This window comes from Lysinibacillus sphaericus (assembly GCF_005217585.1).
GTDB lineage: Bacteria > Bacillota > Bacilli > Bacillales_A > Planococcaceae > Lysinibacillus > Lysinibacillus sphaericus.
Genome location: NZ_SZPT01000001.1, coordinates 749,729 through 1,101,236, shown reverse-complemented (window position 1 = coordinate 1,101,236; position 351,508 = coordinate 749,729). Strand labels below are relative to the sequence as shown.

Here is a 351,508-nt window from a genome sequence, read left to right as displayed (position 1 = left end):
CGTATGTGACGATATATTAAAAGAGATTTCTATTAAAGAAATGAAATTTTTAATACTTGCAATTGTTCACTTATTTTGCACAGGATTAGAATTTAACACAACCCTTTCCTCTCCCATTAAATCATTGTCTTTTTCTGTTTACTACTGATCTTTTCATTACTGCGCTGACAATACGAACCCTCGCCATATTCGTGTTTGGATGGACTGTTTTTAATCTGCATCAAACTTATATTATGGTATACACTCTTGCATTTGCTACCATCCTACTACTGAATTTCGCTATTAATTTCAAATCAACATCTATTTTTGCTAACTTTTTGCTACTTACATTCGGAGGACCTTGTAAGCAGGGGTTATGTGCAGTATTATTACACTACTAATCTTGAAGAGAATAAGAAACTGAGGGTTACAATTGCTATATTTGATTTATTTTATTGTTGGTGGAACTATTATGGTTTTAGCCTTACTTTTAAGCCAATCTAAGTATTTATTTTTATCGGGCATTATTACGGCGTTGCCAATTCTCACGCTTATTAACATGGGTATGCAAATGAAGCATATGAAAGCTGACACCTTTCACAATGTTTTACAAAATACGGTCTTTGGTGCAGTAGGCATGTTACTTTTCACTGTGCTCGCTTTGCTATTAACAAACTGGTATAAGCCTAGCATTGCCGTACTAAGCGCTTTACTTGTCTATGCAATATTTATGCTATGTGGAAAATTTATTATGTCAATGCTGACATAAGTTGGGCTACCTAAATGTAGCTCTTTTTATATGAGCCAATTTTTTTGCCTTCTTGTTATAAAAACTTGAATGCACAAGTTTATCTCCCCTTACATAGCATGTTATTTCTTCCCCCACCGCTCTTTCTTTATTTCGTTCTCTTTTAATGTTAAAATATTTATAGTTTGCTTTACAAGGAGGAATCGAAATGGTCGCATTCTTTTGTAATGCCTGCTCTAGACCCATTAATTATCAGGTCGAAGAGGTCTAGGTAAACTCCACAAATGGATGATCTCTTTAGGCCTAAAATAAAAAAAGCCTAATTTACAGGAGTGAATTCACATGGAAGAACAAGCAATTCAGCCGTTTTTAACGGTGGCTAACTATCATTTACTTGAGCAACAAATGAATAAAATTTTACAAACACTTGCTACTACACAAGATAAAAACGTCATTCTGACTGTGCGTGGTCTTGTACAAACAGAAATTACTGAAAAAGTTGTCATGACGCCTGCGCAAGCGCAACTCATTGAGCCTATTTTATCTGTAACAGAACGTGGAACAGGTGAAGCCTATTTAAATGATTTAAAATCGTATGTTATCCCATTTAAACCAATTACGGCAAGCACAATTAAAAGCCTGTTTAAAAAAGAAAAGAAGCTAAAATTGCCGAATCTTGAACAAATGGATTTTCAACAAATTTGCTATTTCGCTTGGGATGATTATGGTACCAATCGAAAATATGTCATTATAGAGCAAGACGATAAATTAAAGGCAATCAAAGGCACTTTCGCCCATCATACAATTCGTGGTATATGCGCAATCTGTAATCGTCACGCTGAAATTGGACTATTTACTACATCCATTAAAGGAAATATCGTCGGCACTTATACAAATCACAGCAATTACATTTGTGCAGACAGCGATTCGTGTAATCAACATGTGACAGATATGGATAAGACCATTACATTTTTTGAGCGCATTACTTGATTATTAATAAGCCTTCTCCGCTTTGGAGAAGGCCATTTTTGTATTAAGCGAACTACGCACAAAAAAACTATCCTAAAAAAGTTATTACCATTAACTTTAGCGGATAGTTTTATTTATTTAATTATTCAGCTTTTGCCTATAAGATGGCAAAATAGATGATGCAATAATAACGAACCCAAGCATCAGAACAAAGATTAAATCCAGTAAACCGGTGTGCATGGATACTGTAAACACAGTAATTGTGAATGCGTAAGCGACAGTATGGAAACTACGTATGCCATTTTGTTTTACTTTATTATAAATTAGAGAAATTAATACGCCATACAATAGGAAGCCAATTGCTACTAATAAATAACCTCCGTCTAAAAACAATTGACCAATAAAAGTTGGCGTTGTTGTTCGCTGTTCACGTGTGACCAATATACCTCTTTCGACCGTAATTGAATTAACGACCTCGGTAACTTTCATACGTGGTGAGATTTGCTCGCCAGGTAAAATTGTACTAAAAATGCCTTTATGGATTTGACCTTTTAAGTAATCTTCTTCTTTTGTGTATTCGATAATAGTACTTAACACGATATGACTTGTGACAGCTTCAGCATTTAATGCACGCACCCATTTCGGTGTTAAGTTTACTTTTTGTTCAGCCGTTAATAGGTTTTTTTCTTCCTCCGCAGTTAATTCTACATCGGGTTGCGTACGATCATTGAATGCCTTTGTCGTATCCTCTGTCATCACACGTATAAAGCCAAACAACGAAAATCCGATACCAATTACGAATAATGCTGTTAAAAACCATGTTAGCTTCACTCTTTTCACAACATAATGGAAAATAATGATGCCTGTAAATAACATAATAATAAGCGGCGTACGATAGGCCATTAATAAAAATAGAAACATTACAACAGCAAAAATCAGACCGTATACTATTGCTTTCTTCCATGTCATCGTTTTTTCCATTATCATTTTATAAGATAACAGCAATAAAACCCCAAACCATAATAATTGGCTAAAGAAGTTTAACTTTGGATCTAAATTTCGGCGATTGGCTTCGTCCGTTATCCCTAGACTCCCACTAAAAATCATCATTAAATAGGAACCTAATCCAAGCAACGTTAAAACAACTATAAAATGAATGATATATTTCCCTAAGAATGACAGTCCGAATGTGGGAATTGTCCATTGCAGTTTATCGATTAAAAATACACCTATGTAATAACAAATAACGGCTAAAATTACAGCCGGCCAAATAGATACATGAATACCGAATTGTTCAAATTTATGCCAATCAAATAAGCTAATAAAAAAATATAGCAGTAAAATAAATGGCAAAAAGAAATACGGTGAAAACATATCGATTTTATTTAATTTCCCAAAAACCTTTTTCAATTCGCTCATACATATCACACCAAATAGATGTTATTTCCCCCTTTTTCTTTTTTTGTAAAACAAAATAAGTATAACACATTTATTGTAAATTATATATATAGCTTCCATTTTATATTTAAACTCTAACCTATTATTACAAGTAAAGCGAAAACTCGTATTTTGATAAAACTTTAATCAAAATACGAGTTTCATTTATTTCATTAGTCTATGAGTTTAATAGATTCTAACGAAGATTCAATGCTCTGTATAGAATGGCTACAAACTGTGCTCGCGTAACGGGTTCATCTGGCTTAAATTTACCGTTATCGCCAATTACAATTTCAAGTTCTGCTAATGCAGCGATATACCCATAGCTCCAATGCGTTGGAGGAACATCTTGGAATGTGCTAGAGCCTCCTAATTCTATCTTTAGCGCAAGCGTCACGACTTTTGCCAACTGTGCACGCGTCATTAAAGCATTAGGATTAAATTTCCCCTGTGAACCATCGACTATTCCTGCTTGTTGTAATGTCGTAATGGCTTCATAGTATGGATGGTTTGCAGTTACATCCGAAAATGTAAGCGCATTGCGTGTCGGCTCGAACTCAAAAGCACGGTAAAATAACAATGCTACATGCTGTCGTTGAATAAATTCGTTCGGACGAAACGAACCGTCTGAATACCCTGTGATAATCCCTTGACTAGCTATTTCTTCTATCATTTCTTTTGCCCAATGGCCCGCAATATCATGAAAGGACACTTTTGGTAAGTCAGGTTCAGGTGTTGTTTGTTCCGGACTTGGTTCTGGGGTAGGCTTTGGCGCTATGTTTGCAATCCATTTCGCATACAACTTGGTCTCTTGCGTCACACGGTCTTTTGTCAAATCCCACTCATTGATTAAAGCAGCTTCTTTATACCAGCCGCCAAACGTATAACCTTCCTTTTTAGGAATCGGTAACGTTGCTATCTTTGTGTCATACGCTACAGACAAGTGACCTAATACGCTCCCGCCATTTGTTTCAAAATATACTGTAACATTTTGCGGTGATGAATCACTACTATTATTACTACTATCTGGAGAACTATTTACAAACCACTTTGCAAAAAGCGTTGTCTTACCTGTTATCGTATCTTTCTTAAAATCCCACCCATTTGTCAATGTTGCTTCTTTATACCATCCACCGAATGTATAACCTTGTTTTATTGGGATAGTGGGTTCATTTATCTTCATGTTAATATCGACCATCTGTGAGGGGATTCCACTGCCCCCATTCGTATTAAACGTCACTTCATATTGTACGACTTTCCATTTGGCAAATAATGTTGTTGCACTCGTTACTACATCATTTGTCAAATCCCATTGGTTGATAAGCGCTGCCTCTTTATACCAACCAGCAAATATATAACCTTGTTTCATTGGAACAGATGGCCCTATCAGTACTGTGTTGTCATCAACTAGTTGTGATGGCATTGCACTTCCTCCACCTGTATTAAACGTCACTTCATGTTGAACGACTTTCCACTTCGCATACAAAGTAATTGGACTGCTTACTACATCATTCATAAAATCCCACTTGTTTGTTAGTGCTGCCTCTTTATACCAACCCTCAAATGTATGCCCTTGTTTTGTTGGAGCAGGTGGTTCCACCACTAATGTTTGATCGTTCACGAATTGAGGTGGAATTATACTCCCTCCATCCGTGTTAAACGTTACATGTTGCTGTGGCAACCACATAGCATAAAGTGTTAAATCTCCTGTCATTGTTTTTACTTCATCTACATGATAATCAGTGCCGCTACCATCCCGCTCTGTATTCCATCCCGTAAAAACGTAACCATCTTTCTTTAATGATTCCTGTTTTTTCACAGTAAATGATTGTGTTGTCTTATCTATATAATCTGCTGCAACACTGCCACTTGTATGGCCATTTCCATCGTAGGTAATTGTAAATCCTAAATACTCAAATGGATTTCCATTTTGATCAGCATACTCCTTTGCCTTTGATGGAATTGTTCCCAAAATCTTCGTTTGTTTAGGTATAGCATTTGGTAATACAATTGTATTCCGACTTAAAATCGTTATTGTCTGTAAATCATTATTAACAAATGCACCCTGGCCGATTCTTTTTACAGTATCAGGTATTGTTATACTGGATAGCTTATTATTCGCAAAAGCAAAATCTCCAATCCATTCAAGCTGATTGGGGAGTACTACTGAAGTTAGTAAATTATTATCAAATGCATTGTAACCTATTAACTTTACATTATTTGACATAATCAAGGAGGTCAGTTGTTTATTATTAAATGATTCATACCATATATTTGTGACAGGCTTACCACCAAGCGTATCTGGAATGACCAAATCTTTTCGACTGGGATTATTATCTCCGTAAATTGTTACCCCACCTGGATAATACATTTCTGGTACTATACCCGTTATATTATCATTATAAATAAAACCATCTTCTGTAAAATTATTTGCTAAAACTTTATTCTCATTGAAAAGTAATACAAATAAAAATAACGTGACAGGTACCACGAATAAAAACTTCTTACGCATCTTTCTTTAATTCTCCTTTACATCGTTCAGTAAATAGCCTATATAACGCTTTCATAAATTTTTTATATAAAATACCCCCCTTTATTTTCAATAATAGAGTTTTAGATTACAGTTGCACATTGAGGAATGTTAATAGTTCAACCATTAACATTAAAAATTTATTCAGATGCAAAATGATGCAGGAATTAAAACAAAAAAATAACACTCGTATGGTAAACGAGTGTTGATTTATTAAGAGGAGAACAATTTGAGGTGGCTTTACCTTTCAATATTAATCATTAAACACTTCAAGCATTTAAGTCCGTTATGGAAGGGATGTTTATTTCCTTTACACAAAATACGGGTGATAAATTAATCACACATTGGACTATTGATACAATATCTTGTAAAAACGATACGCCCTCGGCTTCCGCATCCAATGCTAATTGTTTGTGCAATGATTTAGGAACACGCACATTGAACTTTCCGCTGTAATCTTGGTCAACTGGCTCAGGTATCGGATCGCCGAATTCTAGTTTGGTTTCAATAGTCATTTGTAAAACTTTCTCTAAATCTCGATAGGCTTCTTCGATACTGTCCGCTGGCGTGTGACATCCATCTATTTCTTTGATGTTAGCCCAATAACCTGACGCTGTTTTACGCACTTGAAATGTATACGGCATCGACAAATAATAATCTAAGTCTTTTTGATTTTTCATGTGATATGGCATAAGATAGAAAGGAAAAACAGAAGAGGAATTTACTCCCCTATTCTGTTGAGTGCATCCTTCACAGCTTGAATGTCTACTGGATTTTCACGCTTGATGGTTGTTAGAAGTCCTTGTCCATTTCGGAACTGGTGATGTGAGCCCGCAACTCTTACTACCTTGTATCCGTTATGTTCTAGGACTTTTTTTATTTCTGCGAAGGTTATGCCCAGGTTGGACTTTCATCTTATCGATGATTTTCTCTATCTTTGCCATGTTTCACCTCCCACTATTATAGTACCGTTTTACAAGTGTTTAGTGGAAATATTTATAATAAAAAAGAGCCTATTTAGGCATGACCTTCATTTCTCTTAATGAACTGTTTAGTTTTCCAATGTACTACAAAACTTATAATTGATACTACAATAGCTACTGCATATAATGTTGTTGTTAAAAACCCAACTTGTTCAAACCCATCTCTTAGAACAGCCTTTATATAAAAGAATGTTGATAATAACATACCAATTACTGTAACTATATTAAGATATTTTACTTTGTTTTTTACACTCATATATTTCACCGCCTTTTACACTAATCATAAACTGGAAAGGATTAACTGTGTGATAGAATTTTGATGCATAATAAAAAGCCGCGACTCGTAGTTAGTGCGACTTTATGTATTCTTTATTTTAGTAAAAATCTTTTAATATCTTCTTTATCTGTTTCGTCCAAGGCAAGCTGTTCAACCTGTGCCTCAGCTCTCTGTTTAAGTTCATCACGCGTTGTTAACCCTTTAGCTACTAGAACTTCTTCCATAGCGATAATTCGAGCACCCAAAGCAAGTCGCATTGCACTATCCATTGTGATTGTCATACAATTACCTCCTTTCATATTAATCATAATACAAATGTAAATGATTGTAATCATTATATTTCGATATAACAAAAAGCCACACCTTGTTAAATGTGACTTTGACTTCTTTTGATTATTTGGTTAGTTCTCCATTGATAGAACCAGCTAAAGATTGTAATACCAACAGATAACACATACATAGCTGTATATAAGAAACCAACTTGAGTTATTCCATCTCTTAAAACAAGTCTTATATAGGAAAAAGTCATAAATACAATTAATGCTACACTAATAATATTGCGTATTTTCAATTTCTTTTCTATATCCATTATAGACACCTCCATCTACCTATATCATAGGATAAATGGAACGTATTGTCATTATAAGAAATTTGATTCATAATTAAAAATTATAAGTAATAGGAATGGTATCATGCAATTTATTCGAACCAAAATTATTGTCCCAATCATTGTAATCATTTTAGGATTTGCATTTTTATATGCTGTTGCATACATAGGAGATACATTATTCTCATAAAAAAGAGACTACCAAATTAGTAGCCTCTCCGTAGTGTTGACGACTCCGCAATCGTCTTATTAAGTCGAATGCTAGTTTTCACCATCTCGTACCAGCGAACGTACTCCGGAAGTAAGTGTTTCTCTATAGAGCAAAATGTACAGACCACCCATCGCGGAGTGATCTTTTTCATTTCATTAAAATTTAAAGGCCTAAATTTTCAATAATTCTATCTAATACCCTTGTATTGTTATTAATCTCATTAAGTACTACGCTTTTAAAATCCCTAATCTCTTGAATAACATCATCGATATTTGCTTCAATACTTTCTTCTGAAGCATCACCAACATTCCCATCATCGTTAAATTCTACGTGACCATAGTATAAATTTATTTCTCCAGAAAGTATCTTATTATTATCTAGATAAACTTTTATATCTAAAATATTTTCTCCACCATCGTAAGGATTAACTTCTCCTTCGGTTTCAATTTTATAATAAGCCCCTTTAAAATCATACATTTCACATAAGACTTCATTAACCTCGAAATGATCTTTATACCTTAACATATCATCTATATCAATATCTTCAATATTAAAACAGAATTGAAGTATATATGAATATATTTTATCTATAACTTCTTCTGACGCGAAAAAAAGCAATTATTAGGAATATAGGTGATGAAATGGCTAAAAAGCAAGAAATATTGAATACAACTGCTGACATTACAAAAGATATATTAATCCCTATCATATTAGGAGGACCAACTCCGTTAAAATCCAAAAATATAGATGATTGCCTTCTAATACTTCAAGATAAAATGAAAAAACTCTATTTTGGATGGACAACTCCCTGATTTAGAACCTGGAGACAATAATTTGATACTTTCTATATTTGAGGAAATGCAAGATACTTATACAGAAGTTAAACGAGATTGTATAACAACTTTTGTTACAAATATGCTTTATGAAAAAAGAACGGGACCTTTCAACTTTATACTTATTAAGTGATTTTTGACCAATTAAAACAAATGTATGACCCCTAAATATTGCTATTCAAAGAGATTTATGCGAATAACGAGAAATTAACATGCTATAAAAGTAACGATGCACAACATCTACTACAGAATTACTTAAATTAAATGAATATAGCAGCTATAGATTAAAAAAATTAGAAAACTTAGCATTTCTGGAGAATATCACAGGTTTTATTGCCGTTGACACTAATGGCGAATTTAATTATAACAAAACTTATTTTAATACTTTTTACAATAAAGTTTGCTCGTTACTGTATGAAACACAAAAAGCCCAGGCTCAAAATTAATTGAGTACCTGGGCTTCGTCATTGGTATCTGCAACTGAGATTACTATTACAATCACGTTATATTTTTTTACATTCAACTAACGAAAATATGTATTTTTTAAACACAATTAACATTTATATGGTAAAATACAATTAGTTTCAAAATAAAGTAAATTACTAGGAGGTTTTAAAATGTCAACAACAACAAATACGTTAATTGCAAGTGTTACATCTGAGCAGAATCCTCAAAGTGGACAAAAGCATCGTTCAAGTGGCAACTTCAGTACAGAAGGCCTTCCAGAAGGAACAACAACATTACTTTGGAAGGTTGAAGGTGGAGGAGATTCAAATGCAATCAAATTTAATGTAATGCAAGATAAATCTGCTGCGACAGATCCTGTTATCTTTAAAGGAATATTAAGTGGTAATCGAACAGATGCAAAATCGATTCGCTCTCTGTATATTGCCGATCCAAGTGGAGCAACCTCTTCATTTGTAGTGCATGTGTATGCGGTTAATTAATTTTTAACTCGGAATTATCAAAGACCAGCTCGGCTAAAAATAGCTTTGCTGGTCTTTGATAATTATTTGATTAATTTCAACAGGTACCGTACTTATTTCAGTTACTTTTTATCATTTCTACGTTGCTGGATTGTATTGTATAAACCAATCAAGCGATCCGTTGTCATTGCACCACTTTGTAAATCTTTTAAATGTGAAGCATTAATAATACCATCCTTCACTGCCTGTGTAATAAAGTTTTCTGTTTCAGTTTTCATAGCTGGTGAACCTGGATTCCATGTTGTATTTGCCACTGTAATTTCCTCCTTCTTGTCTTCCACAATTAATTGGACTTTCAATTTGCTGTTACTTGGTACGATTACTTGTCCTTCTAACTTGTAACCTTTAGGCATCTTCCAATTGTTTCGACTGGTGGGATAGGTTCGGGCTCTGGTTCAAGCTCCGGTTCTTCAGACGTCACAAGTTCCCAATAGAACTCCTCTGTAACAGGATTACGACTTAATACATAGCCATTACCGTCTTGTGGATACTCAGGAATATTTGTCGTGATAATTTTGTTTTTAAAAGTTTCTGGAATATACGTACTATCATAAAAAATAGTCCAGCTACCGTCCTCTTGTTGATACAAATACACTAATGTCATATTTAAACCTCCCTAATGCCTTCAATTAATTTAAGTGGTGATAATAAAGCGCCTTCAGATATTCCATATTTCATTATTAATAATGAATGCAGATTGTCGACAAAAGGCATCAAGAAGTTTTAACCTTGATGCCTTTTGTCATTTTTTATAGTAAGTAATTAGATTTCACTGCCGAGTTGACCATACTCTTTGAGCATATCTATTCTCCTTAAGCAGCTTGCCATGTCCAAGTAGCAAGCTTTTTTCAAGTTCATGGCAACAAAAGTAAGCATCGCCTGCATGGACAATTTTTTTAGACCCCTTAAGGTTGTCCATCGCATACCATGCTTTTCTTTTGCATCTGCAAAGACGCGTTCAATCGTTTCTTTACGCTTTGCATAAATTTGTTTAATAGCATATGAATGGCGCAAATGTTCAGCTTCTTCCATATATGACGTTGAATAAGTTTTTGATGATTCTTGCTTTCTGTACATTGTAATAGCCAGGGGCAATTAGCACAAATCGATGGATTCGATTTATACTGGCGATACCCTTCCTTCGTAGTTGTCGTATATTTCAATACCTGCCCTTGTGGGCAAAGATAACAATTATAGTACTCATCGTACACATATTCATGCTTTCGAAAGAAACCATCCTTTGTTTTAGGACGTGTATAAGGGAGAACAGGTAACATTTGATTCTCTAATAAAAAGTTAGTAATGGCAGGTGTTTTATAAGCAGCATCCGCAGCAATCGCTAATGGCTTTTTCACTTTTTTAATGATTTTTTCAACAAGTGGCTGCAATACATAGCTATCGTGCACATTTCCTGGAGTCACAATCGTCCCTAATACAAAACCTTTTTCATCTGTCGCTGCGTGAAATGAATACGCAAACTGCTTTGTCCGTTCATCCTTAACATAATAACCACTCTCAGGGTCTGTCTTACTCTCCTTGATTTCTTTCCATTCGTCTTTTTCAAATTTCTCTGGAGGGAAGGGCTTTTTTCCGTGTTCCTCACGATCAATATTTAATTCCAGTTGAAGTTTCTCTTCATAAGCACGTGTTTCTTTTCGAACGACTTTTTTATCGTACTTTCGCTTATTAGCGCTTGCCTTTACATGTGTGGAATCAATAAATACATGGTCTGCATGCAGGAGACCCTTCTTCATAATTTCTTTTAGAATACGATAGAAAATTTGTTCAAACACATCTGTGTCTTGAAACCGTCGCGCATAATTTTTACCGAAGGTAGACAAGTGTGGAACTTCTGTATGGAAGCCAAATCCTAAAAACCAACGATAGGCCATGTTCGTTTCAATTTCTTTAATAGTTTGACGCATTGAGCGAATACCGAAAACATATTGAATAAAGGTCATTTTAAAGAGAACAACAGGGTCAATACTTGGACGCCCTAAAGATGAATAGAGGTTTTCCACTAATGGATAGATAAACGAAAAATCAATCGCTGCCTCTAGTTTTCGAACTAAATGGTCTTGAGGCACCAATTAGTCAATTGTCAGTATTTCTAATTGTTCACGTTCATTGATTTGATTCTTCGACATCATTTTCCATCACCTCAAATAGATTATTTTATTTATAGTTGATTGATAGCAATTCATATCAAGTTAATTGGAGCGAAGGGCGGGCGACTCCTGCGGGAACGCACAGTACGTAAGACGCAACAGACCGCGCGTTAGCGAGGGTTGTGGCTTACGATGTGCCCGCGGAAAGCGCCCGAACGTAGCGGAAATCAACGGGAGTAGACATCTATTTTTATTTTAAAATGAAAAAAGACTGTAGGCAAACTCGAAATTTTTCGAGTTTGTCTACAGTCTGAAAGCCTTAGATTATAAGGCTTTTCACACTATTTGAAAGCAATTAAAATTATCAAGACAACCACTTAGGTGGTGTGTTTTTTTCCCAGTAAATATCACCGAGATTGTTGTGAGCCATAAAATCATCCTCGGCACTGTGATAGTGGAAGTTGTAGTAGTAGCCTTCTTGTGGGCGCTTTTCTGTACGCACATGGAAGCGAATTAAATCATTGCCTGTTTCGTTATTAACAATATTGAAAATTTTTTCACCATAGTTGCCACTTGGTTTTTCAGTAATTGTGAGATTTGCCATTGATCCCTCTTCAACGTTAGCCACTGTCATCGCTATTGCCTCTTCTATTTTAGGGAAGATAATAGAATCAAATTCATTGCTAATTTTAGGGCCGATTTTTGTTCCAAACTTCATATACGATTGCTCTTTTGCTGCGTCAACTAGAAGTGCTTCGTAGTCAATCGCATTTTGCTGTATTTCAGTTGCTTCATCCGCTTTTGCTTCGAGTTCAGCGGCTAGCGCAGTGCTTGTCCCAGGAGAAGGACCGATAGAGGCGCGATTCGAAGGGTTTTGATCGAATGCATCCCAAATTTCATGTGTTGGCGTAATTAATCCAAATGTTAAAAACGCAACCATAATTACGATACTTTTTTGAACCCACTTTTTCATTAATTAACACCTTCTCTTTTATGTACAAATTGGTAATTCTACTTATAATATAATACGTTCCAACCAATAAAAGGTTTCATATTTCTACATTTCATTGTACAATAATTTATGTATAAATGTGTCGTTTTTTAAAAGGAGGTACAAAGTATGTCAATCGCAATGGGTATTGGTCTTTTATTAATGTTAGGTTACTTAACTTCTTTATGCTTCACTGACTAATTTAGTTACTATGCATACCGAACACAGTTTGTATGTATAATGCCGTATTACTTAGGTTTTTGCTATTATTTTCAAATTTTTTATTGCAACATGATGTAAATTAAGCTTCTATTAGGTGCTGTTAAGGGCTAGGTAGGGCTAATCAAATACGGCAAACGCATATACAGAAATGTATGAATAAGAAAGATTGAAGCTCTTTGGCTTCAATCTTTTTTGTTATTCCCTTAACATGTAAAGCTCCTATTGAGTGCACGATTGCTATAAGCAAATAATTTTGAATGGACTTATGAAATCCATAATACAAAAACAATCGATTATTAAATACAACCAGGTACTTATTTGGATTGTGTATGATTAAGGACTTTTACAATTGTAAATTCATACTTACGGTTCTGTAACTAAACCCCATTTTTTCATATAGTTTTATCGCATGGTTCCCTACGTAAGCGCTAAGTCTGACTTCTGAATATCCTTCCTGTCTCAATTGCTCAATAGCAACATTCATTAATACTTTCGAAATACCCTTGCCTCTATAGGCCTCTTTTACATATAGCTCATAAATAAAGCCATTTAATTGTTCCGTAAATTGGTCTTTATTTTCACCAATTAGAATCCATCCCATTAAGTTATGATTCTCTGTTGCGATTAAATAATAGCATCCTTTATTTAGAAGTGGTTCAATAAGGTTCATTACTTTTTCATTGGTTGCCCTTACTCCGCCCAATGTACCATCAAATAAAGCTTGTGGCGAAAGCGCAATGATTTCATCTAGTTCAAAGTTGTTCGGCTTTCTAACTTCCATTCACACTACCTCCCTTCTTATTTTTTATATCCGATTTACCAATCTATTCCTATCATACCATCATTTAACCTGCTATTATCTAAACAAGCCTTTGCAAAACGGTTGTTAGTAGAGCTATAGTGCTTCCAACAGTTTATAATAAAAAAACACCTACCGAAGTAAGTGTCAATATTTTATTTAATTGTTTTAGCTATTCGTTAGTGATTATCTTTTCAGACACTCATTAAGGTTTTATTTCGTAGCTACCGCGTTTAATAATAATTGTTTGTTATGATCGGACATTACACGCCATTCTTTAACCTTCACTTTCATCGTGTCTTCACATCCTTTCAATGATTGCTTTCACCCCACTGTATGCAAATGAATGGCGCATTAAAACCATTTCTAGATTGGTCTAACATTTATATTTTACATCTCTCACACCTTACCTCGTTGTTTCTGTTTAGCGATTTTACTCAATAAAATAGACCACCCTTCGTAGAGTGGCCTTCTTCAACTTACATCTATATGCACAGTAAATTTGTTTTAAAAATTATTTTTGTAGGACAGGAACCCAAAGCTCATTACTAGGAATGCGATCAGGTGCTAAATAATTTTCAATGCAAGGCAGGTCTGCTAATTCGTATCCGGACGATGGCAGCCATTCAGTATATAAACGGTTCCAGGCATCCGTGATATTTGGGAAAACAGCCCATGTTGTATTTTTAGGGATGACGATTTTCTCCATATCATTGGGGAATTTTTGCGAATAGCGGCATCCCATAAAATAATCAAATTCTTCATCTGTAATTGCCGCTTGTTTGCCGCAAACACCTAAAATCCCTTCCATTTTGCATTGTGGGCTTTCCCATGACATATTTATTAATCTTTGTAACAATCCATTTTTATTCGCAGCTTCCCACAATTTAGGAATATCAATAAAAGCATCAGCTGTCCTAACTTCTTGTTTCACACCTACAATTTCAACTTCAACTTCTAATACTTCGATTCGATAATCCATCTCTACATCTCCTTTGATTGAAATATGAAAGGAGAGTCTTGGGATGGCTTTTAATTCAATCCCTTTCTTGCGAGCTAATGTTGGAGTAACCCCATGGAGGTTCTTAAAAGCACGGCTGAAGGCATCAGGTGAATCATATCCATACTTAATCGAAAGGTCAATAATTCGAATAGAGCTGTTGTTTTGAAGTTCAAATGCAGCTTGCGATAAACGCCTTCGCCTAATATACTCCGCCAATGTAAATCCTGTTATAGCTGAAAACATTCTAGGAAAATGGTACTCAGAACAACATGCCAGTCTTGCTACTTCTTTAGGGATTATGTTACTCGATAGATTTTGTTCAATGTAATCCATTACCCTATTTATTCTTACAATCCAATCCATTGTTTTCACTCCTTTCGCTTTCTATCGTAAATAAAAACAACCTACTATATCCGATATTTTAAGTCCAGAAAATGTCGGATAAATTAAAGATATAGATAAAAAATCCGCGAACGCTATTTGAGCTCGCGGATTTTTCGATGTTTTATCGCCAATCACCACATGTATAATCCCAATTTTCAAAGAATTCATTTTCTACTTCAATTTGATTATAAATGGGCCATAAAAATTGGTGAACAATTTTTTGAACTTTAGCAAAGGATACTTGTTGGGTTAATAATTGTTGCCATGCTTTGTTCTTGCTTTCATCCAAATCAAAACGTTTTGAGAACACAGGCGGATTTTTTTCAATTGTCGTTTTATGTCGGTCGAATGTATCGAGTATAGCCTCTTGTAATACACGACCTTCAAAATTTTGTGTACTTGCTAGTAAATAAATTGCATAATAATCTTTCAGCGTTTCTGCTAATGTTGGATATTGATATATGGTATTAAATTTATGTGCAATGATGAGCTCTGTCGGATACGCTAATAGCTCAGTTGACGAACTATTTAACAATGATGCAGTTGCAATCTTTCGAGGAGCCATGGAAGCACTATTAAATAAAGTTATTATTATTTCTATGTATGTTGTTATGTGCCCTATTTGCGCAGGAATCCTAATTTGAACTTCTTCTTCACCGCTAGAGGATACTTCTATTTCATCGCTGACAAACGCAACCCCATCTTCGGCTACTTTCACTAAAGAAATTTCTTTGAAAGCATGTTTGATGATACTTTCTTTATTGACCATTTTTTTGGCGCATAATGTAATTCCAGAAGAAGACTTTATATCATTGGTCAATGTCCCTAATAAAAATTCGCCATATAGCCAATATTGATCTTCATAGGAAGAAGCTGCCAGTCGAACTAACAACCTTTCTTGGGAATAGAATGCTACAAGTGCCTCCAAACTTTCTTGTTGTTGCTGAGCTACTTCTGCTAGTTGGTTCAATACACTTTTTGGTACTTCGTTTACTTGTTTCATATGCCACACCCTCGTTTCAATCTTTTTTCAGAATTTTTCAGTCAAATAGTATATATTTGATTTTTTAAAAAACTCCGCACTTTATTATTACTTATTTTCCCACAATAGTAAACGGTAATATAACCCATGATAATTTGTCGATATATGTCGTAATTTAGGAGAAAAAACTAAAAAAACACCTAACTTTTTATAAAAAAGCAGGTGCTAAATCACATATACTTATTATTTTTATTCCTATCCGAAATTGGACAAGGGGTAGCCTCGCCTTAGCGAAACTACCCCTTTAGTATTTAATAGGTAACATTTCTGTAAATTGTAAAGTCTCAACCCAATCATCTGGGGAATATTATTTCGAAACGTTTCGTTTCTTCACCGCGGTAAAATTCCACTGTGTGCTCTCTAACTTAAGCAACGCAAACCCAACCTTCTTTTGCGTCCTTGCAGCCCCAAAGCATGCGCCAGTGTGAATAAGTATCCTAAAAAACAAAAAGCAGAAAGCAGAATGCCAGATTACTGAAAGATGCTACCTAAAATAGCACGTTTTTAATTATAGCACAAAAAATTTATAAAGTAAAATCACATTTTTCACTATAAACTATGGCTTGGTAAAATAAATAGGATAATGAGCTGCACACCTTTCATTAAAAACGCAGGACGTTGACTCCATATAGGTTTGAATCGTCAATTCTTAGCATATTGTGCGTGCGCTTCATGGCATTTATAACAAGGATAATAACGCTCACAACAGGTAAATTTAAGTGCGATAATATCGGTAATGTACCTTGTTTCATAATCAATGACGACTCCAAAATAACCATCTAAACACCACCCCATTTAATAGTAATATAAACTAGTACAATCAAATCTTCTTTCCCATAGCGTAGTTCAATATAGCTTGTACGCTCTTAGCCATCACTATAGCTTCTTGCATCGATGGAATCGCGAAGGCGATCTGCCCTTTGAACAGTTGTAAACAATAATGGGAATAAAGAAAAAAACACGCTTTATAAAAGCCATTAATTGAATGGCAAGCCTATAGATGTTTGAGCTAGGACAATCCGTTGTAACTCAATATATTTGTTTAAAACAAATGGCAATAACAATCATTAAATAAAATTGTTCAATTGGTACACATAACTTCGTAATAGTTTTAATAATTTTTTAAGCCCTTTTGCTAAAGCAAGTGGTTTTGTAGTTAGCGTTAAGAGTGAAGCTACACCATTAATAAATAGAATACTTCCAGACAAATCATATGCCTGCCGTAATGCCTTCAATGGATATTGACATAATGCCAAATGACCAGATCACATGCCCTTTCGTAAAGAACAGATGACAAACGTAAATGTTAGGATGAAGAGTAAAGGCTTTACATCTTTAGTATGACTACAAGCGGAACTTGAGAAACACGGGTGGCAACGAAAAAAGTAAGACAATATAGATAATTGAATAAAAGTTAACACAATTACAGGAAAAATTTTGCTAAGCCCTTTTTTGTAGAAACCTCTTTTATAACGTTCATTTACGCTAAAATTTTTTTCACAAGAAAAAAAGAACAGACATGATATGATGTCTGTTCCCGTCGTCTATTGTCTCTCAATAACGCCATAATGAAATTTTGAAGTCAAACGCGTTAATCTGGAGAAATGATGTTTTTCAAACCAATCTGATTTATAATGAGCTTTTAAAACAACACGCTTTTTAGCCACTCGTTTCGCTTCTTCGACCCATGCATCAGTTAAAGTTACATGTGCTCCCGCTGCCCTAAGTGCCTGAAAATTATTCGATTCCTCAATAATTTCTTCAAACATTGGGTCCATATAGACAACATCAAATGCACTGTCTGGCTGTGATTTTAAATAAGCAACTGCTTCTGCTTGTACCACTTCTATGTGCCGCATACAGGCCGTTAACGGAAGCTCCGAGGTATCATATGTATTCATACCATGCGCTACAATAAACGCCACATTTGGATTCGCTTCCAGTCCCACCACTCTTCCATATTGACCAACAGTAAATGCGGCTAACATCGCATCAGCACCTAAACCGAGCGTACAATCTAAGACCGAATCGCCCTTTTCGAGCTGTGCCGCCTCTAAAAACGGCTCCATTTCTCCCCTCGCTACTCGCTTTAAGCGAAATGCTGCGGAATTCGGATGAAAGAAAAAGGGCTCTTCTGCGCCAAATGCATAATATTCATAGCGATTTTTCCCTGCTACAATGATATTCGCCTGAAAGTCCTCTGCAAGTTTACGGATTGAGCGTTTATGACGAGGGATAAAGGGAACATCTAACTTGCTACACACAAAATCAGCGAGCACCATCGACAAGTCGTCTGGTCTGCCCGCTGTAGTGACAATTGTTTTTACTTCTCGCATGTCTGCTCTAAAACGCCTGTTAAATGTGCAGTAATTTGCTCCACTGGGAAGCCTTCAATTTGTTCACGCGGAATAAAGTAAGCCAATTCCCCATCTTTTAAAATGGCCATTGATGGTGAACTTGGTGGTACATCCTCAAAAAAACCACGCATTGCAGCAGTTGCTTCTGGATCTTGCCCTGCAAATACAGTTACAAGATTATCCGGTTTAACCGCAGCTACCGCTTCCCGAGCCGCTGGACGAGCCAACCCTGCCGCACATCCACATACCGAATTGATAACAACCAAAGAAGTCCCCTTTGCCTCCGCCATAAATTCATTAACAGCATCCGCCGTTGTCAGCTCCCTAAAACCAGCCTCCACCAACTCTTCACGCATCGGCTTCACTACCTGTTTCATATATTCGTCGTAAGCATTCATGCTTTTACCCTCTTTCATATGTAATCACAAAGCCCATTATAGCAAGGTTTTTCACGAATGTACAAAAACTTGTTTTCGCCGGAAATCACATGTTTTCGGGAGAAATGTGACTTTTTCGTGACTTTCGTGACTTTTTTTGTGTAACGAAGTGGCATTAGTTGTGGGTTGTTACACACCTAAAATTATATTAAATTCTATATACAATAAGCGATTGATTACCTAAAATGGTAAATAGTTGTTTCTGAAAAAGGAGGTAAAATATTGTTTAATTGTACTAACTGCTTGGCAAAAAATTCTTTTAAGAAGAGTGTAAAAGATGGTTTAACAATATATATATGTGAATATTGCAATATTGTTAAAGAGGACTTTAAAGAGGATACTGATACTATAGCTCTTGCTTCAGCTAAAGATTTAGTAGCTCAAGTAGAAGAAGCTCCAGAATATAATAAAAAAAATGTTACTACATTTAATGTATTAATAGTGATTTCAATTATTATTAGTTTATTAATATTTATAGTAGTAGCTACAGACACAAGTCTTATTATGGAAGACATACTTGAAATTTTCGGACTTAATAGCAGTGAGTAAAACTGAATGAATTACAAAAAAATAATAAATTACATTTTCTATACAATAAGACCAAGACTGCATTTTATGCTATCTTGGTCTTCATAGTAATTTTAGAATTAAATTGCACTATACAACTATTTATTATTTCTACGTTGTTGAATCGTAATATACAGTCCAATCAAACATCCATCGTCATGACTGGACTGGTACCCATAGAGGCAATCCGTATTAAAAAGGAGTAAATTACATGACAGAAAAAGAGTACTTAGAGTTTAAAAGCCTTCTCGAAATGAATGATGAACTGAATTTTTATTATAAAGATGAGGAATATTGGATAAGTCATAGTCGTGGTAAATCTTATCTATCAAGAGTTAAAGATCACTATTCTCAAGAATTTAATGGTTATAAAGAACTACTTAAAAAAGGAACAATTGAAGGTATGAAAATCTCAGAAATATATCCAGAAATAAAATGGTAAAATAGGTTTTTTGAATACTCAAAACAGCAAGGCTACCAAATGAATTTCATTTGGTAGCCTTTTACATTGAGGCTTTGCTATTTCTATGATTAAAGTCAAAAAGACAAGTACTTTTACTGTGTCTAACTATTATTTATTATTTCTGCGTTGCTCGATTGTGATATATAATCCAATCAAGCGATCCGTTGTCATCACACCACTTTGTAAGTCTTTCAAATGTGAAGCTTGAACAATACCATCCTTCACTGCCTGTGCAATAAAGTTCTCTGTCTCTGTTCTTATAGCTGGTGAACCTGGATTCCATGTTGTATTTGCCACGCTGATTCCCTCCTTCTTGTCTTTCACAATTAATTGAACTTTCAATTTGCTATTGCTCGGTACGATTACTTGTCCATCTAATTTGTACCCTCTAGGCATCTTCCAATTCGGCTTCACTTCAAAATGTGGTCTGTCAATTCTGCGAGCCCAATCACCACCCCACGTAATACCTAACTTACGAGCGATTGCCCCGACTTTTGTTAATGTATCTACGTCATATAAGGGTTTCGGGGGAGCCACGGCAATGTCCCATGCTAAACGTGAAGTATGATTACTCTTCAGCGTCCACGTTACAATTTTCCCTGGTCTTGTTCTACCTTGTGCATATAGATAATTTTGCCTTGCCTGCGAACGGTAGGTTTCTGTAACGAAAATATTTTGAATACCTGCTTTGTAGCACTGTTGAAAGAGCAATCTGCAAGCCGTTTGAGCCACTGGTAGTAATTCGCTTAAATCTCGGCATGTAGTTGTAACACTCACTGTTTATCATCCTTTTTATCATCATTGTCGATTTGTAGCTGTTTAAAAGCGTTCGTTAAAAACTTCGGGACTTTCAAACCTAACTTGCCAAGATTTTCAATCATACTGATTCCTTCCATACCAATTAGAAAAAGAATCATGGCATTGCGCATAAAGTTTCCACTCTCTGTTGCTAAGTCCAGTTGTACCGCAGCAATCACCATCAAAATCATAGCTAGTTTTTTAAATAACCCTATTAAGGCTTTTCTGCTATCAACGTTTTTCACAACAAACGCAACCATAACGCCTAAAATATAATCAATCGCCATAAAAATAACGAAGGCTTTGATTAAATGGTCAATGCCACCAACAAAATAAGCGACTCCTGCCATGGAGCCGCCTACAAGTGATGTATATAATGTGTCTGTTTTCATTGGATACCTTCCTTATGCATAAAATAGCCCTCCACTAATGTTTGTGGAAGGCAGTAAAATTATTTTTAGTTAAAATTTATTTAGACAGAGCATGGAATTGTTCTTTCGCGAAAATCCCTTCTTCAATGGACATTTTCAACAATTCAAACAAACTTTCTTTTTCTAAATCTAATGCACTCTTAATAAATCTCAATACACCATTCTCATTTATTTTATACCAGGCGAAACGAACTTCAATTCTTTTAAGGGCTTTTACATAAATTTCTTCAATTGCATATACATTTTCTCCATCCTGAATTTTAACTTGTTTCAAGATATCGCAATACTCAGTTGATTTAACGATATTTACCACAAACTTCACTCCTTTCATTTTCAATGTAATCACAAAGTAGTAAAGTTTGCTCTAATAATTTTTTGACAATAAAAATAACGCTAAGCATCTGCTTGCGTTTGTTGTGCATCCATTATAGTTAATAACTCTGTGTATTCTTGATCTTCCAATTGATTATTAGCATAAAAGACATTGACTTTATTCAACATAGTCGTTTGCTCATATCGTTTACGATCAATTAAAAACTTACATAATTCAAATACCTTCATCTTATTTTCCTCCTAATCCTAATTCAGATCTTGATACTAGGTACTTAACATTTAAAAGTATTTGTGCTTGCATTTCTTCTAATGTTGGTTGTGATTTCATTGGTATTGGATTGGGTATAACTGGGGCTGTAAATTCGCCTGTTTGTCTATTATAAGTACTTCCCATTACAACTTTTAAATCATTAATTAATATCATGTTGTCATTATCTACTTCTCCACTCAATTGACTAATACCAATCACGACACTATTTTCATCTAATTGTATATAGTTAAACATTTTTTCACTTCCTCTATCAATAGAATTCTATTACTTGCCATGCACAATCTATAAAAATAGATCTGATACTAGTAGAATTAAGTGATTGGAAGCTAATAGTACTAGAATTGAGATATGCATCATTTTCCAAATGAATAATACGAATATCAGCACCATGCGTTTCTATTCTAGCTGTACCATTAATTATTAATAATGATTTTGAAGTGTCCACACGTGATATCGGTATTGTGTAGCCACTATTACCATAAGCAGCAGTCTTTCCTCTTTGGACAGACTTTACGACACGACTACTTCTTAATGTGGTTACAACTGTTGCTACATTATTATTTACTGTACTTAGATGATTTTGAACACTTGTTACATTTCTATTTATATTATCTACACTTGTTTTAGTGGAATCACCAACCGCCTTAATACTATCTAAAGTTTCTTTCGTTGAATCTGTAACGGTTTTTATGTTATCTACAGTTGTTTTTGTTGAGGATACATTTGTATTAATTGTATTTACGTTACTGTTAATTCTATCAACACTTGTATTTATCGTATTGACATTCGAATTCACTCTATTTACATTTGTACTTACTGTGTTTGTATTCGTGTTTATGGTGTTTACACCATTCAATAGCTGTTGCTGTTTTGTTGAGGTATCAGCGACATTTAAAGTCAACCAATTCAATTTCGCATGGACATTTGCGTTCGTAGCGCTATTGGCTGCTGTTGTCGGTGATCCTACATTGGTACTTATCGTATTGACGTTCGTATTTATTGTATTTGCTCGCGTATCAATCGTATCAGTTTTTGTCTTTATCGCATCCGTTGTTGTTTTAATAGCATTGACAACCGTACGAATGTTATCTACAACAGCCTTTATAGTCGTTTGCACTGTTTTCGTTGCTAAGTCAATGATTTTCAAGTTGTCATCTCCTCATAAATGATTTGTGGTTCACCATTTACTGTACGAAAACCCCACCGATATTTCACACCGTTGTCCGTAAACACATGTGGCATACTTTCATCCAAATGTGCAGTAATATTGCTACTAACTTTATTGACTAGCTCTACAATATTCTTCGTATTCTTCCCTTCATTTTTGTTAAATTCGTCTATTTTGTCGAGAATTTGCGTAGTGTTTTGTGTTATAGAGGATACTTTTTCATCCACATATTTTTTACTTGCGAATATTATGGCAGGATCAACTTTTAAAGTTACTGCACTTGCGTTAGACACTTCTAAAATCATCCGTAAATATAAATCTTTTAAACTTCCTTGTTCCGCTGCGGGCTTATACGTTTCTGGCACCTTTCCGATAGCTAAAAGAACGCCCGCTGGATTGAAAACACCGATTTCCCTTATACTAAATCCTCCTGCTGTTGCAGGAATCACAGCCTCTATAACTAACCAGTTTGGATTCTTTTCATCAATTGAAATCGAATTAATAGGTCCTCTCCAAACTTCATTAGCAAGCTTTGTAGCAGCAGCTACAGGATTATAATAAGCGCCATTACTATCACCTACAGCTATAGTAGAAAAATCTACTTTACTTTGAGAAACCTGTGCATTTGCAAATGTTGCTATACCAGCGTTCGTTAAAACTGTATAAAAATTTTCAGCCACTTAAATACCCCCTTTTGGGAAAATCGTTGTTGTATCAAAGAACTGCTGCCCTAATCCAAAACGATAAATACCTTTTGTATCAATGTTTGTGATTTGCCATGGAAACACCGATATATCTTCACCAAAAATTGAACAAGCTCCTACTTGCGTTTTACCATTTGTAGTAAAGAAAACTTCTATTTTTTCTAAATGTGAACGGATATTTTTATATTCATTAATCATCATAATTAGTGAATTAAGCGTTTTCTGACTAACACTTTTATCCTTGATGTTAACTTCAATCTTAAAGTAATAAGGTTCTCCTCCGTACTGGAACCATTCTTTTAATTTACTATCAAGAGCAAGCTTATTAAACACTTGTTGAATAGCTGCAGGGGTACCCTTTTTACGATGCAAGCTAATTGAAGATTTCACTAGATTTCTCTTCTGGTCAATCGGCAAATTAGCCTGATAGAAATCAACATGCTTTTCAAATGCTAATAAATCAAGTAACTCACCAGGCATTTCATCGATGTTGACTAAATTGCTGACAACTTCTGCTTCCTGATAAGTTTGTTTTAATTGTATTTCTGCAGCTTCTGCAATGGCTTCAAGCACAGGGTCTTGTCGTAAACTATAGGGCAATAATTTCAAGATGTCACTAGTCATTCGTTAGCCCTTTAAACGTTATTTCTGTTGATAATTCATTTGCAATCTGAGTATCTGCAATTTCAATAAACATAGGTGAACTTACCGATACACGCGCTGCCCCTGCTTGTTTTAGACGTGCTATAAGCTCAGAAATATCAACGTCTCGACCCATTTTTGAACGTTGCCATTTAAGATAACTCTCAAAAGCTTGATTTACTTGCTTTTCGATGATTGGAGAAACTATACTGTTTTGATTTGCAATCCAATACTCTACTGATACTGTGTAATTAACAATCGATGGTGCTTTTACTAATACCTTGTCAGTTAATGGTCGAATTTGGTTATCTCTCATTTTCGTTTCAACTAAAGTCAACTCTTCTTCTGCCGGAAGCTTTCCGTTTGCCATAAGAATATAGACATGCACTTCTCCGCTTATCGGTGATTCTACTTTTACATCACTTATATTTTGATTAACAGCCTTAGCCCAATAAATATAAGCACCTTTGGGACCAGCTACGGAGAAACTTTCAGGTGCTAATCGAATTCGTTCTGCATACGCATCATCACTTTCCTCATCTGCACCGCCACTAGTAACGGTCGTGTTTTGGACGGATTTCACATAAGGTAAAGGATCTACTAACGTGGCGATTTCACCAACTAAAAAGCCATTGCCGATTTCACCTGGCTCAGTACAAGTGGCTTCAACTGTATATAGGTGGGTACCTGGCGCAATGATATGTGACTTATTTGTCTCAAAATAAACATGGCCAACCTGATACCTTGTTCCCGCAGGAATCGTCAGAGCATCCACACGATCTTCTTCTAAACTAAAAGCCATTGTTGTCCGTGCATATTTCGCTGGTAGACGCTCCGTAGACATTTCTGCCCCCATATGATCCAGCATGTCATCCTCGGCATATGACAAGCGATTCTGGCGCAAACCGTGTTCTACTTTGTTGCGCTCTATAGAAACAAATGCAGCCAATGCCTGAATAAATTTCAACCTTGGATCTGCCCGCTGCAGAGTTAGCCCTGTTTTTTCTCTAACATGCAACAACATTTCACTTTCAATTTGCTCGGGTGCTTTTTCTAAAAAATATAAATCAGGTAAATTAAAACGACTCACGAATGCTCACCTGCACTTTTGGCGTTAACCGTCCTTGAAGACCATCTCCTAGTACATCTACAGCTACAACGATTGCTCGTGGTTCAAATTTGTGAATCGCTTCGGTTAAATTGGCGACTATTCTTGCTTTTGCAAGCGGAATAGGCGTATCGATTACCGTCTTATCCCACCCAAACTCACGGTCCAGTGGGCAACTCATACTAGCTGTGGCCATAATAAAAGCGACATTCTGTAGAATCTCCTCTACACCTGTCGCTCCAAAATTGATTGTTTTCATTGGTTCTGTCGGCTCAACTTCGTACATCTCATCACCCTTTCTTAAACGTTGAGTAAGCGTTATTCGCTGTAATATATTTGCCCCCACCAAGGCTATACCAACCATTATTCACACCGTAAACAGTCAATTGCTGATTTTTAATGGCATACCCTAGCACCTTATGCTGGATACCTGGGCCACTTCGTATATGGACTGATTTCACCGTAATCGTCATCGTTCCGAGTGCTTTTTTATTTCTGGTAACTGCTTTTTGTTGCGTGTTTGCTGTTGTTTTTTTAACAACCGTTTTGCTTTGCACATACTCTTTTAAAGAAACCATTACTTCTGCAGATAAGACATTTCCTGTTGGATCTATATTTCGTAAGCCTGTCGATAACTCCGATATTACAAATTTATTTGGTGCGATTGGTTTTTGTCCTAAGATAAAGTGATGTGCTTCACCTTTATGTTGCATGTTCTCTAACTTCGCTAGTTCTTTCACAGGGTTAATGCCTGGGTCAGCACGCAATAAAAGGTTGTACGTAATATCCGTTAGCCCCGGTCCATTAAACTCTAATTTCGTCTTGTTGCCTTGAATATCGTGCTCTTCCCACTTGGCACTGCTTTTTTTCTCTAGATCGTAAAATGTCAGGGTTTTATCCGTGGATACTTCAAAGAGTACATCGCCAAAGCTACCGATTGTCGCAATTTCGAATCCCTTCCTTTATGAAGTACTACCAAATGGTGAAAGTAATTGGCCATTTACTGTAACAGACCCTTTTGTTTGGATATTGATTTCACCAACTATATTGACATGTAATGTATGTGTCTTAGCGTCATAATCAATCAAACTACCATCTTCGAACTCGATGCATCGTTTCTCTGGTTCGCTACAGGGTGGCTGTGTGCCTCCTGAATAAAAAGCCCCTATAATAAAGCCTTCACTTTGTTTTGTAAACAAACAAAGTACATGTTCACCAATCTTCGGCATCCAGAAATCCTTATTTTTTAATGTCCCGCGATATAACACACGCAAAGGAGCTGATATTTTGTTGTCTTGCTCTTCAATTTTGACCCGTGCTGTTCCCTTTGTTGGATCAATGGTTGTGACTTCGCCAACTTGCGCCCGCATCAATATCCCTCCAAACATTTACGCAAATCGAGTGTTATTTTGCTTTTGTGATGTTGTACCCTCGTTACGATATATTTGCCGTTCAAACGGCCAAAACCAATTACATCAAACGTCATGCCCGCATCGATATGCATTTCACTGATAACTACTAATTGAATCGTTGTAGCATCTTTATTCGCTTCTCTCAATCGTTTTTTCGCCAGTTTGTGAGCTTCTGCCACCGATTTAACCTCTTCCTTCACAACTAATGTACGGCCAACTTTTGGCGCCTTTGGAGGTGTGAATGTTGCCTTTATCGTCTTCTTTTTTCCAGCATCATGTGACTGTACTCGGCAAGCCTTATATGTCCCCGTAAGTGTTGTATTGAATCGCCAATGAAGTACTTGAATGTTAGACGTTTCTTTACTCACACGCAGTATTGTATCGACTACAGGTTTTGCCTCATAATCCGCCTCATCTAAAACGACAATGGCGCTATTGGATAATTTAAGACATAACCCTTCTTCTTTACATAATCGATGCAAAAAAGCTAAATCTGTTTCAGATTCTTGCTCATAGCGATCTTTTTTAGGATTTTCGGTTGTTTCCCAAAAAAGCTTTAAACGATTGGCTTTCACAATATCTTGTACTACTTGTTTTAATGTCGCATTTTCCCATGCTTTCGATTTGTATTCACCTCGGATGGAATTGGATCCGGGAACAGCTAACGCCTTAATCGTCATGTTTGTTGGTGGTCCATCACCAATTAATTCATCTACCTCAAACTTTCCTAGCTTCGTTTTTACAACGCGATCTGACCAATGAGTTTTTGCAATTTCAGCTTCTATCAGGGAACCTTTCGATGGGAACCAGTCATTTAACCAATGCACATCTGCATCCTGTAAAACAAGCTGTAAATCATCGATCTCTCCACTTAAATTGTCGGTATACGTCCAATCTAATAAATCGTCTCCCAGTTCATCGGTCAAACGCGTATTATTGTAGGTTACATTTAACTCTGTTCGTCTTGCCATCGTCATACATCATCGTGCTCCCCAAGCCATGCAGGGCGTTGTGAATAAATCGCTGTATCGATGATTGGAACGTTTAAAACAACATCACCCGTAAAAATAATTGTGTCACGATGCTTTGGATTTGCTTCAAGTAAAAGAGGGAGCAAATACTCGCTCCCCCATAACCGATAGGCAATTAAATCCCACGTATCTCCCTGAATCGTTGTATAGCTATTCATATTGCGTCCTCCTTGATGTAACGCCGCCAGCACCTTGAATCTGCATGTTGTCAATACGTGTGCGAAGTCGATTTAATGCAACAATCACATGGTGAACAGCAGGTTGAATGCCTTGGATGGATGAAACCCACCCCGTTGCTTGTCCGATGGTTGATGCTAACGTTGACATATTTGTATTGGATAAATCGGTTGTTGCTTTTAATGAAGCAAAGGACATAACAAAATCCGTACTGACTTGTCCTGTATACTTCGTTAAATTGTCCATATTAGTAGCAGTCGTATTAATACTTGTTTCTAGTTTTGTGAATGCTGTATTCGTCGTCTCAAACGTAGTCGCAAGTTGTGTCGCAGCTGCATTTAATTTTGTAGTATCCACGGATTTGGTTGCCTCAGTACGTCCTTTATCAGATGGTGCTTGACTTGCAGCTCGTTGTCCTCCACGTGCTGTATCTACCGCTTTACCACCTGCCCATTTCCCACCAATATAGCCAGCGGCTCCACCTAACAGAAGGCCAAGGGTTGTACCGATTCCCGGTGCAATAGCTGTTCCGATAGCAGCTCCTAGTTTTGCACCACCAAGGCCACCTGCAAATCCACCGGTTGTTTGTGCCGTCGCTTTGACTTTATCTTTTGATTTAAAAATGTCATGAACACCCATTGCTAAACCGATTGGTGCAAAGCCTTTACCAATCCCTTTCGCAACAGTCGTTATCCCCTTGCCTCCACCTTTCACGACATGTTTCCCTGTGTTAAAAATTTGAGATAAAGCAGACGCTTGACTAGCATTAGGTGCTACTTTCGCTGCACCTTTGTTTGTTCCTTTAGTTTTCGATTTCTTTTCTTTTGAGCTCGTTGGCGCTGTTGTGACTTCACATAAAGCTGCAGTGGCTGCTTGCGTTGCTCCCTTGGTTCTTTTTGACTTTGATTTTTTTCCTTTTGCTTTTGTGGATGCAGTTTCAACACTTGTATTATCTTGAGAAGATGCGGAATCTTTCCTTGCTCCTTTCCCGCCTCGTTTCTCCATTGCCCATCGACCTGCACCGATAGCCCCTTTCACAAGTGTGCCGCCACCAAGCATCCAAGCTGCAGCACCCATGCCAAGTGCGCCTGCGAAATTGCCATTTAATGCATTACTACCGGCTGCTTTTAAAGAACCTGTAAATGCTCCGAAAAATGCTTTAACTGCTATTTCTCCAAGTTTAGAGAAGATTTTTTCCATTGCTTGTCCACCGCTACCACCTAGCCACTCCTCCGCTTTAGCAGTAGCCGTATCTAACATATAAATGACTTTATCGCCAAAATCCATGTTACTAAACAATTCATATTTCTCTAATTCTCGATTGTATTGATTTATCATCTTTTGGGCATCAGCTGGAGTCATGTGCGGTTCGATTTTTGGTTTGATAGGTTTTGTTGTGCTAAATGGGGCAATAATGTCTTCAAGGATTTTTGCAGTCACTTCCCCGGCTTTTTCAATTTTGCTCATGTTATTATCTATATTTCCTGCTATCCCACCAAAAAACTTTTGGAAAACTGGTAAAACGGGCTCCATAAACTTGATCTGGGCAGCCTCGATATTACTTTGCAAAAGCTTAAGAGACCCTGCATAATTATCGACCATTGTTGCAGACATTTTTGCAGCGGTTCCCTCTGACTTCTCTAAGGCAGCCGTCATTCGCTCAAGTTCATCCGAACCAGTCGAAAGTAGAATAGACCAATGCTTAACAGCTTCTGTTCCGAACAGCGTAGTGAGCGTGGCTGATTTTTGTTTGTCCGTCATGCCAGCCGTACCCTTTTCAATTTCCTTAATTAGTTTCGGGAGTGGTTTAAGGGTTCCCTGCGCGTCAAAGAATGCTATATTAGTTTTCTTCATAACTTTTTGCACACTTGCATTATCCTTTGATAATCTACTTAAAGATGAAGCAAATGCTTGACCAGCAATGGAACCTTTCAGGCCTTGGTTAGCAAGTGCCATCATCCCAGCCGTAGTACCTTCTAACGACCATTTAAAAGTATTGGCTACTGGTGCGAGATATTTCATCCCTTCACCGAGCATCTCTACATTTGTGTTAGCATTCGCTTGGGCGTAAGCAAAGACGTCCGCAGCATGTCCTGCTTTATCCGCGCTTAGTCCAAATGCTTGCATTGTATCCAGTTTGTTATCGTAAGGCTCTTTATCCTTACTTCCGGGGCTTTCGCCACATAATAGGATGTCATTTCATCCTCGGCTCAGACTATATCTTCACCTACAACTTTACTTGTTTAGGTGGTGGGCGCTCTTGGGCGTTTCACCATACCAAAAGGGTTAGGTTACTTCACCTAGTCGTTGCACCTTCCGTTTGTTTCCAAACGACTTGGCTCAGGGTTGCCATATCATAATAAAAAGACAAGGCTACAACTCCTTGTCTAATATTTTTTCGATATTTTCAAATTCCCAATACGGAATTCTTAATAACATTATTTTATTTTCAATACAAAAGTCATTTTTTATTTTATCTCTCTTCTTTTGGAGTTTAAACTGTTGGTCTGTTCGGAATTTTTTATAAAAGTGAAATTCCCCATCATATTCTATCAACAACTTTAATTTATTATTTTCAAAAATAGCAAAATCAAAGGGAAGTGGAAACTCATTCTTGCATTTTTCTATTCTATATTGAGCCTCGTATTGTAATCCTTTACTAATTAAATAGGTCTCTATCCGTTCTTCACCTCGGCTAAACTTGCATTTAGGACACCTTTTACCCTGATGTATGAAGTTTCCTGGAGTAGTTTTATATATATGATTACACACATTGTGTCTAATTTTAATAGACGTTGCTGTATTAACATATTCCTCTAAAAAAGTATATTCATCTCCTACTATTTCATAAACTAAATTTTCAAATTCGTCGTTAGACCATCTTAATTTTAATAGTTTTCCTTTGTGTGAGCATTTGGGACATTTCCTTCCTCTCAACAAATTTGAAGGAGATACCAAGTATATATTTCCACATACTTTATGCTTTACTTCAATTTTAATTTTATTATTCTTATAATCACCTAGAACCTAATATTCATTTCCGAATTTCTCTCTAACTTCCTCAATGAATTGTTCTTTATTTTTCCTTCTTGGTGCTCCCATCAAGTATCGTGCGCAAACAGGACATCTTTTTCCTTGTTGGAAGTCATTAGGTCTAACTTCATATTCAGTACTGCATAAATTGTGTCTTAGCTTAACCTTTACTCCCGACCTTACATATGGGCTCAATAAGGTGTATTCGTCACCAACAGCTTCTTCCATAAGTTTAATAAATTTCTTTTCATTTGCTTTCCTATGCTTCTCATTTGTTTCTACACTCCATTTTCTAGCAGGCATTTGTCTCACCTCAAAACAATTATAAAAGCAAATGCTAGCATTGCGTCAATAATATTATGACTTAGGTTTCCCCTGAATTCACCCACTGTTTTATGTTGCGGATTTCTCCGCAACCGAGCAATTTTTTCACTCGTAATATCTGCAGCTCTCCCTAAATCAAGGGCTCCAGCTGCAGCAAGATTTAGCATACCGAGCATCGCTGATATAATTTCATCTGTTTTCCAACCCGCCAGTGCAAGGTATTCCATTCCTTTCGCCGCTTCCGTAGGAGAAAACACCGTTGACTTCCCAAGCTTTTGTGCTTCTTCATTCAGTCTTGCAAAATCCGTTGCGGTTGCACTAGACACTGCAGATACTTTGGCCATCTGCGCTTCAAAATCCGCTGCTTTATTTAATGACGAGACAGCCACAGCCGTTGCAGCGGTGACTGAGCCAACTGCTGCCACACCTGCAGCACGTTTCGCTTTATTCATGCCACTATCAAAGGTAGCTTTCAACGCATTAAGACGGCGTTGGCTGCCTTCTAGCTGTTTTAATTCACGTGCTAATTTTGCGGTACCTTCTGCATATTGTGATTGATGAATCTTGCCATTACGGAACTCACGACCGAGGCGAGCCATCTCACGCTGTGCTTCACGTGAGCGTTTTTTTAAATCATTCAGGTTTGTTGTGGCTTTGCTAAAAACATTGTTGAAGGAGCTAGCGACTTTCCCGTTAATCTCAAAAGTCATATCATATGATCTTGATCTAGCCATCCTTTTTCGCTCCTTCCTCTAGTACTTCTTCCAGTACCTCTTTCCACTCTTTCAGTGACAGAAAGGATTGTTGTGCCCAATAGTCAATGGAGGTAAAGGAATTAGAGGCCATGACTAGTAGTAGTTTTCTTATATCTCTTGCGCCTCCCTGAGGACCTACAATCCTAACAAAAAATTACGAGCCGTAAAGGTCACTTCGATAAAGTCTGCGATCGATAATTTCATTAAATCGTCCGGTAAAATACCAGAAGCTTTGGACGCTAATTTTAATAAAACGTGTTGATTGTAAACGGAATTGAAACCTTCTGGGTGATCTTCTGTTTTTAATTCCGTATCAATTTGCAACACATCAGCGCCCGTCATGTTTCCAAAATCCATTTTAATTTCATTAAAAAGAGCCCCATCGATTTCGATAGGACTTTGTAATGTAATAACTTTTAAATTTGGATTTTCTACAACTACTTCTTGTTTTATTTCATTATCTTTCATTTATCGTCTGCTCCTTTTACATTAAAGTCCTAATGCTTCTCGAATTTTTGCGCTGTAATCAATGCCGTCCACTTTGTAGATATAGTTATGACGATCATATTCAAACATCATTTTGCCATTGTACTCAAGCTTTATATAGTAAACTTCAATCTCAGTGGAAGCTTCATACGGTGAGCCTTTTGCCACTTTTCCTAATGGATTTCCTAGTACAGATCCATGCACAAGTACTCTAGAAGGTACATTGAAGCGTGAACGTTTTTTTATATCATAGATTTGATTGGACATCCGTAAGTCTATTTTTAAGCTTTCTGGTTTATAAAAATCGATTAGCTCCCCTGTAATAACACGCCAATTAAGTTTAAGCTTCATCGACTCTAAATGACCGTAGTTTGGCGCCTCATATTCTCCTAAAATGCCAGCACCGTTCACAGTCTCTGCCATGAATTTTAACTCGGGTAATTCTGCATCCGTAATACCTAATAAATCAGGTTTATCATTTACAAAAACCCTAAAATCATTTATTTTTTCCGGAAACATGCTTGTCCCCCCTAATCAGTAATAAACAACGAATTATAATAATTCACATCAAACTCTAAAATATTATCAATATCTTGCGCTGGTGTCGGTTCAGCCACTAAATACCGGAAACGAATTTTTCCACTATTTAAATCCGTTAAAGGGTTATCTTCTTTTCTAAATTCAACGCGTCCGCCAATTAAAACCCCTTGACCTTGTAAACCGTTCAACCACATCCCCATCGTATCTAACACTCTATTAATTAGACGCGGTCCAATCGGCCCATCTACCATACTCCAAGTTGTTAAAATAATGGTGTTTCCTAACCAATTGTGCGTAATCCGAACAGGCGTAAAAATATCTTTGACATCCGTATTACCAGGGTATGCTCCCGTATAGTTCCCCCAAGCACGCCATCCACCAATAAAATTGATAGCCGTTGTAATACCTTGGTTGTTTAATAACTCCGCTTGATCCGGTGATAAATCGATTTCTTCATAACCACTGTCTTTCTCTACTAATAATTTGGTCATTGGTAATGATTTATTCGATGGCGATTCGTGTGGAAAATCCCCATTGTCATACGCCGTTTTCATAATACGGCAAGCAATGTGAGACGAAAGGTGATACACTTTATCGCCCATGCCAACAAGTGGCCAACAAACGACTTCATTATGGCCCGTATAATTGTTGGTGTTTTTCCATTCATTCACTTTTGTATACGTATTTGCAACACGAGTATTCACATCATCTAACACCTGTGCTTTGAAGTAGGAATTGATGGATGAAGACTTTGCTTTCATCACCGCTGCTACCGTTGGATCTTTTGAAAACTTAGGTGCAAGAACAAGACCTGGCACCATCCCTAGTTTAGGAAATACATTGTTCAGCAACTCTAAACCTGTACTTTTTCCAGATGCAATATCATAACCACCGATAATATGATTGTTGGTAATGACATTCGGCGTTACATAATCATAAGTGACATTGACCGTTGTTACATTGCCCTTTACTATTGCCAGTACAACTTGGCCATCTTCATTGAAAGACGCCATATAGTCTTCATCATGCTTCAATTTCGTTTCATTATTTTGAACAACTAGCGATTTTAATAAAATGCCCGTTGTTTCGATGACCACTTTTTTATTATGAATCGTTATGGATTCTGTTTTGCTTGCTTTATGTTTCGTAGGATCTAAAACATTTACAAACACAACTGGTGCTACTTTAAATTGTCTAAATGCTAAATCCGCCATTTCGCAAAGAGTGTAATTTGCCCAATCATCGGAGTACCCGAATGCTTTCACAAATTCCGCAAATGAATAGGCTAAAACAGGCTGATTCACGTTTTCTTGGGTTTCAGCCAAATGAATAGGGGCTGTACCAAAAACAACAGGAAGCGTCGCTGTGGCTACCACTGGTGCAGAAATAGAAGTAGGAACTTCTCGTACTCTTGAACCATGTCGTATCATCACTGTTTCACCTCACTAAAATAAGCTGCTGTTTTTGTAAACCACATCGATTCTACTGAATGCGCATCTAGTAAACGCTGTTGAACCTCCACGAGCTTTTCGGGGGCAATAAACATGTTTCGAAATGCCGGTGATTTTTCAAGGTGATCTTTAAAATGCTCCGGGTAACCCCCAACAAAAGAACTGAATCGTTGTAAACCGATTACGGGTGGCCCTACATAGATAAGAATCTCCTGCGGTACACTCTCTGTAATAACTTGACCTACTTGTTGTGGTGATGCTTGTTGGTTTTTAATCATTGAAGGCATCTCCAAACTCACTCCTATCTAATTGAACTACTGGTGTTGCAAATTCGACTTCCATGACGCCACGCCACAGCGGTTTCATTTGCTCTTCAAAAAGCGCCATTTCGATATCACCTGATAAGGAACCAGGGCCTACAAATCCGACTTCTTTTAACGCAAATTTCATTCGGTTCATGACATGCAGCGTATCTCGCCACCCTTGGCGTTCATCCTTGCTATACGTACCAATTAAAAATCTAAATTGCATCGTATTACTATCTTTTAAATTATCTTTTTCATACAAAAAACGAACAATGACGAATGGGTAGTCGTCCTGTTCGTTATCGTCATCACCACGTCGTGCATTCTTCTTCGGTGGCAAATAGCCATCATATACTGTTGGTGGTTTCCATATATCTTCATCTTTCGTTTGTAAGCGCATATCTGCCAAAGCATCTGTAAAAAAGGCAACTAATTCATCGGTCATATTTAAAGCATCCATCTTATCAGCCTCCGTATAATAGTCGATTCATTTCATGGTCAAGCCGTTTATCCAATGTTTTTTGAGCATGGGTCGTAATATTTGAAAACACTTTCGGTTCTCTCGTCATTTGTGCTATTGAAGGTCCGTATCGTCCCTTAATCGGCAACCGACTTTTCCCAACACGTGTAAAGGCGTTCATATGCGCATTCTCCATTTTTGCAACAAAGGCATGTGGAATGAGTTTTCTACTACTACCTTTTTTCACACGAGCGCGCACTGGCATAACATCGGGCATTGTAGGTGTGATATCAAACTTCATTAAAGGCGTTACGCCCCCACTTATATGAACATGCGCTGATAGCTGGCTAGCGGTCGCTTTCTTGACCTTCATCGGCTTTTTGACATCTAGAGATCGTATCACATACTTAGCTCGAACTTCCTGACTCGCCTTTGTTCTTGAAGACTCTGCAGATCGATTAATTGCACGAGCAAATAAAATCCGTGCTTCTTTTGGTGTTGTAGCAAACAGTGCTTCTAATACTTCCACTTGATGCATTTTTAGTTCAATCATATTCACACCTAACTTTCATTTGCGCTGACGACAATGCGGATAATCCCCATGTCCTCGCTCGCTTCTTCAACATAATATTCTTCGCCATCCAACATCAAACTGTTGCCTACTTTCGGAACATAGAAATCGCAACTTTTCACAAAGATTGTTTTAAGATGGACAAACACTTCTTGAGACGCACTTAACTGATCACGGCTATAGTCTTTCACATTTTCCACATTACTTTCTACAACTAAATCAAGGAATTCTCCATCTAATTCATGCACATCCGCCAATTCCAGACAATTAAAAAAGACATCTAAATCCTCGGCTACAAGGTCTTTAAATGTCCTATTCATCAGCGTCATCTTCTAGCAACGCATGCGCTTTTCCTTGCTGGATAATGGCTTGTATCACATCGTCTTTTTTCGAAATACCTGTTAAATCGACTCCAACTTCTTTTGCCGTACGTTTTAGATCTTCGGCATTGTATTCAGTGTCGAGCGCCATGCGAAGCTCTTCCATTTCTTCTGCAGGTATCGCTACCTTTCGATTTTCAACGCGTTGCTTTTGAAGCTCCTCTTCTGGCGAAAGTACATATTCTGCTGCCTTTAAGTGAACTAATCGTGATTCTTCTGCTTCTGTTAACCCATCGATAATCGCTCCTTTTCCATAAAACACATTATCGTGACAAATCGTATGTTTTGCTCGAATCATATGCGTACCCCCTTATAGCACTTTCGCTACAAACCAGCTATTTACTTCTTTTGGTATCGGCAACGGTTTGGCACTTAATTGCAAAATTTTTCGAGGAGGGCGTTTTTCCGTCCAAGAATCAGGGACACGATCTGCTTCGTAAGTGACCAAGTCATCACCTTTCGCAATGGTGATGGCTGCATAGGCCATTGAAAAATCTGCTTCCGTCGCTAGCAAGGCAATGGTTCCAGGAGGGACAATTGGCTTTACCTTATTATCGACATCATCATAATAACTGCTTGCATATTCATAAATCCGACCTACCCCTGCAATTGTACCGATATACGTTGCACCATTTGGTAATGTTTCAGGCCTTAGTTCACCGATATTTACATTACGAATATCTAATAGTTTTAATAAGTCATTATCCCTCAGTAGTACATCCGTTACATCTGGTGATATGACTACATTATCAACGTTAACAAAGCCTGTTTCTTGGACAGTTCGTACCCAACGTTTCAAATCAGCATATTTTTTTGATGTAAAAGCACTCCATAAATTCGACCCTGAAAGCGTCTCTCGATTCGTATGATTAAACGAAATCACATAATCGACACCTTCGCCTTTCACATTAATTTCACCATCAAAAATCGCCTGTGCACACATCACTTCTTCTCGACGTGTAATCATGGTATCGAGCTCTTTTAAATCTTTCACTAGCTTTGCTGCAGCTCGCTCATCTGGCGTACGAGAAGAATATAAATTTTCGCCCATTGAACGATTTTGTAAATCCGCAGCTGTTGTAATCGTCGTAGGTGCAACTAATGGTGGTGCAAATGTTTCTGTACGATAACCGCTATTTTCTACAACTTTACCACCGATTTTTTCACTTACATACGGCGCAATTTTGGCACGTCCTTTTTTAATATCTACATCGACTATATTTGTCGGCGATAGTTCTGTATCAGTAAATAACATATCTCGTAAAAATGTCGTGACACGAGGCATGCGTTCGGAAAACTTTAGCATCGTACGTGTTTCAAATAAATTGATAGCCATTGATTTATTCCTCCTTTTGCGGATCTGCTGGCACAGTATTTCTTAGTGTGATTCCGATATTGCTTAGAGCGATGTGATAGGGTACAACATCTGCATCCGCAGGTAAAATAATTTTACGAACATTAAATTCTCCCCGCTTGTAACAAACAGCAGGTTTCGTTTCATCAGTCGATGTTGCAATGGCATCCGCCATAATACCGTAAACATCTTTTGCAGAACTCGTTTTCGTCATGGCAACCGCTTGACCTTCTTCATTCAGAGCAAATACTTGTCCTACTGATAATTCTTGGTTTGCTGCCACTATGATAGGCTCTGATACGCCATCTGTTTGAAAGCCGCCTAGTAAATTATCAAACTCTAAAATCGGCATGTTATTTCACTCCATTCCCTAACACTTTATTAACAAGTGCATCAATTTCGTTGTCATCGTTATTCGTTGGTGCTTCCTGCCCTTCAATACCATTAAGTAGCAAAGCATCTTGTTGGATATTCACTAGCTTCGTTGTACGTTGTTGCGTCTGCGCGTTTAACAGTTGTAACGCTGTTTCAGCAGCCGTCATGCCTGTTTCAAACTTTGCTTTATTCAAGATTTCTTCAAAGCCTGGTAGTGCAATATTTTCGATTTCCTGAATACGTTGACGTTCAGCTGCAATTGCATCTTCTTTGGCATTATTTCGAATTTGCTCGACTAAGTCAGGGTGTTTACTTTCTAATTCCTTCACATCCATTTGTTGTTCCTCTCCTTCCATTGCTACTTGCTCACTCATTAGTGAAACATTGTTGTTGACGACTAAATTTGGCTCTCTTGCTAACAATTTGCGCATTTTGTCGATTACTGCTTTAGGTAATAAAGCATTGGAGCCAAAGTCTTGTGCTATTTGTGTTGAAGCAACGACTTCTACATCCTCTGTAAACATAATGTCATCGACAAAGCCATGCTCTACCGCTTGCTGTGCATTCATCCACGTCTCTGCGTCCATCATCTGCTTTAACTCGTCGTCTGACTTTTTTGTTTTCACTTTATAGGTTTGCATTATTGCTTCATTTGTTTTAATTAATAATTGCTTCATCGCTTCCATTTCACGATAATCACCTTGTGCAATAGTCGAGGCATTATGAATCATTAATGCGCCAACAGGAGCAATAACCGTCCGTTTTGTAGCCATTGCAATAATGGATGCTGCACTTGCACAAACACCAGTAATTTCGGCTACAGAATCACCAGGAAACTTTTTAATATGTGACCATATTTCAGACGCTGCATAAACAGATCCACCGGGACTATTAATATTAACGATTAGCTCTTTTTCGTTACTTGAGATTGCTTTATCGATTTGTTGCATAATGCGTTTAGGGCTAACAGCAGGAATACCATACCAGTCATAAATCCATTGTTCTCCGTCTGGTACAATCGCGCCACGAAGGTCAATCCTCATCGTCTATTCTCACCCCCTTCTCCTGTACAACATTTTTCATAATTTCTAAATAACTCATATCGAGCCCCGCCTCGCGACGTGCTTGTTCTTCACGCTCGCGCTGTGCGTGATTAAGCCAGTAGTTACCACCTGTTAGTTCTACCGTTTCACGTGCTCTTGTACTAAAGCCATTTTCCACACGTAACATCGCAGCCTGTACTTCTTTTAATGGGTCGAGTTGTCCTTGTGTCGGCCCGTTCCATTCAGCACCACAATAAGCTTTCCGCACCAATGGATTATCCAAAAAACCAGGTGCTTGAATTCTGCCAAGAAGGATCGCTTCTGTTAACCATTCCTCGTAAATTGGCTGGCAAAAACCATTTGCTAAAAACGTGCGCCGCATCTTAAACATCTTCCATGCTTCTAAAAGTGCAGCTCGTGAGGCTGAATAACTGGATGTAAAATGTTTTAATAAAATTTCATAAGGGAGCTCTAACGCTGTTCCAATTTGACGGCAAACCGCTACAACAAAAGGATCAAATGATGCATTATTGCGTGCTGGATTGGAGGTATTTGCTTTCTCCCCTTCTGCAAGCGCAACAATCGCACCTGCACCAAGTTCATAGCTTAATTCATCCTCTTTATCCACTTGTTCTTGTTCATTAATGGCTGACCCTAAAGGAGGCGCATCATACTCATCCTTCGTTTCAATGAAAACTGTAAACAGGGAAGACACAAGGGCAGCGGTTAACTCAGCGTCTGTATATCTTCCAAGCTGTTTTAAGCTCTCAATTACCGGCGCAAGGATTGGCACACCTCGTCGTTGCTCTGGCCGTTCAGACTCCATCAAATGCAATATATTTTGACGTCCGCTCTTCTGACCAAACTTGTCGATACGTACCCATTTTTTCTGACCGGTACTCTCCGCTAAAGGATGTGTATCACAAATATGGTAAGCAACAACTTCCCCATACCGACCAAGCTCCACGCCATTGATAATGTTTTTGCTTGCTCCATTTGGACTACAAATTCGATCACTTTCAAGCAACTGCACACGCAATCCATACCAATGTTGCTGATGGTTTCGATAAGGTAACGTTGCAAACACCTCTCCACTCATCAAACACGATATAAATGCTAGTTGTTGCAATTCATAAAAATTATTCATTTGCAACGCATCACACATAATCGAATCCGCCCACAAAGCAAATTCGCGCTCAACCGTCGTTTCCCAGGCATCCGCTTCCTCAATAGACAAACCTAAAAACTCATGGTCAATTTGGCTGTTTAAAATCAAACCGTAGCCTACCACATTCGTTCGTATCGTTTTAATTGAGCCAGTAGCAAGTGGGGTGTTCATATACAGGTCACGGGATCGTTGACGCAATGTATCTTGATTGTCGTCGATATCTTCTTTTGTGGAACCACCTTTAAAAATCCAACCAATCATCGATTTTTTACGCTTATTCGCGCCACTATTGGCGTAACCTGAATTGATAATTTGTAGTCGCTTGCGAGCACCTGCACGCTTCAATGCTCTTTCAGGCGAAACAACCTCGATCGCTTTATCCAATAAGTTCACTTGTTACACCCCCTACAAATCACGTGGCACAACTCGTATCACTCGTCTACGACTTCGACCATACTCTCGCATTTCAGCTAAAGCTAATTCGCTTCTCCAAAACTTTATTTGGTCCCTGACTTGCGCCAAATTTGCACGGTCAAAACGTCTATTTTCTAACGAATAACTCTGATTAATGGCGATTTTCGCCTCTGCCTCCAACCAAATAGCTAACCTTTCTCTACATTCATCAACTGTAAAAGCCATCTTCTACACTCCTTTAGAAATCACTCTCCGCTTACGTTTTTTCCGCCTCGTTGTTTGCGTATAAATGTTGCTCGTTAAATTATGTTCAGCAAGATAGTTCAAATCCGGATTTAAAATACGTAAAGCAGCTGTTGCATAGTTTCGTATATCAAGCGGTTCATTACGTATATTGGAAGAACGTTTCACCCATTCAATACGCGGCACACCTTTGAAAAAGCGTGTCACTTTTCTTTCTGCTGTTAAGCCAATAAAAAAAGCCTCGTCATACCCTTTATCCGCTTCTAACGGAAAATGGCAATAACCAGGCTTATCTTCGTATTTATTTTTCAATCGGGAATAAATTAAATCCTTCCCTTCATTGACGCCAAGCGTAAACAAATGCACTTGTTGTCTCCCTACTTTTGACGGTTTATTAATATAAGGGACGCCATTACCGCCCTTCCCTTTAATCGCAAATACTCGGCGATGCTCCCTGTCTTTACAAAAATCATAGACCTCACTTGTATAATGCCCACCTGAATCCACACAAGTGGCAGCAACACAAAGCTTTACACCGTCGTTCCGTATATAATCTTTCAATAAAAACGCATCAACTTGATTCCATACAGCTTGCTGAGCGGGATCTCCGTAAAATATTTTATAAGCGATTCCCCAGGAAATTTCATCCACTCCCCAGCCTACTATCTCCACTTCTAGACGGTCATCTTGCACATCGACACCTGCTGTCAGCACTAATACATCCTTAGGCACTTCACAATCATAACGAACACGTCTGGAAACAAGCTTTGTATGGTCTTGGTCATTGGTCTTTTCTTCCCAAGATTCCCCGAGCGTTGTATTGACCCACGTTTTAAATGTTTCTAGCCCTTTACGTTTCGCTTCTTTAAATTCCGCAATAATCTTTGCCCATTTCTCCCAAGGTGATGCTAGTGCATTCAGATGAAAACCTCGCTTCGACGCTTCAGGATTTCGCGCAATCCATTTTCCAGGACGTGACTTCCACTCCACTTCGTTATGTTGTGCCTTACAATGCACACATTCCATCGTCACTGTCTGAAAACGAATTTGTGGCCAACTATACGGTTGAAATAACCCACAGCTCGGACAAGATACACACCATTGTTCCATTGTACTTTCTTCATATTCCGCTTCAATTCTCGATGCACCTTTAATAGTAGGTGTCGATACAGATACCCATTTACTATTCCAAAAAGTCTTTGTTCGCTTCTGCGCAAGTGCTAATGGATCTCCTTCAGCACCTGCAGATGCTGGGAACCGGTCTACCTCATCAGCAAGGATTAAACGAACAGGTCGAGAAGATAGACTTGCAGGTGAATTGGCTCCAACAAGCGTTAAATGGCCACCAGGAAACTTCTTTTGTAGCAACGTATTATTTCCGTCCTTCGCCTTTGGACTATTAATTTTCTTCGTTAATGTTGGTGTATCCCGTATCATAGCGGCTATCCGGTCTTTTGAATAGGCCTCTGCCATTTCAAGCGTTGGCTGCATTAAAAGCATTGGTGACGGATCATAATCGATATAGTAACCGATAATATTGTTTAATATTTCGGATTTCCCAACTTGCGCAGAAGACATTACGACAATTTGATCAACTCCTGGATCATTGACTGCATCCATGATTTCTCTTTGATATGGTGCACGCTCCGTATTCCATCGCCCATGCTCAGCTGACGATTCCTTGGATAGCACACGATGCTTATCTGCCCACTGCGATACCGTAAGCTTTGGAGGAGGCGCTACTAAGTTAGCAATTTCTTTAAACAGGCTCATTGTCTGTTTTTGGACCATCTTCATCACCTTCCAATTCCAATTCAACATCATCTTGTGTGAAATACTGTGCTGCATCATACTCAGCAAGCTCTGCTAATGCCTCATGAATATCTCTTTCTAGTAATGCCTCTATCATCTTCGGATCATCCTTACTTGCTAACAGTAACGCAGACTTCGAGGGGAGCGACAACATCTTTGAACGAAATGCCATCACCATATGATTTTGAATTTTCTCCACCTCATCAGCCTTATGCATTTCTCGTTTTAGATGTGCCAACTCAATTTCAGCCTTCTCCCGCTTCGCCTTCTCATGCAGCCATTTCTCATAATCTAATGACTCCATCACCTTGTTCTCATCAATGCCATCAAAGGACATTTTCAAAAAAGTAATATAGCGACTGACGGTATCGATCAGATCATAACGGCCATGAGCAACACGCGCAATCACACCTTCTTCGACTAAATAACGAACATTCCTTTCCGTCATATTAAACATTTTGGCAATCGTTTTCGTATTGACAATCGTTCGATCATTCAATTTCGTTTTCGCTGTCACTCATACACTCACCTCACTTAATTTACAGGATGGAAGGAACACCTTTTTCAACATTAAATCTAGCGCTTTTTCGGGCCTCGGAGACCCGCAGGCTGGCGTTCTTGGGTAGAAGAACCTAACAGTTTTTGGAATGATTTTGCATTTCAATGTCCAAATAAAAAACGACACCTCGACATCGCATCGAAGTATCGTTCACTCATTCCATTAACTTACATTTATCACACACTAATATAATATCACATTCAAAAACAAAATCTCTGCCACTATTCTGCCAACATTATGCCATGGAATTTTAAATATCTTTAAATAAAGATAGAAAATATTTTGCCTTTGCTCTTCTGCCTTTTTCAGTTCCCAAATTTTTTGCAAATATCCAAATACACATGACATAAATGATTACCATTGTAAATAAGTAAAATCCTGTAGGCATTATTTCATCAAGGAATACTTTGTAAATACCTAAAAAGCTCAATATTAAAGCAATTATCCCTGTAAAAACAGTAGTAAGGTCATGACGTTCTTCCATAAGAACTAATCTTGATACTAGAATTCTTTTCCTATGGGCACTAATACTTTTATATGTATTCATATTTTCAAAAAACCTAGTCTCTGAAGCATATTTAACACTATAATTTCGTTCTAAGAAATCTAAAAGAATCTTATCATCTTTCTCAAAAATATGTGCTTCTAAATCTTTTTTAACCCCTTGTTCATTGTTTACCTCCTAATATCCACACCCTTATTTTACCACATTCACTTTCTCTTTCACCTTAACATATCTAACATTCTGTTAATGTGCAGAAAGTGTGAAATAACTAGATTTCTCAACACTTTACACCCTGTTCAAATCATGAGCTTTACAAGTCTTTATTTTGTAAATGTCTTTAGTGTGTGAAAGTGTTAAATATTTTTAGAACTTTCACCCTTTCCTAAAATAAGCAAAATAAAAATAGCACCAACTTATCAGTGCTATTTTAAAATTTCAAACGCTTATTTAATTTTTGATACGCTTGATCGATGGCATCTTGATTTACCCCAATATATTTCAATGTAATATAAGGAGCTGAATGATTAAAAATATCCTGCAGCAAGGCGACATCTTTCTCTTCTTGATACACATGATAGCCAAAGGTCTTGCGTAAAGTATGTGTCCCTATTTCGTCCAAGCCATTAGCCAATGCAGCAGCACGCAAAATCGAATATGCCCTTACTCTTGTAATTGGTTTATTTTTACCTTGTCGTGATTTGAATAAATACTCCTGGTCTTCCTTATCTTCAATGTACGGAATGAGCACTTTTTGCAGTTCTTTTAATATCGGAATGCGCTTCGTCTTATTCTGCTTCTTTTTCTGTACCTTTGACTCTTTTATAAACAACACATGCTTATGCCGAACATCTCCTACCTTTAAACGCAATATATCGCTTATTCTAAGCCCAGTATAAATACCAAAACAGAAAAGCAATTCATCACGTGGATTATCCCGCAACGTTTTACGAACTTCACGAATCTTGTCTATATCACGTATTGGCTGGACAAAATTCATTGGCTCTTCACCTCATCCCCCTCATATACCTCCACGCGCAACGCTAAAGCCAATTTATACAATGCTTGTGCCTTAATACGATAAAACGTTCGCTCACTAATATGGAGCTTTTTTGAAATCTGATAATTAAACAAAGGTGTTTCCTCTAAACAAGCCATGACAATAATCTGTCGCTCTTTTTGAGTCAATTTGTAAAAAGCACGATTAAATCTTTCAAAAAAGGCTTTCGCTTGTTTATAATGCTCTACATTTCGGATCGCTGCATTTTCAACTTTTGAATGAAATCCTCCACTATATGATGGCATGTTTAAGTTATAATTCGCAGTAATCGTAGGCAATAAATCTTCAGGTGTCGTTAGTTGATACGTTCGATATTGTCGTAAGACCTTTTCTATGGCTTTTTGTGTTGCCTTGCCATCAATATTTTTTAGAATATCCACTAATCATCTCTCCTTTGGTTAAAATAAAAAGAGGACAACAAAAGACGGCAGCTTGTTTGCTGCTATCCAATGTTGTCCTCCAAGCGGGCTGGTAGAACTAATTTTTTCTTTATAACATTTTAGAATTAATAATTCCATTTAAAAAATAGATTTTAATAATTTTTAGTATTTGTAGTATTATCAAATTAATAATTTTAAAGTTGTTAATAAATCCATACCTTTATCTGTAATTATTATGCCGTCTTTAATTGGTTTTATAACATCGTTATAAATCAACTCATTTATTAAATTATTTCCGTCATAAAGAAAATCTGCTTCCCTTAAAAATAATTCTTTAATTTCTAAGCTTGACATCTTTTTCAAATCTGAAATATTATGTCGACGCAGTATATCTATCAAAAAGTAATTTAAATCACTATTTTTCATTATATATTTATTATTATCTAAGCGTACTTTTAATTCTTTATTTTCTTTTTGAATTTGAGAAAGGCGCTCCTCATATTTTATTATATCCTCTGGTGAAATGTTTCCCTGCACAATAACTTTTTTCATCTCTTCCATCATTGTTTCCATTTCTTTAAGAACATTATTCTGTAAGTTTGAATTAATACCAGGTAAATTATCAAACCTTTCATTAAGTCTATTACTATAACCTTCAATATTTCTCAAAGCCTCGCTAAAGCTTCCATCCATTTTAGATAACGTTTTTGCTATATCACGTGTATGGGTATAAGATCTATCATAAAAATCATTACTTTGCTCAGTAGCTTTAAAATAAAAAATCGAAGATAAAAATATAGAGAAAAATGCCAATAACGTTGAAAGTACTGTAGCAACATCAATTCCAAAATTTTCACCAATAATAACATTATATATTGTAATAAAGACACCTGTAATTACTACTATAATTACGGAAACTACAATTAACCAACTATATCTATTTTTTATTTTTTCATCTAAAGTATAATTTTTATTGTTAATTACACTTTTTTCTACGGATTCGTTACTTTTTGCATCACTACTTTCTTTCGATTCATAATAACGTTGTATAGTTCCCATTTACTACTCCTCATTCCATATTGCTCATTTCTCCCTCTTTGTATAAAAAGTACATAATTTCGGCGCATACATAGGAAACATTTTTACACCTAAAGAAAGAACTATAATACAAGTTTAGGATATACCTATTATATCAATCTAAAAAATACCATCAACACCAATATTTTTCTTATTAATCTCTTATTATAAAAATCACCTATAATAATGAATTTTTATTACTATTATTTAGTCAATTATTTGAGTATCTATTATTCTCCTCATAAGAATCAGAGAGAATTTAATTCCATCTTTTTCAGGCAAAATATTTCTAAGATATATTTTAGAGTCTTCATTATATTCATTAGGAAAAGTGATATTAACATACGTCATTTCTTTTTTATTTTCCTCCCAAAATCGATATTTTATCTCGCCTCTTCCAGTATATTTTTGCATAAACTTATCAATCATTTGTCCACTTTTATACCAATTAACAATAGTCTTACTAATCCAAACTTCATTCCAAGTATCATAAAATGGAAAATGGGCAATTATATTTCTAATACATTTAAATAATTCACTTGCTATTTCTCCTTCCATTGAAGGACGTTTATCTTTGACAGATTCTATAACGAATTTTATAGGCTCGTAATTCAATATTTCTGCATAGATTTCAAAAGCAATTTTTATTCTAAAAAAACGGTAATAATTATCCTTTTCCCAAAACTCCTCTTCAAACATTTCCTCATAAATATCATAAAATTTATTATAGGCAAGATTTAAAAACTCAATTTCAGCTGGAGAGGGTCTAAAATTATTCACTTCCTTGATTACCTACCTTTCGATACAACAATCCCTTTTAATTAATTGTATCATTGTAACCCAAGATCACTAGTATTCTATCTCTGATATGATAATTCTTTATCAAAACTCCTCCCCCTCATCAAACTCAACACGTCTCACCTTGCCTTGGTAAGTAACGATCTTTGTCTTAGCGTGTGCAGGGAGCTCGGTGAATTTTGCGATGCCGTCAGAGAGGACGATGACGCAGTTTTCGGGGAGTTCCATGATGTCGATTTGTAGGATGCCGTCGTTCGAAATGACTAGTGGTTTTAATCGCATAAATGCTTCCCCCTTATGCTATAATGATATTACTGGTAGCAAGGGAGAAGCCTTTGTTATGACGAAGCTATGGTTACCGCCATAGCTTTTTTTAATTGGTCATGACTAAATTGCTTAACACTTGATAGCAACGTTCTTTTTCTTTAAAACATTCATGTATACGATCATTTTCAATCTCATAAAATTTAGCCGATTTACGAATGGTATGTTTGCCGATAAAGATTTCTTCTTCATCATTAAGCTGATTCAGCGCCTGATAAATAGGGTCCATCGAAACGCCAATGATTTCATAAATATTCACATTATCCATTTTCATCCCTCTCATTTCTTCAAGCTAAAATCACTTTTATAATTCATCCAACATCTTCACTAGCTCTTCATCTGACATATTACGTAGCATTTCCTCTGCGTAGTTTTTGCGTAGCATGATAATCGCAATGACCTCTTCACGTTCTTGCTTAGACAATCCTTCTCCCTCCTTTACGCAAATCTAGGCGATACAAGTTATATTGTCCTGCAGCTGCATGACCAAGGTAGGCTGGAAATTGCACGATCGTTTTTCGGTATTCTAGCAGTGAGGTTTGTATGTCGAAATCGGCAAAATACATCACCTTTGTTAATAATCGATGGGCTTCCGTAATGGCTCCTGCCACTTCACCAAATAACGCTTGATGCAGCATGTTGACTTCCAGTGGATCACTAGCAAAGTAAAAGGCATATTGCGCGAAGCTTTTGACGACGTATAGCTTAATGCGGCCAATGCCGAGGACATTTCGATTTGTCATTTCACGTACAGCAGCGTCATCATATACCACCTCTAGCAATTTATTTGAATCATCCTCCAACTGAATTTGTTTTGTTGACACAGCCCAATAGACTTGATGAGCAAACCAACTCAATTCAAACTCTGTTGCATATTCCAAAATCTCCTTCACTGTGATAAGGTCGCTCATCTGGCAACACTCCAGGCTATGTTCGACAGTCGACCTGTGTCTTTTACATAGCTAGCGAATACCGTTCCAGTCGGTCCATTACGGTGCTTAGCAATAATAAATTCCAACATATTTTGGCGTTCGGATTCTTTGGCGTAGTAATCATCGCGATATAAAAATGCGATAACATCAGCGTCTTGTTCAATATTGCCTGAATCTCGTAAATCACTCATTACAGGGCGTTTGTCCTGACGTTGTTCGACACTGCGATTGAGTTGAGCTAGGCAAATAACAGGGCAATTAAACTCTTTTGCCATTTGCTTTAAATCCCATGAGATTTGGCCAATTGCTTGTGTTTGATTATCGCGCGGGTTGCTCACTCGAATGATTTGTAAGTAATCGATTAAGATGACGGGCTTTTTATCAGGGTTGGCCTTAATAATTTTTCTAGCAGTAGCTCGTATTTGTGGGACAGTCATCCCGGCTCGATCATCAATTTCGATATTGGCATTATCAAGCATGCCGAGCGTTGTCATCCACTTTTCTTTTTGGCCGTCTGTAAAATACTCATAGGGATTGCGCATCTTTAAGCGATTAAAATTGCCTGTTGCTGCAATGAGCCGATCAATAAGCGTAGTGCGACTCATTTCCAGTGAGAAGATGATTGGTAAATAGCCATCCCATCCCGCTTTTAGTGCGATATGGTTCATCGTGTCCGTTTTCCCCATCGAGGGTCTAGCTGCAATTATTGTGAGCTCAGCATCTTGAAAACCGTTTAGCAGCTTATCCAAATCAAGTAGCCCTGTAAGCACCCCTGTTTTACTGTTTTCTTGCTCAAATGGTCGCTTCGCCATTTGCATTAAGTCGGCTTTAATGCTCGTATTGGTAGTCGTATATTGCGTCATGAGCTTGTCCAGTGCCTGTTGAATTTCTGCTATGCCGCAATCTTCTTGCTGCGCTTGCTCCATCATTTGACGCTTGGATCGCTCTCGCCAATTCTCAAGTACAATGGTTTCGTATTCCTCAAATTTCGTTGCACTCGCAAAGCTGCCAATCTCCGCTAAATAATTTGCCCCACCAAGTTCAATCGGCTCTCTTGTTGTCAGCAATGTGATATAGTCAACGGCTTTACGTTCACTGACAAGCTGTAACATGCTCGTAAAAATATTTTGATGCACTTGCGAAATAAAATGGGCTGCCTCTAAGTTGCTATCTGCAATCAAATAATTTTCATGGAGCATCGTTCCCAGTAAACTTTTTTCTGCTAACTCGATGCTAATGTTTTGGTATATCATTACAGATCTTCCCCCTTGCTAAAATCTAAATCGAGTGATTCAGGCAAATGAGTTTGGTTTGTTGGTACGCTCTGTTTTTCGTTCAAGTAGCTTTCGAATTTCGTAGCGTTGAACAACGTATCAGGACGCAAGTATTTATTCATATCCGGATTGTGCAGCCACTGTTTAGCCTTCGTGTCAATCACGCATTTGAAGTGCTCCAATGTATAGCCATCCTTCAGTCGGGCATGTATGAGTCGCTTGGTAGCAGCTGTTGTGGCTTTAAAGTTTTTCTGAGATGTTTTGTTTAAGTGAGCAATAATTTCATGCACAATGTCGAGTTGCTCGACATTATATTTATTTATTTTATTATTTAGTAATTTATTATTTAGTAGTGTCGGGTTTTCCGTATTCGAATTATCCGGTAACGACTTTTCAGTAAACGGTAATGTATCAGGCGTTTCAAAAACTAGTAACTCTGTTTTACCAAATTTACCGTCTTCACTTCTTTTTTGTTCCCTTTGGATGTACCCAGCAGCAGTCAACTCTTTGACAATGTTGTTAGTAGCATCACGCCCATTTTTACTGCATTTTGTTAAGTCTTGAATAGTAAAACGCCAATCATTAGGCAACGACAGCATGTAAGCAAGCATTCCTTTCGCCTGCCAACTTAAATTCTCATCATTCAAAAATCCCTTGTCTAAAACAACATAGTTCTCCTTTTTTTGAACACGAAATATTGTCATGATTTTCTACCTCGCCTATTTGGTTGAATTAGCAATATGAGTTTGAAATAAATCGTACGCTCCGACTTTTAGTGTTTCATGTGTCTGCCCCTCCTCTCCATGTGGAAATAAAGTGCAAAGCATCTTGTAGCTTGCACTGTGGAACATCTCGATACGACGCCACTTGATAACGGCGTTTGATTTCACGATAAAGGGACGCGAAAAAGGCTGGACGGCGCGCTTGTACCATGCATAATTGATTAACACGTTCAGTCACCGCTTGTCGTAAACGCTTTTGCTCGCCTGTATGTAGTGTGATTCCATGTAGCTGTTGTTCAATTTCCTGTACACGTTGCTCCAAGGCTAATAAGCGTTTCTCGTCATACGGCAATGCAACGGGCTGTACTTGCTGCAATTCGGTTGTCAGTTTGTAATACTGCGCAACAAGCAGATGGTATGCCTCCCACGCCTTGTCGCTACTGAGTGACTTCGCTAATAAAAACGCCCCTTCTTCGGTCCACAGGTATAGCAATGATACAAATTTGAGGGTGGCGTCATTTTGTCGCCCACCTTTAAATTGTTTCAGTGCTTCCCCTGTAAGCGCAAAGTAATGCGTACCTTCTTGATAATGCTCCTTGTTTCGTTGGAAATTACGGATTAATGACTTACTGTCCACTTCGTACGCCTCAGCAATTTGAGCCGTTGTTAACACCTTTTTATCTGCATGTTGAATCTCTGTTAAATCCATGCCACTTCTCCTTTCATAAGGGTGGCGACAAATTGTCGCCACCCTATGAATGCAAGGTTGCAACATCAAATTCACTAGACAATTGATGAACCCTAAAATAAATCACACCATTTGTAATTGATTCTCTAAATCTTCCACTAATTCAATAGCATCTCTTATAGCAGTAACTCGACCCTTTTGTGCGAAGTAATCCTTTTGATTGCTTACATACAAACAACTATCGAAAGCTTCCGCTACATCGACCGCATAATCCCGTAACAACTCTTCTTCCTGCTCTAGAAATGTACTTAGTTTCTCTAAAACTTCTTTCATATCCGTTCCTCCTTTATTGACTTCTATCCAGTTCTTGTCCATAATAAAAGGACAAGATTTTTAGTAATTTTTTGAACTGAGACCGACCAAAGCTACAGTTCAACCTTTATGCAGGTGCTATTGCGCTTGCATTTTTTCTTTTTCAATCGAACGAACAGCTACTAAATGAATGCCCTCTACTTCAGCATTTAAATACTCAAAATAAGACTCAGAACACAGAGACGGCTCAATACGAATGTCCTTTACACCTTCCGTTAAACGTTGAAAATCGTCATACGACACTTGCACATTACAGATCCCATCATAAAAATCTATCCCTAAAACACCTGCATTCTGTGCCATTTCATGCTTTTCCTTTAACATGGATAACAATTCCATCATTTTAAAATTTGAATAACAAATATCTAAATTGGCATTCGCCACCCTATGCAATGTGAATTTAGTTGCCTCTTGATAAGCTAAAAACGCTTTGATTTTTTCCATTCAATCGTCACCTCATTCATAACAATGATTTATCTTTATCTAATGAAGATTTTGTATAATCCACTTGATTTCCATCACGGAATCCCCTTTGATATACTTCTATTTCTTCCACAGGAGGAATTTTATAAGTTAGACCTTTTCTGCTACCAAATCTTTTATCATACTCTTGTTTCACTTCTGTTGGGAGTAGTACCATTAGTCCGTATTCTTGCTCCATGGCTTTTACTTGTTCGTCAAATTTCTCTTCCATCCCCCTCAAAAAACCTCTTGTGTACGAGTTTTTTAATTCAGTAGTCATCCTTTTTGTTCTGTGTAATTGCGCACCATCATAGTAGTCGTAAACGAATTTCTGAACGTAAAAACTTAAAACATCGTAAGCTAGTACATACATTTCTTTAGCTAGAGCAACATCACTTTCAAATCCCATAAACACAATTGCTCTTTTCTTCTTACTTGCACCTTTAATAATTTTACTGTTGTAATACCAAGTAACTCTAAAATTACGTGTAATAATATTCGCTAATTGCCGTTCCCACCAATAAAGGGTTTTATAAGCAGTAGCCTGATTTTCTGAGATAGCTCTATTGTTGTAGTTTTCTACTAATTCCGACGAAGAAATATCATATTTAATCATTAACTTTTGAGCCATCATAAAGGCAGTCTGGCATTCTTCATCATTTTGATTGTCATTTGCAAGTGCCAACAACCCTTTGATTTTTTCAATAATTGATTCATTTCGATTCGTCATTTTTTCACTTCCTCTTGCAAAGTTAATCAAATAATCCAACATACAAACCCACCAACCATCGGTAGCAATGTTTGTAAAATCGTTAGCCCGTCCATCCCCATTAAAAACGCGACAGCGACCTCTTGCGTATTTGTTTGCTTAAACCATTCCATAAAGGTGATGGCATCTGGAATCTTTACGCTATTTTCGAATTTTGATATACAGGACTGCGATCGATTCATGCGAAATGCCAGTTCTTCTTGTGACAACCCTGCTCGTTCACGACAGGCTTGCAAAATGGCGCCAATTTTCATCGTCTCACCACCTTTCACATTCCAAACCGGAATACAATATTACGTTGTTGTGTTTTAAAATTTTCATATGAAACATTAACCAACGGATTGAAAATACTTGGTATGTGTTTGAACCCATTCGGTATGCTCATCAATCCATTGCAACAATGCTTTTGATGGAATTAAGACTCGACCAGCTTCATAAAACTTCGGGAAATCTTCGCGCCTCAATAACGCGGATGCTTTCGTACTTTTAATATTGAATAACTCCATCAACTGATTACGAGTCAATAAAATCGGTAACTCACAAATTAATGGCTTTCGTGTAAATGTCTTTTCCAGCTCCTCTCGAAGCAACTTGCGAAACTCCTCTTTTATCTCCGCTTTAAACTCCTCGCTATACATCCCCTCACCTCCTCTCAGTTTTATAGGTCAGGAAACAATTCAAAAAGTGATGTCTCAAGAACAACTTCCAACTGCAATGAAACCTCTAATCCTGGTTTAACTCGACCACTCTCAATAGCGCTTATCATTGCAGTTGAACAGCCAACTAATTCTCCTAACTGGGCTTGCGTGAGTAGTCTCGCTTTCCTTTCAGCAATCATTCGCTCACGCTTAACTCCTTTTACATTTCGAAATTCATCCGAAGGTAAAGGCTTTTTGCGCTTCTTCTTACGCTTCGGTTTTGTCATGCTCCATCCCAAACTTCTCACCTCCCCTTAAATCATCCAAACTCACTTCTAATGCATCTGCTAGTTTGCACATTATTTTGAATGTAGGATTTGGATTCTCGCTATTTTCAATCATTTGGATAGTAGAATCTTTCACACCTGATAGTTTCGCTAACTGATAACGGGATATTCCTTTTGTTTTTCTGATAGCTTTCAAATAAAACACAATATATACACTCCTATTAATTTGATTAGCACAATATGTTGTGTTATCTTATAGGTAATATTAAGGAAAGAGGTGAAATATATGGCTAAATACAAAACCAAAGGCTTTGATAAACTTCAAAAAGAATTAAAAGCTATGGAAAGAAAAGCTAAAGAACTTGAGAGAGGTGTCACAGTTTCTTTTGATGAACTTTTCAATCCTTTGTTCATGCAAGCACATACTATTTTTCATTCCTTCGATGAATTTTTATCAGATGGAAATTTCTTAGTGGAAACACAAGAAGACCTCAAAGCCATTTCAGAACATGCGTTAGATTCTCATGTAGCCACTAAGACTAAATTTAATAATTGGAATGAGATGTCCCAACAAGCAGCGAACGAATTTGCTAAGAAACAACTAGGTTTTTAAACTATTTATAGTCTCACAATTTTACTTCCAAAAGTTCATTTGCTCGTTGGGAGGTTTAAATAAAAATCTGTAACTCTTCCTATTGAAGAATAAAAATAACAACAAAAGGAGATGTAAACATGTATACAATTCAACAACTACAAGCAGCTGATTTTATTTTGAAAAAAACTTTAAATAACAATTATCTTCCATCAAATGATAGTGAGTTAAAAATCGTTATTGAGCTCGAAGGTTCTTACTGGTATGGTGACTTTGTAAAAATCAAAGATGGAGTTGTAGTACATAACTTCATTGATGATGACGGTGATGTTGATTACACTCGTCTAGACGCTGAGGGTAATAACGCTACCGCGATTTTCAAGAAAATTCAAGATACTTATTTCAAAGAAGCCTCCCAATATAAAAACGATCCATTTAGTAAAATCACAACGCTTGATTTGCTGTTCAATACCATATTTAAATTGATACAGCTTACTGACATCCAACCAGATGACTCTCCAATCTACCCGTATCTATTAAATGCCAAGTCACTAGATGGTAGATTGGAGCTGCCATTCATCAACATAGATAGTGAAAAAGTTAAAGTCATTTCATTAATTGAAGTACCTAATCAAAACTAGATACTAAAACTTCACCCGCTCCGAACGATAGTCTAAATCCATACGAATGAACCCAAGCATGGCGTATGCATCTGTGTACGTCATGTTTACTCCTTTAAAAAGCTCAATCACTTTATCAGACATATCTATCGCCTCTTCTAAAGTACAATCGTTCCAAACGTTACAAGAATATGCCTCTTCCAAACTCCTTACATTTGGTGGGTACTTTCGTAACAAGTACTCTTTGAAAGTTTGTTTACGCATCTCTCTCACCTCCTTTCAAATAAGTAGTTAATCCGACCATATGTCTGCATATACAACGAGAAAAGAATCAATACTACTTTTAGGAAGTTCATTTAAACAATAGACATATGAGTATCATTGTTTGAATTGCTATGAGAATTCGAAGGTACTTGTCTCTAAGTAATAAAGACTGCATACCTTGTTCAATTACATGAAACAATAATGTTGCTTCAGACTTTGTTCCAGTAGAAGTTACATTTTCAGATGATTCATTTTCCTTGGTTTTATCATGAACTAGCACAAATTTTTCACCTCTTTCTATTAATTTAACTATTAGTTAAATTAATATCTAAAAAAATATAGTCTGGGGTTGTATCTAAAATCTCTGCTATTTTGACTGCCATTTCATATGAAAGTCCACGTTTTCCATTTTCAATCATCCAATAATACTGAAATGAAACATCCAACTTACTCGCCATTGACCGGTATGAGATATTCTTATTTTCACGTAATACTTTTAACTTAGTTAAGTTCACTCCATCACCTCATTTAACATGGTGTTAAATATATAATAATTTAACCAAGAGTTAAAATCAATTCATTTTTTATCTTTTAGTTAAATTCTATTTTCTTTATTCAAATCTATTCCGTTTAACGATTAGTTAAACTATAATGTTATCAAGGAGTGAGCGCATGTTAAGTACTCGTTTAAAAGCTTTACGCATTGAAAAAAAATTAACTCAAAAACAATTAGCTGAAAAAATAAATGTTACTCACGTTTCAATATCAGGTTACGAAAGTGGAAACCGTTCTCCTGATACTGATACTTTACAAAGACTTGCCGATTATTTTGAAGTCAGCACTGATTACCTACTAGGTCGTACAAACATTCCTGCCCTCACACCACAAGAAAAAGATGAAGCTGCTTTTCAAGCTTTTGCAAACGATCCAGAGTTGAATGTGTTCTATAAAGAGCTTCCCGAATCAGATGAAGAAGCTGTGCGTAAACTTCGTAATATTTGGGAAATAATAAAAAACGAAAAAAAATAAGCTATACATCAATTATGAGGTATAGCTTATTTTAAATTTTTATTTATTATATTCCATATCGATTTGGATACCTAAAAGCTTACTTTCAGCCGAATCATCTGTTAAAGTTAAAATAATGTTATCTTCAATTATTGAATTATATTCCCCTTCTAACATAAGATCTTTAAACGAATCGATTGTATCTTCATTAATACTAGCTATATATTGTAAATCCCTTTGATTTACAATGGAATATACTAGTTTAAATAATGTATATCTTTGTCTCGGATCCATATTACTAAATAGCCTACTGTCATGAAATAAAAATTTCATATTATGATTTAGTTGTAACATTAACATTGTCATATCGTAACAAAAAATTTTCACTTCATTTACACCATCTGAAGAGTCATCTTGTATTTTTGCACTAATTTTATATCTTAATAAATTTTCTCCTTCATTATTCTCAATTTTTATTCCTCCAGGTTTATCGTAAAACTCTTTAGATAAATCTCTAAAAGTTGTAATAATTTTCTCCTGTAAGTCAGCAATTCCATTTAAATATTCATTTGTTAAAATATTTTGTTCAGACAACGAACCTTTTATGTCAGTTGTTTTTTTCTTATATTGCTTCATTAACCCTTGATATTCTTCTAACTTTTGTAAGGATCTTGATAATTCATTTATTTTTTTACTAAGAGCATCATATTCATTTAAAGCTCCATGAGATTTTAAGTACCTTAGATTTGTATCCAAATGCTTGCCTACATTACCAATTTCATTTTCTATCTCCATTAGCTCTTTCCTATATTTTTGCAAATCCTTGAATAAGCGATTTTTTCTGTTCACTAATAGACTTTCATGAAATGATACAGCTTCTTCTATTTGCTTTACTAAAATATTTGGAATTTCTATTTTGGCCTTCTCATAAAAGTCTAAGACTTTATCTATCGACTCATCTACAGGCATAGCAATAGATTTTTCTATATTTTTCATTTTATTATTTAGAAGTGTTCTTTTATTTTCTAATTCTTTTTTTAAAAATCTCAATTCTGAAACTTCTACTTCAATTTCATGGAAATCTTCAGCCACCTCAAAGGAGTCAATTTTTTTCGTTAGTTTTTCAATTTCCTCCTTTAAATCTAAAATTTCTATATCAGCATCATTAACATTTGATTGGAAATATTCTTTTAAAATATCATCATTCATTATATTTTTAGATAGTTTCTCTATATTATTTTGTTCTTTTCTAGTAGTTGCTTTATTTATTATTAAAGAAGTATCAAGCCCTAATAAATAAGAATTGTTCAATAATTTAGAATATTCTTGTTCTTTATTAACAAAATTATCGTATTGAGTATAACATTCTCTGTCCCTTCTAATAAATCTTGGGAAGAGACTATTAAAACCTAAAAATTGTATTGAGTCGTCGTCTAGATAGAAAACTTTCGAAAGCATTTCTTCTCTAAATTTTGTTATTGTCTTTTTTACACCATTTAAAAAAAATTCACTTTGCTTTGATGTATTCCTAGATGTTACATAAATTTCATTTTCAATTTCAAAAGTTAATTCAAATGTCCAATTGGGTAATGATTTCTCAAAAGCATCTATTTTATTTGACCCTAAACAAAAATGAATTAGATAAATAATTAAAGATTTTCCTACTCCGTTATAGGTTTTTCTATTATCTTTTTCTGAGGGGTTAGCCTGACTACCAACTATTAAATTGAGACCTTCTTTGAATTCTATTGTATGGAAGCTTTTCATATTTGAAGATAATTTGACTAATCGCATTTTTTCAATTTACCCTCCTGACTTATATTAATTGCACCGATAATAAATAAAAAATCTAGTGATAATATAAAATTATCAAAAGTGTGCAATTTTTTAAAACTTCCTCTTTTTACACCATTTTCATATTCCGCCCATAATTTATCAATATCCTTTGGGCTATTAAGTAAATTTAGTAAAAAACCCCCTAAACCAAAAATGGATTCTGAGAGTTTAATATGTTTTTGTGGCAATATCAATTATTTTCCCTTCTTTCACAGGTTCTTCAAAAATATCACATGTCTCAAAATAATGGGACATTAAAACTAAAGTAGAATCTCTAACTGCCTTTTCATTTCTCGGACACGCCTTTTCGAATATATACATAAATCTTTTATCAGCGTAGTCTTCCTCTTGATCAGAAATTATTGTCTTTGATTCTAGATAGAACTCATTAAACCTCAATTTCAATTCATTCCTTGTAAAGTCGCTATTATTATTAAAGTACTCGTCTAATGCACCTTCACTATAACTACCAGTATGTAAGTAATGTTCAATACTCTTACTTAAATTATTGAATATAATTTTCTCTTCAAAATCAGGAACTTTAAATTGGGTGTCTAAATTAAATTCAGCAGGATGTTTCATAATAAACTGTATTACCTCATTTAATATGTCATAATCTAACAAATCAATTTCAGTTGAGGGAATATATCCTACTATGTCAGTCATTTCAAATTCAGAGAGTTTCCAAAAATAATCCTCTAATTTTTTCGCAGGGAATAATTTGCATAAAATACCTTTGTTTTCATTTTCTAATTTTATTAATTCCTGAGTTATTAACGGATTTGCACCTTTATATTTATCATTAAATACATAATTAAATATTTTTAGTGAGCAAATATGGTTCCAATTCTTAACCAAACCTTCGAAATCTTTTCTTACTTTTTGTACTGCGTCATAAATTGTCTTGTTTTTTTCTGAATCTTCAGGACCAAAGACTTGATAGTATTCCCCAGTAGTTCTATTAAAACCATCATTTTTCATATCGCCAATTCTTCCATATGGTTTAATCGCTTCAAACTCAGAATCTACTTTCCTCATTATAGAAGTGAATAAATCTTCAAATGCTTGACCATCAGACTTATAAATTAATAGTTGAAACATAATTCTAACCATATGTCTTTCATCTCTATTCATTAAATACCTCCTAAAAATTAATCCATTACCAAAAATGGAATAATTATCATTAAAGATATTTTATATTAATAAAGAGAATTAATACATTACTTTTTGAATTGATTTATTCATTATTTTAATCCTAATATTCTATATTTCTTATTGCTAATATATAATAGGAACATACATTCTTATTATAGAGGTGATAGAATGCAATATGCAACATATACTGAAGATTTTATAAAGAAACTTTACTTCCGTATTGGTATTTTTGAACCCCAGCAACTGAAATTTCAAACGATTGCTATTCATCTTGGAATTAAAGTGTATTACTGGCCAGATAATAGTCAAGCCCTCTTTTTAGGAAATCAAGCATACATCTTTATCAACGAAAATCTGACCAATCAGCAACGTTGGCAAGATTTTTGCCATGAATTAGCACATGTACTTTTACACAGTGGGCACCAAGAACATATGTCTGCTCAATTTCGTGAGTACCAAGAGAATAAAGCAAATAATTTTATGTTTCATGCTTGTATTCCCACTTTCATGTTGGATGAACTAAAGCAAAATGAAGCGAATGCACTTAATGTCCACCATTTACAAGAGCTTTTTAATGTAGAATATCATTTTGCTTTAAAACGCTTGGAACAATACATAACAAAAACGCAAATATTCTGAATTGGAATAGCCTATGGGATAAAGCTTTATTATATTCATAAAAAGATAGATCCCCACACAATTAGGCATTCAAAATTAAGGAAGGTGAACGATTTTGAGTTTAGGTGAGTTATTAAAGGAACTACGTGGTGATGAATCTTTACGTGATGCAGCAAAACGTATGGATATTACGTTTTCTTACTTGGCTATGCTTGAAAGAGGAACGGATCGTCGTACTGGCAATGCGATCAAACCAACACCTGAAACATTACAACGCATTGCCACAGCCTATCAATATGATTACATAAACCTAATTGAGGTTGCAGGTTTGTCCGATGACCCTACTTATAATCCAGCATTAAAAGAACCGTTTCCCCACAATCCCTCATTACAGCAATGGTACAAGTCTCTTCCCCACTGTAATGAGAAAGATGTCGAGAAACTAAAAGTAATTTGGGAAGTAATTTCATAAAGGTGGTGACAGCGAATGCATTTCGTTCAAATTAATAAGACAACTTGGCGATGCACTGGTGAAGGTCCACGTAATCCTGCCACTGGCAAACGCCGTCAAATTACACGTCGTGGTAAAAGTAAGACTGAAGCACGTGAAAGAGTTGAAAAAGTTATAGCCGAATTAAACAAAGCATATTACTTTGATGCGAAGATAACGTTTGAAGAATTTAGCCAAGATTGGTTAAAGCTCTACCGTATGAAGGGCAACAAGGAAACGACAAATGAGCATCGTGCCTACTGTATCTCCCTACTCAATCGATACATGGCGAAAAGGAAAATAACCACAATCACATCTATCGAATTACAAGGTTTGCTCAATCATTTATTTGCTAATGGAACAGCCTATAATACGCTGCGTGGCACTCATAATACAGCCAAAATGTTATTTGCCTATGCTAAGGAATCTGGTTTGATTGAGATGAACCCTGTTGAGGCTACTTTTGTGCCGAAGAAGAAAATGACGTTAGAGGAAGCAAGCAGTGAGGATACAGCGAAGCTTTATTTAGAAACAGATGAACTAAAGGAATTTTTAAGCTACGTGGACAAACACCGTAATATCATATATCGCACACTGATCTACGCAATCGCTTTTACAGGTATGCGACCAGGCGAAGCCGTTGCGTTAAAGTATGAGGATGTCGATTTGGAGAAGAAGGTCATACACATTAATAAAACGGTGTATGCGAAGAAAAGTATAAGGGGTGACTTCGAGCTCACTCCCCCAAAAACAGCAGGCAGCGTCCGCTCCGTCGATATTGATGATATTGTAGTGGAGAAATTAAAGCAGCTTTACCTATGGCGCGAGTATCGCGAGTGGACTAAGTCCGACTTTGTATTCGGTGACAAGGAGGGCATCCCCCCTACCGTCAAAATGCTCAACCAATCCGTCCGACGCATCGGCGCCCTCACAGACATCAACAAACAATTCCGCACCTACATCCTCCGCCATACACATATTAGTCTACTGGCAGAGGCTGGTGTGGACTTAAACTTTATTATGAATCGTGTTGGGCATAAGAATTCTGATACTACTACTAAGATTTATTTGCATGTTACTTCAGGGATGCGTGTGGCTGCTACTGAGAAGATGCATGATAAGTTTACGGAGTTGTTAGGTGAAATTATCTAATGAAAAGGGGATTCTATATTAGAATAAAGCTTCTCCTTTTCTCTTAATTAATAATTTCTAAATTTTTAAATTCAAATTCGTTTAACTCTATGTTTATACCTAAATTAATATTGTATTTTTTTTTGTTAATTCTAGTATCTTGTAACTTGACGAATGGTTTATCTTCTAAAAATTTAATAAATTGATCAGAGTTAATAGGGCCACTATAATATTCTCGAATAAGTGGTTTTAATGTAACTAAACCCCTATTTAAATTAACTTCATTTGGTGGTCTCCTTTTAAAATAACCAATAAATTCAATGTCATCTGTTACTATCGTATCTTTAAAATTACATGCACCTCCATTAGGTACATTTGTTAAAATAATTCTCTTTACTGTAAGTGGTTCAGTTACTTCAAATTTATTCATAATTTCTTTTAAATTGGGTTCAGAAGTAAAATAATTAGAAATTCTTATTAGTTGAGAGTGAGTTTTATTGATTTCGTCAATATACAAAGCATATTCTCTATAAGTTGTAGGGATTGGCCAATTTTTAATTTCAACAAAAAATAAAGTTTTATCTAGAATGAATACAGCATCACATTCGTATATTTCATTCTCTTTCTCCATCTTTTCTATTTTTTTAATATTTTCACATTTTAGACCGACATCTTTTAAAGTGGATAATATTTTCTGCTCAAATCTTTCTCCTTTAAAAGATATATTAAACTCTCTTGTAGCAGCATTTAAAAGCGTAGATCTTGCACTATCTATACCAACACCAATTGATGGAATAACCAGAAGTTTATCTTCTATTTCAATAAAAGGAGTATCAAACAAATCACTTGATTTATTATTAAAAGTTAAAAAGTTTATCAATTTGTTCAAATATTTAATTGGTATTCCCCCATTTTGAAACTTCTTTTTCCATTTAGACTTACTTAATACTAAACAAAAAGAATTTAAATTTATTTCAAATAAATTGCGCTTTTTATTCAAAAATTCTATACATGCACTTTCGATTACAGCATATGCTCTCAAGTATATTTTTAACGGAATTTCATTGATTTTATAGTTTAAATTCTTAGTACTAAAGTAGTCATATAAAAATTCTGTAGCTATTAGTTCATTAAAAGAAAAGAAGTTATCAGGAGCTAGAACAGCATTTTCGTTAAACTTAGTTTTATTGTAAATACTGTGAAGCATTTTCGATTGCATTTTTGACATCCTCTTATCTAAAAATGTCAAGTGAGTAATATTTTTTGCTCTGCAATAATCATCAATAATATTTAATGAAAAATTCATACTAGAATTTGAGGATATTTCAACATCAAAATAAGTCCAAGACTCTAAAATTTTAGTAAGAACTAGATGATTTGCCGCAGACTCAAAATGTTTAAATGCTTCATCCATATATTCTTTTTTTACTCTTTCCGAATAATTTATAGGTAATTTTTTATAATAAATTAAATATTTTAAAATATCACCGGTAGATTGTATTGTATTTTCAAATATATTTACAGTATCTTCACTTCTTAAATTATTCGATAAGTATCTTAAATAATTTTCTAAAGCTATTAAATAAGCAGAGACATGATATACATCAGGTATTCTTTCTTCAATAGGTAGCATTGATTCTTTATTAAACTGTTTATATAGATAATTGATTTCTTCTACTTCCTGATTAAATTTGTTTATTAACTTTTCATCAACTCTATTTTTTTTAAGCAATTCTAATAATTTTTCATAGAGTTTTTTATTTTTAGGTTTCCCCGTCCCAAAAGTAGAAATACAAATTCCCGATTTTTTAATTTCATTTAAAGCAAGTTCATAATTATTTCTTAATAATAATTTTTCTATATTTTCTATTAATTTACCTGGTTCTTTATCTGCATACTTTTCCAAGTCTCTAATTTTCATGACTCACCTCACCATATATATTCTAGTTTCAATATTGTATACTAAAAATAATTAAGAAGAATAACACTATGTTATATTCTACCAAAAATATAATGATTAAAAGCAATTTTCTAAAATAAAGAATAAATGTTTATTTCTCGTGACTTTTTCCAAAAAAACAACCTCAAAAAACCCCTACAAACGTTGATATATCAAGACATAGTAAAAGCATGAACGCATACATTCGTCGTAAGCATTCATGCTTTTACCCTCTTTCATATGTAATCACAAAGCCCATTATAGCAAGGTTTTTCACACTTGTATAATGTTTCGATTTCACCGATATTCACCTGCATTCAGATTTTTGGTTGCTTTTTTGTTGCTTTGGTTGCTTTTTTTAGGTGTAAAAAAATGACACACCCTAGTAATATACATACTTCAAAATTTATATTTATTCAAATTAGAACATATTAGAAGTGTAGACGTTTATTTTTAATATTTGATTTAGTAAAAAATAGTGATATCTGTTTCACCCTATACCTCCACTTTTCAGGTACACTGGGGTACAAAAAAATATAAAATTATATAATACTGAGCAGCTGCGAAATATAAAAATCATTCATGATTTTTGGAATGAGTGATTTTTTAATCGCCCTAAGCAATTCCTCTGTTTGTGATTTCAATGGTATGAGTACTTAAAATTATTCTGCGATTTACAATAGACGTCCCAGGAGGAAATTAATTTATGCTTTGAAACCTTGTATTATTAAGGTTTCTCTTATATCTTGTGTAATATTTGTGAACTTCATTAAAAAGTGTAATTGTCTTTATTAACTTATCTATTAGAACTTATTTGATAAAGACAGCCTATATTGAAGTGGTCGTATTTGTTTAATACTTGCTGTCACTTAACTTTCTTCATTCAAACAAACTTCTATAAATTCATATAATTTTTTTGCTTCAATTAAACGATTGCCATAATCATGGTAAAAATATAGCACTTGTCCAAATATTCCAGCCTCAGTTGGATCGGTGTCAAGACAAAGATAATCTCCTCCTCCATTTTCAGCAATTGGAATCCACTTTTTATTCCAGAGAAATGGTTTAACCTCAGCACCATAATTAATATCTGGCATTATGTCATCAGGATCAAATTCTTCCTGTAGAAACTCCCAGTTTTTAATAATTTCCGAAATTGGAGAGAGTGTTAAATTTCTAACAAAAGGCTCTACTCCTAAATCCCAAACTTGTCCATTATAAACACTATAAAAACTTTTCATTTCTTCTGGGAGATGCACGCCTATAGTGCTTTCAATTAGTTGGAACTCTTCAACTGTTGCACTTGGTTGAAGATTTAGTGCTTCTTTAAAATTAATAACTTGATTTGAGCCTCTTTCAATTATACGCTCCCATAGTAATTCAGCTTGTTTTATCATGCTCAAACTCCTTCTGTTAATCGATTTAAATATCCATTTATCTCTCTACTTTAATAATACCTTATCCCAACTCCAGTTGGTTAAAAATTTCCATTTATTATTCCAACCAATTATTTAACGCTGGTTCACCTTGCACCATTTATTGTGGAGCTATTACGTTCGTTCAACCAAAATAAGATATCAAAAAACCCCACTCATTTTTGAGCAGGGCTTAAATTTATTACTTTCTGTTACGTCTCTGCTGAATAGTAATATACAACCCAACTAAACGATCAGTTGTCATTAAGCCACTTTGTAAATCTTTCAAGTGTGAAGCATTAATAATCCCCTCCTTCACCGCCTGTGCAATAAAGTTTTCCGTTTCAGTTCTCATTGCTGGTGAACCAGGATTCCAAATTGTATTAGCCACCGTAATCTCCTCCTTCTTATCTTGCACAATTAATTGGACTTTCATTTTACTGTTACTTGGTACGATTACTTGTCCTTCTAACTTGTAGCCTTTAGGCATCTTCCAATTTCGTTTCACTTCAAAATGTGGACGGTCAATTCTGCGTGCCCAATCACCGCCCCACGTAATACCTAACTTACGAGCTATTGCTCCAACTTTTGTTAATGTATCTACATCATATAAGGGTTTCGGGGGAGCCACGGCAATGTCCCATGCTAAACGTGAAGTGTGATTACTCTTCAGTGTCCAAGTTACAATTTTCCCTGGTCTTGTTCGACCTTGTGCATATAGATAATTTTGCCTTGCCTGCGAACGGTAGGTTTCTGTAACGAAGATATTTTGAATACCTGCTTTGTAGCACTGTTGAAAGAGCAATCTGCAAGCCGTTTGCGCTACTGGTAGTAATTCACCTAAATCTCGACATGTTGTTGTGACACTAGTCATACTATCCACCAACCTTTTTGGATGCTTTTAACAAATCAAATGTTCCAGAGGCTGTTAATCCTGCAACAAAACCAGCAATTATCATGACGTACACTGGATACTCTGATAACGGCCAACAAACTAGACCAACAAAAATACCAATCACAACAGAAGTGATTGGCATGTATTGTGTATTTATTTTGAATGTCTTTTTTAGTACCTCTGAAACGGCTAAAACGAAAGCAACCATTATCGCTGCAAGTGTAAAAATGTTCGTTAGATCCATTATTCATCTTCCCTTTCTGCGTTTTTATTTTTGAGTGTGTGTTTTTCGATACGATCGACACGACCTTCCAAAACATTCAACGACCGATTTATTCCTTCAAGTGCAATTGCGGTTCTTTCTTGCGATTCATTAGACCGTTCTAAGTGATCCATTAATTTGTTTTCACGTTCTTCAGCTCTGTTCATCAACTTATCGTTTTTACTAATTAAATACCGAAATGCCCCATATGCAATAATTAAACATGCTATTGCCCAAACTGCTTGGCTTGTAGCAATTTCATTTACTGCAACTACATCCATACCAATACCACCACCCTTATTTATTAACATAAAAGCGCTGAAAAACTTTGAGATACATAACAGTAACTTGATACTGTTGCATAACTCGATTGTTTTTCAGCGCATTATATAAGAATAAATCAATCTAAAAAATTATTTAAGATACGGCTTTGATCTTCATCAAGATTCAAATACTTTCCAAACCATATCATCTTCCTCAACAGATCCATACGATAAAAGTTCTACTATTCTACCACCTGGATAACCTTTATAAAATGATAAAAAATTAGTAACTTCATCAGCAATAAAATATTTTTCCCTAATAAACGCTAGAAAGAACTTCGTTGCCTCTGATTTAAACTGATTAGTGAATACTAATACTTTTTCAACATCATTGATAAAATGTTTTTCTGAAACATTCCGTCCTTTATACTTCATTTCTACAATTGCTATTATTTCCTCTATACAATCACCTAAATAATCATTTTTTGCTTTATCTACATCTATTTTCACTACTACTAAATCGATTTTTTGATTCGTATCGATATAATATTCAGTAAAAATTGCTAAGTTGTTGTCTTTTATGAATGTATCACCTAGTCGATTTCGAATATGATAATACATTGCATTTTTTAGTGTATCTTCTTTAAGTAAAAAATGATGATTATAATCACTTTTAATATCATAACGCCAAACATCCATAATTGTTTGATGTACTTTTGTATTTATAGACTTCACTAACTAATCCTCCTAATAACATATATAGATATTATTTAATAATTAGTCAGGTTAGTCAGTAATACTTTTTGATTATTTATTCTGCCTCAGCAACCTGAAAAGCATGCTTAAAAATCAACATTGCGTCATTTATCAAGACATACTCCATTTTATTAATATCAGATTCTAGTGCATCTAATACCTTTTCTAAATCACCCGCATTCGTACGAAGCTTACTTTGTCCGACTGTGATATCTAAATTATAATTCTCCATGTCGGAACATTCATTTTTTGCCACAGCATGAATCATAAACTTATTGACCACTTTACGTCCTAATCGTACAGCAACATTTTGTGGTGTATTTAAAATCTTTTGAATCTGTCCTAAGTCTATTTTCCCCTCTAATGCGAACGCTGTTCCTTCATTTGAAATTAGAAAATAATTCTGTTCCATAGCTAATATTTCTCCTTATCTTAATGTAATCGTACCTAAATCCCGACCATATCGTTTAAAAACAATTGTTCTTGCATTATTTGTACTTTGTGTAATTTCTAGACCAAGCGTGTTAGTACTTACATAATTTCCTCCACCGCCAAGGCCTACTACTCTTGCTCCACTAAAATCAACCGTTCCATTAAAAGAGTGACGTGATCCGCTATATATAATGTCATTCCAAGCACTTAATTGAATCGTCCCATTTGCGCCTCCTACAGATGTCATATCACTAAAGTAGAGTCTGCGTCCCATGTGAATATCTTCTTTAATATGAATGTTACCCGAAGTAATCGAACCTAAATTCCCACTAATGTCTGAAAGAACCCTAACTGCGCCTACAAGATTAATTTTTGATGCTTGAATACTAATTGTGGTGGATGTTTGATTAATTAAAGATGCAATGGTATTGCCATTGTAATCCGTTGTACTTACCTTTTGACTGATTTGCCAAGATTGCTGTGTAATACTACTTTCAGCGCTACCTATACGGTTATTTAAGTTGCCAATTGAAACGCTTTGAGCACTTACCGTTGACTGTATTTGATTAGCACGAACATTAATAGCAGCCACTTCATTTGCAATTCGATTACTCACTGATAGACTAATCTGGTCGGCTTTCAAATCAATAGTAGCAATTGATTTATTTAACTTTTCTACCTCAAGGGTAATACGGCTATCAGTTTGTGTGATGGCAGACTTATATTCCTTTTTATTTTCCTCGATAACTTCACTTAGTTCTTCTTTTGTATCTTCGATAAGCTCTTCCGTATCAACCTCATTATCTGACATTGTGCGAGGTAAGGAGTTGCCTAGTGTGACAGCCATAGTCTTTAACTCGTCTATAACCTCATCTACAATACAAAAACGTTTAAGTATTCGAGTCTGTAGCTTCAGGCCCTCAATCGGCTCGTAAATCAGCCATACCTTTTCACCTAACTGTTTATCTAATAATTCGATTGTATCCAGCTCAAACGATACTTCTGGATAGTCAATAAGTGCATCCTTAGCCTTTTTCAATAGGTTATCTGCATTTGTAAATCGCTCGTCACTAATTGGATTAGCAATACGAATACCCCATATTGTGTGATTTGGTGAGGTGTAGGTTACAGTCAAACCATTTTTACCTGTTGCTGTAATTTTTGTTCGTAGATGGGTTGTATCAATCTTTCGGCTAAGTGCTTTAATGTTATGACCATAGCGATACTGTGCTCCATTATCCGGACCAAGTGATTTACTAAAGTGAACTCGGTTATTTGGTAATATCTCAAATTCACAATTGAAGGCATCACAGATTTGATTAACACACTGGATGATGTTTTTTGAACCAAATTTATAAATTGTAGCAGTTTCCGTGAAATCAATAGTTGCGCTCCAACCTGTACCAGAAAGCAAGTAGGTTATAAACTCTTGACTGCTATGAGTGCCACCAAAAGTTTTATCTTTAAATTGATACGCTAAGTCAAAGAATGTCGAGATGGCAAGGATGGTTTTGCGTTCTGGCTTATTATCAATTAATTGTTTTACTCGAAAATCATAATTAGCTGCTGTGACAATTGACTCTTCTTGAAGAAGGTTAAATCCATCTTCGTTATTTGATTTATTGATTGTGAATTCAAGCGTTAAATTGCCTAGAGTATCTTGTTCGAATACTGGTGCAGATGTTGTGAAAAAAGGCTCTGTCTGATTTCCAGCAAAGTTTTTAACGACTAGCATTCTTTATCACCAACTGAAAATGTATTTCATATGCTTACTTTCAAGCAAAAGAAAAAGCACCCTCAAAAGAGGATACTTTTATAAACAACATTATGAAACGATTATTGTAGCTTTCACATTCGAAATGACGTCTATTTTCAATTCAACTTTTAAATACGATAGTAGCTCTATTACGTAGAGCAAGAATTTAACACTTCACATCTTTTTATAAAGTAATGGTAAGCTTATTAAGAGCATAACAATCCCTAGTGCTAAAAAATATAGGGGCATTGCAAGGACTGTTCCATTATGGAAAATGCTCATACCATAGATTGTAGCGCTAACGAGTAAATAATACCCTAAGCTAAATATCGCACTGGCAGAACCAATGACGTCTTGAAAGTCAATGAGCGCTATGCTTAAACAGATTGGTAAAGCGGTACCTGTACCAAATAAAATAATGAACACACTAACAATCATGGTTGGCATTTGTAATGCATTTGGTAAAAATTGCACCGATGTAGCGAGCAATGTACCGATGAGCATAATGACTAACCCTTGTACGATAATCTTCTCAGGTTTTGTATGGCTAACAAGTCGTTTAGATAGCATCGCACCCGCAATAGAAGCGAGAGCAACGATAATACCTAAAAAACCATACACAGCACTTGTTAGTTTAAAGTATTGCGTAAAAATAAATGGTGCTTCGGTATAATAGCTAAATAATACACCGTTAATACCGCCAATTAATACGCCGTAGCGCCATAGACGCGCATTTGTAAACATGCGCTTTACTATTGGTAGTATAGGCTTCATTTGGATTGTTGTTAGCACTGTTTCAGGTAAGCGTATATACGCGTAGCAAAATACAATAATACTCATAGCAACTAACACAAAAAATACGACCTTAAAGCCAAAATAATAATCAGTAAAACCACCGATTAATGGACCAAGGGCAGGTGTGAAGGCAAGGGCAGCTGTAATTTGAGCAAACAATTTATGACGCTCAACACCAGAAAAACTTTCTCGTAAAATCGTTTGTGTCACGACAGAGCCAACACTTGCACCAAAAGCTTGAATAAACCGTGCGACTAATAAAACCGCCATTTCATTTGCTACTAAACAAAGTACGTTACCAAAAAAATATAAGAATAGCCCATATAGCATTGCCTTGCGACGACCGATTTTATCGGATAAACGCCCAAAGAAAAATACTCCGAAGGCAAAAGCGATAAAATACACACTCATCGTAAGCTGTGCATCACTCATAGAAGTTTCAAATACTGCTGCGATAGATGGTAATGATGGGCTAAAAATAGTTTCACTAATCTGTGGGAAGCCTACTAGTACAATCAGTAATAATAAGCTAGGTGTTTTGTTTCCGATGTTTTTCTTCAAAATAGTACACTCCTAGATAATTATAGGTTCGAAAGAAAAACATCGTAGCTTGGGAAATGGTGGCTTCACAAGTTTGATTTTTTCTAAATCACTCATGAATTCACTTCCTTCTAAAATAAATATACGTAAAATTATACCATCCAAAGGCATAAACGATGCAACTTTTTTAAACTACTAATCTTTTTTTATTAACTATCGATCTTTATTACAAACCAACAATTATTTAGCAAGATGAGCAATTTCCCGTTCCGCAATTTCTAACTCTACGTATCTCCGCAACTCTTCTGGTTTCACATCTTTAACCGTACGAACCTCTCCCATAATGCTTGTAGCATAAGCTTTCACCAATCGTTTTTGCACCAGAGTTAATCCTTCTAAATGTTTCTCCATTACTCGATTACCTCCATTTCTAATAACATGGTAAGAATCTTTACTTCTAAATCAGCATCCATTATTTCTTCCACTGACGGCTTTAAATTCTTCAGTAACTGTTGTTCTTTATGCTTAGCCAGCTCTTCTTCCGTTCCACCTTCAACCCATTGAACCCCATTCCATTTTGGTCGATAGAACGGTAAAGGTTGTGGTAAATTTGTTGTGACGTAATCACCAACTGGATCAATCAGATTACCTTCCTCGTCCAATTCGCCTAAAAATACTTCCTCAATAAACCCGTCGCTATCCACTTGATAAACTTGCTTACGCACAAGGAATTCCTCCCTAATCTGTCCTAAATGAAAATGCCATTGCGATCTTGTCAAATTGGGTATCACAATGGATAAAACCGGAGCGTTCTATGCTAATTGTCGTTACTATTGGTGGAACATTCACCGCTCTATGATTAAACTTGTACCCTATGGCAACTACTTCCTGCCGTCTATCCACATCACTACGTGGTCTAAATCCAACTGGCAATACTGTACATACATTATGAGATTGGCTTCCGGAATTAATGATTTCCCCTTGTACATGCACGATGCCAAAATCGTCTTTGTAATAGATTAAAGGGGCCTTTCGTTGATGACTCCATCCAGCCTGAAGTGTACATTGGATGCTGTCTGATAGCTTTTTGTTTGCCTTTTTTTCATTCAACTGATTTACTGTTGTCTGCAATGTCTGAATCTCTTGATTGAAATTTACTGCATGCTGTGTTTCTCCTTGTGGACCTTGTGGACCCTTTGGACCTCGGAGACCTTTTAAAGATTCAATCCATTCTTTCATCGTTCCCTTAAATCCATTTTCAACAGCTAGTTCGTATGCTGATTTCCCTGCAGGTCCTTGTTTAGCAAGCATTGACCAATACACATTCGATTGAATATCACTCGGAGGCGTCTTTCCTAAGTTATCCTGTAAGGCGATAAAGGATGAACCATTAAAGAGAACCAAATTATTTTTATAATATTGCGTCGTATTATTCCAATTGCCCCTAGAACCCATATTCTTAACCATTAATTCCAATGAAGCGAGGGCTGTTTGAACTTGCTCTGATGCCGCTAAAGCACCTTGTTTAGCAGTATTGACTTCAGGGCGAGCAGAATTGGCTTCTGTAATTGCCTTATTAACCTGTACTAATTTTTGCGAGATAGTACTAAGTGCTTCTTGCAATGTTGTGTTATTCGTCTCTATAGATTGTTGCACTGTAGTATTCGCATTATCTACAGCTTGATTTAATCGCTGTAACAATTCATCAACTTCTGTACTGCCAGACAACATTTTGATTTGTTGTTGCAAATAACTATACCCCGATATAATTCGTTGCCAGTTCTCATTGAGCTTCATTCGTTCTGCATTACTAATGGGATTTTCTGTGTTATGCAATTCTAAAGTCAATTAAAGCACATCCCTTCTATTTGTATAAGAATCTAAAATCAAATTCGATTGATTGCACAGTTCCACCGGACACTGAAAAAACATTGTTTCCCGGCACAAGCGTTAATGGCTTTTTATTTGTATTCAAAATGGCATTCGCACCGTTTTTATAAGTGTGAATGCCATTCAAAACTAATGTATCTGTACCTGTTAAAGCGCCATTAAACCTAAACACTTCGCTAGTGGTATTATTCTTAAATTCTAAATAGCTCGATGCTGTTGCCTTAATCGTTATTTTCAATTCACTTTCACGCGGATCAATTTTGACATTGCCTAAGTTTTTCACTGTGAAATTATTGGCCGTAAACTTGTACTGTAAATCCTCGTCCCACGTCAACCCTTGATTCCATTCCCACTTATTAGCGTCCCACAGCTTTAAATCTTTTAATGTTGCAGCACTTTCTGCGTAAGGAAGTTGATAAGTTTCTAATTCAACCGTGAATCGACCTGTGAGCCCATCTTGTGCAACCTCAGACATATTGCTATTGATAACGAAGTATCGTTTCCCATATAAAAAAGCAACCTCACTAGGAATAAAATCGAGCTCTCTACCCCATTGCTTACCTGGTAGCTCGAATTCGTACATAGTGGATTGCTTTGTTGGTATAGCTTTATATAAATAATACGGCTCTAAATCTGTGAACAGATCAAACGCTCTATTTTCAAGTGTTTCAAAGTCTGAATGGTCTTTTGCGATAAACATCAGTTGAAGTTGTATTGTACGAGTGCCATATTTAACTAATTCGTTGATTGCTCCTGCTCGTCTTTCGACATCCGCTATATCACGCTTAATCTCGATAGGAGAAACGATTATGTCTTGTGTCACAAAACGCTCATGAGACAAAACAATTTCTTCTCCATTCACTTTTACTAACTTCGCATCCATCCTTTACACTCCTCTCATAGAACGTTTTAGGTCGACTTTTCTTGCCGTTCACTCATCAACATAATTCGTTAAAACATGACCATCAAGTTCAAGTGACAGGTCTTTATCAGCGATAACTCGAAGGAGCTGAATAACTTTTTCTAACACCGATAAATCAAGTACAGATTCGCTTGTAATACTTGTTTTTTGAGCACTGCTGATGGCACTTTTCATCGATAGCCCATCCGTTAAGATACGCAAATCTGCTCTAGCAGCTTCGGCTAATTGTGACGCTGCAAGCTTCATTTCCGCTTTGGTAGTTGATAGACTTGAACTAATATCGGGAACTGCATTTGCAGCCAAAACTGCTGCAGCTTTCGTTACAACTTTCGTATTGCCACTAATCCCTTTGGCAAGCCCGGATGGAATCCATTTACCGACTGACATCATGACACGGGATGGGGAGTGAATACCTAATTTATTTCGTAACCAAGTTGGTAACAGTTGGGCAAGTTCCATAACTTTGGCTTTTACTTTACCAAACCAATTACTAATCCCTTTCACCAAACCAGCTACGATAAATTCACCAATTTTCACTAGACTAATATTTTGTAAGAAAGACTTTGCCGCATTCCATCCATTCACAACAGCCGATTTAACGTTTTTCATCGCCGTTGATACGGTTGTTTTAAACCCATTCCAAATGGTTTCAATAGTCCTTTTTATACCATTTAGAATTGTATTAATGGTTGTTTTAATACCGTTCCAAATACTTTTAATAATGTTTGCAATAGCTTTTAAGACACTTGAGATGAAGCTCTTAATACCATTCCAAACAGATTGAATTGTGCCGATTAGACTTGTGAAAAAATTATCTAGGAATGAAGCGATACTTCGCCAAACACTCGTAAAAATAGATTTAATGCCATTGAGAACAGTATTGAAAAACGATTTAATACCATTCCAAATCGTTTTAATTGTATTTTTCAGTCCGTTAAAGATGGTTGAAACCGTACTTTTTATCGCATTTAAAGTATTGGTGAAAATACCTTTAATTGTTGTCCAAACGCCCTGTAAAAGCGTTTTTGCTGTTGAGCCAAATGCTTTTAACGGTCCAAGTAATTTCCCTACAAAGTAAAGATTAATTGCACCCCAGACTGCTTGTAACGCACCGCTAAGGATTTGTTTTATTCCATCCCAGACACCTTGCCAGTCACCTCTAAATAGTGCGCTGAATGTTTTGACGATACCCAAAATAACCTTAATGGCACCTTGGATCACATTTTTAATCGCTTCCCATGTAGAGACAATGAGCGCTTTTACGACTGGCCATATCTTTTGCATGATTGTCCCTATGACTGACATCACAGACGTCACAACATTTTCGATTACATTCCATACAACCAAAGCAGTCGCCTTAATACTTGCTTGGTTTTCCGTCCAGAATGCTGTAATCTGTGACCAGACGGACATCACCAAATCTTTAACAGCAGTTACTGCTACGGAAATTCCGGTTTTAATTGCTTCCCAAACAGTTTGAACCTGAGTTCGGAACTTTTCGTTCGTTTGATATAGACGTACTAAGATGGCGATGAAACCGACGATTGCTATGACAACTAAACCTACTGGATTCGTAATTAGTCCAAATGCTTTCCCAAAGTTTGTAGCGAAAGTCATCACTTTAGCACCCAATGATGCCATTGTTCCACTAAAGTTTGTAAATAACCCGGTTACGGATTTCAGCGCTTTCCCAATACCACCAAACATGGAAGAGCCGAACCCTGCGAATAACTCTTTGAATGCAATTATATTTGGTACGATGGCAAGCAAAACACCACCAAACGAAATAAGTCCCGCAATGATAACACCTATGGATCGATTGTTTTCCATCAAGCTATTAGCAAAAGTTAAAAACTTATTGGCTAGCTCGATAATAGTTGCACCAAGAGGCGCCATGCCAATACCTAAGTTCACTAGGAAAGTCGTTAAGTTCCCAATTAGGTTCATAACACTAGGCGCTGATTGATGGACATAATCAATAAATTGTTGGAAACCTTGATTTTGACTAAGTGTGGCTGACCACTCTTTAAATCGAGCCATCATCGATACAAGCCCGTCCATCATACTAGATGAAGAGCCTGCAAATGCACTAAAGAAATACACAACGCCTGCTATTGCATCACGGAAGATAGCGCGAATCTTAGGCATATTAGTATTTACGTAGTCCATAAATGCTTGGAATTTTGCACTACCACTTAATCCATTTGCCCACTCTGCAAAACGTGCTGTCATTGCTTCGAAGCCTTTTGCTGTACTGAAACTTAATGGTGCAAAAGCCGTCAGCATCGATAGCAACCCTTTAAATACATTTCCAAATGAGCGACCAAACGTCTCCAACAGTGAGGCACCACTAGTATTTAGATACGTTAAAAACTTTTGTATAGGTGGCGTATCGATAGCCGTATTGAGTTGAGCCATTAAATTTGCCACCGCTTGAGCACTTGAGATAAATAGGGGCCGTAACTTATTCAGTATGGAATCTGTTGCTTGCATGGCGCTTGTAAAAGCTTGCAGGACTGGCGTTTCTGTCTCTTTTACGAGTGACCGATATGTTTTCTTTACACTTTCAAATGCATTCCACGCTTTCTTTTGTAATGCAGTGAATGGTGGACCGGTTTCATCAAATAACGTTTTGATTGTCGGGATTGCTACTGCGCCAAATCCTACCGCTGCGGTACCAGCTGCTGCAAAGGCACCGGCTAATGCAAATGTAGATCCAGCGACAGTACCAATCATCGGACCTAAGTTCGCAATAGCACCCGAGATATTCCCTAATATAGGGGATATCGCAGGAAAGACGGCCATCAGTGAGCCCTTTAACGTATGTTGTATTAACTCACCAAAGGCTCGAATATTTGTTGCAATTCGATTGATCTTATTTTGAAATGCTTCTATCCGAGCTTCAATTTTAATAACGACTCGTTCACGAATTAAAGCTGCAATGCGCGCTCGAATTTCAGCCATGCGACGACGGAACTGACTAATATCCGCTCCAATGTCTACATGCACATCATTTGCCGTCGTGCGTATTGTGTTTTGGACTTGGCGCATCTGTGCCATAAACTGCGTAATACGCGCACCAATTCGTGCAGTAAAATTCTCGTTCATCTGCTTTACCCTTTCGTGTTTAATTTATCAGCCCATGCCTTCATATCAGCCTGTGCTTTCTTGTAAAGTGACGTGTCTATTTTCTTAGTTTGCTTCCAGTCTTTATCACCTGCTAGGATTCTTTTTCTAGCTTTTTCAGCATCAAATAAGTCCGTTAACCTTAAACGTTTCTCATTTTCAGCCTTGCGAATATACATGGCTTGAATCGCTAAATTTTCATAATCACTCACCATTTTCATTTGTGCGCCAATTAGAAGCGCTTTGTACTCGTTTGGTGTCCATGACATTATTAAATCGACATCATGGACACCTAAGTATTCTGCAGCGTTTGATAGGACTTCGAGCCATTCTAGTTCGTCAACTCTGTTTCCTCTTCCAATAGCTCCGCTTTCGCGTCTAGCATGATCTGAACGCCCTTGGCATTCTCCGCTTGCTCTTCCTCGTTTTTGCCCATCGTTTTGAATAGCTCTAAGTTCTTCCAAAACGTCTTCGCATCTTTTTTGAAAAAACCCGAGTCATTAATCTCACGAAATGCTTCTTTAAATAGCATGGTTGTGTCTCCATCTTCTTCAATTCTTGCTTCTAACGCCGCCTCTATTTGAGCCATTGATGGTCGGTTCTTTAAATGCGCTAATCCACAATCCCAAAACGCTTTTAAGGCATCTAAATCAAATTGCAATAGCCCTGTATAGATAGCACTAAACCCGCCTACCTCATTGCCTTCCTTATCCTTTTGATTGTAGTTTTTATCTGCTAAGTTTTTAAAAGCGAATCCGAATTTTGCTTCATATTGATTCTTGCCAATTGTTAATGTTGCCATATGATTTAACCCTCCTATTAAAACGAGTCAAAAAGTAAAGAGCGCACATTGCTCCCTATTCCTTAAGCTGTAACCGTTATTGCTGCGGTAGCTGTTTTACCTCCACTTACCGTAGTGACTGTGATGGTAGATGTTCCTGCTGAAAGTCCCGTTACAAGACCTGTAGGCGATACTTTCGCAACCGTAGTATCACTCGATTCAAATGTTACATGTTGGTTTGATGCATCCTCAGGAGTTACAACAACGCTTAATTGTTTGGTAGCATTCACAGCGATGGATGCTGTTGTAGGTGTCACTGTCACACTCGTTACAGGTACTGCTTTTTCTTTCGCTTTACCGAACTCACCTGTTTTCTCTCCCGGCTTTTCAAATGCACTCCTTGCAAATGCTATAACGGAATCAGGTAGCTTCGGCAATTGTCCTGGTTTGGATTCTCCGATGACCTGTAACGTGCAGGAGATTTCTTGGAAGTTGTCACCTGGATTCGATATCTCTACTGATTCAACTAATGTGTAAGCAAAAATGGCATCATGTACATCTTCATTACTATCATTTTTGACTGTATTTAAATCAACTTGCCAAACTTTTAGCTGCACCTTATTGCGAATGGCATCTAAAATTGCCTTTTGTCCTGGATCTGTTTTGTCACCAAACATCGTAACTTCAAAGGATTCACTCGATTGGCCGTATGCTAGAATCCGTCCAAATTTCGTCTGTTCATCAACTAGTTCATTTTCGATAGAGTGGCTATTTTCAGTTAGATGCCCGATGAGGTAACCATCCTCACCTAATGCATTTGTAGCAAGCTGGACAATTAAAACTGTATCCTTACCGTTTTGCATGTATTTCCCCTCCTAAACGAAAAACAGCCCCATAAAGGACTGTTAAATATTCTGCACTTTATATTGCACGACTAAGACGCCATGCTTTACTCCAGGGCTATTGTCATCAAAAACACGTGAGTCACGCCTTTTAACACTTAGCACTTTAGCTTTTGGAAGTTTGTAATTTTGAGCCATCAGCGCTTGTTGAGAAGCTGATAGCATCTCATACACTTTCCGTTTACCGCTGTACTCATCGTTATCCATCCACCAAGCATGAATCGTAAAAGAAATCGTTTCAATATTGCTCGTTTTCGTGTCAAATGGTGATGAATAAGGCTCTGCAATCGTTACGTATGGATAAGGTGTATTTTCATCGACAGTATCGTACGCACCTAAATCCTCTTCACTTTTTCGAGTAATATTTGTCAGCGCTTCACAAGCAATCAACTTTTGATAGATAGCTTGTTGCAACTCAAAATAAGGTAGCGCATAATAATTGGTCATAAGCCTAAACGCCTCATTTCTGTTTTAAAATACGCTTGTCCAGCATCAACTGCAGGGCCCCAGAATGGTTGAGCTTTATTACCGCTACTAGTTACCCAGTGTCCTAACTTTTCACTGTAATAAGTCCAAGGAATCTTTTTGGCTCTACTTCCTCCTGGCCCCTCTGCATGTACGCCAGTACCAAATTCCACCCAAATAGCGTAATGGCTCCCTACAGTGACAACAGCGTTATACTTCCCTAGCATCTTCATTTCGATAGAGTCACGCAAGCTGCCATCATCAACTGGCGCGAGTGCTTTAGCCTCAGTTTGTATAAGCCTTGCAGTCTCGTACACAATGTCGGATACTTTATCTAAAATCCCTTCTTCAAAACGTTGCGCGGCTCTTAACAATTTCCATCCACTGAAAGTAATTCGAGCCATTATGACATCACCAGCTTTAAAGCCACACGCATCATTTCATGTTGGCCACCTTGATCTTCAGGACGTCCTGCAAACTCGTATATCTCCCCTTCAAAGCGTAATCGCATACTAGACGTTAAATCAGTTCTGTAGGGGTAATACATGTAACATTGCAATGGATTACCTAGCTGTTGAGCATAATAATGCTCTTTGCTTGTTGGTGTATCAACAAACGCTTCGATTGTATCCACTGGCATCCACTTCGTTTTATATCCCCCTGCACCATCAGAAATACGTTGCTTCTCAACGACTTCGACTGTATGAGGAAATTCATCGTAATGCATGAAACTTCACCTTCTTATATGGCCGTAAATAGGTCCAAATGGCTTTTGGAAACTCTGTGTCATAAGAATAGGAGACTGTCCCCATAACACGTCCTTTTAACCCTGTTGTTTGCATATTGAATTGTATAGCCTTAGCGATAAATAGTTGCACACCTTGAGGCATCGTTTCAGGACACCACGCACCGTTACAATGGTCAATTGCTACTTCAAATAAAATAGGAGCCATTGCACAATAAAACGCATCATGCTTAGCTCCTGTATCACCATTTAACTGTTTTAGCTGTTCGATTTCTTCTTGAGTTGGTTGCCACATATTGACCACCTACTTTTCAGTTTCTGCTTCTGGTTTTTTAGAAATGGTACGTTTAGGCTTCTCTAATTGTACTTCCTCAAATTCCTCTGTACGCAAAAGGCGAGCACCGTGTTCTTCAGTGACCGCCCATGTGATACCCGTATTTAAGTTTTTTACGAACATTTTTAACCCCCTCCTTACGCTGGTCGTCTAGCTGAAAGTACTGCTAAAGCTTCTGGGCGCACCACTTTACAACCGTATAGATGAAGTCCTTTTACAGCATCTGCAAAACGTTTCTCCATTCGATAGCCCTCTACTTTTGCAGCTTGTTCAGCATACGTCCAGGCCATATTATGTCCGGCGATAATTTTTGAGTTTGCGACGACGCCTTCAAAACCTGTATCAACAAATGGTGCATTATTAGATTTCATAAGTAAGAAACCTGCAGCTCGACCTACAACACCATTAACCAAACGTTCGTCTGCTGGCAAAGCACCAGAACCAACAAAGCGATCATCTTTTAATAATAGCCCTTCATACCAAGGTGGCAAAACAGCAAAACGACCTTGTGTCGGAATATTGGCTTCATCCAATTTCGTTGAAAGGTCCACAAGGTACTCATAGGCATTGGCTTTCGTTACCTGAATCGGATCCTTGTCCGTACCAATAGTGTTAGCAGCATGTACATAATGAGAGGCAATAAATTGATCCGCGACATTCGATAAGGCATAAGCCGCTTCACGCATTGCATGATCCATTAATTTAGGATTTTGTTGAATTTTATCTAAATCATCAATTTGGAAGTTGAAAAACTTCGATTGGTCAATCACTAAATTACGTGTGTGATCTGTCAGTTCCTCTGGATCCTTCATATCTTTGTTTCGCGTATAATCACCTACGGATACCGCACCAATACCATTGATTTTTACTGTGTCACCGTAAGCCTTGATTTCACCTTCATAATCACGGTTGATGACACTAGCTTGTCCGAATACTAATGATTTTTGTAAATTGTGCAAAAGTCGAGCTGACCAAATTGTTGGAATAAAGTTTTTAATCGTCATAACGATATTTCCTCCTTACTGCTAATCGATTATAGTAAATTGTTTTTCACGATTTCATCCCAATTCGCATTGATTTCATCCGTTGTCATTTTCAGTACAGCTTCTTTCGTCAATGTTGTTGAGCCCCCTCCTTTTTGTGGTGGTGGCGTTCCACCATCTTTAAAGCGTTTATCCACTTCTGCCTGAACAGCTGCGTTAAATTCCGCTTCAAGTACACCTAAATTAGCTGTTGTCTTTTCAGCATCTTCACCGACAAAGAACGCTACTAACTTACTTGGTAAACGCTTTTCAGTTGCAATAGATAACGCCTGATTAATTAACTTTTCACGTGCAGCTTCTTTTTGCGATTGCTCAAATTGTGCCTTTAACTCACGTAACTGTTTCGCTTCCTCCGTTTCCGGTGGGTAACGCTTTGTAATTTCCTCTTCTAGTTTCTTTGGGAGAGTTTTCGTTTCATACGTTTTAATCGCTTCCGTTACACGTGTATCAGCAAATGACTGCAACCATTTCTTACCCTCATCATTGTCGTTTAAAAATGATTGAACCGATTCAAGTGTCAATGTAGCCCCTTGTCCGTTTCCGCCATCTCCTTGTGGTGGATGATCCCCTGAAGGATTTCCTTCCCCACCATCAGAAAACATTTGAATAGCTAAAGGTAAAAAGGTTTTTAAATAAAATGGATTGTTCTTCATCATGTCCTCCTTGCCCAATTTAGTTATCCGATGGAATCCCTAAACTGTTCGATAATATTTTTTCCCGTTCTTTATAGCGTCTGCGAGAGGAAAGACAAAATAAAAAGCCACTCTAAAAGAATGGCTTTTTAACTTTATGAAAGTTTTTTAAAATTAGATGAACTTTATTGAACTGAAGTCCCCGTTAGCTTTAGAAGAACAGTGATGCTTATTCAATAATCGCATCCGAACATTGAATAAAAAATAATAACATTTATTTACAAAAAGAAAATAAATATTGATATATTCTATCACAACTATGGATATTTAATTTCTAAATCACACCCACAGTTACATTTATTTATTGTATTATTAACCCCAATTGCACGGTGACCATCCGGTGTATGTAGTTCCAAAGATTTTACCCACTTATATTTAATATAATCACCAGTATAAGAAGGGTGACTATGGGAATTAAATTTCGGGGTGAACTTTGCATGTTTTCCGTAACTGTACACAATTTTACCTTCTTTAACATTCAGCGGAATCTTATTTTTACCACAATTATTCTTGAAGTAATTTCCTCCATGGTGTGAAGCCACGAGTCCATTTAAATTAGATAAGAATTGATCAGGTATGAATTGATATCTATTATCCCCTGGCAAAAGAAATCTCTCATTACTTTTATTTTCAACTAACAAACCTATCCCGTTATTATGGTAGTGTCTATTATCCCCATTACAAATAAATAAGCTACCAAAAGGCGTTTTGAAAGTTCCTGAGCTTAACTCGGTCAACTTACCGTATTTTGATATATCCGCACATAGTTTAGTAACTTGAGGTCCCTTTTTCTGATTTGGAACTATCCACTCTGTTTTTAAAGCATCCTTACAGTAATGGACGCCAATCCAATGATCTCTGTGCCAATGTGATAATATTATTTTAGGTTTAAGACTAAAGCAATATTCTATTCCATTTGGCGGATAGGTTACTGCATCTCTTCGCTCTCCACCACCAAAATCAAAGTATACAATTGGTTGTGAATTATAATTACAGATTGCTGAACATAATCCTTGCCCAACATTGTAAACCGCAATAAAGAAATCATCATAGTTTTCTTTAAAATCTGTTTTTTCTTCGTGTTGTATACCTTCTAAGCTATAAAATCTTTCTAATTGAGCTGTTTCTACTAAGTCTTCTATTGAAGATAGCATAAAGTTTGATACAATTTCTTGACTACCAGTATAATCTAGAAAAATTAAAGAGTTCCCACTTTTAACATGCTTACCATTTAGTAAATACCATCTATTTGAAGCTTCTTCATTAATAATATTTAAAATTCTTTTTAATTTATTCCCCATCAAGTCCAGCTCTTTTATTTCCACAATCATGCTAAATGTATTTAGTGTTCCTAACAAATCTCCTTTCGTAGTTTGGTTCTCCTCAAATTCATTTTGGATTCTGTCACTATCTTCTTGGTCTACCAAATCAAATTTTAAATAATATATTTGATCCTCATATTCTATATCCTCTAAAAATGCATAATATGAACTTCTTTTTCTTCTAAATAACTGTGAATTCTTTTTATAAACCTTCTTATAGCTACTTAACTCCGCATCAGAATTGACTATGTTTTTACCTAATTTTTGTAATTCGAGGTTAGTTGCTATACTGTGTCGCAATCTAAACTCAAAGTAATCAGAATAAACCTTAAAAGAATATACATTATTACCAAATGTTTGATTTATTGCATTAACTATGTTTTCTTCGTGCAGCTTTAAATTTATTTTTTGTCTAAAATTTTTATTTTTCAATTCATATCGATATATAAATGCCATTAATAAAATCACTCATCCCAAAATTTTTATATGATTTATTTCATTCCATCTAACTAATATTGAAACCTTAAAGTACCTCCTTCCCTAACAAAGAGATGGACTCTTTTACCCATTTTATCTTCCCTTTTAAATTCCTACTAATAAATTATACCAATTGTTCCATAAAATCTATAATCCTGTGAAAGAAATGTAAAAATGAAGATATTATCTCCTAAGGCATGATTATTGAACAAGAAATAAAAAGGTGTTAAATATCACCCTTTTATTTTATGACTTTTACAATTTAGGTCTTGATTTGTGATAATGCGTTTGCATAAGTCACGTAAAACTCTATTTCCGATTTACGTCTTTGGAGTTCGTGAAACATTATATTCATTAACTTTTGACAACCAAGTCCTTTATTTAATGCAGCATTCACCGCTAAATAAAGTAGATGTATTTCTCTGTCACCCATTTCATTCACCACACTCTTGCACCAATCGCCAAAATCATTCGATAGTGGTGGTGAAAGATTATAAAACTCTGAATAATGGATCATGGCTTGTAAACAACTTTCACTTGGTATTTGCACAGTTCTCCCTCCTGGGAGTAACATCCACTTCTAAATATAACGATATTCGGTTATAATAGATTTATGATATGGGTGGATGTCACTCAGATTTATGTCATGTTTTAAGTTGCCGCTTAAAGCATGGCTTTTCTTTTTTTGTACCCCATTTAGTTAACCAACTTCCCCTGGACAATTTCATGTATCTTCTGACGACCTTTTTCGTAATAACGGAAAGACTCTACTTGTTTATTACTATATGGTGACTTGTCCAAAGCAAAATAACCGTATTCATCGGTTTTAAGGTTATGTTTATTTGCAATACTACCAACCTTTTGCGGTGAAATTCCTAATTCTGAACCAATATCACTAGCCGTATATGTCTTTTTTACTTCTGGACGGTAATCAATTGTTTGGTCACTTAAAACCTCTAAAGCATTTACTTGTAACAACTCAACAGCTACGGGAGATAAGATTTTATTTTTCTGCATGTCCAGAATTAATTTAGCTTGGCGTGTACGGCTGTTATTCAACATTGCCTCAGCTCGCATACGTTGTACCTCAAGTTTAGTATCTACCTTTTGGGGTTGAACTAAAATCATTTCACCTTTACGTAAAGATTTAAGTGTCTTTCGAACAAAAGCTCTAAATACTTTTGCTTTAGGTTGTTTAGATAACATTGTTACTTCATATATACCATCCTCAGTAAAAATACGGGTTTCTTGGGTACCCCCTTTTCCGTGGGTACCTGTAGATACCTTTGCAATAGTCGAGAATTCTTCATCTCTAAGGTACTCATTGTTAGCTACTAAATTTTCAACGCCCTTTTTACTTGCATATTCAAGCGCCTGAGCTATCTGGTTAATTGTCATAAATACTTCATTGTTTTCATTTTGGTAAAAATCACAAATAACTGAATTAAATTGATTTTGTGTTGCTAAAGTAAGATTCATAGATTTACTTCCTCCTTTTCTTGTACAAAGAATTTTGTCCAATCAAATTTTAGATAAGCTGCTATTTTTCTCGCCACTTTTACTGATGGTGTTTTTTCACCCCGTTCAATGTTTGCATAATACCCACGTGAAATGTCCACAGAATCAGCTATTTCCTCCTGTTTTATTCCTTGAGCTATTCGGATCTGTTTCAGCCATCTTCTCATAACCTCTCCCCTTTCAAAAGTTCCTTTTAGGAACATTAATTAATTTAATTATAAGTTCCTATAAGGAACATTTCAATACTTTTTGAATATTAAAGTTTCTTTAAGGAACAATAAATAATTAAATATAGAAGTTCCTTTAGGTAACATATACAATCATAAGTAGCCAAATAATATTTAAGGATGTGCGTATAAATGGATATTCTTGCACAACGTTTAAAAAAGGTTCGTGAAAATATAAAGAAATCAAAGCCTGAATATACCCAATCATTTGTTGCTAAAGAAATAGGTGTTGCAAGAACTACTTATACAGCTTATGAAAATGGCACAAAAATGCCTCCTATTGACACTTTAAGTAATATCGCTAAGCTTTTTGATGTTTCAATAGATTACCTTCTTGGTCGTACAGAAAAACAAAAGCTTGCTCCTCAAGAAGAAGATGCAGACTTTCAAGCCTTTGCTTACAATCCAGAACTACAGAAGTTTTACAAAGAACTTCCTTATTCGAAAGAAGAGGCAGTTCAGAGATTACGTGATATTTGGGAAATTTTAAAACATGAAACGTAATAATAATACTTAACCAGTCAAACTGCACTTTGCATAAAAAGCTTAATAAATAATGCGCATAAGAAAAGTCACAAACGTTGATTTAACAACATTTGTGACTTTTTGGTGTACGTCTAAGCTTTCCTTTGGGAACGTTATTTTGAATAAAATTGAATAATTTATTACCTTTAAAACCTAATTGTTTTTTTAGGTGGTGTCTTTGGAACTTCTATTAATCTCGCGACATTCTTGCCTTTATTAAATTTCACCTTGTTCAACCAATATACAAAAGCATCTGTACGGTAACTCACTCCATAAACAGGATTTCCTTCTTCATCTTGATAATGTATTTCCCAATAAGGATGTTGGTTCTTTCTATCAAATAGCCAATCCCAAAATTCCTCTTGTAATCGGTTAATATTTCTCCCTACTTTTGCAAGACAAATCATGTACTCTATGTCATCTTCATATTCAAATCCGACTTTAACAATCATAATACATCTTCCCTTTCTATTTAGTAAATTTTTCAAGACGTAGACTATTATTATTTTTTGACACACCTATTAAAACATTCGTAACTTTTTGGTGTAAGTTCAAACTTTAATTTGGGAACGTTATTAGGTTTAGTTATGAATACTTTATAAATCCTTGTTGCACTAAAGCGCATGTTTGATCAATAAGGAATGCCGTTCGTTTAAAAATTATGTTTAATCTACAAAATATGGAGTAATTCCTACTTCTCTTAATATGTTATTTAAATTGTTGGGTAATATGTTAGCATCAATACCCGATTTAATTAACACTTGTCTAAGTTCAATGAATAGTTTCTTATCAACGGATCTAAATATATACTCAAAATGTTTTTGATTATCTAACCTAAGTAAATACCAAACCAAATTATCATATAAATATGGGAACTCTTGTTTAATGTTTTCTCTATTGTCGAGAAATGATCGAACATAATCCTCAAAACGATACACTTTATTTCCATCGAAATCTTCGTCTTTTTTAAGTTCTTTGATTGGTCTAAAGATAAAAGCTGACCCCAATTGCCAATTACTAAGACCCACAAAAAAAACAAGTAACGAATATTTTCGTATTTCAGGATCTGGATTTGAAAAGTAAAGATAATAATTGTCATAATTATCTTTACTCCAATCTTTAGCTAATCCTGGATAAACTTCGATTCCTGCTACAATCCTCTTAGCTTTATCAAGTACCGTTTTTGACATCGGTTATTCCTCATTTCCTGGCATCATTATTTGAACAATGCTATATAATTACTACTCCAACAACTAGCAGCTATATTTGCTAACTCAACTATCCTGTGCCGTTAGTTGAAGTATAACCTTTCCAAAGCGTCGTTTGGGGATATTTCTTTGTTTACCGTTGTGAATTCGTATAAATCTGGTTATATCCCTTATTTCGCACTCTGGCTCTTTAATGAAACCGTGCGCTGATCCTTATTACACAATCGCGCCCTTTTGTTGAAGATCGTTATTGAACTAAAGCACCCTCAGTTCAATAAGAAAAAAAGAGCTGCATACGCAACTCAATGATTTATAACTAATCATTAACATATATTTACCCCTAGTATATATGTCTATAAGTTCATAGATTTGTTATTTATAGTTTTCAAGATAATTTCCTTTTTCAAAAATTTCTTTTGCACTTAGGGCAGTCCATTCCTCTGGGGTTACGTTTGGGTGCAAATCAAGATAGGATTTTACCATTTTATAGCCTTCACTGTAACCATAACGATTAGGAAGGCCATTACCTCCCAGAATAATTTCGTAAGCCCGATTAAAGTCATACTTTTCAAGATCTAATACAATTTTTGACCAATAATAATTGTTGAATGTTGAATAAATTGGAGCAAAATCAATATCAATATCAGGATAAACTAACTTTTCAAACATAAATGCCTTTCCTTCAAATATTAGATGATCCAAAACAGTAAAAGGTGGAGCATTACGTAAGTACTTCTCTGTCCAAACACTATGATGATATTCGTGAGCCATGCTAGACCTTAAAACATCTTCGTTATAATATTTGTTGTAAAGTACTATTATTTTTCCTGCCCCCACTGTAGTCATTAGTATATTTGTATTTGTGGCAGGAAAAACACATGCAGTTGTTTCTTTTCCAGATGGAAGAAGGTCAGAAGATTTTAAAAGAGCTTCTTTAATAATATTTTCAGTTTCTTCCCTATCAATTTTTTCACTTAATATTTGATTTTCTGTTAAAAGGTCAGGAGCTACATTTAGAACTTCATCTGCCATATTAGGATATTCACCATTCTCAAAACAAACACTATATATTGGTTTAATTACCTCTTCATTATAAATTTCCAATTGTGATTGTTCTGGATTAATTTCAACTTTATCTGCATAGTTTTGATAAAGTTTATAGGCATTGACTATTTTAAATTTTTGACCTGTTTGTGGGTGTTCGAATGATAAAACGATACTTTCAATATCTTGCTTTGCTTTCGATTCTTCAGCTTGTGTACAGGAAGTAAGTGTTAGCAACGTAATTATTAGAAGAAATACGATAACCGTTTTTTTATAATTTTTCAAATAAAATCCCCCTATGTAAAAAACAGACTATTCATCTAATTATTTTACCGTATTTTAGTATTAATTCATCTATTTCTTTGAAATTTCTTATTGAACTAACCTGCCTCGTTAACTTATGTACACTATTTCACAAATTCACATCAAGATTAACATAAAACCCTATTTTTAATTTAAAAGCGTTATTCAATTAAATGGCCCGATTGTTGAATAACCTTTAAACAAAACGATTTAACTAACCTGCGCCACTAGTTTAAGTAAATTTCCGCGATTACTTCTTCACAGACTCCGCTTCTTTCTCCAACTCAATATCCAAACTAGCAATAATAAATGCGCGTTCCTTGTGATATCTAATCCTACTTTTTTAGGTAAATTAAAAAGTAACTCAATATGAAGGGCTTTATATTAAATAACATTTATTGAATTAAAACTCCTGCTAGCGCCGATACTTATTACAGAATCGCGCCAGATTACTAAATGACGAATATAAAACCTTATTACCACATTGCCTTGATATTTAACTTTGATACGGTTCGCCGTGCTGATTGCAATTTGCGACCCTTTTTATATGTAAATCTCCTTATCAGATGTGCTGATAATATCCCTATTCCAACGATAGACTTATCCTATTACTCTTTTTATTTCTGTATTAATGTAAATTTATAAGATGAGTCAAAACATTTACATATAGTTTTTATGATAAGCTGGTAATTATAAACTTCGTATTATGCTCATAATCACCAAATTAAATTGTAATATTTTCATCTGTCACATAAATCACTTTTTCATTCGCTAAAGCAACACTTAAGATGTGATAATCATCATTTACCCATTTTGCTTCAAACAATAGCACTACGTATCTTTCTTCTTCCGTGCCATTTAGTTCTTCTTTCATTACTTTATGATAGAGGTTTGAATCCGTAACTACTCCATGAAGTACGGTTTGAAGAACAATTTCAAAAAGCTCGGTACCTAAGACATCATTGGTATTTTCAAAATATTTGAAACTCGCTGTATAGTCAGTGTAATCATGACATTCATTCTGATATTCAATCATAGACTGTATTATTTCCGGAGTTATTCTATCTAAATTTTCTATAAAATATTGATATGCTTGACAATGTTTCTCGTTGATTTCATCGTCAAAAGTTATTTTCACTTCTTTTTCTAATCCTGAAAACTTTATAAGTCTAATTGCTTCGTATTCTTCAAATTCATTTAACTCTAACTCTCCGAATATAGGGTGCAATAAATCCATAATTAAATTTCCTCCTTATTATAAAAAATAATCTTATCTATTTCCCTATAAACATGCTATATTTCGATGTGTGGTAAGGTCTATGGTTCTTTAATACAACCTTTTATCCGCCCCATCACTACTAACCACTATTATAAGGACTAATCACCTTTATTCAGCAATATTGCCCGATTATGGAACAAAAGATAAATAACATTGAAAATCAATTCAATATTAACATAAATACCCAAAAACAAAATCACCTCTAAGAAAAAACAACGAGGTGATTTTTATCAAGCTTTATTTAGAAAATATATTTAGCTTCACTCACCCTTCACCACTAAACTGCTTTCTCCAATCCTCAAAGCTCATGAATGGTACTGTTACACTTGGTGGATTTACTTCTTTATAAGCTTTGTTAAACGCCTGTCTATATGTTAGCCCTAAATCCTCCATGTAAGCATCTATACGAGCTGCTAATTTCTTTTGGTACGTATCATCCATGTAGTCTTTGCCTCGTCTATATTCGGGTAGTTTTCCATTCACCAAGTAAATCGAATGACACCGACACTGTATATCCATGGATGCAATGCCCCATAACCTTGGCGCTTTTGACTTCCACTTACCATAGTGGTAATAGCCTTCTTTATCAGCCTTTTGCCCGTCTAACTTGCGATGAGACTTACGAACCCTGGTATCAAGTGACGACATCCACACCTTTGTTAGCCGAACGGTTTTACTAGCCTGCTCTTCTACAGCTAAATCGGCTTGTGACCGTACTCTACCACCTTCAGTTCGAGCCACAAGGATGGCTTTCTTCTTGGTCCAGCCCATTGCTTGTTCTATACGATAAGCCATTTCCGTGTAGCTTTCGCCAGCTTGTAGGCTTTGCGCTATCTCGATGTTTAACCGTCTGATTATGTCGTTCCTGTGGGCTTCAAATACCTTCGGAAGTGTTAAAAACTCAACTGGATTAGTTAGAGCTGTTTCAACTGAAGGCAGTACAAAGCCCATTTCTTCGCCTGTAGCTTGTTCTAACAGGTAAGCCATCATTAAAGTATCTCTCAATGTATAGTCGTTCCTCTGACGCTCTTATTAGCTTAATAATTGCTTTATAATCCGCATTGAGCTCTTGAGCTATTAGCTTCATTTCTTGATTGAAGCGATTGTATTTATTGACGTCAGTCCAAGTGGCTTCACCGTTCTTACCAAACTTACGATGCATCTGCAGCATTTGGTCGAGGATGGATTTTAAACGCTTATTAAAGACCACTTTAATGTCTTTTTCAGCCTTCTTCTCCAGTTCATCTAGGATTTTATTAATCTCTTGCTGATTCATAGTTTATCCACTTCTTCAGGATCGTCATCCAAGTCCTCTAAGTCCTCTAAGTCTTTGCCATACACCTTAGTGTCCTTCTCTATCTCTTTTAGCTCATAGTCCACATCATCCACAATCGACATCTTAGAAAGTCGTGTTCGCTCTGACACTAGCCCTTTTAATGCTTGTGATGCTTGTGCCTCAGATAATAAATCCATAGGAACGTTTCGTTTGTACTCGAACCAAAGTTTCAAGTAATCATCTTTCGCGCAGATCCCCTTCTTTGCCCATGCGCTGCACAACACTTTGAATTGATAGCGTAGAGCAGTAGTAAACTTACGCTCCATTGTTTTGCATTTGTTCTCAAGTGCCATCAGTTTAAACTTCATAGCCACGCCACTTGTATTACCGGCAAACGCTTCATCGCTGAAGTTCACACTTTTAGCTAATCGCATGATATTTTCCTCTAAACGATTTAGATGATTCTCAATCATTTGGTCATTGACTTCTTTGGTTAAATATTTAATGTCGTCATCTTCACCCATCAACTCAAAAATACCAGTGCGTGCAACCTTCTGTGCATCTTCCTCATCCATTCCCATGCCTTTAAGTACTAAATACGCTAAACGCCACTGTTCGATTTCGTTAGAAGCATCTGATAAAGTGCGATCGTATGCATCAATCAAGTTATACACTTTATCCGCATCGCCCTGCAGTTCCTCATTATTTGAAATCCCAAATAAAGGACAGTAGTCGAATAAATGTTTGCGCTCATCTTTCAGTACAAAAGATGAATCTTTATCTGCACGAGTGTAGAGTTTTTCAGTTGTAGCATCGTAAAATACCAGCTGCTCAATTTCTACTTTTTCCCCTTCAGCATTCAGTTCTGCGCTTTTAAAATAGCGAAATCCATATTTAGGTTCACTTACTTCTCCAGTTTCTGAAAGGATGATTGTCTCCCATGGATCAATAACCATCGCACGTTCATTTCCTTCAGTGTCAATGTAAAGTAACCTAGCAGAATAGCCACAAATAGCCGTTTTCTTCCCAGATTCACTATCCAAGTCATCAATCGAATTTCGCAAATTAAAAAGCTCAATGGCCTCTGTTAATGATTTAAGGCTTTGAGCTTGTTTATCTACCACATATGAAATTGGATTACCGAACATATAGCCTACTTTCGTGTCTACAATTTCAGCATCAAGTGGATTATTTAGCGTGTTGTTCACTTTATCATCCACTCGTTGTACATGTGCATTGCCTAGGGCGTAGTCTGCAGGTTTACGTGTTAAAATGGGCACTGCTTCAGCTTTATAGCGGTTGTAGTTGAGTAATCGTTTATTTCGTTCTGCTTGTGTTTCTTTTATTAACTTATCAAGTAACAAAGGCGAAATACCATTCCCATCGATGTATTGGATATATTCATTCATGCTGACACCTCCTTATCGGTTTTTCCCTTTGAGAATTGCTTTTTGATAATGTGTGTAGATACCATAACGAATCATGTCTAGTACGTCATTCCATAATCTAATTGGTTCACCAGTTGTGCCATTCCATACATATTGATATATTTCATCTTTGAACCTTTTTACTTTATCTTCAACAATAAAAAGCCGCCCTATTTTAAACATTTTGGCGACTTCTTCAATCCCAGATATTACATTCTTTTTCGCATTGAATGCTCTTAAGCCTTCACGTCTAAAACGTTTTACATGCTCAGGTCGAGCCGAATCACAATAAAAATTAATATTACCATAGCGTTTGCTAATATCCTTCGCAACTGCCACCCAGTAGTCAATTTCTTCATATTGTTTAGCATGTTCTTCACAAAAATAAACGTTCCTTTTTTCATCTTCTGCAAATACACCCATCGCCCCAAAGTGATTGTATCCCCAGTCTACAGCAGCAAAGTATTTAACGATGTTGAGTTTATTAAACTGTTCACTGGAAATATAATGACGATCTTCATTAAAGTCTTTGTATACAATCCCTTCGGCTGCTACCCATAAACCATAAATGTCGCGATCGGTAAACATGCCTGAAGGTGTAGAAGCAATAATGGACTCAACGTATTCAGGATCAAGAAAGATATTGTCAAACAAAGTAAAATGAAAAACTCTGATGTTTAACCTTCCGCTATCCAGTAATTGACCATCATTGTCTATAATGTCTGTCTTAACCGGGTGTGCAGGATTTTCTGGGTTTGTATCATTTGAGCTCCAGGATACGAGCATCGTGAAATGACCTCTTTGACAAACATGTCATGCAATGCCGTACCTTCATTCAAAAATGCTCCAGCTGCAGTAAAACCACGAGCCTTTTTCCAAGCATCTGCATTTGTACCATCGAAGCAGTACACTTTATTACCAAAAACCCGGACGGCATTTGTTTTATCTAACTTTAATTCTTTGCCTAAAATAGCCTCCATATCATCAAGAACATTCCTTCGAATACTTGCTTGTGTGGATCCACCAATAATAAAAGAGAGCCCTTTGTTTTCAAACTTTGCAATGTGCATTAAAAAAAGCAGTATAAGAATAAAAGTCTTACCCGCCCTCTTTGCGCCACTAGCAGCCAATATTTTCGGTTTCTCATGAATAAAACAGTCCATAACCTCTTTTTGTTTGGGTGTGAGCTCTACCATTATTCATCACCTGCTATCTTACGCAACATCTTAGCAATTTCACTTTCCTGTGTTGTTGTATCTCCAGACTGGATTTTGTCGATCTCCAGTTTCGTCTTTTCAATATTCAACTTCATCTGTTCTAGCTTCAATTTGCGTTCATCATCCTGATCCGCCATCTCCACGAACTAACGAATCGAAGAACGCAACTCCCCGATTGCTCTCGATTGAGCAGTGAGTAGTTGCGCCTGTCGTTCCCATGCAAATTGGAAGTTGTATTCAGTTTCGTGAGCAGTATTTTTACCACCTTGCACCTTCTCTCGCTTGAGCTCTTTTATGATTTCGTCTTTTGATTCGACATGCATAATACGTTGAGCTCTAATAATAGCAGCATACTGGATTTGTATTTGATCCCATATTAAATCGGCTGGAGAACGTTCATTCATTGCTTTCATAATTTCTAGAGTTTCTTCTGGTAGGAACTTTTGAAAGAAGCCATGCTTTAGTGCATTTGTGTTTCGTTTCGGAGGCGAAGCGTTTGCATTGCCTTTATTCCCTTTTGCATTGTTGTTTCCTATTGGCGCACCGCGGTTTCTACTTTCAGTCTCTATCTCGTTGTCGGTTGCATCCTCACTAGAAATAGTTGCAACCTTAGCTGTTTTGGTTGCATCCTTTTCAGTTGCATCCCTCGACCATTTCTCACGACTCTTACGGCTCTTTAATGTACCAAGCTTTATCCCATGCTTTTCAGCTAGATCAGCAAGCGTAATCTTCGCGGTTTCCCACTCTTGTTTAATTTCATCCCAATTAGCCATATCTCATACACCACCACCTCCGTCATTTGTTTAGTTACTATATAATTGGTATTAATAGCTTTGAAAATAAAAAAGTGTTGTTTTATTAATCTGCAATTTTGTATTTATTTATAGAATTATATTTTAGTGTTTTGAAACCTTCACTTACTTTGGTAATTTGGTCAATTATTTCATCTAATTTCATATCATTTTCTTCTATTATCAATTTTTCTTCTTCTAAGAAACATAATACTTTTTTCTTCTTTGCTTGAAAACTTTCATTACTATTTAATATCTGGTTTTTGAAATCTACTTTCTCGCGTATTTTATTGTAAACTGATTCAGAATTTTTTTGTAAAATCTTTTTCAATTCATTAATATCATTTTGTTCGAAGTTATAAAAAACAGAAAATTTATTTAGTATATTATTAATACCCATTATTATTTCACTATTTCTTGTTAATGCATTATTCAATAAATCTGCCAATTCGCTATAAGAATTCAATAAAACTGTCGTTTTTTTATTATCTTTGTTTTCTTTATCTTCTAAAAAAACATAATAAGCTTTTGTTGATTTGAATAAGAAATCAATAACTTTAAATGCATTTAATTTGTATTTTAGAAAATAATCATATAACTCAGCTAATAATAATGAAAATTCCTCAATTTGTTTTATTTCAACCTGTAAAATGAACCTTTCTCTCTCTTTTTTGTCCTGTAATTCAGCTGAATTTATAATTGCTTTTCTTTGTTCCTCTAATTGCTCTTTATGATGCGCATTTTGGCTTTCCAGAAGCTCTAAGTGCTGTTTTCTCTGCTCCTCCATTTGCTCCTTTTGTTGTTTATTCTGATTACTTACAATGTATTGAGTTGTTGCAACTACAGCAATCATCCCAATAATACCACCTAAATATGCTCCCCAATAACTTAGCCAACCATCTGTACCTCCTGGTGCAAAACTAAAAAAATCACTTGACATTAGTCCAGCAAACGCCGATGGGACAACAAATAAAATTGCAATTCCTGCAAGTATGAAGACCCATATAGGAATACTCTTTTCTTTTTCATCTTGAACTGGGTTATTTTCAATTGTCATTCTATCTCCTCCTACCTAAAGCATAAGACAAAAGACTATAAATTGGAACAATTTTCTACAAATTCCACTCTCAAAAGTAAGTACTGTTGCCCTAGCAGTAAAGGGGGAAATTTCTCGATACTCACTTTTCAGGGCAAAATAAAAAGCCACAACTCAAAACGAGTGCGACTTATAGAGATTCATCATTTGTAGATTATCATTGCAGAATAAATTAGAGGCAAACCCAGACTATTCACAACACTAGCGGAATACTTAATATCAATAATTTCATGATTTTGAAGTTCTTTTAAATATTCGTTAACTTTGTTTTCGAAATCATCTTTTTTTCGACTATCAATAACTTTAATTTTAGTCATCCATCTCACTTCCCTTCACTCTAATACTAATAAAAATGGTAGTGAATGTCATCATGGCATGACATAATAAAAACCCCTCGAATCCGCTCAAGGGGTCTTGCATTCGTCTATTATTCTATTGTCGTAAAAATGTCGAGTTAGCTCACTTCTAGCAACCGTGGTAGTGCTACTCCACGTTATTATTGCAATCGAATTGATTTAGTACATTTCCGTGCACGTTTAGTAAGTTTGACTGAATTATGGAAAGTGGACGAAGTTAACATAAAAACCACTCCTTTTCCGATTTTTAGCCTTTTATATTCATTAAGATACCTAATCTCTTAAAAAATATGGGCCAGCCACGTATGTCTTGCCCCGAACAAGTTTATGAGGCGCGGGTCGGTTGTCGGTCTGTCTCTCCCTAATATTTATGATTATATAAATACCAAGGGATAAAATATTCCTGTCTGACCTTCCCTTTAGTATACAAAATAAATTTTTAAATACCTAATGTGTAACATATGTAACGTTTATCACATTTGTAACATGTAGTTTTGTATTATTCATTATGCTCTTAATAGAAAATCATTATATTTAGTTTGTAAAGGGCGTTTATGTGAATCATATAAAAATAGACAAAAATAGTCTTTTTTTCGTATTAATAATTCATAAAATAACCATATAGTCCTTATAATTACTCGTTTTATATATACTTGACAAACGAATTAATATAGAATATTTAATAGATTTCATTATTTAGGAGGCTCAAAATGAACAAGGGAAGATTAATAATTACTGTAATATCTATAGTGTTCATAGCATTATTCGTAATAATTGAACCAGTTAAAGCTGTGTATAACTATACTTTCACTGTAACGCCAAAAGTATCTTCTACTACTCAAGTAGATGCGTCATTCTCAGATGTTTATTCAAAAAATACACACTCAACAGCCATCTTAACATTGGCATCACAAGGTGTTATAGAATTAACGGATGGGACATTTAAACCAACCCAAGCAATTACTCGTGAACAAGCGGTTGCATGGTTAAATCGAACATTTAAATTAGAAAAAATACGCTCTTACAGTGGCTTTAAGGATGTAGACAAGTCTAATAAGTATTATGAGGATATTGTATCAGCCTATGAAGCAGGAGTAATTGATGGTTCACAAGGAAATTTCTCGGGCGGAAATAGTATTTCTCGTGGACAAATGGCAAAAATCTTAATTGAAGCATTAGGGCTAGATGTAACTAAGGTAGGAAAAAGTCCTTTCCGTGATACTACAGATCAATGGTTCGAGAATTATGCAACAGTATTATATGAATTGGAAATTACGACAGGGACGACACCTACTACTTTCTCTCCATATGATAATGTAACACGTCAACAATTCGCATCGTTCCTTTATCGTGCTTTACAGAAATTTGAAATGCAACAAGAACAGGAAACTCCGGAGAATGAGTTTTACACAGATGAGGCTCCGACGGTTGTTATGACAGGTGTTGAGGCTATTAATGTCATAAAAAATAAGGAGTATATGAAATGGTTAGATTCATCAGCTGATAAAGTTTCTTTAAGTAGAGACGAATATAGAAAAAACTTTTCTAAACAATTTACTGAGTATTGGGATAGATCACAACTATTTAGAGATTTTTATGCTAATGACATTCTGACTTCCTTGTTAAAAAGGGGTTACGGACCTAATTATAATCCCGTATTTAGTACATTGTATTCGTCTAGTGTAATGTTATCAGACGATACAACCTCTTCTACTATAATTGGAGATTTTTTAGGGTATAGTATGAAAATTTCTTTAAGTTCTTTCCCTAAAAATAGTTATGATAGTTTTGAAATTAGCTTCGATTATCTTAATGATAAATCACTAGAAGATGCTTTAGATGTTATACATACAATGTTCCCGCATTTAGAGATAGATAATGTACTAAAAGACCAGGTTAATATTATAAGATCTAATTCAGATGAAATATTACCTATAATCCAAGATTGGATTGATACTGGTAGTAAAGGTGACTTATACCTTTGGAAATCTGATCTAGCCAATTCTGTAACTTTCCTTGAAGACTCTAGGGATAAAGAAATCGGGATAAAACCAATATCTATATATGATAAATACGGAATAGATCCATTACCAGAAGGTTGGTTCATTCGATTAGGAGTTCGAACTACTGCGTTTGGTATTCCTTTAGGAAGAATCGAAATGGAGATACCGAAATAAAAAGAGGGAAGGTACATTCTGATAACTAGAATGTACCCTTTTCTTTCGCTAACTATTTTTATTTTCACCTGAGCTAAGGACCTAACATCATTCCATCATCTGATTTACTATATTTTCCTTAATGCGTCCAATACTCGTAGCCGATAATCCCATATGTTGACCTATCCAGCGCATTGAACTGCCTTCTAGTAACCAAAACAGCACTTCAATTTCACGAGGTGTATGCACCTTGTCTATACGTTCTTGCACTGCCGTAATCTTATGCTCGTACTCTTTGATGCGCTTAATATGTTTCAAATGTCTAACAACCTCCGAAATTATTGGATCACTTACGCCTCCAGCTGCCTTTGGTAAAGTTGCTTCAATTCCATACTGTGCTGTCTTTGCCCCGACAGTCATACCGTTCCGAAGTTCTTTTACCGTATTCACCATCCAATGATAATTCTTAATCCACTGCAGTAAATCCTCTTTCGTTACTTTAATTTGCCCTTGTTTGCCCATCAGGTTAGCCCCCCTTAAGCTGTGGTATAATGCTTACGAGAAGGCTTAACTAGCAATCCAATTCGAGCTGTAGCGTCTGCAAACGCTGCGGCTTTTTTATTTACTATTATGGTATAATAATCCTAAAAGGAGGGTTATACCTTAATGAATGATTCGATGATGACTATAAAAGACAAAGGCTTCGTTATAATAGATTGGATACCACTACTAATTACACTAGTTCCTTTATTATTAGTAATTTGGTTTGTGATTAAATTCTTAAGCATACATAAGGAACGCAATAAGATTTTGAAGGAAATTTCTAACAAGTTAGATAAGTGACGTAATTAGATGGGAACTCCCATCTTTTTTTAATAAATAATTTCCTCAAAATGTTCAGTAATTCATATTAACAATGTAATTTGTTACATTGAGCAACCTATTGTATAATTTAATTAACAAATATTAGGGGGTTGCGGAATGAGTTTATTCGTTGCTTCTACCTTTGCAATGATCGCTTTAATCTTTGGTTTACTTAATGACATGAAAATCAAAAAATTAGAAAAACGAATCAAAGAACTTGAAAGAAATAAGTGATTATACTACATAACTGGATTCTAAAGCGATTATATAATCGCTCTATTTTCGTTTATTCCTCATATTGTGCAGTGAAAATTAATTTGATATTTGTTCAAATTCATATACATAAAATTTCTTATATCTGCAAATAACAAGAATAATTGCAGAAAGGATTTAAGTTTATGAAAAAAATAATAATCGTTTCGTTGCTTTTAATGAGTCTTCTGCTCATAAATTCTGCTTTTGCTAAATCAGATATAGAATATTTCCCTCAAGATCAACCCCCTAGCGTGATAGAGTTAGCCTTTTTACGCGAATTAGGTATACCAATTCTTGAAACAATGTCCTCATACGGTGATAATCAATTATTCGAATTTGAAAGGATTGAAAAGATTGAAAGAAATAGACAATATGACTATTATGATGTTAGTTTAAGGGTGATTTCGTTTGAAGGTGCACACAATCCACCATATAAACTAATTAACATCACTTTTCGTATACCACCTGGATTACCTTCAGAAAAGTATAAAGTGATTTCAAATAAGGCTGTCATTTCATATAAGGCTAAACACATTACTCCTGAAGAAGTTGAAAAGTTATCTAAATTTACTAATTAACTCAAAATTTTCACTGAACATTTTCATAATGTGCTGCACAGATTTAAGTTGTATATTTACCCTTAATCTACACAAATTATTGTGAAGTGTATCGCACGCACTTATTTGGTTGTGGTGCTAGTTGACAGTCACTACCTCTCTCATTTTTAGGGTCACAGCTCAGTGACCCTTTTTTAATTTCTTTCCTCAAAATGTTCAGTAAATTATTTTTCTTCTTTATAAGACTCCAAAAGTTCAATTAATGCTGGAACGGCTTCTTCATTCAAAGAATACCTCTCATTCATATAAAAGCTTCCTGTATTTGCACTCGCGTAATACCATAAATCAATGATTTCTTTCGAGTTATCATCGTATATCACTTCAAGCTTATATAAAGGACCTTCATCTGTATGAGGTTGTGATAATATAGTGGCATCTTGCATTGCATCTTCAAAAAGTTTTATTTCAGCAGCATTTTCAACTTCTTGTTTATCTAACTTAGCATTTGTACCTTGTCCAATCACAATTATTTTTTGAATTTCACCTGCAAACTCAAAAGTTTTCTTCTCTTCATTATTACAACCGACAAGAAACAACAAAACGAATATTATAAACATTTTTTTCATTAGATCCCAGACCTCTCACTATTTGTTTAATAGATTAGACTTAAAATCTATTAAACAGTTACAAAATGCCGAAATTTTCATTTACTGTACATTTTCTATCAAATACGATGGCACTCCCCGCAGTTTCTCATATGATATCCTTCAAATTATTCAGGTCTGTTAATAAAACAACTTAAATCAGTTCTTCTCTAACTGCCTTACTTGCTTATAAGTTCTATGAATGTCATTTTGAATACCATTAACCAGTCTCATGAAGCCTTCACTCCCTCAGTAGATGCAATAGCATAATCCAAAGCTTCGTCCTGTGTGCTCAACCCTTTCAGTAACCGTAAAGCTTCAAGGTTCTGATAAAACCCTATCTCGTTTTCTTTGTACTGATATTTTTTGTAGAGGCCTATGTGTAACACCAACTGATTGATTAAGTATTGTTCACCCATTCCTCGTCCCTCGCTTTAATTTGATTCTCGCTATATGTCAAAATACGTTTAGGCTTCCCGTACTTTTTACCAACCTCTTCTCTCGTCATACCATGCTCTAGCCAACAATGCTTTTTCGTAATGATGGTCCCAATGTGATGACAGCCAGGCACAGGGCATTTCAGCAGTTCTGCATTTGGTGCGTACCATGTGAAATTTTTAGTCATCTGTATCACACACCACCAATTTATTAAAAGCCTTGCGATCACCTGTTTCTAGAGCGATATCGATAGCAGCCGCTTTGTAATTTTGTTTGTTGAATTCCTCTAGATCATTCACGAGGTTTTTTAGTTCCCACTCACATCTCGCCTCACGAACCTTGGCTAAAATCTGTTTTAAATCATGATTCATACCGTCAACCTCCAATCAAGGGGCTATGCGCCCCCTTTATTTCAATCGCCAGTCAGTGCCTTCCGTCTCTAATACGTCACCATTTTTATCTAGTAATCTACTAGCACTTGCATACCCAATACGCTCCGCAATAGTTGCTCTATCCTCATTGCTATTAAAAATGATTGGTAATTTCCGTTTGTAACGCTCGTCGATAATGTAGTAATACAAACCTTCGCGAGCTTCTGTCCACTTTGCTTTTCCTACATCATCCCAAACGAGTACATCTGCTGATAACACGTTGTTTAATAGCGCGTAATACGTTTCACTATTATCATTCATCCGCTTCGCTGCCATCATTTCATCCATAAAGGCAACATCGGATACAACGAGCACATTAAAGCCTTTTTTGATTAGCTGTTTAGATAATGCGATTTGCAAGTGTGTCTTTCCAATACCAAAGTTATTATGTCTATTTTTCAGCTCTAAACGCTCGTTAGGTGGTAATGCACGAATCCGTTGCTCTCCGATAGTCGCAATAAAGCCAATGTTTTGAGCTCCTTGCGTTTTCAGTTCATCACGAGTAACAGGAAAAGCGTCTAAGTAGGCTTTAACCATCGAAAACATGCGCTGTTGCATATCGGTATCACAAACATAGTTTTCAAAATTTGCATGTACAAATTCTTCTGGAATCAACGCGTTCTTAAATCTTCGTTTCCACCTGTTCACCTCTCGACAATCACAAGGTTTATGAATCTCGTATTTTTGACTGCCCATGGTCTCGTAATGGGAGAAAACGAATTCTGTTCCTTTACACTTTGGACACTTATCCTCCCCATGCTCGTTTGTCTCGTTCGAGCTGCTCATAGAAGGCTTCGATGCCTGTTCTTGCATGAATTGTAGAATTTCTTGGAATCTGTTTGATTTTATTGTGTCTTTTATCCATTCCATTTACTTTAGCCTCCTTCGATACCCAGTCGGCATAAGAATGAATCCCTTTTTCAATGGCCCAGTTTCGTAATATTCCCTCCACATACTCAATACTTAGCTTGCCAAGGTCTGCCGTTAATTTCATTGCTTCGATAATGAGTAAGTGATCTGGATACAGCTCAAGCAATCTGTCCATTTTTCTATGATCCGTAAAGTTGCTGATTCTGATTTTTGAATCAAAGCAATTTTTAATTTCTAAGAAAGGATTGACCGACCGATTTTCTTTTTTCTCTTCTCTCTCTTTTCTTTCTTTCAGTACTTGGTTAATATCAGTATTTAGTTTATTCAATACTTGGTTATTATCAATACTTAGTAGGGGCGGATTTTCCACTAGTGGTTTTTCCACTTGTGGGTTTTCCTCTAATGGCTTTTCCACTGGTGGGATTTCTACTGATGGTTTCTCCTCTTGTTGGATAGGCGCTTCATGGACAATCGTCTCCCAAGCAACGATCCTTTTCGTTTTTTCATCTCTAACTGGTTTACGCTCTACATAGCCGTTATCTTTAAGCTCTTTTAGTCCACTTTTGAACGAATCTTTGCCATCTGTAGCATGCGTAATTAATTCGTCCATATAAAACACCCAATCATCTGGCATTGAAAGCATATAAGCCATAATGCCTTTAGCTTTCCAAGATAGACGGTTGTCATTTAATGCTGTACGATTCATCACTACATAGTTGTTGTTTTTAGCTACTCGGATAATCCCCATTTGCCCTCGCCTCTCCTTAACTCGACCTTTTTTAAAGGTTTTTATTTATTCCTTAAACCAAATTGATATAATATTGTAATGAACTATTTATTTGAACATCATTTATCCACTGAAAAGAGGTAATTTATGAATAAAAGTTTCGTGCATCATTTATGCATCCAAACCAATACATACACCGAATCGTTAAAATTCTATACAGACATACTGGGTTTTAAAGTAGTACAAGAATCACCTGATTTTCACGGACGCAATTTTAATACATGGATTCAATTGGGCGATTTTTATATTGAACTGCAAACTGGAAAACAAAATGAAATACTATGTGACGTAAACACAAATTCCCTGGGTCTAGTTCACTTTTGTTTATGGGTAGAAGATTTAAAATCAGAAGTATCTCGCCTTCATGAATTAGACACTGAATTCTTAATGAAGAATAATGAAATAATTTACCATGTTGAGAATGGTAGCTTATGCAAAATAAAAGCACCTGAAGGAACAATAGTAGAACTTCGTAACAACAAAGGAATTTAATACTTTAATTCCTAACTCTAAATGTCACCTTTACATATCGTTTTTATAAGAACCCCTCTAATCTTTCACACACCGCAAAACTACCCTTGATTTTGATAATTCGATAGTTTGGATATCTAATCATGTATTGCAACACCAAACGTTTGATTTGATCGTTATCCTTTGCCTGTTGAAAGATCCAAGCAGGCAGAAGGACTTTGTGTGGTACGTCACTGTTCAATTATCTTTTCCTCTTGAACTGGTTCTGCTTCAATGATTGAATAATCTGTGACATCAATAACATCACTCATATCCTCCGATACCTCGTTCTTAATCGTTTCATCAGCCTCTACTACCTTCTGCAACTCGATTGATTTAGGAGAATATTTTAATACTTCTTTTAGTACAGTTTTTTTAGCCATTGCGTCATAGTTAGTTTTCCAAGGGCTTGTCGAACCTTTTTGAACGGCTTGCGAAAACTGTTGAGCATGTTTATCAATACGTTCTCTTGTCCAGTAAACAAAGTCGTATCCACCATTTTTTAAATGGTACACAGCGTAGTAACCGATTGGTTCGCCTTCTGGATTTGTCGAAGGTACATGTACAAGATCTTTGTGTAATCCGTATGCAAACGAAAATTCATCTTCCTTATACACTTCATGCGCATAAATGGCTTTATATTGACCACTACGAACAGCTAAATCAATTAAACCTTTATAACCTAACTGGAACTGTACTTGTTTGCCATATGGGATTAAATAAGCTTGTCCTAGCCCTGTATTTAGCTCCACTCCTAGTTGAGCAGATTGCATAAGTGCTGCTAGAAAACTCATTTGGTCACATTCTAATAGTTTTGGTGTAGCACGAACTGCTGTTAAGGCAATTCGTGCAATACGATCAGCATCCATGTGTTTAGGTAATGCTCGTTGAATTTGAGGACCCATACGCTTTAACAATTTGTTTAATGATTGTTCTGGTGTAAGACCTTGTTGTACTTGACCTTGTATTTGCGCTTTTAAGTCATTTGTAGTTGCCATGTTTAATTCGCCTCCTTAATCGACAAACGGCGAAATAATGATTCATTGCAATATTTCTTATATAGCTCCGGTTGTTCTTCCTTTAATCGCTTGCTATCAATTCGATTAGTTGTAATTGTTTTATAAGTCACTTTAAATCGATTCGAATATCCTTCCACGGCCTCACCAAGCTTTATTTTTAGTTGATTTTCATATTCTTTACGTTGGTTTTCAAGTTGTTTTTCTTCACTTTTTAATGATTCAATCGCCTCAATTAATGTGTTCATCTGCTCGTCCAACATAATGGCTGAACCATCATCCTGAGGGAACATTTTGGCTAAAAACTCACTAGCAGATGAACTACCATCAATCGCCGGAGGTACGTTAGCAAGGACATGGTTATGCCAAAAGTCTTTTTCTCGCTCGATCATTAACTCAATAAATTCATCATCACGGGCAACTTCTTTCCACACAAAATTGTTCCCACCAATCAAAACCGCAATATATGCCTTTTCAAATCCAGTGACCGCTAGATAATGTTGCAACTGACAAATATATGCTGCTGGTACTTCGTCACCTTCCCAGGCATCTTTGTTGTACGTAGATGTTGTTTTACATTCAAGGATTGCTCTCTCTCCAACGATTCGGCGATCTAAGTTAGCTATCATAAATTGATAATCAGGATGTCGTAGCATACGATTCACACGCTGTACTTTTTTACGTGTTCGTCTTGCAAATTCTTGTGCAACAATATCTTCTAGCACATTGCCCCAGTAAACAAATTCATTGTCGATTTCTTCAACCATTTCAGATGTCTTTTCGATGAATAACTGAAACGCTGACTTCCAGCGATTAAATCCAAGAATTGCTGATGCATCTGAACCACCGATACCGCTTTTACGTAGTTGGAGCCATTCAATACGATCCATCTTTAAAGTAGATACTGCTTCCATTCTTTTAACCTCCTGTGTTAAAATAACGATAATTAATGTTTTTTCTAAGCCACTATTGCGAGTAGTGGTTTATTTTTTTGTGCAAAATGAAGCTTTAAAGTGCTCTTCTAAGTACGTGTGAATGTTATCCATGTGAACAATATCACCGTTCTGAAACTCCATGTAATCGTCATTGCTTACTATTAAACTGCCATAAAAATCCCGAAATTCTTTCTCAACCAAGTGATTTGTCGATACTCGATTAACTGTTTCGAGTGTTCCTAATACCATTGGATTCTCAACTTGAAGATTCATGTCCTCACCTTCTTTCTGATGGACTTTCCCATCAAGCAGCTTGTAAAATCAATTGAGGAGCCGGCTAACCAACCCTTTTTACAAACTGCTTGACGAGAGCGAGTTGCGACTCGCAAACGTCGATTATTGTGGTATACTATGTGTAGACAAAACCGCACTGCTGTTTAATCGTTCCCGCGATTAAGCAGCTTTTTTATTGCCAACAAGCAATAACTACTGGTACACCAATGGCGATGATGATTAGACCACACTTCACACAGAACACTTTGTGGCGGTGGTCACGGCCATCGTCTGGCATGTAAAAGTAATCCACTAACCACTTCACCATCGGCACCACCAATTGCCGACCGACACTAGACGTTGTTGTAACGACAATTTACTCCATCGTTTAAACTTGAACATCTTGTACCTCCCACTGCTGGATGTGATCTATCACTCTATCTACTTCTGCTAAATCTATTTTTTGATGGGCTTTTAAAGCTTTCAGACTTCTGATAATGTCATAGGCTCTTTCAATAGCTAAGTCGTAATCTTCCATTATTAAATTGGATTCAATTGCTCCTATTGCTCCGTATATCGCCTTTCGATGCTTGATTATTGTCATGACATCCACCATATAAAACCTCCTCCGATAAACGGTAATAATTGATTAATGATTGATAAAGTATCCATTCCAAACATCATGGCAGCCGCTGCAACTTGTCCATCCGTAATTTGTATCCATTGCATAAATGTAGGCATATCAATGGTTTTAGTTTCTTTTTCAAACTTAGAAATACACGAACGGCTGCGATGTAGTTTGTCTGCTAGTTCTTGTTGTGTGAGATTGGCTTTTACTCGTAGCGCTTTTAAAATTGCTCCATATGACATTGGTCTCACCTCCTCTCAATGTTCCAAGGCGGAACAAGGGATAGCAAAAGCAGAACCAATTGTTGTTGATAGTTGAGGTAAAATAGTGTCAAGAGGTTGTATGCCCAATCACTTAAGTAAGTACGTAGGGCTTAATTGGTCTTAATGCTTTTAGTGAATTAGGGGCTAACCCTGTATTTAAATCAATCCACTGTGTGTTGGCTTCTACCCATTGAATAAATAAGTGAGAGGGTACTAAAACACCCGCTTCTCGCAATACCGGAAAATCTGCTCTTGCAAGCAACGCTGAAGCCTTTGTATCCGCAATTCGAAGCAATTTTTTTAACTCTTCTTTCGTTAAAAACGGTGGCAACTGTTGAATTTGTACATATGTCCCCTGTAAAGTTGCTTCCATCTCCTCACGAATCATCGTGCGAAACTCAAGCATCATTTTCTCCTTAAAATCCTCGCTAAACATTACCAGCCCTCCAATCTATAGGCTGCTTTGCCCGGCAGCCTCTTCCAATGAAACTTTTCGAGGAATCCAAGAATTGATATATCGTAGCGCTAGTTGTAAATCCTGACGACGAATATCCTTATAACTGGCTACAGCAAACCGGTCTTTAATTTCACGATATAATTCACGAAAGAGTTTTGGCCGAAGTGTTGTGTCTTGTTCACACTCATAGATTTTTGTCGCTACAGCCTTTTGTACAGCACGCTGTTCACCCGATGTTAAGGTAATTTGCTCTTCAACCTTTTCATTGATAAGTAACAGTTCTTTACGGATTTCGTGTTGTTCTTTTTTAATCTCCTGCGTATCTTCAACCAAATCTGCAGTAGTACGAAGAACTGTGACAAGCGCTTGGTCTTTTGATAACGGCACAATCTTTTCTTTCATGTTGTAGTACTCGTCCACTAGTTTTTCATAGGCATCCCACGCTCTATCGGTGTTAAGAGATTTTGCGTGTAACCATGCGCCTTTTTCTGTCCAAAGGTATAACGAAGAAGCAAATTTAAGGCTTTCATCATTTTGATGAATGGCTTTAAATTGTTTTAAGTCCTCACCCGAAAGATGAATAAAGTGTTTGCCAGTTATATACCGATCTTTGTTCCGAGTGAAATTATTCGAAATGACTTTTACATCCGTTTCATAACTCTCAGCCAATTGATTTGTTGTTAACACACGCTGATTGTCATGTACGATTACTTGTAATGGATTCATAAATAACCTCCTATTTTTGAAGTCTTCCAATCTGCAAGCTAGTAGTAGATTGAATATGATTAATTCCATTCAATGAAATCACTTACCAATCTTGATAAGTTCCACGTTAAGTTGTTTTCTCACTCACCTAAATACAACAAAATGTTGTTTTAACATTTAAAAAAATATCAATTGGTTCAACATTAAATAATGCTGCAATCGCTAAAGCAACTTTTAACGAGGGTGTTCTAACTCCTCGCTCGATCATTCCATAGTAACTTTCAGTGATTGATATGTTGTATTCTTTTAGCAAATTCGCAACAACATCTTTTTGTAACCAACCTTTTTCTTTACGAAGACCTACTAACCTATGTCGACAAGTAGAATGGCTCAAATCATCACCTCCCCAACATTTTGTTGTTTTTATTTTACACAACAAAATGTTGTGAGTCAACAATAAATCGGATTTTTTGTTGTATTTGTTTTTTATTTACCTAATTACCCAACTATTAGTTGTATAATGTACTTACATATGCGAAAGAGGTGTAACCATGCCTAATGTCCCACAAAGACTTAAGGAATTAAGAAAAGAATTCAAATTAACACAAGCTGATATTGCTAAATTCTTGAATATTTCTGAGAGTGCCTATGGTTATTACGAACAAGGTCGCAATGAAATTTCAATAAGTAGCCTACAAAAATTAGCTGAAAAATATGGCGTTAGTGTCGCATATATTTTATGTGAAAGTGACGTTAAAAACCCTCATACTCAATCCATAAATGACGAAGCTGAATTCCAAGCATTCGCTAACGATCCTTCATTACAAAAATGGTACAAGGATTTACCTAAGAATCGCGAAGAGGATTTACAGAGATTACGTAAAATGTGGGAGATTTTGAAGGATAATGGTGAGATAAAGTAAAGTAACACCAATTGTATATTCGTTATGACACTTCTGTATGTAAAATATTTTTAGAAGGAATATTTTTTACTTCTCTAGTTTATTACATATGTCAAAGGAGTGATCGAATGTTAGACCACAGCTTGAAGATAGCCAAAAAGGCAAAAAAATTTACACAAGAACAACTTGCGATACAAGTTCAAACCACTAAAGGTACAATTAGTAAAATGCTCTCAATTAGATTAAAAGCTCTACGAACCCAGCAACGTAAGACCCAACAGGAAATGGCTGACTTACTAGGCATCACTAGACAAGGCTATGCAAAATATGAAAATAATTTAGGTGAACCTGACAATTCAACGCTTTCTAAGTTAGCCGATTATTTTGAAGTCAGTACTGACTACCTACTAGGTCGTACAGATAAAATAGCACTCACACCACAAGAAAAAGACGAAGCTTCTTTTCAAGCCTTCGCCAACGACCCATCTTTACAAAAATGGTATAAGGATTTACCTAAGAATCGTGAGGAAGATTTACAAAGGCTTCGTAAAATGTGGGAGATTTTGAAGGATAGCGGTGAAATCAAATAAGGACATGCTTGCATGTCCTTTAAAACAACCCCTATTTGTAAAATATATACTATATTGGGCAATTAATATTTTTTTATCATTTACCTAGTTATATTTACGCAAGTCAAATGTAACTACATAATTGGAGGGATACATATGGAACAGTTTGTAGAACAATTAAAAAATTTAGCTAAACGTATTGACAGTTTAAAAGATTCAATATCGACAGAGGAAGCTACAAAAACAGCCATAGTGATGCCGTTCTTTCAAATTTTAGGCTACGACATCTTCAACCCATTAGAGTTCAGCCCAGAGTTTACAGCCGACGTTGGTATTAAAAAAGGTGAAAAAGTTGATTACGCGATATTAAGTGATGGCGCCCCTATGATTTTAATTGAGTGTAAGAGCATTGCCGAAAACCTTACAAAACATGACTCTCAATTATTCCGTTATTTCGGTACTACTTCCGCTAAATTTGGCATTCTTACAAACGGTATCGTATACAAATTTTTTACTGATTTAGAAGAGCCAAATAAGATGGATACAACACCTTTCTTTACATTTAACATTTTAGAGCTACGAGATATTCACATCCAAGAAATCGCAAAATTCCGAAAAGAAACGTTTGATCTTGAAAATATTTCAAGTACCGCTTCTGACCTTAAATACTTAAACGCCTTAAAAAGCTATTTATCCGTTCAATTCGATACTCCCGATGAAGAATTCGTAAAATTCCTTGTACATCAAATTTATGATGGTTTAAAAACAAAAAATGCGTTAGAAAAATTCACACCGATTATTTCAAAAGGATTAAAACAAATTGTAAACGAAAAGGTAAACGATAAATTAAACGCTGCCCTTAAATCAACTGGAGATAGTAAAGTACGTGTAACCCTTCCGGATCCAAACAATGAAGAAACAAAAGAAGAACCGGTAAAAGACGATGGTATTGTAACAACACCTGAAGAACTTGAATCCTATTCGATTGTAAAGGTAATTCTTAAAGATACAATAGCACCTGAACGTGTATTCTACCGAGATAATCGAAGTTATTTCAATATTATTATTGATAACAATATCCGAAGATGGATTATGCGCGTATTTTTCGAAAAAAACAGAAACTTTATCGTCCTAAACGACGCAGCTACCGACAAAGAACGCACTGTTCTTGACTTTGTACACCCGATTGATTTACTGAATTACAGTGAACAAATCCTTAATACTGTTCAGGATTATGTAGAAGTGACAAATTAGTTTAGGTATCAAATATATAATAGTGGCTGACTTAAAAATAGCTAGACAAGGCAAGTTAAATTATTAATATAACTAATGAACTTGATAATTTAATACTTGAAAATTAGCTAATTATTTTAAGTCAGACGCTCTACCTAGTTCTCACATGCTAATACTTACTAACTCTATAAGTAAAAAAGTAACTACATAGCAAGTCTTCGTCAATGACCTTACTCTACAAAAATTGACCAGGGATTTATACAGGAGCACCGTAAGATGTGAGAGATTTTGAAGGATAGTGGAGATTGTAATCGTTATTTGGAGAAAGTCAAATAAACGATTTTTATTTTAATCTTCAAATAGTAGAATAATTATTTGTATTAGAAGGACATGGCATATACATGTCCTTTAAACGCACCATTATTGGTAGTATTATTCATTTATGTTTTATATTATTTACTGTCTTACATGTAAAGTACTACTTTATAAAGATACCTAGATTGAGAGGAGGTGATTTCTATTAAACAGTGTATTTTTGTTAGTGGTGTTCATGGTGTAGGTAAATCTTATTTTTCTAATAGATTAAAAGATAGTATAAATCTCCCTCATTATTCTGCAAGTCACTTAATTAAAACTTTTGACAAAAAATTATTCTTTGTAGATAAAAAAGTATCAGATGTGAATAGCAATCAAGAGGTACTAGTAAATTCAATCAAACAAAATGTTAGAGAAAAACTTTTTATTTTAGATGGACATTTTACTTTATTAAAAGATAACGAAACAATCGAAAAAATACCTTTAACAACCTTTAAAAATTTAAATATTACAAAAGTTTTTTTACTATTAGAGCATCCAAATGTTATTTATAACCGAATATCCACACGCGATGGCAAAGAACTATTATCAACTGAAAAAATTTCCGAACTACAAAAATGTGAAAAGGAACATGCTATTTTAGTTTGTAATACCCTACAAATTCCTTTAATCATTCTTGAAAATTCAATTGCTGCAGAAACCTATATTAAAAGGAGAGATCCAAATGAGCCGAACTGACTTTTTTACTTCACGTTTATTTAAAGATATAAATTTAGATGATCCATTCTTTGACTCTTTAAAAGCTGACTACACTGAATTTGAAGACTGGTTTATACGGAAAGGAAATGAGCGTGCATTTCTATTTGAATATGATGGTGGTATCCATGCATTTTTATATCTTAAAGTTGAAGAAGAAGATCACTCTTCATTCGCTCCCCCTTTACCATCTAAAAAACGAATTAAGATTGGTACATTAAAAATAGATTCACGAGGTACTCGATTTGGAGATCGATTTATTAAAAAAGCTATAGATTATGCTGTTTTAAATAATACCAACGAACTTTATGTCACTGTTTTTCCTAAACATGAACACCTTATAAAGCTATTACAAGCATATGGTTTTGTAAAAACCGCTACCAAGACAACCCAAAATGGTGTAGAAGATGTTATGGTAAAATCTATTTCTCAAGATAATTATGATTCTTCATTAACTTTACGTTGTAATTACCCTTTAATTAAACGCGATGTAAAATCACATTTATTAAGTATTTGGCCAGAGTTTCATACACGATTATTCCCAGATTCTATTTTAAATACAGAAAACCCCGCTCAAGTTATAGAAGATGTTTCCTATTCTAATAGTATAGAAAAAGTGTACATCTGTAGAATGGATAATGTTTTAAACATTAGGCCGGGTGATAACATAGTAATATACCGAACTGCAGAAAAAAATAAATCAGCTGAATATTCGGCAGTAGCTACTAGTTTATGTGTTGCAGTAGAAGTTAAGACCCGTGAAGATTTTGCTAACGTGGAAGAAGTAATTGACTATTGTAGTAAAACAAGTATTTTTACAGATGATGAAATTAGAGCTGAATATTTCAATACACGTAGGTCAATGATAATAATTAAAATGTTATATTGCTATGCATTACCAAAAAGACCTATACGACAAAAACTTATTAATGAAGCTTTGATTGACAGGGGAACATACTGGGGTATAATACATTTAACCGAACATCAATTCGGTAAAATATTAGAACTAGGTGAGGTTAATGAAAGTATTATTGTCAATTAAACCTGAATTTGTTGAAAAGATTTTTTCAGGTGAAAAAAAATTCGAATACAGAAGAACTATCTTTAAAGATAATACAATTGAGACTATTGTTGTTTATTGTACAATGCCAATTGGAAAAGTAGTTGGGGAAATTAAAATTGAAGAAATACTTAATTTAGATATTGACGCACTTTGGGATGAGACTAAAGATAAATCTGGTATTAAGTATGATTTTTTCAAATCCTACTTTCATGATAAAGAGTCAGGTTATGCTATTAAGTTCAAAGATGTAATTGAATATGATTACCCACTAACATTAAGTGATCTAAAAAAAGGTTTAAAGCCTCCACAATCTTTTTGTTATATTGACTAATTTCAACGATCCCTACTATATGTAATAAGTAGGGATTTATTTCACTGCAAAAAAGAACATATGTCCCCTTTATATTAAGGAGTTGATTGTTAATGCCCTATTATACGCATCTTGAAGACTTTATTCAGCAATTTTATACAAGATTAGGAATCATTCTCCCCTCATTATTAAATTTTACAGAAGTGTCTCAACGATTAGGCTTAAGAGTATTTTATTGGTCTGAACCAAGCCAAGCGTTATTTTCAAAAGATAAGCCATACATATTCTTAAACGAATCGCTTAACAAACAACAACAATGGCAGGAGTTTTGTCATGAGCTTGCACATGTGTTACTACATACCGGGGATCAGTTCTATATGTATCCCCTCTTCCGTGAATACCAAGAATATAAAGCGAATAATTTTATGTATCATGCCTGTATGCCTACCTTTATGTTGGATGAAATACAGCTATATGATTATTTGCCTCAAACCGTGGTCAAACTTCAGGAGTTATTTAATGTTGAATATGAATTTGCTTTGAAGCGTTTAACACAATACTTAAACAAACGTTTCTATGTTCCATATTGGAACAGCAGGAAATGTTGAAATTACTGCTTGCTATGGGAAGATAAAAGTATCCGTACTTTCCATTTAGAGGTGATTTTATGTTTTGTGAGAGAATCGACAAACATACTTGGCGATGTATTGGAGAAGGACCTCGTCACCCTATTACAGGCAAACGTAGGCAAGTTACTAGACGTGGTAAAACCAAAAAGGAAGCTGAGGAAAAAGTAAAGCAAGGTGTTGCTGCATTAAAACATCAATTTACGATTGATCCAGAAATACGTTTTGCAAAATTCTATAACCAATGGCTTACTCTCTATCGTCTGAAAGGAAATAAAGAAACCACTGTTAAATATAGAGAGTACTGTTTATCTGTCCTCAATCGTTACTTAGCGGATTACAAATTAATTAATATTACAACTGTTCGCTATCAAAATGTCATTAATGACTTATTTGAAAAAGGCTGCGCCTATTTTACTCTTAGAGGCATTCAAAACGCTGCTAAGATGATGTTCAACTATGCAAAAGAAGTTGGTCTTATTGAGATTAATCCAGTAGATGGTGCATTCATTCCAAAAAAGAAAATGACGTTGGAACAAGTGAGTGGCCAAGATGTAAGCCAGTTATTTTTAGAAGCTGAAGAATTAAAGGAGTTTTTAAGAGAAACAGATCAATATCCTAATATCGCTTATCGCACAATCATTTACACAATCGCATTTACGGGCATGCGTCCTAGTGAAGCACTTGCCCTCAAACTTGAGGATGTGGACCTGAACAATAAAACAATTCGCATTAACAAGACTAATTATGCGAAAGGTGATCGAAAAAAGGACTTTGAATTAACGCCCCCCAAAACAATTGGAAGTGTTAGAATTATTGACATTGATGATATTGTAGTCGAGAAAATTCAAGAACTTATCGCTTTCCGTAAACTGAGCAAATGGCAAGATCATGGGTATGTATTTGGTGAGCAAGATGGCTTCCCTACTACCGTTAAAATGCTTAATAGAGCTGTTAAACGAATTGCTTCAAGAACGAATATTGATAAGCCATTCCGCACATATATTTTACGTCATACGCACATTAGTCTTTTGGCAGAAGCTGAAGTGGACTTGAATTACATTATGAATCGTGTAGGTCATAAAAACTCCGATACGACGACAAAAATTTACCTTCATGTAACAGGTGGCATGCGCGAAAATGCGTCTAAAAAAATGCATGCTAAATTCACCGCCCTATTGAATGATTAAACCCCAATAAATCTGTTTCACAACAATAAAAGGATAAATGTTGCTGTTTGGTTGCTTTTTTGCAAAATCAGCTTCATTTATCCTCTATAAACGTTGATATATCAAGGTTCTCCCGAAACCTAACCCCTTACATTCGTCGTAAGCGTTCATGCTTTTACCCTCTTTCATATGTAATCACAAAGCCCATTATAGCAAGGTTTTTCACACTTGTATAATGTTTCGATTTCACCGATATTCACCTGCATTCAGATTTTTGGTTGCTTTTTTGTTGCTTTGGTTGCTTTTTTTAGGTGTAAAAAAATGACACACCCTAGTAATATACATACTTCAAAATTTATATTTATTCAAATTAGAACATAAAAGAAAGTTTAGTGGAACGGAATTAATAAATAACTAATATTGGTTATTTTTCTTTTTTATATACTTTTACCATCTAATTTCTTAAAATAGATAAGGTATTAAAGGAGGAAGTTTGAAAATGAAAAAATTATTTTATGTTGGAGCCTTATCGGCATTTTTACTTGCTGCATGTGGTGATGAAAACGAAGCTGCACCTAAAGAAGAAGCTCCAGCTAGTGAACAAGCTGAACCTGCAAAAGAATCTGTAACAGCAGAGACGGCAAAATGGCAGGATGAAATAACAAAATTGGCTACAAATTCTGATAGTCCGGCTGATAAGTTTTATGCACTTGAAAAATTTTTAATGGAGTATAATCCTACTGAAGCAGAAGTGAAGGAATTTTCAACGTACATAGTTAATGATTATAAATCAGGTAATTATTTAAGTGAAATCGAAAACCATGAGCGAATGTTGACTAACATTTTTAAATCTTATTTTGTTGAGAAAAATAGCGAAGGTGCTCTAAAGGATTTCGCTTTTGATTATTTCCAAAATATGAAATATACATATCGTAGTGTTGATGCAGTAGATAGTGAAGCTGTAAAATCAAATGAAAAACAAATGAATAAAGCTCTCGAAAAAATGAAATAAAAAATTTAGTCACTCAAATGTAGTGAAATCTAAAAGTTAGATTTTTGATCTAACTTTTGGGGTGCAGTACAAATCGAGTGGCTTTTTTGTTATCAAAATTAATCGATTTTTATTATAGCAAAAATGCCCATAAGTAGTTAATGTTATCTTTGGAGGTTTATTCAAGAAATGACCTATACAACTTTAAGGAGGATACATAATGGTAAATATGTTTAAAAAAGGTTTTATTTATTCTGCATTAATGCTGTTATTACTTGTTAGCTTTAGTGTTGAAAGTGCATCTGCAGCAGAAGGGATTGATTATGAAGTAGGAGTAACTAATTTAAATAATACTTCTGAAAATAGTGCAGTAATAGGTAGCCAACTAGTTAAACCAGAAATTGGTTGGAATAGATACGATTCGACAAATTCTGCAAAGATAGTAGGAGGACCTGATACTCCTTTAATACAAGATCACATTAGTTATTACAAGGGTTCTTCAGCATTTTATAGAGTCAACAATACTGTAACTTTTACAATGAATGGAACTAAATTTAGAATAATTGCCGCGATTTTTGACTCAAGAAGTACAAGTTTAGAAGTAAGTATAGATGGTGATATAGTTGATGTATATTCTGCAAACATTAGCGCACTAAATAAAAACCAATTACAGAGATTGGTTTACGAAAAGAACAATTTATCTCCTGGAACGCATGTTGTTGAGATAAAGAGCCTTGATAAATTAAGAATTTTTGAAATTGATGCAATAGATGTTGATGGGAAATTATTGGCTCCTGGTGAAATTCCATCTGATATAGAAGCAATTACTTTAGATAAAAATTCTTTAGAACTACTTGAAGGAACTAATGATAAACTTAACGCAATAATTTCTGCTGAAAATGCAACAAATACAAAAGTAATTTGGACAAGTAGTGATGAAAGTATTGCCACTGTTGATCAAAACGGAAATGTCACTGCCCTCAAAGAAGGAGTAGTTACTGTCACAGCACAAGTAGAAAATACAAATCTTTCTGCAAATTGTACCGTTACAGTGAAGAAACAAAGTGGTACAGAATCTGAATCAATTAAATTAGACAAAAATAATTTTGAACTTCTTGAGGGTAGTAAGGATAAATTAACTGCTACTGTCTTACCAGAAAACTCTATTAATAAAAATGTGGTATGGTCTTCAAGTGATGAATCAATTGCCATTGTAGATCAGGATGGAAATGTGACAGCTATTCGTGAAGGAACTGCAATCATTACTGCAAAAATAGAAAACACTGATATTGCAGCTACTAGCACTGTGATTGTTAAAAAACCTATTAGTGAATCTTCTAGTGCTATCCTTAGTATCACACTAGTAAATGGTATTACAAAAGAATATGATGTTACTAATACCGTTTTAAATAGTTACTTGAATTGGTTTGAAAGTGCTCAAGGTACTTCAACTTTCAAATTCACAAAAACTATCTCACCTTATAAAAAAGTAACTGAATATGTTGTACACGACAAGATTGCTTCATTTGAAGTAAGAGAGTATTAATCAAGAGACCGCCCTCCACAATGATTAAGTGGTAGAGCGGTCTTTCTATTTTATTTATTACGTCTTTGTTGAATCGTAATATACAGTCCAATCAAACATCCATCGTCATGACTGGACTGGTACCCATAGAGGCGATCCTTATTAAAAAGGAGTAAATTACATGACAGAAAAAGAGTACTTAGAGTTTAAAAGCCTTCTCGAAATGAATGATGAACTGAATTTTTATTATAAAGGTGAGGAATATTGGATAAGTCATAATCGTGGTAAATCTTATCTATCAAGAGTTAAAGATCAGTATTCTCAAGAATTTAATGGCTATGAAGAACTACTTGAAAAAGGAACAATTGAAGGTATGAAAATCGCAGAAATATATCCAGAATTAAAATGGTAAAATAGGTTCTTTGAATGCTCAAAACAGTAAGGCGCCAAATGAAATTCATTTGGCAGCCTTTTACATATGAACACCTAGGTTTTGCAATTTCTATAATTGAAGTCAACAAGACAAGTATTTGTACTATGTCTAACTATTTTTATTATTTCTACGTTGCTGAATCGTAATATACAATCCAATCAAACGATCCGTCGTCATGACTCCATTCTGTAAATCCTTCAAGTGTGGAGCCTGTATAATTCCGTCCTTAACTGCCTGCGCAATAAAGTTTTCAGTCTCGGTTCTCATAGCTGGTGAACCAGGATTCCAAATTGTATTTGTCATTCCGATTTCCTCCTTCTTGTCTTTCACAATTAATTGGACTTTCATTTTACTGTTACTTGGCACGATTATTTGTCCTTCTAATTTGTAGCCTCTAGGCATCTTCCAATTGCGTTTCACTTCAAAATGTGGACGGTATATTCTGCGTGCCCAATCACCGCCCCACGTAATACCTAACTTACGAGCGATTGCCCCGACTTTTGTTAATGTATCTACATCATATAAGGGTTTCGGGGGAGCCACGGCAATGTCCCATGCTAAACGTGAAGTATGATTACTCTTTAGCGTCCAAGTCACTGGATAAAGGCGCTTACCCTTGGAGTCATATAATCGAGTTCGCCCCTGCTGATATAAATAATTTTGGCGTGCTTGTGACCGGTAGGTTTCAGTAACGAAGATATTATTAATACCTGCTTTATAGCTCTCTTGAAAGAGTAATCTACAGGCTGTCTGCGCCACTGGTAGTAATTCACCTAAATCTCGGCATGTTGTTGTAACACTCATTGTTTATCATCCTTTTTATCATCATTGTCGATTTGAAGTTGCTTAAAAGCGTTTGTTAAAAACTTCGGGACTTTCAACCCTAACTTTCCAAGGTTCTCAATCATACTGATTCCTTCCATCCCGATGAGAAAAAGAATCATGGCATTGCGCATAAAGTTCCCACTGTCAGTTGCCAAGTCCAGTTGTACTGCAGCAATCACCATCAAAATCATCGCCAGTTTTTTAAACAGACCTATTAAGGCTTTTCTGCTATCAACGTTTTTCACAACAAACGCAACCATAACGCCTAAAATATAATCAATCGCCATAAAAATAACGAATGCTTTGATTAAATGGTCAATGCCACCAACAAAATAGGCGACCCCTGCCATGGAGCCGCCTACGAGTGATGTATATAATGTGTCTGTTTTCATTGGACACCTTCCTTTTTTGCATAATAAAAGCCCTCCACAGATGATTGTAGAAGGCTTAAAATCTATTGTAATTTGTAATTTTACTTATTTTGAAACGATCAAGCATTTAAGTCTGTTATTGAAGGGATAGTAATTTCCTTAACACATGAAACTGGTGATAAATTAATCACACATTGCACAATAGATACAATATCTTGTACAGGTATACGTGTACCTTCATATAAATCAATTGCCTTTTCTGCACCTTCTTCATAAGGTACTTCTGCTGCTAGCTCCCCTGGATTAATACAAGTGACAGGAATTTTATCTCCTCTCAAATGTTCACGTAGAGCATTTGTAATGCCTCGTAAGCCGAATTTAGATGCAACAAATGAAACCTGTGAACTATTTGTATGTTCTAAGCCAGCCGTTGAACCAATTAAAATGACTTTTCCATTTTTAGCTTGTCTTAAGTTTGGTAGAAGCGCTTGAATATACGTAATAGTAGAAGTTAGATTTATATTGATTAAGTTGGAAATATCTTCGATTTCATCCTTATCAAATGTATAGTCATCTTCGAAACCACGCTTTTCCCATACGCCAACATTATATATTAATACATCTATTGCAATGTCTTTTAAGGTTTCCTTTAAAGAAGAGATTTGTTGTTGACTTGATAAATCTATTGAAAGCCATTTGCGATTTACACCATCATTAATATCCAAACTTTCTGGTCGTGTTCTTGACACCATCCATACTGTATCTCCCTCTATGGGTAGACCCTTTACAAAGGCGTCGCCAAGCCCTTGACTTGCTCCAAAAATAATAAAGTCTTTACTCATCCAATCTTCCTCTCCAATAACTATCTTTTGATTATTTAAGATTGAAAACAACATAACAATTAAGTCTATTATATTGTATAATATTATTATTTCACTTCATTCTTTTGACTGAAATACATAAATTTTACTATCATTTTCTTGTTCTAGTTTGTGATACACCACTTGGCGCAAATTTGATAGATTTGGTACTTGATTACGTTTATGTGGACGTGCTAGCACATAGTTATACCAGATAGCTACTAGTCCACTCTGTTCATTAAACATTTTGTTCGCCTCCTTCTGATTCCTTTGCAATTAACGAGGAAAGCTCTATAATCGCCCTTTCCTGCTCTGCTAAACGTTGCTCTTGGTTCGCTATATACGTTGACATGCACCCTATTGTTGTATCACGAATATCATTAGTTATATGCGTTCGCAAGGTTATATATCCTAAACAACGCTTTGGTAGCTTTATATACTTCAATTAACGTAACAGGTTAGTTGACGAGTTATATTTGTTTTATAATGTAAAAATTGGTAAAATAAATATTGACTTTTAAATGTTGCAAATAGTGGGAGATGTTAATTGTGCATTCAACATACGTTCTTTACAATATTGTTCCTTTCGGATTTCTAATTTTGCTAGTATATATTTTTATTGATGTATTTCTTGACTATTTTAGAAAAGAAATAAAAAGTAATAAAAAACGAATTATTCTATATAGCTTTATCTTTTACTTAATAAGTTTAATTCAAATTAAAACTGGTGGATTCACGCTCCCTCAAAATCCAGCAGACAATGGTAGAGGATTTATTTCAACGAATGACTGGTTTGGAATATTTGATACGATGCACTTTCATATTTCTATTTTTAGTTATTCAGCTTTATTTTATAATTTTATTTTATTTGTACCATTTGGGATTTTTTTATTACTCCTTTTCAATTTAAAAAGTAACAAAAAAGCAATTTCTATTGTTGTTTTAAGTTGTTTAGTGATACATTTCGCCCATCTTTTACTTGGGCGGTCTGGTTTTACTAAGGGCCACTTTGGTAATATGGATATTTTCTGTTCGTTATTTAATGTTTTGGGTGGGGTCTTAGGAATCTTTTTAGTAAAGTACGCAGTAAATTATATTCACTCATATAAATTAAACACCCAAACAAAAATTGTCGATTAAAATATACACCAAAAAGGCACGAATGTTGTTAAATCAACGTTTTTGCCTTTTCACTTTAACTATTGCCTTTTCACTTTAACTATTGATTGTACATTTTTTATACAAATTGCACAAACAGTAGAGCGTCTATACTTACAGAGTTTGTTTATAAATTTGCATAAAAACTTGTATAACATATCATCGAAAATTTTATTCCACAATATTATCGCATGTATCATCTACATTAACCGTATTGTTGTACTCATCTATTACAAAGCAACAAAAGCAAAGATGTCCTCAAGTCCAGCAAAATTTTCCACACATAATAGATGCACCACTCTAATGATTTTACTTGTCTTAGCCCCGTAATTATCTACGACCAAAACACTACTAATTGCGCAAGTGATACTTAAAACTCCTAAGGACCACCTGAACCACTGTAAATTTCCATTGGCTCACCTGCGTTGATACGACTTGTCACCTTTACCGTGGCATTTGCATCTTCCTCTTATGCTTTACCAGATATTTTAAATTTATCAGTATTTACAACACCAGAAGGCGCGACTGCATCTACCGATAGCAACGGTGCTCTGTTCGGTACGACGAAAACCTCCGTTCTATTTTTAACAAGATCTTTTTCGGTATCCTCTGCCTATACCGCTAATATCTTAAGAAGACTTCTCTATAAAAGAGAAAATAAAAACACCCCGAAGGATGTTAGCAATTATTATTTAACTTCTAAAAATAGATTAATTCTGCTTTTCTGTCGAGCCAAAGACTTCATCTACCTCTTTAGCAAAAACTTGGAAAATATAGTTTATCTCTTGTTCTTCCGAAGTAATATCTGTTGCTAAACCTTCAGGTGGTTTCCCTCCTTGAATAAACATTAAAATATTATGGTCATCGTCAACTGTTGAAAAATCACCTTTTTTCCAACGTTTTAATATATCTAGATATATTTCATACGGTGCATACTTATCAGACATTTTATGACGTTCATAGTTATCTTTGTTTTCTTCTACCATCTGTATTAAAATGTCGATTCTTTCTGGTGTAATCATAATAGAGCCTTCTTTCGATTCAGCGATAATCTTTTGGTGTGCCATCTCTTGAATCACTTCTTCTACTAGATTGCCAACGAAGGGTTCATCTCCACTTTTCCAATCATCAATTTTCTTGGAGAAAATAGGGTTTTCCCAACCTATACCGCTCACATCTACCGTCGATACAAATTTTTCTTTTGTATCTGCTTTTGAAGTGTTCTCTAATTCTTTCACATCTTGTTCCATCTCTCCTTTGTCATAGATCTTGTCTGAGATTAAAAGTGTACCACCTATACTCAATAACGCAGTTAAAATAACGATACCTAAAACATATGTCCACTTCATTAATTTCACCACCATAATTAACACTTTAATCCAAATTAGCATATATAATCCTTTTTGTAAACAAGGGTTTCATTTTCTCGTCTCCTAGTAATACACTTAAAAAAATCATATCGAACAAGTTTATAAGGCGTGGGTCGGTCGTGAGTCTGTCTTTCCCTAATATAGAGGATTTTATCCCAAGGGCAGAAACATTTACTGCACCGAGTTTAAACAAAACATCGTACATGTTTTACATTTGTTCTTTTTGTTACATCTGTTACTTTTATTCCACAATCGCGCACGATTTCAATCTGCCTTTTAATTAAAAAAGCACTTTCCTAATTCCAGGAGAGCGCTTAATTGCTAAATAAACTATATTAAATTTCTTTTTTAAAAGAAGTTAAGGAAAGGCGTTCTGTTATACTTATTTCCTCTGTTTTTGAAAATCCATTTTTCAAATAGAAAGTCACTGCTGGTGTATTCTTGGATCCAGTGGATACTATTATTGTTTCCAATCCTTCATTGTCGTTTTCAATAAAATCCAATAATATCTTGGCAATTCCTTTTTTGAAATGTTTAGGATGTACCATTAACCGATGTATATCGATTATACCATTCTCTACTTTTATAGAAATGACGCCGCATAATTCTTCTTTTACGTAATAACCAAAAAATGTCTCACCACATTGTTGTAACGTGTAAACTGTATCTTTCAATGGCGGTATATCATAAAAGTCTATTATTTCCGCTTCCACTTTATATGAAGGTATTTGAATGTTTAAAACTTCTTCAGCAAGTTTAAGATTAGTTATATCGATTTTTTTAATCAAATCTATCCCCCTTTAACTTTTCCTACTTTAATTCTAATAGCACCGGAGTTTAAGTAAAAGCCTTTTGGACCATCTAAATTTTAATATAAATTTAAAATCCTTTAAAAGTTTTATTCAACAATCTGGCCCGATTGTTGAACATATGTTATTAAAATGAAGTAGCTCATTGAATACTTCATCGTTTTACCCTAAAAATTGTCGTACTAGATATTCTCATATGGTTTCCAATTGCACGCATGCTATGCCATCTAGTAATCTATGAAGAACTTCAATCTCCCCCTGTCTCTATATACTAGTGGTATACGTGCTTGCACTTCTGCAATCTTTTGCTCATACTCTTTAGTTCGATAATTTAACAAATAGACACGATGTTGAACTTCATTAAACACCGGATTACTTATATATCCATCTGCCTTTGGTAATGTTACATTAAAACCATACATTGCTGTTTTCGCCCCGCTGAAACTATTATCATCAACCTTCGCTACTGGCTTTTGTGCTTCTTCCATTGTCGCAACCATCCAAGGAAAATTCTTAATCCACTGCAGTAAAATCTTTTTCATTAAATTAATTTGCCCTTTTTGGCTCATCAGGTTAGCCAAGTAAGCTGTGGGATAATGCTTCGATAAGGTTTAAATAGCTTAATCCAATTCAAACCCTAGCGTGTGACGACGCTGCGGCTTTTTTTGTGTTACAATAAAATTAACAAAAATTAGGAGGTTCACTTATGCTTGGTATCACGTACATAGCCTTTACTTTCGCTATAGCAACGTCAGTCATCGTCTTACTTAATGACATGAAAATTAAGAAATTAGAGAAACGGATCGAAGTACTTGAAAGAAAAAAGGGATTTTAATATATAGTTGAATTATAGGGGGATGTTTTAATCATTCTATTTTCATTAATTACGCATATTGTTCAGTAAGCTTTTTTGCTTTCATGACATTAATACCGCTATACATTAGTTAACTAAATAGCGAATTTTTGTTACCATATTATAAATGCTATTATTTGGAGGTGTTTTTTTGACTGACAAGAATAGAACATTACTGAGCTCGATTAGTGGTTTAGCATTATGTTCAGTAGGAGCATATAGAATCTTTACACACAACTTAGAAGCTATGTCAATTCTAGTGGCATATATTTTCTTTATTGGCGGATTGATAGGCTGTGTTTTTAGTGTTGTAAAGTTGTTTACGATTGAACAAACTTAGCGTTGCTTTATTGTAGCGCTATGCTTATTGGTATTGCCCAATTTCTTTCAAACTTTCAATATCTACTAAAATCTATATAAATAACGAAAGAATAGTTATTTGCCTCTGTAGCTGTAGAAGGGAAGAGCGCCGGAAAACATTGTAGCTGCCGGGTCGCAAGGCAAGGGTTTCAGAAGCACCGAAAAGCAAATGAGCTGAAGCAGGTGAAATTCCTAGCTGGTGAAAGTCCGTAGGGAAGCGTGTTCCCCCTAGCCTATGCTTACGAAAGGAGTGCGGGTTCGAATCCCGTCAGAGGCATCGATCTCCTATCCATACTATTGCTTTACAGAGTCTTTGAAGTCTCTATTCTTTGGTGTATCTTGTATAACCACTCCTTTTCTAGGGTCTGCTAATATGTCACCTAAGTGATATTTCAATTTTGAGTACTTGTTTGCCCTCCTACAAAATTTCCAAAATTCAGGATTGCATGTATCCGCATTAAAATTATTTAAGGATTGAGCCAGTTGTCATGTAATGCTGTACGATTCATCACGACATAGTTATTATTTTTAGCTACTCAGATAATCCCAATTTGTCCTCGCCCTCCTTTTTCGTGTTACAAAATGCCATTAGAATGGGGTATTTCAATTAGGAAATAAAAAAATTTCCCGGGTAAGCGCAAGAAATGACAAAAAAATAACTTATTGAATTAATGCGAATTTTGCTCTTCTTTTGCTAATAAACAGGCTTGTATTTAATATAATGAATATCTTATTTATCAATTTTGACAATCTAAATTTATGGTTTATCAAGGGTAAAACAAGTATTTTGCTATGACAACTTTATCAAGATACTTCGCCCCATTTTTTGTAGGACATCGTTGTCTTCACTCCATGAATGACAAAATTAAAAAGGGCTAGAAAGCATGATTAGGATAATTACCATAGCAAAATCCGCGTTTCATCACCATTTCTCATTATATTTATGCTCTTTAAAATGAATGTACTCTGTATTTTTGATTCTCGTCCAACTACTAATAGCATTCAAGATTATCATAAAGATTACAAATAAAACTGAACCTACGACGAAATGCCCTAAGAAAAAAGTTACAAAGGCCGCAACCAATAGTGCAATTATTATGACGATTGCTAATATTTGTAATTTACTCTTCTTGTTTTCATTCATCGACCCAACCTCCCATTAAACATATTTCATCACCTTTTAACATGTTAATATGGTTTATTTTACTACGTTCTTAAGTATTACACAAAAATATACTCATCACTAAAAATAGAGTCGTTTATGTATGTCTTGCCCCAGTATGTAAGTAACAAGGGAGGAAACACTTAGTGCCCCTCCCTCGCAGTATACAAAGTTACTTGAAAATCGTTTGGAACATTCTGAATATCTAGCTTACAATTATATTAGGCATTACATAAAAATAGATTAAACTACAGAATTCTCAATAACAATTCCTGAAGACACAAGATTTACTGTATTAGCAATCGAATCACCTACAGGGCAACGTGCTTCAATATATTTTTTAAATTCTTCTACCTTTTCCTCTGATGCATTCGTTTTGATATGAAAAGTATATCGGATTGATAAAAATCCTGGTCTTACATCGGACTTGCCTAAAAAGCCATCTGTATCAAGGTCTCCTTCTAATTCCACCCAGAAATCTTGAAGGTCTATATCAAACTTCTTCGCATACGTTCTTGCTACTATTGATTGACATGCCCCTAAAGATGAAAGCAAGAGTTCTACAGGATTTGGAGCTTGATCATCTCCACCTAATTCTTTTGGTTCATCTACAATAATTTTATGTCCTCTAACATGAGCTTCTACCAAAACCTTTTCTTTTAAAAATGTGTTTGCCTTAAATGTTGTTATTGCCATTTACAATCACTCCTCTTTAGAATTTGACTACTTTTTTTATAATTACTGAATAAGGTTTTTATACCTTATTAAGTTTATAAGAATACAACGTTATTTCTTTTATGCTACTTGTAACTTTTTCTTTAGTCAACTACTAATTAAAAATTTTTCAAATTCAAGGATAGCAATAGCAACAAATCTATCCAAACAATCACTTCATTAGATTAATCACTTATTCAACGTATTCGCTGCAAACTTGTATGGCACATATTACGTTTCATGGCAATTAGAAAAAAACTTCTTGTTTCCTATTGATTAATTTTTAACGTTATCAATTATTGTTAAGAAATACTTAGCTTGGGATTGTAAATGTTTTGATTTAACTGCTTTTTTAATTAAAAATAATATAACCAAAATATAAACAGCTTGCATAAAATAATAATAGGTTACTGGGAGCTGTTTAAATAAAATTTCTTTTGACATTTCTTTATAGATAAGTAAAAAAGCAAATAGTCCTACACCACTCAGGTTTAATATGGAAACTCTATCATATGTACATTCAATTTCTACTAATCTTGCCTTCAAAATTAACCGATCTTCTGTAGAAAGAGCTTGAATATTTTTTATATAACCTTTTATATTTGAATTTCTTGTCTCATATTTTAGGAGTCTTTTAAAAATAGTATAAAAACTATCTCCATTCCAATCTTTTCTTTTTAGGTGTTTACCTAAAAATTTTATTAACTCTTTATCTTTACAATTATAAATACATTTTATCAACTCCCTCTGATCTCTTGAATTAGTTCCTGTTTCTAAAAATTCACTATTCCCTCTAACCAATTTTTTACACCTCTTTTTTCACTATACCACATTTTTTCACCTTTACACACATTCTATTAAAGTGCAAAAATGTGTTAACAGTACCTACACTATCTGTTTTTTAATGCAATAGCTTTCCTCTTACCCGCCATTGTTTCTTTATAAAATAAAAACACCTCAAATGAGATGTTTCATCAATTTTTTATAAATCTATATTACTGCTCTAAAACCTCTTGGATAGATTGGTCTAAAATATCCATTGCCAGCTCTAATTCTTGTTGCTTAATAATCAGTGGTGGCGTGAGCGTAAGCACATTTCCTTGTGATACTTTAAAACTTAATCCCTTCTCCATACATTTATACATTACTTGTTCTGCTTCAACTATAGCTTTTTCTTTCGAATGGCGGTCCAATACTAATTCTACGCCATATAAAAGACCGATTCCTCGTACATCACCTATAATTTCATACTGCTCTTGCATCTTTTCAAGTCGCATTCTCATATACTCTCCTAATTGATTAGCCTTTTCTATTAATTTAAAATCCTCAATATAATGAAGAGTAGCCAATGCTGCTGCACAGCCTAGCGAACTTTTTTCATGTGTATAATGACCAAGTGCAATATCTTGGGCAACATCAAGTTCTCCTTTTACGAGCATCGCCGCCATTGGAAACACGCCTCCACCCAATCCTTTTCCCAATAAAACAATATCTGGAATAACTCCAAAGTTTTCAAAAGTGAACATTTTTCCTGTTCGTCCTAAAGCAGTTGGAATTTCATCAAAAATCATAAATATATTATTGCTATCACAAATATTGCGTAAACGTTGATAGTACTCTTTTGGTGGGATATGCACGTCTGTACAACGAACAGGCTCTAAAATAATAGCACCGATTTCATTTTCTCTTTCTAGTATATACTCTAGATAATCAAGGGATTTAAACCTACCATTGTCATCCTCAAACAAACCGCGATATGAATTGTAAGGCGCTATATGTAGACTCCCTGGCATTAATGGGCCCATACCGTTACGGAAAAGCGCTTCTCCTCCAACTGAAATTGCGTCTAAAGAGGCGCCGTGAAACGAATCCCACATCGATATCGTTTTAAATTTACCTGTTGCCTTTCGAACAAGCTTTAAAGCCATACCAACAGCTGAAGTTCCTCCAGGAGCCAAAAGTACCTTATTTAAAGGTTCTGGTGCAATAGCAACTAATTTTTTTGCTAACTGGATTGCAACTTTATTTGTATAACGTCTTGGAGAGAATGGAAGTGTATCCAACTGCTCTTTTACGGCACGTATAACATACTCATTCCCATATCCTATTTGATGAACATTATTCCCATGAAAATCCATATACTTCCTTCCGTCTATATCCTCTATGTAAATGCCATAGCTTTTTTCAATAATATTTAAACAAGGAGTAGAAAGAGACTGATGTAAATAATACTTGGCGTCATCGTTTATAAACTCAAACGATTCTTTACTTAAATGATTTTCTTGCCAGACAGAACGGGTTTTTGTTAAATTAATATCCCCCTCTGTTCTTAAAACTTCAATGTTTTTATCCATGATTTTTTCTCCTCTCATAAAAGGTAATTACTTCTTTCACCTAAACAAACTAACATGCGTTTTTTAATTAGATATTAATATCCTGTAAATCTTTTCACTTAATGATTTTGTTACATAGTTGTAGTGAAGCAATCATTATACCTACGCTCATAGAACACCGAAGAACCAAAGGAGATTTTAACAAAAAAAGACATACCAATAAGGCATGTCTTTTTGTTAATTTTCAATTCTATATCCCTTGCAGTCAATTATTTACCTATATATAAAACTTTGAATTGACACATATACTAAAAATAAAAATACACCTATTAAGAACCAGCCGTAAGCTTTTCTCTCACTTTGATATGCATTAATGCCTAAAGTTAACATCGATAAACTTAAGAAGAATATCGTTACGAAATTAAATTGATAATCACGTGTGATAAGGCCATAAGTTGAAAGCGCGATTACGATGATTCCAAAAACAATTGGTAGAATTTTTAGCATATCCTTTCACCCCTCTTTAAATTACATCTTTATTTATCTGTAAGATACTATAGAGATCATTCTAAATTTTACATTATATAATTCTTAATATAAGTAATGCTTTTAACCAATCGCTATTAAGTGCTTGTCAGAAGCATCTTCTTTACTTATTGACCTCCATAGATGTGAGTAGAACCATTCTACTTCTCTTTGAGTATCTCCAAATGCATAATGGATGCAATGAAATGTTTTGTTATTTCGATGTTCAAATGCATTTTCACCATCCAACTTGTCGCTCTCCCGACTTATCCATTTACAATTTGCTTTACATCCTCAATTATTTTGTTAAGTTTCCACCACATGTTAGCCCCTCCTACTAAAAATGACTACCTTAACTAAAGACTTCCGCTTCTATCTACATCATATTTATAATAAGTGAATCAACATTGTACAAAAGCACTACCTTTTATAAGCGCAATGTATAGATTTCCCACAAAATTCTTTAACATAAATTTCACCATTGTTATACTTTCTCTAAATAATGCTTGATTATCTATTCCGCTTTGTGTTGATGCAAACGTCGACGTTTTTTGTGCTACAATTTATAGAAAATACATAATGAGGTTAACAATATGACTTTTATCAGGAAATATATCTATCTCTTCTACTTTTTATCACTGTTTTTAATTTTATTGATTCGTGATTATTTGAAATACGGTAATTGGAACTTGCTTAGCAACTTTTTCTTTTCTCTATGGACCGTCCTTATTTTTGCTTTCATAAATTGGGCATGGACTAGTAAAAAATATAAAAAGCAATAGCATTTATCTCTATCTGTATCATATGATGACGCAGCAGCTTTTTAAAGAAATTGACATCATTTGTAACAGAGCAATAGATTTGTAAACACCATTTTAGCAAACCTTTTAAACTTGTTTAGCTTCCGATAAAATAAAGGAATTATTACAGTATTAACAATTATTTTCTTTTGGATTAACTATTGCAACACCGATGGACTCCTAAGTCTGATTAAATCATAGTTGCGTATAGACCTATGATATGCCTCAAATTCCTTTTAGTGCAAAATAAAAAAGCACTTTTTAAGTGCTTTTTAAGTGCTTTTACTCCTTGAAATTTTAAAATTAATTTTGCTCATTTAAATCATCTGGATATACGATTGTATCAATTACTTCGCCATTTGATTCATTTTTATAAGTAACGGTTACTTTATTTTTCGCTGGATCTACTCCATTAAACAGTTGATAGAAAATACCCATAAGAACAAGATCAACATCAGCGTCGATGTCTAGGGTGCTTTCTAATTCTTCTGGGTTAACTAAAATTGTGAACTCAGAATATGTATTATTGTAACTTATATCCTTAATAGCTAATTGTTCATCTGTTTCAATCTCTTCTACGAACACGATAATCTCTTCTTCCATATCCTTCAAGATTTCTTTCTGCTGTGATTCAGACATTCTAAACGTTAAAGAACCATCATCGTTCTTAATTACTTCTTGAATACCTTCGTCTTTGGCATCAGCAATCACTGTATCTATATCTTCATCTTCAAAAAAATCAGCAGGTATCGTTACCTCAACATTTAATAGCTCTTTATCGACCTTAAGTGGTTTGCTCACAGAAGTCTTTTCAGTTGTATCTGCAGCAACCTCCTCTTTGTCTCCACTCTCCTTTTCTGAATCCGCACTACATCCCGCAAAAATAATTCCAAATAACAATAATAATGGTAATACTAATATTTTTTTCATAATTAATTCCTCCTCATAATAAATATACATAATTTGGAGTTAATTTACTAGTTATTTTTAGATAAACGCTATTAAAACTAGATTAGAGCTTTGCCTCCTTCTCTTCCCTTATACGAAAATAGACAGTAGGTTTCAGTCTATCTATCATGTAACTCGACTACTAAAGCATTATAAATACTTCATTAAGTCTAGATTATGCGTGGGTTTTCAATCATGAGGGAATTTTTATATTGACTGGTTTTTCACTGGAAATACGGCTTTAACTGCATCAACTATATATGTAGCAGAGCAGAATAATGATGTTGCAATAACAATTTAGGAAAGTACAATGCGTTTAGATTTGTTAAACGAAGAGGTGAAAATTGAAAATGCTGATGTTGGAAATATAATTGTTACAAAAGGTGATTATATAGAGACTTTGCCAACGCATGCAATAGATAGTCTTGGTAATAGCGTATTTAATTTATAAATCCGGTACTAGTGGACTGATTATAAAATTACATAGCAGGGAACAATCGGCTCAAACGACTAGACTGGCTGGCTCGTTCAACTATGGACATATACATTAGGAGTTCTTGGTGCAATAACTAGCTTAGGGTTAGGTGCTGGCGGAGGAGCTATTTGTAGGTACAGCGGGTGTAGCTATGTCAGGCGCGCTGTCCTCTTGTTTTGATTAGTATGTGGGGGAATTGCGAGCTGGATTTAGCTCAATGTTTTAATGGGCCAATGATATTGGCTTATTATGTCTGTTATTGGTCATGTGAATTTTTTTAACACTGGAAACAAATTGATATTGAGCTTTCTTGAATCCTTTAAATTTTGTTTAATTTTTAACATAGTGTTTGGCATTACTTATCAGCTTAAAACTAAAATAAATACTATAAAAGTTTTCAGTATCACTTTTATAGAGGATGAGATTACTCTCAATTTGTCGCCAAACTCGGGTTCTGTAGAGGTTTTTTGGCAGTGATTAGCTGAAACCTAATGATCTTGGACTTTTACTTCATTCAGATGAAAGGTATTGTCCCCCTCCCTTATAACGATTAATTCCTCTTCTAATAAAAATTCTTTGAATAATTCATTCGCATGCTCAAAAGTTAAATCACAAATATTGTATTCTCTCACCATATACCCAAAATATTGATCAAATAAAGCATACGTTTTTTTTAGGGATACATTATAAGATTCATTATGGAAAAATAAGCACCATGTCCCGCCACTTTTTTGTTTTAAAAAAATACCTTCAAATTCACCATTAGTATCATAAAATCCAACATGTAGATGGATATCTTCTTCAAAATTCATAGATAATGCTCCTTCCTATAATAACTTTCCTTTGTAAGGCAACTTATCCTCCCTTCCAGTAAGAACTGGAAGGAATACTGCTGACTTTAAATCCTTTAGTACGCTCTATGCTTTCGACATACTATAAAATAAGAAAATATTTGATTATGATATTATAGTATAGTAGTTTTGTTATAAACAAGGGGAGAATACAATGATACATATAAAAGGAAATAAAGTTACATTACGAACAGCTACTCCTTCCGATATTGAAAATATCTATTTTTGGAAGTATGTTGATGAGAAACAAGAAGCAAAGAAATGGAACGGTCCATATATTCCAGAAAAACATAAGTCTAAAGCTGCGTTTTTAAAGGAATGGACAAAAGATGAACAATTATTTGAAGATGTTCCAAGTTCATTAATCATAGCCGTAGACGAACAGTTTATTGGTGTTGTCGGTGCTTATTGGGTAGATAAAAATACTAACTGGCTTGAAACAGGGATTGTCACATATGATACAGCTTATTGGAATGGTGGTTATGGTTCAGAAGCTTATCGCTTATGGATTGACTATCTTTTTGAAAATACACCCCTTCATCGATTAGGGATGTCTACTTGGTCTGGTAATGAAAGAATGATACGAGTAGCCGAGAAATTAGGGATGCAATTAGAGGCAAGAATTAGAGATGCACGAATTGTTGATGGAAAATACTATGATGCTATAAAAATGGGGATTTTACGAAGCGAGTGGGAACGACAAGAAACGAATTAGTACCTATGATGCGCTGAAGAGATTAGACGCTATCATCAACTTTATAGTATAGTTAACATATATTACATAAAGAGGTGCATTTATGGAGAATAGTAAATGGATTTGTAAAGCTTGTGGTGGTGATTCCTTTGTAAGCAGTCAAGTTGGTAGTGAAACAAGTCAAGGTAATGTTAGAGCTATTGGATCCGTATTTTCGGTTGGTTCGCCATACATTTTTAACTTTTGTAAAGATTGAGGTGAACTAGCTTCCATCAAGGTTACAAAGCCACAAAAGTTTACATAGCCTCTTTTAAGGTTGTAAAGCCTGTAATTTTAAAGTTACACTGATGCACAATGGTGTTTCAATTGACAAAATTCGGAAAGCACTTATATATCACTTTCATTATGACCGTTTTTTTACTATCATGAATTTGGTATTATTTCAAAAATAATCATTGGGCTTTGCTTGAAAACTTTCTTTTTTCCTTATGGATAGCTGTTTTTTTATTTATGGCAGCAATACTACTTAGAAAACAAAAGTGAAAGAGAAATAACATAGACTAGAATAAAAACCTTGAAGGGACTGAACTATGCGCAGATGGCAATATTTTTTATCTAACTGATTAAAAATATTGGAGGTATAAGCATTGATAAAAGAACTACACACTCAAAGATTACATTTAAGAAGAATGGCTGTATCAGACTCACCTCGCTTGTTTAAACTTTGGTCTGATCCAGATGTAACGAAATACATGAATATCACTACCTTTACGCATGAAACGCAAGCAACAGAGATGATTGAACTTCTAGAAGAATTAGCTCATGCTGGTGAAGCGATACGGTTTAGCATGATTGAAAGGAACTCCAACGAAATAATAGGAACATGTGGATTCAATTCAATAGACTTAGATAATGCAAAAGTAGAAATTGGTTATGATATCGCGAAAGCCTATTGGGGCATGGGGTATGCTCCTGAAGGTATAAAGGCACTTATTGAATATGCTTTCGAAACTTTAAAAATCAATAGGATTGAAGCAAAGGTAGAACCTGCAAATGTAAATTCTATAAAAGTGTTACAAAAGCTTCATTTTACATTCGAAGGAAAGTTAAGACAATACGAAAATTCAAAAGGGAATTTTATAGATATTAATATTTATTCTCTCCTAAAAACAGATTAATTTTTGAATTTGGCCTATATCATTTTTTGGTATAGGCTTTTTTGTTTGTCATATAAGGAGTATCCTTGCCTACTAAGTAATTTGGCTGTTTTTAAGTCCTGCCCATTATCAAATAGTGACTTTTCACAATGGATTGCTACTTTCTCTAAGACCTATGCAAATAAATATTACTAGCCAGTTTTCTAACACGGATAGGGTTGTTAGCAATGTTCATTCTGATAAAATAATCTGGATTGTCTTTTGAGATAATTACGCGGCCAAGCTCATCCTCATAAATGTTCCATCCAAATAATAAGAACGTTATATTCACATGGATTATATTAGACTTAATATATAAATAGCCAATTATCATAAACAAAATCCCATTTGTAATCAAAGTACTTACTTCTTTAACATTGATGGCTAGTAAAGGAACGATATATGTCACTAAGTAACTTAAAATCTCTTCATTTTTTCTTGCTACGCGCTCACTAACAATCGTGCTGTTTAATTCACATTTCCTAATATACCAAATCGGTAAAAAGGAAAGGGAAAATAAAACGACCAAGATAATAGTAACGGTAAACGTTACTTGATCTTCAATAAATGACTGCCAATCAATATTTTCATAAGGGAATATGGAAAGAGCAACAATGACATATAATGGAGAGTATGACGATATAAACAGAAACAATTTAAAAAGATTTGTCATTTTTCCTCCACCCTTTCTTAATAAATTACCTTAAATCATCTCTGCCTCTTTCACCTGTAAGAACAGTTTTATAATAAGCATCATTCAGTAACTTGACGATATCATTTAATTGTTTTTTATCTGTATATTTTATTTTTGACTTTTCTTCGTTTAATTCTATATTTAAGTCAAATTCTTTAATAATTTCTTCTATTTTATCAAAATTTTCAACGAACCTTGTCATTCTCTCAGGCTTTGTCATTAATCGCGAAACTCTTTTAACTATATTACCATCTTCAATGCTATCATTTTTAAATTGTTCAAAGCCTTCTAATTTATTCGTTTCTTCAAAAGCACATAAGACCGAATTCGTATTGTGCACATATTTTGTTTTCAAATCGAAAATTCGTTGCACTGAAACATTATTTACCACTAGTATTTCGTTGTCATAAATAAGTAAATCGAACCCTGGTTCAATGCCAATAAATGAATCTGAGACTTTTCTAAAAGTAGTATCCGCAATGATTCCCCAAAGCCCTTTAGAAAACTTCTTAAATTGCGGAATGCGATTTAGGAAATAAGCATACTTCCCTGCTTCTATTTCAATTTTTATACAGTATAAATCTTTTTGCACATCTTCATTCAATGATTCACCCGGTTCCTGTAAACTTTTGAATAAATGATCATAAGTTATTCCTATATAGGATGACTTACAATACTCCACTACGCCATTCGGTCGACCATTTTCATTAAATTCTAGTTGCTCTTTTCCAACAAGCTTATCAATAGTTGGCTGGATAATATTGATTATCTCTTTTTGTAAAGAATGGCTTATTGATGGTTGAAATGAAAAATAATCTAACATATCATGCGTCTTAATCTTTTCAATTAAAAACAAACTTACTTCAAATGTACCACTCAATAAGCGTTCTGAAATTTTGCTGTTTATGAGCTCGATATTCAATAATACTCCCCCTTCACTCTTTGATAATATGAATAAAATCATACAATATTTGTTTTTTTCCAGTAAATCAACATACATCCATAATGGCTGTCGTAACGTAATTATTTAATTATGAGCAAGTTACATAAAAATTGATAACAATGCTCTTTTTCTTTAAAACATTCATGCAAATTTATATTTTCAATTTCATAAAATTTTGGTGTTTTACGAATGGTATATTTGCCAATGACGATTTCTTCATCAACCATAAGTTTTGTTAATGCCTCATAAATAGGATCAATTGAAAAGCCAATGATTTCATAAATATTCACATTTCCCATATTTATCCCCCTTTATTTCACTATGCTAACGTCTGAAAAAATATGATTCATTTAAGAGTTAAATTTTATTTGCGTAAAGAAACATTAATACTGTTCACAAAATTTAAAACATTATTTGAATAAAAGTACTTAATATGAAAGCGTGTCTTTTCAGATGTAGGAAAACATACAAGGAAGATGGTTACGTGTACATATAGTAGCAATATATGAAAGAAAGGAGGACTAACGTGGAAAAACAACCAAATTATTTTATAAAGTTTAAGATTAAATCAAATCCTAATTGTTGTTGTCATTGTTGCTGTTTTTGTTGTAATTGTAAATGTAAACCGCCATTTCCTTCCCCACCAAATTGCAACTATCTAGTGTATGTTACGGATGCTGGTCAAATAGAAACGCCCGACAATAGAGTTTCAGTAATTAATACATCTACAAATACTATCGTCGCTTCCATTCCGGTGGGAACCGCTCCTTTAGAAGTAGCAATCACCCCAGATGGCGCATTCGGTTATGTGCCTGCATACTTTTCGAATAATGTAACAGTATTTAGTACGGCAACGAATATGGCAGTGGCCACCATCCCAGTTGGAATCAATCCTCTAGGTGTTGCCATTTCACCAAATGGAACATTGGCTTATGTTTCTAACCAAGGCTCTAATACGGTGTCTGTCATAAATACAACTTTAAATACGGTAACTGCAACTATTCCGGTAGGTCTTGCACCACAGGGAATAGCTTTTACACCCAATGGTGCATTTGCCTATGTTGCAGATGAAAATTCAAATGCAATATCAGTTATTGATACGCTAACGAATATAGTTGTAGCAACAATCCCTGTAGGAGCTCGCCCAAGATCCATCGTTTTTACACCGAATGGACAATTTGCTTATGTCACAAATGAAGCGAGCAATACAGTATCCGTTATTAATGCAAATATGAATACAGTAATTGCTACAATTCCTGTTGGTAATGGACCTGTTGGAACAGCTATTACACCCGATGGATCATTTGTTTACATTGTAAATAAAGGTAGTAATACAGTATCTGTTATAGATACGTCTACAAATTTAGTCATTGCAACAATTCCTGTAGGCATCTCCCCTGACCAAGTAACCATCCTACCGAATGGAACGTTTGCATATGTCACAAATCAACTAGATAATACGGTGTCTGTTATTAATATCGCAACAAATATAGTAGTTGATACAATTCCTGGATTTAATGGACCGACTGGTATAAAAACAGGAACAATTTGTATATAAAATAAATTGGATTATTTAAAAAAACCAGAATTAATCTACATATTGTAGCATCTATTCTGGTTTTTTAATGATTATTGATCGATCCATTACTAAATTTACTCTAAATATTCTTGGGCTAGTTGCTGATTTTTATAAATCCCCATACCTGTCTTCAATTTTTTAAATCCCATTTTTTCATAAAAAGGAACATTACCAGTTGTTGCAATTAACTGAATGCATGAAACATTTTCTAACTGCTGCTTCATATCTTCCAAAAGCAACCTTGCAATTCCTTGGCCTTGAAACTTTTTATGGACAACTACATCATAAATAGCTGCATTAAATACCCCATCTGAAAGCGCTCTAACAAAACCTACAATTTTGCCATCCACCAATGCAACTACAACATGAGTACTTGCATTAAAAACCTTCTCGATGATAAGTTCGTTATGTTTATGCCATCCAACAGATTGATAAACTTCTTTTAGCATCCTAATATCTTTCTCTTCTATATCGTATTTAAGCAATACCACCTTATCCCCCACCCTTTCTTTAATTTTCAAATAATTCAAATATCTATTCATCCCTCATTTTACTATATTATCTAGGTGTATTGTTCCAAATTATGGCCTATTTTTCTTCAATAAAAAAACGCCATATCACTAAAGATATGGCTTTGCTTTAAAGCTAAATTAAAAATAATAAATGTACTACGGAAAGAATGCCTAACGAATGTATAATCGCTCTTGAAAATGCATGTTTAAAATTATTTCGAGGATGTCGTTCAAAAAACAAATGCAATATGGAATGAACAATAAAAAATATATCTAAAATCCAAAAAAGAATCGTTTGATACTGACTAAATAATAACAAAAATATAATTATGTAAAGAACTATATGAATCAATGTGAATACTTTGTAAGCTTTCTCATCTCCCATATCCTTTAGTACGACAAACAGCCGCCACTCCGAGCGCCTAATCGCATCCATTTCATGCACAAGAAATAAAGAAAGGTTCAATAAAAACAGGGCAAGCACTAAATCAGGCATTTCCAATCTCCTCATCTTTTTCCTTCATGTTACTATAAAAAGATAGTCTAAAACGAAGAAACTCTGCCAAAATATGTCGAAATCAAGTCTTAAAAACTAGAGAAGTGCCCCATTTTCTCACACCTAATGGCTATTAGGTGTCCAGTCAATAAGTAAATTCGTAGCATGGTTTTTCGTCCATTCTAAAAATTCATTCACATTTCGAATCCCAAATTCTATTACAGCCTGATAAATAAATATTGATGAATAACTTAAATTAGTTTCTAGTAAAGCTTCTTTAATATCAAGAATAGCTTTTCTCGAAGTTTCTGTTAACGCTTTTTTCATAAAAGGCACCAAATCTTTAGAGAGTGCTCCTTGACGTCCATTTGAAAAAAGCCACATATCGATATTCCACTCTTCTTGATTAGCTAAATAAATGATTTTAAAATAATAGCCTTGATAATCAGAATCCATATAATTTTTATATTTTAGTTCCACTACATTTTGATTGTCTACTAATGGTGCCAACGCCATCATTACTTTTTCTGGAATTAATTCATCACTAAATGTCTCCATATCAATATCAGGCGATACGATTAAATCATAAGCGGTTGCACCCACTACAAAACAAGTCCCTATCGTACTCCATCTTTGCATTAATTGTAATTCATCTAAAATTTTTAATGCTCTTCCTTTTTTTCTATTTGCCCTGTCTAAACTGTTCATGTCCATCACCTTATTTCCAAAATTAAGTATTATGATAGAATAAACAATTGTAAAATAAAATGCAAATTATTGATTAAGACGACAGCGGAAATAACATACGCTTTGAAATTTTATCTACGAACAAATAAAGAACAATCATCTGTTACACGCATCATTTTATTCCTTTGAAAAAAATTTCGAATCAATCGTATCGATAACTGAAGAGATAGCAAAAAAATACCCCATGTCCATTTTCTCTTCATATGTTAAATTATTTGAATCCTTATTAAGAAAAACAATCCATTCATTTTCTAATTCACTCATATTTTTTCCGTATACTTCCGCTACTTTTTTTGACAAATCCTTTTCATTGTAAATCTGTTCAAACTTTTCTAACCCGTAAGTCTCTACTAAATATGTTACAAAAGAAGAAGCATGTGTATAGCTCATCAATCGAAGGGTAACATCTTTTTCAGTTATTAGGACAGGGCGAAAATAGGATTCATCCAGATTAGAATCTATCAAATTACTAATAGGGATTAATTTGTTTGCATCCATAAAATATTTTACAAGTTTATGGGGATATGTTTTATTTTCCCCGTACTTTTCTTCCAAATAACTAGCAAAACCCTCTTGTGTAAAATACCCACTGCTTGTATCAAAATCTTTCCCATAGCCCAGTAAGGAATGTGTTAATTCATGTATTAGTGGGTATCTGTCTTCCTTCACGCCATATAGCTCGATTCTAGATGCCAAGCCCAATGAAGCAAGGTCTCCCTCATTGAGATAAACGTTGATTTTATCGGAAGGAACATAAGCAGTTTGAATCGAATTTTGTATTACTTCATAGGCTGTTAGAAGTTCATCTTTAATTTCTTCCACTTTTTCTTGTGGAACCTTAATGTTATTAATAATCTCAAAGGTTACTTTCCCATCAGGTGTCACTACAATCTGTTCATCCTCAATTTCTTGTTCTTTCGGTACAACTTCATCTTGTGTACAAGCCGTTAATAAGCAGATAAACACAACAAACACTACACTAAATTTATACATTTTTACCTCCACAAAACCATTATTTCAAAAATTTACGTTTGAAAATTCAAAAAGTTTCATATTTAGTATAAAAATTTATGTTAGTGTGCTTGCATTGGGAACTGCATTTTACACTTTACGAGCAGTCAAAATCGGTTGATAATAACCTGTATTTTCAGGGAAATGCCATTCAATATTGACGAAACCAATCATACGTAGTACTTTGTTAATTTCCTCCCTTAACAGTGCCCTGTATTGCGTACTATTATGTTTTGTTTTCCATTCACCGTTAATTTCTCTCATAATAAATTGTTTTACTGTATACGTTTTTCCATCTTCTGCCCAATCATAGACTTGAAAAGTCATTCTCTTTCCTTCGTCCAATATATTTGGTTTTGTCGTGATTATTTTCTCTATGACCATCGCATCGTAATCTCTTATCGTAACTAAAAGTAAACCGTTATGACGAAGCTTTTCATACATATTTTGACAAGCTTTGTGCAAATCTTTATCTGTTAGTAAATGCGGTATTGCATTATCCGCCGATAGCACAATATCAAATAAGCCTGATACATTTGTATTGAGCTCCCGAAAATCGGCTACTCCAAAGTTTATTTTCACTCCATAACGGGCTGCTTCTTTTTTAGCTCTCTTTACAGATACAGCACTAATGTCAGTAGCGGTTACATTAAATCCATAATTTGCCAAACCAATTGCTTGTGTACCAATGCCACACGAACAATCTAATAAAGAAACCTGCTGCATCGAAGATAAGTTTAACTTCGATTGGATAATTTTATATAGAATTTCACTTTGCCGAGCAATGGCTAAATGCCAATCAACAAATATTAGATGATAATCTTCTGCAAGTTCATCATAAAATTTTAATACCGAATCTTCCAATGTTAATTCCCCCCAAATCGGTCCTTTGTAACACAAACTGCTATGTCCATACTATGAAGAAAAAATAAAGTCTTATAAAAGCATGAATTTTTTATTATTCTATATACATCATTACATTGAGAGGTGTGATAAAGTGGCAAAAGTATTTAAAATTGAATCACCTAAATTGCCTTTAGCATTAGAAAAAGTAAATATTCAAGATATTTTTTATGAAGAAGATCCGTACTTATCCAATTGTGTTATCGCCAATACGGTCATTGACAATATAGCTATTGATAGACTTATTTTATCAAAAGTACTCTTTAAAAATGTTAGATTCATAGATGTATCTTTTAGAAAAATTGATTTGACTGATGTAATTTTTGAAAACTGTGATTTATCAAATGCCAGCTTTAGGGAAGGCTTAATTCACAGAGTTACATTCGACAATTGTAAAGTATTAGGATTGAATTTAGCAGAAGCTCATGTAGGAAATGTTTCGTTTGACAATTGCATTGCAAATCTATGTGATTTTACAGAGACTCGTTTAAAACAGGTCATTTTTAATCATTCATCGCTACAAAGCGCCAACTATTTTGAATGCAAATTTAATAAAGTCATTTTTAATGAGTGTGATATTAACGATGTGGATTTTTCTCAAACATCTTTAAAAGGTATTGATATTAGCTCATGTCGATATGAAAGGTTGAATGTTACTTTGGAAAGTATAAAAGGTTGCGAAGTATCTTCTGAACAAGCTGTTGGATTTGCATCATTACTAGGTTTAAAAGTTAAATCGTAGCTCACTACAGGATTAAAACTGTTAGGAAACAATAACTCCCATACTTGTGCAATTACTCTTTTGTATGGAGGAGCTTACCATAAATAGTAGGTGAGCAACACTATAAGTATTTTATTTTCAATAAATCTACAGTTCGCACAAAAACAGCACTGCACATTTTAGACGATGACATTTGTTCAAAACATCTTTCGGGGTTTATACTTGTTACTATTCCATGTTTCAAATTATTTAGTAAATAAAGTTTCCACTATATTTCGCTATTTATTTCGATGATATTCAATTTTGTTCTTTACTTCTTTACTTAATGAAAGAATAAACATTAGTGTCATAAGGCATATTATTTTGATGCATAAAGTTTCTTAAAACCCCTTCTTTTTCAAAACCCAATGCTTCCAATAGCTTATTCGATGCTTCATTTTCCGTAAAAACAATGGCTCCTATGCGCACCAAATTCATCTCTTGAATACCATAGGAAATAACTTTACCTACAGCTTCCTTTGCAAAGCCTTGCCCCCAACTATTAGGGAAAAGTGCATAACTGATATCCGCTTTTTTATGCTCAACAGACCAATCTTGAAAACCAATTGTACCGATAATTTCTTCTTGTCCTTGCACGGATATTCCCCATTTAATGCCACGTTTTTCTTTGAAATTAGTAGAAAAATTTTGGATAATCTGTTTCACTTGCTCTAAGCTCGTTAACGGCTTCTGCCCATAATGACGTAAAACGTCTGGATTTGAAAAACAACTTAATATTGCTTGCGCATCATTTTCTGTCAGTTCTCTTAGCACTAAACGCTCGGTATGTAATATTGGAAACATGCTTTTCCCTCTACTTTCAAAATCGTATTTTTACCATTCTATAACAATAGCACATTATTTACATTACTTATTCTGCGTAGTACTCTAATTTAAAAAGCAGCCATTTAGTATCAATACACTTAATGGCTGCACATCTATATGTTTAGAACCTGTTAACTTAGCTTTCATTACGATTAAAATCCTTTTTAATAAATACAACTATTCTGTTGTATTTATTGATACTGATCGGCTTCACCACCAATAATAAGAACAACGCAATAATACAAACAACCATGGCGGTATACATTATAGTTTGCATAATAATATAGTACCGATAATATGGTAGAGCATAATAAAATATACAACCACTCGATAACATCACCATAAGCCAACCAGGAAGTATTTGCACAAGAAAGTCCGTACTTTTTCGTTTCATATACTTTACCAAAACCTTGAAAACAAAGGACATAATTTGTATATAAACGAAAAGTATGAAAGCACCTAATAAAATCTCTAGAAATGTATTCAAAACATATCACCTAATAATTAATATTATTAATCATTACAAACTTGTTTTGACTGTACTTATTTACTTTCATAGTCCTTTTTAATTTTTAAAACTATTCTGTTGTATTTATTAATGCTGATTGGTTTCACAACCAATAATAAAAATAGTGCAATCAGACATATAATCATGGCTGTATACATTATTGTTTGCATTATATAATAATATGTCAAATATGGGGGTGCATACCAATATATACAACCACTTGATAACATTATCAAAAGCCACCCAGGCAATATTTGCACAAGGAAGTCCCTGCTTTTTTGTTTCATATAATTTCTCACTACCTTAAATACATAGGACATAAATTGGATATAGCAGAAGCCTATAAAAGCGCTCAACAAAATGTTAAGAATGCTATTCAATACAAATCACTCGCATATATCTCTTATTTTCACTTATGGTATTGCATGATATTTCTCTTTTGCATTCAGACATAAATTAACGTAAGTAAATATATTTAGAATGGTGCCAATAACTGGTACATTCTTTCCGAGCTTTATAAATATCTTTTTAATTAATTCCCATGATAATAGATTACCACCCTTAACAGCATCCCAAACAGCTGTAGATACTCCTATTAGACCAGCCGTAGCGATAATTTTCTCTTGTGCCACAATATTATTAGCTGCTGCTTTAAAATCTCTATACTGCCATTGTTGCTTCGTTGTCGTTTTAGACATCGTACCAAAAATAGCATAGGCATTATTATTATTAGGTGATTCCTCCCAACGAATAGCCGCAATATAAGAACCGCCAGATGCCCCCTTTGAGGCAGTCAATGTTTTTAATTTAGGATTAATATTATTATAAGATTGTTGTTGGAAAGTACTATTAGTATTATATTGAGGATTATTTTTGTTTATTTTCACTTCCACACTATTCGGATTAGTAAGTTCTTTAATCATTATTTCTTCTGTTGTTTCCATTATCCTAATAACTTTCTCATCTATTAATTCTTTCTCGTTATTAGGTGAAATATTAAATATTTTTTGGGTAATTTCATCCGTTCCATCAGGTTTACTGATTACATCTTCAACGTACTCAAAAATATTTCCTGCTTCATCTTTTAATTGAAAAGCTGAATGATTACCATTATCATAAAGCAACGTAAAGCTATTATATTCTGAAGCTAGCGTTAAATTATTTTCGTAACTTGCAATTGTCAATAATGTTGGAGATGCAACAGTAGAAAATACCAAAATTACTACTAAGCAACAAATAAATTTTTTCATACTAATCCTCCTATAAACATTAAATTTCAATCTGTTTATCAGTTTTCAGAGTATTAAAATTATTTATAACCGAACATTATCATAGTATTTTTATTAATGGGTATCTAATACTACCCACCTCATTAAGATTTGGACACGTATTCTCCTATGTCTCACTAGATCTAGTTAAAATTTATTTTAACAATTACGGTTAGCATTTCAATATTCAAGCTAAAAATCAGGGTTATTTAACTATTATTTTGAAGATAATTCAAAATAAATATATTTACTGAATTATTAATTCTTATACAAACTTTGTAGCAATTTGCTAAAATTTTATTTTATTTGATATGTAATGGCGAATAAGAAATTTTTTCGATTGGTATGTAACGAGGTATACAGGTTTTTACGATTTGTTTCAACTAAAAAGCACCCCCTGTGAGGTGCTTTTTTTATTGCGGTACTTCTTCTAATAATTTTTCAAAATCTAATAGATACCCGCCAAGTTTTGCTTTTTCTAACTCTTCTATATATTCTTCTTTTCGTTCGGTTAGTCTGTCTTCAAGTGTGTTTTGATAGGCTGGAAATAGATTGTAATCTACTGGTTTCCCCATAAGTTCACCTCTTATATTATATTTTTTATTATTATAAGATATATTGATAATTTCTGACAATTGAAAACAACAAATTTGATTAAAAAGATCGACAATGTCACATGTAGATAGACTTATCCTTGCGCATACTCACTATACTATTTCCCTATGCATTACAATGCACTTTGAATTTCTTGCATAAAATAGGAATATTTTTCTTAATCAACATTTCGTATTTGTCGAAAGAGCAGTATTTTACTGTTAACTATCACTCACGATTATTCAAAAAGTAATTAACTAAATAATCCATAATTGGTATAATACTTATAATCATAGAAACACACGTAACTTTATAAATAATAAAGTATTTATTTTTTATCTAGTTTGCAGGCTAATAGCTAGTTATCATAACTATTTCATCATAGTAATAGTAGTGTAAAGCAAATTTAGCTTTGCACCTCCTGATTTGTTGGTTAGGGTCACTCTGGTCCAGTGACCCTTTAATCATTTTTCCATTCCAATCTACAATCTTTATACATGACCAAATATAAACGAAAGCAAGTGAGGTCAATATGGCATTCTGGTTAAATGTTCAAACATTAATCTGGTTATTTCCTATTCTTTTCATTATCCACGATTTTGAAGAGATTATATTAGTAGAAAAATGGTTACATACGAATCGAAATAAGATTTATAAACGGTTGCCTCCCAAAATAGCTGACCGAATTGTGAAGCAGTTTTCTATGACGACAGCTCAATTTGCAGCAGCAGTTATTGTTATTTTTTTATTTGTCAGTGCAGCTACTGTTTCAGCTATTTACTATCTCTATAATGGTACTAGTTGGAGTTTATACTTTTTTATAGCCGTTTCATTAGTATTTTTTATTCATGCGTTTACGCATATTGGGCAGACAATTATATTCCGCTCTATTGCTCCTGGAACTATTACATCGGTTATTATAATTATTCCATACAGCATTGTTTTATATAGATCATTATGGATGGAGCAAATTGTTACGTGGAAAATGATTTTGATATCCTTACCTTTTGGTGTGCTCTTTTTTCCTATAGTGTTAACAGCTCATTGGAGTGGCAAAAAGTTTATATAATTTACAAAGTTTCAATAAACCTATTTTATTTTCCAGTTCACTGAAACAGGGTTGTTTATTTTACATATTTCAAATGCTTTTTTACAAATGCCACAATGTATTGTACTTCCTCTTCGGTCATATTCAATAAACTACTAACTCTACGTAATTTTGCTGGGGACTTTAATTGTTCTCTTACTTTATCAATAAACATGTATTTGCACTTCCGTGGATTTACCGTATCCCTAATTTGTTTATAACGTAAGTAAGCATATCGAGCAAAGGCGTTCAACATTTCTCGCTCGTATCCCTCTCGTTCTAAGTTCATGACAGCCGCTTCTATCTCTTCGGTTTCAAAAATCCAGGAGCCATCGGTTAATTGCATACTACCACCTCTTTCCAAATAAACTTGGTAAAGCTTGTTGAAGGCAACGTTCTCTTTATCACATCCATTTATGCTTCAATATTCCTTCAACGCCGTTCTTTCGAGATGTGTTATCCTTCAACACGTTCTTCCCCTCATTATTAAATGCAAAATAAAAAGCCCCACCTAGTTAGATGTGACTCTTTTATTATTTTTATGAAAAACAGCTACCATTTTGTGCTGCGTTAAAAGATCAATTAAACGTTTCATTTTTATGACCTGCTACCTCAATGAGATTATTCCTTTCGACTAACAATCCCCGCATTATATGCTATAATCCACAGATACAGGGTCTTCAGCAGTCTTATCCAAAGGCAGCGGTGGTAGAAAATCTATTTTGATAGGCAAATGGCCTTGTGTCTATTTTCTTGCCATTACTGTGTGGGAATTGTTTAATGTAATATCCTTATAAGACATTAAAAAGTATCCATTAAGTCACGAGACTTTTAACTACAATCTACTGCTCATCATCCTTTTTATCGTCATTATCCTTTTTCAACTGTGCAAAAGCATTTGCTAAAAACTTTGGAACACGAATGCCCAACTTACCTAAGTTTTCGATTATACTTATACCTTCCATCCCAATTAAAAACAAAATCATGGCGTTACGCATAAAGTTGCCGCTTTCTGTCGCATTGTCCAACTGAACTGCTGCGATAACCATTAAAATCATGGCTGTCTTTTTCAGAAGACCTTTAAACGTTTTACGAGAATCTATATCTTTGATGATCCAACCAACCATTACACCTAATGTTAAGTCGATTGCCATTAATATTGTTAAAGATGTCACCAATTCATCCACACCGCCAATTAGATATACGATTAATGCGGTCATACCTCCTATAAGTGAAGACCAAAATGTATTTGTTTCCATATCATCACCTACTTTCCTCTATATTAGCCCCCCACACAGGTGATAGCTGAAGACATAAAAAAACTACTTTATTTTTCATAAAGTACTTTTTGGATTTCTTCAATCCCTGCCTTCATTTCTAGCATATTCAATTCCTAGACCTATGGAGGTTAACAAAAATACAGAAAGAACTAACTTTTCGTAAATTAATCTCCCTCAAGCTTCTAACCAGTACCTATCATTCTTTGTACTTTTTGGCACAACCATATGCTTTCTACAATTATCTAAAGTGGGCTAAGACATTAGGGGAAACATAAAATTGTCTATGCTTTTTCGCAAATATTGGGTTTGTTTAAAATGAATTATAAGTGTTTAAGCTACTATGTATTTTGAACAGAAAGAACATTTAAAGACCGTGATAAAATTGTAGTGGGAGTAACTCCTTATACATATTAGCAAAAATTAATGTAGTGAATTAGAATTGCTATACTGCAGTTTAAAAAGTATGTTATAATGCTCTTACTGACAAACCAAACAGGTAACCAATTCAAAGCTGTAGCGTTTTTATACGCTGCAGCTTTTTGTAATGAAAAACTTTACACATTTTTTTATAAAAAACATTTCTAAAACAGATGGGCTTGAATTGGGATAAATACCCCTCCGCATTTCAACAGGGAACATATTATAAATTGAAGGAAGGAAAGGAGGTATGTTTCATGGGATACTACGGAAATGTAGGAAGCTGGAACAATAATTATTGTGGTGGATATAACTACGGCGGTGACTATTACTATGGTGGCGGCAATGGCTCTACGTTTACGCTTATTGTTGTACTCTTTATTCTCTTAATTATTGTCGGTACTGCTTTCTTATAAAAAATGTTATACAAAGCAATGGCATGCATGATGCCAGCTTTACACTCCTATTAACCCCTTTGGGTCACTTCCCCCAAGTGACCCATTTTTTCATGCTTAAAAAAGAGAAAGTACTTGGATTTCCTACTGTGTTTCGCCTTTCTATACAAAAATTCACTTCATTAGAGTAAATTTGGACAAGTATAGTATTGCGCATATTCGCAAATAGTATAAATGGTGTGATGACACCAAATTAACTACGATGGAGGGATTTTGATGAATTCAATTCGAGAAGGTTTAATCCCAACTATTTTAGGTTCTGCTGTTACGGCTGCTGGATATGCATTAAAGCAAAAAAGCGGTTCTAACAAAATGATTGCCCATACAGTCTTTGGATTTGGTTTAGCACATATTGTGTTAGGTGCAATTGACCTTGTAGAACATCGTCGTTAGAAATGGGAGGGCACACTATTGTGCTCTTCTTTTTTATTTGATGTCGTACTTATTCGCTTGATTTGAATGCTATTGATGATGGTCAGGCTCAAATAATAACTAGCGGAATACGCTAAAAAACCTCGATAAGTGCCCATTTAATTTGCACTTATCGAAGTTATTTTAACCTAAGCAGCCTATTATTTCTTATTGTTTTCCATTTTATTCGTTGCTTTTTGCACTTCAAGTAATTCCGAAACCGTGACAAATTTATATCCCTGCTTTTCCAGTTCAGGTAAAATTTTTTCGAGCGCTTTAACCGTTTGACCTCGATCTCCGCCCCCATCATGAAAAAGAACAATATTGCCTTCCTTAGCCCCTTTCAACACAGTGTTGACAATTTTATTAACACCAGGGCTTTTCCAGTCCATTGTATCTTGGTGCCAAGACCACATCACTACTTTGTATCCTTCTTTTGCAACTGCATCAATCATCCCGTCTGTATATTGCCCTTCCACTGGACGGAATAAAGTTGGAGAATATCCACTAATACCGTAAATTGTTTCATGTGTTTGTTTAATTTCCTTCAATAGATTAGGGATAGTCGTTCTTAAAGGATGTGTATATGTGTGAATGGCTAATTCATGGCCTTCTTCATACATTCTTTGAATAACTGCTGGGTTTTTTTCTGCATTTTCACCGACTATAAAAAATGTGGATTTTGCATTGTACTTGTCTAGAACATCTAATATTTCAGGTGTATATTTTTTATGAGGGCCATCGTCAAAGGTCAATGCAATTATTTTTTCATTTGTTTTAATTTCCCATAATATTTGCCCTGCCTGTTCATAATATTTTCTTCCTTTATCAGCAGAGAAACGTTCACTTACAAAAAAAATGGAGGCCGCTAAAATACAAAAAGGCACAATATATAGCATTAATTTCTTCAACAACTTCACTTCCCAAAAAAATTATTTAGTACTTTATTATTTGTGGAAATGATTAAAAAATGCTTTTAAATTTGAATTATTAACTGCCATATGTAGTATAAAAAAACAAGTTATGTGCCACAATAAAATTTAAGCCATGAATCTCCCTAATTATTCATTTGCTGTAGCAAACTGTTGCTACAGCTTTTTTTATTAAAATGACGTAAAGCTGTAGATCCTTCGATGACGGAAAAACACACTCATTTTAACTAATACCATCGTTAAAATAAGTGTGTGCAAATAATCTATTAATAGGCGATTCCTACTCGAGACTTCACGTATTCAGAACATTGAATTTGTTGGTAAGTAAATTGTGCAGTGTCTGCCACAGATATTTCATTTCCACCTTCTGGAAGTAAATCCCGCTCTACGCGATATTTACCTGTATAACGTCCATCTGGTAAATATGTAGGACAAACGATTGTCCAATCCATAGTTGATTGCGCTAATAATTTAAAGGCATTGTGATGTTCTTGTGCTGCAAACGTTGACTTTCGTTTTGATTCACTGGATTGATATCGAAGTAAATTAGGCGTTAGACGACTTTGTAAAATTCCAGCTGTCCCGACTGTTATAATTCGGTTCACTTTTTTACTTGCCATTGCATCGAGAATGAGTGGTAAACTTGCTGTTAACGTGTTTGACCCATCCGTATTTAATGCGCTAATAACGACATCTACATCTGCCATAACTGATATGAGGTCGTTTTTATTTAAGACATTACCTAGTTTAACTTGTAAATTCTCATTCGCTATTATCATTTTACTTGGTGTACGTACTAATGCGATTACTTGATGACCATCGTTTAGTGCAAGGGAAACGATATGACTGCCTACACGGCCAGTTGCACCTAAAACTAAAATATTCAGGAAAATCACCTCTTTCTTTGCGATTATATCATAGATTAAATTAATTTTTGATGCATGCTAAAAGGACACATCTCCTTCGAGAGTGTCCTTATATTTTTTATTCTATATGAGACGTTGCAATAGCCTGAGCTAATGTAGTACCGCCATCTATGTTTTCATAACTATATTGACCTAAAGGTAAACCCCAAATTTCCACAAAATCCCCTTCAAGGAATTCTGTTGATTGATAGCCAATGGCATAAATCGCATTAAAGTCCATATCTTCAATTAAAATAAGTGACACTGGTGTACCATCCTCTAATGTATCTTCCTCTATTTGGATGATATCGCCTGCAAAAGTAACCATTTTCTCTAGATACGGTTTAATATTTTTATTTAAATGCTTGGAAGTGATTTTATCATCCGCAAGCTTTTTTGTTTTTTGAATTGCTTCTTTCGATAAAGCAGGGAATAAATCTGCATTCGTTGAAATAAAATTATATGATTGCTTTTCTAATGTTAGTTGATCTTCTGTGAAAAATGGTACATCTTCTAAATAGTTTCTTGCATAATTAACGACTGGAGCAGCTGCTTCTTTCTCAGTCTGATCGTTTTTAACTTCTTCTTTTTCTTCTGATTCCTTATCTGCTGAAGCTTCTTCCTTCTTTGCTTCGTTACTTGGGATAGGAGTGCTACCTCCTTTGCTAACTTCACTACCACATGCGGCTGCCATAATTGCTACTAACGACAGTACAGCCATGATTAAAAACTTCTTCATCACTAAATCCTCCCAATTCTTCTTTTAACATACTAAATATACCAATAAAGAGGAGTACATACTATAATAATTTTCCAATAATTTTCAACCTTTTGTAGTTATTACTAACTATTTATTATCTTCTAATAGACTAGGATTCATGTACAAAAATCGTCAATTTCGATCAGTAAGCTGGACATCCACAATAAACAAATTAAAGTTATTCTTTTTTGCAATGTTATTTACTATTTTTTGGATTTTGCTCTCCGTTCGGTTATCGATTTTCTCTAAATTATGTAAACTTATTGTGATAATTTGATTGTCCGATGAGTCGATTAAATATTCAATCGTGCTATCTGGATGATAGCCTTCATCCCTTAGCGCTATAATTATTTTTTTTGTTAATTGCGTGCGTTGTAACTTTTGCGCTATTTCTTCAGATGCATATTGAGAAGAATTATTTTGAGTTAATTGTACAGATGTAGTCGGCTGGTATTTCAAATAAATTGTTACAAATATAAGTAATGCCATCACTATACAAATACCTTTTATAAAACTTTTATGCATTTTCTCCTGCTCTCCTTTTTTCACAAAAAATACGTTTTTGGGCACTGACGCATCACTGGAAAGAGCTTCTTTGTCGCAAAAGGAAAGGAAGGCAACACCGTTATGCTCTTTGACCTTCTTTTTCTTTACTCAAATCTTATTTCTTTCTATCATTTGTATCCAATAGGTATACATACAGGTTTGTTTTTTCAAAATGATTTTAATTTTTAACTCTATTAAGGGACATATTACCAAGTCAATATCATTTCAATTCATAGATTATAAATGTAAGGCTAGCGCGCGCATTACACAAACAAACTAACAAAAGGGAGATTTCAAAATGACAGATAATAGATATTGTAAACATATGAATTGGAATCATTACAAAAAAGATACATGTGATAAACAAGAAGATCGATATTATTGCGAAGTCGAAAAAAAATGCAAACATGATCATAAAGGAAAATCTTGTTGCCGAAAACATGAAGACTGGAAACACAATTATTGTGCTTGTGAAGAAAAATCTTGTTGGAAAGATGACAGAGATGAGGACAAAGACGATCATCACCACTGTGAAGGCTGTATTTGTCATTTATTACGAAGATTTGAATTAGGAACTACAGTAGATCTTTATTTATCAAGTGGCGGTAGCTTCCTTGGTGTTATTTTCTTAAAATTAGATACGTGTAATTGTTGTGCTTATTTTGTTGAAGCTGGAGCAGCAAATGCACCTATTATTGTCGACTGCAAAAAAATTGACGCACTTAGACGAATTGCAACTGTGTAAACAAACCTAAGCTTTATAAAAGAATCTGCTTGCTATTTACGGATGACTTTCAGTATACGTGAATACCGTCTGCTGCGACTTCCAAAATTCTCCGAAATAGTCAAGCAGGTTTTTTTACTACGAAGGATGGTGGACTGTTACAAGCTATTCTTATACAAACTAATTATCCATTAACAATTACTTTTACTACTGGTTCGATCTTTCCTTTCGATACATCTCCTACATAGTCCACATCAATAATGACTGCTCGAGGCTCAAATCGTTGAATACTATCAATGATACGTGCGGTATTACGTTTCTTTGCAAAATGAAAAGGGACTTCAAGCTCTTTTTTTCTGTCCCGTCCTCTCTTATCCGGGTAAGACATAACAAATGTAGATAAAATATATGCTACATTTTGCAATATTTCATCGATGCCTGTAGCACCATAATCTATATTGCTCTTAGCGGTAACTTGATGTGTCATCCTATCAACCTTTCTTTCAAAGAACTTTCATTTACAGTAAACAATGAGTAGTGTCATTAATCGTAAAAGTAACACTTAGTTATGTATGCTAAAACTGCGAAGGATATGTTAAAACTAATCATCCGCAGCCTTATGTACAACTTCTTAAATCTCTTTATCTTGTCATCACATAATAAAGTACATATAGCCAACTAAAGCATCCGTGAATAATTGCCCATAGTATAGAATGATGGACACTCCAAGAGATTGTAATGGCTAGAACTGAACCAAATCCTATTCCATTTTTAACTACAGTTTTCTTTTCCATTTTCCGTCCTTCCCCCTTCGTTTTCTTTGTGTATACTACACGATGATCTTTGATGATAATCCCTCCTAAATTTTTAATTTTTTTCCTTAACAGGATATGTACTTAAATCATATCATTATATGTTTAAAAAAAGCTGAACATCATAGAAAGCTTTTATCATTCAATAATTTCTCTTCCCTATTCTTGATTGCCATATTACTGGCTATATTTTTTATTACCCCATTGTTAATTTTTTTACACGTTCTTTTTATTAGCGATGTCACACTACAGCATGCTTTACTTTCTGCCATTGATTATGATTTAAAAGTCATGGTCATAATTAAGGAAAGGAAGTGATTTAAGTTGAAACTGTTCATCATCTTATCGAGCATCGTTGTCCCTGCTATCATGCTATTGCTACAATACAAAAGTGACCGTGCTCGCCTGCTATGGAATGTTTTGGCTGTGCTAGCGCTGATAATTTTTGGTAGTATTGCATCCACATCAATTTATCAAATTATTAAAGACGGTGCAGTATTTATGACAACCATCCACGCCGTTTTTTTAAATCCATTATTTTTAGTTGTTGGGGCTTATCTAGGTGTATTCATGATATACAGATTAATGCTTTTAACATGGAACGAAAAATAACAATTGTATAGGATGATTATTTTAAATAAAGAAAAAAAAGAAGCATTCTTAAAGAATGCTTCTTTTTACAAAACGATCGTTCAATTATAGTTTAACGATGTTTTTAGCTTGTGGTCCGCGGTTACCGTCTTCCACTTCAAATTCAACTTTTTGACCTTCGTCAAGTGATTTGAAACCTTCGCCTTGGATTGCTGAGAAGTGAGCGAATACGTCTGCTTCACCTTCAACTTCGATAAATCCAAAACCTTTTTCTGCGTTAAACCATTTTACTGTACCTTGTTTCATAAATAAAACCTCCAAAAAATAAATTAATAAACAATTTCTTCAAAAAAAAATTCACCTATTATAAAAAGTACCGAAAAACACGATTACTTTTTGTAATAGGTGAATTCAATATTTTAAATCAAGAAATCTTATTATTAATTCCATTATATATGAGAACATCCTAATTGTCTAGTGAAATCGTATATTTAAAATATTGCAATAGTATTACTAGAAAATATTAGTTTAGTTACTTATTTTTCACGTCCATCATTTCATCTATTATTCCCCTTGTTGTAGGCTATAAATTTAAGATTGTTCTAACGATTGCTCTTGTCGACAACCACAACCTACAATATGATCATTGACCATGCCGACTGCCTGCATAAATGAATAACAAATCGTGCTACCCACAAATTTAAAACCATCTTTTTTAAGCTGTTTGCTCATTCGATCACTTAGCTCAGTTGTTACTGGTACATCAGCAATCGTTTCCCAGTTATTCACAATAGGGTGATTGTCTACAAATGACCATATGTACTGTGAAAAAGAACCATGCTGTTGTTGGATACGTAAAAAGGCTTGTGCATTTGTTACGACACTTGCTATTTTAAGCTTGTTGCGCACGATACGTGTATCCTCTTTTAGTTCAGCCAACTTCTCTTCGGTATAGGACACGATTTTAGCAGCATTAAATTGGTCAAAGGCCTCTCGGTAACCTTCTCTCTTTTGTAAAATTGTCCACCAGCTCAGACCTGCTTGTGCCCCCTCTAGACAAATCATTTCAAATAAGTGCTGATCGTCATAAATCGGCACACCCCATTCCTTATCATGATAATCTACATATAATGGCTCGTCTAACTTTACCCACTCACATCTTTTCATTATTACAACCTCCTTCTTTATCTTTTATACGTTTAGAATAGTTCTAAGTTTCATTTTTTGTTTTATATAGTAAAAAATCACAGTTATTTTGTCCACAACAAAAAACTGTGATTTCTTCTTTATTTACATATATTGTGATGTAAGCCTTATCATTTTGACTCACGTGATTTTAATAATTTGTTCTATGCATAATATCAAGACACATCGTTTATCGCTTTGACAAAATCCCTTGACATTAATTTAAATATGTATTGTTTGACGTATTTCGTTCGCGCTCATCTATTACTAGATGGATAATAAATGCTAGCTGTTGTTCAATTAACAGATTATTTTGATGAAATATATCAGCTATTGCAATTTTTTGGCTATCTGCTAATTCAACTTTCTTTAGCATCATCATAATTTCTTCTTTCGAAAGCCCAAACATCTTTTCTCACCCCATTTCCAAATTCAAAAACATTTCATTATTCCAAAAACATTATCCAAAGGTCTAGTACTACAGACAGACAATATTATTAATGAACCATTTTTACTAATTATAGGATATAACCTACAAATTAAGCAATCTAAAAACTAAATTTTCTAACAATATTTTCTTCTACAAAAACAAACATTGTTATTTTGGATATAATATTACAAATATTTTAAATTTACTTCCGAATAAATTCCAAGTTTTCTCACCATAATGTATCGCGCACAAAAAAGTGGGCAATTTTCTTACAAATCAATACTTCTTATGTCGAATTCTATGAATCTTTGTCCATATTTTGCATGAAAAATTCGTCCTCTTCAAGTATTTTATCTCGTAAAGGTCTTTCATCTTACACACTTAAGACACTTTTATAGCATAGTAAAAAATGGAATATATATGGTATTGAACGTTCCAACCCTACTGTTTATACCCCTTTTCTTATAATTGAAACCTCCGTGTTTACCATTTGACTTGTAACAAACATAAAAAAAGTAATTTCAAAAGTTTGAAACTACTCTTTTTCTTTTTTCAATCTTCAACATTGCTTCCGTTACATGTACTTAATTTATCGACAATTCGTTGTGTTTTTTTACTCGTTGGTTGTTGTAAGTCTATATGAATAATTCTTGAGGAGTCATCTTTTTGACACCTCCCCGCTTGCATTGGTCCCCGAATATATAATTGGCTCTGTTCCTGAACAACTGCCGCTGTTTTAACATTGGATAAGGTGCTATTGACGAGTTCAAGAAGCGATTGATTGGTCATTGCCAAAAAAGTTCGCTCGGTGTCGTTGATTGCACAATTTTGGATGCGCCCCATTGACTTATCAGACCAAAATATAGAATAAGGACTTTGTTTACATTGCGAGAATTGACTGTCTACTACTTCAACAATGGCATCAATACACGTAATTCCATTACCAACTATATGGTTAAAGGTACATTTGTTGGCAAAAAGACGCGCATTATTAATATAAATATGATGACTTTCTAATTCCTGTATGCGTGAATTTTTTACTGTGATTTTGGCATGATCATTTCCATAAATTCCACCTGTTTGCCCAAACTGTATGATACATTGATCGAGAACAAGACCACTTGCATCAACAATTACGTGAAATTGTGTATGATGATGAATTGTACATTCTGTCATCATGACATCGGCTTCATTGAAAATAGTGATACCTGTTGTGCTGCCATTTGTCACCTGGCATTTTCGAATCTCGGCTTTACTATTCTCTATAAACAGCTGTGGTTTTTTATGACCGGATAACTGACAATCATAGATAACAGCCTTTGATTTTTCACCTATATACAGTCCATTGCCATTACTTTTCGCAATGCGACTATCAGACGCTACAAGTTCGCTTTCATGGACAACGACATTAGTTTCAGCATGGTGCTTGATTTCACATTGATTGATTGTTAATTTTGAACCACTAAATACTTGGATTCCTACGTCTTTTCCTTCGTGAATAAGCGAGTTGACTAAAGAAATTGTACTGGATGCTGCAACAATTTGAGTTTTTTCATGCCCATGAATTTCACAATCCTCTATGACCATGTGAACGTTTCGTATGGCAAAAATTCCATTCATCGTGCCCTCTAGCAACATGCACTTCGACAATGAAATTTCACTATTTTGTGCAATGATTTGTGCTTTCGTATGCTGGTGTAATGTCGATTCAATCAGCATAACACTTGAACCATTATCTATCCGAATGCCAAATTGATTAGATGCGCCTGCCAGTATATCAACATTTTTCATCATTAAAGTGCCAAAGTTAACAGTGACTTGGGTACTTACTTGTTGCTTTTCAATGATGCAGTTTTCAAGCTGCAAATCCCCTTTCACATAAATGCCTTGGCCTTGACTAAATCGGATATTACGGATGTCCACATGCGTATGGTAACGAATAAACACGCCACCTTTAATCGTAACATCCCCTTTACCATAGAGCGTTAACCTTTTTGAAATCTCTATACTTTCTTCATAAATACCATCCCGAATTTCTATAGCATCTCCAACTTCAGCGTCTTGCAGCGCCTGATTGATATTTTGATAACGATGCATTATACCTTTTTTTACTACAAGTATTGCCATCCTCATGCCTCCTGTCGTTTACATGTCGTACTTTATTAAGTACTCCATAAATCACCCTATTCATCCTATTTATATCCCCATTGAACTTACGATTATTCAATTTTAACCAAATAAATGACCATTTCCTCGTTTATCCATTGGAAAATCTATTTTTAAAAGATATTCACCAACAATTACTTATGAACATTAAAAAACCAGCAAGTAAGCGATACATTCGCCTCTTACTGGTTTTGTTTATCGTAATTTGTTGTTTTCTTTCGGTGTTGTATCCAATCGGTTTAATACATTATTTATAATTTAAATTTCCCAATAAGATCATTTAAGTTTTCAGCCATTTCAGCTAGATGACTTGAACTATTTTTTATTTCGTCCATTGAGCTAGCGGTTTGTTCTATCGTTGCTGAAGTTTCTTGAATACCTGCAGCTGACTGCTCAGACACAGCGGCAATTTCATCCACTGATTTATTAATAGTCATCGTATTTTGTACAACTTCTTCTAGCTTTGTTGACATATTGACGATGCTCGATGACATGGAATAGACAGCATTTGCAATTTCACTAAATGTCTCATTCGTCGAAACAATTTGTGTTGTACCTTTTGCAACTTCTCCATATCCTTTTTCGAGAGAGGATGTCACAACGGTTGAATCATCTTGAATTATTTGAATGATACCTGTAATTTCACTAATAGATGAAGATACTTGCTCTGCTAGTTTTCGAACTTCATCTGCTACTACTGCGAATCCTTTGCCATGCTCTCCTGCACGTGCTGCTTCAATTGCTGCATTTAACGCCAGTAAATTTGTTTGCGCTGCAATATCATGAATTACCGCAATAATTTTAGATATTTCCTGTGTTTGTTTATTTAATTCATCTAGTTTTTCAACTGAATCTTTCACAATATAGTCAATTGTCATCATTTGTTGTGTAGAAGCTTCCATACGTCCTTTCCCTTCTTCTGTTAGCTTCATCACAGATTCAGAAAACTGATAGACATCTCTACTACTTTGATTGACATCGGTTACTTTACTTGAAAAATCCATCATACTTGTTGCCACATCAGATGCATTACTCGCTTGCACTTCCGTTCCATTTGCAATTTCTTCAACTGTATCTACAACTTGCTCTGTCCCCTCTTTTACTTCTGTAGCAGATTGCATCAGTTCCTCACTATGGGCGGCAACCTCATTTGACACCGTTTGAATATGTTTTAATAGATTATTTAAAATTTGGGACATCGTATTTGTTGCTTCGGTTAATTGCCCTATTTCATCTTTTGATGTTACATTTAGTGCAGGTTCACTTAAATCCCCATCTGTAATTTTCTTCATCCGATTGGTAATTAAGATAATAGGCTTCGAAATAATACGAGCGCTGAATATTGCAATAATAATGGCGATCAAGGCAATGCTTATTCCTACAATAATACTTATAGTTTGCTTACGCTCCCCATCAGTAATAAGTGTATCTCCTACAGCATTTATTGATTGTTTCCGTTGTGCTGCTAATGCCTCATATCCCTCACGAATTTCCGTCGCTTTTTCATCCATTGCAGCTAAATTATGTATGGCTAATTCCTTATTTCCTTGATCGTATATTTCAAAAACATCGTTTTGAACATAGCTACTCCATTCTTTTGCCATTTCAGCATACTTGGTAAATTCTGCTGATTCAGCAATAGCTAGACGTATTTTTTCATTGGCAAGCGCTCGTTCTACATTTTCATCATAAATTGTTTTATATTTTTCATTGCCAGATAATACATAGCCCCTTGCTGCAGCAATTCTTAAACCAATAGTAGATGCTAACTCATAATCAGCAATTAATAATTGCAACTCCTCATCCACAATTTGTTCTGTCGCTTGGTTACTTTGTGCGATTTCATAAAAATTGAAACCAATATATAAAACAATAACGGCAACAACAATACTAAATGAAAATACAATCCTTTTGCTAATCGATTTAAAATTCATTTGTCAATTTCTCCTTCTTATTATCAATTTTTTGGCAATCTCCTTCGAGTATTCTATTTCTTCTCTAAAAAATAACAGGCAATCGATAAATAATTTAACTGTATTGCTTAATATTAGTAATCTACCATTTTTAAAAAGGTTTAGGATGAAATAATATTTTTTCTTATAATTAGTTGAATAAAACAGAGGTTTCTTTGTGTTTTTTAGCATCCTTTTGATTTTCAACATCATTTTTCCTTCTATTGGATTATGATTTTTACAAAAAAGAAAAATCCATAAATAAGACTTTTCGCTTATTTAGTTTGCTTATTCTAGTTAAAAAATTCAATTTTTTCGGGACTTGAATCTAAAATTCACAAAAGGGAGCTAAGTTGATAGTATATTTTCTCTATACTATTAACATGTAAATTGAATGGTAGAAAACGAAACTAATTATGCAACTGCTCTCAGTAGTAGATAATAGTACTTACAGCAAAAAAGTGTTAAATCGACATTCGTCAATCTAACACTTCTTCTCTTTCTTCAGCTTATTTTTTATTATTGTAGAATAACGTAATTATATTTGTTCAATTTGATAATCTATTCGTAAAAAAGACAATCCAAAAATGCGCATCGTATGTATCGCCGTTAAAGTTGTATCATTTTTCGCCGTAATCGTAAAATGCTCATTCAAAGGTAGTCTCAATATATTTTGTTTGAATGCTAAATAGATACCTGCTTCCCCAGTTTTAGAGCTTGTTATATGTAATTTTCCGTCTTGCTCATATACATATAAAATACCTATCATAGTTGAAAAAGGTAATGGTAAAGCAATATTCATATACGTTGTTTGATTGGTCGTATGTTGTGAGTAAATGGCTACGAATATCGTCTGCTCGTATATTTTACGAATCCAAGCACGCGGAGCAAGGCGACCATCCTGTCGTTCATCTACTTTCATAATAACGCCATTCATCTCCACTGGTCGACTGGATAGCGGCAAATTAAGCTGTTGCATCCAACGGCTAATGCCTTGATAGATGAATGCAAATGGTTTAAACCAACATCGCCATTGTACCGAAGCAGTTAGACGATAATTAGTCGTTTGCTCATAAAAATGTGGAATAATTTGCGGAAGTTTCCTTGTATCTACAAAATCTTGCAGTACATCAACTAAACCGGTATGCGGCTCTTCCAAAGGCTGTAGTTTCCCCCGTATTCGACTCACCGGAAACGTAAACGGCTGATGGGAAGATTTTGGGACGTCCATCCCCCACGCGATTACCCCCATCAATCCAAACAACAGACAATTCACTAAACCATGATAGGTTAACATATCGGGAATACTTATAATCGACGTGCCAGTAAAATTGCCAATAACATAAAGAAAAGATCCTAAAATTGTCAAACATAATGAGCCGTAAGAAATTCGCAATAGTGCTCCCTGTCTCTTAGGCAGAGTTGTTTTCAAGGACAGTGTAAACAAGCAGTAGATGGCAAATATATAAAGTGCCACTGATACAATTTCAATGACTGTCGAAAACGTAATTCCAATTGCAACTAACAATGGTCCTGTTAGTAAGATTATGACGACTGCATTGTACCATTTGCTTGTATGGAAACGTCCAAATAAACCAAATGATATTGCAAATAGACAAGCTGAATAGTGAAAATGGATTGCAGTTAACCATGTAATTAACGATGAAAATCCTGTATCTATTTCTGCTATAAAGGCAAAGAACCATAGACCTCCAATAAATAAATAGAGGAGTCCAATATCGATAGCGATTTCAGCAATGTTCGTAAAACCTCGCTGTAAAAAGCGCGTCACACCTTGGTATGCAATATAAGCTGTATAGACAACATATAAACCCGCTAAGACAATCGCTAACTCACGATTAATAGAAAAGTGTAAAATCGTTACAACAAGCATCATAGCGATGATAATGATATGACCTATTTTATTGAAAGAAACGACCATTTTTAGCATTGCAGGGACGAATACAAGTTGCGCAAAAGTAAGTAATAGTAAATAATGTGGTTGCATGCTAAACAGATAGCAACACAGCATAAGTACCCAACCTATTAATAACACGGGACTAAAGAGATTTTTGCGTAAATTCCCCAGCATACATCATTAACCTCCCAATAAGCGGATTATAAATCGATACGTGAATTGTAAAAACTTCTCTGTACTCATCATAGCCTTCCTCGACAATAACGCGCCCTTCTAGCTGTTGCGGTATCGCCCATTCTAGTCTAGACATAACAAATCGTTGTGGCCCTGAACGAATAAGTAATTTCCCTTCTCTTGTCACTGAAAACAATAAATCTGAATAAAAAAGAGCTGGTGCGCCTAAGTAATCTTTGACAATTTTTTTAATTGGATCAACCGTCATCCTCGCATCAAAATGCCTTGTCTTGCGATTAAAATAAAAGGAACGTTCCCATATAACCTCCAATTCTCCATTGGGCATTTGTCGACATGTATTACTGATAGTAAAGGGGATATCCTTTCCTGACTCAGGAAATAAAAACCTAAACTTGGCAGCCATCACATAAAAGGGACGCATCCATTTTGCTCCTGATTGTATATCATGTATCACGCCTTGCGCATTAAACGTTTGACCTACTGGCAATGCATAGCGCTGTTGTAGTTTTGGATGGAGTCTTTTAAAGTCCTCCCCTAATAACGTTTGATAGATGGTCAATCTTTTTTCCCTCGCTTTCGTTTACAACTTGCCGCACTCGGTAAATCTTTACTAAGTACAAATCCTATAATGGATAAGACCCATAATGCGCCATTTAATGTGACTGGGTTGAATGGGGCTATTGCAATATCACTATCTACTAACACAGCACCAAGCGTTAAGAGTGGGAATAACATGATTTGCAGCCCAAAGAGCAACCGCTTCCCTCTAGGTACTAACCAGCAAAGTGCAAATAATACCTCTGCCACACCAATCCAATAAACGAGTGAAGTTGCATTTGCTACATTGCGGTCATTAGCAGTATTCACCTGTGTCAACGAATGTTCTACCATCATCACTTCCAGAGGATGTTGGAACAGTACTTTAGGTATTAGTCCATGATACAACCAAACGAAGCAAAATAATGCGCTAATAAGCAGTGTTAGAAAAAAGCGTCGATATTGCGCAGATGGATTTTCTCCCTTCTCTAGCCACCTTTTCAAAACATCAAAACTAAGTGCTGTTGCCCATCCCATTAATGGACGAAATACCAAGTCAAATAGCAAACCTAATTTGCCGTAGCGCACTTCATAATCATATTGCGTTAAAAAAGTTAACGCTTGTTTCTTCGGAATATACTTCCAATACCCTTTACCCTCTGCAATTGGTGATATTTTTTGTGGCGTCCCAAAATGCAAAGAAGATATTTTAACGCCATCTTTCGTCAAATGTTCCCCTTTACTTTCTCCCCACCCACTCACTGTTACACCAGGCATCACTTTTGTTTCATAAGTAAAGCGTTGCAGTTCTGAAAGCTCTTCTTTTTCTTTATATGTAATGGATGTAAAGCGTAAATCCCACTGTTCATGCAACTTTGGGTTTTGCGTATAATGCCAAGCATCCTCAATCGGTGCTTGTATATCAATTTCAACGTAAATCGGCTTTTTCTTCATCCCACTCTCTCCTCGAAATATCAATTTCAAACAATGATTGTAAGTTGGAAACTTCTTAGTTAATTTTACTATAATTAACATTGTAATAGTGCAATAACGATGAAGTTGATGTCATCAAAAAAAACACCTCTCATTCATGAAAGGTGCTTTTCACACTATGCTCCGACAAATAAGACAGCCTGTCCTATGGCAATAAAAAATGCTTCATGTTGAATCGGGCTCGTTGCTTCTATCTCCAGTGTAATATCAAAATGTGTTTCTTGATAAACCGCTTGCCAGCGTGCAATTGGCTGTTCATCCAACGTAAACACAGACCAGCCTTCCATCTCCTTATTCAGCATTATTTTTTGTTGACCATCTGTTATGATTAAATCTGGAATCATGATTTGCCAGCCGTCATAGGCAATCATATAGTCTTTTCCTGTTACAAAGTCCTTGCCTTTGAAATGTACACGCCCACGTCGTGATACTTTTTTACAGGAGAAAAGACATTGTCCGTCCACTGTGCTGACATCAAATTGTACAAAATATCGATAATCCATCGTACGGTCAAAAGCTTTTTTCAATCCATTGGAGTAAATCCGCTGGACAGTTGATGAGACGTTTCCTTCCTCATTCACTATTTGAACTACTTTCGTCGATTCAATCGTTACAGGTTGTTTATATGTAAAAATTCTCAATTCGTTCGCTCCTTCAATTACGCTTGCTTTCTTTAAGCTAACATAAAATAAGCGTCAAATACAATTCACCTGTTGTATTTGACGCTTAAATTGATTGTATTGTAGTAGGTAGTTACTTATCTAGTTTGAATGTAACGTCGCCTACGCCTAACTCTGAGTTCACCTCAAGCAATATATCTGCCTTTTCATACGCCTCATTAACAAATACCCCTTTACCTTTTGCAATAAAGCCTTCTAGATTCATCGAACCAATGCCTTTTTCGGTCGTTATTTTTACACCGACTTCTGATGGTAAAATGACCGTAGTTTGCCCAACACCCGTTTCAATATTTGTTTTGAAGCTTTTTTTCCAATCGCCACCTAAGTCAACATTTAGGTCCCCTACCCCTGTTTCAATATCTAATTTTTCAAGTTTCAGACCTCGTAAATCAAGCATTGCTTTTGATGCACCTGTCTCTATCGAAAGGTCCATTGGAATATCTTCATTTAATTGGACATCCCATAAATTTTTTGTATTACCAATCTTCACTTTACTAGAGCCTTTATGATCAATCTCAATTTCACCTGTATTGCCACGTAGTTTATACTTCACTTCTGGTGCTAATTTATTAATATTATACTGGGCATTTCCCTCTAACCATTCTTTCGCACCTTTTGAAACCGTCATTTCCCCAACACCTAGATTTATTTCAACATCTAATTTTTGCGCATCATCCTTTTTCACCTGAAAGGTATCTTCTTTTTCCTTCTCTGGAATCACAGAAAAACAACCACTTAAAACGAGCAACGAGCCACACATCATGAAAGCTAAAACCAATATTTTTTTCACATTATTTCCTCCTACTTTTTCATATCCCATTCATTTCATTTTATCTGATTCTCGCTATATGAAAACGACCCTTGGCTTTAACTTCGTCTAAGACCTAAGACGTAGCCGTATCCATTTTCTTTACCATCTATATGCGACTACTTGTCAAAAATTGAACCCTCCATCTTATTCAGTGCGCTTAAGATGAAGGGTTCTGTAAATGAATATATTAATTTTTTCATAGGAAATTTAAAAGGGGTTAGACACTTGGCTGTTCTTGTTCTAACAGTAGTTTTTGCTGGAGGTTGTTGTAAATTCCTTGTTGTTGCATCAGTTGTTGATGGTTACCTTGTTCAACAATTTCGCCTTGTTGAATAACGAAAATTTGATTGGCATTTTCTATCGTTTTCAAACGGTGTGCAATCACAAAACTTGTGCGTCCTTGCATTAAACGTTGTAATCCTTTTTGAATATCCACCTCTGTTTGCGTATCAACGCTAGATGTGGCTTCATCCAAAATTAAAATATCAGCATTTTCTAAAATAGCGCGAGCAATCGCTAGGAGTTGTCTTTGCCCTTGGCTTAAATTAGCTCCCCCTGCTTGTACTACAGTATCGTATTGTGCTGGTAAGTATTTAATAAAATTATGTGCATTAGCAATTTTAGCCGCTTCTTCAACCTCTGCATCCGTCGCATCGAGCTTACCAAAGCGAATATTTTCACGAATAGTGCCCGTGAATAAATAGGTATCTTGTAATACTACACCAACGCGCTTTCGAATCGTGGCCATTTTATACTCCTCAATATTGAGGCCATCAATAAGAATCTCACCTGCATCCACATCATAAAAACGAGTCAGCAAATTAATAATTGTCGTTTTACCAGAGCCTGTAGGACCCACTAGTGCAATTGTTTCTCCTGCCTTGGCTTGGAAAGTAATATTTTTTAGTATCGGCTGATTTGGCAAATAGCTGAAAGATACTTGTTGGAATGCTACATCCCCCTTCAAACTGTGACAATCAATTGCCTGTGGTTTATCTGCCACTTCTGAAGGTTCATCTAAAATTTCAAAAACTCGTTCTGCCCCTGCAATCGCTGATTGAAACGTATTTAATAAGTTCGATAGCTGATTAAGCGGACGGAAAAATTGACGCGTGTATGTGACAAATGCCGCAATAATGCCGACAGTCACGAGCCCCTTCACAGCCAAAAATGCCCCTGTACCAATGACAACTGCTAGCCCCAAGTTATTCATAAAGTTGTTGATTGGCCCTAGTAAGCCGGACGTTATTTCAGCGCGTTGTGCTGAATTTCGAAGGTTGTTATTTTGTAATTGAAAAGTTTCGATTGCTTGCTGCTCCTTACCAAAAAGTGTCACGACCTCTGCACCTGTTATCATTTCCTCAATCGTTCCATTCAGCTTTCCTAAATCACGTTGACGAGCTGCATAGTTTTTACTGCTACGCTTGACAATTTGTTTAGTTGTGAAAACAATCAAAGGGATAATAATGAGCGTGACGATAGCCAATTGCCAGCTCAAGGCAAACATCGCGATGCTTACTCCGATGACTGTTAAAATCGACGATACGATTTGTGTCACGCTCTGTGCTAACGCTGTATTCAAATTATCAATATCATTGGTCACACGGCTCATTAAATCACCAAGTGCGTGTTGATCAAAAAACTTCACTGTTAATGTTTGCAGTTTTTTTAAAAGTTCAAGCCGTAATGTGCGAATCGTTTTCATCGCGACATGAATCATGACATACGTTTGTAACCAAGTAAAAAGGGATGCTACAGTAAAAATACAGGCAAGAACAATACCAAGTCGAATTGCCCCTGCTACTTGCTTTTTCATAATATAGTCATCCACAATATGACCGATTAGATATGGACCAGCTAAGCTTAAAAATGTCGAAGCGATGACGAAAAATACCGAGAAGTACAATCCCACTTTTTGTTGTTTGATATAGTGCCATAAACGTAAGAGCGTTGTTTTTTGATTTTGAGCTTTTTCTGTTGGTCCGCCTATTCGTGGTCCACGTCCAAAATTTATTTGCTTTGGTTGACTTTGACTCATTGTCGTTCACCAGCCTTTTGCTGAGAAGCATAGATTGCTTTGTACGGCTTATTATTTTGTAATAAATGCTGATGCGTTCCTTGCCCAACAATTTCGCCATCTTCTAACACTAAAATTAAATCCGCCTGTTGAATGGAAGTAATTTTAGATGCAACAATAAATGTTGTTGTCTCTTGAAATTGCTCGTTAATCGCCTGCTGTACTTGCTTTTCAGATGCGCTATCTAGAGCGGACGTTGTATCATCTAAGACAAGGATAGCTGGTCGTCTTACAAATGCGCGGGTTAGTGCTAAGCGCTGTTTTTGACCGCCAGATAAGTTCGTTGCCCCTTGTGACAATTCATGTGCTGGCCCTTGTTCAAGTTTCGCAACAAATTCAGTTGCACAAGCTGCATCAAGTGCCAGCTGTAATTCCTGTTGTGTCGCTTCCTCCTTCCCAAAACGTATATTTTTTTCAATTGTCCCTGAAAATAGTAAAGCCTTTTGAGAGGTAAAACCAATATGTTTTCGTAATGTTGCCAATGCATATTGATGTAATGGTTTTCCATCTAGTAAAATAACTCCACTTGTCGGGTCAACTAGTCGTGGTAATAGTTTTACTAGTGTTGATTTACCACTCCCCGTTTTACCAATTATCCCAATTGTTTGCCCTACCTGTACAGAAAATGTAATGTTTTTCAGGACATCCTCCGAATTTTCATAATAGCGGTAGCTTACATTTTGGAAGTCTATCATTCCTTGGATGGACGTCGTAATCGGCTGTGCTACTTCTGTAACTGCCACTTCCCTATTTAGGACGTCCACAATACGCTCCCCAGAAGGAAGAGCACGAGCAATTTGCATTAGAACCATACTCGAAGACATGAGTCCATTTAAAATAATCGTTAAATAGTTTATAAACGCAAGTATAACACCAACTTGCAATGTACCTGTTTCCACTTTAATGGCACCTAGCCAAAGTGCCGCAACAATGCCAATATTGACGACAAACATCGTAAACGGTACCAGTATTCCTACTATTTGTTCTGCGGTAATAAAACGTTTCGTTAGCGTGTCATTGAGCATAGCGAACTGCTCTACCTGATGCTTTTCACGTCGAAACGCTTTCACCACACGAATCCCCGCTAAATTCTCCTGTAATTTTGTATTAACCCCGTCAATAACCTCTTGTACTTTACGATACAAAACACCTGAATATTTTGTAAAAAAATACATGGCCATTATTAAAATCGGTACAATTACTAGTAAAATAGAAAATAATTCGCGAGCTGTTACAAAAACAATAATAACAGCCCCAATAAATAACAGCGGGCCACGAACAAAAATCCGTAACGTCATCATAAATGCACGTTGAACACTTTCCACATCACTTGTTAAAATGGTAATTAACTTTCCTGTAGTGAAAGCATCACGTTCCTTTGCCGAATACGTCATTATTTTTTCATACAATGATTGACGGACATCAGAGGCAAAGTGAATAGCCGCCTTGGAACTATAAAAAGAGCACCCAATCCCCCCCACTAGTCCAAGAACCGCACTCATCAGCATTAACACGAACATTTGAAGGACATATGAATTGTCACCATTTGCTATTCCTGTATCAATCATATGTTGCATAATGGTTGGTTGGATTAAATCCATCGTTACCTCAAGCACCATTAAAATAGGTGCAATCAGTGTAAAAAATTTATAGGGTCCTAAATACCTCCCTAACTGTTTAACTACTTGCATTCTTTCGTCTCCGTTCCTTGTAAATCACATACGCTATTCATTATAACTGAAAATCATTCCCAATTGGCAACTGAATTCAGATGGATTTTAGTGACAGGCACTCAAACAATTTTCTGGCTAGAAAGTAAAAATCCACTTGAACTTCTGCGGGAACTCACATACAGAAAGTCACAACATACGGCGCAAAAGCGGGAGTTGTGGCTTACATCATGCTACGCAAAAGCCAAGTGGATAGAGTGACAGGCACTCAAACAATTATATTATATTAAATTACAAGTCATCGAAGCCGTTATCTTCTACATTAACTTTGACATATTGACGGGAGCGTTGTTCAAAGAAATCTGTCTTTCCTAAGTCTACATCCTCGTATGCTTTAATCCATTTTAATGGATTTTTTCGATAACCCTCAAACGGACGCTCTACCCCTAGTTGGTGGCAACGTACATTCGCATAAAAATGGACATAATCATGGACATCTTCCACATCAAGTCCTTCAATTTTTTCACCTATGACTTCATTTGCCCAATCGATTTCAAGTTGAACCGCTTCACGGAAAATCTCCTGCACACGCGCCGCTCGTTCTGGTGTATCATATTCAGGAAATTCCGCTAGCAATTCCTGATAGATTTTCACAAATAAATCCACATGTAGCTGTTCATCACGGTTGATATAATTGATCATCGTTGACGAAGCCACCATTTTTTGATTGCGTGCTAAATGATAGAAGAAGGCAAAGCCTGAATAGAAAAATAAGCCTTCTAAAATAACATCATAGACAATGGCCTCTAACATATTTTCAACATTTGGTTCCTCTGCAAATGCTTGATAGCCTTTCATCACAAAATCATTGCGACGCTCTAACACTGGCTCCGTGCGCCAAAAGTCAAATGTACGGTCTTGTTCATCTTTATTTACAATACTGGATAAAACATAAGAATAGGAATGATTATGAATCACTTCTTGTTGCGCTAAAATAATCATTAAGGCATTAAGGCTCGAATCCGTTAAATAGTCCGCCACCTTGCCCGCAAAATCCGTTTGTACACTGTCTAACAGCGCCAGTAAGCCAATAATTTTCAAAAATGATTCCTGTTCATCCGCTGATAAAGTTGGAAATTGTTTGACATCATTGCTCATATTAATCTCAAAAGGTGTCCAAAAGTTCCCAAGCATTTTTTTATATTTTGGGTACGCCCAACTAAAACGCACATCATCCCAGTTTAAAATATTAGAAGAGCGCCCGTTCACAATGGCTGTCGAACGGTTTGGCGCCTCCTTATCCATCATTTTTCGTTTCGTAATTGTTGTCATTTTCTATTCCTCCTAGCTTGCACAAGACTCACATTCTAGCAATTCAACAGATGTTGAGCGCACATAATAAGTCGTTTTTACGCCACTTGCCCAAGCATTAAGATGTAAAGCGAGTAAGTCTTTTGCCTGAATCGTATTTTGCACATATAAATTAAGCGAAATGCCCTGGTCAATATGACGGGCACGTGCCGCATTTTGTTTAATTGTCCAGTTTTGATCGATAAAGTAAGCAGACTTATAATACCAAGTCGTTACGGGTGATAAGTCCGGTACTGTAACAGGAATTTTGTAATCCTTTTTCTCCTCGGAGTAACTCTTTTGGAAAATCGGATCAATTGTTGCCGTACTGCCTGCCAAAATAGATGTCGATGAATTTGGTGCTACGGCCATTACATACCCATTGCGCATTCCATATTTTGCGACATCCGCACGCAAAGCTTGCCACTTGTCACTGTTGTAGCTACGCTTTTCAAAATAAACACCCGTTTGCCAGTCAGAGCCCTCAAATAATGGGTAAGCACCTTTTTCGCGCGCAAGTGCACTCGATGCACGAATCGTTAAATACGCAATATGCTCGTATAATTTATCAGCAAAGTCAACTGCCTCATCCGACTCCCATTGAATTTCCTTCAAGGCAAGTAAATGATGCCAACCAAATGTCCCTAGCCCAATTCCACGATAACGAGCATTAGTACGCTCGGCTTGTTTCACAGGAATAGTATTTAAGGCAATCACATTATCTAACATGCGCACTTGAATCGGTATTAAACGCTCTAACACACCAGCCGGAACAGCCTTTCCTAAATTGACAGAAGATAAATTACATACAACAAAATCTCCTGGCTTACGACGTGTCACAATCACATCATCTTCTAACGTAATGGATTCGAATTGCGTCGGCGACATGTTTTGGAAAATTTCAGTACATAAATTTGAACTATAAATCATCCCTTCATGCTTATTTGGATTCATGCGATTTACTTCATCGCGGTAAAACATAAATGGTACACCTGTTTCCAACTGTGAACGCATAATACGCTTCATAATATCGATTGCCGGCACCACTTCTCGACTTAATAGTGGATTGGCAATGCACGACGCATATTTATCTCGGAAAGAGCCTTGTCCTTTTTGCTCATCATAACAATCTTCAAGTGAGAAGCCCATTACCTCACGTACTTCATGTGGGTCAAATAAATGCCACTCTCCACGCGCTTCGACTGCTTCCATAAAAATATCCGGTAAACATAAACCAGTGAAAATATCATGCGCGCGTAATCGTTCGTCTCCATTATTTAAACGTAAATCTAAAAACGTAAAGACATCTTTATGCCACACATCTAAATATACGGCGATTGCGCCTTGGCGTTGACCAAGCTGATCCACTGACACCGCTGTATTATTAAGTTGTTTGATCCATGGCAGTACCCCACTAGATGCGCCTTTAAACCCTTTGATAGAGGAGCCACGACTACGGATTTTCCCCATGTAAACGCCTATACCGCCCCCGTATTTCGATAATGTTGCAACATCGGTGTTCGTATCATAAATACTTTGTAAACTATCATCTACCGTATCAATAAAGCAGCTTGAAAGCTGGCCATGCGTTTTTCCGGCATTTGACAATGTTGGTGTTGCAACCGTCATATATAAATTACTCATCGCCCAATACGATTCTCGTACTTTTTCTAAGCGGTTTTCCGTTTCATCTTGCATCAATGTCATTGCAATGACCATCCAACGCTCTTGCGGTAATTCTACAGGTGTTTTTGTATAATCACGCACAACATAGCGGTCCATTAACGTTTTTAAACCGATATACGTAAACAGCTCATCACGACTCTGTTCAAGATAAGACGCAAGCTCGACTAGCTCTAGTTCACTATACTTCGTCGTTAAACAATCGTGATAAAGCCCTGCCTCGGTATAGCGAGCAAGTTGCTCTGGAAATACCTTATAGACATCTTCCACCCCAACACCACGACGGGTAGCAAATTGATCATACAATTTTTCTAAGTAAATTTGGGCAGCAACAAATGTCCAATATGGCTCTTCCTCATCAATAAGACTAAGTGTTTGTAAAATCATCGCATCCGCCCAAGCTTCAAATGTTGCATTGTCATTTTTTCGTAGCCATCTATCCGATAATCTTACAAAGCTTTCAAGCTCCTCCTCTGTGTAACTTTTCTTTAACTTAGCCATCTGCTGTTCGATTTGAATTGTCATATTCCCATTCTCTCCCTTTCTATCAGCGCACACAAAAAAGCGATTACACACCCTGTTTCGGTTGCGTAATCGCTGTAAAATCGGAAATGGAAATGAAGGACATGTACACATCGAAGTGGACAAATCTCTCGCCTCCACTTCTCAATCCCCGAAGATGTGTTGCTGTCTTGAACAACTCGGCAGGTCTCCTGGCTCATGCTTCCTTCAAATAATTGCCTTCCCGTTCTTTCACAGTGGCATCCTAATTATTTGTCAGCACTTACAGTTGCGGGGACAGCTTCGGCTTTAGATATCTCTATTTCCGAATTCCCTTTTAAACCATACTGGTACCGCTTGTCCAATATACTATATATAGTGTTTTAACTCCTAAACAAATCTAACATATTGTGTTTAACGTTTCAATAGGCGTTTTGCCCCTTGTATTCTCGAAAACGCTACTTTTGCTCGAAGCAAGCCCTATTCCAATGCAGTTTTACGCAGTTTCTCAAAATTTCTAGTAAAAATTTTTTGTGCCAGTTTCTCTTTTTCTGGATTGATTCCTAGTAAAATTACCGCACATGGCCCTGCTGTTTTTCCTACATCCAGCGAACTTTTAATTTGTTGCTGACCAAAAAGTCTTAAAAATTCTGCTTGTAAGCCTTGAGAACCTACCGGCCAAACTTGTTGCACAATTTCCTCGCGCCAAGCTTGGTAAATGGGCTGTAGTTGGGCCACATCTTCAGGCTGCGCAAGCACTTCATTGCCAACGAGTGGCAGTCCATACGTATACCAAATCAGGTTGTCACTAGCAAATGACGACCTTGTTTGCATTTCACCTAACATTGTTACAGATAATCCCGATTGCACAGTCGGCATATTGGATTCTGAACTGCCATTTACAGGTGGACATGGTAGACCTGCTTCTTCAAAGACTTGCGCAAGTCCTTCGACATAACGAGACCACGCCTCATCGCCTGAAAAGTTGGCAAGAATAATATGACTGGGTAGGGCATCGGCTGCAAGCTGTTCTAGAAAAGTGACACGCCCAGTTAAATAAGCCGTTAATGTATCCGGAGCCGATACGACATCTTGAGGTTTTTCTCCGATGGCTGCAGCATTATCTGTTGTAACAATCAGATTCCCTATTTTTACTGCATTTCTCAATTTGCTCGCCCTGCCTTACGAACAAACACTTTCGAGAGTATTGGCATCACGACAGCTACAATCAATAAATTGATGACAGTTGCCATGAAAATACTCGCTAATGAGCCCCAGAAAAACGCTGGACTAATGATGAAATAAAATGGGAGTGGTGCGATCACACCGTTTAATATAAGCGCTACTGGCCATTTCCAAAAATGCATACCTTTTTTGTGCATCACACCGAATAGCCATACAACAATAAACATTTCGACCGCAATAATAAGATGCAAAGGTCCAAGTAGAAAACCAGATGTCAATGCTGTAATCAAATGACCTATTAACCCTGCTACTCCTGCCAATACAGGCGATAAAAATGCAACGCTTAAAAATGCTGGCGCTGAGTCGAGTGCCGCCGATGATACAAAAGACGGAATTTTAATAACTGCCCCAACTGCACAAATCGCCGCAACCATGGCTGTTAATGTCAAACTCATTAATTTTTGTCGATTCATTCCATTTCCTCTTTTCTACAAGTATTCTACTGAAGCCTAAACTCGTTTATTTAATACGTTCTGCAATGCCATACCAAATGCGATTTACTTGTTGTGCTTCTACAAATAACGCCTGATACAAGCGACCACACGTGTCACGCAATAGTCTTGCTTGCTTTTCCATCGGTACAACACCACGTCCCATATCGGTTACAATCATATACACTACACAGTTTTTTTCAAGGCTTTTAAGTGTTGTCAAAATGTGATGGATAATGGCTTCATCTTCCTCCAAATTGCGTTTTACGAGCCATTGTTCTAAATTTTTAATAATGAGTGCATCACAATCAGGTGCAACATCTGGTAGTTCGCCATCAATTATCGTATAGTGATCATCTTTTAGTAATCGCTCTACATAAGCGGTTTTTCCGTTATAGGCTCCTCCGATAAAGACATGCATCTAGCTCCCTCCTTCCAAGCTGCTCGGGAAAACGTTAGCGTAAATAGGCGATTATGGGGTGCTTGATATGACCAAAAAGCCTCTTGTTGTGGAGCAAATGCAACAAGTAACGCTCGCACCACCCCACCATGAACAACGAGATAATAGTCATCCTCATCTTTTGGTAACGCTAAAAAACCTGCGACTACTCGCTCACAAAACTGATCAAATCTTTCACCGTTTGGTGGCGCATTTTTCATTGGGTCATCTAACCATCTACGGTACCGAGAATCTGTCTTTAATTGGTCATATGTTTTGCCTTCAAAATCACCAAAATTCGTCTCTCGAAATCTCACATCGGCTATATAGCTAGCTTGTGGAAAATAACATTTCGCGGTTTCTTGACAACGACGTAAATCACTGCCATATACTTTTCTGACAGAATCATTGACTATTGGAAGCGCCGACGCCTGTGCTAAGGAAGAATCTGTCCAGCCAATATAACGCTTTTCCACATTTTCTTTTGTTGGTGCATGTCTCATTAAACGAACAGTAACAATGTCACCCATAGCACAACCTCCATTCCTTCGATTGAAGCACCTAGCAAGTCCCCAGAAACTCCGCCAAAATTACGCACTGTAAACTGCCGAAACAATACAAATGCAATGACTAAAACGACCATTAACAGCAATGGCACTATAGAAAAGCTTGAAACTACGAACACACCACAATAGGCAAGTAAAAGCGTAAGTAACATCAAACTTGTCAGTAAGCGATGATGTATATGTGTTTTAAAAAAATAAGCAAGTCCTTTTTCCTTCGAACATTGTAACGATAGAAAATAGAAACTCATTCCTACACGTGTCAATAAAGGGATAAAGACAAGCATCCATAATGAAAGTTTGTTCTGTACAAAAAGTTCATGTAGCACAACGAATTTTCCCAACACTAGAAATAACACAGATAGTACACCAAATGCCCCAACTCGCGGATCATCTAATATTTCAAGTCGCTTATCTCGATCGCGATAAGAAAAATAAGCATCCCCCATATCGATAAAACCGTCTAGATGCAAGCCTCCTGTAAATAATGCAAATAAACCGATAATCATAAAAGTTAAGAGGACTTCACTGCTGGCTGTCCATTGTGTTAAACAGTAGATTATCGCTGCAACAACAGCTCCCATCAGCGCCCCTATCCAAGGTAAAAATGCAAACATTCCGGTAATTGTCCGTTTAGTTAACGGAATTTCTTTATGTACAGGCAAAACTGTAAAAAATTGAAATGCCAGCAATACACTGTGCCATATAGTTTTCATCGCCTTGCCTTCTTTCTTTCGTGTTATCTCAACCAATTTTAGTGAAGAATATAAAAAAATCTAGTAGATCAATTGCCAATAAGACATAAAAAGCAAACGTTTACAGGAGCAATCAAAATCATTTTCCATGCTACCGTGCCATCTAGATTTTCCCGTTTACTTGTGGAGTTACATCTTTTTTGTGTCAGTCACTAACTAAGCTTAGAAGTTGGTTCCTTATTTCCATTTCTTGACGATACCATAATTTATTTCATAGGCGTCATGTGAAATAGATACAAACCATTGATGGAGATTGCCGAGCAATTGGCGGTACAATTCCACCTCCTGATTTTCATACGGCGGTTCATCAAAAAGTTCATTAGAAACGACAAAAAGCGTCACCTTTTTGTCAAGTAACGTCAATACTGCACTTTTCATAAACCATATTTTTTCCTCTAGACACCCTGGCTTTTCTACACATGGCGTTCCACGATCAAATCCTTCATAAAAGGCATTGGTCAGCCATGTCGTCACACAGTCCCAAAGTACAATATCCCCTTCAACTAACGTATGAAAGGCATCCTGTATTTGATAAGGTGCTTCAATTGTATGCCACGCAATCGCTTGTTTTAAACGATCTGCTTGGTGTCGCACTATGCGTTTTTCCATTTCAACATCCATGGCAACACCAGAAGCAATATATATCAATCGTTTGTTTATTAAATCTTTATTTTGATAGTGCAAAACAGCTTCTTGTTCGGCAAAGTGAGATTTACCGCTGCGAACCCCACCCGAAATAAAAATTAGCGGCACTGTTTTCACCTCTCTATTGTAAATGTTGTGTGCTACCAATAACCTTGACGTGCCAGCTTTCTTCTGTACGCTCTACGATAGTCACGCTTGTCCCCTCTATGTGTGGCGCTGTCCATAACTGGTCAATGCCCCGCTCTAATATGGCATTAATCATGCATTTAATCGTTACTCCATGTGACACAATTAAAATATGTTCATGTGGATAGCGTTGGGCAATATTTTTTAACGTATACATCGCTCGTTCTGTTACTTCGCCAAAGCTTTCGGTGTGAGTGGCGACAAATTGTGCTGGATAATGGGTATACAGCTCGTAGTCAAAACGATTGCTGACCATAATATCCTCCACAGTTTTTCCTTGCCAGTTTCCTAAAAAAATTTCACGTAGATCATCCTTATAGTGAATTGCTAGCTTGCGACCTACTGTTAAATAGTGTAATGTTTCTTTTGCACGACCACTTGTGCTACTATACGCTGCAGTAAAGGGAATGTTTTTCAATTGTTCACCAAGTTTTTGGGCATGTAAAATGCCGTTTTCAGACAATGGAGAATCTAACCACCCTTGCAATCGATGTTCTTTATTCCAAACTGTTTCCCCATGTCGAACTAGATAAAAAGTTGTCACTTTTCTCACCCCTTATTTGCTTTAAACCACGTTTGTAAACAGTTATGTAAATAGGTCATCGCTGTTACATCTTTAATACCGATGCGGAACCATTCACCATTTAACCCCATAAAGTTTTTTGTATGGCGCAGGACAATTCCTTGTCCTAAACAAAAGCTGAAAAATGTATCTGGATGCTGGTTGCTCGGCAATGAAAAGCATACATAGTTTGTCACACTATTTGTTACGCGACATCCGTGTTCGTGCAAAAAACGTTGGAGCCACGCTCTTTGATTTGTGGCATAGTCGATTGCCTGTTGACAATAATCATGCTCATCCAAACAGCCCGCGCCGATAACAAGCGCAAATGCGTTGAGATTCCAATGTGACAACATTGCTTTTAGCTCTGAAACAATAATTTTGCTTGCAACTAAATAGCCGAGTCTTAATCCAGGAATGGCATACATTTTTGTCATCGATCGCACAACAATTACATGTGGATGATGCGCAACATCGCCAATTAACGAATGATCTTCACTGACCCAATCAATAAATGCCTCATCCAATACGAGTTCACAGTCTACGTCCGCTCCATAAGCTATTAAGCGGAGTAGTTCTTCTTTTTTTGGTAAGACACCTGTTGGATTATTTGGGGTACAGATATATACTGCATCTGCATGTACCATTTCTTGATAAAGACGTGCCATTGGTAATGTATAGTTTATAAAATCATCCACAACAATTGGCACAACATGCGCCCCGGCAGCCTTTAGCGTCCGTTCGTACTCCGAAAATGTCGGATGAATGACAATAACACGTTTATTTACATAGCGTCTGGCTAACACACTAAATAACTCTGACGCCCCATTCCCTAGGACGATTGCCTGTTTTTCAATGCCATGAAAATGGGCCACCTTTGTTAAAAAAGGTTCACCATCTGGATCTGGGTAACGCTGGATTAATGGATAAAATGTGCGCCAGCGTGCCTCAACAAAAGAAGGAGGACCTGCTGCATTGACATTCTCACTAAAATCAAATACTTCTGTCGGCATTTTCAGCCCGAGCTGCTGATAGACATTTTGCGGATTTGCTCCATGATTAGGTAATTGCAAAAATTAACACCTCCATTGCTAACATAACAAGCGTAAAGAGCAGTGTAGCAATTCGCATATGAGTCACAGATGTGGCAATGTGCTCTTTCGTTAACGGTACAAGTTTTTCACCCATCGTCGCTCTATACGATGCAACACCTTGATATGTATTTTTCCCGCCGAGTTGTACGCCTAACTGTACAGCAGTTGCTGCTTCCAAATAACCGCTATTCGGACTAGGATGTTTTTTAGCATCCTGTACCCAGCGTTTTAAGCGTTTGCCAAGCGAAACCGTTGTTTCATTTTTAGTACCAAGTACCATTAACAATCCTGTTAAACGACTAGGAATAAAATTTAGGACATCATCAAGTCTTGCGGCAAACATACCAAAATCTTTGTATTTTTCATTTTTATAGCCAATCATTGAATCTAACGTGTTTACTGCCTTGTATCCCCATAAACCAATTGCCCCAAATAAAAATGCATAAAAGAGTGGCGCGGTTACACCATCACTTGTATTTTCAGATACTGTTTCTACTACACCCCGAACAATTTCATCCTCGTCAAGCTGATCGGTATCTCGCCCAACAATCCACGATAATTTCACACGTGCTTCTGCAAAATCTCCTTGGACAAGAGGCTCATAGACAGCTATTGCTGCTTCTTTTAAACTACGCTGTGCTAGTCCAACGCCAATTAATAACCCCTCAATTAGAATTCCAAACACAATGTTCACTTGATAACTAAGCACTACTATCACGGTTACAACAAACATGGTCGTTCCAACAACAGCAAGCGCCATGATCATCCCACGAAATTTTCGCATCTTGCCCTTATTCCACAAGGCGGTTTGCGCTTGAATAAGTTTGCCTATCCACCGTACTGGATGTGGCATTTTAGGAGGATCACCGACAACTAAATCAAATAATAAGCCAATGATACAGGCAATCACTAGTAAAATCATAGTGGATTCGCCTCTTTCTCTTTTTTGTATTTTTGGATGGCCTCACGCATCGTTTCATAAACACCATGCCCAATCACTTTGCCCAACATTGTAATAGGGCCTGCATATTGATGGAAATCGCCTTCTTCCGTCGATGCAATAAGTAAACTATCCGTTGACGTGCCTGTTGCTAATGTACCCGTAGTAGGATCTGTGATATCTTCATCTAGTAGTGCTTTGACCTTTGCCTCTGTTGTTGAGATCATTGCCTGAAACAACGCCTCATCCGATAGTTTTCCATTGATTAGCACCCATGTATTAATCGTTCCAGCGTGATATTGCTCTTGTCGATGAAATGCACGCGTAATATCAACGGCATTGCCCAAGCCTGCTGTTATCATAACAACTAGATGCAAACCTTCATATGTAAATTCACGTATTGTTGCAAAACGAGCGTTTACTGCTGTCATCATCGCAACGGTTTTGTCGATGGGATAACCCTCTGATTGCAAAAACCGTCGCAACTCATGATGTGGTTTTCGTTCATCATAAGTTTTTGGTACAGAGCGATTCAGTAGATGTGTATAGTAGCCAAAGCCAGGATTATGCATCGCTGACGAGACAACTTTCATCGGAGTTATTGTTTGAATCGTAACATAATTATCTACTATTTTTATATCTTCCTTACGTACAATCATCGTCTACTTACCTCCATTATTTATTATATACCGAATTGGTTATTCACTACTCCCTTTCCAACGGGAGAACCCATATTTTGTAGTGGAGGTAAATAAAAAAACAAATTCTTACAAGAAGAATTTGTACTGTTCATTCTTTAATTATGAATACACTGCAAATTTGAACCTTCTGAATTTTTTGTATAGTACAAAATAATAACTTCATCGTATTGAAATTATTTATTTCTTTGAAATTGTATCATAACTTTGATGTTTGCAACATTCATTTTAGTTAATTTTCTTATTGCCTTTGCTTTAAATTTTTAAATCGAATAATTGAACCGGCTATAATAAAAACCCAACCAATCCCAACATATATAATTTTCATGGATTTCGTCGATGCTGGTAAAATGTCCATAATGGTTAAACAGACAACTAAAATACCGATAACTGACAAAATCATGCCCATTGAAAAACTCTTCAATCTATTACGACCTCCTATCTATGTACGAACTCGATTTTACAGCATTACTGTATAAAAGAAAACTCTATTCCTTCTAGTAGTGTTTGATTTTTTGGAGGCATTCATACATCCATGTAACTTATAAAATGAAAGAGCTGCCTTATAAGCTATGAATTCATTGCTTATAAGGCAGCTCCGTTTTATTTTTAGATAATTTTATTGTTTTTATAAAACTATCGTATTGGGTTTACTTATGCTTGCACTTGTGCAAAAAATTCTCCATATAGTGCTTGTAAAATTCGATTTTCATACTCTTGTAGAACACCAAATACAAGACTTACTTCAGACGAGCCTTGATTAATCATTTCAATATTAGCTCCAGTTTTAGATATTGCTGTTGCTGCACGTGCTGCAAGACCTGTGTTATTACGCATCCCTTCCCCAACAATCACAATCATTGAGAATCCATGACGCATTTGGACATCATCTGCCTGCAATTCATTTTTCACACGCGTTAATATACGCGCTTCATTTTCTGGTGTTAGTTGGTTGGATCGCATAATCACCGAAATATCATCTAAACCAGACGGAGTATGTTCATATGAAATATTTTCATCTTCTAAAATTTGTAGAAGCTTACGACCGAACCCTACTTCACGGTTCATTAAATATTTAGACACATATAACGTTGAAAAGCCGCTGTCTGCCGAGATACCTGTAACCGGACGACCTGTAGCAGGACGACTCGGTACAATTCGAGTACCTGGGGCTGAAGGATTATTTGTATTTTTTATGTTAACTGGCACCCCAATCTTATAGACAGGCATTAATGCTTCATCATGAAAGACAGAAAAGCCCGCATAGGATAATTCGCGCATTTCGCGATACGTTATTTCTTTAATTTCCACTGGATCATTCACGACTTTCGGATTTGCGGAAAATACACAATCCACATCCGTAAAGTTTTCATAAAGCTCCGCTTCAACAGCAGCTGCTAAAATAGAGCCTGTAATATCCGAGCCTCCGCGATCAAACGTACGCAATATGCCCGCTTTAGTGTAACCGAAGAAACCTGGGAAAACAATAATTTCTTTTGTATCTTTTAATGGCGCTAAATTTGTATAAGCTTCAGGTAAGGCAAACGTACGCTCAGGTAAATCGTTGACGACTAAACCTTCTTTTGGACTTACATAGCGTGCTGGCATACCGATAGAGTTAAAATATGCTGCAATAAGCTTGGCATTGTTATCTTCTCCTGCCGCTTTTAAGCTATCAATAAATAATTCTTCATTGGAAATATCACCTTGCACACGTTCGCGCAAGTCTTCTGTAATAACGTCACAAATCGTATCATCTAGCTGTAACCCGTCAGCAATAGACTTGTAACGATTAACGACTGTTTGTAGTTTTTCTTCTATATTTTCATTTTGTAATGCCGCATGAGCTAAGTCAATTAGTAAATCTGTTACTTTTATATCATCACCAGAACGTTTTCCTGGTGCTGAAACGGCTACGATTTTGCGTGCCGGATTAGATTTTACAATGTTTGCTACTTTTTGAATTTGTTCTGCACTTGCTACAGATGTTCCACCAAATTTACATACGATCATATCTATCAAATCCTAACTTTTTAAAATAATGTATTCCTCCAAAAAACAATTGAATGTACACAGTGTACAAATTATCGTTCTCTACGTCAATACAATTTAAAAAATTCACGCAATTCGTCGATAGAAAAATGGACAATTTTCGCACTGTTTGATTTATTATACGGATTTCATATGAATTAGTTAAGGTTTTTATAAATTTTTTTCGCATATGTCACATAATCGTGTAAATTTTCGTTTGAACTAGCTTTAATTAGCTATATGATCGTGGCGATTACGTTTGTTCATGAAAAGACGAGCTTCAAGTTAGCTCGTCTCCTTCATCTAATGGCATCCAACAGCTTTCTATCATACGTTGCTAGCTGAAAACTGTTTTCTTTTATGACTAATGAAGAGAGCGCTTACTGTCATTATGATATGCTACAATAATCATTATGTCTGTGCTATTTGATAATGAATTTGTTAGCAACGATTAAAAATGCCACCTTATATAAGATGGCATTTTTATTTGTGCGCTTCCCTTTTAGTCCATTGGGTTAATACCTTTCCAGTTCCTTTTACACCAGCTGGTTTGCACAAGCTTTTGTCTTTCTTCTATATAATAAAGCAAACGCTTACTTCCTTATTATGTGACGTAAAATGGCTGCTATTTTAGATAGATTCAATACGCTTTGCTGATTGATTGATGTGTGACAAAAGATTAGTAACTCAAATTTACGGACTACTCGCTTTATGTTTATATGAAAAAGCAAAAATCTACCACATAGTTCTCGCCAATCACTACATGTGATGTTAAAATAAACTAATATTTAGCAATAACAGATTCATTATCCTTAAATAATATAAGACGCAAATTAGGTTACTTTATTGATAAAGCCAGTGAAGTACATAACCACTTTTCTCTTATTCTGAATACTTATTGCAAAAGATAATAGTTATAAAAGCAAGATGTTAATACCCCATTTGGTGTTAGTCGACCATATCACTATTTATCTCTATCACTTTTTGCTTTCTTAAAGCAAAGTTAATTTATCGAAATAGATGGAGGATTTGTATGCGTATTAAAACAAGACTTATTCTTGTTACTTCAATTTTTGTGTTGTCAATCATGGCCGTAGGTGGATTTGGGACATGGTCTTTATCGAAGATTGTCTCACAAAATAATGAGGTAAATAATCTGATGGAAATTAAAACAATCACCAAGCAAATTCAATATCGGCTTGCCGGTCTTTCAAATGATGAGCGAGCATTACTATTAACAAATGATCCAACATTCGTGTCACAAATGGAGGAAAAATCAAACGATATTATAAACCAATTTAATCAATTATATGCCTTTTCCATCATATCCTCAGAGCAAAAGACCATTGATGACATTAAGGAAAATTACGAAAAATATTGGAATCAAGTTCAATTCGTTATGCACAATCATACGATAGACCCTAAAAAAGCATCTGAAATTCATTTTGGGGAAGAACGAAGAATACGGAAAGAAGTACTTGACCCTTCGTTTGAACGTTTTATTGCACAAATAGATCAACAAACAGAAGTAGCAAGCGCTAGCTTGAAATCACAATCTAAAATGAGCCAAGCACTACTACTCGGAGTTGCAATAGTTGCCACAGTATCTGGAATCATTTTAGGCGTTTTACTTTATCAATCCATTTTAAAACCATTGCGCCAACTAAATATTCAGATGAATGATATCGCACACGGAAACGGCGATTTAACTAAAACGATCCAAGTAAAAAACAAAGATGAATTAGGGGAAGTGGCTACTTCATTTAACCACTTCATTTCTTCATTAAGACAAATGATGACACAAATTAGCTCTTCATCCGAGCGAGTAGCAGCGTCTTCCGAAGAGTTTTCAGCGAGTGCGGAACAATCAAAACGATCTTCTCATCAAATTACGGAAAATATACAAGATGTCTCGACGAGTATGGATAGCCAAGCGAACATTTTACACGAAAGCACTATTGCCATCGTGCAAGCATTGCAAAGTTTAGAAAGTATGACACATTATACAGCTGATGTTTCAGAAGATACGAATGAAGTTAGTAGACAGGCGGATCAAGGAGCACAATCCGTTAAAGATATTGTTTCGTCCATGGAGGCCATTTCACAATCGGTAGACGAAACAAATAAAAATATCAATTCACTCGCTGAAGATGCTGTCAAAATTGGTGAAATCACAACATTGATAAATGACATTGCCAATCAAACAAATCTCCTTGCCTTAAATGCGGCCATTGAAGCGGCCCGTGCAGGAGAGCATGGAAAAGGATTTGCCGTAGTTGCAGAAGAAGTACGAAAATTAGCTGAACAATCCAGTGGCTCGACAAATCAAATCAAAGCACTCATTACACGTATTCAAGAGACAACCAATGAAACCGTTCAAACGATACAAAAAGTGCAAACAAATGTCGGTAGTGGCGTTCAATTAACATCTACTACTTCGGTACAATTTCAAGATATTATGCAATCCATTGCCCATGTCACGGGTAAAGTACAAGAAATAGCTGCCACAACAGAACAACTAACAGCTGATTTTACAACGGTTACCCAACAATATGAAATCGTTTCTTCACTCTTTAAGGAAAATTCCGAAAGCACACACGAAGTGGTCGCAGCAACAGAAGAACAGTTAGCTTCTATGGAAGAAATTCAAAGCGTTGCGCAAACATTAACGAGCATTTCTGATTCACTTAATCAGATGGTGCGTAACTTTAAAATCTAAACGACAAATAACACCCTAATTGATGTGTGAAATGACCATCATTAGGGTGTTATTTTTATTATCGTTCGTTTCTTTTAGGATTAGAATTTGCCTACGGTGTGTTCTAAGTCAAATCTTCTTCTGCACTTCATTTTATGATTTCGCCATTAATTTTCTTTTAATACGAAGGGACACAAGCTCTAAGATGATCGCGACAATAAGAGCGCAATACGTAATCATCCCAACTTCGTGTAAATCATAGTAAAAACTAGAAGCCATAAATAACTCAAAGCCAATACCACCTGCCGCCGCTGCTGCACCCATCGCCACTGCCACACCATAGTTCGTTTCAAAGCGTAAAAAAATCCACGACACCATATAGGACGAAGACTGCGGAACGACAGCATGCCATACAATATGCCACCAATTCGCTCCTGAGGCCCGCAATGCCTCTATAGTACCTTCTTCTAACTCCTCAAATGATTCAGCAAATGCCTTTGTTAAGTAAGCAATAGTATGCAGCATCATCCCCAGTACACAAGCAATTGCACCGAGACCTGCAACAATCGCAAAGATTAACACCCACAGGACTGTAGGTACTGCTCTAATAAATGAGTTAAAAGCGATTATCCCATTTGACACCATTGAAGGGACTAAGTTTTTCGCGCTAAAAATAGCAAGGAAAAAAGAGAGTACTGCTCCTAAAATCGTTGCTAAAAAAGCTAATGCAAGTGTTATACTAATTTGCTTTAACGCTGTAGCAAATGTAATTTGATGAAAGGCAGGTTCTAAAAACATCATCTTTAAATTACCTAGCGTTAAGGAAATGGCTGTTGACCATGTAATTGTCCCATAATCAAGCAAAAATGGTCCAATCAGTGTAAATAACAGTAGCGCCCATAGTACAAGACGCATGACGATATTCGCCTTTGTCATTTTAGTGATTTGAATTCGACCATTTCTTACTTTAACATTTGTCTCTAAAGGTGACACGTGCATTAAGAAATCACCTTCCTTACTTTGTTTGATGTAAATTCAATAATAAACACAACCGCGATAATCATAATGGTAATAAGCCCTAGCATATTATAATCCAGTTTTTTATAGTAAAGATCAAATAGATAACCAATACCTGTACCTGTTAATAATCCAACTAATGTCGCACTTCGAATATTGGTTTCAATCATATAAAATATCCAACTAAGCATCTGAGGCATCGTATCTGGTAATACGCCTTTCCATACCATTTGAAAATATGTAGCCCCTGTGGCCATTAGCGCCTCTACTCCGTCTGAACTTGCCTCATCAATTGTTTCAATAAACATCCGAACTAAAAAGCCAAACGTCGAGAAAAATAGAGCGAAATAGCCCGTTACAACATTATGTCCAAATGAAATAACAAGAACAAGCGCCCATGCGATTACTGGAACATTACGAAAAATGGATGCAATGAACCGTGCTACAAAGCCAAAGAAACGATTGAATTGTGTCGTTTGCGCCCCTAATATTGCAAAAAGCAAAGCAAATACGGCTGCTGTAGTAGAAGCTATGACGGATAAAATAATCGTCTCCCAAAGGCGTTGTAATACTTTTGGAATATTTTCTATTGTTTCAGTTGAAGGAATTAAATTATTAATCATCCATGCAAGTGTACTAGGAATCGCATATAAACCTTCTATTATATTAAACTTTGTAATGGCTGCTGAGCCGTACGTTAATACAATCAGAACAATCATTACACCTGTCATTCGCCACTTTTTCCTACGTAAAATATTCGCCTCTGTCATCATACCCTCCGAACCTTTTATTCCGTAATTAGTTCATCTACACTTGTTCCATAAATGTTACGTATAGCAAGCTGGTTTAACTGCTTCGGGATATCATCAAATACTTTCTCCCCTTTACGTAATCCGATAATTCGATCAGAATAACGCATGGCAACGTCGACTTGATGTAAATTCACTAACACAGTAATGCCCATAGACTGTGAAATTTCCTTTAAGTGATCCATAATGACCTTAGATGAATTGGGATCAAGGGATGCGATAGGCTCATCACATAACAATAACTTTGGCTCTTGCACTAATGCCCTTGCTATCCCTACTCGTTGCTTTTGACCACCACTTAACTGGTCACAACGTTTATAAATTTGATCCTTCATATTCAGCTTTTCTAATATCGATAATGCAAGTCGTTTCTCTTCTTCTGTATAAATACTTAGGATACCTTGCATCGTGGATTTATAACCAAACCGACCATGCAACACATTTTCAAATACAGTTAGACGGGAAACTAAGTTATAATGCTGAAAAATCATGCCCATTTTGGCACGTTGTTGCCGCATTGCTCTTTTATTGATAGACGTAATATCTTGCTGATCAAAAATAATTTCTCCTTCGGACGGTTCAATCATTCGATTAATGCAGCGTAGCAATGTCGATTTCCCTGCACCCGATTGACCTATAATGGATACAAACTCGCCTTCTTGCAAGGAAAGATTGATATCATTTAACACCATGGACTTATGGTCATAGCTTTTAGCAATTTTATGAAGCTGCAAAATCGTGTTGGCTTGCTCTCTTTCTGGAGCAACAGTAAATGCTGACTGCAGGGGCTGTCTTTCCAATACAATAGTAGTCATTATTCTCTCTCCTTGTATCGTAATTTGATAAAGCTGATAGCATGGAAAATCTCTGAGACTTTTTTGAAAAAGGCTTCTATCTTTAAAGATAAAAGCCCTGTACAGTATTATTTTGATAGTTCGCGAATTGGATTAAACCAAGCATCTTCCACTTCTAAGAAACGCTCGTCCGCCGCCCTATAGAACAATCCAGAATCGCCGGAATCTTTTGGTACAAAAATACTTTTGTTATTGGTTGTTTCATCCGAGATTAAGTGTTCTTTTAATGTCTTAATATCTTCTTCGCTTAATACCGACGTATTGACTACGAATGGAGCGTTAAGTACTGGTGTTACCTGTATCAGCACAAATTCTTTTCCTGTTAACGTGTTAAACGGTGCTGCAGCATTATCTTTTACCTTATAAACTGCACCTGGTGTACTTTCTTTTCCTTCCACTAGCTCAACATAAGCCTCCACACATGTATCACAAAATGCTGCGATATCAGAGCGCTCCATCAACATATTGACAGCTGACCCTTGGTGAGAATCCCCAAATAAGACTTCAGGATATACTTCATTGCCTTCCATTAAAGCTTCTTCAGTTAAATTTTTATCGCTAAAGTGAGAAATAATTGAACTTGTTGGTACTTTGAAACCTGATGTTGAAGAAGCAGAGACGAAAGAAATCGTTTTGCCTTCCGTTGTATCTAACGTATATTTACCAATCTTTTGATATTGTTGTGCCTGATCCTTTGGAACCGCTAGCCAGCTATAATAGACCGCATCGTCTAATGTACCAGACTCTCCGGATGGTACAACTAAGGGTTCGACATCTTTACTTTTGTCCTTCGCTTCGATATACCCTTGCGCTCCCATAAAAGCAATATGTGCATTGCCATTGGCAATTGATTCAATCGCAATCGCATAATCTGTCGTTAATTTATGTTCTACTTTACGCCCTGTTGCCTTTTCAAAAATGGCACCAAAAGCATCACGAGAAGGAGCCATTTCAGAACCTGATTCATTTGGATACCAAACCATTACAAGTGGTCCATCTGATTTTGCATTGGCTTTCTTTGTTTCACTTGTTCCATTTTCCGAACTACAAGCAGCTAAAAAAAGTACAGTCAACATGCCCATCAAAATTGATAACCATCGTTTGTTCATTATTCTTCTCCTTTTTCACTTCAGTTTTTGTAGTTTTGCTCTACATGCCCCATTTAATCATCTCGGAAAGCGCTTGGAAATAGCTCCGCATTTTTCTTAATAAAATTTTACATTCACTAAATAAAAACGGCAGTTTGTAAATTGGATAATGTATATTGCCCTAATTGTACAGGTGCACCATAACGACCATGATAATCTGATCCACCTGTTGTGATTAAATGATATTTTTGAGCTAATTGTTGCACCTGTTCCATATGCACAGGTGTGTGATCAGGATGAAGTAACTCGATTCCATCAAGCCCTTCTTGCACAAGCTCCTTTGTGATATCGAAAGAGTTTAACTGACCAGGATGGGCAACGACAGCGACTCCGCCATCAGCATGAATGGCTTGCAATGCATCAAATGCATCAACATAAACAATATCCCCTGCTGCTACTCCTGTTTTAAATAATGAGCGATACAATGTTTGATAGTATTTTGAACTATATGCCTCTTCTGTCAACGCATTCATAATATGCTGTTTATATAATGTACCGCTTTCGCGAGCAAAGGCGAGTGCCTGCTTTGCATCGAGCGGGAACCCCGCCTCCTGTATGCGCGCTAATTGCCATAATGAATGGGCGTGCCGGCGAGCAAGTAGTGGTGTACAAAGTGCTTGAATATGTGGACATGGACCTTGAAAACCATAGCCAAGCATATGGACTTTGCGCTGACGCTTAAAGTCATAGGCCGATATTTCAACACCAGCAATAAATTCGATATTGAATTGTGCCGCAAGCTTACGCCCCTCCGCATGGTGAGCTGTTGTATCATGGTCAACAACGCCTAGATGTGTGATACCTGCTGCCTTCGCTTGCTGAAATAATTGCATCAAAGTTTCACTACCATCGGAATAACGACTATGTGTATGCAAATCAATTTTCACGCTAACACTTCCTTGTCGCTAGTTTTCATCATTGTAAAAACATCATCGCACAGGCCTTCCATAAACTCTAAATCATGAAAAATACCAATTAAAGTAGTTCCTTGTGCTTTTAGCTTTTCGATGGATTCCCTTACCTTAACTTTCGAGGCTTGATCTAAGCTAGCAGTAGGTTCATCTAAAAGAAGGAGGCGTGGCTCTTTCACTATCGCACAAGCAATATTTAAACGAAGTTTCTCTCCACCTGAAAAATTATTTGGATAACTATTCCATAATTTTTCCTCCAAATCAAAATGACGTAATGCTTGCTTTGCTCGGGCAATAGCTTCTTGTTGTTCTACACCTACATCTAGTAGAGATTGTGTCACCAGTTCTAATGCTGTCGTTCGAGGCATGACGTTTAAAAATTGCGACACATAACCAATTTCATGTTTTCGCAAATAAACAATTTGTCGAGTCGTCGCTTGTAATAAATCAATCTCACCATAGGCATCTGAATGGAATATAATGTTTCCAGCTTGCGGCATATAAGTGCGATAAATACTTTTTAAGATGGTCGATTTGCCACTGCCACTTTTACCGACAATCCCTAAAAAGCCCCCCTCCTTCACATGCAATGATATATTTTCAAGTGCTGGAAAAGTCTTTTGTAAATGATGAATAGTAAACGATTTCTGCAAATTGTGTATAGTTAACATCGTTTCCCCCCCTTAGCGATAATTGGTTTGCATAATAATGTTGCCATCAACCATGGTTGTTGTAACAACGGGATAGCCGTCTTCCATCTGTTCAATAATTAATATATCTGCCTTTTTACCAACCTCAATCGAGCCAATTTCGTGATCAAGATTTACTGCACGTGCAGGATTAATCGTCACAAGTTGGAATAAACGGTGTAAATCTTCATCATATTGTTTCGATAATTCGAAAATCCCGTGTAACATTGCAGGAGGATAATAATCACTACAAATAATATCGATTACTTGTGCTTGAATCGCCTCACTGGCGCTTAAATTCCCTGAATGGGAGCCACCATTTAAAATATTGGGTGCACCAGCAATCGTTTGCATCCCCATCTTCTTTGCTTCTTTTGCCACATCGAGTGTAATAGGAAACTCACTGATTGTTGTGCCATACGATTGAACAAGTTGAAGTTTTGCTACATCATCGTCATCATGTGAAGCAACCGCAATGTTATGCTCAATGGCTAGTCGACTTAGTCGTTCAATATCATCGAAAGTCATTTTCGCCTTATCAACTTGATTTTGAATTAATACATTGGCTTCCTGATCTGACATGGAACGATAGCCGCGCATAATATTTTTATAGATTTCAAGATTTCGATATTGTCCCTGACCTGGTGTATGATCCATAAATGATAGCAAATGCACTTTGCCATCTTTAATATTGCGCTCTAAGTTCGGTATTTGATCGATGGAATCAATTTCGAAGCGAGCATGTAAACGATGTCGTATTAAATGTGGCTCTTCGTGTGAAGCGTAAATAGCATCAACACATTTTTGAACATTTTCCGGATTACGAATTGCTTTATGTGAGTATTTATCATCCCCGTAATAGGATAAGGAATGAAAAATTGTTGTAATGCCATGCGTCATTAAAATGCGTTCGCTCTCCCGTAAACCAATGTTCATGCTCATTACTGAGGTTGGACGAGGGCTGACAATCGTCTCAATATAATCCGAATGAATATCGACAAAACCTGGTGATACATAGCCACCTTTAGCATCTAAAACCTCTATACCATGTAAATCAATGTCCGCTTCATGGACAATCGCATTAATTAAATGGTCCTCCACTAATACAATGTGGTTTTTTAAAAATTGCTGTTCTGTCACAATAACGCCATTTATAATCGCAAGCATCATTTACCTCCTTACAGTAATGAGTAAACTAATTGTTGTGTATATTCGTGCTGTGGATCTTCCAACACTTGATCTGTTAACCCATGTTCAATAATTTCCCCATTCAGCATGACAATTGTACGGTCAGCAAGCATACGAATAACGGCCAAATCATGTGATACAACAATCATTGAAATATTTAACTCCCGTTGTATCGATTTAATTAAATCTAAAACATCTGCTTGTACAGACAAGTCTAATCCTGTCGTTACTTCATCTAGTAATAGAATAGGCGGGTTATTGGACATGGCCTTAGCAATTTGAACCCGTTGCTGCATGCCACCTGAAAAATTTTTCGGTGCTTCTTTACTTCGATGGACAGGAATTCTAACATGTTGTAGAAGTGATAGGCTTCGCTCTTCCATCTGACGAACATGACGATTACCTGCTGCAATTTGCTTTTCTGCAATATTACTCATGGATGAAAAATCCATTTTCAGTCCAAGCATCGGATTTTGATAAACCATCCCTAAAATCGTATTTCGTATATGACGCTTCATTTGACTCGATTCAGTAAAAATATTGTTGTGCCCATTTTCATAATCTACTAAATAGCCTTCTCCTGACGTCACCGTCTCATCAAAGTAAAGACTTTTCATCAATGTCGATTTACCACTGCCACTCTCTCCGACAATTCCTAATATTTCTCCTCGATATAAATCTAACGATACATTTCGACATGCATAGACAGTTTTACAGACAGGGCAAAAATTTTTTTCTAGTTTCATGTCTTCGTGCTGACAATGCGTACAACCATCACCGTACTGTTTGGATAACTGTCGAATCGATAATACCGGTTGTTCTTGCATCATTTTGCTGCCACCTTTTGTTGTAATATTTCTTGCATATAACTTGTATCATTACAAACATAGTAAGTTTCACCCGTAACTTCATCTGTAAGCTCATCAAGAAAGACATCTGACAGACCTGTTTCTCGGCACACCTTTCCTTCAAATTGCTCGACAACAAACGGATAGTCCTCAAATGCAAGCGACTCCACATTTGTATAAGGCGGTACTGCGTAAATTTTTTTCTCACGTCCCGCCCCAAAAAGTATAAGCGCCTCACTTTGATGTATTTTTGGGTTATCAAACCGCGGAATTGGACTAGGATTCATGACGTAGCGTCCATTGACTAATACTGGATAATCCGCCCCTTGAGAAGTCTGGTTATAGCGCATAATTTGTTCAAACAACATTAAATAAGCACCGCTATATTCTTTTTCTGCATGATAACGTTTTGTTTTAAATTCACTCCGTTCAATGTCCCGCAACGGCTCTGGCTCTGGTACTTGTAGCACTAACACTTGATCTGCACGTAATGGCACTTCAGGAATGCGATGGCGTGATTGTACAAGCGTGGCATCTTGCGTACGAGTTGTTGTTTGAACACCCGTTGTCTTGGTCACTAGCTTTTTTATATTAACCGCATTGACGGAGTCATCCGAACCTTGGTCAATAACTTTTAATACATCATTTTTACCAATTAATGCGAGTGTTACTTGCAAGCCTCCTGTTCCCCACCCTCGGGCAATTGGCAACTCACGCGAGGCGAATGGCACTTGATAGCCAGGAATAGCTATTCCTTTCAAAATTGCTCGTCGGATTTCACGCTTTGACTGTTCGTCTAACAAAGCAAATGGTACTGCGCTCATCGGTGCCCCTCCTTTTTTATACTGCGCATTTGTTCTAACTTCGCTTGGAATGTGACATAATGCGGCATCTTCAAGTGTGAGATAAATCCTGTAGATTCAATCATATCCACGTGAAGTAGTACAAATTCTTCGTCATGGATTGGAGAATCGCCTCCAACTTCTAGTGCATGATCTACGATAGACATCGCAATGGCTTTTGTTTCGTTTTGTCCAAAACATGCACCATAGCCAACATCGAATTCCAACACTTGTTGTCCATCTTCATCTACATCAACAGGAATAAACGACTCTACTTCCGTTAGTTTAATGGCGCCAATATAATAAGGGTCCATATCGTCGTCTTCTAATGCAACATAAATTGGTTGCCAACCTACCCGTACCTCCCCAACATTTGGATGTGATGCACCGTAGCCGCGAAGACCTGCATAACCAAGAGATGTAATCGTCCCTGTTTGTCCCCTTGTTAATGTTTGCAAACGTTGAGAACGATTTGTTGGAAACGTTATGGCTTGCTTCGTCACATCTTTAGGTTCTTGATTATTTAAAGCGAACTTTCTTATTAGACCTTCATCGCGTAAATAATCCATTACTTTTGGTAGCTGCTCTAATGCAAGTTCACTTTCTTCCGGTTTATTTATTTGTTCAAATGCCGCCTTTTTTTGCTCAACATCTGCTACGGTTTCCTCCAGCAAATCAAAATCCAATAAGCGGTGTAAATAATCGTGTGAAGCCCCTAAAATTTGCCCTCCTGGAATATCTTTGAAACTAGCCGATATGCGTCGTAGGACAAACATTTCTCTCGCATTCGTTACAGTTGAATAATACAAGCGTGGCAATGTGGAGCGGTGCGCACGTAATAAAAATACAGCCTCCTCTGCATTGCCCTCGCTTTGTTTCATCGCTAAAGAGGCTAAACGTTCACTATATAAACTACTTTCCGACATGACTTGATCTAAAAATCCTCGCATTGTGGACTGTAATGTATGCACTGAAATATGTGCGCCTCGCTTCACGCGCTCATACTGCAAATGCTCTAAAGATGCTTCAATCGCCTCGGCGCCACCACGAACTGCTACATACGCCATTAGCTTTTCACCTCTTCCAACTTCGTTGTGCGTGGTAAAGCGAGCACCTTACCATTTTCATCTATTAAAATCAAATCGACTCCTAGCGGAAACTCTCGATTTCGAATTGCACGCAACGCCAAAATATCAGGAGATAATCCCAGTTCCACTAGTTCTTTATGCAAAATACCAGGCCCTGTTAATTGATAGACAATCTCGTTTGACTGCTGTGGCAATTCCATGACGATTGTAGCGGATTGCTGTGGATCAATTAAATTCCCTATTTTCACTACTTCTAACACTTTCAATATTTGCTCTTTGTTAGCATTTGCAGGCACAATGATAAAATCCGCTTCATGGTAATCTTTCACTTTTGCGCCTGTCCATTGACGTAGTTCTTGGTGAAGTCGCTTCGAATCATCTACTGCTTGAAAGCTGATTTCTCCATCGAACAATGTCATTAAAACAGATAATGTTTGAGGATATAGCCCATCGATGGAATGCAAAGTTTGTAACGTCCCTTTACTGCCTGGTCGAGCAAAACAATCCATTAATGTACGAAATGTCAGTTGCGTAAAGTGTACCGTTTCCATGTTCCCTACCTCCTTATATCGACATCGTGTCGAACTGAACTTTTGTCCGTTCAATTGAACATTTTATTTCTTGTTGCTTCATATCAAGACGTTGTGACAGTTTCGTTAACACGCTCGCCCACTTTGCCACTACAGGTAGTTGCCCATTATAAGCAGCATCTATAATGGCCAGTGCCTTGGAAAGCTCTGGCTCATATTCGCGAACTAAGCCAAGACCAAATGCTTCGCCAATTTTGACCTTAGTTTCTGTTACTAACGTCTCACCTATATAAAAAAGGGATTGCTGTGCCGATTCTCGCATTTTAATCATGACAAGCCCCTCTCTTGGTGCTTGGATTTCAATTACCTCATGGTGACTACAAACTTCATTTGCCATCTGTAATGCTTCTTCACGTCCAACCTCAATTAATAATTTAGTCCGTTCAGCTCGTTTCACTTGACCAACTCCCTTCACCAATACCTTAACTTGGCGCCATGTTCAGTAGTGAAAAGGTTTCGTGAAGTTCATGTAAATTAAGTTTTACAAAAATTAACGGCATTTAATTAAAATGGCGGGGTCACGTAGCAATTTATCTTCCGGTTGTCTTACAACATAAAAAAAGACTTCAAACACGAATGGTTTGAAGTCACTCTAATCTATATTTGAAAAAAGAAGCGATCCGTTCGATATAAAATTTCTGTGTACTCTAGTAAAATATTATGCTCGTCATCCCAACTATCCGATTCTACCTTGACGAGAGGCACCAATATTTCACATGCAAGCAATGACCGGTCCAGTTCATTTGGAAATTTGACAGCTAAATGTGAGAAGGAACTACGAAATTGTTTTACACCATGCTGTTGATAAAATGTATAGATAGAGGTTAAATCATCATTCACCTGCTTAATGGCAGGCATATTTTCAACAACGACATACGAGCGATGGATTGCTGTGGGTTCCTCGTCAATAAAGCGCAATCTTTCAATTAGGTAAAGGTCGCTATGTTGAACATACGGCTTGCTAAAAATAATATGTTCTTTAGGTACCTGTTCTATTTTCGTCACAACTGATTGATAGTTTGATGTAAATTTGAGCATTTTTTCACTAAAGCTAATATCGCCAGACATTACAACCTCAAGTGGTTTTTGTTTTTCCCGCAAAAAGCGCCCAATCCCCTTCTGCGAATAAATTAAACCCATTTTCTCTAGTAAATCATAGGCATTTCGTACTTTTATACGTGGTACACCAAACATTTCCATTAGAGCATGTTCACTTGGCATTTTCCCATCTTGCGAATAATTCCCTGCCTCGATTCCCTGTAACAAGTAATCCTTCACTACTAGTTCCTGCTCATCCACACGCTTCACTCCTTCTATAAAAAAGGCATAATTTCCATCCATTTGTACCTTAAGTAGCACATTCCAAATAAACTTTATGAACGTTATTTTTTTGTATTAAATGCAAATTCAATTTTCCCTTCCACAAATTGCAGGGCAGCGCTAAATTGCTTGCCACTTTTTGCTTTAAAACCTTTCATTTCGGCTGTTTTCCCGCTCGTACATAAATCTCTAATATTCTTCTCCGTAAGCTTTTTCCCTAATAATCTTTCTGGAAATGTTTGTTTACAGCCATTTTTATATTCCGAGCAACCATAAAATTTCTTGCGCAAGCTAATTTTGCCTACTTTACATGTTGGGCATGTCACAATATCTTTTGCTTTAGCATTTGTTGGAAATTGATCCGCATTAATTGTGATTGTGTTAATTTTGTTTGGTACTTCGGCAATTAACTGATAGATAAATTTGCCAATACTGTCGATAAAATGTTTGGCCGATCCTTCACCACGTCCTATTTTTTTTAAATAAATTTCCCATTTTGCTGTCATCGATGGACTGGAAAGCAAGGTTCCTTCAATTGCTCTACACAATAGTTCCCCTTTAGGTGTGATACTGACAATATTTTTCTTCACCTCAATAAACCCATGCTTTTTAATCGTTTCAATAATGCCACTTCGTGTTGCCTCTGTGCCAATACCTTCTACAGAATTTAAAACTTCGATTTCAGTCTCGTCTTCAACCGATTTTCCACATGTTTTCATCATTGTAATAAGTTGCCCTTCTGTATAAGGCTTTGGTGGCGTTGTAGTCCCTTCCATAATGGCGATTTGACTTTGGACGATTTCCCCTTTAGATACGACAGGTAGAACTTCCTCACGATGTGAAGGCTCTTTATCGCCAGCGAAAAGCTCCCGCCAGCCTTTTACAAGCTCTGTTTTCCCGACGGATTTAAATTCTACATTTTTCACATCCGTTAAAATCGTTTTTTCATCATACTCATAATCATGATGAAACATTGCAAGCGTTGTATGTAATATTTCAAAATAAATATTTCGTTCATCCGCAGCCATTGACTGCAACGCTTTTTCTGTTGGCACCTTTTTCGTTGGAATAATGGCATAGTGCTCGCCTACATTAGAGCTGTCAACATAACGTTTATGTTGGCCTCTTAAAACAGGGGGAAATGACTGACCAATGAGCTGTTGATATTTTTGCAGTGCTTCGTGTAAATAATTGTATTCATTTGGTGTTATCAGCTGTGAATCGGTACGTGGGTACGATACAAGCTTTTTCTCATATAGCGACTGTGTCAATTTTAACACGTGAGCCGGACTATATTTCCAGCGTCTATTTGCTGTTGCCTGCAAAGTTGATAATGCGTGCAATTTAGGTGGTTGGATTCGCTTTGTCTTATTCGTTACACTCGTAATTTGACCTATATCCATTGGCTGAATAGCGTGTTGTCTCAATAACTGCTCTACTTCTTCTCTAACATTGGATTTGATTTTCGCCTTACCTTTATACATACCATTTTGGGCTGTAAATACTCCTTCAATTTCATAAAACTTTTCAGGCTTAAAATTCTCGATTTCTTGTCGTCTTTTATAAATCAAATACACTGTTGGTGATTGCACACGCCCAATAGAAATACTGCCCTTAAAGCCCTTCTGCTGAAGAAGTAATGTATATAAACGACTACAGTTCATGCCTACTAGCCAGTCGCTAATTTGGCGTGTTTTTGCTTCTTGATACATCAGCAAATCGCGCTCGTTACTGTGCATATTTTGAAAACCTTTCCGAATTTCATCCACTTCTAAAGAGTTAATCCATAAACGTTTTACAGGCTTTTTTACTTTTGTCATTTTATAAATGGAATAAAAAATATTCGATCCTTCACGCTCAGCATCGCATCCATTATAAATCATGGTTACTTGTGGATCGTGGAAGATTTTTTTTATCGCATTAAACTGTGTGTATACATTACTAACAACTTTATCTTCATATTTGTCTAAAATAATCGGTAAGGCATCTAAAGACCACTTCTCCCATTCCTTTTTATATTCCTTCGGTTCCTTTAATTCGACGAGGTGACCTATCCCCCAACTAATAATGGCACCATCAGGAAATGTTGAACAGGGCTCTAACTCTATAAACGTTTTCTCTTTGTGTTTAATTTTAAAGGCTTCTGCATAAGCTCGTGCCTGCGATGGTTTTTCAGCTAATATAGCGATTTTTCCCATAAAATGATCACATCTTCTTTTAAATATTTTAGTAGTTTGTTATCTAAAAATGGAAAGAGGCTGGGACATAACTAGAAAAATTTAAGGAATGGAGAACTTGGCTAACTTAGCTATTCTTGCTTTTGCAATAAATAAAAAATTAGAAGGGTTACTAGTTGTTATAGCGGAGGTGGTGACTCCGGCGGGAACAGCACATAATGTAAGACGCGGGCATTCCGCGCGTAGCGAGGGTTGCGGCTTACTGTGCTGAGCGGAAAGCACCTCCGTAGCGGACAACAACGGCGCAACAAGTAAGTGTTAGATTGATGGCAGTCTATCTAACACTTTTCTCTTTTGTCCCAGCCTCTTATTGTGAAATACCCTACAACTATTTTACTGTATACCATATAAAATAGCACTTCCTAATGTCAGAAGCGAAGCAACGATGCTCTCTTCAAATAGAAAAAAAACTAAATGCACATAACCTCTTTCTCCTTATCCCATATAGATTTTGGATAACAAGAAAAATGTTTAAGTTAGAAAATATTATATTGAGCTAGCAAATAATAGGGGCAAGATGATAAAATATGGTTATAAAGGGGGATGGGGAATGGGGAAATTAAGTAAGCGTAATATTTTATGGATTATACCAATCGGCATAATAGGCGTGTTTTGGTATTTTTATGGTCCACAAGAAGACATAACGGATAATGAATATATTACATATGTCAAAAACTATTCAATCGAAAATAGTAACCAATCATTCGAAAAAGCTTTTGCTTCAGCTTGCGAAAATCCATATTGGGTTTATTTTGAGACACAAAAGGGACAAGATGTAGTGGAATTTAAAGGTGATTGTCCTATCAACAACAAGAAGGCGAAAGTCAATGTACAATTTTTAGTCGATGCCAAAATGACAACTGTAAAGTATGGTGCAATGTTAGTCGATAGTAAAATGCAAGAAGAATCCGAACGAGACAATTTTCTACTGGCGATAACGACGGAGTAAATCTTATTTTCTTACAATGAGCCTAAACGCACTGAAAGGTGAATTTGGGCTCATGGCTTTATAGCTTATCATTAAAAATAGCATATACATTTGTATCATGTGCTTTCCCTTGTTGATACATATATTCTTTTAATACGCCTTCTTTGTGAAAACCTAAATGAGTTAGTAACTGATTGGATGCTACATTTTCAATAAAGACAATTGCCCCAATCCGGTTAAGTTCCATCTTATCAAACCCATAGGATACAATTTCAGCTACTGCCTCTTTCGTATAGCCCTTTCGCCAGTAGTCGGGGTGCAGCTCATAGCCAATTTCTGCCCGCTTATGTTTAGGTGACCATGCGTTAAAGCCGATGGTTCCGATAATGCCCTTTACTTCTTTCCGCTCTATACCCCACCGAATACCTCTTTTTTCCTTATAATTTTTCGAAAAAGTTTCGATTAGTTTTTTTGCTTCTTCAATTGTTGCAAAGGGTTCTAATCCATAATACTGGGTAACAAGGTGATTGGAAAAACAGCGAAAAAGGTCTGTTGCATCTTCATCTATTATTTCTCTTAATATTAATCGTTCAGTCTCTACAATAGGAAACATCTTATTCCTCCTTTATAGTATTTACAATTCTCCAAAATTGGCAAAAACCCTTTTCAAAGAGAACTACCTTTCTAGGAACTTTCAATGAAAAGTTTCGTATTATTTACAGGAGGTATGGAAGAATATGAAAAAAATGAGTTTATATTTGTTGATGCCAATCTTACTATTTTGCCTTTATGTTGTTTATCACCATTTTACTTATACATTTTTCTATACAGGCGATATCAAATATGGTCGCCCTATTCTTTCACCAAATGGTGACTATTCAGCACAAGTTTATTATGACAATTATGGTGGCGCTATAGGTGGAGTCAATTTGATTGTCAATATTATATATCATCAAAAACATGACGAAGAACAAACCATTTATTTTAGTGATGCCAAAGGTAGTGTAAATGTAAACTGGACTGCCGACGATGTACTGTCGATTACGAACTATGACGAATACGCTAATCGCAATACTGAACTAGTCGTAGGTAAAGAAATTTACGATGAGCAAGGAACTGCTTGTAATACCTATAAAATAAGAAAAGCTTTTAATTGTAAGGATCAAGACTCCTAATGCTCTATTATTTTAAACTAAAAACAGCATACTAAGATGCACTCCTAGTATGCTTTAGCTTGTCGATAAAAGGCATCAAGCAATGCCTTTTATCATGGTTATAACACTTCTTTACCAACGGACATCTGAAACAGAGCATATCCCTAGTAAGGATGATGCCTTGTGTTTTACTTAAAATAATAGTTTACTGCCTCGTCAGCAGAATGAAAAATTTCGTTTTGATTATTTTTATAAATAAGCTTTGCGGCTTTACAAGCATCTTGAAAATTTTTGGCTTGGTTTAATTTTTCGTTTACTTGCTCTATAACCGTTGAAAAACCATCTAGGTTATATGTAATGATTTGTTCGAACTGTTGATATTCAATGTCTAGCATAATGGATAACTGATCTTCCACATAATTATTTAAATTAATAAAAATACATTCTTCGATGTCTTTAGAATGCTTATCGATAGTAATAAATGCCTCTTTATACTCTGCAATTAATTTTGAAGATGTCAAAGTGACCTTAAAACCTTGCTGTTCTAAACGTGTTTTACAACATGTATAAAATCGTTCTACTTCTTCGGAAATTTTAGGTGTAATCGTTGTTTTTTTTAATTCATCGCAATGTTGATAAATCGCATCAATTTTTTTCTGTTTTTCAACCAATAATTTGAAATTTGAAAGTGAGTACATTGTAAATTCCCCCTTCATTTTATAGTCGGCAATAGCAAGGGAATTTAGTCAACTTTTCATTCATTCTTATAACTTTTTTGTTCTAATATGCGATGCGTTTAAAAATGAAGTATACTTTCCTCGTTTACATATAAAAATAATTTTGCTGCATGGATTGGATTGTTTCAATCATTTCTTCTCTCAATTCTAAAGGCTCCAACACCTCAATATTCGCCCCTTGACTAAGTAGCCACATTTTAATACCACGACCAAAAACTTCCGCTTCAAACAAGCATTGTCCATCTTTATTGGACAAAATTTTGGCTGTCGGTAAACGATCTAAGACCGCCTGTGGCGAACGCCCCTTAAAAAGAAACTTAATATGCATCAGCTCACCTGCATCCATAAACTGAATGCGTTTACGAAATTCACCTTCTTGAAAGCGTTCGGAGTAGGAGATTTGAAATTTCTTATCTAACTCTAGAAAATGCTGGATACGATCAATACGATAGACAATCGGTAGGTCCTTCTCATGCTTACTATCGTAAGCTATTAAATAGAAATAGTATTCGGAGAAAATAACACCAAGAGGTTTTAATATCTTTTGTGAAGGAATTATCTCACTCTCTCGTAAATAATCAATTTTAATTATTTTTTTCTTTTGAATTGCCTCTGAAATTACCCATATTAAATGTAAAAGAGATTTTTTATGATTTAAGTCAACGTACAAATGCTTCTCATTTAAAATGATATTATGAATAAACTCTTGTTTATCTGCTGCAACAATCGATATAAGTTTATCGATAATATCGCTCATTTCTGATTTTAAAAGCGCTCTTGATTCAATAAGTATTTTAACAATCGCTAGCACTTGTTCTTTGGATAAAACGTTTTTCCCGGTATTCGTTAGCTTATACACTTTTTCTGTTCGCACATATTCTAAATGACAGTCTAGTTTAGCTTTTTCAATATACGCTCGAATTTGATCTAAATCTCGTTGTATGGTTTTTTCACCAACTTGATGTGTAAATGCTTCTTGCTTTTTGCTAATTCCTTGACCATCCATCAATCTGTCGAACATTGAAATGACACGATAGCCTTTATTTTGTTGTGAATCCACCATATATCCCACTCTTTCTACATAGTTACCCTCTTATTATACAAAACGAGATGGACATCATTAGTCCTTATAACTACGAATTTTCTATATAATTGGGATAATTAGTGCAATACTAATTGCATTAGATTCCATTCTTCACAGACGGACATACCGATTTTTTGTAAGTATTATCAAGTAAACTGGCATATTAAAGGACTTCAATCCGAGTAGGTTGAAGTCCTCTTATAGTAGTTAACTTTTTAATTTTACGGCTGTACCATAGACTAAAACCTCAGAAGTTCCGTCCATAACAGATGATGTGGAAAATCGGACGGCTACAATCGCATCAGCTCCTAAAAGCTGCGCTTCTTCTTCCATAGCTCGTGTAGCAATTTCTCTGGAGCGCACGAGCATTTCGGCATATTCTTTCATTTCACCGCCCACAATATTGCGAAGCCCCGCCATCATATCGCGACCAATATTTCTCGATTGGACCGAATTGCCCTTAACCAAACCTAATGTTTCTTCAATCTCTTTTCCTGCAACAACATCCGTTGTTGTTAAAAGCATTGCCATTCCTCCTTATTGTTGTAGTTCTTGAACCGCTAATACAGCATCGTCAATAGAAGTCGTAATGACACCGTTGCGCTTGATTAAACCGATAACAAATAAATTACGGTAAACAAATTGATTTTCAATGCCATCACGTATAAGCGCCTCTATTTTCATCATATTTTCTCGCCCTTGTTGACGGACGTCTGTAAATACCCCAACGATTGGGCGGTTCAGCATTGAAAATGCACCGATTTCAGCCGCTACGCCAGAATCAATTTCTACACCATCTAACACAGCCACTAAAACATCACTCGTTTGTAGCATTGTTAAATCCGCTTCTGCAATGGCTAAACTATCCGCATAGGATGCCTTATCATTAATCGCATCGTTCTCCTGTGGAACATATAATTCAATATCTGGTATCGCTTGTCGAATTGCCGTTGCTAACCGTTCATTTACTAAGCGATCTCCTAAAGAAAATAACCCATTCGCTAAATATGCTTTCATCATACATTCCTCAATTCAATAATTTTTCAAACACTATTTTATGTCGACCTTTATCATCAATAAAAGTCGAAACAATATCAAAACCATGGTGAATATTTGTGATGAGCATGGTTTTGCGCTTATTTCTACCGTATGTACGAACTTTACTATAGCCAAGTTCTAGCACTTTTTCATGTTGCTTTCGCATCAATTGACTAGCAATACCTTGACCTCGCATTTTTTCGTGAACACCGCCCAACCAACTATAAAAAACGCCATCAGAATGTGGGTAGCCTAATTTAAATCCTATCATCTCCTGTTTCTCCACGGCAAATAAACAAAGCAGGTCTTTTTTACTTTCCAGTTTTTCTAGAGTAAGATGTGCACCTTCAAATACATGTGCATGAATTTCTTGTAACGGTTGCACCCAATGATAAGGTACACCTTCAACTACAATGATTTGCACCTTTATCACCCGCCTCTTTTCATTCAATCATTATATCAAAAAAATGTCTTGCATGTATTCGATAGACATACAACGGAATTAAATAAGGTGATTTTAACCATACAGCATTGCGGGTTGTCGCACACCTTGTAAATAATCTGCTAGTTTACCAGCAAAAATCTCTTCTAAATAAGGTAACTGTGCAATACAGTCGGGGGTCATTAACGCTGGATTTTGATAAATCTTCAGACCACCGATTTTTAAAAGGGTTGCCACAAACTGCGAACAAAAATAAGCGCGTTCTCTACGTACTTCCTTTTGCATCATCACACCAAAAAGCCCTATAAAATTATATTTATATCGATCTCGATTGCAATACATATAGTGTACAATTTTTTCCATCTCTAAGTACTGATAATACGAAACACGACAACGGTAAATCACACAATCCGCATATTCAAAAAGACCAGCTTCTGCATTTTCCCTTAAAAATCCGCCACTTAGAGGATTATTGAGCTGTCTTCGCCCAAAGCTGTACATATCAAAAAGTTCCTGGTCAAAGGCGATGGAAGCATGGTTCATCTCTTTTCCCGTATACATCCCTATTGCTTTCGATAATAAGGTCCCTGTTTTTGTCAATACTATGTAAATGGTATATACCATTTCGTCACCTACTTCAATTGTTCTGTTAATACCAATACGTTTTAATTCTTCAAATGGTTTCGTAATTTCCTTATTTTTATAGTATAGAAAATAAATCTTAATTTTTACTTAAGCTGAAACTTAAGATTTCCTTAATTTTTAATAGGGTGTAGTTGAATTGTGAAAATACTAGATTTGATTCTATGAATGGTTAAACACTAGTATTTTTTCGCTACCTTTATTTATATGTTTAGACTTGTATTGTTATGTAGAAGACAAATGCGTATTCATAAATTTTTACTTGGACACTGACTGAAAAAAATTACATATAAACAATGATAAAAAATTTATAAATTTGAAGTAGTTAATTTCTACACATTTTTTCATAAATATATTATAATTTTTACTACATAAGTTGTTATATAATATAACTTTCTATCCATTTAATACTTAAAACTAAGGGACGTGAAATCATTATGAAATTGATCAAAGTAATGAGAACAACCATATTAATTTTAGTAATCGTAAGTGCACTCAATTTAGTTTTGTGGTTTGGTCTAAAATCTAAAGTAAATCCTAATAATGAAAGTGAGGCGATAATTGAAATACAAAACTAATTACCGATTATTTATTCTTAATTTCCAATTAATTAATAATTTATAAATTTAAAAGGAGGATTTATTATGAAAAAAAGTATTAGTTTTCTTCTCATTTTATCTTTATTATTAATCATCCTTTCACCTTATTTAAAGGCCCATGCACAAGAAAATGGTAGCATGGAAAAAATCTCTTCTGTACATAATTATATTGAATATTTAAATGAAAAAAGCGAACATGATGAGAGTACTAACGATATACTTGACCAGTTTTTAGAATTAAGCAAAGAAGATCAAGAACTTTTTATTCAAGCTTTACAACCTGAGAATTATATAAGAATCAATAGCCTTGCTCTAGGACGACCTAATGAAAGTATTGAAGTAGAACTTGATAATGGGAAAAAAATTGATGTACAAGTCAATTTTAATACACAACAAGAAGTTAATAAGATTGAACTTTTATCACTAAATTCTATTCAAAATACTCAAAAAGATAATAAATTCAAACGTCAATCACTAAATAGTAATTTAAATATTAGTAGACTTACCACTTACCGTGTGACAACACCATGGGCTTCAGCCCAATTAGCCCTTTTAGGAATTACAACATCAACCTTCTCTACTAGGATGATTTTGGAAACAGATGGTTCTCAAGCTTTACAAGTGTATGACATTGAAAGAAAATATGTAAATCATAACCCCGCTATTTGGACTACAGATATAGGATATACAAACTTCTATATTTCTGGCGGAAAAGGTTATGGCGGATATCAATGGAAATTGAGTGCTACTGGAGCACTTGGTTCAATATCATCAAACTTAGATATGATAATAAGAGCTGACCACAATACAAGGCATTTCAGGGTAAATTCAGGTCGTTCTAGTTGGAATCAAAATTGGACTGCATTTTAATAATAAAAAGATATACAGGGATTCAGATTCTACTGTATATCTTTTTATTTGTTGCTCTATATCGTTCCTAACGCTAAATCCCGTTTAATTTTATTTTGTTATTTAGCTCTTTCATAGGCGTTCGCTTAAAGCACCAACATCTATAGTCATAATCTGTGATATTAACGTACATGTACTTACATGAAGGAAGGATGTATGATTTTGCCCATCGACTACACATCTCCATCCACGCAGTTTACGTTTGATGTAAATACAAGCCCCCTATTTAAAAAGGATAATCAAAACTACATCAATATTCTCGGTACTGCCCAATTAAATACATTAGAAAATGTATCCTTGCTTGATATATTTCTAAGTACGAATAATGTTGTAGAACCGCATTATCATCAAAATGCAGGAGAGCTTGTTTATTGTATTTCTGGTGCTGCTACCGTTTCCTTATTAAATCCTTTTACAAAACAAATTCAAAATTACCCAATAAAATCTGGACAGGTAACAAATATTCCACAGGGTTGGTGGCATTATATCGTCGCGAATGCAGACAACACGCATATACTCGCTATTTTTGATGCCCCTACACCCGAAGTCATTTTAGGTTCTGATATTTTGAAATTTACACCAACAGCAATTATGGCGCATACGTATTGCTTAGATGAAAATGTATGGAAACAAACGATTGCGCCTGTTGTTCCTACGACTTATATCGGTCCTCTAAAAGAATGCAACCAATCCTTTCCCACTCCCTCTAGCTCACCCAATTTTATGCAAATGTATCCGCCTTACAACCTAAATTATTACCATTATCCATATATGTATCAAAATGGTTACGAATATTCATGACATGAAGTCTATTGGTTTTCGTTGCAAAAATGCATAAAACATTTCAGAATGGAAAGTCTAACTATTATTCATCATGCATAAAAGAGGTGTATAAACAATGGGCTTTCCTATTATCCATACAAATTTTTGGGATGCTGTGATTGCCGTACCGGTTGTCATGATCCTGACTCAAGCAATTAAAGTTTTTTTCCCTATTCAACCTAAATATGTCCCAGCAATCGCTCTGGCTCTAGGTTTAATGATTTCTATTTTTATTAGCCACAAACATAATTTTTTAGCAGGTGTATTTATGGGCCTTTTTTATGGATACGCAGCCATTGGGAATTATGCGTCCTTAAAGACCACGATTAGGAGCTTTAAAAATAAAACAACAAAAGCATGATGGTAGATAAGGAATGCTTCGTGACGAGACTTCTATTAAAGAGCGAAACAGAGAAAAAGCAGAAGTAAATTGGCGAAGCCTTCAAACAAATATTGTACATACGTTTTGCTAGATGACACACATACCAAATTGATAATGACTACTTTTCCTATAAATGTATAAAAAATAACAAATCATCCCATCCTAATCTCACAATCAACAACTATAAAATGAGTTAGGACGTGCAATAATGAAAATGTCAAAGCGAAATTTAGACGCTCTACGTTTTAAGGAAGTGTTTGCAATTTGGAAACAACTTGGGGTCAATAATGGCTATATAGCGACCAATCATCTCTTTTTCAAGCATGCCGTGAATCGAGAGTTAAAAGTTATTATTTTGGAGTTTATTCAATATTTAAAAGAGGAAAATAAACAACTAGAGAAGCTATTAAAAGAAAATGGCGTACTTGCCCCACCACTATCCATTGACCAAGGAAGTTTACAAATTGCTAAGATTCGAGGCAAGACAGCAGTAAATGATTGCGAAATCAGTGCCATCCTATCAATGAATATTGCTTCTTCGTTAATTTCAGTCAGTCAAGCGATGGACATGTCTATCGAGCATATGCTCTCTACAAAATATCAAGTCTTTCATATGAAGTATGCCAATCTTGGCGCAAAGTTAATTGCCCTTAGTCACAAAAAAAGTTGGTTACTTGCTCCCTCTACAATGTAAAACGAGCAATAAAGCAATTGTTTAGGTCGTCTCGTACTTTACAAGGCGACCTAAACGGCTATTCACTTAACTGTTTTTCTCTGTTTGTCACTAACAAATAATCCAGCGCACTCATTCTAGTTAACTTATGTGTAAATTTAATAGCATCAGCTTGTGAATCAAATATAAAATTTTCGAGTTCGTCTGTTGGTATATATTGATCAGCGATTTTTCGTTTCAGTTTTCGTACAGATAAAATGTGTGAATCTTCTTCATATAAAATAATGGCACCAACGTTCCGATAAAGCGTGTGATCAATCGTTGCGACAACTTTCACATTCAATCCTTCAAATTCCGTTAAATCTACCTGCATTTAATTACCAGCCTCCCTCTCTTCTCTTACATTCTATTTCCAACAATCATAGTCCTGCTTTATATCATAATTTACGTTTAGCATAAATGATATTTTATAAGTTACCATTTAAATGATGATTTTTTTGCAAGCGGCGCTCTCTTTAAAGAAAAAATGGCACAACCTAATGCAGCTAACACTAAAATAGCACCGAAGCTTGCTAAATGCATGACCGAACCTGTAACAGTAAACATAGCCCCACCAATTGCAGAGCCTATCGAAATACCTATTTGTAAGGCGGCAGTATTTAAGCTTTGTTGAATATCCGATGTTTTAGGATCTGTTTGTATCAAATAATTTTGTAACGGTGGTGTAAGTGCCCAACTAAGCGCTCCCCACAACACTGTCACGACTAAAAATAAGGGAAACGCGACAATTGTATACGGAATACTGAACAGCACGATGGCAAATGTTGCGATAATCATAACGATCGATTTGCCTGTACCAATTTGGTCACTTAACCAACCACCAATTGCATTTCCGCTTACTGAAGCGAGACCGAATACTAAATAACAAATACTGATCCAAGAAGAGCTTAAATTAAATGCTTCAACTAAAAATGGCGTAAAGTAGGCATAAAGCATATAATGCCCCGCCAACATAAACAGTGTTGTTAAATGCGCACTTGCTATTTTCCAATTAGCTAATGACTTGATTTGAGCTTTTAATGGCACCACTTCAACAACTGGCATTTTTTCTAAAATCATAAATATTAGAATCATGGATACAGATGACAGCATTGCAATCCCTAAAAAAACGGCACGCCAACCGAATGCTTCGGTAATAAAAATGCCCATTGGTACACCGATGACTAATGCCGAACTGACGCCGACAAAAATAAGCCCTAACGCTTTGGCACGATGTCTTGGCTCTACTATTTTTGTTGTAATTGTTAAAGACAACACAATTACCAATGCTGTACTCATTGCTGTGATGATTCTTGCAATCATCACAATGGCAAAGGTTGGGCTGAAATAGGTCATGACATTCCCCAATGTGAATAAAAACAATGAAATAAGATAAAGCTGCTTCCTTTCCACTTTCGCAGTTAACGATAAAAGGACAGGCGCTGAAATAGCATATACTAGTGCAAAAATGGTAATTAATTGTCCTGCTGTTGCAACTGAAACGTTCAAATCATCTGCGATATATGGCAAAATACCGCCTACAATTAGCTCTACCAATCCAACTGCAAAAGTAGTAGCAGCCAATATAAATACTCTCCAATTCATGGAATCACCTTTCTGTTACACTCCCATTTTGTAGCAGCATAAAAAAATCCTGACTACAAAATGCAAGCAAATTTTTGTAGTCAGGATTTTTATGGTTCCTGGTAGAGACCCTCAATCCATATTATTGAGGTTATACAGATCATTATTTTACTTTAGCTATATTAGCATATGGATTTTTGCGTTACAACATTTTTCTATCACTCTATTTGCTAACACCCGCAGTACTTTACATAAGCTCAATTTATTTTTATATATTTTTTTAGCATTTTGCTTATATTTTTTATCATTCGACCATACATAGTAATAGACATGAAATATAGCAATGGGGTGATTGTTTGCGGATATTTGGATTAGTATGCTATTTTTTAATGCTATTTTATGGCGCGGAATTAGTAGTAGAAGAGCTCTCAATCGATCAACCAACATCTAGCTTAGAAAAGAGTCAACATCCACTAAAAGAAACTGTTGAAGATTCAACAGTTTGCGTTTACTACCCTTCTTATAAAGTGTGTAAAGCATTATCAGCAAAATAAAGAAAATAAGGAGGCATGCCCATTTCCAATGAGCTGCCCCCTTTTGAATTTTTATCGTTGGTCTCTATTCAATGCCAATGTGAAAATGCTTAAATGGATAAAGTGTCAATTTTGCTTCTCCATAAATAGCATCTTTTGCAATTAAGCCGTAATGGCGACTATCATAACTTTTCAAACGGTTATCACCCATGACAAAGTATTTACCTTCTGGCACCTTTTTCTCATTCGTTAAACCTTCTAATGTGAAATTCTCGGTAATGCGTAGTTGACTCGGATCATCAGTTTGACGATTTACATAATCTTCTTTATAGGCCTTTCCATTTACATACAATACATCATCGATCATTTCGACTGTATCCCCTGGAAGCCCTATCACACGCTTAATATATAATTCATCCTCAGTCGGAGATTGAAAGACAATTTGGTCAAAGCGTTCAATTTTACTTGTTTTACTTACAATAATAATGTCCTTATCCTCATATGTCGGATACATAGAAGCACCTTGTACTTTTATCGGTGCAAATAAAAATTGCTTACAGCCTAAGACGACGATTGCTGTCACGACAATAATTTTAATGTAGGATAGAATTTCTTTTTTCATATTCGTTTTTTCTGCTTGCATGCTCATTCCCCGATACTTTTTTATTTAATAGTATAGCATTTACTAGTGTCTATTGACGAATAAAAACACAAAATGTTTCCATACCATGAAAAAAAGACATAAGCTCAGTCGCTTGTGTCTTGGAAAATATATTCTATTTATGTACATCAACTAGTTGCTTTATGTAGTAGAGTGATGTTGCTCGTTAAATAAATCAACTGCTAATACAATCCCAACAGGCAACGCGATAGCTAACAATATTGTACCAATCATCATCACAATCACTCCCTCAACCATTTCTTATAAAAAATTATACACTAAATTTTCAGATATTTCAAACGAAATAAAAAACTGCTAGCACGTTTTATAACGAAAAAAATCATTCAACTAGGCATGCATCCTACCTGAATGATTTTTTTGTATTACATAAAAATTTTAAAACATAATAGTTGTAGCTGTTGCATCATGAATTTAACTGGACTTTTTTGTACTTTCCGTTTAGGTACATAGCTTTGCATGCAATTATTTAATGCTGTATACCTAAGCACCTGGGTCCTCCCATTCATTCATCTCGCTCCCTTCGCAAACATATTTTTACAACTATTGTAGCCAAATGATCGTGCGTTATTCTAAATGGGTTTTTAACTCTGTTTGTATTTGTTGAAGCTCTGTTTCATCTGGTACATAATACCAAATACGATCAATCATTTTCCCTCCTTCTGCTTCAAATGATAACTGCTCTATACTACTATCCATTTTCTTATATATACTTTGTAGCTGGATTAAATCTTTCACTGTAAAATTCATGCGGACATTGTCTCCGACAACATCGAGCATATCACTAGCCTTTAAAATCACGGAAGGTGTAGAAGCTTTTTTCATTACCGCTTCAATAATTTGACGTTGACGAATTTGACGACCAAAGTCCCCTCGTGGATCTTCGTAACGTATACGTGAAAAAATAAGTGCTTCATCGCCATTTAAAGATAATTCTCCCTTAGGAAAATGGTATGAATCATAGGTTAAATCCATATCATTTTGAATCGTAACACCACCAAGCGTATCTATAATTTGTAGAAACCCTTCCATATTAATAAATACATAATAATCGAGTGGAATATCTAACAAATTTTCAACTGTATCCATTGCCATTGGTACGCCTCCAAAAGCATATGCATGGTTAATCTTATCTACTGTGTCATGACCAATGATTTCGGTACGTGTATCTCGCGGGATGCTTAACATTTTCATCGTTTGTTTTTCAGGATTGACCGTAATGACAATCATTGTATCTGAGCGGCCACTATCATTGCTTCGTTCATCAACACCTAGTAACAGCACAGAAAACGGTTCTTTTTTCTTCATTGTTTTTGGCGCTTCTTCAGTAATGTCTGTCGCTTCAACTAAAGGTGTATTTATTTTATTCATCGTTTTCTGAATAGTATAATAAGCTGTACCTATAAATATTAAAAAAATTGTTAATAGGCTACCTACTATCCAAAGCCATATTTTCTTCTTACTCTTTTTTTTCTTTTCTTTCATTCGTTTCATGTTTTTTTCCATACTTAAGTCCTCTCTAGCTTTTTAAAAAATTTGCCCCTCTTTTTGACGTTTTAGGTTGGAAAAAAGTTTATATGGTCTATTTATATGCATATTGGACGAAAAAAAGACGTACACTAGTATTTACTAAATATGCGTCTTTATATTCGTTAATATGTAAAATTGGCAATCCTGTTTGTAAATGCCGCTGTTTTATCTTGTTACTTTTTAACCTACCTTCTATCATTTCCCTACAGTACGAAAAAATTCCTTTATGTATGTAAAAACCCCTTTTGTACCGTATAGAATAGCAAATTTCCCTTCAATTATAAAGTTTTTTTGTCGATTTTACATTTATTTTGAAAAAAGATTCATTTAGTCAACTAAAAATTCGCCAATAAAACCATCTCAATCGCATAATCATTTTTCAGGCACAAGCCTTTCGATTTGGTTTGCATTTTTAACGCAATCATTACGAAAAAAAAGAGAAATACCTTGAGCAGTAAAAACTCTCAAGGTATTTCTCCAAGCTACTGAAAAACGGAACTTTCTTATTGATTATTTCTGTCGTGTATTCCTTGCACTAACTTTTCTTGAATGGACAAATATTGTGCAATCTCTTCATCATTCAATACTTCAAAAAGCTGAATAAATACGTCCTTTCCAACCTCTTGTGCTTTTATTAATGCCTCTACACCTTTATCCGTAATTTGTAAACGAATCGTACGTCTATCCGCCTCATCGTATAGTCTTTCTGCTAAGCCTAGTTTTACTAATTTTTCAGCAATGCTTGTCATAGCACCTTTCGTATAACCAATCGTTTCCGCTAATTCTGCTTGTCTTTGCGGACCTTTAATTTTTAGTTCACTTAAAACTAAAATCGGTGAAATGCCTAGCGGATATGGAAAACCTTTCGTAAAACGTATAATATTAGCATTATTCATCTGATCAATCATATGAATGAGTTTAAAAATACTTGTCTGTGTCAAAAAAATCCTCCTCGAACAATAACCGAGAAAATTAGTGAAGCATGATTGAACCACCGTCAACCATAAGTGTTTGACCTGTGATATACTGTGAATCCTCTGATGCTAAAAATACTGCTACACGGCCGATGTCATCTTCTACATCACCAAAGCGGCCCATTGGGATTTTATTTTTAACAGCTTCGTAATATTCTGGTTGTGCTTTTGCCCATGCTTGTACACCTGGTGAATTTGCAATTGGGCTAATTAAGTTTACATTAATACCGAAACGTCCCCATTCATTTGCCGCTACACGAGAAATACCGCGGATTGCCTCTTTTGCTGCAGCATACGCACCTTGTGTTTCATGACCAGCAATTCCAGCACCAGAAGCAAAGTTAATAATATTTCCTTTTGTTTCTTTTAAATGCGGTAATGCGGCTTGCATTAAATAAAATGTTGGATAAAAACCAGTATCAAATGATAAATCTAAATCAGCCTGCGTTGTATCTTCAATCGTTGCTTGTTTTGAAGCATGTGCATTATTAACTAATACATCTAGTTTACCGTATTTTTCAACAACTGTATCGATTATTTTATGCAAATTAGCACGATCCATTAAATTTGCCTGTAAAAACATTGATTTTGGAGAAATTTTTTGCAATTCCTTTTCCATTGCTTTCCCTGTTTCTTCATTTAAATCTACAATCGTAACGATTGCGCCTTCTTTTACCATCGCTTTTGCCATACCACTACCGATACCGCCAGCTCCACCAGTAATAATTACTACTTTGTCTTGTAATTTGCCCATGAGTGAACAGCTCCTTTTCATTAATCGTTAAATAGTTTATCACTAAATTATTCATAATTAAACTAGATTGCTCACTCTATTGAAACTCTTTACATTTCATTGGCAATTTGCTTGACAATTTCATCAATCGTAGCGATTGCTGAACCTTTATTGCCTTGCGTTAAAATACTAAAAATATACCACTTGCCACTTCTCCCTTTAACATAGCCACTTAACGCATAGGTACCACTTATATAGCCCGTTTTAGCTGAGACACTATAGCCTTTCAAGCGGTTTTCTAATGTTGCTCCAACTAGCTTTCCTTTTCGTCCCGCATGTGGTAAAGCGTCCAAATACGAGAAGTACCAAGGTTTTTGTCGAACTTTAAATAGTAATAAGCTTTCCTGCATACTACTAACGCGGTTTTGATGATTTAAGCCTGAGCCATCTTCAAAGTACCATTGGTCCATATTTAATCCACTATCTATACCATAGGTGCGAATGGCTTCAATGCCCGCAGACCAGCTTCCTTCTCCAAGAAGCTCCCTTCCCAATTGCTTAGTTAGCATTTCTCCCATGCCGTTAATGCTTAACTTTAAAAATCGAAAATTCATATCCTTTAATGGCATGGAGTAAGTAATGCCAACTCGCTGTGCATTTTCTGGTACTTTTCCTTCGGTAAGAGGCATTTTTTGAATTCCTTTTGCTACTAGTTTTTCTCGTAATACATCCAGCGTAAACATTGTTGGATTATAAACAGTCACATATGTATTTTTTTCTGTACCTGCTGGTAAATTGCCTGTTACACCAATTCGGTCTGTTCCATATTCTCTTGTGATTTTGACGGTCGATTTCTCACCCTTTTTCACAGTTTTTGTTTTGTTGACAATGGGGATTGTGCTTGCATATGGTAAAAGCTGAATTTTGGCTGCTTGTCCAATTTTAGTGCCAGTTACTTTTACATGGACATTGCCGACATCATATTGGTCATTCGGAGAGAGCGTTAGAGCAGAAATACGTGATGCATAAGAGAATGCCTCTTCTTGTGGGACTATTCCTTTGGCTAATCGATCGTCATCAAACCACGAATCATCAGCAATCAATGCACCTGTAATTTTGGTGATTCCTAATTTTTTCAGCCCATTGGCGAATGTTTCTAAATGGACAGGTAATAATGTTGGATCGCCCCCACCTTGTAAATAAATATTTCCTTGTAATACACCATTTTCAATCGGACCATCCACATAAGCCTTTGTTTCAAAACGATAATCAGAGCCGAGTAAATCTAATGCCGCAGCACTAACAAGCAATTTATGAGTGGATGCGGGACGTATCATTTTTTCCCCATGCTTACTATAAAGAACGTCTCCTTTTTCCATTTCTCGCACCGTAATACTATATTCATTGTTTTTCCAGTTTTTAGCGATGATTGTATTGATTTTATTCGTCATCGTTTGCTCATTTGCCTGTGCTTGTTCAACAAATAGCAATGGGTAACAACACAATGTTAGAAGCATCGTCAATATAACAATTTTCTTTTTCATAAAACCTCCATTTGATAAAATATTCTCTAATTATTTTTTATTTTAAGTAAAAGCGCTTATTTTTTCAATTCAACAGCCATTCTAACTTCTTCTGAAGTGGACAGACATCTTTTTTTTCGACATGAATAGACTGTAGTAGCTAGCTAAAATCACTTTCAAAATAGGAGTTGGTTTCGATGGGCGCAAAATGGATTAAAATATCGATCTTCTATTTAATACTTACAATCGCTTTTGGACTGTTTATGCATTATGCAATTCAACTTCAATGGAAGACGACACATGCACATATTGGTGTCGTTGGTTGGCTAACTACGGGATTCATAGGGCTCGTTTATTGTCTTTTTAAGGATGCTGCAAAAACAGGGCTCGCCAAGGCACAGTTTTGGCTTTACAATATCGGTTTACCGTTTCTGTTAGTTGGGATGATGATGGTTTACTTAGATGTGCCTCATTGGTTATTTGAACTGTTCGTATCTGGCGGTGGAATTGCCGTGGCACTTTCTATTTTATTATTCTTTGTCAATGTCTTACAAAATGTGAAAAGTACTTAATTAAATATAGAGGGCGTTTTTACTCTACACAATATAAAGCAAAGGCATCAAGAGCGAACTTCTTGATGCCTTTCGTCAACACTTAAGCCCCACTTAGCAAAGTGGGGCTTAGACTGTGTTAAAAATTTTATTAGGGCTGTTGCATTGATGTTCTCACATATTTAATAGCTCATTAAGGATTTCACTTCCTTCTTTTGGTATTACGAGCCAATTAGTTTAGCTTAATTTTTGTTTTTTCTTTATAACATACCTCTTTTATATAGTATAAACCACCAAAGGAGGAATAAGAATGAACATTACTGATATTCGAGTAAGAAAAGTACCATCCGATGGAGTAAGTACTTTAGATCAGCAGAGCCAAGCGCTATTAACAAAAGCACTTGATAAATTGAATAAAGAAGAATTATTCAATGCCCCCAAAATAGAACAAGTAGACTACGAAACTACTTATTCTGTTTATGCATTCAACGAATTCAATGAACAAAACAAAACAAAAGTAAAACAAAAAACCACCTTCCTACAATTTAATAATTTTCTTATTGGTACTATTTTCAAAACAATAAACACTGAGACAAACAGAACATCTTACTTAGTGAAAGTTGTATCATTAGATATAGAACAAGAAATTAAGAAGACTATTATGTATTTAGATGATGAACTATTAAATGAATGGGAGCAGTTGTCCTCTGATAGAAAGTTAACGATACCAGAAGATTACAAGAATATAACATCAGATGACTTTCAAGACGATGATGTACTTAGTGCACAGGGGTGGGGTTTACCTTGTCTTCAAAACGGTTGTTGTTCTTTCCGTTATAAAGGAAATCCATTTAACCCACTTGTTAGATATAACTGGTGCGGGGCGAACTGTGGTTCAGGTCCTACTGTTAATGCATTAGACAATTGCTGTAAATATCACGATTATTGTTATGATGCAAATACGAAATATCCTGAACGTTGTGGCTGTGACCGTATTATTATCGAATGTGCTAATCAGACAGATGAAGCAGGGACATCACGTATCGTTGGGGCGTTCTCTGCAAAAATGGTTGCAATGGGCTGCTAATTTTCTTACTAACATCCACTAAAGTCACTATCAATAATAACTTTCGTGTTCTTAAGTTATATTGCCAAATGGGAAAAAACTAGTTATATAACATCTTTCATCGGTTCAATTCCGAGTGCCACCTCATTTCAATGATTGATTCATACAAGCGTTAGACGCAACTTTAGAATTACTCTAAGGTTGCGTCTTTAACTTGTATGAAGAATCGCCAAGTCTATTATTTTTTGATATAATCAGTATATATACATAGGACTTGAGAAAGTAAGAAATATTAATAAGGAGGGAAATTATGCTTGGTAAAAGCGGGAAGTTATCAGCATTATTTTCTGTAGCAGGACTTATTGTAATTGCTTGCTTTTATTATTTTCAAATTGAAGCGGTAATCGTAATTTTAGTTGGAGGAATTTTAATTGCCGTAGGAATAATCTTTAGTATTTTAAGCTTTATAAAAAAGGAAAAAGGATTTTGGAAGTATACCCCTTATATTGTTTTGTGGCTTTATTTCCTTGGTATTTTCTTGTCAATTATACTACTTTTCTTGATAGGTGAGCGTTAAATTATTTTTTAATGCATCGAAATATTATACCTTTATAAAGAAGTTACATAATAATAGACAAAGTCGAGTGTTTCGACTTTGTCTATTATTTTTACATTGGTTTGCTATCATTAATTTTTTCGTTAGAGTTTCTACAGTCGATAATTTAATATCTAAGTAGGCTTTTTCCACGATAAGAAAGCTAAAGTTTGCAATCATTTAACATCCTCTGCTGAATAATTCATCACTATCAAACATTATTTCAACTGAATTAATCCATTTCCTACCAGATTAATTGGAAAGTCCAATTTTAATGCATTCTTTGAAAAGTAATACTTTACTTGTGCCGGTATAAGTGGTGGTGCACACGGTTTAATTAACTGTAGTGCTAGTGCGGTTGCTCCTGAAACATGGGGTGTTGCCATGGAAGTACCGTTCAATTCTACATACTCGCCATTTAAGTGCGTTGATAGAATACCTTCTCCTGGAGCCACAAAATCTATATTGAGATGGGACTCTGAAAATATTGAAGGGGCAAGTTGTTGATTAACTGAACCGACAGATAATGTTTCCTTATAAAAACCAGGAAATGATATTTCTTCCGTTGTAGATAAACCGTCACCCTCATTCCCAGCTGCTGCGACAATGACTATGCCTAATGAATGCAATTCTTTAATGACTGTATATAACTCATCTTTATGAGTGGGGCCACCTAAAGACAAGTTTATAACTTGAACCTTTTCTCCGTTGGGTCCTCGCCATTTTTTGATATATTGAAGTGCACTGATTAATCCATTATACGAGCCTTTGCCAAAGCGATTTAAAATCTTTAAAATAAGTAACTTACAATTAGGTGCAACGCCTACTACACCCATTTCTTTATTTTCAGCTGCGATTATACCTGCTACGTGTGTGCCGTGACCATTATAATCAGTATAAATTTTTTTGTTTCCCCCATCATCTGACGAAAAATTATAGCCACCTATAATTTTGTCAATCAAATCTGGATGTGTTGTATCAACACCTGTATCAATTATAGCGACGACAACTCCTTGTCCTTTGTTGGATTGTTCCCAAACATCTCTTGCTTTAATAATATCTATACTAGAAGTAGGATATTGTTGTTGCTTTTTATAAGATTGTATTTTGTATGGTTTTAAAGCGATTCTATTTATAATAATCACTCCTAACGAAAGAAATTAATCGTACAACTTACAAAAGTTTTTAATTTTATTTGAGATATTTTGTGCATCCAATATAATCTCAGAAAGTAACTTTTTTTCTTCTGTATTAAGCTGTTCAGTTTCAAAGTTTTTTAAAAAGAAAGATTGCGTTTTTCGAGATTGGCAAAAGCATTTGAGTAAACATTCTATGTTCATTTACTTCTCTCCTCCCTAGTTCTTTTTAAATAAATTGCCTAATGGTAAATCACGAAACGATTGATACTTCTATTCGCCCATTTCAATTTTATTGTCATTTATTAATCCTCCAATTAATGAATGGTTCATTAATTAAAGAGATAATAAATCAAAAAAAACAAAATTTATTGTATATAATAATTTTTATCATCAAAAACAGAATAAATGTTCTGTTTTTTTGTTTTTTTAAAGAAAGAAATCTCTTTATTTTATATAAGCTATAAATTATTACTGGAGAGATTTATGCGAAATTTGGCTACTAGAGAGAAGTAACTATACTTAATTATAAGGGAGGAGTAAACGTGGATATAAAAATCTTTCTAACTAATTTCGAGCGAAAAAAAATGGATCCTGTCATTCATTTCTTTTTACAAGATCAAAAAAATCGTGATTTACTATCATCCTTCTTAGCAGAGCCATGCCCTGAAAATAAAATCCGATTGGACAATGCTTTTAAAGCTCATTACAAAAAAGCAAAGGTAATCAGCTATATTAACAAATTAATTCATTTCTTTTCAATAGATTTTGATAAGAAAGTTAATCGTTATTATAGTCGAAATATATTTTTATCTTCTTTTGTAAAGGATAAAAACAATGTTCACGAATTCCCTTCTAAACAATTAGAACTGCAAAATGACTTATACGATACAGTTTTAAATAGCCAAGGGCTTTTACAATCAATTTCAAGTGAAGAGCTATTCCATGCTATAAAAACATTATCTAGTAAACAATTATTAATATTAGATTTAAAATATAGCCAAAATTTAAGCAATAAAGAGATAGCACAAATTTTAAATGAGTCTCCGCAAACAATTTCTTATAATTTAAGGACTGCTATTAAAAAGTTAAAGGTTAAATTATTGAATAATGGATGTGGGAAAATTGCAAAGTAAACAAGAATTAAACTACGAGGAAATTATTAGAGATTTTAATCAGAAAATTAAAAATATTTTAAAAAGCACGTCCGTACAAGAGCGCGAGGATTTAGAACAAGAAATAAAAATAAAAATCTTAGAAAAAATAGACCTGTTGAACCATATTAATTGTCCAGGTTTTTTCGATTATATAAATAACAAGAAATGAAAATCTCTCTTATTAGTTGTTGTTGAAGTATTTCAAATGAAAAAATTCTTTCAAAATAAGGAGCATAAGACTTTGCTAATTTTTTGCTAAAAATTAGTTTGTTGGCACTTTTTAAGAATTAATAAAGATTATCGCCCCACTTAGAAAAGTGGGGCGTTGTCCTTACTTTTACTGCAAAGAGTTCGCTTGCATTTGATACATTTTTTCATAAATTCCACCGTGTGCTAATAGCTCATCATGGGTACCACGCTCCACAATATTTCCACGATCTAAGACAAGTATTCGATCCGCATTTTTAATTGTTGACAGACGGTGGGCAATAATGAATGTTGTGCGCCCCTTTTTTAGTACATCCATTGCATGTTGAATAATTTCTTCTGTCTCAGTGTCAATATTTGACGTTGCTTCATCTAAGATTAAAATGGCTGGATCAAAGGCTAATGCACGTGCAAAAGATATTAATTGTCGCTGACCAGAAGATAATGTACTTCCTTTTTCAATCACTGGTTCATCATAACCCTTTGGTAAATTTGCAAGCACGCGATCCCCTCCAACGGCTCTTAAAGAATCTTCCACTTTTTGTCGAGAGATTTTCGGGTTATTTAAACTCACATTGGACGCAATCGTACCGGTAAATAAATAAGGGTCCTGTAAAACAATCCCCATATGCTCACGCATAGATTGACGAGCAACCGTTGTAATATCTATACCATCAATCGAAATCTTGCCTTTAGATGGGTCATAGAAGCGGAATAATAAATTCATAATCGAACTTTTTCCAGAGCCCGTATGACCTACAAGTGCAATTGTTTCTCCTTGATGTGCTTCAAATGTTAAGTTTTTCAAAACATAGTCATCGTTTTTGTAGGCAAAGGAAACATCCTCAAACACGACATTGCCTTTATATCTTGGTAGACTTACTTCAGATACGGGCTCTCCATCTATATCTAACACCTCAAACACGCGCTTCCCTGCAATCAGCGAGCGTTCAAGCTGCGAAAATTGATTCACAATATTGGTGATTGGATTGAAGAGTTTTGTTAAGTAATCGACAAAAGCATATAAAGTCCCTGCTGAAATGATTTGCGTTGTCGTCATCGATTGGGTCCCAAAATAGAAAATAAAAATCGTAAACATTAAAAGCCTTAACGTATTCACTAAGTTAAATGAAGTCGCCGAATCGAGCACTAATAGTTTACGCTCATAGGCATAGTGTTCATTATTCATATCATCAAATTCCTTCGTCATTTGTTGCTCACGTCGGAATGCTTGAATAATTGTCATACCTTGAATGGATTCATTGATCATCGCATTGATATCTGCAATCTTTGTGCGAATAACATCATTGTATTTCGATGCAAATTTCCGATATAAAATCATCCATACATAAATGATAGGCACCATGACTAATGCCAGTAACGCCATTTGCCAATTTAAAATAAACAGCGCTACATATACACCGATAATTGAAATTAAACTTGTCACAAAATTTGATAGCACCTGGACATATAAATTGCGGACTGCCTCGGTATCATTGGTTACACGCGCAACAATTTTCCCTGCTGGTAAATTATCAAAATATTGAATCGGTAACGTTTGAATATGTTCAAATACATCTTTACGTAATTTTTGAACAACACGATTTGCGCCCATTTGTAAATAAATATACATAAAGTAACGTAAAACCGCTGTAGCAATCGCCAAAATTAAATACAATAGTAACAACCACGTAATCGGTTTAATTTCTATTTGACCGATCGTCATATAATTATCGATGATATGCTTTGCAATAAATGGCCCGATAAGTTCGGTAAAGACAGCAATGGTTAAGAAAAATAACCCTAAAAATATTGGTTTTTTAAAATACATTGCATAGCGTGTTAAGCGTTGACTCGTACTCATGAGGCACCCCCTTCTAGCTGCTGACGGTCGAATTGTTCTTTATACCAGCCTTGTTGTGAAAGGAGCTGTTCATGTGTTCCCTGTTCTACTATTTGTCCTTCATCAAGCACAATAATCATATCGGCATGTTGAATTCCCGATAATCGATGGGTTGTAATAATCGTCGTTCGATCCTGTCGTTCACGCTGAATATTTTCGATGATTTTAGCTTCCGTTTTAGCGTCTACCGCTGAAAGTGAATCATCAAGGATTAAAATTTCAGGGTCTTTAATGAGTGCCCGCGCAATTGATACACGTTGCTTTTGACCTCCTGAAAGTGATACCCCTTTTTCTCCAACAAGTGTTTCAAGCCCCATTGGGAGATGGGCTAAATCTTTTTCAAAATAGGCTGCATGAATCGCTTGTTTCAGCTCTTCTTCTGTAGCATCTTCTTTTCCAAATAAAATATTTTCTCGAATTGTTCGGGAGAATAATACATGATCCTGCGGCACATAGCCGATCCAATCGAGTAACTGCTCTTTTGTTTGAGCCGTAATATCAATGCCATCAATGGACAACTGACCTTCTCCAATTGGATACTCTCGTAGCAGCTGTCGTAAGAAGGTTGTTTTCCCTGCACCTGTCTTTCCAACAATACCAAGTGTTTGCCCCTTTTTTAGCGACAATGAAATACGTTCCAAGTTTTTCACATGGCTCATTGGATACTGGAAAGATAATTCGTTGAACCCGATTGCATTTGGCGTTGCTACAGCTTGCGGTGTTGCACTATTTTGTACATCCGCTTTATAGCGTAACGTTTCCTGTACACGGTCTAATGAGGCATTTCCTTGCTGCATCACATTAATAAGTTCCCCAATCGCAAAAATTGGCCAAACCGCTAATCCTAAATAGACAGTAAATGTTACAAGTTGCCCTAATGACATCGCCTCAGTCGATACTAAATGTGCACCGTAGCCAAGTGCCACAACATAACTAATCCCTGTCCCTACTTTCGTGATGGGTCCAAATAAAGCGTTGATTTTTGCCGTATGCATATTTTTTTCATAAACGATTTCACTCATTGCTGCAAAGTTTGCTTCGTCCTTTTTTTCTTGTACATATGCCCTTACAACTCGAACACCTGCTACTGACTCAAGGACACTATCATTTAATTCACCAAAGGCGTCCTGCGCTTTCATATACCGTTCATGCACAATTTTCCCTAAATACTGAATAAGAATAGCCATAACGGGCACTGGCAACATGGCAAAAAACGTTAACTTCCACGAAATCATATAACCCATTGCAAAAATAATACAGCCCATATATATCGTCGAGTCTATCAGTGTCATGATTCCAAAGCCCGCAGTTAGTGACACGGCGTTTAAATCATTTGTAGCTCGTGCCATCAAATCACCAGTGCGATTTTTTTCATAAAATGTCGGTGTCATACGCAAAAAATGTTGCATTAAATTGCGACGTAACATTTTCTCTAAATTAATGGCACCTTCAAATAATCGAAATTGCCAAACAAAATTCAAGACATAACCGCCAACAATAATAGCCGCAAAAATCAACAAATATTTCGTTAAAATAGCTGTTGTCATTGTGCCTGCAGTTAAAATATCAATAATAGACCCTAGTAAATACGGTGGAATAACCTCTAATCCACTCGCAATGATTAAGAGTACAATCGCTATGGTATATTGCTTCCAATATTGCTTAAAAAACCAACTTAATTTACTTAATACATCAAACATACTTCAATACCTTCTTTCCTAAATGCTTTACATCTTCGCTACCCACTATCTAGCAATTCCTTATTGAAAATTAATTTCCTTGTGATGTTTTGCATACACATACACTCCTTTTTCTGTTCACTATCACCTTTTTTTGCAATAAAAAAGACGCATCCCCTGAAAAGAGCATGCGTCTCTTATAAAAGGTAAGGTGTACCCATACCTTTCATTGCATAAAAAATAACAATGTTAGACATGGACAATGTATGCAACTGTGCTTTTGTATCGTACGGATAAAATCATCATTGTCATGCCCTCCTTTGTTTGGTTTGTTATAGTGTTATTGAAGATTATCATATAATTGAAATAATTGTCAACATTCAAACTGTTATTTTTTATATATTACAGGAAATAATTAACGCTTTAAAGTAGTGAATTGCTTTATTCGCAAGAAAATAGCTTTCATTATAACAAACTTTAAAAAACTACCATCCTGCTTTTGTGCTTGATACAATATAAAGGCATGCGGTGAATCTTATTATCTATACTCGGTCTAAAAATAAAGGAGTCTTTGACATTGAAAATATTTGTTGCAATTGGCTTAGGAGGATGTTTAGGCGCTATTTCCCGCTATTATATTAGTATGCTAGCTGCAAATACGGCGGTCTTTCCATTTTCAACACTTTGCATTAATTTAGTTGGTTGTTTTTGTTTAGCCTTCCTTTTCACCACCTTTACTAACCGCACGCCCCTTGTACTCGGCATTGGTACAGGCTTTTTAGGAGCCTTTACTACCTTCTCGACCTTTTCTGTAGAGACACTTTTACTGTTGGAAAATAGTAAATGGGGACAAGCAATCGCCTATTGTTTGATGAGTGTGTTCGGTGGTCTAGTATGCGCTTGGCTAGGCGCTCGACTTGCAAGGAGGCGGACGCAATGATATTAGTTGGAATAGGCGGATTTTTAGGTGCATTAGCAAGGTTTTACTTAGGTAAATGGATTGTTAGTACATATCCTTGGGCTACCTTTGTCATCAACATAACAGGTTCCTTTGTACTCGGTCTGTTAGTTGGTGCACATCTAAGTGATGCGCTATGGCATTTCTTAGGAATTGGCTTTTTAGGTGCTTATACAACGTTTTCAACATTTGGTTTTGAAACATTGCAACTAATCGAAAAGAAACAATGGCATCTAGCGTTCCGTTATGTTTGTAGTACAGTAATTGTCGGATTGCTCTTTGCAGCACTAGGGCTTTCCCTTATGCAGGGCGTCCTTAAAACATTAGAGGTGATTTTTTGACACAACCAACAATCGAGCAGCTTCAAGCTTTAGAGGCTGAAATTGAACATACATTATATACATTAATTGACTTAGAACTTGATGAAGCTTACCAAGAAATGACGACTCTATTTGCCAAATTACTCGCAAAGGTGCAAGCAGCGCACTTAATAGATTATAAGCTTGATGTACTAGTAGAACCTAATAATTACGCTACCGAAACGTGCCTATTACTCGAGAGTTTACTAGAAGCAAAAAACAGGCCCAACAAAAGACATCAGCTTTTAACGCATCGTATCATTTTAAAAATTTGGCTACGTAAAAATCGTCAATTTATAAATGAGCTATTACCGCAGATGTTCTAAAAGCGGTAGACAATACAAAGAAAGTGTTAGATTCAGCAAATCATCTAACACTTTTTTACTGTTCTAATTGCCGCTTTGGCAAGGTAAGTATATAAGCCGCAACTTGCTTGCGCGTTCTCTGTAATAATCTTCTCCTCCAACCGCTATCTTTGCAATCAATTGACCGTCACAAACAAGCTATTTTTTTATGACATGCTTGCCTTTTACCCTCATAAAAACTATATTATGCTATTTCAATCCACTAAAATGCTCATTTTATCGGAACCTTCCTAATCTATACTCGTTTATTATTTATGAGAACGCGATGAAAATCGTTATCATTTCGTTCTATATAAACATTTTTGAGAGGTGTTTTGATGGAAAGAATAAAATTATTGGATGTTGCGAGAGGACTAGCCATAATTGGCACACTGGGAACGAATATTTGGATTTTTGGATCAGCTGGCTATTCAGTCGATTTAGATGAAACTGATATTTCAAGGATTGGTTCATATATATCTAAGTTTTCAGATTATTTGACGAACGGGAAATTTCTTGGCTTATTAACGATTATGTTCGGCATTGGCATGCAATTGAAATATGCTAGTTTCCAAAATAGGGGGCTCCCTTGGTTTAAACTGTACCTATGGTCTATGATATTGCTTTTTTTAGATGGGGTTCTTCATTTTATATTTGTTTTTGAATTTGATGTATTAATGAGTTATTCCCTAACAGGTATCCTCGTTGCATTTATTATTCAACGCTCAGAGCGAGTCATGAAAATTTGTATGTTTATTGCAGCTAGTATTCACCTTTTTCACCAAGTCATAGAAGGTTTTCTTATGGACAAAATTATGACGACTCAACTTGCACGAACATTGTTTCCAAACAATCCATATGCCAATATAAGTGCTAATCGTAGTAGTATCGCTGAACAAGCAGCATTAGTTCGTCAGGAAAATCAATTGCTTGAGATAGCTGGATTTTCATGGTGGGAGCAAGTTGTGTACCGGCTGGAACATTTTTGGGTTTTACGCTCAGAAGCGATTATGATTTTACCAATGAATGTTTTTTTATTTTTACTGGGTGTCTTCCTCGTCAGAAAAGGTTTATTGAAAATGGATGAACACGGCATTCGACTGCAAAACCGCCTACTATGGATTGGATTAGGTATTGGTATCCCATTAAATGCACTATCGTTTTTTAGTACTCAATTTGTCGTTTTAGACCGCTATGTTTTTGCCCCTGTTTTATCACTGGGTTATCTCGGTCTTGTCTTTTTAATCGCCCGCCATCAAAAGTTCGTTAAAACCCAACATTATATTAGTAATGTTGGCAAAATGGCACTTACATGCTATATCGCGCAAAATATCATTGCATCCTTTTTGTTCTATAATTGGGGACTCGGTCTATCCAACCATTATAGTCAACCATTAATCCACGCATCTTGGCTAGGCATTACGTTGTTTATGATTGTCTTTTCTACTTTATGGTTACGAAAATATAAACAAGGTCCAGTTGAAACCATCTGGCGTAAACTTGGCAATATCCCTGTGAAACGCCATCTACAAAAATTAACGTAATCCCTTTGATTGCATAGCGCCATTAAAACATGTATGTTCTTCCTAATGGCTAGCACATACATGTTTTAATTTTTTGCTTTATCTTTAAACTGACATTATAAAAACTCTACTTTCTGGCTATTTCAAAATAACGACAATTATTATTACAATAAAGTAATATAGAATTACTTTAAGTCATCGTCAACTAGCTTTCACGTAAAAGATGAGGAGTACACTAAACATGAAAAAAACACTGACAATTGCTGGTTCTGCCGCACGTGGCGGAGCTGGTATTCAAGCAGATTTAAAAACTTTCCAAGAACTAGGGGTGTACGGCACTTCTGCCATTACGGCCTTTGTAGCAACACATCCTCGTACTAATCAAGGCGTTTTTACGCAATCGTTAGACGTTATTGAGGCACAGCTCCATACGATTGCAACGCAAATTGGCATAGATGCTTTAAAAACAGGGATGCTATTCACCAAAGATATCATTGAGCTTGTGTCAGACTGGCTCTCTACTGTTCAGGTCAAACATGTCGTTATTGACCCCGTTATGTTCGGTAAAGTAGGAACTGCATTAATGGAAGAAGGTGCCATGTCTTCTTTAAAGGATAAACTATTACCGCATGCAACAATTATGACCCCTAATATGCCTGAAGCAGAATATTTGCTCGGTGGTAAAAAATTGACGACTGCCACTGATTTACAGGATGCTGCCCGTGATTTACATAAGCTTGGCACGCAATTTGTACTCGTAAAAGGTGGTCGTCTCGATGGTCCAGCAACAGATGTATTATATGATGGCGTACGCATGGTAACATTGGAAGCCCCACGTATTGATACTATCCATACAAATGGAGCAGGTTGTTCATATTCTGCCGCGATCACTGCTGGCTTAGCACAAGGTTTAAGTGTTGAAGAGGCTGTTATTCAAGCTAAAAAGTTTGTTACTGCTGGCATTCGTCGAGCTATACCGTTTGAAACGGTTGCTGGAGCTATTGACCATCGTGCCTATAAAGCGTTTGGTGAACATGATATTACAGTAACTCGATACTCGTAATAATGGAACATGGCTTATCGTTATTAAAAGCAAAAAAAATCCGTGTGGAGCCTTTTGCAGGCTCAGCGGATTTTTTTATTTGTGCTATCGTTGAAGACTGAATGCTTGTTTCTTAAAAAGAATATGCACGCATAACTTGGCATATTTCTACATGATAATGACTGTACCATTTTTCTTTCCCTAGTTGTTGTGCTACAACATGTTGTGCATTGCTTTTCCACTGTTGAATCGCCTCTAACGATTCCCAATACGATACAGTAATCCCCTGCCCCTCGGCATTTCTTGTACTTGCCACACGAAGAAAACCTGACTGCTGTTTTGCTAATACTTCAATGGCATCCGCCATTTTGGCATATCCTTCGTTGTCGTCATCCGTCCGTTGTGATGTGAAAATAACTGCATAATAACTATCCATCCTTTACTCCCCCTCCTCTTTCACGACTATTGTATACGAAAAATCCTATCCATTTAATTTCAATAAGCTATGTCGTGGCAGTTCTGTAAACTTCCGCTAGTATACATTGTAGTACTACCCTTTATAATGGAGGTATGTACTATAGAACTAACTTTTAGTCATTAAGCGATAGCCATCTCTATTGATTCAATTTACTAAATGATAACTTGGTGGTTCACACTAAAGATAGCTAAATGTGAAAAAAACAGGATGATATACTATTTTTTCAGTTTGCCTTCATTTTAGCATAGTATAATAATTTGAATATGTAAACAGGAGGGAACTAAAATGAAAATATTACTGGCAGAAGATGATAGTCGACTACGTAAAAATATTGTTCATATTTTAAAAAAAGAATTCCACCATGTTGCATCTGTCGATAATGGACAAGATGCCCTGAACAATACATTTTCTGAACAGTACGATTTAGTGATTTTAGATTGGATGATGCCTCAGCTAAGTGGTATTGCTGTTTGTCAGCAGTTACGACAAAGTGGCTTTAATGGCAGTATTTTAATGCTAACTGCCAAGGACGATACAGAAGATATCATTACAGGACTTGATAGTGGCGCTGACGATTATTTAGTAAAACCCTTTAAGATGGAGGAACTGTTAGCAAGGGTGCGGGCATTACTGCGTAGAAAAAATAAAGTGATTGAGCAAGTTGTCAGAGTAGATAATTTAACCTTACAAGTCGATGCGCGGACTTTTTTACTTAATAATACCGAAGTAGAATTAACTAAAAATGAATTTTTACTACTTGAATATTTATTTTTAAATAAAGGTCGTGTTCTAACGAGAGAACAAATATGCATTTATATTTGGGGCTATGATTATGATGTATCCAACAATTCATTAGATGCTTTAGTAAAGCTTGTTCGAAAAAAAATTGATGATGGGCAAGTCAAATCACGCATTCAAAATGTGCGGGGCATTGGCTATAAATTGAGGGAATCTCATGTTTCATAAAACCAGAAAAAAATTATCTTATTTGTATGCCACACTCTATTTTTTATTGTTTTCGCTGTTTATTATTGTTCTTTATTTTTCTCTCGTTAAATTGATGGAAAATCAACAAATACAAGAATTAGAAGCATTTTATATAAAACAGGAACATGATTATTTTGAATATGCAAATGACAACAAAAAAACCGTAAGTTATGATCCAAATCGGAATTATTTTTATTATATCTATACAAACGATCATCAATTTATCCATGGGGATGAATCTGTTAGAGGACTTAAAACACAAGTAGAAAAAGCCTTTTCGCCAGACCGTCAAGTTCACGATGTCGTACGTCGTTTCGAATGGAAAGAACAGCATTTTCTTGTACTCAAAAAACCGATTAGCTATCATGAAAAAGTAGTCGGTTATATACTGATTGGGAAATCTGTAACAACACAACATCACTTTTTTCAAAAAGCAAGTGAGTTACTGCTACTATTAGCGTGTATTTCAACGATTTTAATCGGATTACTGAGCTACTACATGGCTGGCAAAGCGATGGTTCCTATTCAATGGTCATTTGATAAACAAAAAAAGTTTGTTTCGGATGCCTCTCATGAATTGCGCACACCACTTAGTATTTTTTATAGTTCACTCGATATTTTAGAACTTGAGGAAGCAAAGCATTTAACTCCTTTTGGCAAAGAGTTAATTACAGATTTAAAAGATGAGGCCCAATTAATGAAAGCACTGCTTGATAAACTATTATTTTTAGCGCGCCACGATCAACAGCAGGGCTTAGCTCATCAAGAAGTATTACAGCTATCTACTATGCTTGAAAAAATCAGTACTAAATTTCAGAAAATTATGCCCGAATCCATTCAATTTTGCACACAAATAGAAGAAAACATTGAACTACTTGGCGATGCAACAAAAATACAAGAACTGCTTTATATCCTATTAGATAATGCTATTGCCTATACAAAGCAAGGTCAGATTACATTGACACTTTCAAAACAAGCAAACCTTATCACGATTGCTCTAGCAGATAGTGGTATCGGTATACCACAGCAGGAACTTGCCATGGTGTTTGAACGCTTTTACCGCAGTGACACTTCACGTCAACGCAATGGGACAGGGTTAGGTCTTGCCATTGCACAAGCGATTGTAGAACAGCATGGAGGAAAAATTTATGTTACGAGTACTGTAGGAAAAGGTTCAACGTTTTATATTGAATTTCCCGTTCAATAACATTTCTTAAATTGGCTTAAAAAGTAACAGCATCAGCTTATTTCCTCTCAAGAAATAAGCTGATGCTTTTATTTTGAGCTCCTTAATGCTTGTGGTACTGTTTTGTCTTTTGTCTTCCTTCCTTGGCTGACCATTCTTGCTATCAATATTGAGAGCACACAACCTGCGGACGTAAAATAGAACAGCAGGATATATATGTTGTCTGTATCACTCCCAATAAGTATGCCGTGTAAAAGAGATAGGAGCCAAGCTGGCAATACGAGAAAGTGGATCGATTTCCATATTGAGCGATTCATCGTTTTCAACCATAAATCTGAAGTTAATAGTACTAATAAAAATAAGTAAAAAGCAATTATCCCAAGTCCCGAGGCAATCGGTTGATAATGAGATGAAAAAGGGAGTAGCACTTCCACTAATGCATAGGGCTCGTAGTTATCGATGATGAGCACGAACATATGCGCAACAACGGTTATTAGACCTAACCACCCCGCGTTTTGATGAACTTGGTAAATTAAATTTTTATGTGATTTGACAAACGTTGATTTTCTTAACAAACCAAATACAATAGACACTGTAAAATAAAAATATGCTAAAAACCCTAATAACCGAATCCATTCCCATGTACTTGTTAACATACTTTCTCCCCCGTCATTGCCCAGTAACCTGCTTGATTTTCTTTTACAATAAAACGTGCACTGCGGTCGCATATTGCTTCAAGCCATTGTTGCTGTTTGGTCTCATCCACTAAAAAGCAAAGTTTTGCTCCAACTTCTGCATCACATAATGATGATGTTACGACCGTTGCTTGTATTACATCCGTGATCGCAACGTTTCCTGTTTGACCATTTAATAAATGATGCTTCCTGTTTTCTCCTTGGGTCCAACTTCTATAAATTCGATTAGAGGTAGCAATAGCGCCCGAAGCCATTTTTATAGAGCTTATTTCTTTGTCCACATCATAGGGATCGGCAACACCAATCGTCCATATTTTTTCACCTGACGACCACATTTTCATATCCCCACCCCCATCTATTAAGCCGTATTCAGGAGCTATCTCCGCCTCAAGCCATTGCGCTAATTTTTCAATAGCATAGCCTTTTGCAAAACCCCCTAAATCAATTTCTTGCTGTGCTATTTTCATAACTTGTTGATTGCTTAAAAACCGAAAAGGATTACCTGCTATAATAGATTGGTTGTACATTGCCTCCTTTTCAATTGAGGTAAACGGAAAAGATTGATTGTAGCCATGTTGTTCAAGTTGTAATTTTAAATACGGTGAAAATAAACCATTTGTACGAAGATAATAGTCATTGGCCTGCACCAAACAATCGTAGAGGTCGTCACTTACTTGTAATGTTTGCCCGATTTCCAAATTATTCAATTGCCATAGTTCATTGTTCGTGCCAAACCTCGACCACTCTTGCGCTACATAACGAAGCCACTTTTCAGCTTTTTCTTTCCAATTCGTTTTGTTACTCTTTGCTATAGCTAGATAAAATTCCGTATTCATTACTTGTAATGTCAATGTATCCACTGTCATCATCCCTATCAAGTTCTTTTCGTTTTGCGCTCACTTTTGACTGCTGTTTGTTTTGTTATTTCAAAATTTGTCCAATCAAGCTGGACAAGCTCTTTCTCTTTCTTTGTCATGGCCTTCTCTTCTATTTTAGAAAATTGAGCATCAGTTGTTTCAGCTTGCGATGTGTCATTAAATTGTGATAGTAATGCAGCAGAAATAAGTACACCCGATGCGCCTAATAACCATTTTGCTTTTTTTGGATCTTTCATCGTTCTCCACACTCCTACCTAATTTAATGGTTGACAGACAAACTGTTGATTTTCCTCTTGCCATTCGGCGATAAAGCCTAAGCCATTTGTTATGGCACTAATCGGTAAATAAAGCTCATTATTTAAATAAAAAGCATGTGCAGGTAATGGTGTTTTTACATCGTTATCGTAAGCAACATTTTTCCCTGCGCGATAAATAAGTTCATGATTAGCGTTTTGAATAACCAATATTTCACTTGTTTTGTAATAAGTCGCTGTTGCACCTAATAGCTTTGCCACTGTCTTGCCAGGTACAAATATTTCTCCGTCTTTTGGCATTGCAAACAAGTTTACCTCTTTATTTGTACCTGTTACTTTTAATACAACTTGTTTTGAATCCGTAAAAGGTAGTGCTTCTTTATCGACAACAACGGATCTTGTCCAAATATTCCATTTCCCTTTTTCATTCACAACGTTCGTTGTATCATAATTTTCGTATTGATCATCATCGTCGTCATAATCATCTTCATACTCATAATCATAGTCATCATCATCATTATGATCATAGTCGTCATCATGGTCATCGTATTTTTCATACTTTTCATGTTCATAACCATCGTGATCATAATCGTCATCATCTGCCTTAGCCTGCATGCCATTCGTTAATAAACCTACTACCAATAAACTAACTGCTACACTTATTTTTTTGTTTTTCATTTCCTTCACTCCTTCCATCATTAATAGTAGGACATGAAAATGATAGGAAACTGAATTTTCCCATATAAAAAACAAAAAAAGCTATTTCCACATACAGATTGACCTGTAAATAGAAATAACTTGTCATTGTAACGCTTAATGTGCGTGTAAAATCACCTTTCTTTTCTTCGAGAAAAGGAAAAAAGTTACGGTTAAACTTAAACTAATCATACCAAAAACAATACCCATTCCACTTAAGCCGATTAAATCGAGCATCATACCTGTTGACAACAGCACAATTTGGAACACAACCGAGTCAATCATATTGCGGAAGGAAAAGAATCGCCCGTGGTATTCTTTCGGTACTTGTTTTTGAAAAATCACCATCGTTGTTGGGAAAAAGCAACCGACAGAAAAACCAAATAGTCCGAATGTTAATAAAGCAAAGAACGTACTATCCGCTAGCAATAACATGAGCTCCATTAAGCCAATAATCAATGCAAGTCCGAATAATAATGTCCCTATTTTGACGCGCTCAGCAATATATTTGAGCCCCGCAGCCCCTAACATAAAGCCAATTCCTTCAACTGTATATAATAAACCAGAAATAGTCGTGGACTCATGCATTTCAGTGATTTTCATAATGACTAGATTAAAAGAGCCCAAAAATAATGTCGGAATTAACATTAAAACGAGTGTCATTAATACGACCGGATGCTCCTTTAGCATCGGGTACACGTCCTTAAATCTACCTTTTTCCTTGTCATTGACAGATACATTTACCGCTTCATCAAGCTTTAAACTATTTGTAATAAAATACATGATAATATACACAATTAGTGAAACAATATATAACCATTTCAACTCAAAATAGCTTAACATTAAGCCCGCTGCAGCGGTTCCGACAATTCTTGAAATCGTTCGAGCATTCATTTGCCATGCATTCAAAGTCATTAAATCTTTATCTTTGACAACTAATGGTATAATGGACTGTAAAGCAGGCATATAAAAGGCTGCTGCAATTTGTAACGTGATTAAAAATAATATCATCCATATTACAGAGTTGGTATACAGTGCAATAAACATAAAGAACACACTTAGAATACGACCTACACTCGCAAACTGAATAACTGTTTTTTTCTTTGATTGGTCAATCAACCGCCCTGCGAGTGGTGCGACAACAAGACCAGCTAATATACCAATTGAAATAATTAATGATTTATGGAAATCTGACGGCACGACTTTTTGCATAAATGCTAAGTTGCCAATAATTCCAGCCCATAAGCCAAGACCTACTACAAATTCACCTAATAAAATAATCCAAACATTACGTTTTCCCCACATGCTGTCTCCCCTCGTTGCCCAATATTAAATTTTTATAACATCCATCGTAACAAAATTATAAATAATCGTACATATAATTTTACAAATCTGGTATTTTATCGACGTGTGCAAACTCCTTTATTCTTGATTTATGTATCACTTTCGCTACTTATCCCTGTTGTACTATGTTGCTAAAGACATCATTGGAAATTCTTCAGCAACATCCAATCTTAATGGCGTAATTAGCTCAATAGAATTGCCATCTGGAACGGCAAAATAGATTGCCGCATGGGCATGTGGATGATTGGGTAAGACGAGCGGCTGTTGTGAGGGCGTAAAGCCAAATGCTGTTTTTATTTCAATACCAATGGATTGTAACCATTGTTTCACTCGTCCTACATCCTCTTCGTCGATTTTAAAAGCGAGATGTCGAATAGACGGATGGTAGTCTAATTGCGCTTCCTTACATTCCCACAAACCTATCCAACTTTGTCCTTTGACAATCCAGAAAAAGGCGAATTGCTGTTGCACTTAAGCTAATTCAAGCCCTAGCTTTTCATAAAATATAATGGATTGTTGTAAATCGCTAACGGGTAAATGTGCTTCATATAATCCTTTTATCATGTGATCTCCCCTTATGATGAATGACAAAAGTATACTATTTTTTGAAAAAGGGAAAATCGTGCAAAAGGATGAAATATGCTTTTTTATAGTAATTAGCGGGGTTGCTAGCGTACAGATGTGTTACTACACTGTCAAACAAAATAAAGAGATGGGTTTTAAAAGCCCCATCTCTCCCTCTTTATTTACTATCTAAAGTGACTATCCCTTAACATATGTCAAAATTCGGAGTCAAACAGCACCTTTCACAATGTCTTACACTTTAAGCCCCTTCTAATTTACTAACAAGTGCTTTTCGTTTATAGTCCATAAATTTTTGAACGCATAACGTCATGATAAATAATAGACCGACCGCTGTAGCCATCATACCTGCAATGGACGTGTCCCAAAATTTAGCCAAATAATAACCAATAATCGCAGCTGCCCCTCCATATAACATACTGAATAGGAACATCTGTTTAATTGATTTACTAATTAAATTGGCTGTGGCAGCAGGCCCGATTAACATCGCCACTACTAAAATTGCTCCAACACTATCAAATGCTGCAACAGTTGTAAAGGAAACGGATGTCATAAAACCATAATGTAAGAAAAGTATTGGCACACCAATGGACGCTGCATAAACGCTATCAAAGGTTGCAAGCTTCATTTCCTTAAAGAATAATAATAGGAACCCTATATTAATGAATAATACAAGCAATAGTATCCAGACAGCTTTTGGCATTGTTATGGCAAAGAACGTCCATTTATCCCAAGGAACAAATGCGATTTCGCCCATTAAGATATGCTCAACATCTAAATGCACATGGCTAGCAAACAATGTAATTAGCAGAACACCTGCAGCAAATAACGTCGTAAAGACAACACCTATTGCAGCATCTTGCTGTATACCTGAAGAATGTAATAACTGCACTAAGTATGCCGTTAAAATGCCAGCAACCGCTGCACCTAATAGCATCCAAAATCCGTTTAATGTTTGCGTAATGATAAATGCCATCACAATCCCAAACAGCACCGTATGGCTAATAGCATCTGCAATCATCGACATTTTACGTAATATTAAAAAAACGCCAGCCATCCCACATGTAATACCAACCAAAAGACCCGTGATTATGACCCATAATTCAATCATCCTACTTCACCTTGCTTTCGAAACTGTTTTTTTCTAAAGTACTTATACATTTGCCCTGCTGGACTAAATAAATAAGATAAAAAGAAAATGGCAGCAGCTACTAAAACAATTAAAGGTCCTGTTGATAAGCCTGTACGCGTAGAACTAATAAAGGTTCCAACAATCCCTGACACACCACCTATTACTGCACTAACTACAAGCATTGAACTTAGCTTCCTTGTCCATAATTTGGCACTAACAGCAGGAATGATTAACAACGCTGACATTAAAATAACACCGACTGATTGAATGCCCGTTACAATTGTCATTACAATCAAAACGGTTAACGTCGCCTTTAACGCTTCAATCGGTAAGCCTATCCCCTTTGCATACATGGGATCAAAGATTAATAGTTTCCATTCCTTATAAAATAACAAACTAACTATTATAATAATTGTTGCACTTAAAAACAGCCATGTTAAATCCGCTTTTGTCATCGTTGCCGCTTTACCAAAAATAAAATTGTTAAGGCCACTCTGATTTCCTAGCGGGCTATGATTGACAACCGTTAAAAATACAACACCTACCCCGAAAAATACCGTTAGCACTAAACCAATAGCAGCATCTGCTTTCATTTTCGAAAATGAAACAATCCATTGGATACAGTAGACAGACAAAGCGGATGTTATACCTGCCCCAAGCATTAATATAGGTAAATCTTTTTGCCCTGTTAATAAAAATGCTAAGGCAATACCAGGTAATGCTGCATGTGCTGCAGCATCACCTACTAAACTTTGTTTTTGAAGAAAGGAAAAAGTACCTGTTATTCCAGCAGCAATCCCAAGCAACATCGTACCCATTAATACCCAAAGCAAGTTTCCCGTTAACATAGGCTGTTCGCTCCTAACATGTCTTGCATCATGAATAGTTTGCCACCGTATGTTTTTTGTAATTGATCTGGTGTAAAAACTTCTTCCGTTGCACCGGATGCTAATATCGTTTTATTTAATAAAATTGTGTAATCAAAATATTCTTTTACTGTTTGTAAATCATGATGAACGACAAATATACTTTTTCCTTGTGCCTTTAAGCTTTTTAAAATATCAATAATTGTTTTTTCAGTAGCGGCATCAACACCAGCAAATGGCTCATCTAAGAAATAGATAGTAGCATTTTGTGCTAAAGCCCGTGCTAAAAATACACGTTGTTGTTGACCTCCTGATAATTGACCAATGGAACGCTGTGCAAAATCTTGCATGCCTACACTTTCCAAAGCTTGCTTTGCTAAAAGCTTATCTTGTTTAGATGGTCTTTTAAACAATCCAGTATGTCCGTATCTTCCCATTAGCACAATATCTAGTGCATTCGTTGGGAAATCCCAATCAACGGCATTGCGCTGTGGGACGTATCCCACGACTAAACTTTTTGGATCGAATAGCTTTCCTAGTATCTCTACTTTTCCTACCTTGTTTGGTAATTGATTTAATATCGCTTTTAAGAACGTCGATTTTCCCGCTCCATTTGGCCCAATAATTGCTGTAAGCCGACCGCTAGGCACTGTGACGTTGGCATTTTCTAAAACGGTTTTCTTATCATAAGCAACCGATAAATTTTCTACAGTTAATGCATTCATTTTTTCACCTACTTTAATGCATCGACAATAGTGTCGATGTTATGTTGATACATCCCAACGTATGTGCCTTCTTCTGTTCCTTCAGCGCCCATTGCATCTGAGAATAATTCGCCACCAATGGCAACTTCATGCCCTTTTTGTTTTGCCCCTTCAATAACAGCTTTCATCGCTTTATCGGAAACACTTGACTCTACAAAAATTGCTTTAATTTTGTTATCTACTAAAAAGTCCACCATTTCTTGAACGTCTTTCACACCATATTCAGCTTCTGTACTTAGCCCCTGTAAGCCGCGAACTTCAAATCCTTGGCTCTCTCCGAAATAGTTGAACGCATCATGTGCTGTTACTAATATTCGTTGCTTATCTGGCACTTCACTAATGCGCTTTTTAGCATACGCTTGTAGTTCATCTAATTTTTCCAAATACGTTTTTTCATTTGCTTTAAAGTCATCTTTAAACGTTGGATATTCTGCTACAAGCGTTTTCGTTACAGCATCCACAACTTGTTTCCATAAGTCAATGTTAAACCAAATATGCGGATCATGTAGAAGCCCTTCATCTTCACTATCGAGTAGATTTGCTTTATCCAACTTATCCCCAACAGCTAGCACAGTTTTATCTTTGGACATTTGATCAAAGATATCGAGCATTTGTCCTTCTAATTGTAGACCGTTATAAAAAATAACTTCGGCGTTTTCTAACTTCGATAAATCGCTCTGTGTTGCTTTATATAAATGTGGATCTACACCAGGCCCCATCAATGCCGAAACAGTTAAATGGTCACCGCCAATTTCTTTAATCACATCGGCAATATGCCCCGTTGTTGCAACAACGACTCCTTCTTTTTTTTCCGTTGCGCTATTTTCTGCGCTACAACCGAAAAGTAACATCATTAAAACCATTACACCTAAAAAACGTTTCATTACCATTACCGTCGTCAAAACCTTATAAAACGCTATAGCGTTTCGTTTACTTCTTACACCATCGAGCCTGAGATTTTGCCGAAGCTACTATCTTTATTAGCATTGTGGTGCAACGAATCCTACATTTTAACCGTATAATGTGCGATTAATCGACTAACGGTAAAGCTTATTGGGAAGCCAGTATGAGTCCAAGCTTACCCCATCACATTGATAGATTCTTTCCATTGTGGATGCTTTTTTATGAGCTTGTCACTGCAAATTTCTAAAGAAGGATAACACTTAACTGTTTCTATCAAAAAATATTGTGTGCATTTAATTGCTATTGTCTTTTGAATTTCACACAGCTTCTGTTGCCCAATGCCTTGCGAAAGATGTCTATTTTTTATCAGCCTCTTGTTCAACTGCAACTTTAATTGGTGGCTTAATTTTCCCACTCTTAGTCGTTTTCTGCTGAAGATGATGATGCGGTTATTCGTTTAATTACATGGAAGTAAACGTATTACTATGAGTTGCTTTATAATGTTGCTTGTTTTGACGAAACGGTTTCCCTCCTTATACTTTTTATAATTTTCGAGAGACGCTTTCGCAGCAACTTGCGTAAACATTTCTCCATTTTCCGTTTGGAAGATGTGTATTTCATCTTTTTTCTAATCACGCCGCTTTGTATGGCGTATTAATTATTTATCATGAATTTTTTCATAAGCTGTTTCCAGCCCATCCAAAATATAATGATTGAAATCGCTACACCAACTGATTGGGTCATTTTCCATAACATCGTCAAAAACACTAGTATGCCTAGCGGAAGAATTGTTAGTTTCAAATCATCTAACTCTTTCATACAGTCACTCTTCTTTCGTTTGCGATATTTTGTTTCCCTTAGGAAAAATATATGCTTAATGAAAAGAAATTTCAACTGTTTTATAAAAATTTTTTTTAAAAAATTTTTTTCTTGCACACATTTTTTATGTGCCCATCATAAATCACCTTTACTTTTTGTGCATCGTTTTATAAAAATTAGAGATGGCTATCCAGTTGTAACGGTGTAAAAGCTATAGTTGAAAATCGCTGATATCTTCCGTTATATCGTTCGTACAATGTAGCTCATCATATTCACTAGTAAAATTGACATGATCTTGAATTATTTGATAGAAACATTTGCAGTTTCCATCTATATCCTGCAAACTAAATATAATTACAGCTAGAAAGGAAGTATGATAATGAAACAATTAGTGTGTATATTATTGCTTTCATTACTTATCGTTGCTGGGAACTACAAAGTGGAGGCAGCCGGTTTTTCAGATGTAACGGAAGACCATTTTGCTTACGAGGCGGTTTTGTGGGCAGAAGAATATGACATTATCGATGGCTATGCGGACGGTACCTTCAAGCCGAATGCAACCATTACGGAGCAACAATTTGCAAAGTTACTTGCTAATTATTACGAACTAGAGTCCCCATATGATGAGTTAAAAAAGCAGACTACTGCTGGGAACTGGGCAGATGAGTATTATAATCGCCTAGCTAGTTACGGTGTACCGCTCAACGGGTATTTTCATAACAATATTCGAGCAACGGCAATAAAACGTGGTGTCGTTGCACAAGCAATCACTCACCTTGCAGAGGGCAAACGCGGTCTTAATGAATCCATTCAATTTTTACTTGATTCCTATATTTCCACTGGACAAAACCCCAAGTATGAAAATCGTGATTTACAAAAGTTTTTTGGCGTTGCAAACCATATGACACGTGCGCAAGTTGTGACATTGCTTCACCGCATGGAGTCAAGGAATTTTTATACGATTTCTGATGATGCACAAAACATTCACGAAAACCAAAGTAACGTTTCATTAAATGCACGAGCGATTAATGGGCAAAAGCAACTCGATAAATCGATGCAACAAGTAGCACTATCTAACAGTGCATGGGAAGGGACGTATACGTATTATTATAAATGGGGCAAAGGAGCGACTGATTTTAATCGCCGTGATGCTATTATTTCAAATGCTACAAGCAAGAGCTTCAACATTTCTTTGACAGCAAGCGATGGACAACAGTCTGGTAGCGTAGAAGGTACAGCTACCATCACGTCTAGCACAAAGGCTATCATGAACAAATCAGACGATGGAAACCGCTGTGTGCTTGAATTTGAACAACTAAAAAATGCACTTAAAATTATTGAAGTAGATTGCCGTTTTGCACATGATGAAGGAACGAACTTTTCAGGCACATTAAAAAAGCAATAAACAAAGGCGGAATATTAACGTCCAATGAAAATACGATAGGTAGAAGTAGCATACACTATGCTTAATTTGATTTGAGGAGGAATAACATGCACATTACCGCTTTGTATGGTAGCTCCAGACAACACAGCAATAGTGAGGAACTTGCCAACTATGTATTAGAAGGGATCTCCCATGAAAAGTTATATTTAAAGAACTTGAATATTGTACCTATTCATGATTTACGCCATGATGCACAAGGCTTTCAGTATGTAGAGGATGATTACGATCATATTATTCAAGCATTACTGACAAGTGATATCGTTCTTTTTGCCACGCCGATTTATTGGTATAGCATGTCTGGAATCATGAAAAATGTGATTGACCGTCTGAGCCATGCCATTCGTGATGAGCGTTTTCCACAGTTGAAAGAACAGCTCCAGACAACAGAAGCGATTGTGCTTGCTGTTGGTGGCGATGATCCACGAATAAAAGGCTTACCGATGATTCAACAATTCCACTATATTTTTAACTTTTTAAATATGCCTTTTTCATCATACATTATCGGAAAAGCCAATAAACCTGGTGATATAGCGCATGATGCGTTAGCTCTGACACAAGCAACATTGCTAAATAAACAGCTTCAAGCCCGCACCACCTCCAAATGAACAAACGACCTGAATGCATGAAGCTTTCAGGTCGTTTTTTATAGCTATGCCTCTACTGAAATATGTTGGAACGTTGTCACATCAAATAACCCTGTATCCGTTAACTTTAAGGCTGGAATAACAGGTAGTGCCACAAACGAAAACGTTAAAAGAAAATGGAAATCTAAATGAGGATTAAGTTCATGAAGTGCATTGTGTAGACTTGCTAATTGGCTTTTAGCTTCAGCTGCCGTTACATCCGTCATTAATCCACCGATTGTTAGCGGCATTTCTGCTAGAATTTGACCGTCAGCCACAATAACAAAGCCACCTTGAATTTCTTGAATACGCTTGAGGGCCATTACCATATCTGCATCATTCGTTCCTATGACTAACGCATTGTGTGAGTCGTGGGCTACCGTTGTTGCAACTGCTCCCTTTTGCAAACCGAAACCTTTCACGATACCTAGCCCTGTCGTATGCAATTGATGATGGCGCTCAATGACAGCAAGCTTTAGTAAATCCTGCTCTACAGATGGTACAAACACACCATCTGTGACAGGTACCTCTACGACCAAATGATTTGTAATCAGTTGGTTAGGAACAATTTCCATAACATTGGCTGTCGTGCCTTTTGTAAACGGAATGGCAAGCATATCAGTTGTCATGGCTGGCAAATGGACAGATTGATGGATATGTGCCGGCACTTTTAGTTGCGCACGAGCTGTTAACATTTCACCATTTTCAGCGACTTTGATTCCATCTTTCCAGACCGCTTTTGCACGCATTTCCTTTATATCTTCTACTACTATAAAGTCTGCTTTATAGCCCGGTGCTAAAACACCCCGATCGTATAATCGATAGCACTCTGCTACATTAATGGTCGCTAATTGAATGGCTTGCAATGGTTCCATCCCTTCTGCAATGGCCATTTTTACGTCAAAGTTAATGCTACCTTCATCCATTAATTCATCGACATACTTGTCATCGGTGCAAAAACCGAATCGACGGGCATTTACTGTATTTACTGCTGGTAATAAGTCACGTAAATTTTTTGCTGCGGAGCCTTCACGAATTAATACGTACATTCCTTGCTCTATACGGTTTAACGCCTCTTCTGCTGTCACACATTCATGGTCGGTATGAATACCTGCCACACGGTAGCCTGTAATTTGCGCGCTTGTTAAGCCTGCACAATGGCCATCTACAACTAGATTTGCTTGTTGGGCTAACAAGATTTTTTCAAGCATACTGGCTTCGCCGTTTAACACAGCAGGAAAATCCATCACCTCTGCCAGACCACGAACATGGTCATTGGTCATAAAGGGTGCTAAATCTTTTGCTGTCAAAGTTGCACCTGCATGTTCAAAATGAGTGCCAGGCACACTTGACGGTAACATAACGAAAATATCCATTTCAGCTTTTTTAGCATCATCTAGCATAAACTGAATACCTTCTGCACCTGCGACATTAGCAATCTCATGTGGATCTGTGATAACTGTCGTAACACCATGAGGAACAAGGACACGACTAAATTCAGCTGGTGTAAGCATAGAAGATTCAATATGTATATGCCCATCAATTAACCCAGGAATTACATAATGACCCGCAGCATCTTCCTCATTATTAGCAGTAAAATGATTTTGGGTATCGAGGGCGATAATTTGCCCATTTTTCACAACAACATCGGCCTTTTTCCAAGTTAATGTAAAAACATCGGCAACAAGGGCATTGCGCAAAATAAAATCCGCCTCTAGTTTCCCCTGTGATGCGATTATGTTATTTGTTAGTTGCTGTAGTTTTTCTACCATATTGAGCACACTCCTTTTTATTTATGACCTATCATGCATGAATACTGAAGGAGATTCAAGTCATGAAGATTGTTTCACCTTCTATTTCCTTGTCACAATGCCTTCAATAGGATAATTTCCTCACCATTATAAACTAGTTCTTACGCTTGAAGCCGTTAGCGGTAAGTTCTTGAGTGGAACGGAGGCGATGACTCCTATAGGTGTGCACTATGGTAGGTACTTTGCGGTATAAAAAACGACCATCTATCAATGGTCGTTTGTAAATTCTAACTCTTTTGGTGGCTCACCTTTTTTGTTCATCAATCGCATACGAATGGGTTCAATTTTAAGTGTTACCATTTCATCTTTATTGCCAATGAAAATTCCTGTGAAAAATTCTGCTAATTTATTTTTCAAACCTTCCTCTTGAATTTCCGTTAACTTCCCTTCTATCTCAACAAAGGTATCACCAAATCCCCCATTGTCGTAGCCATATAAAATATGTGTATACGGATTTTTCGATAGCTCCTCGATTTTCTCCGAATGCTTATTTGTTACGGTATACAACACGAAGTCTTCATTTTGGAATGTCATATAACGTGAATACGGCTTGCCATTTTCAACGGTTGCCATCGTTCCTATTTTTTCTCGATTTAATACTTCTAAAATTTCATCACGTACCGAAGTCATTTCATCCCATCCTTTCATATTGTTATTTTACCCCTCCATCCATAAGCTAAACCCGCATTTTTTGAAAAATATGAAATGACTATTTTCGAGGTTTTTCCAAAACTATTGCTATAATGTTTTGTTAGACAACATGAATTTTTTAGAATGAGGGTATTCAAAATGAAACAAGCTTTTTTTACACGATGTCTGTTTTTCATCGTTGGCATTATCGTATTATCATTTGGCGTCACGTTAACGATTAAAGGGCAATTGTTTGGCGTTGGTTCATGGGATGTCTTACATATAGGTCTAGCCAAAACGTTTGGTCTAACGATTGGCACTTGGTCCATCCTCATTGGCTTAGCCATTTTAGCTTTTGATATGTTAGTGACGAAGAAGTTTCCTTTGCCAGGTACATTTGTAGATATGTTTTTAGCTGGTATTTTTATTGATATCTTCAACTTCTGGCTTCCTGATATTGAGGGTTTTTGGATGCAACTATTTGCTTACCTCACTGGATTGCTATTACTTGGCTGGGGCTGTGGTATGTATATGGTAGCCAATTTAGGAATTGGCCCACGAGATACATTAATGCTTTTGATGGTTCATAAGCTTGGCTGGAGTGTCACACGTGCTCGTACTTTGATGGAAGTAACAGTAGCGATCATCGGCTTTTTCCTCGGAGGTCCTATTGGTGTAGGAACAGTCCTAATGGCTTTTGGTCTAGGTCCTATTGTACAAGTAGCATTAGCCTATAACGAGAAATTATTTACAAAATGGACTGGTGTGAAGAGCGCGATTATTTAAAATCATACAAATGAAAAAAGGAGCCTTTTATGGCTCCTTTTTAGTTACAAGGATACTACACTTTTTATTCCCTCGGCTCAGCTGTATTTTGTCCCGTTGCTTCTATTACCTCAGGCGTACCATCTACTGTTTCCTCTTGCTCATTTTCTGCTGGTGGTGGTGTAATGGTCACTAATGTATAGTCATCTTCATTGAGAATTTCAAAATGGAAGTTTTGACGAATATCCCCCACATACAGCGAAGTCCCAATAGCAACATTGGTTACATCGATTTCTATCGTTTCTGGTATTTCCGATGGCTGTACTTTAATGCGTATATCACGATTTGGTTGTAACAGGAAACCACCATCTTTTACACCTATCGCTTCCCCTACAACGGAAACAGGAATATCGACTTCTAGCTCCTCTGACATATTGATTGATTTAAAGTCAACATGCTTCACATGACCTTTTAATGCACAGCGTTGAACTTCATTTAACACGGCATTTATTTTCTTGCCTTCCACATCTAATTGAAAGACACTTTTACTACCGATTTCACTTAACACTTTCGCAAACATTCTTGCGTCAAGTGAAATCGACGTCGGCTCCATTTGATAGCCGTAAACAATGCCAGGAATGGCACCACTTTGTCTTAGTTTAGTTAGTGTTGAACGTTGTCCTTTATGACGGGTTGTAGCATTTAAAATGGTACTCATTAGCATTTTCCCCTTTCGTGAAAACTAGTCTCATAAAAGGTTTTGCCCGTTATGTTGATTTTTATACCTTTCATACGATTAACTATTCTTTTCTACTTCTAAAATTTTGTCATTAATAAGCTATTTTTTCCTTCAACTTGCTAAAAGCACCCATTAGCTCTTTGTCGCGATTAGATGCTCGTACTTTCCCGTCATTTGACGTTTAAGAAGAACAAGTATTAGCGCTATTCCTGCTATTATTGTGCACATCATAAACATCATGGCATATGAAGTGAATTGCACAACGAAGCCCATGAAAAAGCTACCTGCCCCAAAACCTAAATCATATGTAGCTAAATAGAGCCCTAGCAATGTGTAACGCGCTTCCTTTGGTATAGCAAAGGACATATATGTAGTAACCGTTGGATAGAGCATTGCCGATGCTAAACCATTAAAAATAGCGGACATATAAACGAATGACCCAAGCATGGGTAACATGGCAAGTAATGTCGTACCGAGCATTGAACTGATTAACACTATCGAGATAAACATTGGATGCCATTTACCATCAGAAGGGATATATTGGCGGCATAAAAAACGGCTACCGACAACGACAATTGCCTGTAAAAATAAATATAGCGCTGGATTGGCAATACCTTCCGTTAGCATATAAAGTGGTACAAAAGTAGAAATAGCTCCAAATACGGCAGCGCCTATTGCCATGACAATAGCTGAGAGCATTAGCCCTTTATGCTGTTTTGTACGCTTTAAAGCATAAAGCATGTCGTTAAGTGAAATCCGTTGTTTTGCTGCTTTTATTTTCGGTAAAGGCGAACGAATAAAGCAAAATAATGGTGCGATTGCTAAAAAGACAATAAATGCCAGTAAATAATGCAGTTCAAACTGGCTCCAAAGTAACAATGCTACTGCCGGCCCGTAAATTGCAGGCATTACGGTGGATAAGGAATACATCGACATCCCCTGCCCACGATCTTCATCTTGTAACACATCTGCTATGCCAAGTTGCATGGCCATCGAGAAAAAGGCTGTGATGACGCCTTGTAGTATCCGCACAATATAGAGACTATCAATGCCAAATACGACATAAATAAGTAATGCTACCGCGTGGGCTAGTAATAGCCATTTCATAATAGTATATGGACTATGTTGTGCTACCATCTGCCCAGCAAATGGACGTAAAAACATACAGACAAGCATATACATCGCCATCATCACACCGATTTGACTTTCTTTAAAGCCTCCCGCTGCTGCCTGAACAGGAAAAATAACGGTTAATACGGCATTTGCCGTAAAGAAAAACATAGCAAGTCCATACATTTGGAGCATGCGGCCCGATAATGGACGATACCTCATGAAACATGCTCCTCTCGATCAAATCCTTGCGGTTGAGAAGGATGCTTACAAGGAATCGGTAATCTTGCTGCTAATAGTCGTCTACTCACTGGATGTGTCATGTTGTCAATTTGTGTTACATCGCTTACAAACTCGACAATTTCCCCTTTATCCATCACAGCTACTTCATCAGCAAATAACTGTACTGCATGTAAGTCATGGGTAATAAAGAAGTAACTAAATCCTTTTTCCCGCTGTAACTGTTTCAGTAGTTTTAATATACTTATCTGCACAAGTAAATCTAGGCTATTGATAGATTCATCGAGGACTATTAGTTTAGGATCGGTTGCAATGGCTCTTGCTATCGTCACACGCTGTAATTGCCCCCCACTTAATTGATGCGGATATTTATCGGCATCTCTTGGGGCTAATCCAACTTGTACAAGTAACTGTTCGATTTTCTTTACTCGTTCTGCCTTCGATAGTGATAGGTGAAGTTCCATTGGTTCCGCAATAATGTCCTTTATTTTCATTTTCGGATTGACCGCACTTTGGCAATCTTGAAAAACCACTTGTATATTTTTTTGTAACAGTTTTTTTGACGCTTTCACTGTCGTACACACATTCAAGTTATCAAATAGAATCGCGCCACAATCTGGTTGTTCTATCCCTAATACAAGCTTGCCAAGCGTTGTTTTCCCGCTACCACTTTCACCGACAATTGCTAAGCATACACCCTGTCGAAGTGTTAATGTCACATCTTTCACAGCCTGTATTCTTTCTTTTATACGAAACCAGCCTTTTTGCTGATAGCATTTTGAAACATGTTGTATCATTAACATGAGGTTTCCTCCTGTCTTACCCAGTGACCTTGCCTATATTCATATAATTCACCTCTTACTTCCCCCGTCCATGCATCCACTAACTGTTCAAGCGAGTATTTATTATCCTTCGCTGCTAATAGTGCTTGTGTATAGGAATGAACAGGCTCCACTAAAATACAGTTAGCAGGACCATATTCCATAATTTGCCCTCGGCGCATAACCACAATGATATCCGCCATTTTGGCAATTACGCCTAAATCATGTGAGACAATCAGCATACTTGTATTTGTTTGCTGTTGATATAATGCTAATTCCTCTAAAATCTCAAGTTGTGTCAACGTATCAAGAGCTGTCGTTGGTTCATCGGCTAATAACAGCTTCGGGCTAAGACTCGCTGCAAGAGCAATCATAATGCGTTGGAGCATCCCACCACTTAATTCATGTGGATATTTTTTTAAAATTGATGGATCCGGTAGTTGAAAGCGCGCTAGTTGTTGTGCGGCTAATTTTAGTGCCTGTTGTTTTTTCACAGGGGTATGTGCTTGCATCGTTTCAACGAAATGATCGCCAACTGTAACCAAAGGGTTAAACATAGCCATCGGATTTTGCATAATAAGCGCAATATCATTACCTCGAAGCTGTCGCATTTCTTGCTCGTCCATGGCTAATAATGAACGTCCTTCAAATAAAATATCACCATTATAGCGTCTAGAATCCCGAAATAGTTGCATAACTGCATGACACAACATCGTTTTACCACTGCCACTCTCTCCAACTATACCGACTGTTTGACCAGCAGGAATCATCATACTAGCATCTTGTACGACTTGTTTTTCCCCATTCTCGGTTTGTATCCAAATAGAAAGTTGTTGTATTTCTAACATGTCACGACCTCCCTTCTATATTGCTTTTGGATCCATTGCCTCTCGAAGTGCATCGCCAAACCAATTCAAAATCAAAACGGTGAATGAAATCATAATACCTGGTAGAAACATGAGCATCGGATGACTCATCAAATACGTTTTACTATCGCTAATCATCATGCCCCATTCCGCCATCGGTGCTGACACCCCTAAACCTAAAAATGACAACTCAGAAATAAGTAAAATCGTTGAGCCAAGACCAATTAATTTCAATAAAAAAATTTGTGGGAATACAAAAGGTACAATATGTCTTATCATAATTTTCCATTTTGGAACTCCTATTGTACGCGCATACTGTACATACGTACTTTCTTTTAATGACCGCACCATGTTGCGAATAATCCGTGCAAAGCCCACCCATGACACAAGCACAATGGCGATAAACATATTACGTATACCGCCACCAAGCGCTCCAACAATTACAAGTGCAAATACGAAATCAGGAATCGCTAGAAAAATGTCGCAAAGGCGCATTAACACTAAATCGATAATACCTCCAACATAACCAGCAAGCAGCCCGACAAACATGCTAATAAACAATGTTACGACAAGTACACTCAACGCGATGAAAAGAGATACTCGTGCCCCATATAATAAACGCGATAACACACAGCGCCCTAAATAATCGGTACCTAATGGATAGTCAGTAGAAAAACCTTGTAATTTCAATGCCATATTGGTCGCATAAGGATCATTTGGGGCAAGCCACGGTGCAAATATTGCCATGGCAATCAGCAATAACACAAGCACACTACTACTAATAAGCGCTATTTTCTTTTTCATTATGCTCCGTCTCCTTTTAACCTTACCCTTGGATCAACAAGTGCACACAATAGATCTGCAACAAAATTAAAGAAGATGTAAAGCCCACCAATCATTACGATAAAGCCTTGTAGCACAAAATAATCTCTAGCAAACATCGACTCTACAACAAATCGTCCTACTCCTGATATTGTAAAAACAATTTCAATAATAGCCGCTCCCCCAAGCAATCCACCACATGTCATAGCAAGCGAGGTAACGAGCTGTGGTAAAATCCCTTTCACAACATGCCTCCGTATAATGACCGACTCTTTCACACCGCGGGCTCTTGCAAAGACTACATGTGGTTTATTGATTTCTTCCAGCATGCTGGATCGAATGAGCCGAATGTAGTAAGGAATAAAACCGAGTGCAAGCGTTCCAGCAGGCAAAATGACATGTGCAAAACTACCCCACCCCATTAGAGGAAGCAATCCCCATTTTAATGCCACGATATAGACAAAAACAAAAGCAAGCCAGAAGCTCGGCATAGATGCGAGTGTAAAAATAAACGAACGACTAAGCCAATCGATAAACCCACCTCGCTTAGTAGCAGACCAAATACCAACCGTCAAACTAACCGTAACAATCATAATAAAGGCGGTTGCTGCAAGTGTCAGCGTGACATGAAAACGTTGCAAAAGTTCTGCTGTTACTGACTTTTTCGATACAAATGATTCACCAAAATCCAACGTCATAGCATTCACCAACCAAGTACTATATTGCACGAGTAAGGGACGATTATAGCCCTCTTCCTCACGCATGGATGCAAGTGCTTCTTCTGATATTGGAATTTGATTCATTGTAAAATAGGCTTCCACTGGATCTACTGGAATAACACGAATTAACCCAAATGCTATAATGGTCATACCAAAAAACGCCAGTAACATACTACCCAATCGCTTCGCTAAAAATCGTCCCATCTACTTACTTCACCTCAAAGTTTTTTAGAGGGACTTCATACTGTTGCTTCGAGAATGACAAATTAGCTAACTCATTATTCGCAACTAAATAATTTGTACGGTACGATAACGGCATGAAAATGGCTTCCTCATGAATTGTTTGAAAAATGGACTCGTACAATGCTCGCCGTTGTCCTTCGTCTGTTGAACGAATTACTTTCCCTATATTCGCTGTCAGTTGCTCTGAAACGGCCAATCCTTTTTGTGCGTAATAACCGATTTGCTTGTCACCTGTCATTGTGCGTATATACATATGCGGATCATAGGGTACTCCCCATGTATCATTCATAATCAAGTTGTATTGACCTGTTTTACTACGCATTTTGAAAAGTTGATCTTCTTCTCCAATCAACTGGACTTCTACGCCTATTTCACGCCATGCACTTTGTAAATATTCGAAAATGGTCTTATGCACTTGGTCACCGCTGTTATACGGTATTACTAACGTTAATGTTTGCCCATTTTTTGTGCGGAATGTAGCACCGCTTTCTAACGCCCAGCCTGCATCCTCTAGCAGTTGTGTCGCTTTCTCTAAGTTGTAAGTATAATGTTCTAGTTTGATATCACTAAATGGAAAACCTGGTGCAAATAATGTATAGGCTTCTTGCTCTAAGCCGTTCAATACATAATCAATCATTGTTTGTCGGTCAAAGGCGTGTTGCAATGCTAGTCTTACATTTTTATCCTGCGTCACTCCATACGTAGTATTGAATGATAAAATTCTTGTAGAAGATGGCTCGGAAATCATTGTTTGATATTTTCCCGTTTTTTGTAACGCTTGGTATTCCGCAGGTGCAAGTTGCCCACTACCAAAAATTAAATCAATATCCCCTTTTTCTAGCGCCATCATTCGCGCTTGTGCATCAGGAATAATTTTGACGATTACTTTTTTTAACTTTGGTTTTTCTCCCCAATAATTTTCGTTTCGTGTAAACTCTGCAAAGCTTTCTTGCTGATAGTCAGTTAAAATCCACGGGCCTGAACCAATCGGCTTTGCTATCCCATCCTTTGTCGTGCCACTCTCTGGGAAACCACTATCTGCTAACATACGCAGTGGACGAATCAGTGATAATTCTTGCAAAAATGGATAATAAGGTTCTTTTAAATTGATTTTAACTTGTCGTTCATCCACTATTTCCACGTTATCAATAACAGCAACAACTTCTAGCCAGCTATGTGCAGCACTATTTTCGACAACGGTATCAATATTTCTTTTTACATTTTCTGCAGTTAGCTTCGAACCATCTGAATACATTACATCATCACGTAATGTAAAAGTATAACTTTTACCATCTGTAGCCATTTCCCACGACGTTGCGAGCGCCGGTTGTATTTTTCCATCTTCTCCATAGCTCACTAATGGATCATATAGCATGGCTTGTGCAAACAGTTCATTTGGAGCATACATATGTGGATTAACTTGACCTATATCTTTGACCCAAGACATGGTCAGTACACTTTTTGGGTTGCTACTTGTGCTTTGTTTTTTATCCTCTGAATTTCCGCATGCAGCTAATATACTCAATGCGAAGATAAGTAGGAAACTAGACAATTTTCTCATAATTTGTTCCCCTTTCTCAAATAGTAATGATTACTATTATCACTACAATTTGCAATTCTAATTGATTCTTAACTTTTTGTAAAGTACTTATACAATAAAAAACACCTTTTCTTCCAATAAAGGAGGAAAAGGTGTGAAGGCCGTGACAGGCACGCAAACAATTCTGACAATTATAATCTACCTGCAACTTGTAAAGTTACTGCTAGCATTTTCGCAAATTGACTTCGAGTTATATAGTCGTTTGGACGCAGTGTTGCACTATCGTCTAGCGCGCCAATCGCATAGAGTGTTTGCGTGTGACGCAGTAGCTCTCCTTGGAATGCACGACTATCTTCATAAGGTAATGTCGGTTCATCTTCATGCACAAAATCAACAGCATCCAATGTACGTCCGAGCATTAAAATTGCCTGTTGGCGTGTAATTTTGCCATTCGGATCAAAAATAGTTGGCGATTTGCCATTTATAATACCTAACGAATGCAAGGCACCTACATGACCAACGTACCACGATTTTTTTTGGTCTATATCTGTAAACTGTTTTGTTGGCATCTGCTGGAAGCTAAATGCACGAACGAGCAAGGCACTAAACTGTGCACGTGTTAAAGCATCGTTTACACCAAAATAATCAGGTGTGCGCCCTCGAATAATACCGCGCTCCGCCAAAGTTTGGATATAGCTACTACCTGTTGCTCTTGTTAGATCTCGAAAATAGATTTGTTCAGGGTGCACAAATTTCAGATCTGCATTATTATGAATGGTTGCAACAACACGGTCCCCTTCATCTCGATAGGCAACAGGCTCTGTAATTCCCTTTTTAAACACTTGCTGTAGCACGCCAGTTTGACCATTTTTAAAAATGACAACCTCAAGCGGTTGACGATTATTGACAATATTCGCCTTGATGCTATAAACTCCATTTTTTTCAGTTGCAGAAATGGTCGCACCATAAGCGGAATATACTGTCATATTTTCCGTTTTCATATGTACGTAATTCGTCGGTTCGTCATAGGCAGATGCTTGCATCGGGCAAGCTATAGACGCCCCCAACAGTGTTATTAACATTGTTTTTTGAAAAATTCCTTTCATACTGGTCCTCCCTCGTTTTTCTATTACTATCATAATAGATTTAAATGTGTAAAAATATAGTATTTTTAGCACATACTCCTACCAATCGTCATTTTTAAGTAATAAAAACTTCGCTCACTATTATAACTGCTAATAGTTGAGCGAAGTTCCTTCATTTTATTCTTGATTTAATAACAAATGCAACTCGTGCAATTTTTTAATTTCATAATGAGGTTGAATATCCGTTGCATTGTTAATATTACGAATGTTAAACCAACACGTATCAATTCCTGCTAGCAAACCACCTTTAACATCCGATGTTAGCGAGTCGCCAACAATCATGGTCTTGTCTTTATCTAATCCCTCGATACGCTCAAAAACATAATTGAAAAAAGCTGGCATCGGTTTCTGATAGCCTGTTTGCTCTGAAATAAAAATCCCTTTAAAGTACTTTGCTAAATCTGCATCAGCTAATCGTTTATTTTGCGTCTTCGTCTTACCATTCGAAACGACATATAAATCATAACTACCCGCAAGCTGTGCAATAAGCTCATAGGCGCCATCAACATAATGATGCGCTTCCTGCAAGTACTTTTGGAAACCTGCTTCAAAATATTCTCCGTCTACCTCTATACCAAATTCCTTTAACGCAATGGAGAAGCGAGTATTATGTAATGTATTTTTTGTTACTTCGCCTCGTTCAAAGGCACGCCACAAGGACTCATTAATTTCTTTATAGCGGGCAATCATCTCTGGTGTAGTAGCAATATTTTCTTGTTCAAACAAACGGTCTAGTGCTGCATTTTCAGCCAAATCAAAATCTAATAATGTATCATCTACATCAAATAATAGTATCTCATACTTATTCAAAACGATTTCCTACTTTCTTTGTTACGGTCTTACCGCCTTGCTTTCTTTATCATAACGTTTTTTTGGAAAAATAGTAAACTATACACTCAGTCTTTTCTTTGCATCGGTGTATTTAAAGCAAACAGCCTTTTTACCGCTTCCTGTACTTCACTTAAAACATGGTTTGTATACTGTCAATCCATTTCCTTACCGCGCGTTAATATTTAGCCAATAAGTTCAACGTATTACATATAACCTCATAGAATTCTTTAGCGTTTTCTTATATGAACATTATTTCCTACAGAAAGATTAAAATACATCATTTACACGAAAAAAAGCTCTTTCAATAATTTCATATTTGAAAATAGTAGTGAATATGAGACAATAGAATGCTAGAAAGGAAGATGTACGAATTATGACGACCTTACAAACAATTACACCCCACTTTGATCCATGGGAAGCGTATTTAGATGTCGAACAACATGGGCACATGACCCTATCAAATATTGAATTTACAACAACAACTCTTTGCAATATGCGTTGTGCACACTGTGCAGTCGGCTATACATTGCAAAATAAAGATCCGCAAGCCTTGCCAATGGAGTTGATTACAAAGCGACTGGATGAAATTCCACACTTAAAAACGCTTAGCATTACTGGTGGCGAACCGATGATGTCGAAGAAATCCGTGCAAAATTATGTACTTCCCCTATTAAAATACGCACACGCACGTGGGGTTCGTACACAAATTAACTCGAACTTAACCATTGAGCCAGAACGTTATTTACTCATTGCCCCTTATTTAGATGTTTTACATATTTCACATAACTGGGGTACGGTGGATGAATTCGTTGAAACTGGTTTTGCTATGATGGAGCGAAAACCAACTTATGAACAGCGTGCGGCTTTGTTCCAACGCATGATTGATAACTCCAAAATGCTTGCGGAACACGGCGTTATGGTCTCTGCTGAAACAATGCTCAACAAAAAAACATTGCCTTACCTAGAGCATATTCACAATCAAATTATCAACGAAATGCACTGTGCTCGTCACGAAGTACATCCGATGTATCCATCAGACTTTGCCAGCTCACTAAGTTCACTGTCTCTAGCGGAAACTCGCGCTGCTATTCATCATTTACTTGATGTGCGTGATGAAAATACTTGGATGTTATTTGGTACGCTACCGTTTTATCCATGTAGTACCGATGAGGAAGATCAAAAACTATTAAAACGTTTACGCGAGACGAAAAACGTGACAGTACGTAATGATCCAGATGGTCGTTCTCGACTAAACGTTAATATTTTTACAGGCGATGTAATCGTTACAGACTTTGGCGATGCATCAGCGCTTGGCAATATTGCTCACGATAAACTACCTGCAATTTTCGATAAATGGATGGCGACAGATTTAGCCAAATCATTAAACTGCCACTGTCCCGCTGTAAAATGCTTAGGTCCGAACGTCTTAGTAAAAAATATGTACTATCAGCACACTACCTTTACGAGTGGCTCAGCAAAACTTTAAACACACAAAAATGTCCAATGCGCTTGAATGCATTGGACATTTTACTATAAATATTCTTTATATTGCGTTGATTTCTTGTTCTGTACTGGCGTGTTACGCTTTTTTGCAAAGAGCTCCTTGTTACAACCTATTTTCTGCAATTACCGTTACATTGTATTAAAAACATTATTGTGAAATCAATTCTTTTGCCAGCAGTTTATAACAATTTAAGCGACTTTCCTGCGCATATTGATTGCAGTTTAGCATTACTTCATCAAAGCCATATTGCTCCTGCTCAGCTACTAAAAATGCCGCAACATCCTTCGGTGTGCCAACAATGTTGGCTTTACGATTATTTTCAATCATCATTTTATCCATCTCGGTCAATGGATAGTCCTGCGCCTCTTCAGGCGACATCGCTTGGATAATTTGGCCCTTCATCAATTGAAGCCGCGTAATATCAATCGGTTTCGCTAAGTATTCTGCCTCCTCTAAAGTATCGGCAACCGTTGTCGCATAAGTAACGATAATTTGCGGTTTTTCCATATAATAAGAAGGTGTAAAGTACAATTTATACGTATCAAAAATATCTTTAGACATATTGCCAGTAAAGAACTGGGCATACGAATAACCTACACCACGTTGCCCTGCTTGCATGGCACTTTGACCGCTTGAGCCAAGCAACCACGCTTCTGGTAATTGACTGATAGTAGGTGATGCAACGACTTGATCATAGACTGATTCGCCAGTCTTTTGGTTATTCATCAGTTTTAAAATAGTATCGAGTTTATCATATTGTTCATCAAAATGCTGTCTGCGTCCCTCGGCAAGGGCATAAATCGATGCATGGTCTCCACCAGGTGCACGGCCAACACCAAAGTCAATGCGATTTGGTGCAAGTGCACTTAATGTTTTAAAAACTTCTGCCAACTTGTACGGCGAATAATGCATCATCATAACGCCACCAGTGCCAATACGTAAACGTTTTGTTTTCGCAGCTAAATATGCCGCTGTTATTTCAGGCGCTGAGCTTGCCAGTGATGCGCTATTATGATGTTCTGCCAACCACATACGATTGAAGCCTAGTTCTTCACCTAAAAGCGCTAATTGTTCTGTCCGCAAAAATGCCTGTTCAGCACTATGACCTTTTGGTACAGGAATTTGATCTAAAATACTTAACTTCAATGAAAACACCCTCTCTGTCTGTATGCTCTCTTTACTACTGTAATATAGTAATTCTATTTTACAAAGTAAAAGCACTTACTGATAAGCGAGTTGTTTCATTTCCCATGTTTCATACACCATGCCAATAAGCGTTCCTTTTTGTTGGGAATCAAGGACTTCATCGTTAAATTTCATTGCGAAAAGCTTAAATTCGTTCGCTTCCTCATTCACAACAAATTGCAAAATAGCATGTCCCTTTTCCTCTAAAAACACAATGTCCCCTGAAAGTTCAACAACATGTTGACCCGTTTTCGCCTCATAATAGCGCCAATAGGGTTCTGTAAAAGCATAATTAAAAGCATCACGGACTTTCACATCGGTAAAGTCAACTAAATAGCCCTCTTTTACTGAATCGATGTACACATTATCGGTAACATCCTTTTTCGCATTGAACACATAACCTACAAGCACTCCCATAAATACAACACAAACAAAAACCCGAAAATGATTTCCTAAAGACAAATGTCATCACGTCCCCTTTACGCAAAAACATCATTTTCTTCATAATACATTAAAATAGTTGCATAAAGTAGAAAATTTTTGTATTTTGTAGATTTTTTATATTCCTCTCACAATTGAACCATACTAAATGCGGTACTCAAATTTATTTCAAACTATTTACAGTCACTCTTTGTTCCGCTAATATCAGATTATTATTATAGAAAAGAGATGACGTTGGTGCCTTTTGATTTAGATTTGAATATTTTATTGATTCTTATTATTTTTGGCTTTTTGGCCGCATTCATTGACTCAGTAGTTGGTGGAGGCGGGCTTATTTCATTGCCTGCCCTCTTATTCGTAGGATTACCACCCTCTGCCGCTGTCGCAACCAATAAACTTGCTGGTACAATGGGCTCTCTAACAAGTACCATTACGTTTTACCGCTCTGGAAAATTAGACATCCGATCTGTCTACAAGCTATTTCCATTTGTTTTTATTGGCTCCATGGTCGGGGCATGGATTGTCCATTTAATCGATCCAAGTGTTTTAAAACCGTTAATGTTAATTATGCTAGCCATTGTAGCCGTTTATACAATATTAAAAAAAGACTGGGGGGGCATTTCTACATATAATAAGCTAACACCTAAACGATATGCTGCTTTCATCCTTATTATTACTTTAATTGGTTTCTATGATGGTTTTTTAGGACCAGGTACAGGCTCATTTTTACTATTTGCTTTTCTAATAGTAGGCTTTGACTTTTTAAAATCAGCGGGCAATGCTAAATTTTTGAATTTTGGCAGTAACATTGCAGCACTTTTAATGTTTATCTACTTAGGGCAGATCCATTATACTTACGGCTTCGCTATGGGGCTTGCGCAAATTGCAGGTGCGATCGTTGGTTCAAAATTTGCTATTAAACGTGGGAGCAGTTATGTACGTAAGCTATTTATTGTCGTCACAATTTTATTACTACTGAAAAATACATACGACTATTTTTCATAAAATCCTTCTTACCTCTCACAGGAGGTAAGTTTTTTTTTCTTTCTATCAACTTTTTCTCCACTTTCACACGTCTAGTAGTTGTATACAATTTGAAAATGTTAAAAAGGAGCTTCTTTGGACATGAAAACAAGAAATGCATTTCAACATGAAGAGGTGTTTGTCCAGTTAATTCGCGAACAGAAAGAACGATTTTATTTGCTAGCCTATAGCTATACGAAAAATGAGCAGGATGCACTCGATATAGTACAAGACAGCATTCAAAAAGCGATGCTTTCTCTCGATCGATTAGAGCACGTGGATTATATGAAAAGCTGGTTTTACAAAATCGTTGTAAGAACAGCAATAGATTTTTTGCGCAAACACAATCGCTTACAAGTAACAGACGACGACACACTACAATATTTAACACCTGCTCAAGAAGATATTTACGAAGACATCGACCTAGAGCATGCGTTAGAAGAATTACCCCAGATGTACCGTGAAGTAGTGATTTTGCATTACTTTGAGGATTTAAAGCTAGCTGATGTTGCCAGTATATTAGACATCAAGCTGAGCACAGCAAAATCACGCCTATATAAAGCATTAAAACTGTTAAAAATACAACTCCAAGATGGGAAGGGAGAAACCGCACATGGATAAAAAATTAAAAGATTTAAAAAAACAATATGAAGAAGTACCAATTCCAAAAGAGCTTGACTTTGTTGTGGAAAATGCATTAAAGCAAAGTAAAAAGAAGAAAAAAAATCGAACGCCACACTGGTTACTAGGAACAGCAGCAGCAGCTATGCTGTTTACCGCTAGCTTAAACGTTAGCCCTGCAATGGCACGTACGCTTTCGGAAATACCTGTTGTCGGAAGTGTTGTAAAAGTACTTACTTGGACTGAATACGAAGTGGCAGATGACACATATGAAGCGAATATTAAAGTTCCTTCTATTGAAAATTTAGAAAATCAAAAGCTTGCCAATACATTAAATGAAAAGTATCGTGCAGAAGGAAAAGCGCTTTACGATGAATTTATTGCAGATGTTGGAGATATAAAGGCGAATGGCGGTGGTCACTATGGCGTAGATAGCGGCTATGACATTAAAACTGATAACGATCAAATTTTATCGATAGGACGTTATATCGTCAATACAGTTGGTTCCTCTTCAACAGTTATGCATTATGATACGATTGATAAACAAAATGAAATTTTAATCACGCTACCAATGTTATTTAAAGATGACAGCTATATTCGTGTCATTAGTGACAATATTAAAGAACAAATGCGTGCACAAATTGCTGCATCGAACGAAGAAAAAGTCTATTGGGTCAAAGGTGCAGGCTTGCCTGATGAGGATTTAATGGATGATTTTAACGCTATTGACGCTGAACAACAATTCTATATTTCGGATAAAGGAAAGCTTGTCATTTCATTCGATAAATATGAAGTAGCACCTGGTTATATGGGCGTAGTAGAATTTGAAATTCCAACAGACGTACTGCAAAACAGTCTGGTAAGCAATCAATATATTCACTAAATAGCTGGCACTATCTCAAGTTTCATGAGATAGTGCCTTTTTATAACTTATAATCCTTCAACTTTTTGTCAATGCTAATATGTATCAAAACAGGTTAGAGGGTTTTTATATGAAAAGTGTCGGATCGATTAGTATTTTACATGTTGTCTTCCTAGCAATGACCGTTATTGGCTTAAAAAATCACGTAACAATTATGCCTCCATTATTAGAGGTTGCAAAAAGAGATAGCTGGTTATCCGTTATTTTCACTTTACTAATCATGTTTCCTTGGCTCTTTCTTTTAGTGTATATTCATAGAAAATCAAAACAAGAACCTTTAAAAGATTGGTTAAAACAAAAAATTGGAAAAGTCGGCTCGAATATCGTCATCTATACAATTGTGATTTTTCTTATTGTAATTGCAGCTTTTACAATGATTGAAACGTTACAGTGGATCAATACAACCTTTTTACCTAAAACACCAAAGTTAATTTTACTTGCGATTTATGTCACGCTTTGTATTTTGCTTGTCACAACTAGTTTACAAACAATTGTTATTGTCAATGTGTTCGTTTTATTAGCGGTCGTCGTATTTGGCTTTTTTGTCGCGTTTACCAATTTACAAGTGAAGGACCATGAGTTACTACGTCCTTTTTTAGAGCATGGTTTCCAACCAATTTTATCGGGGCTCATCTACCCCGCTTCCGGCTTTTCAGAATTAATAATATTTTTACTCATCCAACATCAAATTAAAGATCGTCTTCGTTGGCACCATTTTGCCATCATGCTAGTGATTCTAGCAGGGTTAACATTGGGACCTCTTATTGGTGCCATTACAGAATTTGGACCCGCTGAAGCTGCTAAACAACGTTATCCTGCTTACGAAGAGTGGGGATTAGTAACTATAGGACGTTATGTAGAACATTTAGACTTTCTTTCTATTTATCAATGGCTTACAGGAACATTTATTCGTGTTGGATTTATTTTATACGTTGTAACGGACTTACTAGGCATGGTGGGAGACCACCAACGCATATGGAAAATGGTAGCACTTCCGTTCTTTTTCATATGCCTGCCACTAATATTATTAAATGAGCACATATTTCTAGAACTCAAAGGAAATTATATATTAACAGCTACGTTTATATTCTTTTTCTTACTATCCATTTTTTTAATGATTGTAGCTTTCATGTCAGGAAAAAAAGCAAACAAGTCTAAAGCCGATTACCAAGACACGGAAAGTGGTGACACCTGATGCCTTCAACAGAAAAGTCCTTAGATTTAAACCGCTTAAAGCAGTTATTTGAAAAATCTGCTGACGTTTATTTTCAAGAGTATGTATTTAAGCAGCATCGAGTACAATTCGTCATTTGTGAGGCAATGATTGATCAGCAACTACTCCATGACGTGATTGTAAGGCGCGTTCAATCTCTTTTTGATCATTTAACAGACACATCACTGCAAGATAACGTCGATACAAAGTTACACATCCCTAACTTAAAACAAGTAACAGAAGAATCAGATGCCATATCACTCGTATATACTGGCCACTTACTTCTTTATTTTGAATCCGATGAACTACTTTACGCAAGTAATATTGCCAAAAAGCCAAATCGTAATCCGGAAGAAACACGGATGGAAGTACTTGTTAAAGGGCCTCGAGATAACTTTATTGAAGATATTTCCGTCAATATTGCGTTATTAAGAAAACGACTGCCGACGAATTCCTTATGTGTTGAAAAAATGGAATTGGGAAAACGTTCAAAAACAACGGTTGCCATACTTTATTTTGGTGACATCGCCAACATGGACATTTTAAATAGTATAAAAGTACAGCTACAATCCGTTGATACAGATATTGTCTTTAGCGGTGATTTGCTTATGGAACGTGTCAACAAAAATACGCGATTTTTCCCGAAAACGGATTATACAGGACGTCCAGATTTCGCGATTCAAGCATTGATTCGCGGACGTTTTCTTATTTTTGTAGATGGTGTAGCGTATGCGGTTATCACACCGGTTAATTTATTTTTACTATTAAAATCAGGCGAGGATAATGAATATCCGATTGTTTTTAGTTCTCTGGAACGTTTACTACGTATATCAGGTATTTTTATCGGTTTGCTCTTACCTGCTTTTTGGCTTGCCTTAACGACTTATCATCAAAATCAATTACCTTTACTGTTTTTAGCAACAGTTGTGCAAGGTCGAACAGGTTTACCTCTTCCCTCTTCATTGGAAATGCTATTAATGCTACTGATGTTTGAGCTCTTTCGAGAAGCAGGTCTACGTTTACCATCTGTTATTGGCGGAACGATAAGTGTTGTTGGTGGTTTAATTATTGGTGATGCAGCCATACGTGCCGGTGTGACAAGCCCAGAAATGATCGTTATTATTGCTGTCTCTACCATCGCTTCCTTTACACTTGTAAATCAATCTCTCGTTACGACCATTAGTATTTTCCGTGTTGGTTTTATTTTGTTAAGCGGCTTCTTTGGGTTATTTGGCTTCTTTATATCCCTATACTTAACCCTTCTTTACTTATGTAATATAAGAATATTCGGTTATTCTTATATGCAAGTTGGCGGTGATTTAGACTGGCAAACCATTAAGAAAACACTTTTCCGTTTATCGCCTAAAGGTTACGCCAAACGCCCAAACTATATTGCTCCACAAGATCAAACACGTACGAGTGAGGATAAAAATGAATAAAAAAATACTCTGTATATTGGTAGTACTGACGACACTGCTGTCAGGTTGTTGGGATGTCACTGAACCTCAAAGGATGTACTATATTCATGCACTTGGTATCGATTTTAAAGATGGTCATTATGAAACCTATATGCAAATTATTGACTTTGCCAATATAGCCAAATCAGAACAGCCTAATAATCCGCAAGCCCAACAAGCTGAAATTGGACAAGCCAAAGGTAAAACAATAGAAGATTCTTTTTTTGATTTATATCATTCCATTGATCAAAAAGCATTTTGGGGTCATATTACCTACATTATACTGTCAGAAGAAGTCATGAAAAGCAACAAAGTCAACCAAGTACTTGACTTTTTAACTCGTTATCGCGAAATGAGATACCAAATTTGGGTATATGGCACAAAAGAGCCACTCGATAAATTACTAGTCGTGACACCAATTAATAATAAAGCACTTACATTATCGAAACTCGGTGATCCATTAAATTCATTTAGGCAAGAATCTTTTGTTACACCGATTAATGTTCGAAAATTGGCTATCGGTCTAAATGAGCCTAGTCATGAAGTGTACTTACCTCTCGTCTCAATTGATAAAGAATGGGAAACGTCGAAAGGACAGACTGAATCAATTGAAATAAAAGGTGTTGCCCTATTATCGAATGAAGGCTATAAAGGAACTCTCACACAAAATAAAGCTAACGGTGTCAAATGGATGACCAATGAAACAATGCGCAGTGAAATTACAGGGCAAATTGGTGAAGGTGAAAATTCCTATGTAACCGTTGCTTTAGAACATATAAAAGTTCATATTACACCTATCGTAAAAAACGAAAATGTACAATTTGATATTGAAATCAAATTGGAGGCAACCAGCGTTCTTGGTATTACCAAAAAAATCACTACTAAAGAAATTCAGAAAGAGATCGAAAAACAAGTGGAAAAAGAGGTAAGAGAAACGTTTAAGGAAGCTATAGCGTTGGACACAGATATTTACCGTTTATCTGAACAACTTTATCGAAAAAACGTTAAAACGTGGAAAAAATTAGAAAAAAACGGAAAAATAGAGTTAACTGAAGATTCTATACGCAATATTAAAGTAAATGTTTACAAAATAAATCCTGGCAGAGGATCTTATACTGAAACAATTAGAAAATAGTTGTCAAATCAAACAAAGGCATCGAATCATTTCGCATTCGATGCCCTTTTACTTTAGAATCTCATATTCTACTTAACATTCAATTGGTTGAATGGCTCTTTCACTATCGCCTTTGCGAAATTGAATATGATGAAGTTTCGCAAAAGTACCCTCTTGTGCAACTAATTCCTCATACGTGCCGTCCTCTTCAATCCCGTTTTGTGTAACAACAAGCACACGATCTGCGTTGCGGATGGTCGCAAGGCGGTGTGCAATAATAAGCGTTGTTCGATTTTCAGCAAGCTCTGCTAACGACTGTTGGATAATCATTTCCGTTTCGGTATCTAATGCAGAGGTTGCTTCGTCTAAAATTAAAATCGGTGGATTTTTTAAGAACATACGAGCAATAGCAATACGTTGCTTTTGCCCGCCTGATAACTTTAAGCCACGCTCACCAATTTGTGTGTCATAACCATCTGGCAATTCAGCAATAAAGGACTCGAGATGGGCTCTTTTAGCAGCTTCCTGAACCTCTTCATCACTTGCTCCTAAACGTCCATATGCAATGTTTTCTCGAATTGTTCCTGTAAATAAAAAGACATCCTGTTGGACAATCCCGATTTGTGCACGAAGAGAGGCTTGAGTCATATCTCGCACATCCAAACCATCAATCGTTATAGCTCCCTGATGGACATCATAAAATCTCGGAATTAAAGAACATATGGTCGTTTTCCCGGCACCCGATGGTCCAACGAAGGCAATGGTTTGTCCTGCCCGTACATCAAATGAAATATCTTTTAAAACAGCTTTAGACGCATCATAATTAAAATCAACATTTTTAAATGAAATGTCCCCATATAAATGTGTTACTGGTTGTGCACCGTCTCGATCCTGAACCTCAGGCTCCTGCTCTATCAACTCACGAAAACGTTTAAAACCCGCCATACCTTTTGGATAAAGCTCTAGCAAAGCACTAATTTTATCAATAGGTTTAATCAGAACATTCGTATACAAAACGAAGCTGACAAGTCCTCCATACGATAATTTCCCATTAAAGCTTAACCATGCGCCCACAACAAGGACTACTAACGTTAACAAACGAGTCATCATATAGATGCTTGAATGCGCCCCTGCCATAATTTTATACGCGTATAATTTTGCAGAACGGAAATAGCTATTTTGTTCCTTAAAACGCTCCATTTCAAATGCTTCATTTGTAAATGATTTCACAACACGTACACCAGACACACTATCCTCTACGCGACCGTTGACATCTGCAATTTTTCCGTACAACGTTTTCCATGCATTATTCATCTTGATGTTACTAACCGTAACAAGCCACATTAAAAATGGCACCATAATGGCTGCTATTAGCGCAAGTGTTGGATTGATATTAAACATAATGACGAAAGCGCCCAAAAATGTCATGATGGCAATGAATAAATCCTCTGGTCCATGGTGAGCAAACTCTCCTATATCAAATAAATCATTCGTAATTCGACTCATAATATGGCCGGTTTTTGTATTATCAAAAAAACGGAATGATTGACGCTGCACATGATTAAACAGCTCCTGTCGCATATCGGTTTCGATATTGATACCAAGTTTATGCCCTAGATAATTGACGATAAAGTTTAATACTGTACTAAGAGCATATACTAGTAATAGCATAATACTCACTTTAACAATCATGCCCCAATCTCCTGTAGGAAGAAGCTTGTCAATAAACCATTGTACAGCTAAAGGAAAGGCTAGCTCTAGTATTGCTACGACAATGGCACTGGAAAAATCGATAGCAAATAATCGTTTATGTGGTTTGTAGTATGAAAAAAACTTTTTATACATATAGGTCTCCCCTCTAAGGTGTTAAAAAATTTCACTTATCATCATATAGTACCACTCATGAGAAAAATTAGGAAAAAATTTAGTATAGCACTACATTTTTATTTGCTTTTTGCGAACAACGTGCTATAATCCTTAGTAAGAAGAATTGAATAGCTTTTGACATTTTTGTCAAAGGGGAGTAGCTAGCAGATGTGAGCGATACATCTGATTTCACATTCGTCATTACATGGTAGCAGCCATCGGGTGTGATAGCAAACTCATCTAATGTCATACATAGATGAGTTCTGTACTAGAAATTATTGGTACAAATTATTATTTGGAGCTTCCAAATAATTGCTTAGCAAGACCTTTGCCTATTTTTTAGGCATGGGTCTTTTTCTTTTGCCTAAAATAAACAATAGGAAAGAGCAAATTATTCATTTCTGTCCACAACAAAGGAGGAAACAAATTTGGAAGCGATTTTATTAGAATACGCTTGGGTACTTGTCGTATTAATTGTACTAGAAGGACTATTAGCGGCAGATAACGCGGTCGTGATGGCCGTTATGGTAAAACATTTACCAAAAGCACAACAACAAAAGGCACTATTATACGGATTAGTTGGTGCATTCGTTTTCCGTTTTGCCGCACTATTCTTAATTACAACACTCGTAAACTTCTGGCAAATTCAGGCATTAGGTGCTGCCTACTTGTTATTTATGTCAATTAAACATATTTACGATTCGCGGAAAGCCGCCGGAGAATCAGATGAAATTAAAGAACCTAAAAAACAATCTGGTTTCTGGATGACGGTTATTAAAGTAGAGCTTGCGGACATCGCCTTTGCGGTAGATTCCATTTTAGCTGCAGTGGCAATCGCTGTTACATTGCCGCATTTAGGTAATTTCGATGTCGGTGGTATTAATGCAGGACAATTCGGTGTTATGTTCCTTGGTGGTCTTATCGGGGTTGTCATGATGCGATTTGCGGCACGCTGGTTCGTACGTGTACTAGAAAAATTCCCGTCACTTGAAACAGCTGCATTCTTAATCGTTGGTTGGGTTGGCGTAAAGTTAGCAGTTTTAACGTTAGCACATGAAAAATTAGGCTTTATTCCTCACGAATTCCCACATTCAACAATGTGGAAAGCGACATTCTGGATTGTGTTACTTGCGATTGCGCTAATTGGCTACTTAGTAGGTATCAAAAACCAAAAGAAAGAAGCATAATAGATCATTCGCCTAGACTCAACGTCTGGGCGAATTTTTTTTGCCAAATACGGTCGGCATCTTATACTAGCTTCGTGGCGATTCTTCAATTTTTAAAAAGCTAAATCTTCTAATTGAGAACGAATATCAATTTAATTTTGCAGTATTTATGACGAAAAAAATCTTTTTCTGTATGATGACCCTCTTTCGCTATATACTATGAGAAGTAGAAGGTATTTACTGCAAAGGGAGGAACTACTATGTTATCAGAAAAACTACACACAGCACTTAACGAACAAATGAATTTTGAATTTTACTCCGCGCATGCCTATATGGCAATGGCCGCATTTTGCACAGATCAAGATTACGATGGGTTTGCCAATTTCTTTTTAGTGCAAGCGGAAGAAGAACGTTTCCATGCAATGAAATTTTATAACTTTTTAAGTGATATGGGCTATCGTGCAACAATCCATGGTTTTGACAGTCCAGAAAATCATTTCAACTCTATTTTGCATGCCTTTAAAACAGCTTTGTCACACGAAAAAGAAGTGACACGTCGTATCTACAACTTATCTGATATTGCATTAGATGAACGTGAACACGCCACAATGGCATTTTTAAAATGGTTCATCGATGAGCAAGTAGAAGAAGAATCAACGTTCGATACATTAATTCGTAAAATTGAACGCATTGAAAATGATTCAAATGCTATCTTTATGCTTGATGCGGAGTTAGCTACACGGACATTTACACCTGGTGCTGAAGCTTAATAAATAATGAAGGGCTGTATCAATTGATACGGCCCTTTTCATTTATTATCTACAATGTTTGTCGTTTCGGTTCGCGAATTTCCCCATCAAATGCTGCACGATAAATAGCCAAAATATCTTCTCGATTTAAGGGCATCGGGCTTCTGGCTAAAATTCTAGTCTGTTTCGTAGCATCATCCGTTAATTGTTCAAGTGCTAATTCCGGTATGGCAAACCCTTTCAAAGTTGAAGGAATATTTACATCCTTTACTAGTTGCTGTAATGCAACTACACATTTAAAGGAAGCATCTTCTTGCGATAAATAACTAGATGACAGCCCCATTGCATCTAAAATATCCTTCATACGTTTTTCGCAACTTTGACGAATATAGCCCATAACGTATGGTAGTAATACAGCATTTGAATCTCCATGTGCAATATGATACTGACCACCAAGAGGATAAGCCAAAGCATGCACCCCTGCTACACCTGCATTAAAAAATGCTAAGCCTGCTAAATAACTTCCATAACTCATATCTGAGCGCGCTTGCTTATTCTTGCCGTCATGTACGGCTGTACGAATTGAACTACTAATTAATTTAATCGCTTGAAGTGCAAGACCATCTGTCACTTCATTTGCATTAATTGAAACATATGCTTCAATTGCGTGGGTTAACGCGTCAACACCCGTAGCAGCCGTTACCTTTGCTGGCAAAGAAATTGTTAATTCCGGATCTACAATGGCTACATCAGCTAGTAAATAATCATGTGTCACGACATCCTTTGTCGTTTTTAACGATAAAACCGAAATATTTGTAACTTCCGACCCTGTACCTGAAGTTGTCGGAATTAGAATTTTGGGAAGCCCTTTATTTTCAAGTATTTTTGTACCTGTTAAATTTAAATAGTCAGCGACTTTGCCGTCATGAGTAGCTAATACGGCAGCTAGCTTTGCTAAATCTAACGCACTTCCACCACCTAATCCAATAACTAAATCAAATTGATGCTTTCTTGTATAGTCTACCAGTTGTTCCCCAATTGCAAGAGGTGGCTCTGGAGCAATGTCAGTATAAAGGGTCGTACGATAACCATTTTCTTGTAAAGGTTTATTAATATGGTCCACTATACCTAACTCTTTTAACAACGGGTCCGTTACGATTAATATATTCTTTGCTTCGAATTTTTGCACTTCTACAAGTAAATGCTGTAGACTCCCCCAACCTATATAGTTTGTAGGAGTAAAGGTAAGTTTACTCATGTTCGTTCTACTCCCATCTATTCATAATAGCCTTCTGTTGATTTTCTAAATGATTTAAATTGCACGGGGTCATGGCCGAACCATACTTGCGAATTTGTTTCGTTTGCTAATCTTCGAATTCGTTCAACTGTTGAGTTATAACCTACTGAATCATAGATGATACCAGGAGGCTTAACCGGTGGTCCAAAGCTTTCAGCTGTGTAAATAGCGTCTGACGCTAAAATGATTCCCCCTGTTTCTGGCATATTAATATGCAAACCGAGCATACCCCAAGCATGCCCACTACCAAAATTCAATATATTGATACCTTCTGCCAGTTTCACATTATCTTCACCACGTTTGATTAGGCGCCACTGTAAGTTGTTTTTAATCCACATATCAATATCACCCCAAACATACGCACCATCCTTAACATTTCTCGCGTATGTTTGTAACGTTCCATTAAATTCATCTTCCTGCACAATGATCGTTGCATTTGTAAAAAGTTCTAAACAACCTGCATGATCTAAATGAAGATGTGAAGCAACTACATATTTAATATCCTCAGGGCGAACATTTAATTCTTCTAATCGATGATGTAAATAGCATTCTTCTGGCATATTAATAGGGAATGCTTTTTGTGTAAATTCACCCCACCTTCCTTCGGGTCCCATTGAGTTTGGATTACATGCTGTATCAAATAAAATTTTCCCTTCTGGATGATCAATTAAAACTGTATAAACCGGAAATTCAACAAATTCATTTGGTTGATTCGGGTGGTCAATCGTTGCAGGATTATGCATTGCAATCATATAGTTTTTATCCATGCGCATCGTTCCATTATCCATAACAAATAGTTTAGCGTGCTTGTTTATCATCTTCATTTTACAAACATCCCCATTTCATGATTAGTTGTTATTCCAAATAACGAGTTTCATTTCAGTCATTTCTTCGATTGCATATTTAATACCTTCCTTACCTGTTCCACTGTCTTTTACTCCTCCATATGGCATATGATCAACTCGGTATGTAGGCACATCATTTATAATGACACTACCTACATGTAATTTTTTCGATGCCTTAAATGCTGTTTCTATAGATGAAGTAAAGATGCCAGCTTGTAGACCATAATTCGAATCATTTATTGCTTCGATTGCTTCATCTATTGTGGACACAGTGTTAATGATAACGACAGGCGCGAAAATCTCTTCACAGGAAACGCGGCTGTGAGATGGTACATTATAAAGGACAGTAGGTAATAAAATATTGTTTTCAATCCGACCTCCAGTAATAATTTGTGCACCTTCATTGACTGCCTCTTGAATCCAAGCATATGCACGTTGTTGTTCAGTTTCTGAAATCATTGTTGTTAAATCTGTTGTTGGATCAAGCGGATCCCCTATCTTTAGTTGGGTAATTTTCTCTGTAAACTGTTTTAAAAATGAATCAAGAACATTGTCCAGAACATAAATACGTTGCAAGGAAATACAAACTTGACCTTGATTTGAAAACGCTCCCATTACTATACGATCCATTATGTTTTCTAATGGAACATCTTCATCGACAATTACTCCCGCATTAGAGCCAAGTTCTAACGTTACCTTTTTCAATCCGGCTCGATTACGAAGAGAAATACCGACTGCTGGACTGCCTGTAAATGTAATCATTTTCACTTGAGGATGTGCTAAAAATGTATCCCCGATGAGTTTTCCAGAGCCCGTAACTAAATTAAAAGCACCTGCAGGTAAGTCTGTTTGCGCAAGTAATTTTGCTAAAAAATGTGCAGATAGTGCCGTTTGTGTTGCCGGTTTTAAGACAATTGTGTTTCCTGCCGCTAATGCTGGGCCGACTTTATGTGCGACAAGATTTTGAGGGAAATTAAATGGCGTAATTGCCGCTATAACGCCAATCGGTTCCCTCAACGTATAAGCAAAGCGTCCTTCTCCACCTTTTGAAGCATCCATCGGAATCAATTCACCTGCAAGGCGCTTCGCTTCTTCAGCGGCAAACTTATATGTTTCAATTGTTCGGTCTATTTCTGCAACTGCATACTTTAGTGGCTTAGCGGATTCTAACGAAATAATAGTAGCTGCTTCTTCTCGATGCTCAGCAAATAAATTCGATAATTGTTCCAAAATTTGAGCTCTCTGAATTGCTGTTAACATTGCCATCTTTGAGGTAGCTGCATGTGCGCACTCAATTGCTTGTTGCACATCGATCTCAGTTGCTATCGCAAACTGACCAATTAATTCTTTTGAATACGGGGCATAAACATCTAAATATTCATCCGTCATACGCCACTCGCCATTCAACATTAAATGTTTCTTCAAGTCCTCACTCCCTTTTAATGGTTACGTATTTATTTCTGAAAATAAAGAAATGAATACGTAACCATTTTAGTATAAAAAAATAAACTGACACTCATCAGTTCATTTTTTTACCTGTTGTGTTTCTTGGGAAAAGTTTAACAGATTCAGTTTGCTGGATGCAAGCACTTTTTTTCTCCATTACATCAAATAATTTCTCAATCGCTAAAAACCCTAAATTTTTTTCCGATTTGATGCCAACTGTCGTCAAGGAAATAGAACGATGTTTACTCAGTTCTACATTATCAATTCCAATTACATTAAAATCGTTAGGGATATTGAATCCTTGTTCTAAACATTGGTTGAGTATTTCAATGGCAATAGCATCTGTTGCAGCGCAAATTGCTGTCGGTCTTGGAGATAGCAACAATAGTTCTTCAAACACTCGTTTTATATCACCTTTGCTCGTATTTGTAAAAAATGTCGGTACTGTATTTATATCTATGCTCGCCTCAACCAACGCCTTTTTAAAACCCTCATATCTTCCAAAAAAAGTACTCATTTCATGTGGCCCCCCTATCCAACAAAGGTCCGTATGTCCTAAAGTCACTAGATGATTAGTCGCTAAATAACCTGCTTCTATATTATCTATTTCTACAAAATGTCTATTTTCTTGATGCTTACGATTAAACATAATAAAAGGTATCTCTAGTTTTTCAAGCTTATAAAATAATGGATCCGTATACCTTATAGATGATAAAATAATTGCATCCACTTTTGTTTCTAACACGGAATTATAAATAGTCTCTAGATTATCTTCCGTTCCAAAATACACGTTTACCTTATAGCCTCTAGCATTTGCATAATTTACAATTTCGGTTGTTGTATCGACAAAAAATGGATTATGCAACGGTCCAGAAATTAAAGTAATTATTCCTGTCTTTTGTTGTACAAGTGATCTTGCAATATCGTTTGGGACATAATTTAATTGTTCAATGGCCTCCATCACCTTTTTTAATGTTTTCGGTTTCACGAGTTCTGGAGTATTTAACACTCGTGAAACCGTTGTCTGTGAAACACCGGCATACTTTGCTACATCTTTAGAAGAAACCAAAAAAACCACCCATTTCATCTTTCTATGCCTATTTTATACCATCAAAAGGATAATGTTAATAGCATTAAACTAGTTAAGGTATAAGCACAATCAAAGTTATCCCTTTTATCTGCACTATAACCTAAAAAAAACTGAACGCTTATGCAGGAATAGATATAATACGATAGGGCAATACGCAATATAGAGATCGTATGAATAAACGAGGAAACAAGCATTTACGGAAAATTTTATATTTCATGGTGTGTGCCATGCTTAGGGCACAAGGAAAACCGAATCTTTTTGTGGACTATTATTATAAATTAAAAAAGCAACCTCAGAGGAAGCCTCATAAGATTGCAAATGTCGCCTGCATCAATAAGTTTCTGAAAGTGACATTTCAGTTACTGACGCGTGGCATTCTTTACGATTATGAGTCCGCACTACCAGCTTAGAAATCGTAATCACCCATATAAAACTATAACATAATGACCTTTCAAAAAAATAAAAATCGCCAAGTCTTTTTGGCGTATCCAAAAATGAGTGTGAAGTGATGAGAGATGTCCCTCACCACTTCACACTCATAAAAATATAAATTAATCTTTAAATATGGTTGGCTAATCGTAAGAAAGAGGCTGGGACAAAACCCTCCTCTGAAATAAACGGCTTAGATCATTTTTACATAAAAATAAGAATCACTTCTGATAAGTCAATCAATTAGTTTTGCCTTTAGATTTAGAAGTGAAGTTACAAAAGAATGATATTGCCTGACGTGGAACCCGTTTTTGGATTCTTGAAAGCTAATTTGCGTTTTACTCGATTTTCTGTACGAAGAAAATCGAAGGCTGATAACGAGATGGGTCCCGCATTAATGGTGAATTTAAGAAAATTCACAGCCATTTGCATAGAACTATATGGAGACAACATAAAAAATAGAGAAATCCGAATTTGAAATCATTCAAATTCGGATTTCTCACTAATTGAAGCAGTTATGTCCCAGCCCCTTTTTTCTACAAGCTGCTAATCCTTTGGATAATAATAATAGAAATTAGCATCTGCATAAGTAAGAAACCCTAACTCTTCATTCGGTTTTAAATTTAATATTTGTTCCGTGCCTTCAAGATAAAATAATGCTTTCCCATCATCCATGACAAATGGTTTTCCCAAATCTTTATACCAAGTTTCATTTAGATGTTTAGGATAAAAATCAAACATAATTTCTTCTATTTTATTGCTCCCTGTATAAGTACAATATTGTGTCTCTATATTTTTTCCAGTGCTATCTTTCAAGTAATAAAAATTGCAGTCAATTTCACCATTTATAGAAGTAAATTCTTGCCTTTTAGCTGGGTTCCCTAACTTATTCACTACATCTTTTCTAGAATTCCCTAAAGTAATCCCACTTACTATGTAAACATTTTTTTGTTTATCATATTTAATGACAAATTTACCTTGTTCAAATAATTCTACCAATGATTTATTATATTTTTCAGCAACGGTTTGCGCTGATTCCCCATTACTATTGACTGAATCAATATTCACTTTATTCTTTATCAGTTCTTCAACAATTTTTTTATCCCCATTTACAATAGCTACATATAAGGGTGATTGTCCTTGTCCATTCAGTCCATTTACATTTGTCCCCTTGTTTATTAATGCTGTTAGAAAAGCCACATTATCTTTTTTCTGATTAAGGAGAACATGGATTGCATTATTTCCTCGTTTATCAACCTGATTCACATTTAGTCCTTTGTCTATAAATAGTTGCACTATCTCATTATTTTCAGTAAGAATAGCCATTTCGTATGTATTTTGGCCATTTTTATTCTCCTTATTTAAATCAATAGCCAGGTTCAGTAATTCTTTGATAAATGCTGTATCTTTTAACTGTTGTAGCAAGGCTACTTGAACAATATTATTCCCTTCATTATCCACATCTTGTAGATTTACTTTTACATCATGGATAAGGTAGTCAATTATTTCTGGATTTCCTGTCTCCATGGCAGTATATAAAACCGAATGTCCCATTTCATTCTTAACATCCATATCCACTTTGAAATGATGTAACTCTTTTAGTATTTCCATTTGTTCATTGTCGACCGCAAGATGAGCAAGCGTATTCTTTTCTTGTCCAACTGTAATACTCACCATTCCTTTATTCATTAGCGAAATAGCCAACTTTTTATTTGGTAATTTAATGGCTTCGCTTATTGAATTTTCGCCATCCCTATTGACAAAATTAGCATTTGCCCCATTTTCAATCAAAAAATTTATCTCATTCCTATTTTGATGTTTGACTGCCTCAATTAAAGCATTATCCTTATCTTTTAACAAAAGATAATTATCCCATGAAAAGGTAAACTTTGTTATAAAGCCAAATGTACCAATAACGATAAGTAATAAAAGGCTAACAACCACCGAGCTATATGTAAAAATTTTCCTTACCTTTTTCTTAGTTTCTTCACGTTGACGTTCTTTTTCCAGTTGTTCTTTCTTTTGATTCTCTTCTAATTGTTTTTCATATAACTGAATCTGTTCATTAATCGTTTCTTCATTACTATAAATGGAAATAATATGATTTTTTTCTTTTTTACAACGCTGACACGCTTCCATATTCTCTAAGTTGAGACGCCCACATACACATACCCATTTATCATTTAATAGTTGTGAATAATACTTTGCATCATTTCCTTCATGCGCTTTTACATAAGCTAATTGCCTCGGATTATGTATTTCTTTTAATTCTACTTTCTCTAGCTCTGTTTCAGCTTTAGTCCATGTAGTTTCGTCACTAAAAAGTACTTTCTCAATGACAATCTCCACTTTTCTGGCATGTAAAAAATTATCTAATGAAATTCTTTCATTCGTATCAAATGCTTGGCTAGGGCCTATTGAATCGGGAAAATGAAATTTATGTTCAAAACAATTTGATACCGAACCAGTAGGCTCACCAAATTGGTCAAAACAATAGATAGTCGCATTAAAACCTTTGATCGTTTTTTCAGAGATATTATTAAATCGAAATGAACAATAAACGTTACCCGTTTTTTTACTTCTATATAGCTGATACTCAAGCAATTCAATTGGACAATTTATATCAACTAGCATTCTGCTCCTCCTATTAATTCAATAATTCAAATTCTTCTTCTTGAGGTTTATTAGTAACTTTTGAATTTATATCTTGAAGTAATGCAATTATTTTTGCTATCGCTAAAAAGAAAATCCCAGTTAACATAATTGATATTACTGACATCAACGTCGTTGTCAGATGAGAGGAGTAAATATCCTTCAATGCAAAATATTTTTCTTCTATAAGATTATTATCATAATGTTCAATAGCTGCTGCTTCCCAGTATTTCATATCCTCTCTTTCTTCCTTTAAACTTGAAACCTGCGTTAAACTAAAAATGATAGCTGTTACAATTAAAATGACACTCGTTATCTGCAGTACCAGTTTCATCTGCGTCAACCCTCCACAATTTTAAAATAATTAATATTATATACTAATTACCTAATATTTACTATATAATCCAAAACATCTTAAAAGAAAAAATTCATAAATAATAATTTTTTATGGTACTTTTAATTTATTTTCTATTCGCCTGTTGTCAATCCATTTCTCCCTAAATATTAGCATTTGTGAAACAACCACTCATAAATTTGAACGAAATGAATCCGTTAAAAAACGCTCTAAAAGATTCATTCTTCTAGAACGTTTTGTGCTACTTAATCTTCATATTGAATTTCTAATTTATTCGGTATGGCGGGTATATCGTTTGATTTAACGTCCGTCTCGGCAAGTCGTAATGGCTGTAATGCATATTTACTTTCAACATCAAATGGAATGGCTATACTTTCCATTTTGTTATTCATTTGACTTCTCGCCAGTAAGCCATTTTTAGATAGATCGATACTTGTAATATTGTCGATTGTTTCTTTAAGCATTTGCTGATCTTTCGGGCGTAGTGGCACCCTTTCATCCATAAGAAACGGTTGAATATTTTCTTTAATAAACCCTTGTGCCTCTATTAAACAAGAAAATTCATTTAACTTCGCAGCATATAATTTTAGTTGGTGTTTCTCTTTTGCCCGTTGCTGATTCAGCTCGTTCACCTTTTTCTCAATACGCGCTAAACGCTTTTTGGATAGGTTAATCAAATAGTTTTGGACTGTATTTATTTCTTCCACAATGATAGCTTCCGCTTCCCGTACTTTCGCATACTGCGTAACACATACTTCTTGCTGTTCATTTAAACGCAGAACACGTTCTTTGAAAAAGTCATTTTGTGTATGATGGCCAAAAATGGCTTTCATCAACCCTTTTCCATGAATTTTTTTATGTTGTGCGTCCAAACGCTCATATTCTCGCATATATTCATTATGCATATTACGATATTCACGTAATGCCTGTTGATAAATCACTGCTTTTTCAGTAAATTGTTCAACGAAATCATCTTGTAAATAATCATGTTGCGAAATCGTTTGTAAGAGCTGATACAATGTTTGAACATTTTTGAATACGCTTGCTACTTGCTCGTACTCTTGTTCATATTCCTGTACAATGGCTACATCTCGCTGATAACGTGAAAATTCATATTGTGTATCTCCCGCAAATTTTTCGATGTTTTCTACTGCTGATTGAAATGGATCACGTTGCGGTATAATCGTTAATTCGAAGCGGAAACGCTCCAGCCATTGTAAAAAACGAATAATAATTGCGTACGTTTTTTTATCGCTATTCTCTGCAACTCGTTGAATTTGCGCAATTAGATTATCATATTGACTACGCTGCCATAACGCTTTATTGTCTGTTTGTTGTGCTTCAAGGGCATCCATTGCAGAAATCGCTACAAAATCGCTTAATAAATGACCAATTCGTTCTTTTTCAGAACGAATAAAGGCTTCTGTATTATTATTTTTATCGATGCCATTAACGATACAAAGTGGGACTACCCCTTTATTTTTTAAAGCTTCCATTAATAAAACTTCTGCATCGATCGCCATTGATTCTGAACGTAACACCCAAAAAATTTCATCCACTCGATTGATTAGCGATTCGGAGAAGTAAGCCATTTCTCCCCCACCCGCTTCTAATGAGACCGAATCGATAATTGTCACAGATTTTAATAACTCATGCTTAACATATACTTCTAGATAATCTAAATGTTCACGTAAAATTTGTGATGCAAACGTATCACCTGTAGTAAGTAATTCTAATTTGCTCATATCAAATATTGCCACCATACCATCTAAAAAATATGCTTTAATTTCCTCATGCTCACCATATCGTAAAAACGTATTAACCCCTGTCGGATTTTGATCGCTTACAGGTAAAATAGAACGACCAAGAAGACCATTTACCAGTGTTGTTTTTCCTACTCGTTCTTTTCCGACTATCAGTACCATTGTTTGATTGTTTGCATCTTGGATTATACGATTTAAGTGCTTAGCTGTATCTTTCACATATGTATTTTGTACAATAATGCTGTGCAGTTGACGTAAACGATCCACAAACTGTGGCAAAATATTATTCGCTGAGGCTGTATAGTCGATTGGCGTAGTGTCAATATTCGTCATCCTCAAAACCTACTTTCATATGTATCTATAGTTCCATTATAAAGGAAACTATTCGATTTCTTATATATAGTCATGAAATTTAATGACAAAAAAGGACAAACTACTTAGTTCGACTTGTCACAAATAGGATTTCCTTCTTAGGTTAAATTTCTCTATTTTTCACATTTATCGCACAACTAGGTATATGCAATGATAGTGCCTCATGCTAATAACTAGAAAATCCACACATTCCAACACTTTACTTATAAAGCGTAATGTTTTTTATTCGTCCAAACCAGCCATTCTCGCATAAACTTTACTAAGTGTTGGCATACCGCCTTGTGCACTTACTTGCTCAACCGCTAGCGAGGCCGCTATATTCGCAAAGTACACTGCTTCATCCAACGATTGCCCCTCTACTAATGCATAGGCAAGCGCACCATTGAAAGTATCCCCAGCCCCAGTTGTATCCACCGCTTTTGTCATATAGCCAGGGACATGAATAGGATATTCGCCATCAAAGTAACGTGCCCCATCACGACCAAGTGTAATAATTAGTTTATTCGGATATTTTTCGAGCGTTTGATCGAAATCGTTTCCGAATAGCTGGGCACACTCAATTTCATTTGGGGTCAAGTAGGTAATATCATCCATCCAGCACATATCAAAGTTCGCCGCTGGGGCTGGGTTTAACAGCACTGGTACATTCGCTTCCTTACATAATTTTATAGCATGTGCTGTCGTCTCCGTCGGAATTTCAAGCTGTAAGATTACCATTTGACTTTGTGTAATGACATCTTTTACAGCATCCAAATGTGTTGGTTCCAGCTTATAATTTGCTCCTGGGACCACGATGATACGATTATCATTGTGATGCACTAAAATATTCGCAATGCCCGTCGATTCTGAAGTTGTTAGAAGCGATGTTGTATCAATATGCTCCTGCTCTAAAACTGTTCGCAATGTATGCCCAAAACGATCATCGCCTACACAACCAATCATTGTGACGTTGCTGCCTAAACGAGCCGCAGCAATCGCCTGATTAGCCCCCTTTCCTCCAGGACTTGTTTGAAAGTGTTGCCCAAGAACCGTTTCTCCCTGTTGTGGGAAATCCGCCATTTGTATCACTAAATCCATATTTAAACTACCAATTACTGTAATCATTTAAATCATCCTTTCGATTCCTTCTTTCTATTTTAACGACTTAGCAAAAGAAAGACAAAGGCTTCCTTGTTTTCAGTATTTCGAAGTAGCTATGCTGGCAACGTTCCCATCAAACAGCAAAAAAGTGTTAGATTGATTCCAGTCAATCTAACACTCTTCTCGGCTTTACTTGCCCATTAGTAGGCTACACGTTGTGCTTCATAGGCAGCAATTTGGTCTTCGTATTTAAATGTTAGGGCAATTTCATCCCAGCCATTTAGTAACGTTTCTTTATAATAAGAATCGATGTTGAATGTATAAACTTTACCATCTTCACCTGTTACTGTTTGTGCTTCAAGATTTACTTCTACATGATAAGGTTTCTCTAAACCTTTTGCTAAAATTTCATCGCACTCTGCTTCCGTTAACTTGATAGGTAATATACCATTTTTGAAGCAGTTATTATGGAAAATATCCGCAAATGAAGGGGCAATGACGACGTTAAAGCCATAATCTAAAATTGCCCACGGTGCATGCTCACGTGAAGAGCCACAGCCAAAATTATCTTGCGCTACTAAAATTTTAGAGTTTTTAAATTCTGCTTTATTTAATACAAAGTCCTGTACTTCATTGCCTTGTGCATCAAAACGCCAATGATAAAATAAAAATTGACCAAAGCCTGTACGCTCAATGCGTTTTAAAAACTCTTTCGAAATGATTTGATCTGTATCGACATTTTTACGATCAAGTGGTGTTATCACACTATTTACGATATTAATTGGTTGCATTTTCAATCATCCTTTCCGTGTAAATGGAGCCTTTACACAGTTTCCTTCACGAATTCTCGTACATCTACAAAGTGACCTGCAATCGCAGCAGCAGCTGCCATCGGAGGTGATACTAAGTGCGTGCGAGCACCAGCACCTTGACGACCTTCGAAATTACGGTTTGAGGTTGATGCACAGCGTTTACCAGCTGGGACCACATCATCATTCATCGCTAAGCACATCGAACAACCGGATTCGCGCCATTCAAAACCTGCATCAATGAAAATTTTATCTAAACCTTCTGCTTCTGCTTGTTTTTTTGTAGAATGGGAACCTGGGACAACGATTGCTGTTACGTTTTCATGAACTTTACGTCCTTGAATAACATTTGCAGCAGCTCGTAAATCACTTAAGCGTGAGTTCGTACATGAGCCGATAAATACGTATTGGATATCGATTGAAGTTAATGGTTGCCCTTCTTCTAATCCCATATAGGCAAGCGCTTTACGAAGTGCGGCTTTATCTGACTCATCCTGATAATCTGCTTGCGTCGGAACATTTTGTGATACACCAGACCCCATAGAAGGATTTGTTCCCCATGTAATAATTGGCTCGATTTCCTCTGCTTTAATGATGCGGACTTCATCATATGTCGCGTCCTCATCTGATGCTAAACTTAGCCAATACGCTGACGCTTCTTCAAATTTCTCACCTTGTGGTGCATATTTGCGACCACGAATATAATCCACTGTTATTTGGTCAGGTGATACAAGACCAGCCTTTGCACCTGCTTCGATGGACATATTACAGATGGTCATGCGCTCTTCCATTGACAGTTTGTGGATTGCCTCTCCAGTGAATTCCACAATATGTCCTGTACCAACGCCAATACCGAATTTCGAGATGATTGCTAAAATAATATCTTTCGCAGCAACACCAACCGGTAGCTCTCCTTCAACGCGGATTTCCATCGTTTTTGGCTTGTTTTGCCACAATGTTTGTGTAGACATTACGTGCTCTACTTCGGATGTACCGATACCAAATGCAATAGCACCAAATGCACCGTGTGTCGATGTATGCGAGTCACCACAAACAATTGTTTTGCCAGGCTGTGTTAAACCTAATTCTGGACCAATCACGTGGACAATCCCTTGGTCAGGGTGACCCATACCTGCCAGCTCAACACCGAATTCAGCAGCGTTTTTCGCCAGTGTTTCAATTTGATTGCGTGCAATTGGATCATTGATTGTCGGTAGATTTTTTGTTGGCACATTATGATCCATCGTCGCAAAGCTTAAATCAGGACGACGCACTTTCCGTCCATTTATGCGTAGACCTTCAAATGCTTGCGGAGAAGTTACTTCATGAATTAAATGAAGATCAATATATAACAGGTCCGGTTTGCCCTCTTCCTGATAAACAACATGTTTATCCCAAATCTTTTCAATTATATTTTTTCCCATTGTCTTCACCTATTTCTTAAATATATGTTGTCATAATACTTTCCGAAACAAAACTTGTATCAATTTCATTAATAACTTTATCTGTCCATTCATTTGTAGATAGAGTGCGTCCTCCATCACGTGCAAGATCTGCTGTAAAGTACCCATCATCAAATACTGCACTTACTGCACGTTCGATTTCAGCCGCTTCTTCTGCTAGGCCAAATGAGTATTGTAACATCATAGCGACTGACAGAATCGTTGCTGCTGGATTAGCCACACCTTGCCCTGCAATTTCTGGTGCTGAACCGTGTACTGGTTCGTAAAGTCCAAAATTATCACCGCGGATGGATGCGGATGGTAGTACACCAAGAGAACCTGTAATAACCGATGCTTCATCACTTAAAATATCACCAAACATGTTTTCTGTTACAACGACATCATAATGAGCAGGATTTGTAATTAATTTCATCGCTACAGAGTCTACTAAGTTGTGTTCTACCTGAACATCTGGATAGTCTTTTTTCTTCGCTTCTACAACTTCGCGCCATAAACGGCTAGTTTCAAGTACGTTTGCCTTATCGACTGAACATAATTTGCCTCCACGTAAACGTGCTAATTCAAAGGCATTTTCAACGATACGCTCTACTTCAGCTGTTGAGTAAACTGTTGTATCAATCGCGCCATTTTCAGTACGCATACGTGGTTCCCCGAAGTATACGCCGCCTGTAAGTTCACGTACGATCATTAAATCGACGTTTTCGGCTACTTCACGTTTTAAAGGTGAAGCCTCTAGTAAACTCGGGAACGCCTTTACTGGACGTAAATTTGCAAATAAGTCAAAGTGCTTGCGGATACGAAGTAAGCCTTTTTCTGGACGTAGTTCTGGTGGGTTATTGTCCCATTTTGGCCCCCCTACTGCGCCTAATAAAATCGCATCACTGCTCTCACACATTTCAATTGTTTCATCAGGTAGTGGATTGTTGTGTTGATCGATGGCAGCGCCTCCGATTGTTCCATATCCTAAATGGAATGTATGGTTGAAACGTTTGCCTATAACTTGTAGTACACGTATAGCTGACGCAACCACCTCTGGCCCAATTCCATCGCCAGGAAGTACTGTAATTTTTTTCTCCATCGTAAAACACCTTTCTTTGTCTAGCGTACGGTTACGCTATTTTAGTAAAGACTCTCACCTGCTTTGCTAGGTGAGAGTCAAATCAAGTTAAACGAGTTCACCTTGTGCTCGAAGACTTACCTGAATTAAATGTCGGTTAATCGCATTTAAATAAGCTTTCGCGGATGCTTCTAATACATCCTGTGAAGAGTTTCGTCCCGTTGTTGATACACCATCGTATCGGATATTAATAACTGCCTCACCAAGTGCATCACGCCCTTTGCCGACAGACTTCACTCGGTAATCAATGACATTGATAGCACCAGGCACAAGCTGTTCTAACGTATTAAATATTGCTTCCACTGAGCCTGAGCCTGTAGCCACAACATTTTTTACATTGCCTTCTGGCGTCACGACCGTCGCGGTAGCAGTTGGAATATTTTCTGTACCATATTGCACTTGTACCATTTTAAGCTCAAACAATGGCACATCTTCGATTTGGATTTGCTGCTCTGTTAGAAGCGTTAATAAATCTTCTTCCGTAATTTCTTTTTTACGGTCTGCTAGCTTTTTAAATTCAGCAAAAGCTTTATTTAGCTTTTCATCTGACAGTGCAAAGCCCATTGTTTCTGCACGATCACGGAAAGCAGCGCGTCCTGAATGTTTGCCAAGAACAAGCGGTACTTCTCCTTCGCCAATCAGTGCAGGTGATATAATTTCATATGTTTCAGGATTTTTTAACACGCCATCTTGATGAATGCCAGACTCATGTGCAAATGCATTTTTACCGACAATTGCTTTATTTGGTTGAATAACGACATTCGTTAGTTTACTAACTAATTGCGATGTGCGCTTAATTTCCTGTAAGTTGATGCCTGTTTCAACAGGATAGATATCTTTACGGATATGGAGGGCTACCGCGATTTCCTCTAGTGCAACATTCCCTGCACGCTCCCCGATACCGTTAATTGTTCCTTCAACTTGTGACGCACCATTTTCAATAGCTGCAATGGTGTTAGCCGTAGCCATTCCTAAATCATCATGGCAGTGTGCTGAGAATTTCACTTTTTCAGCACCTTTGACATTTTCTAATAAAAATTTGAATAATGCGCCATATTCTTGCGGAGAAGCATAGCCCACTGTATCTGGCACGTTAATCGTCGTCGCTCCAGCAGCAATAACATCATTCATAATACGTACTAAAAATTCGCGATCTGAGCGGAAAGCATCTTCGGCAGACCATTGCACAAGTGGGAAGTATTTTTTCGCATATTTCACTGCTTCAATGGCTTGCTCGACCACTTGATCAGGTGATTTTTTCAACTTATATTCCATATGGATTGGAGATGTTGCTAAAAAAATATGAATATGCGGTTGTTCAGCTACTTTAATCGCTTCCCATGTTGTATCAATATCTTTTTGCACGCAACGCGCTAGCCCTGTAATGATTGAATTTTTCACAGTACCCGCAATACGCTGGACCGCATCAAAATCACCGGGAGATGAAGCAGGAAAACCTGCTTCAATAATTGTTACACCTAGACGTTCAAGTTGCTTGGCAATCTCAATTTTCTCTGCTGTATTTAAATTAATGCCGGCAGATTGTTCACCATCGCGAAGTGTTGTATCGAAAATATCAATTTTTCGCACTTGTAGCCACTTCTCTCACAACTTTTTCCTTACCTTCATTGATGAATGGCATCATTGCACGTAGTTTTGCACCAACTTCTTCGATTTGGTGGTTTGCACCAGCTTCTTTGAATTTTGTATAGTCTGGACGACCATTTTCATTTTCTTGAATCCAACGGCGAGCAAATGTACCATCTTGGATATCTGTTAATACGTCTTTCATGCGGGCTTTAACTGAATCGTCGATGATGCGTGGACCCGCAACATAATCACCCCACTCGGCTGTATCTGAAACGGAGTAACGCATTGTCGCCATACCACCTTCAAACATTAAATCTACGATTAATTTTAATTCGTGTAATGTCTCAAAGTAAGCAAGCTCTGGTTGGTAGCCCGCTTCTACTAATGTTTCAAATCCAGCTTTAACTAATTGAGTTGCCCCACCGCAAAGTACTGCTTGCTCACCAAATAGATCCGTTTCAGTTTCTTCTTTGAATGATGTTTCTAATAAACCGCCACGAGCAGCGCCAATACCTTTACCGTAAGCAAGTGCTAAATCTTTTGCTTGACCCGTTGCATCTTGGTGGATAGCAAATAGTCCTGGTACACCAGCACCTTGTTGGAATTGACGACGCACTAGATGACCTGGTCCTTTTGGTGCTACTAAAAATACGTCAACATCTGCAGGTGGCGTAATTTGACCAAAGTGAATATTGAAACCATGTGCAAACATCAGTGCTTTACCCGCTTCTAAATATGGAGCAATTTCAGCTTCATAAACTGCTTTTTGACGCTCATCTGGTAGTAAGATTTGGATTACATCTGCTTCTTGCGCTGCTTCCGCAACTGTTTTAACGTCTAAGCCATCAGCTTTTGCTGCATCGAAAGATCCACCTGGGCGAACACCTACTACTACATCGAAACCTGATTCTTTAAGGTTTAATGCATGTGCATGACCTTGTGAACCGTAACCGATAATTGCGATTTTTTTTCCTTTTAATACGTCCTCGTTGATGTTTTGTTCATAGTACATTGTAGCCATTGTTTGTTTCCTCCTAATAATTGGGTTTGTTTTTTTAACTTATGAGCATTTGCAGCTTTACAGTGCGCAGATCACAAGCTTCGATTTTATATGCAAACTATTTTAAAATAGAGAGCTGCGTATTGATGGTTTTTTGTGTTTCACGAACAGATGCCGTTGCACCTGTGCGCGTTAATTCTTTAATACCATATGGGCGAATAAGCTCAATAAAGGCATCGATTTTTTCTGGATTTCCTACCACTTGATATGTCACAACGTTTTTCGCTGTATCAATAATTTGTGGACGGAATGGCTCAACAATCGAGTTCATTTCCAGACGTAAATTTGGTGGTGAAATAACCTTCACAAGCGCTAGCTCACGAAGCACGATGGATTTATCTGTAATGTCATTGACCTTTAACACATCAATTTGCTTCGATAATTGCTTCACCAGTTGTTCAATTTTGCGCTCATCTTCTACATTCACAACAAATGTCATTTTTGAGAAGTTTGGCTGTTCAGTATGACCAACTGTAATCGATTCGATATTGAATTGACGCTTCATAAGTAAACCTGTTATACGGTTTAATACACCACTTTGATTAATCACTGTTACTGTAATTACTCGTTTCAATTCTTTTTCACCCCAATCATTTCATGTAACCCTTTACCTGGTGCAACCATTGGGTAGACACATTCAAGCTGTTTTACACGGCAGTCGATTAACGCTGGCTCGTCAGAAAGCAGTGCCTCACGGAAAATACTTTCCGCTTCGTCAATTGTGTTAATTCGATAGCCTTTAATGCCGTAAGCATCCGCTAATTTAACAAAATCTGGCTGGATTGGCATAAGTGATGATGAATAACGCTCTTCATAGAATGTTTGTTGCCATTGGCGTACCATCCCTAAACAACTGTTATTTAAAATCACAATTTTTACTGGTAAGTTGAATTCTTTTAATAATGAAAGCTCTTGTGCAGTCATTTGGAAACCTGCATCGCCTACAATCGAAACAACTTTTTTGTCTGGCTTCGCAAACTGGGCCCCTATTGCAGCTGGGAAGCCGAAGCCCATCGTACCAAGTCCACCAGACGTTACCCAACCATGATCATTGTTTAAGCGGTAATATTGTGCAGCCCACATTTGATGCTGCCCTACATCCGTCGTCACAATGGCATCACCTTCAGTAATTTTATGCACAAGTTCTAGTGCTTCCTGCGGTAACACCTCTGTGTCTCCATCTTCTTTTGAATACCACAGCGGATATTCTTTTGCATGATTGTTTAAAAATTCAAGCCATTGTTTCGTATCCGGACCTTCAAAATCTTTTTTCAGTAAAGATTTTAATGCCTCTTTTGCATCCGCTACAATCGGAATATCGGTCGGTACATTTTTACCGATTTCAGCCGGATCAATGTCAATATGGACAATTGTTGCATTTGGTGCAAACGTTGCTAAATTCCCTGTTAAACGGTCATCAAATCGAGCGCCAATATTTAATAATAAATCCGACTTAGTAATTGCCATATTTGCTGTTACTGTTCCATGCATTCCAGCCATACCAATGAATAATTCGTGATCGCCATGAATGGAGCCAAGACCTAATAAGGTATTTGTTACAGGAATTTGATACTTCTCAGCGAAAGTTGTTAATTCTTCACGAGCATCGGCAAATAGTACACCCGCCCCTGCTAGAATTACTGGATTTTTCGCTAGCGAAATAGCTTGAATAGCCTTTTGAATTTGCAAATAGTTCGGCTTGTATGTCGGCTGATAGCCTGGTAAATAAATTTCTTCTGGTTCTTGTGGTGGATTATTTACATCAAACAGCATTTGAGATACATTTTTAGGGAAATCTACCACAACTGGTCCTTTACGACCTGTATTCGCAATATGGAACGCTTCTTTCACTATGCGAGGGATATCATTGACATCTTGCACTTGGTAGTTGTGCTTTGTAATAGGTGTTGTAATCCCCATAATATCTGCCTCTTGGAACGCATCTGTTCCAATAACTGTTGTCGCTACTTGACCAGTAAAGACAACTAATGGGATAGAATCAATCATCGCATCGGCAATACCTGTTACTAAGTTCGTTGCACCTGGACCACTTGTAGCGATGACAACCCCCGGCTTATTCGATACACGTGCATAGCCTTCAGCTGCGTGAATAGCACCTTGCTCGTGACGTGTTAAAATATGACGAATTGGGTTTTTGTACATTGCATCATATATTTGAAGTACTGCTCCACCCGGATATCCAAAAATAATATCTACATCTTGATCATGCAGCGCTTGGACTAAAATGTCTGCACCATCTTTCGCTTGAAAAGTTTGTTCTACTTCTTCTGTCGCCAATTGTTCTTTTTCATTAATTGAAACATTCGCACTCATCAAAATATGCCTCCTTCTTGTCTTTCGATTCACAACAGCATACGACTACCTCATCTAGTTAATGAACACTTTCGTGATGTAATGCTGAAAACGGAATATTCTACGCTTAATAAATAATAAAAAGCCTTTTTCTCCGAACGCAAAGAACTACCTTGCGTAGGGATGAAAAAGACTTTTCATGGTACCACCCTTGTTTATAGCAATCATATTGCTACCTCGCGAATAAATGAAAGCATTTATGCACCAATGCAAGTGAACTTACATCCAATACGGTGTCATAAATCATTTATTCATTAATAACGAGCACTTCGATTATGCCCGGAACTATCTAATGGCGATCACGCGTTTAATAGTTCACTCCGAGGGGATGTCGGATCTAGTTGTATCGCCGGCTTCCAGCACGACCGGCTCTCTGGTAGATACAAGGCTCTAGAACCTTTAACCTCATCAACGTTTTAACCTATTGATTTTTCACTAGTTTTTAAGACTAAATTTTCATAACGCCACCTGTTGAGGCGCTTGTCACTAATTTTGAATATCTTGCTAACCAGCCACGTTTAATTTTCGGTTCAAACACTGGCAGTTTTGCGCGACGTTCTGCTAATACTTCATCTGAAACTTCTAAATTGATTGTACGATTTGGTAAATCAATCGTAATGATGTCACCATTTTCAACTAAAGCGATTGGACCGCCTTCTGCTGCTTCTGGCGATATATGCCCGATTGAAATACCACGAGATGCACCGGAGAATCGACCATCTGTAATTAACGCTACCTTTGTACCGAGACCACGACCTTGAATGGCCGATGTAGGTGCTAACATTTCTGGCATCCCTGGGCCACCTTTTGGTCCTTCATAACGAATGACGACTACATGGCCTTCCTTAACAGTACCGTTATCAATATTTTCTTGCGCTGCTTCTTGTGATTCAAAGACAATTGCCTCACCTGTAAATACTTTAATCGAAGGATCAACAGCACCTACTTTAATAACAGAGCCATCAGGAGCAATGTTGCCAAATAGCACCGATAAACCTCCGACTGGGCTATAAGGATTGTCTTTTGTACGAATAACTTGATCATTTGTAATGTGATAATCTTTGACGAGCTCGCCCATTGTTACACCTGCAACAGTCGGACGATTTGGATGAATGGCACCTGGAATAGATGCTAATTCATTAATGATGGCACTGACACCACCTGCTTTATTGATATCATCCATTGAAATATCAGAAGCAGGCATAATTTTTGCTAAATATGGCACACGCTCTGCAACTTTATTAATATCTTCAATGTTATAGTCGATTTCAGCTTCATTTGCGATTGCTAATGTGTGAAGCACCGTATTCGTGGAGCCGCCCATTGCCATATCGAGTGCAAATGCATCATCAATAGCTTCTTTTGTAATGATGTCACGTGGCTTAACGTCTTCTTTAATCATGCGCACTAATTGTTTAGCGGCTTCTTTAATCAACTTATGTCGGTCTTCAGACGTAGCAACGATTGTACCGTTGCCTGGAAGTGCTACACCTAGCATTTCCATTAAGCAGTTCATGGAGTTCGCTGTGAACATCCCTGAACATGATCCACATGTTGGACATGCATTATTTTCAATATCTAACAGCTCTTCAGCTGACATATTACCTGATTTGTGAGCCCCAACACCTTCAAATACTGAAGTTAATGAAAGCTGTTTTCCTGTAGCAGATGTACCTGCCTCCATTGGACCACCAGATACAAAAATTGATGGTACGTTCGTACGAACTGCTGCCATTAACATTCCTGGTGTGATTTTGTCACAGTTAGGAATGTAAAATACGCCATCAAACCAGTGTGCATTAATAACTGTTTCTGCTGAATCCGCTATAATTTCACGGCTTGGTAAAGAATAACGCATACCAATATGGCCCATTGCAATACCATCATCCACACCAATCGTATTAAATTCGAATGGAATGCCTCCCGCTTCAATTATGGCTTCTTTCACTACATCAGCAAATGTACGTAAATGAACGTGACCTGGAATAATGTCGATATAAGAGTTACAAACCCCAATAAATGGTTTCCCTAAATCTTTTGCTTTTACTTTGCCTGTTGCATATAAAAGACTACGATGTGGCGCACGATCTACGCCTACTTTAATCATGTCACTTCTCATTTTAAACGCCCCTCATTTATTGCTATGTTCGTCGCTATATACAAAATGTTCTGTCTATTTTGTTTTTACCTAGCTGATTGCCTTTGTGGCAACTGATTGTAGGAACGAACGTATTAAATTGTTGTTATCATAGTACGAATAACTAGGCTAAGTCAACAGTATTTTTTGAATTGTTTAAACAATTCAAAAACTATACGAAATTTGAAATCGTTTACATGCTGATTAAGCATCAGTTTTATCTCGTTTTGATAAATATTTTGACATTTCGTTCAAATTTAAATTTTTTCATTATAAACACTATTCAGTTGATGATTTATCACAAATGCTTTCATCTTTCCCCATAGATTGATTTCAAAATTATAAGATTCAGTTGTTGTTAAATTCTAAATATTACAATATGAATAATTGCTCTAAGTAACGTGTAAAAAATACTTTGTCAGGGTCATATTGTGCACGAACTGTTAAAAACTTATCTATATTTGGATATAATGTGTGTACTTGCTGTGCAGTTAAATGGCTTTGTTTTCCCCAATGTGGTCGACCATGATATTTTTGCATCAGATTGTGCACCCATTTAAAATAAGGCTCTTCCGACATTCCTTTATACATATGAAAAGCTATAAAGGCGGATTCTTGTCCTTGTGTAGGACTTAAATAACCGGCCTCACCTGCTGTTGTACGGCATTCCAATGGAAAATGCACATGCAAATGCCCTTTTTGAAACGTTGCATGAATTTCTTCCATGCATGCCTCAAATTGTGTTAATGATATGGCATACTCACTTTCTTGGAATTTGACACTTCTAGGAGTTGGATAGATTTCATAGCTAATGCCAATCTTCTCGGCCTCGACAACATTGGCAGCAGCTAATTTACTCATTGCACTACTTAAAGCTGGTTTCCATTTACATAGCTCCGAAATCGCAAAAAATGCACCATTTTCTACTATTTGAAGTTTTATATTTTCTACACACTTGCGCCATTCACTTTGATACACTGGAGCCATCGCATTCATACGTTTAATTTGAATTGTCTCACTACCAGGAAAGTAGAACCATTCAACATGTCGATGCTGTCGAATATCTTGTGCAAATGTTGCTAGTCCGTTTGTTAATGTGTCCCTTGTGCCAATATAATGTAAACTATAGAGCGGCAACACTTTTAGCGTCACTTTTACAAGTACCCCAAGCATGCCAAGTGAGACATGAAGTGCCTCGGATAAATCGTCAGTCCCTCGAATATGCTCATGGTAAGTACCATTTCCATCAACAAAACACCAGCGTGTCACACCAGACGACAACGAACCTAAAGTCACCCCTGTTCCATGTGTACCAGTAGACACTGCTCCGGCAATGGTCTGTTCTTGAATATCGCCCATATTCATTAAGCCAAACCCATGCTTTGCAAGCTGTGGTCCAATCTCATATAAATAAGTTCCTGCCCACAATGTAGCTTCTTGGTTTTCGGCATCTATCGAAATAAGCCCGCGCATATTATGTAATGACAGTGCAATATGCTCCGGCATGGCAACAGCACTAAATGAATGCGCTGCACCTGTTACACGAATGGTTTTCTTCCTATCACGCGCATGCTTCACTACATTTACAACTTCTTCTATTGAACGAGGTAAGTGCATCTCACTTGGATACGCTATTATATTGCCAGCCCAGTTCGTCCATTTCTCCCCATTTTTCCACTTCTCTACAGAAAACATTGACCATCCCCCCTGTACGTCGCAAAGCTACCTACATATTCGTCTTGCCTTATCCCATGAAGTGTTTGAAATCTTTCGCAAAGCTCTCCAGCCTTTGCATGGCGAAAATAGATGGTATCCCCAATTGTGAGTGTTTTGCCTTTTACCTTAATCGGTGTTTGCACTTCTCCAGCTCCTTCTAAACGAAGAAAGGAAAAATAGGTCGGCTCGTAAAATACCGGATAACGATCATTGGCCATTGCTCCGGACGCTGGATAACCACCACCATGGCAGACAACAATATTAGGCGCAGGTTTCCGCGTGATACGGAGTGCAAAGCCTGCTGCTTTTGAAAGTTGTAAATGGGCAAATTGATCAAAAAGGGCTGGTGCATAAAATGCTGAACCAACTGTCATTTCTGTCACTTCTTTCTGCTCCGCAGTATATGTCATACTGCCTGTACCTCCACCATTAACAAAGCGTAATCGAGGAAAATAAGCTTTTACATGCGCAATAGCTAATCTACGAAATTGGGTTACTTGCTTTTTGGCTTGTGTTTGCATGAAATCTATTAGCCTACCTTTTATAGCATTAGCAGGTCGATTTCCAACACCAGCTATTTGCGCCTCATATCCCATAACCCCTACAACTTCTATATGGGACTGCTGTTTTATATAAGTTAAAAAAGGAGTGATAGACTCCAGCGAGTCAAGAGATGAGCGCTTTGTACCAAAATAAAGTACTTTAAAATCAGTAGATAAATTAATATCGATACAGATGGATACCTTTACATCAAGCTCCGCACCTATTTTTTCTAAAAACGCAACTTGCTCACATCTATCCACCATAAATGTGACGGTTCTTCCCTCTTTTACATAGTGCAATAGCTGACGTACAGCCATGTCTTCCATAACAGGATAACCAAGCAGTACATCATCGAAATTTCTTTGGAGTAAAAAGATAGATTCTGCCGCGGTAAATGTCATAAATCCTGTTATATTCGACAGATGTTGTTGTAGATATTGCAACACCTCCACCGAGCGTATTGATTTTGTTGCTATACGGATTTTTTTTTGCCCACAAGCTTGTTGCACCGTTGCAATATTATCATCAAGTGCATCAAGGTCTAACCAAGCAAATGGGCGCTCTATGCCATGGAAAGCCTGTTGAAATCTCGTTGTCATTTAATCCCCCTCGTATGATTTATATTGGTCAAGTACTAGAAAAATACGCGAAAATGCTTGTCTACTTCACAATAGGCAACAAAAAACAACCGTGTATTACGACGAAATTGCCTTCACGGTTGTTTTAGTATAGGTCAAGCATTGTACTCACCTTTCTATTAGATTTTTAAGAGATTAGGATGCCAATAAAAACTCAGCAGCTAAATTTAACATTACCACCAAATGTAGCGCAGCAATAAAGAATCCTTGGCGATCTAAACGTTTCATAACAGTCATATTCATAAACTATCACCTCTCCTTTTTTTCACATTATACGCTCACCTTGTTCAATTTTCAAACTATTCTTAATATTAAAATATGACTATTTTTCTGACAGCCAAAACCAAATATGGCATGATAAAGAGTGAAATCATGCCTAAAGGAGTGGACGAAAGTGAAAAAAGCATTACTGGTAATTGATTATACAAATGATTTTGTAGCAACAGATGGTAAATTAACGTGTGGGGAACCAGGACAATTACTTGATACGCCTATTGCAAATTTAATTGAACAATTTATTGCAGAAAAAAATGTCGTCGTCTTCGCTAATGATTTACATGAAGAAAACGATCCATTTCACCCTGAAACAAAGCTTTTTCCTCCTCACAATATTCGCGGAACATCGGGTCGCAATCTATACGGTCATGTTGGTGAAGTTTATAACGTGTATAAGGACAACGTGATTTGGCTCGACAAAACGCGTTATAGTGCCTTTGCAGGAACAAATTTAGCTATTTTATTAAAGGAACGGAACATCGAGGAAGTTCATTTAGTTGGTGTTTGTACAGATATATGTATTTTGCATACAGCTGTGGATGCTTATAATTTGGGCATTTCTACTGTTATTTATGCAAATGCAGTAGCAAGTTTTGATGCAGCTGGACATGATTGGGCTTTGCGTCATTTTGAACATACTTTAGGTGCCACAGTAGTGAAATAAACAAATGAAGTCATTGTAAAAATAAAAAGGTCGGTCATTTAGGTTTAATTATCTCCAAAAAGGATATAACTAAGTAATGCCATTATATCTTAACTTTGAGGAGATGAATCATTATGATCAGTTTCATTTGGTATTTAATCATCGGAGGAATTTTAGGTTGGTTAGCTGGCGTCATTTTAGGAAAAGATGTTCCTGGAGGCATTATTGGTAATATTATTGCCGGGATTGTCGGTTCTTGGATAGGTAGTATGGTTTTAGGTAACTGGGGTTGGAAAGTCAGCGATTTTTATGTATTTCCAGCGTTAATAGGTGCAATTGTGCTTATCTTCATTGTAAGCATTATTCTTAAAAGTATGCGTAAAGCTACGTAATTATGTACAAAAAGAGCCATCGTTTAGATGGCTCTTTTATTATTTTGCATTAAGAAGGACGGCTGTTTTTAATTCATCGTGGTAATCATTATACAAATTATAGTAATGTAAGACATTTTTAACGTATTCTTCGCTATGATTATAATTGAAAACGGCTCGTTTTACGTCACCTTTTGCCGCTCCATACTTTGATAAATAATTCGCAGCACTAAATACAGCATCTTCGATATCATAGGGATCCGCTACACCATCTCCATTGGCATCGACACCGTAGCCTCCATATTTTTTTATCGTTTCGGGATTCATCAGCTCTGCCTTTGTAATATTGCCCTTACCTAATCCCTCACAAGTTGGATGTTTCCATCCTACAAATGTACAAGGCATAAATTGCATATGTCCGACTGCCCCTGCTGGCGAAACAAGTGATTTCATGGAAGAAAATCGTGTTTCAATACGATGATGGGCAGCTAACAATGTCCAAGGCACGCCATATTTCTCCTCGGCAGCAACATACACCGGAATATATTGTTCTGGAATGTTCATATCGAAATGCTGCTGTATTTCTTCAATCGCCTTTTGTTGAGCAAGTTTTTCGAAAATCGGGAATGTTTGTAGTTCCTTCCAAGCAAAAAAAGCAAGTACATATACAGTAATGGCTACAGGGATTAATAGTGCTATCATCCCCATCTTCATACTTGGAGATAGCAATGGTTTCTTTTGTTTTTTTTTCGCCATATGTCACACCTAATCATTCTTTGTCTACTTCTATATTACCAAATTTACCGTTTTATGTTGTAGATTTTTTCTATTTTTCTTTTTCCTATGTTTATAGTTGATTATAATTAGGGTAATATAGTAGAATACAATTCGATTGTTTTTTTGGATAATTATAGGGAGGATATATTATATGTGGAAAGACTTTAAGGAATTTGCTATGAAAGGCAATATAATTGATTTAGCGATTGCCGTTGTAATTGGTGGGGCTTTCGGGAAAATCGTTACCTCCTTAGTAGAAAATATTATTATGCCATTAGTAGGTGTGTTAACAGGTGGCATTGATTTAACTGAAAGCTTTATGTTTGGTTCTGGTACAGCTCAAGTGAAGTTAGGTATATTTTTACAATCAATTATTGATTTTTTAATTATCGCCTTTGCTATTTTCTTAGCATTACGTCTTATGACGAAATTTACTAGAAAAAAAGAGGAAGCGGTTGTAGAGGAACCGACACCTGTGCTAGATGCAAAAGAAGAACTGTTAAAAGAAATTCGAGATTTATTAAAAAAACAACAAGCATAATGGACAAGACATTATGTTCCACAAAGGCTATAGATATTTTCGTGCTACGCGAAAACGAATCTATAGCTTTTTTATTTGTGCCTCTTTCAAGCCTCTTTTCATCGTCAAACATCAATCCCCTACTATTCCTACATGATTTATTTTCAATAATCTATGTAATTTTCTGAAATCATCTTGTCCTTCTGTACTTTCCATGTTAAATTAAGTAACAATTATAGAGAAAATTGAAGAGACTAATCGAATTATTCTATTAAGGAATAGAGTCCCCCTAGTGTGGACTCTTTCTATATTAACGATGAAGAAAAGAGTGAGGACATGACAAACAATAGACGTATTGAAACAAAACTTGTACAGCTTGGCAATTTGAGTGACCCTAGAACTGGCGCTGTTAGCCCGCCCATTCATTTATCAACTGCCTATAAACATACAGGGATCGGTGAATCGACAGGATTTGACTACGCTCGTACAAAAAACCCAACGCGTGCCATTTTAGAAGCAGGTATTGCAGATTTAGAAGGTGGCGACGCTGGCTTTGCCTGTAGTTCCGGTATGGCTGCAATCCAACTTGTAATGTCTCTATTTAAACCAGGAGATGAACTCATCGTACCAGATGATTTATATGGTGGTACATATCGTCTTTTTAACTTTTTTAAAGAAACATACAATATTAAACCAATCTATTCTAAATTTGAATCGCTTGAGCAAGTAGAGGCGTTAATCAATGACAATACACGTGCCCTCTTTATCGAAACACCAACAAACCCACTTATGCAGGAATTTGATCTCAAAGTGTATGCTGAGCTTGCCCATCAACACGGTGCATTGCTAATCGTAGATAATACTTTTTATACACCCTACTTCCAACGACCAATTGAACTAGGTGCCGATATTGTACTGCATTCTGCAACAAAGTATATTGGCGGACATAATGACGTATTAGCCGGTTTAGTTGTCTCAAAAGGTGCTGAGCTATCCGAACGTCTCGGCTTTATTCAAAATGGTAGCGGAATGGTACTAGGAGCAATGGATTCTTGGTTATTGATTCGTGGCTTAAAAACGTTACATCTTCGCTTAAAACAACATGATGCCAATGCCAAAGCGATTGCTGCTTATTTAGAGGAAGAAGAACTTGTCACAGACGTATTGTATACGGGCAAAGGTGGTATGTTGTCATTCCGACTACAAAAGCCTGAATGGATTGACCCATTTCTTCGTAACTTAAAGTTAATTATTTTTGCAGAGAGTCTTGGTGGCGTTGAAAGCTTTATCACGTACCCTGCTACACAAACACATGCCGATATGCCTTACGAGGAACGTGTAGCACGCGGCGTTTGCGATCGTTTACTACGCTTTTCTGTCGGCATTGAAGAGGCTGAAGATTTAATTGCAGATTTAAAACAAGTGTTTGATACGCTGAGAAAAGAGGCATAGAAAATGAAACAACATATTGAAACAGCGCTTATCCACGCAGGTGTGCGTGATGGCTACGAAAATAAAAAAGGTGCGGTTAATGTACCACTGTATGTTTCTTCAACATTTCACCAAGAAAGCATCGATGAATTCGGTGAATACGATTATGCTCGTTCTGGTAACCCAACACGTGATGCGTTAGAGAAAGCCGTTGCCGAGCTTGAAGGTGGCGTTCGTGCACATGCCTTCTCCTCTGGTATTGCAGCGGTTTCCGCAGCCTTAATGTTATTATCACAAGGTGATCACATTGTCATTACAGAGGACGTTTATGGTGGAACATACCGCTTTGTATCAAAAGTATTACCTCGATTCGGTATTACGCATACGTTCGTGGATTTTACTGATATAGCAGCAGTTGAAGCAGCCATTACGCCTGCTACAAAGCTTCTCTACATGGAGACACCATCGAATCCTACATTAGGGATTACAGATATCCGTGCAATAGTCGCACTAGCTAAACAACATCAATGTCTAACGTTTTTAGATAATACATTTATGACACCTTTACACCAACGACCTCTAGACTTAGGTGTAGACGTTGTCATTCATAGTGCAACGAAGTTTTTATCTGGTCACTCAGATATTATTGCGGGACTTACTGTAACAGCAGATGAACAACTCGGAAATGACCTGTATTTCATCCAAAATTCTTTTGGTAATATTTTAGGTGTACAAGATTCCTTCACACTACTACAAAATATGAAAACAACCGATGTACGTTTTAGCCGTTCTGCTGCATCAGCACAAAAGATTGCACAGTTTTTAGAAGCAAATTCCCTTGTTGAGCAAGTGTATTACCCAGGTCTTGCCTCACATCCTGGCTATGCCATTCATCAAAGCCAATGTACAAGTGCAGGCGCTGTCTTGTCGTTCCGCCTACCTCATTATGCAGCAGCGAAAGCCTTGGTAGAGGCAATGAAGATTCCCGTATTTGCTGTATCTCTTGGTGGTGTGGAATCGATTCTTTCCTACCCAGCAAAAATGAGCCATGCAGCAATGGAACCTGAAGAACGCATCAAACGTGGCATTACGGATGGATTATTACGATTCTCAGTCGGTTTGGAGCATGTGGATGATTTAATTGCAGACTTTGCCCAAGCATTAGAAATTGCCGCTAAAGCGTAAAAATAAAACTTGCGTGACTGGCACCATAACCCACTTTGTATTTCCGGCGAGCACAGTGTAAGCCGCCGAAATCTAAGTGGGTTTTAATTTTACCTAAATATTCAGAATTATTTGGGTGACAGGCACTAGACAATACGATATAAATAATCGCCATGTCCTTTTGCGAGCTCAACGTCATGTTCCTTTTCAATCCAATAAAACGTAAACTGTAAGTTGCCCTCGTTTAAGCCTGTTGGATTGTGTTGCCAAGTATGTTGGGACTCATTTGAAGTTAAATGGAAAAAATAGCGTTTTTGCAATGCTCCTGAATAATGCTCGGCATAATCCTGTGCGATAAGGCCTTGTACTTCTAAATTTGTTAAACCCGTTTCCTCCACCATCTCTCGTATAACTGCTTCAAGTGGCGTCTCTCCGTCTTCAATTGTACCTTTTGGAATTTGAATGCCTGCTCCCTCTGTATTTTGCTCAAATACAAGGACCTGAATCCGATCATCATAGTTTCGGGTAATATAACCAAATGCTTTTTCTAACACTTGCATAAAAACATCCCCCCTTTGTCGTTATGTTATATGTTACAATATATAGAAATTATTGAAATTGTAGGTGATATGTATTGACACTCATTATACGACAAATGAATGAAGATGACATCTCTTTTGTCCAAGAAATTGCACAAACATCTTGGACTGCAACCTATGAAGGAATCATACCAAAGCATATTCAAGAACGATTTCTTCAAGCCGCCTATAGTGACGAACGGTTAACATGCCGTCTTCAAACAAGCCCTTTTTTAGTGGCAACAGTTGGTGAGTCTCTTATTGGCTTTGCTAATTTTTCACATGTTAATAAAGAGGGACAAGCCGAGTTACTCGCTATTTACCTCCTTCCAACCGCTCAACATAAAGGCATCGGTTCAGCTCTACTGGAAAACGGTATTCAAAGATTACAAGGAGCAACTTCGCTTACTGTATGCGTTGAGAAAGACAATAAAATTGGTAGACAATTCTACAGCGCAAAGGGCTTTCAACAAGTTGAAGAATTTGATGAATTATTTGAAGGGCATATGTTAAAAACAATACGTTTGATTCTACCATTAGCAAAAAAATAACGGGGTCACTGTCTCCTTCTTGTTACGAAATATTCAAGTGTTGCCCTCTATTTATATAGGCATGTCAATTTGCTTAGATTGAATAACGAGGGCTGTTAACCCTTTGTCACTGCCGGACTCATGGACTTGTCCCACGTGCCAAAAAACACTATCCCCCTGTTTTACGACTAATTTCTCCTGATTCTCACCACAGACCCATCCCTCTCCTTCAATAACTATAAATAGCTGTGGAACAGGTGCTTCATGCAGACCTACCAGTCCACCCGCTTCTATGTATATAAACCCTATATTTGTTGGCTCCACTGTTGTCATGATTTTTGTGTAAAATGAATGCAACGAGTTGTAATTGTGAATGGCATTAGCGCCGTCCTTTGTAAACTTATAAATTTTCATAAAACAACCTCTTTCTTATTAACAGAATGAAATATGCATTAAACCAATTTGTACATTAATACATCATCAACATATAGATTGTCAGCGATTTTGATTTCATGTATCTTTCTACCTTCTTCGATAAAACCCATTTTTTGATAAAGGGCAATAGCACTGATATTGCTGGACAATACGCCTAAACAAACTTTCTCGATTAGTGGATTGGCAGCTGCCCATGTCAGTAGCGCTTCAATTAAACGTTTCCCAATTCCTTGCCCTCGTTGATCTTTTCGAACCATCATTCCAAAGCTACCTGTATGGGCTAGACGTTTTCGTTCTGGCGATTGAAATGCTAGCCAGCCAACGATCGTTTTATTGCATTCGGCAATAAGAATTATGTCACGATCATTCGCCAATTTCTTCTGTATCCATGCTTGCTGACCTTCAATTGTTTGTTGAAATTCTGCTTCGGTCGAGATGAAATATCGTTCTTCAGCCATTACTTCCTGTTGGATCTTCAGCATTTGTTGTGCATCTGCAAAACATGCGACGCGAATGTTTATTTGCTTGCTCATTCTAGTTCCTCCCTTCGCACTTCCTTTATTTTACTACACATCCAATACTTATATAGTACAAAACCTTAAATAAAAAAAGCCCAGAAAAATTTCTGGGCTTGATGACACTTATTACTTCTAGCATGATTAAAACTGTCGGGCTTTCGCTTCACTTCTCAAGATACGGTTATGGAGAGTAATCTCCGTTTCACCATTTACTTGAGATTTTGAACGCTTAATCCTTGTCCAGTTACGGTGGATTTTTTGAGATTTCGGGTCTAATTGTTCCGGCCTACTCATTTTACATCCTCCTCATCATTATAGACTTTATAAGTGAATCCATGTTAGTATGACCGTTCGATTAAAAGACTACACCTCTTTTTTTTGAAATCGCGAAAAAATTTTTATGTGTGTTGTTTAATAACGCGATATTTTCACCATCATATTATGAAACGCTTTACAAAGAGTACATGAATGGTTTTGTTTTGAGAAAAAATTGTGTGACCTGCCCAAGCATTCATCATGCTGATGCTCGTTACTTGACCCTTTTAAAAATAAAAACAGCCACAACATAAGTCGAACCAGTCCTATGTTGTGACCATTTGTCTATCGCTACTGTTCATTGGCGATAAATTTGTAAACGGCTGGCAATAACTTTGGATGTAGCGGCAATGTTGGGTCTGCATAGGTCGCTAAATTCTTCGTTCTATCCTCCGGTGCGTTTTTTAGAATATGATTCATGCCCTCCAGATAGAGAAGTTCTGCTTTTTCATCGCCTTGCTTAAGCGCTTCGGCATCTGTTGCATTCACTTGGATATCTGTCGTTCCTTGAATCAGTAACACGCGTCCTTTTACGTGTTGAAGTTCAGTAGCTGGATTATATTTCAGCCATGACATCATATATGGCTGCACAGAAGGTCTAAATAATGCTTGTAGCTCAGGCGATACATGTTGCACTTGCTCTCCTTTTTTCAGCGCGGCTAGAATCATATTAGTTTCAGCCGTTAGAGCAGGTGTTAATTGTCCTGATAATTGCTCTAAAAGTAACGTATCAGCCCTTCTACCTGCGCCTGCTATTGACACAAATGATGCCACATTGGTCTTTTGAGCGGCGAGCATGCCAATTAATGACCCTTCACTATGCCCAATAATATGAACGCTTGAAAAAGCTTGATTGGCGGACAGTATATGAATAATTTGCACTGCATCCTCAACATATTGATCGATGGAGATATCCTCTTCCTTTTTCAATAGCGATGCATTATCCCCGATACCTCGTTTATCGTATCGTACACTTGCAATACCTTCTTGAGCTAATCCTTCAGCAAGCATTTTCAAACTATTATTTTTTCCTGCAATTGCGGAATTTCCATCCTTATCTGTCGGACCAGAGCCTGCAATAATGAGTACGACTGGTGAAGGCTTGTTACTGCTTTTTTGCAGTGCGACCGTTAAATCGCCATCTTTAACTGGTACTGTGAGTGTTTCGTAGGAGACAGGTTGTTCTGGCTGTTCTTTATAGCGCTTTAAAACAAGGGGGAATTCCCCTCCATTTTGATTAAATGTTGCTTTAATTTGCTCGTCTTTTAACGTCCCGTTTACCTCAATCGCCGAGCCATTTAAACGAATGATTATGTGTACTTTATTATCATTATATGACACACTTTTAAATGGATAATTACTTAACCCTTGTGCAGGAACAGATAATGTTCCGCTCTCTTTTTGTAAGTCTACAATAATTGGTAGTGAACCATTTGGAAGTTCAATATCCCCTGCCCATTTTCCGATTAGCTCTTCATTCATAGCATGCTCATCCTCCTCTTTGTCGACCTGTGTTGCATTTTCTTTTGGCGAACAGGCAACTAATGCGAACGCTACTAAACATAGTACAAAAAGTTTTTTCATCAAAACCCTCCCTCATTACAATACGCATAATCAACACGATAATAGTTATATATTTGCGACTCCATCTGTCATACATAGAGTATAACAGTTTATTTGCAATATCAACATAATTTAGCAAAAAAGAAAGACCCAGAAAAATTCTGGGTCCTTGGACACTTATACCTTCTATTTGATTGTACAGTTGTGGTCTCTACTTCATCTTAAGATACAGTAACCCAGAGATATCTCTCATTACCTACTCCTTAAGATATGTGAAGTATAAACCTTATTCAGCTGTGGCGGACTTTCCTGAGATTCGTTGTCTACTGGAGTTGAACTACTCATTCTGCATCCTCCTCATCATATTAGATGATTAAGTGTATCCTTTAACAGTATGGGCCATATCCCAAAACTCTATACATGTTGTTGAAAAATTTTTATCGCTTCATTTTTTTACAGTTAGCTGCTTTTCTGCAAATACCTGTTGAGCAATCGTTAGCGCATTTTGTACACGAGGAAAGCCGATATAGGGCACTAATTGCAAAAGTGCTTCGACAATTTCAGTAGGTGTTAATCCTGCATGCAACCCTCGTGTTATATGGGTTTTCGTTTGTGGAACAGCACTTTGTGTAACAACTGCTGTGATCACGACAAGTGCTCGACTTTTCGCATCAAGCCCTGGGCGTGAATAGACATCACCATAGGCAAACTCGATAATCATTTTGCGTAAATCGGGCGCTATGTCAGCGAGGGCATCCGATTCTACCATACGGTATACCTCTTCTTCTGTCACATAGTGCTTCATTGTTTCTAACCCCTTTGTAAAACGATCCGTCATATGACATTTCTCCCCTTTTTACATAACTATATGTTCCTTATACAAAAACCCCAATTTCGCGTCTCCGAAAATTGGGGATTGTCCTTCACATATGTAAGGTGCTCTTTTTTTGTTTCACCCTCTGGCTCCACAGAAAAAGGATTAAGGTTTTTCATAGTGCCTCTCTGGACAGCTTTAATGAATATCTATGCAAATGTCTCAAAGGACTTGCACGCAAAATAGTTAAGAAAGACAAGCTTTTGCTTTAGCGATTTGAATATTGACTTGATCGAAACCAGTACCACCTAATGAATGACGACGGCGCACAGCGGCTTCAGGTGCTAATACATCATAAATATCCGCTTCGATAAGCTCGCTTTCTTTTTTCATGTCTTCAATCGGTAAATCTAATAAATAAATGCCTTTTTGAATACATGTAAACACTAATTTACCTGTTACTTCATGTGCTTCACGGAACGGCATGCCTTTTGTTGCAAGGTAATCTGCTAATTCCGTAGCATTTGAGAAGTCAGAGTGGACTGCCTTGTGCAGACGCTCCGTATTGACGGTCATCGTGCGTACCATACCTTCAAAGATTTTTAAAGAGCCAAGAATTGTATGCACTGTATCGAACATTCCTTCTTTGTCTTCTTGCATATCCTTGTTGTATGTTAACGGTGTTCCTTTTAGAACTGTCAGTAAGCCCATTAGGTTACCATAAACACGACCAGTTTTACCGCGAATTAACTCCGCCATATCTGGATTTTTCTTCTGTGGCATAATAGATGAGCCTGTCGAGAATGCATCATCCAATTCGATAAACTTAAATTCATCTGTTGACCACAAAATGATTTCCTCAGCAAAGCGAGATAAATGCGCCATTAATAAGGATGAATTGCTTAAAAATTCGACGATAAAATCACGATCACTTACAGCATCCATAGAATTCGCATACACTTCACTAAAACCAAGTAGCTCCGCTGATTTTAGACGATCAATCGGGAAAGTTGTCCCTGCCATGGCACCAGCACCTAATGGTAAGATATCAATACGTTTAATGGATTCCGTAAAACGTTGTTTATCGCGTTCAAGCATCCAAAAGTATGCCATTAGATGATGTGCAAAAGAAATTGGCTGTGCACGTTGTAAATGCGTATAACCTGGGGCAATTGTTTCAACATGCTCCTCTGCTTTTTCTAGTAACGTTTTTTGGAATGTCTCGATACAATCAATGGCTTCCTTTACACGTTTCTTTAAGAAAATATGCATATCCGTTGCCACTTGGTCATTACGGCTACGGCCTGTATGCAGTTTACCACCAACTGGTCCTATGCAATCAATGAGCATTTTTTCAAGGTTTAAATGAATATCTTCATTGGCAACAGTAAATTCAAGCTCACCAGCGACTGCTTTTTCCTGTAATTGTGCGAGACCGCCAAGAATAGCTTCTACATCCTCTGCTGGTAAAATTCCCGTTGCACCAAGCATCGTGACATGTGCGACACTACCTTCTAGGTCTTCCAATACAAGTTGCTGGTCAAAGCCGATGGATGCGCCAAACTCATCGACCCATGCTTCTGCTGATTTTTGGAAACGTCCGCCCCAAAGTTTTGTCATAACAGCTCACCTTTTCCTAAATTACTTATCGAAAAGGTGCAGTACAGCGTTCATGCTACACTACACCCTACTTTTAATAATTATTTTTTATTAACTGAAGAGTTAACCACTGTTGGCAGACCCCATAATTCGATGAAGCCTACAGCAGATGCGTGGTTGAATTGGTCTTCTTTAGAGTATGTTGCTAATTTTTCGTTGTATAATGAGTTTGGTGATTTACGTCCTTCTACAATGGCATGTCCTTTGTAAAGTTTCACACGTACTGTACCATTTACGTATTGTTGTGATTCAGCAAGGAATGCTTGTAATGCATCACGTAAAGGAGAGAACCATAAACCATCATAAATTAATTCAGATAATTTTTTCTCAATCACTGGTTTGAAGTGTGCTAGTTCTTTCACAAGTGTTAAATCTTCAAGCTCTTTATGAGCAGTTAACAGTACTTTTGCACCTGGGATTTCGTATACTTCACGAGATTTAATACCAACTAAACGGTTTTCAACATGGTCGATACGGCCAACACCGTGTGCACCTGCTACTGCATTTAGTTCTTGAATTAAATCAGCAAGCTTCATTTCTTTGCCGTTTAAAGCTACAGGTTTACCAGCAATAAATTCGATTTCTACATATTCAGCTTCATTTGGCGCGTTTTCAACAGAAACCGTTAAGCCATACGCTTCTTCTGGTGGAGATACCCAAGGATCTTCCATTACGCCAGCTTCGTTTGCACGGCCCCATAAGTTTTGGTCAATTGAGAATGGTGAATCTAATGTTGCCGGAATCGGTACATTATGTTTCATTGCATATTCGATTTCTTCATCACGGCTCCAACCCCACTCACGTACAGGAGCAAGTACTTCTAAATCTGGATTTAATGCTTTTATTGACACTTCGAAACGAACTTGGTCGTTTCCTTTACCTGTACAACCGTGAGCGACTGCATCCGCACCCACTTGGTTAGCAATTTCCACTAACTTTTTAGAAATTAAAGGACGAGAAAGTGCTGATACTAATGGGTATTTTTGTTCGTACCAAGTATGTGCTTGTAATGAAATAAGTGCGTATCCTTCAGCGAATTCATCTTTTGCATCCACCATATATGATTCAATAGCACCTACTTGAAGTGCTTTATTTTTTACAAATTCAAGATCTTTTCCTTCACCAACGTCTAGACAAACTGCGATAACGTCCCAACCTTGTTCTTTTAACCACGGAATTGCTACAGAAGTATCAAGACCGCCTGAGTATGCTAAAACTACTTTTTTATTTGCCATACAAAATGCGCCTCCAATTGCTCTATATGATATGTATGTTTATACATTCACTTAAAAGTTTATACACGAATAGTATCATGTTATAAAAATAAATACAAGTGCATTTTTATAAAAAAATAGTTGGTGCCTGACACACAAAATATTCAGAATTTTTCGGGTGACTGGCACCGTTATTTCTTATTGAATAGTGGTTTGGCTAAAAATTCGATTGTAGCAGGCGCTAGAGCATATAGTTTACTCGTCAAGCCCATTATTTTTGGCAAGTTTACTTCTCGAACTGGGCGCTCTATCGTTTTTACTGTGGCCTGTGCCACTTCTTCAGGTGTTAAAATAAATCGACCTAGAGACTCACGATAACCGCTTTCATCATTTACTTTATCTAAAAATGGTGTATCAATTGGTCCCGGGTGAATGGCTGTTACTTTAATATTATAAGGTGCTAGCTCCATACGCAGACCATTGGTAAAACCAACAATGGCATGCTTTGTTGCCGCATAAACACTAGCCTTCGGAGTAGCGACTTTGCCGGCCTGTGAACCGATAAAAATTAGTTGCCCCTGTTCACGCGCAATCATTGGTGCAGCTAGACGTTTTGCTAAATACATCGGCACGCGCACATTGAGTTCCAGCATTTCGCTTATATGTTCATCCGATAACAAAGGCGCAATAGCAAATTTACCAACTCCCGCAGAAAAAATGGCTACATCGAGCGGAGGCAGTTGCGCACATACTTCATCAATTGCTGTAAGTGACGTTAAATCAGCTTGTATCACATTGGCACCTAAACGTTGTAATGTTTTTAACGCTACCTCATTACGCCCTGTTGCATATACATGATGGCCTTGTGCAACTAATAATTCTGTAATTTTTAACCCTACACCACTCGTTGCACCTGTTACAAAGATTGTCTTTTTATTCATTTTCATGTATGAACCCTACTTTCTTCTAAACAAATAGATACCTGCCTCATTTTTCCCTGAAACCACAAGATGATTTGCCTCTAAATAATCCAAATGCCCAAGTGTTTTAGATAATGTTAAGCCTAGTTGATGCTGAAAAATCGAAGGATATAAACGCTTTGTCATTTGTACAACGGTTAGCTGATCATTTCCTAGTAACTCATAGACCTTCATGGATTGTTGGTGTTGTCTTTCTAGTCGCTTATCAATGAGAGCTGGTATATCTTCTAAATTTGCGCCATGCCCTGTATACATAATATTCACTGGCAATTGACGCAATATTTCTAGTGAAGCATTATATTGTAACAATGATTTTGGACGACCTGATGTGCGATCTAACGGTGGTTCGATTAATGGATTAGGAGTTATTTTTTCTAATAATAAATCTCCACCAATTACATAATGTAATTTTTCATCCCAAAAAATAAAATGACTTTGCGCATGCCCTAATGTTTCAAATACTTTTAACCCGGGATGACCTGGAACTTCATCGCCATCGTATAAAATTTGGGTTAATGGTCGCTCCCCTACAAGCTCTAATTCCCGTCGAACATGGACACTATGCTCAATATATGCCTGTGGAACCCCGTGTTCGAACAAACGCTCACTGTAAAACTGCTCATGATAACGTAAAAAATCTTCGTCATGTCGTAACCATTTATCGTTATAGGCATGGCCTAAAATTTCTGCATGTGGAAAAGCATCCACCCAACCTGCATGATCGGGATGGTGATGGGTTAACACAACTTGTTCAATATCTCGTAAATCAAAGCCAGCTGCCCGAATACCCCATTTCAGTGCATCATAAGCTTCCATTGTTTTCGGACCAACATCAAAAATCGTTAATGCATCACCTTTGACAATAAATGCATTGACATCTCCTACTTCATAGGGTGTTGGAATTTCTATTTTGTGTATCGACAAAGCTGTCTCCCCCTTTAGTGTAAGTAAATAATGAATACTCATTCACCTATTTTACAAGTTTTTCTTTCTCAAGTCACCCTCCTGTTGACAGCTTGACGTATTATTACTATAATTTTGAATAATCAAATTATTATATGTGCGTTGAGGAAGCCAAGTATGTAAATGGTGAAGGTGTCTAGAGAGTGTTACATTTGCTGCAAGTAACATCACCCACTCCCAATACAGAACCTACTTCTGAGCAGTTATGACAACATAACCGTTCCCCCTTGCGATAAAAGGGCTAAGAGTTGTGCCGAATTGGCAAACAAAGGTGGTACCGCGGAAACGACAGCGTTTTCGTCCTTCTATTTAAGGACGAGAGCGCTTTTTTATTTTGAATCGGAGGTTTTTCCTATGAAAAAAATTTTATTTATCGGTGCTGGCTCCATGGCAGAAGCATTGATGCACGGTTGGATAAAACAGAACGTATTTACACCACACGAAATTTATGTCACCAATCGCTCAGATAAGGAACGTTTACAGTTTTTACACGATACGTATGGCGTCCAGACTAGCATAGAGGATGCGATATACCAGCAAGCAGACTTGATTATTTTGGCGATGAAACCAAAGGATGCCATCAAGGCAATGCTTGAACTGAAAAACAAAATAACTGAACATACGGCCATTCTTTCCATTTTAGCTGGCATTGCTATTAGCACGATCACTGAGCAATTAGGATTACGTCCAGTCGCTCGCGTAATGCCTAATACTTCTGCAACAATTGGCATGTCGGCAAGTGGCATTGCATTTAATGCGCAAGTATCGGCTACACAGCGCGCCATGTTTTTACAATTATTAGAAGCTGTTGGTTCTGTAATTGAAGTGGAGGAAGACCAATTACATGCCGTTACAGCACTCTCTGGAAGTGGTCCTGCTTATATTTATTATCTAATGGAAGCTTTTGAACGGGTTGGTATGGAAGTAGGGCTGTCAAAAGATACTGTCAGACTTCTTATGACCCAAACGCTTGCTGGTACAGCTGAAATGCTCAAACAATCTATTGACGAACCTGATGTCCTTCGTAAAAAAGTGACAAGTCCAGGTGGTACAACAGAAGCTGGCATTAAAGCACTTGAACAGTATCAATTTAATGCAGCGATTGAAGCATGCATTAAAGAAGCAGAAGCTCGATCTCGCGCGCTTGCAAAAAGCAAATAATCCATGCAAAATAGAGGTAATAACTAGGAATTAGGAGGGCTTGAATTGACGAAATTATTTGAACCATACCAATTGCAATCGATTACCTTAAAAAACCGCATTGTCATGGCCCCCATGTGTATGTATTCTGCGAAGGAAGACGGACTTGTAACACCATTCCATCTTGTGCATTATGCAACACGCGCCGCTGGGCAAATTGGTTTAATACTATTGGAAGCTACTGCAGTAGTACCTGAAGGACGCATCTCTAGTAATGACCTTGGTATTTGGGATGACGCTCATATCGAAGGGTTACAACAATTAGTAACAAATATGCAAGCTTACGGAGCTAAAACGGGCATTCAGCTTGCCCATGCAGGGCGTAAAGCAACTGTAGAAGGTGAAATCTTTGCCCCTTCCGCGATGGCTTTTAGTGATGCTTATAAAACACCACGTGAGATGACACTTGCCGATATTGACAATGTTATTGAAGCCTTTAAAAATGCAGCTGTGCGCGCTCGTCAAGCAGGCTTTGATGTGTTGGAGATTCATGGCGCACATGGCTATTTGATTAGTGAATTTTTATCACCTGCAACAAATAAACGTAGCGATCAATACGGTGGCTCACAGGAAAATCGCTATCGCTTATTGCGTCAAGTCATTGATGCCATCCGAAGCGTCTGGGAAGGTCCCCTACTCGTTCGTGTATCTGCTGAAGACTATGCACAAGATGGCACAACAATGGAGGACTTTATCGTCTTTAGTCGATGGATGAAATCGCAAGGCGTAGATTTAGTGGATGTCTCTACTGGCGGAGTCGTACAGGCAGATATTCATCCATTCCCTGGCTACCAAGTGCCACATGCGGAAGCGATTAAACTTGGCGCAAATATCCCTACTGGTGCAGTGGGTTTAATTACAATTGCGCAACATGCAGAAGAAATATTGCAAAATAATCGTGCTGATTTAATTTTCTTAGGTCGTGTTTTATTGCGCGAACCTTACTGGCCTCTGCATGCTGCCAAAGAACTCGGCGCAAAAATCGAACCGCCCGTGCAATATGTTCGTGGTTGGTAATACAAAGTTGGCTGATAGCTTAGAATCTTTCAAGCTATCAGCGTTTTTTTGGCATTTGTGGCGATTGGGCTGATTTTCGTGGCGATTGCGCTCAGGTTAGTGGCAATTCCCAAACTTACTTTGCTGTATATTTTTTAATTGCTGGTATGATGTCATGGCCAATGATTTCGATATTCTTCATAATTTGATCGAAAGGTACGCCTCCAAAATCAATTTGTGCCATAAAACGTTGCATGCCATACAGTTCATATTGATAAAGCAACTTTTCAATAATTTGTTCTTTACTACCAACCATAAGGGCATCTCGTGTATCAATTGCTTCAGCAAATTGTTGTTTTGGATAACCACCCCCACGAATTGCTTGGAAGCCTCCATTAAGGTGAGGATACATATTTTGCAAAGCTTCTTTTGATGTATCAGCCACGTAAAATAAACTTGTTGTTGCTATCGGTAGCTTTTCTGCATCAAAACCACTTCGATCAGCTGCTTCACGATAAGCATCCACGGAAGGCTTAAAGTTAATAGCAGGTCCACCTAATGTCGTTAACATCATTGGAATGCCCATATAGCCAGCTTTTATGGCACTTGCAGGAGGACCACCAACCGCGCGCCAAATAGGCAATGCGCCATTTTTCGGCTGTGGTAAAATTTGCGCATTATGAAGCGGTGCTCTATACTGCCCTTCCCATGACACAAGCTCTTCTTCATTGAGCTTTTTTAACAGTGCTAATTTTTCCTCAAAAATTTCTTCGTAGTCTTGTAAATTGACACCTAGTAAATGATAGGCTCCAACGCGCGACCCTCGACCTGCGACAATTTCCGCACGTCCATCTGAAATTAAATCGATGGTGGCAAAATCCTCATAGACTCTTACTGGATCGGATACACTCAACACGGTGGCAGAACTTGCAATTTTTATTTTTTTCGTCGCTTGTGCAATGGCACCTAACACGACTGTATGGGCCTGTGTTGTAAAATACGACTGATGACTTTCCCCTACGCCAAAAACATCAATGCCAGCTTGCTCCGCTAATTGGCTCATTTCAATTAGCTCTTGTATACGTTGCTGAGCTGAAATCCGATGACCTGTTAAAGGGTTCGGAATATGATCTCCAAGTGAATAAAGTCCAAATTCTAAACCTGCTGATTGATCGATACGATAATTTTCCATTGTACGCTCCCCTTTAATCGAGTGGTTCTAAAATCGCTTCAATTTCTGTGCGCTGTGCTTCTAAAAATGGTGGCAAATCAAGTTCTCTTCCTAAATCCTCTATAGCAGAATCTACCGTAAAACCAGGCCCATCTGTTGCCATTTCAAAAAGAATGCCATTACGATCTCTAAAATAAAGGCTCTGGAAGTAATAACGATCGACAACGCCTGTGCTGTCTAAACCGTGCGCTTTAATTACTGCATCCCATTGTTGAAGTTCTTCTACTGTAGCTACGCGCAGTGCAAGATGATGAATACTTCCTCGACCTGGTTTTTCACTTGGTCCTTCCAACTCCTTGACAATGATTTCACCCAACGTTTCGCCAGCAATTGACTGAAGTCGTACTTCTATGTCATCTTCCGTGACAACGCTATAGTCAAAAAGCTCTTGTAATAAATTTACTGTACGCTGTAAATAACGAACAGTCATTTCAACTGTGCCCATCCCTAAAATACGATGCGCTGATGCAATATCAGACCCATCCCATGCTTGCCACTCGGCTGGTATTGCTTGTCCATTATGATTTAACAGCACCATGCGCAAGCCTTCATGATCCTCAAAAAGCAAAGCATCTTTGCCTGCATATGTTGTAATATCACTGTGCTCCACTTGTAATAGCTCAAAACGTTTTTTCCAATATAGTAAACTATCATAGCTAGGTACTAATAAGCCAATGCGCGTAATGGCATTCGTTCCACGGACAGTACGTCCAGCTACAGGCATTTCAAAAAAAGTTAATTCTGTTCCGGCTGCCCCTGTAAGATCTCCATAAAATAAATGATACATCGAAGGAGAATCTTGATTGACTGTTTTTTTCACCCGACGTAAACCGAGGATTTTTGTGTAAAAATCGTTATTCTTTTTGCCATTTTTCGTTAACATTGAAATATGATGATGACCGCTAATTTTTTGCATATAAAGTCCTCCTAATGTTTTCACTTGACTACGCAAGTGATGAAGTAAAAAAAATCACACCTCGGGTAATTTTTTTTCTCGACTATGTTTTTCTAGTTTTGACAGCAGCGTATATAAAGCTTTCATTTCTTCTTCTGATAAAACCTCTTCAAAAAATGAGGATTGAAAGTGAAGTTGGCTTGGCGTAGCAACATCGATCAATTCCATCCCTTTTACCGTCAGCGATATCGTTTTGGTCTTCCAATTTTGCTTGCGCTCTATAAGCCCCTCTTTTTCAAGGCGTGCAAGCATTCGTGACATACCACCTTGGGTCACAGTAACCTTTTCTGCTAGTTGTGATTGCGTTAATGGTGCATAGGTTTTGATTTGAATGAGCACATCAAACTGTGCAGTTGTTAAGTTAAAACGCTTTAAAAATTCATTCGATAGCTGATTACTTTGATTGGTAAAGCGCATCATCCGCAACCATGTAAGTGAGCCGAGTGTATGTTTTTCCATCACTTCGCCCTCCCTTCCTCGAACTGTAAACTCACTTTACCATGCAAGTGAGAACGGTGCAAGGAAAATATCTCGAATTTGAGATATTTTTTTTATTATAAAATTCCATGTGAAGTAATCGGATGTAAGCTTCCGTTAAAAGCAAATGAAATTCTTCCCGTTTCTTCTGATATAACCATAATAAGGGCATCACTACGCTCACTTAAACCAATTGCAGCTCGATGTCTTGTACCGAGTTTTTTATCACCGGTATAAATATCTGACAATGGAAGCACATTGGCCGCTGAAACAATGCGGTTGCTTCTAACTAACACAGCACCGTCATGGAGAGGATTACCTGGGAAAAAAATAGATTCTAATAAAGAATGCGTAAGTTCTGCACCAATATGAATTCCCGGCTTAATCAGATGATCTACGGCGTCTTTTCTTTCAAAGACAATTAATCCACCGTGTCGTCTTTTTGACATGTTTTGCACGCAAATTGATAGTTCTGGGTATTTTTCTGTAAATGGGGACAAATAGCAATTTAAATAAAACGTTGCCGCTTGCATTTCAATCGTTAAAAAGTTGCCTTTTATTTGCTCTAAATCTGTCAGTAGACAATCTTCTTGAGAATCCATTGAGGCTAAACTTTGCTGTAAAGAAGTAATGACTTGTTTAAGCTCTTCTTTTATTGTTTGCTTTAGTGGAGCAGCGTCACAGTTTGATTGCTTCATGTAACACACCTCTTTTTCTACATAATGATTCACCACTTCGTCCTATTAGTTTTCCTTGAAGGGAATTTTTTATTCGTATTTCGCTCATTTTGCCATTTTTGAAAGTCTAATAAAAAAACACGCTGCATTTTTTGATAATCCAAAAAATGCAACGCGTTGTCATAACTGCTACATATGACCAGCACGAATTTTTTTTATAATGCTAAAAGTTGTATAGGCCGCTGCAGGGGCAAGAACTGCAATAAGAATTAGCCATACTTTCAAGCTTTCAGTTGTTTTTAACACTTCATAATTTGAAATAACATAGATAATAAGTCCGCCTAGTAATAAATAGCTTAATACGTTGGGAAAGATAACAAGTAAACGTAAAACAGCTGGTGGCATCTTTTGTTGATCCATTCAACCACTCCCTTTTTACTTAATTATACGGAAATAATCTATTAAACGCACTATATTTCTATAATAAGACACGCTACTCATTATACGACGTCAACGATTATACTTTATACTTTCCAGCAGATTGTTCTAGTTTTTCTGCTGTCCCATTTAGCATATCGATAATCGCCGTCATCTCATTCATGCTCGTTGCTTGATTTTGCGCTTTTTGTGCAACCGCATCTACACTAGCGGATGTCTGCTTGGCTAATAATGAAACATCTTCCATTGTAGCGGTTACTTCTTCCGTACTCGCGGCAATTTCTTCCGTTGAACTAGAAACTAAATCTACTTGCTCAGCTAACACTTGCACATCATTATGGATGCCTTCAAAGGATTGTCGAGCCTCACTTGCAATGGCGTGACCTGCATGTAAAACATCTGCTGTTGTATAGATAGTAGATACTATATTCGTCGTTTCTTTTTGGACATTCATCACAACATGTGAAATGCGATCTGCAGCAACTTTCGATTCCTCTGCTAATTTACGCACTTCCTCCGCAACAACGGCAAAGCCTTTACCAGCCTCACCGGCACGAGCTGCCTCGATTGATGCATTTAGTGCTAGCAAATTCGTTTGATCAGAAATACCTGTTATAACATTCGTAAATTCACCAATCATTGCAGATAGTTTTTCTAATTCCTGCATACTCGCAACTGAAAGATCTGTTTTTTGATGAACATCTTCCAATTGATTTTGCAAGCGATTCATAATGTGCAAACCATTATTGGCATTTTCTTCGGTGTTACGAGAAATCGTAGAAATTTCTGCAATCGAATCAGAAATATGCTGAATACTACGCGCTAATTCTTCCATAGATTGGGCGCTATCTTCTGTATTTTTTAATTGCCCAAATGAAGCTTGTGCAACTTGGTGCGATTCATCTTGAATATTGTGCGCTGAATCCAAAGTTTGATGGGCATTTCCATGAATAATGTACGTCGCCTCTTTTATTTGCGTAGCATCCTGTTTTAAATCTCTCATAATGTGTTGGAAGTTGTCCATCATCCCATTAAAAGATGTAACCAATTGACCAATCTCGTCGTTCGAACTTACATCAATCCGCTTCGTTAAATCTGCCTCTCCTTTGCTAATATCCTCTAGTGAATTACGCACTTTTAAAATGCGAGAAACTTGTCGATTAATAGAGAAGCCTGTGATGAGGAATATAACACATACGACTATTATGGAGGCAATAATTGTCCCCAATAGTATATTCGATAACACTTCATTCGACACAATAATCGCTAAAGAGGTACCATTTGATAAAGGCTTTACATATTGTGTAACACGTTTCCCATCATAACGCCCAGAAAATTCAGTATTTTTTGCCGAAGTAAATTGCTCTTTCGTAAAGCCAATCTTAGTTAAATTTTTATCCGTTGTTGCAACAATGGGCTCTCCTTGTTCATTTACAACTGCTGCAAAAAGGACCGTTTTAGATAAATATTTGTTTAGTTCATTTATGTAATATTCACTGCCAATACTAGCTTCTAAATCTAACAGTTGTTGACCGTGTCTTGCTACTTGGATAATTTGGGGTGTAGCTGGATTCCAACTATTAACACCAACAAATTTAAAAAATTCGCTATCCACGTCGCGAATCTGTGCTTTTTGCACAATTTGTGTAGCGCGACCATCTAATAGCTGCATATATTCAGCAGCTTGTCCATTTGGATCGGAACCAAAATTAAAATCAATATATGGTGCTACCGATGTCACTGCCGTATTCCCTTTATCATCGGTACTCCAAATTTCGTCAATCCCGCCTCGTTCAGCGATTTCTTTTAAATCTTCATATGTAGCACCTTTGTCAATAATGTACGAAGCCATCACAGATTCCGCAATCATTTCCTTCTCCATAATTTCTTCTGCTTTTGCTCTGGATTGAATAGCCCCTTCCATGCCCATAATAATTGAGCTAGCGAGTGCCTCACCATTACTCTTGACGCTTTTATAGGTCGCCTGAAAAATGTAAACAGAAAATGCGCCAATTATTAACACCACGATGGCCATAATTTCCAGCATCATTTTCCATTTCATTGATTTCCCCATTGACTATTCCCCCTAAAGTAGGATTGTTTCCATTTCATCATACAACATCATTTCCCTACATTTAATGTAATTTTTCATAATTTTAAATAATAAATTTATTCTAACGATGAAATTGTCATTAATTTGTAATAAAAAATTACCTATCTATAAAGTTGCTAGAAAAATACCAATAGAATGGTCTTTTTCTCATATTTATTGTAAAAAAATAAGTTATTTTAGAAGTTTACTTTTTCTGCCCACGACTTTTTCTAGACTTATAGACCCAATAGAAAAACACCTATTTTAATGAAGGCTCATTAAAATAGGTGTTTCAATTTAAAAATAATTACTTTTCATCCAATGCATATAATTATACTAAAATAACAAATTATTATTACTCCAATAAAAAACCGCTTGGTCCGATGTAAGGAAGGTTTGTGGGAAAATGGCTTGTGCTTGGGCTAAAAAAATTGGTAAATCATGTGGTAAAAAACGTGCACTTAAATGGTTCAGAAGTAAATATTTCGCACCAGCTTTACTTGCTACCATCGCTGCTTCTACATTGGTAGCGTGACCATAGCTCGCAGCTAAATCCGTAGTACTCCCATCAAATGTCGCCTCATGCACAACAACATCTGCTTGTTCAGCCAAGGAAATGGCTTGTTCACAATATTTTGTATCCCCCAAAATCGCAAGCGTAAAGCCTTTTTTCGGAGGTGCCACAACATCCTTTGCTTGAATAATGGTGCCATTATCAAGTGCAATATCTTGTCCTTTCTTTAACTGTCCAAGCAATGGTCCTTTCGGTACGCCGTAGGATTGGACTTTGTCCATCAGTAACTCACCAGGTAAATCCTTTTGCTCTATACGGTAACCAAAACAGGGCACGACATGTCGTAATTCACTTGCACGCACCGTAAATTTATCATCTTCGTAAATGACGCCTTCATGTACTTCTACAAATTGCAATGGATACGTTAAATGGGTTTTTGATAAAGCAAATGTCTGCTCTACCCATTGTTGTAAGCCGGCTGGGCCATAAATGGTCAACGGCTCATCTCCACCTTGAAATGAACGTGAGCTCAAAAATCCAGGTAAACCAAATATATGGTCGCCATGTAAATGGGTAATGAAAATTTTTGTCACTTTACGTGGCTTTAAAGACGTATGCAAAATTTGATGCTGGGTCGCCTCGCCACAATCAAAAAGCCACATTTCACCGTTTTCCTCTAATAGCTTAACCATTAATGCGCTCGTATTGCGCTCCTTCGAAGGCATGCCTGCTCCTGTTCCTAAAAAATGTAGTTGCATAACTGCCACCTCAATTCTTTTTCTGTTGTTCTATTGTACCTTATTGCGAAACATAAGAAAAACCTTTGGTGAAAGCAATCGCCAAAGGTTTTTCTTATTATTTCGGTTGCCATGATACAAGTGCTGCGTGGAAATCATGACGGTAGTAATAACGCCCATTTTTTTCTTCTATAAATGGAGCAAGTGAGTCCTCAACATGCGAGCGGTTAAAGTCTGTACTTAATATTTTTTTACTTTGCGTTGTCACAAGCTGGTCATACGTTTCATATTCATACGTCCGCTCCAAAGGAATAATTGTACATTCTGCATAAATATCCATTTCATACAATAAATTTAAAAATTCAATATAATCTCTTCGGGGATATTTAATATCATAACCATATTTCTCATGTAATACTTCATAGTGTGGTTGAATTGGGCCTGTAGTCATGCCAATAATTGCTCGCTTTTTAGCCAACCGATTCATGTGATATAATGCCGATTTAATTTCGTACATACGATAAAAACAGTTTACACCAAGCACAATGTCATGTGCTGTTAGCTCATTTCCTTCAAGTTTCTCCCACTTCGCATGGACATAGGAAATATGCTTGTTCTCTTGTAAACATTGTTGTAAATAATCAAGGATGCTGTCTGAGCTATCTACACACGTTAACTCTCGTACATAATCTGCAAGCGGGAATGTATAATTGCCCCACCCTGGTCCAATTTCAATCACTGAATGTTCTGGACGAATATGTTGCTTCATTGCTTCAAAAATAAGTGCTGCATAAGGATCCGTTTGCCCCGTTTTTTTGCGAGCGATCGATTGAGACCAAAATTGTTCCTCTAATTGATCGTTCACCATCCGCTCTGGCATTTGTCCTTGCCAATCCTTCATACCTTCTTGCCATAATGCTTCATAATTAATAGCTAATGGTCCTTTTCTTGTCATCCATTTACCTCAATTTTTAACATATCATATATTTTTTCCATATCTAAATTGGCACGCACATGTGATGCTAGCATATTGTAAGCATCTTCCCGTCGTTCCGCATCACTTTTGACTTCACTTGGTAATGTAACAAGCCCTTTTTTCGTACGCATTTCGTTAACAAGCTGACGTGTAAACGTACGATTATGGAAGATTCCGTGGAAATATGTACCGATTACTTGTTCATCCGCACTTACTGCTCCATCTACACGACCATCTGCTAGCTGTAAAAAAGGTGACACTTCATCCCGTAAAATTTTTGTACGACCAAGATGAATCTCATAGCCTGTTAAAATAGCTTGCCCACGTGTTCCAGACATTTGTACGGTTTTTTTATCTCCTACAAATACGGTCTCCATCGGTAACAAGCCGAGACCTTGCGCTGACTCGCCATTTCCTTCTACGGCATCTGGATCTAATAACACTTCACCAAGCATTTGAAAACCGCCGCATATGCCAATAATTTTTGTTCCGCGAGCGCGTAGGTTTGTAATTGCTTGTTCAAAGCCTTGTGCCTTCAGCCATGCTAAATCGTCCATTGTACTTTTAGTGCCCGGTAGGATAAGCAAATCCGGTGTGCCCAACTCTGTCACATTGCCGATTAAACGTACCCCTACCTCTGGCTCATCAAAAAATGGGTCAATATCAGTAAAATTTGAAATGCGAGGTAAACGAATCATCGCCACGTCTACTGGAAATTCGCCAGGCTTTGGCTTTTTAAAGCGTAAGGCAGACAGTGCTAATGAATCTTCCGCTTCAATATTGACATCAACATAAGGTACAACACCAAGAACAGGGATGCCTGTTTCTCGCTCGACCCATTCAATGCCATCATCTAATAGCTCGCGCATACCACGGAATTTGTTAATAATCAGCCCTTTAACACGGGCACGCTCTGCATCATCAAGCAATGCAAGCGTCCCGATAATGGAGGCAAATACACCACCGCGGTCAATATCAGCAACTAAAACAACAGCTGCATCGGCTAAATGAGCCATGCGCATATTGGCGATATCGCGATCCTTTAAATTAATTTCAGCTGGGCTACCGGCACCTTCTAATACAATAACATCATATGTATTTTGTAACGTACGAACCGACTTCTCTACAATCGGCATGGCTTCTTGGACAAATTGATTGCGATAGCTTTTCGCATCCATATTTAAAAAATGCTTGCCGTGGACAATGACCTCTGATACCATATCCTGCTTTGGTTTCAGTAAAATCGGATTCATATCAGTTGTCGCCACAACCCTTGCCGCTTCAGCTTGAACCCCTTGTGCACGCCCAATTTCTCCGCCATCCTCTGTTACAAATGAGTTTAGCGCCATATTTTGAGATTTAAATGGCACTACTCTCAACCCATCATCAGAAAAAATACGACATAATGCCGTACATATCATACTTTTTCCAACGTCAGAGGCTGTTCCTTGAATCATAATTGATTTTGCTGACATTTTGATTTTCCTCCTAACAACACTAAGGAAGATTAGACTATCCCCCAATGTGTATATGATCGAAATGAATCCAGTTGATGTTAAAATTCAAGGCCTTTGACAGCAGGAATTCCTTCTTCATAGTAATGTTTCGTTGCATCAATTGTTGACACCAAATCTGCCATAGCAACAAGAGCAGGATTAGCACTGCGTCCTGTTACGACAAGATGCATTGTAGAAGGGCGATGTGCAATGGCTTCAAGCACTTCAGCTAATGGCAGCACATCATCAATCGGAAATTTAGTAATGGCAAGTGCATTGTTCAGCTCATCTAACACAAGTAAATCAATGCTGTCATCTTGTAAAGCTTCCTTTGTTTTTTGCCATGCCTTCGCTAATGCAACACGGTGCTCCTCTGGTGTTTTCGTCCATGTAAAGCCTATGCCCATTTGCTCCATTTCTACGCCAAGTTTGGAAAGGGCAATTTGCTCACCATACGTACGCTCTGGTGATTTGATAAATTGCATATAACGCACATGTAAACCACGCCCTACTGCGCGCAATGTTACACCAAGAGAAGCTGTTGTTTTACCTTTGCCATCACCTGTATATACCAAAAACAAACCTTTTCTAGCCATTTTCCCTACCCCCTTTAAAGCCAAGTGGTTTTTTCTTCAAATGATGTACGCTTTTTATCTTTAAGCTCTTGTTCTTCTGGATAACCTATAAAAATAGTACCGACAACTTTTTGATTTTGGTCCGCACCGATAAATGTATGCATACGTGCATCATGAACAAGCCCAACACCTCGTGTCCGCCACACAAATCCTAGCCCCAGCTCCTCTGCGGCTAACCACATAGACATAATGGCACTACAAACAGCGAAAATATTATCTGCTGTAGCATCTTCATCATTCTCCACCATATCAGCAGTCACTACAATGGCAACAGGCGTCGTTTGCACAACTTTTAATGAACTCTCCACTAAATGAGGCTTCGTTGGAAAACGTTCTTGCAAATAAGTACTTGCCATTTTCTCATAGCGCTTCATAGCATCATTTTGTAAAACATAAAAATGCCACGGCTCACGCATGCGGTCGTTCGGTGCATAGGTTGCTGCTTGTAAAATTTGTTCAATTTTTTCCTTTTCTACTGGCTGTGTTGTATAGTTGCGAATGGCACGACGATTTTTTAACGCTTCGATTACTGTCATGATGATGTCCTCCTTTAAGTAGGTCTTTTTAGTCAACTGCTCTGTTGTCTGACTAGCTAAAAGCGAGCCCTTGCTCTTCAAACCATTGTATTTTTTCACGTACGTTGACTACATCTCCAACGACAATCATAGAAGGATTATGATATCCCTCCCGTTCAATAATGCTAGCAATATTGTGAAGTGGCCCAGTTATCGTGCGCTGTTGTTCGGTAGTACCCCATTCAATAACCGCCACAGGTGTAGTTGCTGGACGTCCATTTTCGATAAGCTTTTTTGAAATATAGGCAATGTTTCCAACACTCATATAAAAAGCGACTGTATCAATTCCAGTTGCGAGTGCTGGCCAATTTAAAAAATCTTGCCCCTTTTGCTCGCGCCCATGACCTGTCACAAGTGCAAAGCTTGTGGCAAAATCTCTATGGGTCACAGGAATACCTGCATAAGAAGGAGCTGCAATGCCAGCCGTAATACCTGGTACTACTTCATAGGCTATACCATTATTTTTTAATATTTCTGCTTCTTCAGCACCACGGCCGAAAACAAAAGGATCGCCACCCTTTAAACGTGTTACGACTTTGCCCTCTTGAGCTTTCTCAACAAGCAATGTATTAATTTCATCTTGAATAAGGTGGTGCTTACCAGGCAATTTACCACAGTACACAAGGTCAGCATCTTTTTTCGCAAATTCTAATAATTTTGGATTCACTAGACGATCGTACGCAATGACATCGGCCTTTTGAATACATTCCAGCCCATATACTGTAATGAGCTTAGGATCTCCTGGGCCAGCTCCTACTAAATATACAATTCCCTCTTTCATCGCGTTTCTCCCGTCAATAGTTGTTGTAAAAATGCCTCTCGTCGATCAATTTCTCCATTACGTGTCCATTCTAATAAGTTTGGCTCAAGAAGTGCTTGTAACGCTGCACGTCTTTGCTCACCTTTTTCAAAATTGGCTGCAACCATTAGTCGAGCTTGCTGTAAAAAACAAACATAATCTTCATAAATAGCATCGAATTGCTCAGCTAAATCTTGTTTTATTTTTCGTGCAAGAGCTGGGCTTGCTCCAGATGTAGATACCGTCAGCACTAAAGGACCGCGACGAACAGTTGCTGGTGTAATAAAATCACTTTCACCTTGCACATCTGCGCGATTAAAGAGCTGCCAATGTTGGGCTGCCTCTTGTACCGCATCGTTGACGTTGGTATCATTTGTCGCAGCGATAATAAGCGTTGCATCATCTAAATCACGTGGTTCAAATTCCTTGGCACGCCATGTAATTTCGCCTGATTTGACAAGGGGCACTAAAGTGTCATGTAAAGTCGGACTAACGACGACAATGTTTGCTTTCGCTGGTAGTAGGGAAGCAACCTTTTGAGTCGCTACATGCCCACCACCAACAATGACAACTGTTTTAAATTCGATATTGAGATGGATAGGAAAATAACTAGTCATATGTTTTCACCTTCTTACAAGCAGTTAACCAGTTATCTACTAGCTTAGGGTTAGAAACAAAATGAAAATGCGTATACCCCGCTACTACATTGCCTGTTTGATAACCTTCTTGTTTTTTGCCAAAACGTCCTTGTGTTTCGTAAGCGGGCGTATCGTGTGTACCACTGTATGTGGAATAATGGAATTCATGGCCCTTTGCTTCTTCATTTTTTCCGATTAAAAAGTTAGACGCAGTGCCAAAAATTTCACGATAACCAAGTGCTGCAAGCTTTGTTTGCATCATTACTTCTCCCGGAATAACACCTAGCATTTCATAGCGCTCACCTTGGCTGTTCGTAATCGCTTCTGTTAAATACATAAAACCTCCACATTCAGCTAATGTAGGACAACCTTTTGCAATTGCCTCACGAATGGAATGTTTTACGACCGTATTTTTTGCAAGTATATCGGCAAATTCCTCTGGGAACCCCCCACCAATATAAAGACCATCTGCTTCAGCAGGAACAGGTTCATTAGCAAGTGGTGAGAAAAATTGCAAAGTGGCTCCTTTTGCTCGTAATAATGCTAAATTTTCTTCGTAATAGAAGTTGAATGCCGCATCTTTTGCAACAGCAATACAAATATTTTTTGATGGCTGTGCCGCAAATAGCTGACCTGTCTCTTGTAGGACAGGTGCCTTTGTTAAAGCTAACAATAAATCCAAATCAATCGTCTCTGCCATTAAAGCACCTAGCTTGTCAAAAAATGTATCAAGCTCACCTCGTTCAATAGCTGGAATAAGCCCTAAATGACGACTTGGAATGTCAATGCCTGTTTCTCGCTTTAAATAGCCGATAACAGGAATACCACATTCTTGCTCAATCGCAGCTTTGGCAATTTCATAGTGACCGACACTACCTACTTGATTGGCAATAACGCCAACAATAGTAGGCTTGTCAGATAGAAGTTGAAAGCCCTTGACTACAGCAGCTACACTGCGAGCCATACTTGCGCAATTGACGATTAAAATCACAGGGCTTTCTGTAACGACACTGATTTCTGCTGCCGAACCTTCATCCGATAATGGGCTTTTACCATCGTAAAAGCCCATCACCCCTTCAATAATTGAGACGTCTGCATCTTTGCTTGCACGTGCAACAATATCTCGGACTGCATCATGCGAAAACATCCAGCTATCAATATTCCGTGATACTCGTCCTGTTACCGCTGTATGATAACTAGGGTCAATATAATCTGGACCACATTTAAACCCTTGCACGACATTGCCTTTTTCTTGCAATGCTTTCATCAGTCCTATCGTGAATGTTGTCTTACCAACGCCACTACCTGTCCCTGCAAGTACAAAGCGATTTGTTTGCATAAGCCCCCTCCTTAAAATACTAATCTTGCTACTGAAATCGTAGCATTGCCTGATTTTTTCTTAGTTAATACGAGCGATTCCACCTGTGCATAACGCATCGCAGCTGGTTCACTTACGCCATAAGCCCCTGTATATTTAAAGACCGTTTCAGAGGGTGATGGAAAATTTATTTCATTTAATTGTGCTGGCGTATATGTTACGAACTCCCAATCATACTTTTTCGTTAGTTCAATAAAGCACGTTTCATCTTTCTTCAAATCAATTGTACACAATGCTTTGACACTTTTTTTCGATAGCTTTAATTCAGCTAGTGTTTCATCAATCAGCTGTTCAATTTCCTCAACAGACGTCCCACGGTTACAACCCATACCAAGGACAACTGATTTTGGTCGATAAATAACACCATTCTCTAACAGCACTTCTTCCTCTTGTTCAATGAGTCGGTCGGTAATCAATAGCGTAGCATGCGGTTGCGCTAAAATTGCCGCTTGTGTTGAAGGATAAATTTTTATTTGTTCCGGCATTGGCGTATCACGCATCCACCAATCACGTTCACCCGTTTCCTGTACAATCGCCACATGTTCTTCATTAACGACTGAGGCACTAACTGGTGTTAATTTATCAGCACTGTCCCATACCCAGCCAAAACGTGCCCCAAATAAATCAACGGGAATTGTTTTTTGAACGTCAGAAGCTGTTGTGATAATAGGATTTGCTCCTAGTGCCGCTGCCACTTCATGTGTTAGCTCATTGGCGCCACCTAAATGGCCCGATAACACACTAATGACATTCTCGCCTCTATCATCAATCACTACAACACCTGGGTCAGTCTTCTTATCTTGTAAAATAGGTGCAATCATGCGCACAACCGCACCAAGTGAAATAATTAATATTAAGCCTTTATACTGTTTAAAAAGTGTTGGCAGTAATAAACGAACCGTTCCAGTAAAAAGCTGAATATGCTTTTCATCTTCGTCGCCCTGTTCAAACTTACTCATATAATATAAATCGCTTGCTGCAAAAGTCTGCTGTAGTTTGCGTCCGATTTGCACACCATGCTTGGTAATGGCAACCACTGCATAGAGATTGCGCTGCTCCACTTCAGGTAGCATACCTTCTTGTAATTCAATCACTTGTCTTCACACCTTTGCGGAAGCCATGTGTAAAGGTCGCATCATATAATTTCGAACGGTACTCATCCTTATCATGAATATCCGGGTCTAATGCCCATCCTGCTAAAATCATGGCATGCTTGCGAATACCATTGACACGCATTGCCTCATCTAGCTCAACTAATGTCGTACGGACAATTTTTTGATCTGGCCATGTGGCACGTTGAATAACCGCAACCGGTGTATGATCAGCCCATCCAGCACTTTGCAATTCTTTGACGATTTTTTTTGTTAGCGTGGCACTTAAGAACAGCGCAATCGTACAATGATGGCTAGCAAGATCTCGTAGCTTTTCAAACTCTGGTACAGGAGTACGTCCTTCTGCACGTGTTAAAATAAGCGTTTGTGTTAAATCAGGAATCGTTAACTCGGCACCAATCGCTGCGGCTGAAGCAAATACCGAACTAACCCCCGGAATCACTTCGTAGCCAATTCCTTCCTTCTTTAATAATGCAACTTGCTCCATAATGGCACCATACATCGCTGGATCACCTGTATGCATACGCGCGACTACTTTCCCTGCATTGACACGCTCAACCATGACGGCAACCATTTCTTCTAAATGCATGCCCGCTGTTCGAATTACTTCCGCATCTGGCTTTGCTTTTGCGATCAGGTCTTCATTTACTAATGAATCTGTATACATCACAACGTCCGCTGTTTGTAGCATATGTAAACCCTTGACAGTAATTAAATCGGGGTCCCCTGGGCCTGCACCGACAATATATATTTTTTTCATTATTTACGCACCACCATTAACGTTAAATATTCTAAATCAACACCGTCTAGTTCACGTACATCCCAAATAATTTCCTCATCAGATGTTACCTTTGTGACAACGGAAGCTTTATCAAGTAAATCTAAATCACGCAGTACTTCTAGCATTAAATCAATTACTTTTGCTACTTTTATAAATACGACAGCATCGTGGCTTTCTATCGCTTCACGCATCGCTTCATAATTATCATGGGCTGGTATAATGGCAACTCGATCATCTCCATCAGCAAGGGCAATGCCTAAACGAGACGCAGAACCGTTGAATGAAGAAATGCCCGGTACAGTGCGAATTTCTACATCTGGATGCATGTCCTGCATAAGCTTCATCATATGGATAAACGTACTATATAGCAGAGGGTCCCCTTCTGTCACAAACGCTACGTCCTTCCCTTCTTGCAATTTACCATAGACCAGTTCAACAGACTTCGTCCATTCACGCTCTAAGACGGCTTCATCTTTTGTCATGGGGAAAACGAGACCTAGCATATCTTTTTCCTCTGGGTTGATATAAACATCTACAATACGATGCGCATAACTTTTGCTACCCTTTAATTTTTTAGGATACGCAATAACTGGCGACTCCTGAATAACACGGAATGCCTTTACTGTAATTAATTCTGGATCGCCAGGGCCAACGCCTAAGCCATATAAAATGCCAAGATTACTCATGATTTTCTTCCTTTCGATATGCCGAAATAATATAAATCGGGTTTAATGGGACAAAGCGAGTCATATCTAAAATTGGTTTACTACGCGCAAGTTGTGCCTGTAAAATTTCCACTACAAAACCACATGCTTTAAACGCCTCGACTGCTTTATATAAATTTTCGATTGTAGCCGCATTTAAGACAATGCGACCATTTGCCTTTAAACGGGTACAGCATAACTGCAATAGCTCGACCATTTCCCCGCCTGTACCGCCGATAAAAATGGCATCTGGATCTGGGAATTGCTCTAGTCCAGCAGGCGCTTTACTATGAATAGCTGTTATATCAACACGGAATTTTTGTTGATTTTGCAGACAGTTTTCTAAATCAGGTGCATTTTTTTCCACAGCGAAAACTTGTCCTTCTGGTGCAAGTTTTCCTGCTTCAATGGCCATGGAACCTGTGCACGTACCTACATCCCAAATCGTACTGTCCTTTTGAAGTTGCATTGCTTGCAAACTTAATACACGGATTTCCTTTTTCGTAATAAGTCCTTTGTCCGGCTTACGTTGTGAAAACGCTTCATCATCAATGCCAAGTGCATAGCGCTTTGGAGCTGATGTTTGCTGTAAAATCACGACATTTAGCGGGGAAAACTTTGCTTCTTCTAATTCATCAAGAGAGTACCAGCCATATTTTTCATCAGCACCTTGTAAATTTTCTGCAACAAAAGCACGGTATTCCGTCATGCCAAAATGCTTTAAATAACGTCCAAGCACATTTGGATTATTATCAGCATCAGTCAGCAATGCCACTTTCTTTTTACCATCAATACGTTGTGCCAGACCTTTTATTGGGCGCCCATGAATACTTGTTACATAGGCATCCTGCCAGCTCTCACCCATTTTTGAAAAGGCAAGCTGTACGGAACTCATATATGGATACACTTCAATCGTAAGCTTTTTTGCTAAATAGCCACCGATACCGTAAAAAAGTGGATCCCCCGACGCTAAAATAACGGTCTTTCTCGTTTCTTGAGATAGTCTTTCAACGAGCGATGAAAGACCACCCTTAATGACGATTTTTTCGCCTGCAAAGCTTGGGAAAAAATCAAGGACACGCTCACCACCAACGAGCACTTCACAGTCTGTAATCCACTGTCTATACTGAGGAAGTAAACTTTCCTGTCCGTTATCCCCGATCCCAATCAATTTCATCGATTGATGCAATGTCATCAGCCCTTCCTAGTAATTGTCCCTGCATCGAATAAATCGATGTGGAGAGCGTCAAGCCACCTCTAATATGGTGTAATGATGAATAACAACACGCTTCACATAAATGATGAAAGAATGCATCATAACCTTTATCCGCCATCATTTCACCAACTTGAGAGGCGGTATTCGCTGCTCTAACTTGTTCAACAGTCTCTTCATCTGCCCCAATATCTGTAGCTAACTGTGCTAAAAAATTAAAATCAATCGCAGCACTTTTGGAGTGCACCATCATCACCCCTTGCGCTACCTTTGAAAATTTCCCCATCATGCCAACGAGCGATACGCGCTTAATGCCAAGCCGTTTACAATGCTTTAACGTAAAGCCGACAAAATCACCCATTTCAATAAATGCTTCCTCAGGTAATGCAGGATACTCAGCCATGCCAAACTTTTCGCTACGTCCACCTGTTGTCACGACAACATGGTCACAGCCAGCAGCCCTTGCAACACTAATAGCTTGGACAATGCTTGCCATATAAGCGGAACTCGAAAAAGGCACGACGGTTCCCCTTGTGCCTAAAATGGAAATGCCACCAAGTATGCCGAGCCGTCCATTTAATGTTTTTTTCGCTATTTCCTCACCATCTGGTACAGAAATAACAACATTAACGCCGCGTGTAATTTGAAAATCATCTAGCACATCTTGCACGGTACTATGTATCATCTTACGAGGTACAGGATTGATGGCGGCTTCTCCAACAGCAACGGGCAAGCCGGGCTTTGTTACTCGCCCGACCCCAATACCCCCATCTAAATGAATCCCTGGTGTATCAGCCCAACTTACCGTACCAATAATGAGGGCTTTATGTGTTGCATCTGGGTCATCACCAGCATCCTTTATTGTTTCGCAACTTACTTCGTTATGACCGAACGTACATTTTTCTATCGTAAACGTTGCATCTCGCCCTATTGGCAGATGAATCGTACTCGTTTCTTGTTCTTCATTCGTAATAAGTGCTAGCAAAGCGGCCTTCGTAACGGCTGTTGCACAGGCTCCTGTTGTATAACCGTGACGCATGTCTTTAGGATCCTTTTTTGGCTTCCGCTCCATTATTTTTTCGCCTGTTCGTCCGCTAATAATGAAATGGCATTTAATGCAGCAACCGTCACTGTACTACCGCCTTTACGCCCAACATTTGTAATATATGGAATACCTTCTATTTTCAATAACTCTTCTTTCGACTCCGCTGCTGAAACAAAGCCTACTGGCATACCAATAATTAAATCTGGCTTTGCTAAACCTTCTTTGATTAGTCGAATTAATTCTAGTAAAGCAGTTGGGGCATTCCCAATCGCATAAATACCACCTTCGTGTAATTTTGACGCTTTTTGCATCGAGATAATAGCGCGTGTTGTATTTTGTTTTTTCGCTTCAATCGACACATCTTCATCTGCAATATAGCAGTGTAAATCTCCGCCATGTTTTTGGAAACGTTTTTTACCTGAACCACTTTCTATCATTTGCACATCTGCAATAACATGACGTCCTGCAAGAATTGACTTAATCCCTGCTTCAATCGCTCCTGGTGTAATAATTACACTACGTCCTAATTCAAAGTCTGCCGAAGCATGGATTATGCGGCGGACAACTTTCCACTCATCCTCTGAAAAATCATGTTCGCCCATTTCCTCTGCAATAATTGAGAAACTATAATCATAAATTTTATCTGGGTCTACTGTTAATGGTTTAAAATCTGTTTTGAAGTCCATTTAAATTGCCTCCTAAAGTATGTTTTGCACAGCCTGAAGTACGTCCTCAAATGAGGAATATTGCTGGCCGTATTGGATATTTGGTCGTGCTATTAAAATCGTTTCGATACCACATGCTAGAGCGGCTTCTAGTTTTTCATCTACTGAGCCCACTTTGCCACTTTCTTTTGTAATCATTAAAGTGACATCATATTGGCGGAATAATGCTTCGTTTAACTCCTTTGAAAAGGGTCCTTGAATGGCTACAATATCTCGTTGTGCCACACCAAGCGCTTCACATTTTTCCATATTATCAAGGCGAGGCAACATACGTGCAATGACACGAGTATGTTCTAACCCTTGCAAGACCTTTGTAAATGTAGCAAGTGTTTTACTACCTGTTGTCAGCATAATGACGCCTCGTTTTGTCGCAGCTAATTGTGCTGCTTCCTCGTAATCTTTAACGACTGTAATCAGTGGATGTTCGTAATGCTCATTTGCGCGTTCATAGCGGATATATGGAACACCTGCACTTTTTGCCGCTGCCATGGCATTTTTAGAAGCTTCCTCTGCAAATGGGTGCGATGCATCAACGACTAAACGATCCCCTCGTTCAGTAATAAGTGCAGCCATCTCCTCTGCCGTCAATCGACCGACTAAATGAGGCAGTCCAACTTGTGCCAGACTTGTAGCAGCTGAATCCGTGACAACGGTAGCTGTAACAGCATAGCCTGCTGACTGCAATGCAAGTGCAAGATTTCTTGCATCGCTTGTCCCTGCTAACATGAAAATCATTTCACTAGCTCCTCTTCATGATGGTGGTCATGATGGTGGTCATGATCGTGGTGGTGATCGTGATCGTGGTCATGATGATGATGGTGATGACCATGGTCGTGGTCATGGTCGTGATGATGCTCCACGAATGCCGATGCATTAATACGGTACTGACATGTATCACAGTTCATTTTTACGTCTCCTGCAATGGCCTCTTCCATACGATCTAGCAACACCGTTTTTAATTTTGGATGGTAGCCAAAGTAATCCGCCAATTGGATGTCTAAATCAGCATATGTGGCTGCATAGCTCTTTTGCATCCCCTCCATACGCTCCATTAAGATCCCTGTAAATAAGAAATACGGCAACATAATAATCTTTTTCGCCCCAAGACGATAACAGCGTTCGATTCCTTCGTCCACTGAGGGATTCGTTACGCCCATAAATGCACACTCCACTGTTAGGACATCTAACTGTTCCCAAAGCAAACGACCAATTTTATAAAAATCACTGTTTGCATCCGCATCACTTCCACCGCGGCCGATAAATAAAATCGCAGTATCTTCTTGTTTTTCTTTAATATTCAAGCCTGTTCCTGATAAACGTTCTGTTAAAATATTTAACACTTCTTCATGCACACCAAGTGGTCGCCCATATGTAAAAGTTACATCCGGATATTTTAAACGAGCTGCATCAATCGCTGCAGGGATATGAATTTTTGAATGGCCTGCTTGCAATAAAATAATGGGCACTGCATACACCTCTGTAGCGCCACGCTTTACACATGCATCAATACCTGCTGGGATATTAGGTGCTTCAAATTCTAAAAAGCAAGTTTCAACGATATAACTGTCGTCAATTGAAGGAGTCAATTGTTGAATAAACGTGCGTACCTCATCATTTCCTGCTGCTAAACGGCTCCCATGGCCAATAAATAAAATTGCTTTCATTTCTTTTCTCCTCACTAGTCGCCGCACGGTGCTGGCTCTACTTTTATTTTGGATGACATATCTTGATACGTAAAATGCAATATTTTTTTCACTCGTTTAAAATACTTAAACAAGCGTTCATTTGGATGTGCATTTGCCTTATATTCCTCGATAATCGCTGTAATAAGCGGAATAAGCTGTTCTGGCTCTAACCCCTCTACGACAGGCTGTGCTGCATGTGCTGTTCGACCTACTGGCTTTGCTCCGATAAAGACATCAAATTTACTTTTGCGATAAACAATACCGATATCATCAAACACAGCACGATAACATGCCATGCCACAGCCATTAAAGCCAATATTTAATGTTTTCGGCAATGACAACCCACCAAGTTTTGCTTGAAGTTCTTCTGCATATGGGATGGAATCAGCCTTCTCCCCATAACAGAAATCACATGCCTTTAATGACAAGACATCCCCAATTGGTGAGAGTAAAAACCCTACTTCTTTCAACTTCTCTGTTATCGCTTGTGGTTCTGTCGTTGGGATTTTTAAGTGAATTTGATGGTCTGGCGTATACTCCATCGTGCCTTCATCTCCCACAACTTCAGCCAATGCCATCATCTGCTGTGGTGTAAAAAATTTATTTGCTACCCCAGGGCTAACAGCTAGTTCAAAAATTGACTCCATTTTTTGTTGAACTAGCTTTGGTGTAGCTTTTGTTGCAGTTGTCCCCTGCACCATTGCAAGTGCTGTTGCTGCCATTTCTAAAGACGATTTTGTCGGTGTTGATACAGGCGTAATGGCAATATTACTTTTCATCCGTCCTGCATTTGGGTCTGCCGCAAAATCATGGCTTGCAGTACCTGTTTCTTGGTTCATTGCCCACGGTTCATTTTCTTCTCTTAAACGCTGATGAGGACGTAAAGGCTGTTTTTCTTCCCCGAGCGTATATTTACGTTGATAGCCTCGCGGTGTAATCATTTTATTATCATAGAAAAACGTCGAAGAGTTGCCGATAATAACCGTTGTTAACATGCCGATATCATGCTCAAGCATCTCTGCTAAAGTCGTCATCGTAATTTCCTGACGCTCTCGGTAGGCACTCTTGACAAGACCTACAGGCGTATCAGGCGAGCGATATTCAAGTAAAATTCGCTGGGCTTCTACAATTTGACGTGTACGGCGACCACTTTTTGGATTATATAAAGCGATGACAAAATCTGCCATAGCTGCTGCTTCCACACGCTTGGCGATTAAATTCCATGGCGTTAAATGGTCACTTAAACTAATGGTACAAGAGTCATGCATAATCGGTGCACCTAGTAAACTTGCACAGGAATTAATAGCTGAAATACCTGGTACGATTTCGACTTCAACACCTGTTGCTTCTGTCCAACCAAGCTCAATAAGCACTTCATAGACAAGCCCCGCCATCCCATATACACCCGAATCTCCACTTGAAATAACGGATACAATATTGCCAGCTTCCGCTTGACGTACTGCTTCTTGCGCTCGTGAAACTTCTTCTGTCATGCCCGTACTAACAATCGACTTTGCACTAACTAAATCTTGAATAAGCTCAACATACGTTTTATAGCCAATAATAAATTCACTTTGTTGCAGTGCCTCCACAGCACGAGTCGTAATATGGTTAAAATCACCAGGGCCAAAGCCCACAACAAAAATCTTTCCTTTTTGCGCCATTTTTTACCCCTCTTTCACCTTGTCGATGCCTTTAATGGCTGTTGTTTGCGGTGTACGCTGTAATGTACCTTCTTTCAGTGTAAAAACATGTTCACTATGTAAAGAGTCATGGTTTAAATCTTGTACAAGTGTTCTCCCGTGTTCAACCGATGGCACACGATACCAATTTCCTTGTGGATAAGCGATGACAACACAGGCATCTTTGCATCTGCCATTACAGCGCGTTCTTGTCGTATGTATTTCCTTATCAAGTGCTAATTTCTCGATTTCATCTCGTATTGCTAGGGTAATTTCCTCTGCCTCTTTTTTCATGCAGCTACTGCCATTACAAATAAAAAGATGCGTTTTCATTCCCTCTAAGTTCCAAGTTGTCATTGCTTTTCTCCCCTCATTTACTTTTAGGAAAAAGAAAAAACCTTCACTCTATATCGAAGAGTAAAGGTTTTGTAGAAGCCAAAATAAAAACGAATATACACGTATCCGCTCTCGCTTCACTTCTCCCTCCGAAAAGTTTGCATGCCATCAATAAGCAGGTTTCCTGACTTAAGCTTCCTTTTACTCTCGCGCCTTCCCAAGTTTTCAGTGGCATTGCGATTTCATCAGCTATTACAGTAGCGGGGGCTGTATCGGATTTACACCGATTTCCCTATTATCTCGAACTTTTTCGAGCACTTATAGATGTATCTATATTAAATTGAAATGCTGTAAGTTTTTAAAATGAATTGAAAAACTGTCTCTATCATAGCCTATTTTTTTCATACTTTTCAACATTTCTTTTTCATTTATTAGATTTTTAATAAAATTTCAACAAGTATTTCATTGAAAGCGACCGTTATTCTCTTGTATTTATCTGAATTTTCTAGAATGTCAAACAACGAAAAAATTTTTTTATAAAAAAAGGATAGCTTGCGAATGGAAAAACATGTTACACTGTGTCGTGAAATCTCACAATTTCATCTTTTTTCGGTGCGAAGTGTAGCCATTTCGCTTAAAAGGGAAGCCGGTTCAAGTCCGGCGCGGTCCCGCCACTGTACTAGGGAGTTTTATAGAGAATGTCACTGTCCAATGGACGGGAAGACCTATAAAACGTTGAACTAAAGCCAGGAGACCTGCCGAAAAAAACGTGATCGTTTCAACCTACGAGGATAGGTGTGCGGCTTAGCAGATGATGATTCTATTTGCTTTTTCAGCTATGCACTTTTCCTAAAGTTAGGAGAAGTGCTTTTTTTATTGCGCACGCTACATTCGAAAATTTTGATTTAAGGAGGAGAGATTTTGAAATTATCTTTTTGGAAACTTAGTTACTTCCTACTAGCATTTTTACTAGTACCAAAACAAGCATTTGCCATGCACATCATGGAAGGATTTTTACCGATTGAATGGGCGATATTTTGGTGGATTATTTCGATTCCATTTATTATTTTAGGGTTACGCTCAATTCGCAAAACAATTGATGAAAACCCTGAAACGAAAATGATATTAGGGCTATCAGGGGCATTTGCATTCGTCTTATCTGCATTAAAGATTCCATCTGTTACGGGCAGTTGCTCACACCCTACTGGTGTTGGACTTGGCACAGTCCTGTTTGGCCCATTAGCAATGAGTGTGATTGGGACAATCGTCTTATTATTCCAATCGTTACTATTAGCGCATGGTGGCATTACCACTCTTGGCGCAAATGCTTTTTCCATGGCGATTGTAGGACCAATGATTGCGTATGCTGTTTTTAAAGGTGCTCAAAAAATCGGTCTATCCTTTTCTCTCGCTGTCTTTTTTGCAGCAATGCTTGGGGATTTGGGTACATATGTTGTCACATCCGTTCAACTTGCACTTGCCTTCCCTTCAGAAGTGGGAGGCTTTATGGCTTCATTCACGAAATTCGCAGGGATTTTCGCGTTAACACAAATTCCTCTAGCGATTAGTGAAGGGATTTTAACTGTCATTGTGATGAATTTCTTAAAAAAATACAATGTAAGCGAATTAAAAGCTTTACGTGTTTTCTCTGCAAAGGAGGCACATTAACATGAAGAAAAATTTACTGTTACTAGCTATTGTGATATTTTTAGCAATCATCCCTCTATTTATCCAAAAAGGCGCTGAATTCGGCGGTGCTGACGGTGAAGCTGAAGCAGCCATTGGTGAAATAAACAAAGAATACGAACCATGGTTTGAAAGCTTATGGGAGCCACCAAGTGGTGAAATTGAAAGTCTATTATTCGTCTTACAAGCCGCTATTGGCGCTGGTTTTATTGGCTATTTCGTGGGCTATATGCGCGGTAAGCATAAAGAAGGTTAAACGATGTTACTCATTGATAAGTATGCTTATATGAATAAACTAGCGTCCGTTCATCCGTTAGAAAAAATGACGTTCTCCCTTGGGTTGTTGCTATTGTCGCTTATCATGAGAGATGAACAAATTTCACTCATTACATTTCTTGTAATGAGTGCTTTTATCATTTTAGGCGCAAAAATTCCTTTACAATATTATGCAAAACTCCTGCTTTTACCGAGTTTTTTCTTGCTCTCCAGTTTACTATCTATTTTGATTTCGATTGCACCTGCTGCTAGTATTTTGCCGGCGCATCTATGGACATTTTCGCTAAGCCAGTGGACCATTTTTATAGGAAATGACAGCTTGATAACAGCGCGGCACCTGTTTTTCACCGTTTTGGGCAGTATTAGTTGTTTATATTTTTTAATTTTAACGACTTCCGTACAATCCATTTGTTATGTCTTACGGCAATGGCGGTTGCCAGCTTTATTTGTAGAGTTGGTAGAGCTAACATACCGTTTTATTTTTATCTTTTTGAACAGCATGCAAAAAATTCATCTTGCACAACAAGCACGTCTTGGTTATCAATCACCCATGCAATGGCTTCGGTCGATTTCCATGCTTATTGCAGCACTGTTTGCCGAAATGTTCCAACGCAGTCGCGAACTAAATAATGCGATGCAGGCACGCGGTGGCGAAGCTGTCTATTGGCAAGAAAGTAGTAGCTACAACAAGAAAAACTGGTTAGGCATTGTTATTATTTTCGTATCCCTCATTATCTATGGAGGTATTTCTCATGACTGAGCTTTATTTTGATCTTCGACATTTATCTTATGCTTATGCAGACGGCACTAAAGCTTTAACAGATATTACTTTGCAAATACCAAAGGGAAAAAAAATTGCCCTGCTTGGTCACAATGGCGCAGGTAAATCTACGTTATTTCAGCATTTAAATGGTATTTTAAAACCGACAGCTGGCACTATTTCTTTTTGTAACGAAACGCTTAGCTATTCTAGAAAAGCATTAGCAACATTACGACAACAAGTCGGCATCGTCTTCCAAGATGCAGACAATCAACTTTTTTCTGGTACCGTCAAGCAAGACATAGCTTTTGGGCCATTAAATCTTGGCTGGTCAAACGAAAAAATTGAAGAAAAAATCGCGTGGGCTGTTGCGCAAACAGAGGTTGAAGCATTGCTTGATAAGCCTATTCACTTTTTAAGCGTCGGACAAAAGAAACGTGTTGCCATGGCTGGTGTGCTCGCAATGGAACCTTCCGTCTTACTATTAGATGAACCGACTGCTGGGCTAGATACTTATTATGCGGCACAATTTTTACAGTACTTAGCTAAATTAGAAGATGGGCAACGTACGTTTTTATTAGCGACACATGATATCGCTTTAGCCTATGAATGGGCGGATCAAATAATCGTGATGGAGGCAGGGAAAATCATTTATAATGGGGATCCAATCGACATGTTCTACCAAGAGGAATTGCTTGAAAAAGCCCACCTTGAACGACCATGGGTATTTGAAATGACGCTTGCCTTACAAACGAAAAAACTATTGGGCGACAATATAGCAATGCCTCGTTCCAAAAAAGATTTACACAAACTTATTGAACAACTTTAAGAACGTATCGAGCATAACGAGTACTAGATGCTAGTTGTCGCCATACACTCCTTCTTAAGGAACAAATCTAGTAGCCACCACCCTCATCTATGAATATCTACCAACCTTGCCATATCCCGTATGCAACGAACCGTGTTGTTGTCAAACACCCACTGTTACATACGGGACGATTAATATTCCACCGTCTTTCACTCCGCAAAAGAACGATGAACAACTCGTGCGAAAAAACCTATAAAGCTTTCATTTATAAAATAATATACTAGTTATAACAAAAAAACTTGTAAAAAAATTTTATTGTGGTATGAAACCTTTCTCTTTACCATCCGTTATAAATATTGTAGTTTATAATTTTTTAAGGAGGTAAAAACAATTGAAAAACTGGGTGATGAAATCAATCGCTGTCGTAGCATGTTCTGCCTTACTGGTTCCTGCTGCTTCTGCCTTTGCTGAAGCACCACAGAACCCAGAATCAGTGAAAACTATGCTCGCTAGCAACAACAAACAAGGAGCGAAGCAGTTCAAGCAACAAACAGGAGGAAACGAATGGATTAGTGATAATACGATTATCGTGAAACATTCGGGTCTTGCTAAGAACGTACATAGTAAAATAGGTGCAAAAGTTATTCGCTCCATTCCTTCATTAGGTTACGATGTAATCCAACTTAAAAAGGGACAATCGTTAACAGAGGCTGTTTCCTACTACGCCAAGCAAAAAGGTGTAAAAAGTGTATCCCCAAGCTACAAATATCATTCCTTTAACACTGTTGTAGATCCAAAGAAAAAAGATATGTATCATTTGCAGCTACTGGAAATTGATAAAGCACTAGCATTAGCTGGCAATCATGATGTAAAAGTAGCCGTTATCGATTCAGGTGTAGACTATAAACATCCCGATTTGCAAGCGCAAGTACTGCCACCATATAATGCGGTAAAACCTGCCGACTCTCCTGTTGCTGATGCTCACGGCACGCATGTCGCTGGCATTGTAGGCGCGACAAAAGATAATGGTATCGGCGGGCATGGGGTATATCCTAATGCCAAAATCCTTCCAATAGACGTCTTTAACGGACAAGAAGACGCGAGTGATTTTGCCATTGCTCAAGGCATTCTTTATGCCATCGAACAAAAAGCGGACATTATTAATATGAGTCTTGGTGGCTATGGAGAGTCCCCTCTAATGGAAGAGGCTGTTAAAATGGCGATTGATAAAGGGATTACCGTCATAGCTGCGGCAGGCAATGAAGCAACCGATAATTACTCCTTCCCAGCTTCTTTTGAAAGCGTTATTAGCGTTGGTGCTACAAATGAACAAAATAAATTAGCTAGCTTCTCAAACTATGGTCCATCTGTAAACTTGGTGGCTCCGGGAGAAGATATATATAGTACCGTCTACGATGAAAAGAAAGGCTCGTCCTTCGCAATATTTAGCGGTACATCAATGGCATCACCTGTTGTTGCAGGTGTAGCGGCACTATTAAAATCCAAATATCCAAATTTAAAGCCTTATGAAATAGAAGCGATTCTTGAATTGACTGCTAAAGATTTAGGGGAGCCAGGCTACGACCTTACGTATGGACATGGTCTGGTTGATCCTGTTAAAGCACTACAATTTGATATTAATAATCTACCTAAACGCTATAACGAAACAAAAGAACAACGGTTGAATAACGCCAAAGTACTGAAAAAGAATGTTCTAAATACAGAAAAAGGTGAGTTTAGGCTTCCAGAAGAGAAAAAATGGTACAAGGTAGATTTAAATGCGAATGAATATGCTCAATTGTCTTTAAAAGGTGCCGAAAATTACGATTATGCATTTGATTTATACTTCTACCCTACTGGTTATAGTGGCGATGTAGAACCGATTAAAGTAAATGATGTGCGCGTGAACCAACAAGAGGGCTATCTATATAAAGCAGAGAAACCAGGAACACTTCTTATTGGTGTAAAGGACCATAATGGAGGCTATAGCTTAAAGGGCAAGTCTTACTTTACATTTACAGCTCAAACAACAAACACATTACCAATTGATAATTTATCGACGATCGATCAAGCAGTAGCGATACAAAAATTCCCATTCAATACACAAGGGAAAAACTATACACTGCTTTCTAAAGATCATGAGAGCGACCAAGACTATTTCACATTCACTGTTTCAAAGCCAACGACGTTGAAATTTGATTTATCTGGTATTCCTGGTGTAACTGCATCTTTAGAACTTTATCTAAAAACAGATTTTGAACATGAACCTTCAGAACAAGGTGACGATAAAGAAGATGATGAACGCCTCCCAATCTCGGCATTAAGCAGCAAAACAAAAGGCGAAGGAGTTAGTCTTATTGTCGATGTCGAACCTGATGAAGAATATGTCCTTAGCGTTACAAATAACAGTGATAACGATTCTTCATTCGAGTCTTTCTTAACGTTTTTAAGTGGCGGCATTGACAATGAAGAAAACGATAGAATTAACGAGTCCATTTTTCCTTACACATTAACTGGTGAAGTCGTTTATTTACCTGAAGATGAAGACGGTCTTCCATTAATTGAACCGACACAAGAAGCCGAGGAAAATAATCCTTCCTCACCTGCTCCATCGAAAACAAAAAAACGCCAACAGAACTTTAACAAAAAACTATTTTCAAGTATAGAAGTATCTGATGAAGAAGAGGACTCAAAAGTAATTTTGGAGCATGCAATTCCTTATACGATTGGTAAAGAATACAAGGCATACTTCCAAACAGATGAGGATATCGACTATTTTATTTTCACACCACAAGAAGATGCCATCTATAGTTTCCAATTTCAAAAAGGCAAAAATCAAAGACCAACTGGTAGTATTTTAGAATATGATGAGGAAACGAAAGAATTGCAACTAATTTCTTCATTAACGAATGATCCAGCGATTATTTCACGACTCTACGGCATAACAATCAATGAAAATGATCCCAAGACAATTGCTTTGAAAAAGGGTAAAACTTATGTTGCTAAAGTCTTAAATTTCGGTGATCGTTCTACCGAACCATATATTTTTAAAGCAAATAAAATTGCGGCAATTCCCCAAGACCAAAATAAAGAAATCAATACAGTTGAAAATGCCCGTTCAATTGAATCTGGCACCAACTATCAAAATAAACTCGTTTTTTATGATGATACAAATTATTACTACTACAAACATCAGGGCGAAGATACAGTATTAAGTCTTCTCATCAATTCCGAGCCATATACAAATAAGCAAGGAACGTCATTACCAAGAGAGCTACAAATAGATTTGAAATTTACGGGCTCTATCATTGAAGATACTAATGGTAATAAGCAAATTGACGGCAATGAAATGCAAACAGAAATTCCATTTGGCCAAGGTGAAAGCTATTTTGAAAGGCTACTTGGTATATCAGGGATATCGGCGCTAAATACATCATTTAAAGTAAAAAAAGATTATGGTTACTTTATTGCTGTTAATGCCATCGATAACGGCTTAGTTTCGACTCAGCCATATACTTTAAAGCTCTTTGATCATAAAAAGAAGGATGAGGATGCGGATTCTAAATTAGTCAATGGTATACCTACAAAACCATCTTCACTAACGAAAACAGACGATAAATGGGTAGCTACTCAATATTTCAATGCAAATGTACCGTTTGGTGATAAGGACTATTTTGAATTCTACAATGACAGCAAGCGCAATGTAACGTTCACCTTACTAACCGAAAAAGGTTTGGATGGTGTTATCCGTATTATTGATGCTAAAGGACGCACAGTAAAAACCATCGATAATTACGGTGCCGATGATGCCGAACTAGGTATCGTACCATTGGAGCCAGGAACATACTATATTGAAGTTAGTGAAGCAAATGGTCGAGCAAGTACACAACCGTATACACTGGCAATACAGTAAATGCATTACCTTTCTGTCAATAGAAAAGCCCTAGATTGATATCTAGGGCTTTTTCATAATTACCATTCATTTAACCAAAATACTTTACATAATTACAATATTGATCTTGTATCATATTCAGATTTTCATATAATTTACGCGCATGTACATTGTCAGCAGCGGTTTGCAGTGTCACATAACGTGCCGATTGCTGCTCACAATATTGAAACACTTTTTCCATCAATGCTGTGCCTACCCCTTGGCCCCTCGCTTCATCCGTTACATAGATATCATTTAGTATATAAGCACGCTGTAATGCGATAGAAGAAAACGTTGGGTACAGTTGTGCAAACCCTATTGATTTCCCATTTTCCACAGCAATAAAAATAATGGATTCTTTTAAAGCCATCCGTAATTGGATAAATGCTTTGGCACTACTAATATCCGATTCTAGTCCATAAAACTGCCGATACTCATCAAATAGCACTGTTACATCTTCTAATTCATCCATTGTTGCGTGAAGTATTTCCATTTTCATTCTTCTCCCCTTATGTCTACCCATGATGGTCTTAAAATGTATGTAGCTAGTGTTCATTATAAAGGAAATGATAGGATAAAGATATTGTCAATAGTACCTCACTAGTCCTATACAACATTCAAAAGGTGCCACCTTTGATGTCACGAAGGACTTCAAAAATAGCACCCTTTCTTTAATGGAAATATTGATCTACACGTTGTATTACTTCATCAGCGGAAAGCCCAGCTGCATCGATAATAGGACCTGCCATAATAGGATCACTAATGCCCATGACATCTCTATCTTGTCCTGTAATTACGCAAGCATCACATTTTTTTGCATCTGCTTCATTACGAAGCTGAATCACTTCATACCCTTTTGCTTTTAAAGCATCTTCTACGTTTGATAATGATTGTTCAACACCAATAATTTTAGACATTCTTCTTCCACCTCCTATATGTTAATGTGCCATATAGGTTACCTAATTATTCACTTATTTTATATTTTATTATGTACAAATAACACAGGCTTCAGATAGCTACAAAATCACCTAACAATATACATATAATCCAATTCCACATGATATACTGTAAAAAAGTTTTAAGCTTTAATCACTAACAGGATGGGAGGATAAACATGATCTATAGTAAAACGGCCAAAACAATAGAAACAGAGCGCTTACTGCTTCGTCTGTTTCAGGAATCAGATGCACAAGCAGTCAGCAATTATTGTAATAATTATAATATCTATAAAAACACATTAAATTTACCTTATCCCTATTCATTAGAATGTGCACTCACATGGATCGCAAATCATGAAAAGCATTATGATCTAGATACTATGTATGAATTTGCTATAACAGACAAACAAAGTGGACAGTTATATGGGGCAATCGGTATTTCCAATCATCCACAATATAAAAATGGTGAAATTGCCTATTGGATTGGTGAAGAGCATTGGGGCAATGGCTATGCAACCGAAGCCGCTAAAGCACTAATTGATTTTGTATTTACAGAGAAAAACTATCATCGTGTTTATGCTCGCTATTTTAAATCAAATCCCGCTTCTGGTAAGATTATGGAAAAGTGTGGTATGCGTTATGAAGGTACTTTAAAAGATCATATTTATAAAAATAATACATTTGAAGATATTGTTTTTTACGGAATTATTAACCCAAAAGAATAAAGGGCAAACGAGGTGCTTACGTCATAAAAACGTAAGCACCTTATTTAAGATCATCTAAAAAATCTTTACTAAAGCTCGTCTGTGATTGAAAAGATGATCGTTTTGCAATATCTGCTCCTCGTTTAATGATGCCTTTGCCAAATCGTTCTTCTATCTCATCCACTACCTTTAAAATTGGCTCCTCTTTGATATGCTCTTCAAAATTAAAAAATGTTAATTGCTGTGTCATTTCTTTCATATTGCTGACATTCGAAATGGTTACGCCTAATAATCGGACAGGCTCCTCATTCCAATGTTTTTGAAAAAGGCTCCATGCATGTTCAATAATATCTTCTTTTAAAAAAATAGCATTGTTGACCGATTTACTGCGCGTATAGGTTTTCCAATTAGCTGTACGGATTAAAATACTCACCGTGACGCCAGCAAGTTTTTTAGCATTTAATCGATCCGCTACCTTTTCAGAAAGTGTAGTAATAAGTTTATATAATTCATCTCTATCCGTCGTATCGTGCGAAAGTGTTGTCGAGTTCCCTACACTTTTCGTATCATATATTGCCTCGGGATCAACAGGTCGATCATCCTCACCATTCGCCTTCTGTTTCATACGAACACCATTGATGCCAAATTGTTGCTTTAATAGCCGTTCATCCGCCACAGCTAATTCTCCAATTGTTTGTATACCCAACTTTTTCAACTTCTCGGCTGTGCTTTTCCCAATTCCATGCATTTCTATGACATTCAATGGCCACAGTATAGATGGTACATCACGCTTACGTAATATGGTAATTCCCATCGGCTTTTTCATATCGCTTGCCATTTTCGCTAAAAACTTATTAGGTGCAACACCTATTGAACAAGGCAATTGTAGTTCGTTCCAAATGCGGTCTTGTATGCCTTGTATAAGGTCCATTACATTTTGACCTTCTACCATCGGCAATTGCATATACCCTTCATCAATAGAAACTGGTTGAAGAATTTCACTATATTCTTTCAATAAGCTAAAAAATGCTTTTGAAGCTGCTCGATATCGCTCAAAATTCGGTGGCAGAACAATTAAATCGGCACACTTTCTTCTTGCCTCACCGACATTCATCGTTGTATAAACACCACTTTTTCTAGCTTCATAGCTACATGTAATCACGATACCTCTACGCTCTTTTGGATTACCTGCAATGGCGATTGGTTTTCCTTTTAATGAGGGATCGTAAATTTGTTCCACTGAGGCATAAAAGCAATTCAGGTCAATATGCAAAATAATTCTTCCTTTATGCATTTTCTTTCACCTCATTAATTATTATCTACATACATTTTTAAAAGAAAGAATGTATCGTTTCTGCGTCATGTTAATCCTTCAATTTAAACTTTTTCTATAGTTTATCACATATAAGAACTTTTGTTCCTTTTTTCACCCACTTGCATTTTTTGCGACAAAAAAAGTGCAGGTACTGTACAATGATTGCACAATAGCTGCACTGTTATTTTATGTTGTATAGGAACCATTAATTTTCACATAGTCATAGGACAAATCACAACCCCATACAGTAGCTTCTTCCTTGCCTAATCCGAGAGATACTTTAATCTGGATTTCAGAATTCTCAAGATACTCTTGGATGACAGATAAATCGACGGTATCGATTGGTTTCCCTTGATAAATTAACGTTTCACCAAAATAGATGGAGATGTTTTCAGGATTAAGGTCTACTTCATCTTCACATTTACCAATCGCCATGGCTATACGTCCCCAATTGGCATCTTTTCCAAAAATAGCGGTTTTCACGAGTGGCGAATTCACAATACTTTTAGCCACTTTTTTTGCTTGTGCAAAGCTCGATGACGCATTGACAGTGACTTCAACTAATTTTGTAGCGCCTTCCCCATCACGGGCAATTTCTTTTGCCAAGTCAATGCTCATATTATTTAACGCTTCAGTAAATTGCTTGATATCCACTTTCCCTGCTAATCCATTCGCCATAATGGCTACTGTGTCACTTGTACTCGTATCGGTATCAACACTTACCATGTTAAATGAATGATTCACGGCTTCTTTAAAAATTGTTTGTAAAGTCGCGGCTGGAATTTCAGCATCTGTTACAAAGTAAGATAACATCGTAGCCATATTCGGCTCGATCATGCCAGAACCTTTTGCAATACCAACTAGTGTAGCATTACCGACTTTGCATATTTTACATTTTGGATAAGTATCAGTCGTCATAATTGCTTGTGCTGATTTTTCTAAGCCTCCTTCTACTAACTGTTCTTTAAGATTGATGATTCCATTTTTTATTTTATCCATCGGTAATTGATGCCCAATTACACCAGTTGAAGAAGGTAAAATATTTTCAGGTGCAATTGCTAACTCTTGTGCGACCAAGTTGACAATTTCTTGAACATTACGAATCCCCTCTTCCCCTGTTGCGACGTTCGCATTTTTACTGTTAATGACAAAACATTGTAATTTACCGTTTGCAACATTTTCCTTACCAATGGGGATAGGTGCACCACAAAATTTACTTTGCGTAAACATAGCAGCTGCGTTTGCTACAGTAGATGACATAATAACCGTGAAGTCTAGCGTTTCATCTTTAATACCGAGGTTCTTCACACAAGTATAAAATCCTTTCGGCATCATTGTTTGCAAATCATTTTCTTTTTTCCCTAGTTCTTGCATTGCCTTTTCCTCCTTTTCAACTTTTAGTCTGCAGTTTCCAAATATTTAACCATCGCTACTTCATCGCAATTATTAATTTTTGGGCAATTCACGCAATCCGTCCAAACCTTTTCTGGCAAATCATCTCTTTTGACAATTTGAAATCCCAGTTTTGAAAAAAACTTTACTTGATATGTTAAGGATATTAATCTTTCCACCCCTAATTTGGGACTCTCCTGAATGATATGTTCCACTAACATTCGACCGATTCCTTTTTGTTGGTAATCTGGATCTACGACTAAGGAACGAACCTCTGCTAAATCTTGCCCTAAGACATGTAGCCCTGCTACCCCAACAACCTTAGCATTGTCCTTAACAACATACAAACACTGTAACTGTTGATAAATTGATAATAAGGAACGAGGTAATACAATCTCTTTATCTGCGTAAATTTTGATTAGTTCATAGACAGGTGTAACATCAGCTGTTGTAGCATTATATATTTTCATAGATTTCTCCTTCTTCTAAAAAAATTAATATGTTATAAATATGCACTAAACTGATTTAAAATGCAATTTGTTTTTGTGAAAATTTACAGAATATTTGAAGCGCGGGTAAACCTTTGGGAAGCGCGGGTAAATGTCTCCAATTCGCGGGTAAACTGTGAAAAACCGCGGGTAAATGCCCCTGATTCGCGGGTAAACTTTTGGGAAACCGCGCTGTTACGCTCAACAGTAAAAAAGTGTTAGATTGCATGCAATCTAACACTTCTCCCTTCCACTCATTCACTGTTAATCTACAAACGCGTAGTCACCATCACTTTCAAGCAATTCCTTTAACACCGTTAAAGCTTGCTCAAGCTGTGTGCTATTTTCTGGTGCCGTAATTGCCAACCGTACAGCATTTACTGGTTTGGCATTACCTACTGCAAAACGTTCTGCTGCATAGACTTGGACGCCCGCTTTCGAAGCAAGTAATTCAAACTGCACACCTGTAAATTTTTCTGGTAATAGAAGCCATCTAAAAATACATTCATCATCACCTAAAATATTGTATTCACCTAAATACTGATTCACAAGCGCATTTTGTTGTTTAGCATATAAGCGATGTTTCTCTAATATCGTTTGCGCAACACCATCTTGAATTAGTCTTGCTGTAAGCTCCACCATAACAGGTGATACCGAAATATTGATATTATATAGTGTTTCAATAATTTTCTTTCTTAATGCACTAGGCGTCACAATAAAGGATAACCTTAAACCAGGTGATATCGTTTTGGACACGCTGGCAATATACACTACCTTTTCCGGTGCATAAAAGGCGATTGGCGCTAGTGGTTGCTCCTTCAAAAAGCTATAAATGGCGTCCTCTATCACGATCAATCCTTTTTGCCTTGCCACTTCTGCTATCATTTTTCTTGTTTCCAAAGACATTGTATGGGTTGTAGGGTTATGAAAATCTGGAATCACATAAAGACCTTTAATATGTTCATTTTTACAAGCATACAATAGTCCTTCTTTTGTCATCTCTCCATTTTTTTGCTGAATGGCAACTAGTTGAATACCAAGCATATTGGCTGCCGTTTTGATTCCTGCATATGTAATAGGATCTGTTCCAATACGATCTCCTGGATGAAATAAAGCGGCTAATGTGCCGACAATTGCATTTTGACCTCCTGCACCAAGCAATATTGGTTGATCCGTTTGAAATCCAACCTTTTCTAAAAGTTTTGCTGCTGCTTCAGTTTGCCATGCATTCCCTTCTGGTCGACCATATTGAAATAACTTGCTGACATTAGAATCATTCAGCATTTTCTTCATATAACGTGTTATTTCTTCATTTGCATACGCATCTGGTAAGACCGAACCTAACTCGATTAAATGACCAGCATTACTTGTCGGTAATAAAATTTTATTTGCCGCTACATCAGAAGAAACAAATGTACCACTCCCAATGGAGGCATAAATTAGTCCCTTTTGTCCGCACAGCTTAAACGCTCGTGTAATTGTACTTAAATTGACATCTAAAAAATCAGCCAGTTCTCGTTGTGGTGGCAACTTAGTCCCTGGCAATAAAACGCCTTCCTTAATATCCTGCTCTAACTGCTCTGCAATTGCGATATAGATTGGCGCAGAAATATTGCTTATATTGGGCTTCCAGCTCATTGGGTATTCATCAAATGAGTTAAACGGCATGTTTTAACCCCTTTCTTTTGGCTTTGCATACAATATATAATTGTCTTGCATACAATCATAATATTGTATGCAAATGATTACAATGCTATAATTTTTAAAAAATCAGAAAAAGGGACCGATAAAATTATGCAATATTCTGAAAGAATCTTAAACACACCATCTTCATTCATCCGTAATATTTTAAAAGTAACGGATGCCGAGGATGTCATTTCCTTTGCAGGTGGGCTACCAAACCCCATCTCTTTCCCAATCGATGCATTAAAAGCATCTGTTGACCATGCGATTCGTGAAAATGGCAGTCGATTATTCCAATATTCATCTACACAAGGCTATGCACCTTTACGTGAATACATCGCAGCTAAGTACAAACGTGTTCATGGGTTAGATATTAGTGCAGATGATATATTGATTACAACTGGTTCACAGCAAGCGCTTGAACTGATTGGTAAAGTACTTATTAATAAAGGGGATGGCATTGTCATTGAGGAACCAGGCTATTTAGGCGCGATTCAAGCCTTCACATTAAGTGAGCCTAATTTCTATGGTGTAACCCTTGAAAACGATGGCCTTAATTTAGAAGAATTAGAGAATGCGTTACAGCAGCCAAACGTAAAATTCATCTATACAGTACCTAACTTCCAAAATCCAACCGGTCTTACGTATTCAAAGGAAAAACGTCAACAAATATATGACATTATTGCTAAATACAACGTAGCATTAATTGAAGATGATCCATATGGAGAACTACGCTTCCAAGGTGAACCACTTCCTTATATCGGTGCCGGAAAACTCGAAAATAGTATTTTACTAGGTTCTTTCTCTAAAACAGTTACACCAGGTATGCGCCTTGGCTTTATTATTACGAAAAACAAAGTGTTAATGAAACATATTGAAACAGCAAAGCAAGCAACTGACCTACACACAAACATTTTCTCACAATATGTGATTTATGATTACTTAGCAAATAATGATTATACAGAACACGTAAAAAAAATCATTGCTTTATATAAAAATCAATCTGATGCAATGCTAGATGCGATGCAGGAATTCTTCCCTGCACATGTTGAATACACTCGTCCAGATGGTGGGATGTTTATTTGGGCGACAATGAATAACGGTGTCGCAGCATTGGACGTCTTTAATAAAGCAATGGAACAAAAGGTCGCTTTCGTTCCTGGCGATCCCTTCTATACGTCAAAAACAGGTGTAAACACGATGCGTCTGAACTATACAAATGCAACACCTGACATTATTCGTGAAGGCATTAAACGTTTAGGCAGCATTTTATAATGCAATAAAAAAAAATCGGATGAGCGCTATCCATAAGCGCACATCCGATTTTTATCTTTCATTCGGATAATAGATGGTCATGCCTAGCTTCGTTAATGTATCACCTGCATTACGATAGTCATGCGGTCTGTCAGCTTTAAATCGAATGGAATCACCACTTTTTAAAGTGTAGGTACAGTCATTGACACAAATCATTAGTTCCCCTGCAAAAACAGTAATAAATTCCTCTGTGCCTTCTTTATGACCCTCTGCGCTTAAGTGACCACCTTGATCAATCTCTATTGTATAGATTTCAAAACGACTATCTTCTTGAAATGGAAAATTTGGATACACTCTATATTTTCCATTATCTTCTGACAATACTGGTATATCCTTTTTCAGCACGACTTCTGTTTCCGACTGCGGCTGATGGATAAGAGTTGTAAAGGATACCTTTAAACCAGTTGCAATTTTCCAGATAGTTGTAAGCGTCGGACTAGACTCGCCTCTTTCAATTTGTCCAATCATCGTTTTACTAACGCCACATAGCTGAGACACTTTTTCTAAACTAAGTTTCTCTTTTTCGCGAATAGCTTTTAAATTCCTTGCAAAAATTAAATGAATTTCCTCCAATACAAGCACCCCTTAAAAAATTGTACAATATAACGACCTTTATGTATAATAAAAAACAGGGCGTTATATAGTTTATTTCGGACGATATAACGCACAAAAAATGAGGAGGTCTAAAATGCCTTACATATCCTTTTTAGTATTCGTTATCATTACAAGCTTTACACCCGGGCCGAACAACATTATGGCAATGGCCTATGCCAACCAATATGGATTAAAAAAAACGATGCAGTTTTGTCTCGGTGTGGGCATTGGCTTCTTTACAATAACCGCTTTAAGTAGTTTTTTTAATTTTGCTGTTAGTCAAATTATGCCCATTATTACATTTCCACTAACGATTTTAGGGGTAGGCTATATGTTGTATTTAGCTTTTAAAATTGCGACAACCAAAGACCACGTAGATTCGAATCCTAACCATCTAGAGGAGCATAAACGAAACCTTTTACTACTTGGAGCCTTTCTACAGTTCGTCAATCCAAAAGGAATTTTGTTTGGCATTACGGTCGTTGCGACCTATATTTTGCCGTATTACACTTCCTATATGAGTTACATTTTATTTGCATTATTTTTAGGGTTTGTCGGGATTATAAGTACATTTAGCTGGGCTCTATTTGGCTCTACCTTTCGAAAAGTACTTTTACAGTATCAACAACCATTCAATATTTTCATGGCAATTTTATTAGTTTACAGTGCTTTCTCCATACTTTTTCATTAACAAAACCCCTCATTGTACGTTATATTGTACAATGAGGGGTTATTTTTAGATTTAAATCGACCAAGTATTATTTTGTATATGTTAATACGGCATTTTTCTTAAATTTTGCTAATGCGGCTGTTGCCTCATTTTTGTTTGTATATTCAAAAATACGCACATTTTTTTTCTCAAAAACTGTAATAACCCACATCTTAACCTCTCCCTTACCTATTATTTTTGTAATATAACAATCACCTAACATGTGATACAAAGAACAAACTGTCTTATAACAACTCTTGCTAATTTTCATTTTACGCTCTTTTTTAAAAAAATAAAGCTTTATGTGAAGCCCTTCACAAACTGTTCAATTTCAAAACGCTTTCATTGAACATTTTGTGAAAACCATCATTTTATAGGTATATTATCGGAACCATTTATTTACCTTTCTCCTTCTCTTTTATCGACCAAAAAACCGTCTGTGCGCCTTTTCCACGACGCTCACACGATTTTGAGGTAATCATATTGTGTAGTAGTAGATTTTATTTCATAATGATTGGTTGAATTAAGAACAAAATGCTTCTTCTTGCTTTTGTGTCAGCTCGATTTCAAAGCCCAAATCTTCAAGCATACGATAATCGCTATTGGCTTCTTGTCCTTCAGTAGTTAAGTAATCCCCAACAAAAATACTATTTGCTGCATACAGTCCAAATGGCTGAAGGAATCCTAAATTGACTTCGCGACCACCGGAAATTCTAATTTCCTTCGAAGGATTCATGTAGCGGAATAACGCTAATACTTTTAAGCAATAGCGAGGATTTAAGTCCTGTGTTCCTTCAAGTTTCGTTCCATCAATTGCATGTAAGAAGTTAACTGGAATTGAATCCGCGTCCAACTGATGCAATGCGCGTGCAATTTCCACGACATCCATTTTCGTTTCTTTCATCCCTATAATGGCTCCAGAACATGGGGAAATACCATGTTTCTTTACAACCTCAACGGTATTAACACGATCCTCATATGTGTGCGTCGTCGTAATATAGGAATGGTGACGCTCTGATGTATTTAAGTTATGATTGTAGCGATCAACACCCGCTTCTTTTAATTGTTGTGCTTGTTCTTCTTTTAGTAAACCTAAGCAAGCGCAAACTTTTAAGCCATATTTTGCTTTAATTTCTTCAACGGCTTCACTCACTACATTGACATCTTTACGAGTCGGCCCACGTCCGCTTGCGACGATGCAATACGTACCAATTTTATTTTCAAACGCACGCTTTGCCCCCGCTAATATTTCTTCTTTTGTAATGAACGGATATTTCTCAATAGGAGCGGTCGATTTAGATGACTGCGAGCAATAGCCACAATCCTCTGGGCAATAGCCACTTTTAGCATTCATAATCATATTTAACTTTACTTTTTTACCGTAATAGTGCTTACGAATGGCAAATGCGCCGTCCATTAGCTTTAAAATATCATCATCATCACTATTTAAAATGGCAAGTGCCTCATCATCGCTAATTACCTTGCCTGCAATCACTTCATCTGCTAATTGTAACCAATTCACTAAACATTCTCCTTTTCAATTTGCACAAGTTTTATAGCTCTAGCGGAACGGAATACTTTGTATAGACGTTCAGCTAAAAGGGCAGAAGCAATTGCTAAGCAAAAGTCTGCAACAATACTATTGACAAAGCCTACTAAAAATACATGAGACCAACTTGATTTCATGTTTAACCATACATTTAATGCTACATATAAATAAGGTACTGCGACTGCATAAATAATGATAAGCCCTATAATATTGGCAACAATGAAATGCTTTTTCGTTGGTGATTCTACTCGATCAATCATATAGCCGATTACTAATGCAGCAAGAGCAAATCCTATTAAGTAACCAAAAGTCGGCTGCAATACATATGTAATGCCTCCACCTTGTGTAAAAACTGGCAAGCCAACTAAACCTATTCCTATGTAAACTAGCTGACTTTGAAATCCATTGCGACCACCGAGTAAGCAGCCCGCTAAAAAGACAAAGACAATTTGTAATGTAAACGGCACGAGTGGTAATGGAATTTTAATGAAGGCACCAACTGCTGTTAATGCAGCAAACATCGCAATCATCACAAGTGATAACGTTGACTGTTGTTTCAACATGCCCTCATCCCTCCCGCTCTTCAAAAAATTGAACAATTGTATCTTTTGTTGTTTGAATCATAAATTGCATTTCATCGTCCGTTATAATGTATGGTGGCATGAAATACAAAACATTCCCAAGTGGACGAATCAGTAACCCTTTTGCTAAAGCCCTTTTGTATATTTGATAGCCGATGCGCTCCTCACTCGGTAATGGCTCTTTGGTATCGCGATTCGCCACAAGTTCAATCGCCCCGACAAACCCAACTTGCCGATATTCACCAACAAAAGGTAAATCACTAAAAGCCTCCAAGGCTAGCTTTCGCATGCGTTCACTTTTGTCTTGCACAACGTCTATATACTGTTCTTCTTCAAATATCGCCAATACCTCTAGAGCAACACGGCAGGCAAGTGTATTCCCTGTGTAACTATGTGAATGTAAAAACGCCTTCATCGTGGCGTAATCATCATAAAATGCCTGATATACTTCATTCGTCGTCATTACGACAGACAATGGTAAGTACCCACCTGTTAAACCTTTTGATAAACACATAAAATCCGGAGAGATATTAGCCTGCTCACAGGCAAAAAGTGTACCTGTGCGCCCAAAACCTACAGCAATTTCGTCTGCAATTAGATGCACATCATATTGCGTACATAATTCACGTAAACGTCGCAAATAAATAGCTGGATACATTTTCATCCCTGCTGCCGCTTGAATGAGTGGCTCAATAATAACCGCCGTAATTTCCTTATGATGCTTGCGCAACTGATCCTCTACAAAACTAATACATTGGGCATGGCAACTATCCGGATGATGCTTAAATGGGCAACGGAAACAATCTGGGCCTTGTGCTCGTACCGTATCCAATAACAGTGGTTGATACACTTCGTTATAAAGATCTACGCCACCGACGGATAAAGCACCTAATGTTTCACCATGGTAGGCATCCGTTAATGCCAAAAAGCGTTTTTTTTGCGTTTTTCCCGTTTGCATATGATATTGAAAACTCATTTTTAAAGCGACTTCTATAGCAGATGAACCATTATCTGCAAAAAATACTTTTTGTAAACTTTGTGGTGTTAAAGCTACTAATTTTTGTGCGAGTTTAATCGCTGGCTCATGTGAAAAATTCGCAAAAATTGTATGCTCCAACGTAAATGCTTGTTCACTTAATGCTTGGCTAATACGTGGATTGGCATGTCCAAATAAATTGACCCACCATGAAGATACCGCATCAAGATAGCGTTGATTCTGTTCATCATACAGCCATACACCTTCGCCTTTTTTTATAACGATTGGTGGAAAAGCCTCATAATCTTTCATTTGTGAGCAAGGATGCCAGACATGTTGTAAATCTTTTTCTTGTAGCTCAGTTAATACTTGTTTCACGTCTAATCAGCCTTTCAAACAATGATGTGCCCGTAATTGCATACTCATTAATGTCCGACAGCTCTTCCAGCTTTGGTATCGTCATATAGGGCAATGTATAATACTGTAAAATCGTTTGGATATTGTCTTGCTCCATCCTGCTCCCCATATCACCGTTAAATACAAGACCAAGCACTTCAATTTTCCGTGTAGTCAATGCCTCTAACGTTAAGAGCGTATGGTTAATTGTTCCTAGTGCTGTTCGTGTAACCACGACAACGGGTAGTTTACTTTCAACAATGACATCCAACAATGTCGTTTCGCCACATGCATCTAATGGCACAAAGAGCCCACCCGCTCCTTCACAAATAACAACATCCCATGTTTGCTGTAAAAGTTGCATTTGCTTTAATAACTGCTGTGTGTCAATTTGCTGCCCCTCCAGTTGAGCCGCAAAATGTGGCGATGCAGCCTCTTTAAATGAATAGCCATTTAAATTCTCTCTGTCTAGCAATTGCAAGGAATATTTTTCATACATCGCTGTGTCGAAGTAATAGGCTTGTTCACCATCATACACTTCACCAGTTTGGACTGGTTTATAAGGCGTTACACGTACGCCCTGTTTTTGCAAATTACGCATTAATAATGTGGTGACAAATGTTTTTCCAACATCTGTATCTGTTCCAACAACCCAAAAGTGTTGCAACTGTACCTCCCCCTCTTTTAGTTAACCAACTATAGTTTTTAAGTTAACACATTCTTTTTCCTTTTGTAAATGCCTTTTTTGCATTTTTACATAAATGATTCAGATAATGCTTTTTCCGAGGGTATTCTATCCTAAATTTCACTCGATTGATCGGAGATTCACCCCGTTTTATCAACGTTGGATTATTTCCCAAGAAATATTAAAGGGTTTTTATCATAGGTTGTAGTATTAATCAAAACAGGGGGTGGCAAAATGTTTGGACTATTTAAGGAGACAGATAAAAAGCTAGATACATATGAACAAATGAGCAGTATTTTAAATACTTTGCTTACTTACGAAATAAGAGATTTACCGTTGCGTTATGAATTTTGGTATCGTG

Annotated in this window: 394 protein-coding genes, 9 pseudogenes and 4 riboswitches (1 of these 407 only partly in view); of the genes and pseudogenes, 91 read left to right on the top strand and 312 right to left on the bottom strand. The window is 36.7% G+C overall.

All coding sequences use genetic code 11. From position 1 onward, the window contains the following. Positions 1-412 precede the first annotated feature (412 nt). Positions 413-748 (top strand): DUF3147 family protein, encoded by a 336-nt coding sequence (locus FC748_RS05655; RefSeq protein WP_108030273.1) that lies wholly within the window; start codon positions 413-415, stop codon positions 746-748. Between the two features lie 321 nt (positions 749-1,069). Next, positions 1,070-1,717, top strand: a complete 648-nt coding sequence (locus FC748_RS05650; RefSeq protein WP_025219626.1) for a FusB/FusC family EF-G-binding protein — start codon at positions 1,070-1,072, stop codon at positions 1,715-1,717. A 117-nt stretch (positions 1,718-1,834) separates the two neighbouring features. On the opposite strand, the gene FC748_RS05645 is transcribed toward FC748_RS05650, so the two are convergent. From FC748_RS05645 to FC748_RS05610, 9 genes and pseudogenes are all read right to left on the bottom strand, one after another. After that, positions 1,835-3,115 (bottom strand): oligosaccharide repeat unit polymerase, encoded by a 1,281-nt coding sequence (locus FC748_RS05645; protein ID WP_108030271.1) that lies wholly within the window; start codon positions 3,113-3,115, stop codon positions 1,835-1,837. Between the two features lie 214 nt (positions 3,116-3,329). Continuing rightward, positions 3,330-5,645, bottom strand: a complete 2,316-nt coding sequence (locus FC748_RS05640) for an InlB B-repeat-containing protein (RefSeq protein ID WP_108030270.1) — start codon at positions 5,643-5,645, stop codon at positions 3,330-3,332. A 287-nt stretch (positions 5,646-5,932) separates the two neighbouring features. After that, positions 5,933-6,034: pseudogene (locus FC748_RS22245) on the bottom strand (short-chain dehydrogenase); the annotation flags it as partial. Between the two features lie 15 nt (positions 6,035-6,049). Beyond that, positions 6,050-6,178, bottom strand: a pseudogene (locus tag FC748_RS22240) (toxin-antitoxin system HicB family antitoxin); the annotation flags it as partial. Between the two features lie 206 nt (positions 6,179-6,384). After that, positions 6,385-6,543: a type II toxin-antitoxin system HicA family toxin gene (locus FC748_RS05630; RefSeq protein WP_231786321.1), complete on the bottom strand. Its 159-nt coding sequence runs from the start codon at positions 6,541-6,543 to the stop codon at positions 6,385-6,387. 137 nt (positions 6,544-6,680) lie between these two features. Further along, positions 6,681-6,902, bottom strand: a complete 222-nt coding sequence (locus tag FC748_RS05625; RefSeq protein ID WP_024364074.1) for a hypothetical protein — start codon at positions 6,900-6,902, stop codon at positions 6,681-6,683. A 113-nt stretch (positions 6,903-7,015) separates the two neighbouring features. Next, positions 7,016-7,204 (bottom strand): hypothetical protein, encoded by a 189-nt coding sequence (locus FC748_RS05620; RefSeq protein WP_024364073.1) that lies wholly within the window; start codon positions 7,202-7,204, stop codon positions 7,016-7,018. An 86-nt stretch (positions 7,205-7,290) separates the two neighbouring features. Continuing rightward, positions 7,291-7,512, bottom strand: a complete 222-nt coding sequence (locus FC748_RS05615; RefSeq protein ID WP_025219632.1) for a hypothetical protein — start codon at positions 7,510-7,512, stop codon at positions 7,291-7,293. A gap of 391 nt (positions 7,513-7,903) precedes the next feature. Beyond that, positions 7,904-8,218, bottom strand: a complete 315-nt coding sequence (locus FC748_RS05610; RefSeq protein WP_108030269.1) for a hypothetical protein — start codon at positions 8,216-8,218, stop codon at positions 7,904-7,906. 164 nt (positions 8,219-8,382) lie between these two features. Here FC748_RS05610 and FC748_RS22015 point away from each other — a divergent pair, with 164 nt between their 5' ends. Together FC748_RS22015 and FC748_RS05605 are read left to right on the top strand one after the other, a co-directional pair. Continuing rightward, positions 8,383-8,553 carry a hypothetical protein gene (locus tag FC748_RS22015; RefSeq protein WP_167492638.1) on the top strand — a complete coding sequence of 57 codons (171 nt, stop codon included), beginning with the start codon at positions 8,383-8,385 and terminating at the stop codon, positions 8,551-8,553. 638 nt (positions 8,554-9,191) lie between these two features. After that, positions 9,192-9,521, top strand: a complete 330-nt coding sequence (locus tag FC748_RS05605; RefSeq protein WP_024364069.1) for a hypothetical protein — start codon at positions 9,192-9,194, stop codon at positions 9,519-9,521. Positions 9,522-9,622: 101 nt separating this feature from the next. Here the strand turns inward: FC748_RS05605 and FC748_RS22010 are convergent, their stop codons facing one another. The 10 genes and pseudogenes from FC748_RS22010 to FC748_RS05550 all read right to left on the bottom strand — a co-directional run bounded on the left by FC748_RS22010 (position 9,623) and on the right by FC748_RS05550 (position 18,864). After that, positions 9,623-9,814 (bottom strand): hypothetical protein, encoded by a 192-nt coding sequence (locus tag FC748_RS22010; protein WP_025219635.1) that lies wholly within the window; start codon positions 9,812-9,814, stop codon positions 9,623-9,625. A 77-nt stretch (positions 9,815-9,891) separates the two neighbouring features. Beyond that, positions 9,892-10,164: a hypothetical protein gene (locus FC748_RS05595; protein WP_108030268.1), complete on the bottom strand. Its 273-nt coding sequence runs from the start codon at positions 10,162-10,164 to the stop codon at positions 9,892-9,894. A 158-nt stretch (positions 10,165-10,322) separates the two neighbouring features. Further along, positions 10,323-11,647: pseudogene (locus tag FC748_RS05590) on the bottom strand (IS1182 family transposase). 385 nt (positions 11,648-12,032) lie between these two features. Continuing rightward, positions 12,033-12,641 carry a YpjP family protein gene (locus FC748_RS05585; RefSeq protein WP_108030267.1) on the bottom strand — a complete coding sequence of 203 codons (609 nt, stop codon included), beginning with the start codon at positions 12,639-12,641 and terminating at the stop codon, positions 12,033-12,035. 583 nt (positions 12,642-13,224) lie between these two features. Continuing rightward, positions 13,225-13,662, bottom strand: coding sequence for a GNAT family N-acetyltransferase (locus FC748_RS05580; protein WP_108030266.1), 438 nt, complete (start codon positions 13,660-13,662; stop codon positions 13,225-13,227). Between the two features lie 532 nt (positions 13,663-14,194). After that, positions 14,195-15,046 carry an AraC family transcriptional regulator gene (locus tag FC748_RS05575; RefSeq protein WP_108030265.1) on the bottom strand — a complete coding sequence of 284 codons (852 nt, stop codon included), beginning with the start codon at positions 15,044-15,046 and terminating at the stop codon, positions 14,195-14,197. A gap of 142 nt (positions 15,047-15,188) precedes the next feature. Next, complete coding sequence (locus FC748_RS05570) at positions 15,189-16,070, bottom strand: nucleotidyl transferase AbiEii/AbiGii toxin family protein (protein WP_108030264.1); 882 nt, start codon at positions 16,068-16,070, stop codon at positions 15,189-15,191. Between the two features lie 595 nt (positions 16,071-16,665). Then, a pseudogene (locus tag FC748_RS22005) lies at positions 16,666-16,904 on the bottom strand (CHY zinc finger protein). A gap of 749 nt (positions 16,905-17,653) precedes the next feature. Continuing rightward, positions 17,654-18,445: a class I SAM-dependent methyltransferase gene (locus tag FC748_RS05555; RefSeq protein ID WP_108030262.1), complete on the bottom strand. Its 792-nt coding sequence runs from the start codon at positions 18,443-18,445 to the stop codon at positions 17,654-17,656. Further along, the gene (locus FC748_RS05550; protein ID WP_069512324.1) at positions 18,433-18,864 is read right to left on the bottom strand and encodes a BrxA/BrxB family bacilliredoxin; all 432 of its coding nucleotides are present in this window, start codon (positions 18,862-18,864) and stop codon (positions 18,433-18,435) included. Before FC748_RS05550 ends, FC748_RS05555 begins: the two co-directional genes overlap by 13 nt. Positions 18,865-19,125: 261 nt before the next feature. On the opposite strand from FC748_RS05550, the gene FC748_RS05545 reads away from it, so the two are divergent. Both FC748_RS05545 and FC748_RS05540 read left to right on the top strand, forming a co-directional pair. Then, positions 19,126-19,452, top strand: coding sequence for a hypothetical protein (locus tag FC748_RS05545; RefSeq protein ID WP_108030261.1), 327 nt, complete (start codon positions 19,126-19,128; stop codon positions 19,450-19,452). Between the two features lie 229 nt (positions 19,453-19,681). Then, entirely contained in the window at positions 19,682-19,912 is a 231-nt protein-coding gene (locus tag FC748_RS05540; protein WP_238600171.1) for a hypothetical protein, read from the top strand. 129 nt (positions 19,913-20,041) lie between these two features. On the opposite strand, the gene FC748_RS05535 is transcribed toward FC748_RS05540, so the two are convergent. The 52 genes from FC748_RS05535 to FC748_RS05290 all read right to left on the bottom strand — a co-directional run bounded on the left by FC748_RS05535 (position 20,042) and on the right by FC748_RS05290 (position 53,771). Beyond that, positions 20,042-20,710, bottom strand: coding sequence for a M15 family metallopeptidase (locus tag FC748_RS05535; protein WP_108030260.1), 669 nt, complete (start codon positions 20,708-20,710; stop codon positions 20,042-20,044). Next, on the bottom strand, positions 20,707-21,123 hold the full coding sequence (locus FC748_RS05530; RefSeq protein WP_108030259.1) for a phage holin family protein: 417 nt from the start codon (positions 21,121-21,123) through the stop codon (positions 20,707-20,709). The genes FC748_RS05535 and FC748_RS05530 overlap by 4 nt, the downstream gene beginning before the upstream one ends. A gap of 76 nt (positions 21,124-21,199) precedes the next feature. After that, positions 21,200-21,475 (bottom strand): hypothetical protein, encoded by a 276-nt coding sequence (locus FC748_RS05525; RefSeq protein ID WP_081769896.1) that lies wholly within the window; start codon positions 21,473-21,475, stop codon positions 21,200-21,202. Positions 21,476-21,555: 80 nt separating this feature from the next. Beyond that, the gene (locus tag FC748_RS22000; protein ID WP_167492637.1) at positions 21,556-21,723 is read right to left on the bottom strand and encodes a hypothetical protein; all 168 of its coding nucleotides are present in this window, start codon (positions 21,721-21,723) and stop codon (positions 21,556-21,558) included. Between the two features lies 1 nt (position 21,724). Further along, positions 21,725-22,000, bottom strand: coding sequence for a hypothetical protein (locus tag FC748_RS05520; protein WP_108030258.1), 276 nt, complete (start codon positions 21,998-22,000; stop codon positions 21,725-21,727). A gap of 16 nt (positions 22,001-22,016) precedes the next feature. Beyond that, positions 22,017-22,913 carry a hypothetical protein gene (locus FC748_RS05515; RefSeq protein ID WP_108030257.1) on the bottom strand — a complete coding sequence of 299 codons (897 nt, stop codon included), beginning with the start codon at positions 22,911-22,913 and terminating at the stop codon, positions 22,017-22,019. Next, positions 22,910-23,614 carry a phage tail protein gene (locus FC748_RS05510; protein ID WP_108030256.1) on the bottom strand — a complete coding sequence of 235 codons (705 nt, stop codon included), beginning with the start codon at positions 23,612-23,614 and terminating at the stop codon, positions 22,910-22,912. The genes FC748_RS05515 and FC748_RS05510 overlap by 4 nt, the downstream gene beginning before the upstream one ends. Further along, the gene (locus FC748_RS05505) at positions 23,615-24,262 is read right to left on the bottom strand and encodes a phage tail protein I (RefSeq protein ID WP_108030255.1); all 648 of its coding nucleotides are present in this window, start codon (positions 24,260-24,262) and stop codon (positions 23,615-23,617) included. Continuing rightward, positions 24,255-25,370: a baseplate assembly protein gene (locus FC748_RS05500; RefSeq protein WP_108030254.1), complete on the bottom strand. Its 1,116-nt coding sequence runs from the start codon at positions 25,368-25,370 to the stop codon at positions 24,255-24,257. The genes FC748_RS05505 and FC748_RS05500 overlap by 8 nt, the downstream gene beginning before the upstream one ends. Then, positions 25,357-25,674: a GPW/gp25 family protein gene (locus tag FC748_RS05495; protein WP_108030253.1), complete on the bottom strand. Its 318-nt coding sequence runs from the start codon at positions 25,672-25,674 to the stop codon at positions 25,357-25,359. Before FC748_RS05495 ends, FC748_RS05500 begins: the two co-directional genes overlap by 14 nt. Positions 25,675-25,678: 4 nt before the next feature. Continuing rightward, positions 25,679-26,326 carry a phage tail protein gene (locus tag FC748_RS05490; protein ID WP_274519746.1) on the bottom strand — a complete coding sequence of 216 codons (648 nt, stop codon included), beginning with the start codon at positions 26,324-26,326 and terminating at the stop codon, positions 25,679-25,681. A gap of 24 nt (positions 26,327-26,350) precedes the next feature. After that, positions 26,351-26,758 (bottom strand): phage baseplate assembly protein V, encoded by a 408-nt coding sequence (locus FC748_RS05485; RefSeq protein ID WP_167492636.1) that lies wholly within the window; start codon positions 26,756-26,758, stop codon positions 26,351-26,353. Further along, entirely contained in the window at positions 26,758-27,777 is a 1,020-nt protein-coding gene (locus tag FC748_RS05480) for a phage late control D family protein (protein WP_108030250.1), read from the bottom strand. Before FC748_RS05480 ends, FC748_RS05485 begins: the two co-directional genes overlap by 1 nt. Continuing rightward, positions 27,774-27,989: a tail protein X gene (locus FC748_RS05475; RefSeq protein ID WP_108030249.1), complete on the bottom strand. Its 216-nt coding sequence runs from the start codon at positions 27,987-27,989 to the stop codon at positions 27,774-27,776. Before FC748_RS05475 ends, FC748_RS05480 begins: the two co-directional genes overlap by 4 nt. Then, complete coding sequence (locus FC748_RS05470) at positions 27,982-30,135, bottom strand: phage tail tape measure protein (protein WP_108030248.1); 2,154 nt, start codon at positions 30,133-30,135, stop codon at positions 27,982-27,984. The genes FC748_RS05475 and FC748_RS05470 overlap by 8 nt, the downstream gene beginning before the upstream one ends. 246 nt (positions 30,136-30,381) lie before the next feature. Continuing rightward, on the bottom strand, positions 30,382-30,966 hold the full coding sequence (locus tag FC748_RS05465) for a putative endonuclease domain-containing protein (protein ID WP_244311192.1): 585 nt from the start codon (positions 30,964-30,966) through the stop codon (positions 30,382-30,384). 69 nt (positions 30,967-31,035) lie between these two features. After that, on the bottom strand, positions 31,036-31,344 hold the full coding sequence (locus tag FC748_RS22235) for a hypothetical protein (RefSeq protein ID WP_238600169.1): 309 nt from the start codon (positions 31,342-31,344) through the stop codon (positions 31,036-31,038). A gap of 5 nt (positions 31,345-31,349) precedes the next feature. Next, positions 31,350-32,099 carry a phage tail tape measure protein gene (locus tag FC748_RS22185; protein ID WP_202974235.1) on the bottom strand — a complete coding sequence of 250 codons (750 nt, stop codon included), beginning with the start codon at positions 32,097-32,099 and terminating at the stop codon, positions 31,350-31,352. A 156-nt stretch (positions 32,100-32,255) separates the two neighbouring features. Further along, positions 32,256-32,588, bottom strand: coding sequence for a phage tail assembly protein (locus FC748_RS05455; RefSeq protein WP_108030247.1), 333 nt, complete (start codon positions 32,586-32,588; stop codon positions 32,256-32,258). Between the two features lie 21 nt (positions 32,589-32,609). Further along, on the bottom strand, positions 32,610-33,125 hold the full coding sequence (locus tag FC748_RS05450) for a phage major tail tube protein (protein ID WP_108030246.1): 516 nt from the start codon (positions 33,123-33,125) through the stop codon (positions 32,610-32,612). Positions 33,126-33,136: 11 nt separating this feature from the next. Then, positions 33,137-34,579 (bottom strand): phage tail sheath family protein, encoded by a 1,443-nt coding sequence (locus tag FC748_RS05445; protein WP_108030245.1) that lies wholly within the window; start codon positions 34,577-34,579, stop codon positions 33,137-33,139. Next, positions 34,576-34,875: a hypothetical protein gene (locus FC748_RS05440; protein ID WP_108030244.1), complete on the bottom strand. Its 300-nt coding sequence runs from the start codon at positions 34,873-34,875 to the stop codon at positions 34,576-34,578. Before FC748_RS05440 ends, FC748_RS05445 begins: the two co-directional genes overlap by 4 nt. Further along, positions 34,868-35,362 carry a hypothetical protein gene (locus tag FC748_RS05435; protein ID WP_108030243.1) on the bottom strand — a complete coding sequence of 165 codons (495 nt, stop codon included), beginning with the start codon at positions 35,360-35,362 and terminating at the stop codon, positions 34,868-34,870. The genes FC748_RS05440 and FC748_RS05435 overlap by 8 nt, the downstream gene beginning before the upstream one ends. 4 nt (positions 35,363-35,366) lie before the next feature. Further along, entirely contained in the window at positions 35,367-35,915 is a 549-nt protein-coding gene (locus tag FC748_RS05430; RefSeq protein WP_108030242.1) for a phage tail protein, read from the bottom strand. Positions 35,916-35,923: 8 nt separating this feature from the next. Next, complete coding sequence (locus FC748_RS05425; RefSeq protein WP_167492635.1) at positions 35,924-36,253, bottom strand: hypothetical protein; 330 nt, start codon at positions 36,251-36,253, stop codon at positions 35,924-35,926. Further along, complete coding sequence (locus tag FC748_RS05420; RefSeq protein WP_108030240.1) at positions 36,246-36,611, bottom strand: hypothetical protein; 366 nt, start codon at positions 36,609-36,611, stop codon at positions 36,246-36,248. The genes FC748_RS05425 and FC748_RS05420 overlap by 8 nt, the downstream gene beginning before the upstream one ends. 12 nt (positions 36,612-36,623) lie before the next feature. After that, complete coding sequence (locus tag FC748_RS05415) at positions 36,624-37,649, bottom strand: major capsid protein (RefSeq protein WP_108030239.1); 1,026 nt, start codon at positions 37,647-37,649, stop codon at positions 36,624-36,626. Between the two features lie 4 nt (positions 37,650-37,653). Next, positions 37,654-38,019, bottom strand: coding sequence for a head decoration protein (locus FC748_RS05410; protein ID WP_108030238.1), 366 nt, complete (start codon positions 38,017-38,019; stop codon positions 37,654-37,656). Position 38,020: 1 nt separating this feature from the next. Further along, positions 38,021-39,085: a head maturation protease, ClpP-related gene (locus FC748_RS05405; protein WP_108030237.1), complete on the bottom strand. Its 1,065-nt coding sequence runs from the start codon at positions 39,083-39,085 to the stop codon at positions 38,021-38,023. Beyond that, positions 39,075-40,646, bottom strand: coding sequence for a phage portal protein (locus tag FC748_RS05400; RefSeq protein ID WP_108030236.1), 1,572 nt, complete (start codon positions 40,644-40,646; stop codon positions 39,075-39,077). Before FC748_RS05400 ends, FC748_RS05405 begins: the two co-directional genes overlap by 11 nt. A gap of 12 nt (positions 40,647-40,658) precedes the next feature. Beyond that, positions 40,659-40,892 (bottom strand): DUF6148 family protein, encoded by a 234-nt coding sequence (locus tag FC748_RS05395; protein WP_025219718.1) that lies wholly within the window; start codon positions 40,890-40,892, stop codon positions 40,659-40,661. Positions 40,893-40,895: 3 nt separating this feature from the next. After that, complete coding sequence (locus tag FC748_RS05390) at positions 40,896-42,701, bottom strand: phage terminase large subunit family protein (RefSeq protein ID WP_202974234.1); 1,806 nt, start codon at positions 42,699-42,701, stop codon at positions 40,896-40,898. Continuing rightward, positions 42,670-43,239, bottom strand: coding sequence for a hypothetical protein (locus tag FC748_RS05385; protein ID WP_108030234.1), 570 nt, complete (start codon positions 43,237-43,239; stop codon positions 42,670-42,672). Before FC748_RS05385 ends, FC748_RS05390 begins: the two co-directional genes overlap by 32 nt. A gap of 292 nt (positions 43,240-43,531) precedes the next feature. Beyond that, the gene (locus tag FC748_RS05380) at positions 43,532-43,765 is read right to left on the bottom strand and encodes a hypothetical protein (RefSeq protein WP_137102290.1); all 234 of its coding nucleotides are present in this window, start codon (positions 43,763-43,765) and stop codon (positions 43,532-43,534) included. A gap of 448 nt (positions 43,766-44,213) precedes the next feature. Continuing rightward, positions 44,214-44,783 carry a tyrosine-type recombinase/integrase gene (locus FC748_RS05375; protein ID WP_108030232.1) on the bottom strand — a complete coding sequence of 190 codons (570 nt, stop codon included), beginning with the start codon at positions 44,781-44,783 and terminating at the stop codon, positions 44,214-44,216. Continuing rightward, on the bottom strand, positions 44,780-45,223 hold the full coding sequence (locus tag FC748_RS05370) for an ArpU family phage packaging/lysis transcriptional regulator (protein WP_108030231.1): 444 nt from the start codon (positions 45,221-45,223) through the stop codon (positions 44,780-44,782). Before FC748_RS05370 ends, FC748_RS05375 begins: the two co-directional genes overlap by 4 nt. Positions 45,224-45,403: 180 nt before the next feature. Continuing rightward, positions 45,404-46,282 carry a hypothetical protein gene (locus FC748_RS05365; protein WP_025219723.1) on the bottom strand — a complete coding sequence of 293 codons (879 nt, stop codon included), beginning with the start codon at positions 46,280-46,282 and terminating at the stop codon, positions 45,404-45,406. A 225-nt stretch (positions 46,283-46,507) separates the two neighbouring features. Then, positions 46,508-47,080, bottom strand: coding sequence for a hypothetical protein (locus FC748_RS05360; protein WP_025219724.1), 573 nt, complete (start codon positions 47,078-47,080; stop codon positions 46,508-46,510). Positions 47,081-47,182: 102 nt separating this feature from the next. Further along, the gene (locus FC748_RS05355; RefSeq protein ID WP_107896292.1) at positions 47,183-47,380 is read right to left on the bottom strand and encodes an XtrA/YqaO family protein; all 198 of its coding nucleotides are present in this window, start codon (positions 47,378-47,380) and stop codon (positions 47,183-47,185) included. Positions 47,381-47,471: 91 nt separating this feature from the next. Then, complete coding sequence (locus FC748_RS05350) at positions 47,472-47,690, bottom strand: hypothetical protein (RefSeq protein WP_108030230.1); 219 nt, start codon at positions 47,688-47,690, stop codon at positions 47,472-47,474. 36 nt (positions 47,691-47,726) lie between these two features. After that, a complete protein-coding gene (locus tag FC748_RS05345; protein WP_137102289.1) occupies positions 47,727-47,846 on the bottom strand; it encodes a BH0509 family protein in 120 nt (39 codons plus the stop codon). Next, complete coding sequence (locus FC748_RS05340) at positions 47,839-48,333, bottom strand: hypothetical protein (RefSeq protein WP_108030229.1); 495 nt, start codon at positions 48,331-48,333, stop codon at positions 47,839-47,841. Before FC748_RS05340 ends, FC748_RS05345 begins: the two co-directional genes overlap by 8 nt. Continuing rightward, positions 48,330-49,607 (bottom strand): replicative DNA helicase, encoded by a 1,278-nt coding sequence (locus tag FC748_RS05335; RefSeq protein ID WP_108030228.1) that lies wholly within the window; start codon positions 49,605-49,607, stop codon positions 48,330-48,332. The genes FC748_RS05340 and FC748_RS05335 overlap by 4 nt, the downstream gene beginning before the upstream one ends. Then, complete coding sequence (locus FC748_RS05330) at positions 49,607-50,332, bottom strand: conserved phage C-terminal domain-containing protein (RefSeq protein WP_108030227.1); 726 nt, start codon at positions 50,330-50,332, stop codon at positions 49,607-49,609. Before FC748_RS05330 ends, FC748_RS05335 begins: the two co-directional genes overlap by 1 nt. Positions 50,333-50,408: 76 nt before the next feature. Continuing rightward, on the bottom strand, positions 50,409-51,059 hold the full coding sequence (locus tag FC748_RS05325) for an ORF6N domain-containing protein (protein ID WP_167492634.1): 651 nt from the start codon (positions 51,057-51,059) through the stop codon (positions 50,409-50,411). A gap of 102 nt (positions 51,060-51,161) precedes the next feature. Next, entirely contained in the window at positions 51,162-51,371 is a 210-nt protein-coding gene (locus FC748_RS05320) for a hypothetical protein (protein ID WP_108030225.1), read from the bottom strand. Between the two features lie 117 nt (positions 51,372-51,488). Continuing rightward, positions 51,489-51,854, bottom strand: a complete 366-nt coding sequence (locus tag FC748_RS05315) for a hypothetical protein (RefSeq protein WP_108030224.1) — start codon at positions 51,852-51,854, stop codon at positions 51,489-51,491. 16 nt (positions 51,855-51,870) lie between these two features. Next, entirely contained in the window at positions 51,871-52,602 is a 732-nt protein-coding gene (locus FC748_RS05310; RefSeq protein ID WP_167492633.1) for a DUF2786 domain-containing protein, read from the bottom strand. Positions 52,603-52,628: 26 nt separating this feature from the next. Further along, positions 52,629-52,895, bottom strand: a complete 267-nt coding sequence (locus FC748_RS05305) for a type II toxin-antitoxin system RelB family anti-toxin (protein ID WP_108030222.1) — start codon at positions 52,893-52,895, stop codon at positions 52,629-52,631. Positions 52,896-52,970: 75 nt separating this feature from the next. Further along, a complete protein-coding gene (locus tag FC748_RS05300; protein WP_025219734.1) occupies positions 52,971-53,279 on the bottom strand; it encodes a hypothetical protein in 309 nt (102 codons plus the stop codon). Between the two features lie 20 nt (positions 53,280-53,299). Beyond that, a complete protein-coding gene (locus FC748_RS05295; RefSeq protein WP_153062812.1) occupies positions 53,300-53,578 on the bottom strand; it encodes a helix-turn-helix transcriptional regulator in 279 nt (92 codons plus the stop codon). Further along, positions 53,547-53,771, bottom strand: coding sequence for a helix-turn-helix domain-containing protein (locus FC748_RS05290; protein ID WP_202974233.1), 225 nt, complete (start codon positions 53,769-53,771; stop codon positions 53,547-53,549). The genes FC748_RS05295 and FC748_RS05290 overlap by 32 nt, the downstream gene beginning before the upstream one ends. A gap of 81 nt (positions 53,772-53,852) precedes the next feature. On the opposite strand from FC748_RS05290, the gene FC748_RS05285 reads away from it, so the two are divergent. Continuing rightward, complete coding sequence (locus FC748_RS05285; protein ID WP_108030219.1) at positions 53,853-54,179, top strand: hypothetical protein; 327 nt, start codon at positions 53,853-53,855, stop codon at positions 54,177-54,179. A gap of 119 nt (positions 54,180-54,298) precedes the next feature. Next, positions 54,299-54,799, top strand: a complete 501-nt coding sequence (locus FC748_RS05280) for a hypothetical protein (protein ID WP_108030218.1) — start codon at positions 54,299-54,301, stop codon at positions 54,797-54,799. A 3-nt stretch (positions 54,800-54,802) separates the two neighbouring features. Here the strand turns inward: FC748_RS05280 and FC748_RS05275 are convergent, their stop codons facing one another. Together FC748_RS05275 and FC748_RS05270 are read right to left on the bottom strand one after the other, a co-directional pair. Continuing rightward, positions 54,803-55,042 carry a hypothetical protein gene (locus FC748_RS05275; RefSeq protein WP_108030217.1) on the bottom strand — a complete coding sequence of 80 codons (240 nt, stop codon included), beginning with the start codon at positions 55,040-55,042 and terminating at the stop codon, positions 54,803-54,805. 305 nt (positions 55,043-55,347) lie between these two features. Further along, a complete protein-coding gene (locus FC748_RS05270) occupies positions 55,348-55,557 on the bottom strand; it encodes a helix-turn-helix domain-containing protein (protein ID WP_108030215.1) in 210 nt (69 codons plus the stop codon). 157 nt (positions 55,558-55,714) lie between these two features. Between FC748_RS05270 and FC748_RS05265 the strand changes: the two genes are divergently transcribed. Continuing rightward, positions 55,715-56,071, top strand: a complete 357-nt coding sequence (locus FC748_RS05265; RefSeq protein ID WP_108030214.1) for a type II toxin-antitoxin system RelB family anti-toxin — start codon at positions 55,715-55,717, stop codon at positions 56,069-56,071. Between the two features lie 39 nt (positions 56,072-56,110). Here the strand turns inward: FC748_RS05265 and FC748_RS05260 are convergent, their stop codons facing one another. The 3 genes from FC748_RS05260 to FC748_RS05250 are packed head-to-tail and all read right to left on the bottom strand — an operon-like array spanning position 56,111 to position 59,020. Beyond that, positions 56,111-57,844 carry a DUF2326 domain-containing protein gene (locus FC748_RS05260; protein WP_108030213.1) on the bottom strand — a complete coding sequence of 578 codons (1,734 nt, stop codon included), beginning with the start codon at positions 57,842-57,844 and terminating at the stop codon, positions 56,111-56,113. Next, positions 57,835-58,080: an ABC-three component system middle component 6 gene (locus FC748_RS05255; protein WP_108030212.1), complete on the bottom strand. Its 246-nt coding sequence runs from the start codon at positions 58,078-58,080 to the stop codon at positions 57,835-57,837. Before FC748_RS05255 ends, FC748_RS05260 begins: the two co-directional genes overlap by 10 nt. Then, positions 58,055-59,020, bottom strand: a complete 966-nt coding sequence (locus FC748_RS05250) for an ABC-three component system protein (protein WP_108030211.1) — start codon at positions 59,018-59,020, stop codon at positions 58,055-58,057. Before FC748_RS05250 ends, FC748_RS05255 begins: the two co-directional genes overlap by 26 nt. Positions 59,021-59,209: 189 nt before the next feature. Here FC748_RS05250 and FC748_RS05245 point away from each other — a divergent pair, with 189 nt between their 5' ends. The 3 genes from FC748_RS05245 (at position 59,210) to FC748_RS05235 (ending at position 61,301) form a co-directional block, all read left to right on the top strand. Next, positions 59,210-59,680, top strand: coding sequence for an ImmA/IrrE family metallo-endopeptidase (locus tag FC748_RS05245; RefSeq protein WP_108030210.1), 471 nt, complete (start codon positions 59,210-59,212; stop codon positions 59,678-59,680). A 94-nt stretch (positions 59,681-59,774) separates the two neighbouring features. After that, the gene (locus FC748_RS05240) at positions 59,775-60,131 is read left to right on the top strand and encodes a helix-turn-helix domain-containing protein (protein WP_108030209.1); all 357 of its coding nucleotides are present in this window, start codon (positions 59,775-59,777) and stop codon (positions 60,129-60,131) included. 15 nt (positions 60,132-60,146) lie between these two features. Beyond that, positions 60,147-61,301: a tyrosine-type recombinase/integrase gene (locus tag FC748_RS05235; protein ID WP_108030208.1), complete on the top strand. Its 1,155-nt coding sequence runs from the start codon at positions 60,147-60,149 to the stop codon at positions 61,299-61,301. Between the two features lie 43 nt (positions 61,302-61,344). Here the strand turns inward: FC748_RS05235 and FC748_RS05230 are convergent, their stop codons facing one another. The 27 genes from FC748_RS05230 to FC748_RS05110 form a co-directional block, all read right to left on the bottom strand. Further along, positions 61,345-63,201 carry a hypothetical protein gene (locus FC748_RS05230; RefSeq protein ID WP_108030207.1) on the bottom strand — a complete coding sequence of 619 codons (1,857 nt, stop codon included), beginning with the start codon at positions 63,199-63,201 and terminating at the stop codon, positions 61,345-61,347. Between the two features lie 887 nt (positions 63,202-64,088). Next, complete coding sequence (locus FC748_RS05225) at positions 64,089-64,616, bottom strand: SMI1/KNR4 family protein (RefSeq protein ID WP_108030206.1); 528 nt, start codon at positions 64,614-64,616, stop codon at positions 64,089-64,091. A 220-nt stretch (positions 64,617-64,836) separates the two neighbouring features. Continuing rightward, positions 64,837-65,508, bottom strand: a complete 672-nt coding sequence (locus FC748_RS05220; protein ID WP_108030205.1) for a M15 family metallopeptidase — start codon at positions 65,506-65,508, stop codon at positions 64,837-64,839. Between the two features lies 1 nt (position 65,509). Further along, positions 65,510-65,773, bottom strand: a complete 264-nt coding sequence (locus FC748_RS05215; protein ID WP_108030204.1) for a hypothetical protein — start codon at positions 65,771-65,773, stop codon at positions 65,510-65,512. Continuing rightward, complete coding sequence (locus FC748_RS05210) at positions 65,773-66,072, bottom strand: hypothetical protein (protein WP_108030203.1); 300 nt, start codon at positions 66,070-66,072, stop codon at positions 65,773-65,775. Before FC748_RS05210 ends, FC748_RS05215 begins: the two co-directional genes overlap by 1 nt. 159 nt (positions 66,073-66,231) lie before the next feature. Continuing rightward, on the bottom strand, positions 66,232-66,789 hold the full coding sequence (locus FC748_RS05205) for a hypothetical protein (protein ID WP_108030202.1): 558 nt from the start codon (positions 66,787-66,789) through the stop codon (positions 66,232-66,234). A 76-nt stretch (positions 66,790-66,865) separates the two neighbouring features. Beyond that, entirely contained in the window at positions 66,866-67,222 is a 357-nt protein-coding gene (locus FC748_RS05200) for a hypothetical protein (protein ID WP_108030201.1), read from the bottom strand. Positions 67,223-67,237: 15 nt separating this feature from the next. Further along, complete coding sequence (locus FC748_RS05195) at positions 67,238-68,977, bottom strand: phage tail protein (protein ID WP_108030200.1); 1,740 nt, start codon at positions 68,975-68,977, stop codon at positions 67,238-67,240. A 195-nt stretch (positions 68,978-69,172) separates the two neighbouring features. Further along, on the bottom strand, positions 69,173-70,354 hold the full coding sequence (locus FC748_RS05190; protein WP_024364691.1) for a multidrug effflux MFS transporter: 1,182 nt from the start codon (positions 70,352-70,354) through the stop codon (positions 69,173-69,175). 219 nt (positions 70,355-70,573) lie between these two features. Then, positions 70,574-70,744, bottom strand: a complete 171-nt coding sequence (locus FC748_RS21995; RefSeq protein WP_158694855.1) for a hypothetical protein — start codon at positions 70,742-70,744, stop codon at positions 70,574-70,576. Next, complete coding sequence (locus FC748_RS05185) at positions 70,744-71,058, bottom strand: YomQ N-terminal domain-containing protein (RefSeq protein ID WP_024364692.1); 315 nt, start codon at positions 71,056-71,058, stop codon at positions 70,744-70,746. Before FC748_RS05185 ends, FC748_RS21995 begins: the two co-directional genes overlap by 1 nt. A 13-nt stretch (positions 71,059-71,071) precedes the next feature. Then, entirely contained in the window at positions 71,072-72,181 is a 1,110-nt protein-coding gene (locus FC748_RS05180; protein WP_108030199.1) for a GTP-binding protein, read from the bottom strand. A gap of 16 nt (positions 72,182-72,197) precedes the next feature. Next, positions 72,198-73,106: a phage tail domain-containing protein gene (locus tag FC748_RS05175; RefSeq protein ID WP_108030198.1), complete on the bottom strand. Its 909-nt coding sequence runs from the start codon at positions 73,104-73,106 to the stop codon at positions 72,198-72,200. Between the two features lie 48 nt (positions 73,107-73,154). Next, the gene (locus FC748_RS05170) at positions 73,155-76,253 is read right to left on the bottom strand and encodes a phage tail protein (RefSeq protein ID WP_108030197.1); all 3,099 of its coding nucleotides are present in this window, start codon (positions 76,251-76,253) and stop codon (positions 73,155-73,157) included. A 349-nt stretch (positions 76,254-76,602) separates the two neighbouring features. Next, on the bottom strand, positions 76,603-77,073 hold the full coding sequence (locus FC748_RS05165; protein WP_108030195.1) for a tail assembly chaperone: 471 nt from the start codon (positions 77,071-77,073) through the stop codon (positions 76,603-76,605). A gap of 62 nt (positions 77,074-77,135) precedes the next feature. After that, positions 77,136-77,915: a phage major tail protein, TP901-1 family gene (locus FC748_RS22180; protein WP_108030194.1), complete on the bottom strand. Its 780-nt coding sequence runs from the start codon at positions 77,913-77,915 to the stop codon at positions 77,136-77,138. A 42-nt stretch (positions 77,916-77,957) separates the two neighbouring features. Then, the gene (locus FC748_RS05155) at positions 77,958-78,401 is read right to left on the bottom strand and encodes a DUF3168 domain-containing protein (RefSeq protein ID WP_108030193.1); all 444 of its coding nucleotides are present in this window, start codon (positions 78,399-78,401) and stop codon (positions 77,958-77,960) included. Next, on the bottom strand, positions 78,398-78,823 hold the full coding sequence (locus FC748_RS05150) for an HK97-gp10 family putative phage morphogenesis protein (RefSeq protein WP_024364700.1): 426 nt from the start codon (positions 78,821-78,823) through the stop codon (positions 78,398-78,400). The genes FC748_RS05155 and FC748_RS05150 overlap by 4 nt, the downstream gene beginning before the upstream one ends. Continuing rightward, positions 78,823-79,146, bottom strand: coding sequence for a phage head closure protein (locus tag FC748_RS05145; protein ID WP_024364701.1), 324 nt, complete (start codon positions 79,144-79,146; stop codon positions 78,823-78,825). The genes FC748_RS05150 and FC748_RS05145 overlap by 1 nt, the downstream gene beginning before the upstream one ends. After that, positions 79,133-79,459 (bottom strand): head-tail connector protein, encoded by a 327-nt coding sequence (locus tag FC748_RS05140; RefSeq protein WP_024364702.1) that lies wholly within the window; start codon positions 79,457-79,459, stop codon positions 79,133-79,135. Before FC748_RS05140 ends, FC748_RS05145 begins: the two co-directional genes overlap by 14 nt. Positions 79,460-79,468: 9 nt before the next feature. After that, the gene (locus tag FC748_RS21985; RefSeq protein WP_158694854.1) at positions 79,469-79,621 is read right to left on the bottom strand and encodes a hypothetical protein; all 153 of its coding nucleotides are present in this window, start codon (positions 79,619-79,621) and stop codon (positions 79,469-79,471) included. Positions 79,622-79,635: 14 nt separating this feature from the next. After that, on the bottom strand, positions 79,636-80,502 hold the full coding sequence (locus FC748_RS05135; protein WP_024364703.1) for a phage major capsid protein: 867 nt from the start codon (positions 80,500-80,502) through the stop codon (positions 79,636-79,638). Between the two features lie 29 nt (positions 80,503-80,531). Then, the gene (locus FC748_RS05130; RefSeq protein ID WP_024364704.1) at positions 80,532-81,194 is read right to left on the bottom strand and encodes a DUF4355 domain-containing protein; all 663 of its coding nucleotides are present in this window, start codon (positions 81,192-81,194) and stop codon (positions 80,532-80,534) included. A gap of 296 nt (positions 81,195-81,490) precedes the next feature. Continuing rightward, complete coding sequence (locus FC748_RS05125; RefSeq protein WP_024364705.1) at positions 81,491-83,011, bottom strand: ComEC/Rec2 family competence protein; 1,521 nt, start codon at positions 83,009-83,011, stop codon at positions 81,491-81,493. Between the two features lie 283 nt (positions 83,012-83,294). Then, positions 83,295-83,582, bottom strand: a complete 288-nt coding sequence (locus FC748_RS05120; protein ID WP_108030192.1) for a hypothetical protein — start codon at positions 83,580-83,582, stop codon at positions 83,295-83,297. A gap of 146 nt (positions 83,583-83,728) precedes the next feature. Next, positions 83,729-84,511 carry a BRO-N domain-containing protein gene (locus tag FC748_RS05115; RefSeq protein WP_108030191.1) on the bottom strand — a complete coding sequence of 261 codons (783 nt, stop codon included), beginning with the start codon at positions 84,509-84,511 and terminating at the stop codon, positions 83,729-83,731. Then, complete coding sequence (locus FC748_RS05110) at positions 84,508-84,717, bottom strand: helix-turn-helix transcriptional regulator (RefSeq protein ID WP_108030190.1); 210 nt, start codon at positions 84,715-84,717, stop codon at positions 84,508-84,510. The genes FC748_RS05115 and FC748_RS05110 overlap by 4 nt, the downstream gene beginning before the upstream one ends. A gap of 192 nt (positions 84,718-84,909) precedes the next feature. Between FC748_RS05110 and FC748_RS05105 the strand changes: the two genes are divergently transcribed. Then, the gene (locus FC748_RS05105) at positions 84,910-85,281 is read left to right on the top strand and encodes a helix-turn-helix domain-containing protein (RefSeq protein ID WP_108030189.1); all 372 of its coding nucleotides are present in this window, start codon (positions 84,910-84,912) and stop codon (positions 85,279-85,281) included. 167 nt (positions 85,282-85,448) lie between these two features. Here FC748_RS05105 and FC748_RS05100 read toward each other — a convergent pair whose 3' ends face one another. From FC748_RS05100 to FC748_RS05050, 11 genes and pseudogenes are all read right to left on the bottom strand, one after another. Beyond that, a complete protein-coding gene (locus tag FC748_RS05100) occupies positions 85,449-85,754 on the bottom strand; it encodes a hypothetical protein (RefSeq protein ID WP_108030188.1) in 306 nt (101 codons plus the stop codon). Between the two features lie 213 nt (positions 85,755-85,967). Beyond that, a complete protein-coding gene (locus tag FC748_RS05095) occupies positions 85,968-86,492 on the bottom strand; it encodes a hypothetical protein (RefSeq protein WP_108030187.1) in 525 nt (174 codons plus the stop codon). Between the two features lie 390 nt (positions 86,493-86,882). Then, on the bottom strand, positions 86,883-87,839 hold the full coding sequence (locus FC748_RS05090; RefSeq protein ID WP_108030186.1) for a DUF2268 domain-containing putative Zn-dependent protease: 957 nt from the start codon (positions 87,837-87,839) through the stop codon (positions 86,883-86,885). A gap of 742 nt (positions 87,840-88,581) precedes the next feature. Next, the gene (locus tag FC748_RS05085) at positions 88,582-89,094 is read right to left on the bottom strand and encodes a DUF6985 domain-containing protein (RefSeq protein WP_108030185.1); all 513 of its coding nucleotides are present in this window, start codon (positions 89,092-89,094) and stop codon (positions 88,582-88,584) included. A 306-nt stretch (positions 89,095-89,400) separates the two neighbouring features. Next, positions 89,401-90,126, bottom strand: coding sequence for a phage head morphogenesis protein (locus tag FC748_RS05080; protein ID WP_244311191.1), 726 nt, complete (start codon positions 90,124-90,126; stop codon positions 89,401-89,403). Then, a complete protein-coding gene (locus tag FC748_RS22230; RefSeq protein WP_238600166.1) occupies positions 90,062-90,412 on the bottom strand; it encodes a hypothetical protein in 351 nt (116 codons plus the stop codon). Before FC748_RS22230 ends, FC748_RS05080 begins: the two co-directional genes overlap by 65 nt. Next, positions 90,409-91,821, bottom strand: a complete 1,413-nt coding sequence (locus tag FC748_RS05075) for a phage portal protein (protein ID WP_108030184.1) — start codon at positions 91,819-91,821, stop codon at positions 90,409-90,411. Before FC748_RS05075 ends, FC748_RS22230 begins: the two co-directional genes overlap by 4 nt. 12 nt (positions 91,822-91,833) lie before the next feature. Further along, positions 91,834-93,035: pseudogene (locus tag FC748_RS05070) on the bottom strand (PBSX family phage terminase large subunit). Continuing rightward, positions 93,035-93,829: pseudogene (gene terS, locus FC748_RS22175) on the bottom strand (phage terminase small subunit). Before terS ends, FC748_RS05070 begins: the two co-directional pseudogenes overlap by 1 nt. An 85-nt stretch (positions 93,830-93,914) precedes the next feature. Beyond that, the gene (locus FC748_RS05055; protein WP_108030183.1) at positions 93,915-94,904 is read right to left on the bottom strand and encodes a hypothetical protein; all 990 of its coding nucleotides are present in this window, start codon (positions 94,902-94,904) and stop codon (positions 93,915-93,917) included. 182 nt (positions 94,905-95,086) lie between these two features. Then, positions 95,087-95,260, bottom strand: a complete 174-nt coding sequence (locus FC748_RS05050; RefSeq protein WP_108030182.1) for a sporulation protein Cse60 — start codon at positions 95,258-95,260, stop codon at positions 95,087-95,089. A 749-nt stretch (positions 95,261-96,009) separates the two neighbouring features. On the opposite strand from FC748_RS05050, the gene FC748_RS05045 reads away from it, so the two are divergent. Beyond that, positions 96,010-97,476, top strand: coding sequence for an S-layer homology domain-containing protein (locus FC748_RS05045; protein WP_108030181.1), 1,467 nt, complete (start codon positions 96,010-96,012; stop codon positions 97,474-97,476). A gap of 87 nt (positions 97,477-97,563) precedes the next feature. Here the strand turns inward: FC748_RS05045 and FC748_RS05040 are convergent, their stop codons facing one another. After that, the gene (locus FC748_RS05040; RefSeq protein WP_108030180.1) at positions 97,564-97,977 is read right to left on the bottom strand and encodes a helix-turn-helix transcriptional regulator; all 414 of its coding nucleotides are present in this window, start codon (positions 97,975-97,977) and stop codon (positions 97,564-97,566) included. 740 nt (positions 97,978-98,717) lie between these two features. Between FC748_RS05040 and FC748_RS05035 the strand changes: the two genes are divergently transcribed. After that, on the top strand, positions 98,718-99,152 hold the full coding sequence (locus FC748_RS05035) for a DUF3888 domain-containing protein (protein WP_108030179.1): 435 nt from the start codon (positions 98,718-98,720) through the stop codon (positions 99,150-99,152). A gap of 203 nt (positions 99,153-99,355) precedes the next feature. On the opposite strand, the gene FC748_RS05030 is transcribed toward FC748_RS05035, so the two are convergent. The 5 genes from FC748_RS05030 to FC748_RS05010 all read right to left on the bottom strand — a co-directional run bounded on the left by FC748_RS05030 (position 99,356) and on the right by FC748_RS05010 (position 102,262). Beyond that, a complete protein-coding gene (locus tag FC748_RS05030; protein ID WP_108030178.1) occupies positions 99,356-99,757 on the bottom strand; it encodes a YhfM domain-containing protein in 402 nt (133 codons plus the stop codon). 418 nt (positions 99,758-100,175) lie between these two features. Beyond that, entirely contained in the window at positions 100,176-100,400 is a 225-nt protein-coding gene (locus FC748_RS05025) for a hypothetical protein (RefSeq protein ID WP_108030176.1), read from the bottom strand. Further along, a complete protein-coding gene (locus FC748_RS05020) occupies positions 100,393-100,584 on the bottom strand; it encodes a hypothetical protein (RefSeq protein ID WP_108030175.1) in 192 nt (63 codons plus the stop codon). The genes FC748_RS05025 and FC748_RS05020 overlap by 8 nt, the downstream gene beginning before the upstream one ends. Before the next feature lie 36 nt (positions 100,585-100,620). Further along, on the bottom strand, positions 100,621-101,430 hold the full coding sequence (locus FC748_RS05015) for an ATP-binding protein (RefSeq protein ID WP_108030174.1): 810 nt from the start codon (positions 101,428-101,430) through the stop codon (positions 100,621-100,623). Next, on the bottom strand, positions 101,390-102,262 hold the full coding sequence (locus FC748_RS05010; protein ID WP_108030173.1) for a DnaD domain protein: 873 nt from the start codon (positions 102,260-102,262) through the stop codon (positions 101,390-101,392). The genes FC748_RS05015 and FC748_RS05010 overlap by 41 nt, the downstream gene beginning before the upstream one ends. A 126-nt stretch (positions 102,263-102,388) precedes the next feature. Between FC748_RS05010 and FC748_RS05005 the strand changes: the two genes are divergently transcribed. Then, positions 102,389-102,793, top strand: a complete 405-nt coding sequence (locus FC748_RS05005; protein ID WP_108030172.1) for a VOC family protein — start codon at positions 102,389-102,391, stop codon at positions 102,791-102,793. Between the two features lie 209 nt (positions 102,794-103,002). Here FC748_RS05005 and FC748_RS05000 read toward each other — a convergent pair whose 3' ends face one another. From FC748_RS05000 to FC748_RS04965, 9 genes are all read right to left on the bottom strand, one after another. Next, positions 103,003-103,809, bottom strand: coding sequence for a phage-derived integrase/recombinase RecT (locus FC748_RS05000; RefSeq protein ID WP_108030171.1), 807 nt, complete (start codon positions 103,807-103,809; stop codon positions 103,003-103,005). Between the two features lie 2 nt (positions 103,810-103,811). After that, complete coding sequence (locus FC748_RS04995; protein ID WP_108030170.1) at positions 103,812-104,741, bottom strand: YqaJ viral recombinase family nuclease; 930 nt, start codon at positions 104,739-104,741, stop codon at positions 103,812-103,814. A gap of 69 nt (positions 104,742-104,810) precedes the next feature. Continuing rightward, positions 104,811-105,035: a YqaI family protein gene (locus tag FC748_RS04990; protein WP_108030169.1), complete on the bottom strand. Its 225-nt coding sequence runs from the start codon at positions 105,033-105,035 to the stop codon at positions 104,811-104,813. Positions 105,036-105,228: 193 nt separating this feature from the next. Beyond that, the gene (locus FC748_RS22390) at positions 105,229-105,363 is read right to left on the bottom strand and encodes a hypothetical protein (protein ID WP_279633372.1); all 135 of its coding nucleotides are present in this window, start codon (positions 105,361-105,363) and stop codon (positions 105,229-105,231) included. 60 nt (positions 105,364-105,423) lie between these two features. Further along, positions 105,424-105,651, bottom strand: a complete 228-nt coding sequence (locus FC748_RS04985) for a hypothetical protein (protein WP_108030168.1) — start codon at positions 105,649-105,651, stop codon at positions 105,424-105,426. Beyond that, positions 105,636-105,905, bottom strand: a complete 270-nt coding sequence (locus FC748_RS04980) for a type II toxin-antitoxin system RelB family anti-toxin (RefSeq protein WP_108030167.1) — start codon at positions 105,903-105,905, stop codon at positions 105,636-105,638. Before FC748_RS04980 ends, FC748_RS04985 begins: the two co-directional genes overlap by 16 nt. Positions 105,906-106,017: 112 nt before the next feature. Beyond that, positions 106,018-106,362: a DNA-binding protein gene (locus tag FC748_RS04975; protein WP_238600164.1), complete on the bottom strand. Its 345-nt coding sequence runs from the start codon at positions 106,360-106,362 to the stop codon at positions 106,018-106,020. Positions 106,363-106,377: 15 nt separating this feature from the next. Further along, entirely contained in the window at positions 106,378-107,109 is a 732-nt protein-coding gene (locus FC748_RS04970) for an ORF6N domain-containing protein (protein WP_108030166.1), read from the bottom strand. A gap of 127 nt (positions 107,110-107,236) precedes the next feature. Then, complete coding sequence (locus FC748_RS04965; protein WP_108030165.1) at positions 107,237-107,482, bottom strand: helix-turn-helix transcriptional regulator; 246 nt, start codon at positions 107,480-107,482, stop codon at positions 107,237-107,239. Positions 107,483-107,639: 157 nt separating this feature from the next. Here FC748_RS04965 and FC748_RS04960 point away from each other — a divergent pair, with 157 nt between their 5' ends. From FC748_RS04960 to FC748_RS04910, 11 genes are all read left to right on the top strand, one after another. Beyond that, entirely contained in the window at positions 107,640-108,011 is a 372-nt protein-coding gene (locus tag FC748_RS04960) for a type II toxin-antitoxin system RelB family anti-toxin (protein WP_108030164.1), read from the top strand. Positions 108,012-108,118: 107 nt separating this feature from the next. Next, positions 108,119-108,580, top strand: coding sequence for a helix-turn-helix domain-containing protein (locus tag FC748_RS04955; protein WP_238600162.1), 462 nt, complete (start codon positions 108,119-108,121; stop codon positions 108,578-108,580). Between the two features lie 135 nt (positions 108,581-108,715). Further along, entirely contained in the window at positions 108,716-109,813 is a 1,098-nt protein-coding gene (locus tag FC748_RS04950) for a type I restriction endonuclease (protein ID WP_193768787.1), read from the top strand. A gap of 489 nt (positions 109,814-110,302) precedes the next feature. Continuing rightward, positions 110,303-110,845 carry an ATP-binding protein gene (locus FC748_RS04945; protein WP_108030162.1) on the top strand — a complete coding sequence of 181 codons (543 nt, stop codon included), beginning with the start codon at positions 110,303-110,305 and terminating at the stop codon, positions 110,843-110,845. Next, positions 110,832-111,905, top strand: a complete 1,074-nt coding sequence (locus FC748_RS04940; protein WP_108030161.1) for a GNAT family protein — start codon at positions 110,832-110,834, stop codon at positions 111,903-111,905. Before FC748_RS04945 ends, FC748_RS04940 begins: the two co-directional genes overlap by 14 nt. Further along, positions 111,883-112,257 (top strand): ASCH domain-containing protein, encoded by a 375-nt coding sequence (locus FC748_RS04935; RefSeq protein ID WP_108030160.1) that lies wholly within the window; start codon positions 111,883-111,885, stop codon positions 112,255-112,257. Before FC748_RS04940 ends, FC748_RS04935 begins: the two co-directional genes overlap by 23 nt. A gap of 92 nt (positions 112,258-112,349) precedes the next feature. Next, on the top strand, positions 112,350-112,844 hold the full coding sequence (locus tag FC748_RS04930) for an ImmA/IrrE family metallo-endopeptidase (RefSeq protein ID WP_108030159.1): 495 nt from the start codon (positions 112,350-112,352) through the stop codon (positions 112,842-112,844). Between the two features lie 59 nt (positions 112,845-112,903). Continuing rightward, positions 112,904-114,052, top strand: coding sequence for a site-specific integrase (locus tag FC748_RS04925; protein ID WP_108030158.1), 1,149 nt, complete (start codon positions 112,904-112,906; stop codon positions 114,050-114,052). Between the two features lie 478 nt (positions 114,053-114,530). After that, positions 114,531-115,043: a hypothetical protein gene (locus FC748_RS04920; protein WP_108030157.1), complete on the top strand. Its 513-nt coding sequence runs from the start codon at positions 114,531-114,533 to the stop codon at positions 115,041-115,043. Positions 115,044-115,242: 199 nt separating this feature from the next. Then, positions 115,243-116,568: an Ig-like domain-containing protein gene (locus FC748_RS22170; protein ID WP_202974232.1), complete on the top strand. Its 1,326-nt coding sequence runs from the start codon at positions 115,243-115,245 to the stop codon at positions 116,566-116,568. A gap of 160 nt (positions 116,569-116,728) precedes the next feature. Next, positions 116,729-116,959 carry a hypothetical protein gene (locus tag FC748_RS04910; protein ID WP_108030156.1) on the top strand — a complete coding sequence of 77 codons (231 nt, stop codon included), beginning with the start codon at positions 116,729-116,731 and terminating at the stop codon, positions 116,957-116,959. Between the two features lie 129 nt (positions 116,960-117,088). Here FC748_RS04910 and FC748_RS04905 read toward each other — a convergent pair whose 3' ends face one another. The 5 genes from FC748_RS04905 to FC748_RS21975 form a co-directional block, all read right to left on the bottom strand. After that, positions 117,089-117,784: a M15 family metallopeptidase gene (locus FC748_RS04905; RefSeq protein ID WP_108030155.1), complete on the bottom strand. Its 696-nt coding sequence runs from the start codon at positions 117,782-117,784 to the stop codon at positions 117,089-117,091. Then, a complete protein-coding gene (locus FC748_RS04900; RefSeq protein ID WP_108030154.1) occupies positions 117,781-118,197 on the bottom strand; it encodes a phage holin family protein in 417 nt (138 codons plus the stop codon). Before FC748_RS04900 ends, FC748_RS04905 begins: the two co-directional genes overlap by 4 nt. Positions 118,198-118,295: 98 nt before the next feature. Continuing rightward, on the bottom strand, positions 118,296-119,018 hold the full coding sequence (locus FC748_RS04895) for an SDR family oxidoreductase (protein WP_108030153.1): 723 nt from the start codon (positions 119,016-119,018) through the stop codon (positions 118,296-118,298). A 96-nt stretch (positions 119,019-119,114) separates the two neighbouring features. Beyond that, the gene (locus FC748_RS21980) at positions 119,115-119,282 is read right to left on the bottom strand and encodes a hypothetical protein (protein WP_167492632.1); all 168 of its coding nucleotides are present in this window, start codon (positions 119,280-119,282) and stop codon (positions 119,115-119,117) included. Then, positions 119,275-119,436 (bottom strand): hypothetical protein, encoded by a 162-nt coding sequence (locus tag FC748_RS21975; RefSeq protein WP_167492631.1) that lies wholly within the window; start codon positions 119,434-119,436, stop codon positions 119,275-119,277. The genes FC748_RS21980 and FC748_RS21975 overlap by 8 nt, the downstream gene beginning before the upstream one ends. Before the next feature lie 140 nt (positions 119,437-119,576). Between FC748_RS21975 and FC748_RS04890 the strand changes: the two genes are divergently transcribed. Beyond that, the gene (locus FC748_RS04890; RefSeq protein ID WP_029747468.1) at positions 119,577-120,176 is read left to right on the top strand and encodes a VanZ family protein; all 600 of its coding nucleotides are present in this window, start codon (positions 119,577-119,579) and stop codon (positions 120,174-120,176) included. Positions 120,177-120,904: 728 nt separating this feature from the next. Here the strand turns inward: FC748_RS04890 and FC748_RS04885 are convergent. From FC748_RS04885 to FC748_RS04875, 3 genes are all read right to left on the bottom strand, one after another. Continuing rightward, positions 120,905-121,585 carry a DUF6241 domain-containing protein gene (locus FC748_RS04885; RefSeq protein ID WP_108030152.1) on the bottom strand — a complete coding sequence of 227 codons (681 nt, stop codon included), beginning with the start codon at positions 121,583-121,585 and terminating at the stop codon, positions 120,905-120,907. 314 nt (positions 121,586-121,899) lie between these two features. Further along, a complete protein-coding gene (locus FC748_RS04880) occupies positions 121,900-122,352 on the bottom strand; it encodes a GNAT family N-acetyltransferase (protein WP_108030150.1) in 453 nt (150 codons plus the stop codon). A 248-nt stretch (positions 122,353-122,600) separates the two neighbouring features. Further along, on the bottom strand, positions 122,601-122,915 hold the full coding sequence (locus FC748_RS04875; RefSeq protein ID WP_244311190.1) for a hypothetical protein: 315 nt from the start codon (positions 122,913-122,915) through the stop codon (positions 122,601-122,603). A gap of 164 nt (positions 122,916-123,079) precedes the next feature. Between FC748_RS04875 and FC748_RS22385 the strand changes: the two genes are divergently transcribed. Both FC748_RS22385 and FC748_RS04870 read left to right on the top strand, forming a co-directional pair. Then, positions 123,080-123,208 (top strand): hypothetical protein, encoded by a 129-nt coding sequence (locus FC748_RS22385; RefSeq protein WP_255313819.1) that lies wholly within the window; start codon positions 123,080-123,082, stop codon positions 123,206-123,208. Positions 123,209-123,377: 169 nt separating this feature from the next. Then, positions 123,378-123,566, top strand: a complete 189-nt coding sequence (locus tag FC748_RS04870) for a hypothetical protein (protein ID WP_108030149.1) — start codon at positions 123,378-123,380, stop codon at positions 123,564-123,566. A gap of 942 nt (positions 123,567-124,508) precedes the next feature. On the opposite strand, the gene FC748_RS04865 is transcribed toward FC748_RS04870, so the two are convergent. From FC748_RS04865 to FC748_RS04840, 7 genes are all read right to left on the bottom strand, one after another. Then, a complete protein-coding gene (locus FC748_RS04865) occupies positions 124,509-124,730 on the bottom strand; it encodes a hypothetical protein (RefSeq protein ID WP_025219765.1) in 222 nt (73 codons plus the stop codon). Positions 124,731-124,991: 261 nt separating this feature from the next. Further along, entirely contained in the window at positions 124,992-125,444 is a 453-nt protein-coding gene (locus tag FC748_RS04860; RefSeq protein ID WP_024364894.1) for an OsmC family protein, read from the bottom strand. A 294-nt stretch (positions 125,445-125,738) separates the two neighbouring features. Then, positions 125,739-126,263 (bottom strand): hypothetical protein, encoded by a 525-nt coding sequence (locus FC748_RS04855; RefSeq protein WP_024364895.1) that lies wholly within the window; start codon positions 126,261-126,263, stop codon positions 125,739-125,741. Positions 126,264-126,457: 194 nt separating this feature from the next. After that, entirely contained in the window at positions 126,458-127,816 is a 1,359-nt protein-coding gene (gene pbfA, locus FC748_RS04850) for a (R)-1-hydroxy-2-aminoethylphosphonate ammonia-lyase (protein ID WP_167492629.1), read from the bottom strand. A 252-nt stretch (positions 127,817-128,068) separates the two neighbouring features. Then, a complete protein-coding gene (locus FC748_RS04845; protein WP_108030148.1) occupies positions 128,069-128,302 on the bottom strand; it encodes a DUF3953 domain-containing protein in 234 nt (77 codons plus the stop codon). A gap of 102 nt (positions 128,303-128,404) precedes the next feature. Further along, a complete protein-coding gene (locus tag FC748_RS21970) occupies positions 128,405-128,569 on the bottom strand; it encodes a hypothetical protein (protein WP_167492628.1) in 165 nt (54 codons plus the stop codon). Between the two features lie 854 nt (positions 128,570-129,423). Further along, positions 129,424-130,050, bottom strand: coding sequence for a hypothetical protein (locus FC748_RS04840; protein ID WP_108030147.1), 627 nt, complete (start codon positions 130,048-130,050; stop codon positions 129,424-129,426). Between the two features lie 328 nt (positions 130,051-130,378). Between FC748_RS04840 and FC748_RS21965 the strand changes: the two genes are divergently transcribed. Next, complete coding sequence (locus tag FC748_RS21965; protein WP_167492627.1) at positions 130,379-130,519, top strand: hypothetical protein; 141 nt, start codon at positions 130,379-130,381, stop codon at positions 130,517-130,519. Between the two features lie 512 nt (positions 130,520-131,031). Here the strand turns inward: FC748_RS21965 and FC748_RS04835 are convergent. Beyond that, positions 131,032-131,355, bottom strand: a complete 324-nt coding sequence (locus tag FC748_RS04835) for a DUF3986 family protein (RefSeq protein ID WP_108030146.1) — start codon at positions 131,353-131,355, stop codon at positions 131,032-131,034. Between the two features lie 193 nt (positions 131,356-131,548). On the opposite strand from FC748_RS04835, the gene FC748_RS04830 reads away from it, so the two are divergent. The 3 genes from FC748_RS04830 (at position 131,549) to FC748_RS04820 (ending at position 133,266) form a co-directional block, all read left to right on the top strand. Continuing rightward, entirely contained in the window at positions 131,549-132,109 is a 561-nt protein-coding gene (locus FC748_RS04830) for a GNAT family N-acetyltransferase (RefSeq protein WP_108030145.1), read from the top strand. Positions 132,110-132,191: 82 nt separating this feature from the next. Continuing rightward, positions 132,192-132,344: a hypothetical protein gene (locus FC748_RS21960; RefSeq protein ID WP_167492626.1), complete on the top strand. Its 153-nt coding sequence runs from the start codon at positions 132,192-132,194 to the stop codon at positions 132,342-132,344. A 391-nt stretch (positions 132,345-132,735) separates the two neighbouring features. Next, positions 132,736-133,266, top strand: a complete 531-nt coding sequence (locus FC748_RS04820) for a GNAT family N-acetyltransferase (protein ID WP_108030144.1) — start codon at positions 132,736-132,738, stop codon at positions 133,264-133,266. Between the two features lie 145 nt (positions 133,267-133,411). Here FC748_RS04820 and FC748_RS04815 read toward each other — a convergent pair whose 3' ends face one another. The 3 genes from FC748_RS04815 to FC748_RS04805 form a co-directional block, all read right to left on the bottom strand. Beyond that, complete coding sequence (locus FC748_RS04815) at positions 133,412-133,957, bottom strand: KwaA family protein (RefSeq protein ID WP_024364901.1); 546 nt, start codon at positions 133,955-133,957, stop codon at positions 133,412-133,414. A gap of 25 nt (positions 133,958-133,982) precedes the next feature. Next, positions 133,983-134,900 carry a DUF4868 domain-containing protein gene (locus FC748_RS04810; RefSeq protein WP_025219775.1) on the bottom strand — a complete coding sequence of 306 codons (918 nt, stop codon included), beginning with the start codon at positions 134,898-134,900 and terminating at the stop codon, positions 133,983-133,985. A 101-nt stretch (positions 134,901-135,001) separates the two neighbouring features. Further along, positions 135,002-135,220: a hypothetical protein gene (locus FC748_RS04805; protein WP_024364903.1), complete on the bottom strand. Its 219-nt coding sequence runs from the start codon at positions 135,218-135,220 to the stop codon at positions 135,002-135,004. Positions 135,221-135,447: 227 nt separating this feature from the next. Here FC748_RS04805 and FC748_RS04800 point away from each other — a divergent pair, with 227 nt between their 5' ends. Continuing rightward, entirely contained in the window at positions 135,448-136,479 is a 1,032-nt protein-coding gene (locus FC748_RS04800) for a beta-propeller fold lactonase family protein (RefSeq protein WP_341867444.1), read from the top strand. 95 nt (positions 136,480-136,574) lie between these two features. Here the strand turns inward: FC748_RS04800 and FC748_RS04795 are convergent, their stop codons facing one another. The 5 genes from FC748_RS04795 to FC748_RS04775 all read right to left on the bottom strand — a co-directional run bounded on the left by FC748_RS04795 (position 136,575) and on the right by FC748_RS04775 (position 140,130). Beyond that, positions 136,575-136,949 (bottom strand): GNAT family N-acetyltransferase, encoded by a 375-nt coding sequence (locus FC748_RS04795; protein ID WP_231786325.1) that lies wholly within the window; start codon positions 136,947-136,949, stop codon positions 136,575-136,577. Between the two features lie 196 nt (positions 136,950-137,145). Continuing rightward, positions 137,146-137,508 carry a DUF6713 family protein gene (locus FC748_RS04790; RefSeq protein WP_108030140.1) on the bottom strand — a complete coding sequence of 121 codons (363 nt, stop codon included), beginning with the start codon at positions 137,506-137,508 and terminating at the stop codon, positions 137,146-137,148. A 123-nt stretch (positions 137,509-137,631) separates the two neighbouring features. Continuing rightward, the gene (locus tag FC748_RS04785; RefSeq protein WP_025219779.1) at positions 137,632-138,216 is read right to left on the bottom strand and encodes a hypothetical protein; all 585 of its coding nucleotides are present in this window, start codon (positions 138,214-138,216) and stop codon (positions 137,632-137,634) included. Between the two features lie 156 nt (positions 138,217-138,372). Next, complete coding sequence (locus FC748_RS04780; RefSeq protein ID WP_024364908.1) at positions 138,373-139,248, bottom strand: hypothetical protein; 876 nt, start codon at positions 139,246-139,248, stop codon at positions 138,373-138,375. A gap of 108 nt (positions 139,249-139,356) precedes the next feature. Next, positions 139,357-140,130 (bottom strand): class I SAM-dependent methyltransferase, encoded by a 774-nt coding sequence (locus FC748_RS04775; RefSeq protein WP_108030139.1) that lies wholly within the window; start codon positions 140,128-140,130, stop codon positions 139,357-139,359. A gap of 133 nt (positions 140,131-140,263) precedes the next feature. On the opposite strand from FC748_RS04775, the gene FC748_RS04770 reads away from it, so the two are divergent. Then, the gene (locus tag FC748_RS04770) at positions 140,264-140,911 is read left to right on the top strand and encodes a pentapeptide repeat-containing protein (RefSeq protein ID WP_024364910.1); all 648 of its coding nucleotides are present in this window, start codon (positions 140,264-140,266) and stop codon (positions 140,909-140,911) included. Between the two features lie 297 nt (positions 140,912-141,208). Here the strand turns inward: FC748_RS04770 and FC748_RS04765 are convergent, their stop codons facing one another. The 3 genes from FC748_RS04765 to FC748_RS21955 form a co-directional block, all read right to left on the bottom strand. Continuing rightward, the gene (locus FC748_RS04765) at positions 141,209-141,733 is read right to left on the bottom strand and encodes a GNAT family N-acetyltransferase (protein ID WP_024364911.1); all 525 of its coding nucleotides are present in this window, start codon (positions 141,731-141,733) and stop codon (positions 141,209-141,211) included. 942 nt (positions 141,734-142,675) lie between these two features. Continuing rightward, the gene (locus tag FC748_RS04760) at positions 142,676-143,512 is read right to left on the bottom strand and encodes a hypothetical protein (protein WP_108030136.1); all 837 of its coding nucleotides are present in this window, start codon (positions 143,510-143,512) and stop codon (positions 142,676-142,678) included. A 431-nt stretch (positions 143,513-143,943) separates the two neighbouring features. Further along, a complete protein-coding gene (locus tag FC748_RS21955) occupies positions 143,944-144,105 on the bottom strand; it encodes a hypothetical protein (protein WP_162832729.1) in 162 nt (53 codons plus the stop codon). Positions 144,106-144,656: 551 nt separating this feature from the next. Between FC748_RS21955 and FC748_RS04755 the strand changes: the two genes are divergently transcribed. Then, a complete protein-coding gene (locus FC748_RS04755) occupies positions 144,657-145,193 on the top strand; it encodes an HXXEE domain-containing protein (protein WP_108030135.1) in 537 nt (178 codons plus the stop codon). 55 nt (positions 145,194-145,248) lie between these two features. On the opposite strand, the gene FC748_RS04750 is transcribed toward FC748_RS04755, so the two are convergent. Further along, positions 145,249-145,557 (bottom strand): hypothetical protein, encoded by a 309-nt coding sequence (locus FC748_RS04750; protein WP_069512226.1) that lies wholly within the window; start codon positions 145,555-145,557, stop codon positions 145,249-145,251. A 496-nt stretch (positions 145,558-146,053) separates the two neighbouring features. Continuing rightward, a complete protein-coding gene (locus tag FC748_RS04745; RefSeq protein WP_024364917.1) occupies positions 146,054-146,470 on the bottom strand; it encodes a phage holin family protein in 417 nt (138 codons plus the stop codon). Between the two features lie 695 nt (positions 146,471-147,165). Between FC748_RS04745 and FC748_RS22380 the strand changes: the two genes are divergently transcribed. Next, positions 147,166-147,324 carry a YjcZ family sporulation protein gene (locus tag FC748_RS22380; RefSeq protein WP_080653413.1) on the top strand — a complete coding sequence of 53 codons (159 nt, stop codon included), beginning with the start codon at positions 147,166-147,168 and terminating at the stop codon, positions 147,322-147,324. 255 nt (positions 147,325-147,579) lie between these two features. After that, positions 147,580-147,756, top strand: coding sequence for a hypothetical protein (locus FC748_RS04735; RefSeq protein WP_024364918.1), 177 nt, complete (start codon positions 147,580-147,582; stop codon positions 147,754-147,756). A 179-nt stretch (positions 147,757-147,935) separates the two neighbouring features. On the opposite strand, the gene FC748_RS04730 is transcribed toward FC748_RS04735, so the two are convergent. From FC748_RS04730 to FC748_RS04715, 4 genes are all read right to left on the bottom strand, one after another. Next, positions 147,936-148,673: a polysaccharide deacetylase family protein gene (locus tag FC748_RS04730; protein ID WP_108030378.1), complete on the bottom strand. Its 738-nt coding sequence runs from the start codon at positions 148,671-148,673 to the stop codon at positions 147,936-147,938. A 299-nt stretch (positions 148,674-148,972) separates the two neighbouring features. Next, positions 148,973-149,593, bottom strand: coding sequence for an NAD(P)-dependent oxidoreductase (locus tag FC748_RS04725; protein ID WP_108030377.1), 621 nt, complete (start codon positions 149,591-149,593; stop codon positions 148,973-148,975). A 97-nt stretch (positions 149,594-149,690) separates the two neighbouring features. After that, positions 149,691-150,350, bottom strand: a complete 660-nt coding sequence (locus tag FC748_RS04720) for a hypothetical protein (RefSeq protein ID WP_024364921.1) — start codon at positions 150,348-150,350, stop codon at positions 149,691-149,693. Between the two features lie 153 nt (positions 150,351-150,503). Beyond that, the gene (locus FC748_RS04715) at positions 150,504-150,896 is read right to left on the bottom strand and encodes a hypothetical protein (RefSeq protein WP_025219789.1); all 393 of its coding nucleotides are present in this window, start codon (positions 150,894-150,896) and stop codon (positions 150,504-150,506) included. Between the two features lie 319 nt (positions 150,897-151,215). On the opposite strand from FC748_RS04715, the gene FC748_RS21950 reads away from it, so the two are divergent. Continuing rightward, positions 151,216-151,662: a hypothetical protein gene (locus tag FC748_RS21950; protein ID WP_167492624.1), complete on the top strand. Its 447-nt coding sequence runs from the start codon at positions 151,216-151,218 to the stop codon at positions 151,660-151,662. 163 nt (positions 151,663-151,825) lie between these two features. Here FC748_RS21950 and FC748_RS04705 read toward each other — a convergent pair whose 3' ends face one another. Further along, positions 151,826-152,128, bottom strand: coding sequence for a hypothetical protein (locus FC748_RS04705; protein WP_024364924.1), 303 nt, complete (start codon positions 152,126-152,128; stop codon positions 151,826-151,828). A gap of 649 nt (positions 152,129-152,777) precedes the next feature. On the opposite strand from FC748_RS04705, the gene FC748_RS04700 reads away from it, so the two are divergent. Further along, positions 152,778-153,065, top strand: a complete 288-nt coding sequence (locus FC748_RS04700) for a hypothetical protein (protein WP_024364925.1) — start codon at positions 152,778-152,780, stop codon at positions 153,063-153,065. 84 nt (positions 153,066-153,149) lie between these two features. On the opposite strand, the gene FC748_RS04695 is transcribed toward FC748_RS04700, so the two are convergent. The 26 genes from FC748_RS04695 to FC748_RS04570 form a co-directional block, all read right to left on the bottom strand. Beyond that, the gene (locus FC748_RS04695; RefSeq protein WP_024360941.1) at positions 153,150-153,350 is read right to left on the bottom strand and encodes a cold-shock protein; all 201 of its coding nucleotides are present in this window, start codon (positions 153,348-153,350) and stop codon (positions 153,150-153,152) included. Positions 153,351-153,635: 285 nt separating this feature from the next. Further along, positions 153,636-154,211, bottom strand: a complete 576-nt coding sequence (locus tag FC748_RS04690) for a DNA-3-methyladenine glycosylase I (protein ID WP_108030134.1) — start codon at positions 154,209-154,211, stop codon at positions 153,636-153,638. 235 nt (positions 154,212-154,446) lie between these two features. Then, the gene (locus FC748_RS04685) at positions 154,447-154,638 is read right to left on the bottom strand and encodes a hypothetical protein (RefSeq protein WP_024360943.1); all 192 of its coding nucleotides are present in this window, start codon (positions 154,636-154,638) and stop codon (positions 154,447-154,449) included. 573 nt (positions 154,639-155,211) lie between these two features. Then, on the bottom strand, positions 155,212-156,786 hold the full coding sequence (locus tag FC748_RS04680) for a right-handed parallel beta-helix repeat-containing protein (RefSeq protein ID WP_025219792.1): 1,575 nt from the start codon (positions 156,784-156,786) through the stop codon (positions 155,212-155,214). 290 nt (positions 156,787-157,076) lie between these two features. Further along, entirely contained in the window at positions 157,077-158,759 is a 1,683-nt protein-coding gene (locus FC748_RS04675) for a methyl-accepting chemotaxis protein (RefSeq protein WP_024360945.1), read from the bottom strand. A 556-nt stretch (positions 158,760-159,315) separates the two neighbouring features. Continuing rightward, positions 159,316-160,869, bottom strand: coding sequence for a YndJ family protein (locus FC748_RS04670; RefSeq protein WP_108030132.1), 1,554 nt, complete (start codon positions 160,867-160,869; stop codon positions 159,316-159,318). Beyond that, positions 160,838-161,449: a DUF4166 domain-containing protein gene (locus tag FC748_RS04665; RefSeq protein WP_108030131.1), complete on the bottom strand. Its 612-nt coding sequence runs from the start codon at positions 161,447-161,449 to the stop codon at positions 160,838-160,840. The genes FC748_RS04670 and FC748_RS04665 overlap by 32 nt, the downstream gene beginning before the upstream one ends. Then, positions 161,446-162,381 carry a DoxX-like family protein gene (locus FC748_RS04660; protein ID WP_108030130.1) on the bottom strand — a complete coding sequence of 312 codons (936 nt, stop codon included), beginning with the start codon at positions 162,379-162,381 and terminating at the stop codon, positions 161,446-161,448. The genes FC748_RS04665 and FC748_RS04660 overlap by 4 nt, the downstream gene beginning before the upstream one ends. Positions 162,382-162,536: 155 nt before the next feature. Then, positions 162,537-163,061: a tubby C-terminal domain-like protein gene (locus FC748_RS04655; RefSeq protein ID WP_108030129.1), complete on the bottom strand. Its 525-nt coding sequence runs from the start codon at positions 163,059-163,061 to the stop codon at positions 162,537-162,539. Positions 163,062-163,173: 112 nt separating this feature from the next. After that, a complete protein-coding gene (locus FC748_RS04650; protein WP_108030128.1) occupies positions 163,174-163,890 on the bottom strand; it encodes a toast rack family protein in 717 nt (238 codons plus the stop codon). Positions 163,891-164,128: 238 nt separating this feature from the next. Further along, the gene (locus FC748_RS04645; RefSeq protein ID WP_108030127.1) at positions 164,129-165,949 is read right to left on the bottom strand and encodes an ABC transporter ATP-binding protein; all 1,821 of its coding nucleotides are present in this window, start codon (positions 165,947-165,949) and stop codon (positions 164,129-164,131) included. Beyond that, on the bottom strand, positions 165,946-167,679 hold the full coding sequence (locus FC748_RS04640; RefSeq protein WP_108030126.1) for an ABC transporter ATP-binding protein: 1,734 nt from the start codon (positions 167,677-167,679) through the stop codon (positions 165,946-165,948). Before FC748_RS04640 ends, FC748_RS04645 begins: the two co-directional genes overlap by 4 nt. Before the next feature lie 270 nt (positions 167,680-167,949). Next, a complete protein-coding gene (locus FC748_RS04635; protein ID WP_024360953.1) occupies positions 167,950-168,990 on the bottom strand; it encodes a ribonucleotide-diphosphate reductase subunit beta in 1,041 nt (346 codons plus the stop codon). A 12-nt stretch (positions 168,991-169,002) separates the two neighbouring features. Beyond that, entirely contained in the window at positions 169,003-171,216 is a 2,214-nt protein-coding gene (locus FC748_RS04630) for a ribonucleoside-diphosphate reductase subunit alpha (RefSeq protein ID WP_108030125.1), read from the bottom strand. Between the two features lie 160 nt (positions 171,217-171,376). Beyond that, positions 171,377-171,565: riboswitch (cobalamin riboswitch) on the bottom strand. A gap of 107 nt (positions 171,566-171,672) precedes the next feature. After that, entirely contained in the window at positions 171,673-172,359 is a 687-nt protein-coding gene (locus FC748_RS04625; RefSeq protein ID WP_108030124.1) for a hypothetical protein, read from the bottom strand. After that, entirely contained in the window at positions 172,356-172,850 is a 495-nt protein-coding gene (locus FC748_RS04620) for an ECF transporter S component (protein WP_024360956.1), read from the bottom strand. The genes FC748_RS04625 and FC748_RS04620 overlap by 4 nt, the downstream gene beginning before the upstream one ends. Before the next feature lie 46 nt (positions 172,851-172,896). Beyond that, positions 172,897-173,289 (bottom strand): bifunctional adenosylcobinamide kinase/adenosylcobinamide-phosphate guanylyltransferase, encoded by a 393-nt coding sequence (locus FC748_RS04615; protein ID WP_025219801.1) that lies wholly within the window; start codon positions 173,287-173,289, stop codon positions 172,897-172,899. Continuing rightward, the gene (locus tag FC748_RS04610) at positions 173,241-173,837 is read right to left on the bottom strand and encodes a histidine phosphatase family protein (RefSeq protein ID WP_108030123.1); all 597 of its coding nucleotides are present in this window, start codon (positions 173,835-173,837) and stop codon (positions 173,241-173,243) included. The genes FC748_RS04615 and FC748_RS04610 overlap by 49 nt, the downstream gene beginning before the upstream one ends. Then, positions 173,810-174,586 (bottom strand): adenosylcobinamide-GDP ribazoletransferase, encoded by a 777-nt coding sequence (gene cobS, locus FC748_RS04605; RefSeq protein ID WP_024360959.1) that lies wholly within the window; start codon positions 174,584-174,586, stop codon positions 173,810-173,812. The genes FC748_RS04610 and cobS overlap by 28 nt, the downstream gene beginning before the upstream one ends. Positions 174,587-174,802: 216 nt before the next feature. After that, a complete protein-coding gene (locus FC748_RS04600; protein ID WP_108030122.1) occupies positions 174,803-175,378 on the bottom strand; it encodes a bifunctional adenosylcobinamide kinase/adenosylcobinamide-phosphate guanylyltransferase in 576 nt (191 codons plus the stop codon). Positions 175,379-175,391: 13 nt separating this feature from the next. Then, positions 175,392-176,000: a histidine phosphatase family protein gene (locus FC748_RS04595; RefSeq protein ID WP_108030121.1), complete on the bottom strand. Its 609-nt coding sequence runs from the start codon at positions 175,998-176,000 to the stop codon at positions 175,392-175,394. A 5-nt stretch (positions 176,001-176,005) separates the two neighbouring features. Beyond that, on the bottom strand, positions 176,006-177,091 hold the full coding sequence (locus FC748_RS04590) for a pyridoxal phosphate-dependent aminotransferase (RefSeq protein WP_108030120.1): 1,086 nt from the start codon (positions 177,089-177,091) through the stop codon (positions 176,006-176,008). Next, complete coding sequence (cbiB, locus tag FC748_RS04585; RefSeq protein WP_024360962.1) at positions 177,078-178,034, bottom strand: adenosylcobinamide-phosphate synthase CbiB; 957 nt, start codon at positions 178,032-178,034, stop codon at positions 177,078-177,080. The genes FC748_RS04590 and cbiB overlap by 14 nt, the downstream gene beginning before the upstream one ends. Continuing rightward, complete coding sequence (locus FC748_RS04580) at positions 178,031-178,711, bottom strand: adenosylcobinamide amidohydrolase (protein WP_029747066.1); 681 nt, start codon at positions 178,709-178,711, stop codon at positions 178,031-178,033. The genes cbiB and FC748_RS04580 overlap by 4 nt, the downstream gene beginning before the upstream one ends. A 280-nt stretch (positions 178,712-178,991) precedes the next feature. Then, positions 178,992-179,174 carry a hypothetical protein gene (locus FC748_RS04575; RefSeq protein ID WP_024360963.1) on the bottom strand — a complete coding sequence of 61 codons (183 nt, stop codon included), beginning with the start codon at positions 179,172-179,174 and terminating at the stop codon, positions 178,992-178,994. A 230-nt stretch (positions 179,175-179,404) separates the two neighbouring features. After that, positions 179,405-180,763, bottom strand: coding sequence for an aspartate kinase (locus FC748_RS04570; RefSeq protein WP_024360964.1), 1,359 nt, complete (start codon positions 180,761-180,763; stop codon positions 179,405-179,407). Between the two features lie 1,051 nt (positions 180,764-181,814). On the opposite strand from FC748_RS04570, the gene FC748_RS04565 reads away from it, so the two are divergent. Beyond that, positions 181,815-183,500 carry a methyl-accepting chemotaxis protein gene (locus FC748_RS04565; protein WP_108030119.1) on the top strand — a complete coding sequence of 562 codons (1,686 nt, stop codon included), beginning with the start codon at positions 181,815-181,817 and terminating at the stop codon, positions 183,498-183,500. A gap of 132 nt (positions 183,501-183,632) precedes the next feature. Here FC748_RS04565 and FC748_RS04560 read toward each other — a convergent pair whose 3' ends face one another. The 14 genes from FC748_RS04560 to FC748_RS04495 all read right to left on the bottom strand — a co-directional run bounded on the left by FC748_RS04560 (position 183,633) and on the right by FC748_RS04495 (position 196,981). Further along, entirely contained in the window at positions 183,633-184,478 is an 846-nt protein-coding gene (locus tag FC748_RS04560) for a PhnE/PtxC family ABC transporter permease (RefSeq protein ID WP_024360966.1), read from the bottom strand. Further along, positions 184,478-185,266, bottom strand: a complete 789-nt coding sequence (gene phnE / locus FC748_RS04555; RefSeq protein ID WP_024360967.1) for a phosphonate ABC transporter, permease protein PhnE — start codon at positions 185,264-185,266, stop codon at positions 184,478-184,480. Before phnE ends, FC748_RS04560 begins: the two co-directional genes overlap by 1 nt. A gap of 17 nt (positions 185,267-185,283) precedes the next feature. After that, positions 185,284-186,120, bottom strand: coding sequence for a phosphonate ABC transporter ATP-binding protein (gene phnC / locus FC748_RS04550; protein WP_108030118.1), 837 nt, complete (start codon positions 186,118-186,120; stop codon positions 185,284-185,286). 107 nt (positions 186,121-186,227) lie between these two features. After that, positions 186,228-187,268, bottom strand: a complete 1,041-nt coding sequence (locus tag FC748_RS04545) for a PhnD/SsuA/transferrin family substrate-binding protein (RefSeq protein WP_108030117.1) — start codon at positions 187,266-187,268, stop codon at positions 186,228-186,230. A gap of 116 nt (positions 187,269-187,384) precedes the next feature. After that, positions 187,385-188,194, bottom strand: coding sequence for a PHP domain-containing protein (locus FC748_RS04540; protein WP_108030116.1), 810 nt, complete (start codon positions 188,192-188,194; stop codon positions 187,385-187,387). Beyond that, positions 188,191-188,889, bottom strand: a complete 699-nt coding sequence (gene phnL, locus FC748_RS04535) for a phosphonate C-P lyase system protein PhnL (RefSeq protein ID WP_108030115.1) — start codon at positions 188,887-188,889, stop codon at positions 188,191-188,193. Before phnL ends, FC748_RS04540 begins: the two co-directional genes overlap by 4 nt. A gap of 12 nt (positions 188,890-188,901) precedes the next feature. Next, positions 188,902-190,074: a phosphonate metabolism protein PhnM gene (phnM, locus tag FC748_RS04530; protein WP_108030114.1), complete on the bottom strand. Its 1,173-nt coding sequence runs from the start codon at positions 190,072-190,074 to the stop codon at positions 188,902-188,904. A gap of 11 nt (positions 190,075-190,085) precedes the next feature. Continuing rightward, positions 190,086-190,922: an ATP-binding cassette domain-containing protein gene (locus tag FC748_RS04525; protein WP_374116271.1), complete on the bottom strand. Its 837-nt coding sequence runs from the start codon at positions 190,920-190,922 to the stop codon at positions 190,086-190,088. Beyond that, complete coding sequence (locus FC748_RS04520; protein WP_024360974.1) at positions 190,922-191,767, bottom strand: alpha-D-ribose 1-methylphosphonate 5-phosphate C-P-lyase PhnJ; 846 nt, start codon at positions 191,765-191,767, stop codon at positions 190,922-190,924. The genes FC748_RS04525 and FC748_RS04520 overlap by 1 nt, the downstream gene beginning before the upstream one ends. After that, positions 191,764-192,852, bottom strand: coding sequence for a carbon-phosphorus lyase complex subunit PhnI (locus FC748_RS04515; RefSeq protein WP_108030113.1), 1,089 nt, complete (start codon positions 192,850-192,852; stop codon positions 191,764-191,766). Before FC748_RS04515 ends, FC748_RS04520 begins: the two co-directional genes overlap by 4 nt. Further along, positions 192,852-193,424 carry a phosphonate C-P lyase system protein PhnH gene (gene phnH, locus FC748_RS04510; RefSeq protein WP_108030112.1) on the bottom strand — a complete coding sequence of 191 codons (573 nt, stop codon included), beginning with the start codon at positions 193,422-193,424 and terminating at the stop codon, positions 192,852-192,854. The genes FC748_RS04515 and phnH overlap by 1 nt, the downstream gene beginning before the upstream one ends. A 13-nt stretch (positions 193,425-193,437) precedes the next feature. Continuing rightward, the gene (gene phnG / locus FC748_RS04505; RefSeq protein ID WP_108030111.1) at positions 193,438-193,860 is read right to left on the bottom strand and encodes a phosphonate C-P lyase system protein PhnG; all 423 of its coding nucleotides are present in this window, start codon (positions 193,858-193,860) and stop codon (positions 193,438-193,440) included. Between the two features lie 200 nt (positions 193,861-194,060). After that, complete coding sequence (locus tag FC748_RS04500; RefSeq protein ID WP_025219814.1) at positions 194,061-194,762, bottom strand: GntR family transcriptional regulator; 702 nt, start codon at positions 194,760-194,762, stop codon at positions 194,061-194,063. 83 nt (positions 194,763-194,845) lie between these two features. Beyond that, positions 194,846-196,981 (bottom strand): type IA DNA topoisomerase, encoded by a 2,136-nt coding sequence (locus FC748_RS04495; protein ID WP_108030109.1) that lies wholly within the window; start codon positions 196,979-196,981, stop codon positions 194,846-194,848. A gap of 589 nt (positions 196,982-197,570) precedes the next feature. Between FC748_RS04495 and FC748_RS04490 the strand changes: the two genes are divergently transcribed. Then, entirely contained in the window at positions 197,571-197,969 is a 399-nt protein-coding gene (locus FC748_RS04490; protein ID WP_025219816.1) for a hypothetical protein, read from the top strand. A 58-nt stretch (positions 197,970-198,027) separates the two neighbouring features. Here FC748_RS04490 and FC748_RS04485 read toward each other — a convergent pair whose 3' ends face one another. Next, positions 198,028-198,561 (bottom strand): GNAT family N-acetyltransferase, encoded by a 534-nt coding sequence (locus FC748_RS04485; protein ID WP_024360981.1) that lies wholly within the window; start codon positions 198,559-198,561, stop codon positions 198,028-198,030. A gap of 124 nt (positions 198,562-198,685) precedes the next feature. On the opposite strand from FC748_RS04485, the gene FC748_RS04480 reads away from it, so the two are divergent. Beyond that, on the top strand, positions 198,686-199,123 hold the full coding sequence (locus FC748_RS04480) for a DUF5412 family protein (RefSeq protein ID WP_024360982.1): 438 nt from the start codon (positions 198,686-198,688) through the stop codon (positions 199,121-199,123). A gap of 167 nt (positions 199,124-199,290) precedes the next feature. Here FC748_RS04480 and FC748_RS04475 read toward each other — a convergent pair whose 3' ends face one another. From FC748_RS04475 to FC748_RS04450, 6 genes are all read right to left on the bottom strand, one after another. Further along, positions 199,291-199,800: a hypothetical protein gene (locus FC748_RS04475; RefSeq protein ID WP_024360983.1), complete on the bottom strand. Its 510-nt coding sequence runs from the start codon at positions 199,798-199,800 to the stop codon at positions 199,291-199,293. Between the two features lie 124 nt (positions 199,801-199,924). Next, complete coding sequence (locus FC748_RS04470; RefSeq protein WP_029747070.1) at positions 199,925-200,902, bottom strand: helix-turn-helix transcriptional regulator; 978 nt, start codon at positions 200,900-200,902, stop codon at positions 199,925-199,927. Positions 200,903-201,130: 228 nt separating this feature from the next. Continuing rightward, the gene (locus FC748_RS04465; protein WP_024360985.1) at positions 201,131-201,448 is read right to left on the bottom strand and encodes a YbjQ family protein; all 318 of its coding nucleotides are present in this window, start codon (positions 201,446-201,448) and stop codon (positions 201,131-201,133) included. A gap of 12 nt (positions 201,449-201,460) precedes the next feature. Beyond that, positions 201,461-201,940, bottom strand: a complete 480-nt coding sequence (locus tag FC748_RS04460) for a nucleoside 2-deoxyribosyltransferase (RefSeq protein WP_024360986.1) — start codon at positions 201,938-201,940, stop codon at positions 201,461-201,463. A 10-nt stretch (positions 201,941-201,950) separates the two neighbouring features. Next, positions 201,951-202,385: a GNAT family N-acetyltransferase gene (locus FC748_RS04455; RefSeq protein ID WP_108030108.1), complete on the bottom strand. Its 435-nt coding sequence runs from the start codon at positions 202,383-202,385 to the stop codon at positions 201,951-201,953. A gap of 93 nt (positions 202,386-202,478) precedes the next feature. Beyond that, positions 202,479-203,027 carry a hypothetical protein gene (locus tag FC748_RS04450; RefSeq protein ID WP_024360988.1) on the bottom strand — a complete coding sequence of 183 codons (549 nt, stop codon included), beginning with the start codon at positions 203,025-203,027 and terminating at the stop codon, positions 202,479-202,481. A 662-nt stretch (positions 203,028-203,689) separates the two neighbouring features. Between FC748_RS04450 and FC748_RS04445 the strand changes: the two genes are divergently transcribed. The 4 genes from FC748_RS04445 to FC748_RS04430 all read left to right on the top strand — a co-directional run bounded on the left by FC748_RS04445 (position 203,690) and on the right by FC748_RS04430 (position 206,451). After that, complete coding sequence (locus FC748_RS04445; protein WP_108030107.1) at positions 203,690-204,514, top strand: hypothetical protein; 825 nt, start codon at positions 203,690-203,692, stop codon at positions 204,512-204,514. Between the two features lie 195 nt (positions 204,515-204,709). Then, complete coding sequence (locus FC748_RS04440) at positions 204,710-205,354, top strand: cupin domain-containing protein (protein ID WP_108030106.1); 645 nt, start codon at positions 204,710-204,712, stop codon at positions 205,352-205,354. Positions 205,355-205,451: 97 nt separating this feature from the next. Next, on the top strand, positions 205,452-205,736 hold the full coding sequence (locus FC748_RS04435) for a hypothetical protein (RefSeq protein ID WP_108030105.1): 285 nt from the start codon (positions 205,452-205,454) through the stop codon (positions 205,734-205,736). 229 nt (positions 205,737-205,965) lie between these two features. After that, on the top strand, positions 205,966-206,451 hold the full coding sequence (locus tag FC748_RS04430; protein WP_024360991.1) for a DUF3231 family protein: 486 nt from the start codon (positions 205,966-205,968) through the stop codon (positions 206,449-206,451). Between the two features lie 58 nt (positions 206,452-206,509). Here FC748_RS04430 and FC748_RS04425 read toward each other — a convergent pair whose 3' ends face one another. Together FC748_RS04425 and FC748_RS04420 are read right to left on the bottom strand one after the other, a co-directional pair. Beyond that, the gene (locus tag FC748_RS04425) at positions 206,510-206,803 is read right to left on the bottom strand and encodes a hypothetical protein (protein ID WP_024360992.1); all 294 of its coding nucleotides are present in this window, start codon (positions 206,801-206,803) and stop codon (positions 206,510-206,512) included. 101 nt (positions 206,804-206,904) lie between these two features. Beyond that, on the bottom strand, positions 206,905-208,074 hold the full coding sequence (locus FC748_RS04420; protein WP_108030104.1) for an MFS transporter: 1,170 nt from the start codon (positions 208,072-208,074) through the stop codon (positions 206,905-206,907). Positions 208,075-208,131: 57 nt separating this feature from the next. Then, a riboswitch (purine riboswitch) is annotated at positions 208,132-208,232 on the bottom strand. A gap of 177 nt (positions 208,233-208,409) precedes the next feature. Between FC748_RS04420 and FC748_RS04415 the strand changes: the two genes are divergently transcribed. Then, a complete protein-coding gene (locus FC748_RS04415) occupies positions 208,410-208,607 on the top strand; it encodes a hypothetical protein (RefSeq protein WP_069513228.1) in 198 nt (65 codons plus the stop codon). 64 nt (positions 208,608-208,671) lie between these two features. On the opposite strand, the gene lepB is transcribed toward FC748_RS04415, so the two are convergent. The 6 genes from lepB to dacB form a co-directional block, all read right to left on the bottom strand. Beyond that, entirely contained in the window at positions 208,672-209,229 is a 558-nt protein-coding gene (gene lepB / locus FC748_RS04410) for a signal peptidase I (protein WP_024360995.1), read from the bottom strand. 159 nt (positions 209,230-209,388) lie between these two features. Continuing rightward, positions 209,389-209,484: a hypothetical protein gene (locus FC748_RS04405; RefSeq protein WP_029747072.1), complete on the bottom strand. Its 96-nt coding sequence runs from the start codon at positions 209,482-209,484 to the stop codon at positions 209,389-209,391. Between the two features lie 348 nt (positions 209,485-209,832). After that, positions 209,833-210,771 carry an LCP family glycopolymer transferase gene (locus FC748_RS04400; protein WP_024360996.1) on the bottom strand — a complete coding sequence of 313 codons (939 nt, stop codon included), beginning with the start codon at positions 210,769-210,771 and terminating at the stop codon, positions 209,833-209,835. Between the two features lie 527 nt (positions 210,772-211,298). Then, positions 211,299-211,736, bottom strand: a complete 438-nt coding sequence (locus tag FC748_RS04395; protein ID WP_024360997.1) for a MarR family winged helix-turn-helix transcriptional regulator — start codon at positions 211,734-211,736, stop codon at positions 211,299-211,301. 31 nt (positions 211,737-211,767) lie between these two features. Then, on the bottom strand, positions 211,768-212,523 hold the full coding sequence (locus FC748_RS04390; RefSeq protein WP_024360998.1) for an SDR family NAD(P)-dependent oxidoreductase: 756 nt from the start codon (positions 212,521-212,523) through the stop codon (positions 211,768-211,770). A gap of 89 nt (positions 212,524-212,612) precedes the next feature. Then, complete coding sequence (dacB, locus tag FC748_RS04385; RefSeq protein ID WP_108030103.1) at positions 212,613-214,046, bottom strand: D-alanyl-D-alanine carboxypeptidase/D-alanyl-D-alanine endopeptidase; 1,434 nt, start codon at positions 214,044-214,046, stop codon at positions 212,613-212,615. 176 nt (positions 214,047-214,222) lie between these two features. Between dacB and FC748_RS04380 the strand changes: the two genes are divergently transcribed. From FC748_RS04380 to FC748_RS04370, 3 genes are all read left to right on the top strand, one after another. Next, positions 214,223-214,597 carry a hypothetical protein gene (locus FC748_RS04380; RefSeq protein ID WP_108030102.1) on the top strand — a complete coding sequence of 125 codons (375 nt, stop codon included), beginning with the start codon at positions 214,223-214,225 and terminating at the stop codon, positions 214,595-214,597. A gap of 289 nt (positions 214,598-214,886) precedes the next feature. Beyond that, positions 214,887-215,663: a phospholipase A2 family protein gene (locus tag FC748_RS04375; protein WP_108030101.1), complete on the top strand. Its 777-nt coding sequence runs from the start codon at positions 214,887-214,889 to the stop codon at positions 215,661-215,663. Between the two features lie 289 nt (positions 215,664-215,952). Then, positions 215,953-216,219, top strand: coding sequence for a hypothetical protein (locus FC748_RS04370; protein WP_024361002.1), 267 nt, complete (start codon positions 215,953-215,955; stop codon positions 216,217-216,219). 236 nt (positions 216,220-216,455) lie between these two features. Here the strand turns inward: FC748_RS04370 and FC748_RS04365 are convergent, their stop codons facing one another. After that, positions 216,456-217,382 carry a S8 family peptidase gene (locus FC748_RS04365; RefSeq protein ID WP_108030100.1) on the bottom strand — a complete coding sequence of 309 codons (927 nt, stop codon included), beginning with the start codon at positions 217,380-217,382 and terminating at the stop codon, positions 216,456-216,458. A gap of 536 nt (positions 217,383-217,918) precedes the next feature. Here FC748_RS04365 and FC748_RS04360 point away from each other — a divergent pair. Further along, positions 217,919-218,509 carry a sigma-70 family RNA polymerase sigma factor gene (locus tag FC748_RS04360; protein WP_108030099.1) on the top strand — a complete coding sequence of 197 codons (591 nt, stop codon included), beginning with the start codon at positions 217,919-217,921 and terminating at the stop codon, positions 218,507-218,509. A 358-nt stretch (positions 218,510-218,867) separates the two neighbouring features. Here the strand turns inward: FC748_RS04360 and FC748_RS04350 are convergent, their stop codons facing one another. Together FC748_RS04350 and FC748_RS04345 are read right to left on the bottom strand one after the other, a co-directional pair. Beyond that, on the bottom strand, positions 218,868-220,601 hold the full coding sequence (locus FC748_RS04350) for an ABC transporter ATP-binding protein (RefSeq protein WP_108030098.1): 1,734 nt from the start codon (positions 220,599-220,601) through the stop codon (positions 218,868-218,870). After that, a complete protein-coding gene (locus FC748_RS04345; protein ID WP_108030097.1) occupies positions 220,598-222,340 on the bottom strand; it encodes an ABC transporter ATP-binding protein in 1,743 nt (580 codons plus the stop codon). The genes FC748_RS04350 and FC748_RS04345 overlap by 4 nt, the downstream gene beginning before the upstream one ends. Before the next feature lie 556 nt (positions 222,341-222,896). Here FC748_RS04345 and crcB (FC748_RS04340) point away from each other — a divergent pair. The 5 genes from crcB (FC748_RS04340) to thiD all read left to right on the top strand — a co-directional run bounded on the left by crcB (FC748_RS04340) (position 222,897) and on the right by thiD (position 226,566). Then, positions 222,897-223,259: a fluoride efflux transporter CrcB gene (gene crcB / locus FC748_RS04340; protein ID WP_108030096.1), complete on the top strand. Its 363-nt coding sequence runs from the start codon at positions 222,897-222,899 to the stop codon at positions 223,257-223,259. Beyond that, positions 223,256-223,618 carry a fluoride efflux transporter CrcB gene (gene crcB, locus FC748_RS04335; protein WP_024361010.1) on the top strand — a complete coding sequence of 121 codons (363 nt, stop codon included), beginning with the start codon at positions 223,256-223,258 and terminating at the stop codon, positions 223,616-223,618. The genes crcB (FC748_RS04340) and crcB (FC748_RS04335) overlap by 4 nt, the downstream gene beginning before the upstream one ends. Beyond that, positions 223,615-223,962 (top strand): hypothetical protein, encoded by a 348-nt coding sequence (locus tag FC748_RS04330; protein ID WP_024361011.1) that lies wholly within the window; start codon positions 223,615-223,617, stop codon positions 223,960-223,962. Before crcB (FC748_RS04335) ends, FC748_RS04330 begins: the two co-directional genes overlap by 4 nt. 356 nt (positions 223,963-224,318) lie before the next feature. Continuing rightward, on the top strand, positions 224,319-225,524 hold the full coding sequence (locus tag FC748_RS04325) for a DUF418 domain-containing protein (RefSeq protein ID WP_108030095.1): 1,206 nt from the start codon (positions 224,319-224,321) through the stop codon (positions 225,522-225,524). Positions 225,525-225,744: 220 nt separating this feature from the next. Further along, positions 225,745-226,566 (top strand): bifunctional hydroxymethylpyrimidine kinase/phosphomethylpyrimidine kinase, encoded by an 822-nt coding sequence (gene thiD / locus FC748_RS04320; protein ID WP_024361013.1) that lies wholly within the window; start codon positions 225,745-225,747, stop codon positions 226,564-226,566. A gap of 112 nt (positions 226,567-226,678) precedes the next feature. On the opposite strand, the gene FC748_RS04315 is transcribed toward thiD, so the two are convergent. Then, complete coding sequence (locus tag FC748_RS04315) at positions 226,679-226,981, bottom strand: antibiotic biosynthesis monooxygenase family protein (RefSeq protein WP_108030094.1); 303 nt, start codon at positions 226,979-226,981, stop codon at positions 226,679-226,681. 327 nt (positions 226,982-227,308) lie between these two features. On the opposite strand from FC748_RS04315, the gene FC748_RS04310 reads away from it, so the two are divergent. Both FC748_RS04310 and FC748_RS04305 read left to right on the top strand, forming a co-directional pair. Beyond that, complete coding sequence (locus FC748_RS04310) at positions 227,309-227,989, top strand: response regulator transcription factor (RefSeq protein WP_024361015.1); 681 nt, start codon at positions 227,309-227,311, stop codon at positions 227,987-227,989. Next, complete coding sequence (locus FC748_RS04305) at positions 227,979-229,217, top strand: sensor histidine kinase (protein ID WP_108030093.1); 1,239 nt, start codon at positions 227,979-227,981, stop codon at positions 229,215-229,217. The genes FC748_RS04310 and FC748_RS04305 overlap by 11 nt, the downstream gene beginning before the upstream one ends. 68 nt (positions 229,218-229,285) lie before the next feature. On the opposite strand, the gene FC748_RS04300 is transcribed toward FC748_RS04305, so the two are convergent. From FC748_RS04300 to FC748_RS21945, 11 genes are all read right to left on the bottom strand, one after another. Further along, the gene (locus tag FC748_RS04300) at positions 229,286-229,852 is read right to left on the bottom strand and encodes a ferric reductase-like transmembrane domain-containing protein (protein WP_069513215.1); all 567 of its coding nucleotides are present in this window, start codon (positions 229,850-229,852) and stop codon (positions 229,286-229,288) included. After that, complete coding sequence (locus FC748_RS04295; protein ID WP_025219833.1) at positions 229,846-230,751, bottom strand: FAD:protein FMN transferase; 906 nt, start codon at positions 230,749-230,751, stop codon at positions 229,846-229,848. Before FC748_RS04295 ends, FC748_RS04300 begins: the two co-directional genes overlap by 7 nt. Positions 230,752-230,765: 14 nt before the next feature. Further along, positions 230,766-231,005, bottom strand: coding sequence for a hypothetical protein (locus FC748_RS04290; protein ID WP_024361019.1), 240 nt, complete (start codon positions 231,003-231,005; stop codon positions 230,766-230,768). An 18-nt stretch (positions 231,006-231,023) separates the two neighbouring features. Beyond that, positions 231,024-231,701, bottom strand: a complete 678-nt coding sequence (locus FC748_RS04285; protein WP_108030092.1) for a copper amine oxidase N-terminal domain-containing protein — start codon at positions 231,699-231,701, stop codon at positions 231,024-231,026. A gap of 135 nt (positions 231,702-231,836) precedes the next feature. Then, positions 231,837-233,024, bottom strand: coding sequence for an MFS transporter (locus FC748_RS04280; protein ID WP_024361021.1), 1,188 nt, complete (start codon positions 233,022-233,024; stop codon positions 231,837-231,839). Between the two features lie 162 nt (positions 233,025-233,186). Continuing rightward, entirely contained in the window at positions 233,187-233,534 is a 348-nt protein-coding gene (locus FC748_RS04275; protein ID WP_238600156.1) for a VOC family protein, read from the bottom strand. A gap of 352 nt (positions 233,535-233,886) precedes the next feature. Continuing rightward, positions 233,887-234,756, bottom strand: a complete 870-nt coding sequence (locus FC748_RS04270; RefSeq protein ID WP_024361023.1) for a metal ABC transporter permease — start codon at positions 234,754-234,756, stop codon at positions 233,887-233,889. Further along, positions 234,753-235,625: a metal ABC transporter permease gene (locus FC748_RS04265; protein ID WP_024361024.1), complete on the bottom strand. Its 873-nt coding sequence runs from the start codon at positions 235,623-235,625 to the stop codon at positions 234,753-234,755. The genes FC748_RS04270 and FC748_RS04265 overlap by 4 nt, the downstream gene beginning before the upstream one ends. Continuing rightward, positions 235,619-236,368: a metal ABC transporter ATP-binding protein gene (locus FC748_RS04260; protein ID WP_108030091.1), complete on the bottom strand. Its 750-nt coding sequence runs from the start codon at positions 236,366-236,368 to the stop codon at positions 235,619-235,621. Before FC748_RS04260 ends, FC748_RS04265 begins: the two co-directional genes overlap by 7 nt. Before the next feature lie 8 nt (positions 236,369-236,376). Then, positions 236,377-237,291, bottom strand: coding sequence for a metal ABC transporter solute-binding protein, Zn/Mn family (locus FC748_RS04255; protein ID WP_024361026.1), 915 nt, complete (start codon positions 237,289-237,291; stop codon positions 236,377-236,379). A 673-nt stretch (positions 237,292-237,964) separates the two neighbouring features. Beyond that, on the bottom strand, positions 237,965-238,129 hold the full coding sequence (locus FC748_RS21945) for a hypothetical protein (RefSeq protein ID WP_162832707.1): 165 nt from the start codon (positions 238,127-238,129) through the stop codon (positions 237,965-237,967). 379 nt (positions 238,130-238,508) lie between these two features. On the opposite strand from FC748_RS21945, the gene FC748_RS04250 reads away from it, so the two are divergent. Continuing rightward, complete coding sequence (locus FC748_RS04250) at positions 238,509-239,534, top strand: S-layer homology domain-containing protein (protein WP_108030089.1); 1,026 nt, start codon at positions 238,509-238,511, stop codon at positions 239,532-239,534. 86 nt (positions 239,535-239,620) lie between these two features. Then, on the top strand, positions 239,621-240,178 hold the full coding sequence (locus FC748_RS04245) for a flavodoxin family protein (protein ID WP_108030088.1): 558 nt from the start codon (positions 239,621-239,623) through the stop codon (positions 240,176-240,178). A gap of 44 nt (positions 240,179-240,222) precedes the next feature. Here the strand turns inward: FC748_RS04245 and ade are convergent, their stop codons facing one another. After that, positions 240,223-241,968, bottom strand: a complete 1,746-nt coding sequence (ade, locus tag FC748_RS04240) for an adenine deaminase (protein WP_108030087.1) — start codon at positions 241,966-241,968, stop codon at positions 240,223-240,225. A gap of 246 nt (positions 241,969-242,214) precedes the next feature. Next, positions 242,215-242,637, bottom strand: a complete 423-nt coding sequence (locus FC748_RS04235; protein WP_024361030.1) for a pyridoxamine 5'-phosphate oxidase family protein — start codon at positions 242,635-242,637, stop codon at positions 242,215-242,217. 159 nt (positions 242,638-242,796) lie between these two features. On the opposite strand from FC748_RS04235, the gene FC748_RS04230 reads away from it, so the two are divergent. Further along, positions 242,797-243,423: a YczE/YyaS/YitT family protein gene (locus FC748_RS04230; protein ID WP_024361031.1), complete on the top strand. Its 627-nt coding sequence runs from the start codon at positions 242,797-242,799 to the stop codon at positions 243,421-243,423. A gap of 64 nt (positions 243,424-243,487) precedes the next feature. Here the strand turns inward: FC748_RS04230 and FC748_RS04225 are convergent, their stop codons facing one another. The 9 genes from FC748_RS04225 to FC748_RS04185 all read right to left on the bottom strand — a co-directional run bounded on the left by FC748_RS04225 (position 243,488) and on the right by FC748_RS04185 (position 252,457). Next, the gene (locus FC748_RS04225) at positions 243,488-244,120 is read right to left on the bottom strand and encodes a 50S ribosomal protein L25/general stress protein Ctc (protein ID WP_024361032.1); all 633 of its coding nucleotides are present in this window, start codon (positions 244,118-244,120) and stop codon (positions 243,488-243,490) included. Positions 244,121-244,273: 153 nt separating this feature from the next. Beyond that, positions 244,274-245,473, bottom strand: a complete 1,200-nt coding sequence (gene cntE, locus FC748_RS04220) for a staphylopine family metallophore export MFS transporter CntE (RefSeq protein ID WP_108030086.1) — start codon at positions 245,471-245,473, stop codon at positions 244,274-244,276. Next, positions 245,470-246,294: an ABC transporter ATP-binding protein gene (locus FC748_RS04215; protein ID WP_024361034.1), complete on the bottom strand. Its 825-nt coding sequence runs from the start codon at positions 246,292-246,294 to the stop codon at positions 245,470-245,472. Before FC748_RS04215 ends, cntE begins: the two co-directional genes overlap by 4 nt. Next, positions 246,288-247,160 carry an ABC transporter ATP-binding protein gene (locus FC748_RS04210; protein ID WP_108030085.1) on the bottom strand — a complete coding sequence of 291 codons (873 nt, stop codon included), beginning with the start codon at positions 247,158-247,160 and terminating at the stop codon, positions 246,288-246,290. Before FC748_RS04210 ends, FC748_RS04215 begins: the two co-directional genes overlap by 7 nt. Positions 247,161-247,175: 15 nt before the next feature. Beyond that, complete coding sequence (locus tag FC748_RS04205; protein ID WP_108030084.1) at positions 247,176-247,982, bottom strand: ABC transporter permease; 807 nt, start codon at positions 247,980-247,982, stop codon at positions 247,176-247,178. Continuing rightward, positions 247,982-248,923 carry an ABC transporter permease gene (locus FC748_RS04200; protein ID WP_108030083.1) on the bottom strand — a complete coding sequence of 314 codons (942 nt, stop codon included), beginning with the start codon at positions 248,921-248,923 and terminating at the stop codon, positions 247,982-247,984. The genes FC748_RS04205 and FC748_RS04200 overlap by 1 nt, the downstream gene beginning before the upstream one ends. Before the next feature lie 4 nt (positions 248,924-248,927). Next, positions 248,928-250,523, bottom strand: a complete 1,596-nt coding sequence (gene nikA, locus FC748_RS04195) for a nickel ABC transporter substrate-binding protein (RefSeq protein ID WP_108030082.1) — start codon at positions 250,521-250,523, stop codon at positions 248,928-248,930. A gap of 170 nt (positions 250,524-250,693) precedes the next feature. Next, entirely contained in the window at positions 250,694-251,608 is a 915-nt protein-coding gene (locus tag FC748_RS04190) for an S-layer homology domain-containing protein (protein ID WP_167492623.1), read from the bottom strand. A gap of 156 nt (positions 251,609-251,764) precedes the next feature. After that, positions 251,765-252,457: a YjjG family noncanonical pyrimidine nucleotidase gene (locus FC748_RS04185; RefSeq protein WP_024361040.1), complete on the bottom strand. Its 693-nt coding sequence runs from the start codon at positions 252,455-252,457 to the stop codon at positions 251,765-251,767. A 394-nt stretch (positions 252,458-252,851) separates the two neighbouring features. Between FC748_RS04185 and yfkAB the strand changes: the two genes are divergently transcribed. Beyond that, complete coding sequence (gene yfkAB, locus FC748_RS04180; RefSeq protein WP_029747077.1) at positions 252,852-253,964, top strand: radical SAM/CxCxxxxC motif protein YfkAB; 1,113 nt, start codon at positions 252,852-252,854, stop codon at positions 253,962-253,964. A 165-nt stretch (positions 253,965-254,129) separates the two neighbouring features. Here the strand turns inward: yfkAB and FC748_RS04175 are convergent, their stop codons facing one another. After that, on the bottom strand, positions 254,130-255,128 hold the full coding sequence (locus FC748_RS04175; protein ID WP_108030080.1) for an LLM class flavin-dependent oxidoreductase: 999 nt from the start codon (positions 255,126-255,128) through the stop codon (positions 254,130-254,132). 75 nt (positions 255,129-255,203) lie between these two features. Then, positions 255,204-255,629 (bottom strand): hypothetical protein, encoded by a 426-nt coding sequence (locus tag FC748_RS04170; protein ID WP_108030079.1) that lies wholly within the window; start codon positions 255,627-255,629, stop codon positions 255,204-255,206. A 216-nt stretch (positions 255,630-255,845) separates the two neighbouring features. Here FC748_RS04170 and FC748_RS04165 point away from each other — a divergent pair, with 216 nt between their 5' ends. The 6 genes from FC748_RS04165 (at position 255,846) to FC748_RS04140 (ending at position 261,979) form a co-directional block, all read left to right on the top strand. Further along, entirely contained in the window at positions 255,846-256,613 is a 768-nt protein-coding gene (locus FC748_RS04165) for a TSUP family transporter (protein ID WP_108030078.1), read from the top strand. A 120-nt stretch (positions 256,614-256,733) separates the two neighbouring features. Beyond that, on the top strand, positions 256,734-257,252 hold the full coding sequence (locus FC748_RS04160; protein WP_024361045.1) for an RNA polymerase sigma factor SigV: 519 nt from the start codon (positions 256,734-256,736) through the stop codon (positions 257,250-257,252). Then, positions 257,245-258,135: an anti-sigma-V factor RsiV gene (rsiV, locus tag FC748_RS04155; protein ID WP_024361046.1), complete on the top strand. Its 891-nt coding sequence runs from the start codon at positions 257,245-257,247 to the stop codon at positions 258,133-258,135. The genes FC748_RS04160 and rsiV overlap by 8 nt, the downstream gene beginning before the upstream one ends. A 109-nt stretch (positions 258,136-258,244) precedes the next feature. Then, positions 258,245-259,369, top strand: coding sequence for an endospore germination permease (locus tag FC748_RS04150; RefSeq protein WP_024361047.1), 1,125 nt, complete (start codon positions 258,245-258,247; stop codon positions 259,367-259,369). Next, positions 259,369-260,826 (top strand): spore germination protein, encoded by a 1,458-nt coding sequence (locus tag FC748_RS04145; RefSeq protein ID WP_024361048.1) that lies wholly within the window; start codon positions 259,369-259,371, stop codon positions 260,824-260,826. The genes FC748_RS04150 and FC748_RS04145 overlap by 1 nt, the downstream gene beginning before the upstream one ends. Continuing rightward, positions 260,819-261,979 (top strand): Ger(x)C family spore germination protein, encoded by a 1,161-nt coding sequence (locus FC748_RS04140; RefSeq protein WP_029747078.1) that lies wholly within the window; start codon positions 260,819-260,821, stop codon positions 261,977-261,979. The genes FC748_RS04145 and FC748_RS04140 overlap by 8 nt, the downstream gene beginning before the upstream one ends. A 72-nt stretch (positions 261,980-262,051) precedes the next feature. Here FC748_RS04140 and FC748_RS04135 read toward each other — a convergent pair whose 3' ends face one another. Next, entirely contained in the window at positions 262,052-263,803 is a 1,752-nt protein-coding gene (locus FC748_RS04135) for an ABC transporter ATP-binding protein (RefSeq protein WP_108030077.1), read from the bottom strand. A gap of 449 nt (positions 263,804-264,252) precedes the next feature. Here FC748_RS04135 and FC748_RS04130 point away from each other — a divergent pair, with 449 nt between their 5' ends. Then, entirely contained in the window at positions 264,253-265,011 is a 759-nt protein-coding gene (locus FC748_RS04130; protein WP_024361051.1) for a MeeY/MeeF family manganese export membrane protein, read from the top strand. 239 nt (positions 265,012-265,250) lie between these two features. Continuing rightward, positions 265,251-265,760: a ferritin gene (locus FC748_RS04125; protein ID WP_025219855.1), complete on the top strand. Its 510-nt coding sequence runs from the start codon at positions 265,251-265,253 to the stop codon at positions 265,758-265,760. A 49-nt stretch (positions 265,761-265,809) separates the two neighbouring features. Here the strand turns inward: FC748_RS04125 and FC748_RS04120 are convergent, their stop codons facing one another. From FC748_RS04120 to FC748_RS04105, 4 genes are all read right to left on the bottom strand, one after another. Beyond that, entirely contained in the window at positions 265,810-266,997 is a 1,188-nt protein-coding gene (locus FC748_RS04120; RefSeq protein WP_024361053.1) for an iron-containing alcohol dehydrogenase, read from the bottom strand. A 17-nt stretch (positions 266,998-267,014) separates the two neighbouring features. Beyond that, positions 267,015-267,860: an AhlS family quorum-quenching N-acyl homoserine lactonase gene (ahlS, locus tag FC748_RS04115; protein ID WP_024361054.1), complete on the bottom strand. Its 846-nt coding sequence runs from the start codon at positions 267,858-267,860 to the stop codon at positions 267,015-267,017. Between the two features lie 24 nt (positions 267,861-267,884). Then, positions 267,885-269,306: an aldehyde dehydrogenase family protein gene (locus FC748_RS04110; protein WP_108030076.1), complete on the bottom strand. Its 1,422-nt coding sequence runs from the start codon at positions 269,304-269,306 to the stop codon at positions 267,885-267,887. Between the two features lie 94 nt (positions 269,307-269,400). Next, the gene (locus FC748_RS04105) at positions 269,401-270,405 is read right to left on the bottom strand and encodes a LacI family DNA-binding transcriptional regulator (RefSeq protein ID WP_231786331.1); all 1,005 of its coding nucleotides are present in this window, start codon (positions 270,403-270,405) and stop codon (positions 269,401-269,403) included. A 170-nt stretch (positions 270,406-270,575) separates the two neighbouring features. Here FC748_RS04105 and FC748_RS22375 point away from each other — a divergent pair. Further along, positions 270,576-270,827 (top strand): annotated as a pseudogene (locus FC748_RS22375) (IS110 family RNA-guided transposase); the annotation flags it as partial. Between the two features lie 314 nt (positions 270,828-271,141). Further along, a pseudogene (locus FC748_RS04095) lies at positions 271,142-271,324 on the top strand (IS5/IS1182 family transposase); the annotation flags it as partial. Positions 271,325-271,392: 68 nt separating this feature from the next. Here the strand turns inward: FC748_RS04095 and FC748_RS04090 are convergent. The 14 genes from FC748_RS04090 to FC748_RS04025 form a co-directional block, all read right to left on the bottom strand. Next, the gene (locus FC748_RS04090; RefSeq protein ID WP_108030073.1) at positions 271,393-273,480 is read right to left on the bottom strand and encodes an ankyrin repeat domain-containing protein; all 2,088 of its coding nucleotides are present in this window, start codon (positions 273,478-273,480) and stop codon (positions 271,393-271,395) included. Between the two features lie 13 nt (positions 273,481-273,493). Continuing rightward, positions 273,494-273,832 (bottom strand): hypothetical protein, encoded by a 339-nt coding sequence (locus tag FC748_RS04085; protein WP_024361059.1) that lies wholly within the window; start codon positions 273,830-273,832, stop codon positions 273,494-273,496. Between the two features lie 266 nt (positions 273,833-274,098). Further along, on the bottom strand, positions 274,099-275,949 hold the full coding sequence (locus tag FC748_RS04080; RefSeq protein ID WP_108030072.1) for a dynamin family protein: 1,851 nt from the start codon (positions 275,947-275,949) through the stop codon (positions 274,099-274,101). 261 nt (positions 275,950-276,210) lie between these two features. After that, complete coding sequence (gene rbsK, locus FC748_RS04075) at positions 276,211-277,092, bottom strand: ribokinase (protein WP_108030071.1); 882 nt, start codon at positions 277,090-277,092, stop codon at positions 276,211-276,213. Between the two features lie 176 nt (positions 277,093-277,268). Then, positions 277,269-277,859, bottom strand: coding sequence for a 3-isopropylmalate dehydratase small subunit (leuD, locus tag FC748_RS04070; RefSeq protein WP_108030070.1), 591 nt, complete (start codon positions 277,857-277,859; stop codon positions 277,269-277,271). 32 nt (positions 277,860-277,891) lie between these two features. Beyond that, entirely contained in the window at positions 277,892-279,301 is a 1,410-nt protein-coding gene (gene leuC / locus FC748_RS04065; RefSeq protein ID WP_108030069.1) for a 3-isopropylmalate dehydratase large subunit, read from the bottom strand. A 16-nt stretch (positions 279,302-279,317) separates the two neighbouring features. Then, complete coding sequence (gene leuB / locus FC748_RS04060; RefSeq protein WP_024361064.1) at positions 279,318-280,418, bottom strand: 3-isopropylmalate dehydrogenase; 1,101 nt, start codon at positions 280,416-280,418, stop codon at positions 279,318-279,320. Positions 280,419-280,505: 87 nt separating this feature from the next. Beyond that, positions 280,506-282,047 (bottom strand): 2-isopropylmalate synthase, encoded by a 1,542-nt coding sequence (locus tag FC748_RS04055; protein WP_025219866.1) that lies wholly within the window; start codon positions 282,045-282,047, stop codon positions 280,506-280,508. Beyond that, complete coding sequence (gene ilvC / locus FC748_RS04050) at positions 282,034-283,068, bottom strand: ketol-acid reductoisomerase (protein WP_024361066.1); 1,035 nt, start codon at positions 283,066-283,068, stop codon at positions 282,034-282,036. Before ilvC ends, FC748_RS04055 begins: the two co-directional genes overlap by 14 nt. 97 nt (positions 283,069-283,165) lie before the next feature. Next, positions 283,166-283,681 carry an acetolactate synthase small subunit gene (ilvN, locus tag FC748_RS04045; RefSeq protein ID WP_024361067.1) on the bottom strand — a complete coding sequence of 172 codons (516 nt, stop codon included), beginning with the start codon at positions 283,679-283,681 and terminating at the stop codon, positions 283,166-283,168. Beyond that, a complete protein-coding gene (gene ilvB / locus FC748_RS04040) occupies positions 283,678-285,441 on the bottom strand; it encodes a biosynthetic-type acetolactate synthase large subunit (RefSeq protein WP_024361068.1) in 1,764 nt (587 codons plus the stop codon). The genes ilvN and ilvB overlap by 4 nt, the downstream gene beginning before the upstream one ends. A 487-nt stretch (positions 285,442-285,928) precedes the next feature. Beyond that, positions 285,929-287,599 (bottom strand): dihydroxy-acid dehydratase, encoded by a 1,671-nt coding sequence (gene ilvD / locus FC748_RS04035; protein WP_108030068.1) that lies wholly within the window; start codon positions 287,597-287,599, stop codon positions 285,929-285,931. A 390-nt stretch (positions 287,600-287,989) separates the two neighbouring features. Beyond that, positions 287,990-289,312, bottom strand: coding sequence for an FAD-linked oxidoreductase, L-gulonolactone oxidase family (locus tag FC748_RS04030; RefSeq protein ID WP_108030067.1), 1,323 nt, complete (start codon positions 289,310-289,312; stop codon positions 287,990-287,992). Further along, a complete protein-coding gene (locus FC748_RS04025) occupies positions 289,300-290,475 on the bottom strand; it encodes an amino acid deaminase/aldolase (RefSeq protein WP_108030066.1) in 1,176 nt (391 codons plus the stop codon). The genes FC748_RS04030 and FC748_RS04025 overlap by 13 nt, the downstream gene beginning before the upstream one ends. 433 nt (positions 290,476-290,908) lie before the next feature. Here FC748_RS04025 and FC748_RS04020 point away from each other — a divergent pair, with 433 nt between their 5' ends. Beyond that, positions 290,909-291,454 (top strand): cysteine hydrolase family protein, encoded by a 546-nt coding sequence (locus FC748_RS04020; RefSeq protein WP_108030065.1) that lies wholly within the window; start codon positions 290,909-290,911, stop codon positions 291,452-291,454. Positions 291,455-291,567: 113 nt separating this feature from the next. Continuing rightward, positions 291,568-291,825: a GlsB/YeaQ/YmgE family stress response membrane protein gene (locus FC748_RS04015; RefSeq protein WP_024361073.1), complete on the top strand. Its 258-nt coding sequence runs from the start codon at positions 291,568-291,570 to the stop codon at positions 291,823-291,825. Between the two features lie 39 nt (positions 291,826-291,864). Here the strand turns inward: FC748_RS04015 and FC748_RS04010 are convergent, their stop codons facing one another. Next, on the bottom strand, positions 291,865-292,560 hold the full coding sequence (locus FC748_RS04010) for a lytic transglycosylase domain-containing protein (RefSeq protein ID WP_024361074.1): 696 nt from the start codon (positions 292,558-292,560) through the stop codon (positions 291,865-291,867). 172 nt (positions 292,561-292,732) lie between these two features. Between FC748_RS04010 and mscL the strand changes: the two genes are divergently transcribed. From mscL to FC748_RS03995, 3 genes are all read left to right on the top strand, one after another. Further along, positions 292,733-293,122: a large conductance mechanosensitive channel protein MscL gene (mscL, locus tag FC748_RS04005; RefSeq protein WP_107894386.1), complete on the top strand. Its 390-nt coding sequence runs from the start codon at positions 292,733-292,735 to the stop codon at positions 293,120-293,122. Positions 293,123-293,437: 315 nt separating this feature from the next. After that, positions 293,438-294,553, top strand: a complete 1,116-nt coding sequence (locus FC748_RS04000) for a methionine biosynthesis PLP-dependent protein (protein WP_025219873.1) — start codon at positions 293,438-293,440, stop codon at positions 294,551-294,553. A 3-nt stretch (positions 294,554-294,556) separates the two neighbouring features. Then, positions 294,557-295,717: an aminotransferase class I/II-fold pyridoxal phosphate-dependent enzyme gene (locus FC748_RS03995; protein ID WP_107894384.1), complete on the top strand. Its 1,161-nt coding sequence runs from the start codon at positions 294,557-294,559 to the stop codon at positions 295,715-295,717. Between the two features lie 125 nt (positions 295,718-295,842). On the opposite strand, the gene FC748_RS03990 is transcribed toward FC748_RS03995, so the two are convergent. Next, entirely contained in the window at positions 295,843-296,256 is a 414-nt protein-coding gene (locus tag FC748_RS03990; protein WP_024361078.1) for an NUDIX hydrolase, read from the bottom strand. A 74-nt stretch (positions 296,257-296,330) separates the two neighbouring features. Here FC748_RS03990 and FC748_RS03985 point away from each other — a divergent pair, with 74 nt between their 5' ends. Continuing rightward, positions 296,331-296,825 carry a GNAT family N-acetyltransferase gene (locus FC748_RS03985; RefSeq protein ID WP_024361079.1) on the top strand — a complete coding sequence of 165 codons (495 nt, stop codon included), beginning with the start codon at positions 296,331-296,333 and terminating at the stop codon, positions 296,823-296,825. A gap of 51 nt (positions 296,826-296,876) precedes the next feature. On the opposite strand, the gene FC748_RS03980 is transcribed toward FC748_RS03985, so the two are convergent. The 9 genes from FC748_RS03980 to FC748_RS03940 form a co-directional block, all read right to left on the bottom strand. Further along, positions 296,877-297,218, bottom strand: a complete 342-nt coding sequence (locus FC748_RS03980; RefSeq protein WP_108030064.1) for a cupin domain-containing protein — start codon at positions 297,216-297,218, stop codon at positions 296,877-296,879. A 38-nt stretch (positions 297,219-297,256) separates the two neighbouring features. Then, complete coding sequence (locus FC748_RS03975) at positions 297,257-297,772, bottom strand: GNAT family N-acetyltransferase (RefSeq protein WP_108030063.1); 516 nt, start codon at positions 297,770-297,772, stop codon at positions 297,257-297,259. 126 nt (positions 297,773-297,898) lie between these two features. Further along, the gene (locus FC748_RS03970; RefSeq protein WP_069513162.1) at positions 297,899-298,051 is read right to left on the bottom strand and encodes a YpzG family protein; all 153 of its coding nucleotides are present in this window, start codon (positions 298,049-298,051) and stop codon (positions 297,899-297,901) included. A 312-nt stretch (positions 298,052-298,363) separates the two neighbouring features. Then, positions 298,364-299,656 carry an alpha/beta hydrolase gene (locus FC748_RS03965; protein ID WP_108030062.1) on the bottom strand — a complete coding sequence of 431 codons (1,293 nt, stop codon included), beginning with the start codon at positions 299,654-299,656 and terminating at the stop codon, positions 298,364-298,366. A 424-nt stretch (positions 299,657-300,080) separates the two neighbouring features. Further along, positions 300,081-300,473 carry a carboxymuconolactone decarboxylase family protein gene (locus FC748_RS03960; RefSeq protein ID WP_025219880.1) on the bottom strand — a complete coding sequence of 131 codons (393 nt, stop codon included), beginning with the start codon at positions 300,471-300,473 and terminating at the stop codon, positions 300,081-300,083. Positions 300,474-300,695: 222 nt separating this feature from the next. After that, entirely contained in the window at positions 300,696-302,069 is a 1,374-nt protein-coding gene (gene argH / locus FC748_RS03955; protein ID WP_024361084.1) for an argininosuccinate lyase, read from the bottom strand. 80 nt (positions 302,070-302,149) lie between these two features. Next, positions 302,150-303,343 (bottom strand): argininosuccinate synthase, encoded by a 1,194-nt coding sequence (locus FC748_RS03950; protein WP_024361085.1) that lies wholly within the window; start codon positions 303,341-303,343, stop codon positions 302,150-302,152. 170 nt (positions 303,344-303,513) lie between these two features. Continuing rightward, the gene (locus FC748_RS03945) at positions 303,514-304,269 is read right to left on the bottom strand and encodes an SDR family NAD(P)-dependent oxidoreductase (RefSeq protein WP_036204663.1); all 756 of its coding nucleotides are present in this window, start codon (positions 304,267-304,269) and stop codon (positions 303,514-303,516) included. A gap of 9 nt (positions 304,270-304,278) precedes the next feature. After that, entirely contained in the window at positions 304,279-305,226 is a 948-nt protein-coding gene (locus FC748_RS03940; RefSeq protein WP_024361087.1) for an MBL fold metallo-hydrolase, read from the bottom strand. Between the two features lie 393 nt (positions 305,227-305,619). Here FC748_RS03940 and proC point away from each other — a divergent pair, with 393 nt between their 5' ends. Beyond that, entirely contained in the window at positions 305,620-306,426 is an 807-nt protein-coding gene (gene proC / locus FC748_RS03935) for a pyrroline-5-carboxylate reductase (protein ID WP_024361088.1), read from the top strand. A 45-nt stretch (positions 306,427-306,471) separates the two neighbouring features. Next, positions 306,472-307,482, top strand: a complete 1,011-nt coding sequence (gene namA, locus FC748_RS03930; protein WP_025219882.1) for an NADPH dehydrogenase NamA — start codon at positions 306,472-306,474, stop codon at positions 307,480-307,482. A 115-nt stretch (positions 307,483-307,597) separates the two neighbouring features. On the opposite strand, the gene FC748_RS03925 is transcribed toward namA, so the two are convergent. The 24 genes from FC748_RS03925 to FC748_RS03810 form a co-directional block, all read right to left on the bottom strand. Beyond that, a complete protein-coding gene (locus FC748_RS03925; RefSeq protein WP_024361090.1) occupies positions 307,598-308,653 on the bottom strand; it encodes an LLM class flavin-dependent oxidoreductase in 1,056 nt (351 codons plus the stop codon). Positions 308,654-308,666: 13 nt separating this feature from the next. After that, positions 308,667-309,608 carry a ring-cleaving dioxygenase gene (locus FC748_RS03920; RefSeq protein ID WP_024361091.1) on the bottom strand — a complete coding sequence of 314 codons (942 nt, stop codon included), beginning with the start codon at positions 309,606-309,608 and terminating at the stop codon, positions 308,667-308,669. A gap of 54 nt (positions 309,609-309,662) precedes the next feature. Continuing rightward, positions 309,663-310,106: a MarR family winged helix-turn-helix transcriptional regulator gene (locus FC748_RS03915; protein WP_108030061.1), complete on the bottom strand. Its 444-nt coding sequence runs from the start codon at positions 310,104-310,106 to the stop codon at positions 309,663-309,665. Positions 310,107-310,201: 95 nt separating this feature from the next. Next, positions 310,202-310,822 carry a sporulation-specific diadenylate cyclase CdaS gene (gene cdaS, locus FC748_RS03910; RefSeq protein WP_024361093.1) on the bottom strand — a complete coding sequence of 207 codons (621 nt, stop codon included), beginning with the start codon at positions 310,820-310,822 and terminating at the stop codon, positions 310,202-310,204. Positions 310,823-310,990: 168 nt separating this feature from the next. Further along, positions 310,991-311,221, bottom strand: coding sequence for a hypothetical protein (locus FC748_RS03905; RefSeq protein ID WP_024361094.1), 231 nt, complete (start codon positions 311,219-311,221; stop codon positions 310,991-310,993). Positions 311,222-311,318: 97 nt separating this feature from the next. Beyond that, the gene (locus tag FC748_RS03900) at positions 311,319-313,313 is read right to left on the bottom strand and encodes a methyl-accepting chemotaxis protein (protein ID WP_108030060.1); all 1,995 of its coding nucleotides are present in this window, start codon (positions 313,311-313,313) and stop codon (positions 311,319-311,321) included. A gap of 354 nt (positions 313,314-313,667) precedes the next feature. Next, positions 313,668-314,603, bottom strand: a complete 936-nt coding sequence (rnz, locus tag FC748_RS03895) for a ribonuclease Z (protein WP_025219884.1) — start codon at positions 314,601-314,603, stop codon at positions 313,668-313,670. A gap of 97 nt (positions 314,604-314,700) precedes the next feature. Continuing rightward, positions 314,701-315,537, bottom strand: coding sequence for a class I SAM-dependent methyltransferase (locus FC748_RS03890; protein ID WP_108030059.1), 837 nt, complete (start codon positions 315,535-315,537; stop codon positions 314,701-314,703). Next, entirely contained in the window at positions 315,534-317,033 is a 1,500-nt protein-coding gene (locus tag FC748_RS03885; RefSeq protein WP_108030058.1) for a cobyric acid synthase, read from the bottom strand. Before FC748_RS03885 ends, FC748_RS03890 begins: the two co-directional genes overlap by 4 nt. 80 nt (positions 317,034-317,113) lie before the next feature. Next, a complete protein-coding gene (locus FC748_RS03880; RefSeq protein WP_024361099.1) occupies positions 317,114-317,650 on the bottom strand; it encodes a cob(I)yrinic acid a,c-diamide adenosyltransferase in 537 nt (178 codons plus the stop codon). Positions 317,651-317,664: 14 nt separating this feature from the next. Continuing rightward, complete coding sequence (locus FC748_RS03875) at positions 317,665-318,225, bottom strand: nitroreductase family protein (RefSeq protein ID WP_024361100.1); 561 nt, start codon at positions 318,223-318,225, stop codon at positions 317,665-317,667. A 52-nt stretch (positions 318,226-318,277) separates the two neighbouring features. Further along, complete coding sequence (gene cobA, locus FC748_RS03870; protein ID WP_108030057.1) at positions 318,278-319,045, bottom strand: uroporphyrinogen-III C-methyltransferase; 768 nt, start codon at positions 319,043-319,045, stop codon at positions 318,278-318,280. Further along, positions 319,042-319,680 (bottom strand): precorrin-2 dehydrogenase/sirohydrochlorin ferrochelatase family protein, encoded by a 639-nt coding sequence (locus FC748_RS03865; RefSeq protein ID WP_108030056.1) that lies wholly within the window; start codon positions 319,678-319,680, stop codon positions 319,042-319,044. The genes cobA and FC748_RS03865 overlap by 4 nt, the downstream gene beginning before the upstream one ends. Then, on the bottom strand, positions 319,673-321,040 hold the full coding sequence (locus tag FC748_RS03860) for a cobyrinic acid a,c-diamide synthase CobB (protein ID WP_024361103.1): 1,368 nt from the start codon (positions 321,038-321,040) through the stop codon (positions 319,673-319,675). Before FC748_RS03860 ends, FC748_RS03865 begins: the two co-directional genes overlap by 8 nt. An 11-nt stretch (positions 321,041-321,051) precedes the next feature. Then, a complete protein-coding gene (locus FC748_RS03855; protein WP_108030055.1) occupies positions 321,052-322,173 on the bottom strand; it encodes a cobalt-precorrin 5A hydrolase in 1,122 nt (373 codons plus the stop codon). Further along, positions 322,166-322,951: a precorrin-4 C(11)-methyltransferase gene (gene cobM / locus FC748_RS03850; RefSeq protein WP_024361105.1), complete on the bottom strand. Its 786-nt coding sequence runs from the start codon at positions 322,949-322,951 to the stop codon at positions 322,166-322,168. The genes FC748_RS03855 and cobM overlap by 8 nt, the downstream gene beginning before the upstream one ends. Next, a complete protein-coding gene (gene cobI / locus FC748_RS03845) occupies positions 322,951-323,658 on the bottom strand; it encodes a precorrin-2 C(20)-methyltransferase (protein ID WP_024361106.1) in 708 nt (235 codons plus the stop codon). Before cobI ends, cobM begins: the two co-directional genes overlap by 1 nt. Continuing rightward, positions 323,651-324,871: a precorrin-6y C5,15-methyltransferase (decarboxylating) subunit CbiE gene (gene cbiE / locus FC748_RS03840; protein WP_108030054.1), complete on the bottom strand. Its 1,221-nt coding sequence runs from the start codon at positions 324,869-324,871 to the stop codon at positions 323,651-323,653. The genes cobI and cbiE overlap by 8 nt, the downstream gene beginning before the upstream one ends. Continuing rightward, a complete protein-coding gene (locus FC748_RS03835) occupies positions 324,828-325,961 on the bottom strand; it encodes a cobalt-precorrin-5B (C(1))-methyltransferase (RefSeq protein WP_025219889.1) in 1,134 nt (377 codons plus the stop codon). The genes cbiE and FC748_RS03835 overlap by 44 nt, the downstream gene beginning before the upstream one ends. Further along, positions 325,961-326,620, bottom strand: coding sequence for a precorrin-8X methylmutase (locus tag FC748_RS03830; protein WP_024361109.1), 660 nt, complete (start codon positions 326,618-326,620; stop codon positions 325,961-325,963). The genes FC748_RS03835 and FC748_RS03830 overlap by 1 nt, the downstream gene beginning before the upstream one ends. 12 nt (positions 326,621-326,632) lie before the next feature. Next, complete coding sequence (gene cobK, locus FC748_RS03825; RefSeq protein ID WP_024361110.1) at positions 326,633-327,394, bottom strand: precorrin-6A reductase; 762 nt, start codon at positions 327,392-327,394, stop codon at positions 326,633-326,635. Beyond that, positions 327,391-328,323 (bottom strand): sirohydrochlorin chelatase, encoded by a 933-nt coding sequence (locus tag FC748_RS03820; protein ID WP_108030053.1) that lies wholly within the window; start codon positions 328,321-328,323, stop codon positions 327,391-327,393. The genes cobK and FC748_RS03820 overlap by 4 nt, the downstream gene beginning before the upstream one ends. A gap of 14 nt (positions 328,324-328,337) precedes the next feature. Continuing rightward, on the bottom strand, positions 328,338-330,008 hold the full coding sequence (cobJ, locus tag FC748_RS03815; protein WP_024361112.1) for a precorrin-3B C(17)-methyltransferase: 1,671 nt from the start codon (positions 330,006-330,008) through the stop codon (positions 328,338-328,340). A 3-nt stretch (positions 330,009-330,011) separates the two neighbouring features. Further along, the gene (locus FC748_RS03810; RefSeq protein WP_024361113.1) at positions 330,012-330,383 is read right to left on the bottom strand and encodes a (2Fe-2S) ferredoxin domain-containing protein; all 372 of its coding nucleotides are present in this window, start codon (positions 330,381-330,383) and stop codon (positions 330,012-330,014) included. 136 nt (positions 330,384-330,519) lie between these two features. Continuing rightward, a riboswitch (cobalamin riboswitch) is annotated at positions 330,520-330,699 on the bottom strand. Positions 330,700-330,955: 256 nt separating this feature from the next. Next, positions 330,956-331,139, top strand: a riboswitch (cobalamin riboswitch). A gap of 144 nt (positions 331,140-331,283) precedes the next feature. On the opposite strand from FC748_RS03810, the gene FC748_RS03805 reads away from it, so the two are divergent. The 5 genes from FC748_RS03805 to FC748_RS03785 all read left to right on the top strand — a co-directional run bounded on the left by FC748_RS03805 (position 331,284) and on the right by FC748_RS03785 (position 337,805). Next, positions 331,284-332,030, top strand: a complete 747-nt coding sequence (locus FC748_RS03805; RefSeq protein WP_025219891.1) for an energy-coupling factor ABC transporter permease — start codon at positions 331,284-331,286, stop codon at positions 332,028-332,030. Position 332,031: 1 nt separating this feature from the next. Next, a complete protein-coding gene (locus FC748_RS03800) occupies positions 332,032-332,304 on the top strand; it encodes an energy-coupling factor ABC transporter substrate-binding protein (protein ID WP_024361115.1) in 273 nt (90 codons plus the stop codon). A gap of 3 nt (positions 332,305-332,307) precedes the next feature. Then, on the top strand, positions 332,308-333,084 hold the full coding sequence (gene cbiQ, locus FC748_RS03795; protein WP_024361116.1) for a cobalt ECF transporter T component CbiQ: 777 nt from the start codon (positions 332,308-332,310) through the stop codon (positions 333,082-333,084). Next, positions 333,077-333,913: an energy-coupling factor ABC transporter ATP-binding protein gene (locus FC748_RS03790; RefSeq protein WP_108030052.1), complete on the top strand. Its 837-nt coding sequence runs from the start codon at positions 333,077-333,079 to the stop codon at positions 333,911-333,913. The genes cbiQ and FC748_RS03790 overlap by 8 nt, the downstream gene beginning before the upstream one ends. Positions 333,914-334,283: 370 nt before the next feature. Continuing rightward, the gene (locus tag FC748_RS03785) at positions 334,284-337,805 is read left to right on the top strand and encodes a S8 family peptidase (protein ID WP_108030051.1); all 3,522 of its coding nucleotides are present in this window, start codon (positions 334,284-334,286) and stop codon (positions 337,803-337,805) included. 70 nt (positions 337,806-337,875) lie between these two features. Here the strand turns inward: FC748_RS03785 and FC748_RS03780 are convergent, their stop codons facing one another. Both FC748_RS03780 and FC748_RS03775 read right to left on the bottom strand, forming a co-directional pair. Continuing rightward, the gene (locus FC748_RS03780) at positions 337,876-338,316 is read right to left on the bottom strand and encodes a GNAT family N-acetyltransferase (protein WP_025219894.1); all 441 of its coding nucleotides are present in this window, start codon (positions 338,314-338,316) and stop codon (positions 337,876-337,878) included. A gap of 178 nt (positions 338,317-338,494) precedes the next feature. Next, positions 338,495-338,740: a YkuS family protein gene (locus FC748_RS03775; protein ID WP_024361120.1), complete on the bottom strand. Its 246-nt coding sequence runs from the start codon at positions 338,738-338,740 to the stop codon at positions 338,495-338,497. Between the two features lie 197 nt (positions 338,741-338,937). Here FC748_RS03775 and FC748_RS03770 point away from each other — a divergent pair, with 197 nt between their 5' ends. Further along, positions 338,938-339,486 (top strand): GNAT family N-acetyltransferase, encoded by a 549-nt coding sequence (locus FC748_RS03770; RefSeq protein WP_108030050.1) that lies wholly within the window; start codon positions 338,938-338,940, stop codon positions 339,484-339,486. Positions 339,487-339,526: 40 nt separating this feature from the next. On the opposite strand, the gene FC748_RS03765 is transcribed toward FC748_RS03770, so the two are convergent. The 4 genes from FC748_RS03765 to FC748_RS03750 form a co-directional block, all read right to left on the bottom strand. After that, entirely contained in the window at positions 339,527-340,759 is a 1,233-nt protein-coding gene (locus FC748_RS03765) for a DNA polymerase IV (RefSeq protein WP_024361122.1), read from the bottom strand. 207 nt (positions 340,760-340,966) lie between these two features. Next, positions 340,967-342,154: a bifunctional glutamate N-acetyltransferase/amino-acid acetyltransferase ArgJ gene (gene argJ / locus FC748_RS03760; protein ID WP_051147695.1), complete on the bottom strand. Its 1,188-nt coding sequence runs from the start codon at positions 342,152-342,154 to the stop codon at positions 340,967-340,969. 23 nt (positions 342,155-342,177) lie between these two features. Then, positions 342,178-342,642 carry an N-acetyltransferase gene (locus FC748_RS03755; protein ID WP_025219897.1) on the bottom strand — a complete coding sequence of 155 codons (465 nt, stop codon included), beginning with the start codon at positions 342,640-342,642 and terminating at the stop codon, positions 342,178-342,180. A gap of 282 nt (positions 342,643-342,924) precedes the next feature. Beyond that, a complete protein-coding gene (locus FC748_RS03750) occupies positions 342,925-344,328 on the bottom strand; it encodes an aminotransferase-like domain-containing protein (protein ID WP_108030049.1) in 1,404 nt (467 codons plus the stop codon). 126 nt (positions 344,329-344,454) lie between these two features. Here FC748_RS03750 and FC748_RS03745 point away from each other — a divergent pair, with 126 nt between their 5' ends. Beyond that, positions 344,455-345,618 carry an aminotransferase-like domain-containing protein gene (locus tag FC748_RS03745; protein ID WP_108030048.1) on the top strand — a complete coding sequence of 388 codons (1,164 nt, stop codon included), beginning with the start codon at positions 344,455-344,457 and terminating at the stop codon, positions 345,616-345,618. A gap of 51 nt (positions 345,619-345,669) precedes the next feature. Here FC748_RS03745 and FC748_RS03740 read toward each other — a convergent pair. Beyond that, positions 345,670-346,289 (bottom strand): annotated as a pseudogene (locus FC748_RS03740) (helix-turn-helix domain-containing protein). Between the two features lie 56 nt (positions 346,290-346,345). On the opposite strand from FC748_RS03740, the gene FC748_RS03735 reads away from it, so the two are divergent. Then, positions 346,346-346,942 carry a LysE family translocator gene (locus tag FC748_RS03735; RefSeq protein WP_024361128.1) on the top strand — a complete coding sequence of 199 codons (597 nt, stop codon included), beginning with the start codon at positions 346,346-346,348 and terminating at the stop codon, positions 346,940-346,942. Between the two features lie 67 nt (positions 346,943-347,009). On the opposite strand, the gene FC748_RS22370 is transcribed toward FC748_RS03735, so the two are convergent. The 5 genes from FC748_RS22370 to bioD all read right to left on the bottom strand — a co-directional run bounded on the left by FC748_RS22370 (position 347,010) and on the right by bioD (position 351,129). Next, the gene (locus FC748_RS22370) at positions 347,010-347,132 is read right to left on the bottom strand and encodes a hypothetical protein (protein ID WP_255313762.1); all 123 of its coding nucleotides are present in this window, start codon (positions 347,130-347,132) and stop codon (positions 347,010-347,012) included. Positions 347,133-347,483: 351 nt separating this feature from the next. Next, positions 347,484-348,482 (bottom strand): biotin synthase BioB, encoded by a 999-nt coding sequence (gene bioB, locus FC748_RS03730; RefSeq protein ID WP_024361129.1) that lies wholly within the window; start codon positions 348,480-348,482, stop codon positions 347,484-347,486. Then, complete coding sequence (locus tag FC748_RS03725) at positions 348,482-349,072, bottom strand: biotin transporter BioY (protein ID WP_024361130.1); 591 nt, start codon at positions 349,070-349,072, stop codon at positions 348,482-348,484. The genes bioB and FC748_RS03725 overlap by 1 nt, the downstream gene beginning before the upstream one ends. A 4-nt stretch (positions 349,073-349,076) precedes the next feature. After that, positions 349,077-350,444, bottom strand: coding sequence for an adenosylmethionine--8-amino-7-oxononanoate transaminase (gene bioA, locus FC748_RS03720; RefSeq protein ID WP_108030046.1), 1,368 nt, complete (start codon positions 350,442-350,444; stop codon positions 349,077-349,079). After that, entirely contained in the window at positions 350,425-351,129 is a 705-nt protein-coding gene (gene bioD, locus FC748_RS03715; protein WP_024361132.1) for a dethiobiotin synthase, read from the bottom strand. Before bioD ends, bioA begins: the two co-directional genes overlap by 20 nt. Positions 351,130-351,381: 252 nt before the next feature. Here bioD and FC748_RS03710 point away from each other — a divergent pair, with 252 nt between their 5' ends. After that, positions 351,382-351,508, top strand: partial view of a hypothetical protein gene (locus FC748_RS03710; protein WP_108030045.1) — the start only. 338 nt of this gene lie beyond the right edge of the window; only the first 127 of its 465 coding nucleotides appear in the window; its start codon is at positions 351,382-351,384; its stop codon lies beyond the right edge, outside the window.

Coding starts and splice junctions, on each gene's coding strand:
- phnM (WP_108030114.1), bottom strand. CDS start 190,074: ATGCTTGCGATTATAAATGGCGTTATTGTGACAGAACAGCAATTTTTA.
- FC748_RS04400 (WP_024360996.1), bottom strand. CDS start 210,771: ATGGAAAAAAACATGAAACGAATGAAAGAAAAGAAAAAAAAGAGTAAG.
- FC748_RS05195 (WP_108030200.1), bottom strand. CDS start 68,977: ATGCTAGTCGTTAAAAACTTTGCTGGAAATCAGACAGAGCCTTTTTTC.
- phnH (WP_108030112.1), bottom strand. CDS start 193,424: ATGGAAACGGTACACTTTACGCAACTGACATTTCGTACATTAATGGAT.
- FC748_RS04085 (WP_024361059.1), bottom strand. CDS start 273,832: ATGAAACTGGTACTGCAGATAACGAGTGTCATTTTAATTGTAACAGCT.
- cobK (WP_024361110.1), bottom strand. CDS start 327,394: ATGATTTTCATGTTAGCAGGGACAAGCGATGCAAGAAATCTTGCACTT.
- leuB (WP_024361064.1), bottom strand. CDS start 280,418: ATGGAGAAAAAAATTACAGTACTTCCTGGCGATGGAATTGGGCCAGAG.
- FC748_RS04690 (WP_108030134.1), bottom strand. CDS start 154,211: ATGAAAAGATGTGAGTGGGTAAAGTTAGACGAGCCATTATATGTAGAT.
- thiD (WP_024361013.1), top strand. CDS start 225,745: ATGAAAAAAACACTGACAATTGCTGGTTCTGCCGCACGTGGCGGAGCT.
- FC748_RS05015 (WP_108030174.1), bottom strand. CDS start 101,430: ATGAGCAGCTCGAACGAGACAAACGAGCATGGGGAGGATAAGTGTCCA.
- FC748_RS04380 (WP_108030102.1), top strand. CDS start 214,223: ATGGGCGCAAAATGGATTAAAATATCGATCTTCTATTTAATACTTACA.
- FC748_RS04615 (WP_025219801.1), bottom strand. CDS start 173,289: ATGCATGTCTTTATCGGAGGAGCCTATAACGGAAAAACCGCTTATGTA.
- FC748_RS04750 (WP_069512226.1), bottom strand. CDS start 145,557: ATGCAATTAACCGATGGCTCCTGGATTTTTGAAACCGAAGAGATAGAA.
- FC748_RS04860 (WP_024364894.1), bottom strand. CDS start 125,444: ATGGCAATAACAACATTTAAGGCAAACACATTTTTAAAAGAAAAGGTT.
- FC748_RS05410 (WP_108030238.1), bottom strand. CDS start 38,019: ATGCCGATTTTAGAGTTTGATAATTTACTAGGCGGCTTTCAAACAGAT.
- cobJ (WP_024361112.1), bottom strand. CDS start 330,008: ATGGCGCAAAAAGGAAAGATTTTTGTTGTGGGCTTTGGCCCTGGTGAT.
- FC748_RS04545 (WP_108030117.1), bottom strand. CDS start 187,268: ATGAACAAACGATGGTTATCAATTTTGATGGGCATGTTGACTGTACTT.
- cobM (WP_024361105.1), bottom strand. CDS start 322,951: ATGAAAAAAATATATATTGTCGGTGCAGGCCCAGGGGACCCCGATTTA.
- FC748_RS05230 (WP_108030207.1), bottom strand. CDS start 63,201: ATGAAAATTAGAGACTTGGAAAAGTATGCAGATAAAGAACCAGGTAAA.
- FC748_RS22170 (WP_202974232.1), top strand. CDS start 115,243: ATGGTAAATATGTTTAAAAAAGGTTTTATTTATTCTGCATTAATGCTG.
- FC748_RS05430 (WP_108030242.1), bottom strand. CDS start 35,915: ATGATTGAACTAAAAATGCATCAAGTGGAAGTATTAGAAGCACTGTTT.
- FC748_RS05115 (WP_108030191.1), bottom strand. CDS start 84,511: ATGAATCTTACTTTAGCAACACAAAATCAATTTAATTCAGTTATTTGT.
- FC748_RS03995 (WP_107894384.1), top strand. CDS start 294,557: ATGAAACAACATATTGAAACAGCGCTTATCCACGCAGGTGTGCGTGAT.
- FC748_RS04225 (WP_024361032.1), bottom strand. CDS start 244,120: ATGAGTACCATTTTAAATGCTACAACCCGTCATAAAGGACAACGTTCA.
- FC748_RS05425 (WP_167492635.1), bottom strand. CDS start 36,253: ATGAATAGGACATTTAAAGACCTTGTAGCCGAGGATTTAGATGTCTTT.
- FC748_RS05450 (WP_108030246.1), bottom strand. CDS start 33,125: ATGTTTCCGGAAAAAATAAATGATTTTAGGGTTTTTGTAAATGATAAA.
- FC748_RS04515 (WP_108030113.1), bottom strand. CDS start 192,852: ATGGCGTATGTAGCAGTTCGTGGTGGCGCCGAGGCGATTGAAGCATCT.
- FC748_RS05340 (WP_108030229.1), bottom strand. CDS start 48,333: ATGAGCGACCTTATCACAGTGAAGGAGATTTTGGAATATGCAACAGAG.
- FC748_RS21945 (WP_162832707.1), bottom strand. CDS start 238,129: ATGAAAGAGTTAGATGATTTGAAACTAACAATTCTTCCGCTAGGCATA.
- FC748_RS05125 (WP_024364705.1), bottom strand. CDS start 83,011: ATGGCATTTATATATCGATATGAATTGAAAAATAAAAATTTTAGACAA.
- FC748_RS04730 (WP_108030378.1), bottom strand. CDS start 148,673: ATGCTATATATTGTGCCTTTTTGTATTTTAGCGGCCTCCATTTTTTTT.
- FC748_RS04565 (WP_108030119.1), top strand. CDS start 181,815: ATGCGTATTAAAACAAGACTTATTCTTGTTACTTCAATTTTTGTGTTG.
- FC748_RS04975 (WP_238600164.1), bottom strand. CDS start 106,362: ATGTTTAGCGAGGATTTTAAGGAGAAAATGATGCTTGAGTTTCGCACG.
- FC748_RS04125 (WP_025219855.1), top strand. CDS start 265,251: ATGTTATCAGAAAAACTACACACAGCACTTAACGAACAAATGAATTTT.
- FC748_RS21995 (WP_158694855.1), bottom strand. CDS start 70,744: ATGGAGAAACATTTAGAAGGATTAACTCTGGTGCAAAAACGATTGGTG.
- FC748_RS04685 (WP_024360943.1), bottom strand. CDS start 154,638: ATGTTTGGGCTTTCGAAAGAAGAAATTATGATGATGCTAAAGAAAGTT.
- FC748_RS04630 (WP_108030125.1), bottom strand. CDS start 171,216: ATGACAATTCAAATCGAACAGCAGATGGCTAAGTTAAAGAAAAGTTAC.
- FC748_RS04260 (WP_108030091.1), bottom strand. CDS start 236,368: ATGAATGCATTAACTGTAGAAAATTTATCGGTTGCTTATGATAAGAAA.
- FC748_RS05335 (WP_108030228.1), bottom strand. CDS start 49,607: ATGATATACCAAAACATTAGCATCGAGTTAGCAGAAAAAAGTTTACTG.
- cbiE (WP_108030054.1), bottom strand. CDS start 324,871: ATGACATTGCATCAATCGATGAAATTGATTGGGATCGGGGATAACGGA.
- FC748_RS22185 (WP_202974235.1), bottom strand. CDS start 32,099: ATGGCTAGATCAAGATCATATGATATGACTTTTGAGATTAACGGGAAA.
- FC748_RS04955 (WP_238600162.1), top strand. CDS start 108,119: ATGTTAGACCACAGCTTGAAGATAGCCAAAAAGGCAAAAAAATTTACA.
- leuC (WP_108030069.1), bottom strand. CDS start 279,301: ATGGGAAAAAATATAATTGAAAAGATTTGGGATAAACATGTTGTTTAT.
- FC748_RS05495 (WP_108030253.1), bottom strand. CDS start 25,674: ATGTACGAAGTTGAGCCGACAGAACCAATGAAAACAATCAATTTTGGA.
- FC748_RS21985 (WP_158694854.1), bottom strand. CDS start 79,621: ATGTTCGTAAAAAACTTAAATACGGGTATCACATGGGCGGTCACTGAA.
- FC748_RS05055 (WP_108030183.1), bottom strand. CDS start 94,904: ATGACAATTGAAAATAACCCAGTTCAAGATGAAAAAGAAAAGAGTATT.
- FC748_RS05595 (WP_108030268.1), bottom strand. CDS start 10,164: ATGACATTAGTGTATTTGTATCAACAAGAGGACGGTAGCTGGACTATT.
- FC748_RS04985 (WP_108030168.1), bottom strand. CDS start 105,651: ATGGTGGATGTCATGACAATAATCAAGCATCGAAAGGCGATATACGGA.
- FC748_RS05220 (WP_108030205.1), bottom strand. CDS start 65,508: ATGACTAGTGTCACAACAACATGTCGAGATTTAGGTGAATTACTACCA.
- FC748_RS03900 (WP_108030060.1), bottom strand. CDS start 313,313: ATGGGGAAATCAATGAAATGGAAAATGATGCTGGAAATTATGGCCATC.
- FC748_RS05420 (WP_108030240.1), bottom strand. CDS start 36,611: ATGATTCGAGCAAAACATACGATTTGTCACGATAATGTGTTTTATGGA.
- FC748_RS22180 (WP_108030194.1), bottom strand. CDS start 77,915: ATGCAAAACGGTAAGGATACAGTTTTAATTGTCCAGCTTGCTACAAAT.
- FC748_RS04635 (WP_024360953.1), bottom strand. CDS start 168,990: ATGACAACAATTACGAAACGAAAAATGATGGATAAGGAGGCGCCAAAC.
- FC748_RS05165 (WP_108030195.1), bottom strand. CDS start 77,073: ATGGCAACATTAACAATTGGCAAGAATCAATATGAAGCAAAATTCGGA.
- FC748_RS04405 (WP_029747072.1), bottom strand. CDS start 209,484: ATGATGATTGGTACAATATTGTTAGCTATCGCGTTGCCTGTTGGGATT.
- dacB (WP_108030103.1), bottom strand. CDS start 214,046: ATGAAAAAGAAAATTGTTATATTGACGATGCTTCTAACATTGTGTTGT.
- FC748_RS04580 (WP_029747066.1), bottom strand. CDS start 178,711: ATGATTGTACGTAAGGAAGATATAAAAATAGTAGATAATTATGTTACG.
- FC748_RS05365 (WP_025219723.1), bottom strand. CDS start 46,282: ATGGGAACTATACAACGTTATTATGAATCGAAAGAAAGTAGTGATGCA.
- FC748_RS03875 (WP_024361100.1), bottom strand. CDS start 318,225: ATGACAGTAATCGAAGCGTTAAAAAATCGTCGTGCCATTCGCAACTAT.
- FC748_RS04160 (WP_024361045.1), top strand. CDS start 256,734: ATGAAAACAAGAAATGCATTTCAACATGAAGAGGTGTTTGTCCAGTTA.
- FC748_RS03790 (WP_108030052.1), top strand. CDS start 333,077: ATGACTGAGCTTTATTTTGATCTTCGACATTTATCTTATGCTTATGCA.
- FC748_RS04875 (WP_244311190.1), bottom strand. CDS start 122,915: ATGAAAAAGATTTTACTGCAGTGGATTAAGAATTTTCCTTGGATGGTT.
- FC748_RS05605 (WP_024364069.1), top strand. CDS start 9,192: ATGTCAACAACAACAAATACGTTAATTGCAAGTGTTACATCTGAGCAG.
- FC748_RS05225 (WP_108030206.1), bottom strand. CDS start 64,616: ATGATAAAACAAGCTGAATTACTATGGGAGCGTATAATTGAAAGAGGC.
- FC748_RS05300 (WP_025219734.1), bottom strand. CDS start 53,279: ATGTATAGCGAGGAGTTTAAAGCGGAGATAAAAGAGGAGTTTCGCAAG.
- FC748_RS04815 (WP_024364901.1), bottom strand. CDS start 133,957: ATGACAAATCTTTTTAAATTGTTTCTGTTTATATCGTCATACTCTCCA.
- FC748_RS22015 (WP_167492638.1), top strand. CDS start 8,383: ATGGCTAAAAAGCAAGAAATATTGAATACAACTGCTGACATTACAAAA.
- FC748_RS04445 (WP_108030107.1), top strand. CDS start 203,690: ATGAAAAAAAGTATTAGTTTTCTTCTCATTTTATCTTTATTATTAATC.
- FC748_RS04785 (WP_025219779.1), bottom strand. CDS start 138,216: ATGAACAGTTTAGACAGGGCAAATAGAAAAAAAGGAAGAGCATTAAAA.
- FC748_RS03945 (WP_036204663.1), bottom strand. CDS start 304,269: ATGAAAATGAATAAAAAGACAATCTTTGTAACAGGTGCAACGAGTGGT.
- FC748_RS05245 (WP_108030210.1), top strand. CDS start 59,210: ATGCAATATGCAACATATACTGAAGATTTTATAAAGAAACTTTACTTC.
- FC748_RS03780 (WP_025219894.1), bottom strand. CDS start 338,316: ATGGAAATACTTCACGCAACAATGGATGAATTAGAAGATGTAACAGTG.
- argJ (WP_051147695.1), bottom strand. CDS start 342,154: ATGCAAGAACTAGGGAAAAAAGAAAATGATTTGCAAACAATGATGCCG.
- FC748_RS03980 (WP_108030064.1), bottom strand. CDS start 297,218: ATGAAAATTTATAAGTTTACAAAGGACGGCGCTAATGCCATTCACAAT.
- FC748_RS04885 (WP_108030152.1), bottom strand. CDS start 121,585: ATGCTAATTTGGATTAAAGTGTTAATTATGGTGGTGAAATTAATGAAG.
- FC748_RS04280 (WP_024361021.1), bottom strand. CDS start 233,024: ATGTGGGGAAAACGTAATGTTTGGATTATTTTATTAGGTGAATTTGTA.
- FC748_RS05275 (WP_108030217.1), bottom strand. CDS start 55,042: ATGCGTAAACAAACTTTCAAAGAGTACTTGTTACGAAAGTACCCACCA.
- FC748_RS05005 (WP_108030172.1), top strand. CDS start 102,389: ATGAATAAAAGTTTCGTGCATCATTTATGCATCCAAACCAATACATAC.
- FC748_RS05200 (WP_108030201.1), bottom strand. CDS start 67,222: ATGGAACAGAATTATTTTCTAATTTCAAATGAAGGAACAGCGTTCGCA.
- FC748_RS04315 (WP_108030094.1), bottom strand. CDS start 226,981: ATGGATAGTTATTATGCAGTTATTTTCACATCACAACGGACGGATGAC.
- FC748_RS05580 (WP_108030266.1), bottom strand. CDS start 13,662: ATGGAAGTTAGAAAGCCGAACAACTTTGAACTAGATGAAATCATTGCG.
- FC748_RS05470 (WP_108030248.1), bottom strand. CDS start 30,135: ATGCAAGCATTTGGACTAAGCGCGGATAAAGCAGGACATGCTGCGGAC.
- FC748_RS04440 (WP_108030106.1), top strand. CDS start 204,710: ATGATTTTGCCCATCGACTACACATCTCCATCCACGCAGTTTACGTTT.
- FC748_RS03810 (WP_024361113.1), bottom strand. CDS start 330,383: ATGACAACTTGGAACTTAGAGGGAATGAAAACGCATCTTTTTATTTGT.
- ilvC (WP_024361066.1), bottom strand. CDS start 283,068: ATGGCTACAATGTACTATGAACAAAACATCAACGAGGACGTATTAAAA.
- FC748_RS04920 (WP_108030157.1), top strand. CDS start 114,531: ATGAAAAAATTATTTTATGTTGGAGCCTTATCGGCATTTTTACTTGCT.
- FC748_RS05030 (WP_108030178.1), bottom strand. CDS start 99,757: ATGAAAAAAATGTTTATAATATTCGTTTTGTTGTTTCTTGTCGGTTGT.
- FC748_RS03820 (WP_108030053.1), bottom strand. CDS start 328,323: ATGAAAGCAATTTTATTTATTGGCCATGGGAGCCGTTTAGCAGCAGGA.
- FC748_RS03905 (WP_024361094.1), bottom strand. CDS start 311,221: ATGGATCAACAAAAGATGCCACCAGCTGTTTTACGTTTACTTGTTATC.
- FC748_RS21955 (WP_162832729.1), bottom strand. CDS start 144,105: ATGGGGAAACCAGTAGATTACAATCTATTTCCAGCCTATCAAAACACA.
- FC748_RS04120 (WP_024361053.1), bottom strand. CDS start 266,997: ATGAGTAAACTTACCTTTACTCCTACAAACTATATAGGTTGGGGGAGT.
- FC748_RS05350 (WP_108030230.1), bottom strand. CDS start 47,690: ATGGATAATGTGAATATTTATGAAATCATTGGCGTTTCGATGGACCCT.
- FC748_RS05485 (WP_167492636.1), bottom strand. CDS start 26,758: ATGCGGGCGCAAGTTGGCGAAGTCACAACCATTGATCCAACAAAGGGA.
- FC748_RS05415 (WP_108030239.1), bottom strand. CDS start 37,649: ATGGCTATCAATTTATTTGAAACACGTACGATGCTAAAGTTTTCCGAA.
- FC748_RS04495 (WP_108030109.1), bottom strand. CDS start 196,981: ATGGGAAAAATCGCTATATTAGCTGAAAAACCATCGCAGGCACGAGCT.
- FC748_RS03920 (WP_024361091.1), bottom strand. CDS start 309,608: ATGCAAAAAATTAGCGGTCATCATCATATTTCAATGTTAACGAAAAAT.
- FC748_RS04835 (WP_108030146.1), bottom strand. CDS start 131,355: ATGAATTTTGAAGAAGATATCCATCTACATGTTGGATTTTATGATACT.
- FC748_RS05000 (WP_108030171.1), bottom strand. CDS start 103,809: ATGGCAACTACAAATGACTTAAAAGCGCAAATACAAGGTCAAGTACAA.
- FC748_RS05075 (WP_108030184.1), bottom strand. CDS start 91,821: ATGAATGAATATATCCAATACATCGATGGGAATGGTATTTCGCCTTTG.
- FC748_RS04345 (WP_108030097.1), bottom strand. CDS start 222,340: ATGTTTGATGTATTAAGTAAATTAAGTTGGTTTTTTAAGCAATATTGG.
- FC748_RS05280 (WP_108030218.1), top strand. CDS start 54,299: ATGTATACAATTCAACAACTACAAGCAGCTGATTTTATTTTGAAAAAA.
- FC748_RS04420 (WP_108030104.1), bottom strand. CDS start 208,074: ATGAATTGGAGAGTATTTATATTGGCTGCTACTACTTTTGCAGTTGGA.
- FC748_RS04520 (WP_024360974.1), bottom strand. CDS start 191,767: ATGAGCGCAGTACCATTTGCTTTGTTAGACGAACAGTCAAAGCGTGAA.
- FC748_RS03975 (WP_108030063.1), bottom strand. CDS start 297,772: ATGAGCAAGCAAATAAACATTCGCGTCGCATGTTTTGCAGATGCACAA.
- yfkAB (WP_029747077.1), top strand. CDS start 252,852: ATGACGACCTTACAAACAATTACACCCCACTTTGATCCATGGGAAGCG.
- FC748_RS04205 (WP_108030084.1), bottom strand. CDS start 247,982: ATGAAAAAGAAAATAGCGCTTATTAGTAGTAGTGTGCTTGTGTTATTG.
- FC748_RS04485 (WP_024360981.1), bottom strand. CDS start 198,561: ATGTTTCCTATTGTAGAGACTGAACGATTAATATTAAGAGAAATAATA.
- FC748_RS04290 (WP_024361019.1), bottom strand. CDS start 231,005: ATGAAAGATCCAAAAAAAGCAAAATGGTTATTAGGCGCATCGGGTGTA.
- FC748_RS04255 (WP_024361026.1), bottom strand. CDS start 237,291: ATGAAACGTTTTTTAGGTGTAATGGTTTTAATGATGTTACTTTTCGGT.
- FC748_RS05110 (WP_108030190.1), bottom strand. CDS start 84,717: ATGAGAAGATGGCTGAAACAGATCCGAATAGCTCAAGGAATAAAACAG.
- FC748_RS04200 (WP_108030083.1), bottom strand. CDS start 248,923: ATGGGACGATTTTTAGCGAAGCGATTGGGTAGTATGTTACTGGCGTTT.
- FC748_RS04760 (WP_108030136.1), bottom strand. CDS start 143,512: ATGAAAAAATTTATTTGTTGCTTAGTAGTAATTTTGGTATTTTCTACT.
- FC748_RS22380 (WP_080653413.1), top strand. CDS start 147,166: ATGGGATACTACGGAAATGTAGGAAGCTGGAACAATAATTATTGTGGT.
- FC748_RS04285 (WP_108030092.1), bottom strand. CDS start 231,701: ATGAAAAACAAAAAAATAAGTGTAGCAGTTAGTTTATTGGTAGTAGGT.
- FC748_RS05285 (WP_108030219.1), top strand. CDS start 53,853: ATGGCTAAATACAAAACCAAAGGCTTTGATAAACTTCAAAAAGAATTA.
- FC748_RS05265 (WP_108030214.1), top strand. CDS start 55,715: ATGTTAAGTACTCGTTTAAAAGCTTTACGCATTGAAAAAAAATTAACT.
- rsiV (WP_024361046.1), top strand. CDS start 257,245: ATGGATAAAAAATTAAAAGATTTAAAAAAACAATATGAAGAAGTACCA.
- FC748_RS04230 (WP_024361031.1), top strand. CDS start 242,797: ATGAAACAAGCTTTTTTTACACGATGTCTGTTTTTCATCGTTGGCATT.
- FC748_RS04475 (WP_024360983.1), bottom strand. CDS start 199,800: ATGTACTCACTTTCAAATTTCAAATTATTGGTTGAAAAACAGAAAAAA.
- FC748_RS04265 (WP_024361024.1), bottom strand. CDS start 235,625: ATGTTAACGGGAAACTTGCTTTGGGTATTAATGGGTACGATGTTGCTT.
- FC748_RS04370 (WP_024361002.1), top strand. CDS start 215,953: ATGCTTGGTAAAAGCGGGAAGTTATCAGCATTATTTTCTGTAGCAGGA.
- FC748_RS05325 (WP_167492634.1), bottom strand. CDS start 51,059: ATGGATTTAACAGAGATTCAACATGCAGATAAAAAGGTGTTAACAACG.
- FC748_RS05050 (WP_108030182.1), bottom strand. CDS start 95,260: ATGACTAAAATTAAAGTTATTGATAGTCGAAAAAAAGATGATTTCGAA.
- FC748_RS04865 (WP_025219765.1), bottom strand. CDS start 124,730: ATGAATGAAAACAAGAAGAGTAAATTACAAATATTAGCAATCGTCATA.
- FC748_RS04720 (WP_024364921.1), bottom strand. CDS start 150,350: ATGAAGAAGTTTTTAATCATGGCTGTACTGTCGTTAGTAGCAATTATG.
- FC748_RS05540 (WP_238600171.1), top strand. CDS start 19,682: ATGACAGAAAAAGAGTACTTAGAGTTTAAAAGCCTTCTCGAAATGAAT.
- FC748_RS05585 (WP_108030267.1), bottom strand. CDS start 12,641: ATGAAAAAGTGGGTTCAAAAAAGTATCGTAATTATGGTTGCGTTTTTA.
- FC748_RS04705 (WP_024364924.1), bottom strand. CDS start 152,128: ATGACACATCAAGTTACCGCTAAGAGCAATATAGATTATGGTGCTACA.
- cobS (WP_024360959.1), bottom strand. CDS start 174,586: ATGAAAACTATATGGCACAGTGTATTGCTGGCATTTCAATTTTTTACA.
- FC748_RS04675 (WP_024360945.1), bottom strand. CDS start 158,759: ATGAATTTTAAATCGATTAGCAAAAGGATTGTATTTTCATTTAGTATT.
- FC748_RS05210 (WP_108030203.1), bottom strand. CDS start 66,072: ATGGATGTAGTTGCAGTAAATGAAATTGCTACAAGCCAAGCAGTTTGG.
- FC748_RS05610 (WP_108030269.1), bottom strand. CDS start 8,218: ATGTATGATTTTAAAGGGGCTTATTATAAAATTGAAACCGAAGGAGAA.
- FC748_RS05100 (WP_108030188.1), bottom strand. CDS start 85,754: ATGATTGTTAAAGTCGGATTTGAATATGAAGATGACATAGAGTACATG.
- FC748_RS03965 (WP_108030062.1), bottom strand. CDS start 299,656: ATGAAAAAACTTTTTGTACTATGTTTAGTAGCGTTCGCATTAGTTGCC.
- FC748_RS05615 (WP_025219632.1), bottom strand. CDS start 7,512: ATGGATATAGAAAAGAAATTGAAAATACGCAATATTATTAGTGTAGCA.
- FC748_RS03880 (WP_024361099.1), bottom strand. CDS start 317,650: ATGGCTAGAAAAGGTTTGTTTTTGGTATATACAGGTGATGGCAAAGGT.
- FC748_RS04010 (WP_024361074.1), bottom strand. CDS start 292,560: ATGGCGAAAAAAAAACAAAAGAAACCATTGCTATCTCCAAGTATGAAG.
- FC748_RS04350 (WP_108030098.1), bottom strand. CDS start 220,601: ATGAGTACGAGTCAACGCTTAACACGCTATGCAATGTATTTTAAAAAA.
- FC748_RS05130 (WP_024364704.1), bottom strand. CDS start 81,194: ATGAAGAACAATCCATTTTATTTAAAAACCTTTTTACCTTTAGCTATT.
- FC748_RS03950 (WP_024361085.1), bottom strand. CDS start 303,343: ATGGCAAATAAAAAAGTAGTTTTAGCATACTCAGGCGGTCTTGATACT.
- FC748_RS04135 (WP_108030077.1), bottom strand. CDS start 263,803: ATGTATAAAAAGTTTTTTTCATACTACAAACCACATAAACGATTATTT.
- FC748_RS04790 (WP_108030140.1), bottom strand. CDS start 137,508: ATGCCTGATTTAGTGCTTGCCCTGTTTTTATTGAACCTTTCTTTATTT.
- cdaS (WP_024361093.1), bottom strand. CDS start 310,822: ATGAAGCAATCAAACTGTGACGCTGCTCCACTAAAGCAAACAATAAAA.
- FC748_RS03960 (WP_025219880.1), bottom strand. CDS start 300,473: ATGACGGATCGTTTTACAAAGGGGTTAGAAACAATGAAGCACTATGTG.
- FC748_RS04640 (WP_108030126.1), bottom strand. CDS start 167,679: ATGCAAGTAGTTAAACAGTTAGGGAGGTATTTAGGACCCTATAAATTT.
- FC748_RS04015 (WP_024361073.1), top strand. CDS start 291,568: ATGATCAGTTTCATTTGGTATTTAATCATCGGAGGAATTTTAGGTTGG.
- cobI (WP_024361106.1), bottom strand. CDS start 323,658: ATGAGTAATCTTGGCATTTTATATGGCTTAGGCGTTGGCCCTGGCGAT.
- FC748_RS04560 (WP_024360966.1), bottom strand. CDS start 184,478: ATGCACGTGTCACCTTTAGAGACAAATGTTAAAGTAAGAAATGGTCGA.
- FC748_RS03830 (WP_024361109.1), bottom strand. CDS start 326,620: ATGGACTTCAAAACAGATTTTAAACCATTAACAGTAGACCCAGATAAA.
- pbfA (WP_167492629.1), bottom strand. CDS start 127,816: ATGGATAAAAACATTGAAGTTTTAAGAACAGAGGGGGATATTAATTTA.
- cobA (WP_108030057.1), bottom strand. CDS start 319,045: ATGAAAGAGGGAATTGTATATTTAGTAGGAGCTGGCCCAGGAGATCCT.
- FC748_RS03970 (WP_069513162.1), bottom strand. CDS start 298,051: ATGAGTAGGCCGGAACAATTAGACCCGAAATCTCAAAAAATCCACCGT.
- FC748_RS05390 (WP_202974234.1), bottom strand. CDS start 42,701: ATGGTCCAAAAACAGACAATGAGCCTGTTTAAAGAAATTGCTAACTTA.
- FC748_RS05135 (WP_024364703.1), bottom strand. CDS start 80,502: ATGACGATTAAAAACTTTATTCCAACAATTTGGTCAGCTCGACTTTTG.
- FC748_RS04840 (WP_108030147.1), bottom strand. CDS start 130,050: ATGAAAAAAATATTAGTATTACCATTATTATTGTTATTTGGAATTATT.
- FC748_RS04190 (WP_167492623.1), bottom strand. CDS start 251,608: ATGAAAGGAATTTTTCAAAAAACAATGTTAATAACACTGTTGGGGGCG.
- FC748_RS05170 (WP_108030197.1), bottom strand. CDS start 76,253: ATGAACGAGAATTTTACTGCACGAATTGGTGCGCGTATTACGCAGTTT.
- FC748_RS04325 (WP_108030095.1), top strand. CDS start 224,319: ATGGAAAGAATAAAATTATTGGATGTTGCGAGAGGACTAGCCATAATT.
- FC748_RS05505 (WP_108030255.1), bottom strand. CDS start 24,262: ATGACTAGTGACATCTTGAAATTATTGCCCTATAGTTTACGACAAGAC.
- FC748_RS03765 (WP_024361122.1), bottom strand. CDS start 340,759: ATGCATAAAGGAAGAATTATTTTGCATATTGACCTGAATTGCTTTTAT.
- FC748_RS05550 (WP_069512324.1), bottom strand. CDS start 18,864: ATGAATGCTTACGACGAATATATGAAACAGGTAGTGAAGCCGATGCGT.
- FC748_RS05620 (WP_024364073.1), bottom strand. CDS start 7,204: ATGACAATCACAATGGATAGTGCAATGCGACTTGCTTTGGGTGCTCGA.
- lepB (WP_024360995.1), bottom strand. CDS start 209,229: ATGCAAGCAGAAAAAACGAATATGAAAAAAGAAATTCTATCCTACATT.
- FC748_RS05145 (WP_024364701.1), bottom strand. CDS start 79,146: ATGCATTACGATGAATTTCCTCATACAGTCGAAGTCGTTGAGAAGCAA.
- FC748_RS04430 (WP_024360991.1), top strand. CDS start 205,966: ATGAAAATGTCAAAGCGAAATTTAGACGCTCTACGTTTTAAGGAAGTG.
- FC748_RS05480 (WP_108030250.1), bottom strand. CDS start 27,777: ATGACGATGGCAAGACGAACAGAGTTAAATGTAACCTACAATAATACG.
- FC748_RS05105 (WP_108030189.1), top strand. CDS start 84,910: ATGGATATTCTTGCACAACGTTTAAAAAAGGTTCGTGAAAATATAAAG.
- FC748_RS04030 (WP_108030067.1), bottom strand. CDS start 289,312: ATGTTTTCTGTAGAGAAGTGGAAAAATGGGGAGAAATGGACGAACTGG.
- FC748_RS22230 (WP_238600166.1), bottom strand. CDS start 90,412: ATGAATCAGCAAGAGATTAATAAAATCCTAGATGAACTGGAGAAGAAG.
- FC748_RS04795 (WP_231786325.1), bottom strand. CDS start 136,949: ATGCTAAAAGAAGTTTATCAATCTGTTGGATGGCATAAACATAACGAA.
- ilvB (WP_024361068.1), bottom strand. CDS start 285,441: ATGAGTGCGAATGTTTCAATTAATGAAAAAGAACAATTGGCGACAGAA.
- FC748_RS04735 (WP_024364918.1), top strand. CDS start 147,580: ATGAATTCAATTCGAGAAGGTTTAATCCCAACTATTTTAGGTTCTGCT.
- FC748_RS04425 (WP_024360992.1), bottom strand. CDS start 206,803: ATGCAGGTAGATTTAACGGAATTTGAAGGATTGAATGTGAAAGTTGTC.
- FC748_RS03925 (WP_024361090.1), bottom strand. CDS start 308,653: ATGGAAAATTATCGTATCGATCAATCAGCAGGTTTAGAATTTGGACTT.
- FC748_RS03755 (WP_025219897.1), bottom strand. CDS start 342,642: ATGAAAATATATAATGCTACAACAGCTGATGTTACACCTGTCTATGAA.
- crcB (WP_024361010.1), top strand. CDS start 223,256: ATGATATTAGTTGGAATAGGCGGATTTTTAGGTGCATTAGCAAGGTTT.
- FC748_RS04960 (WP_108030164.1), top strand. CDS start 107,640: ATGCCTAATGTCCCACAAAGACTTAAGGAATTAAGAAAAGAATTCAAA.
- FC748_RS21965 (WP_167492627.1), top strand. CDS start 130,379: ATGCGTTTAGATTTGTTAAACGAAGAGGTGAAAATTGAAAATGCTGAT.
- FC748_RS03865 (WP_108030056.1), bottom strand. CDS start 319,680: ATGACTAGTTATTTTCCTATCCATCTCAATATCGAATTTAAAACAGTT.
- phnE (WP_024360967.1), bottom strand. CDS start 185,266: ATGACAGAGGCGAATATTTTACGTAGGAAAAAGTGGCGAATGACAGGT.
- FC748_RS04250 (WP_108030089.1), top strand. CDS start 238,509: ATGAAACAATTAGTGTGTATATTATTGCTTTCATTACTTATCGTTGCT.
- FC748_RS05095 (WP_108030187.1), bottom strand. CDS start 86,492: ATGTCAAAAACGGTACTTGATAAAGCTAAGAGGATTGTAGCAGGAATC.
- FC748_RS04025 (WP_108030066.1), bottom strand. CDS start 290,475: ATGACAACGAGATTTCAACAGGCTTTCCATGGCATAGAGCGCCCATTT.
- FC748_RS03775 (WP_024361120.1), bottom strand. CDS start 338,740: ATGTCTAAAATTATTGGTGTTGAACAATCATTATCAAACGTAGAAGAT.
- FC748_RS04610 (WP_108030123.1), bottom strand. CDS start 173,837: ATGGGTGACATTGTTACTGTTCGTTTAATGAGACATGCACCAACAAAA.
- FC748_RS04990 (WP_108030169.1), bottom strand. CDS start 105,035: ATGAATCTTCAAGTTGAGAATCCAATGGTATTAGGAACACTCGAAACA.
- FC748_RS04270 (WP_024361023.1), bottom strand. CDS start 234,756: ATGATTGAATTATGGGTCATAATCACGGGTCTTTTGGTTGGTATTACA.
- rbsK (WP_108030071.1), bottom strand. CDS start 277,092: ATGATTACAGTAATTGGTAGTTTAAATATGGATTTAGTGATACAAATG.
- FC748_RS04670 (WP_108030132.1), bottom strand. CDS start 160,869: ATGCTGGGGAATTTACGCAAAAATCTCTTTAGTCCCGTGTTATTAATA.
- FC748_RS04660 (WP_108030130.1), bottom strand. CDS start 162,381: ATGAAGAAAAAGCCGATTTACGTTGAAATTGATATACAAGCACCGATT.
- FC748_RS05625 (WP_024364074.1), bottom strand. CDS start 6,902: ATGAGTGTAAAAAACAAAGTAAAATATCTTAATATAGTTACAGTAATT.
- ahlS (WP_024361054.1), bottom strand. CDS start 267,860: ATGAAGATGATAAACAAGCACGCTAAACTATTTGTTATGGATAATGGA.
- mscL (WP_107894386.1), top strand. CDS start 292,733: ATGTGGAAAGACTTTAAGGAATTTGCTATGAAAGGCAATATAATTGAT.
- FC748_RS04925 (WP_108030158.1), top strand. CDS start 112,904: ATGTTTTGTGAGAGAATCGACAAACATACTTGGCGATGTATTGGAGAA.
- FC748_RS05020 (WP_108030175.1), bottom strand. CDS start 100,584: ATGAATCATGATTTAAAACAGATTTTAGCCAAGGTTCGTGAGGCGAGA.
- FC748_RS03915 (WP_108030061.1), bottom strand. CDS start 310,106: ATGGAAAAACATACACTCGGCTCACTTACATGGTTGCGGATGATGCGC.
- FC748_RS03835 (WP_025219889.1), bottom strand. CDS start 325,961: ATGGAGCGGAAGCCAAAAAAGGATCCTAAAGACATGCGTCACGGTTAT.
- FC748_RS04890 (WP_029747468.1), top strand. CDS start 119,577: ATGTTAATTGTGCATTCAACATACGTTCTTTACAATATTGTTCCTTTC.
- FC748_RS04470 (WP_029747070.1), bottom strand. CDS start 200,902: ATGGTGGATTCACAACAAAATAAAGGCTATCGTGTCATTTCAATGTTC.
- proC (WP_024361088.1), top strand. CDS start 305,620: ATGAAAAAAATTTTATTTATCGGTGCTGGCTCCATGGCAGAAGCATTG.
- FC748_RS05555 (WP_108030262.1), bottom strand. CDS start 18,445: ATGCGAGAAGTAAAAACAATTGTCACTACAGCGGGCAGACCAGACGAC.
- FC748_RS21980 (WP_167492632.1), bottom strand. CDS start 119,282: ATGTTTAATGAACAGAGTGGACTAGTAGCTATCTGGTATAACTATGTG.
- FC748_RS05025 (WP_108030176.1), bottom strand. CDS start 100,400: ATGACTAAAAATTTCACATGGTACGCACCAAATGCAGAACTGCTGAAA.
- FC748_RS21960 (WP_167492626.1), top strand. CDS start 132,192: ATGGAGAATAGTAAATGGATTTGTAAAGCTTGTGGTGGTGATTCCTTT.
- FC748_RS05405 (WP_108030237.1), bottom strand. CDS start 39,085: ATGAGGATTGACCTTCGTGGCGCGATTGTACCAGACGGAGAACAATGG.
- FC748_RS04745 (WP_024364917.1), bottom strand. CDS start 146,470: ATGGAAACAAATACATTTTGGTCTTCACTTATAGGAGGTATGACCGCA.
- FC748_RS04245 (WP_108030088.1), top strand. CDS start 239,621: ATGCACATTACCGCTTTGTATGGTAGCTCCAGACAACACAGCAATAGT.
- FC748_RS04000 (WP_025219873.1), top strand. CDS start 293,438: ATGACAAACAATAGACGTATTGAAACAAAACTTGTACAGCTTGGCAAT.
- FC748_RS04570 (WP_024360964.1), bottom strand. CDS start 180,763: ATGATCGTATGTAAATTTGGTGGAACATCTGTAGCAAGTGCAGAACAA.
- FC748_RS04375 (WP_108030101.1), top strand. CDS start 214,887: ATGAACATTACTGATATTCGAGTAAGAAAAGTACCATCCGATGGAGTA.
- FC748_RS04090 (WP_108030073.1), bottom strand. CDS start 273,480: ATGCTAGTTGATATAAATTGTCCAATTGAATTGCTTGAGTATCAGCTA.
- FC748_RS04525 (WP_374116271.1), bottom strand. CDS start 190,922: ATGCAAGAACAACCGGTATTATCGATTCGACAGTTATCCAAACAGTAC.
- FC748_RS05375 (WP_108030232.1), bottom strand. CDS start 44,783: ATGAATTTTGTCCAGCCAATACGTGATATAGACAAGATTCGTGAAGTT.
- FC748_RS04755 (WP_108030135.1), top strand. CDS start 144,657: ATGGCATTCTGGTTAAATGTTCAAACATTAATCTGGTTATTTCCTATT.
- rnz (WP_025219884.1), bottom strand. CDS start 314,603: ATGCAACTACATTTTTTAGGAACAGGAGCAGGCATGCCTTCGAAGGAG.
- FC748_RS04715 (WP_025219789.1), bottom strand. CDS start 150,896: ATGCATAAAAGTTTTATAAAAGGTATTTGTATAGTGATGGCATTACTT.
- FC748_RS04970 (WP_108030166.1), bottom strand. CDS start 107,109: ATGAATCCATTACAAGTAATCGTACATGACAATCAGCGTGTGTTAACA.
- leuD (WP_108030070.1), bottom strand. CDS start 277,859: ATGCAACCAATTAATATCGTAAATAGTGTGATAACACCACTTGATCGT.
- FC748_RS04830 (WP_108030145.1), top strand. CDS start 131,549: ATGATACATATAAAAGGAAATAAAGTTACATTACGAACAGCTACTCCT.
- FC748_RS04490 (WP_025219816.1), top strand. CDS start 197,571: ATGGGGAAATTAAGTAAGCGTAATATTTTATGGATTATACCAATCGGC.
- FC748_RS03990 (WP_024361078.1), bottom strand. CDS start 296,256: ATGCAAGTGTTAGAAAAAGCATTTGGTTATATTACCCGAAACTATGAT.
- FC748_RS04215 (WP_024361034.1), bottom strand. CDS start 246,294: ATGTTAATGATACAACATGTTTCAAAATGCTATCAGCAAAAAGGCTGG.
- FC748_RS05640 (WP_108030270.1), bottom strand. CDS start 5,645: ATGCGTAAGAAGTTTTTATTCGTGGTACCTGTCACGTTATTTTTATTT.
- FC748_RS04465 (WP_024360985.1), bottom strand. CDS start 201,448: ATGCTTTTAACAACAACGGATGTTGTTGCAGGAAAAGAGATTGAAGAA.
- FC748_RS05175 (WP_108030198.1), bottom strand. CDS start 73,106: ATGGATGCGAAGTTAGTAAAAGTGAATGGAGAAGAAATTGTTTTGTCT.
- cntE (WP_108030086.1), bottom strand. CDS start 245,473: ATGAGGTATCGTCCATTATCGGGCCGCATGCTCCAAATGTATGGACTT.
- FC748_RS04435 (WP_108030105.1), top strand. CDS start 205,452: ATGGGCTTTCCTATTATCCATACAAATTTTTGGGATGCTGTGATTGCC.
- FC748_RS05040 (WP_108030180.1), bottom strand. CDS start 97,977: ATGGGCAAACAAGGGCAAATTAAAGTAACGAAAGAGGATTTACTGCAG.
- FC748_RS05520 (WP_108030258.1), bottom strand. CDS start 22,000: ATGTTTAACTATATACAATTAGATGAAAATAGTGTCGTGATTGGTATT.
- FC748_RS03800 (WP_024361115.1), top strand. CDS start 332,032: ATGAAGAAAAATTTACTGTTACTAGCTATTGTGATATTTTTAGCAATC.
- FC748_RS05310 (WP_167492633.1), bottom strand. CDS start 52,602: ATGACGAATCGAAATGAATCAATTATTGAAAAAATCAAAGGGTTGTTG.
- FC748_RS05475 (WP_108030249.1), bottom strand. CDS start 27,989: ATGAATAGCTATACAACGATTCAGGGAGATACGTGGGATTTAATTGCC.
- FC748_RS05235 (WP_108030208.1), top strand. CDS start 60,147: ATGCATTTCGTTCAAATTAATAAGACAACTTGGCGATGCACTGGTGAA.
- FC748_RS04450 (WP_024360988.1), bottom strand. CDS start 203,027: ATGGTATATACCATTTACATAGTATTGACAAAAACAGGGACCTTATTA.
- FC748_RS04695 (WP_024360941.1), bottom strand. CDS start 153,350: ATGAAACAAGGTACAGTAAAATGGTTTAACGCAGAAAAAGGTTTTGGA.
- FC748_RS04140 (WP_029747078.1), top strand. CDS start 260,819: ATGAATAAAAAAATACTCTGTATATTGGTAGTACTGACGACACTGCTG.
- FC748_RS04620 (WP_024360956.1), bottom strand. CDS start 172,850: ATGAATCGACAAAAATTAATGAGTTTGACATTAACAGCCATGGTTGCG.
- FC748_RS04390 (WP_024360998.1), bottom strand. CDS start 212,523: ATGGGCAAATTACAAGACAAAGTAGTAATTATTACTGGTGGAGCTGGC.
- FC748_RS04900 (WP_108030154.1), bottom strand. CDS start 118,197: ATGAAAACAGACACATTATATACATCACTCGTAGGCGGCTCCATGGCA.
- FC748_RS04930 (WP_108030159.1), top strand. CDS start 112,350: ATGCCCTATTATACGCATCTTGAAGACTTTATTCAGCAATTTTATACA.
- FC748_RS04935 (WP_108030160.1), top strand. CDS start 111,883: ATGAAAGTATTATTGTCAATTAAACCTGAATTTGTTGAAAAGATTTTT.
- FC748_RS03885 (WP_108030058.1), bottom strand. CDS start 317,033: ATGTCAGCAAAATCAATTATGATTCAAGGAACAGCCTCTGACGTTGGA.
- FC748_RS04765 (WP_024364911.1), bottom strand. CDS start 141,733: ATGTTTCCAATATTACATACCGAGCGTTTAGTGCTAAGAGAACTGACA.
- FC748_RS04305 (WP_108030093.1), top strand. CDS start 227,979: ATGTTTCATAAAACCAGAAAAAAATTATCTTATTTGTATGCCACACTC.
- FC748_RS03890 (WP_108030059.1), bottom strand. CDS start 315,537: ATGACAAGAAAAGGACCATTAGCTATTAATTATGAAGCATTATGGCAA.
- FC748_RS05380 (WP_137102290.1), bottom strand. CDS start 43,765: ATGGAAGAACGTCATGACCTTACTACTGTTTTTACAGGGATAATTGCT.
- FC748_RS05080 (WP_244311191.1), bottom strand. CDS start 90,126: ATGATGGCTTACCTGTTAGAACAAGCTACAGGCGAAGAAATGGGCTTT.
- FC748_RS04145 (WP_024361048.1), top strand. CDS start 259,369: ATGCCTTCAACAGAAAAGTCCTTAGATTTAAACCGCTTAAAGCAGTTA.
- ade (WP_108030087.1), bottom strand. CDS start 241,968: ATGGTAGAAAAACTACAGCAACTAACAAATAACATAATCGCATCACAG.
- phnC (WP_108030118.1), bottom strand. CDS start 186,120: ATGACTACTATTGTATTGGAAAGACAGCCCCTGCAGTCAGCATTTACT.
- FC748_RS05530 (WP_108030259.1), bottom strand. CDS start 21,123: ATGAAAACAGACACATTATATACATCACTTGTAGGCGGCTCCATGGCA.
- FC748_RS05440 (WP_108030244.1), bottom strand. CDS start 34,875: ATGATTAAAAACCAACAAGCATCACCACAACAAGTAGGTCAAGTTATT.
- FC748_RS04780 (WP_024364908.1), bottom strand. CDS start 139,248: ATGTATAAATTTAGTGTAGTGTTTGTTGTGTTTATCTGCTTATTAACG.
- FC748_RS05330 (WP_108030227.1), bottom strand. CDS start 50,332: ATGACAATATTTCGTGTTCAAAAAAAGGAGAACTATGTTGTTTTAGAC.
- FC748_RS05435 (WP_108030243.1), bottom strand. CDS start 35,362: ATGGATGCTTTAAATATGACCGATGAATTAGTTGCCTTTTTTACAGAT.
- FC748_RS04950 (WP_193768787.1), top strand. CDS start 108,716: ATGGAACAGTTTGTAGAACAATTAAAAAATTTAGCTAAACGTATTGAC.
- FC748_RS03745 (WP_108030048.1), top strand. CDS start 344,455: ATGCAATATTCTGAAAGAATCTTAAACACACCATCTTCATTCATCCGT.
- FC748_RS05575 (WP_108030265.1), bottom strand. CDS start 15,046: ATGGATTGGATTGTAAGAATAAATAGGGTAATGGATTACATTGAACAA.
- FC748_RS03770 (WP_108030050.1), top strand. CDS start 338,938: ATGATCTATAGTAAAACGGCCAAAACAATAGAAACAGAGCGCTTACTG.
- FC748_RS05260 (WP_108030213.1), bottom strand. CDS start 57,844: ATGCGATTAGTCAAATTATCTTCAAATATGAAAAGCTTCCATACAATA.
- nikA (WP_108030082.1), bottom strand. CDS start 250,523: ATGAGAAAATTGTCTAGTTTCCTACTTATCTTCGCATTGAGTATATTA.
- FC748_RS05250 (WP_108030211.1), bottom strand. CDS start 59,020: ATGAATAGAGATGAAAGACATATGGTTAGAATTATGTTTCAACTATTA.
- FC748_RS05155 (WP_108030193.1), bottom strand. CDS start 78,401: ATGACCAATTATTATGCGCTACCTTATTTTGAGTTGCAACAAGCTATC.
- cbiQ (WP_024361116.1), top strand. CDS start 332,308: ATGTTACTCATTGATAAGTATGCTTATATGAATAAACTAGCGTCCGTT.
- FC748_RS04980 (WP_108030167.1), bottom strand. CDS start 105,905: ATGTCATATGGAGCAATTTTAAAAGCGCTACGAGTAAAAGCCAATCTC.
- FC748_RS04480 (WP_024360982.1), top strand. CDS start 198,686: ATGAAAAAAATGAGTTTATATTTGTTGATGCCAATCTTACTATTTTGC.
- FC748_RS05305 (WP_108030222.1), bottom strand. CDS start 52,895: ATGAAAATTGGCGCCATTTTGCAAGCCTGTCGTGAACGAGCAGGGTTG.
- cbiB (WP_024360962.1), bottom strand. CDS start 178,034: ATGATTTTACTAGTGATTGCCTGTATCATTGGCTTATTATTTGATTTA.
- FC748_RS22390 (WP_279633372.1), bottom strand. CDS start 105,363: ATGGTGAAGTGGTTAGTGGATTACTTTTACATGCCAGACGATGGCCGT.
- FC748_RS05035 (WP_108030179.1), top strand. CDS start 98,718: ATGAAAAAAATAATAATCGTTTCGTTGCTTTTAATGAGTCTTCTGCTC.
- FC748_RS04210 (WP_108030085.1), bottom strand. CDS start 247,160: ATGTTAGAAATACAACAACTTTCTATTTGGATACAAACCGAGAATGGG.
- FC748_RS04910 (WP_108030156.1), top strand. CDS start 116,729: ATGACAGAAAAAGAGTACTTAGAGTTTAAAAGCCTTCTCGAAATGAAT.
- FC748_RS05140 (WP_024364702.1), bottom strand. CDS start 79,459: ATGTGGCAACCAACTCAAGAAGAAATCGAACAGCTAAAACAGTTAAAT.
- FC748_RS05645 (WP_108030271.1), bottom strand. CDS start 3,115: ATGAGCGAATTGAAAAAGGTTTTTGGGAAATTAAATAAAATCGATATG.
- FC748_RS22235 (WP_238600169.1), bottom strand. CDS start 31,344: ATGCCTGCTAGAAAATGGAGTGTAGAAACAAATGAGAAGCATAGGAAA.
- FC748_RS05315 (WP_108030224.1), bottom strand. CDS start 51,854: ATGGAAAAAATCAAAGCGTTTTTAGCTTATCAAGAGGCAACTAAATTC.
- FC748_RS04905 (WP_108030155.1), bottom strand. CDS start 117,784: ATGAGTGTTACAACAACATGCCGAGATTTAGGTGAATTACTACCAGTG.
- FC748_RS03750 (WP_108030049.1), bottom strand. CDS start 344,328: ATGCCGTTTAACTCATTTGATGAATACCCAATGAGCTGGAAGCCCAAT.
- FC748_RS05215 (WP_108030204.1), bottom strand. CDS start 65,773: ATGGATCTAACGAACATTTTTACACTTGCAGCGATAATGGTTGCTTTC.
- FC748_RS05355 (WP_107896292.1), bottom strand. CDS start 47,380: ATGCGATTAAAACCACTAGTCATTTCGAACGACGGCATCCTACAAATC.
- FC748_RS04235 (WP_024361030.1), bottom strand. CDS start 242,637: ATGACTTCGGTACGTGATGAAATTTTAGAAGTATTAAATCGAGAAAAA.
- FC748_RS05570 (WP_108030264.1), bottom strand. CDS start 16,070: ATGAAACAAGTAAACGAAGTACCAAAAAGTGTATTGAACCAACTAGCA.
- FC748_RS05320 (WP_108030225.1), bottom strand. CDS start 51,371: ATGAAAGAAGTTTTAGAGAAACTAAGTACATTTCTAGAGCAGGAAGAA.
- ilvD (WP_108030068.1), bottom strand. CDS start 287,599: ATGAGAAGTGACATGATTAAAGTAGGCGTAGATCGTGCGCCACATCGT.
- FC748_RS22370 (WP_255313762.1), bottom strand. CDS start 347,132: ATGTGGGTTATTACAGTTTTTGAGAAAAAAAATGTGCGTATTTTTGAA.
- FC748_RS04300 (WP_069513215.1), bottom strand. CDS start 229,852: ATGTTAACAAGTACATGGGAATGGATTCGGTTATTAGGGTTTTTAGCA.
- FC748_RS04680 (WP_025219792.1), bottom strand. CDS start 156,786: ATGGCAATACTTGTAGTAAAAAAAGGTATAATGCATCGTTATCAAAAT.
- FC748_RS03860 (WP_024361103.1), bottom strand. CDS start 321,040: ATGCAAACAAATCGCTTTGTACTTGCAGGGACAGGTAGTGGCGTTGGT.
- FC748_RS03725 (WP_024361130.1), bottom strand. CDS start 349,072: ATGTTGAAACAACAGTCAACGTTATCACTTGTGATGATTGCGATGTTT.
- FC748_RS05150 (WP_024364700.1), bottom strand. CDS start 78,823: ATGGCTCGAATTACTTTCAGTGGATGGAAATTGTTAAGAGCCGCGCAA.
- phnL (WP_108030115.1), bottom strand. CDS start 188,889: ATGTTAACTATACACAATTTGCAGAAATCGTTTACTATTCATCATTTA.
- FC748_RS21950 (WP_167492624.1), top strand. CDS start 151,216: ATGACAGATAATAGATATTGTAAACATATGAATTGGAATCATTACAAA.
- FC748_RS05010 (WP_108030173.1), bottom strand. CDS start 102,262: ATGGGGATTATCCGAGTAGCTAAAAACAACAACTATGTAGTGATGAAT.
- FC748_RS22385 (WP_255313819.1), top strand. CDS start 123,080: ATGCTTGGTATCACGTACATAGCCTTTACTTTCGCTATAGCAACGTCA.
- FC748_RS04895 (WP_108030153.1), bottom strand. CDS start 119,018: ATGAGTAAAGACTTTATTATTTTTGGAGCAAGTCAAGGGCTTGGCGAC.
- FC748_RS04310 (WP_024361015.1), top strand. CDS start 227,309: ATGAAAATATTACTGGCAGAAGATGATAGTCGACTACGTAAAAATATT.
- FC748_RS05395 (WP_025219718.1), bottom strand. CDS start 40,892: ATGGCTTTTACAGTTGATGAATGTAGAGAAAGGTTAGCTATTTGGTTG.
- argH (WP_024361084.1), bottom strand. CDS start 302,069: ATGACAAAACTTTGGGGCGGACGTTTCCAAAAATCAGCAGAAGCATGG.
- FC748_RS04995 (WP_108030170.1), bottom strand. CDS start 104,741: ATGGAAGCAGTATCTACTTTAAAGATGGATCGTATTGAATGGCTCCAA.
- FC748_RS05455 (WP_108030247.1), bottom strand. CDS start 32,588: ATGAAAGATAATGAAATAAAACAAGAAGTAGTTGTAGAAAATCCAAAT.
- FC748_RS05650 (WP_025219626.1), top strand. CDS start 1,070: ATGGAAGAACAAGCAATTCAGCCGTTTTTAACGGTGGCTAACTATCAT.
- FC748_RS22000 (WP_167492637.1), bottom strand. CDS start 21,723: ATGAAGGTATTTGAATTATGTAAGTTTTTAATTGATCGTAAACGATAT.
- FC748_RS04645 (WP_108030127.1), bottom strand. CDS start 165,949: ATGAGTCAAAGTCAACCAAAGCAAATAAATTTTGGACGTGGACCACGA.
- FC748_RS05085 (WP_108030185.1), bottom strand. CDS start 89,094: ATGGATTTATTGCACCCTATATTCGGAGAGTTAGAGTTAAATGAATTT.
- FC748_RS04150 (WP_024361047.1), top strand. CDS start 258,245: ATGAAAAGTGTCGGATCGATTAGTATTTTACATGTTGTCTTCCTAGCA.
- FC748_RS04805 (WP_024364903.1), bottom strand. CDS start 135,220: ATGGGAAATGTGAATATTTATGAAATCATTGGCTTTTCAATTGATCCT.
- FC748_RS05045 (WP_108030181.1), top strand. CDS start 96,010: ATGAACAAGGGAAGATTAATAATTACTGTAATATCTATAGTGTTCATA.
- FC748_RS04460 (WP_024360986.1), bottom strand. CDS start 201,940: ATGAAAGCATATTTAGCGAATGGGTTATTTTCTTTAGGAGATCGCTTA.
- FC748_RS04080 (WP_108030072.1), bottom strand. CDS start 275,949: ATGACGAATATTGACACTACGCCAATCGACTATACAGCCTCAGCGAAT.
- FC748_RS03735 (WP_024361128.1), top strand. CDS start 346,346: ATGCCTTACATATCCTTTTTAGTATTCGTTATCATTACAAGCTTTACA.
- FC748_RS04940 (WP_108030161.1), top strand. CDS start 110,832: ATGAGCCGAACTGACTTTTTTACTTCACGTTTATTTAAAGATATAAAT.
- FC748_RS04845 (WP_108030148.1), bottom strand. CDS start 128,302: ATGCTAAAAATTCTACCAATTGTTTTTGGAATCATCGTAATCGCGCTT.